The following is a 461,373-nucleotide window of genomic DNA, read 5'->3' as shown; positions in this document are numbered from 1 at the left end:
AGGCATTGGAAACCACAAAGTGGAGATCCGGCTCGAAATCTGTCTCGTTGACACCCATCACCAGGGTGACATCCGCGTCCGGCGAGGGCGCGCTGATCAGTACGCGACGCGCACCGGCTTCAAGATGCTTTGCCGCGGCGACACGCTTGGTAAAGCGCCCGCTGCACTCGATGACCAGGTCCACGCACTCTTCATCCCAGGGCAACTTTGCCGGATCCGCCTCCGCGAAGAGCGGCAGCGTAAGTTTGTCCAGATGCAGTTTGCCCTGCTCGATGGATACCTCGTGCTCCAGCCTGCCGTGTACCGAGTCGTACCTGAGCAGGTACAGCAGGTTTTCCGCTGGCATGGGCTCGTTGGCGGCCACCAAGGTAAAGCGCTGGTAATTCCCGCGCAGAAAGCGGCGCAACAGCAATCTGCCGATACGCCCGAGACCATTGATGGCAACGCGTTTCATCGTTTGTGGTTTCGCTGGCTTGTGGTTTCAATGGCTTATGTTTTCGCCGGATTGGTATCTCTCAAGGATAGAAACAGCGAGAGCGGTTGACCTGGCCGAGCCGGGCAAACTGGAGACCATATACGCCAGACTAAAATACAAGGGTTGTGTGGCAAGGGGCCGGCGAATCGACGGCAATCCATGGATACATAGCACCAGTCGGCAATTCGCGCCGAGGGCCTGATGAAGGTCTACGGCAGCGGCGAATTCATCATCTACGCGCTGCGCGGCGTGAGCCTATCGGTGCCGCGCGGTGAGCTGGTGGTGCTGCTCGGTCCGTCCGGCAGCGGCAAGTCCACGTTGTTGAATATTCTCGGTGGCCTGGACTCGCCTACAGGGGGCCGCGTGTTTTTCGACAGTCAGGGGCTCACCGCCTTCGACGACCTGCATCTGACCAATTTCCGGCGCGAATATGTCAGCTTTGTCTTCCATTTCTATAACCTGATCCCCTGTCTGACTGCGCGGGAGTCAGCACCAGTCCGGATTGCCGCAAAGAATGGTGGAAATTTACCGAGAAAAGTTCCACTTGATTTCCCATCCCTTGACCGACTTCCAGATCGAAAACGAGGCGACCAGAGCGGACGGTTCCGTCGCGGTCCTGGTTGCATTGCGCCGCAAATCTGCGCCTGCATCCGCACCCAAGGACTTCTGCAGTATCTTTTCTCTGGCCAGGGTTAACGGCGAATGGCGCATCATGACCTGGTTTATCTACGGACTCAGCGCTCGCGGCTGCTCCCATCAACACTAGCAGTTCATAAACAGGACGCATCTGGCGCGCTTCTTGTGCACAGATTCCGGTCCGCCATATTCAAGCGTTACTGCCGCACCTAATTAATCGCCCACTTAATCGGCCGTGCTCCTGCCCGCCGCCCCGGCACCAGGGGTCTCTCAATCAATTTACCGCCCGAATGGTTCAGCCTGGGCGCCTGATTGCCTGCGCGTCATTCACGTTAAGCAAAATATGAAAATTGTAAGAAAGCGGGGTGAATTTTTTCCTATATTGTTGTTACAGAATAAGGTACCGGCGGTTCTTGCTAACAAGGAGCCTAGTGACAATGTCCCACCACCAACGCAACACAGCGTTATCCGGCATGAAGGCAGAGCGCGATTTTCGCGAAATGGCGCGCACTATTGACAAGTCGGTATCAGCGGCAGCGCCAAAATCGCTTTTGCTGCTGGCAGTATTTATGTTGTGCGCTGCCGCAATCATTGACCGGGCGCTGCTAATCGACATCGGCCTAATGCGAAGATCCTTGACTCACCCGGATTTGCGGGTACAGGAAATCGCCGCGCTTACGGTGTCGTTCGCCCGTATCATGATGGCCGGCCTCGGAATCCTGTTGAGCCTCGTGTACTTCTATTGGGATCGCCTGCTCGACAGTGCAGCCATGAAATACCTGGAGGATCACGTGCCGGCCTATCCCTGGGAGCGATACCGGGAGCGCCTGTTGAACAGATCCCTGCTGGTCATGGCAATCGCGCTGGCAGCATCCGTCCTGTTTGTCGCGGAGGCGCCTCGATTGATCGAGGCCGGTACGCTTTCGTTTATCGTCAATGAAGACGGTCTGCTGGAATCAATAACGGCTCTGCTCTTTCTGGCCAGCAGTGCCGTGGCACTCGGGACCGCGCGCCTGGACGTAACTCCCCGTCACAAATACATCCTCTGGATAATGGCGCTGGCATTTTTTCTGTGCTTCGGCGAGGAAATCAGCTGGGGGCAGCGGATATTTGATATCTCCACCCCGGAAGCCCTGGCGACAATCAATGCCCAGCAGGAAATCAACCTGCACAACTCCTTCGGTTATCTGGCGGATCATCTCTTTATTATTGTCGTTTTTTGCTATGGATTCCTGGTCCCTGCCCTGGCATCGATTTCGCCAGTGTTCTACAACCTGATGGACAGGTTCGGCATCCCGATTGCATCGATGGGTCTGGCAATTGGGTTTCTCGGCGTATCGCTGTTTCACGACTTTATCTTCTGGCGCTGGTTCTCCCCCTGGGGGCTGCGGATCGCCGAACTCCGGGAACTGCTGTCCTCACTGGGCATATTGTTAATCCTGCTGGAGACAAGAAGAATCTGGCTATTGTCTCGAGCCACATCGAGGGAAGCCCGAGCCTCTGGCTCGGCACTGACAACGAAATAGCTTTCGCAAATTCTCGCGGGACAGCAACCGGCAAACTGCTCTGTCCCGCGCTCCGGTGATCCAATTGGACTCGGGGATGGATAAAGAGTGCCAAACCGGCTGGAATTTGGTTTCGACAATCGCGAATCTGTTATTTATCCGGAAACGGAATAAATTCATCCTCGTCACCGGGCACTCTGGGGAAGTGCCCGCCCTTCCACTCCTGTACGGCCTGGTCGATGCGCTCGGCGCGACTGGAAACAAAATTCCACACGATGCAGCGCTTGTTAAAGCGCTCGCCACCGATGATGGCGATGCGGCTTTCCACGGCGGCCTCCAGTACCACGCCCGGCGAATTGTCGAACACCGTGAGGGTATATTGGGGGATCTCCGTGTCTTTCGCCTTCAGGTGGCCGGCGGCCACGTAAACCGCTCGCTCCGGCGCGTCTGGCAGCGTGATAGTCTGGCCCGCCTGCAGCTGCGCCTCCGCGTACAGCGTCTCGGCGAATGTTTTCACCGGTGACGTCACCCCGTAGGCCGTACCCATAATCACCCGGATCGGCACCGCATCGACGGTCACCGCGGGGATATCCGCGGAGGGATAGTGGTGAAACTCGGGATCTATCTCCTCTAGTTGCTCCGGCAGCGCCAGCCACAGCTGCAAGCCGTGCAGTTGGTGGTCGGTATCGCGAATCTCGGGGCGCTCGCGCTCGGAGTGCACTATGCCGCGGCCGGCCACCATCAGGTTGATGTCACCGGGGCGGATCGGCTGCAGGCTGCCGAGCGAATCCCGGTGCAGGATTTCGCCCTCGAACAGATAGGTGACCGTGGCGATGCCGATATGCGGGTGGGGGCGCACGTCTATGCCCTGACCGGCGGGAAAATAGGCGGGCCCCATGTGGTCAAAGAAGATCCATGGACCGACCATCTGCTGCGCGCGACTGGGGAGACAGCGCCGGACGGAAAATCCGCCGAGTTCCTTGGCCTTCGGCTGCACTATCTCCACGATGGCCCCGCATCCCTCGACGACCCCGCACTCCTGTTCGACCACTTTGGTGAAATTGCTCACATTTACTCCCGTTATTTCGACACAGATCTGCCACATCCGCTTGCGGCTAACGGTGAATCGCTCTCGATGAATATAGACCCCGCACCATAACCGCCCGCGGCATCGCTTCCCACTTACATTCGGCGGCGCAAGAAGCTACAGTGACGCGGTGCCATGCAGTCAATTTTTGCGCCGGCTATTTCGATCAGGCCCGCCGCCCCGGCCCGCTGCGACCGGTCGGCTAAGCTTTCAGAAATGCAATCAGAGACGCAACCAAAGACGCCACCAGAGGCACACTTTAGCGCAACGGAGCCGCTGCAATAATCACAAAGACGTTCCCCTACCGTGGAATCAGAGATGCTGGACCAGATTCTCGATAATAAGCTCATCCTCACCCTTTGCGTGATCGCCGCAATCCTGCTGCTGCGCTGGTTGCTGTCCTTCGCCATTGGGCACAGCAACTGGCCCAAGGCAGACAAGCGGCGCCGGATCAACACGGTACACAACACCGGCAACCTGCTGCTGGTAATCGGCGTCATTGCGATCTGGGTCACCGAGCTGCGCGAGTTCGCGCTGTCCATCGCCGCCTTCTCCGTGGCCATCGTCCTCGCACTGCGGGAAATGGTGCAGTGTTTTGTCGGCGGGGTGTATCAGGCCAGTATGCGCTCCTTCTCAGTGGGCGACTGGATCAAGGTGGGCGACCAGTTCGGCGAGGTCTCGGACAGCGACTGGCTGAGCACCACGCTGCTGGAGATCGACCCCCACGGGCTGGGCAACGGTTACACCGGCACCACGCTGTATATCCCCAACAATGTGTTTTTCACCCAAACGGTGAAGAACCTGAATTTTATGCGGCGCTATATCGAGCACACCTTTTCCCTGGTGCGCGAGAGCAAGGGCGTCAATCCGTTCGAGGCCAAGAAATACATCGCCGCGCGCCTGCGCGAACACTGCGAGTCCTTTCGCGAGGTCGCCGAGCGCTACTGCAAGCTGATCGAGAACCGCATGGGCGTCGAACTGTCGGGGCCCGATGCCAAGGTGGTTATCACGACCAACGAATTGGGCCACGATGTGCTGACGGTGACCGTTTTCTGCCCGCGCGAGGAGGCCACCAATATCGAGCAGCTGGTAACCGAGGACTTTTACAATTTCTGGTGCAGGAAGTCGCGCGAACTCGAAAGCGAAGAAACGGGTAGAGATTGACCCGCCGGAAGAGGGCCAGCCCTGCAACAGCGCGACCATTGGGTAAATAGGCGCGCCTGGAGACGCTGACAATTGTCCAAACTGGAACGAATCGGACTGGGCGGTGGCTGTCACTGGTGTACCGAGGCGGTTTTTCAGGCGCTGCGCGGCGTGCGCCGTGTCGAGCCGGGCTACATTGCCTCCGCCAGCCCGCACAATGGATTTTCGGAAGCCGTGATCGTCCACTACCACCCGGACGAGATATCCCTCGAAGTTCTGATCGGGGCGCATCTGCATACGCACGCCAGTCGCTCGCGCCACGCACTGCGCGAGAAATACCGCAGTGCCATCTACACATTCAGCGAGAGTCAGGCCGCAGCCGCCACAAGCGCCCTGCAATCATTGCAGGCGGAGTTTGACGCGGACCTGGTCACGCAGGTACTGCCGTTTTCCGCCTTCAAGGACGCCGATGCGCGCTTCCACAATTACTACGCCAGCGATCCCCAGCGCCCCTACTGCCAGACCTATATCGAACCCAAGCTGCGCCGGCTCAGGGCGAGATACGGCGACGCAATCCGCAATTAGCAACGTCCAATAATGGTGACTTCACGTCTTCGCCTCACCGCAGTGGGATTCCAGGTGCGCGCGGATGGTCTCCGCCAGGCGCAGCGCGCCGGGCCCGGGGGCTTCGCGGTCGGCAAACACCAGATACATGGGGACACTGCGCTCACTGCCGCCGCGCAGGGGCAGTGGTTTCAGGATGCCCGCGTCCAGCTCGGCGCGAATCTTCTCCTCCGGCAGCCAGGCGAACCCGTAGCCGCGACAGGCGGCGCCGATCGAAGTGGCCATATTGGTCACCGTCCAGCGCTGTGCCACCTCCACCGTGGCGGTGCGGCTGTCGCGCTGAGAGCCGGAGTCGCGCACCACCAGATGGCGGTGCTGGCGCAGGTCGCGCAGACTCAATTCCCGCTGCAGCTTGTGCAGCGGGTGGTCGGGGTGCGCCACCGGAATGATTCGCGCCGGCCGTGGCAAGGCCTCGCCGGTGAAGCCGCTGGGAACATGAGGAGTGATGGCCAGATCCACGCGCCCCTGGCGCAGCGCCTCGGGACCGCCGCCGATGACGGTTTCATAGAGTTCGATACGCGTCTGCGGGCTCTCGCGGCCGAACTGGTCCAGGCAGTCCAGCAACAGCCAGGTCGGAAACAGCACCTCTACAGCGATGCCGATTTCCGCCTCCCAGCCCGCCGAGGCCTTGCGCGCCGCCAGCTCGAGCCCGGCGGCATCCTCCAGCAGCAGCCTGGCCCGGCGGTACAGCATTTCCCCCGCCGGCGTCAGCACCGCACGCCGCCCCTCGATCGCGAAGGCCTTGATGCCCAGCACCGATTCCAGCTTCTGTACCGCATAGCTGACCGATGACTGGCTTTTGTGCAGCCGCTCGGCGGCCTGGGCATAGCCGCCCTCCTCCACCACCGCCACCAGGCAGCGCCACTGCTCCAGGCTGATACGCGGCGTCTGGCCGGACTCTCGAGTCATGGTATCGCTCATATGATCGACTCATTCGATAGATATAAGCGTATTTTTATGATTTTTTATCGAATCATTCAATGCTTCAATGCGCCCATCTCGGAAACAGCCGCTGTTGGAGGTAACCCATGGCAAAGCTACTCAAGATCCAGACCAGTATTTTCCAGAACGACGGCCAGTCCTCGCTGCTGGCAGACCAGTTCGTCAAGAACTGGCAGGCGCGCAATCCGGACGGCCAGGTGACCAGCCGCGATCTGGCGGCCGAGCCGGTACCACACCTGGACCTGGCCCGCTTCCAGTCCTTTATCACCCCGGCGGAAGAGCGCACCGCGGAACAGAAGGCCGTGGTCAGCTACTCCGACGCCCTGATCGAGGAGATCGCCGCTGCCGACGTGCTGGTGCTGGGTATCCCGATGTACAACTTCAGCGTGCCCTCGACCCTGCGCGCCTACTTTGACCATATCGCCCGCGTCGGCGTGACCTTCCAGTACACCCCGGAAGGCCCCGAGGGACTGCTGAAAGGCAAGAAGGCGGTGGTGTTTATCACCCGCGGTGGCTACTACGGCGAGGACCACGCCCAGACCGCGTTCGTGCGCCAGTTCCTCGGCTTTATCGGTATCGCCGACGTGGAGTTCGTCCACGCCGAAGGTCTGGCGGTCGGCGACGAAGCCAGGGACAAGGCCCTGAGCGCCGCGCAGGAGCGCATCGCCCAGCTGGTTTAATCACTGTAACTGCGCTTGAGTCATGGGCGGCGGATTGCCGCCGCCCTTTTTTATTTACGCTTCCCCGCTCTGCACCTAGCCTGATTACAGCAACTTGCCTTCCACCGACGGAAAGTGCCACATGCAACAGCAAATAATGCCCACCCTGTTCGTCGGGCACGGCAGTCCGATGAATGCGCTCGAGGACAATCCGCACACCAGCAGCTGGCGCGGGCTCGGCGAACAGCTACCTCAGCCCCGCGCCATACTCGCGATCTCGGCGCACTGGTATACGCGCGGCACTTATGTCACCGCGAACATCCGCCCCCCGACCCTGCACGACTTCCACGGCTTTCCACCGGCGCTGTACCAGTGCGATTACCCGGCCCCAGGGGCGCCCGAGCTGACGAAGGAAATCCAGCACCTGCTGCAGCCGCTGGAAGTCGAACTGGGCGATGACTGGGGTCTGGATCACGGCACCTGGTCGGTGCTGATGCATATGTACCCCGCGGCACAGATTCCGACCCTGCAACTGAGCATCGACGCCACCAGATCGCCGGAATTCCACTACCGGCTTGGGCAGCAACTGCAACCGCTGCGGGAGCGTGGTGTGCTGATCATCGGCAGCGGCAACGTGGTGCACAACCTCGCGCGGATCGACTGGCGCGAAGATGCGGCTGTGCCGTCTTGGGCGGAAGGTTTCAATCAGACTGTGCGCGCCGCCCTCGAGCTTGGCGACCACCAGAGCCTGATCCACTACGAGCGCGCCGGACACGACGCCCAGCTTTCCGTGCCGACGCCGGAGCACTACCTCCCGCTGCTCTACATCGCCGGTGCCAGCACCGCCGACGACAAAGTTTCATTTCCCACCGACGGTATAGAACTCGGCAGCATCAGCATGTTGACGGCACTGTTTTCACCACAAGCGGCACGCTGACGCGCATCGAGCAGCACAGTACCCGGGCCAATTTCTCGCGGCGGATTCAGCTAGGCTGAATTCGAGATCCCCGAACACCCGGTACAGTGCGCCATGAGCGGTTTGATGCATTTTCTTGGCAAGTGGCTGGCACGCTATCTGGAAAAGCCGAGCCATGCACACAGCGCCGCCGCGGCAACGCCGATCAGCCAGCTGCAGCAATGCCTGCAACCCGCCGACGTGTTGTTAGTGGAAGGCAACACCCGTATCAGCACCGCGATAAAGTATCTGACCCAGTCCACCTGGTCTCACGCCGCTCTATACGTCGGTCCGCAACCAAACGTCAAAGACTGGCCACCGGAACACGCCCTGGTGGAGGCGAATACCCTGGATGGGGTACGCAGTGTCGGTCTGGAAAACTTCCTGGGCCTGCACTCGCGGATTTGCCGGCCATATGGCCTGAGCTCCGAGGAGCGCCAACAGGTCATCGACTATGTCGTTGCCCGCATCGGCTACCAATACGATCTGCGCAATCTCTTTGACCTTGCGCGTTTTCTGCTGCCAGAGCCGCCGGTGCCAAGCCGCTTCAGACGACGCATGATCGCCCTCGGCAGTGGCGACCCTTCGCGGGCGATCTGCTCAACACTGATTGCGCAGGCGTTCCAGTCAATTCGCTATCCGATACTGCCGCTGGTGGAGCATCTGCCGAGCATGGTGGCGGATTGTCCCGGCTGCACCGAAGAGATATACCACATACGCCACTACAGCCTTTTCACTCCGCGCGATTTCGATGTATCGCCCTACTTTTCCGTGGTGAAACCCAATGTTGCAATGGGATTCGATTTCCACAAGTTGCGGTGGGAGCAAAGTCAGGGAGCCGGCGCGCAGCAGCGGGAATGACTGAGGGGATATTTCGGCCGAAAAGTCATCCGCTCAAAAAAGCAACGCCGGCGATTGCCGGCGTTGTCTGAGGGTTTACAGCGCTTCCGCTGTTGCAGCTTCACCGCGGGAAGTCTCCAACTTCCCGGAAGGCGTCGGCACCTGCGACGGTCTCTTGCGGCCGAATAGCTTCTGCACCACGACGAAAAAGAGCGGGATAAAGAAGATCCCCAGCAGCGTGCCCACGACCATGCCGCCGAGCACGCCGGTGCCGATGGCGCGCTGGGCGCCCGAGCCGGCGCCGGTGGCGATGGCCAGGGGCAGTACACCGAGGCCGAAGGCCAGTGAGGTCATCAGGATCGGGCGCAGGCGGTCGCGCACGGCGCGCATGGTGGACTCGACCAATTCCATGCCGCTCTCCAGGTTCTGCTTGGCGAACTCGACGATCAGGATCGCGTTCTTGCTGGTCAGGCCCACGGTGGTAAGCATGGCCACCTGGAAGTAGATGTCGCGCTCCATGCCGCGGAAGGTATTCGCCAGCACCGCACCGAGAATCCCCAGTGGCGCCATCAGCAGCACCGCCGTCGGCACCGTCCAGCTCTCGTAGAGTGCCGCCAGGCACAGGAACACGATCAGCAGTGACAGCGTGTAGAGCAGCGGCGTCTGCGCCCCGGCGGCGCGCTCTTGGTAGGAGAGACCGCTCCACTCCATGCCGATGCCCGCCGGCAACTGCGCCACCAGATTCTCCACTGCCGCCATCGCCTCACCGGAACTGACACCGGGCGCGGCCTCGCCATTGACCTGCATCGAGGGCACACCGTTGTAGCGCTCCAGGCGCGGCGAACCGTACTCCCAGCCAAAGCTGGCGAAGGAGGACAGCGGCACCATCTCGCCCCTGCTGTTGCGCACCGACCACTGCTGGAAATCCTCCGGCACCATGCGGAAGGGCGCGTCCGCCTGCATATAGACGCGCTTCACCCGGCCGCGGTCGATGAAGTCGTCGATATAGGAACCGCCCCAGGCCGCGCTCAGTGTGGCGTTGATATCGGCGATCGACAGGCCCAGCGCCGCCGCCTTGGCGGTGTCGATATTGACGCGGAACTGCGGCGTGTCCTCCTGACCGTTGGGGCGCACGTTCGCCAGCAGCGGGTTCTGCCCGGCCATGCCGAGGAACTGGTTGCGCGCGGCCGTCAGCGCCTCGTGGCCGAGGTTGGCGTTGTCCTTCAGGTAGAAGTTGAAGCCACCGGAGGTGCCCAGCTCCGGCAGTGCCGGCGGCGAGAAGGCGTAGGCGATGGCGTCCTTGATCTGCATCAGCGCCCCCATGCCGCGCATGGCCACCGGCCCCGCGCCCTCGGCTTCGGCTTCGCGCTCGTCCCAGTCCTTCAGTTTGATAAACGCGATACCGTTGTTCTGGCCGCTGCCGGCGAAGCTGAAGCCCTGCACGGAAAACACCGACTCCACCGTGTCCGGCTCGTTGTTCAGGAAGTGGTCCTCGACCTTCTCGATCGACTCCATGGTGCGCGCCTGGGTCGCACCGACCGGGGCCTGGATCATCGAGAAGAGCACGCCCTGGTCTTCCTGCGGCAGGAAGGAGCTGGGCAGGCGCATAAAGAGCACCGCCATCGCCACCGACAGGCCGGCAAACAGCAGCATAAAGCGGCCACTGCGCGCGAGGATGCCGCGCACCCCGCCCTGGTATTTGCTGCTGCCGCGCTCGAAGTTGCGGTTGAGCCAGCCGAAGAAGCCTTTCTCGCCGTGATGCTCGCCTTTTTTCAGCGGCTTCAGCATGGTCGCGCAGAGCGCCGGCGTCAGCACGATCGCCACCACCACCGACAGCGCCATGGCGGCGACGATGGTCGCGGAAAACTGCCGGTAAATAACCCCGGTGGCGCCACTCATAAACGCCATCGGCACGAACACCGCCGACAGCACCACGCCGATCCCTATGAGAGCGCCGGTGATCTGCTTCATCGACTTCTTCGTCGCTTCCTTCGGCGACAGCCCCTCCTCACTCATGACCCGCTCGACGTTCTCCACCACGACGATAGCGTCATCCACCAGCAGGCCGATCGCGAGCACCATCGCGAACATCGTCAGCATATTGATGGAGAAGCCCAGCGCGGCGAGCACACCGAAGGTGCCGAGCAATACCACCGGCACGGCGATGGTCGGAATCAGGGTGGCGCGGAAGTTCTGCAGGAACAGATACATCACCAGGAAGACCAGGATCACCGCCTCGACCAGGGTCTGGATGACGCCCTTGATCGACACCTCGACGAACGGCGTGGTGTCAAAGGGCACCACCGCCTTCAGACCCTGCGGAAAAAACGGCTCCAGCTCCTTCAGTTTCGCCTTCACCGCCGCCGCGGTCTCCAGCGCGTTGGCGCCGGTGGCCAGGCTGATGGCGATACCGGTGGCCGGCTGGCGGTTGTAGCGGGAGATAAATTCGTAGTTCTCCGCGCCAAGCTCGACGCGCGCGATGTCGCCGAGGCGCAGCACCGAGCCGTCCGCGTTGGCGCGGATGACGATGTCGCGGAACTGCTCCGGCGTCTGCAGGCGCTCCTGGGAGGTGATGGCCGCGTTCAGCTGCTGGCCCGGCACGGCCGGCGCACCGCCGAGACTGCCCACCGCCACCTGCGCGTTCTGCGCGCGCACCGCCGCGGTCACGTCACTCGGCGTCAGCTGGTAGGTCTCCAGTTTGTTCGGGTCCAGCCAGATGCGCATCGCGTACTTGGAGCCGAATACCTGCAGGCTGCCGACACCGGGCACGCGGCTGATCGGGTCCACCAGGCTCGAGTTGATGTAGTCGGCGATGTCGTTGCGATTCATGCTGCCGTCTTCGGAAACGAAGCCGGCCACCATCAGGAAGCCGCTGCGCGACTTGCTGACATTCACGCCCTGGCGCTGCACTTCCTGCGGCAGCAGCGGCATCGCCAGTTGCAGCTTGTTCTGCACCTGCACCTGGGCGGTATCCGGATCGGTGCCGTTTTCGAACGTCAGGGTAATGGAGGCACCGCCGGTGGACTCACTGGTGGCGGACATGTACAGCAGGCCGTCGAGGCCCTTCATGTTCTGCTCGATGATCTGGGTCACCGAGTCCTCGACCACCTTGGCGGAGGCGCCGGGATAGTTCGCGGAGATGCTCACCGACGGCGGCGCGATATTGGGATAGCGCTCCACCGCCAGCTGGGTGATGGCGAGGCCACCCCCGAGCATGATGATGATGGCAATCACCCAGGCAAAGATCGGGCGATTGATAAAGAAACTTGCCATTGCCGGACTCCTTACGACTCGTCTGCAGTCGGCGCTTGAACTTCTGTGGCCTGTATTTCGCTGGCACTGATCTCACCGGCGGCGGGCGCCGCAGGGGCTTCGGCCTCGGCGGCCTGCACCGGCGCGCCCGGGCGGATCTTCTGCAGCCCGGCGACAATGACCCTGTCACCGGCCTGCAGGCCGCCCTCGACCAGCCATTTGCTGCCGATAGTGCGGCTCACCTCGACCGAGCGCTGCGCGACAAGCCCCTGGTCTGTCACCACCATCGCCGAGGTGTGACCCTTGGGATCGCGGGCTATGCCCTGCTGCGGCACCAGTATCGCGTGCTCGCGCACGCCGCGGCCGATCACTGCGCGCACATACATGCCGGGCAGCAGCATATTGTCCGGATTGGGCACCACTACCCGCAGCAACACGCTGCCGGTGGTCGGGTCCACGCTGGCCTCGGCAAACTCGAGCTTGCCGCGGTGTTCATAGGCGCTGCCGTCTTCCAGCAGGATGGTCACTGGCAGGTCCGACGCCTGTTCGACGGTGCCGGCATCCAGCGCCTTGCGCAGACTCAGCAGTTCCGCCGTGGATTGCGTCACCTCGACGTAGATCGGATCCAGTTGCTGCACGGTGGCCAGTGCGGCGGACTGATTGGCGGTGACCAGGGCGCCCTGGGTGACCGCGGACTTGCCGATACGCCCGCCGATCGGCGCGCTGATGCGGGCGTAATCGCGCTGGATCTCCGCGCGCTGCAGCGCCGCCTTGGCCGCCGCTACATCGGCCCGCGCCTGCTGCAGGCTGGCCTGGGCGCTGTCGTTGTCCTGCTTGCTGACCGCCCCGGTCTTGACCAGGCCTGCAGTGCGCGCCGCGTTCAGACGGCTCACGTTCAGCGCCGCCTCCGCGCGCTGCAGACTGGCACGCGCGCTGTCGACATCGGCGCGGTAGGTGGCGTCATCCAGTTGGTAGAGGGGCTGATTGGCGTCGACCAGGCCGCCTTCGCGAAACAGCTGCTGCTTGACGATACCGTTTACCTGGGGGCGCACCTCGGCAATTTTGAACGGCGCAGTGCGACCGGGCAGTTCCCGGGTCAGGGTGACCGGCTGCGCCTTGAGGGTGACCACAGTCACCTGGGCCGCCATGGCCGCCGGTGCCGCCTCTTCCTCGCCACAGGCTGTGAGCAATGCGGATGCCATCAGCAGACTGGCTAGCGCTTTCTTGTTCAGCATTTCGACCTCTTACCTCGAACTTTCCATGAAAGGGACCCGCCGTCCGGACGGTGTCGCAGAACTTGAATCAAATATGCCAACAGGCAGGTTAGTCAGATTCTGGGGCTGGCATTTTATGTTCAGTCATGAATGAATATCAACTATTCATTCATGCATGAATATGACTTAGACTGCGATCCCAGCTTGATGCGGCCGCCAGACGGCCGCCAAAAACCGGACCACCGGATATGGTCGCCATTAACCGCAGCCGATCGACCGATTTCAATCCTGCTGCGGCCAATTGCGCGCAATCCGGGCCCAACTGCAATTTGTGACTTTCCAACAGAAGTACCCAGACCTCATGGCCAAACGCAGAAAAGAGGAAGCCCAGGAGACCCGTGAGCGGATCCTGGATGCCGCCATTACCGTTTTCCACAAGCACGGGGTTGCCCGCCCTTCCCTGACCGAGGTTGCCGAACTGGCCGGTGTCACCCGCGGCGCCGTCTACGGCCATTTCCGCAACAAGGCAGACCTGCTTAACGCACTGGCAGAGCGCATCAAGCTGCCGGGTGAAAAGCTGTGTGAGTCCGCCGGCGAGGAACTGAAGAGGGATCCTCTGGGTGTGTTGCGCACCCGCTGGCTATGGCTGTTCGAGGAGGTAGCCTGCAACCAGCAGTGGCAGCTGATCCTCGAGATTATTTTTCATCGCTGCGAGCTGGTCACCGAGAGCGGCGAAATTCAACAGCGCATGATGCAGGGGCGCGCCGAGGGGATTCAGCGCATGCACCAACTGGTCAGCGCGGCGGTGGCAAAGGGCCAGCTGCCCGTTGAACTGGATGTGGACGTGGCGGTGCCGATGCTGCACGGCGCATTGATCGGCGTCATGGAAGAATGGCTGCTGCAGCCGCAAATTGGCGACCTGACGGAACTGGGCGCGCGCTACATCGATGCGATGATCGATATGCTGCGCTTTTCAGCGGCACTGCGGCGCGAGCGCAGCGCAGTAGCCGTGTACTGATCCCGGCCAAACTATTTATCCGGCAGTGAAATAGATGAATCTTCATCTATTTCACTGTCGCCCTTGAAATCCTGACGCAGATGCGTGGATCTGCTGGCATTTCGCGGGTTCGCGCCAGCCTGCGGCCGGCGGCGGCACATCCCTGTGCCGCATTAACCCGCCAACCCAATTGGTTGCCGGTTTAATAAGTGCTGAAGCCGAGCAGCAGGTAGAGCCCCAACAACAGCACTACGCCCGCCACCATACTGCCCGTCAGCCAGCTGCGCGCCATGACGCCGTCGGGTTTGTGGTAGCTGGTCACCCCCGCCATCAGACGGTCGACAGCGTGTAGCGCAGTGCGACGCACGCGCTCATCCAGGCGGAACGCAGCGGCGAAGAAGCTGCGCGCGGCAGCGGGCAGCAGGCGTCGGTAGAGCCACTCCACATCCAGATTGACCGACGGCAGTTCCGGCGGATAGAGCCGGCGCAGATTCAGCCACACAAACGCCAGCGCGGAGAAAAACAACAGCTGCAGCTGGGTCAGCACATGAGTCAAGTCATAGGGCGAATAAGACATCTCGAATGGCAGCAGCCGGTAGAGCGCCTGCGGATAGATACCCACGGCCAGGCACAGCGCCGCGGCGATACTCATGGCCACCAGCATATTGGTCGGCGGTTCCTTGGCGCGCAGGCCCGAGTCGTGCGCAAAGAAAGCGAAGTACGGAATCTTGATGCCCGCGTGGTGGAAGACGCCGGCTGAGGCAAACAGCAGGATCAGCCACACCCAGTCGTAGCCGTTCTGGATCGCCGCGCTCATCACCATCGACTTGCTGACGAAACCACTGAACAGCGGGAAGGCCGAAATCGAGGCGGCGCCGATAATGCACAGCACGGTGGTCTTCGGCATAGTCTTGTAGAGACCGCCCAGCTCGGAACCATTGATACGCCCGGTCATCTGCAGCACCGCGCCCATGGACATGAACAGCAATCCCTTGAAGATCACGTCGTTGAAGGCATGCGCCACCGCGCCGTTGATCGCCAGCGATGTGCCGATACCGATCCCCACCACCATGAAGCCGAGCTGGTTGATCAGGCTGTAGGCCAGAACGCGGCGCAGGTCGTTCTCGATCACTGCATAGAAGATCGGGAAGCAGGCCATTGTCGCGCCGATATAGACCAGCAGTTCGGTACCCGGATAGGCCCGCGCCAGCGCGTAGACGGCGACCTTGGTGGTAAATGCACTCAGGAAAACCGTGCCGGTGGGGGTCGATTCCGGATAGGCGTCGGTCAGCCAGTTGTGGAAAAAGGGAAAGGCGCACTTGATGCCGAAGGCGAGGAAGATCATCCAGCTCCCCACCGAATCAAGAATGCCCTGCCCCAGCCCGATGTAGCCGAATTCGAGCGAGCCCTGCGCCTGCGCGTAAAAAATAATACCGCCCAGCAGTAGCAGGCCGGACAGGATCTGCAGGAAAAAATAGCGCAGGCCCGCCAGATAGGCGCGGCCGGTGCGGCGCGCCCAGACCAACATTACAGACGTCAGCGCCAGCAGCTCCCAGAAGATAAACAGCGTCAGCAGGTCGCCGGCAAAGACCGCGCCCAGCGCGCTGCCGGCATACAGCAGGCTGGCAACCTGCTGCAGCGTGTCGCGCAGGTGCAGCGCATAGACAATGGCGATCAGCGCGGCAATATGGAACAGGTAGCCGAACAGCAGACTCAGCCGGTCGGCGCGGAACAACAGCAGCTCGAAATCCAGCACGGACCAGGCGCCGAAGCTGCCCGGGCCCAGCAGCCACAGGTTGGCGAGCCCCAGCAGCGGCACGGCGACCATCAGCAGCGCGCGCGGCCAGCCGCGCACAAAGAGTGCGATTGCCGCCGCGACAAAAAACGGAACAAACGGAGCCACTTCAAACATCGCCGCGCCCTCTCTGCGAGTCTGCCTCTGCAAGCTCAACGCGGTCGTAGTAGTCGCCGGGGCGCATCAGGAATTTGCGCATCCACTTGGCGACGACAACCAGCAGTACGCAGCCGACGAAGCCGTAAACGGGATAGAAGGCCGGAAGCCCCTCCCAGCGGTACTCGGTATGCCGGTGGACGACAAGATCCAGCGCGACCAGTAAGGCACAGATACCGTAGAAAACCCGCAACAAGCGGCGGACATTGTCCGGCTTATCGAAGAAATCGTGTTTATCACCACTCATACGCGCTTCAAATTCCGGCTTTGATCAGCAGATAGAAAACATCCGGGTACAGCAGCAGATAGACACAGCCCGCGGCGGTGACACCGAGCGCTATCAGCGACGGCAGCGGCGCCTCCCGGATCTCGACCGCTTCGCCCTGCCCCGCCGTCAGCGGCCTCTCGCCGCCGGTCTCGACTCCCACCTGACCACCACCGCTGCCGCCACCGCTGCCTTCAAAAAAGGCGCGCAGCGGAATCGGCAGCAGGTAGGCGATGCTGAGCAGCGAGCTCGCCATCAACAGGGCCATCAGCAGCCACTGCTGTGCCTCGAAGGTCCCCAGCATCAGGTACCACTTGCTCCAGGTGCCGCCGGTGGGCGGAATGCCGATGATGCACAGGCTGGCGATCAGGAAGGCGGTCATGGTGACCGGCATCTGCCGGCCGATACCGCGCAGCTCACCGATCTCGGTCTTGTGTGCGGCCACCAGTATCGCGCCCGCACAAAAGAACAGCGTGATCTTGCCGAACGCGTGCATGACGATATGCAGCGCGCTGCCGGTGGCGCCGGCGCTGGTCGCGAGCAGCGCGCCCAGGGTGATGTAACCGAGCTGGCTGACCGTCGAATAGGCGAGGCGCTTTTTCAGATTCTGTTGGCGCAGTGCCACAATTGACGCGAGCAGAATCGACGCGCCGGCCAGGTACAGCAGCCATTCGGTGGCCGGAATACTCTGAAGCGTCTCCAGCCCGAATATCATCAGGCAGACCTTCAGCAGTACAAAGACCCCCGCCTTGACCACCGCCACCGCGTGCAAGAGCGCGCTGACCGGTGTCGGTGCCACCATCGCCGCCGGCAGCCAGCGGTGGAACGGCATGATGGCCGCCTTGCCGACACCGAACACATAGAGCACCAGCAGGACCGACAGCAGTGCCGTGGAAGTGCCGGGCGCAAAGACGCCGCCGGCCTTGAACGACAGGGTGCCGGCAAGCAGCCAGGTCGCGACGATTGCCAGCAGGAAAAAGCCGATGGAGGTGCCGAGCAGCACACTCAGGTACACCCTGCCCCCCTTGCGTGCCTTGTCGGTGCCGGCGTGGGTCACCAGCGGATAGGTGCAGAGTGTCAGGATTTCGTAGAAGACAAACAGCGTAAACAGATTCTCCGCAAACGCGATGCCCATCACCGCGGCGATCGACAGCGCAAACAGGCTGAAAAAGCGCGTCTGGTTCCGCTCGCCGTGGCCGCGCATATAGCCGATCGCATAGAGGGTGGTCACGATCCACAGGAAACTGGCCACCAGCGCGAACAGCAGCCCCAGCGGCTCGACGCGAAACGCGAGCGCCATGCCGGGCAGGACATCGAGCCAGTGCGCGGCGATCACCTGCCCGTCGATGACCGGTCTGTACAGTGAGGCCATTGCGGCAAGCAGCGCCGTGCCCGCGATCAGCGACACGGCTTCGCGCAGGTTGGCGCGCCGGCCGGTCAACTGGATGCCGGCCAGCGCCAGCAGCGGAATCAGCAACCCGAGTTGCAGCAGGGTCGAATCGTTCACGGTGCGGCACCTCCGAGCAGGAACTGCGCAGCCGCGGCCGTCACTGCGACCGGCAGGCGGGTATCAATGCCGAAATACAGGTTGGCACCGATCAACAGCCAGGTGGGCAGCAGCAGGCCGAGCGGTGCCTCGCTGCGGATCATTGCCAGCGCCTGCGGCGGCGACTGCAGATAGCCGGCTTCCACCAGTCGCCAGACGTAGATCACCGCCAGCAGCGATCCCAGCACGATCAGTATGCCCAGCCACCAGAGACCGCTGTCGATCGCCGCCATGACCAGATACCACTTGCTGACAAAGCCCGCCGTCAGCGGCATGCCGATCAGGCTGATACCGCCGATCGCGATGGCCGCCATGGTCCAGGGCATGGTGCGGCCGAGCCCGCGGAAAGCGTCTATGCGGCAGCCGCCGATCTGATAGACCAGCCCCGCCAGGGCCAGAAACAGCCCGCCCTTCATCAGTGCGTGGTTGAACAGGTGCAGCAGTGTCGCCTGCAGCGCCGTCGCGGTGCCGATGCCGATTCCCACGACCATGTACCCGACCTGTGCGACGCTCGAATAGGCGAACATGCGCTTGATATCCAGCTGGTAGATGGCCACGGCAGAGGCGACGAAAACGCCCGCCAGTCCGAGGCCGATCAACAGGAATTCCAGCGGCAGGCTGGCGAGGGCGAAATCCACCCCGAAGACGGTGACGGTAAAGCGCAGCAGCAGGTAGAGCGCCACCTTGGTGGCGGTAGCGGCGAGAAACGCCGTGACGATAGACGGCGCATAGCTGTAGGCGTTCGGCAGCCACAGGTGCAGCGGAAACAGCGCCAGCTTCAGGCAGATGCCGACGAACACAAACGCGAAGGCGGCGAGCACCGTGGTGGAGTCGCCCACTGCCGGCAGGCGCGCGGCCAGGTCGGCCATGTTCAGGGTGCCGGTCATCATGTACAGGAAACCGATGCCGATCAGGATAAAGGTCGCACCGATAGTGCCCATGATCAGATACTGGAACGACGCCCAGAGCGCGCGGCGGTCCCGGCCCAGCGCGATCAGTGCGTAACTGGCCAGCGACGAGATTTCCAGGAACACGAACACGTTGAAGACATCGCCGGTGGCGACTATGCCGAGCAACCCGGCGAAACACAGCAGATAGAGGGTGTAGAAGAGCGTCTGCCGGCCCGCGGCCAGTTCCCGCGCGACACTGCTGTGTGCCGCGGCGATTACCGCAGAGCTGAGCGCGGACACGATCAACAGCACCCAGGCATTCAGCAGGTCGATGCGGTACTCGATACCCCAGGGCGCATCCCAGCCACCGAGCGCATAACTGACCGGGCCTGTGGTGTAGACCTGCTGCAATAGCAGTGCACTGACTGCGAGCGCCGCCAGGCTGACCCCCAGCGTAAACAGCCACACGAGACTGGCGCGGCGGATGATCAGGCAGGAGGGCGCCGCCACCAGCGGCAGAATGACCTGCAATATCGGAAGGTGGCTCAACACGGCTTTTCACCCCCCGCGGCCGCAGCATCTTCGCTGGCCTGTATATCCCGCTCCTCCACGCTGCCGTAGGCGTGCTTGATGCGAATCACCAGCGCCAGTGCCAGTGCCGTGGTGGCGATGCCGACGACGATGGCGGTGAGTATCAGCACGTGCGGCAGCGGATTGGAATAGAGATTTTCCCCCGCTGTCAGAATCGGCGCACTGCCGCCGTCGACCTTGCCGACGCTGATGTAGAAGATGAACACCGAGGTCTGAAAGATATTCAGGCCGATGACTTTCTTGATCAGGTTGCCCTGGGCGATGGCCATGTAGAGCCCGATCATCATCAGGGCGATCACCACCCAGTAGTTGTACAGCGATGCCAGCAACACCTTAACCGGCCCTCCCCTCGGCAAATTCCTCGTCCCGCACCGCCAGCTGCCCGAGGCGCCGCAACTGTGCGAAAAAGGCGTAGAAAACCAAAATCATTACCGCCGCCACAGTGATCCCGACACCCAGCTCGATGGCGATGATGCCGACATGCTGGCCACTGACCGCATCGCCCGCGAGCGCACCGTAGTCGAGAAAGTTACGGCCACTGGCCAGCCCCAGCAGGCCGACCGAGCCATAGACCAGTACGCCGACCGCGGCGAGCAACTGCACCAGGCCGTGGCCGGCCACCCTGTGCAGCGCGTCCAGCCCGAACACCAGCCCGTAAAGGATGAAGCCCACCGCGAAAATCACCCCGGCCTGGAAGCCGCCACCGGGACCGTATTCGCCGTGAAACTGCACATAGAGGGCGTACAGCATGATCGGTGCAATCAGTATCTTGGCCGTTACCCGCAATACCAGATCCCGCGACTGTCCGCCCGACTGCAATACCGATGACGGCACGGCAGATCTGCTCTCGCCGCCGCCGAGCAGCAGTGCCAGCACGCCGAGTCCCGCGGTAAAGATCACCACCACTTCGCCGAGGGTATCGAACGCCCGGTAGCTGGCCAGCACCGAGGTGACGATATTGGGGATGCCGATTTCCGCCATGGACTCAGTGATGTAGCGCGGCGCCACATGCCGGTGCGCCGGTGCATCGACGGCGCCAAACGCGGGCATATCCAGCGTGGCGGCGAGCAGCAGCGCCCCGACGATGGCTACCAAGGCCAGCGCCAGCGCGGCCCGGCGCCTGTCCGGCCGCTGACGGCGGCCGCACAGCGCCAGGGTCAGCAGTATCAGGAGCGGTGCGATACCGGCGCCGACGGCGGCCTCGGTAAATGCCACGTCCACCGCGCCCATGGTCATAAAAAAACTGGCGGACAGCAGCCCGTAGATACCGGCGAGCATCGCCGCGGCGAACAGATCTTTCGTGCAGGCGATGGCCGTGGCCGTGATCAGCAGCAGCGCGAGCAGTGCAATATTCAGTAACAGTTCCATCAGCTTTGCTTCTCCACCGCCGCTCAGACCTTGTCCGTATTGAGTGCGTCCGGTTCCGCGACGTCCGCTGGAGCATCCAGAATCTTGGCTTCCCGATCCCGTTCGCCGCGCGCTTCCGTCCCCGACAATTTCCACTCGCTGTGCTGGGCAGCCCTGGCCAGCGCGTGACTCGCGGCCGGACTGGTAAAGAAAATGAACAGCAGAATCAGGCCGAGCTTGAGCAGCGCCAGGCTCCAGCCCGCGAGGAGCATCAGCCCGCCGATAATGAGAAAGGTCGCCAGCGTGTCGGTCACGCCGGCAGCGTGCATGCGCGTGTAGAAATCGGGAAACCGCAGCAGGCCGATGGCACCGGACAGCATGAAGAAGCAGCCCAGGGCGAGGGCAAGGCCGCTGAGCAGCATCAGGATTGTCTCAGTCATTGGGCACCTCACCGCTGCTGCCCGCGCGGAATTCGAAATAGCGCAACACGCCGATCACGCTGACAAAATTGATCAGCGCGTACACCAGCGCGATATCGAGAAACTCCGGCTTGCCCAAAGTGAAGCAGATCACCGCGATCAACAGCACCGTCTTGGTGCCGAACACGTTCACGGCCAGAATGCGGTCGTAGATACTCGGGCCCAGCAGCGCCCGCACCAGCGCCAGTGCCATGACCACCAGCAGTGCAACGATCGTCGCGGTCAGCATGATTCTTCCAGCGCCCCTACCCGCCTTTCCATTTCACCCCGGCGCAGTTCCTCGATGCCCGCCGCGGTCAGCGCGTGCACCAGGATTTGGTCGCCGTCTAGTGCCACTGCCACGGTCCCCGGTGTCAGGGTGATCGAGTTCGCATAGAGCACTTTCCCCAGATCACTGCGCAGACTGGTCGTCAGCCGCGCGTGCGCGGGAGAGATAACGGCATCGCTGCTGAAGACGCTGCGCCACACGCAGGCGACCACCTCCAGGTTGCTCTGCACTATCTTGCGGAACAACCACCAGTAGTAGCCGGGCAAGGCCGCCGCGAGGTGCAGCGGCTGGGATTCGCGATCCACCAGTTGCATCCGTCGCGCCAGCAGGATCACCAGGGCGATCGACAGCAGGCCGAACGTCAGCAGCAGCGGCGTGTAGTGGCCGGAGTTGGCCAGCCAGATAAAGGCCAGCACCGCAAACAGGGAGAGGGTGTAACGCATAGTCGACTCGAGCAAACTCAGCCGTTAGTACCGACAGGACAGCGACATCAGCTCTGGACCGCCGCATCGCAGAGATAGTGGCGCTCGAACACCCGGCGCATCACGATGTCCGCCGCGGTGTCCGGTGCGAAACGCTGCTCCTCGGCGGCGACCCTGGCGATCAGCCTATCCACGGTTTCCCCCTCGGGCAGGCAGTAGCGGCTGTCGAGGCGCTGCTCCGCGGCATCGGAAAGGCGGCTGGCGCGCGTGCGCAAAGCCCGCGCGACAAACCCGGACGGACGATCCTCGGCGGCGACGATGTCGTTGCTCGCCGCCAGGTAGCCCTGAATGAAGGCCCTGCAGCTGGCCGCGGCTGTCGCTTCGCCGGCCATCTGATACGCTTTGCACGCGGACACCAGCCCGGCCGCACTCATCGGCTCCATCGCGGCCAGCGACTGGCTGAAGATCAGCGCGAGCGGCGCACCGATACCTATCCCTATTCGCGTTCTTCTCGCCATAAATGCCTGCGGTTTATCGGTCTTGTTGTGCCGATCACTTTGGCATTTTTGCTGTGCCGAATATTGTCAGGATTGTGAAAAAGTGTGTCGGAGTTTGTCGGCGCGGCTCACCGGCAGCCGCCATAGCACCTGCGGACTAGCCGAAGTTGGCGCACTGCGGGGGCTCTGCTAAAGTCGGGGCTTCGCGCGCCGCGCCAGCTCTGGCAGCCAGCGGCGGCACGCGATTCCATGATTTGCAACAGTTGATAACAATTCGAAGTGATTCCGATGGCGGCGCCCAAAGCCTGTGTAATGGTGGTCGATGACGACTGCGACATCCGCGACCTGATCGGCCGCCTGCTGACTGCAGAGGGCTATGCGGTCGAAACGGCGCGGGACGGCGAGGAGATGTTCGGCCTGATGGCCCAGCGGCCGGTGGACCTGATTCTGCTGGACGTGATGCTGCCGGGCCGGGATGGCTTTGAACTCTGCCGCCAGTTGCACGGCAGTGCGGAAATGCCGCCGGTGATCATGGTCACCGCCAAGGACGACGAGATCGATCGCGTCGTGGGGCTGGAGCTGGGCGCCGACGACTATATCGTCAAGCCCTTCAGCGGCCGCGAGCTGCTGGCGCGCATCAAGGCAGTGCTGCGCCGCGCGCGACAGCCGGCGGTCAGCCGCAAGCGTGGTGTATACCGCTTCGCCGGCTGGCGATTCTACCCGGCGCAGATGGAGCTGTACGATGTGGACGCCACCGCGATACCGCTCTCCACCAGTGAGACCGAATTGCTGCTCGCCTTCGTGCAGAACCCCCAGGTGCCGCTGTCCCGCGACCGCCTGCTGGATCTGACCAAAGGTCGCGACAGTTTCCCGTTCGACCGCAGTATCGACTCCCACGTCAGCCGCCTGCGGCGCAAGCTCGGCGACGATGCAAAGAAACCGGAGATCATCAAGACCGCCTGGGGCACCGGCTATATGTTCACCTATCCGGTCGAGGCGGAGTGAACGCAGGGTGAAGTTCCGGCGGCCACACACGATCCGATCGCGCACGATACTGGTGCTCTTCTGCGCCTTTCTGCTGTCGCACACCATCAGTCTGGCGATCTATGAGATCAATCGCGACAAGACCATTCTGCTCACCGAGGCCACGGATCTGGCGGATCGCGTCATCGGCGTGGTCGAACTGGCGCGCAGCTTTCCCGAGCGGGACCGCCAGCGCATACTCGCCGCCGCGGAAACCCAGTTCCTGACGATGTTTCCGGAAACCGGCAATCTCGACGACGAGCGCTGCCGCGACAACGACTTTTCGCGCCGCCTGGCGGACTCCCTCGGCGCCGCCTTTGCCGACGTGCCCGGTTTCAATGCGCAGGTGTGCCTGCGGCGCCTGAAACCCGCCCCGCTGCTCGCCAGAAACGAACCGCTGCACGGCTACGACGTGCTGGTGGCGGTCAATTTTCCCGATGACGAGCGCGCCGTCTTTCACGCGATACTGCCGGAAGGCGAATCCCTGATACACGATGCGGTGCTGCTGTACCTGCTGTTCTCAGGGCTGATCGCGCTGCTGCTGGCCGGCTACCTGATTCGCAAAACCGTGGCGCCGCTGGGCCAGCTGGCCAGGGCCGCCGACAGCATTGGTACCAATATCGACGCAGCGCCGCTGCCGGAGAATGGGCCCGCCGAGGTCGCCGCCGCAGCCCGCGCCTTCAATCTAATGCAGCAGCGCCTCGCGCGGCTGGTACACGGCCAGACGGAAATGCTCGCTGCCATCTCCCACGACCTGCGCTCCGCGGTCACCCGCCTGCAATTGCGCGCGGAACTGCTGCAGGACTGCCAGGAGCGCGAGGGCCTGCTGCGCGTGGTCGACGACATGAAAACCATGATCCAGTCGGTACTGGATTTTGCCCGCGGCCTGGATCCCAGCGAAACGCCGCGCAGGATCGATATCGGCGCGCTGGCCGAGAGCCTGTGCGACGACCTCAGGGAGGAAGGCTACCCGGTACAGTTTTGCGGCAGCGGCGATGACTGCGTGCTCGAGTGCCGGCCGGTGGCCCTGCGGCGCAGTCTGCAGAATCTTATCGACAATGCGATCAAGTACGGTGGTGGAGCGAAGGTGAGCGTCGCGGGCGGGGTCGACAGTATCCGCATCGCGGTGGACGACCGCGGCCCGGGTATCCCGCCGCAGGAACTGGCGGCAGTGCTGCGCCCCTTCTATCGCCTGGACAAATCCCGCAACAGCAAAACCGGCGGCGTCGGGCTCGGCCTGTCCATCGCCGGCAACACTGTGCAGGCCCACGGCGGCGAGCTGTCACTGGAAAACATGGCGCGCGGCGGCCTGCGCGTACAGATACAGCTGCCCCGCTGCTGACCGCGCACGCGACCGACCATGCCGGGGTATTCCACCGGAATGTCGCAACGGCTGGCACCCATATGCAAGGGGCATTCAATCAGCGTGAGACAGCGCTTCGTTCACTATTTCTGCCGCAAACTGGATACCTGAGCTGTGCTGATTATCAAAACGACTGCACTTTTTATTGTCACCGCGATAGTGGAAATTCTCGGCTGCTTCCTGCCCTACCTCTGGTTGCGCAAAAGCGGCTCCGTCTGGCTACTGCTGCCCGGCGCCTTGAGCCTGGTCGCATTTGTGTGGCTGCTGTCCCTGCACCCGGCCGCGAGCTGTCGCGTCTACGCCGCCTACGGCGGTGTCTATGTGGTAACCGCGCTGTTCTGGCTACGCTATGTCGAAGGCATAGAGCTGTCCACCCACGACTGGGTCGGCGCGAGCGTGGCGCTGTGCGGCATGGCCATAATGGTCTCCGGCTGGAGGCACTCGTAAAGCGAACGCGGTTCTGCTGGCCGACGAGCGAGCGGTTAACGGAGCTGCACCACGCTCGAGCGGGCGCGGCGCAGCCGGCAGGTGTTGGGCAGCCTTTTGTCTACTGCTGCTACGGCGAGCCTTATTGAATGCCCGCAGTCATCTCCGAGCCGCGCTCCCCAGCCTTCTCCCGGCCGTGCACAATCCGGTACAGCAGCGGCAGCACGAACAGGGTCAGCAGAGTCGAGGAGATAATCCCACCGATCGCCACCGTGGCCAGCGGCCGCTGCACCTCGGCGCCGGTGCCGGTATTGAGCACCATGGGCACGAAGCCGAGGCTCGCCACCAGCGCGGTCATCAGTACCGGGCGCAGACGGGTCATGGCGCCGTCGACGATGGACGCCAGCAGTTCACCGCCCTCCTGGCGCAGCTGGCGGATAAACGACAGCATCACCAGGCCGTTCAGCACCGCGACACCGGAAAGCGCGATAAAGCCCACCCCGGCTGAGATCGACAGCGGCATGCCCCGCAGCCACAGCGACAGCACGCCACCGGTCAGCGCCAGCGGCACCCCGGTAAAGATGATCAGCGCATCCCTCAGCGAGTTGAAGGCCATCAGAAGCAGGCCGAAAATAACGGCGAGCGTCAGCGGCACGACCAACGACAGCCGCTGGCTGGCCGACTCCAACTGTTCGAAGGTACCGCCGTAATCCAGCCAGTAGCCCGGCGGCAACTGCACCTGTGCGGCGATACGCGCCCTCGCCTCCTCGACGAACGAGCCCAGATCGCGCTCGCGCACGTTGGCGGTAACCACGACCCGGCGTTTACCGTTTTCGCGACTGATCTGGTTCGGCGCCGGCGCCAGTTCCAGGCTGGCGACTTCCGACAGGGGCACAAAAGTACCCAGCGGGCTCCCCGTGGGCAGCGGCACCGGCAGGTCGCCGAGACGCTGGTAGTCCCGGCGTATTGCTTCCGGCAGGCGCACCACCAGCTCGAAACGGCGGTCACCCTCGTAGATAAGCCCCGCGGATTGCCCGCCGATCGCGGTGGCGACCAGGTTCTGCAGTATCTGCACGTCCAGTCCGTAGCGGGCGAGCGCAATACGATTGGGCACCACCGACATTACCGGCAGGCCCTCGACCTGCTCCATGCGCGCGTCTGCGACGCCCTCGATAGCATTCAGTACGGCGAGAATCTCGCCGGCGGATGCCGCCAGCTGATCCAGGTCATCGCCGAATATCTTGATGCCGAGATCAGCGCGCACGCCTGAGATCAGTTCGTTGAAGCGCATCTGTATCGGCTGGGTGAACTCGTAATTGTTGCCCGGCACCTGCGCCGCCGCTGCCTGCAATTGTTCGATCAGCTGATCTTTTGTCAGGTTCGGATCCGGCCAGGCCGCGCGGGGTTTCAGCATCACGAAGTTGTCCGCCAAGTTGGGCGGCATGGGGTCTGTGGCGATATCCGGTGTGCCGATGCGCGCGTAGACCTTGTCGACCTGGGGAAACTCCCTCAGCCGCGCCTCCAGCAGCTCCTGCATTTGCACGGCCTGCTCCAGCCCGGTGCCCGGAATACGCAGCGCGTGCAGTGCGATATCCCCCTCGTCGAGCTGCGGAATAAACTCCGAACCGAGGGTAGTGGCGAGCCAGCCGCACAGCAGCACCAGCGCCAGAGCAGCGGACAGCACCAGCCAGCGGACCTGCATCGCGGCGAGCAGCGCCGGCCGGTACAGGGATTTGGCGGCGACGATCAGGCGGTTCTCCTTCTCGCTGATTTTGCCGGTCAGGAAAACCGCCACCGCCGCCGGCACCACCGTCAGGGACAAAGCCAGCGCTGCCAGCAATGCCATCACCACCGTCGCCGCCATGGGATGGAACATCTTGCCCTCGACACCGGTGAGGCTGAACAGCGGTATGTATACCACCGTGATGATCAGCACCCCGAACAGGCTCGGGCGGATCACCTCGTTGGTGGCGTGGAATACCAGTTCCAGCCGCTCCGGCAGTGCCAGCGGCCCACCATGGCGGCGCTGCGCCTCCGCCAGGCGGCGAATGGAGTTTTCGACGATGATCACCGCACCGTCGACGATCAGGCCGAAATCCAATGCGCCCAGGCTCATCAGATTCGCGGAAACGCCGGTTTTCACCATGCCGGCAATGGTCGCCAGCATCGCCAGAGGGATCACCGCGGCGGTGATCAAGGCCGCGCGCAGATTGCCCAGCAGCAGAAACAGCACCGCGATCACCAGCAGCGCGCCTTCGAGCAGGTTCTTCCGTACCGTGGCGATGGTTTTGTCCACCAGTGTGGTGCGATCGTAGACCGCTTCGAGCTTGATACCCTCAGGCACGGACGCCCGCACTTTCTCCAGCGCGAGCGCCACATCCCGCGCGACTGTGCGGGAGTTTTCCCCCACCAGCATCATCGCGATGCCGAGCACGGTTTCGCGGCCATCGCGGGTGGCCGCGCCGGTGCGCAGCTCCCGGCCGATGGCCACCGCGGCGATATCAGCAATCTTCACCGGCGCGCCGTCGCGATTGGTCACGACGACATTTTCTATGTCCGCGATATCTTGCAACTGCCCGGGGGAGCGCACCATCAGCTGGCGACCGTTGCGCTCCACATAGCCCGCGCCGCGGTTGTCGTTGTTGCGCCGCAGGGCTTCGGCGATTTCCTCCATGGAGACGCCGAAGTTGAGCATCTGTCGCGGGTCCGGCGTCACGTGGTACTGCTTGTCGTAGCCACCGAAAGTGTTCACCTCGGTGACGCCGGGCACCAACGCCAGCTGTGGCTTGATGATCCAGTCCTGGATTTCCCGCAGCGCCATTGCGTCGTAGGGCCGGCCGTCGGGCTGGGTTGCGCCGGGCAGCGCCTCCACCGTGTACATAAAGATTTCGCCGAGGCCCGTGGCGATGGGCCCCATCTCCGGCTCCAGTCCCGGCGGCAACAGGCTCTTGATAGCGCCGAGGCGGTTGTTGATCAGGTTGCGGGCGAAATAGAGGTCCGTGCCCTCCTCGAACACCACCGTCACCTGCGACAGGCCATAGCGGGAAAGGGAGCGTGTGTATTCCAGGCCGGGCAGGCCCGCCAGTGCCGTCTCCACCGGGAAAGTGATGCGCTGTTCCGTCTCCAGCGGCGAATAGCCGGGGGCCTCGGTATTGATCTGCACCTGTACATTGGTGATGTCCGGCACCGCGTCGATAGGAAGTAGCCGGTAGTTCCACAGGCCGAGCCCGATCAGAAGCAGGACCAGGGACAGCATCAGGTAGCGCCGCTCGATGGAGAGGCGCAGAATGGATTCAATCATCTTTTTGCCTCGTTCAGTGGTGGTGGCCGGCGCCGGACTTATCGCCAGATATTTCGAGATGGGCTTTGATCAGGTAGCTGTTTTCGGTGACATAGCGCTCCCCGGCTTTCAGACCGCCGTGCACTTCAGTCATGCGGCCGTCGCTGCGGCCAAGTTGCAGCGGGCGGGCTTCATAGCAGTCCCCTACTTTCACAAATACCACCGTGTCGTCGCGCAACGGCTGCAGCGCGCGGTTGTCGACCACAAGCGGCGCGCGCGACTCGCTGACCACCACTTCGCCCTGCACCATCAGATCGGCGGTCCAGAGTCCCTCGGGGTTGCCGATGGCTGCGCGCGCAAGCGCAAACGGCTGCCCTTCCGCTCCAGGGGACAGATTGGCGATGGTGGAGACCGCGCGCTGTTTGCCGGCGCTGACGACGACCGGCTGGCCGCGCGCTATCTGTGCGCGGCGGCCGGGAAACACCCGCAGCTCCGCCCAGAGTTGCTCGTAATTGGCGATGGTAAACAGCACCCGGCCACCGCTGAACTCGCCGCCGCTCGCCTGCTTGTCGATAATCTGGCCGTCTATCGGCGCCAGCAGGGGATAGATCTGCAGGCTGTCGTTGGACTCGACGGTGGCGAGCCGCTGGCCTTTCCTGACCCTGTCCCCGATCTCCACCATCACCTCGGTAATCGGGCCGGGAAAGCGGGCGCGCACATGGCTGATACTGCCGTGATCCACCGCAGTCTTCCCGTAGAGAGTGACGGTTTCGCGGATGCTGCCGGGGCCGGCGACTGCAGTTTCTATGCCCGCCTTGCGCGCGGTTTTTGCGGCGATCTCCACCCTTTCTTCGGCTGCGCCGTGCTCGCCTGGCTCATTGTGGTGATCCGCACCGCTGGCAAATGCCGGCGGGGGCACTGTCACTGCGCTCAGGCCTAGGAAGAGAACTGCCAGTAGCGCTCTTGAATACAAAATTCTGTTCATCGTAAGTCTCAATCTTTATTTACTGTGCGCGGGCGCTGTCGGCAGCAGCGGTGCGGCCGTCAGCTGCTCTATCTCAGCGCCGTAAAGCAGCGCCGCTCTGGCGGCTTCGATATGCGCGCGCTGCGCGTTGAGGAGTTCCTCGCGGGCCGTCACCCACTCCACGTAGGAGTAGCGCCCGCGTCGATAGGCGCGCTCCACCTGTTTCAGGGCTTCTCGCAGTGTGGGGATAATGGACCGGTGCAGCGCTTCCGCCGCCGCCAGGGCCTGCTCGCGACCGCTGACGGCGCGATACAGCTGGCTGTGCAGCCGCAGCAGCGCCGCCTCGCGGCGCAGTGCCACCTGATCGCGCTCCGCCGTGGCCGCTGCGACGGCGCCTATGTTGCGCCGGGCCGGAAACAGCGGCAGCGCGACGCCCGCCACCAGTGTGGTTTCATCAATCTCCCGGGACTGACGCACACCCACAGACCAGCCGATATCCAGGCTGGATTGGGTCTCGGCCAGGCGCAGCTCGGATTCGCGCAGCCGCTCTTCCGACGCAAAACGGGCGATGGCCGGGTTCTGCTGCGCCTGTGCGTAGAGTTCGCTGAAGCCGGCGGAGGGGGCGAAGCGGTAGAGTCCGCGGCTGTCCACGCCGAAATCCTCACCGGGCTCTCCCCACAGGGCCGCCAGGGCCCGTTTGTGATAGCTCAGCAAGCGCTGCTCGGACTGCTCGGTGAGCCTGGCCTCGGCCAGCGCCGCCTCCGCCCGCAGCCCTTCCGCCAGCGGCGCAGCCGCGGCATCCACCCGCCGCTTGACACCGCGGAGCGTATCCTGAGCCAGGCGCACGGATTCGCCCGCCAGCGCCACCCGCTCCGTGGCAGCCAGCACCTCGGTGTAGCGACGGATCACCGCGCCCAACAGGTCGAGCGCCTTGACCTGCTTATCCACCAACAGCAGGTCGCGGGCGGCGTAGACGGTATCGATCCGGGCCTGGCGCTGGCCTCCCAGCTCGATGACCGAGGAAATCGACACGGTCAACTCCGCGTCGCGGGCGCCGCCGGTGCCGGCAAAGTTCTCCAGCTCGGCGTCCAGCGCCAGCGGCGGCCGCAGGGCAGCCGTCAGTGCCCGGCCCTGCAGGGCGCCGTCGCGCATCCGGAACACCGCCAGCTCCGGGTTCTGCGCCAGGGTCCGCTCGATCGCGGCGGACAGTGTCAACAACGCCCCAGTCTGTGCCGAGGCTGACGACGCGGGGATAAGAAGTACCGCCACCAGTAGCCAACTGCTGGCGTGGCGATACGGCGCACCCAGTGAGCGCGCAGCGAAAAAAAGCATGGAAATCTCCCAAGTCACATCAGGTTTAGCGCGCGTCCCACTGGGCACGCGCGCGAAAACGCAATCAGACTCGGGCTATGGGTGGGCGAAAGAGGGCAGAAAAATACCCGGCGGGCACGGAAAAGTCCGCGCACTCCTGAAAAACAAGCGCACCGAACGGCGCTTGCGGCAATGACTGCACTGTGAGGCCGGCGACCCCGCAGCCGTGGCAGTGACAGCAGTGATGGCAGAAATCCAGCGCTGGCGCCGCCTGACCGGAATTACCGGGGGTCTCAATTTCAGCAACAACAAAAGATTGCGCATCTCGGTCGTCGTCCGCAATCTCAGCCGGGCCAACGGCGGCATCGAGATGGTGTGGTGGTAAGTGGGTGGCGATTTCCTGCAACTGCTCGTGGCTATCATAGAACGCCACCGCGGTCTGGAAGACCAGCAGCGCGATCAGCAGATAGCCCAGGCGCATTGCATTCATGATTTCACAGCATTGACAACATTGAGGAAAATAGTCCCAAAACTCTAGCAAACCAGAGATATGCGCTCAACCTCGCAATCCTCCCTCCGTCCCCGGCCCGCCCGCCGCCGGGTTCAATTGGTCTCTGCCGCCGAGGAAAGCTTTGGCTTGGCAGAGTGCGGTCGATGACCCGGCCCCCCGCTATCGAGCAATATGACCCGGCAGTTTCCCTGTAGCTGCCGGGCTGAGGTAAGGTTCGGGTTGAGACGGCCCTGAGCGGGCGACCAAAGACAAAAAGGCAGTCTATTCAATAATTTATTTGTGTTAATTAATGTAAAAAGTCGCGATTTTGCAGTCCGGCGTAACACTGTCTACGGATAGAATTGGCACGCAATGGCAATTTCTGCGCCACATCAAGCAACGCTGTACCCCATAAATCCTTCTGGAGACACCATCTGTCTCGGATTGGACGCATTTCATGCCTTTTGGAGCTTTCAGCCTTTATACTTGTCCTAAGCTATAGGTCGCCGCCATCCACCCGGCGCCGGCAGCCTATGAAGTAGGACGTATAAAGAGACTCCCTATGCTTACCAATCGGATCGCCGCCCTGTTTTCCGGCTTCTTGTTCCTCTCCCTGTTCTCCGCGACCACGTTCGCCGATACCAGCGCTCTGCAGCCCGAGCAAGACCAGGGCGGTACGGCGCGCGAGATCGTCGGCAAGCTGGAAATGCTGCATTACAACAAGCTGAAAGTTGGCGACGAGATGTCCGAGGGCCTCTGGGACGAATATATCGAGGCCCTGGATCCGACCAAGAGCTATTTCCTCGCCTCGGATATCAGTGAGTTCCGCGCGTCGCGCAGCAAGCTCGACGACGAACTGCGGGCGGGCCAGGTCAAGGCCGGTTTTGATATCTACAACCGCTACCGCCTGCGCGTGACCGATCGCCTGAACAACATCCTCTCGCAACTGGACAAGGGCTTGCCCGCGTTCGATTTCAACCGCGATGAATCCCTGGAAATAGATCGCGAAGAGAGCCAGTGGCCGGCGTCCATCAGTGCCGCCGACGAGCTGTGGCGCAAGCGTCTGAAGAGCAGCGTGCTGAACCTGCGGCTGACCGACAAGACCGATGAAGAGATCCGCGATCTGCTGGTACGCCGTTACAGGGGCCAGTTGAAGCGTGTCGAGCAGCAGTCGAGTGACGATGTGTTCGAACTCTATATGAACTCGCTGACTCGGCTGTACGACCCGCACAGCAACTACCTGTCGCCGCGCTCGCTGGAAAACTTCAACATGAGCATGTCACTGTCCCTCGAGGGCATCGGCGCTGTGTTGCAGGCCGACGAGGAATACACCAAGGTCGCGCGACTGGTGGCCGGCGGTCCCGCTGACCGCACCGGCAAGATCAAGCCCAATGACAAGATCGTCGCCGTGGGCCAGGACAAGGAAGGTGAAATGGTCGACGTGATCGGCTGGCGCCTGGACGATGTGGTCGACCTGATCCGCGGCCCCGCCGGCACCTTCGTGCGCCTGGAGACCATCCCCACCGGTGGCGACGGCAGCCACAAGACCATCCTGATCCAGCGCAGCAAGGTCAAGCTGGAGGACCAGGCGGCCAAGAAAGCCATCTTTGAGTTCTCCGACGGCGAGAAGAATTACAAGATCGGCGTGATCAACCTGCCGACCTTCTATATCGATTTCGAGGCCTATCGCCGCCGCGACCCCAATTACAAGAGCACCACCCGCGATGTGGCCAAGCTGCTCGAGGAGTTGAAGGCGGAAAACGTCGACGGCGTGATCCTGGACCTGCGCAACAATGGTGGCGGCTCTCTGCAGGAGGCCACCATGCTCACCGACCTGTTCATCGACCAGGGACCGGTGGTGCAGATCCGCCACGCCAACGAGCAGATTTCGCGGCACAACCGCTCGCGCTCCCGCGCCATGTACCGCGGCCCGCTGATGGTGCTGATCAACCGCCTGTCCGCGTCCGCATCGGAGATCTTTGCCGGTGCCATCCAGGACTACAACCGCGGTCTCGTGGTGGGCAACCAGTCCTTCGGCAAAGGCACCGTACAGACCATGGCGCCGCTGAAAGAGGGACAGCTGAAGATCACCCAGTCCAAGTTCTACCGCGTCTCCGGTGACAGCACCCAGCACGCCGGTGTGACTCCGGACATCCCGATGCCGCAGCTGATCGATGCGGAGAGTGTCGGTGAGAGCGCCTACGACACCGCCCTGCCCTGGGACCGCATCCACGCAGTGCCGCACGCGAAGTACTTCAACCTGAAGGACATGCTGCCGGACCTGATCAGCAAGCATAACCAGCGCACTTCTGCCGATCCGGATTTCATTTTCCTGCGCGAGCAGTTCCAGTTTGAAACCGAGCGCGCGGACCAGAAGTTCGTGTCCCTGAATGAATTTGCCCGGGAAGAGGAGCGCAAGGACCTGAACGAGCGCCTGCTGACCATGGAAAACCGCCGCCGCTCCGCCAAGGGGCTGGAACCCTACGCGACCTTCGAGGCCTATGAGGAGAGCGAAGCCGAGGATGTGGCAGCCATCGGCGGTCCGGTGGAGATCGAACTGGATAAGGATCCGATCCTGAACGAAGCGGGATTCATCATGGCGGACTTTATCGGCCTGTCCGACAAGATCGCCAAGACCCCACCGCAGGTGGCCGACTTTAACTCGCGTTAATTGCGTCTATTTGTTCGCTCAATATCAAGGGTGCGCTAAGCGCACCCTTTAACCATAAGAATTCAGGTTGGGCCCGCCCGACCTTTTTATTTTCCGGGGGAGAAATGAAAGTCGTTTCCTTTAACGTCAACAGCATCCGCACGCGCCTGCACCAGATGCAAGCTCTGGTCGAAACCCACAAGCCGGACATTATCGGCCTCCAGGAAACCAAGGTCACCGACGAAGACTTCCCGGTGGACGACATCCGCGACCTGGGTTACGAAGTCATCTACTTTGGTCAGAAGACCCATTACGGCGTCGCCCTCCTCTCCCGCCTGCCGTTTATCGATCGCGAATACGGCTTCCCGAAGGATGAGGACAATGCGCAACGCCGCATGGTGATGGGCAAGTTCGATATCGGCGGCAAAGAGCCACTGACGGTCATCAACGGCTATTTTCCTCAGGGAGAGAACCGCGGGCACCCGGTCAAATTTCCGGCCAAGCGCAAGTACTACGCGGACCTGGACGACTATCTGCAGACCACCTGCAAGCCGGAAACCCCCGTACTGGTGATCGGCGATATGAATATCTCCCCCACCGATCTGGACATCGGCATAGGCGACGACAATCGCAAGCGCTGGCTGCGCGACGGCAAGTGTAGCTTCCTGCCGGAAGAGCGCGAGTGGTTGCAGAAGATCCAGGACTGGGGCCTGGTTGACACCTTCCGTGCCCGGCACCCTGAAACCGACGACATTTTCAGCTGGTTCGATTACCGCAGCCGCGGCTTCGACCGCGAGCCGAAACGCGGCCTGCGCATCGATCTGATCCTGGCCACCAAGAAACTGGCAGAAGCCTGCGTGGACGCCGGAGTCGACTACGATATCCGCGCCATGGAGCGCCCGTCGGACCACGCGCCGGTGTGGGCCGAGTTCAAACTGTAAGCTGACTCTGCACGGGCCGGCCGGCTTCCCGCCGCCCGGCCCTTCTTCGGCCTTTTCATATATGGTTTTTCATATATACTTCTGGCCATATATATCCAGGCAACCCTCATGAAAAAGCGCGTACTGTTCCTCTGCGTCGGCAACTCAGCCCGCTCGCAGATGGCCGAAGCCCTGTTGCGACACCAGGCGGGCGAATACTTCGAGGCCTGCAGTGCCGGCACGGCGCCGGAAGCAGTGGATCCGAGGGCGATACTGGCCCTCGAAAAACAGGGCATTTCGACGGCGGGCCTGCACTCGAAACCGGTCGAGACATTCGCGGGGCAGAAATTCGACTTCATGATCACCCTCTGCGACAAGGCGCAGCGGGAGTGCCAACCGCTGCCCGGAGTCTGCGAGCTGATCGCCTGGGATTTTACCGATCCCAAGACCCGCACTTGCCCGAGGCCCTTCGAGACTACGCTGAAGGAACTCGGGGAGCGCATCAAGATGTTCGCCCTGGTACAGACCCGAGAGCTCAGTCGATGCCTATGAATCCCCTGTCTTTCTACAAATGCCTCGCCGACGAGACGCGGCTCCGCAGCCTGCTGCTGATCGCCCACGAGGGAGAACTCTGCGTTTGCGAATTGACTGCGGCGCTCGGCGAGAGTCAGCCAAAGATTTCCCGGCACCTGGCACAACTGCGCAACTGCGAGCTGTTGCAAGACCGGCGTCAGGGTCAGTGGGTGTTCTATAGCATCAACCCTTCCCTGCCCGATTGGGCCAGAAAGGTACTGAACGAAACCCTGGAAGCCAACCGGCAATTTGTGCAAGAAAATCTGGGCAAACTGTGCCGGATGGGAGATCGGCCCGAGCGTGCAAGGCTCTGTTGCTGAAAAAAAATTTGCCCAAATACATACGTTTTTTCATACGTCTTTATATACACGACCTCGGTTAATCAATGATATTGGAGATCAGCCATGGCGATAAAAGTGGGCATCAATGGCTTTGGCCGCATCGGTCGACTGGTACTGAGAGCCGCCTGGGACTGGCAAGATGTTGAGTTCGTGCAGATCAACGACCCGGCCGGCGATGCGGCGACGCTGGCGCACCTGTTGAATTTCGACTCCGTGCACGGCCGCTGGCGCCACGACGCGGCAGCGGAAGACGGAGCCCTGGTTATCGAGGGCCGGCGACTGAAGTGCACCGCCAACAGATCCATCGCCGACACAGACTGGTCGCAGTGTGATCTGGTGATCGAGGCCTCGGGCAAAATGAAATCCACTGCGCTGTTGCGGGCCTACCTCGAGCAGGGTGTAAAGCGCGTGGTGGTATCGGCACCGGTGAAGGAGCCGGATGTGCTCAATATCGTGATGGGCGTCAACCATCATCTCTACGACCGCCAGAAGCATCCGATCGTCACCGCCGCGTCCTGCACCACTAACTGCCTGGCGCCGGTAGTCAAGGTGATTCACGAGAACCTGGGTATCAAGCACGGCTCCATAACCACCATTCACGATCTGACCAACACCCAGACCATCCTCGACGCACCCCACAAGGACCTGCGTCGCGCCCGCGCCTGTGGCATGAGCCTGATTCCCACCACCACCGGCTCCGCCACCGCCATCACCGCCATCTTTCCGGAGTTGACCGGCAGGCTCAATGGGCATGCGGTGCGCGTTCCGCTGGCCAATGCGTCACTCACGGACTGCGTATTTGAAGTTGAGCGAGCGACGACGGCCGAAGAGGTGAACCAGTTGTTAAAGCGTGCGGCGGAAAATGAATTGAAAGATATTCTCGGCTACGAGGAGCGGCCGCTCGTTTCTGTCGATTACAAGACCGACCCGCGCTCCAGCATCGTCGACGCGTTGTCGACCATGGTAGTCAACAACACCCACGTCAAGATCTACGCCTGGTATGACAACGAGTGGGGCTATGCCAACCGCACCGCGGAGTTGGCGCGGATGGTGGGATTAATGGACCGGGCTTCCTGAGAATACCTATCGAATCTCTCCCGTAGGAGCGGCCCATGGCCGCGATCGAATTCGCAGCCAATCCTTTACATCGATCGCGGCCATGGGCCGCTCCTACATTGTCAGTAATAACTTCCTATGCATGTGATTTCATCCCTATCGCCCCAGGTACGCCAGTACCTGCTGATCACCGCGAACTACTGGGCCTTTACCCTGACCGACGGCGCGCTGCGCATGCTGGTGGTGCTCTATTTTCACGATCTGGGCTACACGCCGCTGCAGATCGCCATGCTGTTTCTCTTCTACGAGATCTTCGGGGTCATCACCAACCTGGTTGGCGGCTGGCTGGGCGCACGCCTGGGCCTGAACCGCACCATGAACATCGGCCTCGCACTGCAGGTGATCGCACTGGCCATGCTGCTGGTGCCCACTGCCCTGCTGACAGTACCCTGGGTCATGGCCGCCCAGGCGTTGTCGGGGATCGCCAAAGACCTGAACAAAATGAGTGCGAAAAGCGCGATCAAACTCCTGGTGCCCGCGAACGCCCAGGGAGCGCTGTACAAATGGGTGGCCCTGCTGACGGGTTCCAAGAACGCGCTGAAAGGGATTGGCTTTTTCCTGGGCGGCGCGCTGCTGGCCTTGCTCGGTTTCAGAGTCGCAGTGCTGGTGATGGCTCTCGGCCTGACAGCCGTCTGGCTGCTGAGCCTGATTTTCCTGAAGAAAGATCTGGGCAGAGCCAGGGCGAAAAGCAGGTTCCGCGATATCTTCTCCAAGAGCCGTGCGGTCAATGTGCTCGCCGCCGCGCGCCTGTTTCTGTTCGCCTCCCGCGATGTCTGGTTCGTGGTGGCGCTGCCGGTCTTTCTCGCCAGCCAATTTCAATGGGATCACTGGCAGGTCGGCGGCTTTCTCGCACTCTGGGTCATCGGCTACGGCGCGGTGCAGGCGATGGCCCCCGGAATTACCGGGGCTGCCGGCAAGCAAGCGGACCAATTCCCCAGCGGAGATTCCGCGGTCCGCTGGGCCACCGTGTTAGCGCTGATACCTGCACTGATCGCCATTGCACTGTATGCGGGATTCCACCCGGCAATCAGCCTTCTTGGCGGACTGCTGCTGTTCGGTATCCTGTTTGCGATCAATTCCGCGTTGCACAGCTATCTGATTGTCAGCTACGCGCGGGAAGATGGTGTCTCCATGGACGTGGGCTTCTACTATATGGCCAATGCGATGGGGCGCCTGCTCGGTACTGTGCTGTCGGGCTGGGTCTATCAGGCGGCCGGGCTGCAGGCCTGCCTGTGGATTTCCAGTGCGTTTCTGGCGCTGGCAGCGGCGCTGTCGCTGCTGCTGCCAGAGCACCACGTCAGCCCGGACGGCGGTTAATCAGCGAGCGCCCTGTCAATCACCGCTGCCAGGCGCACGCCCCCCTGTCGCAGGCGCTGTGCAACGATTCCCCGATTGCGCAGGTAGTATTCCTCTCCCAAATGCGCGCTCGGCGTGTAGGCGCTGTCATGCACTAGGCGATGGGACTCTGCGGCCCAGTCCGATGCAGCGCTGGATCTCCACGTCTTGTACTGCTCCCTGTCGATATTTCCGATCTGTTGATGCGCATACTGTTGCCAGTCCAGCACAAAACCGGCGGGCAGATAGATATCCCAGAGTGCGTGCAGATTGGTCGGCATACCGAAGAACTCAACGGCAATGTCATTGCCGCCCCTGTCCGCCGATAAGCCGGTGTGCAGCGGCTGGTGCAGGTCCCCGACAAAGTGCGCAACGAACAACAACGCCTCAGCGCGCTCGGCCTGCGGCGCATCCCGATCGCTCAGTACGGCTTCAAAATGCGCGATGGCTTTCAGGATGCAGCCCGCCGCTGGACAGTCCCTGGACTCGCGGTAGCCGTCCCATTGTATTGGCAGGCTGATATAGTGCAGTGGCGCCGCCCAGTCGTAGCTGCTGTTGCTGCGGATGCGGTCGGCCCAGGTGGTCGCCTCCGCGAGGCTGGGTTCCCCTGCTATCTGCAGCAGTGCCTGCACTTCCTCTCTCACTTCCGGATCCAGGTATTGCCAGGCGATTTCCCCCACGACCCGGTGCCCGTCCTCGCCCCAGGCAAATACTTCCAATGAAACGAATGCACAAAGAGAAAAAGCCATTAATCGAATCAGTTTAATTAAGTGAGCCATCAGGAGTTCTTCCACAATTAACATGCTTCGATCAATCTAATTACTATTTGTGACAAACGCTCGCGAATTATATTTCTGTTACAAAACTGATATAAAAACGCAACAAGCCCTTCACCTTCCCGTCAATTACTCCTGTTAAAAAGCGCTCTGGCCTGTGCCCGAAACCATGTGGCGCCAGTGCCAATTAAAAAAATATCTCTGCCAATCTTATTGGCCATTTCAAGACCAGGAGAAAAATATGAAACGCTGCTTGTTCCCGCGCGCGCTCTTATCCGCCGCGGTGATCTCGGCGATGGGCACGATGCCCGTGGCCGTTGCGCAGGAGACTTCCGCTTCCATTCGCGGCATAGTTACCGGCTTTGACGGCCAGCCAGTTACCAATGCAAAAGTGATCGCGGTGCACACACCGTCAAACAGCCGCAGTGAAATCCTGAGCGGCGAATCTGGCCGCTTCAACCTCAGCGGCCTGCGCGTGGGCGGCCCCTACCAGATTACCGTGGAATCCGAGCAGGGCGAGCGGGTCCTGAACGGTGTCTTCCTCACCCTGGGCGACCCGCTGTCGCTGCCGCTGAGCCTGGATACTTCCGCGCTGGAAGAGGTCAGTGTGGTCGCGCACATGGAGGACGGTGCCAACAAAGTTGTCGGACCCGCGTCGCGCTTTAACCTGAACGATCTGGAAAACACGCCCTCGGTCAACCGCGACCTGAAAGACCTGGTGCGACTCGATCCGCGCGTCTATATCGACGAATCCTACGCCGATGGCATCCAGTGTGCCGGTGCCAACCCGCGTTTCAACAGCCTCACCGTCGACGGCGTGCGCATGAACGATGACTTCGGTCTCAACAGCAACGGCTACCCCACCGAGCGCATGCCGTTCTCCTACGACGCCATCGACCAGGTCGCCCTGGAGCTGGCGCCCTTCGACGTCCAGTACGGCGGCTTCAGCGCCTGTAACATCAACGCGGTGACCAAGTCCGGCAGCAACGAATGGCACGGCTCGGTGGTGTTTGACTACACCGACGACGGCATGCAGGGCGATTCACTCGAGGGGGATGAGTTCTACGTCGAGTCATTCGACGAGCAGCGCTACGCCACTACGCTCTCCGGACCGATCATCCAGGACAAACTGTTCTTCTTTACCGCTTACGAAAAACTAGAAGGCGTAGACACCTTCGAGCGCGGCCCCGCCGGCTCCGGCGCGCCCACCGAAGTCCAGGGCGTGAGCCAGGCGCAGGTGGACGAGATACTGCGCATCGCGCGCGACGTCTACGGCTACGAGCCCGGCCGCCTGCCCACCAGCCTGCCGGTGGAGGACGAAAAGCTGCTGGTCAAACTGGACTGGAACATCGCCGACGGCCAGCGCGCCGCCTTCACCTACAACTACAACGACGGCTTCCATATCGCCGAGTCCGATGGCGACAGCAACGAGCTCGAGTTCTCCAATCACTACTACGAGCGCGGCGCCGAGCTGAACGCCTATGTGGCCCAACTCTTCTCCGACTGGAGTGACGTCTTCTCCACCGAATTCAAGATCGGCTACTCGGAGCTGGACAACCGGCAGCTGTCACTGGGCGGCACTGATTTCGGCGAAGTACAGATCCGCACTTCGAATGACCACGATGGCGACGGCAGCGCTTCCGATGCCATCGTCTACCTGGGCTCTGATGATTCCCGCCACGCCAATAAGCTTAAGTATGAGACGTTCACCCTCAAGCTGGCGGGCAACCTGCAGCTGAATGAACACAACCTCTATTTTGGCTACGAGCGTGACACGTTTGACGTATTCAACATGTTTGTGCAGGAGGCCGAGGGCGAATATATCTTCAACAGCATTGAAGATTTTGAAGCGGGCATCGCCGACCGCATCACTTACGAAAACGCCGCCGGCAGCAACAATGTTACGGATGCAGGAGCGGAGTTCGCTTACACGACCAACTCCCTCTACGCCCAGGACGAGTACCAGTTCAGTCAGATGGATCTGACCCTGGTGGCAGGCCTGCGCTATGACTGGTACACGAGCGACGACCATCCGGTGGAAAACCCCGCTGTGGAAGCGGCTTACGGTTTCGCCAATACGGAAAACATGGACGGCAAGGATCTGCTGCAGCCGCGCCTGAGCCTCAACTGGAACGTGAGCGACCAGCTGGAAATGCACGGCGGCATCGGTCTTTACTCCGGCGGCAATCCCAATGTGTGGATTTCCAACAACTACTCCAATAACGGTGTTATCCAGTTGGAACAAAGAGATGAAAGCGGTACACCTCTGTCGGATATGGCGTGGACCGGCAGCGGCCGCCCCATCTACGACATTCCCCAGCACCTCTACGATCAGGTGGCCAACGGCAGCACTTCCGGCAGCGTCAACCTGATGGACCCGGATTTTGAAATCCCCTCCAGCTGGAAGTACGCCCTGGGCGGCAGCTACCAGTTCGAAAACGGCTATCTGGCCAGTGCGGACCTGCTGTACAGCAGTTTCCAGGACGCGGCAATCATTCGCGATATCTCGCTGGAGCAGGTGGGCACCGCTGCTGCCGACGGCCGCCCGCTCTATGCCGCCAGCAACGGCCGCAAAGAAGACTATATGCTGACCAACGTGGACGGCGACTCCGGCTATTCCACCTCGCTGTCTCTGGGACTGTCCAAGTCGTTTGATTTCGGTCTGGATGTGGCGCTGGCCTACGCCTACACCGAGGCGGAAGACGTCAACCCGATGACCAGCTCCGTTGCCTTCTCCAACTACAGTGGTGTGGCTACCGCCAACGCGGAAGACCCCGGTACCGCGACATCCAATTATGTGATACCGCACCGTTTCACCCTGAAGCTGGATTACGGGCACGAGTTTGTCGACGGCTACGAGACCCGCGTGACCCTATTCGGCTCCCTGAATGAGGGCCGCCCCTACACCTACACCTTCTACAACCGCTATGGAGCTGGCTTCGGTGCCTACGCCGAACAGTACCGCCAGCTGTTGTATGTACCGAGCGGCGAAAGCGATCCGGGTGTGGTGTTTGGAGATGATTTCGATCGCGAAGCCTTCTTCGCCTGGGTCGACAAGGAGGGACTGGATCGCGGAGAGATCGTCGGGCGCAACGAGCTGACCAGCGACTGGTGGAGCCGCCTGGACCTGCGCATCAACCAGGAACTCCCCGGCTTCCGCGCCAACGACCGCGCCAACGCCTACTTCGTGGTGGAAAACCTCGGCAACCTGCTGAACGACGACTGGGGTGTGCTGTACGAGACCGGCTTCCCGCTGTCCCAGACGGCCGTCGAGGTCAGCCTGGACGAGCAAAACCGTTACGTGTTCGAGGAGTTTCTCGATCCGGCGGGGCAGACCCGGGTGGCCGAACCGTCCTTCTGGCGCGCTCGCCTGGGTATTCGCTACCAGTTTTGACTATATAGAGTGCCGGGCACAGCCCGGTACGCGGGCCCGCATTTAGAAATGGAATTGCAAGGGCGGACTCAATGTCCGCCCTTTTTTTGCCTGCAAAACGCTTTGTAGGAGCGGCCCATGGCCGCGATCGGAGTTTCGAGTCATGGCAGACATCAATCGCGGCCATGGGCGGATGGCCGCCCCGCCGCTCCTACACGGTGGTATCGGATATTGGGGCAAGGCTGCCAATCAGACGTTGCCCAGCCAGCGCTCCAGAGTCTCCCGCAGCGCATCCTTGCTCAGCGGCTTGGTGAGGAAGTCGTCCATGCCTGCCGCCAGGCAGCGGCCCTCGAACTGTTCTTCCGTGGTGCTGGTCAGCGCAATGATCGGCAGCCGGTCGTCCGGCGTATTGTCCGTCTCCCAGTGGCGCAGGCTCTCGATAATCTGGGCGCTGTGCTCGGTATTCTGCTGGCAGTCCACCAGCAACAGGTCGTAGTGCCGGTCGGGCAACTGCTCCAGCGCATCCACGACGGAAGCGGCCACGTCTACCCGGTAGCCGAGGGCCTGCAGCATTTCCTCGGTCACCCCCTGGTGCTGGCGCGACTCCTCGATCAGCAACAGCGAATACTGCCGCGGCAGATCGCCACCGCTGGTGACGATGCGCCGGCTGGCCTTTTTCACCCCACCAAACAGTCGTGCGATCAATGCGTCGTGCAGCTCCTTGCGTGTCACCGGCCGCCCCAGGTACTGGGAGCCGGGCAGCGCCTGCAGCACCTGGGTGAAATCGCTCTTGTGACCGTAGCCTCCCAGGCCGATCAGGGGACACTGGCTGGTATCCGCCGTCGACTCCCGGAAGAAGGTGCTTACCGCGTCCAGCAGGCTGTTGTCGCCCATGGCCGGCGCCAGCAGCACCAGTTGTTTTCTCTCCACCGCTAACTGCAACGCCTGCTGCATCTCTGCCCCGGCGTCCGCGACACACTTGAATGTGGCCACCTCCATCCCAAAGGAGCGCAACACCTGAGCCAGGCCGGCGACAAACAGTCCCTTCTGATGCAGCAGCAGCACCTCGAAATCCTGCAGGCGGCGGTCGGGCGTCAAATAGACCCGCTGATTGGGCTCCATGGTGAACTTCACCACGGCCTGGTAGCGGTTGCCGTCCGGCGTCGAGTGCAATTGCAGGTAACCGCCCATGGCTTCCGCCAGCCCCTTGGCAATGGACAGCCCGAGCCCGGTGGTGACCTGGGCGGTGTCCATACGCGAGAAGGCGCCGAACAGCTCGCTCTCGTCGGGCAGTATCTCGCCGCGGCCGTCGTCGATCAGGCTGATGGTCAGCTGCCCCTCGGCGCTGGTGACCGGGGTAAAACTCACCTGCCCCCAGAGCTCGCCCACCTGGGCGATGACAGTCGCGGAATCCACCAGGTTGCGGATCAGCTGTGCGGTCTTGCGGTTGTCACCAGTCACCATGACCGGCAGGTTGTCGTCGATCTGGAAGTTGAATTCCAGCCGCTGCCGGTGCGCCGCGCGCGCGGCGAACTTGAAGGATTTTTCGATCGTCTTGACCAGGTTGAAGGGGCCCTGGCGCAGGCGGATATCCTTGCGCGCCACGCGGGTGAAGAGTCCCACATTGTCCACCAGCTTCAACTGCTGGCTGCTCGCGGTCTTGGCCAGTCGCACCCACTCCCGCTGGCGCTCCGATAGCGGCTCCGCTTCGAGCAGTGCCAGTGCGCCCAGGGAATCGGACAGCTGGCTGCGAAACTCCTGGCCGATGTTGGCGACGAACTCATTGGTCAGCTCCACCGCGGCCTCGGAATGCTTGCGCGCCGCCGCGAGACTGCTGGCGCGCTGCTGCAGTTCCTGCATGGCGCCGAGGCGATCCCAGTAGTTCTCCGACTCGCGGCGCGCCTGGTGCGCGGTCAGCCACACGAAGGCAAATGTGAGCGCGCCATAGATGGTGCCGAGAAGCTCGCCGGAGATTATCGCCATGACCGCAGCGGGCAGCAGCGGCACGGCGATAAACCAGCTCAGGAAGCGGTGGTAAGGCGCGAATACCGTGGTCACGCTGGAGCAGAAGATGACCGTGTACAACCAGAGGAAATGGGTTTCCGGGGCAAAGCCCAGCAGCCACACATGGCAGAACAGAATGACTCCCCACCAGGCGGCGCCGATGGTCGAGGCCAGGAAATAGCGGCGGCGCCAGCGCTGCGGACCGGTGGAGTACAGATAGCCGAAGCGGAACACGTAATAGCCCCGCAGCAGGGTTAGCAATACCAGGCCGATGCCCAGAATCAGCAGCAGGCGTGGCGCTTCGACGCGCAGATCACCGATGACCGCGGCGATCAGGAAGGCACAGAGCGACAGCAGCATACCCCGGCGGCTGTACTTGGCGATGCGCGTGTCAGTGGCACGGCAGGCGCGGCGGTCTTTCTGGACCTTGAGTTCGGGGCGATCAAATATCGGCATGGAGATCTTCCCTGGACGACCGGGACTAGTGGTTCAAGCGGTAAATTCGGTAACTAAAGCTCACAACCACAGGCTCCAGGGCAAGGCGAAAAAGCGCGGGACTAGCAGGGCTAATTCAAGCTTTTTCAACGCAGCAATGGGGCCTGTGACGAAGAGATCGGTTACAGAATTTACCGCTTGGACCACTAGCCTATTCCCATTATTTCGACCAGCACTGTCTTTATTAGAAAGCCGAGCAACCCGAGGCCCAGCGCGATAAACAGAATCATGGTGCCAAATCTTCCCGCCTTGGACTCCTTGGCCAGGTTCCAGACGATAAACACCATAAACAGGATGAGCCCACCAACGCCCAACCAGAGGGAGTACTCTTCAAACTGCTCAAACGACATGCGGCTGCCCGCTTAAAAAATTAGCGCGCATTGTACAGTGACCGTTGGTGAGTGGCGAGTGGGCGGTGGTCAGTGATGAGGACCAGCACCCACCACCAATTACACCGTCAAGCCCCTTGATAGTAGTCGCCGTCTTCCGCCGCACGGGTACCGCAGCGCAGGCGCCGCACCTCGCGATCCCGGTAGCGGCTGTCGTGCCAGCAGCGCGGCAGGGCCTCACCGGACAGGAAACAAAGCTGGGTCTTGTCGAACACCTCCGGATCCTGCATTTCTTCGCCCCAGAGATAGCGGCCGACCACGGTCAGCTCATATGGATTGGAAAGCGTGACTATATCCGCCACCTCAACCAGGTGATTGGTGGACGTGTCTTTGAATAGCATCTTGGCACCCATTTCGTCTTACTAACCTCAGTATAGGGCTTTTAGCGCCACTCTCCTGAAAGCATTCCCATCTTGCTGGCGGTCACTTTTCCGGCAAATAACTCACTAAAACGAATCTCTGATCGACCCAGGATTCACATTCACCTAAAAATTCGAAGATAACCCAGGGAGTCGCTGCGATTTATTGCGCAGCCTGACAATGCCCGCTGCCATACCGCAGAGGCCTCCCCCTATCATCCCTCGAGGGTAAGTCGCGCCGAAACCATCCCCTCCTCCGGCAGCGCATCGAGGTTCAGGGTGCGAATTGTGAACTGCTGCTGCAGCAGGCTGTTCAGCCAGGGCTGCAGGTCCTGGTAGCGGGCCTCGTCAATCCACAGGCGAATGCGCCCCTCACCCTCAGGCTCGAAGCGCTTGATGGTGATCTGGTGCTGCTCGGCCGCCGCGGTGACCCGCTGCAGCAGGGTGCCAGCGGATTGCGCGCCGCCCGCCATGGGTTCCAGGCGCTCCAGCACCGGCCGCTGAGACTCTATCCACTGCACCAGCGCGCGCGACTCCTCGGCGCGGACGCGGGCGCCATCGAAAAAGCTCTTGGCGGGCACAAACAGGCCGTAGACCAGGAAAAGTCCGCCGAGAAACAGAATCAGGATACCCAGCGCACGCTGGTCGTTTTGGGGCAGCGCCTGCCACTTCTGTTGCCACTGTTCGATTTGTTCTTTCATCGCTCTTTTACTGCCAGTTCGTTCACCTGCGGGCACCGCAAGTGTTATCGCCTTTATAGCTTTCGGCCCGTCAGCGCAGGCGAATGCGCCCGGATACGCCCGTCTCGAGTTCGTTCGCCCCGAGCAGATCTGCGCGGAACTCCCCCTCCGACAGGCGGCCGACAAAGGTGTCCAGATCGGCCAGATTCGGCGCCTGCAACTGCAAGACCATTTCGCCGCGGTTGCCATCAAAGCGCAGCGACTGCAGTTTCAGCTCCCCGCCCTTGTGCTGGCCCCAGACCCGGCTCAACAGCTGCATCTGGCTGCCGAAATTGCCGTCGCCGCCTGCAGCGCCCTTCAGGTAGCCTTCGATCTGCCGGCGAATATCGGCGCTGGGTCTGCTTTGCGGGAAAAGCTCGCTGAACAGGGTGCGCGCCTGCTCCTCGGCACTGTTCGCCCGCCACTGGAAGTAACCGCCGGCCACCGCGAAGAGCAGCAGCTGGGCGACGAAACAGGCCGCCGCCAGCTTGGCGGGCTTGTGCCACCAGTCGCGCTCATCGCTGCCGTCGAGCAACTGGTAGTCACCCGTCATCAGGTTCGCCAGGCGCGCCGGCTTGTAGTGCGTCAACAGCGCCTCCTCGGCGGGCTGATCGATACACTGCAACCCGTCCTCAAACAGCGATTGCAGCTCTGCCACGATCATCGCATCCCGCTCGCCGGCGCCCAGCAGCTGCAGAGTCTGCCTTTCGACGCCGCCATCCTCGCCCTCCGCCAGCGGAGCCAGCAGGGGCTGCAGGTGCTGTCGGCGCAATGACAGGCCGTGGCCCGCCTTTTGCCAGAGATGCGCCCGATCGCCGTCGAGCCACAGGGAAATATCCCCCTCCAGCAGGTCGAGCAGCTGGTATTCCGGAATCGCCGCCGCCAGCGGCCAGTTCAGGCGCTGGACCTGGCTGCGCAACGCATCCATTTTCTCCACCGCAATGGCGTAGACGCTGCAGAGGTCGCCGTGGCGCGGCTGGCAGACGAAGTGCAAGTCTTCGACATCCTCCGCCAGGCGCTCCTCGACCATGTAGCCGATGGCGCTGGTCTGGCGACGGGCCGCTTTGGGAATTGTCTCGAGGCCGCTCCAGACCCAGTTGCCCGGCAGCAGCAGCAGCACGCGCGCGCCCTCCGGAATATTGAGCTGTATGGCGTCAACCGCAGCGTCCGCGGCCTCACAGGCATCGCCCGCCGTTTCGCAATCGGGATCGAAGGCCCGCACAAAGGCGTCGTCGAGCGCCACCCGACGCCAGCCGCCGTGACTCCAGCAGTGCAACTGCAGTGGCGCATGACGCGTGCCGCCCTCGCGCAGCCGCAGCAACATCAGCTGCCCGCGGGGCGCAGACTCGCCTTTGGCACCACTTGAACTGTTTATCGTAACCATATGATTTTATTGCGTTAATTGTTCGCTTCAGTAACTTCGTAATCCAGCAGCTCCTGCATCATGGTGCCGGAAAAAGTGCGGCGCTGCCGCTGCACTACCTGCGCCTGACCGCTGCTCTCGTCCAGTTGCAAAGTGGTTTCCCAATACTGTCGATAGTCGCCGTCGGGTCCCAGCTGGACCGCGATACGGGCGAGGTAGTACTGGCTGTGGAAGACCAGCCTGGCGGCGCTCGAAATCCCGTAATCCGCCAGCTGCGCGCGATCGCTGAACACGCCGTCCGACTCGCGAAAACGGACTATCTCGGCGGCGTTGGCCTGAGGATCCATCGCCTCCAGCAATTCCTGCGGCGCGAAGTTGATATTGACCGCCGTGCCCGATTCCGGCAGCGCGCACAGAAACGGCTGCAGTTTCTGCCAGTCCTCCGCCTCCATCCCCTGCACCGCGGACAGTTCGGAGATGTCGCTGATCGGAGTGTCCGGCGTGCGGTGGGCGATCTCGCGCCCGAGGTAGCCGTCGTCCTCGGTGCCGGGCGCCAGCGGTGTATCGCCGGCATCGATCCAGTCCTGAATCGACTTGGCCAGCTCCGCCTTGCCGCTCACATTGCGCACCAGGCGCTCGAAAACCTGCCGCTGCTCGGACTGCTCGCCCGCCGCGTCGGCGAGATTATTCACATTAAAGCAGGAATTTAAGTCTTTGATATTAATGCGAATTCTGCCGTTATCCGGGTTGAACGCCAGTGCCTTCTGCGCCCAGGCCTCCTGCGCGGAATCCGCGGACTGATTCTGTTCGCGGTCCGCCAGGAAGTCCCGCTCCAGCGCGACCCGCGCCCAGGCCTCGGCGCCGCCGACAAACTCCGCCAGCTGGGTATTCGCCAGCAGTGCCCCGGTGCGCGAGACGGCAATGCGATTGCGGGTGATGGCGTGGGTCACGGCGGCGATGGCGATGACCATCACCAGCAGCACCGTGATCAGGGCGACGCCGCGCTGGCGGCCGATGGCGCTATTCACTGGCGCGCCCTCCGCGCTCATCACTGTTTTCCTGGTCCTCGGGCGTGCCGGAGTCATCGCTGCCTTCTCCGTCCGCACCGCCTTCACCCGCACCCTCCTCGCCCGGTGTGTCGCCGTTGTCACCACCATCGCCCCGGTCGCCACCGGCAGATGCGGAAATGCGCGGCAGCGAGAAGACGCGGCGCAGCTCGCCGCCGGTGCGGGTGACAAGCACCAGTTCTACCGCCTGCGGCAAGCGCGTTTCGGCTGTCGCGGCCGCACTGCGCTCACTGACCGGCGGCCACTGGGACAGCCAGGCCTCGGTATCCGGGTCGTAGTAGCGCAGGTTCAGGCTGTCGACGCCGAGCAGCAGCGGCTCGGCCACCGGCTCCGAATCCGGCGCCCGGTCCAGTACCCGCCAGCGGCTGCGCAGCAGCAGCGCGCCACTTTCCTCTGCCGACGCACCTGCGCCCTCGCCCTCCGCAAAGCCGACGCTGTAACCGAGCCGCTGCAGTTCGCCGCGCGGTTCTCCGGTCAGGTTGGCGGCACCGAGCCGGGTGAATTCGAACTCGTTCGCGTCGCCGCGCAGCGCCGGTTCGTAGCCGTTGTAGGCATTCTTCACCGGGCGCGCGGTCAACTGGCGCAGGTCGTCGTCGATGCGATACATGGCCATGGAGAAACGGCGCAGCTCCTCGGCACGCAATTCCAGCGCCCGGTCTGTGCTGTTGAAGGTGTCCAGCAGTGCGTAGGAACCGACGCTGATAATGGCCACCAGCATCAGTACCACGAGGATTTCGATCAGGGTGAAGCCGGACTGGTGCCTGAGGGCGAGAACTCGCATGCGCGTCACTCCTCCTGTGCCGCCCAGGCGTCGAGGGTCAGGGTTGGGCTTTCGGCATCGGGGCGCGCCACCTCAATGGTGATATGGCGCATGCGCTCCTCGCTGGTCGTTTCCACGCGGGCAGTCACCTGCCACTCGCGCTCGCCGAAGGGCACCCGCTCGGATTTCTCCCCCAGCGGCGGCCAGGGACTGCGCACACGCACTTCCGCCAGCACCTGCTGCGCCACCCAGTTGGCGGCCAGCCGATCCTCCATCGCCGCCTGCTGGCGCACACTGCCCTGCATTGTCTTCAGCACACTGACGGCGACGACACCGAAAATCACCAGCGCCACCAGCACTTCGACCAGGGTGAAACCGCGCTGGGAGCGGCGACGATCAATAGTCATCTGCCTGCCACTCGAGCTGCAGACCGTGCAGACTGGTGTAGGAAATGGTCGCACCGCGGCCGATATCGCCGTCCTGCAGCAGGAACATGGCCAGCTCGACCGGCAGTATCTCGCCACTGGACAGGGCGACGAATTGCGGTATCGGCTGCGCGCTATCGTCCGCCTCGGCGGCGAATTCGGCCGGTGCCGACGACGGCAGCTCGGCCTCGCTGATCACCTCGATGCGCATATTGCCCGGCAGCTGATGGGCGACGAAGCGCGCCGCTACCGACTTGGCCGCGACGGCGTCGAGGGACTGCCATTTCAGGGTCGCCGGGTCGAAGCGCACCACGCGGTAGGCATCCTGCTCCAGCACTACGCCGTAGTGGGCCTTGTCAATCAGGGCGCGGTCCGCCACCAGCTGCAGCAGTGCGGCGAGCCGCTGCACTTCGCCACTCCAGGCACGGGCCCCGGAGTTGCCCAGGGAGAGCACCGCCATACCCGCGAGGGTGGCGATGATCACGATCACCACCAGTACCTCGATCAGCGTAAAGCCGTGGCTGCGACTGGGCCTGGCGCGCATGGAGAAATCCGGGCTGCTACTTAGAGATCGGCGACAATGATATCGGCGGCTTCGCCCTCACCGCCGGGCTTGCCGTCGGCGCCGAGACTGAACAGGTCGTAGGGGCCGCTGCTGCCGGGGCTGATGTACTGGTATTCGTTGCCCCAGGGATCCTTCGGTGCCTTCTTCAGGTACGGCTCGACCCAGTTCTTGGCTTCGGGAAAACCGGAGGGCTTGGCCACCAGCGCCTGCAGGCCCTGGTCCGAACTCGGGTAGACGAAGTTGTCCATGCGATACATGTCCAGCGCCGTCTCGATCGCGCGCAGGTCCACCACCGCCGCCTTCATGCGCGCCTCGCCGGTGCGCCCCAGCACGTTCGGCACGACGAGGGCGCCGAGTACGCCGAGAATCACGATCACCACCATGATCTCGATCAGCGTAAAGCCGCCGCTTTTGCGTAGATTTTTCATTGCTCTTCTCCCAATGGCCTGCGCACAGGCTCTTATACCACCAGTTGGTTCATGCTCATGATGGGCATCATAATCGCCATCACGATAAACAGTACAATGCCGGCCATCAGCAGCAGCATGGCCGGTTCGAACAGGCTGACGAAGGCGGTCACCGCGCCCTGCAGATCCTGCTCCTGGGACTCGGCCGCGCGGCCGAGCATCTCGTCCAGCGTGCCGGAGGACTCGCCGCTGGCAATCATGTAGATCATCATCGGTGGAATATATTCCACGTCTTCCAGGGCGCGGCGCAGGCTGCCGCCTTCCCGCACCGATTTCTGCGCAGCCTGCAGCCGCTCCTTCAGGAATTCGTTGCTCATGACGCCGCTGGCGATACCCATCGCCTGCACCAGCGGCACGCTGCTGCCGGTCAGGATGGCCAGGGTGCCGACGTAGCGCGCGCTCTGGCTACCGCGCACCAGCCAGCCGATCAGCGGCAGTTCCAGCAACCGGTGGTGGAAGCGGTGGCGAATCGCAGGGCGGCGCAGCAGGAAAATGGCGGCGGCGACCAGCGCCGCCAGCGCGGGCGGCACCAGCCAGCCCCAGGCAGAGATAAAGTCGGACAGTGCCACCAGAATACGGGTCGGCAGCGGCAGCACCTGGCCGGTGCCGGTGAACACCTCGATCACATCCGGCACCACGTAGACCATCAGGCCGGTGACCACGAGGATACAGATGAACACCAGCACCATCGGGTAGATCAGCGCCAGCTGCACCTTCTGGCGGAATTTCTGCTGGTTCTCGGTGTAGTCGCCGAGGCGCTCCAGCACCGCATCCAGGTGTCCGGAATGCTCGCCGGCCTCCACGGTGGCGCGATAGAGCTTGGGAAAGGCGCGGGGAAAGCTGCCCAGGGCCTGGGCGAAGCTGTGCCCCTCGAGCACCTTGCCGCGCACCGCCAGCACGATGCGGCGGATCTTGTGGTTGCGGCTCTGGTTGGCGATGGCGCCGAGGGTCTCCTCCAGCGGAATGCCGGCGCGCAACAGCGTCGCGATCTGCCGGGTCAGCAGGGCCAGGTGCTTGATGCTGAGGCCGGGACTGCCACTGAACAGGCGCGCACCGCCCTGGGCGGCCGTTTCCGTGGCCGGCGCCACTTCCAGCGGTACCATGCCCTTGGCGCGCAGCTGCTGGCGCGCGGCGCGGGCGCTGTCCGCCTCCAGGGTGCCGCGGCTCTTGCGGCCGGAGCTGGAGAGGGCGGTGTACTCAAATGCGGCCACGGTCAGGACTCCTGCGTAACTCGGACCACTTCTTCCAGTGAAGTAATGCCTGCCAGTACCTTGGCCACCCCGTCTTCGCGGATGCTCGGCGCCACTTTGCGCGCCTCCGCCACCAGTCTGCTCTCGGAAGCGCGGTCGTGAATCAGCTGGCGCATGGTCTCGTTGACCGGCACCAGCTCGTAGATACCCACGCGGCCGATATAGCCGCTGTGACTGCAGTGATCGCAGCCGTTCGGGCGGTAGATGACTGTCTCTGCAGCGCCTTCGACCCCCAGCATCCGACATTCGCCCTCATCTGCGGGGTGCGGCTGCTTGCAGTCCGGGCAGAGTACGCGCACCAGCCGCTGGGCCAGCACGCCGATCAGGCTCGACGACAGCAGGAAAGGCTCGATACCCATATCCACCAGGCGCGTCACAGCACCGAGGGCGGTATTGGTGTGCAGGGTGGAGAGCACCAGGTGCCCGGTGAGGCTCGCCTGGATGGCGATCTGCATCGTCTCCAGGTCGCGGATCTCGCCCACCATCACCACATCCGGGTCCTGGCGCAGGATCGCGCGCAGGCCGCGGGCGAACGTCATGTCCGCCTTGGTGTTGACCTGTGTCTGGCCTATGCCTTCCAGGTTGTACTCCACCGGGTCTTCGACGGTGAGGATGTTCTTTTCGCGGTTATTGATACTGCCGAGACCCGCATAGAGGGTCGTCGTCTTACCGGAACCGGTGGGGCCTGTGACCAGCAGTATGCCGTGCGGACGCGTCAGCAGATCGGTCATCACCCGCAGGTCGCCGTCCGCCATCCCCAGCTTGCTCAGGTCCATCTTGCCCGCCTGTTTGTCGAGCAGGCGCATCACCACCCGCTCGCCGGCGGAGGACGGCATGGTGGAGACCCGCACATCCACCTCGCGCCCTGCCATCAGTAGCGAGATGCGGCCGTCCTGGGGAATCCGCTTCTCGGCGATATCCAGCTTGGCCATGACCTTGATACGGGAAACCAGCAGCGGGGCCAGCGCGCGGCGCGGCTGCAGCACTTCGCGCAGCACGCCGTCGACGCGGAAACGCACCACCAGGCGCTTGTCGAATGTCTCGATATGGATATCCGAGGCGCCCTGCTTCAGCGACTCGGCGAATATGGCGTTGATCAGCTTGACGATGGGAGCATCGTCCTCCTGCTCCAGCAGGTCCTCGGTCTCCGGCAGCGAGTCGACGATGGCGGCAAGGTCCAGCTCCTCACCGAGACCCTCGACGTCAGACAGGTTGCCGCCCTCGCGGTTCTCGTACTGGCGCTGCAGCGCCCCCTGGAAGACCTCATCGTCCACCGCTTCGATATCCACCGCAGTGCCGCTGAGGCGCTGCACCTCGGCGAGCACCGTCGGGTTCAGCGGCGCCACGTACTGGCAGCGCGGCTGGCCGTCCAGGTCCACCAGCAGCACCCGGTGCCGCTTGGCGAACGCGTATGGCAGGCGCCGTATCATTGGAGTTGTCTCTACCGCGTTGGCCGTCATTTTGTAACTTCTGCCTCCAGCACCTCGACCGGCGGGCCGTCGCCCTCGTCATAGCTGCCGGTGGGCGGCAGCAGGTCCGGCAGTACGTCGCCGCGGTGCCAATCCCAGATTACGCTGGTTTTGTCGCGGAGGTACAGCTGCTTCTGCTGCAGGTCGAGATAGCGCGAGCGGGTCTCCTCGTAGCCGGCGACCTGGGTGCTGAGGATTTTCGGGCGCAGGAAGACCATCAGGTTGGTCTTGTCAACATCCTTGCTGGTATTGCGGAACAGACGGCCGATACCGGGAATGTCCCCGAGCAGTGGCACCTTGGAAACCGACTCGGTTACCTTGTCCTCGATCAGTCCGCCGAGCACGAGAATGGCGCCGTCGTCGATCAGCACCTTGGTGCGTATCTCGCGCTTGCTGGTAACGATATCGGCCGCACCGGTTACGCCCTCGGCAAACGGCAGGACGTTTTCCACCTTCTGCTCGATCTCCAGCGTCACCGAGTTGTTGTTGTTCACGCGCGGGGTGACTTTCAGCGTGGTGCCCACGTCTTCCCGCTGAATGGTGGTAAACGGATCGTTATTGCTGCCCGACAGCAGCTGTTCGCCGGTGATAAACGGCACGTTCTGGCCGACGAGGATTTCCGCCTCCTCGTTGTCGAGCGCCATGATGGTTGGCGTGGAGAGAATATTGGCGTTGTTCTCTCTCGCCACCGCGTTGATTGCCAAGCGGATATCAGTACCGCTCAGGTAGCCCAGATGCAGGGCGCCGGGACCGGTGAGGCTGGTCAGCGGCAGCGAGAACGGATTCAGGGTATCGATGATATTGCCGTCTTCATCGACGCCGGTGGTGGACGGCAGGTTGTTCCAGCCCGCCACTACGTCTTCGTTGGCACCGGCGATCCAGCTGATACCCAGTTCGTTGCCGGTGCCCTCGGTGACCTCGACGATGATCGCCTCGATCAGCACCTGGGCGCGACGCACGTCCAGCTTGGCGATAACCCCTTTCATGGTTTCCAGCAGCGACGGCGGCGCCGTCAGCACCAGCGAGTTGAGCGCTTCGTTGACCTGGATGCTCACCTCGACATCGGCGGCCTGCTGGTCCTTCTCAGTCTTCTGGATGCTGCCGCTCATGCCCTCCAGAATCGGCTTCAGATCGGCGGCATTGGCGTACTGCACATAGATGACCGCGGTGTTGCCCTCACCGGAGAGCGGCTGATCCAGCCGGCGAATCACGTTCTTGAGTTGCTGGCGGGTCACCGGGTCGCCGGTCAGCAGCACGCTGTTGGAGCGCTCGTCCACCGCGATGCGCAGCGGCTGCACCTCGCTGCCGGGGGTGCCGTTCTTGCCGCCGGCCTGCAGCAGCTCGCCCAGCACCTGCTTTATCTCCTTGGCGGAGGCAAACTGCAGCGGCACCATTTCAATCTCGATAGCGCCGGCGCGGTCCAGCTGCTTGACTAGGCGCACTATCTGGTCGATGTTGGCGGCGCGGTCGGCAATGATCAGGGTATTGGTGTCGGCATAGGCGGCCAGGTGGCCCGTCTGCGGAATCAGCGGCCGCAGCATCGCGATCAGCTGGGCGGCGGAGATGTTCTCCACGCGCACGGTGCGCACCACCAGGGATTCCGCCGGAGCCCGCGTTTTCTCGTCCGCCACCGGGATCGCCTGCTGCTTGGCCAGCGCGTCCGGCACCACCTTCCAGGTACCGCCCTGCTCCACCAGGCTGAAACCGTTGACCTGCAGTACCGACATAAATACGTCGAAAGCCTCTTCGTGGGTCATCGGATCGCCCGCGACCACGGTGACCTTACCCTTGACGTTCGGGTGGACGATGATGTTCTTGCCGGTGAAATCCGCGGCCCAATTGATCAGATCGCGGATATCCGCGTTATCGAGAGACAGTGTGACCCTTTCCGGGGCCTGAGCCAGTACTGAAGCCGATATAAATATCCCCACCCCGACAGCAAGCAGCCGCCGATAAAACATCCTCATCATTATTTGTCTGGCTCTTAAAATATTTTTTGTAAATGTTGAAAACTGGTCTTGGTAAAAATTTTCTGTCAGTTCCGGCGCTCGGCGCGACGCTCGCGGGCCAGGTTGCGCAGTTCTTCCAGCCGCTCCCTGATGGACTGCTGCTTGTCCGACCGGCTGGCATCGCTGGAGGCGCTGATCTCTGCGGCCTGGCGGGCGTAATCGGTGTACTTCTGCAGCGGCACGCTCGGGCGGCCGTCTTCATCCGGGTAGGTAAGTTTTTCCATCTTGCCGTTGCGGCGCAGGACTACGTGGTCCACCGCCACCGAGTAGAGTTCGGCCCCTCCGGGCAATGTATCTCCGACATACAGACGCTGTGCCGGCTTGCCCTTCTCTGCCACCAGTGCGCTGGCCTTGTCCTTGGCACTGCTGTCAAGCACGCCGGACAGCACCAGGTTGAGCTGGGTGATGGGAATATTGGTCAGATCGACTTCGGGCTGCTGAGTGGGTTTGACGGCCGCGCGGCCGAAGAAGGGCGTGCTGGGTAACGAGGTAACCCGCTGGGCCGGAACATGGCTGCTGCGCTTCGCCAGCAGCGACTCCTCCTCTCCAGCGGGGATCAGCAGCGCCCCATAGGCGAGCAGATTAAAAAACAACCAGCCAGCGACGACACCTATGGACACCATGGCGCTGCGCGCCAACGGTTTGCGCGGCTCGCGTGGGGCGAATCTGGCGCCGATGGAGCCAACGGCTCGCTTTACTGGGGACATGGACAAACCTGTATTTCAGTTCAACAATCGACTGAATTTCTCAATTATTGACGCCTATTCTCTTTCGTCATCCCGGGAAAGGCAATGTTCCCAAGCTGGCGTCGCACCGCACATGATTTGTCCTCAAACGCCGCAATCACCGGAAATACATCTTTCCCCCAAAAGAAAGGGCGACTCGATGCCGCCCTTTCCAAGGTTGATTAAGTATATTAATCAAAAATTACAACTTTGTTTCAAGCTCGGGAATCGCGTCAAAGAGATCCGCAACCAGGCCATAGTCGGCGACGGAAAAGATCGGCGCCTCCTCATCCTTGTTGATCGCCACGATCACCTTGGAGTCTTTCATACCGGCCAGATGCTGGATGGCGCCGGAGATGCCCACGGCGATATACAGGTCCGGCGCGACGATCTTGCCGGTCTGACCGACCTGCATATCGTTGGGCACGAAGCCGGCATCCACCGCCGCGCGGGAGGCACCCACTGCGGCACCCAGCTTGTCTGCCAACTTGTACAGCATCTCGAAATTGTCGCCGTTCTGCATGCCGCGACCACCGGAAATCACCACGCGCGCGGCCGTCAGTTCCGGACGGTCAGACTTGGCCAGTTCTTCACCAACGAAAGAGGAAACACCGGCGTCATCGGCGATGCCCACGGCTTCAACCGCCGCGCTGCCACCCTCGGCTGCAACCGGGTCAAAGCCGGTGGTGCGCACGGTGATCACCTTGGTGGCATCGCTGCTCTGCACTGTCGCAATCACGTTGCCGGCGTAGATCGGGCGCTTGAAGGTGTCGGCGCTCTCGACGGCAATGATGTCGGAGATCGGCTGCACGTCCAGCAGCGCCGCGGCGCGCGGCAGCATGTTTTTGCCGGTAGTGGTGGCGGGAGCGAGGATATGGCTGTAGTCCTTGCCCAGGTCGGCGACCAGCTTGGCGACGTTTTCGGCCAGCTGGTGCTCATAAGCGGCGTTGTCCGCCACCAGCACTTTGGCCACACCGTCGATCTTGGCGGCGGCTTCACCGGCGGCGCCGCAGCCGGCTCCGGCGACCAGTACGTGGATATCGCCACCGATGGCCTTGGCCGCGGCCACGGTATTGAGCGTGGCGCCCTTGATTTCGGCGTTGTCGTGTTCCGCAATAACCAGAATGCTCATCAGATTACCTTCGCCTCGTTCTTCAGTTTCTCTACCAGTTCCGCCACGTCGGCAACCTTGACGCCGGCCTGGCGCTCGGCCGGCGGCTCAACTTTCAGGGTCTTGGTGCGCGGCGTGATGTCCACACCCAGCTCGTCGGGGGTGGTGGTGTCGAGCGGTTTCTTCTTCGCCTTCATGATGTTCGGCAGCGAGGCGTAGCGCGGCTCGTTGAGGCGCAGGTCGGTAGTCACAATGGCCGGCAGCTTGAGCTCGACCGTCTGCAGACCGCCGTCGATTTCGCGGGTCACCTTGACGGCGTCGCCTTCCACAGTGACTTCGGAGGCGAAGGTACCCTGCCCCATTCCGGTCAGTGCGCCCAGCATCTGGCCTGTCTGGTTGTTGTCACCGTCGATGGACTGCTTGCCCAGAATGACCAGTTGCGGCTCTTCCTTGTCCACGATCGCCTTCAGGCACTTGGCGACGGCCAGCGGCTGCAGCTCGGCATCGGCTTCCACCAGGATACCGCGGTCGGCGCCCAGCGCCAGCGCGGTGCGGATCTGCTCCTGGCACTGCTTGGGACCCATGGAAACGGCGACTATCTCGCTGACAACGCCTTTCTCCTTCAAGCGTACCGCCTCTTCTACCGCAATCTCGCAGAAGGGGTTGATAGACATTTTTACGTTGGCGGTATCTACGTCAGAACCGTCCGCCTTGGGGCGAACCTTGACGTTGTAGTCCACAACGCGTTTCACAGCTACAAGAACTTTCATGGAAATCCCGTCTCAAATTAGCCTTTTAACAGCCGCGACTGACAGTTCACATCGCGAACGGATACGGTTTTCTGGTCAAACAAGTGTTTGAACGGCGTGTATGGTGGCCCTTCTATACGGCAAAATCAATAGCCAAATGGACGAGCCGACTGCCATTCAGCAAATCTATTTCCGGATATAAAATTCACCCATTCGGGGCTTCTAAGCCATTGAAAAACATCGTATTTGCCACGGCAAATGAATAGTCGTGCAATTGGTAGGGTTGATTAAAGCCCTATATAATCCGCGACCAATATAAATGTACAAGACCATTCAGGGTCATAGAATAATCGATTGCAACCAGCTGAGGAGTGCGCCGTGGAACGCGAATCAATGGAATACGATGTAGTGATCGTGGGTGCCGGTCCCGCCGGCCTGGCAGCGGCGTGCCGTATTCGCCAGCTCAATGAAGACATCTCCGTGTGTGTGGTGGAGAAAGGCTCGGAAGTGGGCGCCCATATTCTCTCCGGCGCGGTATTCGAGCCCACCGCTCTGAACGAACTCTTCCCCGACTGGAAAGACCGCGGCGCTCCCCTCAACACCGAGGTCAAAGGCGACGACATCTATGTGATGGGCAGCGCCGAAAAGGCGACCAAGGTCCCCAACTTGTTCGTGCCCAGCACCATGCACAACGAGGGCAACTACATCATCAGCCTCGGCAACCTGTGCCGCTGGCTGGCGGAGCAGGCAGAGAACCTGGGCGTGGAGATCTTCCCCGGTTTCGCCGCCGCCGAAGTGCTCTATAACGAGGACGGCGCGGTAAAAGGCATCGCCACCGGCGATATGGGCGTGGCCGCGGACGGCTCCCACAAGGACTCCTATATGCCCGGCATGGAGCTGCACGCCAAGTACACCCTGTTCGCCGAGGGCTGCCGCGGCCATCTGGGCAAGCAGCTGATCGAGCGCTTCAAGCTGGACGAAGGCGTGGACCCGCAGCACTACGGTATCGGCATCAAGGAGATCTGGAAGGTTTCCGACGAGAAGCATCAGCAGGGCCTGGTGGTGCACACCGCTGGCTGGCCGCTGGATGAGAGCGGCTCCCACGGCGGCGGTTTCCTCTACCACCTCGAAGACAACCAGGTGGTCGTCGGCCTGATCACCGACCTGGCCTACAGCAACCCGCATGTGAGTCCGTTCGACGAGTTCCAGCGCTACAAGCACCACCCGGTCATCAAGCAGTACCTGGAAGGCGGGCAGCGCGTGGCCTACGGCGCCCGCGCCATCACCAAGGGTGGCCTGCAGTCGCAGCCGAAGATGACCTTCCCGGGCGGACTGCTGATCGGCGACAATGCCGGCACCCTGAACTTCGCCAAGATCAAGGGCAACCACACCGCGATGAAATCGGGCATGATCGCCGCCGAGGCCGCGGTCGAGGCACTGGGCGCCGAACGCGCCAACGACGAGCTGACCGCCTACACCGCCAAGTACCGCGACAGCTGGGCCTGGAAGGAACTGCACAAGCAGCGCAACTTCGGCCCGGCCCAGCACAAGTGGGGCAACATCCTCGGCTCCGCCTATGCGTTTGTCGACATCAATATCTTCCAGGGCAGGCTGCCGTGGACCCTGCGCGACAGCAAGGCCGATCACGCCCAGCTCAAGCCGGCAGCGGACTGCAAGAAGATCGCCTACCCGAAGCCCGACGGCGTACTCAGCTTCGACAAGCTGTCCTCGGTGTTCATCTCCAACACCAACCACGAGGAAGACCAGCCCTGTCACCTGACGCTGAAGGATGACGAGATACCGCTGAACCACAACCTGCCCATCTACGACGAACCGGCCCAGCGCTACTGCCCGGCGGCCGTCTACGAGGTGGTCGAGGAGGCTGGCAAGCTGCGCTTCCAGATCAACGCGCAGAACTGCGTGCACTGCAAGACCTGCGACATCAAGGACCCGACGCAGAACATTGTCTGGGTGGCGCCCGAGGGCGGCGGCGGCCCCAACTACCCGAATATGTAATCCGTTTATTTTTTCGGGCGCCTGCGGGCGCCCTTTTTATTCTTCGCTCCCTCCGGTCCTGAGCACGCGACTTTGGCCGCCGGCTGATTATCAGGCTAAGCTTCCTCCGGTCAGCACAACGGAAGACCGGACATGAAACCCGCCCTGCTCTGTATCGACCTCCAGTATCTTTACGCCTCACGCGGCGAAGGGCTGTTTGCCAGCGGCAGTCGCAGCCATTTCGGTGAATCGGAGCAGACCTATTATTTCACCCGCCTCGAGCAGACTGTGCTACCCAACATTCAGAAATTGCAGGCGATATTCCGCGACAAAGGTATCGAGGTAATCCACATACGCACCCGCAGCAAAACGCACGACGGCCGCGACCGCACCTACTGGTACAAACGACGGGACATCAACTCAACACCGGGGTCGCGCGAAGCGGAATTCATTGATTCGGTGGCACCTCGGGACGACGAAGTCATCGTAAACAAAACCGGCTCGAGCCCATTTGGCAACAGTGTCATACAGGCGCACCTCAATCAGCTCGGCATCGCCCAATTATATTGCTGCGGCGTCTTTACCGATGATTCGGTGGAGTCCACCATCCGCGCGGCAGCCGATTTTGGCTACTGCCCGGTCTTGGTCGAAGACGCAACTGCTACGACCGGTGATAAACTGCAATCGCATTGCGTCGAGCAACTCAGGGATCGATTTTGCGAAGTCACGAAAACCGCAAAACTGGTTGAAGACCTGCAGCAACATCTGCGCTCAGTCAGCTAGCTAACCCTCAAAATAAAAAAGCCGAGTGCTGCAATCAGCACCCGGCTTCAGTAAATCCCTGTTTTCTAAAACTTAATGATCCTGCGTGAATCTAGTTAGAATTGATATTGGGCACTCAGCGCGAAGCTAGAACCCGGCTTTTCTTCAAACACGATTACACCGTCGCGTTCGATTTCCACGGCTTCGTCCAGCAGGTTCTGCATCTTGGCCTTGACGGTAATCTCCTCGGTCGGGTACCAGGAGTAAGTCAGGTCCAGAGAGTGAAATGGCTGCTCGAAGGCATCCGGGGCCAGGTTGCGGCCAGCCAGGTACAGGCGCTCACCGAAGACGTTGTAACCCAGCGTCGCAGAGTGGTTGCCATCGGGGCTGTCGAAGCCCAGCAACATGTTCACCACGTATTCGGAAGCACCGGTCATTTCGCGCACCGGGTTCGTCGGCGCATCCGCCTCATTGCCCGCTACCAGCTCAGACTCCTGCAATGTCACGTTGCCCTGTACGAAGAAGCTGTCCATCGTGCCGCCCATGAAACCGAGGTTCTTCATGCCCTCGATCTCGATACCGGTGATCTCTCCGGCCTCGGCGTTGATGATCTCGCGGGCAACGTTGGTGTCACTGGAGGCAGCCTCGAAGAACTCGATCGGATCGATGATGTCCTTGTAGAAAGCAGAGACGGTCAGGCTGTCTCCACTATCGAAGAACCACTCAGCGCGCAGATCGTAGTTGTTGATTTCCGACGGCCGCACATTCGGGTTACCCATTACCTGCTCATCGGTGATCGGGTCGATATAGAAGGCATCGGTAATCTCACGCAGGTCCGGACGCACAGCAGTCTTCGACGCGCCGAAACGCAGCTGGAAGGTCTCCGCCCACAGGGAGCCCATATAGGTCAACGACAGTGACGGGTAAATGTCGTCCTGCGCATAGGTGGCCTCCGCCAGCGCTTCCGGATCGGAAGTGATCTGAGGATCTTCCGGGGTGTATCCGTAGGGGTTCCACTCCAGGGCCACCTGGTTGTAGTCCTCCCAGCGAGCACCGGCCGACAGGCGCCAGGTTTCGTTATAAGTCCAGTCGAACTTACCGAAAACCGCATCGGACAGGGTTGCAGCAATGTAGCTCTGCTTGTTGCCACCGGCACGGTCGAATACGAAGTTGTTTTCAGTGCTGGTGATATTCTCATCGCTGAACACCTGATCCAGCGGGTTGCTCAGGATAGACCCGTCCGCAACGCTGAAAATATCCAGACGCAGCTGGGTTTGCTTATAGGTGCGGCCCTTTTCAGTGCGGGCAAAACCACCGCTCAACTCCAGCGTCGAGTTGGAAAACTCCAGTGGCAGAGTCGCGGCCCAACCGTAATTGCGCACTTCGTCTTCCAGCTCGGTGAAGCGGAAGTCGGCACTGCGGGAGCCGGTGCTGACAGAAGAACTGATCGTCTCGCCCGTGGCTGGATCTGTAACCGTCTCAGCATTGACACTGACTTCGTTCGGAATATCCGTGGTCGCCGTCGCATCGGAGTAGAACCAGTCGACGGTCAACTCTTCCGGCACCCAGCCGAGCAGACCGCCCGGTATCATGGCCTTGGTTTCCGAACCTACGGAGTGGCTACCCTTGATCTGGTTGACGACCATTTCACGCTCTTCGTATTTCAGCGTGTACTCACGGAAGCCCTGTCCATCAGAGATCTGGCGGTTTTCGTTGAAGTAATCACTGATCGAAGTTTCGTCATCGGTATTGCGCAGGAACAGGCTGGTGGTTTCCAGCTCATGCTCGTCGGCAAAGCGCAGCCCCAGATTCAGGTTGCCGCTGATATCCACCGCATAGGTGGATTCGTTGCGGGTGTCGGTACGCTCTTCCGGGGAGCCGTAATCGCGCTGGACGCGTTCGGTTTCCCGCCATTTGCTCTTGTAAGAGCCGCCAGCCAGGAAACCCAGCTCCCAGTTGTCGCCGAAATAGAAGCGATTGCCGACACTGGCCTTGATATCGCTGTCCGGATCGCTGGAGTCTTCTTCAACACTGACATCCCGGTTCAGATTCAGCGCCAGCTCGCGGTTCAGCGCCTGGGCCGCGGCCAAAGCTTCCTGCTCGGAGGCAAATTGATTGCCTTCGGCAATCAGAGTGCTGCGGATACCGGCTACACTCAGGTCGCCCTTGAAGCGCTGCAGTGCCGCCGTAATACCACTCGGCAGAGCACGGGTGCCATCGTCTGTGCCGAAAGCGTCGTCATCACCACCCCGATAGCTCAATACATCGCCATCATTTTCGGAGTTCATACCGGTACCGACTTCGATGGAATAAGTCAGGTTTTCCGGGATGCCCTTGGTGCGAATGTCTACGTTACCGCCACCGAAAGTAGCTGCCTGATCGGCGGAATAGCTCTTCTGGACTGCCAGAGATTCCACAACAGAAGTCGGGAACAAATCCAGCGGGATCACGTTGCGGGTCAGATCCGGCGACGGCACTGTGGCGCCATTCAGAGTCGTGCTGGAGTAGCGCTCACCGAGACCGCGCACATAGACAAACTTGTCATTCACCAGAGACAGACCGGAAACGCGGCGCAGGGCGGCGGCCACGGTAGAGTCGCCCACGCGGCCGATCATCTCGGAACCGAGAATGTCGGTTACCACTTCTTCTTCGAGACGCTCGCTGACCAGCATTTCTGCCGAGTCCCGCAGACGCCCCTGAACCATGACTTCTTCGATTTGCGGAGCGGCAACCTGCGGTGCGGCGCCGGTTGTGTTTTCAATCTGCTCGGCACTCTGCGCAAACGCACCGGTAGCGATCGAAGAGGCCGCGGTAATAGCCAGTACCAGCGGCGCTCTCTGAAATTTTTCGTTTTTAACCATTACCCAGGCCTCTTATCGTTCCTGTTGCTCACGGCAGTAAAATCAAACAGGGCGCCGACTCCATCAGCGAAGGCGGCGCCCCAAGTGATCAGGGAGTTAATCCCCAACCGTTATTGCGACTTATTATTCGAACCACAGCGGCTTGGCGCGGCTGCCTTCGTGCAGACCGTATGTCCAACCCTTGGTCCAGTCGGTACCGTTTACATCCAGGGCACCCAGGTAAGCGCGCTCAACCGGAGTCACGGTTGCGGCGGCACCTTCCACTACCAGGGCATCCGCGGTGTACATAGCCGGAATACCGGAGAGCAAGATGAGCTGTGCATCCGCATCCTGAGTCGGATTTACCTGGCCAGCGATGGTGGCAAACTGGTTGCCGCTAGCTACAGCCCAGGCTTGCACATCCATCAGATTAAAGTCGTCACTCTTATCGTCCGGAGTGCCATTGTCGTCCTTGTCAGTCTTAGTGCGATCTTCACAGGCGAAGATGTTGGACGTCAGGGCAACCTCGGTGCCGGTCTCAGCCTCATTGCGAGTCTGTGCACTCTCGACGCGCAGGCAGTAGTTACTGCCTTCAGCACCGTTTTCGTCAGCACTGAAAGAAGCGACGATCATGGAGTTGGTGATCATCGGGTAGATGCCCTCGCGCAGACGCCAGCCGGCACCCGGATCGTGAGTACCAGCCGCCTGAGCGGAGACAATGCAGGTCAGACCGTCGATAACCGGACGGCTGTTCAGGCCAGCAGCGATCAGCGCGGTGTAGTCAGTGCTCGCTGCGTAGGAACCGATACCGTCAGCTTCGATACAGTGGTTGCCATCGGTTTCACTCTGAACAACCAAGGCATTGGTAATGCTGCCGCGGTAGCCTTCGTCGATGTCGATGGAGTCGTCGCGCACATACAGGGCAACGTAGTTTTCTACGTTTACGGCGCCGCCGAAGAATTCGATACCGTCATCGTAAGTCGAGTAGGCTTCCAGGTTGCGCACCACAGTGCCGCTACCAACGGCGTCGAAAGCGATACCGTTCAGCTCGTCGCCACTGGCCACTTCAGCGCCAGTGTGCTTAACGCGAACGTAGGACAGTTCGCCGGAGCTGTCAGCGTTGTTGTCACCGCCGTAGTAGGAAGTGTTGTCGTCGGTGGAGCCTTCAGCCGCAACGTGACACTCACCAGACAGAGCCAGGTCGCCGCCGTCTACTGAACCGGTGTAAGTACACTTGTTGGTAACGCCAAAGCCATTGATCACCATGCCGCCCCACTGGGAGACATCTTCCGCGCCCACAGTGCCACGAACGTCGGTTTCGGAGGTGAAAGTGATCGGAGCAGATTCAGTGCCGCGCGCAAACAGCTGGGAACCGCGGTTCACTACCATGAAAGCGGAGTTGTCTTTGAAAGCGACGGTAGTACCGGCCTGGATTTCCAGCTTGACGCCGTCGCCGCCTTTGGCGATGCCAGCGGTTTGCAGTTCGGCGTTGCTGGCGAAGCTTTCACCCACGAACAGGCTACCGGAGAAAATGTGGGCGCCGCCGTTCGGCAGAGCCGGCAGATAGAGATCTTCGACCAGCGGTTTGGAGGCATCAACGAAGTCAGCGCCGTAGGAGCAGTGAGTACCGTCGTAGGATCCCTGAACACCAGTGCTCTCGATTACCGCGCAGGGATTGTTAGTGTCGCCGCCCGGGTTGGTTACGGAGTTGTCGGTAGAATTGTCAACCGTGGTCGGCTTGACCTCGATACCGCCACTGTCACAACCGGCCAGCAACGCGGAGATCGCGGCTGCCAGCAGCAGCTTGTTGTTTACTCGCTTCATAGTTCCCCCTAACGGAAGTTTTGCCAAATAGGTGTAATTGTGGGCAGCCAAAAACCTGTTCTTATGATTCAGCTGTGCGTCCTGAATTTTTTAAAAACCGATTTCCAGGATGCCCTGAAACCGTGCTTGTTTTGTTCGCCTTAGCGATTCGGACGCGAGGGAGTGTAGGAAGGGAATATTGCGAAATTGTTACTTTAGGAGGGTTTTCCGGGAAAATTTGAAATAGTTTTTCGCGCCAGAGCAAAAATTACATTTTTATTGCAAAAAGGTTTCGCTGGCGGTGTGAAATACAGACAGGTAGGCGAGAAAAAGTACAGAGGGGGAGAAGCACCCCGCGCTCCTATATGCGCAAGACATCCAAGGGTTTCAGTAAGTGCCGAGCAGGAAGTCTTCGCCGTCGCTGCGCAGCCATAATTTTCCTGCACTCTCCGACTGCCCAGCGCCCTCTTCTGCCCAGTCCACCAACTGGTAGAAGACCTCACGGGACACCCGCGCCTGCAGCCCGTCGCGGACCTCGATATAGGGAACAGGCTGGGGCGGTTCACCGAAGGGCTTGAGTTGCCATTCACTGTCCCGGTCGAGCGCAATTACATCGCCGGTATTGGTAGTGAACAGCAGGCGCTCCCGCCCGCTATCGGAACCTCGCGCCACCTGGGTGGCGATGAAGGGAACATCTTCCACGCGAATGCGCATCTTCTCGACCGGCGTGACCAGGAAATATTCGTCGCCCTCCCGCCTGAGGATGCTGGCGAACAGCTTCACCAGAGGCTGCCGGCGGATCTCGCTGCCCTCGTGGAACCAGCGGCCATCGCGGCGAATGACCATATCCATGTCGCCGCAAAGATCCGGGTGCCATTTGTGCACCGGGGGGTGGCCGCGAAACTCCTGCTGCAATTGCTGCAGCTGCTGAAACAGCGGCTCAGCCAAAGGATGAGCCCGTTGCCTCGCCACCGGGGCGGCTTTCTTCCGGCTGGCCGCGGCCGGAGATGTCGCCGATATGTACGCCGACGTCCATGATGAACTCCATCAGCCCTTCGCGATCCTCGATCACGTCGGCAAAGGACTTGGAGTGGTACAGCTCCACAGCGCCCTGCACCAGGGCCCAGTAAGTGGAGTAATAGTAGTAGGCGGGCACCTTTTTCAGCACGCCCTGCTCCATCCGCCGTTCGAACACCCGGTTCAGGGCCGAGGCGTTGGAGTTGCGGATGGCGTGCAGCTCCGCGATCATTTCCGGCGCCAGGTTCAGCGCAATGATTTTTTCCTCCAGCCGCTGGAACAGACGGTCCTTGGCCGGATCCGCCATGCGCGACTCGAAATAGGCCCGTGCCGGTGCCGTGATATCCCCCTGTTCGGCATTGGCCAGCGCCGTCTTCAGGCGCTCGGTCAGGGACTTCTCGTAATCCATCAGCAAGCGCATGTAGATCTCTGTTTTGGAGATGAAATGCTTGTAGATGGTGCCCTTGCCGATGTCCACGCGCTCGGCAATCTGCTCCACGGTGACCTTTTCCTCGCCGTGCTCCAGCAGCAGTTCCAGCGCGGCATCCAGAATACGCTGCTCACGCGCGCGAAAACGCTGAACCTTCTCTTTTGCCTTGTCCATACTCCCGACCTTACCTATCCGTAAATTTGGAGACTGAAATTGACTATCCATTCATGAATGATAGGCAATTCATGGCGCTTGGAAAAGCAGATAGCGGAATAAGCTTCTACTGGCGTCAATTTCCACGCCCCTGTGTGCTCCAGAGGGGGCCGGCGCCAAGCCGGGGCCGACTGGAAACAGACTGTCACCCACCGACAACCGCTCACGAACTGAGCAGGCGGGCGGGCGTCTGAGCCTGGTCGCGGCCGCTTCAATCGCTTCACCCTGGAATACGGGCCCACCCTGGTAACGCAATTGGTAACTTCGGTAATGGCCAAAGTGCCGACAATTGCTATTATCCCGCCCCCTGGACAAGCAATCCCTGCTTATCCATGCTACCGAAATTGAAAACTGAATTGACAGGCAGTTCGCCCATGTTGGAAAAGCTGAGCAAGCTATTGGATGTCGAAGAGCTGGACCGGAACCTGTTCCGCAGCCGCCACCACGTAGAAAATTACCGCAAGGTACTCTTCGGGGGGCAGGTACTGGGACAGGCACTGATGGCCGCCACCCGCACTGTAGAGGGCAGAATGCCCCATTCGCTGCACGCCTATTTCCTGCGGCCAGGCAGCAGCGAGCTGCCGGTAATCTACGATGTGGACCCGATCCGCGACGGTGGCAGCTTTACCACCCGCCGGGTAGTGGCCAAGCAGAAAGGCCGCGCTATCTTCAATATGTCCGCCTCTTTCCAGATCAGCGAGCCCGGCTTCGATCACCAGGTCGATATGCCCACCACTGGCATCCCCGCACCGGAAAGCCTCAAGAACACCCAGCAGCTGGCCCAGGAGGCCGGGCTTGTCAGCCCCCAGCACGACCAGCGCCGCTTTATGATCGACTTCCGCCCGGTGGATCCGCACAGTTACTTCGGCGCCGAGGTGCGCGAGGCGCGCTGCATGTTTTGGCTGCGCGCCGAGGGCGAGATGTCCGATGACCCGCTCGAGCACCGCTGCGCCCTGTGCTACGCCTCGGACATGGCCCTGCTGGGCACCGCCCTGCAACCGCACCCCATCTCCCTGTTCGACCCGCACCTGATGCCGGCCAGCCTGGATCACGCCATGTGGTTCCACCGCGACTTCCGGGCCGACGAGTGGCTGTTGTACGTCACCGACAGCCCTTCCGCCAGCGGCGCGCGCGGCTTCTGCCGCGGCCAGATCTTCACCCGCGAGGGCGTCCTGGTGGCGTCCACCGCCCAGGAGGGGCTAATCCGGCAAATTAAAAGTTAAATCAATGGTTTACAGCGGGGAATTGGCTGTTATAATGCGCCCCGCTTCGCTGATGAAGCACTTTAAATGTCGGTGAGTAGCGCAGCCTGGTAGCGCACTTCGTTCGGGACGAAGGGGTCGGAGGTTCGAATCCTCTCTCACCGACCATTTTCTTAAAATCCCGCCCCAAAGTATCCAAGCGCTCTAAACTCGACAAGGTTCGAGCCGTAGCTGGCGCAGCCAGCGGAGACCAGCGAGCCCGCAGGGCGAAGCTAATCCTCTCTCACCGACCATTTTTCTGCAGTTCCCCCCCCTCTTAAGCATCCGAGCTCTACGTGGCTCAAGCCGGCGTTCGTTCAGCCAGCCGCGAGCCCGGAAGAAGGAACCAGTCCTCCGCCAACCACCATTTATCCAAGTCCTCGTTTTTCACGGCCTACTTTCAGCGGCCAGCCCGGCCCGAGCAAACGGCTTCATCATTGGCCAATCAAAGAGTGCTGTTCTGGCCGCCGGACGCGCGCATTTGCGCCCCCCAATCCGGAAACTAGCGGCGCAGATTGATACCGCTCCACGTGGAACAAGAGCTTTGAACCGACAGATAACGCGGTCCTTCAGCACCCCGCTATTCTCAAAACCAGGGAGATGCCATTGAGGGCTCAGGGGGACTTTGTATCGCAAGCCCTGAGTCCCGCCCCTCGCAATTGACCGGTGGACCCCAGACCGAATTCCGCCTTAGTCCAGCTTCAACGACCGCGCGTCATCACACGGCGGCGGAATGCGCGGGACAGGACACTTGATGTGGAGCTAATGGCACGAGTACCCTCTTTCGCTGTCAAAATTCATCCATTCAGCAAAACCAGCAGGCCATGATGCTAAAAGAGTTATCCGCCCTGATCCTGCCAGCGCTCCTCTCGCTCAGCCTCGCTGTGGCCACGCCGGCAGCGCTCGCCGACACCTACGAGCTACTCTACACGGCGCAAATCGACCCGAAATCTGGTATGGCCGAGGTCGAGATCGAGCTGAACGGCGAAACCCTGCCGCGAGAGCTGTCTCTGAACCTGAGCTCAGGCCGCTACTCAGACGTGAAGAGTGAGCACCCTCTGGAGCTGACCGATGACAAGGCAGTCTGGCGCCCGGAAGGCACCAGCTCGAGCCTCAGCTACAAGTTCGAGATCAACAACCGGAAAGGCAGCGGCAGCTACGATTCCCGCATCACCAAGGACTGGGCCATATTGCGCAGCGACAAAATGATCCCGTCGATGACGGTGACCGGCAAGGGGCGCTCAAAAGCGGAACTGAAGCTGGGACTGCCCGAAGGCTGGTCGTCGGCGCTCCCCTACCCCGAAATTGCCGAGGACCATTACCGCCTCAAAGATCCGGGACGCCGCTTCGTGCGGCCCAAGGGCTGGATGATTGTCGGCCGCATCGGTACCCGCCAGGACATCGTCGCCGGGGTGGACACCAAGGTGTCTGGGCCCCTGGGCGAGGATATTCATCGCCAGGACACCCTGGCCTTCCTCAACTGGAACCTGCCGCAGATCAAGGAAGTGTTCCCCAAGTTCCCCCAGTACCTGTTAATCGTTACGGCCGGCGACCCCATGTGGCGCGGCGGCCTGTCCGGTACCCGCTCCCTGTTTATGCACGCGGACCGGCCGCTGATCAGCGGCAACCGCACCAGCAGCATGATCCACGAACTGGTACACGTGGCCACCGGCATTCGCGGCGACAAACAGAGCGACTGGATCGTAGAGGGACTGGCGGAGTTCTATGCCCTGGAGATACTGCGTCGCTCCGGCGGCATTAGCCAGCGCCGCTACGACGAGGCCATGGACAACCTGGCGGAATGGGGCCGACAGGCCCCGAGCCTCTTGGTCAGGCGCTCCTCCGGCCCCGTCACCGCCCGCGCGGTGGGCGTAATGCGCGAACTGGATCGGGAGATCCGCGAAGCCAGCGATGGCAAGGCGAGTATCGATGACGTCGCCCGCGGACTGGCAAAGAAGCGCGGCGAGGTAACGCTGCAACGCTTCAGAGACCTGGCCGAAAAGGCGGCCGGCAGACCGGTAAAAGCACTAGCAACGGAAAACCTCCGCGACGAGAGCGCATAAACAGCCGAATTGCAGGCAAAAAAAAAGCCCTGACGACGGGGGGGGGGGAGAGCGTCAGGGCCAAGACCATTAGGAGTGAAACTTGGAGGATTTCATCCTTACTACACAGCGGGCGCATACCTAGCGGAGCGCCCTACCGGCGTTACCGAGCACGTTTGGGGGAGGTCGTGCTAGCCAGTTACAGAGAAGTATCGATCAAGGGCGAAAGATTGCCAGCCGAGTCCCGCAAAAATTTAGAACAAATGGAAATAGTCTTCGCGGAGCTAGTACTAAAAGCTATTAAGCTCCCTGCCCCTCAAGCCAGGACAGACTATCCAGCCTCTCCATCAACCACCCCAATGGCCAGTATCACAGCGCTTGACTAATCCGGAGCAGTCCCTAGAATAGCGCCTTCTTACACGCCCAGCCGCGCGTAAGTATAAGAAAATGCTGGGATTTTTCGATCCAATCCGATAGAATTCGCGGCGTTTTCCGCTCCATGCGGAGCACAATAAGGCTAGGTGGCAGAGTGGTCATGCAGCGAACTGCAACTCCCTGACTCCTGGTAAGAGTGCCGGTGACATCGAACCGGCGGAGCGAAAGCTTTGAATTTGATGTTAAGGCTAGGTGGCAGAGTGGTCATGCAGCGGACTGCAACTCCGTGTACGCCGGTTCGATTCCGACCCTAGCCTCCATTTTCCCCATCGCCGACTTGCCCCTGTGTAGTCCGGCGATCAGCGAGGGCTCCCGATCCAGACGTCGGGCACCACCAAGACACCCTCGTACACCTCCCCCGCCCGGGTGGTGGAATCGGTAGACACAGGAGACTTAAAATCTCCCGAACGTTAGTTCGTGCCGGTTCAAGTCCGGCCCCGGGCACCAATATAATCTCCAGTCCTTCCCCTCACGTCGCACTCCTAGGCCGAACGACTGACAAATTCCGGGCAGCTTCCGACAAGCACTCTCCCGTATCGTCATTGGTTCAACACCGAGGACGAATCTGGCAGCTTCCTCGGCAGCCGGCCATTCAGTAAAAACCTGATCACCCAGTAACGCTGTACGATGTGGATGTGAAAGAGCACTGCCACTACTGATGTCAGCGCAAAGGCCAATATCAATCGCGCAGTCAATGGAAGGTCGAAGCCCTGCGCCGTGAGCAAAATTAGCGCAACAAACAAGTAATGGACGATGTACACGGTGTAGGCGGAATCGGACATTGTCCTTACGACGACATTCGGCTTTCCCAGCAATCGATTCGTCAGTGCAAATAGCGCAAAAGATATCGGTATGGCGGTCAAATAATCGACAAAAATTGACAGGAAATATTGCGCGGTGGAGGTTATCTCCTGGAACCATAGCCAATAGCGGTAAGCAATAAAAACAAGCGCAAGCATCACCCAAGTCTTTAAGTACCTGTGGGCAAAAGCATAGAGGCTCGGCCATTGGTACATGTAGATACCAATTATGAAATACGGCAGGTATATAAATGTCGAAGAAATCAGGAAGTCAATGACCCCATAATAAGGCAGCGCCGGCCCAAATTTGGACACAATTTTCTCGGCGCCTATAGATCCGGTAATTATCAATAACAGAAATACTGCGCAAATCGCGATGGGGCTGACCTTCTTAACCAGAAAGCCCGCTACACCCTTTTGCAACAGAACAATAGCGGGGGTTGCGAGCGTGAAAATAAGCAGCACATACAAGAACCATGCATGTCCCATCCATCCAGCCACAAATGCATTGCCCGATTCACCTCTCGCAAAATAGAGATCCATCCATGAATTGGTGATAGGGACCAGTATTGCCGTGCAAAATACAGCGGGAACAAACAGCAATGGGAGCCGCTTGATATAAAAATTGTTGATATCTTTCCGTGCGAAAATCATCGCAGAAAAATATCCGGAAATTATGAAGAAGCAGGCCATGCGAAAGGAATCCGACATGAAGCGGATTATTTCAAAGGTACCAGTATCATAATCTGCGTGACTTGCATGGACGAGAACGCCCAAAAACATCATGGATGCGCGAAGCAGGTCCAGGTGATGTAATCTAACGGCCAATTGCCCTGTCACATGCGTAGCTCCAGATATTGAAGGCAGCCGAACCTTCCAAGAATAAATCACGCCTTTGCGCCATTCATCCCACACTGAACCCGGATCACCAAATCGGAATTGACTCTATGGCGTGCAGCCGTTGAATCCCAGGCTCCGTGGCGCAACACCGACAAAGAATACCCGGGAATTCTTTCACTTTTATTGCGCGGAGGAATAGTGCTGCGCCTCAAGGATGAAAGCATGGCCAATGAACAGAGTGATTGCCGGGCCGACTTCTACTTCTTGGGCGTTCTCAACCTATAAGTTCTAGCACAACCATGCCTGTCAACAGTATGCGCAAACGTTTTTTTGCCGGCGTGGCAATCGGCCCCGATGGAGCGAATCGGCATACTTTGCCCCCGGCCTGGGATAGCTATCGCCATGACGTGAATGAAGTTGGTGAAGAGGAAGAAGTGAAGACCTGCACCTCGAACACCAACCGGGCTCCAGGTGCAGCAAATATTTTCAGCGAACAGATTAAGCGCTTGTGGCGCCTCGCGGGTGAAATGCCGTCGCTATGCAGTACGGCGCGACAATTGGGAATGCCTTTAAGTCCGCACCGCTATTGACGAGCCTCACGACTCGCCACGGTTTTCATCGCTCATCAGCGTCGGCCAGGCCGCCCGCAGATAAAGCACCATACTCCACAGCGTCAGCGCGGCGGCGACATACAACAGCACATAACCGATCTTTTCCATCACCGGATAGTCGCGCACATCGAACGCCAGCAACACGATTATCGCGGCGATCTGTGCCGTGGTTTTGACTTTGCCGATATAGGAAACCGCAACGCTACCGCGCTGGCCCAGCTCTGCCATCCACTCGCGCAAGCCGGATACGGCAATTTCGCGGCCGATAATGACGGCGGCGGCGATGGTGAACCAGGCATTCTTGTGCAGGCCGACTAGCAGGACCAGCGCTGTCGCCACCATCAGCTTATCGGCCACGGGATCGAGGAAGGCACCGAAAGGCGTACTCTGGTTGAGTTTGCGCGCCAGGTAGCCATCCAGCCAGTCGGTCGCGGCGGCGGCGGCAAAAATCACCGCAGAGGCGAGGTAGCTCCACTTGTACGGCAGGTAAAAGACCAGCACGAATACTGGTATCAGTGCGACACGGAGCAGTGTAAGTCGGTTGGCGAGTGTCATGCTTTTCCCTGTATTTGCGGTGGGCGTAACTTACCAAGCTGCGTCGCAAATTGAAACATCGAAAGCGCGGTGAACTATGTGCCTCTCCGCTACCTGTGCGAGCCTGCCCCGCAGGTTCCCATATAGGTTAGCCGCGCGACTGGCGAGCTATTCGCTGTGCAGCGCCGAGTATATCTCCTGAGCCAGCTTGCGACTCACACCCTCAACGCCCGCGATTTCTTCTACTGTAGCCCGGCGGATTTCCTGCAGGCCGCCAAAATGGCGCAATAGCGCGCGGCGACGGGCCGGACCGACGCCGGCGATGCCCTCCAGGGGTGATTCACGCCTTTTTTTGTCCCGCCGCTGGCGGTGGCCGGTAATGGCGAACCGGTGCGCCTCGTCGCGCACCTGCTGGATCAGGTGCAGCGCGGGGGAATCGGCCGAAAGTACCAGCTCTTTGTTACTGGCAACCACGTGCAGGGTTTCGAAGCCGGCTTTGCGGGTTGTGCCTTTGGCGACACCCACTATCTGCACGCCGACCACGCCCAGCTCGTTGAGAGCCTCGACCGCCTGGCGCACCTGCCCCTTGCCGCCATCGATCAGCAGGATATTGGGAAACTTGCCCTCGCCGCTCGACAGGCGCGTATAGCGCCTTTTCAGTGCCTGGGCCATGGCCGCGTAATCGTCACCGGGCTGGATATTCTCGATATTGAAGCGCCGGTAATCGGATTTCACCGGGCCGCCGGTATCAAACACCACGCAGGAGGCGACAGTGGCCTCGCCGCTGGAGTGGCTGATATCGAAACACTCGAGGCGCTCCGGGAGCTGGTCGAATTCGAGCGCGTCCTGCAGGGCCTCAAAACGGTCTTGCAATTTCTGCTGCGCCGCGGTGCGGCTGCTCAGATTCTGCTCCGCCGCCTGTTGCGCCATGGTCACCCAGGTAGCCCGGTTGCCGCGCAGCCGGTGCACTATCGACACCTCGCGGCCACTCTGTTCGCCCAGCGCCTGCTGCAGCAGATCCGTATCCTCGATGGGTTCCGAGAGCAGGATCTCCCGCGGCACCTCGCGCTGGCTGCCGAGGTAAAACTGCGGAATAAACGCCGACAGCAATTCCGCACTGGAGAGCCCCAGACGCTCGTCGGGAAAGTAACTGCGGCTGCCGAGGATGCGGCCCTGACGGATAAACAGAATGTGCACACAGCAGGAACCGCCCTGGCTGGCGACCCCAAGAACATCCACGTCACCGCTTGCGCGTTCGGCGACCTGGTCCGCCTGCAGGCGTCGGAGCGCGGAGATCTGGTCGCGCAGCCGCGCCGCCCGCTCGAATTCCAGCTCCCGCGATGCCTTGTCCATTTCATCGGCGAGTTCACGCACTATGCGATCGCTCTTGCCGGTCAGGAACATCTCGGCGTGGCGCACGTCCTGGCGGTAGTCTTCCTCGCTGATAAAGTCGACACAGGGCGCGGTGCAGCGCTGAATCTGGTATTGCAGGCAGGGGCGCGAGCGATTGCGGAAGACGCTGTCCTCGCACGAGCGAATACGGAAGGTCTTCTGCAGGAAATTGAGGCTGTCGCGCACCGAGGACGCATTGGGAAAGGGGCCGAAATACTGCCCTTTCTTGCGTTTGGCGCCACGGTGCAACGCTATGCGCGGGAAAGTATCTTTGTCGGACAGAAAAATATACGGATAACCCTTGTCGTCCTTGAGCATGACGTTGTAGGGCGGCCGCTGGGATTTGATCAGGCTCTGCTCCAGCACCAGTGCCTCGGTTTCACTGCGGGTGACAGTGACCTCGATGCTGTTGATGCGCTGCACCAGCGCCATGGTCTTGGCGGTGAGGCCGGTGGCGCGGAAGTAACTGGAGAGTCGGTTGCGCAGGCTCTTGGCCTTACCCACATACAGGATATGGCCGGCAGCGTCGAACATCTGGTAAACGCCGGGCTTGCGGGTGACGGTGGGAAGGAAGCGCTTGCTGTCGAACATCGGAAGGTACTGAAGGTACTGAAAGTATGCTGAACCCGGCGGCTCGTTTTTGTAATCGCGGCCGACGGCGGATGGCCGCCCCGCCGCTCCTACAGCGGATACCGCACTGCTACAAGGCGGCTTCCGGGTCCAGCATCTGATATTTCACCGCCAGCAGGGTCAGCTCCACGTCGCTGTGAATACCCAGCTTTTCAAAAATGCGGTAGCGGTAGCTGTTGACGGTCTTGGGACTCACCGACAGGGTGTCGGCGATCTCGGCCACCTTGGTGCCGTTGACGATCATGTCGGCAATCTGCAGCTCGCGTTTTGACAGGTCGTCAAACGGCGAGCTTTTTTCCGACTTGCCGCTGACACTGCGCAGGGCCATCTTGGTCGCCATGGAGCTGCTGATAAAGACATCGCCGGAGACAACGGTGCGAATAGCCCTGACCATCTCTTCCAGGTCGGCGCCCTTGGTGACATAGCCCATGGCGCCGGCCCGCATTAAACGGCCGGGAAACAGGTCGTCATCCAGTGCACTCACCGCAATCACTTTGGCCTCGGGACAACGGGACAGCAATTTGCGGGTCGCTTCGAGCCCGCCCATGCCGGGCATCTTGACGTCCATCAGGATAACGTCGACCTCGGACTGGCGCACAAAGGCGAGCGCCTCTTCGCCACTATCTGCCTGGCCGACAACCTGAATACCACTGACGTCACCCAACATGCGCGATATCCCCATGCGCACAAGATCGTGATCGTCCACCACTAAGACTTTGATCAATTTAGCCCCAACTACGGATTATGCAGTGGCTGCGTTGCGCAAACTCCCCAGCCGCACGCGCGCTTTTGACTGCGTTCTTGTTTTTGCTCGCGAGGTCGCTACCTCACATAGTTCCATCCACAGAGCCTTCTCGCAACATACCAGACAAATACCCTAGTGCAAAGCGAGACAAGCGTTTCAAATCCTGTTGATTAGATATTTAGCAATGATTTTTAACTAGCCATATAACGATCGTTTATAAATCGAAAAGTCAGGCTGATCCGTCCTCCCAGTTCACGCCTGCTCTTCGCCACGCCGTGCAACCAGTAGTGCTGTACCGCCGCGGAGGTCAGCAGCAGGGAAGCGTCGGGCAGGTCGAGCGCCAGGCGCCCTTCTCCGTCGCGTCGCTTGAAGCCAAGGCGCCGCGCCTGGCCGAGACTGACGGTAGCCACCACTGGCCATTCCCCAAGTTCTTTTTCGTTGTCCGCATGCCAGCCCATACTGTCTGCGCCGTCGCGGTAGTGATTAGCCAACACCGAATTGAACCGAAACCCGGCGGCCGCCAGTCGTGACCGGAGTATATCTAACGGTTCAATCCATGGCTGTGGGCGCTGTACCAGACCTGACCAGCGATAGATCACACTCGGGTCGCCGACAAAGGCGTGGCGACGCGGAATAGGATGTGATTTGCCAAACAGGCGAATCTCGGGGCGCTCCCAGCGCAGTTGGCGCAGGCAGGCGCCAAACGTGGTGGCGGACTCCGCCGGGGACAGCCAGTTGCGGATCAGCAGGGCCTGGCCGGGAGCAAGATCCGGCCATTCGGTGTCGGGAAAGCGTTTTGCAAGTTCGGTAGCGCGGGCGCTAAAGGTCTGCTCATTCAATGTTTACACCAGGCAGGGTGCGGCCCTGCGCACCATCGAGCTCGATTGGTGCGCACGGCGCACCTTAGGGGTAATAGCGGGGTTCCGGTTCAAGTTCCACACCGAACTTGGAGCGGATATCGGCCGCGATCTCCGCGGCCAGGCCGGTGACCTCGGCGCCGCTGCCGCGACCGGGGTTCACCAGCACCAGCGCCTGGCGTTCGTGGACGCCGACAGAGTTGCGCCGCGCACCGCGCCAGCCGGCGCGGTCTATCAGCCAGCCTGCGGCCAGCTTCCACTGGTCGCCGGAGGGGAATGCCACCAGATCCGGGTGGATTTTCCTGAGGCGCTCGTAGCAATCCCCATCCACCAGCGGGTTCTTGAAGAAGCTGCCCGCGTTGGGAATGTCGTCCGGCGACGGCAGCTTGCTATTGCGGATGTCGATTACAGCACTGGCCACATCCGCCGGGGTAAGATCTCCGACGCTGTGGCCGTGTTCGGCCAGATGCTGTTGCAGCGCCGGATAATCGAGCTGCGGACGCCAGTCCCGGGACAGCTGCAGGTGCACCCGGGTGATGATGTACTGGTCCCGTGCCGGACCCTTGAAAATGCTGTCGCGGTAGCCGAACTTGCATTCAGTAGCGGAAAACTCGTGCAGCTCACCGGTAGGGATATGCAGCGCCTGCAGGTTCACGAAGGTATCGCACAGCTCTACGCCGTAGGCGCCGATGTTCTGTATCGGCGCCGCGCCGATCTTGCCGGGAATCAAGGCCAGGTTTTCCAGGCCACCCATGCCCTGCCCCACCGTATGCATGACGAGCTGGTGCCAGTTTTCCCCGGCCGCAGCAGCCACGCTGGTGCCGCAATCATTGCTCTCCAGCGACAGGCCGCGCAACACCACGAGAATAACCAACCCGGGGAAATCGCCGGTCAGTACGATATTGCTGCCACCGCCAAGCGGAAATATCGGCAGCTTTTTTGATCGGGCGAACTCCAGCGCCTCGCGCAACTGCTCGAGACTCTCCACCCGGGCGAAATAGGCCGCGCGCGCGGCAATGGCCAGGGTATTCAGGGGTTGCAGGTCTACATCGGTTTCTATCATTCAGATACAGCTCTGGGCTGAATAACACAACATTCTGGTGGCACTCTGTGGGAGCCAGCCCCGCTGGCGAACCAGTCCGGGCCAGCCTCGCTATCGCCTGCAGAGCCTGCCCAGGACTCGATCCGGGGGCAGGCTCCCACATTGCATTCTGCGGGCAACAAGGTGAACACCCCGCGCCTGGTGCGCCTCGGCACTAACCCAGTAACGCCCGCATGCGCTGCAGGTCCTGCTCCGTATCGACACCGCCGGGGACGTCTTCGCAGGCATCGGCCACGTGAATATTCTCGTCATGGTAGAGAAAGCGCAACTGCTCCAGCGCCTCAAAGTGCTCCAGAGGCGCTACCGACCAGGAAACAAACCGATTCAGCAGCGCGACCCGGTAAGCGTAGATTCCGATATGCCGGCGCGGCTCCAGCCCGGCGGGCAACGCAACGGCATCCGTGGCAAACGCGTCCCGCGGCCAGGGCACCGGAGCGCGGGAGAAGTAGCGCGCGAGGCCGGACTCCGCAGCGACTACCTTGACGATATTCGGATTGCGGAAGTCCTCCAGACTTCTGATCGGCTCGGCGAGCGTCGCCACACCGGCGTCCCTGTTCGAGGCCAGGTTGGCGGCCACCTGATCGATGACTTTGGGGGGTATCAGCGGCTCGTCGCCCTGGACATTGACCAGGATGCGATCGCCGGACAATGCCAGGTTGCTCGCCACTTCCTGCAGCCGGTCTGTGCCCGAGGCGTGATCCGCCGAAGTCATACAGACCTCGCCGCCGAATGCGCGCACGGCTTCGGCTACACGCATATCGTCGGTGGCGACTATCACGCGCTCGGCACTGCTCTCTCGCGCGCGCAGGTAGACGTGCTGCACCATCGGCTTGCCGCCGATATCCGCCAGCGGCTTGCCCGGCAGGCGGCTCGAGCCAAAGCGGGCCGGGATGATCACATCGAAAGAAAGGCTATTGCTCATGTTGGGAAAACTGTTGCAGATGCTGATGAATCTTCTGGTAGAAAACGTCCGGCAGACGGGCGCGCACCTCCAGTGCCCACCAGTGGCTCTGCCAGAAATCACGGCACTTGACCGCGTCCTTCATGGTCATGATAACAGGGGTTTCGCCGTCAAATTGCAGCTCCTGCGGGGTGAACTGATGGTGGTCGGCAAACGGCTGCCCCATCACCCGGAAGCCCAACTTCTGCAGCTCGCGGAAAAACCGTTTCGGGTTGCCGATCGCGGCAACACCGTGACAGGGGCCGGGCTCCGGCCCCGAGCTCAATTTCAGCGTCGAGGTCTGATCCAGGTTGAACTGGTGCCAGCAGGCCGGCTCCAGGTTCATCTGAAACTCGAGCAGCTCGCCACACTGCGCCCTGACCTGCTCCTCCGGCTCGCCGTTCACCACCACCAGGTCCACGTTGCGCAGGCGGTCGGCGGATTCCCGCAGCGGCCCCCGCGGCAGCATATGTCCGTTGCCGAGGCCGCGGTGCCCGTCCACCACACAGATCTCCAGGCTGCGCCACAACTGATAGTGCTGCAGGCCGTCATCGGACAGGATCACGTCGCACTGGTGGTAGTCGACCAGTGCCTGCGCCGCCTCGGCGCGGTTTGGCGACACCATCACCGGCAATCCGGTAACCAGGTGCAGCATCAGCGGCTCGTCCCCGGACTCCAGCGGATGCGACTGTGCGGTGACCTGGTATGGGTACTGTTTGGCCCTGCCGCCGTAGCCGCGACTGACGATGCCCGGGTTCCTGCCCCGCTCGCGCAGCCAGCGCGCCAGCTCCGCCACCAGTGGCGTCTTGCCCGCGCCGCCGACGGTAATATTGCCCACGACAATGACCGGCACCGACAGCGCTGCCGGCGGGCTCTCGCGGTTCGCCCTGCGACGCCTCCTGCTCACACCCCGGTAGAGGGACTCCAGCGGTGCCAGCAGGGGCAACGTCTTGACCCGCCCCTCTTCCGGGTACCAGCGCCTGTTGAGCCAGTCTTCCAGTGACATTGCGTTGAAGCCTTATCCAGCGGTTTGCTGTTGTAGCAGGGTTGCGTAGCGTCCGCCTGCGGCGAGGAGCTCGGCATGATTGCCGCTCTCAATAATCCGGCCCTGCTCCATCACGAGGATCCGATCCGCGTTCTCGATGGTGCTGAGACGGTGCGCTATGACAAAGGTAGTGCGATTTTTCATCACTTCGGCCAGGGCAGCCTGGATGTGACGCTCCGATTCATTGTCCAGGGCGGAAGTTGCCTCGTCGAGAATCAGGATCGGCGCGTCTTTTAACAGAGCCCGGGCTATGGCCAGGCGCTGTCGCTGACCGCCGGACAGCATCTGCGCATTGTCGCCCAGCAGGGTATGCAGCCCCTGGGGAAGTTCGTCCACAAACTCGCTCGCGTGGGCCAGTTCGACGGCGCGCCGTACCTGTTCCGGCGTCGCATCCTGCAGCTCGCCGTAGGCGATATTGCGGTACACCGTGTCGTTAAACAGCACGATATTCTGCGACACCATGCTGATCTGGTGGCGCAGGTCTGCCAGCGGTACCTCGGCGATATCCACCGCATCGACAAGTATGCGCCCGCTGGTCGGCTCATAAAAACGCGCCAGCAGGCTGACCAGGGTGCTCTTGCCGGACCCGGAAGCGCCGATCAGTGCCACAGTCTGCCCCGGTTCGACCGCAAAAGAGATATCGGTAAGCACCGCCGGCGCCGATGGGTCGTAGGTAAAACCGAGATTTTCAAAGGTCACCGCACCCCGCACCGGCTGCGGCAGCCGCGCCGTGCCACCCTGCGGCTCTTTGGGCGCGTCGATGACTTCGAAGATGCTTTCCGCCGCGGCTATCCCCTTCTGGATGTCGGCAAAGACCTCCGACAGGCTGCGCACCGGCTTGGCGAGGGATGCGGCGGCACCGATATAGGCGGCGAACACACCGGCCGTCATCGACTCGACCATACCCGGTGCCAGTGCCAGCCAGACGATGGTGGCGGTGGAAAGGCCGACGAGAATCTGGATCACCGACACGCTGGCATTGTCGGCCACCACCAGCTTCATAAACTGCTGGCGATTGCTGTCGCTGGCGGCGGCAAAGCGCGCGTTTTCGTAGGCCTGGCCACCGTACATGCGCACAACGTGATAGCCGTTGATCGCCTCCTGGGTCACGTGCGTCACATCGCCCATGGTGTTCTGGATGCGGTGGCTCAGTTTGCGGAAGCGCTTGCCGACGCTGCGCACGATAAACGCGATAAAGGGCGCGAACAGGAAGAATGTCAGTGTCAGTTTCCAGTTCACCAGCAGCAGGTAAATGAGCAATCCGATCGTGGTAAAGGATTCGCGGATCAGCACCTTCACCGCCTTGGTGATGGAGTTGGTCACCTGCTCGACGTTATAGGACACCTTGGAAATCAGGTAGGCGCCGGTGTAGCGATCGAAATAGGCGCTGGGGAGCTGGCCGATTTTCTCGAACAAATCGGTGCGCAGCTTGTGGATGACCGCGCGCGCAACATAGGCGAGACCATAACTGCCGATAAAGTTGCCGCAGGCGCGCAACACGATGATCAACAGCATCGCGAGTGGAATCATCCAGCGCGCGGTTTCCTGCGGCATGATCCCGCCGGGAAAATGGGAAGCCACGATCTTGGCCAGGAAACCGCGACTCTCCTGGATCCCCGCCCCCACCGCATCGAGCAGCAGTTCGGTCACCGCAATGAGGCTGACGCCCATGGTGGAAAACAGCAGGAAACCGACCACCGCAATGGCAAAGATCGGCCAGTGTGGCAGCGCGTAGGTGAGCAGGCGGCGGTAGGTTTCCGCCCCGCGTCGCGGTTTGCTCGGGGGCGTATTGACTCTATCCATACAGACTATTGGCTGGGCTCGCGGGAGCGAACATGCTCGCACCCTGGGAGCCAGCTTCGCAGGCGACAAAGAACAGGGCCATCGGCCAGGTCCTTTTTCGCCGGCGGGGCCGGCTCCCACGAGCGGTGTCGCTTAGAGCGAGATGCGCGAGCAGTTAATTTTCTTCCGGCTGCCGCGTGGTGATGCTGAGGTTCACGAAACCCAGCTGACCGGCGGCATCCATGGCCCGCACCACGGCCTGGTGCTGGGCGGTGGCATCGGCGGTTATCACGAGGGGGCGATTGTACTCGCCCGCGGAAACTTCCGACAGCGCCGATTTCAGGGTAGCCAGTTTTTTGTTGATCAGGGCGCGGCCGTCCACCGAGTAGGAGCCATCCGCGTTGATCAGCACCTCGACGGCGCGCGGCTGCTCTTCGGCCTGGGGCCCCGCCGCTTCCGGCAGGTTCAGCTTCAGGTGGCTCTCTTTGGTGAAGGTCGTGGACACCATAAAGAAGATCAGCAGCAGGAAGACCACATCGATCAGCGGCGTCAGGTTGACCCCGTCCTGCTCTTTGGCCTGGCGACGAAATTGCATATCAGGCCCTACCCCTCGATTCGACGGTCGCTGTGCAGTGCGTCCACCAGCTTCACCGCCTCCTGCTCCATGGTGACGACGATGGTATCGACGCGGCGCTGGAAATAGCGGTGCGCCATCAGCGCGGGAATCGCGACGGTCAGGCCGGCGGCGGTAGTGATCAGCGCCTGGCTGATGCCACCCGCGAGCACGCCGGCGTTGCCGGTGCCCTCCAGCATAATGGCGGTAAAGACCTGGATCATGCCCAGCACGGTACCCAGTAGGCCGATCAGCGGCGCCACGGCGGCGATGGTGCCGAGGGCGCCGAGGAAGCGCTCCAGCTCGTGCACCACCTGGCTGGCGGTTTCTTCGATGCTGTCCTTCATGACGTCGCGGCCGTGGCGGGAGTTGGAAAGGCCGGAGGCAAAAATACGCCCCAGTGGGCTGGAATCGCGCAACTCCCTGAGTTTCTCCGCGTCGATCTGGTTGTTTTTCAACCAGGACCAGACTTCGCCCAGCAGGGTACGCGGCGCGATGCGGCGTGGATTCAGGGTCCAGAGGCGCTCGACGCAGATGGCGATGACGGCGACGGAACAGAGCAGAATCGGCAGCATCAGCCAGCCGCCGGATTTTATTATCTCTAACACTTTTCTAGATCCCAGACTGCGGAAGGGAGATTGGATGCAGACTCTACCACAGCTGGCCGCGGTGGCTAAGTCTCCACCCGGCGTCTGTTTCATCTGTGTGATCCGCATACCAAAACCGCGGCGCCGAGCGGGCCCTTTTGACTTGGGGGCTGCGGCCGTCCTGCTGCCAGGTAAATTCCAGCGCCCCGCTCTCGGCGGTGTTGAACAGCTCTGCACCGCTGGCTTCGTAGCGGCCCACCACGTCGGGATGCGGGTGGCCAAAGTGGTGGCGGTAACCCGCGCTGAAGACTACATGGCGCGGCTTGGCCCAGTCGAGCAGCGCCCGGGAAGACGAGGTGCGGGAGCCGTGATGTGGGGCGATTAACAGGTCTACCGGTGCAAAATCTGGCAATTTCTGACTCAGCTGCCGCTCCACTCCACTGGAGATATCCCCCGCCAACAGTATCCGCACCCCGCGCCATTGCACCAGGACCACACAACTGTGGTCGTTTTCCTCGCCACTGATGTCCTCCGTCTCGGGCCACACCCAACGCAACCGCAGGTCGCCCAGGGCTTCCTCCTCTCCCGCCAGACAATGGCCGGCATCCCGGCCACTCTGGTCGCGCAACCTCTGCGCCAGCCGGCCCGGCGCGACCAAGTGTCCCAAAGGCAGCGATTCCGCCAAACCGGCGAAGCCCCCGGCGTGGTCCCTGTCCCCGTGGCTGACGACGACCGCATCCAGTGCCGGCATTCCCTCTCCCAGCAGATAGGGCGCGATAATCTGGCTCCCGGCGCTCCAACCGCTCGCGGACAGGGGCCCGGTATCGTAGAGGAGCCGCTGCTGCGGCGTGCGCACGACCACAGCCAAGCCCTGCCCCACATCGAGCACCGCCACCCGCAGGCTCGCCTCGCCGCTGTCCGCCTGGGGCAGAAACGGCAGCAGCGGCGGCAACAGGAACAGCCAGCCCAGGCGGCGCCCCGGCAGCCCGGCCGGGAGCAGCAGCAGTCCGATGGCAACGGTCGCCACAAGAAGGCTCACCCATCCCAATGGCGGCCCGAGTGTCTGCCACGCCGGCAGGGCATCGCGGCCCGCCGCCAGGAAACCGATCAGCAAGTCCAGTTGCCAGGCGCTGAAACCGATAAACCAGCTGCCCGGGAGGGTGCCGACCATCAGCGTCCCCAGCAGCAGTGCCGGCAGCACCAGGATTCCCAGCCAGGGAATGGCGACCAGGTTCAACAGCAGGCCGGCCGGACTGAACCCGGAAAAGAATAATAGAGACGGGAGAAACAATGCGATGGCCACCAGCCACTGGGCGCGCAGAAGGCCGCGGCAATGGTCCAGTAGCGCGAGTGCTGCGCCTGGCCCGGACTCCCCTTTCCGGCTCAACGCGCGCGCACGCCCGGTGAATCCGAGCAGCAGGGCTCCCACGGCCACAAACGACAGCCAGAAGCCAGCGCCGAAGAAGGCCAGTGGCTGTAGCGTCAGCACCAGGGCAAGTGACAGGCTGAAGGCGAAACCGGCGCTGATACGCCGGCGCCACTGCCAGGCGAGCAGCATGATCCAGGTCATCACCAGCGCGCGCCGCGCCGACAGCGGCGCACCGGCGAGCAGCGTATAAACCAGTGCGGCGGCCAGGGCGAAGATCACCGCCAGGGCCCCGGGAGTTGCGCCGGTATAGAGCCCGATGACGCGCCCAAACACGCTGCCGAGGAACAGAAAGAAGCCCGCGACCAGTCCGACATGGAGTCCGGAGATGGCCAGCAGGTGCGCGGTGCCCGTCTCCCGCAGCAGGCGCCGCTCATCGGCACTGATACCGCCGCGATCGCCCAGCAGCAGTGCAGACAACACCGGGCCTCTTTCTGGCGCCAGGGCCAGCAGGCGATCGCGCAGCTCATGGCGCAGCGCGGCCAGACCCGTACCGCTGGCGAGCCACTGCGGCTCCCGGTCCTGCGGGCGCACATAGCCGGTGGCGTAGATGCCGCGCTGCAGCAACCAGCCCTCGTAGTCGAAGCCGTGGGGATTGACGCTGCCCCGAGGGCGCTTCAGGCGCACCGGCAGCATCCAGCGGCTGCCTGCGCGCAGCTGGCCCTGTAGCCGGTCATCGATCCGGTACCAGGTGAGATCCAGCCGTTGTCCGCGCAGCTCCAGACCTGGTGCCAGTGGCTGCGGGGCCCCCAACACGCGCGCCGTGAACCGCAAACTGGTGTTTGCGGCAGCCTCGTCGAAGCCGAATTCCGACCGGCGCATCTCGGGCAGGGACTCGATCTGGACCTCGAGCAGGAAGTCGGTGCCGTGGTGGCTGAGCGGCAGGCGGTTGTCCAGAGCCTCATGATTGTGCCACAGGGCCCAGCTGCCGCCAGCGAGCGCCGCAAGCAGGAGCAGCTGGATCGGGCGTCTTGTCCGCGCGGGCAGCAATCGAGTGGCGGCGAGCAGCGCGACGGCCACCAGCGCCGGCAGGATACCCGCAGGCAAACTGGGCAGGCTGCCAATGGCCATCACGCCCGCGGCGTAAGCCCACAGCATGGCACTGGGAGACAGGTGCGCTGTCCGCGACGCGGCCGTCGATTCCATCAACCTGGTCTCCACTTCCTGTGTTCAGGCTGGAGTTTTGCCAGATTTGCCGGCGCTCTGCAAAGCACTGGCACCCGTACCAGAAACGGTCGCCCAGCCCCCTGCACTGTCATACCTGTATAAACTGGCGCCGACTGGTAACAATTTATTAAGAAAAATGACACCTTTAACATGTTTGTAATATTCGCAGCGCAAAATCCGCACCAACTCGAGGTAAGCCGGGCTTTCGGACAGTAACCGGCCCCTCAGCCAAAACCATAAACTGTGCGAGATTTCCCATGAAAAAGACTGCTCTCTCCCTGGCCATCGCCTCTATGGTTCCGGTGCTGGCCAATGCCCAAGCTGAATCCGAACTGGTCGACCTCTACGGCAAGGCCAATGTGGCTTTCCAGTCCGCCGATGAAGGCGACGGCTCCGTTACCGATATCAAGAGCAACGCCTCCCGGCTCGGTGTGAAAGGCGAACTGCCCCTGGACGATGTTGCCGGCGTTGGCGGCCTCAAGGGTATCTACCAGATGGAATACCAGGTGGATATCGACGGCGAAGCCGAAGAGACCTTCGAGCAGCGCAATATTTTCGCTGGCCTGGAAGGCGGCTTCGGTCAGGTGATCGGCGGCAAGTTCGACACCCCGCTGAAAGTTGCCCAGAACAAGGTCGACCTGTTCAACGACCTGGAAGGTGATATCAAGAGCATCATCACCAAGAGCGACAACCGCGAGTCCAACAACCTGCAGTACACCACCCCGTCCTTCGGCGGCTTCAAGGTGTCCGCGGCGTATATCAGCCATAAGGACGACGAAATCCTCGATGCGGATGGCAACCTGCTCGACACCCGTGACAACGGCACTTCTGTGTCCCTAGCCTACGACAACAACGGCGTCTACCTCGCCTACGCCTACGACCAGGACGTGGAAGCCAACGACTGGGACGTACAGCGTGCGGTAGCCCAGTACAACATCGGCCCGGTTCAGGTGGGCGCGCTGTACGAACAGCAGGAAGTCGCCGACGGTGACACCGAAGACGGCTGGCTGACCTCCGTCGCCTACAAGATCAACCAGTGGACCGCGAAAGCGCAGTACGGCCAGTCCGATATCGTCAAGACCGACGGCGAGACCTACAGCCTGGGCCTGGACTACAAGCTGTCCAGCGCGGCCAAGGTATTCGGTTTCTACACCGATGAAACCGCAGCGGACGACTATGACCGCAGCTACTTCGGTATCGGTACCGAGCTCAAGTTCTGATAGAGCCTGGTTCTGTGTGAACGGAAAGCCCCGGTGTAACAGCCGGGGCTTTTTTCGTTGCGGAAAGTTCGATCGCGGCCAACGGCCGCTCCTACAATGTTGATCTCCTACAACGGTGATCTCCCGCAATGCTGACGTCGTCATGCCGGCGCAGGCCGGCATCCAGTCCGTGGCACCTGGGTTGGCGATGTCAGATGACAAACAGATCCATAAACTCCTGCACCGGAGTCTGCTCAAGCCTTTGTTGATCCTTGCACAGTGTAAAGATCTCCTCGCAGCGTCGAGAGGGGAATCGCGTTGCGAGATTGGCCCGGAATTTCTTTTCCAGTAACGGAATGCCCTCCTCCCTGCGCCGGCGGTGGCCAATCGGGTATTCGACTTCCACCTTTTCCGTTGCACTGCCATCCCTGAAGAACACCTGCACGGCATTGGCGATCGAGCGCTTGTCCGGATCCAGATACTCTTTCGAATAGCGCTTGTCCTCGACGACTTCCATCTTCTGCCGCAACACATCTATTTGCGGGTGCGCTTCGTGAAAACTGTCCTCATAGTTTTCCGCCACCAGGTCGCCAAACAGCAACGGCACCGCCGTCATGTACTGCAGGCAGTGATCGCGATCGGCGGCATTGGCCAGCGGCCCCTCCTTGGAGATGATGCGGATGGCTGATTCGTGCGTGGTGATCACTATCTTGTCGATGTCCTCGATACGATCTTTTACCTGCGGGTGCAGAATCACCGCGGCTTCACAGGCCGTCTGGCTGTGGAATTCCGCCGGAAAGGATATCTTGAACAGGACGTTCTCCATCACGTAACTGCCGTAGCCAGGTGAAGAGCCGCGCTGGAACCTGAACTGGCGGTCCCCCTCCGCTTTTACTTTCTGGTCGGCATTGGTCTTGCTGAATAGCACATCGTAAAAGCCCCACTGCTTCGCCGTCAGCACGCCGGGGATGCCCATCTCCCCGCGCATGGTGATATCGGCGAGTCGCACGCCGCGCGACGTGGCGTCGCCGGCGGCCCAGGATTTGCGCGAGCCCGCATTGGGGGCGTGGCGGTAGGTGCGCAGCGCACTGCCGTCCACCCAGGCCTGTGACAGCGCCGCCATCACCTGCTCGCGGTTGCCGCCCTTCAGCTTGGTAGCGACGGCCGTCGACGCGACGCGCACCAGCAGCACATGGTCGAGACCGACGCGGTTGAAACTGTTCTCCAGCGCTAGCACACCCTGGATCTCGTGGGCCCGGATCATCGCGTCCAGCACGTCGCGCATGGTGAAAGGGCTTTTGCCGCAGGACAGACGCCTTTGAGAAAGGTAATCCGCCACCGCGAGAATGGCACCCAGATTGTCCGAGGGATGGCCCCACTCGGCCGCCAGCCAGGTGTCGTTGTAATCCAGCCAGCGCACGATACAACCGATATCCCAGGCCGCCTTGACCGGGTCCAGGCGGAACTGGGTGCCCGGCACCCGCGCGCCGTTCGGCACCAGTGTCCCCTCGACAATGGGGCCCAGGTGTTTGGTGCATTCGGGAAAACGCAGCGCCAACAGGCCGCAGCCGAGCGTGTCCATCAGGCAGTTGCGCGCCGTATCCCAGGCCTCGTCTGAATCGATCTGGAAATCGAGGACATAGTCGGCGATATCCTGGATCACTTGGTCGTAATCCGGGCGGATATTCAGATCGACGTTGGCACTCATACCCTTGCCTTCCGTATTGGCCAACCACATTGCATCGCGGCTGGCGGCTGCAGTTTTTGAGTTATTGTGAGCATAGATAATTCCGGCGCGGGTACCGGACTCCCATATCCAGCTCCCCCAACCAGGCCTTGCCAGTAAGCCAAAAAGCGCCGAATTTACGGCGTACACCCGACGACCAAAGCTAAGATACGGTTCAGCAGGAGGGAAAATGAAAAATATCTGTGTCTACTGTGGATCCAATACCGGGCGCCGGTCCGAATACCTGCAGGCAGCCGAGGCCCTGGCTGAACAGCTGGTGGCGCGGGATATCGGGCTGGTATACGGCGGGGCCAGCATCGGAATTATGGGCGCGCTGGCCGATGCGGTGCTGGCGGGCGGCGGTCGCGTCACCGGAGTAATCCCGGAGGCGCTGGCGGTGCGGGAAGTGCCACATCGCGGGGTCACCGAGATGTGTGTAGTGAGCTCCATGCACGAGCGCAAGGCGCTGATGGAATCTCGTTCCGACGGATTTATCGCCCTGCCCGGTGGCCTCGGCACGCTGGAAGAACTGTTCGAGATCCTCACCTGGTCGCAGCTGGGGTTCCACCGCAAGCCCTGCGGCCTGCTGGATGTGGCCGGCTACTACCGGCACTTGGCTGCCTTCCTGGACCACTGCGTGGCCGAACAGCTGCTGCAACCAGAGTACCGGGCGATGCTGCTGGAAGCTGACGACCCGGCCCGGCTGCTGGCGCTGATGGAAAACTACCAGGCGCCGGCGATGGACCAGCGGCTGACTCGCGACGAACTCTAGTGCACCTCTAATTGTGCCCCAGCACGACCTGAGGCGCGCAGATGCAGCCACTTTGCGCTCCAGCTCGGGTTTGGACTGAAAGGAGCTTAACTGAAAGGAGCTCTCTAGTTGGAATTTCCACTCCGCCGCGAAGCCGCTTCGCGCCACAACGCGGTTGTCGGCATATCCATTTATCCGGTCACCGCATGATCTAGACTTGCACTGGCCATCATTCGGGCCGATCTCACAGGCGAAGGAATGCCCGATAAACAGGAACGCCCGATGAATAGCAACGTCCGATAAGATAAATAGGAACGCTCGATGAATATCAGCACAGCGAACCGGGCAAGATTGGCATTTGCGCTCGCGGTGCTTCTTGTCCTGGTAGCGGGGGCTATCTGGTATTACCGCACATCCGGCCGCTTTGCGACCTACCAGATTCTCACCGAAGATTCGGTATCCGGGCTGATTGCCGGTGCCCCCGTCGAGTTCCATGGCGTGGATGTAGGAAGGGTAACCGAGGTCGAACTTGTCGGCCCCCGATCCGTTCGTATTCTGCTGGACGTCGAGAAAGACGCGCCCGTCACCAGGGCGACAGTTGCCACCATTACTGCGCGTGGACTCGCCACCCGGGGGTTCACCGGCTATGTCTATATCCTGCTGGAAAACACCGGCACGGAAGAAGGGCCGCTCACCGCCGCTCCCGGCGCCCGCTATCCGCAGATACCCAGCACACCATCCCGCTCGGTGAACCTGGATACCGCGATCAGCCAGGTCAACCAGAACGTGCAACTGCTGACGGAATTGCTGCGCACGCTGCTGGACGACGAAACCATCACATCGTTCAAATATACAGTGGAGAATTTGCAGCAGGTCAGCCGCATGCTGGCTGAGAACCAGGAGAAGCTCGGCTCGATCATCGCGAATACCGAGCAGGCGAGCGGCCGACTCGGACCGCTGCTGGATTCGAGCCACGACACTGTCAAGGCACTGCAGCAGGTCAGCCACATGCTCGCCGGGAACCAGCGGAGACTCAGCGCGATCATCGCGAACACCGAGCAGGCCAGCGGCCGCTTCGCACCACTGCTGGATTCGAGCAGTCAAACTATCAACGCGCTGCAGCTGCAGGTCCTGCCCGAAGCCTATCGGACGATGGCCACCCTGAACCAACTGACCAATTCGATGAGCCGCCTGACAGACAAGATCAATCGCGATCCATCGATCCTCGTGCGTGGCAGCGCCCCTCCGCCTCTCGGACCGGGCGAAACCGAATGAGAGAAAGCGGCTGCGCGAGCGCTCTGTCTCTTACCAAGGTGGCCAAACCTCTTCTGGCCGCAGTCGCCGCGACACTGGTTTCCGGCTGCACGCTGTTTTCCCCAGTGAAAGACGACATGCGGGTGGCAGTGATCGACAAGCTGCCGCTCGAGCTCCCGCAACGGCAACCGCATCCGGCGACGCTGCTGGTGCTGCAACCGGCGATCAATCCGGTTTACGACACCGTCCGCATGGCCTACAGGATCCGGCCGTATCAGATTGACTATTTCAGTCGGCACCAATGGGGCGCATCACCGGCGCAGATGCTGCTGCCGTTGCTCGCGCAGACGCTGGAGAACACCGGCTACTTCGGGGCTGTACTCACACCGCCCTACTTCGGCCCGTACAGTTATGCGCTGCGGACCGAGATCCTCGAGCTCGCGCAGGATTTCACCACCGATCCGGCCACATTAAATTTTTCCCTGCGGGTGCAACTCGTCGAAGGCACATCGAACCGGATCGTCGCCAGCCGGGCCATAGCGCTGCGCGAACCCATGCTGCAGAGAGCGCCTTATGCCGGAGTTGTGGCCGCCAACGATGCCGCCGCGCAGGCCCTGCAGCAGGTAGCCGGATTCGTGCTGGAGAATGTGCAGTAAGCGAGTAGGCTTATTTGCCGGGCAGGATCTTTTTCAGGGTGTTATCCCGGCTGAGGAAATGGTGTCTTAACGCCGCGCCGGCGTGCAGCACAATAAAGCCGATCAATGCATAACCCAGCCACTTGTGCATTTCGATCAATTGCTGGAATCGATACTCATTGTGGGCGATGAGATCCGGCAGCCTGAACCCGAAGACGTACACCGGAATGCCCGCGGCGGAAGACATCAGCCAGCCGCTGATCGGCAGGGCGAACATGAAGCCGTAAAAAGAAAGATGGACAAACCGCGCGGCCACCTTCTGCCAGTCCGGAATTTCTTCGACCAGATCCGGCAGCACGTTGCCAACCCGCCACGCCAGTCTTACCGCGGCCAGACCCAACGCCAGGATACCGTACTCCTTGTGATAGACAATATGCAGGATTTTTTCCTTGTTGAATCCGACATCGGGCAGATCGCTCATGTACAGACCCTGCGCGATAAGTGCAATGAGCAATACCGCCATAAGCCAGTGCAGCGCAATGGCGACGGCGCCATAACGCTGATGCGTATTCATGAGCATTGGCATCGTTCGCACCGGTCGGTCAGAGACTGTTCACGCATAATAGTGCGCCGCGTTTCGCACTTCCTTCTGCAGCAACGCCACTTTGTCTTTTTAGCATACCGCTCAAATTTTGGGCGCAAATCAGTTGTCGGGCAGCTAAAGCAGCCACTAAAAAAGCGAGCCCCGCCTGAGGCTCGCTTTTTAGTTCAACCGAGGCCGGCTTATGGAATAGCCGCGGTTAATGTTGCCACTACAGTTTTACCTTAATATCGGCAATCACCGCATTGGCGGTGTTGCGCGCGGTTTCGATATCGTCGGCCCGCGCCAGGGCGACACCTAATCGGCGCTTGCCGACAACCTCCGGTTTGCCGAACAGGCGCAGCTGGGTATCGGGGCGGGAGAGTGCGGCGCTCAGGTTGCCGAACTGCATCTGGGTGGAACTGCCCTCCACCAACAGTACCGACGAGGCCGAGGCGCGGTGCAGTTCGATATTGGGAATGGGCAGGCCGAGAATGGCGCGGGCGTGCAGCGCGAACTCGGAAAGGTCCTGGGAGATCAGGGTAACCAGGCCGGTATCGTGCGGCCGCGGCGAGACTTCACTGAAGATCACTTCGTCGCCTTTGACAAACAGCTCCACGCCAAACAGGCCACGGCCGCCGAGATTATCGGTCACCGCTTTGGCAATTTCCCGGGCGCGGCTCAGCGCCGCTGCCGACATGGCCTGCGGCTGCCAGGACTCCTGATAATCGCCATCGGCCTGACGGTGACCAATGGGCGCACAGAAGCTGGTGACAATGTTGCCGCTGCCGTCGTTGTGGCGGATTGTCAGCAGGGTGATTTCGTAATCAAAGTCGACAAAGCCCTCGACAATCACTTTGCCTTTGCCGGCGCGACCGCCCTCCTGGGCGTAGGCCCAGGCCTTGTCAATCTGCGCGGCGTCGCGCACCAGACTCTGGCCCTTGCCCGAGGAACTCATAATCGGTTTGACCAGACAGGGAATGCCGATCTCGTCGATAGCTGCTTTGAATTCCGCCTCGCCGGCGGCAAAACGGTAGCGGGACGTGGGCAGTCCCAGGGTTTCGGCCGCCAGGCGGCGGATGCCTTCCCGGTTCATGGTCAGCTGGGTCGCCCTCGCCGTGGGGACAATATTTACCCCCTCCCCTTCCAGCTCGGCCAGGGTGTCGGTGGCGATGGCTTCGATCTCCGGCACCACCAGGTGGGGCTGTTCCTGTTCAATCACCCCGCGCAGGGCATCGCCATCGAGCATATTGATCACGTGGCTGCGGTCGGCCACCTGCATTGCCGGAGCATTGGCATAGCGGTCCACCGCAATGACTTCGCAGCCGAGGCGCTGCAGCTCGATCACGACTTCCTTGCCCAATTCGCCGGCGCCACAGAACAGGACGCGGGTGGCGGTGGAAGAAAACGGAGTGCCCAGGGTAGCCATAGAATTCTTGCCTTATTGTGAATTTTGCGCGAGGGACATCATCAGCGGCCTATTATCCATCCCAAGCCGGTGCCAGGCGCTCGGCCTGCTCTTCACGAACATCATCGATGACGGCCATCAGGTCCCCGACGTCGACGCTGGTCGTGTCATGCTCGAAATACCCGGTAAGGGTGCTGTCCGGGTGCAGTTCACCCGCCTCATAAAGCGCCCAGATTTCCTTGCCGTAATCGGTGGTCAATAGTTCCGGGGCAAAGCGGCCGAAATAGGCGCGCATATTGTTGACATCGCGCTCCAGCATCATGGCGGCGTTGTTGTTGCCGGCTGCATCCACGGCCTGGGGCAAATCGATGATTACCGGGCCGTGGCGGTCCAGCAGCACGTTGAACTCGGAAAGGTCGCCATGTACCAGGCCGGCACACAGCATGCGCACGACGTCGGCCATCACCCGGCCGTGGTAATCGCGGGCCTGTTCCGCGGTCAGTGTGACGTCATCCAGCCGCGGGGCGGCGTAGCCCTCGTCGTCGGCCACCAGCTCCATCAGCAGCACGCCGTCGACGAAGCCGTATGGCTGGGGGACCCGCACGCCGGCCGACGCCAGCCGATACAGGGCATCGACCTCGGCACTCAGCCAGGCCTGTTCCTGCTCTTTCTGGCCGTAGCGGGTCTTCTTCGACATCGCCCGGGCGCGGCGGCTGTTGCGCATCTTGCGGCCTTCCTGGTACTGCACCGCCTGCTTGAAGCTGCGCTGCCTGGCCTCCTTGAAGACCTTGGCACAGCGCAGGGCGTCGCCGCAGCGCACCACATACACCTGGGCTTCCTTGCCGCTCATCAGCTGGGCGATGACCTCGTCGACCATGCCGTCATCGACCAGCGGTTGTAATCTCTTGGGTACTTTCATGGTTCCTGGCAATCAGCCCTCGGCACTTGGTGACGCAGAATACCACGTTGCGCGCGGGGCGATAGGTGGGCAGCGATCGGCACAGCGCCCCGAACCGTGCCGGCTCGGCGCAGCCGCCGGTACTTGGCCGTCTTACCGGTGCGCCAGCGCGTAGTCGATCGCCGCACACACCGCGACTGCCTGCGCGGTATTGCATTGCTCGGGTGTCGCGCGCGGGCTGTCGGGATAGACCTCGGTGGTGGTCTTGTAGGGCGCATTGGTGATGCTGGCACACAGACCGAGCTGCTTCAGCGGGTACTCGATCACGCCCCGCGCGACCACCGGCGAGCCGATGATCTCGCCATTGTCATCCGCCGGGGCGATATGGGTCACCCGCTCCACCGCCGCGATCACCGCCTGCTGGAATCCGGGCTGCGGATTCTCACTGTCGTCGACCAGGTAGAAGCCATCGGGAATCCCGCCCGGCGCGAACGGCTTGCCGTCGCGGGCGGCCAGCGCGGGGCGGAACTCGGTTTCGTCGGTATCGGTGGTCTCGTGCAGGTCGATATGCATCAGTACCCGATCGCGGACGGGCGCCACCAGTCGCAAGAGCGCCGCCGACTCCTCGGCCGGACTGCCCTCGCGGAAGGAGCGGTTCGGGTCGATCGCGTGCGGGCTCCAGCGATGGATGCGCTCGTAGCCCCAGGGGCTGACGCAGGGCGCGACCAGCAGGTTGACGCGGCCTGTGTAATCCGCCGCATTCTGCTCCACGAACTGCAGCGCGCCGTGCACGCCACTGGTTTCATAGCCGTGCACGCCACCCGTCACCAGCACGACGGGCAGATCGTCACTCCAATCGCGGCTGCGGATCGCCAACAGCGGATAGCTTTCAGGGCCATATTCCAGGCGGCCGTACTCCTCCACGTCGAAGCGCGAGCGCAGGCGCTCGATTGCGCTCAATACCTCTGCCTCGTAGCTGCGATGACGGGTCTGTCGCGACAACCACTCGGCGCGCTCCGCGTCGCCCCAGGGCGTGCCGGGGGTACCGATTGGATAGAAGGCGGGGGCGGTGTTCATGGCGCTTGTTCTCCGGTGATGCGCGAGGGAGGTATTCTACACGTCGAACAGGCCCAGCTGGCCATCCACCAGACTGTCAAAATCCAGTTCTATGAAGGGCAATATCGCATCGGCCACCGGCTTGAGCTGCCTGTCGATATAGTGCTGGTAATCCATCGGTGACTGACGGTGATCCACTGGCTCCAGGCCATCGAGGGTGATCACGTAACGAATCCAGCCCTTGTTCTGGTAGCGGGGTGCCAGCCCCTGTTGCTGGCGGAGTTCATCGGCCAGTCGCGCCGCGTGTACTTGGGGTGGCACTTTTTTTACGTATTGCTCCAGCTTGCGCCTGAGTCGCTTGCGATACACCAGCTGCTCGTCCATCTCCCCTGCCCGGGTTTTCTCCACCGTCGCGCGGATATAGTCGGACGGATCTTCACCCTTAAACACCATCCCGTAGAGTTGAGTCTGGAACTGCTTGGCCAGGGCCGTCCAGTCGCTGCGCACGGTTTCAGGCCCTTGAATACCAGCTTCTCCTCGCCTCCTTTCACGACCAGGCCCGCATAGCGTTTCTTGGAGCCGGCCTCCGAGCCGCGAATGGTGGGCATCAAAAAGTGCTAGTAGTGGGTTTCGAATTCCAGCTCCAGTTCGCACTCCAACGCCAGCTCTTGTTTGAGCTTGTGCCGCCAGCGCGTGTTGATCTCGCTGGCCAGGTGATTGCCGATCGCATCCGCCTCTTCAAGGCTGGGTCGGCCGCTCAGCCAGACAAACGTGGAATCGGTATCGCCGTAAATGACCTGGTGACCCAGCTTCCCTTCACCTATTTCCTCGATCCAGCGGGCCGTCTGCTGCATGATCTCGTGACCGCGCAGGGTGATGGAACTGGCCAGGCGCGTATCGTAAAAACGGCAGCCCCCGGAACCCAGTACCCCGTAGAAGGAGTTCATGATGATCTTGATGGCCTGGGAGCGGGCGGCATCCCGCTCCTGCTTGGCGATGTCGCGCTCGGCCCACAGACTGGTAATGATGTCCGGCAGGAAGTGTTTGTCACGGGAGAAGCGCGCACCGCGAAAACCGGGGATGGCATCGTCGTCTTCCAGCCCCTCACCCAGGCCCATAGGATCGATCTTGAAGGTGCGGATAATGCTGGGATAAAGGCTCTTGAAGTCCAGTACCAGCACGTTGTCGTACAGGCCGGGCCGGGAGTCCATCACATAGCCGCCGGGGCTGGCCAGGCCGCCGTCCGCCGGCAGGTTGGGCGCCACATAGCCGCTGCGGTGTAGCCTGGGCAGGTAGAGGTTGGTAAAGGCCGCCACCGAACCGCCGCTGCGGTCGAGCTCCAGGCCGGTGAGCTGGGCCCGCAGGCGCAGGTAATCCAGCAAGCGGGTGTGCTGGAAGATGTCCCACACCAGGCGGCAGTCATCCAGGTTGTAGGCGGCCAGCTTGGGTTTGTTTTGGCGAAAGTCGTGCTCTATCACCGCCAGGCGGTTGTCCACGTCTTCGGTGTCTTTGCCCCGGCCCAGAAGGGTCTGGGCCACGAACTCCAGGCTGAAGCTTTCGAAGTTGTAGGTGGCGCTCTTCAGTCCGTCGATGCCGTCCAGTACCACCCGGCCCGGCAGCGTCACGAATCCCGGGCCGCCTTCCCGGCTATCCCGCCAGCGGGCCTCTGTGCCATCGCGCCCCAGCTTCAGGCGCAGGCCATGGCGCGCGGCCCTTTTCAGCAGCAGCCGAAAATCAAAGTCCACCACGGCCCAGCCGATGATGATGTCCGGGTCCAAGGATGTGATCCTAGCCTCAAGCGCCTGAAGTAGTGCCCGCTCGTCATCCACCCATTGGATGGTGGTGTCCGCACTCTGCGGCTGGCCCACCATCAGCACCTCCTCCACACCATGACCGTAGAGACCAATGGAATACAGCTCACCCTGGCCGGAGCACTCCACGTCCAGGGAAACCACCTTGAAATCCGGCTGCACCTCGGCGCCCTTGAGGCGAACCTTCCGATATTCCGTAAAGCCGTCCTTGGACTGGGCCAGGCCCTCAAAGTAGAGGCCGCCGCGGGCAAAGCGCTCCATCAGGTAGCGGTCGTGGAGACGAAAATCCGCTTCAAACACCTCGATGCCGCGATGTAGCAACAGGGCCTGGGCGCGGCGGTGGGCGTCGATGGTGGGAAAATACAGCATGGCCGCTTCCTCGCGGCCAAAGGTCTGGAAGCCCAGCTGCTGCCAATCGTAGGGTATGCCGGCCAGCGCCTCGGCCACCTGAGTGTGGTCCGCCACCTTCACCATAAAGACCGGGCGCTCACCTTCAATGACCAGCTTGACCGGGCCCTCGGGCGTGGCCAGCCAGTAGTGGATGCAGGTGCTGCCGCGCTGATCAAAGCTGTGGCGGCTGAGGAGGAATCCTTGAGGCAAGAGGCTGTTCTGGGTTGAAGCTGAGGTTGAAGATTTGCGCCATTCTACTGGATAAATCCACAGATATCAGCAATCGCCAGAGCTGGCCGAGAGGGCTCTAGCGAGGCTTGTATTTCTTCAGGTGAAAATATTTTTCAACTCCGCTAGCTCAACCTACAGAGCGCTCATTCCCTTGACCGCGCCGCTAATAATTTAGATCTCCTTGCGAAAACCCAGGCCGTGGCGCCTTGCCCAGGATCCTTCTAAGTATGTGGTTCATCGTCACCGGGTCATTATCAAAGCCTCCGTGACTTCGGCTATCTGTCATCGCTGATGGACTGTAATGAATCTTGACATCACTCATCGGGTATTTTTCATTGAAAGCCCTCATCCCGATTAGCGCCTCTCCCCGTACTTCTTCAAACGCATTGGAAACAAGGAACAGCAGTGACTTCTGATAGATTTTGGCAACGTTGTCGTCTTCCTCTAAGGCAGCTGACAAATTGTAGACACGTGCGTCTTGCACCTTGCCATCCTTAATCAAAGGGCGCAGGGTGTTGTGATATAAATCGTACGTCGCTGCAGGAGCAAGCAATGAACAGCTGGACACCGTTTTTACTATCTTGTCCTCAAACAATCGCTGCAAAAGATTTGCCTGTAGAATTGCGCCAGTGCTGTGTCCAGCGACATGCAGGCTTTTGCCTTTCAAGTCGGCCATTGTCGCCCCGATCTGTTGCAGTACCTTCGAGCCGTCGCTGCCCTTATTTTCGAAAGGTTTCGTCGCACCACGCTTCATCTCCCTCCAGATCGCACGCCCCGGAAAGCGTGCCATGTTCTCGATTCTGCGGTCAAACCAGTCCGAAATACCCCCTGCAATCTTGTCTGCCCTGGAAAATTTTCCAAAAAGTACATCTTTCATTTCTTCCATCAGACCAGTGTCATACATAAAGTGGAATGGATAAATACGATTTTCCAGAAAGACACCCTTCATCGCTGCAATACGCCGCGCTGATGCCTTGATATCGTTGAGCCCGCCATGGGCATACAACAGTACATGATCAAATTCATCCTTGATGCACCGCATATGCTCAATCACTGCACGTACATGCTCTTCATTGCTCCAGTATTTTCCGTGGTTATGGAACCGACCATCATCGAGATGAACGAAGTGTTTCCAGATTTCGTTCCGCCCCGGGGCGCTTTTTGTGGCAATATTGGCAGAAGACGAATTACCACTGCGCCGCAACTGATCAAAGATCTGTGGGGTAGGCAACGCAATTTGCACGACCCATGCATCATAGACTGTCGCCAACCAGTCCTCATATAACCAAAGCGCAATGCCATTGTTTCCCCACTCATGCCCCCAGGAATTTTGCACCCAAAATCCATCCTCGTTGTACCCAACAATTGCAAACGCATGCCCTCCTACCTCTTTCTTGCCTGGAGGAATTACGCACTCGCCGGCTTGGTTTTTTTTCATGGAAAACCAGCCTTTGTGGATATTGGCAGAGACGTAAACAATACCGCTCTCTATAATGGCATAATGCATTTCTGTGATATCTGGCCTGATACGCTAGTATGCGCCGATCGTTCTAGATTTTGCGTCTTCTAACTGGTCGTAATTCGGAGAATCGCCATTGTCTTTGTCGTATAGATCCGCATTACAAACACCGGTATTCAACCATCCCTTAATGGCACCGCGACAGCTCGAGCCTTCATAATCTTCACCGACCCATTCATCATAGCGACGCGCCATGTGGTATAGCATCCATGGGCTTACTCGCGCATCTTTGTTCTGCAGCTGGTAAAGGCGGTTAATCACAGCCGCCAACCCAAATCCTGTACAAGCACCATCCGGCCCCTGATCCAATATCACCAAATCATGAGGAGGGGCCTTTTCAGGCTGTAATGGAAATAGCCGGGGTTCGTAATAGCGATCGCGCAAATCTGGCGCGTCTGCGACAACATTAAATTGGTCTTGTTCGTTTTCACTCATAAGGAAATTCCACGGTCGGAAAAATGTATAATTAGTTCGCAAGTACCAATACGAAGAGACACCCCAAATTCATCGATAAAAAGCCAGATGCCCAACCCACCGGATAACGCTATTAAAATGACAGTGTTGGCCATACTGGAATAAGACTTGGGAAATATGTGCAAAGTACAATATGTATTCTCTGCGTAGAGCTTCAGCAACGTTCCCCCAGCATCCTTATAGTTCAACTATCCAATACAGAATTCATTGCTGACCAGTAAGAAATCAACAATATTCTCTCTTTGCTCGACACTTAAATACTTTCGTTTTAAGACTTTTATTACTCTCGATTAAATATTTGCGCATTCCGCAAGGAAGAAAGTGACGAAGTAGGTTTTTAATTCACATGTTTTTATACCTCCAACAAGAAGCAGCTGTGAAACCAATGCGATAGATTCGACGACAAAAGTTACGCTGAACTCGATATGTTTTGGGAAAAGGCTCTGCCAGGTAACGTTCATGGCGACAAGAATCCCCTTCCCGCACCTCACTGCCACGAATTGGCGACAGGGTCTGCACACGGCGGTGGGCGTCGATGGAGAGAAAATACAGCACGGCCGCTTCCTCGCGGCAAAAGATCTAGAAGCCCAGCTGCTGCCAATCGTATGGGGCGCCGACCAGCTCTGCCACCTGACTGCGGTCTGCCGTCGTCACCGCCCTTGAGACGACGACGCCTCGGCGGGTGGGTGCGACTCATTAGCTTCACTACTTACCCGATTGGTAACAAATAGCACGCGCTCTTTGATGTGAATCGTGATCGGCCCCTGCCCGTCAAGCGTATGCAGGAACGCATTCCGGACCAAATTATTCACCGCGATAGAAAAAGCCTGTGAATGGCCGCAGGCAATGGGTTTGGATAGATCATCGATTTCAACGTCGATTAAGTCGATTTCCACATCGACAATCTTGCCATTCAACAAGTGGCGATACTGATCTATTGCCTGAATCACCAACGGCATCACTGAAAGGTGATGGGCGCCGTTCAAGTGGATAAATACACGGACGTCCCGTGAAGAAAGCCGCTAAGCTGGACGCTGCCAGAGGCTGCCAGGCCTTTGCGCCGGCCTGTACCAGCGTGATGCCACCGCCTGAGCGAGTCCCTGACCCAGCAAGCACGCCTTGTCCACCTGGCCGGTCGAGATACGCGAGTCCCAGGCCCGAGCACCGTGCGCTTTCACCTTGATCCCGATTTCCCGATAGACGCCGCGGGCGGTCGCGATGGCCCAGGCACAGCGAGGCGTCAAGGCCGTCAATCCGCCATGTGCGGAGTCATAGTAGGGTTCCGCCACATCGATCAGTTGTCGGGCCAGACCTGCCAGGGCCTCACGATGCTGTGGCGCGGTTATCTCCTGGCGTGGAATGCCGGCTTCCTCCAGCCACTGTTCCGGCAGATAGCAGCGACCGATCTGTGCATCCTCGATGATGTCCCGGGCGATATTGGTCAGCTGAAAGGCCAGCCCCAGGTCGCAAGCACGATCCAGGGTCGCCTCATCCTTCGCGCCCATGATCCAGGCCATCATGATGCCCACCACGCCGGCCACGTGATAGCAGTAGGTCATGGTATCGTCGAGGGTGACATAGCGCCGCTGTGCCACGTCCATGGCGAAGCCGTCCATGTGGGCCAGGGGATAGCGCTCGGGAATCCTGTGGCCGAGCGCGACCTCCTGAAAGGCGGCGAAGGCCGGGCTCTGCATGGGCTCCCCCGCATAGGCGCGACGCGTCAAGTGTCGCAGCTCGTTCAGGCGCGTCTCGTTGCTTTCGCCCCCAGTTTCCTGAGTTTCCTGAGTTTCCTGAGTTTCCTGAGTTTCCTGAGTTTCCTGAGCACGAAAGCCCAGCTGCTGGCCGTCGATCACGTCGTCGCAGTGGCGGCACCAGGCGTAAAGCATCATGACGCTGCGCCGAGTGGCCGGATCGAACAGCCTGGCAGCGGTGGCGAAACTCTTGGAGCCCGCGGCGATCGTCTGCGCGGCGTGCTGTCCCAGCTTATCCGTCATCGAGTCGCTCCAGCATCAGGCCCGCGGTGGCCTTGGCGGAACCGATCACTCCGGGCACCCCGGCGCCGGGATGGGTGCCGGCCCCCACCAGATAGAAGTTGTCGATCCTGGCGTCCCGGTTGTGGGGCCGGAACCAGGCGCTCTGGGTGAGAGTCGGCTCCAGGGAGAAGGCGGAACCCAGGTGGGCGTTGAGCTCCTCGCGAAAATCCAGGGGTGTGAAGTGCCGACAGGTCACCAGGTGCTCCCGAAGCCCGGGAATATAGTGACGCTCGAGATAGTCGAAGATGCGGTCGCGGTATATCGGACCCTGGGTTTCCCAGTCAATGTTCGCCTTGCCCAGGTGCGGCACCGGCGCCAGGACATAGTGCGCGCTACAGCCTTCCGGTGCCAGGCTCGGATCGGTGACGCAGGGGGAGTGCAGATAGAGGGAGAAATCCTCCGCCAGGGTGTTCGCGTTGAAGATCTCTTCGATCAATTCCCTGTAGCGGGGGCCGAAGCACACCGTATGGTGCTCCAGGCCTTGCGGTGGCCTGTCCAGGCCGAAATAGATCACGAACAGCGACATGCTGAAGCGCTTGCGGCCCAGGGCCCTGCCTTGGCGGGCGCCGCGGGAATGCCCGCTCAACAGCCTGCTGTAGGTATGCATCACGTCCGCGTTGGAGGCCAGTGCATCCGTCGGAACATGTCGGCCATCCGTCAGGGTAACGCCGTTCACCCGATCCCCCGCGGTCTCGATGCGTGCCACTTCCGCGTTCAGTTCGAGGGTGCCGCCGAGGTCCTCGAACAACTGGACCAGGCCCTGCACCAGGGCGCCGGTGCCGCCCCGCGGAAACCATACGCCCCACTCCCGCTCCAGGGCGTGGATCAGTGTATAGATCGAGGAGGTGGCGAAAGGGTTGCCCCCAACCAGCAGCGAATGAAAGGAAAAGGCCTGGCGCAGGTGCGGGTCCTCAATGAATTTCGAAACCATGGAGTAGACGCTGCGCCAGGCCTGAAGCCGCGCCAGCTGCGGCCCGGCGGCGAGCATGTCGCGAAAAGTGAGAAAGGGCACGGCGCCGAGCTTGCGATAGCCCTCCTCGAACACCGCCTTCGAGTAGTTCAGGAAGTGTCGATAACCCTCCACGTCCCGGGGATTGCGCTCGGCGATCTGTCGATCCAGGGTGACCTGATCGTTGACGTAGTCGAAGGCCGGGGCATCTTCCCAGCAGAGACGGTAGAAAGGCGTGACCGGCAGCAGTTCGACATAATCCGCCAGCTGCTTGCCCGCCAGCCGAAACAGCTCTTCCACGGCCGAGGGATCGGTAATCACCGTGGGACCGGCATCGAAGGTGAACCCCTGATCCTCATACACATAAGCGCGGCCACCGGGCTTGTCGCGCTTTTCCAGCAGAGTGGTCTGGTAGCCGCCGGCCTGCAGGCGAATCGCCAGGGCCAGGCCGCCGAAGCCGGCGCCGATCACCAGGGCACGTTGGGGTCGGGGTCGAGGTGGTGTCATGAGCGTATTCCGAAGGAGGTGGATGCGATCTTTTGCGGTGAATTCAGCCGCACCGCCTTGATCGCTTCGCCAAGTGGCACCGGCGGCTTGCCTATCAAGATGCGCGCCTTGTCGGCCCAGGTCAGGCGTCCGGCGTAGAAGCGTTCGATCAGCGGTTCCGACAGGCCGTAGAAGCGCTGCATGACCTGCCAGCGCCGCTCCGGGCGGCCAGCCAGGAACAGCATGCGATTGAGCAGGCGAAAGTAGCCCTGGCGCCGCCATTCACGAGCGGCGAAGGCATGGATGGCCTGGAACAGCGACGCCGCATCGAGATTTCCAAGCTCGGCGATACACTCCGCCAGACCCATCGCCTGAGGCAGGGAGTAGCCGGTGGTGGGGTGGAACAGCCCTGCGCGCAGGCCGCTTCGCGGCTGACCCTGGGCGTTCCGCCAGAAGGCGTCGAAATCGCCCGCCAGGGTGATCGGCAGCACACCGCTCTCCTCCCGCAGGGTTTCGACAATCTGCCAATTGCGATCCCGCGCATAGGCGTTTATGTGCTCTCGCAGTCGGGCCGCGTCTGCCTCCGGGCGGTTCACATAGTGGGTATCCTCGATTAGCAGGGTGTCGTGGCTGAAGGGCAGCAGGTAGACGAACCGGTAGCCGTCCTGCTGCGGCACGCTGGCGTCCATGAGAATCGGTTCTTCCAGGCCGTGGGGCCTGTCCAGGCGCACTTCCCGCCCGAGAAATGCCTGATAGCCCAGGGTCAGATGCGTGCTGTCGGCGGGACCCCGGCCGTCGATCACCGCGTTCGCGTGCAGCACCCGGCCATCCTCGAGTTCCACGCGGTTTTGGGAAAGGCGGGCCACGCGCGTGTCGACCCACAGCCTGTCGCCCAGGGCCTCTACAAGAACGCGGGCGAAATCCCGGGAAAAGATGCTGGCATAGCCTCCGTTCAACAGGCGCTCGCGGTGCGGGAAAATCACCCGGTGCCGCGCCCAGCGACGGCCCACCAGGGGCGACAGCCAGGCATGTTGGGCTTCGGAGAGATCGCCATCGTGAAACGACCAGGTGTGATGACCACCGGGGCGACTTTCGCTTTCCAACATCAGCAGGCGCAACCCTGGCTGCGCCTGTGTCAGGCGCAGGGCGATCAGGCCGTTGGCCAGGCCGCCCCCCACCAGTATCAGGTCATGGTCCGGCGCGTTCACGAGTAATACCCCGTAGCCAGCAACCGGCACGGCAGCACCGGGGCGATGACGGCGATATACCTAGTCATGGGGCTCTTCCAGAGGGACGCCGCGATCATCCAGCAGCACCGCCGCACGCAAGGCATGCAGATCGGCGCTGCCGGTACAAAAACAGGCGATACGCAGCTGCTGGATGACCACCTCGAAGTGCTCGATCACCGCCTGACTGGATTCGGTGGCACTCTCGAGCACTGCCGCGGCCTGGCCCACCAGGTCCGCGCCCAGGCGTATTGCCTTGGCGGCATCCACCCCATCGCGAATGCCGCCGGAAGCAATCAGCGGCGTCTCCGGCAGGGTCTGGCGCACCGCCCGAATGGCCTGGGCGGTGGGGGTGCCCCAGCCGGCGAAGGCCATGGCGACCCGGCGCTGAGTCTCGCCTGACGCGCGTTCCGCCTCCACCGCTGCCCAGCTGGTGCCGCCGGCGCCGGCCACATCGATCATCGCCACCCCCTCTTCCACCAGCGCCCGAGCCACATCGGGAGAGATACCCGCACCTACTTCCTTGACCACCACCGGCACCTCGAGCGACGTGACCAGCGTGCCGATGGCGTGAAGCACGCCACGCCAGTCCCGGTCGCCGCCCTCTTGCACCGCCTCCTGCAGGGGGTTGAGATGGACGATCAATGCATCCGCCTCAATCATCTCCACCGCCCGGCGCGCCCAGTCGATCCCCTGGGGCTCCCGTAGCTGACCTGCGCCGATATTGCCAAGCAGGGGGATATTCGGGGCGATGCGTCGCAATTGCTTAGTCAGGCCATGATCGCTGCCAGACTGCAGGGCGACTCGCTGGGAACCGATGGCCAGGGCAATACCCAGGTGTTGGGCGGCCTCTGCCAGGTGATGATTGATCGTTTTGGCCCGCTCAGCACCGCCGGTCATGGAACTGATCAACAGCGGCGCGTTCACTGGTTTATGGAAAAGTCGTGTGCTCAGATCGATATCGTCCAGGTGCAACTCTGGCAAGGCGCAATGGGCGAAGCGATAGTCGGCGAATCCCGTAAGGGTCGAAGTGTTTGCCCGACGAGCATCCAGCACGATGTCGAGATGATCATTCTTGCGTTTCACCAAATCGTCATCGGTCATGTCGCGCTCTCGCTGGGAATACATTGGATTGCCTTTGTTTATGGTTAATATCGAAAGAGGCTACACCTCAAACCCCACCGAGACCTCAAACCAGCGAGACCTCAAACCACCGAGCGTTATCTCATTCTGGAGAATCCTCTCGCACAGATGCAGCCTGTTGCTGCTTCAGGCGTTTCTTGAGTTTCCTGACATCAGGCGCGTGAAGGAAGCCGAAGGACACAGCACCCTCTCGAGTACGTACGGTATGATGTATTCGGTGAGCCTGGACCAGACGCTTCAAGTAGCCGCTCTTCGGCTGCCAGCGAATCGGCCAGCGTCGGTGAACCATACCGTCGTGAAACAGAGAGTACACGACGCCGTAAAGCGTAATACCTGATGCGATTGCCATGAGTGGCTTCCAGTAAAGGTCACCCACAGCAAACATGCCGACCACCACCAGAGAAAACACAACAACATACAGGTCGTTTTTCTCGAACACGCCGTCAGTATTTTCATGATGGGATTCGTGATGGGACTTGTGCCAGCGCCAGCCCCAGCCGTGCATAATGTACTTATGGGCGTACCAGGCGAACACTTCCATGCCCAGGAAAGCCGTTATCACAAGCACGAGCGTCCAGAACCAGTCCATCATGTTTTACAACCCTGTTAGGCCGGCGTCTTGAATATGGGGACGGCAGCTAAAAGCAGGCACACCAGGGCCACGGCAGCCAAGATGCCGCCGGGCTGGGCTAGCTGAGCCCAGCTGTCGCCGCGAATCAACGCCCCGTAAAAACCTTCAATAGCCCAGGCATTCGGTGTGAACAAGCTCACCGCCTGCAACCAGTCAGGCATCATAAAACGTGGCACCATTGAGCCGCCGACGGCAGAAATTATGAGCACAAAAAACGCAGAAAAGGTTGTCGCCTGTTGAGTTGTTCGACACAGCGACAGGAGTAAAAGTGCCAGCCCAGCACTAGCGGCGGCGCAGGCAAATGCCATGACAATGACTTGCGCCAAAGCGCTCTCTATCTCTAGCCCAAACCCGAACCTTGCGACCAGGAATATGGCGCTAGCCTGTAAAAATCCCAGAGTTAACAAAAACAGAAACCGTCCCAACAGTAACCGAGCATGCGCAGCTTTGCTCAGCAGGAGGCGTTCGGAAATACCGTTTTGACGCTCTTCCAAACTGACCATGCCTGCATTCACGGCGGACAATAACAAGAACAGAATTGTGGTGGCACCAGCATAGTAAGCAATACCGCTAAGCCCGGATACAGACGCTGGCGCCTGGCCATAAACGGGCTGAAACTCGATAAGCGCATCTTCGGCGGCTGCGCTGTCCGGTTCTCGGGCCATTGCGCCTAAAGCGGCATCCAAGCGCGCCTGTTGTCCGGGCGTGAAGCCATCCACTAAAGCTTCTGTGCTTTGCGCAAGACGTTGCACAAGAAGCTGTGGTTGTTGGGAGGCCAGGCTTTGTCGCAGCCAGCCTTGTAAAGACAGGGCAGCAATTTCACGGGTAGGCTCGCTGACGATGGTAAACAGCGGACTGTTGTTATCGTCTGGCTGCCCGTGGATGATCACCGCTGTGTCGAAATTACCTTGTCGCACCTCTTCCAGTAGTTGAGCGCGGCTAGAATCGGGCAGAGCCGTAATCTCCACGTCTTCGGCTTGTGTCAGGTACTGCGCGAAGTCTTGCAATACCGGATCTTCAGTTTCCAACACGAGCCCTACCCGCAAGTGCAAGTCGCCTTCCGCTGCGCCGGAGAAGATGCTGGCAAATATGGCGAATACCAAGCTGGGCAAAGCAAATGCCAAGAGTAACGCACCGCGGTCACGCCACAAGCCCAAGGCCATCACCCGGAAAATTGCCCTCATGACACCGACTCCGACTCCGGCTCCACCACAGAATCGGTTCGGGCACCGGTGAAGTGCTGCATCACGTCTTTTAATCCGGGCCGGCGCACCGAGACCTCGGCAATTGCATCACGTGCTCCGACCAAGTCGCGGTAGAGGTGATCGATCAACCTATCCAGCGGTAAGTCACTTTGTAGACACCATTCACTGCTCTCATCACTACTCTCATCACTGCGAGGGCGAAAACCAATCTCCTGCAGCCGCTCACAGAGTGCCGGGGAAAGCATGGGAACCGTACGTACAACGAATAGCTGACTGTTACCAAAGGTTTCGTGTACTAAGGTCTGGGGCTCGGCCAGGGCTCTCAGCTGGCCTTGATGAAGAAGGGCTACGCGGTGGGATAGCGCTTCAGCTTCATCTAACTCATGAGTAACAACGACCACGGTCGCACCTTGCTCGGCGCGGCGGCGAATAAGGTCATGGATTGACATGCGCACACCCAGGTCGACCCCGGCTGTGGGTTCGTCCAGCACAAGTAGAGACGGGTGCGAGACCAGGGTGGCTGCCAGGTGTAAACGCCGTTGCATACCACCGGACATTTGGTCTACCCGCACATCGGCTTTGTCTGTTAACTCGATTTCTTCCAGCGCTTGTCTGACCCGTGCGGTGATCTGGTGGCGACTGACACCTGTGCAGCGCGCGAAAAACTCCAGGTTCTCCCGCCCCGTCAGGTGCCGGTATAAACCCAGGAACTGGGGGGTGAAGCCGATGGAATGCTGATAGGCCTTGCCCGGAAAAAGCGCTTTTCCGGCAATGAATATTTGCCCAGAGGTGGGGCGCAACTTGCCGGTAATGGCGCGCAACAATGTCGATTTTCCTGCACCATTAGGCCCGAGGATGCCGAGTATTTCACCTGGACGCACCTCTAAAGAAACGTCGTCTAAGGCGCTGCGGCTGCCGTAGACGACCCGTAGCTGGTCAATGGTGAGTGCTGCAGTCGCCGTCATTCGCCAGGTCTAACTCCCGAGCCTTTGCGCCGCGCCGTTGAAGGTAACGAACTGTTGTTCCACGAGCGCTGCGAGTAAGGATTCCTCGTATCCTGCTCTGCGCAATTGCTCTCTCGCCAGTGCTTGTGCGTCGCTCAATGCGCCACGAACTTCTTCCGGTGTGTACAGAGAAAGCAAAGTGGTTTTCCCCACATCCTGCTGCACGTCTTTACCGGTCTCTTGCACAAAGGTACTGTGGTCCAACATATCATCGTAAAGCTGAAACAGCAGACCAAAGGCACGGGCAAAGCGCGTCAATGCCTCTATCACTTCTGCGTCCAGCCCCCTAAGCCGTGCGCCGGTGACGACAGAAAACTCAAACAGACAACCTGTTTTCTGGTGATAAAGTTGCTCAATTTCGCTCTTGGCGCCCACGGGCTGGTTTTGTAAATCAGCGATCTGCCCGCCAATTAATCCCATAGAACCAACAACATGACTGAGATGAGCGCTCACGGCGACTTTGGTGGAAGCCTCCACGTTAGGGCAGTTGGCGATAACCCCGTACGCGAGGTTGAGAAAGTTTGTTGATGCAAGAATGGCTGTGCTTTCGGAAAAGCGTATGTGCGTGCAGGGGCGATCGCGGCGCATAGTCGCATCGTCCATGCAGGGAAGGTCGTCGAGAATCAGCGAAGCGGTATGCACCAGTTCCGATACGCAGGCCATACGGAGGGTATGGCTGTCAGTGGCCACGTTCGCAGCCAGAAGCGTAAGAAGCGGGCGCAAGCGCTTGCCTGGCCCCAGTAAAGCGTAATGCATGGCTTGATGCAGATGCGTGGGCGATGTTTCTTGGGCTGGCAGAAGCTCCAGCAAGGTTGCGTTTACCATGCTCTTTAGCTGGACAACTTCCATCATTGGAGTCATTGGCGCCGAGACGGTTATTGGTGCCTGTCTCTTAATACCTCGGGACGCGACAGTCGTGGACTCTGCGACGGACGCTTGCGGATTGCGTGTAAAGGTCACCCTATTCTCCCGGTTGACTGCCTATGCGGCCATAATTAAGTCAGAGCTGACTCCATTGAAGCACAATTTGAAAAGTTGTATTGACCTGGCCATTTTAGAAGACCAGGGCGCCGGCTATGACGGCGGCCAGAACCACCTCTCTTTCAAACACGCCGATCTAACGAGCTAATCTAAACGTGACAGCATAGCCTACGAAACGGCTTGCTAACGCCTGGCAGTGCTCGCGGGTCTGCCGTCGTCACCACGAAAGACGGGCGGCTACACGCGCTTCATCAGCGTGCAGCGAAAACGACCAGCGATTGCGCTCACACAGCCGTTGGACGATCCCCAGGCCCAGACCATACCCGTGCGACGACGCCTCGGTGGGTGTGTGCCCCTCATTTGCTTCACTACTCACCTTATTGGTGACGAAAAGCTCGTGTTCTTTGATGTGGATCGTGATTGTCCCCTGCCCTTCAAGCGTGTGCTCGAATGCATTGCGCACCAGATTATTGACCGCGATAGAAAAAGCCTGTGAATGGCCGCAGGCAATGGGTTTTGATAGATCATCGATTTCCACATCGACGCACTTGCCATTCAATAAGTGACGCTGCTGATCTATCGCTTGGCTTACCAGCGGCATCACTAAAAACTGCTCGCCATACAACCCATCATCGGTTTCGCGAGCGAGGCACAGGAACATTTCAATCGTGGCTTTCATTTCGAAGGTCGCTCGCCGCACTCGATCTACCACCTTCGCATCACTTTCTGAAAGATCGCTTTGTTCCAGCAGCTCAAGCGCGCCCATGATCACAGTGATCGGCGTCCGTAACTCGTGGCTGGCCGAACCGGTAAAGTATCGCTCCCTCTCTACAAATGCGCTGATACGCTCAAGCGTCTTCTCAATGGTCCTGGCGAGCACGCCAACCTCATCATCGCCAAACCGGCTGGACTCAATGCGTTTATGGTCTTCGGTCGATAGTTTTTCCGGGTCGATGTCCGCGACCACTTTAGCGAGTTGCGCGACAGGGGCAACCGCTCTACGCATCACAAGAACGCCCAGCCCGAAACCAAGAGCACCGAGCGCACCCACGACACCGGTGATCACGAGCAGCAACCACCAATCCTCTGACGACGCAGCCTCAATCCCGGCAACATCGAAAACCACAAATGCGTTTCGCTGTTCATTGTTGGTAGGTATTACCGCGACATGCAACTCTTCGGTATGGAATTCGTATAATCCCTCAGCGGGGTTTGTCTGCGCCCATTCCCTGAGTGATTCCGGCAAGCTGCCAACCTCATCGTATCCGCGAAGGTTCATCGTCAGAGAGGGATAGCTTTCGGCGGCACGCTGTAGCTGCTGCGCCAGCACACGGTCTTCGCTCAACCTGATCGCAGAGAAGAAAGCGAATCCCCAGACCACGCTGAGTACAGCAACACACATCGCAAATGCAATTGCGACACGCTTGCGTAAACTGTACCGGTACATTACTCAGCATCCTCTGCAATTCGGTACCCGATGCGATGCACCGTATGAATTAGCGGGCTATCAAACGGCCTATCGATAGCCTGCCGCAGCTTGTACATGTGCGAGCGAAGCGCATCACCATCGGGGCGCTCGTCAGCCCACAACAACGTTTCGAGATCATCGCGAGCCACAACAGACGGCGCCGCCTCCATCAATCGTTGAAGCAGTCTCATACCAGCAGGGGTGAGATCGATGCGCCGCCCCGCGCGATGCACTTGCAGCGTGGACCTATTCATCGTCAGATCACCTACTGTTAACAGGTTGGAGGTTTTTCCGTGCCTACGTTTGTACAGCGCCTGCAGTCGCGCATGTAGCTCTTGTAATGCGAATGGCTTGACCAAATAGTCATCGGCTCCAGCCTCGAACCCCTTAAGTTTATCGTCAAGCGTGTCTCTCGCCGTTAGCATAAGCACGGGCGTTTCTACTTCGGCATCAGTTCGCAGCTTTCGGCAGAAACTTAGGCCATCCATCCTCGGCAGCATCAGGTCTAGAACAATAACGTCAAACCGATTTGTCAATGCCAGGTGCATCGCGCTTATACCGTCATAGGCAAAATCCATAACGTAGCTATGCTTTTCAAGATACGCGGCAATGTTCTCGCAAATGTCGCGGTTGTCTTCGACAATCAACACTCTGATCGGCACGGCACCAAGCGCGTGTACCATCTGCTGCCCTCCCCTTACCAGGCACGATTTACCAGGCACGAATCACCAGGCGTAGTCCAGTCGCAGCCCAATAAGCGGCTCGGCTTCATTTTCGTCTACCACTTCAATGCCTCGGCGGTAGTCAAACTCGGTGTCGTCGCTCGACGACGCTGCTGTTACGTTGATCACATCGAGAAAGGCTGTTAAATCGATGGGGCCAAATGCGCGCCGATAGTCAACGCGAACGTTCAACATGCCGGAACCGCTTTTGCGACCGACATTGCGCTCAGTGATCTCTTTCGAGAAGCGTAGAGGTTGTCCGGCTCCCAACACGTCTGAGTGAACAATAAACAAGTCGTCTGGCGTGCCGGAAAGATATTTGTAGCGCCCGGCGACCTTCCAGCGGTCGCTGATTTCCCAGGTCAGTCCTAGGGTAGCGACATGCTCGCGGCTGAATTCGGCGGCTACGGCACCGCGACCGTCTTTGCGGTCGACTTCGGCATCGTTATAAGAGTAGGTTGCGGTGGCGTAAATGCCCTCGCGAATCATCCGGTTGGCCACGATATCGACGCCGTACGATGTGCCGTCACCAATGTTTGCAAAGGTTCCGCTAGCTCGATCGAGGTCCACCACCAGGTTGTCGAGGTTTTGGTAATAGGCTTCCGTCAACACTGACCAGTTGTTGTTCGGGACATATTCATACCCGATACTAGCGTGTGTGATGACTTCGTTCTCAAGGTCGTTCGACTCGTTAGCGGCGAGGTCTAAAAACCGTGGCGACTGATGAAAGAGCCCTGCAGTCGCAAAGTATCTGATCGTTGCACTCGGCCGCCAATTGACGCTGAACCTGGGCGACGCGAAGCTTTCGTCGGCAAAGCCGTCCTGTTCGAACCGCATGCCTGTGCGAACATCCCATTCGCCAAGCTCAAAAAGTTGTTCTACGTAACCTGCGTAGCTGGTTTCTTTCTGAACTAGCGAAGAGTTGATGCTCTCGGGCGTCAGCACAATAAAACGCTGATCGGGGTCTGGCCTGAAATCATCGTCGTCGTAGACAAACCGGATCCAATCGCCATCCAGGAAGGTGTTGTAGTCCAGTTCAATTTGCGTAACTCGAGTACCGGCACTGAACACGCCCCATGGATTCACCATCTCGAAGTCGCTGCGCCAGCCGATCTCTTTCTCGCCTTCACCGATGGTAATAATGTCTTCCCGCACCGGAAAGCTGGACGCAGGCGATCCCTCAGGTACCAGATCAGGAAAGGATTCCCCTTCTGAACTGACCTTGTCGCTTGTGCGGTAGTAAACCTTATTGGTCCAGACCGCTTCTTCACCGATCAATGATCGCAATGTCAGACCGTACAAATCACTATCCTGTTCAGAATCCTGAAGCGCAGCATCTTCGAAATTGGGCGACGCAAAAACGTGCGTTACGCCGCGGGTATAGTCCTCGTGCGTATCCATCAGCAGAACTTCGAAGGTGTGGTTCTGGTTGATTGGTATGACCGACTTTACAATGACGTCTCTTAAGACGGGCTCCCCAATATCGAGCTCTTCGATCGTTTCAAACAAAGCACCGAAATCCAGTCGCCGGGCAGAAACGAGCAACGTAGAACCTTCAGTGATACCGGTAGGGCCGTCGTAACCAATTTCATAGCCCGCAAGGTCGTAACGGAAACTCGCTGAAGGGCTTGGATTGCCATCGGCCACTTCCAGTTTGAGCAGCGATGCCGCCCGGCCCCATAAGCCGCGCTCCAACCACCCGGCGAAAACTCTGCGCCACTGATAACGTTCGGTGCGAAAATCGAGAAACGGCCGCCACCCCCGACATCTTCTTCTTCACCCAGTGTGGCATCAAAGTGCACCGCTTTATCAAAGGGAAAGTCATCAACGAATAACAAATTATCTCTTGGCCCTCGGCCGCGTACGCTAAAGCTCGCGAATTCACTGGCGGATGCAAGGCCAGGTAAGCCGTCCAGCGAGAGGAGCGGATCTGCGCCACCGCCAACAGCACTTCGCAACGCTTCTCTATCGAGGTAGGTGCTGTTAACTGATAATGCTTCAGCTTGCTGTCCGAGAACCGACACTTCCTCAAGTGCCTGCTGTCCAAGCTCGAACTCAATCTTGATATTTTTGCGCGTAACCACGCGTACGCTTGGCTGATACGATGAAGCGAACCCGCTTTTGGCTACACTCACCGAGTAGAGACCCGGGTCTAGCTGTTCAACGACGATGCGACCTTGTGCGTCGGTTTCTACAGATCGCGTGGAATTGGTTTCCCGTTCCTCGATCGTGATCTGCACGGTTGAGATTGGCCGGTCAGTATTCTGGTCCTTGACTATGAAAGTCAGCGCACCGGGCGCCTCTGCTGCGTGGGTAACAAGTGGAAATCCAATCAGGTTCGCCGATAGAGCCAACCACGATACCTGTCTCAATTGCCTGCTCATATTGCTATCCCTTCAACAATCTGCCGTTTTTATTTGGTGAAACGCTGGGAGGTTAGCAACGCAAATGTGACTAAAAAGTCGCTGGAATGTGAAAACTACATCAGAGCCCGGTTGCCTACAGCCGGTTCAACTCAAGGGAAATACCGGCACCATGCAATGTATCGCGGCGCGCAGGGCGTTTTGAAACGCCACTTGTGTCTCACTTTCTTCTCGAAATTCTTGTATATCTTGAGTTTTTTACATTAGAGGTCAGAGCAAAATTTCGCCACCTAAATCTACGGCTCCATTTGACGCCAAAATTTTACTCTGCCCCCAAATATCACGCCGGCCAGAGCCTCGGTCACCAAGGCGCGATCTGCCGCCTTCACCATAAAGACCGGGCGCTCGCCTTCAACAACCAGCTTGACCGGGCCCTCGGGCGTGGTCAGCCAGTAGTGGATACAGGTGCTGCCGCGCTGATCAAAGCTGTGGCGGCTGAGGATAAATCCTTGAGGCAAGAGTCTGTTCTGAGTTGAGGCTTGGGTAGTTGATCTGGACCTATTTATTATTCAAAGCTTGCCTGTCGCGCTTAATAATGACAAATACACTCTCTAAATCTACGCAACCCAAGCGCATAACTATATGAATCCACCGTTGCAATACCAGTCACTATTTGCCAATCCCTGAAACATTGCAGTTTGCCACGAGTTCCTATGCTGGCGATAGTTTGATTGCGCTTCAAACTCCAAATGCTGCCTTACTGAATCAACACCATTTTGTTCACGATGCATTGCCAACGTGTCCCTTAGGCATGCCAATTGACTACTCGACTCGACAGCATATCTAGCAGCCAATTTAAACTCATCAAAATGTGCATGTACACGAGCTTTTGATGAATCACTCCAGTCATCGGGTGGACTGACAAAAAAATTCAACGTTACAGGTTCTGTGTGAACCACCCTAGCAAATAACCATTGCTCCTCCACATAATTAGCATGATCAAAATATGGATGGAGGCTCTGCTCTTCCTGTGTAGATGGTGTGCGTGCAAGTTTCCCGGAGTTACAGTCTTTACAGCTGGGCACCAAATTTAAAGGCAAGACCGATAACTTAGGGTATTTTGATTTTGGAAGGTAATGATCCAACGTCGTTGCATGACCAAAACCACAAAATGGACAGCGACCTAAGGGCGCTCTAGCGACTATTGAATCATAAATGGTTCTTGCTGGCTTTGTTCTGGGAACCATATGAGCGCTATAAACGTCTTTAAGTTCCTTTTTTGTAACCTCACCAACCACAATCGTATCGTTATCACATTCGCTCGACGCAATTGTATGCAGTTCACTGATCGGTCCTTTTTGCAGATATTCATCCGCCGCATGACCGATATTTGCAACAACGGCATTCAATCTAGAGCGCAAATTGAGATCTGAAACACTATTGATACATACCTGATATACTTCCTGGGGGCTATAACCCGGCGCAGTCATCGCTCTCATTCATGCCCCCCTTGAGAATCGCGAACCGTGATCATAGAACGTAGGATGGTCCTACCTTCAAAACCAAGTCGGTGGTGGTATTCAAGCTCAATTTCTTCATAGCTTTTACCGGTTGCTACTGAAGTAGCTAAAAGCTTATGAAATCCCGACTTGGAAACTTCAAGCCCAAAAACTTCTCTGGTTAATACGCCAACATTTTCTGCAAATGTCTCAATTTCTGGCCTATCGACTATAGCATTCAGCCTTGTTCTGCGAATAATAGAAACACACGACTTCGGAACTTCCTGCAAAACAACTGGTGAATGAGTGGCAACAATAGCGACACCATTTCGGTTGACAAGAAGGTCTGATAGAGCTCTAGTAAAGGCCGACAGTAAAGGCGGGTGGAGATGGCTCTCAGGTTCATCTAATAAGATAAGTGTTTTCTCTTCGACAGTCTCAATCAACTTCGTAATTGTCAACAGGACAATCCCATGTCCAGAGCTCATACGGCTAAACAAAGATGAAACTACATTCGAAAAGTAATGATTACCCCCTGGCATGTCTTTCTCGTAAATATTTACAAGATTACACAAATCCATTTCAGCAAAATTATGGTCAGACTCAAGCGTTTTAACCGCAGAAATCCACCTATCTCTTTTAGCCACCAAAGAAAAGCAAGTATTCAAACTTCGGACCAAGTCCTCACACAAACCCTCATCATCCTTTTGCACCCAAACTTCTTTTCCCTCAAGCATCAGCCTCTTCTTAAGGCCGACATAAGAAAATTTCATGCCAGCATTGGCATCCAGCTGATCACGAGGTGGTTTAAAGGGATCAAAAGCGCTAAATGAAACTGAAACGACACCAGCAAAATAGTTTTCTTCCAAATCGAAAGCATCACCCCAGCCTGTATTAGTAGCAAAACGGCCAGTCTCTTCAACGGTCCCTCTGCCAGGGATCAGAGCATCCACCATCTTGTTGAGCAGTGTCGTTTTGCCGACTCCATTGCGCCCGATCAATATATGGATATTTGATGATGGCTTCGTATTTGGATCTACCGAAAATTCAACTTTGATGCCAGAGTACTGCTCTCCTTCAGCCCTCTCATAAAAGAAGTCATACTCAGTAAGCGGCGCTTCACCCCGCAAAATTCTCGCAAACTGTTGCTCAATAGATGACTTACTCACATTTCGCAAAAGCGATGTTCTAAATGCCCGCTCATCAAATGCCGCGTGCAATTTGACCTCATTGAATACAACGTCACCTAGCGCAGCTAATAAAAACTCCCTATTTTCACGCGATAATTTTTCTACTAGATTTTGATAGTAATCGGCATCTTGGCCCAGTGAGTAAAATTCTTCAGGTAGTGATTTCCTTACGTCATCAGGGATGCGCTCAATTGTTTTCCCATACTCCTGACCAAAAAATGTAATCTTGACATTACCAATTTCATGCTGCTTTCCGTACTCATCAAAGACTGTTAGGCTAAATAGAGTTTTATGCCCATAATCATCCCAATTGTCGTATTCAAGATAGGCAACGGAATCTCCTTGATTTGGACAGCGGTGACCAGGTGGAAGTACATGTAAAGTTAGAGCCACTATAACTCTCCGATAAAATGTATTTTCACGACTTCTACTTTTTTCTCACCAAATTAATCATTTACATGTAATAGCCGTATCTAATTTGAGGTGTTTCGGCCTCATTTAGATATTTCATGATTTCACCGACTTTTCTTGCGCACCCTAACGTCACAGGGTATTTTCCGTCGAATTGGGTGTTGTTCCAATTCATCTTAGTTAATCCCAATAGCTCTTCAGCAATAAAGCTTGGAGACTCTTCAGACTTCACAACTCTGAGTTCAAGTGGCTGTGGAACATACAGGCCAGTATACGTTTGGTAATACCATACAGCCCCGCGTGTATATAGAACCTGCCTTTCACCATCTAGTCTAGCCAAAGTCCCGCGATACGGAGGGTAATTCCCCTCTCGGTAAAGGCGTAGCTTTGAATCCATCACCGTTACAAAATCAACTACATCGATGTTCATATCTTGGGCTGCTAACTCAAGTCCCGATATTTCTTGATCAGTGAAGTTCGATGATTTATGAACGACTACCCGCGCAGGGTATGTACCTAATGCTACCCGATATTCCGTCAATGCGGCTTTAAGTAATTGATATGCCTGCCCCTCTGTCAGCTTAGGAATACGATCATTTTTATCGATTTCTACAGGCGTGCCTCTCAGGATTAGACCATTTCCTAGCTCGTCAAATATCTGTGCTAAGCTAGTGCTCAATGATTGCCGGTCTCGGCTTCGATAAAAAGCGATACCGACAGCGCACGAGGCGCCCTTGGATTCATCCCTCTTCAATTTCCAGGGTATTGTCGGGCCAGATTTGTAATACAACGCTGTACAAAAATTCCAGGCTTTGGTGGCATCATCCTGCTGATCGCCGTTTTTTCTTGGATCAAGTGAGACCTGACGAATTAGTTGCAAAGGCTTTGCTAGATGCATTGCTTTTGCTTTCAAAGCCCGCCTGAAGTTAAGTTCCTCATAAACATCTTCATCTTCAAGTTTTTCATCACCTGGACTATAGTCAGATGAAACAGCCTTAAAAAGATCTTCAGGAATAACGCAGACCACGACGTCTACATGACGGTTCTGAGCAAGGAACTTGATATTCTCATAATAAAGATCTATCGCGCGGATTATACGCTCTGCACGATTTTTTATTTTAACAATTTCTTTCACATCATTGTTTTTAATGGTCTTTGCCAAATCGATTGAAAATGTAAGTTCCGATTTGTAACCGCGATTAGAATTAAAACCGCAAAAAGGCAATCTCAGGTTTTCTTGCTTGGCATCCGAAGGCGCCGCGATGAAGCCTTTACAACGCCCCATCCAGTTGGCTAAATAATCAATACACTGGCTAGTTCCTACGCCACCAATATAGACCTCTTTTTTACGGGTATTCTGCTTTTGATCATAAACGCCATATTCAAAGATCCCTCTACGGGGGCAGATATGCTCGCCATTAGCAAAGATCAATTTAGGTTCATTAACATGCTCAATAATCATTATTGATGAAACTCCCCTGTGCATCCTGCTCGTCACCAGTGGTACCTAAAGGCTCCCAGAGGCTTTCATTCAAAACACGCCCGCCCTCTATCTTTAAAATGTCACCAAATGTCATGCTAAAGCCATTTTCGGATTGGTCCGAAAATAGATCGACCTGATCTACATCTTTAAGCCAAGATGCTAAAAACCGAAATTGATCGCAGACTGACTTGTTTCTTTCAAGGCGCTTTAAGCCGCTTAATGGCTTGTCTGAATAGGGTGATTTACGATACCGATCGCCCCAGCTAAAGAACCAATCGGGGGTGATCGAGATATACCAACCTCGGTCCAGGACTAAGAAGTTCACAGAGAAAGCAAAATGCTTAATCTGAAAAACTTCACCTGGCTTATTTGTCTTGTACTTTCGCTCAAAGACTGTTCGGCTCGATTTTTTCTTACCATACCAACTTTCGGTGCGTACATCTTGCTGATCATGCACCGGCAGAAAAATAAACAGTCTTTCATCGTGCTGCCACATCACTTTATGTTTAAAAAGCATCTGTTGAAGTGATAAACGCAAAAGCGACTTAAATACCCGTTCGTGATTTTTATCTATTGAGCAATAATCATCAGGTGCAAGATATTCAGCCGTACCATCCTCCACTAAATGTGAGAATGGGTTATTGGGTTCCTCGAGGTTGAAGAAAGTAATAATCCTTCCTGAGGCGACCTCAAACCCTGATGGAATTTTATAACCAAGGTCACGCGAAGCCTGAGCTACAGCTTTCCTCTCATTTAATCGCTTTCTGCCCGATTTTCCGTTTAAGAAATATTCTCTGACTTCAGCAATGTATAGCCTTGAAGGCAGGTAGAGTTCGACCAAATTACTTAATAGTGTTTCGGGCGGGTCGACGGGCGGATCAAAATCTTGATCTGCCAGGCCAACATCACAGCCGCGCTGATAAGAGCCCAGAATTTCAACTATACGTTTTAACACAGGAGGTTCAACATTAGCTGCTTTTGTCGCCAGATCTCTATAATCAAGGATATCATTACTGGCACAGAGAGAGAGAATTCCTCCACACTCTCTATCAATACTTTCCTGTGAATATTGACCTTGCTTCATAGTTAAACAGTAAAAAACGAACCTATCATACCGTTCATATAACTTATGCGCCTTTACTTTCCTGATAGTATCCTTAACTTTCTCTAGCGACTTATCAGATGTTACTTGTATAGCTACGCGCTTTTGATCATCAGCTAAGTCAATGCTAGGAAAATTTTTCCGCTCATCATTATTTAAATTCCGAAGATGAGGCAGATCAAACAGCTCTTTAAAGATCCCGCAAAACAGGTTTTCACAGATATGATTGATATCAAAATGCGACATGGCTGACGAAATTTCCACTTCTCTAGAAACCTCATTAAGCCCCTCCCTAAATTGATTTATCAATTCTGTGTGTTTCAATTCAATGTCCCTTTGTAATTGCTATACAGCCATTGAACCATCGGGATTGATCATTTTTTGTATAAATACAAAAAATGTCATCAATACCTTACTTCTCATATTCAAATGGCAGCCGCCCAATTATTTGTCTTCAGATTTCTTCTCTTAGATCCAGCTATCGATGTCATCTCGCTTAAAGCGCCAACTGCTACCAACCTTTATCCAGGCAACTTGCAAGCACCGGCAAGCTCATAAGCGGCAAGAAAATATCGACACTATCCTCATTGGTAACTGGCGCGTTGCGGTTTAAGCCCGCTTGAGCCGCCATAGCGATCAAATAAACAACACTAAACTGTTTCTTGTGAGTACTGCCACACATGAGACACTAAGCCCGCCCATTATTATTGTGACTTGCGTCACCATTATCATCATAATTAGCAGTCAAGGCCACCCACTGTATATCCATACAAAAATGGAGATGGTTCGGTAGTTCCGGTAAAGCCAAAAGGGAGATATTAGTGCTCCTACTTAGCCCTCGACCTCTGATTCCCAGCCGCTCGGCCGCTACAAATTATATTCTGACTAAGTATTGAACAGAGCCTGGCAGGCATAAAAAAAGCGAACGCCGCATGAGGCTCGCTTTCCCGGATATCCAGTATCAGCGTCTGGCCTGCTCACTTAGTGAGCAGGCCAGATACGATACGACTAGAAACAATCCCGGGGCAACCGCACCCACCCTTCCATCAGAATCCGCGCACTACGGCTCATAATGGCCTTGGTGGCAGTCCACTGCCCGTTCACCACTTCCGCTTCCGCGCCGACCCGGAGGGTGCCGGACGGATGGCCGAAGTTCACCACGCTGCGCTCCCCTCCCCCGGCGGCCAGATTGACCAGGGTGCCGGGAACGGCGGCGGCGGTGCCGATGGCAACCGCGGCGGTGCCCATCATGGCGTGGCGCAGTTTGCCCATGGACAGGGCGCGCACCAGCAGGTCGATGCCAGCGGCCGCGACTTGTTTGCCGCTGGAGGCCACATAGTCCTTGGGCGGCGCGACGAAGGCGACCTTGGGGGTATGCTGGCGGTTGGCTGCGTCTTCTACCTTGTCGATCAGGCCCATCTTTACCGCGCCGTGGGCGCGGATGGTCTCGAACATGGCCAGGGCCTTGTCGTCGCCGTTGATGGCTTCCTGCAGTTCGGTGCCGGTGTAGCCGATGTCCGCGGCATTGACGAAGATCGTCGGGATGCCGGCGTTGATCATGGTGGTTTTTAAAGTACCGACGCCGGGGACTTCGAGGTCGTCTACCAGGTTGCCGGTGGGGAACAAGGCGCTCCCTTCACCTTGCGCCCCCGCCCCATCTGCCGGGTCCATGAATTCGATCTGCACTTCGGCCGCCGGGAAGGTGACGCCGTCCAGTTCGAAATCACCGGTTTCCTGTACTTCACCGTTGGTGATGGGTACGTGGGCGATGATGGTTTTCTTGATGTTGGCCTGCCCGATGCGCACGGTGCAGTTGCCATCGGTGTGTTTGCCGTAGGGGGCTGGGCGGGTTCGGGGAGGGCCTGCAGGCGGAAGAAGGTGCCTTTGCTAATGCAATTGGCCCGTAGGCTATTGGCTACTACATCCTTAGTCACGGAGGAGATTGCCGAAAATTGCAGCTCTGAATCGGCTGATACAACAGCTCCGGCAGTTGCTTTAATGCGGCCTCGCGCGCGTTGGTCCAGGCATGCGCAAAGCTGAGGCGCAGACAATTCTTGAACTTTCCCGATACGGAAAACAACGGGCCGGGTGTGATCACGACACCCGCACTCAGCGCCTCGGGATAAATTGCCAGCGTATCCACCGTATCCGCCAACTCAACCCACACCGCCAATCCGCCTTGCGGCGCGCTCACCCGAACCTCACCGGGCCAGGCCTGTAGCAGCGCAAGTAAATGATCCCGGCGTTCGCGCAGCTCGATGCGCAAACGGCGTAAGTGCGCCGTGAGGCCGCCGTCCGCCATAAACTCGGCCACGCCTCGCTGGAGAAAGCGGCTACTTGCCAGCTGCGTCATCAGTTTGAGGTGGAGAATACGCGCATGCCAGCGCCCGCCGGAAATCCAACCGAGCCGCAAGTCGCGGGACAGGCACTTTGAGAAGGAACTGCAAAGAATCACCCGGTCCTCAGTATCCAGGGCCTTGAGTGGATCAGGTACCGCTCCGAACGCGGTGTCCGCATAAATATCGTCCTCGATTACAGCGAGGTCATACTGCTCAGCCAGTGCCAGCAGCCGGCGTTTGGACGAATCGCCCATCAGGGCGCCGCCCGGCGTGGCAAATGCTGGAGAAACGATGCATGCCCTTACCTGCCAGCGACGCAGCACCTCTTCCAGTGCATCGATATCCATACCAGTTTCACTGGACGCCGGGACCTCGACGACTCGCAGTTCAAGTTGCTCAATAAGCTGCATGACGCCATAGAATCCGGGCGACTCAACAGCCACCACGTCTCCCCGCTTGCAACAGGCCATCAGTGCAAGAAACAGCGCGTGCTGGCAACCGGACGTTATGCACAAATGCTCCGGCCCAACCTGCAAGCCACGTCGGGACAGGTGCAGTGCCAGCTGTTCCCGCAGGCCGCCGTCACCGGCCGGTTCGTCGTAGTACTGATAGTCTTCCCCCTTTTGCCTTCTGAGCGAACGCCCGATGGAGCGGTTCAAGGCGACAATACCGGGCGGCAGCTCGCCGCTATGGGATTCCGGCAGGATATCGAAGGCGGCACTTCGGCGCATGATATCCAGCAGCAAGTCGCTGACTGTGACGGGTCTCGGGGCCTCGATGCGCGTCCGGCTGAGCGGCGGCTGTGCCCTGGGAATTTGCTGGGATACGAAATGCCCCGCCTTGGGGCGCGCCTCCACCAGTCCCTGAGCTTCGAGTCTCTGCAGTGCGTGCTGTGCGGTAGCTTTTGAAACACCGTGTTCCCGGCACAGACTGCGTATCGACGGAAGCCGCTCACCCGGACGCCACCGCTGTTCTTTGAGGCATTGCAGAAGCCAGGCCTCCAGCTGGAGATAACGATACTCTTGGGCCAAGGGCTTAACTCTCAAACGAAATCTGTACCTATTATATTTCCTGCTTGTAGCCCTGACCCTATCAATTCTATTCGCGTAATGTGCCCGCAAACTGACCGTTAGCGGATTCGCCCCCGTGGAGAAAATTCCTGTTGTACCGGTTTTCCCACCTCCTCTCGCTCGAGGAGGCAAACTTAACTTCCGACTCTTCAAGGGCCGCTTCCAGAGTCTGCGGCGCCTGACCAGCTGGCCGCAGATAGACCTGCGCTACCTCGCTGGCGCCAGCGCGCTTTTGTTCGCGCGTTTCGTAGCGGCGGCGAGTGCGGAAGACAGTAGAGCCAGCGCGTCTGCCTCCGCGCGCATCACTCTCCGCCTGCCGGCAACAGTCGAAGTCACGCAAATGCCCGCGATGACTACAGATAACGCGGGTCAGCAAATTTGCCTCCAGCGGCTGCCCGCGAGCCGGGTTTCCCTCACATTCGAGGGCGAAAAATCCGAAGCCCGGAAGGAGATACACCTGACTCTGGACGGAACGCGCCAGTGTGTGGCGCTGCCATCTCAGACTGCTTCCTCGGACTCGAGGTCAATACTGCTGATTTCTGCGGAGTAATAGGTGACAGTCGCTCGCCCGGCCGTCAACGCCGGTCTCGAATACCCCCGCAGCAACCAGGGCTCCGGTCTCTGGTACCGAAATTCCGCGGTCACGGCTCCACCTTGCAAGCACTCAACCTGTACCTATTGTATTTATTTTTTTATACCTGACCCGATCGCCCGTCCAGGCTTAATCTGCCGCCCATCAGATATGGCGCGGAATGGCCATGAAAAAATCCCTGTTGTCCAGGACTACACACCTCCTTTCGCACATGACGGCAAGTTTCATGTCCGACTAACGAGGGGGGCGCTTGCAGAATCTGCGGCCCCTGACCAGCTGGCCGCTCATTGCCCTGTTCTTCGGCCTGGTGTGGGTGCACCTGGTTGCTGTTCTCGTTTGAGCAGCGCCGCATCATCCTCTTTGGCAGCGCGCTGTCCTGGCATGACCTGTCGCTGCTGGCCGGCCTGCTGATCGCCGGCGCCAGAAAGCAGGAGCAGCAAGGCCCGCAGGCCGTGCATGGGGCGTGACCTTGGACTTTTGCCAATAATTATAATCGGGGGATTTATGAGAAAGAGTCGAAAAGCAAAAGCGCACCCGCGCGCAACCGCGCAGGCTGTGGACGAGGGGGAGAATCCGACACAGCTGTCAGATTCGTTCGATGCTGAGGGGGGCGAACTGCCACCAGCGCCTGTGCCAGTGTATATGGTGGCAGAGCGCGCGATGATTCTGGAATTTCTAGAAGGTTTTGAGCGCGAGTTCAGGCTATTTACTGGCGACGACGAGCAGAACGCCGCGAGCATCCACACCAAGCTCGGCAAGTCGCCCGAGTGATGGAGAACCTGGCCCGGCCGGCGCGGGTGTATCTCCGGTCCGGCGCGGTCTCTCGCGTGCTGCTGGTGGCTGCGCCGCCGGCAGCCGTGGTTTCCCTCGCGCCCGGCGATCTGTCATTTTCACTAGTGGTCCATGCGGTTAATTCTGTAAATTAAGCGCACAGCCACAGGCTCCAGGGCAAGCCGAGAAAGCGCCGGAACAGCAGCGTAATTTCAAGCTTTCTCAACGCCGCCATGGTGTCTGTGGCGAAGCGATCGGTTAAAGAATTAACCTTACGGCACTCTAGAAGCTGTCCCCGGGCACACGCACCCACCCTTCCATCAGTACTCGCGCACTGCGGCTCATAATGGCCTTGGTAGCAGTCCACTGCCCATTGACCACTTCCGCTTCCGCGCCCACACGCAAGGTGCCGGACGGATGGCCGAAGTTCACCACATTGCGCTCCTCTCCCCCGGCGGCCAGATTGACCAGGGTACCGGGAATGGCAGCGGCAGTGCCGATCGCGACGGCGGCGGTGCCCATCATGGCGTGGTGCAGTTTGCCCATGGACAGGGCGCGCACCAGCAGGTCGATATCGTCTGCGGCGACTTCCTTGCCGCTGGATGCCACATAGCCCTTGGGCGGCGCAACGAACGCGACCTTGGGGGTATGCTGGCGGGCTGCGGCCTCTTCCACCTTTTCGATCAAGCCCATTTTCACCGCGCCGTGGGCACGGATGGTCTCGAACATGGCCAGGGCCTTGTCGTCGCCGTTGATGACTTCCTGCAGTTCGGTACCGGTGTAGCCGATGTCGGCGGCATTGACGAAGATCGTCGGGATGCCGGCGTTGATCATGGTGGCCTTCAGGGTGCCGACGCCCGGCACCTCTAAGTCGTCCACCAGGTTGCCGGTGGGGAACATCGCGCCCTCGCCGTCTGCCGGATCCATGAATTCGATCTGGACCTCTGCCGCCGGGAAGGTGACGCCGTCCAGTTCGAAACCGCCGGTTTCCTGCACTTCACCGTTGGTGATGGGTACGTGGGCGATGATGGTCTTGCCGATATTGGCTTGCCAGATGCGCACGGTGCAGATGCCGTTTTCCGGCACGCGCTCCGCAGCGACGAAACCGCTGTTGATGGCGAAGGCACCGACGGCGGCGGTGAGGTTGCCGCAGTTGCCGGACCAGTCCACGAAGGGCTTGTCGATGGAGACCTGGCCGAACAAGTAGTCCACGTCGTGGTTGGGCTGTTCGCTTTTGGACAGGATTACCGTCTTGCTGGTGCTGGAGGTGGCACCGCCCATACCGTCGGTCTGTTTGCCGTAGGGGTCGGGGCTGCCGATGACGCGCAGCAGCAGTTTGTCGCGAGCTTGGCCGGGGACCTGGGCGGATTCGGGCAGGTCCTGCAGGCGGAAGAAGACGCCTTTGCTGGTGCCGCCGCGCATGTAGGTGGCGGGGACTTTGATTTGGGGAGGATGGCTCATTGATTTCTCGGCAAAAGTCATTCAACCATTCTGTGGGAGCCTGCCCTGCAGGCGATTAAATCGGACTCCGATTCGTTCGCCTGCAGGGCAGGCTCCCACAGCGATTATTGGTGTTGGCTGCCGTAGGATGGGCGAAGCGTTACGCATTCGTCAGCAGGCTCTGCTGATGGGCGCGTCGCTACGCTCCTTTGCCCATCCTACGGTTTTTGTGGTGCGCGCGGCGCACCCTGTTCGCTCGTCATGCTGGATCAAGTCCGGCATGACGACTATTGAACTTAGGCAGTTGCTTCCGCTTCGAGGAAATCCTTGGCGAAGCGCTGCAGCACGCCGCCGGCTTCGTAGATGGAAACCTCTTCCGCGGTATCCAGGCGGCAGGTTACCGGCACGTCCAGGCTCTCGCCGTTCTGGCGATGGATCACCAGCGTCAGGGTCGCGCGCGGGGTGCGGTCGCCGATCACGTCGTAAGTCTCGGTGCCGTCGAGGCCCAGGGTCTTGCGCGTGGTGCCGGGCTGGAATTCCAGCGGCAGCACGCCCATGCCGATCAGGTTGGTGCGGTGAATGCGCTCGAAGCCTTCGGCGACGATCGCTTCCACACCGGCGAGGCGCACGCCCTTCGCCGCCCAGTCGCGGGACGAGCCCTGGCCGTAGTCGGCGCCGGCGACGATGATGAGCGGCTGCTTGCGGTCCATGTAGGTCTCGATGGCTTCCCACATGCGGGTGACCTTGCCTTCCGGCTCCACGCGGGCCAGGGAGCCCTGCTTCACCTCACCGTTCTCGTCGCGCACCATTTCGTTCAACAGTTTCGGGTTGGCGAAGGTGGCGCGCTGCGCGGTCAGGTGGTCGCCGCGGTGGGTGGCGTAGGAGTTGAAGTCCTCTTCCGGCAGGCCCATTTTCGCCAGGTATTCACCGGCGGCACTGCTGGCCAGGATCGCGTTGGACGGCGACAGGTGGTCGGTGGTGATGTTGTCACCCAGCACGGCCAGCGGACGCATGCCTTTCAGCGCGCGTTCTCCCGCTAAAGCGCCTTCCCAGTAGGGCGGCCGGCGGATATAGGTGCTCATCGGGCGCCAGTCGTACAGCGCACTGCCCTTCTCTTCCGCGCGCTTTTCCAGGTCGAACATCGGAATGTAGACGTCGCGGAACTGCTGCGGCTTCACGCTCTGCTTGACGATCGCATCGATCTCTTCGTCGCTCGGCCAGATATCCTTCAGCGTCACCGGGTTGCCGTCTTTGTCGTGGCCCAGTATGTCTTTCTCGATATCGAAGCGGATGGTACCGGCGATGGCGTAGGCCACTACCAGCGGCGGCGAGGCCAGGAAGGCCTGCTTCGCATACGGATGGATACGGCCGTCGAAGTTGCGGTTGCCGGACAGTACGGCGGTGGCGTAGAGGTCGCGGTCGATCACTTCCTTTTGAATAACCGGATCCAGCGCGCCGCTCATGCCGTTACAGGTGGTACAGGCAAACGCGACCACATCGAAGCCCAGTTGCTGCAGGTCCGGCAGCAGGTCGGCTTCTTCCAGGTACATTTTTACGGTCTTGGACCCCGGCGCCAGGGAGGTTTTCACCCAGGGCTTGCGGGTCAGGCCCAGCTTGTTCGCGTTGCGCGCGATCAGGCCGGCGGCAATCATGTTGCGCGGGTTGCTGGTGTTGGTACAGCTGGTGATCGCCGCGATGATCACCGCACCGTCGGGCATCAGGCCCTCTTCTTCCTTCCACTGCTCTTTCCAATCTCGGGCGATACCACGGTTGGCCAGTTCGGATACCGGCAGCAGCGCGTGCGGGTTGGACGGGCCGGCCAGGTTGCGGCCTACTGAGGAAAGATCGAACTTCAGTACGCGCTCGTACTCGGCGTCTTTCAAAGTGTCCGCCCAGAGGCCGGTTTCCTTCGCGAATTTTTCTACCAGCGCCACCTGCTCGTCGTCGCGGCCGGTCAGCTTCAGGTAGTCGATGGTCTGCTCGTCGATGGCGAACATACCGGCGGTGGCGCCGTACTCCGGTGTCATGTTGGCGATGGTGGCGCGGTCGCCCAGGCTCAGGCTGGAAGCGCCCTCGCCGAAGAATTCCAGGTAGGCGCCCACCACGCGCTCGCGGCGCAGGAATTCGGTCAGCGCCAGCACCATGTCGGTTCCGGTGATGCCGGGCTGCAGTTTGCCGGTCAGCTCGACGCCGACGATGTCGGGCAGGCGCATATAGGAGGCTCGGCCGAGCATGACGCTCTCGGCTTCGAGGCCGCCGACGCCGACGGAGATAACGCCCAGTGCGTCCACCATCGGGGTGTGGCTGTCGGTGCCGACACAGGTATCCGGGAAGGCGACTTTTGTTCCATCGGGGGCGTTTTTCACCTGTATTACCGGAGACATTTTCTCCAGGTTGATCTGGTGCATGATGCCGTTGCCCGGCGGAATCACGTCGACGTTCTCGAACGCGGTCTTGGTCCAGTTGATAAAGTGGAAGCGGTCCTCGTTGCGGCGCTCTTCCACTGCGCGGTTCTTTTCGAACGCGTCTTTCTCGAAGCCGGGATGCTCTACGGCCAGTGAGTGATCGACGATCAGCTGGGTCGGCACCACCGGATTGACCTTGGACGGGTCACCGCCCTGCTCCGCGATGGCATCGCGCAGGCCGGCGAGGTCCACCAGCGCAGTCTGGCCGAGGATATCGTGGCAGACGACGCGCGCGGGGAACCAGGGAAAGTCCAGTTCGCGCTTGCGCTCGATAATCTGCTTCAGCGCTGCAGTCAGATTTTCCGGCTCGCAGCGGCGCACCAGGTTTTCGGCCAGGATGCGCGAGGTGTACGGCAGCTTGGCGTAGGCGCCGGGCTGGATGGCTTCGACGGCGGCGCGGGTGTCGAAGTAATCGAGATCCGTGCCGGGGAGGTTTTTGCGGTATTCGGTGTTCATCATTTGGTAAATCTGTCTACTCGTATCTGCGGTCAATTTCCGGCACAAACCTGTAGGAGCGGCCGTTGGCCGCGATTGATATCCGCGGCTGCGATTGAGTCCGATCGCGGCCAACGACCGCTCCTACAAATGGCGGGCCTGCGGCCCGCATGCCGAGCTGGAGCCTTCAGCGTTCCAAGGTAAACAGCTCGGCGTTCCCAGGGGGGGGTTAACCGCGCTCGGCAATCGGCACAACCTTGCGCAGTTCCGGACCGACGTACTCGGCACTCGGGCGGATGATGCGGTTGTCGGCGCGCTGCTCGAATACGTGGGCGGCCCAGCCGGTTACGCGGGACATCACGAAGATCGGGGTAAACAGCTTGGTGGGAATGCCCATAAAGTGATAGGCGGAAGCGTGGAAGAAGTCCGCGTTGCAGAACAGCTTCTTCTCGCGCCACATGACTTCCTCGCAGCGCACGGAAACCGGGTAGAGCACGTCGTCGCCCACGTCCGCGGCCAGCTTTTCGGACCACTGCTTGATGATGGCGTTGCGCGGGTCGGACTCGGTGTAGACCGCGTGGCCGAAGCCCATGATCTTTTCCTTGCGCTCCAGCATGCCCAGCAGTGCTTGCTCGGCTTCGTCGGCAGAGGAGAAACGCTCGATCAGTTCCATCGCCGCTTCGTTCGCACCGCCGTGCAGCGGGCCACGCAGGGAGCCGATGGCACCGGTGATGCAGCTGAACAGGTCAGACAGGGTCGAGGCGCAGACGCGCGCAGTGAAGGTGGACGCGTTGAACTCGTGCTCGGCGTACAGGATCAGGGAAACGTTCATCACCTGCTCGTGCAGCGCGTTCGGCTTTTCGCCGCGCAGCATATGCAGGAAGTGGCCGCCGATGGAATCGTCATCGGTTTCGGTTTCGATGCGCACGCCGTCGTGGGTGAAGCGGTACCAGTAGCAGATGATCGACGGGAAGGCGGCCAGCAGGCGGTTGGCTTTTTCCTGCTGCTGCGCGAAGGACTCCTCGCCCTCCAGGTTGCCCAGCATGGAGCAGCCGGTGCGCATCACGTCCATCGGGTGGGCGTCGGCGGGAATGCGCTCGAGTACTTCGCGCAGGGCCTGCGGCAGGCCGCGCATGCCTTTCAGTACGCCTTTGTAGTCGGCCAGTTGTGCCCTGGTGGGCAGCTCGCCGTAGAAAATCAGGTAGGCGACTTCTTCAAATTCGCAGTTCTCCGCCAGGTCTTTGACGTCGTAGCCGCGGTAAGTGAGGCCTGAGCCGGATTTACCCACGGTGGACAGTGCGGTTTTGCCGGCGACCTGGCCGCGCAGGCCGGCGCCTCCTACTTTTTTCTCTGCCATCTTTATTTCCCCTTTCTCTTGAGTTTGTTCGGTTTGATGGATGTAGGAGCGGCCCATGGCCGCGATCGGACTCGCCAATCGGAAAGATCGATCGCGGCCACCGACGGATGGCCGCCCCGCCGCTCCTACAGGGCGGGCCTTTGGCCCGCTTGCCGAGCTGGAGCTCGGCGTTCCCAGGGTCAGTGCCAATTATTTCTTGAACAGACTGTCCAGCTTTTGCTCGAAGTCGTGGTAGTTGAGGTAGTCATACAGTTCCTCGCGGGTCTGCATGGTGTCGACCACCGCAGTCTGGTCGCCGTTTTGCAGAATACTGGTATAGACGTTTTCCGCGGCTTTGTTCATCGCACGGAAGGCGGACAGCGGGTACAGCACGATATCCGCGCCGGATTCGCCCAGCTCTCTGGCGTTGTACAGCCTGGTTTTACCGAATTCGGTGATGTTGGCGAGGATGGGCACATTCAGCGCGTCCTTGAAGGCGCGGTAGTGCTCCAGTTCGGTCACCGCCTCGGCGAAGATGCCGTCGGCGCCGGCCTCGATGCAGGCCTGGGCGCGGTCGATGGCCGCTTCCAGTCCCTCTTGGGCGAAGGAGTCGGTGCGCGCCATGATAAAGAAGTCGTCGTCGGTACGGGCGTCAACGGCCGCCTTGATGCGGTCGACCATCTCCTCTTTGGAGACGATTTCCTTGTTCGGGCGGTGGCCGCAGCGCTTCTGCGCCACCTGGTCTTCGATATGCACTGCTGCGGCGCCGGCGCGGATCATCTCCTTGATGGTGCGGGAGATATTGAAGGCACCGCCCCAGCCGGTGTCGATATCCACCAGCAGCGGCAGCTCGCTGGCCGCGGTGATGCGGCGCACGTCTTCCAGCACATTGTCGACGCTGGTCATGCCCAGGTCCGGCAAGCCGTAGGAGGCGTTGGCGACGCCGGCGCCGGACAGGTAGATGGCCTTGTGGCCGATGCGCTCGGCCATCATGGCGGTGTAGGCGTTGATGGTGCCGACCACCTGTAATGGTTGGTTTTCTTCAAGGGCGCGGCGGAAACGCGCGCCGGCGGAAGACTTCTGGCTCATGGGCAAACCTCAGGTTTCTTTTGTCAGGTTTCTGTTGTTAGTTTCTTTTCAATGTTGTGCCGCGAGGCGCGGATATGCCGGCGCATCAACAGCTCGGCCAGCTCGCCGTCCCCCGCTTCGATGGCCTCGATGATATGACCGTGCTCTCGGAAGGCGCGCTGTGCGCGCGGGCTGGCCATACCCAGCTGATAGCGGTACATGCGCACCCGGTAGTAGAGGCGATTGCAGAGTGTGTCGATCAGCAGGTCGTTCTTGGACGCCTGCACTATGCGGAAGTGGAAGTCGAAGTCGCCTTCCGGCTGGAAGTAGGCCTTGCCCGCCTGCAGCTCTTCCTGCTGCTCGTGGCGGGCCAGCATCTGGCGCAGTTCTACCAGATCTTCTTTCGTGTGGTACTGGGCGGCGAGGCGACAGGCCATGCCCTCGAGCGCCTCACGCACTTCGTAGAGATCCAGCAGGCCGCGCTCGGTCAGGTCGACCACCCGCGCGCCCACGTTGACGCGGCGCTCCAGCAGGCCCAGGGATTCGAGCCGCATCAGCGCCTCGCGCAGGCTGCCGCGGCTGGCATTGAAGCGCCGCGCCAGCTCCGGCTCGCTGATCTTGCTGCCGGCAGCGATCTGCCCCTCGACGATTTCGCCGCGCAGGGTGACGAACAACCGCTCGGCCAGGCTCTGGCTCGCCTCGATGCTCTTCAGCTGTCCGCCTTCCAATTAACAACCTCCGGTATGGACTTCGGATTGTCGACAATCCCGAGAAGAGCCGACCATAAACCAGCCAATTCCCGGCGTCAACCCGAAACGCAACGGGTAATTGTTGACAATCCAGCGGAAAAGCTGACTTTTTGTGGAGCGGTAGTCTTGTAATAACTAAGTGGGCATAATAGCGCCCGCACCGGTACGCCCGTGCCCAGGTACTCTATGCTTACGGCTGGACGGCGCCAGAGGATCATGCACCGGATTTGTCTTTCCGTCCCTTGGCGACAGAATCATTCGTTAATAATTGCCAGCACCCGGATATATAGAAATATGCCGAAGAGTATTATCAGGCGATGGCTGCCAACCCCCGAGCAGGTCCGCGCCAACAGCGGCCTGAAGTTTCTCGGCACTCTTTTGCACGACCCCAACCTCTTCCACCTGAACCGCCACTCGGTGTCCGTGGCCTTTGCGGTGGGTATCTTCACCAGTTTCCTGCCGCTGCCGGGGCAGATGATCATCGCCGCGCTGCTGGCCCTGTGGTTCCGCTGCAACCTGCCGCTATCGATGATTCTGGTGTGGATCAGCAACCCGGTGACCATGCCGGCCATCTTTTACAGCACTTACAAATTGGGCGCCTGGATACTGGGCACGCCGCCGCTGGATTTCCGCATAGAGCTGTCGTGGGAGTGGCTGACTGAAGAGGTGGGGAAAATCTGGCTGCCGCTGTTTTTCGGCTCGCTGCTGGCGGGCATCTTCTTTGCCACCCTGTCCTACTTTACGATGCAGGCGCTGTGGCGCTGGCATGTGTTGAAGCGCTGGAAGCTGCGGCTCGCCAAGCGCTCAATGGTCAATTTCCAATAAAATTGACCCCGTAGGGTGCGCCGTGCGCACCGCCACCAGGGGGAACAGTGGCGCACCCCGCCCTTGAAATCCAATGCACTGATGCGCGGATTGCCTACTGCTCGTTGCGCAGGGCGGCGGCCGGCTGCACGCGGCTGGCCTGTAGCGCCGGGTAGAGGGTCGCCAGCAGGCTGAGTAGCAAGCCCGCGCCCACGACCAGGGCCACATCCGGCCACTGCAGTTCGGACGGCAGATAGTCCACCGGGTAGACATCGGACTTCAGGAACTGGATACCGAACAGGGATTCGAGCCCGGCCACCAGGTCGGTGACCGTCAGCGAGCCCAGCACGCCCAGAATCCCCCCGACCACGGCGCCGACCAGGCCCACCAGCGCGCCCTGACTGACGAAGGTGAGCAGTATCTCGCGGGTGCTGGCGCCCATGGTGCGCAGTATGGCGATGTCGCTGTGCTTGTCGATCACCACCATCACCAGGGTCGACACCACGTTAAACGCGGCGATGGCGATGATCAGCAGCACCAGCAGCCCGACCAGGTTGCGCGACATCTGGATCGCCTGATAGAGGTTGCCGTGGGTGCTGCTCCAGTCGCTGCCGTAGAAATCCTGTGCCGGCAGTTCCTGCAGCAGGCGGCGCATGATCCAGTTGGCCTCGAGCATCTCACTCAGGCGCAACTGCACACCGGCGCCGCCGCTGCCACCCGCGAGGGCCTGCGCCTGGGACCAGGACAGCAGGGCCAGGGAGTGATCCAGCGCGGTGCCCGAGTGAAAGATATCCACCACCTTGAAGCCGGCCAGGCGCGCCGCGCGGCGGCCGCCATCGGCTGCCTCTCCATTCCCGCCGCTATTGGGCACGATCAGGGACAGGTGCTCGCCCTCGGCTACCCCCAGCTTCTCTGCAATACCGCGGCCGAGAATGACCCCGGGCTCGGCGCTGTCGCCGAGGGCGGCGAATGCCTGCGGATCGAGGAATTCGCCGACATTCGACACCTTGACGATGGTGTCGGGGTTTATGCCCTGCACCAGCAGCGGCGTCACTTCCCTGCCCTTGCGCGCCAGGGCATTGACCTGCCAGACCTCTGCGGCTGCGATGACCTCCGGATCCGTGGCGAGCTTGTCGCGCAGGGCCGGCCAGTCGATCTCGGGGCTGGCGTTGTAGATGGTCGCGTGGGGCATGATGCCGAGGATGCGCTCGCGCAGCTCGCGGTCGAAGCCGTTCATCACCGACATCACCACGATCATCAGCGCCACGCCGAGAATCAGCCCCACCATGGACAGGCCGGAGATGAACGACACCAGCCCGGCGGAATCTTCGCTGTGCCGCTGGGCACCCGCGTAGCGCAGGCCGATAAAAGCGGGCAGCGGCTTAAACACGGTCGCCCTCGTGCCAGTCGCGTTCCAGTCGGCCGTCGATCAGGTGCAGGCAGCGGTCCAGGGCCGCGGCCAGGTCCGGATCGTGCGTCACTATGACAAAGCTGATGCCCATCTCGCTGTTGAGCTTGTCCATCAGCCTGTGAATCTCTCTGGCGGTGGCCCGGTCCAGGTTGCCGGTGGGCTCGTCCATCAGCACGCAGGCGGGCCGGGTCACCAGCGCCCGTGCGATGGCCACCCGCTGGCGCTCGCCACCGGACAGCTGCGACGGCTTGTGCGTGAGGCGCGCTCCGAGGCCGACTGCCTCGAGCATGGCCTGGGCCTCCGCGCGGGCGCTGGCGACGGAATGCTTGCCGATCAGCAGCGGCATGGCGACGTTTTCCAGCGCGGAAAACTCGCCGAGCAGGTGGTGGAACTGGTACACAAAGCCCAGGCTGCTGTTGCGCAGCCAGCCGCGCTCGTTGGCATTCAGGCTGGCCAGGTTCTGCCCCGCCACCCAGACCTCACCGGCGCTGGGGGTATCCAGGCCGCCGAGCAGGTTCAGCAGCGTCGACTTGCCGGATCCGGAAGCGCCGACGATGGCCAGTTTCTCGCCGCGTTTGACTTCCAGCTCGACGCCGCGCAGCACCTCCAGCTCTTTGGTGCCCTGGCGATAGCTCTTGCGCAGCTGGCGGCAGGCGAGCACTGCCTCTTTGCTCTCTGCCGGCGTCGCCTGCTCGGTATTTATTTCCACTTGGCTGTTCATCAAATTATTTAGCCTGAATTTTTTCTGTAGATATGGCGCTTTGCATCAAACGTCCATTCGTTCGTCATACCGGCGCAGGCCGGTATCCAGTTTGGTGGCACCTGGATTAGCTGGCGCTCCTGCGCCAGGCCCTTCGGGCCATTCGCTTCGCGAATGCTCGCTACGGCATCCATGCCTACGCTGTCCGGCCTGCGCCGGAATGACGAGAGAGCGCTGTAGGAGCCTGCTCGCTATTACTCATACCGCAGCGCCTCCGCCGGCTCTATCTGCGCCGCGCGCCAGGCGGGAAACAGCGTCGCCAGCAGGCTCATCAGCACCGCTGCGGACAGCACCAGGGCTGCATCGCCCGCGCGGAATTCCGATGGCAGGAAGCTGACAAAGAATATGCGCGGATCGAAGATCTTCGCCCCCAGCAGGTTCTCCGCCCAGCTCACCATGTCGGTCAGATTCAGCGCGATCAGGATGCCCAGCACCGCGCCGATAAAGGCGCCGATAATGCCGATGGCACTGCCCTGCACGACGAATACCGCCATTATCTGCCGCGAGGTGAGCCCGAGCGTGCGCAGCACGGCGATATCCGAGCGCTTGTCGGCAACCATCAGCACCAGCGCCGAGACGATATTGAATGCGGCCACGGCGACGATGATCAGCAGCATCAGGGTGACGACCGTCTTTTCCATCTTCACCGCCTGGAACAGGCTGCCCTGGGACAGGCTCCAGTCCTCGCCGGTAAATCCTTCACCCAGACCTTCCGCGTAGGCAGACACCCGCCCCAGCGCATTGTCCATATCGTCGAAGCGCAACTGCAGCCCCTGCGCCCGGCCCGGCATACGCAGCAGCCGCGCGGCATCGTCCAGATGCATCAGCGCCATATTCTGGTCCACCTGGGCGCCGACGGAGAACACGCCGGCGACCGTGAAGCGCTTGGTGCGGGGGAAAATACCCGCGGGGGTGACCACCACTTCCGGCAGTGTCAGCACCACACTGTCACCCGGGATCACATTCAACTGGCGGGCGAGGATGCGCCCCAGCACAATCTGGTATTCGCGCGGCTGCAGCGCGTCCAGGCTGCCCATGATCATGTGTTCGCCAACGGTGGAGACATTGCGCAGCGCCCGCGGGTCCACGCCCTGGAACTCCACGCCGTGGCTGCCGCCTGCGGCACTCAACAGCGCAAAACCGCGCACAAAGGGACTCACCGCCTCGACATGGGGCTGCTGCTCCAGTTGCCGCGCCGCACTGCGCCAGTCTTCCAGGCCCTCGGCCTTTTCGACGAAACCGTGGGGCACGACACTCAGAATGCGGGTCTTCAGTTCCCGGTCAAAGCCGTTCATCACCGAGGTCACGACGATCAGCGCCAGTACGCCGAGCGCCATGCCCAGCAGGGAGAAGCCGTTGATAAAGGAGATGAACTGCTGACGGCGGCGGGCGGCCACATAGCGCAGGCCGATATACAGGGGGACGGGTTTTAACATAGCGCTGATTTAAGCGGAAAATCGCCAGTAAATACAAGTAATTAGCGAGGTTATGGCCGATCTTTTCGAAGTCCCGCCCAATTCGCTGAGACGCTCACCTTTCGTTATAGGTCCGGAGCTTCTCGCGCAGGCGCTCGAGCTCCGCCGCACTCCACCCCTCGGGCTCCGTCAACTTCAGCCAGGCATGCACATAGTCCGCCGGCGCGTAACTGTGGCCAAAGCCCATGGGGGCTACGCCCGCGTGCATGTCCGCCGCCAGCTGGAACATGGTCACGATCGGATACCACTGCAGATCTGGTGAGACATCGGGACCGCGCGGTTTGTTCATCCAGGCCGGCCTGCGGAAGGCCGCCTCCGGCTCGAAGAAGACGATCGGATCGCTGGCGTGCTGCAGGTAGGCGATGCGGAATGCCCCCCAGGGAACCTCGCCCTCCTCGTAGCCGCCGAAGTGGTTGCCAAAGCGCACCACGGCACCGCCGCGGAACTGCGGCAGCCAGGCGGGTGACCCCGGGTCCCGGTGCGCCGTCACCTCGCGCCAGGTATCGCTGCGAAACGGCGGCCCGGTCCAGAGGGCGCCGTGGAAAGGATCGTCGATGATGTCGTAGAAATCGAAGGATCGATCCGAGTTGAGCGCGCCCAGGCTCAGGCCAAACAGATACAGCCTGGGGCGCGATTCCCGCGGCAGCTGGCGCCAGTGGCCGTAGACTGACTGGAACAGCGCCTGCGCCGTCTCCCGGCCGTAGGCGTCCTCGGTCATCAGCGCGATGGGGCTGGGAAGATAGGAGTATTGCGCTGCGACACTGGCGATATCGCCCCCGTGCAGAAATTCCACCGAGTTGATCGCGCCGGGATCCACCCAGCCGGTGCCGGTGGGGGTGATAAGGACCAGGACGGAGCGGTCGAAGCCACCGACCCGCTTGAGTTCATCCAGGGCCAGCTGCGCCCGCTGCTGCGGAGTCTCCGCCGCATTCAGCCCGACATAGACACGCAGCGGCGCCGGCGCCCCCGGCGCAAATTCGCCGATATCCTGCGCTGTGGGTCCCAGCGCCAGATAGCGCCGCCCCTGGTGGCCCATGTCCTGCCAGCGCAACAGGGACTCGGCGCCACCCGGCTTTGCCGGATCTGCGGGCGGCGACATCTCCGGCGCAATGCGCGCGTCCAGTTGCTGGTAGATGGCATCCACCCGGTGCAGGGCTGCCGACAGGACCACATCACTGAAAACCGCCCAGAAGAGCCCCGCCGCCGCAACCAGGCCGATAAATAGCGACACGCGCCGCGGTATCACGCGCTCCAGTTTGCGCGACAGAAACAGGAAAGTGCGCCGAAACAATCTGGCGAGCAGAAGCAGTAACAGGAAAACCGCCAGCGCGACCAGGGCGATGGTGAGCGGCCTGATACCGGACTCCTCTTCCAGCCCCATCAGGGCGCGAACGGAATTCTGCCAGGCGCTGCCGCGCCACAGGAACCCCAGCGCCAGCAGAGTACAGACGCCGGTCGCTACCCACTCAAACAGGCGCTGCGCCCGCTCCCCCGGTTTCGGCAACTCGAGAAAGGACCACAACCAGACACCGAGTACCCCCACGCCGTAGCCGGCGGCAAAGGAGAGACCGGATATCACCCCCTGAAAAGCGCCGGCGCGGGGAATCAGCGAGGGGGTCAATGACAGCGCAAAGAAGATGGTGCCGATCAGCAGTCCGGTCGTGGAGAAGTGTCGTCCGATGCGCATCCGTGGCTGTCCGCGGGGGCCTGTTCGACCTTCAGCCTAGCACAGGCGCAAGGTCCGCCTGCGCCACCCGGCAGTCGCCACAGCTCCCGGCCCCATCGGCGGCAAGGTTCCTGACGGAAAACGTGAAGAAATCCAAGTGTTTAAGCGCAATATCTGCTTTAATTGGCCGGCAACACAGAACAATGAACCCGGAGAAGGACCCATGTTCAGCAGACTCCGCCACCGCATCCCCCAATTTACCGCCGCGGCCGCCCTGCTCCTCGCGCTCGGCGCCCAGGCAGAGACCATCGAAGTGCCCGTCGGCGCCCAGGGTGGCGACGCCCATGTCGAGCAGGTTCGCGGTTTGAAAAAAGATGAAGTCACCGCGCGCTTCGGCGAGCCCGTCGGCATTCAGGGCCCGGTTGGCGATCCGGCGATCACCCGCTGGGAGTACGCCGATTTCTTCGTGTACTTCGAGCGGGACACCGCGCTGCATACGGTGAAGAAGCACCCGGGCTAAAGGGCGGAACGCCCCCGGGCCACAACCGCTGGCGCCTTGCGGGCCAGTGGCGCATCCAACTAGCCGCGACAGAGTCGGTGCGATAGACGAACACGCGGTGAGACGCCCCGCCCCTCGCCACATTTCCCTCTGGCAATTTCCCCACAAGCGTACACGACTTCCCTAGCCCACCGGTCCCACAGCGGGCGAAACGCTAATTACCGCTGCAAAGGCGGCGAAAACCCGCAGCCACAAACGGAATCATGCGGTCGTAGGCAGACTTGAAATCGTGGGAGTGACACCGGTTGTCCGAAAGCTGGTCAATACGGCCCGTATCCGCGAAAGTCAGCGACAGGGCACCGGACAGGTAGTGATAGCACCAGAAAATATCCTCTGGAGCGGCGGCGGGAAAGCAGCGCTGCATCGCATCGGTAAACTGACGCACCAGCTTGTTGAAGTGCTTGCCCATCATCTTTTCGCCCCAGACCGGCGAATTGTTGACGTAGGCGATCAGCGCGCAGTAGTTGCGCCAACCGCGATCCTCAGTTTCCTGGGCGATTTCCAGCGGGCGCAGGAAGGCTTCGACAATTTTTTCGATGGTCGGGGAATTGGGAGCCGCCTCGGCCTCCGCCGCACGCAGGGCCTCCAGCCGCGCGTCGTTGAGGATCTGGCCGCGGCGCTCAAGCACCGCATTGAACAATTCCTGCTTGGGACCGAAGTAATAGCTGGTCAGGGCCACATCCACCCCTGCCAGGTTTGCAATCTGACGCAGCGTCACGCCGTCATAGCCATGCAGAGCAAACAGTTCCTCGGCCGCGTCCAGAATCAGTTCCCGCCGCTCCTGGCTGCGTGGCTCAGTCTCCTTACGCTTTCCCGCTTTGCGCGCAACACCCGTTGTCATAGGGTCAATCCCGTTTCACTCCAAAGTGCTGCAAGAATACCCGCGTCTTGACACCTCAACAAGTGTTGAATCTAATCAAGGGCACGGCCCAATCTCAACAACCATAACCGAGGGCAAACGATGATGAGCGCGGAAACATTCAAATACCTGTGCCTGGGCTTCTACGTCCTGGCGACCCTTTGGCTGTCCTGGGTGGGGATGCGCAAAACGCGGGATATCCGCGGCTTCGCCATCGGCAACAGGGATATGAACCCCTATCTGGTCGGCATCACCATGGCGGCCTCCATAGCCTCGACGGCCACCTTCGTGATTAATCCGGGCTTTGTCTATGTACACGGATTTTCAGCCTTTATTCATTTCGCAGTCGCCGGAGGAACAGGAATTATCGCCGCATTACTGGTCCTCACTCGCCGCTTCCGCAGTCTCGGCGACGCCGCCGGTGCGATCACCATCCCCGACTGGATCTACCGTCGCTACCACAGTCGCCCACTGAGCCTGTTCTTCGCACTGATCAATCTCTTGTCGCTGGCCTTCGTGGTGTTGATCCTGGTGGGCTGCAGCCTGCTGATGGCCCAGTTGTTTTCCATCGACCAGAACATCGCCCTGATTGCAATCGCCCTGTTTGTCTTCAGCTATGTGTTGATGGGAGGCACCTACGCACACGCCTACACCAACAGTTTGCAGGGCGTGATGATGCTGGCGGTATCTCTGGCAATATTTGTATCTGGCTGGCACTACTTCGACGGCGACATCGGCGGATCACTGCAGCGGATCGGGCGCAATTTTGCCAGTTGGAAAAATCCCGATAGCGAGCTCTATTTCGATTTCTTCTCCGTTTTCGGCAGCGGTTTCCTGATCACTTTCGCACTGATGCTGCAACCGCATATCCTGACCAAAATGCTCTACCTGAAAGGCGACGGCGATGTCAGCCGATTTATCGGCACCGCTGCCTTTGCCACCGTGTGCTTTATGCTGATGCTGGCAGTGGGTTTCTATGCCCGCCTCAGCGGTCTCGAAGTCGAGCGCCAGGATGCCGTTGTTGCCAGCTACATTGCCGCCGAGTATTCCGGCAGTGGCGCGGATGCCTACTTTCTCGCCTTTGTCGGCATCACTCTGCTGGCCGCCGGGATGTCCACCCTGGACGGCATACTGGTGGCGCTGTCGGCGATGGTGGTGCGCGATATTTACCAGCCACTCAGCGGCGACCGGGAGTCGGAGTCCCGGCGCGGGCTGCTACTGTCGCGCGCGGTACTGCTGGGTATAGGTGTCCTGGCCGTGATCATCGCGTACGACCCGCCACCACTGGTAGGCATCTTCGCCCAGAAAGGGGTCTACGGCCTCGGCGCCGCATCGCTGGTGCCGCTCTTGTTCGGTATCGTCTGGCGCGAGCCCGCACCCGCCTGGCTGGTTGGCAGCGCCGCCGTAATCGGGCTTTGCGGGCACCTGGCCTTCACTTATATCGGCGGCATCGCCAACCCGGCTGTCTCCGCCGCCTATGCAATTCTGGCTTCGCTCGCTTACTTCCTCGCCGGCGCCGGCATCCTGCAAATCGGCGAGCGATTTGCTCGGCGAGGAGGCAAGTCGACGCCAGATTCAACAGGTGATGAATTTTCTCCTTGACTTTCAACAGCCGTTGAGTTTTCCTTGCGAAGGATTCAACATCTGTTGAGTTTTGACAGCGGCGGCGTGCGGTTTCCACCGACCGATAAAAGACTGAATAACGATAAAAGCGATAATATGAGGGAATTCCAGTGAGCCAATCCAAGCATTATTTCCTGCAACCCCTGGCTGCCGCCGTGGGGATCACCTTTACTCTGGGCGCCATCGCCCAGCAGTCCGAAACCCGCGGCGCCCTCGAAGAGGTCGTGGTCACCGCACGTAAACAAGCGGAAGATCTCCAAAAGGTCCCCGTCTCCGTCTCCGCCCTGAGCGAGGCACAGATGCGCGAGCTGGGAATCACCCGCCTGGACCAGGTTGCCAAGCAATCCCCCAACGTCACCCTGGAAGCCAGTCGTGCCACCAACAGCACCCTCACCGCCTATATCCGCGGAGTCGGCCAGCAGGATCCGCTGTGGGGCTTCGAACCCGGCGTCGGGGTCTATATCGACGATATTTACTTCGCACGTCCGCAGGCCGCGTTGCTCGATGTTTACGATGTGGAGCGCATCGAGGTGTTGCGCGGACCGCAGGGCACGCTGTATGGCAAAAACACCATCGGCGGCGCGATCAAATATGTGACCAAGGGTCTGCGCGGCCAGTCGCCCCTGAACATCGATGCGGCGGTCGGCAACTACAACCAGCGCGACCTGAAAATCTCCTCGGCCTTCGAAGTGGTCGAGGGCAAACTGTGGCTCGGCGGCGCCGTGGCCAGTCTCAACCGCGACGGCTTCGGCGAGTACGTCGGCCCGGTCAATGACGGCGAGCAGAATTACAACAAGGACAGCCTCGCCTACCGCCTGTCTGCCGAAGCACAGCCCACGGACAATTTCAGCGCGCGCCTGGATATCGACAAGACCAGCGACGACTCCAACAATCGCGGCGGCCACCGCCTGACCAACGGGTTCGTGACCGGCGCCGCGCCACTTAAAAATGTTTACGACACCCGCTCCGGCATAGACCCGGATCAGGAGGTCATCAATGAAGGGGCCTCACTGACGCTCAGCTGGGACATGTCCGATGCGCTGGTACTGAAATCCATTACCGCCAAGCGCGAAGGCAGCACTTTCACCAGTATCGACTTTGACAACGAGCAGCTGAGCCTTGTGGAAGCGTCCGGCGCGGTCTACACCGACGAGCAATTCAGCCAGGAATTCCAGCTGACTTTCAGCGGGGAGAAATTCAGCGGCGTGGCAGGTCTCTACTACTTCGACGGCGATGCCACCGGTGCCTTCGACCTGGACGTCTACAAATCGCTGTACTCCGATGCGGACGGCAATCCACTGATCGGCACACGCACCATTGGTGCCGTAAATACGATCAGCACTGCCCTCTACGCTCAGGGCAGCTACCAGATCAACGACCAGTGGTCAGCGACACTTGGTGGCCGCTATACCAAGGATGAAAAGACCACCGAGTCCTACTTCTCGCAGTACAACGTGCTGGCGGGCGCTGGCAATTTCAATAATCAGCTGGTCGCCTCGGATTTCACCCGCAACCCGGAGTGGAGTGAATTTTCCCCACGCGCGGGACTCGAGTACGATATCAGCGATGACCTGATGTTGTTCGTCTCCTACGCGGAGGGATTCAAGAGCGGCGGCGTTGACCCCCGGGCCAACCTGGTAGGCAACCCCAACTCCGGCGATCCTTTCAACCCGGAAACCGTCAGCACCATAGAACTGGGCATGAAAAGCCAGTTGCTGGACGACCGTCTGCGCCTGAATATCACCCTGTTCGACAATGCCTACGACGATCAGCAGATCACCACCAGCATCCTGATTGATGCCGACGGCGACGGTGCAGCGGAAAGTTTCGCCGGCCAGGTGATCAATGCCGGTAAGGCGAGTGCTCGCGGCCTGGAAATTGAATCCATCGCGGCGCTGACCGACAACCTGCGCATCAACTTCACTTACGGATATATCGATGCGCAGATCGATGAATTCATCGAGATAGACCCGGCCACGCTGTCGCCGATCAATACCGCGGATCAACGTGTGGTCTCCAACACGCCGGAGAACACCATCAATCTCGGCGTTTCCTATGATATGGACCTGTTCGGGGGCAGCCTCATGCTGAACACCAATGCGTCCTATCGCGGCGAGACACACATCTTTGAAACCCCCTCTGCCATCGACCAGGACGGTTACACGGTAGTGGATGCCAATATGGTCTGGTTCAGCCCGGACCAGAACTGGAGCCTGGGTTTACACGGCAAGAACCTCACCGAAGAGGAATACCGCGTGGCCGGCTACAACTTCCCGACCCTGGCCAACAGTGTCATTGGCTACTACGGGGACCCAAGAACGATCACAGCCTCTCTCTCCTATCAGTTCTGATCGTTTTGTTGTGCTTGGGCGGGGTCTTCCCCGCCCCTATTTCCGATAGGAACATCAGATGCAAGACTATTTCGACCTTCGCTACAAAACTGGCGACGGACTGGAACTCTACGCCCGCGACTACCCTGGAAAGACGCAAGGTGCAAAGACGCAGGGTGGAGAGACGCAGGGTGGAGAGACGCAGGGTGGAGAGACGCAAGGCAGAGAGGCGCCGGTCATCCTCTGCCTGCACGGTCTGACCAGAAATTCCGCAGATTTCGACGAGCTGGCCGTACACCTTTCAAAGAATTTTCGCGTACTGGTGCCCGAGCAGCGCGGCCGCGGCCAGTCGCAGTGGGACCCGCAGCCCAGCAATTATCAACCCGGCACCTATGTGGCCGACACGCTCGGTATGCTGGAACAGCTAAAGATTCGCAACGTCATCATTGTCGGCACCTCCATGGGCGGCCTGATGGCGATGATGATGGCCGCCGCCCGCCGGGAACTGGTCGCAGGTGTGGTGCTGAACGATATCGGCCCCGAAGTGGATCCCCGCGGCCTGACGCGCATTAAGGGCTATGTGGGCAAGACGGCGCCGGTAAACAACTGGGAAGATGCCGCGGCGACAGTGAAAGAACTGAACGGTATCGCCTTCCCCGACTACGAAAAAACAGATTGGATGCGCATGGCGCACCAACTGTACCGGGAAAACACTGCCGGTATTCCCGAGCTGGCCTACGATCCGGCAATTTCCAAACCCATCAGTGCCGACACCGCCGCTGCGGTGCCACCCGACCTGTGGCCACTGTTTGAATCCCTGCGCGACATTCCCACCCTGGCGTTGCGCGGCGCGCACTCCGACATACTGTCGGCCGACTGCTTCGCGGAGATGCAGAGGCGTCTGCCAGACATGTCGGCGAACGAGATCCCGCACCGTGGCCACGCCCCGGCCCTGAATGAAGCGACATCGATTGCGGCAATCGACCAGTTTGTCGAAGGGATAGTGGGCCTGCAGCGATGAGGAATTCAGTTCTGATTTGCGGCGGTGCACACACTGCCTTCGCCGCTCATATCGACAAACGGCCCGACGCCGGTGAGCGCCTAGACCTGTACTCGCTGGAAGCAATGCTGCGCGACGTGACCAGCGCCGCGCTGGACGATGCGCAGATAGATGCGGCGCAAATCGGCGGTATCTGGCTCGGCAGTTGCTCCCCCGGAGCCTTCGCCAGCCAGGAACTGCTGGGGCCCCTGGCGCTGGAGGCAGAGCCGGCACTGCGCTTCGCCCAGGTGAACCAGTGCACCGCCGCCTGCGCCTCGTCGTCAGTGGCGCTGCACGCGGCCGCGGATGCACTGCAGGCCGGCCGCATCAGGGCGGCACTGGTAATCGGCGTTGAAAAAATGAATCTGCTGGGTACGGCCGCAGTCACCGAAATACTGGGGCGCTGCTCCTACTGGCCGGAGGAAGGCGGCCGCGGAATGGCCTTCCCCGGGCTCTTCGCCCGCCTCGGCGACAACTACCGCCGCCATCACGATATCAGTGAAACGCGCTACCGGCAGATGCTGGCCTCGGTGGCTGCCGCCAATTACCGGCGCGGAATCAAAAATCCCCTGGCCCATTTCGGCCCGGGCAGCCTCCCTGACCAGAAAGGGCTGACCAGCGCGGAGGCCATCCTCAACCTGCCAGAGGAATCCAATCCGCTGATCGCCGCGCCGCTGCACCTGCACGACTGTTCGCCGATCAGCGACGGCGCCGCGGCGCTGGTGCTGGTGCGCGCGGACAGCGGCCTGGCCGCCCCCGGTCAGACCGTGGAACTGGCGGGGCGCGCCATCACCACCGAACACCTGGCGCTGTCGCGGCGACAAAAGGACTATGCACTCGACGGCGCGCGCGTATCGGCGCAGAGGGCCTACCGGGAAGCCGGCATCTCCGCCGCGGAACTGGACCTGGCGGAGGTTCATGACTGCTTCACCAGCAATCAGCTGCTCTGCCTGGAGGCTCTCGGCCTCTGCGACAGCGGCTGCGCAGGCGACGAATACCTGGCCGGAGGCTTCGGCGAGGACGCGCGCTGCCAGGTCAACTTGTCCGGCGGACTCAAGTCCAAGGGACACCCTGTCGGGGCTACCGGCGTATCCATGCACTACTTTGCTTACCGGCAATTGCTGGGCCGCGCTGTCGGCACAGCCCACCCGGGCACACCGGAAACCGCCGCCGTACTCAATATCGGCGGCAGCGGCGTAGTGAACTGCACCAGTGTGTTGCGGGCTGTTTGACAATAAGTGGGTAACAATTATGACAGTCGATCAATTGCGAGATATCAGCCAGTGGACAACGTCCAAAGTGCTGGCGCGCCAGGCGGAACAAAATCCGGATAAAAAAGCCGTAACCTTTGTCGACGGACCCAGCCTCACCTATCGTGACGCCTGCCGGAGCGCGCGCCAGATAGCCGCGGGCTTACGACAGCAGGGCGTCAAAGCCGGTGACAAGGTTGCCAGCCTGCTGCCCAACGGGCCCGACTTTTGCGAAATCTGGTGGGGATGCCATTGGGCCGACGCGGTACTGGTGGCGCTCAACACAGAACTTGTCGGCAGCTTTCTCGTACACACCCTCAACTTGAGTGAATCCACAGTACTGGTGTGCAGCCCGGAACAGTTCGTCAAGCTGGCCCCCATCGCCGACCAGCTGCCGCAACTGCAGCAAGTTTTCGTGACCGGGCAATTGCCGGCCGGGTGCGAACAGTTTCCGCTGCCGGTACTACCCTTCGAATCCCTGCGCGGCTGTGCCGAGGCCGCGCCCGACCCGCAGGCCGGTTTTCAGGATCTGGCCTGCCTGATGTTTACCTCCGGCACCACAGGTCCTTCCAAGGCGGTGATGATGCCCCACGCCCACTGCTACCTATACGGCCTCGGCACCATCGACAACCTGGATTTCCACCCGGGGGACAGCTACTACGTGAACATGCCGCTGTTTCACTGCAACGGCCTTTTCATGCAGCTGTACGCCTGCCTGATCAATGGCGCCACCGCAGTAGTGCGGGAGAGGTTCAGCGCGTCCAACTGGCTGCAGGACATCCGCGATCACCGTATCACGCACACCAATCTACTGGGCGTGATGACCGAGTTTATCGACCGCCGATCGCCGTCGCTTGCCGAGCGCGATCACTGCCTGCGTGTTATCGCCGCAGCACCGGCCGCACCGGTATTTATACAGCGCTTCGAGCAGCGCTTCGGTGTCAGGATGGTGGAACTCTACGGCATGTCGGAGGTGAATATTCCATTGTTCACGCCGCTGGACGCGCCGCGACCTGGCAGCTGCGGCAAAGCCTACGGCCGCTACTTCGAGGTGCGCGTCGCCGACGCGCAATCAGATCTGGAAAATCCACCCGGCGTCGTCGGCGAGATCCAGGTGCGCCCCAGAATCTCGGGCGGATTTATGTCCGGCTATTACCGGATGCCGGAGAAGACGGTGGAAGCCTGGAACAACCTCTGGTTCCACACCGGCGACGCCGGGCGCATGGACGGGGACGGCTATTTCTATTTTGTCGACCGACTGAAGGACTGCATCCGCCGTCGCGGCGAGAACATCTCCTCCTACGAAGTGGAAACCGTTCTGCTGAGTTTCCCCGGTATCACAGAGTGCGCAGTAATCGCGGTGCCATCGAATATCGCCGGCGGCGAAGACGAGGTCATGGCAGTCCTTGTCGCCGACGGCGACTTGGATCCCGGAGCGATTAGCGCCCATTGCCAAAACAATATGCCGCGCTTTGCCGTGCCCAGATTCCTGCGCTTCGTGCAGCCGGATCAGATACCGCGCACCTCCACCAACAAGATCCGCAAGGTGGAATTGCGCAAGCAGGGTGTCACCGCCGACACCTGGGACAGGGAGGCGACCGCCTGCGTATAGGGATGCGTGCCTGCGCCAATTTTTAACGCCGTAACCGGCCAGTGGCGCTATATGCAAAAGGCAGTTATGTGCAATGTTTCAAGCTCTATGCACAACAATAAAAATTCCCACTGAGGATATAGCGATGAACTGGAGAAAACTGCCGGCACTACTGCTGGCCGGCTGCCTGATGGCAACTGCCAGTGGAGCCACGGCCTACACCGGCTCATGGTCCGACGAGCAGAGGATTGGCGGCAAACTGAAAACCTTTGTCTACACGCCCAGCACCGCACCGGCGCTGAATGGCAAGCGCGCGCTGATGGTCAGCCTGCACGGCTGCGTGCAGAAAAATGACCACATCAAGAACCATGGAAACTGGGAGGTCACCGCAGACCAGTACGGCATGGTGGTCGCCGTACCTCAGGCCTCTGGCGAGGGTACCTACGGCATTATGGGCTGCTGGAATTTCCACACCGGCACCAAAGCCAACCGCAACGGCAGCGACCAGAAATACCTGATAGATCTGGTCGACGCCTTGCTCGCAGACCCCGCGCTGAATATTGACCCGGCCCAGGTCTATTTAACCGGTCTCTCTTCCGGTGCCGGCATCATCAACCAGATGTGGTGTATCGCCCCGGACGTATTTGCCGGTGTCGGCGTCAATGCGGGACCTGCGCCGGGATCCAGCGGTAACCTGCCGGACCTGAACGACCCGTCCATATCGGTCAGTCAGGGCGAAAATAACTGCAAGCATTACGCCTCCCAGGTACCGGGTGGGCTTGGCAAGGATTACCTGCAGACACAGCTTTGGAGTGCGGTCCACGGCACCAAGGACGGTGCCGTAGCGCCGGCCCACGCGCACCGCAATGCTGATATCGCTGTGGCCGTTTACGACGACTACGACAGCATTTCCCAGTGTCGCACGGAAACCATTCCCGGCAGTGCCGGCAATTCCGATGCGACCATTTGGTGCGACAGCCTCGGCGAGCGCGTGTCCAAGATCATGGCCAACGGCATGGGGCACGCCTGGCCGTCCGGCGGCAACGACGGCTACTATATCGACGGCAACTATCTAGATTACCCCGCCTGGATCACCCGCTGGTTCTTCGACAACAACCGGCGCGTCAATGGCGGCAACTCGCCACCCAGCGGAGAAAGCGCCTCCCGCTCAAACTCCTCACGGAGATAACACTGTACTAGAGTGATGCCTAAATAGAGCCGGGCTACAAGGCCAACGTATCGCCGGCCGTTCCTATGACCTCTGCGGACCACCTCATGCCGACGGCTCGAGCGATTGCCTGGGGCGGTGGCATATCCTCTCTACGTTAAGCACCCGTGTGGATAGCACACAGGGTGACCTCGAGAAGAGACAGGGCTCATAAGAGTCAGCAGAAACAAAACGGCCGGCAGCGCCGGCGGTTTTATTTGATGATCGGCAGCATTTCAGTAGAGATAGGTTGCGGTACCCGTGGCTATCAGCTCATCCACGTCATTTTGCAGCTCCATTCTAGTCACCACCAGCTTGTTGCCAGTTCGCAGAATGGAGCCGTGACAGACAAAGTGCTGTCCCCTACCCGGCTTCAGATAGTCCACCCGCATGTCCACGGTGCCGAGCTTGGACAGCCGCTCAGTCTTCTCCTGCCAGCTGATATCGCCCATACGCTGATAGGCGGCCACCATTGCGGTGAGACCGCCGACGGTATCCAGGGCGGTAGCGATAACGCCGCCGTGCAGGATTTTCTTCCAGATATTGCCGATCAGCTCCGGGCGCAATTCGAAGGACGCGGACAGCGTGAGCCTGTCCAGGTCCAGCTCGCGCATCTCCAGGCCTATCTGGCGGTTGAAGGGGATCTGCTCGAAAAACCCTTTGACCAGCGCGCGAAACTCATTCGGGGACGGCTCTGTCACAGGCGCGCCACCCGGTTCAGTCCGTCCAGTGCCGCACTGCGATAGGCCTCGGCCATGGTCGGATAGTTAAAGGTCGTGTTGACGAAGAAATCGATACTGTTGTGCGGTGCCGGCTGTTTCATGATGGCCTGGCCGATATGCACGATTTCCGCAGCCTCGGCGCCGAAGCAGTGGATGCCGAGAATTTCACGCGTCTCGATGTGAAACAGGATTTTCAGCATCCCGACCCGCTCGCCGGAAATCTGCGCCCGCGCCGTGTGCTTGAACAGGGCGCGGCCGACTTCATAGGGCACCTTGGCGGCGGTCAGTTCCGATTCCGTCTTGCCGACGGAGGAGATCTCCGGCAGCGTGTAGATGCCGGTGGGCGCGTCCTCGATGACGCGGTGACCGCGACCGGCGATGGCGGCGGCGACCGCGCGCCCCTGGTCGTAGGAGGCGCTGGCAAGACTCGGCCAGCCGATCACATCCCCGACGGCGTAGATGTTCTCCACCTCGGTACAGTAGTGCTCGTCGACACTCAGCTGACCGCGGTGATTGGCCTCGAGGCCGATATGCTCCAGCCCCAGCTTACTCGTATTGCCGGTGCGGCCGTTACACCACAGCAGCGCGTCCGCGTGGATGCGCTTGCCGGACTGCATTTCCATGATCACGCCGTCTTTGCCCGGCACGACCTTGGCATACTCCTCGCGGTGGCGGACGGTCACGCCCATGTCGCGCAGGTGATAACTCAGCGCATCGGAGATTTCATCGTCGAGAAATTCCAGCAGACTGCCGCGGGTATTGATCAGGTCCACCTTGATGCCGAGCCCAGCAAAAATCGATGCGTATTCGCAGCCAATCACCCCGGCGCCATAGATCATGATGGAGTGCGGCGTGTGCTGCATGTCCAGGATGGTATCGCTGTCGTAGATCCGCGCGTGGCCGAAATCCACATCCGCCGGCCGGTAGGGGCGCGAGCCGGTCGCGATGACAAATTTCTCCGCGCTGACAATTTCGGTGGCGCCGTCGGGCAGCAGGATTTCGACACTATTGGCATCGCGGAAACGCGCCTCGCCGACGATCAGTTCGACGCGGTTGCGTGCATAGAAGGACGTGTGCATTTCCACCTGATAGGAGATGACCTTGTGAACCGTCTCCATCACCTCGGGGAAGGTCAGGCGGCGCGGTTCCCCTAAAGCGCGGAACACCGGCTGGGTGTTGTAGCGCATCAACTGTTTGACAGAGTGGCGCAGGGCCTTGGACGGAATCGTGCCTTTGTGCGTACAGTTGCCGCCCACCGAGTCGCGTTTCTCGATCACTGCCGCGCGCATGCCTTTCTTGGCCGCACTCATGGCCGCGGCCTCACCCGCCGGACCCGAGCCGATTACTACCAGGTCGAATTTCTGCTCTGCCATCTACAAGCTCTGTTTTATTTGTCTAATTCATTTGCCTGTGTAGGAGCGGCCAGTGGCCGCGATCGATGTCAGATGACTTCGGCAAGTCCGATCGCGGCCACCGGCCGCTCCTACAGGACCCTCTCCCCCAGCCCCTCTCCCGCAAGCGAGAGAGGGGAGAAAGAAGAAGGCGTCAGCGTTTGGTTGCGTCGTAGGCCAGCTCGGCCTGCTCGGCCAGGCGCTGCTGGCGCTCCTGTTCCTTCTTGCACTCGTCGTCGTTGCCGCCGCAGATTTCGCAGTCCTGCTTCATGCCGATATTGTTGAGGCCGCCGCAGGAACCCTTGAGGGGCTTGTTCTGCAGTATGGCGCCCAGGGCCATGCCGGTGACGATCAGCAACATGGCGACAAACGCAAAAATAAATACAGTCACTATTCAGACCTCTCTAGATAGGGTGCGAAGGCGCTGCTGTAGCGCTCTTCGAAACCCGCGTCGGTTTTCACCAACATAAACACGGCGAGCTGCTCCCGCTCCGCCAATTCTAAGCCCGCGTCGGCGCCAAGCACATTCAGCGCCGTGGCCAGCCCATCCGCCTCGGCGCAGCTGTCGGCGATCACGGTGACCGAGGCCAGCCGGTGCTGCAACGGGCGGCCGATGCGCGGGTCTATGGTGTGCGCATAGCGCACGCCGTTGCGTTCATAGTAATTGCGGTAGTCGCCACTGGTGGCGACCGATTTGCCGCTGACCGAAATCGGCTTCTGCACCACACGGCCGGCCGGATCCGGGCTCTCTATACCGATACGCCAGTGCCGCCCCTTGGGATTCACACCCAGGGTGCGCAGTTCACCGCCGATCTCGACCAGGTAATTGCGGATACCCTGCTGTTCCAGCAGCAGCGCCACGCGGTCTACGCCGTGCCCCTTGGCGATGGCGGACAGATCGATCTCCACCGGCCGGCTGCGCGTAATCCGATCCGGCGCGCGCTGGACCACAAGGGCATCGGAGCCAACTTGCTGTAGCAGGCTTGCAATGGTCGCGTCATCCGGAATCTGCTCGGGTTCTGGCTGCGGGCCAAACCCCCACAGATTCACCAGTGGGCCGACCGTGACGTCAAAGGCACCGTCGCTGCGCCGGAAAATGTCCAGCGACAGCGCCACCACCTCCGCCAGCGGCGCGCTGACCGGCACCGCCTGCCCCACCGGGCCGCGGTTGAAGCGCATCAGTTCGGAGTCCTCGATATAGGTCGACATCTCCCGGTTGACCTGGCGCAACTCGGCGTCGATCTGCTGCTGCAGCTCCGCGCGCTGCACGGCGGCCGGCACATCGACGACGGTGATGTGATAGCTGGTGCCCATGGTGGGCCCGCTCAGCTGCCACGTCTTCTGCGCCGGTGAACAGGCAGATAGCAGCAGTGCTGCGATTGCGCCCAGAAAAAGCAAAAACAGGGCCGGAATTACGGGCCCTGTTTTTGTTTTTATCGGCACTCGGATTGCTGTTGGCAATTTAAGCTCTCCGATTAATCACCCCAATTAACCACCAAAGTCGTCCAGCAGGATGTTCTCATCCTCAACGCCCAGGTTCTTGAGCATATTGATGACAGCGGCGTTCATCATGGGCGGTCCGCACATGTAGTACTCGCAGTCTTCCGGTGCCGGGTGATCCCTGAGGTAGTTCTCGTACACCACGTTGTGGATGAAGCCGGTGTAGCCGGTCCAGTTGTCCTCCGGCTGCGGGTCGGACAGGGCCACGTGCCAGGTGAAGTTTTCGTACTCCTCCTGCAGCTTGTCGTACTCGTCCTGGTAGAACATCTCGCGCAGAGAGCGGGCGCCGTACCAGAAGCTGATCTTGCGCTTGGACTTCAGACGCTTCAGCTGATCGAAGATGTGCGAGCGCATCGGCGCCATACCGGCACCACCACCGATAAACACCATCTCGTTGTCGGTATCCTTGGCGAAGAATTCACCGAAGGGACCGTACACCTTGATCTTGTCGCCCGGCTTGAGGCTGAACACGTAGGAAGACATCTGGCCTGGCGGCACACCTTCGGTGCGCGGCGGCGGCGTGGCGATACGGATATTGAATTTCACAATACCCTTTTCTTCCGGGTAGTTGGCCATGGAGTAGGCGCGCACCACCGGTTCGGTGACCTTGGACTCCAGTTTGAAGAAGCCGAAGTGCTCCCAGTCACCGCGGTATTCCGGCTCAATCTCGAAGTCGGAAAACTTCACGTGGTGGGGCGGCGCTTCCAGCTGTACGTAACCGCCAGCGCGGAAGTCGACGTTTTCGCCTTCCGGCAGCTTCAGGGTCAGCTCCTTGATGAAGGTGGCCACGTTCGGGTTGGATTCCACAGTGCACTCCCACTGCTTCACACCGAACACCTCTTCCGGCACCTCGATTTCCATATCCTGCTTCACTGCGACCTGACAGGAGAGGCGCTTGCCCTCCTTCGCGTCGCGCGGTGTGAAGTGCGCGGCCTCGGTGGGCAGCATGTCGCCGCCGCCGGACTTGACCACGCACACGCACTGGGCGCAGCTGCCGCCGCCGCCACAGGCGGAGGCGAGGAACAGGTTGTTGGCCGCCAGGGTCTGCAGCAGCTTGCCGCCGGCGGGCACGGTGAGAGTCTTCTCACCGTTGACCAGGATGTTGACGTTGCCGGTGTTTACCAGGCGCGAGCGGGCGACGAGGATCACCGCCACCAGCGCCAGCACTATGACGGTAAACATGGCTACGCCGAGGATGATTTCAATATTCATTCTATTGTGCTCCCCCGCTTAGATGTCGATGCCGCCGAATGACATGAAGCCCAGGGACATCAGACCAACGGTGATGAAGGTGATACCCAGACCCTTGAGGCCATCCGGCACGTCGCTGTACTTCAGGCGCTCGCGGATTCCCGCCAGGGCGGTGATCGCCAGCGCCCAGCCGAGGCCGGCGCCAAAACCGTAGGCGACACTCTCACCGAAGTTGTACTCGCGCTCCACCATGAACAGGGAGGCACCCATGATGGCGCAGTTCACGGTGATCAGCGGCAGGAACACACCCAGCGCGTTGTAGAGCGCGGGCACGTATTTATCCAGGAACATCTCCAGGATCTGTACCAGCGCGGCGATCACGCCGATGTAGGACAGCAGGCCGAGGAAGCTCAGGTCCACGTCCGGGTAGCCGGCCCAGGCCAGGGCGCCGTCCTTCAGCAGGTAGGTGTAGATCAGGTTGTTGACCGGCACTGTCAGTGTCAGCACCACGATCACCGCCACACCCAGGCCGATAGCGGCCTCGATCTTCTTCGACACGGCCAGGAAGGTACACATACCGAGGAAGAAGGCCAGCGCCATGTTCTCGACGAAAACGGCACGGATAATCAACGAAATAAAATGTTCCACGAATCAGGCCTCCTGCGCTTGTGCCGGTAGCGGTTGCGTGTTGGGCGCAATCTTGAACTCGTCCTCTTCCACCTGCGCCGGTTTCCAGGTGCGGATGGCCCAGATGAACAGACCGATCAGGAAGAAGGCGCTCGGCGGCAGCAACAGCAGGCCGTTGGGCACATACCAGCCGCCGTTGTTGACCGTCTGCAGGATTTCCGCACCGAACAGCTTGCCGGCACCAAACAGCTCACGAATAAAGGCCAGGCCGATCAGGATCACGCTGTAACCCAGACCGTTGCCGATACCGTCGAAGAAACTCGGCAGCGGTGGATTCTTCATGGCAAAGGCCTCGGCGCGGCCCATCACGATACAGTTGGTGATGATCAGGCCGACGAAGACCGACAGCTGCTTGGAGATGTCGTAGGCCACCGCCTTGATCACCTGGTCCACGAGGATTACCAGTGAAGCGATCACGGTCATCTGCACGATGATGCGGATGCTGTTCGGGATCTGCTTGCGGATCAGAGACACCGCCATATTGGAGAAGGCAGTGACGGTGGTCAGCGCAATACACATCACCAGCGTGACCTGCAGTGAGCTGGTCACCGCCAGCGCGGAACAGATGCCGAGAATCTGCAGTGCGATCGGGTTGTTGTTAAAAATGGGTTCGAGCAGTGAATCTTTGACTTTCATGCTTACGCCTCCCCTGCTTTCAGGTTGTTCAGGAAGGGACCGAAGCCCTCACTGCCGAGCCAGAAATGCAGCAGGTTTTCCACGCCGTTACTGGTCAGGGTTGCACCGGACAGGCCGTCGACCTGATGGATCGCCTGCGCGCTGTTGGGATCGACACTGCCTTTGATGATATTGATGGCGACGTCACCGTCGGCATCGAATACCTGGCGGCCGTGCCACAGGGCTTTCCAGTTGGGGTTGTCGACCTCACCACCCAGCCCCGGAGTTTCCTTGTGCTCGTAGAAGGCCAGGCCCGCTACGGTATTCAGGTCGCTCTCCAGCGCGAGGAAGCCGAACAGGGTTCCCCACAGGCCGTAGCCGCGCACCGGCAGAATCAGGCGGTCCAGCTCGCCATTCTTTTCCACCACGTAGACTTCGGAAATATTTTCCCGGCGGATGATCTTGGCGATGTCGTCGGCGGACGCCACGCGCGCGTGCGCGCCGTCGATGCGCGAAGCGGCGCGGCCGCTGCCACCGGCGGGGGCCTCGTCGGTGAACTTGCCAGTCGTCAGGTCGACGTACCGGGTCTCCACAGACTGGAAGGCCGCTTCCACTTCTTTGGCACTGGCACCCGGCTGCACCAGGCCGCCGGCAACCAGTACGTTGCGCTTTCTGTCCAACTCGACGTTGGCCTGCTGGGCAGGTCTCAGCACCACCGCCGCGGTGGATACCACCACGGAGCAGACGAGACACATGATCAGGGCGACCAGCAGCGTGCCCTTGACGGAATCTTTATTAGCCACGTGCCAACCTCCGTTTGATATGGGACTGCACCACAAAGTGGTCAAACAGCGGTGCGAACAGGTTGGCGAACAGAATCGCCAGCATCATGCCTTCCGGGAAGGCCGGGTTCACCACGCGAATCAATACACACATCACCCCGATCAGGATGCCGTACCACCAGCGGCCGGTGTCGGTCATGGCCGCGGAAACCGGATCCGTGGTCATGAAAATCAGGCCGAAGGCGAAGCCGCCCACCACCAGGTGCCAGTACCAGGGCACATTGAACATCGGGTTGGTGTCGGAGCCGATCATGTTGAACAGGAAGGCGGTGGCCATCATGCCCAGCAGGGTGCCGGCGACGATGCGCCAGCTGGCGATCTTCATGAACAGCAGGATGGCGCCGGCGATCAGGATCGCGAGTGTGGAGGTCTCGCCGATGGAGCCGTGCATATTGCCGAGGAAGGCGTCCATCCAGGTCAGCTGGCCGGTGGGCACGCCCACGGCGCCGTTCTGGATGCCCTCGCTGGCCATCACGGACAGCGCTGTGGCGCCGGTGTAGCCGTCGACTGCGGTCCACACGGCGTCGCCGGACATGGCCGCCGGGTAGGCGAAGAACAGGAAGGCACGGCCGGTCAGTGCCGGGTTGAGGAAGTTCTTGCCGGTACCGCCGAACACTTCCTTGCCGATCACCACGCCGAAGCTGATGCCCATGGCCACCATCCACAGCGGCAGATCCGGCGGACACGCCAACGCGAACAGGATAGAGGTCACGAAGAAGCCCTCATTCACCTCGTGGCCGCGTATCGCCGCGAACAGCACTTCCCAGATGCCACCGACCACGAAGGTGACCAGGTAGATCGGCAGGAAGTACATGGCGCCGTGTACAAAGTTGTCCCACAGGCTGGCGGGATCATAGCCGGACAGTGCGCCGATGATCGCGTGACGCCAGCCGGACAGCTCCGCATCGGCCATGCCGGCGATGATGGTGTTGGCCTGGAAGCCCACGTTCCACATGCCGTAGAACATCGGGATCAGGGCGGCGGCCCACACGGAGATCATGATGCGCTTCAGGTCGATACCGTCGCGCACGTGCGCCGTGGTCCTGGTGGTCTCCGACGGCTGGAACAGGCCGGTGTCTACCGCCTCGTACAACGCGTAGAACTTCTCGTATTTACCGCCCTTGTGAAAGTGCGGCTCAATCGAATCGAGGAATTTGCGCAACATCCTTAACCCTCCTTCTCAATACGGGTCAGGTTGTCCCGCAAAATGGGGCCGTATTCGTACTTGCCCGGGCACACGAAGGTGCACAGCGCCAGATCTTCTTCATCCAGCTCGAGTACACCCAGTTTCTGGGCGGTGGCCGTATCGCCGACGATCAGTGCGCGCAGCAGCTGGGTCGGCAGCATGTCCATCGGCATAACCGCCTCGTAGGTGCCGATCGGCATCAGCGCGCGCTCGGAACCGTTGGTGCTGGTGGTGAAGTTGAACAGGCGGTGTTTGAACAGGCGCGACAGATAAATCGGGAAAATCGAGAAGCGCTTGTTGCCCGCGCGCAGGTAGTGCAGTAACGGGCGCTCGCGACCCTCTTCCAGTACCGATACCTGAATGTGGTAGCGGCCCAGGTAGGCCAGCGGACCAGACGCGGTACGACCGCCGAATACCGAACCGGAAATCACGCGATTGTCATCGCCCTGCAGCTCGCCGGCAGTCAGCTCGTCCAGGCTGGCGCCCAGGCGGGTGCGCAGCAGGCGCGGCTTGCCCACGCGCGGGCCGGCCAGGGAAACGACACGGTCGGTGAACAGCACACCGGTGGCAAACAGTTTGCCCACCGCGATCACGTCCTGGTAATTGATGGTGAATACACTGCGGCCGGGTTTGACCGGGCGCAGGAAATGGATATGGGTACCGGACAGGCCCGCGGGATGCGGACCGGCAAAGGCCTCGCGGCGGATGTTACTGGCGGTCGGCACCGGGATATCGGCGTCCGGCGCGGTGCAGACGTAGGCAACGTCTGCCAGCTTGGACAGAATCTCCACGCCCTGGGCGAAGGCATCGCGGTGCTCGGCGATGACCAGCTCGGGATTGGCCGCCAGCGGGTTGGTGTCCATGGCATTGATAAAGATCGCCGCCGGCTCGGCATCGATAGCCGGAACCTTGCTGTACGGGCGGGTGCGCAGCGCGGTCCAGAGACCGGACTCGACCAGATTCTGCACCACCTGCTCGCGGGTCAGGCTGGCCAGCTGGTCGGCGCCGTAGCTGGCGAACTGCTCCGCCTCGTCGCCGTCGATCTCGATGACCACGGACTGCAGTACGCGGCGCGCGCCGCGATTGATAGCGACCACGCGACCCGCCGCCGGCGCGGTGTAACGCACACCTTCGGTCTTCTTATCGCTAAACAGCAGCTGTCCGAGTTTGACGCTGTCCCCCTCAGCCACCGCCATGGTCGGCTTCATCCCGTGGTAATCGGGGCCGAGCACAGCGACGGTCTTGAGCGCAGGGCCATCGTGGATGACCTGCTCGGGCGCGCCGGATATGGGTAAATCCAATCCCCGACGGATCTTTCTCATACGCCTATGCCTAATTTCAAGTTTGAAAGTTTCTAGTTTAAAAAGTATGCAAAGCGGCCTCGCAACCAGAAACCGCCAAGGCCCGGGTCGCAAAGCCGCATTGAGGAATTCCCACACTGCGAGGACTTAAGCCGCTTAACCCCAGGATCGGGTGAGGAGAGAACTTCTCGGCGCACGGCGGCCCCGCCAAAATCGCGCGCATTATAAAGACGGGCTTGGGGGTTTACCAGTGCGGAAGCGGCCGAATTGGGCCCAAGAGGGGAAAATTTTGCTGAAAAAACAGGGATTTGGGGGCAATGCGGAATGATGAATGCGGAATGCGGAATGCGCGACCAGGCGCCAGCGTAGCGGCGAAGCCCTGCCCGCGATCTGGTCCCAGGTGGCACCGAAAACCAGATCGCGGCCACCGGCGGATGGCCGCCCCGCCGCTCCTACAGCACGAAGCTAGATCGCGGATTTACCATTCCGCATTCCGCACTCCGCATTCAAGATCAGTCCCTCTTCGGGAAGAGCTCGTAGCGAACGCCGGCCATATCTTCCAGGCAGCGGACTACCTGACAGCTGTAGCCGAACTCGTTGTCGTACCAGCAGTAGAGCACCGCGTTCTTGCCGTCGACGATGGTCGCGATGGAGTCGAACACGCAGGCGCGGCGGGAGCCGACAAAGTCGCTGGAGACCACTTCCGGAGAGTTGGTGTAGTCGATCTGCTGGCGCAGCGGCGAGTGCAGCGCCACATCGCGCATATAGGCGTTCAGTTCGTCCTTGGTGGTCTCCTGGCCCAGATTCAGGTTCAGGATCGCCATGGACACATTCGGAGTCGGTACGCGGATGGCGTTGCCGGTCAGCTTGCCCTTCAGCTCGGGCAGCGCCTTGGCCACCGCCTTGGCCGCACCGGTTTCGGTCAGCACCATGTTCAGTGCCGCCGCGCGACCGCGACGCTCGCCTTTGTGGTAGTTGTCGATCAGGTTCTGGTCGTTGGTGTAGGCGTGTACCGTCTCGACGTGGCCGTGCTCCACACCGTACTTGTCCATCATCGCCTTCAGCACCGGCACTATGGCGTTGGTGGTGCAGGAAGCCGCGGACAGGATCTTGTCCTCCGGCTTGATATCGTCATTGTTGATGCCGTAGACGATGTTCTTGATATCGCCCTTGCCCGGCGCGGTCAGCAGCACCTTGGCGGCGCCCTTGCTCTCCAGGTGCTGGCTCAGGCCATCCTCATCGCGCCACACACCGGTACTGTCGACGATCAGGGCGTCGTGGATGCCGTGTGCGGTGTAGTCCACTTCCTGCGGGGAGTTGGCGTAGATGACCTTGATCTCGTTGCCGTTGCAGATCAGGGTGTTGGTGTCCTCATCGACGCGGATGGTGCCCTTGAAGGCGCCGTGCACCGAGTCGCGGCGCAGCAGCGAGGCGCGCTTGACCAGGTCGTTGGGGGCACTGCCCTTGCGCAGCACGATGGCGCGCAGGCGCAGCACATCACCGCTGCCGGCCTTGTCGATCAGCAGGCGCGCCACCAGGCGGCCGATACGACCGAAACCATAGATGACCACATCCTTTGGCTCTGGCAGCGGCTTGCCAGCACCCTCGGCATCCGCCAGTTCTTCGCGCACAAACTCGTCGACGGACAAGCCGCGGTCGTCGCGCATGTACTTGTTGGTCAGAGTACCCAGATCGATATGCACCGGACCCAGGTCCAGCTTGCAGATGGCTTCCAGCACCGGGAAGGTTTCGAACTCGGAGAGTTCGTTCTCCTCGACCTGCCGTACGAAGCGGTGCGCCTTCATGATGCTCAGAACTGAGCGGTTAACCAGGTTGCGGCCGTACATATAGACGCCGACGTTGCGCTCGCGGTTGAGCTTGCCAATCATCGGGATCATGGATTCGGCCAGTGCTTCGCGCTGTTTCCAGTCCTTGAAAAAGTCCGCGGGCTTCGGTCGCTTCTGAGTCACTGTCAGACACCTCTGCAATGTGTTTGATAGGCGGGATTCGCGGCCCGGCAAAGGGGCCGGGAACCGCGTGGCTGCGCATTATCAGCATTCACCTATGGGTGCGCAACTGAGCAAAAAAAAGCCCAAAAAATGTAGTAAAACTACCAATTCATTCCACACATCGGCCACCCTGCGCAATCGAGGCAAACAGGCTTTGCCCGGCGGCAGGTGGCCGCCCGCGGCGCGGAGAACCTGCACCGGGAGGAGTTCGCCGCTACAATAGCCTCCCCCTGGCCCAGCCCCGAATGAAACTGCGGAATACAAGGTAAAGATGACCGATTCAAACCTCCTGCCCACACCCCCGTTTCGCGCGCCCGGTGACCGGCAATTCTGGGGGCAACTGCACGGCGCGGCCGCCGCGCTGGCGATCCTGAACGCCGCCCGCCGCAGCAGTGCGCCCACCCTGTTGGTGACCCGCGACAGCCTCGAGGCGCACCGCCTGGAGGTGCAGCTGAAATTTTTTAACAAGCGCCGGGGAGACAGTGAGCGAGATGGGGCGCCGGGCGAGGAGCTGGAAATCTTCCAGTTTCCGGACTGGGAAATCCTGCCCTACGACACCTTCTCACCACACCAGGACATCATCTCCGACCGTCTGGCCACCCTGTACCGGCTGCCGCAGATGGGCCGCGGCATCGTCATAGTACCGGTCAGCACCCTGATGCACCGGCTGCCGCCCCGTGACTACGTGGGTGGCAACGCGCTGATTCTGCACGAGGGGCAGCAGTTTCGTATCGACACACAGCGCCGCCTGCTGGAGCAGGCCGGTTATCACTGCGTGGACACCGTCTACGAGCATGGCGAATTCGCGGTGCGCGGCTCCCTCATGGATATATACCCGATGGGCAGTCGCCTGCCCTACCGGATCGATCTGTTTGACGACGAAATTGAGTCCCTGCGCACCTTCGACCCGGAGAGCCAGCGCACCGTCGACAGGGTCGACAGCGTCCACCTGTTACCGGCGCGGGAATTCCCGCTGCACAAACCCGCGCTGGCGGAATTCCTGCAGAACTGGCATGAACAGTTCGACTGCGATCCGAGCCTGGTGCCCATCTACCAGGACATCAGCGCGGGCATCGCGCCCGCCGGGATCGAGTATTACCTGCCGCTGTTTTTTGGCGACAACTGTGCCAGCCTGTTCGACTACCTGCCGGATGGCAGCCAGGCATTGCTTGACGGCGATATCCAGAAACCACTGGAAAACTTCTGGCGCGAGGTCAGCAACCGCTATGAAAGCCGCTGCGGTGACCTGACCCGGCCGATATTGAAGCCCCGGCAGATACTGCTGGACATCGCCGAGTTCAATGCGGCCCTGAAGGCCATTCCGCGCGCGATTTTTTCCGCGGAAACGCTGCCGGATGCCCAGGGCAATCACAACTTCGCCACCAAGATACCGCCCCGCTTGCCGGTCGACGGAAAATCCGACCAGCCGCTCGCGGCGCTGGAAAGCTACCTGATGGCGTTTTCCGGCCGGGTGCTCTTCTGCGCCGAGAGCGGCGGTCGCCGCGAGGCCCTACTGGAACTGCTGGGCGGTATCCGCCTGAAGCCCACCCCCTTTTCCAGCTGGCAGGAGTTCCTCGCCAGCGACGAGACCTTCGGCATTACCGTCGCGCCACTGGACCAGGGCATGCTCCTCGCGGAGCCGGACATCAACCTGATCGCCGAACCGCAGCTGTTCGGCGAGCGCGTGCTGCAGCAGCGGCGGCGCAAGAAGGCCAAGGACGACGCCGACAACGCGGTGAAGAACCTGGCCGAGCTGCGTATCGGTGCGCCGGTGGTGCACATCGACCACGGCGTCGGCCGCTATCGCGGCCTACAGAGCCTGGAGATCGATGGCCAGCCGGCCGAATTCCTGATGCTCGAGTACGCCGACGAGGCGAAGCTGTATGTGCCGGTCGCCAGCCTGCACCTGATCAGCCGCTACTCCGGAGTCGATGAGGCCCTGGCGCCGCAGCACAGGCTGGGCAGCGAGCAGTGGCAGAAGGCCAAACGCAAGGCTGCGGAAAAGGTCCGCGATGCCGCGGCCGAGCTGCTGGATATCTACGCCCGGCGCGAGGCCCGCGTCGGGCACGCCTTCGCCGACCCCGGCCTCGCCTACCGCGAGTTTGCCGCCGGCTTCCCGTTCGAGGAGACGCCGGACCAGCAGCTGGCCATCGAAGCCGTGGTCGCCGATATGCTGTCGAAAAAACCGATGGATCGCCTGGTCTGTGGCGATGTAGGTTTCGGAAAAACCGAAGTTGCCATGCGCGCGGCCTTCGTCGCCGCCCACGCCGGCAAGCAGGTGGCCATGCTGGTCCCCACCACCCTGCTGGCCCAGCAGCACTTCCAGTCCTTCCAGGACCGCTTCGCCGACTGGCCGGTAAATGTCGAGGTGATCTCGCGCTTCCGCAGCGGCAAGGAAGTGGACAGCGTCAAAGAGAAAGTGGCCAGCGGCAAAGTGGACATACTGGTCGGCACCCACAAGCTGCTGCAGAGCGACCTGGACTTCAAGAACCTGGGCCTGCTGATCATCGACGAGGAACACCGTTTCGGCGTGCGCCAGAAGGAGCGCCTGAAGAGCCTGCGCGCCGAGGTGGACATTCTCACGCTGACCGCGACACCGATTCCGCGCACGCTGAATATGGCCATGGCCGGTATCCGCGACCTGTCGGTGATCGCAACGCCGCCGGCGCGGCGCCTGTCGGTAAAGACCTTTGTGCGCGAGCGTGATGAGGCGCTGATCAAGGAAGCGGTGCTGCGCGAGATACTGCGCGGCGGCCAGGTGTACTTCCTCCACAACGAGGTCAAGAGCATTGAGCGCGTCGCGCGGGAACTGCAGGAACTGGTTCCGGAGGCCCGCATCGGCATCGGCCACGGCCAGATGCGCGAGCGCGAGCTGGAACAGGTGATGAGCGACTTCTACCACAAGCGCTTCAACCTGCTCATCTGCACCACCATTATCGAGACCGGCATCGACGTACCGACGGCCAACACCATACTGATCGAGCGCGCGGACAAGTTCGGCCTGGCGCAGCTGCACCAGTTGCGCGGCCGTGTGGGGCGCTCCCACCACCAGGCCTACGCCTATCTGCTGACACCGAACAAGCGCGCCATGACCGCCGATGCGGTCAAGCGACTCGAGGCCATCAGCGAGGCACAGGACCTGGGCGCCGGCTTTACACTCGCGACCCACGACCTGGAGATCCGCGGTGCCGGCGAACTGCTGGGCGAGGACCAGAGTGGCCAGATCGAGAGTGTCGGCTTCAACCTCTATATGGAGATGCTCGACCGGGCGGTGAAGGCCATCCGCGAGGGGCGCACACCGAATATCGACGAACCGCTGGAGTCGCCGGCCGTCGACGTCAACCTGCGCGTGCCGGCGCTGATCCCCGAGGATTACCTGCCGGATGTCCACGGGCGCCTGATGATGTACAAGCGCATTGCCAACGCCGCGGACACCCAGGCGCTGAAGGAGCTGCAGGTGGAGATGATCGACCGCTTCGGCCTGCTGCCGGAGCCGGTCAAACACCTGTTCCGCACCACCGAGATCAAACTCAAGGCGGACTCTATGGGCATCCGCAAGCTGGAGGCCTCCGCCGCGCGGGGACGTATCGAATTTGCGGAAAATACCCGGGTGGATCCGCTGACATTGGTTAAGATGGTGCAGACCGAGCCCGGCCGCTACCAGTTGGCGGGCGCCAATCAGCTCAACTTCAGCCTGGACGAAGACGGCCCCGACCTGCGGCTTCAGCAGGTCGCCGGAGTGTTGGAGCGGCTGGCGCAATGATACTATTTCGGGGCTCGCACCCTACAGGCACATACGAAAAAACGACCAAAGCGGTAACACCATGACAAGAGTTCTAAAGATCTGCTCCGCCCTGCTTATGGCGCTGGCGGCGACGGCTGCCCAGGCGGTGAACTACGCGGGCACGACCTTTGAAATCGAAATGATCGCTTTCGAGCGCCCTCAGGGCATGGAGCGGTCCCGGGAGTCCTGGCCCGCGGCGCCGCGCCTGCAATACCCGAGCCGCTGGGTGGACTTCACCACGGCCGATGGCGAGGCGCTGGTCCTGTCCCCGGCGCCCACCAGACTGGACAACAAGGTCGCAGCGCTGAGGCGTGGCGGCGAGCGCGTGCTGTTCCACAAGGCCTGGCGCCAGGTGCTGCAGCAGAAGCGCAATGCCCCCGCGATCCTGGTCAGCGGCGGCGACAGCTTCAGCGGACACAACCGGCTGGAGGGCAGCGTGACACTGAGTGTGTCTCGTTACCTGCACCTCAGCACAAACCTGTGGCTGAGCGATTTCGGCAACGCTCAGGCCGGCAGCGGCATATTGCTGCCGCAGCGCCCCCAGGTGACCCTCGACGAACCCCTGGAGCTTATGGGCACCGGCGGCCCTGTCACATCCGCGGCGATCGGCCCCGCCGCCACCGAAGATCCGCAAGTCGTCTATGCGTCGCGCGTGGCCCAGTTGCAGCAGGAGCGCCGTATGCGCAGCGGTGAGCTGCACTACCTCGACCACCCCGCGTTCGGAATCCTGATCGAAGTCCGCACCGTCGAACAGCAGGAAGAAGACACCGCGGGCAAATAAGCCCGCGCAACTGCTCCCTCGATCTACCGGCCCTGGAACAACCGACCCGATAACAGCCGACCCAATAACAACCAGTTAATTTCACTTTTCTCTGATGATTACCAACGACGCCATAATTCTCGGCATGCTTGCCGCCATCCTCGGTTTTGTCTTTTACACCGCCGGCAGCGAGCACCGCTTCTGGAAACGCTTTTATCGTTTTGTACCGGCCCTGCTGCTGTGTTACTTCCTGCCATCCCTGCTCACGACTTTCGGCATTATCGACGCAGAGGCATCCAACCTTTATTACGTCGCCTCGCGCTACCTGTTGCCGGCAAGCCTGGTGTTGCTGACCCTGAGCATCGACCTGAAGGGCATCGTCAGCCTCGGCCCCAAGGCGCTGGTCATGTTCCTGACCGGCACCCTCGGCATCGTCATCGGCGGGCCCGTGGCGCTGCTGATCATGTCGGCCTTTGATCCGGGCCTGCTGGGTGTCACCGGCCCCGAGGCCGTCTGGCGCGGCATGACCACGGTTGCCGGCAGCTGGATCGGCGGCGGCGCCAATCAGACGGCGATGAAGGAGATTTTCGGGGTCGGCGACCAGATCTTCTCGGCGATGGTCGCCGTGGACGTGATAGTGGCGAACATCTGGATGGCAGTCCTGCTGATCATGGCCGGCAATGCGAAGCAACTGGACGCGCGGCGCGGCGCGGATACCAGCTCGATCACCACTTTGCGTGAAAAGGTGGAGACGCTGCAGAAGAAGCACGCGCGCATTCCCAGCCTGCAGGATCTGATGCTGATTGCCGCCGTCGGCTTCGGCATCACCGCCATAGCACACGGCTTTGCCGACCTGCTGGCGCCCTGGTTCCAGGCCAACGCCCCACAGCTGGCGCGCTTCAGCTTTACCAGCCAGTTTTTCTGGCTGATCGTTATCGCCACCACCCTGGGTATCGCCATGGCCTTTTCACCGGCGAAAAAGCTCGAGGGTGCCGGCGCTTCCAAAGTGGGCTCGGTGTTTATCTATTTCCTGGTTGCCACCATCGGCACCCATATGGACATCACCGCGCTCAGGGACAGCCCCGAGCTGTTCGTGTTGGGCGCCATCTGGATGGCCGTACACGCAAGCCTGATGCTGCTGGTGGCCAAGCTGATCAAGGCACCGACCTTCTTTATGGCGGTTGGCAGTCAGGCCAATGTCGGCGGCGCGGCCTCGGCGCCGGTGGTGGCTGCGGCTTTCCATCCGTCGCTGGCGCCCGTGGGCGTGCTGCTGGCCGTGCTGGGCTATGCCCTGGGCACCTATGCCGCCTGGTTCTGCGGCCAGCTGTTGCGTGTCATCGGCGGCTGATGCACCGACCTGGCGGGCCCAAGGCAGCCCTGCGGCGCCGCCCGCAGGGTCGGGCAAAAAACGCACAAAACAAAAAGCGGGCCACAGGCCCGCTTTTTATGAAACGCTGATCGGGACGCGGACTTCAAACCGCCAATCCGGATCCACCGTGCAGATACGTTATTTCAACGAGTAATTCGGCGGGAATCACTCACAGGGAACAACATCTTCCGCCAGCAATCCTTTGTCACCCTGCTGCATTTCAAACTCTACCGCCTGACCTTCGTTCAAGGTCTTATAGCCTTCACCACGAATACTGCGGTAATGAACGAAAATGTCTTCAGTTCCTTCTCCACAGGTGATGAAGCCATAACCGCGGGCGTTATTAAACCACTTCACAGTACCTGTAACGCGATCACTCATTGAGACAACCTCATTATTGTTATTGCGTTCACCTCTTTTACCCCATTCGGCAAGAGGGCTAAACGCCACCCCAATTCCAGTAGACGACTTCCTGCCGCTTACTGTCTTGCACTGTCCACCAAGTCAATCTCGATGTACGCCAACTGATTCTTAGATAAAAAGGCGCCAGTGTCTAGGTTTCCATGTGAAATAAATATTGTAGTTTTGTAACCATGCGCAATAAATCGCCAAAAAGAGCGGACCTAACCCCCGATAACTGTCCAATTGTGCTTTTTTGCACTCCTGTCTATCAACTGTCTAACGAGGCTTCGCGCGTTAATGACGGGATTTCGGCGATATGCAACGTGGAAGTCGGGAAAGCGCAGGAAGCGCCGTGCCCCTCTATTATTTTCAATATCGTTAACAGGATATCCTGCTTGATTTCGTGATATCGCACCCATTCGGTGGTTTTGGTAAAAGTGTATATAAAGAAATCCAGCGACGACGGCGCAAAGCTATTGAAATTGACGATTAGCGTCTGGTTCGTATCTATTTCAGGGTGCCGCTGCAACATCGCCTTTACATCGGCAACTATAGCCGTCATTAGCGGTGCATCTTCATAGCGTATACCGATGGTCTCGTATATACGCCGGTTCAACATACGGGACGGGTTTTCCACCGCTATCTGGGTAAATATGCCATTGGGAATGTAAAGTGGCCGCTTATCAAATGTGCGGATGCGGGTAAGGCGCCAGCCGATATCCTCCACTGTACCCTCGATTTCCTTGTCCGGGGAGCGCACCCATTCGCCCACGGCAAAGGGCCTGTCCAGATATATCATCAGGCCGCCAAAGAAGTTTGCGAGCAGGTCCTTGGCCGCGAAGCCCACTGCGAGGCCGCCGATGCCACCAAAAGCCAAAATGCCGCTGATGCTGTAGCCCAGAAACTGCATGACTACCATGGCAGCGGTGATCAGGATAGAGGCCCGCACCAGCTTGCCGACTGCACGCACCGTGGTCGCATCCATGGGCTTGCCCATGTAACGGGGGTCGCGCAGGTTGCGCTCGACATTGTGGGAGAAGCGCCAGGCAAACCAGGTCAGCGCCAGGATCAAGCCGATTTCCCGGACCGGCTCGGCCAGGGAAAATATCTCCGCCCCGGTTGCACTGCCCGCGCGGCCCGCCGCCATCGTCAGGCCCAACAGCCAGATCAGGACCGGACCGGGCGGCGTCAGCGCTCCGACCAAGGCGTCGTCCCAGGGGCTGACGGTACGTTCGGCCCGCTGCGCCAGACGCTGCACGAATCGGCCAAAGAGCCAGGCTGCCAGCGCCGTCGCCAGTACGATCAAAAAAATCGCCACTATCCAGAAGCGATTGTCCCCCAGCCACGACAGCAACATTCCCTTTACCGATTCCACGAACCACTACCCCTCGTTTTTTATACGATCCATTTGAATTGCCGCTGGCAGCATCCGGCCGTCCCGGCTTCGAATATGCCACCGGCTTGCCGACGGCCCGATTGCCTGATGGCCTGATGGCCTGATGGCCTTGTTGTCTAGAGCGCCGAGGCGAGCCAGCTCCGCGTGCTCTGCCAGCGCTCACTGGCCTCCAGCTCAGCCCAGGATTTTATTCCGGGCCGGCCGCGCATACGTTGCAGCCTGTCACTCGACTGCTGTCGCGGCGTAAAGTCTTTCAATGCCTCGAGTGTCTCGAGAGCTCCTGCGCGATTGTTGCAGACCACACCCATATCGCAACCGGCGTCCATGGCTGCCCTGATCCGGTCGCCATAGCCGCCGGCCGCACCGGCGCCTTCCATGGAGAGGTCATCGCTGAAAATCACTCCGTCGAACCCCAGCCGGCCGCGCAAGATCTCCTGCAGCCAGTAGCGGGAAAAACCCACGGGCTGGCTGTCGACCTGCACGAAACGGATGTGCGCCGGCATCACCGCATCCAGCTCGCCCGCGGCGATACATTCGATGAATGGCAGCGCGTCGGAAGCCATCACCGCCTCCAGCTCGCGCTCATCCTCGGGCAGCTCTTCGTGGCTGTCCTCGAGTACGTGGCCGTGCCCGGGAAAGTGCTTGCCGGTAGTCGCCATTCCCGCTTCATGCATGCCCCGCATAAACGGGCGCACCCGCGCGGACACACCCGCTGGATCGGCGCAGAAACTGCGATCGCCGACAATGCGGCAGTGCTGATCGTCCGCATCCAGCACCGGGGCAAAACTGAAGTCGATACCGACCGCCAGCAGCTCCGCCGCCAGTAACCAGCCGACATCCTGCAGCCGCTCCTTATCCGCCTTCGCACACAGTGCCTGCATCGACGGCAGCCGGGTGAACTCGTCGCGGAAGCGCTGCACCCTGCCGCCCTCCTGATCGACCGCCAGCAGGATGTCGGGGCGCTCTTCGCGAATCGCCGCGACCAGTTCCTGAAGCTGCGCGCGATCGCGAAAGTTACGCGCAAAGAATATCAGTGCCCCCACCAGCGGATGCCGCAGCAGTTCGCGGTCCTCCCCGGTAAGTTCCTGTCCCTCGATATCGATCATTACCGGGCCGAGCAGTGCAGACATGGGAGTTACTCCTTAATACGGAATGATGAATGCGGAATGCGGAATGCGCGGGCTGATTCCTTGTCATCGGGACGGCCATCGGCCGCGGCCATGCAGTCCAGGCGCCTATCGGCCTGTTCGCGGCCAACGGCCGCTCCTATGGCACTCCGTCGCTCGCGAGTCCGCATTCCGCATTCCTCATTCCGCATTGACTTTAAGCATTGCCGCCGCCGCGGGCACCAGTCGCTCCAGGGTTTCGGGCAAGGTGCTCTGGGCGCCAAAATCCTCTCTCAGGATAGCCTCGATCGCATCATAGCTCGACATCGTAAAGATGGTCGCGCCGAGCATAAAGTAGAGACGCCAGTAGAAGGTCACCGGATCCAGTCCCGGCAATGCCTGGGCGAGCAGACCGGCAAAGCGGCGATAGCTGTTTCCGTACCGGGATACTATAAAGCGCCGCAGGTGGCCCTGGTACTGCGTGTAGGCAAGCCCCAGCAACCGCATGAAGCGCTGCGGGTCCCTGCCCTGTTCGGCGAGACTGCCCATCCCTACCCGGTACAGACTCTCGAGCAGATCCTCCACCGTTAAAGCGCCGCCAGCGGCGGCACGCCGATCCAGCTCGCGGGCCAACGCATCGGTAAAAGGCGTCAAAAAGCGCTCGAATACCGCCTGAATCAGTTCTTTTTTCGATCCGAAGTGGTAATTTACAGCGGCCAGGTTGACGCCGGCGGTACTGGTAATGGTGCGCAGGGAAGTTTCGGTAAAACCGCGTTCCGCAAACAGCACTTCCGCCGCATCCAGAATTCGACTGACAGTATCCGTCTGGCTCATAGAGTTCAAACCACCATTTAAAACAGTTGTTTAGCACTGGCCAGATTAGCACATTTCGCGCCAACCGCTGATGCCGTTGCCGCGGGGCGGCCCTCCCGGGGCTTAGCGCAAAGACAAGTCGCAGTCGGAGAGCGCCGCAGCAAGCGCTCTGGGAGAAATCCGGGCCATACACTAGATTGAGAGGAAAACAACAGGGGGCAAACTGCCATGGCACATTTGCAACCGGAGATCGGCAACTGGTTTGAAGACCTGGACAGCGGCCAGCTGTTCGAGGTGGTGGCCATTGACGAGCTGCAGCAGACGGTGGAGGTTCAGTACCTCGACGGCACTCTGGACGAGTTCGAGCTCGATCACTGGCAGAGCTTGCCGGTGATCGGCGCCGCACCGCCCGAGGACGCCAATATCGCCTACGGCCTGAGTGTGACTGAACAGGACTCCAGTGCAAGCGGGGTGGATTTCTATCTCAACCCGCTGGATACGGTGGAAGGCGAGAGTTTTATCGGCACCGATGAATCTCCCTTTTAAATGCGCAGGGAAATAGCGCAGAGACGCCCTACTCCCTCTCCTTGATGTACTCGATGATCACCTCCGCGGCCTCATCCACGGTATCGACGATGCGGAAAAGGTCGAGATCGGAGGCATCGATGCAGCCCCGTTCGAGCACCGTGTCCACCAACCAGTCGTGCAAGCCGGACCAATAGCGCTTACCCACCAGTACAATCGGAAAACGTCGCACCTTATGTGTCTGCACCAGTGTCAGCGCCTCGAACAACTCATCGAGCGTACCGTAACCCCCCGGCAGCCCGACGAAACCCACCGCATGTTTTACGAACATAAACTTGCGCACAAAAAAGTAGCGAAAGTGCAGGCTGATATCCTGGTAGGGGTTGGCCTTCTGTTCGAATGGCAGCTCGATATTGAGCCCTATGGAGGCGCCCGGCTGCGGGTAGGCGCCGCGATTGCAGGCTTCCATCAATCCCGGACCGCCCCCGGTAATCACCGAAATACCTTCCGCGGCCAGTAACTCGCCCAACCTGACGCCCTGCCGGTATTCCGGGCTGTCTTCCGGGAAACGCGCGCTGCCAAAAACGGTGACGGCGCCACTGAGCGCGATCAGGCGCTCGATGCCATCCACCAGTTCGGACTGAATGCGCAGTACGCGCCAGGCCTCGGGCATTTTCGCGTCTAGCATTATTATTCCCTCGTTGTCGCGTAATTCTACGAGCTCTTCTTCGCTTTATTCCTTCCCCTTCAATGTAGCAGTGATTTGCGACATCACTGCGAGCATTGCGCGACCTCGAAATCTGTATATAATCCCAGCAACTGTATATAAATACAGAAACAGACCAGGTAACCCCTATGACCAATCTCACTGCACGCCAGGCCCAGGTACTGGAACTGATCAAAGTCTATCTGGACGAAACCGGCTACCCGCCCACCCGGGCGGAGATTGCTCAGGAACTGGGTTTCCGCTCGCCCAACGCGGCAGAGGAGCACCTGAAGGCACTGGCGCGCAAGGGGGCCATTGAAATGGTCGCCGGGGCATCGCGGGGCATCCGCATCCCGGACCACCAGACCGGCCTGCCGATTGTCGGCCGGGTGGCCGCGGGCAATCCGATCCTGGCGGAGGAAAATATCGAGGACTACTGCAATCTGCCCGCGGACTTCTTCCACCCGCCGGCGGATTACCTGCTGCGGGTACACGGCATGAGCATGCGCGATGCCGGCATTCTCGACGGCGACCTGCTGGCGGTACAGAAAACCGATCAGGTGCGCAATGGCCAGATCGTCGTGGCGCGCATCGAGGATGAGGTGACGGTCAAGCGATTCCGGCGCAAAGGCAACCAGGCCACGGTACAGCTACTGCCGGAAAACGACGATTTCGACGTGATTCAAGTGGATATGCGGGATAAGAGTTTCGCGATCGAAGGACTGGCGGTGGGCGTGATTCGCCAGAGCCCCTGACCGCAGGCGCGGCTTTTTCGCACTGGATTTGCAGGAGCGGCGACCGCCAGGGATGGCGGTCGCCGCTCCTACATTGTTCTATTTGGCTGCGTATTGATCGATTAGTGCACCGTGTGATTGATCGGCAACAGCTCGTCGTCTTCGTCCAGATAACCCGGCTCCAGATCGTCTATATTCTGCACAGCTTCGATGCCGGCCTCCAGCATGGCGCGCGCAATCGCAACCTTGTGATCGCGCAGGAACTGCAGACTCTCCGCTGAAAAGTGGATGCGCACCAGCGGGTCCTCCTTGTGGCCGGCGCGGCGCAGTGCCACATCACCATTGGCCAGCTCGATAATTTCAAAGGTCTCGGAGGACATTCGCTTCTCCCTTCGCAGCACATCAGTTTGCGCGCAGTGTACCACAGGCATCCCGGGAGTTTCAGCGCTGCACTTGGCCGGCGGCGCTCGGGAAATGCGAAGGCGGCCCGCTACCACTCTTCCGACTGAGCGCGCTGACGTCGCACCAGCTCATTGAGGGCAGAGTGCCAGTCGCGCAATAAATCATCAGTGAGCTGCACCGGACCGGGTGCGGAAAGATTCTGTGCCGGGATCAGGTTGGCGGATTCGCGTTTGCGATCAGTTTCGCCGGAAAAACTCCACAGCTGCACCCATGAGCTCTGCAATCCCGCGAGCCAGCTATCGGGGTCCGCGGCCAGCCCCTCCAGCTCCGCCGCCTCACTGCTGGTTTTGCCGAATGCGCGAGCGCGCTCGCCCAGCGCCTGGGCGGATTCCGGCTCCGCGTTCAGCTGCAGCTGGAAGGCCAACTCCGCGAGGAAGGCGCGATAGGCCCGCCACAACTGGAACACGGCCGCCTCCTGTAACGCGGCGCGCTGCAGGGGTGCGCCGCCACCCGCCTGCAGTAACAGCTCGCTCTTGCGCAGTGCCGAGGCGACAGAGCCGGTATAGGGATTAGCCCGCATTTGTCGCAATCCTCCTACTGCGGCGGCCCAACAGCACGCCCTGATTGGTTTTCACTCGGTCGGAGCCGAGGCGTCGGACCGGCTCGACATACGGCAAGTATGCCTGCGCGCTCCTCCATTAGCGACAGCCAGTCATGCCGTACTCTGGAACCGCCTCGCTACGGACGATTGTGACAAGTGCGGGCTTCATTTGCGTTTCGCCGCCGCCTTCTTGCGCACCGGCTTGCGCTTGGCTGTGCTGGTCTTGCTGCCGGCATCGATCTGCCACTTGCCGTCGCGGTAGAAAGCCCGCCAACCGGTGGCCTTGCCCTCTTCCTCGGACTGCACATACTGTTCCTGGGTCTTGCGGCTGAAGCGGACCACGGTATCGCGCCCCTGGTCATCTTCCGTCGGCGCAGAGAACAGGAAGCTGTACTTCGGATCAATTTCGCTCTGGTGCGGCAGCAATTCCTTCACCAGCGGTGCGCGGGTCTCGCGGTTCTTGGGGAACTGGCTGGCTGCCAGAAACAGCCCGGAAGCGCCGTCGCGAAGAATATAGTGGTCGTCCACCTTCTCGCAGGGCAGCTCCGGCATGGGTACAGGATCCATTTTCGGCGGCGCCGGCTGCCCATTCTTCAGCAGCTTGCGGGTATTCTTACAGGCTTCGTTGGTGCACCCGAAATATTTGCCGAAACGGCCGGATTTCAGCTGCATATCGCTGCCGCACTTGTCGCACTCGATCAAAGGTCCGTCGTAACCCTTGATCTTGAAAGTGCCCTGCTCTACCTCGTAGCCGCTGCAATCCGGGTTGTTGCCACAGATATGCAACTTGCGGTGCTCGTCCAGCAGATAACTGTCCATGGCCGTGCCGCACTTGGCACAGCGGCGCTTCTCCCGCAACTGGCGGGATTCCGCTTCCTCGTCCTTGTCCGCGTCCACGGCCTCATCGCCGGACACCAGGTTCATGGTGTTGGTACAGCGCTCTTTCGGCGGCAGCGCATAGCCTGAACAGCCGAGGAACACCCCGGTTGACCCTGTGCGGATCTGCATGTGGCGACCGCACTGACTGCACGCAATATCTGTGTCGGTCGGTGTGTTGCGACGCATCCCACCGTCGGCGGCCTGGGCCTTTTCCAGTCGCCCGGAGAAATCTTCGTAAAATTCGTCGAGCAGTTCTTTCCAGCCCTTTTCGCCGTCCGCCACCGCATCCAGGGATTCTTCCAGGTTTGCGGTAAAGCCGTAGTCCATCAGGTTCTTGAAGCTTTCGCTGAGGCGATCGGTAACGATATCTCCCATTTTCTCCGCATAGAAACGGCGGTTTTCCAGGCGCACATAGCCGCGATCCTGGATGGTGGAGATAATCGAAGCATAGGTAGACGGGCGGCCGATACCGCGTTTTTCCAGCTCTTTTACCAGTGCCGCCTCGCTGTAGCGCGCCGGCGGTTTGGTGAAGTGCTGCTTCGGTTCCAGCTTCTTCAGCGCCAGTTTTTCGCCGACTTTGACATCCGGCAGCACCAGGTCCTCGTCCTTCTTGCTGACCGGCGGCGCCACTTTGAGGAAGCCGTCGAAACGGATCACACGGCCACGGGCGCGCAGCTCAAAATCACCGGCATTGACCACGATGGAAGTGGAAGTGAACTGGGCCGGCGTCATTTGGCAGGCGACGAATTGCTGCCAGATCAGGTTGTACAGACGCTCCGCATCCCTTTCGACCCCGGACAACATATTCGGCTGTATGCGGACATCCGACGGGCGAATTGCCTCGTGCGCTTCCTGGGCCCCCTCTTTGCTGCTGTAGCTGTTGGGGGACTCCGGCAGGTATTTATCGCCGAACTGTTCACCGATAAATTCCCGCACCGAATCCACCGCTTCCTTACTGAGGTTGGTGGAATCGGTACGCATATAGGTGATATGCCCGGCCTCGTACAGGCGCTGGGCCAACATCATGGTTTTCTTGACGCTGAAGCCGAGGCGGTTGCTCGCGGCCTGCTGCAGGGTAGAGGTAATAAAGGGCGCTGTCGGCTTGGAGCTGGTGGGCTTGTCGTCCCGTGCACCGACCACAAACTCGCTGGCCTGCAGCGCCTTGGTGGCGGCACTGGCCTGCTCTTCATTCGTCGGGCGGAATATCTCGCCGGCCTGCTTCTTGACTTCCAGGCGCAGAGCATCGGCCTGGGCGGTTGCCGTATCCGCAAACAGTGTCCAGTACTCTTCGGGAATAAAAGCGCGAATCTCGCGTTCGCGCTCGACCACCAGGCGCACCGCCACCGACTGTACACGGCCGGCGGAGAGACCGCGGGCGACCTTTTCCCACAGCAGCGGTGACACCATGTAGCCGACGATCCGGTCGAGGAAGCGGCGCGCCTGCTGGGCATTGACGCGGTTGATGTTCAACCGGCCCGGATCCTTGAAGGCCCCCTGAATCGCGGACTTGGTGATCTCGTTGAACACCACGCGACGGTAGCGCTCGTCGTCTCCGCCGATCGCTTCACGCAGGTGCCACGCGATGGCCTCCCCCTCGCGGTCCAAGTCCGTCGCCAGATAGATATTGTCCGCCTCGGCGGCGAGCTTGCGCAGTTCGCTGACCACCTTTTCCTTGCCCGGCAGTATCTCGTAGTGGGCGGCCCAGTTGTGATCCGGGTCTATGCCCATGCGCTTGATCAACTGCTCGCGGTTCTTCTTGCGCTTGTAGACCTCTTTGTCCTCGGGGGACAGCTTGCGGGTCTCAGCAGCGCGGCGGGCGCGCTCCTTGGCATCAACCGGTTGTTTGCCGCCACCAGCGGTGGGCAAATCGCGAATATGACCGACACTGGACTTCACGACGAAGTCCTTGCCGAGATATTTGTTGATGGTTTTCGCTTTGGCCGGTGATTCGACGATGACCAGTGATTTACCCATAAGCCCTTGATTTCAAATAAAAAATTTACTGCTTTCGCACAACTGGCGGGCCCCTGGCTCGGGGCCGCAATGCGCGAATATATAAGCTCCGCCCCCGGTGCGGTCAAGCAAGTGACGCAAATTCCCGAAATCGGTCACAGGATTTGCCGGTCTACCGGCAGGGCGCAGATAGCCGCCGATCGCGCACAAAATCCCGGTATTTCGCGTCATTTCAGGGACATTCCCGCGATCCTATTCCCGCTCTGCTTCCCTGGGCTTCGGCTGCCGTATTGCTTCTTCTATAGTGGGGCGAAACTCGCCCAACGCGTTTTCCAGGGCCTGGAAGGCGCCATCCCCGCCGCCCTCCTGCCACTGAACCCCGAGACCTATGTGATGCGCCGAGATTGCACAGGCGTCTTTCGGCAATTGGTCCAGCATTTGTCGCAAAGGTTCCCACGCGGGCTGCGGCGCGGCGCGGCCGTTGCGCCAGTCCCAGCGGCCGGCGAAATGCATCTCGTGTTCGACCCGCTGCAGCTCCAGTATCCAGCCGAGTTGCAATCGGCGACTATCCGCCCAGCGGCTGTAATAGACCGCGGCCGTACCCTTTCCCAGTGCCGCGGGCAGCGCCTTCATTTGCACCACCATGCCCGACTTGGCGGCTCGTCCACGCAAATCCGCGAGGCGGCGGTCGCGCTGGCTGGGCTTCATCCACATCACCGGTCCCAGCACGAGGGCGACGGCAAAGAGAATGATGATCAGGGGAAGCCAACCGGACATAACGACTCCTTGTCAGTGGAATATGGCGTCTATTGTGCGATGCCCTGCGCCAATTATGTCAACCAGTTTTTTTTACAGTAGACTTTCGGGGACTAGTCCGCGCAAATAAAGCGCTCGCGCAAATCAGGGAAAGGAGCAGAGCGAACTATGGCCAGCTACAAACGCATTCTCGTCGGCCTGGATCTTTCCGAGGAATCCTCCCAGGTCCTGGACAAGGCCAGCGAGCTCGGCAGGGCATTCGCTGCAGACCTCAGCCTGGCGCATGTGATAGAGCCGTTGACGTTTGCCTACGGCGGTGACATTCCAATGGACCTCTCCGAGGTCCAGGAGCAGTTGCAGTCCCAGGCCAAGGAGCAGTTGCGCAAGGCGGCGGAACAATTGAATGTGCCGGCGGAGCGCCAGCACGTGGTCCTCGGCCAGCCGGCGACAGAAATCCACCGCCTCGCCGAAGAGCTGGAAGTGGACCTGATCGTGATCGGCAGCCACGGCCGTCACGGACTGGCCCTACTGCTCGGCTCCACCGCAAACGGTGTATTACACGGCGCCGGCTGTGACGTGCTGGCGGTCAGGGTGCATGTGGAGTAACAGAGGTCAGGGGTGAGAGCTCAGTGAAAGACTCAACCGACTAACCTTGTCCCGGCAACCGAACGCTGATCACTCACCACTCTCCAGTTCCGACCAGCGCTCGAACGCAGTCTCCAGCTGCGCCTGTTTGTCAGCGAGCCGCTGCAGCCTCTCTTCCACTATCTCCGGCTCCTGTCGATAAAATTCCGGCTGCGCCACTTCCTGTTCAAGCCCGCCAATTTCCTCCTCCAGCTGCTCAATAAGGGCCGGCAGACTGTCCAGCTCGCGCTGCAGTTTGTAGCTGAGCTTTTTCTTCTGTGCCGGCGGCTTGGCCTCAACTGCGACACTCTTCTCCGCGGCGCTCGCCGCCGGCTTTGCCCGCTCCGCCGGTGTGGAAAAGCGGCCCCCCTGGCGCACAAAATCGCCATAACCGCCGACATATTCCCGCACGCGCCCGCTGCCTTCAAAGGCGAGACAGGAATCCACCACATTGTCGAGGAAAGCACGGTCGTGGCTGACCAGCAACACAGTTCCCGGAAACTCCAGCAGCAGCTGCTCGAGCAATTCCAGGGTTTCCACATCCAGGTCGTTGGTCGGCTCGTCCAGTACCAGGATATTGGTCGGCTGGCTGAACAACTTGGCCAGCAGGGCGCGGTTGCGTTCGCCGCCACTCAGGGCCGCCACTTTGGTGCGCGCCTTGATACCGCTGAACAGGAAATCCGCCAGATAGGACATCACATGGCGGCTTTTGCCCCCGACAGTGATCGATTCGCGCCCCTCGGCGATATTGTCCAATACCGACAGTTCCGGATTGAGCTGGTCCCGCCGCTGGTCGAAATAGGCGACCTGCTGCTTGGTGCCCAAACGCAACTGCCCGGAGTCCGGCTGTAACTCCCCCAGCAGCAGCCGAATCAGGGTACTCTTGCCGACGCCGTTGGGCCCGATCAGGCCGACCTTATCGCCGCGCATCAGGGTAAACGAGAGATCGCGAATCAGCGGCTCCTCCCCCGGGTAAGCGAAGGAAACATCGGCCAGTTCCGCCACCAGCTTACCGGACATCTCGCCGGCATCCAGCGCCATGCGGGCGACCCCCTGGCGGTTCCTGCGCGCGTCGCGCTGGCGCCGCAGTGCCTGCAAGGCGCGCACCCGGCCCTCATTGCGGGTGCGGCGGGCCTTGATGCCCTGGCGAATCCAGGTCTCCTCCTGGGCGAGTTTCTTGTCGAACAGGGCCTCGTGGCGCGCCTCTTCTTCCAGCAGCGCCTCCTTTTCCTGCTGATACCTATCGAAACCGCAGCGGAATACGCGCAGGTGTCCGCGATCCAGGTCCCACACCGTCTGCGCCAACCGCTGCGCCAGGGCGCGGTCGTGGCTGACAAACAGCAGTGCGCCGCGGTAGCTGGCGAGGAAGTCTTCCAGCCACTCAACCGCGGCGATATCCAGGTGGTTGGTGGGTTCATCGAGGATCAGCAGGTCCGGCTCTGTCACCAGCGCCCGCGCCAGCGCGGCACGGCGCTGCCAGCCGCCGGACAGGTCCGCGACCGAGTCGTCGCCATTCAGACCGAGCCGGTCGAGCACGCTGTCGATGCGCGGCAGCAGATCCCAGCCGTGGGCCGTCTCGATGCGCGACTGCAGCTCGGCAGCGGGCTCGACGCGGTAGTCCGCCAGCCACAGCCCCACCTCACCGAGTCCGCCGGCGACAAATCGGTAGACACTGTCCGGGCAATCCGTCGGCAACTCCTGCTCCAGAGTCGCCAGAACCAGGCCACTAGCGCGCACAACCTCGCCGCCATCTGCATCGATCTGGCCGGCAATCAGGCGCAAAAGGCTGGATTTACCCTCACCATTGCGCCCCACGAGACAAATGCGATCGCCCCGCTCTATCTTCGCACTGACCTGATCCGCCAGCACCTGGGTCCCGTAACGTAGACTGACCCCATCCAACTGAAGCAACATAAATAAGCACTACAATTACTAGTACCGGTCCAGAATCTAACAGCCCCCGAGGACTGTGGGGGAAATCAAAACCGGCATGTGAAAAACGGATATTTTACGCATTTTTTACTGCACCGCTCTGTTAACTTCTCTGTTAACTTAAGGGGTGCGAACTTTCAATCGGGTGATTGTGATGTCGATTGACGCAAAGGGAATCGCGTTTCTGTTATCTCTGCTGATCTCTTCCCTATCAGTATTTCCACAGGCGCGGGCAGACGAGAGCGCTGCCGAAGCGGCGGTCGCACAACGAGCGAAGCTACAGGCCGCGCGGATGGCGATTGCACGCAATGATCAGCGCAGCCTGAACGATCTGAAGCAGGAACTGAAAGACTATCCGCTGCGACCCTATATCGACTACTGGGCCATCAGTAAAAAGCTGTCCCGCCTGCCCTTCGACGAGATCGACCAGTTCCTCGCCGATAACCAGGACACCGCTATCGGCGACTGGATGCGCGTGCGGGTATTGCGCGAGCTGGGCAGCCGCGAGCGCTTTCGCGAATACCTGAAGTACTACCAGCCCGAAAAGATCACCCGCGATTCCCTGCGCTGCTATTACGCCGACGCCCTGTCCCGCTACGGCGACAGAGAGGCTGCCTATCGCCTGGTCGAGGAGCTGTGGCTGGTGGGCAGCTCCCAGGCGGAGGAGTGCGACCCGGTTTTCGCCCGCTGGATGAAGCAAGGCGGTCTCAGTCAGGCGCTGGCCTGGCGGCGCCACCAACTGGCAGTCGAAAGCGGTAACCTGGATCTCGCCACCTATGTCGCCGGCAAGATGGACCAATCCCACGCGCAGATGGCCGAACTGTTGCGCTCGGTGCACCTGGAGCCGGAGCAGATCCTTAATTATTCGCGCTTTGTCAGCGATAAAGCCGAATACCGCACCATAGTCGTCCACGGACTCCACCGCCTGGCGCGCAAAAATGCCGCCAGCGCCGAGAAGGCCTGGCAGCGCTACCAGGCCAGTTACCTGTTCAGCGATCGCGAGCGGCAAGAGATGCTGCGCGACCTGGCGCTGCAGTTTGCCCGCCAGGACAATATCGCGGGCCTGCGGCAACTGGCGCAAGAGCGCGATATCGCCGATGAGCGCACTATCGAATGGCTGGCGCGCCAGTCCCTGCGCGAGCTGGACTGGGAACAGGTGGCATTCTGGATAGACCGGCTGCCGGAGGCGGAACAGCAGCGCGACCGCTGGCTCTACTGGAAGGCCCGCTCACTGGAGGAGCTCTACGGCAAGGGTCGTACCGACGCGGCAGTGCACCTGTACCGGGAGGCGGCCAAGGAGCGCAGCTACTACGGTTTCCTCGCCGCCGACACCCTCGGGCAGCACTACAGCTTCGTCGACCGCCCCGCCCCAGTCACGCCAAATCAGGTAGAACAAATGGCGATGCGCCCGGCCATGCAGCGGGCGCGGGAACTGCAGGCCATTGGCGAGCTCTACCACGCGCGCCGGGAATGGGATTTCGCCACCACGGGTATGAGTCACGAAGAGCTGCTGACCGCCGGCAAGGTGGCCAGCGCCTGGGGTTGGTACCACAAGTCGATACAGTCCGTACTGGCGGCGGATTACCTGGACGACCTGGAACTGCGCTTCCCGCTCGCGTTCGCCGACATCGTCGACGATGTCAGCAAGCGTATGGGCCAAAAGACCGCGCTGGACCCCTACCTGATCTACGCCGTGGCCCGCCAGGAGAGCCACTTCAACCACGACGCGAAATCCACCGCCGGCGCACTGGGACTGATGCAGTTGCTGCCGTCGACTGCGCGCGCCACCGCCCGGCGAGCCGGCGTGCCCTACAGGCGCAACTGGGACCTGCTCAGCCCCAGCACCAATATCGCGCTCGGCAGCTTTTACCTCAGCACTTTATTGAACCGCTTCGACAACAACCGCTTTCTCGCCGCTGCCGCCTACAACGCCGGACCCACGCGGGTGGCGAACTGGCTGAGAGAGACCAAAAACCAGCTGCCCTTTGACGTGTGGATAGAAACCATCCCCTACGTCGAAACCCGCAACTATGTACAGAACGTGCTGGCTTACACAGTGATTTACGCCTATCGCAGTGGCACAAAATTGCCTCTGCTAAGGGAGAATGAGGCGGCAAGCAAGCTTTAGCCTGTAGCCTGTGTGGTGTGGTATCGCTAGATGCGCTGGCGCAGCCAGTCGTTCAGCTGCGCGCGGTCAAACGGCCAGATGCAGACGTCGCGAGGATCACCGAGACCGACCACCGGAATCTGCGTCGCAAAATGCTCCAGCAGCTCTGGATCCTCGGCGATATCCACCTCCTGCAGCTGCAGCCGGAACTGCTCCAGCTGCGGCCAGATCTCAAGCTTGGCCTTTTCGCACAAGCTGCAACCGAGCGTGGTGTAGAGATAAAGCTTGCGCGCCATGGACGTCAGAGGAAACCCTGGTTGCGCGCCCAGAAGTACCCCAGGATCCCCGCGGCGAGCAGCAGTCCGCCTATCCGGGGCCAGACTCTGCTGCCCCCATCTTCGACCGCGGAACTCCCCTGAAACTGGCGCCGCCCCTGCATCGTCTCGGCAACAGAGGTCAGGTGAGGCTGGACTACGGCCCCTTTCACCTCTTGGCTGGCCCCTTTCACCTCCTGACCGGCCACTTTCACCTGCGGAATCGAAACCGCGGGCCGCAATGTCGTTTTGTCCAGATCCTCCGCCGGGCCCACGACACTGAAACTGAGCGTGTCAAATCGCAACTCGTCCCCGCGCCGCACGCGGGTTTCGACAATGCGCTTGTTATTCAGGTAAGTGCCGTTTGCAGAGCCCAGGTCGGTGACAAACAACAGCCCCTCGCGCACTTCCAGTCGCGCGTGACGACGGGACAAATGCGACAGGGAGAAGGTGATATCGCATTCGTCCGAGCGCCCCACCACAGTAATCTCTTTCACCGGAAAGACCTTGCCGGCGATCGCAGGGTGATTTGCCCTGAGCGCCCAGGTGGCACTGCTGGCGGGCTTCGCCGCTCTCAGCTTCGTCACTTTAGGGTCCACTATCTTCAGAATCCGCTCGCCGATTTGCAGCTGATCGTTAACCTTGACCTCGCAGCTGCCCTTCACCGGACTGCCGTTGAGCAAAATTTGCCCAGTTCCAGACAGGCTGTGGAGCGTCAGCACGTCATCCCCGACGGTAATCTCCGCATGCAACTTGGCCACAGATTCGTCGGCAATCGTCAAATCACAATTGGCCGCGCGCCCCACAGTCACTTTAGGAGCCACCAACCACACACTCAGGTTGGCATCCTTCAGGTCACAGAGTTTGAGCATGAGATCTATTCCTCTACCTGCCCCGCGGCAGCAATAGTTACTGCGCCCAGGGGGCAGTAACGATGTCAATTTCGCGGCAGCACCCTGCCTCAACATAAGCCCGTATCAGATGAGTTGAGTTTACCACGAGGATTTTCGTTAGCGTGTGATTCGGTTTGCAGCTTACAATGGCCGAAGTGTCTAGTGTCCTGTAAGGTACTAAATGCAATTATCAGAGCCCCCCAAATCGTTCACAGTTAGGCGCCGCTCGTAGGGAATGGCAGGCCCTTTCCAAGAGCGGCAACGCAGCTGTGGGCCCTCTTCACCTATAAAGAGGGGGGGCTCCCTTCGGGCGGGCCGCTAAGCAGCCATCTACGGCGTTGCATTTGCTTGACGTAGCCCGCTATGTCTGCGCAAATGCGCCTTGTATCTGGCCGCTTAGCGGCCCGCTGATAACCGCATTTAGTACCTTACAGGACACAAGGATCAGCATTGCGCCGACAAGTACAGCAACTGCGCCAGGCACCTGCCAGTGCGGGATTTTTGCAGTTCCCCAGGGATGACACCATCGGCCATCACAATAATCGATGGATCGCCGGATGAATCAGAATAAAGACAGGTAGTTGCACGCCAGTGAGTGAAGCCAAAGTACGCGAAGTATCGCGGCACAGCGGGACAGTCCAGCGGACCAGTGGCGCTACGCGCAGCGCCGGCGCAACCCACCCCGGCTATAGGCGAGAGCAAAACGAAGACGCCTACTGGGCGGACGAGCAGCGGGGAGTCTGGGTGGTGGCCGACGGTCTCGGCGGCCACCAGGCCGGCGAGATCGCCAGCAAGACAGTAGTGGAAGAAATACAACGCTCCGCCGCCACCGACCGCCATTACGAGCGCGCGCTGCAACGCGCGCACGCGCTTCTCCTCGGTGACGAACAGAACACTGCCAATATGGGTTCAACGGCAGTGGTCGTTGCCGAAGACGGCGCCTACTTTCACGTTTATTGGGTCGGCGACAGCCGCGCCTACCTGTGGACACCGGGCGAAGGCAGCGGCCAGCTTAAGCAGCTCACCAGTGACCACTCCTATGTGCAGATGCTGGTGGATTCCGGCGCCATCAATTCGCTGGAGGCGGCCAATCACCCCAATCGCCACGTCATCACCCGCTGTATCGGCGGAAGCACCAATCCCAAGCTGGAAATCGATCGGGTCTCCTCGCCCTGGGTGCCGGGCCAAAAGTTATTGCTTTGCAGCGACGGCCTCAGTGCCGAGGTCGAGCCCGAGGAAATTGCCCGCATACTGGCAGAAAACAGCAACAATCGGCGTGCCGCCGACCTGCTGATCGGTGCGGCACTGGACACGGGCGGCAAGGACAACATCACCGTCCAGGTCATCGATGCGCCCAATCCGGCGCCACCCATCGGCGGAAAGTGGACGTCGCGCACAAGCAAGGCGCTACGCGCTTCAACGCAACAGCTTAGGCTGAGCGGTAAACTGCTATTCGCAATCATTGCACTCGGCATGATCGCCGCCTTCGCCGCCTTCGCCGCCAGGCTGTTCGCTCAAATCTGATTCAAGGGAAAGCGCTCAATGGAAGTCGTCAGTACCAGTAATTCCTCGCTGGAAATCCCCGGTTACCGGATCCTCAAGAAAATCAACCAGGGCGGCATGTCCACCGTCTATCTGGCAATTCAGCGCAGTGTCGGCCGCCAGGTGGCGCTCAAAGTGATGTCGCCAGTGCTCAATGCCGACCCCATTTTCAGCGAGCGCTTCCAGCGCGAAGCCAACATCGTCGGACAGCTGTCACATCCGAATATCGTCGGCATTCACGATATTGGCCGCTACCGCAGCCTCAACTATATCGCCATGGACTATATGGCCGGCGGCTCGGTATCCGACCGGCTGGCAAAAGGGATCATGGAACCACTGGAGGCGCTGAACGTCGCGCGGCAAATCGCCTTGGCGCTGGACCACGCACACGGCAAGGGCTATGTGCACAGGGACCTGAAGCCGGAAAATATCCTGTTTCGCGAGGACGGCTCGGCGGTACTGACAGATTTCGGCGTAGCGCGTGCCGTGGCCCGCACCACCCGGATGACGAATACCGGCATGGTGGTGGGGACACCGCACTACATGAGCCCGGAGCAGGCCCGCGGCGCAGCGATCGACGGCCGCGCCGATCTGTACAGCCTGGGCGTGGTCTTTTACGAGATGATCACCAGTGCCGTGCCCTACCAGGCCGATGAGGCGGTGGCCATCGCCATCAAACACCTGACAGATCCAATTCCGCGGCTACCGGCGCGGCACTCCCTGTACCAGAGTCTGATCGACCGCTTCCTCGCCAAGGACCCGGACCAGCGTTTCCAGCGCGGCCTGGATATCGTGGACGCCATAGATCAGTTGGTTGCTGCCCTGGCCGGCAAGCCGCCCGTGCAGAGTACCCAGCTCAACAACACCTCGGTGCGCGTCTCCAGCCTGATGCGCGCTCTGCTGCTGACACTTTACGGGACCCTGAGCGATCAAGTCGCCAGCGCCTGGGCCCGCTGGCGCGACAAACCGCTGCATGAGAATCACCCGCGCGCAGAGCAGGAAACCATCATGCGCATCCACCAGGTGATTCAGCAGACACCCCAGCGCAAGCGCCGGCAGTGGCTGCTCGGCGGCCTGCTGACAGTATCCGCGACCTTTGCCTGGCTGCTCTTCAGCCTGATCGGCTTCAAGCTCCAGTGGCAATCGGAATACCCGCTGCTGAATAGCGCCAGCCGCTTCACAGCAGAGCTGCTGCTCCCCGAAGACATTGCGGCTCTCCCCGCCGGCGATCCGTCGATCTCACCGGCAACAGATTCCGGCGCAGAGGCAATGACCGCTGGCCAAACGACGCCAACGCCAATGCCGCTGGCCGCTGCGCCATTGCCGGGCGCCACAACAGAGGTCGCCGAGGCGGCCGATACAGCGCCGCCTGGCGCCACAGATGCGGTGGCGACAGCGCCGCCGGCAGCGGAAACCACTGCCGGCGGGCCCGCCGAAGCCGTCGGCGACGGCGATGAAGTGCCAACCGAACAAGCTGCCATCGAGCAGGCGCCGCCACAATTGTTCAAGCTCAGCGTGCGCGCGCAGCCGCGCGACGCGCGAGTGCGGATCATGAATATCACACCGCGCTACCAGCCCGGTATTGAACTGGCGCCGGGCAAGTACGACCTGGAAGTCAGCAAGCCCGGCTACGCGACGGTACGCCGTTGGATTGTCATCGACGACCGCAACCTCACCGTGCCGGTGGAACTGGAACGCCGCTACGTTGCCGGTAAAAAGATCCGCTCCCCGCTCGCATCCGGCGATCGGGGCCCACAGATGATCGTGGTCAAGGCGGGCAGTTTTAGAATGGGCAACAGCAAACGCGCTTTTGCCAGCCCGGCACATCGGGTTCGGATCGAAAAACCTTTTGCCATTTCAACGCACGAAATCACCTTCGACGAATACGACCGCTTTGCCGATGCAACCGGCGCGGCCCTGCCCGGCGATGCCGGCTGGGGACGCGGCAAGCGTCCGGTAATCAACGTGAGCTGGCACGATGCCGAGGACTATGCAGAGTGGCTGTCCCGGGAAACCGGCAGGCGCTACCGTCTCGCCAGTGAAGCGGAGTGGGAGTACGCCGCCCGCGGCGGCGAGCGCCTGCCCTTCTGGTGGGGTGAGGACGACGCGCGCGGCAAGGCGAACTGCCGGCGCGGCTGCGCCAGCGAGTTCAACAGCATATTCAGCGCCACCAGTGCACCGGTCGGCCACTATATGGCAAACAGCTTCGGACTCTTCGACACCGCCGGCAACGTGGCCGAATGGGTCCAGGACTGCTATCTGGGCGACTACAGCAAAAGCCGCAGCGACAGCCGCCCGGTAGAGATTGGCAATTGCGAACTGCGCACGGTGCGCGGCGGCTCCATGCGCGATCCGCTGAACAACGTCAGCTCGGACTATCGCGAAGGCCTGAGCGAGAACAGCATGTCCAGGGAAGTGGGCTTCCGCGTAGTGATGGAACTCGAGTGAATGCGGACAAATTTGCCTGGAGCAAATTTGGACGCCGAAGGCGCCCGCAGGGCGTGGGCCATGGATGGCCCGCGTCAATGCGGAATGCAGACACCATACTCCGCATTCCGTAGCCGTTACCGCGCCTCTATTTTCCACACATTGTGGATTTTCGGATTGCGCTGAAAATCCCGGTCCAGCAGCTGCAAATTCTCTACTGAGAATTCCGCACCGATCTCCTCATCCATCTTGAAACTGCGCAAATTGTTGGAGAACACCAGGGTTCCGCCAGCGGCCAGCAAGGTCATACACTGTCGAATCAGTTTGGCGTGATCCCGCTGGATATCCAGCACACCGCGCATTTTCGCGGAATTGGAAAAACTCGGCGGGTCGAGGAATATCAAATCATAGTGGCCGCGGCGATTTTGCTGTGCCGATTCCAGCCACTGCAGACAATCGGCCTCCACCAGCTGATGCCGGTAGGGATCCAGATTGTTGCGACGGAAATTGCGCCCGCTCCAGGCCTGGTAGGTCTTGGACATATCGACACTGGTGCTCTGCGCGCAGCCTCCCAGCGCGGCCTGCACCGTCGCGCTGGCGGTATAGCAGAAGAGGTTCAGGAATTTCACACCGGCCCCGCGCTCGCGCACCTGTTCGCGCAGATAGCGGCGCACCGGGCGGTGGTCCAGAAACAGGCCGGTATCCAGGTAGCTCCAGAGGTCCACCTCCAGCTCGGCTCCGTATTCACTGACCCAGAGCGCCGCGGCCCAGGTCGGTTTCTGCAGCTGGGCCTGCTTCTGGTACTGGCCGCCGCCCTTCTGGTCCTTTTTGTGGCTGTGGCGCCGGCGCTCCTTGATGCTCACCCTGCGCTGGGGAATTTCCAATACCGACTGCACCGCGCGCACCAGGTCGCGCAGTCGCGCGCGCGCCTTGCTTTCATCGATGGTCGCCGGTGCGCGGTACTCCTGCACGTGGGCGTACAGCTCCCCGTCGACGGTCTTGTACAGATCGATGGCGGCGGCGTATTCGGGCAAATCGGCGTCATATAAACGGTAGCAATCGATCGCGTTTTTCTGCGCCCACTTGCCGATGGTCCGCAGGTTCTTGCGCAGGCGATTGGCGACCCCAACAGCTTCAGGTGAGAGGGCCTCGGGCGAGCGCCTGGCTTCCCCCTCTTCCGCCATTCCTTCCGCAGACTGCGCGCGAATATGGAACAGCAGCAACTGGCTGGGAATGGTGCCGTTGTAGAGCTGGTACTGTTTGTGCGATCGCAGGCCCGTTTCGTAACCCAACTCCGGGTTGCCGGTGAAAATGCCGGCGTGCCAGCCGGGAAACTCCCTCTTCAATTGGCGCCCCAGCTCCGCATAAGTCTCGCGCAGCGCCTCCTGCTCGCCGATGCGCTCGCCGTACGGCGGGTTGGTGAGCACCAGGCCGGGCTTGATCTCGCGATGGCTCGGCGCCTTGAAGGCCGCCACCGGGCGGCAACTGACGCGCACCTGGCGCTCCAGGCCGGCACGCGCGATATTCGCCTCCGCGGCAAACAATACCTTGGCGTCGGCGTCATAGCCGCGGATTTCCGGCAGTTCCCGCTCCAGGCCGCGGCGGCGCCGCTCCAGCGCCTCCTCGCGCAGGTCGTTCCAGATGTCACTCTGATGGCCCAGCCAGCGCTCGAAACCGAAACTCTTGCGCAGCAGGCCGGGCGCTATATCCGCGGCCATCATCGCGCCCTCGATCAGAATGGTGCCGGAACCGCACATGGGGTCGAGCAGCGCGCCGCCCTCGGCGGCAATCTGCGGCCAGCCGGCCCGCAGCAGCAGCGCCGCCGCGAGGTTCTCCTTCAGCGGCGCGATACCGATATGCGTGCGGTAACCACGCCTGTGCAGGCTGTCGCCACTGAGGTCTATGGCGATGTCCAGGCGATCGCGCTGCAAACGCAGGGCCACGGTCAGGTCCGGATTCTCCTTGTCGACCACTGGCCGCGCGCCGCTGTCGCGACGCAAGCGATCCACGATTGCGTCCTTTGCCTTTTGGGCGCCGAACTGGCTGTTGCGGATTTCCCGATTGGTACCGGAAAACTGCAGCCAGAGCCTGCCGGATGGACTGATATGCTGCTCCCAGGGCTGCGCCGCCACCGCGCGGTAGAGGTCCTCGGCGTTGCCTACACGCGCCTGCTCCAGACGCAACAGGATGCGGTTGGCCAGGCGACTCCACAGGCAGCACCGGTAGGCCAGCGCCAGGGAGCCGGAAAAGTGCACTGCCGCGGGTTGTTCGCGCAGATCATCTGCGCCGAGTTGGCGCAGCTCTTCTGACAGCAGGCTTTCCAGGCCCTTGGGACAGGTGGCAGTGAACGACAGTTCGCGGGTCAGTTGGTCGATCAAAATCTTTTACTCATATGTTAGGGCTGTAGCGCTACAGACTTCCCCTATTACCGCTGGGGCACAGAATTTTCTACTCTGCCGCAAGATAGGCAATTATGCCCTTATACCTATTCATATTCCTTCTATTAGCTGCCACGTTAATACAAATTAATTTGTTCACATAGTAATCACTCTTTGATCTACTGACGCCTGCGCTCATTTCTGCTGGCTTTGAGAAACCCGACCGATCGTCCGCCACGAAATGCGGTGACTCAGCGACTGAAACACTGCGTCGCGGTGAGCGCTTTCTTTGAATCGCCCGGCCACACGATATTCTTGCAGATATAGACGGCAACAAGAGGCAGGCGAGGCTATCTGACGGAAACATTCACTAAGCTTAGAAATGCAGGTGTAAAAAAACGTTAATCATGCGAAACCAGCGGCAAAACCGATCCAAGGGAGAGCCGCCTATGCACACATACCAAGAGGTACTGCATACGATGAAACGCCAAAAACGTAACCAGTCCGAAAGAGCCTTTTACAAAGGCTACCTGGCCGCCACTCAGAACAAAGCCATGGAAAGTTGCCCCTTTGAAAACGGCACATTGCATCAGGCTTGGGTCAATGGGTGGAGAGAAGGCAGGGAGGACTACTGGAACGGATTTGGAGGTTCTACAACGGCGCAAAAACTCGAGACCTATCGAGCTGTGACCACCGACATTCACCACCCCGACGGCTGGAGCACCGCATAACCCCATTCGGGTTCGCAGCCGCAAACTACCGCAACTCCTGAGAATCGCGCCGCGGCCTGGCTGAGCCGGCCGCGGTGTCGCAGTGACTCAGCACTTCGCCCGCCGGCGCCCTAGTGGTCCATGCGGTAAATTCGGTAACTAAAGCACACAGCCACAGGCTTCAGGGTGGCGCTGAAAAAGCGCAGGACTAGCAGCGTTAATTCAAGCTTTTTCAGCGTCGCCCTGGAGTCTGTGGCGAAGTGATCGGTTACGGAATTGACCGCATGGACCACTAGTGTACTGTTTCGCGCTTAATGGCACTTTCAGCGGGCCGCTAAGCGGCCAACTGCAAGGCGCACTTGCGCCGGCGTAGCCCGCTACGTCAAGCGAGTGCAACGCAGCAGATGGCTGCTTAACGGCCCGCCCGAAGGGAGCCCCCCAAATCGTCCACAGCGGCGTTGCCGTTCTTGTAAAGGGCGCGCCATTCCCTGCGAACGGCGCCTAACTGTGAACAATTTGGGGGGCTCTGAAAGCGCCATTAAGCGCGAAACAGTACACTAGCTCCTTCGCAACAGGGCGATGGCCTCGGCGGCCTCTTTGATCACCGCAGGGCCGCGATAAATAAATCCGGTATAGATCTGCACGGCAGTGGCGCCCGCGCGAATCTTTTCGGCCGCGCTCTCGCCATCAAAAATTCCGCCCACTCCAATAATGGGGATCTCCCCGCGCAATTCCTTTGCCAGCTGTGCGATCACTTGGGTGGACTTTTGTCGCAGCGGCTTGCCGCTCAAACCGCCCTCCTCACTGCCGTGGGGCAAGTGCGCCACGGCGGACTTGTCAATGGTGGTATTGGTGGCGATAACGCCGTCGATTTCAAACTCGCGCAGCGCCTCGGCAATTTGCCCAATCGCGTCGTCGTCGATGTCCGGGGCAATTTTCACGGCCAGGGGTACATAGCGGTCGCACGCCTGCGCCAGCTGCCGCTGCTTTTCCTTGATGGCGTCCAGCAGCCGATTCAGGCTTTCACCGAACTGCAGATCCCGCAGCCCTTTGGTATTCGGCGAGGAGACATTCGCGGTGATGTAGTCCGCATAGGGGTACACCTTTTCCATACACAGACAGTAATCGTCAGCCGCGCGCTCGACCGGGGTATCGAAGTTTTTACCCACATTGATGCCGAGTACACCACCGTAGCGGCGCCGCCTGACGCGCTGCACCAGGTAATCCACACCGAGGTTGTTGAATCCCATACGATTGATAATCGCATCGGCCTCCTCCAGGCGGAACAGGCGCGGCTGCGGATTGCCCGGCTGCGGGCGCGGCGTCACGGTGCCGACTTCGACAAAGCCAAACCCCAGTGCACCCAGGCCATTGAATGCCTGGGCATTCTTGTCGAGCCCTGCAGCCAGCCCGATGGGATTAGGCAACGTCAGCCCCATCAACTCCACCGGGTCGTCCACTACCGGCTTGTTGAACAGCGACAACAATCCCAGCCGCTCCGCCGCACCAATGGCGTCCAGCGTCAGATGGTGCGCCCGCTCAGGGTCTAGCGCGAACAGGGCCTTGCGCAGATGTGAATACATTTTTCCCCTTATTTCGGTCGTTTTCCCTTGTAGGAGCGGCGGGGCGGCCATCCGCCGTTGGCCGCGATCGATTATGCGGAATCAACCACCATCGATCGCGGCCATGGGCCGCTCCTACGGTCATTGCCGATTTACTCGGCCAGCGACTCCTGATCCGCGGTCGCGTTGGCCAGGTACATCAGCTCGCGCAACGCGACGGTAAACATGGCGAAGTCACTGACCGGCGCCGCTTTCAGTTCGGCGATCATACTGTTCCAGCGCTGAATCGCGGGCGCCATGATAGCGCTCCAGCTGGACATTGCACCATCCACATCCAGCTCCGCCTCTCCGGCAAGACGCAGGATGCTCACCGCCAGGCTGGAGAGCTGGCTGTCCAGGTCGTCCATGCTGGTCTCGCGGGCCTGGGCCTGCCAGAAACTCTCCGCGGGCAGGTCGATGATCAGGTTGCCGAACCAGTGCAGGTTCAGCACGTCGGCGAGACGGAAGTAGACACTGGCCACCTCTTCCACCGGGCGCTCGCTGGCGCGGGCGGATTCCGATATCCCGAGGGCCGAATAGAGATAGGTGGGGGACGCGGCCAACAGCGCCACTTCTTCCGGGACCTTTGCCTCCAGCAATTGCCTGAAACGGGAATCCCAGTCGCGGCGCGGCGCGCCGCTCAGTACTTCCGGCAGCGCCTTGATCACGCGCTGCACAGACTCCTGGAACAGCTCGCGGTTCAGTGCCGGTTCCAGGTCGCGGCGATTGCGGATGAACCAGCGCGTTGCGCGGCGCACGCGCCCCATCATGGAGCTCAGCAGCTCTAACTGCAACGCAGCGGGCACCTGGTAATCCAGCGACGCTATCTGTTGCAGGAACTCAGGCATCAGATACACATCGCGGGCGCTGACATACGCCGCGGCCACGGCGTCAATATCCGCCCCGGTGGCGCTGCTGATGCGGTGATAAAAGGTGATACCCATACTGTTGACCATTTCATTGGCCACCTGGGTGGAGACAATCTGGCGGCGCAGTGGATGGTCGTAGACCAGCTCGCGGTAACGCGCTACCAGCTCCGCCGGGAAGGCCGACTCAACCGCTTCCTGCACACGCGGATTGTCGATGATGCCTGCGCCGAGCAATTCCTCCTTCAGCTTCACTTTGACATAGGAAATGAGCACCGACAGCTCCGGGCGCGTCAGGTACTGCCCCTTGTTCTCGCGCTCGGTCAGCTGGTCATTGTCCGGAATGAACTCCAACGCACGCTTGAGCCGGCCCTCGCTCTCCAGCGCATTGATGGTGCGACGGAACTCATCCAGGCGCTCGGGCACCTGATATTCCGCCACGCTCAGCGCGCGGGTCTGGTCGTAGTTATTGTGCAGCACCAGCTCCGCCACCGAGTCGGTCATCTCCTCCAGCAACTGGTTGCGCTGCTTCTCGGTAAGATCCCCGTTGGCCACCACCTTGTTCAGGAGGATCTTGATATTCACCTCGTGGTCGGAGCAGTCCACGCCGCCGGCATTGTCGATAAAGTCCGTGTTACAGCGACCGCCACTGAGGGAATACTCGATACGGCCGCGCTGGGTCATGCCCAGGTTGCCGCCCTCGCCGAACACCTTTGCGCGCAGCTCGCTGCCGTCGACGCGCAGGTGGTCATTGGACTTGTCACCGACTTCCGCGTGGGATTCGCTGCTGGCCTTCACATAGGTGCCGATGCCGCCATTCCAGATCAGGTCCACCGGCGCGCGCAGCAGCGCGCTGATCAGCTCGTTCGGGTTCAGCTGGTCCGCCTCGATTGCAAAGGCAGCCTTCATTTCCGGCGTAATGGTGATCGACTTGGCGCGGCGCTCGAAGATGCCGCCGCCTTTCGAAATCAGCTTCTGTTCGTAGTCCATCCAGCTGGAGCGCGGCATCTCGAACAGGCGCTTGCGTTCCTGGAAGCTGGTGGCCGCATCGGGATTGGGATCGATAAAGATATGCAGGTGGTTGAAGGCGCCCTTCAGGCAGATATGCTCGGACAGCAGCATACCGTTGCCGAACACATCACCGGCCATGTCGCCGATGCCGATCACCGAAAAGTCCTCCTTCTGCACGTCCACGCCCATCTCGCGAAAGTGGCGCTGCACCGACACCCAGGCGCCGCGGGCGGTGATGCCCATCTTCTTGTGGTCGTAGCCCTGGCTGCCACCGGACGCGAAGGCGTCGCCGAGCCAGAAATCGTACTCCGCGGCGATGCCGTTGGCGATATCGGAGAAGGTGGCCGTGCCCTTGTCCGCGGCCACAACCAGATAGGGGTCGTCCTCGTCGCGGCGCACCACCTGTTCCGGCGGCACCACTTCGCCGTCCTTGAGGTTGTCGGTAATGTCCAGCAGGCCGCGAATAAAGGTCTGATAGCAGGCAATACCGGCCTCCATCATCGCCTCGCGACTGCCGTCCGCCGGCGGTTGGCGCACCACGAAGCCGCCCTTGGCGCCACTGGGTACGATCACCGCGTTCTTCACCGCCTGCGCCTTCACCAGGCCCAGCACTTCGGTGCGGTAGTCCTCCAGCCGATCGGACCAGCGCAGACCGCCGCGCGCGACCTTGCCACCGCGCAGGTGTACACCCTCGACCCGCGATGAATAGACGAAGATCTCGAATTCCGGGCGCGGCTCGGGGATGCCGGGGATATTGCGCGGGCTGAACTTGATGGAGATGTAGTCCTTGGGCTGGCCGTCGGCATCCGGCTGGAAGGCATTGGTGCGCAGCGTGGCCAGGATCAGTTCCAGGTAGCGACGGATCACCTGGTCCTCGTTCAGGTTGTCGACGCCGTCGAGCCCCTCGTGGATCTTCTTGATCAGTCGCTCGACGCGGGTCTGATCCTGTTTACCGCTACTGACGCGCGGATCGAACATGGCGCGGAACAGCGCGACCAGATTGCGGGTGATCTCCGTGTGGGTAGCCAGGGTCGCGGCGATATACTCCTGGCTCGCACTGAATTTGGTCTGCTTCAGGTAGCGGGCGTAGGCGCGCAACATGGCGACTTCGCGCCAGTTCAGGCGCGCCGCCAGCACCAGGCGGTTGAAGGCATCGCTCTCGGCGACATTGCTCCAGATCGCGGCGAAGGCATCCTGGAACAGGCCGCGGGACGCCTGCGCGTCCACGCGAGTCGGCAGGCCGAACTCGAGGTGGAATTCGTGCATCCACACATCGGTCTTGCCGGCCGGGCGAATCGTATAGGGGAATTCGCCGATCACGCGCAAGCCGAGGTTTTCCAGTACCGGAATCACGTCGGAAAGCGTCAGGCCGCTGCCCCAGTTGAATACCTTGAAGCGCAGACTGCCAGCGGCGGCGCCTACCGGCTGGTAGAAGCTCATCGCCACCCGGTTATTTTCGCTCAGGTCCTCAATGGCGGCGACGTCCTGTACTGCGATGCGCGGCTCGAAATCCTCGCGATAGCCGGCGGGAAAGGCGCGGCCGTAGACACTGTAGAGGCGGCTGCCCTCCTCCTCGCCGTGGCTTTCGATCAGGGATTTTTGGAATACATCTTCCCAGGAGCGGGTTATGTCCACGATTTGCGCCTCCAGTCGCGCCACGTCGATATCCACCGGCTCGCTCGGCGAAACGCGGAACACGAAATGCACGCGCGCGAGGATGGACTCAGAGAAAAAGGTAGTGAAGTCGGATTCTATGGCCTTGATGGCCTTGGTGATATGCGCGCAGATCAGTTCGCGCACACTGCTGTTGAATTGCTCCCGCGGCACATAGACGGTGGCGGTGACGAACTTGCCGAACGGGTCGCGGCGCATGAACAGGCGGATATGGGCGCGCTCGTTCATGGAGAGCACACCCATCACTGTATCGAACAGCTCCCGGGTACTGCTCTGGAACAGCTCATCGCGGGGAAAGGTATCCAGGATGCGGCGCAGCGCCTTGCCGTCGTGACTGTGCGGCGCCAGACCGCTGGACTCCATGATCGAGGCCATCTTGCGGCGGACAATCGGAATCTTGACCGGGCTCTCGGTGTACACCGGCGAGGTGTAAAGGCCCATAAAGGCCGATTCGCCGATCACTTCGCCAGCGGCGTTGTAGCGCTTGATGGTGACATAGTCCGAATAGGCGGCCCGGTGTACCCGCGACTTTACCGATGACTTGGCAAAGGTGAGGAAGTTCGGCCCCTGGTAAAAGCGCTGCTTGCCCTCGTTGAAGGCCGCTTCCGGGGTCGGCTCGGCCGGCTCCTCGAGTTTCTTGAAAATACCCAGGCGGCGATTCTCCACCTCGGAGAGAATCTTCTTGTCGCCCTGCTGGGAAAACTCGTACTCGCGGTAGCCGAGGAAAGTGAAATTGCCGTCACGCATCCACTGCAGGAAGGCGCAGGCCTCCTGCAGATTGGCGTCATCCTCGGCGTTGCCAGTCTCGCCACTGCCTCCACCCGCAAGGCCTATGTGCAGCTGGTCCTCCATGGCGCTGCAGGTATCGAGCATGGGCACATAGTCGTCCACCACCAGCTCCACATCACCGAGCACATCCTTGAGCGCCGCCGCGAGATCGGCCGCGTAGCCCGGCGAGGTATCCAGATTGATCTCGACATAGATCAGCGCCTCACTGGTGGTGCTGCCGGCCTGAGGCTCGTCCGGTGCCTCCCGGCGGGGCGGCAGCAGCTTCTGCAACTTGCCGCTCTTGCTCCGCTGCAGCTGCATGACCGTGCTCTTGATCGAGTGAATCACCGTGTCGCGGCGGTTGATCTCAATGCGCACCGAATCCACCAGGAACGGCATGTCCCGTTGCAGTACCCCCACCACCGTGTGGGAACACTCCCAGCCGTCGTCCTCCAGGCGCGGGTTGAATACCCGCACCTTGGGTTTGTCCGCCGGGCGCTGCTGGATAAAATTCCACCAGGTATAGATACAGCCGTAGACGTCGACCAGGCGGCGACCGGCCAGGTCTTCCAGCGGGTACTGATGCAGAAACTGCCGCGCGAAAGCCACCACCGGCTCGGCCTGTTCCGCCAGTTTTTCCCGAATCAGCGCGCTGATCTGCGCCACCAATTCCTCGCGGCTATCGGTAATCACCGTCGCCATATTCACGGAGAACCTCCCAAATCCTTTCTTGTAACAACCGGCTCCGGTGTCCCCAGATCCGAAAATACTGTCGTCTTATCCCCGTTCCCGTGCAGGGAGCGAAGTGAAAAATTAAAATTTCGCCGGGATCGAGTCCGGCACCAGCCTCGGCCAAACTTTGTACACATCCGGGGGTCTACGGTTGGGCGGTTGCCTCTCCACCGCGTGCCGCTAAAATCAACAGGCCGCACCCGTGGGGCGGCGACTATATATAAAAGATGATAGATATCCCCCCGGCCGGACGGGGGCGTGATAATTCGCAGAAGAAGTGACATTAATATGGCTGACGCTAACGCTATGGAAGCAAACCGGAATATCAGGGAGCACATCGTCGCGCTGGGCGATTGGCTGGGACAGCAGATCATCGGCCAGGAGACCCTGGTCAACCGCATACTGATCGCCCTGCTGGCGGACGGCCACCTGTTGGTGGAGGGAGCGCCGGGGCTGGCCAAAACCAAGGCGATCAAAACGCTGGGCGAGGCTATTGAGGGTGATTTCCATCGCGTCCAATTTACGCCGGACCTGTTGCCGGCCGATATTACCGGCACCGATATCTACCGACCGGAAACCGGAGAGTTCCATTTTCAACCCGGGCCTGTGTTCCACAACCTGGTACTGGCGGATGAGATCAACCGCGCGCCGGCCAAAGTGCAGTCCGCACTGCTGGAGGCCATGGCGGAGCGCCAGATCAGCGTCGGCCGAAAAACCTATCCGCTGCCGCAATTATTCCTGGTGATGGCGACACAGAATCCCATAGAACAGGAAGGGACTTATCCGCTGCCAGAGGCACAATTGGATAGGTTCCTCATGCAGGTGAATCTTGCCTATCCGGGTGCAGACGCGGAAGCGAAAATTTTGCGCTTGGCCAGATCCGAGGCAAGCCTTGGCGAAAATCGCCCTTCCGAAGTGATCAGCCAGGAAACCATTTTCCGCGCCCGCAGCCAGGTTCTGGAGATGCAGATGGTGGAGGCGGTAGAGACCTATATTGTCCAACTTGTCATTGCTACCCGGGAGCCGGCGAAGTATGACAGCGAGCTGGCATCCTGGCTAGATTTTGGTGCAAGCCCGCGAGCCACCATTGCACTGGATCGGTGCGCCCGCGCCCGCGCCTGGCTCGCCGGCCGCAACTTTGTCACCCCGGACGATGTGATGGACGTGGCCCCGGACATACTGCGCCACCGCCTGCTGCTCAGCTTCGAGGCCGAAGCCGCCGGCGTCACCGCCGACCAGGTGATTGCGCGGCTGCTGCAACAGGTGCCGGCGATCTGAATTCCTCCCCTCTCCCGCTTGCGGGAGAGGGGCCGGGGGAGAGGGTAAAAGAACCTTGCTCAAAGCATTGAACCATACAGAGCTGGAACTCCGCGGCGCCTATCCCGAGGTGGAGCCGCTGGTGCGGCTGCGCTATATCGCCCGCCAGTTGCAGCTGTTCAAACCGCGCCTGGCCCGCAGCGACCAGGCCGGCGGCCTGCTCACCCGCTACCGCGGCCGCGGCATGAATTTCGAAGAGGTGCGCGACTACCAGGCCGGCGACGACGTGCGCACCATCGACTGGCGCGTAACCGCACGCACCGGCACCACCCATACCAAGCTGTACCAGGAGGAGCGGGAGAGACCGGTGGTCGTCCTGCTCGACCTGCGCTCGCCGATGTTTTTCGGCAGCCACCTGGCCTTCAAGTCCGTCGCCGCCAGCGGCATTGCCGCGGCGCTGGGCTGGGCGGGCCTGCAACACAGCGACCGCATCGGCGCCCTGTTGTTTGGCGACCGCGACATAGACACGGTGCGCCCGCGCCGCAGCCACCACGCGGTGCTGTCGATGATTCACGGCATGGTCGCGCGCGCCGGCGAACTGCAAAGCCCCATCGCCGAGCCGGGCAGCCAGTCACTCAAGACCCTGCTCGAAGAGGCGCGCCGCATCGCGCGCCCCGGCAGTGCCCTGTTCCTGATCAGCGACTGTCACGACCTGGACGAAAGCTGCGCCCAGCCACTGTACCTGCTGACGCGCCACGCGGACCTGCAGGTGATCCGCATCACCGATCCGCTGGAGCGGCAGCTGCCGGCGCAATCCCTGACCATTTCCGACGGCCGCCAGCGCACGTTTCTGAACGCCGGCAGCCGCCCCCTGCGCGAATACTTTGCCGACAAGCAGGCCCAGGCGCGCGCCGACGTCGAACAGCTCTGCCGGAAGCACCGGTTGCCACTGCTGGATTTCGACAATACCCAACCGCTGGTGCCGGCGCTGCTGTCCTTCTACAGCGCGCGCCAGCCGGCCAACGGGAGGCACGCCCAGTGAGGATCGACACACCCGCTGGTTGCGCCGCCCGCAGCACTCCGCCCCGCCGCTGCGCACGGCGCTCCCCATGTAGGAGCGGCCCATGGCCGCGATCGCAAGCAGCCACAACCGCCCTCTCTATTTGGTGCGCACGGCGCACCCTACGGAGCGCCACTTCTTGTAGGAGCGGCCCACGGCCGCGATCGATCGCCGCCGCACCCCGGGGGCCAGCAACGTGAGAGGACTCCCACTGCAGCAGGCACAACCCGCACCGCCGCTTTCCCCCGAAGCGCAGGAACTGCTGGCCCAACTGCACGACATTCACGAACCGGCACCGGTCGGCTGGTGGCCGCCGGCCCCGGGCTGGTGGTTGCTGGCGCTACTGTTACTGGCCTGCCTCGCCGGCATCTATTTATGGCTGCGGGCCAGGCGCCGGCAGCGGCTGCACAACCGCTATCGCGCCGAGGGAGTCCGCTTGCTGCAGTCTGTCGACACCGGGAACCGGATGGCGCCCCAGCAGATCAACGAACTCCTGAAACGGGTCGCGGTAACCACTTATGGCCGCGGCGCCTGCGGCAACCTGACCGGCCGCGCCTGGCTCGATTTCCTGCAGGGCAGCGCCCCCTGCGAGTGCCCGGACGCGGCGCAAAGAGTTCTGCTGGATCACCTCTACCGCGCCGACACCCTCGACAAAGCCGGCAACGAGGCGTTTCGCGACTATGCAATACTTTGGGTGCAGCAGCACCGCGAGCGTCAACCCGAACTTCTGTCGCAGGCAACCGCGGAGGCCGCCGGTGTTTGAGTTCGCCTGGCCCTGGGCCTTCGCACTTTTGCCACTGCCGTTGCTGGCCCGCTATTTCCTGCCGCGCTCGCGCCCCCTGAGCAGCGCGCTGAAGGTGCCCTTTTATGCCGAGCTGTCCCAGCGTGGCAGCGGCGACCAGGGCAATCTGCTCAACCTGTTGCTGCTGACATTGATCTGGCTGCTGCTGGTCGGCGCCGCCGCGCGCCCGCAGTGGTACGGCGAGCCGATTACCCAGACCAGCAGCGCGCGGGACCTGCTCGTCGCGGTGGATATCTCCGGCAGTATGGAGACGCCGGATATGCTGCTCGGCGGCCGCCCGGCCATGCGCATCGACGCGGTGAAACAGGTGGTCGGGGATTTCGTCGAGCGCCGCGAGGGAGACCGACTCGGCCTGGTGCTGTTCGGCACCCGCGCCTATCTGCAGGCACCGCTGACCTACGACCGCGAAACCGTAGGCACCCTGTTGCGCGAAGCGCAGATCGGCTTCGCCGGCCAGGGCACCGCCATCGGCGACGCGATCGGCCTTTCGGTAAAACGCCTGACCCAGCGCCCGGCCGAGCAGCGCGTGTTGATCCTGCTCACCGACGGCGCCAACACCGCCGGAGAAGTATCCCCGCTCAAGGCCGCCGAGCTGGCGCAGCAGGCCGGCGTCACCGTCTACACCATCGGCGTCGGCGCCGAGGAAATGGTGCAGCCGGGGCTGCTCGGCAGCCGCTTCGGCAGCCGGCGCATCAACCCGTCCCGCGACCTGGACAGCGAGACGCTGCAGGCCATCGCCGACAAGACCGGCGGGCAGTTTTTCCGCGCCCACAACCCGCAGGAGCTGGCGCGGATTTACGCCGAGCTGGACCAGTTGGAGCCGGTGGAACAGGAAGCCGAGAGCTACCGGCCACTGAAGTCACTGTATATCTGGCCGCTGGGCGCCGCCCTGCTGCTGGCCCTGCTCTGGGCCGCAGTGCCACTGCTGGCCAACGCCGGCAGCGCCGAGCCCGGGAGCGCCCGCCGCCAGCTCGGCAAAGCGGGCCACAGGCCCGCCCCTGGGAACGCCGAGGTCCAGCTCGGCAAAGCGGGCCGCAGGCCCGCCCACAGGAGCCAAACACCGTGAACCTGTTCGCCGACCTCCACCAATTCCACTTCCTGCGCCCGCACTTCCTGTGGCTGCTGATCCCCGCCGCCCTGCTCTGCTGGGGCCTGGCCCGCACGATTCTCAACAGCGGCCAGCTGCAGAAAATCGTCGACGCCGAACTGCTGCCCTACCTGCTGCTGCGCGGCGGCGCCAGGCGCCCGTGGCTCTTTTCACTGATCTTCGCCCTGCTCGCCGGCACCATCGTCGCCCTGGCCGGCCCGACCTGGCGCAAACTGCCGACACCGGTGTTCAGCAGCCAGGACGCACTGGTGATTCTGCTGGATCTATCACCGTCGATGATGGCCACCGACCTGTCGCCCAACCGGCTCACCCGCGCGCGGCTGAAGATCCTCGATATATTGCGCCAGCGCCAGGACGGCCTCACCGCGCTGGTCGCCTACGGCGGTGAAGCCCATGTGGTGACGCCACTGACCGAAGACACCGCCACCATCGCCAATCTGGTACCGGCGCTGTCGCCGTCGATCATACCGGTGCCGGGCAGCAATATCGAAATGGCGGTGGAAACCGCTATACGCCTGCTGAAAGACGGGGCCGCCGGGCGCGGCCAACTATTGGCGGTGACCGACGGCATCGACGAAATGGCACTCGATGCCGTCGCCAAGCTGGTGGCCGACGCCCAGGTAGAGCTGAATATTCTCGCCGTCGGCAGCGGCGAAGGCAGCCCCATTCCCCGCGGCGATGGCGGCGGCTTTATCACCGACGACAACGGCGCCATCATCATCGCCAATTTCGACGCGCGGGAACTGGCGCGCCTGGCGCGCGGCAGCGGCGGCCGCTTCGCCCGGATCAGCGTCGACGACAGCGACATCGCCAAACTGCTGCCCGATGACGAGACGCCGGAGCAGGCGCAGCTCACCGAGCGGGAGTTCGATCAGTGGCGAGAGGAAGGCCCCTGGCTGGTTCTGCTGCTGCTGCCACTCGCCGCCCTGCTGTTCCGCCGCGGCGCTCTCGCCTGCCTGCCCCTACCCCTCTCCTTGGGGGCCCTGCTGCTCCTGCCGCCGCAGCAGAGCCAGGCTTTCGAGTGGCAAGATCTCTGGCAACGCGAGGATCAGCAGGCCGAGCAGCTGTTGCAGCAAGGCGAGGCCGCACAGGCCGCTGAGACCTTTAAGGACCCGCAGTGGCGCGGCACCGCCAATTACCGCGCCGGCAACTACCCCGCGGCGGAAAAGGATTTCTCTGTCGGTGGCGATGCCGAAGCGCTCTACAATCTCGGCAACAGCCTGACCCAACAGGGCCTCTACAACGAAGCCATCGCCACTTACGACGAAGCCCTGGAAAGGCAGCCGCAATTCCCCGATGCCGAACACAACCGCGAGATCGCAAAAAAACTGCGGGACCTGCAGAAACAACAGCAGCAACAGCAGTCGCAGCAGGACCAGCAACAGTCCGGTCAGCAACAACAGCAGTCCGGCGACAGCCAGCAGCAGAGCCAGGACCAGCAGCAGCAACAGAGCCAGCAGGATGCCGGCTCACAGCAGCAGTCCGACGCCGGGGACCAGCAGCCCTCGGAGCAGCAGGCCCAGAATGGCGATCAGCAGGAAAAGGAACAGGATCAGCAGCAACCGGACCGACCTCAACAAGGCGAGGATCAGCGGCAACAGGGCGAGCAACAGCAGGCCGGCGCCGAGGACAGCCCGCTGGACCCGGAAACCCAGCAGGCCCTCGACCAGTGGCTGCGCCAGATACCCGACGACCCCGCCGGCCTGATGCGGGAGAAATTCAAGTACGAAAGCCTGCAGCGCCGCCGCGCCTACCGCAGCGGCGAATGGCAGCCCCCGGAAAATGGAGCCACGCAGAGATGGTAAGGAAGGAATGCGGAATGATGCATGATGCATGCGGAATGGACCGCGCGCTCTACGCTGTCCCGCCTGCGGGAGAGGAGTCGGGGGAGCGGACCCCTGGGAACGCCGAGCTCCAGCTCGGCAAGCCGGGCCGCAGGCCCGCCGTAGGAGCGGCGGGGCGGCAATCCGCCCATGGCCGCGATAGATCCATCTACACCCACTGGACCATCGCGCTCCTGCAGGCACTTATACTCCTACTATTCACCAACGTCGCCCACGCCAGCGACCTGACCGCCACCGTAGACCGCAATAAAATCGGCATAGACGAAACCCTGAACCTGCGCCTGCGCTACTCCGGCGACGAATCCGGCGGCCAGCCGGACTTCGAGCTGCTGGAACAGGACTTCGACATCCTCTCCCGCCAGCAGTCCAACCAGTACCGGGTCATCAACGGCCGCGCCGAGAGCTTTGTCGAATGGACCCTGTCCCTGGCCCCCAAGCGCGAGGGCAACCTGTTCGTACCCTCCCTGCACTACAAGGGGCAGGTATCCGACGCAATTCCGATAATCGTGAGCGAAGCCGGTACCGGGCCAGACTCCGGTGACCGCCAGGCCTTCCTGGAAGTGGAGCTGGACAAGGAAAAGATCTACGTGCAGGAACAACTGCTGGTTAAGGTCCGCCTTTACACCACCATCGGCCTGCACGATATCGCCACAGAGCCATTGCAGATTCCCGGCGCGCATGTGGAGAAAGTCGATGAACAGCGTTACGAGCGGCGCATCGATGGCGTAGGCCACGCCGTGTATGAACTCACCTATGCAGTCTTTCCGGAAAGTTCCGGCGAGCTGACTATTCCGCAACTAAACTACGTCGCCGTCGCCGGCCGTCGCGACCCCTTTTCGCTGTTCAACCGCAACAGCCAGCGCCTACGCCTGCGTTCCGAGGCCAAGACCATTGAGGTGCGGCCCAAGCCCGATAAGTACAGCGGCAGTCACTGGCTCCCCGCGGACAGTCTCGGCATAGTGCAAAGCTGGAGCCAGGATCCGCAAGAGTTTAGGGTCGGGGAACCCATTACTCGTATCATCACGCTGCGCGCCGAAGGGCTGCGCGCCGCCCAACTGCCCCCGTTACCCAAACTCAACGTCGAAGGCCTGAAAACCTACCCCGACCAACCCCAACAGGATGACCAGGTAGACCAAAGCGGTATCACGGGCAGCCGTATAGAAACCACCGCCATTGTCGCCACTAAGCCCGGTGAGTACCAGCTGCCGCCGATCACCGTCACCTGGTGGGATACCAAAACTGATCGCCAGCGTGCCACTCAGCTGCCGGCTTTCCGCTTTACCGTCAGCGGTGCAGCTGCGACCACAACGGGGCAGCAGCCCGGCGAACCCATCCCAGAGCTCAAGCCGGGCGCCTCTCTGGTTATGGAGCAAAGCCCCTTCTGGCGAAACCTGGCCATAGCCGCCCTCGCCTCACACTTGCTGTGGCTGCTGTATTTCTTTTATCTACGCAATCGCAGCAGTATCCGAAGTACAAAAATTGAGCAGCGACAGCCTAACGCCGAACAGCAGGCCCGTGTGCTCGAAAGTATTGTAGAAAGCGGCGATGCATCTCAGATACAACAGGCCGTCTTAAGCTGGCTGCACGTCCGATGGCCTCAGGTGACGGGACACACGGTTAGCGAGGCCAATCGTCAACTGGACTTCGAAGAGTTGGATAAACTACAGGTGTTATTAGATACGGCACTCTACCTGGTGCCACCGAGACCACTGAATCGGCAGCAAGTTCAAATACTAGTCCACAGGCTGCTAAAGAAAGAGATAGAACCGTCCTCGTTACAGCAGACAAATTCATTACCTAATCTGTTTTCCTGATCCCTACCAAGTGTAGTGGTCTACTAATCCCGGACACCAATTTAGGTGGTAAGGTTGCCACCTGAGACAGAGGTGTTCAATGAGTAGACAACGTCGATCCTTCTCTCCAGAGTACAAGCTGGATGCTGCCCGGCTGGTCGTGGACCAAGGGTATTCAATATCGGATGCAGCCCGCTCTCTGGGTGTCGGCACAACTGCCATCCGCCGCTGGGTGAAGCAGCTTGAAGCTGAGCGCGACGGCGAGACGCCCGCAAGCAAGGCTCTCACCCCCGAGCAGCAGAGAATCCAGGAGCTTGAAGCCCGAATCAACCGGCTGGAACGGGAGAAAGAGATACTAAAAAAGGCTACCGCTCTCTTGATGTCCGACGAGATGAATCGTACGCGCTGATAGACCGATTAAGTGAGCAGGAGCCCGTGGAACTGGTCTGTGAGGCGTTTGAAATACCTCGATCATGCTACTACGAGTACAAGAACAGAAAGCGTGCCATTGATGCGCCCAGAGTGCAGCTCCGGGCCAAGGTCAATGAAGTCTTCAAGCGTAGCCGTAGTGCCGCCGGTAGCCGAACAATTGTAGGGTTGCTCAATGAGCAGGGAATTACTATTGGGCGTTTCAAAGTCCGCAGTCTGATGCGTGAAGCTGGACTGATCTGCAAGCAGCCCGGCCCTCATAAATACAAGAAGGCAACGGTTGAACGACCAGATATACCGAATGAGCTTGATCGCCAGTTCAACGTGGAAAGGCCCAATCAAGTGTGGTGTGGCGATATCACCTACATCTGGGCCGGTTCACGCTGGTGTTACTTGGCTACGGTTATCGACCTGTATGCCCGTCGCATCATTGGGTGGGCCATCTCAGAGCAGCCAGATGCCGCACTCACGGTGAAGGCGCTGGAGATGGCCTGGGAGCAACGAGGCAAACCAAGCGGTATCATGTTCCACTCGGATCAGGGCAGCCAGTATGGGAGCCGCCTATTCCGGCAGCGGCTGTGGCGCTACCGGATGACACAGAGTATGAGCCGTCGTGGGAACTGCTGGGACAATGCCCCGATGGAAAGACTATTCCGCAGCCTGAAAAGCGAATGGGTACCGCCTCTCGGCTACGACTCGATTGCTGAGGCAAGCCGTGACATCAGCCATTACCTGATGACCTACTACAACTGGGAGCGTCCCCATCAGCACAACGATGGTGTACCACCCGCAAAGGCGGAAGAAAATCTTATCTTACTGTCCGGAAACAGTTGACCACTACATCTAGCAATTGCCGACCTCATGCGATTCTCCACTAAAGAATCTCATTATCAACAGCCCGCCGATCTAAACCTAGACATTATATCCGACACTAGGTTGCGCATAATTCGTTGCCGACCGAACTTCTTGATAAATAGCGTTCTATCAACACATACAAGGGATAGGTTATGAATAGCATCTAAGGCAGATTGCACATCTCCGGGCGAAAAAACAGCGGCATTCTCTACCTCTCGCTTTACAAAATAAGCCGCATATCCAGAGACGCCTGCCACAATTGGTTTTCCTGTAGCTGCATATTCAAATAACTTCGAAGGTAATACTCTCCGTAGTGGGGCAAAGTCATTTAAATGCAAAAATAGTACATCAGACTGACAATATTCTTGATATAACTGTGCTCGGGAGACTGGCGGTAGAAGCACTACATTATTTACCTTCTGTCTCCTTAACTCAGCCTCAAGCGCAGCTCTGGCCGCACCGTTACCAATAACCACGAGCTCGAATTCAGGACCAAGCCTTGCCGCAAGCTTCGGGACAATGTTTTCCAGGCCTTGCGCGACACCTATATTACCTGCATACAGCACACGTTTTTTGGTGCGCGCCCGACTAAACTTAACAGAGGGATCAATAAGAGTAGATTCACCATAGAATCCGCCGTCGACACCATTAGAAAAGAAACTAAATTTCAGGCGAGGGTAGCGGGACTCAAAATACTCGCGAAACCCCTCACTAACCAAATTTATGCCATTGGCTCGCTTTAACGTCCACGATTCGCAACAGGAAAAAAAAAGCTGACCGAGTCGACGCAACCCAAAAGGAAGAACAAATGCCAAGTTGTCAGTAAAAATGTCCCGAATATCTAGATAACAAAATTTGGCATTCCGCTTCCCCAGATGAGCACCCAGCATGGCGGTTGCTAGCCGCGACGATGTTGCAATAAGAATGTCAAACTCTCGCGAACCTAGCAGCTCTTTACAAGAACGCGTGAATTTTACGAATCCAAGAACCTGAGAAAGCATACCACCCTCGTGCTGACGCACTTCAACACGTCGAACAAGAACGCGGCCTTTAAATAAAACTTCGACACTAGGAAGTGTCCGCCGCACATCCGAATATCGATTCGGTTGCGTAGTGATAATTTCTAGTGAACATGTATCAGGAAGCTCTTCCAACAGGGCATCCACCAGCGCTTTAACCCTAAAAGAGCCAGCACTAAGATCGGGCGGGTAGTAGTAGCTTATTAGTAGAATTTTCGAAGGCATCTTCACCCAACGATATCTCCCGAACATGACGAGAAGCTGCCATAACAACCCTCCAACCGGCTTTCTTGGCTCTCCCAGTTCAATTCCCTGGCGGCCTGGCGCGCTCTAGATGCATAATATTCGCGTTTAGCTTTGTCGTTTACCAAAAGAGCAAGTGCGCTTGCCAGCTCTTCGGCGCTCCCGGACTTAACGACGCGCCCTAAATCATTCTCCCTTACAATACGCGCAATTTCGGGTAGATTACTGGCCACGACTGGTAGGCCGGCAACAATATATTCGAACAGTTTGTTGGAATCTGTCGTATAGTGATTCAAGCAAGTATTTTCGATCGGCTGTACACCAATGTCGGCGGAAGCCGTATACTCAGGCAAATCTACAAGGGGAACTGTCGGAATGAAGAATACACGATCATAAATTGATTCAGTTTTGACAATTTCCTTCAGTCTTTCTCCTATGCTTCCACCTCCGATACATACAAGATACGCCGTGGGGACATCTTTAAAAGCACGAACTAATGTCTCGAGGCCCCGCCCCGGCTGTAACCCACCCTGATATAAAACTATCGGAAATGGCTCTTTAAGGCCAAGCGTTCGACGGATTTTCTCATTCTTAATTATCTTGGTAAAGCGCGGCCTATTTTCCAAAACTATGGGGCGAGGGACAGAATAAGCACGAGCAAAGAATTTTGCACGCATTGACGTAGTAGTTATACAGGCGTCGGCACGCGGCATCAGCCACTTTTCAATACAGCCGACAAACCTGCCTATATCTCTATAGCCTTCACGGCTCACACTGATTTCATGAGCGTCATAAATCAACTTTCCACGAATCAGCCTGCCAGCCAACCAAGCCAAAGGGAGTGTATCTACATCGTGCGAGTGCACATACTCTGGTTGCCGCTTAACCAACGACACCAACATCTTTGCTTGAACCAATATACGGGAAGCGCCCTCGCTAGAGAGCTTAACCAGCATTGCTAAAGACCTAAAGATACCCAACCTAAGAGGAGAAACATTATCAATTCGTGTAGCCGCGCTAACTTTTGGCAGCACCCGGCCAAACCTAAGGACTGTCAAGCGCGACTCCACGCACTCAACTTTTGGCATATCAACGCTGTCACGCAACGCATACACAGTTACATCAAAACCAGCCCGGGCTAATGTTTGCGCTTCTTTTAAGACTCTCGCATCATTCTGGAAGGAATTCCAGACTATCATGACAATAGATCTATTACGGACCGCCATATTAGATCACTGCCTCTCGAGGCTCGAAAGTATTAATACATGACAAGATGCGGGGAATTAACTGAATAGCAGAATCAAATCGCTCCCGTTTGTAGCGTCGCTCAAACTCAAAAGCCAATGCCGCTAGTTCAAACCTTTCGTAAGGTATTTGCTCCAACCCGCGGCGTTTCGCCGCCGCATTGACGGCTCCCTCTAAAAGCCCTCGGAGTCCGCGCTTCACAGGCCACCCCGCCCCCAATGGTTCCAAACCCCAGCGCCCCCAATTTACAAGAAAAACTTCTCCATCGTCATCACTCATTAAGTTGTCGGGCTTTAGATCCGGATTAATGATACTTAACGGCAGTGAGCTAAGCTCCGACTGTAATTCATCAAGGGCCTTATTGAGCCCCTCAACCAAGTGTGAATTACTACTATTTACCACCAGACGTAACCGAGCAATCATCTCCATGTTAATTCGCTGCCATAGCAGAGGGTGAGAACGACAATAGCGTCGCACCAATCGCTGAGGAGGGTCTACTGCAACTAACGTTGTTAGCACACTAATTGCTGCAATTTTTGCTTGTTTTAGCTTTACTTTTTGCTTCCTTCCGAGACGATAAAAATGGCAGTGGAAACCATCAACCTTTGCAACCCCCAATAATGACAATCCCGGAAACTGTCCATATGTCTCTTCGAGAAGTGTTGCCTCATGATGAGCCATAAGCGAGCGATTACGCTCGAAGATCTTAATCAAATACCCGCCCTCACGATCCAAACCCCGTGAAGACAAAACAATAATATTATTGATACTGGTCTGCTGCCACTCCCAACACTGCGGAATTTCCTTGTCACAGTATTGCTGCATGATGGGCAATAGCTTGCCTCGCAACCGGTCCGCCGCTAAAAGTGACCACGAGGAGCTACAAGCGCTAACAGGATCCGGCAACAATAATTTTCCGTGAAAAAAAAGGGCGTCGAGCTTGCTTTGCTGTTTTATTAAACCGCGTATATCGCTAATCGCTCCTTGCACTCGCATCGCTATTTGGCGCGCCAGCAACAAGGAAATAATCGCAACTAGCGGACTGGGGGGAGACCAAAATATAAAATCAACGACAATCCAACTAAAGACAAGAAGAAAGCCCACTTTAGATAGAGCACCAGCTATCGAAATAAAATGCCGATCAATCCTTTCCCGAAACTCATGAATATGGCCACTTGCAAAATGGAGAAACGAAAGGACAGTTGCCATATACGCAACTTGAACTATGGCAATCTGCCAATATATGAGAGCAACCAAACCTACTGCCAATAGTGCAAAGACACCATTAGCGAGGGCATTCGCATAACGCTGAAACGCAATTACTGCCAGATCATTTTGATTAGCAAAGAGAGCCACCTTATGGCTACTAGCCAACAATTTCCCAGCCCCCAAGCCCGCGCATGCTCTAATGACCTTCTCGGAAAAAAGGTGAAGCAAGAATACCCCAACCGCAGCTGCGCACAACCAACCGATTAAAACATCCCTACTAAAGGCCGAGAAGGTATCAGGAAAATATGCTGGAACATTATCGGACCCAAGCAAAATGACGACTTTCAACGGAAGCAGCATAGCTACTACAAGAGCAAATTGTGATACGAGAGAAGCAAGCACTATCAGTAAAGTAATGCCTGGTGTAACCCGCATGAATTTTCCGCTCAAACTGAGGCACCAGCGGAGAGATATGATTAGATTCCGGATCATGATTTCGTACCTTCGACCAACTCGAGTAGCTCGCTGGCACGAACCTCCCAAGTATTTCTACTCAGAAACAGGTCTATTCGCTGCCTATCTGGGGTCAGAGCACACACCTCATTTAATGCAGTACAAAAGCCTTCCACATCCTCTACAGTTCTTGTATACGGATAGCTTTCAATTTGCGGCATACGAAATGATACAACTGGCAGTCCAAATGAAAGATATTCGTAAATTTTTATCGGATCCACCCCGTCAGACAACTTACCCATGCGAAATGGGATGATCGCAGCACTCCAGCCTGCAGCGACTTTATGCAATTGCGTCCAAGGCATGGCACCGAGAAGCTCGACATTTGATGGAACATCCAGATTGGCTGGCTCAGAGTGCCCAATTATTTCGAATCTAAATTGCGGACAACGTCGAGCAATGGTTAAAAATGCCGACCAATCAAACCAAGCATCGGAAAGATGACCAAAATAGCCAACAACACGCGGCGCAATCCGGGGGCGCCGATGATACCCAGCGGGAAGGAAGCTCGACTCCACTGCATTAGGGCTTAACTTCACTCGGCTCCCTGGGGCTAATTTACGCATCTTGTCACAGAGAGGGCCGGAAACACAGATAGTAGCTTGGCTCTCAACTACGGCACGACGTTCCGCAGCCTTTCGGTACCAACGGGCCATTCCTACCTTCGAGAACTCCTCCCAATCATCCCTACAGTCATAAACCACAGTCCATCCTGCTCGCTTAAACTCTGCGATCCAAGGAACAACTTTCGGATATGGATATGAAACGACAAAAACCTTACGCGTGGACGCAAGTTCAACCTCTGCAATTCGATCTAAAAGCTGTAAAGTAATATCAACTGGAACCTGCATCAGTAAGTCGCTTTCATCTAGCGGCACGTCCTCGTGAAAGTCATTACGATGATAGCTGAAAAGTACTGGTATTCCTTGTCTAAGCAATGCCTGAGCCTGCCGAATAGGACGATTACCACGTGTGCCCTGTATGCAGGTTGTTCCAGAGAACAAAAAGACAAAGTGCGAAGAATTTCCTCCATTGACTCTTTCGAGAAATCCCAAAAGTCTGTCTTTTACCGCCTCATACACTGAATCTCCTGGCTCGGGGGCACGGCGCCGCCACCTCTGTACTCGCCACAGGCGATATAGCCGAAAAGGAACCAAGGGAAGATCGCGGGGATTACGTGCAGTATCCACCAGCATTCTACCTAGTTGGTAACGGGCACTTGATTGCAAGCGATCACGTTCACGCTCGAGTGCCGCTATCTCTTGTTTCAGAGACTCAACCTCATTATTCTGCCCCATTACAGAACACCCTCAACGGCTGCACGGAACGCCCGAATAAATTTCGTTTTGCCATACTGCTTTTGCAAATATAAGCTCATCTGTTCAATCTTTTCGGCATCAGCACCCATTTCGACCCTCTTAAAGGCGTTTGCTACCTCTTCGAGATTCCAAACATCTACGCGCTGTACCTGAGATGAATCAGGAAATACCTCCCGGAATACCGGCAAGTCGTTCGCTATCAAGGGGCACCCACACAAAAGGGCTTCCGCAGCGGCCATGCCAAAGGATTCGTCTCGACTGGAGACCAACATGGCACCACCAGATAGGGCACAATTGCGATATAGGTCTCCCAGTTCCGCATTACCTATACGGTCAATCCAACGCACCTCGTTCGCAACATCCATACGCAAGATTAACTCAAACAATTCCTTGGCTCGCGCCTTCGGTGCAGTGAAACCTCCGACGATTGTCAAACGAATCGTCCCAAGTATGCTTTTTGCTAACGCCGCATAAATGATAGCCAACTGCCAATTCTTATGATTGTCTAGTTTCCCCACCCAGATAAACTCACGTACGGCCGGCTCGGACATATGCTCTTGGCTTCGCCGAAAGAAGTCATCCGTGTTCAATAGATTTGGAACAACCGAGGGGGCACAACTAGCCACCTTTCCGGACACAAGCCCAGCAGAATATTTTGTAGGCACGCAAATACCCGAAAGCATATTCACGCTCAGGTGACTCAAGTAAGCAAGACCATTATGAGTGGTAGTATGTACGTCAAGAAAGACCGGAATACGCCCCCAAAAACCACCTCGAGCCTCCCTTAGTAGCTCCGGGGAATCCACCACAAGTACAACGTCCGGTTTGACTCGAAGAACTAATTTTCGTAATGATATGTCACAGCCATAATACACTCGCCCCCCATTACAAGGCATATCTCTTAGACCGTTGTCTTGACTAAAAAACAAATGGCATTCGATACCAACCTCAGCCATTGCAGCTTGTCGGAGCAATAACTGGGAAGACACACCACCAACGATCCCGTATCGATAGGCGTAAATCACCTTCATGCGATCTCTCCTGCGTGAACGCCATCGCAATTACTGCGCGCGTACACTACGAGGGCATCTTCATTTGCGCCTTCATCTTCAGGCCACCATAAAACGCGCCAGCCGGCCAACCGAACGCGCTCCAAGCGCTGCAAAATGGGGACGACCGCATGACGCAAAATCAACGTGCCTGCAGACCCACCGGCATCTAGGCGGGCAGACATTAATGCAGCACTATCAGTTATCCAAATTTCACCTTCAGCTATATATCCGGGAGGCACATCAAAGCCGAAGACTAGGGTTTCTGCCGACAATGCAGCAAGTGTTACGCCGTCATGCGAAAAATCGATGTGCCTCGCCATATTTCTTTCTTTCTTGCGCAGCCGCAATAATCTGCGGAAAAAACGCACAGAGTAAATCATTCCGTTCCTTATTGGAGACCGCAAAATATCGTCAAAGGCTACACCTATTTGCCAAGCAGGAGAGCCCTTAATCTGCGTAATCTCCATGCGCAGCCTATCCCTTTCTTCCCGCAAACATTCTAACTGAAGCACGGAAACATCAAATAGGCTACCTTCAAAATTTCCTACGCCCTCGTCATCATTTATCTTCACTTAGATCTCACTACCTAATTCCAATTACTCTAAGAACGAGCTCGTAATTTATCGCCGCGTCACAAAGGTAGAAATAGCATCAAATATTCAACTTTCTTTAATCGAAACACGAACTTCTTACCCTATATAACCGTACTGCTCAAGGTAGCCCTGCATTCGACTGACCATATACTCAACTTCACGATCCGACCTTCCCTCTCGCCATCGTCTTTGATCAGCCTTCCCACCTCGAATTAATTGTGAGGCCGCGCTCGCAAACCTCTCATCGTGATCTATCTCAAGAAAATCTTCGATAGAAGCCTCAACCTTACTGAAATTGCCACCAAGATCTTCCAGTCGGACATCCAACCAGTTATCAGCGCCTACTCTATCTCTCATTTTCGCTGTAATTGACATCAGAGAACACCAGTAATTCACCGCTTTCTGGAGATTAATATCACCACCAAAATGCTTTGTTTCCGCGAAACGCGCACTCTTGGCTATTGGCCAAAATTTTCTCTCCAAAATGCTGGAGACAACTTCCCTACCATCTCTAACCACATTTATGAACTTAGCTCTCGGATAAAGTCTTTGTATCTTATCCGCGTACAAGAGGTTTCGCGGCGTCTTCTCACACCAATGTTGTTTATCGTGTTGACCTGCCGCTCTTTCAAATATTCCATCTGAGAAACGTTTACAAGCGTCAGCTCTCTGAACACAGGTATTAGATGCTTTGACCGCACTCATTAAACCATCTAGCAAGTCGTTCAAATCACTACTGGAAATCACTTCAAAGAGACCGGCCTGATATCCCAACCGGGTTTGACTTCGACCTTCCGCTGCGGCTCGCCCCCGTAAAAACAGACTTTTGAGTCGGAAAAATTCAGACATCAGTGATCCCCGCCCCACTGACGTCAATGGGACACCTCCACCTACAGTCCTTTTATAGAGATAGCCCCTTACTCTCTTGGAAAATTTCCATGTGAGTTCAATCGGATCGTCGCAATCAACAATATCTACGAGAGCGGGAAGGCCAGAAAAAATCTGTGTTTCCCATTTATAAGACCAAACCTCTGAATGAAGACCGATGACTCGATTTAATATCGAAGTCCCCGATCGACCGGTCCCCAAAATAAAAATTTGCATTTTCTCACTACAGACAAGTCAAAAAAATATAAGCTAAATGATATAAAAGCCCGCTTATGAAAACGCTAAACACGAAAAAAACCAATAGTATTGATAGTTACAATTACCAGGTTAAATCCGTAATTAACCCAAAAACAATTGAAAAGACTGCACTCTTAAAGCGCCCCCTGAATTTCGTCCCATAAGTATTCAGCTGCGACTTTGCTACCCAATTCATTTAAATGCAGATCATCGTAAAAGAGTTCGGATTTGCCAGATAACCTTTCATCAAAGTCTACAAAGTGGAGATTACTTGATTTTGCAAATTCTCGCATTTTCAAATTAGCTCGATTCCGCCAACTCAATACAGTGTTGTAATATCTTTCGTTTGGGTACCTTACACTCAGCCATTCATCGCCACCATAAATGTCTCCACGATGAGGAAACGTGGCTAAAAACAATTCCAAATTCAATTGACAGCAAGCACTGACCAAAAGAGGCAACAACAGCTCTTCAGAATACTCAACAGAATCAACTGTATAACCACAGGCCTCGTCTTGAGGCACAACGGGTGAATATCTTTTATTGTGAAAAGCCCAATATCCTCCAGCCTTTGTTAAACAAAGCGCATCATTTGAAGGCAACACAAATAATACTTTAGCCTTCATATTGCCAGCACCACCTTTGAACCCAATCTTATTTAAGAGAGTGTTCAGCAAGTGTAATGTCGTTGCCCCAGAGTACCCGCCATTATAGGCCACTAATGGCAATTTATTCCTTAAACAAATCTCTTCAAAATATGCTGGAAACCTTAGCTCTTCATCTACAAAGACAGACTCTACAAAAGAATCACCCAGAAAAAAAAATTGAGCACTGAACTCTCTTGACTCCAAATCCCTCCCGGAAGTAATAAATCCATTTCTATCCGTTCTTACTCTAAACTCCTTCTGCGAAATTGAGCCATCCACAGACTTCACATATTCAGCTGTAGGGGCTTTGGACTTATCGATGCTTGGCCCCCACTCTTTTAGTCTTATGTGTCTACGCATTATCTATCGCTCTCTATATACTCAATACGCCGAGTTCAGATCCATCGAATATCCGAAAACCTCGAAGTCACGCGAAAACTTATCGACAACACTAGAAACAAGCCGCTCGCTATAGTAGTCCACTAACCGAGAATTTGACTTCGTAATCGAAGGGGCTTTGTTTTCTTCACCTAGACTTTCAGACTCGAAATTACCGGCAATTTTGGGCCACACATTTGCCATGTCCTGAGCAAAGGATTCAACTCGGCCAATATAGTCAAAATTTATATGACTATAACAAACCTCATCAACCTGTAATCTCCAATGGTTGTTCATTTCGTAAGGCGATTGATCGCAGATCCCCAAAACAAACGATTCGAACGAGATGTCATCGCCCACCTCTTTCCCTAGCAGTTTTATCAACTGTCGATAGGGGGCAGATTTCTTAGGAACGATGCGATCTAAATAGCAACTAAGAAGTCTGCTAAATGGGTTTCGAACGAAAGTGAATTTAAACACGTCATCAGACTTAATAAATTCAGCCAAAAAATCTGCATCTAACTGAAAGGGAGAAAGTAAGGGGGAACAACGGCGATCGTGCAACGACAAAGTCTTAAACTTTGTATTGTGATATTCTAATTCGTATAGATGGTGTTTTATCGTGCTATTTGCTGCCTTACCCACGGCCAAATAAACATACTTATTTTTTAGAGAAATATAAGTGTGATTATTGAAATCTGAAATAGGTTTCGTTTTTTTAATGCTTTCAATAAATGACTTGTTAATGAACGACATGAATTACACCTAAAATTTAACATTGAAACTAGAAAAATAAATACCTACACGGTACCAGACAGCAATGAAATAATATTTGGCACGACCTTAATTGACGAATACCGCTCGACGACATATCCCCTATTATTCTTTAAAGACGAAGAGTCAAAACAGCGGCTCAACTTCGTTATTTTTTCTGCGGCATCCGAAACGGTGGCCACCAAGCTACTTTCAGGCCAAATATTATCAGCACCATCCCAGTTCCAAACAATAGGAAAACAGCCAGATAGCATTCCCTCGCCTACTGCCAAATGGAAAGACTCTGCATCGGATGGCGACAAAATAAATCCGACAAGAGAAAGCCATGTATTTACATCATCACCAGCCGGATCGAATATAACCTTATAGCGTAACGTTGGGCTGCTATTTATACGCTTATATATCTTTTTATAATAACTAACCTCTTCTTCGCGATTCAATAACCAATCATAATCCAGCGGATGTTTTCCCTTAACACGTAGGCAATAGCGATCATCCTTTTTCAACAATTCTTCGAGCAAATCTATCGCCCTATCGAGACGCTTAGCCGCTGGGACAATGCCTATCATTCCGATTGTGAAAGGCGAATCGCCGGATTTCCTAATTGGCGTAAACTTTTCGTCATTTAATAAATTTGGTATCACTATGCTTTTATCGGCCGGGAATCCAAATTTCCTCTGCGCATCTCTACGCATATGTTCACTAACAAAAATAATTTGGTCTATATTTGACCAGTTGGCTTCCTCCAAATAAGTAAGCTTTCTTTCTTGCGCGTGAAAGCGTGCAAATAGTTTCTGGTCGGGCCTCTTATTGTGCGAATACCACTTCAAATTACCCAGGCACCACTCACAAAATATTATATCCGCTCCATTTAAGAGCTCACGGCTTTTCTCTTCGTCGTGGCAGTTGTGACCTAACCACTTATCCTCGAGGAACGTAAATCCAAAACTCGCCAGTTCATCTTTTAGAGAAGCAAAAAACTTCAAGTCATGCCCGGCAATTAAAATCCTAGTTTCCTCGTTACGTTTCTCATCAGGTGAAAAACCAGCGGATGCTGTACTCGTTTGATTTAGCCACGTTTTAATAGTAGCTACGCACGACGAGAATGTGTGACGCTCAGCAAGTTCTCTCAATCTTCTTGCAGCATCCTCCACCACATGATCATCTACCAATGCACGTCGTAATTGAGACTTGAATTCTTCTGTGCTGTTAGCATACAAGGGATAATCATTCCCTAGAAGTTCGACATGGAGTTGGTTCCTGTTTAGGATCGCTGCACAACCCGCACCGCCGTACTCGAGTATTTTTGTGGAATATTCCAAGGTATCATTCATTGACTCCGCTCGCCACGAGAGTCCGACACGAGAGTCCAACAGTTCTGCCTGCACTCTTTCGCGAGAAAGCGCTCCGACCCATCGAAGTCCCGCAGTATGCTCTAATGCATCCCGCATCCGTTGCATATAATTCTCAGGAACACTTTCGTTATGAATCTTATCACCGATCATTAACAGTTCGCTGTCGCTAACCTGCCGGTGCACCTCCGGCCATAGCTCCGCCATCTCAAGGGTTTTCCATTCACACTTATACTTCCCTGCATACACGGCCTTTCTTTTCCGATTTGCGATTGCCGTACAAGTAGTCATTAGATCCGGAATTACCGGGGAGTACAGGGCTAACTTGTCAGCGGGAAAATTCGGTACTAATTTTTGCCAAAGCGCCATAAAACCACGGCTTTGACACAAAATTTTCGCAGCCCCCCCGGCTAGTTGCGTCATAAGCTGGCGCTGTGCGAGTGAATATTCGTCAACGGCTTGTGGTATGTCTGTGAGATACAGCCAGCACTTACCGAGCGCGCTGGGGCACTCCAGAAGCGCCTGAGCTATCTCAAGCCCTCTTACAATAATGACGTCATAGGACTTGATTCGCTCTAAAAACACAGCCAAATCAGCCAGCTGCTGCGAATTCAATTGTCGATAATCTTTATTATCCCAATACTGTTTATCCGTTCCGTCAATGACATTGACCCGAACATCATCTAATAACGGCCTAAATAGCTCATCTCGTCGAGGTGTGCTCTTTGCAATGAAGTCCACATGCGCCACGTCCGTAGCCGCAACCGCCAGGCAGATGGTCTGTGCCCAAATGGACGAACCATCGATATAGTTTAAATCTGGATTCGCACAGATAAGGACTCGTTTTTTTATCATAATTGTCACAATATCACCTTGTTAGGACCAAGCAACGCATGGCAATCTGTACTGTGCGTAGAGAAATACATCGGCAAAAAAAACAGGAAAAACCTAATTGGAAATAGATAATCTTTCATTGTTTTATTTAAAGTTTCTATAAACAATCGGAGCTGAATCCTCCATGCACGGTAAAAGCTCGAAAGACTCCCGATAAGTACAAACGTCAAACTCCTCGGACTGCTCCAAGTAATCAAGAAATACTTTGAATTCTTCAAAAAGTTCTTTGTCTTGCCCATATATCTCGACAAAACTTCCCCTAATATTTTTTTCACTTCTGGCGACCACTTCATTCTCGACGTTCGCTAAAGATTTCTTCCCAGGGGCAATTCTGGCTTTCTTCAAAAACGAAAAACTATGCATCATGAAATTCAGATACGGGGACGAGCCCGACTTACACGCCCTTATAAGTTCATTCGCGCGTAACCAGTTAATATCCAGTTTAGAATTAGTAATTCCGCCCCGCTCTCTAACTAGTGCAACGGGCGTTATTGGAAATTCAATGACTCCACTAGTCCAATACGGATGAGTCACATAGCTCCCTCTAAGGGAGTCCGGTACAAAGCCATATAAATACGATGAATCAATGACATAGTCCAACTCTTTCAATGCTTTAAGTGTATCTTTATTAAAAAGATAGCCCCCGGCACGAAATGATTTTGGCTTCTCTCCTATGATACTTTCAATATACTCAGTACCGTACTTAATTACTTTCAACTGCTCTTCATAGCTAAGTTCATTAAGCTGTTTTCGATAAAAAGTTAACTTCGCCGACGGATGCGAATGCAGCCCGATCTCATGCCCCGCTCTAGAAAGATCCCCAATCAACTCTCTAATCAATAAATCTTTTTCGCCCTCTAGGTGCTCGAAAACATTTACAAAGAAAATGCCTCTCATCCCTCGCTTTTCCAACTCCGAAGCAATTTCCCTAGTCGTCAGATAGCCTTCTGCCGCGCCATCGAGCAAGACCCCACTGTCGAAATATGTATCTTCAGTATCAACACTAATAAAGACCTTTTTTGTCCCGCTATTTGACACTGCTCGATTAGCATATCTCTCGTTTAAAAAGGAACCGATATCCCCTAGCGATCGAAAATCTTTGTTAACCCACGGCAGTACGTTGCCCTTATCAACGTCACTTTTGCTTGGACAGAACACAATTTTCTGTGGGAAAACAGGAGAGTCTATCGTTAACGTCAAATCCTCATTACCAAAAACGAAAGTGCTATTTGTAAAATATATGTTTATAGATAAATTTAGAGCTCTAGGCCGTAGAATAACCACGCAGCTTTCAATCACCCCGCTCTCGCCCGAACTGACCGACTCGTAGCCTCCGTTCCGCCCATCTATTTGGACTTTCATTTTGTATTCTGATTGATTCAAGCCACTCAATTGGATACGCACAGCACGGTATCCAGCGGAAAGAAGTCGCCGAACTGAAATATCACTTATATGTAGACAGTACTTTCCTTGAGCATAATCAATACACTCACCCTTAATTCTTACTCGCTTCTCTGTTATTTCACTAAACCCAGACTCAAGCTCACAGGACATAAACATCATATATATCCCATCTCTTGCGCGTCGTACGATGGACAATATTTTTGAAAGAATAACGCATTCCCTCTTGCTACTTTGGAATAAAGCATATTTCTCTGAGTACTCGTGAAATATGAATTATCCTTATGAGTCTTGTTAGAAAAGTTTTCGACTAAGACTCTTTCCAGTAAAAGCCTGTCGTTTTTTTCCAAAAACGGATAAACATTTAAAGCAATACTGTCCGCAACCTTCGAAAAACTTGGGTTCGAATGTAAGTCTTTATCAAGTAAGCTTAACTCGCTCAAATCAATACCAACTGATCGAAAGAAAACTTCTAAATAATTACGTATCCCATTTTTTTTGACAATCTCAAAAGGAATTACCGACAGCGAGTCATCGGCAAATATGTCGGAAAATGGTTTCGCAACAGCCTCCCAACCTAAGTCATTCGGTAGTTTATCAGCAAAGAAATCGTTAAACCCGGAAAGAAAACGCGCCTTTCGCACTTCCTGCGAATACATTGATTCTATAAAGTCAAACTGATTTCTAACTGTCAATACAAATTTGAACGTATCTAAAGCCCTTCTCGCTAGGTAACTAAACCACAAAGCTGCTGACTCAGAGTTATACATGCTACTCAACCCTGAGAAGGGGTGACCTAGAAATGGCTCCCATGAAAAAATGGGGTTTTCAATCCCACGAACGAGATTATAAAACTCATCGAACGACCTTTCTAAAATAGCAGTTTCACCTGAAGTTAGAGTATCGAACTCTCGTAATGGCAACTTCCTTGCCTCGTTAAAGGTCGCAGCAAAATCTTTGAACTCCTGGCTTCTTTGATCTACAAATTTATATCCAAGCTTTTGGAGCGCAACTCTATTTCGGCGCAACACAGTCTGAATCGTAGTTGTTCCAGTTTTCCATGAACCAAGATGAATATATATCATAGTGATAACTATCTTAATAAGTTACTTATCATTGAAATTGCAGGCTTATCTTGCGATACGAGCTTTCCAATTTTCCAAGAGGTCTGCAAACTAATATGTCCACTATCGACGTAAACGGGAACACCATCTGCCCCTAGAGCGCTGCATATCCCATCCGGACAAACATATTTATTCACATCAAGATATTCCACCCCTTCGAATTTTTGAGCAATTTCCCTAAGATGAGAGTTGACCGATACTATGCTTGGATCAATCTCTCTTATATCGTTACAGTCCAGGTAGCTATTGTTTATCTGTTTGAAAATACATGTAGAGTCTACATAATTTACAGTCCCAATTTTCCCCAGCAGTAGAACCCTTTTATTTCGCTCAACTAAGGCAGCCACGGTTGACTCTAATGCATCAAGAAAACCGCCCCCCCCCTCCGCGTAGGAACTCCATGACCCGCCCAGAAATAGCACATCATATCGCTCTATAATGGGATAAATATTATTTAATGATTTCGCGCATTTGTCATATTTTGCACCCGGCACAAACTCTCTCGGATCTGAGAAAATCGGTGGGCAGGAGCTGTGCTCAAAGTTAGAGAAACTAAAACCAATCGAATTCGCAACTTCCCCTAAGACACCAATATATTGGCTTGCGTTAGAATCACCCCAGAGTAATATCTTGACGTCTCCCTGATTTTGATCAGGCCCCAATACGCACCGATCTTCCTTTAAATATTTTTTTGGTAAGTACGCTCTTTGACAAACATACTCGTACTTAAACCCTCTAACGGAGCCCTGGGAAAGAAGTTCATACTGCTGCTTGTATTCAGTCCACGATCTAAAAGATAAACCATCGGTCTGCATCACAAACAATAATGCAGTCATACTAACACCGGCAGGCACGATAACCAGTCGCGACGCCAACCAGCGAAGATTCTTAGAAGTTCTGCGAAACCGTTGTTCTACAATCTGGTAACTAAGCACAGAGAGAGAAAAGACTGTTGCAATATAAAGAACGGCTATTACCACATCATTTAGATTTAAATAGTAATAATTAAATAGTGTCAAAATAGGCCAGTGCCAAAGATACATTGAATAAGAAATCTTGCCGATGAACCTCAAGGGCTTAGTTCTAAGCAATATTGCCGATTTAAGTGCGCCAGGAAGGATTACCAATATGATAAATGCAGTCGCCACTATTGGGGTGAGCACTACATAACCAGGAAAACGCATTTCTTCATTTACAAAGAGGGTGCTCGCCAATAAAGCTATGACTGCCAATACACAGATTAGCTCTCGGATCCACTTTCTCCATGATTCTGGGCTCAGCTTCGAGAAACCAAAGAAAGCAATAGCTCCCAACAAGAGTTCAAATGCACGGGCATGCGGCAAAAAGTAGGAGTAACTTGGATCAGAATCTAAGTATGCAAGTCCAAAAGTAAATGAAATGATAAATAGAGCCAAAGCGGCAATTAGAAATGACAACCCAAGTCGAGCACATAGCAATAGCACTATCGGCCAGAAAATATAGAATTGCTCTTCAACCGCAAGGGACCAGAAATGTAAGGAAGGATGCTCTGCAGCAACATTAGAGAAATAGTCTATCTCATTAATATAATAAAAAATATTAGTAATGCTAAGGACGACGGACGATAAGGCCTTGATGTTAGCGAGCGCAAAATCTGGAGTGGCGAGAAAGAGAATAAAACACAATAAAAACATCAATACTGGTATAACTGCTGGTACTATTCGCTTTATTCGTCTACGATAAAACTCCGCTATCGAGAAGCGGCCGTCGCGAATGTCCCGGTCAATTTGCCCAGTGATCAGAAAACCCGAGATCACAAAAAATACATCAACTCCGACAAATCCACCCGGAGCTAGACCTGGCCAAGCATGGAAGAGAACTACACTCATAACCGCTATGGCTCGCAGTCCATCTATCTCTTCCCAGTACTTTCTTTCTTGACTCACTACTAAAGACCTTATATCAAGATATAATCATTGAACTTCAGAAAAGCATTCGATAATTATTAGCATTCATTATCTTAGAAATATCACTTTACACTCTGGCCTCTTTGGCAAGCGCTTGAAGAATGTTACCCAGTGGACATGTCTACTTCTTTTTTGTTAATTAATTATGTGCATGTCATCGGCATGGATTGAGGGGTAAACTCATTACTATCCAATGTAAATAAAGACGGATAAGAAACCTGATCCCCAGCATTACTGGCACACCATTTTTCACTAAAGACTCTTGGCGTCCATACCGCACAATGTAGCTCTGCAGGCACGTCAAATAAAAATTCATTATTAGCCGTTGCCTTCGCCCAGCCATTCGCTTCAGGCTCGTAGCGCATTGCGTTAACCAGATCCATTGAATAATATTTACCATAGCGAGCAATGGCAGAAAGCCAACCGACAGCATGGAATTGCAGCGCCCTTTCTTTGAAGGAACTACTTCGCAAGTAACCCGAACTGACAATTTCTATCTTATCTAAGATGGCGTCTTGTTTAGCCTTGACCGAACCATCGAATTCAACCATCAGTGTAAAGTTTCTGTATTTCTGTACTTGTACAAAATTTATAAATGCATCCAATTCAGACTCTTTGTTCACTCTACCCACAAATAATATATTTGGGCTAACATCCAGCCTGGCCCCCGCCCCTACGAGCTGAAAAACCTCATTAAGACGATGGGCATAGGTATGATTGGTAAATACTTCACGGATTCCCAACAAGCTCCGCCTCCGCCACTCAGCGTCATCATTAAGCAATGTATAAATCGCCTCCTCAGCTTCAGCTTCATTATTTACCAACCATATCACTTCATTGTCGAAGAGCTCTTCAATTCCACGAGCGTAGGTACTGACCACAGGAGTGCCACAGGCCATAAGCTCGAATACGCGACGAGAAAACATTGTGGGAGAATCTGTTACTGAATTGACGTTTAGAAATAGTCGGTACCGATTATATTCTTTGCACAGAGACTCGTATGACAAACTACCTTTTATATTTTCCTGCAATTCTGCAGGGAAAGGAAAGTTACCTGTCTCATAATTGCGATCATAAATGTCCACGCCATGACGCTTGGCCGCACGCAGCAACCACGCCATCGCCTCGCCCCTCTCTGCATGACGATTCCCATACCAACTACCAGCGAAACAAGCTCGAGGTATTCGCCCATGAAGTGCTGCAGGTTTATGCAGTACAGGCTGCGCAGCGAACGGTAGAGCATAAACAGCCGTGTTACCCGTCTTTTCCTCGTATGAACCGCACATATTTTTATCCGTCGTAAAAATATAATCGGCTACTTTCGCACTACACATAAATTTCTCATGGTGTACCGGATCCTCCTTATTCCAAAACACCATAGGAATGCCTTTTTGGCGCGCGTAATCAGCCATTTGGCTGATTTCTTGGCCCGGCTTATTCGCGTAGTCCCCAACTCGGTATTGCCAGCTACCATGGTTTCCCTTCCAGGCACTTTCGATGAAGAACATACTCGGTTTGTACTTTTCTGCTAACGCAAGCCAGTTGTCTGGGCGCGGCTGCACTAAGTTCAAATCATTTTTGAAGCAACCTTCGGTAAATTCATCCATCACGCCGAGAACTACGGGCTTGTCACTTTCCTTGTTGGACGGCCATCCTGAAGTAAAAATCGCGGTCGCCCTGGGGTCCAGCGAAAATCTCTCCCCCTCGCCTTCAGTCGTTGCCGGCGCAGAGGATACGGACAAATAATTCAAACATATGCGATCACTTTTTAGTGCACCAAATCGGCAAAATCCGATCTCTATTCCATATACGTTTGTAGGGGTTGTGAAAGCGTGAATTTGCTGCTTAGCGCCAGCAGTAGAGGTAAGATACTTAAATTGAGCGTGAAACTGACGCGACCAAGCCAGTTTTCCACACTCAACATCTATTTGTTGACCGCTGATTCCGTAGAATTTTAGCAACATCAATGCAGACCTGGCTTTATTGCCTTGACTACCGCCATCTGATTGACCGCTAATAGCAGAGGAAATCAATATATTCTCAGCAGGATTCACTGATACTCGATACCAAATCGGTGACGAACTGAGCTCTTCAAATTTTGAGCTATAAGAACCTAACGCGATTTGTCGTACATTACTTTCCGAGACGGCATGACTTTGCGTAGTACCAGAAACTGGGGGCAAATTCTTTTTGTTTCGGCTCTGTGAAGTAGACGCTTTCCTTTTTGTACGAAATGCTCTGTAAACTCTAAATATAGCCAGCGGAAGGCGCATCAAACCTGCCAGCGAACCCGCTTGCTTAATATGATACCCAAGTTGATAGGTAGTACTGCGTTGCAAAGCCTTAATTTTTTTTTCAGCAGAAATCTTTTGATTACGCATTAAAGTGTATGACTGACGGCTATTAGACAGTTCGTCAGTGAGCGTATCGGCTCTTCCTTCAGATTCCTTCAGGCGGTTTTTCAGCCGCACGCATTCCTGGCGACTATTAGATAGCTCGCTATTAAGAACAAGAGTACTTTCCTCAGATTTCTCTAAATTGGCTTCCAGATGCTCACATGCCAATTGACTATCAGACAGCTCACAACTAAGGGCAAGTACTTTCTCCTCAAAAGCAAGGGCCCTTTCCTCAGCCCCCTTTAGGTCAACTTCCAATTGCGCAAAAGCTTTTGATTTTGATTCCAAGTCATTTATGCGAGCCTCAGCCTTTGATAAATTGATACGAGCTTCACGAGCCTTCTCATTCAGCTCGTTAACTCTCCCTCGCAGTTCACTTTTGCTCTTTTGAAGACTAACGACCAGCTCCCTCAAGGGCCGCTCCAACTGGTAAAATCCCTCCTCCAAACGCTGAAGGTCAGCAAAACAAACATTGGGAAGTTCAGTGGAAGGCTGCTTTCGAGGCCTTTTCGCTACAATACCGATCCACCTTCCGAGGATCTCATATTCCAACTCACAAAATTCGGCGTGCAAAGTTTTCATCAAAGCCGAGAGGTAGTAAGTTGTCTTGTGATCAATAAAATCGTTTATTCCGAATGGCGTAGTCACCACTAGTGTGCCATCCGACTCTTCCAAGAGGCTCGCGGCTTTCTTCACAAACAATTCTGGGCGAACAAGGTGCTCCAGCACCTCACTCAAAATAACAGTCTGGTATACTGCCCCCGATGCCTCAAAATCAAAAAAATCGGAGTGTACAAAGTCAAGTCTGCTTTTCACCAGCTCAGGTTCATTTGCGGAAAACTGCCAAGCTTGCTTAACTGCCTTCTCATCTAAATCGACCCCAGTAACTCTACACCCTTCTCGAGCTAAGAGTATTGGAACGATACCCTGCGAGCACCCTACATCTAGAGCACATTCACCCTTAACATGAGAACATATCCAGTGAATTCTTCGCTGAGTTTCCCGCATGAAACCTTCGCCCATTTTTCCATAATAGGCCTCAAACACGCGATCATGGATTTCTATTTCATCAATCACAGAAGTCTCAGAAGAAGGACGAAGACTTGTCTCACTCTCGCTCATATCAGATCTCCAAATCATTCAACCCGGTGGCATCCACTACATGAGCTTGTGATGAAATCAACTTCGCATGCTCCTTGAATTGAGAGTGGGGGACTAGAACGGCGATCACATCAGAGACTTCAATTGCCCTTTCAATATCATGCTCAAGCTTAGACACAAAGCCATTTGGAATCTCCTCCACGTTAGGCTCTACGAGAGTAACTTGTTTCGGATACTGGGCTTCGAGTTCGCGGGCGATTTGCAGGGCCGGGCTCTCTCGCAGATCATCAATATCGGGCTTGAAGGCCAATCCCAAGCAGGCAATTTTAACTTTGCTAGCGTGTATATTCGGATTCTTAGAGAGAAATAGTTGAACTTCTTTTTCTACCTTTTGGATCACCCAGTTAGGCTTATAATCATTAACCTCTCTCGCAGTTTTTATGAGATTTGCATGAGCGGGTGACTGACTGACGATAAACCAAGGATCAACGGCAATACAGTGGCCGCCAACCCCTGCCCCTGGGCGTAGTATATTCACCCGAGGATGCTTATTTGCCAGGCGTATTAAGTCCCATACATTTATGCTCAGCTCATCGCAGATGATTGAAAGCTCGTTGGCAAACGCAATATTTACGTCTCTAAAGCTATTCTCCGTCAATTTTGCCATTTCCGCAGTACGTACATCGGTGAGATAACAACGCCCCTCTACTAGAACCTGATATAACGCCTTGGCCTTTTCTGCACAGGAAGCGGTCATCCCACCAATAATGCGGTCGTTTTCGACTAACTCTTTCATGACGTGGCCTGGAAGCACACGCTCAGGACAATGCGCTATAAAAACATCAAACTCGCCTCGAGCCCGATTTTCGACCGGTATATTCAAGTCAGGTCGAAATTCTGCTAGCCCTTTTGCCATATGTTCAGTCGCACCAACCGGCGAGGTCGATTCGAGAATTATGAGGTCGCCCTTTTTAATAACCGGCGCAATTGCACTGGCAGCGGCCTCGATATAACTGAGATCCGGTTCCTTATTTTCTTTAAATGGCGTCGGTACTGCGATGATAAATGCATCCGCCGACTCTGGCGTCAACGAAGCCTTCAAAAAACCTTCGGTAACGGTAGAGTGCACGACGATATCGAGTTCAGGCTCAACAATGTGAATCTCACCTCGATTTATTGTGTTAACAGCTTTTTCATTTATATCTACTCCACATACCTTTAGCTTGCGTGATGCAAATGCCGCAGCTGTTGGCAGTCCGATATATCCCAGCCCCATTACAGTCAATGACTGAAAATTCATTTTTTTATTCATTTTACCCTCTACTACTATTCCGCAACTTCTACTACAGTATTTTTTGCCTGCTGCGCAATATGCGCAACAATTCGCTCGCACGCTTTACCATCCCCATAAGGGTTGTGAGCCTCTGACATGGAGATATAGTACATTTCGTCTGTTAGTAATTTTACAACTTCATTGAGAATAACATTGCTATTCGTACCAACCAGTTTTACAGTGCCTGCCTCTACAGCTTCTGGACGCTCCGTTGTGTCTCTCATCACTAAAACCGGCTTTCCGAGAGAGGGCGCTTCCTCCTGAACACCTCCAGAGTCGGTCAATATCAAGTAAGAACGACTCATCATATATACGAAGGGCAGATACTCGAGCGGCTCAATTAGAAGCACATTCTCCACGTCGCTCAGAATTCTGTTTACTGGCTCTCGCACATTTGGATTTAGGTGTACCGGATACACCACTAACACCTCAGGATGGGAAATAGCAACCTTCCTTATCGCGGTACAAATGTTGTCAAACCCCTCGCCAAAGTTTTCGCGACGATGCCCGGTTACTAGCACAATTTTTCGATCTTCTTTCAAAAAGGGAAGCTGGGCCAGGATCTCATGCTCAAGACTGGAATTCTGTCGAATAATCGAGAGAACGTCATGCAGGGCATCGATTACGGTATTGCCCGTAACATGTACCGTGGAGCTATAAACACCCTCACTGATTAAATTATGTTGCGCTCTCGAAGTCGGCGCAAAATGGTATGCGGCAATAGAACCGGTAATTTTTCGGTTCATTTCTTCCGGCCATGGCGAGTAAATGTCACCCGTGCGTAGCCCCGCCTCTACGTGTCCAACCGGAATTTTTTCGTAGTAACTCGCCAATGATACAGCCAACGTGGTCGTCGTATCACCGTGAACAAGCACGATATCAGGGCGCCACTCTTTCAGTACAGGCCTCATTCCCAATAATATTCGGCTAGTAATATCTGTAAGATCCTGACCAGGCTGCATAATGTCGAGATCCCAATCAGGTGTGATATCAAAAAGTTCCAAAACCTGGTCTAGCATTGAGCGGTGCTGTGCGGTTACACATACTTTGCACTCAGCCTCTTTATTTTTGGCAAACGCCTTAACAAGCGGTGCCATTTTTATCGCTTCTGGACGCGTGCCAAAGACAATAAGAACCTTTTTCATAACGCTACCTTAACTGCTTACCTGCCAATTCAGTTTCGAACGGCATGTTTCATAAAAGTTGTGATCCAGCGGATGGATTAAAGTTAATCTGTGTGGTTTCTTGTGAATACGAATCACATCGCCCGGCTCGGTGATTACTTGGTCATGCCCATCACAAGTCACGTGCGGGTTGGCAATATTATGCTCCCCCACAATAATCTTGAACTCGCTGCTGCCCTCCACGACGATGGGTCGGCTACTCAAGGTGTGTGGGTTCAACGGCACCAGCACTATGGCATCCAGCTTGGGGTGCATAATGGGCCCGCCTCCGGACAGTGCGTATGCCGTTGAGCCGGTGGGAGTAGATACGATCAGTCCGTCCGAGCGTTGCGTGTATACGAATTGACCATCGATATAGAGATCAAATTCGATCATGCGGATAAATTCGCCCGGATGAATGACCACATCATTGAGCGCCGAGCCCTTGCCGACGGGCTTGCCATCGCGGGTCACCGACATATCGAGCAGAAAGCGACTTTCGGCCATGTATTTGCCGGCCAGCACCTCGCCTACTTTTTGTTCAATTTCGTCCGGGGTGATATCGGTGAGGAAGCCGAGGCGGCCGCGGTTGATCCCCAGGAGAGGCACGCTGAATTTAGCCAGAGCGCGGGCGGCACCGAGGAGACTACCGTCGCCACCTACGACGATAACCAGATCGCAGAGCTCGCCAAGCTTATCTTTTGATGACACGCGAGCCTGATGTCCGGCAACGGCGCTGGCGGTTTCCTTTTCCAGCACCACGGCGAAGCCCTCCCGCTCCAGAAACGCCATCAAGCGTTTCAGCGAAAGGACGGCACTATCGCTTTCTGTACGGCCGATCAGGCCGATATTCTGAAACTCCGACACCGCTCCCCCAAGGTGCCCGAATCTGGGCCCGGCGATTGATGCTTCTCCTGTCGGCCACTTGATTGTTTTTTGTGCGCCGAAGGAAAAAGCGTCCCCAAATTTTTGACAGGCGATTATGCCTTAGGTTGCTTGGGGAGTCGAACGGGGATGGGGAGTCAGCGACACCTCGCAGCAAATCAATCGTTTATTTTTTGTACATAACTGCAGGTGGAAAGCCGCGCCGCCCCTGGAGGCCTCCGGAATGCAGTGTCAGGATCTTGCTGCCAGGAGGAATGCGGCCGGCAGTGGCCTCCTGATGTAAGCCGTACATTAGTTTTGCCGTGTACAACGGATCGAGGGGGATGCCGGACTGGTGTTCGAAGGCTCGCTGGAATTTCTGCAAATATTCGGGGTATTTGGCATAGCCGCCGCAGTGGTACTTATTGTTCAAATAAAGATCAGCTGAGTGTTTAACTTGATTGCGGGTAGTAGCACTGGTTGCCCTCTCCCCAACCCCTCTCCCGCATACGGGAGAGGGGCTATTCAGTGCCTCTAGCCAGCGCTGTGCGTCATACCGGATTGAGTTGCCTGCCTTTAGTACCTCCACGCCGCAGACTGGAAGGTTTGTGATCGACGAGACCAGCCCAGCCAAGGTCAGGCCGGTCCCGCAGGCCAGCCATAATTGGTCGAATCTGATTGGAGCCGTTGCTTCAATTACTTTTCCCAATAGCTGGGTCCCCCGCGCTCCCGCCAGATTCGCACCGCCTTCTGGTATATAGAGGGCGCTTTCTTGTTCGAGCCCCAGGAGTTTCAGGAATTCCGACTGATTGCGCAGGCGGTACTGTTCGCGGGTGACGAACCTGAGCTGCATACCGAAGCGCTCCGCATCCAGGAGTGTGGCGCTGAGTACGGGCGGGCATTCACCGCGGATTATGCCGATGGTACGGAAGCCGAAGCGGGCGCCGGCGGCTGCGGTGGCGTGAATGTGGTTGGACCAGGCGCCGCCACAGGTGATCAGGGTGTCGGCACCCTGCTCTTTCGCTTCTATCAGGTTAAACAGGAGCTTGTAGGCTTTGTTGCCGGAGATGATGGGGTCCAGAAGATCATCCCGGCGGATCCAGACTTCGATGTTGGGGAATAGATCGCTGTCGATGCGCTGGTAAGGGACTTCGCGAGCGGCTTCTATAAAGGCATCCAGATCCAGGCTGGTTAGATAGCGGGGCTTCATGCTGATTTTGCCTGCTGGGGAAATTGGGATTCGCCTGCGCGCAGGCTCCTGCAAGATCTTTTGGCCTAGGCCGGCCTCGGCAGCCGCCCCTCTATCTGGAAGGTTTCCAGGGAGAAAGTTCGGGTTTCCGTTCGATCACCGGATTTCACCAGAAATACGACCTCGCCCAAACTGGTTTCCGCGGTCACATCCGCCTCCTGGGTTGGCGGCCTTTTGAGCAGGGCGCCGGGATCGAACAGGGCCACATTGATCCCGTCTGAATTGCTCGGGGGCAGTTGCGCCAAACCCGCCTGGAGAGCGCGGGCGGAGATTGTCTCGATGCCAGCGATGCCGGCATCTCGCAACTGACGGCCCAGATCTTGGCCGAACTGATAATGCGCTGGGTGGGCAAGCCGTTGCCAGTCACTCTCCCAGTCCGATATCTGCAGGCGGATGCCGGGGTCGGCGCAGTACTTGGCGGAAAATATATTGTGGTAGCTGGTCACAGGCTTCGCCGGTGCCGGATCCATGTCGTGGAAGAACAGCAGCCGGTAGTAGGCGGCTTCGGCGAGTACTGTCGGGATGGTCTTGCTGCCGTAAAAAATACCGGCTTCCGCGATGCCGCCAAAGCGGGAGCCCCACGGCAGCGGCGGGTAGCGAAATGGGGTGGCGAGCAGGTAGTGCATTTGTTCGCTGCCGGGCAGTCGCGGCGGTTTGTTCTCTTCCAGCAGATCTTCCAGCACCTGCTGTTTTTGCAGGTTGTCGACCAGGCTGCGGGTCGCCACCTCTTCCTGGGACTCGACGATGCGATACAGGTGCCCGAGCAGACGGACCTTGCCCGCCTCGATTCGACGGGCGATATCAGCACTCAAACCTTGCCCCGCATGGCGTCCAGATAGGTCACGACACGCACCAGGCCGTCAATGCGGCTGGCCAGTTCCCTAGGCGCGCCGTTGAGAGCGCGATTGGGTGTGGCGAACCAGTAGCGCGCCCCTTCCGCGCCGCCCATCAGCACGAAGGCGGCGCGGTAGGCGCGCACCAGCAGCAGTGCCAGCTGGCCGGGGGCACTGTCGGGATCCAGGCCGCTTCTGCGCCGGAGGGTGCGGTCATCCAGATGGATGATGTCGCCGAGTTCTTTCTTTTTCAGGCCCAGGTGGTCGGCGGTGTTTAGTACGGCTTCCAGGAGCACAGCGTCGGCGCTGGGTTGGGGCTGGTGGTTGGGGATTGAGGTCATAATTGAGCCTCTGGCTTGCAGTCAAAATGGACATTTGTCCGAAATATAGATTAATAGCGGCCACTTAGCAACTACATATGGGAGAGGGGTTTGGCTAGTGCTGGCGGCGCGCTCAGCCGACTCATTCAAGGGACGTACCGATAATTACCGAGGAACGGGAAAGGACCTGAAAATGAAAAAGCCCGCATACGCGGGCTTTACTTTTTACCTGACCGGACGGGACTGACCCGGGTGGTGACTCGCCACATCCCTGTGGCTCGGCCTTTGGCCAGCTAAAGCTGCCCAAATCCGCTCCCGGCGGATTTGTCCTGGCCCTCGCCCTTCGGGCGCCTTCGGCGTCCAAAATTGCTCCCGGCAATTTTGTCGAACGGGGGCTCGGACGGGACTGATGAGCGCGATGACTCGCCACATCCCTGTGGCTCGGCCTTCGGCCAGCTAAAGCTGCCCAAATCCGCTCCCAGCGGATTTCTCCTTGGCGCTCCCCCTTCGGGCGCCTACGCTTCGCTGCGGCGTCCAAATTCGCTCCCGGCGAATTTGTCGAACAGGGGTTCTCGTCCACCGGTCCGCCATATACAAAAAAGGCCCGCACTTTCGTGCGAGCCTTTTTTGTATATGGCGGACCGGACGGGACTCGAACCCGCGACCTCCGGCGTGACAGGCCGGCATTCTAACCAACTGAACTACCGGTCCGCGGTAGCTTCACCTTCCCGGGGAAGGTGGTGGGTGGTACAGGGGTCGAACCTGTGACCTACGCCTTGTAAGGGCGCCGCTCTACCAACTGAGCTAACCACCCGCTTTTCTGCTCTGATTGCGTGGGGCCTTGCCCCCTCGAGCGACGCGCATCATACCGGATTGCGCCGACCTGTCAACAAAAAACGCGCCAGAAAATTCCGGTTTACCGGTTTCCGCTTTTGCCGCCCGGCAGGGACACCGATACCGGTTGCGCTTCCAGCTCTTTCCTTTTTTCATCCGCCAGCCGGTCGACCGGCTGGCGGTAGTCCGGTTCGATCATATGGCCGGCGATTCTCACCGGGCTTTCGCCGGGGATAAGGTCTTCAGCCGGTCGCGCCAGGTCCGGCTGATCGTAGTTGCAGACTCCTGCCGGGAAGATCCGCTGCATGTCATCGATATGTGCCGCTATCTCCTTTGTGTAATTGCCATAGATGCCCTTTGCCAGCGCCTGCTCGACCGGTTGCAGCGCACATTTGAAGATATCTCCGGTGACGGGCGCACCGGCCACTTGGCGCGGCGTGCTGTATATCGGGTATTCCTGCATGCACGCGCCGGTCGGTTTCAGGTTCCAGCCGCCATCCCAGACCTTCGCCCCCACGGCTATCACATTGCCCTCGCTGTCGAAGCACTGGTCCCCCGCATCTACCGGCCGATTGGCGGCAACACCGGCACGAGGATTTTCGATGATGTTCTGCATCCACCGATCCATGGTGTCGAGGGCTTCGTCGAGCGGTGTGTAGTTTTTGTGGCTGACCCATATCAACTGGTTGTCGGCATGGCCGCGGGCGCGGCGGATACGCTCGCGGGCAGAAAAGGAAGCGGAGCTGTGGTGCATATCCAGCTCGCGATCGAGGTAGTGGCGCACGTCGATGATGGGTATCTCCACATCACCCAGGAAAACATGGCCGGAGCGGTAGATGCCCTCGATTGCCGCGCGGCTGGCACGGCTGCGTTCTGCTGGCCTGTCCAGGCTTCCCAGGCGCATATTCTGCTCGCTCCATATGGAGAGCTGAATCGGGAAGAGACCACCGTTCAGGAACCACAGTTTTTCGTCGCCCTGGTCCTCCGGCGGCTTCCAGCCACCGACCGTGGCGTTGAGTCTCAGAAAGGTATCGACGGATATTTCGCCACTGACCAGCGCCTGTAATCCATACTGCACACCCTCATTGTCCCAGGCGCTGTTCGCATAGCCGCTGTCGTCGGCACCGTAGAACTGACGCAGGTCCTCCCAGTGCGTCCAGTGCGTCTTGCGCGCCACTTCGTCACCGAAGTTCCTGATAAAGTGCACGAAATTGGGGTTGTTCACCAGCGGCACCAGACCGCGCCACCCCTGGGTGCACTCCGTGGCCCCCTCGGTGCCGTCGCGATAGCGACCGTCGAACAGCGACGCCGCCAGCTTCAGCGAATGGAAACGGCTGTTGATCTCGGTGTTGGCCGACAGCCCCTGGATAACAGTGCGCTCAGCGGCATCGCGCCAGCGGGGATTGTCCGCCTCGACCACATCGAAGAAGTATTCCAACGGCTCGCAGTCAAACACATAGATGGTCTGGCTCACCATGTCGGGATAGGAGTAGAGGGGAAGCGCGGCGTCCAGCAGCCCGGGGGCATTCTGCGCAAACAGGTACTGTTGAATGCCACCCCCCGAACCACCGATGCCGACTGTATAGAGCGGCTCGCCGTACAGGGCCGTGAACTGCCGCTTGAGGCGGCGCGCGGTATCCTCCGCGAGCCAGATATTGTAGTGATTGCTGGTCTGGTTGGCGGTCGAGTAGACAATCGCGTAGCCGCGCGCCAACTGGTCCGCGCGACGGGACACTATATCCCCCTTGCTGATATCGCCCTGGCGCCGGCCTATACCGACGCCGCCGCGAAACTGGTATATCAGGCGGCGGTTCCAGTTGCTGGCGCTGGGCTTGTCAGCAGACTCGCCCTCTCCTCTCAGGGCCGCGATCGCGTAGAAAAAGCGGTTGATGGTGCCAGTTTCGAGGCGCACGACAAAATCTGTGAGCTCGCCATTCACCGTCACCTGGTCGATATCACCGTTGGCCTTCTCGAGGGGATGGAAACCGCCGCCTCTGGTGCTGCGATAGTAGTAAGTGACCTGGGTGGGATGGCTGCAGTCGCGGCTGTAACCGATGATTTCACTGGTTTTTTGCCCGTTCTTGTCCAGGGCAAATACCGGCACGCCCTCCCGCTCCTGGTTGTCCACCAGCGGCTGGTGGTCGGTGACTTCATTGTCTCCGCAAAAAAATGGGTAGGTGGAGGGACCGGCAAACAGGGTTTCCACCGGGCCGGTTGCGCCAATTGCGATGGGAAAGGGGAAGTACTCCGGTGGGCGCTCCATCACTCTGGGATGGGGGCCGTCGTAGGCGGGCGTCGGCTCGTGGTCCAGGGCGCCCTCGGGGACCCCGACCACTGGCGCTTCCGGCGCATCGGGAAGTCTTGGCAGCGATTGATATCCGTACCAGGCGCCAACCCCCGCGGACGCCACAATCGCTAGTAATACCCCAGAGAGAATCCGTGCTCTCCACGTCGACATACTCGCCTCCCAAGCCGCCTACTTCGTTATTTAGCACAGCCTGAGTATATGTACGGACCGACGGGACAGCCGACAGATGGCGCCGGAAGCAACACCTATAGGCAACGAACTGTGGCGGGCCGTTCACGACGGCAGAATGGAAAGGCGGTGTAGCCGTGGGAGCCTGCCCTGCAGGCGATGGCCCGAACCTGGAGAGTCGCCTGCAGAACCTGCCCCGGAGTCGATCCGGAGGCAGGCTCCCAATGAATGAGGCAGCGACGTAGGGTGCGCCGTGCGCACCGGGAAGTTTGGAGGCTTCGCCCAGGCCCTTGGAGGCTTCGCCCAGACCCAGCTGGTGCGCACGGCGCACCCTACTGAGCCCGAGGGCGCATTCAGGCAATAATGCCGCGCGCCTGAAGATTGGCAATGATCGTGTCGACCTCTTCTTCCAGGGTCATCTGATCGGTGCGCAGGTGCAGTTCGGGGGCAGTCGGCGCCTCATAGGGGTCGTCGATACCGGTAAAACCGCGGATTTCGCCGGCGCGGGCCTTCTTGTACAGGCCTTTGGGATCGCGGGATTCCGCCTCCTCCAGCGGGCAGTCGACAAACACTTCCAGGTACGGAAGGTCGCCTTCGAGATGCATGCGGCGCACCATCTCGCGGTCTTCGCGGTAGGGGCTGATAAAGCTGCTCAGCACCACCACGCCGGTATCGGCGAAGAGCTTGGAGATCTCGCCCACACGGCGAATATTCTCCTGGCGATCCTCGGCGGAAAAGCCGAGGTTGGAATTGATTCCCAGGCGGATATTGTCACCGTCCAGGCGGTAGCTCAGCACACCGCGGGCCGCCAGCGCCTTTTCCACGGCGACGGCAACGGTGCTCTTACCGGAGCCAGACAGGCCGGTAAACCAAAGGGTCACGCCTTTGTGGCCGAGGATACTAGCCCGATGCTCGCGGGTTACATCCCCCTCATGCCAATGCACATTCGTCGCCTTGCGCTCAACTGTAACGGTCACCGAATACTCCCGAGTCTCATTGTTCGTTTCTCTGCTTCTACCGGCAGCTCTTATAACCAAAAGCTATAGGAGAAACCGGGCGCCTATTATCGGCCAATGCCGCCGGCACCGTAAAGCACCCGCTTAGAGCATCTGAGCCCATAAACAGAAAAGCCCGGCATAAGCCGGGCTTTCTGGGATCCGTCGAGCGGACCGGAAAAATGGGGTGGCCGACGGGGATCGAACCCGCGACCTCAGGAGCCACAATCCTGTGCTCTACCGACTGAGCTACGGCCACCATAAAAGTGCTATGCAATCAGCGTTCTGTGGCAACGCTGAACCCCGCCCAGGCACAAAGCCCGGCAGGGCCAGAGCGACCGATTGCAAAGCACCGCTTTGCGGTCGTTCTGGCGCCGATCAGCTATGCTGATCGGCCGGAATAGTCCTGCGTCTAAATGCCGGCAGCGGAATTGATCGGAGCTGCCAAACACCGCACCTACCCGAAAGTTTGGCACGCCCGGCAGGACTCGAACCTGCGACCATCCGCTTAGAAGGCGGATGCTCTATCCAGCTGAGCTACGGGCGCAAGGAAACCCGGCAAATGTCTGGTCGGGGCAGAGGGATTCGAACCCCCGACATCCTGCTCCCAAAGCAGGCGCGCTACCAGACTGCGCTATGCCCCGCAAAACTCATTCCATCACCAGGGCCGCGTCTCGCGAACAGCTGCATTACGCAGTTCCGAAGGCCGCCTCCCTTGCGAAGAGCGCGCATAATACTGACAGCCCCCAAGGGAGTCAACGGCGCTAAGCTATTCTTTTTGCAGTAGTTTAGCCTCCCCTTTTGCGGGCTGTGACCACCTAGGGAAATTATTCGCGGCCTGTGAGAAAATAGCGCGCTTCGCAATCCGGGCCGGATGTCATATACGGACTGACCGTAGGAGCGGCCGTTGGCCGCGATCGATCTCGCGGGGCTACCTGCAAGTCTGATCGCGGCCAACGGCCGCTCCTACAGAAGAACGCCTCCGGCCATAGCCCAAGATTCATTTTGTTTGAGATACCACCTATGTCTGCACTGGTTCTGGACGGCAAAGCCCTGGCACAGAAAACGGAAGAGGAACTCTCGGCCCGCGTGGCCGCGCTGAAAGAAAAGAGCGGCGGCCAGACGCCGATCCTGGCGACCATCCTCGTGGGCGACGACCCCGCCTCCGCCACCTACGTAAAAATGAAGGGCAACGCCTGCCGTCGCGTCGGCATGGATTCACTGCAAGTAGAGATGCCCGCGTCAACCACCACCGAGCAGCTGCTGGCCAAGATCGAAGAGCTGAACGCCAACCCCAATGTGCACGGCATACTGCTGCAGCACCCGGTGCCGGCGCAGATCGACGAGCGCGCCTGCTTCGACGCCATCGCCTTGGAGAAGGACGTGGACGGGGTGACCTGCCTCGGCTTCGGCCGCATGGCCATGGGTGAAGAGGCCTACGGCTGTGCGACCCCCAAAGGCATCATGCGCCTGCTGGAAGCCTACAAGATCGAGATCGCCGGCAAGCACGCCGTCGTCGTTGGCCGCAGCCCGATCCTCGGCAAGCCGATGGCCGCGATGCTGCTGAACGCCAACGCCACCGTGACCATCTGCCACTCCCGCACCAAGGAACTGGCCGATCACATCCGTCGCGCGGACATCATCGTCGGTGCCGTGGGCAAGCCGGAATTCATCAAGGCCGAGTGGATCAAGGACGGTGCCGTAGTCGTAGATGCCGGCTACCATCCCGGCGGTGTCGGTGATATTGAACTGGGTCCGCTGGTTGACCGCGTCGCTGCCTACACGCCAGTGCCCGGAGGGGTCGGTCCCATGACCATCAATACGCTGATCTACCAATCCGTGGATTCGGGCGAGCGCAAGATTGGGGGTTAGTATCCCCTCTCCCCAACCCTCTCCCCCACGGGGAGAGGGAGTAAACTTCGAAAAGCTTCAGTCATCACCCGCACTCGAGCTCCCTCGCCAAAAGTTGCGGAGGAGAGGGAAATTCCATGCGCCTAGATAAAGCCGTTAGCCAGGTCACCGACCTCTCCCGCTCAGACGTCAAGCGCGCCGCCAAGGCGGAGCGCATTACCGTCAATGGCGCAGTGGTTACCGACCCGGGCGCCAAGGTGGCGGAAACAGACACCCTGTGCCTGGACGGCGAACCGCTGCTGGAGCCGGGACCGCGCTACTTTATGTTGCACAAGCCCCTCGGCTACGTCAGTGCCACCAAGGACAGCGAGCACCCGACGGTGCTCGACCTGATTGACGAGCCCAACAAGTACAAGCTGCATATCGCCGGGCGCCTGGACATCGACACCACTGGCCTGGTGCTGCTGACCGACGACGGCCAGTGGTCCCACAAGGTGACTTCGCCCCGCCACCACTGCGACAAGACCTACTACGCCCATCTCGCCGAGAAAATCGGCGAAGATGCAGTGAACAAATTCGCCAAAGGCATCTGGCTCGACAACGAAAAGAAAAGAACCAAGCCGGCGCACCTGGAAATTCTCTTCGCCAACGAGGTGCGCATCACCATCAGCGAGGGTCGCTATCACCAGGTGAAACGTATGTTTGCCGCGCTCGGCAACCGGGTTCTGGAGCTGCACCGGGAACGGATCGGCGAAATCCTGCTGGATGAAGATCTCGAGGAAGGGGAATACCGCCCCCTGACCCCGGAAGAAATTACCTCGGTACGATAAGAAGCATGTCCGCCCTACTCTGCCACGAACTGCAATTCGCCCCGCGGGAAACCCTATGGATCGCCGACGAAAACAGCAAGGCGCTGCTGGAGGAAGGATTTACCTTCGGCGGCGACCTGCTCAGCAACCGCTGGGATATTGCCAAACTGGCGGAAGACAAATGCGGGCGCAGTTTTTTCAGCGATTTCCATTTCGAGGAACTGGAGCGCAAATACCGCCGCATCGTCTACGCCGTTTCCAAGGAAAAGGCGGTCGTGCACCATATCATCAACCTCGCCCCGGAATTTCTCGGCGAGGGCGGCGAGCTGGTGCTCGTCGGCGGCAAGCAGAGCGGTATCAAGACCTACGCCGCCAAGGCGGCGCAGCGGTTCGGCGGCGCCAAGCAGCTGCAGAAGCACGGAACCGAATATGCGAGTATCAATACGCACACAGGGCGCGGCGGCGAGACCGTCGACGACCAGAATTACGTGCAGCTGCGCCCGCTGCCGGAATTGAACGGACTCTACAGCAAACCCGGACTGTTCGGCTGGAATAAGATCGATCGCGGCAGCGCCCTGCTCGCGCAGCAAATTTCACCCTACGCGCCGGGAGACGGCGCCCACGTGGTCGATCTCGGCTGCGGTTACGGCTATCTGTGTACACAGCTGGCCGCGCGGGGAAGCTTTTCCTTTACCGCGACCGACAACAATGCGGCGGCACTGCTCGCCTGCGGTAAAAATTTTGGCGAGCTGGCACTGGATGGCGTCGTGGTACCTTCCAATGCCGGCGCGGAGCTCGGGGCTCGCATTGCCGACCTGCTGATTTGCAATCCGCCTTTTCACCAGGGGTTTCAGGTGGAGGGAGACCTCACCGACCGCTTTCTGCAGCAAAGTGCACGTCTGCTGAAGCCCTCCGGTATTGCGCTGTTCGTGGTCAATGAATTTATCCCGCTGGCGAAGAAGGGGCGCAGCTATTTTTCGGAGGTGCAGTTGATCGCCCACGAACAAGGCTTCTGCGTCTACAAACTCACACCGTAGGGTGCGCCGCGCGCACCAAAAGGAACGGGCTCAAGTATCCTCTGGTGCGCACCGCGTACCCTACGAGGGACTCTGCAGGAGACTGCTTACAGGCGAACAGATCAGAACTGCTTCGCTGTTCACTTGCAAGCAAGCGCCTTACTGTGTAATCAAGTCAATAATCCCGCAGATTAAAGATATTCATCGACAGCGTGTGCTCCTCCAGCTCCTCCAGCTGTCGCAGCCGCTCGAAGGCGTCGCGCGCGGAAGGCGTTTCCGCTCCCTGCGCCAAATCCCGGTACTGGTCCGCGAGATAGATTTCGATATCCATCGCCAGCTTGGCGATCTCGTCCAGGTCATCGATATCGATATTGCGCAGCCGCTGCAGGAATTCTTTCTCGCGCCCCTCGGGCGCGAACTGGACCCAGGTATGCAGGGCGCCGGGTGTCAGATCGGCGCGAAAGTTTTCCAATGAATGCTTCATCGAATCTTCGCGCCGTTTCAGTTGATCCAACAGCAGCTCTATGCGTTTGTTGGTGGCCAACTGTTCATATTCGCCGTACTGCCGCGCCAACTTGGCGTGAAAATCTCGCCCTTCCTGGATCACATCCTCCACAGTTTTGTAGCGCATCGACCGGTCCTGAGGAAAACAAATGCTTTTTTTCAGTATAGACACGCAGTGTCAACGGGCGCCAACCGGTAGTGGCGCACCTTATAGCCCGGATTTGGGCAGCCCGGATTTTGGGAGTCTGGGATTGGGGGATCAGGGCAGTCGCCGCAGGCGGCAGTCCAAGCGGCGGAAGGGGTTGCGGGGATTGATCTTGTCCGGCGCCCGCGCCGCCAGATCGGCCAGCGACAGCGACTGTCTGCTGACCGCCAGCACAGAGTTATCATAGCCCGGCAGGTCCCCGGTCCAGCAATCGCGCAGTTGTGCGCGTACCCTCTGGTCGCGCCAGCCACTGCTGAGCAGTTCACGCCGGCTGGCGAAATTGCTCACCAGCAAGCCGTCACTGTGCAGAAGCCGCAGCAGCTTCTCGCACCAAGGCCGGTCTGCCGCGACTGTGCGCTCCGGCTCGCCGGTCCCGTGGCCAAAAAGGTCGTCGACAATCAGATCGAAGGAAACGGATTCGCCTGAATCCAATTGGGAAGAAACAAAGCTATCGGCATCGGCACACACCAGCTCGGCGTCGCGCACGCCGAAGTATTTGCGCGCAATTCGCAAATGGGTCGCGTCCAGATCCACGCCGACAATCCTGTCTGGCTGGAAAAACTGCTGCAGCAGGCGAATCAGCGCCCCGCCACCCACACCCAGCAAGAGCACCGATCTGATCCGGTGTTCCGGCAGGAAAAAGGCGGGCAACAGCAGCAGCTCCCACAGCGAGCCCTTTAACGGATCGCGGGAGTTCCACTGCGAGTGAAAGACACCATTGCTGTACAGGCGCACACTGGCGCCGTGGCTGCGCACCTGGTAGAGGCTGCCGCCCATCCGCTTCTGCCACAGCAGCGCCATCGCCCTCTGGGCCTTTAATAGCTATGGGGAATGACGGGGGGAATTTCGGAGCAGTTCAACAGCACCCGGGCGAATTCCTGCAGACCGGCGAGGTCCTCGGCGGTAAAGCGGGCGACGGTGGGACTGTCGATATCCAGTACGCCGAGACAGCGCCCGCCAGCGTCGTATAGGGGGATCACCACCTCGGAAGCGGAGACCGCATCGCAGGCGATATGACCGGGAAACTGGTGTACATCCTCAACCAGCTGGGATTCCCCGCTAGCCACGGCCGTGCCACAGACACCGGCTCCCACCGGGATGCGGGTACAGGCCGGCTTGCCCTGGAAGGGCCCGAGGCGCAGCTCGTCGCCTTGCAGAAAGTAGAACCCCGCCCAGTTGATGTCCGCGAGCTCCATAAACAGCAGCGCGCTGGCATTGGCCGTGTTGGCCAACCAATCGCGCTCTCCGCTCAACAGTCCCGCGAGTTGCTCGCTCAGAGAAGAGTAAAACTTGTTTAATGACATGGGTAGATCGGCTCCGTACCGGCTAATGCTCTCGGATTATGCCGGTTCCAAACGACAAAACCCCTAACGTCCGCGGCGCTGTGCGCCATACTGCGGACATTCTGGGGGTTTTCAGCCCGGATTCAAGTCGCGGCATGCAATAGTTATTGCCATGTGGGAGCCAAACCTTACTGGTAGGGATCCGCGACCGGCTGTTCAGCGCCGGTACCGTCCGCTTGATACTGCTCCGCGTCGACCGTCGGCCGGTTCCACTCGCCATCATCCGCCTGCTCGTCATCACCGCGACCGTGTATGGCCGGCGGCGCGGCCGTTACATCCGACGCTATTAGCTGGCGGGACTTTCCGGTTTCCACCATGCGCGCTTGCGTCTTGCCAGTCACGGCTGCAGGTTCGTCGCTGCGGATCCGGCTGGCCATTGTCTTCAGGTTGGGTTGGCGTCGCCCTGCCAACTTGACCGCCTCCAACTCGCCGTTGAGGCGATTGACTTCCGCCTGCAGATCGCCCATCTGCGCCTGCAGCTCGGTAATCTGGGTGAGCACCCCTTTGACTTTACGACTCTCCTTTTCGTACAACACAGCGGCACCGCCAAAGGCCAAAACGAAGATGACCAGAATGGAAAACTGACGCATAGCGATCTCCGGAAAATTCCCTTTATTGAGCAAAGAATGATTTTTACAGCAAACTAGCCCCATCTTCCGAGAACCTGCGCATAAAATGCAATACAGAAAACTGACTGCGAAGCCCTGGTCAATTCACAGCTGGGTGTATTGCAATCTGGCTCGTAGCTGTTCGGCGGTCAGCGCCTCCTGGTCCACGCTGCGCCCCGATTCCGTCAACGCGGGAATCAGAGTGTCGTCCGCATAGGCACATCCCGTCGTCTGTATTGCCTTTTGTCTCTCCTTGCCGGCCTGCTGCGGCAGGTGACCGCCGCCGCGGCGCAGCCTTTCGAGTAGCGGTTGATACCCCGGCCGCCAGCACGAGAGCTCTTCGAAGCTGCGCCGCAAGGCGGCAGCAATATGCATGCCCTCGTGATCCAAATCCCCCCAGAAGTACACCGGCAGCTCCCGGGACGCCTGCCCTTGCCACCACTGCAGAAAGTCCCGCCGCGCCTCCTTCCGCATGTCGTTCAGGGTGCTGAAACGGGCGATCCCGGGCGCGCGGACCCGCGCAGCGCCGCCACGGTAGCCCTCGATATACACCAACGCCGTGAATTTGGGGGCCAGGTCCGCGATCCACAGGAAGCTGTCCTGATTCTCGATCAGCAGTACCTGCTCCGTGCGCTCCGGCAGATACAGGTGCATCAGGAGCGGCCTCTCGCGGACCCTGTCACTTTTCGACGGGAAGAGCGCAGATACCAGGGACTGGCGCCAGCCACCATCCAGATATTTAGAGTCACCGAGAAAGCAGCGCGCCGACAACTGGCGCCAGGTCAGATTGCCGGAGCGCTCCAGTTCCTCACCAATGGAGGCCCAGCAGCCCAACAACTGTTCGAAATTATCGAAGCCGGGATCCAGCGTCAGGCCGCCCCGCGGAAAAGCATCGACGTTTTCGAAAAGCACCGTGAACCGGTTCAGTGCCGCTTGCCACTGCGGGTCCACCCGCTGGGGCCGCGGTCTGTCTAGCCACTCGCGGATCATCGTCTCACGGGTATCGTCAAACTCGAGCCGAGCCCCTTCCCAGGGGGCACGGCCCGCAGAGCGGCGACCCGGCAGCTTGATGGTGAAACAGCGATATTCGTTCGCCAGCCACTTTAGTTCGTCCCAGAGCAGGCTGTCCTCGTAGTCGGGATCATTAAATGGCTCCAGCGCGGCGCGCAATGCACGAGGGGGATTTTGCGGGTTCAGGGTGATGGAAATCTGCTTTTCATCGCCGGTGAGAATCTGCCTGTTGCGCTTCTCCAGCACAAACTTCAGCAGCCCCATAATCACCGGGTTTGCCGCAGCCCACTCGGGTAGTTGCCGCGCCATACGCTTCCCCCATTCTTGTTTGCACCCCTTGTAGGAGCGGCCCATGGCCGCGATCGGTCTCTGCCAATAGCCACATCAATCGCGGCCACGGGCCGCTCCTACAAAGCATTTTCGCCATAGCGGCGCAGGCCGGAGTCCAGCGCCACCCCACTGGATACCGGCCTGCGCCGGCATGACGACCAATTTAACGTGTCATTCGGAACAACACATATTGGAAGCCCACCTATTAACTCTCGACCAGTTCCATAAAGTCCAGCGTCGCCTGCTGGCGAATGGTGCGGCGGTGGTTGGCCCAGAGTTCGGCGATCTTCTCGCGGTTGCACACCTTGCGGTCCACATAGACGCGGGTATTGAGCTGGCCGACCGGCTGCGCACTCGGGCACTTGCTGAACACAAACTGGTTCGAGATCAGGTCCATAAACGGGCCCGACTTGCTGCTCGGCATGATGAACAGCAACTGCAGGCCGAGGGTTTCCGTCAGGTAGCGGATCACCTCTTTCGAGCGGGACTCATCCATCTTCGAGAAGGCTTCGTCCACCAGCACCATCTGCAGATGGCTGCTGCCCTCATTGAAGCGGAAGGCCGAGGTCACCGCGGCCGAGCGGATGATGTACGCCGGGGTCTCCAGCTGACCGCCGGAACCGGTGCCGTACTGGCTGAGCGCGATCGGCTCCTTGCCTTCCGGCTCCTTGAAGATCTCGTAGTTGCGGTAATTGCGGTAGTCGCTGATGCGATCCAGTTCGCGCCGCGCGACCTGCTCGTCATCACTGAGCAGCATGTTCAGCAGCCTGTCCCGCACCTGCTGCTGCGCGGGGTTGAGCTGCGCATCGAACAGGCTCTCCTCCTCGCCCAGATTCGGCAGTTCGATCACGGCCTTGAAGAAATTCCAGTATTCGCGGAACTCCGGTACCCAGCTGTAGGCAAAGCGGAAGCGCTCGCGATCGGCGCCGAAGCGGTGGTGCTCCAGCTCCTTGTTCAGGTCGTCGAGCACGCGCTTGCCGTCGTTGATGGACTGGTAGATCGCGTGGCAGAGATGAGTGACGAAGGTGGTGTTAAAGGACTTCTTCAGGCCCAGCAGCTGCTCGTGGCGGTCCACCAGCAGATTGTTTTTCAGGCGGTTGCGCAGCGCCTCCACCTGGTCGCGCAGGCCGCACACCAGCTTGAACAGGGCCTCGTCGTGGCCCGCGCCAAGATCCGGCTCGAACGCCAGGGTATCGCCGGCGGCACAGCTGGCGTTGTACTCCATGACGGACCTGTCCAGCTGGCGACAGTATTTTTCCAGCCGCCCCTGCCACTCCTCGATGTCGGCGCCGAAATCGAAACTGTCGCCGGCACGCTCCGCCTGCGCGTCCGCCTGCTCGAGAATTTTCTCCGCATCGTAGTCCGGCGCAATCTGCGCGATGCGCCGCACCGCGGCCTCGCAATCGCTGAGCGCCTCGTCCAGGGTATCCAGTTCTGCGGACAGCGCCTTCAGCTGCTTGCCGGTATTCTCCAGATCGCGCTCCAGCTTGCCCGCCTCGTGCAGCAGGCCGGACTGGATTTTCTGCTGCGCCTGCAGTTGCGTCCGCAGATCCGCCACCTGCTGCTCCAGCTGCTCGCAATCCGCGAGGTCGAGGTTTTCCAGCGCCTGCTCGGCACTGCGCCATTCGCGCTGGGCGGCCAGGGCGGCATCCACCACCGGCAGCAGTCGGAGTGGCGTCAGATCGCGTACCGCAGCCGCGACACGGCGATAGAGCTGATACTGCGCATTGATCTGGGTGGCTTCGGCCAGCAACTGTTCCAGCGCCTGCTGCTGGGCCGCCAGCGCGCGCGCGCGGGCGCCCTGGCCGAACACCAGTTCGGCATCGTCGATATCGCAGCGCCACATGCTGTAGTTGCCGCTGGCCATACCGTCGGCGGTGAGGCCGCGGCGGGTGCCGCGCAGTTCCTGTTCGTCGCGCACCTGCACCACCGAGCCGTAAGAGGCGCGCATGTAGTACTCAGCCGTCTTGTGATTGAACTCCATCAGCTCGACGATGGATTCCCTCGGCAGTGAGGCCCGCTCCGCATCGCGACGGGCCTTGTCCCCCTGGATCACCCGCGCCCGGTTGCTGCGACCCGGCAGGTTGCGCACTATGCGAATGGCGGCCGCCTCGTATTCCGGCTCGACGATGATCGAGAAGCGCGCCCCGCCGAGATAGCCCTCTACCGCCATCTGCCAGCGCTCGTCCAGCACCTCGACATAATCGCACAGCACCCGCGGCTCGGCCTGGGGGCACTGTTCGCGAATCGCCGCCAGCGCCTGCTCCACAGACTGCGGATAGCGCACCCGGTTGGCCTGCAGGTGCTGAATGCGGCTCTCCTGCGTGTGCAACTGCTTCTGCAATTGCTGTACTTTCAGCTCCCAGCGCGACACCTGTTGTTCGATCTGCTCGCGCAGACTCTTGCTTTCGCCCGGTGCGGCTTCACCGGGCTCCGCGCCTGTCAGCGACGTGTGGAGCCGGTTGTGCAGCACTTCGCTGCTCCCCGCCCGCTCGCGCAGCGGTTCCAGTGCGGCCAGGTCGATCCAGTCCTTGCCCAGCAGCTTGTGCAGATCCGGCAGGTCCTCCTCGCGGGCGACCTGTTTGATCGTCTGCACCAGCGCCCTGTCGCGCAGCGCGGGAACTTCCAGCTCTGCGGCGGTGCCGTTCAGCAGCCCCAATAGTTCTTCGGCGGCGCTGCGATTGCGCTGCCAGTATCGCTCCTGGGTGGCCAGCGGGCCGCCCTGCTCGGACAGCTGCCGGTGGGCGTTGCCAATACGCTGCTCCAGCTGGTCCTTGCTGCGCAGCGCGTCGATGCCGAGGCGCTGCGCCTGCAGCTCCACCAGCTGCTGGTTGAGCTGCTCTGTCCGCTCGACTGCAACGCGCGTCTCGCGCTCGTTGCTCTGCAGCTCTGCGCGCAGCTGCTGCTGGCTGTTCTTGCCGGCGAGATACGTCTTCTGTACACGCAGCTGGCGGTGGCGCGCCTGCAGATATTGCTGCTCCCGCAGCTGCATCCACTGCTCGCGGTAGAGGTCGGCGGACTGGGCAATCTGCTCGAGCGCTGAGACCCGCTCGACGATCTGGCGCGCCTCGAGCTCCATCGCGTGGATGGTCTTCATCAACTCCGAAACCGAGCGGATCGCATCGCCCAGATCGCGCTTCTCCAGCACCTCCTGGGCAACAAAATCGTTGATGCTCTTTACCGGCTTGTAGGCCATGAAATTGGCAAAGGTGCGCGCCGCATGCATCGCCTCGCGGTCCGGCACCGCATCGCGGCGACCGCGCAGGGCGCCGTAGAGGCGGCGCAGGTAGGCCTTTTTCTTGTCGTACTGCTCGACCTTCTCGAATTGTTTGCCGAGCACCGCGTAGAACTTGTCCAGTGGCAGCAGGTGCTTGCCGTCCTTGTACTCGCGGATAAAGTCGCCGATGGCGAGCTGCTCGCCGGGGAAGATAAAGAAGCGCAGATCGTCCTGGCGTGCCTGCGCCGGTTTGCTGCTGCTATCCAGGTGTGCGCGTATGGCCATGACCGAGGTGAAGGGGTCGCTGTCCTCGCCGGCAGTGGGATAGAAGACGCCGGCGATATAGCAGTCGGTGGGCTGCAGGCGCGCGTAGCTGCCGTCATCACAACCCAGCACGTAGGACGCGAGCGTGCGCACCTGCTTGCCGCCGCGGCCGCGCTGGGTGGTTTCGTCCTGGCCCGGGTTGAAAGTGAACAGCGTGTCGTGCGCCGCGGTCATCAGCGTCTGTATGGCATCCGCGGCCGTGGTCTTGCCGGAACCATTGCCACCCGAAAACAGGTTGATGGGGCCGAACTCGTATTCCAGGTGGGGGATGTTGCCCCAGTTGATCAGGATCAGTTTTTTCAGAAACATTTTATTCTTGCTTCGTTATGGTGCCGGGCGGACCTACTGGCGGGAAGGGGTTGCGGGACGCGCCGTGAATACGTCCCTGTAGGCTTGTCGGCCGGATCCCTCCGGCCGACAGTCCCGCAACCCCTTCCCACCAGCAGCCCCTGCGCATCACCGTTATGCGCTACGCCTCGGCTTTTACAAAGAGGCTGTGATCTTCACTTTCCGGAGTTATACGCTGCCCGGGGTCTTCCTCTTGTTCTTCCTGCGGCTGCCCGTCGAGCAGTTGCTGCAGTGCTTCCTCGCCGACAAATTGGGCGATGGTCGGGCGCACCCGCAGCCAGATCTCCGCGACCGACTCCGTGTCCTCACCGGTGAACTGCACCAGCCGCAGCTGGCGCAACTTCTTCAGCAGGTTCTTGCGCTCCGCCAGTTTGTCCGGCAGTGACATTTTCAGCAGGTTGCGCAGGCCCAGCTCCAGCGCCTCGAGGGATAGGGCCGCGTATCCGCTTTCGTCCACCTGCCCCTCCCGCAGCGCCTTGTCATACTCGATGCGCAAGACGAGAATCGCAGCCACCTCCTGCTGGGTCAGGCGCGCGCGGAAACCGCCGTGGTGCGGTTCTTCCTGGTCGGGCATTCCGGGCACCTCCGCACCAGGCGGGTAGACGCGGATAAACTGAAAGCGGCTGTCGTGCTGCAGACGCAGACCCAGCGGTGCCAGCCACTCGCGAATCAATTGCTCGCAGCGCTGGAAGCGATCGTAAAGCACCGTTTCCACCTGGCTCTCATCGCGGCAGATGACCCCGTAGTCCAACAGGCGCACCAGCAGCTCGGAAAATTCCCCGCGCGTCAGGCGGCATTCGGCCAGCGCTTCTTCCAAGGCCTGTTCAATCACGTTCTTGCTTCTCTACAAATAATGGTTTCTGTCCATCCCGTAGGGTGCGCCGTGCGCACCAACCCGAGATAGGTAGAGCCTGGCACCGCCCGGTGCGCACCGCGCACCCTACGGACGACTCCAGGATCTGTTCAGTCACTTTCTTTCAGTTCCAGGATGTATTCGTCGAACTGGGCAAAATAGTCGTTGCTGGCCATTGCCCCGGTGAATTCCACCTGCACGGCGGCAGCGCCGCTCTGGTTGACTGCCGCCGCCTCCAGCATATGGCTCATCGCCAGCAGGTCGCGGGCGTCAGCCAAGGGCAAGTCGCGGCTGTTGATGCGCCGGCCGCTGCCGAGCGCCTTCTGCAGGTAGTCGCGCAGGTGCCCGCTGTTGAAGTTGAAGGCCTGGTCCAGCAACTGCTGCAGCACGATTTCCCGACGGTTTTCCTCCCCCAGCGGCGCCTCTTCCTCGACCCGGGTGTTGACCGGCTGGCGGCGGCTGCGCTGCCACAGCTGGGTCTGTTTCGGGTCGAACAGGCGCAGCTGAAATCCGCCCAGCTCGTCACCGAGACGCTGGAGCAATGCAGATTTTTCCGCGCTGTCGCCGAGCCGCTGGCACAGGTCGGCAAACTCGCCCTCGGATTGGTTGTGCAGGTAGCTGAGCTGGCGGATGATGATATCGGCGCGCTTGGTGAAGCCCTGCAGCGCGCGGCGCAGCGCAGGCAGCTTGACCTCGCAGGCGCGGCGCATGCGGTCCTCGATGGTATCCAGCATCAGCCACAGCAGCGAGCGCCCCTCTTCCACCAGCTCCGGCAGCAACTGGCGCAGTCGCTTTTCCCACTCGGCCTTGAGTTCTTTCTCCTTGCGACGGATTCGCGCAATTACCCGACCGATGGAATCCCGGTGCTTCTCCACGCTGTCGGCGGACAGGCGGATGGCCAGGTCCGGCTGAAAGCGGCTTTCCATAAAGGAGAAGAATTCATCGGTGGCCTGCTGTACCAGCAGCTGCGCCTCCACCTCACGCACCATTTCGCGCTTGCGCTCTTCCAGCTCGGCGATCATGTCGGTGAAGTCGGCCACGATGCGCTCGGAATACTCCCAGGCATCGATCAGATCGTGCACTTCTCCGCGACTGGCGAATGCTTCCAGCGCGTTCAGGGTATTGCGGGTATTGCGGTGGCGGGTGCGCACGCGGGTGCTGTTCACCTCCACCAATGGCTGGGTGAACAGGCGGCCGCGGCGGCTGAAGGGATAGGTGGCAGAAAGCGTGGCGCTGTCCACTTGCTTTTCCAGCCAGCCGAACTCCACCAGGCTGTTCAGCACCCATACCGCCTGCTCGCGCAGATTTCTGAAACGGCCTTCGGGCTCGGCACTGCTGTCGTCGCTGTCCAGCTGCGGCGCGCGGGTCAGTGCCTCGGCAAAAATTTCCAGAATCTGCTCGCGCGCCAGGGATTCGCCGTAATCCGCCTTGGCGGTGTACAGGCGCTCGTACAGCAGGCGCAGGCATTCCACCACCTGTTCGCGGTATTTACCGGTGAGCGGGCGGAAGAAATGCTGATAGGAATCGGCGAAGAACAACGGCGTCGGTTCCGCTTATTCTTCTTCCGGCTTCTGCTTGAACACGCAGTACTTGGTGTAGTCGCTGGCGTCGTTCAGGGTCCACTCGCCCTTGGGGGTTTCGTCCATTTTCTTGCACCACTTCTCCGAGCCGCGTTTGGGCTCGCAGGCGGTGAGGGTCAGCAGGGCGAAAATTGCAGTGATGAGGACAAATAATTTCTTCATGATTTTATTTTCTTGTTAACTCGTGGGACCTGTCCCCTCTCCCCTCTGGGGAGAGGGTTAGGGAGAGGGGGCATCGGCGGGGGGGGGGGGGGGGGGGGGGGGGGGGGGGGGGGGGGGGGGGGGGGGGGGGGGGGGGGGGGGGGGGGGGGGGAGGGGGTTCGGGAGAGGGGGCATCGGCGGCTCCCCTCTCCCCAGCCCTCTCCCCAAGGGGAGAGGGAGTGAAGCGATTACTCTCTGCGCCACTTCGTACCTTCGCGGCTGTCTTCCAGCACCACGCCCTTGGCCTTCAGCTCCTCGCGGATCTCGTCGGCGCGGGCGAAGTTTCTGTCTTTCTTGCTCTGCGTCCGCTCGGCGATCAGCTGTTCTATTTCCTCGGCGGAGATGGACTCGCCGCCGCGGGCCTGCTGGAACCAGGTCTCGGGATCCTGCTGCAGTATGCCGAGCATCTCGCCGGCCTGCAGCAACATGCCTTTCAGGTGCGCCTTGTCGGCGGCCTCTGCCTTGTTCAGATCCTTCGCGATCTGGTGCAGCTCGCTGATCGCGATCGGCGTATTCAGGTCGTCCTCGAGCGCCGCCATAAAGGCGGAACCACTGAGATCTACCCCCGCCGCCGCGACGGACTCCGCTTCCCGCAGCGCACCATATAGCGAGTCGAGACTGCGTTGGGCCTGATCCAGCAGGTCGGCGCTGAAGTTCAGCTCGGAGCGGTAGTGGGCGGACAGCAGCGCAAAGCGCAGCACCTCGCCCGGATACTGCTTGAGCAGGTCGTTGACCATGCGGAAGTTGCCCAGGGATTTGGACATCTTCTCGCCTTCGATATTGACGTAACCGTTGTGCATCCAGTAGCGCACGAAGTCGACGCCATTGGCGCAGCAGCTCTGCGCCCGCTCGTTTTCGTGGTGCGGGAAGGTCAGGTCACGGCCGCCGCCGTGGATGTCGATGGTATCGCCCAGGTGCTTCTTGATCATGGCCGAGCACTCCAGGTGCCAGCCGGGGCGGCCGCGACCCCAGGGGCTGTCCCAGCCGGGCTCGTCTTCCTTCGAGGGTTTCCACAGCACGAAGTCGCCCGCATATTTCTTGTAGGGCGCCACTTCCACGCGCGCGCCGGCGAGCATGTCGTCGAGGGAGCGCTTGGACAGCTTGCCGTAATCGGGCATCGAGTCCACCGCGAACAGCACGTGACCCTCGGCCGCGTAGGCGTGCCCCTTCTCCAGCAGCCGCTCGATCATGTCGATCATCTCCGGCAGGTGCTGGGTCGCGTACGGAATGACATCCGGCTCGAGATTGTTGAGCGCGGCCATATCCTCGAAATAGGCCTCGGCGAAGCGCGCCGACAGAACGCCGATCTCTTCGCCGTTCTCGCGCGCGGCCTTCATGATCTTGTCGTCGATGTCGGTGATATTGCGCGCGTAGATCACATCGCTGAAGTTCCGCTTCAGCAGACGGTAGAGGGTATCGAAAACCACTACTGGGCGCGCGTTGCCGATATGCACGCGGTTGTAGACGGTGGGGCCGCATACGTACATGCGCACGCGGTTTTCTACCAGTGGTTTAAAGGGTTCTTTTTGTCCGGAAAAAGTGTTGTAGAGCTGTAGAGCCATAACTTCAGTTTTTCGCGGCCAAGGGCCGCTCCTACATTCGTTCTATTTGGTGCGCACGGCGCACCCTACGGTTTTCGATGCGCACGGCACACCGCACCGTAGGGTGCGCCGTGCGCACCGTTCGGGTCGATTACTTGTCCTGCTCCTTGGCCCAGGAGTCGCGCAGGCCGATGGTGCGGTTGAACACCGGCTTCTCGGCGCTGCCGTACTTGCTGTCGCGGCAGAAATAGCCGTTGCGCTCGAACTGGTAGCTGTGCTCCGGCTCCGCCTGCGCCAGGCCGATTTCAGCTTTGCAGCCCTCGAGAATCTGCAGATTCTCCGGATTCACAAAGTCGAGGAAATTCTTGCCGCCGGCATCCGGCGCCGGGTCGCTGAACAGCCGGTCGTAGAGGCGCACCTCGCAGTCCACATGCTTGTCGGCCGACACCCAGTGAATCACGCCCTTCGGCTTGACGCCGTCTGCCGGGTCTTTACCGAGCGTGTCCAGGTCCACGGAACAGATGATCTCGACAATTTCGCCGGCATCGTTCTTCACCACCTCGTCCGCCTGAATCACGTAGGCGTTGCGCAGTCGCACTTTCTTGCCCAGCACCAGGCGCTTGTACTTCTTGTTGGCCTCCTCGCGGAAGTCCTCCTGCTCGATATAGAGGGTGCGGGTGAACGGCAGTTCCCGCACCGGCAGATCGTCGCGCACCGGGTGGCCGGGCGCGCTCAGCATTTCCTCCCGGCCCTCGGGGTAGTTACTCAGGGTGACCTTGAGCGGCTCCATCACGCACATGGCGCGCGGGGCCTTCTTGTCCAGTTCGTCGCGGATGCAGTATTCCAGCATGCCGACGTCGACGACGGAGTCGGAGCGGGTCACGCCGATCATCTCGCAGAAGTTGCGGATGGCCGCCGGCGGCACGCCGCGGCGGCGCTGGCCGGACAGGGTCGGCATGCGCGGGTCGTCCCAGCCGTCCACGTGGCCCTCGTCCACCAGCTGCTTCAGCTTGCGCTTGGAAACCACGGTGTAGTTCAGGTTCAGGCGCGCGAACTCGTACTGGCGCGGGCGCGACGGCACCGGCAGGTTGTCGATAAACCAATCGTACAGCGGCCTGTGGTCCTCGAACTCCAGGGTGCAGATGGAGTGGCTGATGCCCTCGATGGCATCGGACTGGCCGTGGGCGAAGTCGTAGCTCGGGTAGATGCACCACTTGTCGCCGGTCTGGTGGTGGGCCATCTTCTTGATGCGGTAGATGATCGGGTCGCGCAGGTTGATGTTCGGCGCGGCCATGTCGATCTTGGCGCGCAGGCTGCACTCGCCCTCCTCCATCTCGCCGTTTCTCATCTGCTCGAACAGCGCCAGGTTCTCCTCCACCGAGCGGTCCCGGTAGGGGCTGTTGCGGCCCGGCTCGGTCAGGGTGCCGCGATAGTGGCGCGCCTCTTCCGGCGACAGGTGGCAGACGTAGGCCTTGCCCTCCCGGATCAGGTGCAGCGCCCAGTCGTGCAGCTGGTCGAAGTAATCCGAGGTGTATCTGGCCTCACCGTTCCAGTCGAAGCCCAGCCAGGAGACGTCGCGCTTGATCGCGTCGACATATTCTTCCTCTTCCTTGGCCGGGTTGGTGTCGTCGAAACGCAGGTTGCAGGTGCCGCCGAACTCCTGCGCCAGGCCGAAGTTGAGGCAGATGGACTTGGCGTGGCCGATATGCAGGTAACCGTTCGGCTCCGGCGGAAAGCGGGTGGCCAGCTGGGACACCTTGCCCTCAGCCAGGTCTTCGCGAATGATGTTCTGCAAAAAGTGAGCGGGCTTGCTCTCGGATGTCATAGGATTCTCTGTTACAGCTGCGGCTGGGAATGAAAGGGGCACCCTTCCATTCCTACGGAATTTGTTAAGCGGCGGATTATAGCGCAGTTGCGATGCAGAATATCGGTTTTGCAGCGGAGACTTACCGCGCCAAAAGCTCAATTTTTGAGCAGCGTCGACATGGCGACCGCACTGCCGTTTTATAGCCAGTGACTACAAGGTATTATGCCGGCCCTAATTCACCCCGCTAGGACATTTTATGATCACCCTGCACACAACTCACGGCGATATCGTCATCGAACTGGACTTCGACAAGGCCCCCAAGACTGCGGCCAACTTCCTGCAGTACTGCCGCGACGGCTTCTACACCGGCACCATCTTTCACCGGGTGATCGACAACTTCATGATCCAGGGCGGCGGCATGACGCCGGACATGGAGCAGAAGCAGACCCGCGAGCCGATCGAGAACGAAGCGGACAACGGCCTGAAGAACGACACCGGCACCCTGGCGATGGCCCGCACCATGGACCCGCACTCCGCCAGCTCCCAGTTCTTCATCAACGTGAAGGACAACGACTTCCTGAACTTCCGCAGCAAGGACTCGCAGGGCTGGGGCTACTGTGTGTTCGGCAAGGTCGTCGAGGGCATGGACACGGTCAACAAGATCAAGAGCGTGAAGACCGGCAGCAAGAGCTTCCACCAGGACGTGCCGCAGGAGACCATCGAGATCACCGGCGTGACTGTCTCCGACGCCTATTCTGACAAGTAATACGGAAGCCAAGGCCGGAACATTGTCCACCTATATCATCTCCGATCTGCACCTCGACGAGAGCCGCCCGGACATCACCCGGGCCTTCTTCGACTTCCTGCGCGGTCCCGCCGCCGGCGCCGAAGCCCTGTATATCCTCGGCGACTTCTTCGAGGTCTGGATTGGCGATGACGACGATGCGCCGCTGGCCGCCGAGGTGGCGCGGGAACTGAGTCGCTACAGCGGCAGCGGTGCGGAACTGTATCTGATGCACGGCAACCGCGACTTCCTGCTCGGCCAGGACTTCGCCCACCGCACCGGCGCCGTGCTGCTGCAGGATCCGAGCACCGTTACCCTCGCCGGCCACAGGGTGCTGCTGATGCACGGCGACACGCTCTGCACCCGGGACCGGGAATACCTGGCCTTCCGCCAGCAGGCCCGCGATCCCCACTGGCAGCGGGCACTGCTGGCCAAATCGCTTGAAGAGCGCCGCGCCATCGCCGCGCAGATCCGCGCCGTGTCCAAGTCCATGGCCAGCCGCAAGGCGGAGGACATCATGGACGTGACGCCGGAGGAAGTGGAAAGGGTCATGCGCGAGCACGGTGTGCGCCTGCTGGTCCACGGCCACACCCACAGACCCGCCCGCCACCAGCTGACCGTCGACGGCGAACCGGCGGAACGCATAGTGCTCGGCGACTGGGGCGAGCGGGGCTGGTGCGTCAAGGCGGATAAAGATTCGCTTGAACTCATTCACTGGCCCATTGCATCCTAGGAGTCGTCAGACAGGGCGCGCAACGCGCACCGAACATGTGACAGCGACAAGGGAATGAGGCGCTGCAAATGGTCAAGAACCTCAAGAAACGCGTACTGATACTCGGCGGTTACGGCAATTTCGGCGCGCGCATCGCGCAGATGCTCAGCAGTGAACCGGACCTGCAGCTGATCATTGCCGGGCACGACAAGTTCAGGGCCGAGCTCTGCGCATCCAGGCTCCCGGGGCTCGCCGAGGGCCTGCGCCTGGAGCGCGACGCGATCAACCTGGCGGGCCAGCTGAAGGCGCTGCACCTGGACCTGCTTATTCACTGCGCGGGCCCCTTCCAGCAACAGCAGGACTATGGCGTCGCCCGCGCCTGCATCGCGTCCGGCACGCCCTATATCGATATTGCCGACGCGCGCCGCTACGTGTGCGACTTCCACCGCCTCTCCCCCGCCGCGCAAGCCGCCGGCATCACCATGGTCGCCGGCGCCAGCAGCCTGCCGGCCCTCAGCTCTGCCGTATTGAAGGAGATGCAGCGGGAACTGCCCACCCTGCACGCGGTGGATATCGCCATAGCGCCGGCACACCGTATCGTCCGCGGCCTGGCGACGGTGCGCTCCGGCTTCGAGTCCCTCGGTGAGGGCTTCCCGCTATTGCAGAACGGCACCTGGCGCGAGTCCTTTGCCGGCAACCACCTCCGCCGCGTCAGCTTCGCGCACCCGGTCGGTGAGCGCTGGCTGTGCGATTTCGACGTGCCGGACCTGGAACTGTGTCCGCGCGAACTGCCGCAACTGCACAGCGCGCGCTTCGCCACCGGCCTGCAGCCGCGCACACTGCAGACCGGGCTGGCGCTCTGCGCCCACCTGGCGCGGCTGAGCCTGCCCGCCACCAATCCGCGACTCGCCCGCCTCGGCCACAAACTCGCCGCCCACTGGCCCGGCGGCAGCAGCCACGGCGGCATGCTGGTCCGCGCCGACGGCGAAAATCAGCGCGGCGAAGCGGCCTCTCTGCAATGGCAGATTCTCGGCCTCAACGGCGACGGCCCCTGGATTCCGGCGGCGCCGGCGGCGGCCCTGGCCAGGAAATATCTGCGGGGCGACTGGCGCGCCGTGGGCGCGCGCGCCTGCTGGCAGCTGCTGACGGTCGACGAAATACTCGCCGAACTGGCCCCCTACTCGGTGGTCACGGCGATGGAGCGCCTGGGGCCGCAGCCATCCGACGCGCAGACATTGGCCCTCAGCCCATGAGCCTGTATCTGGCCCTCAAGGCGCTGCACGTTCTCAGCGCCATGGTGGTTCTGGGCACGGGAATCGGTATCGCCTGGTATACGTTGCGGGGATGGCTGTCCGGCAATCTGCAGGTACTGCGCTGGATCAGCGCTGAGACAGTGGCGGCCGACTGGATCTTCACATGCAGCGCCATCGTCGCACTGCTGGCCAGCGCCGCCGGGATGCTCGCGCTCAACCCCGCCTGGTTACAGCAACTCTGGCTGCAATTGGCTATAGTGCTGACCCTGGTAGTCTTTCTGCTTTGGCTGCCGGTCATTTTCCTGCAGTACCGCCTGCGCCAGCAGGCGCACGAATCCAGCGCACAGGAAATTCTGCGCACTATGCGGATCTGGTGTGCGCTCGGCGCGGCGGCCCTGCCGCTGATGATCGCGATCGTATTTCTGATGGTGGCGAAACCGGTCATCTAGCCGCCTTTCTATCCGCCTTTCTATCGGCCTTTCTATCTGCCTATTTACCCCCCCCTTGCCCCTCGCCACCGCGGGCAACAGCGCGCCGCGGCAAGCATCCGTCAGAGGATCTTGCACACCTCATCGAAATCGAACCGGGGGCCGCGCGGGTGCAGCATTTTCGGATCGCCGTAGCCGAGGTTACAGAGAAAATTCGCCTTGATATGGCTGTCGGGGCAGTGCTCCTGCTGGAACGCCGGGGCGCTGCCCTTCTCGCTGAAAAATTCGTGGTCGACCATCGCGTTGTCGAAGCCGGACATGGGGCCGCAATCCAGACCCAGCGCACGCGCGGCGAGAATAAAGTAGCCACCCTGCAGAGAGCCGTTGCGGATGGCGGTGGCGGCGGCCAGCTCGGAGTTGTCGACGTACCAATCCCGCGCCGGCGCATGCGGAAACAATTTGGGCAGATACTCGAAGAACTTCATATCGTGGGCAATGATCGCCGTAACCGGCGCGGCCATGGTCTTGTCCACATTGCCCTCGTTCAGTGCCGGGCGCAGCCTTTCCTTGCCCTCCTTCGTCCTGATAAAGACGATGCGCGCCGGGCAGCAATTGGCACTGGTCGGCCCGAACTTCATCAGGTCGTAAAGCTGCGTCAAGGTCTCGTCGCTCACCGGCTTGTCCAGCCAGTGACTGTGGGTCCTGGCCTGGCGGAACAGCTGGTCCAGTGCCTCAGGGGAAAGTACTGCGCCCATATCGATCTCCTCGCGTGGATACCGTGAATCGCCTCGCGCCGCCCGCAAAGCCGGTGGCTGATGTCAGGCATGTCGTCTAAGCTAACAATTTGCAACTGTCGCCGCAGTGCACGACGGTGCGAGAAAAATAAGCTTAGCGTCAGCGGGAGTAGTCAGTGGAGCAGGAACACAAGATTGACGTCAAACAGGCGTTGCGGGTGTTTGACAAGGCCACCAGGGAAGGGGTCAAGGAGGGCGACGGCTGGCACTACCGCGGGCTGACCGTGAGTACGGATTTCGACGGATACACGGTGTTTATCAATTCACCGAAGGTGAAGTTGACCATTTTCTTCCACAACAAATATACCGTCGACTATCAGAATGCCCACGATTTGCAGGAGTTTGTCGACCTGCTGGCGAAACTCGATCAGGATTGATTGAGCTCTTGTGGGAGCCTGCCCTGCAGGCGATAAAGAGGGCTCAGCGCACATCGCCTGCAGGGCAGGCTCCCACAGCAAATAACCGGCTAGGCGGGCACGCCACTGTGGAAACGGAATTCGCCGTCATCTCCCTCGACCAGTTCCCGCTCCACTTCAAGCAGCTGCTGCACCCGCGGCTGTATATCTTCCCCGGCCGCCTTCTGCGCCAGCGTCAGGTAGTCGCGGAAATGGCGGGCCTCCGACTTCAGCAGGGACAGATAGAATCTCTGCAACTCCTCGTCCAGATGGGGCGCGATACGCGCGAAGCGCTCGCAGGAGCGCGCCTCGATGATGGCACCACAGATCAGCGTATCTACCAACCTGCCCGGTTCGGCGCCGCGCACCTGTTCGCGCAGCCCCGCCGCGTAACGCGACGCACTGATATGCGGGTAGCGAACGCCGCGCTTGTGCATAATCGCCAGCACCTGCTCGAAGTGCCGCAGTTCCTCCCGCGCCAGGCGCGACATCTTGTTCAGCAGATCGAAATTGTCCAGGTAGCGGAACATCAGGTTCAGCGCCGTGCCGGCGGCCTTCTTCTCACAGTTGGCGTGATCCACCAGCATCAGTTCCGGCTCGGCCAGCGCCGCCTGCACCCAGGCGTCGGGCGTCGGACACAGCAGGAATTCGTGGATGGCGGAAAGGTCGGGGACTTGGGCGTTCATACTTCTTAAGGTTCTGCTGGCACGGCGATTAGCGGAAAGCGCCGGATTATAGCGCCCCGGCGCGGGAATAGCAGGCGTCAGTGCCCCAGCTGTCCCGGCGGCGCCATCTGCACCAGTCCGCAGCGCGTCGCCACTTCGTCGCGATAGTTGAGCCAGCGGTGCAGCACCTGCCCCATCCACAGCAGCACTTTCGGCCGCGCCGGCTCGTCGACGAAATCCAGCATCAGGTGCCAGGCCGCCTTGCGGTGGCCACCTTCCACCTGGTGGTGCACCCGGCTCAGCGCCAGGTTCTTGACCGGCAGGCCGTAGTGTTTGACCAGCGGGTGCTCCGTGGGCGCGAATTGCGGCCGCCGCGGATGGCCCGGTTCCAGCTCGCCGCGTTCGTACTCGGTACCCTCGAGGAAAATGGTGGTCACCGCCGCGGCCACCTCCCAGCCGTGCCCGCTGGTCGCGTCGTCCAGCAGCGTGCGAAACGCCGCCGCCGCCGGCACCAGCTCCACCTGTTTGAAGCGGTCCAGGTTCATGCCGAGCCCGCGCGGGTACTCGAGAAAGAGCTCCGGGTGCGGCACACCGCCGCTCAGACCGCCGGTCTCCTCCTCGTAGATATTCTCCGCCAGCTCCCGGCGCACCGCGGCAATCGGGCACTGGATATACGCCCGCGCCAGCAGTATCGGGAAATCCCGCACATAGGTGCCGTATTCCTGCTCCAGGTGAATATGCAGCCGCTCCCTGGGCACCTGCCCGACGGTAAACGCCGGCCAGGCCCAGTGCACCTTGCGCTCCATCACCCGCAGCAGTCCCTCTTTGAATTCGCAGCGGTTCATGCTGGGCAATGGTAGGCAGGCCGCCGCCTGCACAGTAGGGCCCCACCACTGATTAACCGTTTTCGGCGGGAGAGGGACACAAATGGTGGGGGCAATGCCGGATCAATTGATAACGGCTTATTAAGTGCATTAATATTTGCGAATACTTCGAACATGGAAACGCATCGATGACCGATCAGCGGAAACTGGCAGCGGCTGTCCCGCCACTACTGGAGCGGCTGCACGCGGGCGCCGCCACGCTGCGGCAGTCACTGGAACAGCTGCAGGAATCCCCCAAGGCCTGGCAGCCCTATCTGCTGCAACCGGCCTTCGCCCGCGATGCCGCAGAGCGCCTGAACAGCGCCTTCGACGCGCCCTATGCGCTCGCCGGCGCACTGTTTGCGCAGCTGGATTACGGCGAAGCGGCCAGCACCGGCGGGGATGCCCGCGCTACCCTGCAGATCCCCGGCCTGCTGGCGGTGCCGGCCGGCACCATCGCGCTGGCCCGGCAGCTGAATACCGACAAGGAAGTCTTCGCCCGGGCGGTGGCCGAATTCAAGGCCGCGCTGGCCGACCGCCCCGCCCCCGAACGGGACCACAGCGTGCGCGAACTGCTCGCCGACGCCGGCCACCCCCGCGCCCATCTGCGCCAGTGCTACCGCCAGGTACTGCTGTGCCCGGAACGGCCGGATGCGCTCGCGCTGTCCTGGATCAAGGCGCGCAAGTCGATTCGGCGAGTCACGGTGCAGTGGTGTGAAAAGAAGCTGGTGCAGCTCGATCCGCAGGGCGCCGATCCGGGTATCCAGTACCAGCGGCAGCTGCTGGCCGGGCTGCACAAAAGCCAGCACGACGACCTGCGCCAGGTGCAGGTACAGAGCCGCCCGAACCTGCAGGTGGCGGAAATCTTCCGCACGGATGAAGGGGAAACCTACCGCCAGGTGGGCTACGCGGCCATGCCGGTGCTGGTGCTGGCGGACGATAAAGGGCAGCTGCCGGATTTCACCAGAGTCGATCACCAGCCGAGCCAGAGCCGGCGGCGCCAGCGGCGCGATCTCGCCCTGTCGACGGAAGCCTTCTTACCGGCGCTGCGCGTATATCTGCGCCACAGCCGCTAGACAGCCGTTAAACAACTGGAAGTGCCCGGCGCAGGCGGTGATCGCGAGCACCGGCGCTCTCAGTCAATGGGCGTCAGGTCGGGCGCCACCCAGCCACTGCGGGCGGCCTCGGAATCCAGGCAGGCGTCACTGTAGTGCCGCCGCAGCAGGCCGCTGGCGTTCCGGAGCAGTTCCGGGTTGGCGGCCAGGAAAGCGTCGAAGTTCTGGTTTTCCGAACCGCACAGGCGCAGGCCGACGATGCGCATCAGCGCCTCGGTAATTGTGTGGTGATATTTTCCGGGTGCGCCGAGTGACGTGGCATAGGCGCGGGTGTCGGCGCACATGTGCGCACAGGCATCCGCCAGCGGGTAGCGGCGCAGGTACAGCCAGGCCACGCGCAGGTGGCCGCGGTGATCGAAGTATTCCGGGCTCAGGGTCCGGTCGCGGAATTGCGCGATCAATGTCTCATCGTCGAGCTGCATGAACTCTCTCATCGTTTCTAAATTCGGATTGGTGGACTCGGCCGGTCTGAACCGAGAATTCGCGGGTGGGCCGAGCCAGCAGGCGTAAAGGCGCAACGGGTAATAGTTTAAATCGGCGAAACCTGCGGACTAAATTGGCAGGATACGCCTGAAGTGATGAAGATCTTTCGAATCCATTGGAAATAGCCGCTGCGGCGCCCGGCCGCGCCCGCTTTGCCGATGCCGGCAGGCTATCGGGCCCTGCCCATGCCCGGCGCCACAAACCGCTGAAAGTAGGCCACCGACAGCGCGTAGAAATCCTCGTCAATGCGCTTGCGCAGTTCCACCAGGGAAACGCCGCGCGCCCCGGGTGTCGGCTGCAAGCCGTAGTCGCGCGGATCTGCGATCTGGCTGGCGCCGGCGCGCAGCAGTTCGAATACCCAGCAGTAGGGATTCTGTGTTTCGTCGAAGCGGATCTGCTGGTGGCGCAGCTGCGCCAGCAACAGCTGCTGATCCACAATCTCGAGCTGGCTGCGCACCGCATTCACCAGATAGCCCTCGCGGCGCTCGGCGATGATGCGCCGCTGCTCCTCGGAATAGGCATTCCAGTCGATCACCTCGTGGGCGAAGCGCTTGCAGCCGCGGCAGACGTCGTCGCCGATACCGGTGGAGCAGACGCCGATGCAGGGGGTGCGCACCTTTTTGTACATCTTGTACATCGAATAACCAAGTCAGTCTGCGCTGGCTGAAACCAGTCTGAAATGCGGTGGGAGTAATTTGGGGGCTAGACTATTTTGTTTGGATTGTGAAGGAAAGGTCAGAGACGATTAAACGACCAAAATTCACCAAACGAATAGCGGCAATTTGCGTAAGTTATTGATTTTTCAATAAACTTAACAGTAATCAGCCTTTACTGTAGAATTCGCCACCCGCCTCCAGCGGCCACGAATAAAAAATCCCGGCACCAGCACTCGACCGGGACAACCGCCCGCTGTTGGTGCCACCCCATATACCACGAGGGACATTTCCGTGCTTGAAGCCTATCGCAAACACGTCGCCGAACGCGCCGAACAAGGTATTCCGCCGAAGCCGCTAGATGCCGAGCAAGTGGCCGGTCTGGTAGAACTGCTGAAGAATCCCCCCGCCGGCGAAGAACAGGAACTGGTAGAACTGCTCACCCACCGCGTACCGCCGGGTGTGGACGAGGCCGCTTATGTAAAAGCCGGCTTCCTGTCTGCCATCGTCAAGGGCGAAGCGAAGTCCCCGCTGATCGATCGCCAACACGCGATCAAGCTGCTCGGCCAGATGCTGGGCGGCTACAACATCTCCACCCTGGTGGAACTGCTGGACGACAAAGACCTGGGCGCGCTGGCTGCCGAGCAGCTGAAAGGCACCCTGCTGATGTTCGACGCCTTCCACGACGTGGAAGAGAAGGCCAAGGCCGGTAACGAGAACGCCAGGTCGGTAATGCAGTCCTGGGCCGACGCCGAGTGGTTCACCAAGCGCAACAAGGTGCCGGAAAGTATCAAGGTTGCCGTGTTCAAGGTAACTGGTGAAACCAACACCGACGACCTGTCCCCCGCCCCGGATGCCTGGTCCCGCCCGGACATCCCCTTGCACGCGCTGGCCATGTACAAGATGAAGCGCGACGGCCTGGAGCCGGAAGAGCCGGGCGTAAAAGGCCCGCTGAAGCAGATCGAGGAAGTGAAGGCCAAGGGACTCCAGGTAGCCTTCGTTGGCGACGTGGTCGGCACCGGTTCATCCCGCAAGTCCGCCACCAATTCCGTGCTCTGGTACTTCGGTGAAGATCTGCCGGGTGTACCGAACAAGAAAGGCGGCGGCATCTGCATCGGCGGCAAAGTGGCGCCGATCTTCTACAACACCATGGAAGACGCCGGCGCACTGGTATTCGAAGCGCCGGTCGACGACCTGAACATGGGCGACGTGATCGAGATCCGCCCCTACGACGGCAAGATCCTGTCCGAGGCCGGCAAGGTACTGTCCGAATTCGCACTGAAATCCGACGTGCTGCTGGACGAAGTGCAGGCCGGTGGCCGTATCAACCTGATCATCGGCCGCGGCCTGACCGGCAAGGCCCGAGAATCCCTGGGCCTGGCGCCGTCCGACCTGTTCCGCAAGCCGGAGCAGCCGAAAGACACCGGCAAGGGCTATACCCTGGCACAGAAGATGGTCGGCAAGGCCTGCGGCGTCGAGGGCGTGCGCCCCGGCACCTACTGCGAGCCGAAGATGACCACCGTCGGTTCCCAGGACACCACCGGCCCGATGACCCGCGACGAACTGAAAGACCTGGCCTGCCTGGGCTTCTCCGCGGACCTCACCATGCAGTCCTTCTGTCACACCGCCGCCTATCCGAAGCCGGTGGACATAGACACCCAGCACACCCTGCCGGATTTCATCATGAACCGCGGCGGCGTATCCCTGCGCCCGGGTGACGGCATCATCCACAGCTGGCTGAACCGCATGCTGCTGCCCGACACAGTCGGCACCGGCGGCGACTCCCACACCCGTTTCCCGATGGGCATCTCCTTCCCGGCCGGTTCCGGTCTGGTGGCCTTCGCTGCCGCCACCGGCGTAATGCCGCTGGATATGCCGGAATCTGTACTGGTGCGCTTCAAGGGCGAAATGCAACCGGGCATCACCCTGCGCGACCTGGTCCACGCCATTCCCTACTATGCGATCCAGCAGGGCCTGCTGACCGTCGAGAAGAAAGGCAAGAAGAACATCTTCTCCGGCCGCATCCTCGAGATCGAGGGCCTGGACAACCTGACCGTCGAGCAGGCGTTCGAGCTGTCCGACGCCTCCGCCGAGCGCTCCGCCGCCGGCTGTACCATCAAGCTGCCGGAAGAAGCCATCGCCGAGTACCTGCGCTCCAACATCACCCTGTTGCGCTGGATGATCGCCGAAGGCTACGGCTCCAAGCGCACCCTGGAACGCCGCGCGCGCGCCATGGAGGCCTGGCTGGAAAGCCCGGAACTGATGGAAGCCGACAAGGACGCCGAGTACACCGCGGTGATCGAGATCGATCTCGCCGAAGTGAAGGAACCCATCGTCTGCTGCCCGAACGACCCGGACGACGCCAAGCTGCTGTCCGAAGTGGCTGGCGACAAGGTGGACGAGGTATTCCTCGGCTCCTGCATGACCAACATCGGCCACTTCCGCGCCGCCGGCAAACTGCTCGCCCAGCACAAGGGCGGCATCTCCACCCGCATGTGGATCGCTCCGCCCACCAAGATGGACGAGCACCAGCTGATGGAAGAAGGCTACTACAACATCTACGGCGCAGCCGGTGCCCGCACCGAAATGCCCGGATGCTCCCTGTGCATGGGTAACCAGGCGCGCGTGGCCCCGAACAGCACCGTGCTGTCCACCTCCACCCGCAACTTCCCCAACCGTCTGGGCGACGGTGCCAACGTGTACCTGACCAGCGCGGAACTCGCCTCCGTGGGCGCCATTCTCGGCAAACTGCCCACCCCGGCCGAGTACCAGGAGTACGCGAAAGACCTAGACTCCATGTCTGCGGAAATCTACCGCTACCTGAACTTCGACCAGATTGAGGAATTCCAGAAATCTGCGGAAGAAGGCAAGCGCATTGCCGCGACTGAGATTCAGGATGTTGCTGTTTAAGTAACAACCTATCTCGAACAGAAAAGCCCCGCCCTAACCGGCGGGGCTTTTTTATATCCGAGCGCAGCACCCGAAAAGGGAAAAAAGGAAATCCATCAAACAAAACGCATCTGATGCCAGCCCTATTGAAATCCCTCTGAACCTACGCACAACACTGTTTATTCATCCAGGTATACGAAAAATAGTTATGGGACTCCCGCGCAAAGCCTTGGTATCCCTCGATGCCACGCCCTACTACCATTGCGTCTCCCGCTGCGTACGCCGCGCCTTTCTGTGCGGGCGGGACGAGCGTACCGGGCAGTGCTTTGAGCATCGTCGCCAGTGGATCGAAGACAAGCTGCTGGCGCTGGCTCAGGTGTTCGCGCTGGATGTCTGTGCCTACGCAGTGATGAGCAATCACTACCATATGGTGCTGCACATCAACCAGGCGCGGGCAGCCGGCTGGACACTGCGCGAGGTGGTGGAGCGCTGGCAGCAGTTGTGCAAAGGCTCGGCGCTCTCGCAGCGTTTTGCCCGCGGCGAGCCCCTGGAATCCGCGGAGTTGGCGCGACTGGAAGAAGTAGCGGAGCTGTGGCGGGCGCGGCTGGTGGATCTCAGCTGGTTTATGCGCATGCTCAACGAGTCCATCGCCCGCGAGGCGAACCGGGAAGATCAGTGCTCCGGCCGTTTCTGGGAGGGGCGCTTCAAATCCCAGGCGCTGCTGGACGAGCGGGCGCTGGCCGCCTGCATGGCCTATGTGGATCTGAACCCGATCCGCGCGAAAATGGCACAAACACCGGAAGCGTCGGACCACACTTCTATCCAGCGGCGCATCTCGATGGCTAAAGATGGCCAACAGCCGGAGCAGTTGTTCCCGTTCGTCGGCAATCCGAGGAAACCCATGCCGGTGGGACTGCCCTTCCGGCTGCAGGACTACCTGGAGCTGGTGGACTGGAGCGGACGCATTCTGCGCGAGGGCAAGCGCGGTGCCATTGATGAACAGCTGCCGCCGATTCTCGACCGATTGCAGATCGATCCCAAGCACTGGCTCTACCTGAACAAAAACTTCGAGAGCCGCTTCAGCTCCCTGGTCGGCGCCGCCCACTCAGTGCGCGCTGCCTGCGAGCGGCTCGGCAAGCGCTGGGCGCACGGTATCCGCGACTGCGAGCGCTATCTCTCCCCGCCCGCTGCCTCCTAATCTTTTCTGTTATCTCCTAAAAAACACCATCGCAGGCTTGCTGCGAGAAATTGCCGAGCCTCAACAATGCTGCGTGGCGTCGCTATACACGGCTCGCCCGGCTAATTTATCCCACCACTGAACTTTGGTGGGTGTCCTGTTTATTGTGTTCGTGGGTGTCCTGTTTATTCTTGTGGGTGTCCTGTTTATTCCCTGTCCTGTTTATTCCCTTCTTCTTGTGGGTGTCCTGTTTATTCTGTGGGTGTCCTGTTTATTCTTTCTTGTGGGTGTCCTGTTTATTCTCCTGTTGATTGAGAATCGAACGGCGGATCAGATCATTTCAAGCGGCCGCGGCCCCGTCGGCGGCGGGAACAGGCGATCCAACTCGGCAAGCTGCGGCACCGTCAGCGGATGGTCGAGCGCGCCGAAGTTCTCCTTCAATCGCTCGCGACAGCTTGTCTTCGGAATGACGATGACATCGTCCTTGGCAAGCAGCCAGGCTAGTCCGGCCTGCGCCGGCGTCATACCGTGCCGCCGCGCGAAATCGGCCAGCATCGGGTTGTGGAGGAGTCTGGCCTGCTCGATGGGCGAATAGGCCATGACCGGAACGCGATGTGCGCGGAGCCACGGCAGCAAGTCCCATTCGATGCCGCGGCGCGCGAGGTTGTAGAGCAGCTGGTCGGTTGCCACGGCTGCGCCTCCGGGAACCGACCATAGCTCCTGCATGTCCGCGAGATCCAGGTTGCTGACGCCGTAATGGCGAATCTTGCCGGCCCGTTGCAGCGCCATGAAGGCTTGTATCGTCTCGGCCAGCGGCACTGCGCCACGCCAATGCAGGAGATAAAGGTCAAGCCGGTCGGTATTCAGGCGACGCAGGCTACGCTCGCAGGCGGCGACGGCGGCCTGGCGGGACGCATTATGCGGATAGACCTTACTCACCAAAAAGACCTCATCGCGTCTGCCGTTGAGCGCCTCGGCAATGAGTAGCTCGGACTGGCCCTCGCCATACATCTCGGCTGTATCGACGAGGGTGAGGCCGAGGTCGAGACCGAGCCGCAGGGTGGCGATCTCTTCTGCTCGGGTTGCCGGATCCTCCCCCAGGTGCCAAGTGCCCTGGCCGAAAGCCGGCACGCGCTCACCGGATGGCAGTAGAACTGTCTTCATGCGCTGGTCCCCAAAAGGTTTCTGCGGACTGTTACCCAGGAAGCTTGGCCGCCAGGACATCGACCATCTCGATGGTGGGCGGCTGCGCGAAAATCTCGGAAGCCTTCGCGTTCAAGGCGGCAGCGACACGGCCCGTGAGGTGGGCTTGCCTGCCCGCCTCGTCCGGGAAGGCGTCGAAAATACCGAACGTTGACGGCCCCACGCGGATCGCAAACCACGCGGTCGTTGCCGGCTCCTCTTGGACCAAGGACAGACCTTCGCGGAGGAAGCTCTCGACTTCCGCTGCCTTTCCCGCTTTGGCTTCGAGTCGAACAAGCAATGCTAACGTAACCATGACCTAGAGTTGGACGAAAAACCGGACTCACCCAGCGCCGACTTGGTCTTCACCTCCGTCAACTGGCCGTCGATCCACTTCTGCATGCAGATGCCGGCCACGCGGTCGCCCGTCTTGACGCGCGACACGCCTTCGCCCACGGCGACAACCTCGCCGACGCCATCTGAGAGCGGCGTAAACGGCCAGCGCAGGTTGGGATGATAGATCCCCTTCACGACCGACAGGTCGCGGTAGTTGAGCGACCACGCCCGCATCTTCAGCAGCACCTGCCCCGCGCCCGGCTGCGCTGCGGCTCAGGCCGCTCGGTGAGGGTCAAGGAATCGATGCCGAAGTGACTTTGCAATTCGTAAGCTTTCATGACGCGATCTCCGTCTTCTCCGGTTTAGCTCGTCCCACACTGCTACCGCTTGCTCACGCCGCGTGCGCTCGGGGCAGCCTGTTGGCTGGCATCAAGTTGCGGCAAGACCTCTTGGCCGATTTCGTCGAGGACCTCTGCTGCGTCGCGCGCTCCGTACTTGAGGTTGAGGATCACGTGGTGGACACCGGCCGAACGCAGCTCGTCGAGAAGGCGGAACAAGACGCGCCGGCCGCCGCGAATGCCGAGGTGGATTGGCTGTGGCGGTTGATTTGGGTCATCGCTCAAATCGACATAGAACGACTGGGCGAAAGGTTTGAACACGCCCGGTGCGACGGCCTCGACGGCGCCACGCCAGCGCGCAGCGAGTTCTGCTTGCTGTGCCACGGGCCGCGGGTAGGTGATCCAGCCGTCGGCGTGCGCGGCAATCCATTCCAAGCCTTGTCGGCTGCTCCCCGTCACCAAGATCGGCAGTCGGCCGCTTGGCTTGGGCACGAGGTCGGCCGTCCCGAACAGCGTGCCATAGCTGGATTGCACCGTGGGAAACTCGTCGGCAAGCACTGCGCGGATGACGCGGAGATTCTCACGGAAGAGGATGTCGCGCTCGTCCGGGTCGATGCCGAACGCCGGGAACTCAACGGGCCGGTCGCCAGATGCAACGCCGAGCACGAATCGGCCACGAGAGAGTTGGTCGATGGAAGCGGCTGCCTTGGCAGTATGCAACGGGTGGCGCAAGGGCAGAACGATCGAACCGGTGGCGAGTGCAATCGTGCGCGTCTGCGCCGCAATCCAGCCGAGATAGACCCAAGGGTCATAGACCTGCCCGATGTCGCCGAAGTTGGGATCACGCAGCGGCACGTCCCGAAACCAGAGTGCGGCAAAGCCCAACTCCTCGGCTCGGCGCGCCAGGTACTCTTGATTGCGCATCGTCGGCTGGTCGCCTTTGAAGGCTTCAATCGGGAAGAAGACGCCGAGCGTAAGCCGGCCTGGCGCGAACATTTTCCGGAAGCCGTTGGCCTCACTCACACGGGCTGTCTTGTTTGCCGTGAACATAACCTACCTCCAACCAAGAACCCCAAGCTTCGCGACCACGTCGGGCCGTGAGCCGAACTGAACACACTTCAAGCTAGACGTGTTCGAATACTAATCTCGGCCATAAGGGGTCCGGACGTTTTCCGCCGATGCCAATCTTCGCGCCGGCGGCAGCCGATTGTTCCCCGGCTGCCGTCTCAGCCCCCTGTCTCCCCGGCCGCCTCGGCGAGGACCGCCAGCAGCGAATCGAAGTCAGGAGGTCCGTCGTAGCGAACTCCGTCAATAAAAAAGGTGGGCGTGCCGTTCACGCCGCTCCGAACGCCGCTGAGGAAGTCCTCACGCACGCGCTTCTCGTAGGAACGTCCGCCCAAGGCGTGACGGAACGACGTGGGATCGAGACCGAGCGCAATTGCGTACCTGATGAGGTGCGCGCCATCGAGCGCATGCTGGTGGGTGTACAGGGTGGCGTGCATCTCCCAGAACATGTCCTGTGCGCCTGCGGCCTCCGCCGCCTCGGCAGCACCCTGGGCGTGCGGGTGCATCTGCGTCAACGGGAAGTGGCGAAAGACGAACCGCAAGCGATCTCCGAGCACCTGCTGGAGTTCCTCGACCACCGGGTAGGCTGCGCCGCAGAAGGGGCATTCGTAGTCGCCGTATTCCACCAGGCTCACCAGCGCCGTCGCTGGCCCGCGAATGTGGTCACGTTCGCTTACCGGCAAGATGAGCCTGGATGTCGCGTGGATTGACATGAGTTCGGTCCTCCTGTTGTTGGCAGAGCTTCCAGGGCGGTGAGAATGCCATCCGCCCCTGGGTTGACGCCGATCGGAGACACGTAGCTCGGGCGAACAATTCCCTCCGAATCGATCACGAAGAGCGCGCGTTCGCAGTTGCCATCGTGCGGGCGATGGACGCCGCAGGTGCGCGCAACGGCTCCTTTCGGCTCGAAGTCGGGGAGCGGCGGGAAGTGCAACTTACGGTCTTTGGCAAACGCCAGGTGGCACCAGACGCCATCGACCGAGATGCCGAGGAGCGCCGCGTGGAAGCGGCGAAACTCCGGCAGCACCTCGTTGTACAGCGTCATCTGATCGCCGCAGACCGGGCTCCAGTCGGCCGGGTAAAAGGCGAGAATGACCGGGCTGCCCCGGAACTCGCTCAGGATGACGATCAGGTCGGGGGTACTCGGCAGTCGGAATTCGGGAGCGGCTGTGCCGGGCGCGAGCGCCGCGGTCGGGTTCGGGATGCTGGGGCGAATCGGGTAGGTACTCATGGCCGACTCCTTTTCGCGGTCCTTCGGCTCGCCGCGACACGGGGAACGAATCGTGCAACGCAGTCGCTCATCGGCTGCTGCCGGCCAAGCTCTGGGCGAAGAGGTCGATCATGGCCCGGTTGAACGCCGGGATGTCGTCGGGGTTGCGGCTCGTCACGAGGTTGCCATCGACGACGACCTCCTGATCCACCCACTCCGCGCCGGCGTTACGGAGGTCCGTCTTGAGGGACGGCCACGAGGCGATCCGCCGTCCCTGCGCCGCCCCTGCCTCGATGACGGTCCAGGGGCCGTGGCAGATCGACGCCACCGGCTTGCCAGCGTCGAAGAAAGCCTTGACGAACGCGACCGCTTTCGGCTGCATCCGCAGCGCGTCGGGATTGAAGACTCCGCCCGGCAGCAGCAGGGCGTCGAAGTCGTCCGGCTTGGCGCCGTCGAGGGGCACATCGACCGGCAGTTCGTCACCCCAGTCGGTGAAGTCCCAGCCGCGGACACGCTCGCCCTTAGGCGACACGATGCGTGTCTCCGCGCCGGCCTGGTCGAGGGCCTTGCGAGGATCGACCAGCTCGACCTGCTCGAAGCCGTCATCGACCAGGATGGCGACCCTCAGTCCTTCGAGATTCTCGTGAGCCATGGTTCTGTCTCCTTTCGATTAGCGACGCTTTCCTCGACTGTCTTTTCCCCGCCCTCTAGCCGCGGACGGAGCCATGCGGATCGAGGACGAACTTCTTCGGCGAGCCTTCGTCGAACATTCGGTACGCCTCGGGTGCCTTTTCGAGCGGGACGACTTCGATGTTCATGACCTCGCTCAGATAGGGCATCCGGTCCCACAGGATCGCCAGCATCAGGTCACGGCTGTACTTCACGACCGGGCACTGCCCTCCGGTCAGCGATGGCGACTTGATCCACGCCTTGCCGAAGTCGAGGTTGTAGGTGCCTTGCTTGACGGCCTCAGTCTTGGCCTCGGGGTCCCCGGCCGTGTAGATGCCGGGGATGCCCATGCCGCCGCCCGCCCGCACCACCTCGAACAGGCCGTTCAGCACCGCTGTCGGATCTTCCTCTCCGGACGCCGAGCCGTGGCCATGCGCCTCGAACCCCACGCAGTCCACCCCGCAGTCCACCTCGCGCTCGCCGAAGATGGCCTCGATCTGGTCGGGGAGCGGCGTGTTCTTCGAGAGATCGACGACCTCGTACCCCGCCTTCTTCACGAGATCGAGCCGCTGCTTGTTAGTGTCGCCGACGATGATGCAGGACGCCCCGAGCAGCCGGGCACTTGCCGCGGCGCACCGACCCACCGGACCGGCCCCGGCGATGTAGACCGACGACCCCGTTCGGACGCCCGCAATCACACAGCCGTGGAAGCCTGTCGGCAGGATGTCCGAGAGGAGAGTGAGGTCTTTGATCTTCGCCATCGCCTGCTCCTTGTCGGGGAACTTCAGCAGGGCGAAATCGGCGTAGGGAACCATCATGTAGTCGGCCTGCCCGCCCTGCCAGCCGCCGAGGTTGAAGCCGTAGGCTCCGCAGGCGATATCCGGGTTGACGTTCATGCAAACTTCGGTGTGCCGCTCCCGGCAGTTGCGGCAGCGCCCGCAGCTGACGTTGAACGGGACCGAGACCAGGTCGCCTTTCTTGAGGAACTCCACGTCCCGGCCCACTTCGAGGACTTCGCCGGTGTTCTCGTGGCCGAGGATCATCCCCTTGGGCGCCGGGAAGCGGCCCCGGTAGATGTGCTGGTCGCTGCCGCAGATGTTCGCGGTCACGATCTTGAGGATGACGCCGTGGTGACACGGCTTGCCACGCGGGTCGACGAGCTTGGGGAAGTCGAGATTCTGAATCTCCAGCTTCCTCGGCCCCATGTAGGCCACTGCACGGTTGGTTGCCATTGCTTGCTGCTCCTTCTTCAAGGGTTGGGACAGAAGTTCAATGAGACGCTGCCGACGATTCCAGCTCGGTGCGGAGAGCCTGATTGAAACGGTTCGTAAAGTTCGCCGCCGCGGTGCTGAGCGTGAGCTGTACCAGCGCCTCGGGTGACAGGTGGCTCCTGAGTTCCTCAACGAGCGCGGCGTTCACCTATACCTTGGTCGTCATCTCATCTGCATAGCGGATCACGAGCCGCTCCAGGTCGGTGAAGAGCGGGCTTGTCTCGTACTCCGCCTGCGCCTGGAACTGCTCCCTGGGCACACCTACTTTCTGACCGAGGGCCGAGTTGTGCGCCTCGCAGTAAACGCAGTGGTTAAGCTGCGAGGCTTTCACGTAGGCGAGCTCACGGAGCTCGATGTCGAGGGCTCCTTTTTTAACGCGTGGGATACCATTGCAAAAATGTTGGCAGGGACCGCGCGTGATGGACCATCAGAAGTATAGGAAGCATAAATCCCCGTTGCGCTGAAAAATCACCCTGACCACCCCGAACCAACCCCGCCATTTCGCGGCCAGACGTAGCCAATCTCAGCGGATACAGTGGCTTAATCGGGGAAACCGGCCGGATTTCGGCCCTGTGATTCACGAACGGATTTTCCTTACCCAAATAAGCTCGTTTGTGGCGGGCCACGACGCTCAGGCAACCGAAACGCATCTTGGTATTCACCCTTTTCCTTCAGGTGATTCAGTATCTTCTGGATCACCATCGGGTCTTCGAGGCACGTCGTTCGGCACAGGTTTGATCCTGCGCGTCATCGGTGGCCTTGGTGATATTTCCCTTGCCCCGCTTTGCCGGTGTCGCCAACGCTCGGTGTTTGCTGTTCGGCGCAATCACGCCATGAAAGCGTGTCAGATTCACGCGCGGCTTCGGCACCAGGGCGGCCCGTCTGGCGATGAGGTCGAGCAGCTCAAAGATCACATGCGTGGTGCCATCCTTGTACGACGTCTTGAGCTGGTAACGAACGTTGCCGCCTGAAGTGAGCGACAGCCGCTTCTCTGACACCGCCGGTCGGCTGATATACCGGCACAGGCATTCCAGTTTTTTGCGCTCATCTGCACGCGCTGCCACACCGGCATGCAAGGAAAACCCCGGCCGCCATCCCTACCCTGTCATCGAACGGCTGATCACAAGCCGGCGGGGTTTGCAAGGCGAACACTTTGCGTCCCGCCTGCGGTCCCGCGGCGATCCGGTAGGTGATGGAAGACCCCAGCAGTGGGTTCATCGGATCGTCGTCCACCGCATCCGAGGCCAGATAGCTGTTCTCGGTATCCCGCTCCAGCAGGCCTTGCCGTTCCAGAAAGCGGCCGACCCGGTGAGCGATGGTGTACGCGAGCTGAGTGAGTTCGGCGCTGGTCGGTGCTTTGACCCAGCGAAACCGGACTGAACCGTCGGGACGCTCAACGTACACCCCATCGGGAAACAGCATATGGAAATGGAACTCGCCGTCGGGCTGCCCCGGCGCCGGGCGCGCCCAGGAGCCGCAGAAGTACGGCGGCGCGGAAGAAAGCGTGCTTGCGTGCCTCCGTCCTGAGCAGGCTGCGGCGCCGCGGCCGCATTCCCGGACCAGGGCTAACCGATGCACGCGCAACGTCAACCGCCTTGCCGCCGCTGCGCCTCCAGGCACTCCGCCAGGTAAGGCGCCGTGCGGCTGCCCTTGGCCCGCGCCATCTCCTCGGGCGTGCCCACGGCGACGATGCGGCCGCCCTGCTCTCCGGCGCCCGGGCCCATGTCGATCACCCAGTCGCCCTGCGCCACCACGCGCATCTCGTGCTCGACCACCACCACGGTATTGCCCTCGTCCACCAGCCGCTGCAGCTGCGCCAGCAGGCGATCGGCGTCGGCCGCGTGCAGGCCTGTGGTGGGCTCGTCCAGCACGTAGAGCGTGTCGCCGCGATGGATGCGCTGCAGCTCGGTCGCCAGCTTGATGCGCTGCGCCTCGCCGCCCGACAGCTCGGTCGCGGGCTGGCCCAGACGCAGGTAGCCCAGGCCGATGTCCAGCAGCACCTGCAGCGGCCGCAGCACCGCGGGCTCGTCGGCGAAGAAGCCGGCCGCCTCTTCCACCGTCATGCCCAGCACCTCGGCGATGTTCTTCTCGCGCCAGCGCACCTCCAGCGTCTGCGCGTTGTAGCGGGCGCCGTGGCACTGCGGACAGGGAGCGTAGACGCTGGGCATGAACAGCAGCTCGACCGAGACGAAGCCCTCGCCCTCGCAGGTCTCGCAGCGGCCCTTGGCTACGTTGAAGGAGAAGCGGCCCGGGTCGTAGCGCCGCTTGCGCGCCGCCGGCGTGGCCGCGAACAGCTTGCGCACCGCGTCGAACAGGCCGGTGTAGGTCGCCAGGTTGGAGCGCGGCGTGCGACCGATCGGCTTCTGGTCCACCTGCACCAGGCGGCGGATGGCGCCGGTGTCGCCGGTCAGGCGGCCGGACCAGGTGCCGTCGCGCGCATCGGGCTCCAGCGCCTCGTCGACCTCCTCCTCGGCATCGGGCAGCGCGCTGCCCAGATGCTGCGCCACCAGTTCCAGCAGCGCGCGCGTGACCAGCGTGGACTTGCCGGAGCCGGAGACACCCGTCACCGCCGTCATGCAGCCCAGGGGGAAGGCCGCGTCCAGGCCTTTCAGGTTGTTGCGGGTGACGCCTTCCAGCCGCAGCCAGCCGCGGGCGGGCCGCAAGGGCCGCTGCGGCAGCGGCACTTCGCCGAACAGGTGGCGCCGTGTCTGCGATTCCTTCACCTGCGCCAGCCCCGCCGGCGGGCCGCTGTACAGGACGCAGCCGCCGCGCTCGCCGGCAGCCGGGCCCACGTCCACCAGCCAGTCGGCGCGGCGCATCAGCGAGAGATCGTGCTCGACGACGTAGACCGTGTTGCCGCTTTCCTTTAGGCGCTGCAGGGCGGCCAGCAGCGCCTCGCCGTCGGCCGGGTGCAGGCCGGCGGACGGCTCGTCCAGCACGTAGATCACCCCGAACAGCTGCGATCCGAGCTGGGTGGCCAGCCGCAGCCGCTGCAGTTCGCCGGGCGAGAGCGTGGGCGTGCTGCGGTCCAGGGACAGGTAACCCAGGCCCAGATCCACCAGCGTGTGCATGCGGGCCAGGAGATCGTGCGCCAGCCGCTGGGCCGCCAGGCGCTTCTCCTCCGAGACGGCGGAGGTCAGGCGCACGTCGGGCGCAGCGGCGTGCGAGGCGCCGCCACGCGCCACCCGCGCGTCGCGAGCCTTGCGCGAGGCCGTGCGGGACAGCGTGTCGCCGGCCGGCGTGAGGTCCTCCAGCCGCCCCTCGGCCGCGGGCCGAAGGATCTGCGCCACCTGCGCCAGGGGAAGCTGCGACAGCGCGCCTATGTCGTAGCCGGCGAAGGTCACGGACAGCGCCTCGGGCTTCAGGCGCTTGCCGTCGCACACCGGACAGGGCGTGCTCACCATGTACCGCGCCACCCGCTTCTTCATCATGGCGCTCTGCGTCGTGGCGAAGGTGTGCAGCACGTAGTTGCGGGCACTGGTGAAGGTGCCCATGTAGGCCGGCTCCGTCCTGCTGCGCAGTGCCGCCTTCGTCTCCCTGGGCGTGAAGCCGGGATAGACCGGCACGGTCGGCGTCTCGTCGGTGAACAGGATCCAGTCGCGCAGCTTCCTGGGCAGCTCGCGCCAGGGCTTGTCGACGTCGTGGCCCAGGCTCACCAGGATGTCGCGCAGGTTCTGGCCGTGCCAGGCCGGCGGCCAGGCGGCGATGGCGCGGTTGCGAATGGTGAGCGTGTCGTCGGGCACCATGGACGCTTCGGTCGCGTCGTACACGCGTCCCTGGCCATGGCAGCGCGGGCAGGCACCCTGCGGCGTGTTGGGCGAGAAGTCCTCCGCGTACAGCATGGGCTGGCCGGGAGGGTAGTGGCCGACGCGGGAGTACAGCATGCGCAGCAGGCTGGAGATCGTGGTGACGCTGCCGACGGAGGAGCGGGTGCTGGGCGTGCCGCGCTGCTGCTGCAGGGCCACCGCCGGCGGCAGGCCCTCGATCGCGTCGACGTCCGGCACGCCCGCCTGGTCGATCAGGCGGCGCGCATAAGGCGACACCGATTCCAGGTAGCGGCGCTGCGCCTCGGCGTAGATGGTGCCGAAGGCGAGCGAGGACTTGCCGGAGCCGGAAACGCCGCTGAAGACAACCAGCGCGTCGCGCGGCACCGTCACGTCCACGTCCTTCAGGTTGTGCTCGCGGGCGCCGCGCACCCGCACGAAGCCGCGTTGGCGCGCCGCCGCGGGCGCGTCGCCGGCGGGCGGTGTGGTGCGTTCCTTTCCCATGCTCTCGCCACGGTAGAAGCGGCACGGCAAAGTATAGGAAGGATAAATCCCCGTGGCGCTGGAAAACCACCCTGACCACCCCGAACCAACCCAGCCATTTAGCGGCCAGGCGTAACCAATCTCAGCAGATACAGTGGCTTAATCGGCGAAATCGGCCGGATTTCGGCCCTGTGATTCATGAACGGATTTTCCTGAACGATCAATGGGGTGAACGATCAATGGGGTCAGACTGAACGATCAATGGGGTCAGACTGAACGATCAATGGGGTCAGACTCGATCGATTTCCCGACCCGCTCCTTCACGCCGGGTTTGTAGTGACAAAGTGAATTTGAGCGCTTGAAAGCATCGCAGAATTGGCCTACGAATGAATGTCAGGCATGTTATCGACAGATGGATATTATTGGATTGTCGCCAAATACTCTTTGGCTTGGATAAGGAGCGCCGGTAATGAAGGCCATATGGAACGGTGAGGTAATTGCCGAATCGAATAATACCGTCGTCGTCGAAGGCAACCATTACTTTCCCGCGGACTCGGTTAACTGGAATTATCTGGTGGAAAGCGATACGACCTATGTCTGCCCATGGAAAGGCACTGCAAATTATTTCTCGATGAAAGTCCACGACGAAAAAAATAGCGACTCTGCCTGGTGCTATGCCGACCCGAGTCCCGCGGCCGCCGAAATCAAAGGGCACATCGCCTTCTGGCGCGGTGTTCAAGTCGTGGATTCGTAACAATACCCTCACGCCCAGCAAAGAGCTGCGGCCACATCCCTCTCCCATATATCCGTCAATACGCGAGCTTTTCATGTGTTCTAGCATTGAAAATATCGCATCCAAACCGAGCCATTCACAAAGACGCAGATTTGGGAGTGTTCAAATTGGGAAGGAATCAAACAATGAGAGTCATACTTAAAGACCGCATTTTTCGCATAAATAAAATGTTGGCCCTTCGGAGAAGGCACCTTTGAGCGCAAATAAATGGACAGCGCCACTCGCCCGAATCACCCGGACGTCGAGAATGCCCTTCGGGAACTCACAGCGATCCGGGCGGACTTGGTGTCCGGCCCGGCCGTGCTGCACCGGCGGCTGCAAGGGGTTCATGCCAATTACCGGGACAGCGCCCGCAACCTCCTGCACTACCTGGCCCTCCGGCGCCACGATCTCCGCCCCTTGCAACTTCGTATGATCTGGATAAAAAGCCATATACGCTTGATTTCTTGCTTGAGAAAAATGGAAGATTCTATGTTTCTGAAATGAAATGTGAGATTCAATACAATAATTATCGTTATTGGAGGCTGGAAAACCCAAAGTAGTTAGAGCATCACAAGAAGAATGCATTTAGATTATTTTTGCAAATTTCTAATGATCCAAAATCGGTTCCAGTAAAAGCTGGAGATGCCATTGTCCCATCTGGAGCAATTCTGGTTTGGGGGCAGCATATGAGCGCGGTATTAAATCGGTATCGGAGGAGTTCGGATTTTCGGATATCCTGACAGTTGAGAATTGCATTCGTGATTTAGTTAATTGGTCAAATACAGAGCATATAGATCTACTAGAGGTATGTGAGTCGTGGTGTGGAGCTCCGCTTGGATCCCTGAAGGGGCGCCCTGCCTAACAATTACAGGCAGGTTCCAAATGGGCTTTCTGAATTTACTCTATCAGACCGACCAATTCAGCCGCGCCCGCGATTGATGGATGGTCATCATCATAATAGAGTGGCACCCCATCCTTAACGGCAAAACATTTTTCTTCATCGCAAAAGGCATCTTGGGATCTCAGCAGATGCACATTGCTTGGATAATTAGCATTATCAAAATGATCAATCATGTAGCGGTTTCTTCGCTCATACCAAGACAGATCAGTTCCGACTATATTATCCATCTCCATGCCAAACAAATATGAAACACCAATCAACTGATTTATGTTTCTGTTCAACTCAGGAATGGGATAGAAAACATAGACATTATCTTTATTCTTTGCCAGGTCATTGATTAGCTCATCAATATTCTTCGTCATCCGCGCCACTTCTTCGGTGACTTCCTGATCCCTTATTTCAGGGTAATCGAATCCATCCCCACCAAACAGATCCCAGGTAAATCTATGACTGAGGACTACATTTCGTATTTTTTTGTCATTGAGGACGTAGTTCACCGATTCGTTGTACCAAGATGCACATTCATCAAATGTCTCCGCTTCTTTGTATGACGGTTTACACGCGGAATAACTAAAGTGTTTCAAACCGACATTACTAGCCTTCAGTTTTTCCGCCAATGCGTAAGCTATTTCAACAGAGTGGCTATCTCCGATAGTTGCCCAGGTTATATTCTCTCCGAAGTATTCACATGAATACTCAGGGGATTGATACTCCTCCAAATGGCAGTCATCGCGATAAGGGCTTGGCGTTGACAACTCTATCAGCGACTGATATTCGACCGGAGCCAGGCTGATAAATCCGCTCTCAAGATAGACAAAACCACTCAACAGACCTATAGCCAAAACCATATAGGCGGGCTTACATTTCAAGCAGTCGAACGGGCTGCCAAAATCATTCCTAAGCTTCGCCTTCTCGATATATTTCCAGCTTAGAAAGCCCAGCAGAACCGATAGAAACATACCGATATAAATGAAAACATCACTTAGTAAAAAGTAGTAAATAGTGACAGCTAGCGGCCAATGCCACAGATAGATAGAGTAAGACCAGGTGCCCAATCGCTGGAATGCCGCATTACTTGTGACAAGGCTATCGTTACGCTGCGCCTGGATCACCAGGAACGTGCCTAGAACCGGGAACGCTGCTAAATAGCCAGGCCAGGGGTTCGCTTCTGAGATGAGGAAATAAGAACTGATAATTAAGACCAGACCCACCCCTTCAACCAGCTTTTTTCTATTCTCTCGAATTTCGAGCGGGTAAAGATATGCGACACCACCAATCATCATCTCCCACGCCCTGGCAGGCAACAGATAATAGGAATAACTTGGCGACTTGTAGTAAGTGGCCATCACACAAAAGACAAAGCCTAAAATAGCTCCGAGAAGAACGCTGGCTTTCATCGCCTTGATAGACATGAACTTTCGCATAGCGACAAGCACTAATGGATAGATCATGTAGAATTGCCATTCGACTGATAATGACCAGGTATGCAACAACCATTTTTCGTGTGCAACCGCGTCAAAATAGCCCGACTCCCCCCGATAAATAATATTGGAGAAAAATCCAATGCTACTGGCAACGTAGTAACCTAACGCCTCATAATCGAGCGGCGTAAGATAGAAAAAACCAAAAGATAACAGAACAAGGCAGAGCACCGATAGCGCGGGGACTATTCTGTTTGCTCGAGCAACGTAAAACCTGAAAACAGAAAACTTCTCTTGTTCTATACCTTTGAATATTATTCCGGTCATTAAAAAACCAGAAATGACAAAAAAAACATCTACACCGGCAAATCCACCAGGCATCCAGGACGAATTGAAATGAAACAGAACAACGGCGATTACCGCAATGGCTCTCAGCCCGTTGATATCCGCTCTAAACTGCATAACATGCCGTCAAACAAATTTGAATCTTATGCGATTCATTGAAACGACCAATGAAGCGCCACCAATCAAATCACAGAAATCAAGAACCGCTGTTAGATAGACTTCAAACTGTAATCCAAGATCTGGAATCGTCAATCTGTTAGGCGCGCAATCTCGAATTGACGACGACAGCATTACTCCACCAGGCGAGGCTTTGCGGCCCCTCCCCCCAATCCGTCACTACACAAGACGGGAAAAACCGGCATGATTTCCCCAACGGCAGAAGCACATGCCATAAAGAAATACCGTTACAGGGAAGAGCGGATTGTAGTGACACAGCGCATTTGCGCCCCGACCCGGCGATACTCTAGGACGCGTAGGACGCGCCGGCAGAGAATGCGCTGTAACCCGCCCGAAGGCGCGCGCTGGTAGATGAGTAGCAACAGTGCTTTGGCGCCAGTCCACTGCAGGCGCACCCCCCCGCCCACTGACGGATGAACGCGCGTCGGCACCGAGAACATGTCGCGCCCCCGCACCCTGCTCCCCCCCCTACCCCTATCCCGGATATGATTGACAATTGCGCTGTCTGCGGTTGTGCACTAACACGGAGAAACCCGGCCCTGCGCGAGTCATTGGTATGGATGCGGAGTCTGGTCTCGAATTTTTGGACGGGGACAGGTGACAACTATCCTGACACGGGGAGGCGTTGTCGCGCTTGAGGGCAACGCTTTCTATTCCATAACCCTGCACGAGCTTCGGAGAGCGTGCCATTGACGCCAAATGATGTGGACAGCGGCGCTCGCCAGAACCGTCCGGACGTCGAGGACGTTCTCCGGGAACTCATGGCAATCCGGGCGGACCTGGTTTCCGACGCAGGCTCGCAGCGCCAGCGTCTGGCAGGAATTCACGCCAACTACCGGGACAGCGCCCGCAACCTCCTGCACTATCTCGCCCTGCGCCGTCGCGACCTGCGCCCACTGCAACTACGCTTGGCGACCCTGGGCCTGTCCTCGCTCGGGCGGGCGGAATCCCACGTGCTGGCCACGGTGGACGCGGTGCTGGAGGTACTGCACCGCCTGGCGGGCCGCGACTGGCAGCCGCCGGCGGCGGACCAACTGTGTGTCGATTTCGCCTCCGGGCAGCGGCTGCTGGCCGAACACACCGACGCCCTGCTCGGTCCGGCAACACCGGGGCGCGGCGTGCGGATCATGGTCACCATGCCGACGGAGGCGGGCAGCGACTACCTCCTGGTTCACGATCTGCTCGAGCAGGGCATGGACTGCATGCGTATCAACTGCGCGCACGACGACGCCGCCACCTGGCTGCGAATGATCGAGCACCTCAGGCGAGCCGAGCGGGCGCTGGGCCGCTCCTGCCGGGTGGTGATGGACCTGGGCGGACCGAAGCTGCGCACCGGACCGCTCGAGCCGGGTCCGGCCGTGGTCCGGGTTCGGCCCCGCCGCGATAGTTTCGGGCGCGTCAGCGCCCCCGCTCGAGTCTGGCTGACCGCCGAGGGCGCCGCGCAGGCGCCGCCCTCACCAGCGGATGCCTGCCTGCCCGTGCCGTCACAATGGCTGGGTCGGCTGCGCGCGGGCGACCGCGTGGAACTCATCGATGCCCGCGGTTCCAGGCGGAGTTTTGCCATCGCCGACGTCACCGATCGCGGCTGTTGGGCGGAAGCCGCCAAGACGACCTACATAGTGCCGGGCACCACCCTGCGCCGCGCCCGCGACGGGGACGAAACCCAGGCTCGCGTCGGCGACATTCCGCCGGGCGATAATGCCATCCTGCTCCGGCAGGGAGACCCGCTGATCCTGACCCGCGACACCGAGCCCGGCCGCCCCGCAGCCGCCGACAGTGCCGGCGAGATCCTCACCCCGGCCACGATCGGCTGCACGATTCCCGCGGTGTTCGACGATGTCCGCTCGGGGGACAGCATCTGGTTCGACGACGGCAAGATCGGCGGCGTGGTGGAGCGGCTCGAGACCAGCCGGGTTTTCGTCCGCATCAGGCACGCCGGCCCGCGGGGCGCGAAGCTCCGCGCCGACAAGGGCATCAACCTGCCCGACAGTCCCCTGCGGCTGGCTGCCCTGACCGGCAAAGACCTCGAGGACCTGGCGTTCGTCGCCCGGCATGCCGACGTTGTCCAGCTGTCCTTCGCCAACAGCGCCGCGGACGTGGAATCGCTCCAGCAACACCTGGCGCGCCTGGGCGGCCGGCACCCGGCGATCGTGCTGAAGATCGAGACCCGGCGCGGCTTCGAGTGCCTGCCGGACATGCTGCTGGCGGCGATGCGGACGCCCTGCTGCGGGGTGATGATCGCGCGCGGTGACCTGGCAGTGGAATGCGGCTTCGAGCGCCTGGCGGAAGTCCAGGAGGAGATTCTCTGGATCTGCGAGGCCGCCCACGTTCCGGTGATCTGGGCCACGCAGGTGCTGGAAAGCCTGGCCAGACGGGGAATGCCATCGCGGGCCGAGATCACGGATGCGGCGATGGGGCACAGGGCCGAGTGCGTGATGCTCAACAAGGGCCCGCACATGCTCAGTGCGTTGCGGCTGCTGGACGACATACTGCGGCGCATGCAGGCGCACCAGGCCAAGAAGCAGGCCATGCTGCGGGAACTGCGGCTGGCCCACAGGCTGCCGGCCGGTCGCGCCACTGATTAGCTTGCAGAAAGCTCGGGAGAACCGGCAATTTCACGGGCCGCGCAAGAAAAACGATGTCGAAATCGATCCGGCCTCAGGCACGAAAAAAATTGTTACAGTGAGCGCGGCAGCAAATGCGACAGGCAACTGCGGACAATCCAAACACCGGATAGTGACAAAAAATTGCCTCAGCGACTCAGCGGACCCGATGGGACTTACGCAAAAGCACTGCTCGCTAATACGGGACTTTAAAGAGTCATTCATGCAGGAGCCATACATGCCCCGCCACAACCCGGCCCAACAGTCCTCGGATACCTGGGTCACTTTTATCGCGCACTTTCTGTTTATCCTCGCGGCGTGGACGATGTTCATCAAGTATCTGTTCCCGATCGCCTTCGCACTGGCAAGCGGGGAACCCTGGACGCGCTATATCTACTGGGATTTCTGGCCGGTAATCCATGTGTGGCTGGGCTGGGCGCTGCTGGCGCGCCCCGGATATACGTACTTCCTCGCTATCGCGGTGGCGGCAGTCGAGATCATCATTATCGTCACGCTGTTTGCCCGCTTTCTGTCTGAGCCGGATTGGTCGATCTGGCGCACCAACTGGTTTGTCAACAAAGTGTTCGTGCTGGCCTGTTTTATACTGCTGCTGATCACCGCACTGTTGCGGCCCGCAGCCCTGAAAGCCGGCACCCCATGACACAGCGCTTCACTCGCAGACAAACCCTGAAGTTGATCGGCGCCGGCATCGCCTCCGCCTGGCTGCTGCCGGCACGGGCAACCGCCGCACCCGGCGCTGCCCTCGAGAAGGCCATTCCCGGCACCGACGAGACACTCCCGGTGATCGGGCTCGGCACCTGGCGCACATTCAATGTCGGCAGCGACCCGCAATTACTCAATGCGCGCGCGGAGGTGGTGCGGGCATTCTTCGCGCAGGGCGGCGGCCTGATCGACTCGTCGCCCATGTACGGCTCCGCGCCCGATGTCATCGGTTACGCCCTGAAGCGGCTCGGTAATCCCGCCACACTGTTTTCCGCCGAGAAGGTCTGGGGCCCGGCGGGCGGCTCTGCGCGCGAACAGGTCGCCGAGCTGGCACAGCGCTGGGGGGTAAAGCACTTCGATCTGGTGCAGGTACACAATCTGGACAACTGGCGGGAAAATCTCGCCGCTTTGCGGGAAATGAAGGCGGCCGGTCAGATTCGCTATGTCGGCATTACCACGTCGCACGGGCGCCGCCATGCTGAATTCGAACAGATCATGGCTTCAGAGGATATCGATTTTGCGCAGATGACCTATAACATCACCCACCGCGAGGCGGAAAAACGGCTACTGCCGCTGGCGCAGGAGAAGGGTGTCGCGGTGATTGCCAACCGGCCCTACGACGGCGGCAACCTGATCAAGGGACTGAAGGGGCGCGAGCAGGTGCCGGAGTGGGCGGTGCAGGAATGCGATTGCCGAACCTGGGCCGATTTTCTGCTGAAATTTATCGTCAGCCATCCGGCGGTGAACTGCGCCATCCCCGCCACGACCCGGGTCGACCACCTGAACGAAAATATGCGCGCCGGTCGCGACCCCATGCCTTCCGCGAGCACCCGGCGGCGGATGGTCGAATTTATCGAGTCGCTATGAGCGAATGGTCCTCCTACCGGCTCCAGGACTTCATCCCGTTTACGAGTGACATTTATTTTCGCCTGCTCGAGCGCATGGGCGAGGCTTACTGGCCGCTGCACCTGCTCATCCTGGCACTGGGGGCCAGCGCCTTCTTCCTGTCGCTGAGGGGCCGCGCACGTATCGCCTGTTTTCTGTTGGCTCCAGTCTGGGGCTTCGTCGGCGTTGCCTATTTTTTCGCGCGCTATGGTGAACTCAACTGGGCCGGAAATTATATGGGCTGGGCCTTCCTCGCCCAGGCGGCCACGCTCACACTCTTCTCAATCACCCATTTCGGTACTGAGGTGTCACCGCAGCGGAGAGGTCTGCCGTTTTTCGCCGGCGTATTGATAGCGGCCACCGGCCTGCTCGGCTACCCGGTGATCGCCCCGCTGATGGGCTATTCGTGGTTTCAGGCTGAGACTTTCGGCATTCACCCCGCCCCCACTGCCGTCACTACGCTCGGCCTGGTCGTCATCTCCCTGCGCGGCGCGGCGATGTGGATCGCCGCCGCTATACCGCTGCTCTGGATCACCGTTTCAGGCCTGACGCTTGTGGTGCTGGATGCACCCTGGGCGAGCGCTCCGTTTGCCATACTGGCGCTGGGCCTCGCGGGGCTGGTATGGGCTGAAATGGAAAGGCGCTCTGACAGGGCAAAGGCTCGACAGGCGCCTGACAAGCGCGGCCTGCCAAACTCTTGAAAAATTGATGGATGCACTGATGAGCGGTGAACTTACCCCGAAGCAGCGGGCGATGGTCGATACATGGGAACAACATCTGACCGCCGAATTCGAGCTGAAGAATATCGATGCGACCATGGCGACCATGGCGGCGCGCCCCTTCGTCAATCATGTCCCGGTGATGACCGGCGGTTTCGGCCACGAGGCAGTCCGCGCTTTCTACAGTACCTACTTCCTGCCGGGCCATCCGCCCGACACCGAGACGGTTCCCGTCGCGCGCACGATCGGCGAGGAGCGGATTGTAGACGAACTGATTCACAAGTTTACCCACACGATAGAGATGCCGTGGATACTCCCGGGCATTCCCCCCAGCGGCAAGCATGTCGAGATCGCCGTCGTCGTGGTTGTGCAGTTTGAAGACGAAAAGATTTCCGGTGAGCGCATCTACTGGGACCAGGCCAGCGTGCTGGCGCAGATCGGCTTGCTCGATAAAGAGCAACTGCCCATAACCGGCAGCGAGGCATCCCGCAAGGTTGTCGATCCCGCGAGCCAGCCATCCAACGGCCTGATCGAGCGGGCGCCGGGGCAACAATGACCGGCGTCAGGAGCGTCCCCGATCTCGTCGCAGACCAACACAGGAGTGCCCGCAGGGGCACTCTTTCTTTTTCAGCCTTCCCGCTCTGGCAATGCGCGCAATTCCCTCCCCAGAAGGCAATACTGCACTATTGTTTCCTGTGCCCCGTGCACCACAGCTAAGGACGGACTGAACGACACAAACGACGGAGGATACAGCGCCGTGACCAAGGACGATAAAAACCGCACAACCAACGATGCCGGCATTCCGGTAGCCAGCGACGAGTATTCGCTGACGGTGGGGGCCGACGGCCCTATCCTGCTGCAGGATCACTACCTGATCGAGCAGATGGCCAATTTCAACCGCGAGCATATCCCCGAGCGCCAGCCCCACGCCAAGGGCTCAGGTGCGTTTGGCTACTTCGAGGTCACCAAGGATATGACCGCCTATACCAAGGCTGCGGTGTTCCAGCCGGGCACCAGGACCGACACGCTGATCCGCTTTTCCACCGTCGCCGGCGAGAAAGGCAGCCCGGACACCTGGCGCGATCCGCGCGGCTTTGCCCTCAAGTTCTACACCACGGAAGGCAACTACGACATGGTGGGGAACAATACTCCGGTGTTCTTTGTCCGCGACCCGATGAAGTTCCAGCACTTTATTCGCTCGCAGAAGCGGCGGGCGGACTCCGGCCTGCGCGATAACGACATGCAGTGGGATTTCTGGACCCTGTCGCCGGAGACGGCGCACCAGGTCACCTGGTTGATGGGCGATCGCGGCATACCGAAGACATACCGGCATATGAACGGCTATTCCAGCCACACCTATATGTGGGTCAACGCCAAGGGCGAGCGCTTCTGGATCAAGTACCACTTCAAGACCGACCAGGGCGTCGAGTCCCTGACGCAGCAAGAGGCCGACCGGCTCGCCGGCGAGGACGCGGACGCGCACCGCCGCGACCTGTTCAATGCCATCGCCAAAGGCGACTACCCCAGCTGGACCCTGAACGTGCAGATAATGCCGTTCGAGGAGGCGAAGGACTACCGCTTCAATCCCTTCGACCTGACCAAGGTGTGGCCACACGGCGACTATCCCCTGCACGAAGTCGGCCGGCTGACGCTGAATCGCAACCCGACCGATTTCCACACGGAAATCGAACAGGCCGCCTTCGAACCCAACAATATCGTGCCCGGCATCGGCTTCAGCCCCGACAAGATGCTGCAGGCCCGCGTCTTCTCCTACGCGGACGCGCACCGCGCCCGCATCGGCGTGAATTACAAGCAGATCCCGGTGAATGCGCCCAAGTGTCCGTTTCACAGCTACAGCAAGGACGGCGCCATGCGCGTGCAGAATGCGTCGGACCCGGTCTATGCGCCCAACTCTAAGGGCGGGCCGGCCGCCAATCACACCTACATGGAGAAGTGGGAGGCCAGCGGCGAGTTTATGCACGCGGCCTACACGCCGCACAAGGAGGACGACGACTTCGTACAGCCGGGCGTACTGGTGCGCGAAGTGATGGACGACGACGCGCGGGCGCGGCTGGTGTCCAATGTGGTGGGTCACCTCAAGGCGGGCGTATCGGACGAGATCCTGAAACGCGCCTTCGACTACTGGCGCAAGATCGACAAGGATATCGGCGACCGCATCGAGAAGGGCGTCAAGGGCGGCTGAAACGCCGTATGCGCCCGCGGCCCCTGCGGATCGCACCAAGAATTGTGGACGCAGGACGGCCGCCCGCTTCCGTTTTTATCTTTACTCTTGATTGTTCCCGGACGAGTTCGTGCCGGCCTTCAGTCAGCGGCGGCGGCAAATCCCTGGGCCGCAAACTATTTTTCGGCAGTGTTTATTACCGGATCAGTCGTCACCAGTCCGCGCGCGCTGCTCCGCCAGGTCGAGCGGTTGATCGCTGCGTTTGGCCGTCCTGAGGCCGGCGTTGTACTGAGACAGGATGCGCGATTGATAGACCTTGTATTTCAAGGTCGCAATCTTCTGCTCCTCGTGCCCCTCGCATGCCAGCGGCGCTGCCTCCAGCGGATCATTCGCGAGGTCGTATACGCGGCACTCACCCGTCTGGTAGATGAGTTGCAGCTTGGTGCCGTCGCGGTCGATGGAACTCACGGTATTCTCGTTGCCGTAGAGGAAGATGTACTTGCGATATCCCTCTGCGAAAGCCGACTCCCCCTGTATCAGGTCGCGGTCGAAGTCCACGTCCATGCCGTCCAGCAGGGTCGGCAGTACATCTGAATGCACCGTGGGTCTTTCGATACGCGCGGGCGCGAACAGGCGCGGCTGGTGAATAAGGGCGAAGGTCGCGAAGTTCTCCTCGTAGCTCGCCCGCGCATGTCCCCAATTGCCCTTGTGCTGGCCAAAGGCCTCGCCGTGATCGCCGGCGATCACGAGGATGGTGCGGTCCGCCCGGCCACTGGCCTGCAGTGCGGCGTAGAAGCGCTCCAGCTGCACATCCAGCAGGCGCAGGTTGTTGTAGTAGCGGTCGATCTCGCGGTCGGTGCTGTCGATCACACGGTATTCCGGCCCGTAGTCGGTGTAATCCATATGCGCAGCACCGCTGTAGTAAATGCCGAAGAATGGCCCCGTCGCGGTGGTAACCCGCTCGATAAAGGCATCCATTGTGTCGCGCTCGTCCCGCAGCCAGTCGCTGCCCGGGCGCTTCAGGTGCCGCTGCGGAATTGAGTAGTAGTCCTGGATCTCTATCCCGGCGTGCAGAAACAGGGCGCGCGGGAAGTAGTGGGCAGTGCGGCTGGGCGTCACCAGGAAGGAACTGCGCCTGTCGATGAAATCCCCCAGGGTGGGCACCTGAATATCACTGCGCGTGGCAAACAGGTAGGGAACCGGCACCGGGCCGAGGCCGGTAACCAGCGAAAAGATCGAGCGGGGGCTGCTGTTGCTCGGGGAGTAGTGGTTGCCGAAGAACACCCCTTCGCGGGACAACTTGTGCAGGAAGGGCATCGGCTTCGGGTTCGGTTGGCCCGCGCCCCTGAGGTTCGTGTCAAAGATGTAGCGGCGCCCTACGCTCTCCAGAATGAGCAACACCACGTCGAAGTCATCCGCTGCTGTAATCCCGCCGCCCGCTGTCGCGCCGCCCGGCTGCAGCGCAGACTCCGCGCGGCGCAGCGACGGCGGCACCGCATTGCCCACGAAGGCGGGATCGACCCAGCGCACTGATTCCATCTGCGCTGCCGAAGGCGCGCGCTCCTGGTCGGCAAACCGGTTGTGCGAGAACAGGGCGCCTTTGATGACGTCTTTGCTGACGTGGATCACCGGATTCACCCTGAGGAAGTCCTCCTCGCCGAAGGAGGCATCAAACCCGGGCAACACCGCCAGCGCAGCCACGAGACAGAGCGTCATGCCATTGCGGATCCTGCGCCAGCTTCCGCGGTTCAGAAACAGAGCGAACAGGTAGAGCACCGCCGGCAATACCATGAGCACCGTATAGGTTGGCGTCAGTTCGGCCTTGAATTCCGCAAAGCCGAAGCCGCTTAGCCATGCCTCCTGCAGTGCGTCGAATCCCAGGGGCACGTGCATGACCAGGGCGACCCGATAGAAGGCGCCGTGGAACACACCCACGAACAGCAGCATGGCCAGAACAGGCAGGTGCCGCCACCAGCCCGATTTCCAGCCGCGTCTGCGCATCAGCCATACCAGCGCGGCGCCGGCCACGGCGAGCACCAGTGTCGAGGGCAGCACAAAACGCAGGTCCCGGTATGAATTCAGCATCAGGTCCAGCCAGCGGTGCTGGTGGGCATCAAAGCCGAATGGCGCGGCCTCCACCGTAAACATATGCGCGTAGAACCATCCCCGGGCGATCAACGCGTAGGCCAGTACGGCCCAGGCCCAACAGATCCAGACAGCGCGGCTGTCGATCGTATGCGCAAAGGCGGCGCCCATCTTCGCGGGCAGGATCTTGAACGGCTGAACAAGGGATTCACTGGCGTAGCGAGTTAGGCCATCGCCCGGCGACTTCACAGTTTGACTGTTTGACATGGACACTGCTTGATTTATCGGAGCAACAACCAAGCTGCCCCAAAAAAATTCGAGGCCCGTATGGCCAAGGGGGCAGCTGCCAGTGCGAGTATAAGTTCTGGAAAAGCCTTTACTGATGTGATGCGCGTCTTTATGACGCGCTGATGACAGGAACGTGAATTATTTGCAAATCATTATCAATGCGCTTGAGGGCGGTCATGGCCAATAATGCAATCGGTGTAACGCAGGTGCGCGCATCCGACCGGAATATTTGGACGCCCGCCTTCGCTGCCTGCCGCGCGGAGGGACAAATCTGCCGCCGCGCGGATTTCGGCCTGGCAGCGCAGCCATCCCGGGTGCCGCGCACACCGTTTATTCCGCGGTGCAAATCGATTGAGCTGCCGCCAGCTGTGCGGATGGCTCCGGACCCTTTGTCTGCAAGAAACTGGAAGTGAACTGTGGAAAACATCTATGCACAATTCCCGCAAGATCTGACCCGTGAGCATTTTTCAGATCTGGTCCAGAGCGAGCACGTGCGCATAGAGCGGATCATCTCCCGGGGGCAGAGTTCACCGGAGAGCGGCTGGTATGACCAGGAAGACCACGAATGGGTCATAGTACTGGAGGGTTCGGCTGGCATTCGCTTTGAGGACGGCCGCGAGATAGTGCTGCGCAAAGGCGACCATGTGAAGATTCCCGCCCATGTCAGGCACAGAGTAAGCCACACTGACCCCGACAATATTACCCTGTGGCTCGCCGTTTTCTACCGGTAGGCAATTCTGGAAAAATGGATACTTATCCGAAGGAGAATCAATGTATAGCGTGAACAGAGCGGGCGAGAATCGCCTGGATATTGCCATCAGCGGCAAGCTCGGCCCGGAGGAAATGAAGCGGGCACTGGACGAGCTGGTCGAAAAATCCCATGGTATCGAGCAGGGCACCATGCTGTGTGATGTTATCGACTACCGCCTGCCCTCGATTGCGGCCATCGGCATTGAATTCTCGCGCCTGCCCAGCATGCTGGGCTTTATCGGCAAGTTCCGCCGGGCCGCGGTGCTCACGGATGAGAACTGGATAGGAAAAATCAGCGAGTTCGAGGGCGCACTGATTCCCGGTCTGGAGATTAAGGCATTCGCTCACGACCGGCGGGCCGATGCGGAGGCCTGGCTGGGCAGCGGCTCTGCCTGACCTCCAGTGTACGCCGACAGGGCCCGCAGCTCCCGACAGGCAGTCGCCCGCGATCGCTACACGGCGATGCTATAATCCGCCGCCTTTCCGAAGTAGAGACCGGCAAATGATGATGCGAATCGTGGCTTTCGCCAGACTGTTGTTGAATACGGCGTTGTTGAATGCGGCATTGTGGAGCGCGGCGGCGGCCGCCGAATCCGACTTCTATGCGAACCAGGAACTGCAGCGCCAGATGCCCGGGGCCTTCGCGCTGCAGCCGCAGGCCCGCGGCTTCCTAAAGCCCGCCTTTGCAATGACGATAAGGCAGGCGGATGCGCTGGTGGCCGCGATAGAAAAGGACCAGGCGCTCAGAGACGCCATCGCGCGCTGGCCGGAACTGTCGATCGACGAGCAGATTCCCCACCTGAAGCGCATCTTTGCGCTGGAAACGGCGGTGATGGAGATAGCGCCGCCGAAACTGGTTATCGACAACCACAGCTACCCCGGTCGCACCGTCTATTTTGACTTCGACCCGCAGAAGCCGTCGACCGGTACCGTCTACCTGAATCCGGACAAGCTGGCCGCGCGCAACAAATACGACGCCCTGGCCTTCCTGATTCACGAGACGCGCCACTCCTACCAGTTCCAGCTGGCTTACGCCGACGAGGCCGGGGACAAGCCCGAGCAAGTCTCCCCGATCGCCGAAGGCTACCGCAGTGCATTCGAGGCCCAGAAAACCCTCAAAGGATTTTCCTTCAGCGACTTTCTCACTTTGCTGAATGAATACGAGGCCTTTCAGTTTGCCAACTACGTGGTCGGCAAGCTGACCGACTGGCAGCTGGAGATGACCGATATGGGTACCTTTGCCAGCCAGTTCGACCGCGAGGGCAGGCTCAAGATCGACTTGATCCGGCTGTCGGAAACACCCTCTGACGCCAGCGTGCTGGAGCGCTACAACCGGCTGGCCAAGGCGCAATACGAGCAGCGAGCGCGCAGGCAATAGCAGCCGCCGCGCCCGCTCGAGGTCACTGAGCGATCAAGCGGGCGCCGACACGGCCAGTCGCCACTCACTGCGGATGCGGACGCGCTACGCAGACCTGATCACCGTAGTAGTTGTCGGCATAATTGCACTCGGTCGCGCGCGGCCGCTGACCGCTGCGGCCTGCCGTAGATCTGTTAACGATGGCGATAATGGCTTTCATGGGCGCCTCCTGTTCCTCTGGTGTGCAGCCAGAGTATTGCGGCGGGACCGGCAGCGAAAATGAATTTTTCCACTCGTCCCCATAGCGCTCCGCTATGGAGAAAGTCAGGCCGATTGCATTAAGTCATAAGCGGATTGTGCATACCCTTCAATCACAACTACCCGATGCGGAGTAACAGCGCCGTGGAAATGACCCTGCGAGCGGAAAGGACTGCGGATATCGACGCAATCGATGCCCTGATCACGGCTGCTTTCCTGGAGGCCGCCCGCAGCAGCGGCACGGAGCAGCATATTGTCAAGGCGCTCAGGGTTTCCGGGCAGCTGGCGGTCTCCCTGGTGGCCGAGGTGCAGGGCCAGCTGGCCGGACACGTGGCTGCATCGCCGGTACGGATTTCCGATGGCACGCCCGGCTGGTTCGGCATAGGCCCCGTCTCGGTGCTGCCGCAATACCAGCGACGGGGTATCGGTACCCGGCTGATGCAGGAATGTCTGCAATACCTGCGGGCGACGGGCGCCGCAGGCTGTGTGCTGCTCGGTTCGCCCGCCTATTACCACCGCTTTGGCTTCCGCCCGGCGCCCGGCCTGACACTGGCCGATGTGCCGCCGGAATATTTTCTGGCCCTGCCCTTTCAGGCTAGGATTCCCCGGGGCGATGTAACCTACGACGCCGCTTTCTCGGTCACGGCCTGACTAACGAGAAGGCCCGCGCTGACTGAACAACAGAATCTGGCTTTAGCCACAGCACGCAGCAAACGGGAAAGCAGATGGCTAGAAAAGCACTTGTCCTCGGCGCCACCGGTCTGATCGGCGGCCATCTGGTGAATCAGCTCGCGGATGCCGCGCACATCGGCCAGGTGGTGACGCTGACGCGGCGGGCAGCGCCGCACCCCGCGGCCAAAGTGCGCAACGAGATCGTGGATTTCGAGCGGCTCTCGGACTGCGCATCGCTGTTTGAGGGGGACCTGCTGTTTTCCTGTCTCGGCACCACACGCAGTCGGGCCGCTTCCCTGGCGAAACAGCGCAGGGTGGATGTGGACTACCAGTTGCAGGCGGCCAGGCTGGCCGCAGAGGCCGGCGTCGCGCACTATCTGCTGGTCTCTTCCAGCGGCGCCGATCCGAACAGCAGAAGTGCCTACCTCAGGATGAAGGGTGAACTCGAGCGGGAAGTTCTGCGCCTGCCTTTTCCCCGGATCAGCATTTTCCGACCGTCGCTGCTGCTGGGCGACAGAGCAGAGTTCCGCCCCGCGGAGTGGCTCGGCAGCCGGCTGTTGCCGCTGCTGTGCACCCTGCCCGGCCTGCGCCGCTACCGACCCATCCGCGGCGAGCAGGTCGCGGCCAGGATGGTTCAGGTCAGCAACGAGCCGGGGCCAGCCGTGGAGACATTCACGCTGGACGAAATATTCCACTATTAACCTGGCAATAAACATTGCCGGGTTAATAACGCGCCAGTCGCTCCAATCGACAGCTCCCGTGGCGCAATGGCAAGCCGTGGAAAACTGATCCATTTTGTTCCCAAACCGTACCACGCTATCGGAAGCGCGTTATGCCCCACCGCGCACGGTATCGTTGCGGCCTGTGGCTGTGTATCCTCAACTATGTCATGCGCAAACAGATGGAAGCCGCGCACGCTATGCAGTGCATTTTTGCGAAGTTTTACCCACGACTGGCACTGGCCACAGGACTCTGCGGCCTGCTGTCCACCCTCTGTGCCGCGGCATCCGATGACAAAAGCAACGCCATCACCGTCGAGGGGATCACTGTCGCGGAACGGCCCATCGTGGAACCGGTGCCGGTCACCGGCACCCTGACACCGCCGCGGCAGGCAATGCTGTCGACCGAAGTCGAGGGCCTCGTCAGCGAGGTCCACGTGGACGTGGGCAGCCGGGTGAAGCGAGGTCAGCCGCTGCTGGAGCTGGATCCGGAACTGAACGTCATCGCCCGCGACGCGGCGCTTGCGGCAGTGGAGCGCAGTCGCGAGGCGCTGGCGGAGAGCCGCCGGCGGTTGAGTGAGGCGCAGCGTCTTGTAGGCGACAAGCATATCGCCGAGACCGAAGTAAAATCGCGGGCCTCCGAGGTGCGTATTCGCGATGCGGAGTTGCGCGCGGCGGAGATTGAAGCGCAGCGCCAGGAAGCGCTGTTGCGGCGCCACAAAATCGCCGCCCCGTTTGACGGCGCCATCAGCCGGCGCTTTGCCGAGCTGGGCGAATGGGTAGAGCCGGGCGTCGACCTGTTCGAACTGGTGGCCGCCGAGCGGTTGCGCGCGGACTTCCAGGTGCCGCAGCGGCTCTATGCGCGCATCGACCCAAAGACCCCGCTCGACGTCCGCTTCGATACCGGCACCGAACACACCTACAAAGTGCGCGTGCAGCACAAGGTGCCGCTCAGCAGCAGCGACGCGCGCACTTTCCTGCTGCGCACGGAAATCGCCACCGAGAGCACACCGCAGCTGATTCCCGGCATGTCGGTCTCCGCCACACTGCTGCTCGACACCGACCGCCGCGGTGTCGCGATTCCCCGCGACGCGGTACTGCGCTACCCGGACGGGCGCATCACCGTCTGGATCGCCGACAACTTCAGTGGCTGGGGCAAGGCCGCCCAGGTGCGCGAACAGCAGGTGAGCACCGGCCTCAGTTTTGCCGGGCTGATTGAAATTCGCGCGGGGCTCAAGGCGGGCCAGGTGGTCGTCACCCGCGGCAATGAGGGCCTGCAGAAGGGCCAGACGGTGATCCTGAAACAGTCGCAGTAACCAGTGACAAGCCAATGGCGTTAAGTTATGGCTTGGCGCCTTGTGGGAGCCTGCCCTGCAGGCGAATGCTGCGGGCGCGATCGGCGGCATCGGTATCGCCGGCCGGGCAGGCTCCCACAGCACATTCATCAAGAAGCGATCATGTTTGAGCAGATAGTCCGCAACGGAATTCTGGTGACGGTCAGCGTACTGATCATCGCCGTGCTGGGCGTGGTGGCGGCGCTGCGCATTCCGGTGCAGATGATTCCGGACCTGGAAGTGCGCACCATATCGATCCAGACGCGCTGGTCCGGCGCCACACCGCAGGATATCGAAAAGGAGATACTGATCGAGCAGGAGGAATACCTGCGCAATATTCCCTACCTGCAGGAACTGCAGTCCACCGCCGATCTCGGCACGGCGGAAATAGAGCTGGAATTTCCGTTCGGCGTCGACATTACCGAGGCGCTGATCCGCGTCAACAACGCGCTGACCCAGGTGCCCTCCTATCCGGAGAATGTCGACGAGCCGCGCGTCTACGCCACCTCCTTCTCCGCCAACGCCTTCATGTATTTCCGCATCTCGCCGCTGCCCGGCAATCCGCGCAACCTGGATATGGACATGATGCGCGATTATGTCGAGGACAATGTGCGCCCGCGCATGTCGGGTGTGCCCGGCGTGGCGCAGGTGGATGTGGGCGGGGGTGCGGAGCGGCAGATCCAGATCCGCCTGATGCCGGCGCGCCTGGCCGAGCGCAACCTGACGCTGAACGATGTGCGCGCGGCCATCGCCGCACGCAATCGCGACATTTCGGGCGGCGAAGTGGAGAGCGGCAAGCGCCGCTACCTGCTGCGCACCCTGGGCCGCTTCCGCGATCTCGACGAGCTGCGCGACCTGATTCTGCAGCGCAGCGGCGACAGTATCACGCGCCTCGGCGATGTGGCGGAGGTGGCGCTGGACCATTTCAAGATCCGCACCAATTCCTATGTCAACGGCCTGCCGGTGATCAGCCTGTCGGTGCGGCGCGAGAGCGGTTCCAACGTGATCGCGATCAAGCGGGCCATGCTGAAGGAGATGACACAGATCAACCGCGAGCTGCTCGAACCCCAGGGCATGGTCATGGAACTGACCGCGGACGACGTCGGCTATGTGCAGGACTCGGTGCTGAACGTGTGGAAAAACCTGATGCTAGGCGCGCTCTTCGCCACCGCGGTGATGTACCTGTTCCTGCGCTCCATCCGCGCGACGGCGCTGGGCGTCGCGGGCATCCCCATCTGTACCATCGCCGCGTTTATCGGCCTGCTGATCGCCGGGCGCACCATCAATGTGATTTCCCTGGCCGGGGTGGCCTTTGCCATCGGCATGACGCTGGACAACAGTATCGTGGTGCTGGAGAGCATCGAGCTGGAGCGGCGCCGCGGCCTGAATAAACTGCAGGCGGCAATCGCCGGGGTGCAGCGAGTCTGGCCGGCGGTGCTCGCATCGACGCTGACCACGGTGATGGTATTTCTGCCGGTGGTGTTTATCGCCGAGGAGGCCGGCCAGCTCTATTCCGATGTCGCCATCGCCATTTCCGCCTCGATACTGGTGTCGATGCTGGTGGCCATTACCGTGATCCCCACCGCCAGTGCGCGGCTGGAGTTCGACGGCGCGCGGGCGGAGGCCATCTCCCACAGCGCACTGCGCAACGGCGTGCTCAACCGCATCGGCTGGCTGATCGCCACCCCGGTGCGGCGGATCTATACCATCGGCATCACCGCGGCGCTCAGCCTGGCGATTATCGTGTTGCTCACGCCGCCGGCCGAATACCTGCCGGAGGGCGAGGAAGCCAAGACCTTCGCCACCATGAACGCGCCGCCGGGCTACAACCTGGGCACCATGGAAGAGATTGCCGGCGAACTGCAGGACTACTTTCTGCCGTTTGTCGACGACGAACCGGCGGCCTTCGATCGCGGCGAGACAGCGGTGCCGGCGATGAAGTACCTCAATATGCGCGTGTCGCCGCAGAGTCTGCGCATTATTTCCGAGAGCAGGGATCCCGCCCATATCGACGAGCTGATGGCGGCGATCGTGCGCAAGTACGAGAGCTATCCGGGCATGCGCGCCTTTGCGGCGCGCGGCTCCATCATCAGCAGCAACGACGGCGGCACGCGCAGCGTGAACCTGGATATTTCCGGCCCGGATCTCGCCAACCTGTACCAGGTGGCGCGCGCCGCCTATACGCGCACGCGGGAAATCTTCGACAACCCCAGTATCCAGACCCAGCCCGCCAGCCTGTCCCTGGCACAGCCGCTGTTGCAGGTCACGCCCAACTGGGACAGGGCCGCGGAAGTGGGCATGAGTGCGGAGGACATTGGTTTTACCGTGGCCGCGCTGACCGACGGCGCCTTCGTCAATGAGTTCTTCCTCGACGACGACAAGATCGATATGTATCTCTACAACCGCCAGGGCCCCGCGGCGACGGTGGAGACACTGCAGAATATTTTCGTGTACACGCCGGCGGGGCGGGTGCTGCCGCTGTCGGAACTGGCGGACACCGTCGAGACCGTCGACACCAGTACTGTGCGGCGCGTGGACGGCCGCCGCACGGTGACGCTGAATATCATTCCGCCGCGCTCGGTGGCGCTGGAGACCGGCGTCGAGCGGGTCAGGACCGATCTGGTGCAGTACCTGAAGGACCGCGGTCTGGTGCCCGCCGGCGTCAGCCTGAATATTTCCGGCGCCGCCGACCAGCTGGATGCCACGCGTGAATCACTGGCCGGCAACTATGTCGTCGCCCTGCTGATCGTCTACCTGCTGATGGTGGCCATCTTTGCCCACTGGGGCTACCCGCTGCTGATCATGACCACCATTCCGCTGGGCATTGCCGGCGGCATTGCCGGCCTGGCGCTGCTCAACCTGGTCGGCGCCGTGCTGCGCGGTATGGGCATGGAGGGCTTCCACCAGCCGTTCGATATGATCTCCATGCTCGGCTTTTTGATCCTGATGGGCACGGTGGTCAACAACCCGATCCTGATCGTGCACCGCGCCGTCGCCAACGTGCACGAAGATGGCATGGAACCGCTGGCGGCGGTGGAAGAGGCGGTGAGTTCGCGCCTGCGCCCCATCGCCATCTCGTCGATTACCACTATCTGCGGCCTGGCACCGCTGGTGTTCCTGCCCGGCGCCGGCACCGAGCTCTACCGCGGCGTCGGCGTGATCGTCATGAGCGGGATTATCGGCGCGACCATCGTGACCCTGACGATGCTGCCCGCGCTGACGGTGGTGGTGCTCAACTGGCACCAGCGGCTGGCGAACCGCGCCCGGCCGGCACACAATGATTAGAGCCCCTCTCCGCCGCCTGGAACCGTCATGAAACGCCGTGCCGCCGCACCGATTCCCGCCGCTACTGTTGCCGCGACTGTTGCCGCTATTTGCGCCGCTCGCGCCGCGGCCCGAGCCCATCTCGGCAAAGCCTGCTGTGCGCCCGGCAACACGGATCTGCGCGCGCGCGGTCGGTAGCCGCCGTGAGGCCGCTATGGCAGACGAGTTTACCGGCCTGCACCAGCTGCTCGCGCATATCGACAAGACGGCCCGCGACAGCGAGCGCGTATCCCTGGAAATGGTAGTGACTGCGGTCGGGCTGCGCTCCTTCGCGCCCCTGCTGTTGTTGGTGGGCCTGATCCTGTTCTCGCCGCTGAGCGGCATTCCCGGCGTGCCGACCACCATGGCGCTGCTGGTGCTGCTGGTGACCGTGCAGCTGCTGTTGGGGCGCAGACACTTCTGGCTGCCGCAGTGGCTGCTGCGCCGCTCCATTTCCAAGGACAAGCTGCAAAAGGCGCTGCGCTGGCTCGAGAAGCCGGCGCGCTTTATCGACCGCTGGCTGCGCCCGCGCCTGCAATTCCTGGTCAAGCGCAGCGGTACCTATCTGATCGCCAGCATCTGCACGGTGATCGCACTGGCGCTGCCATTCATGGAGATAGTGCCCTTCTCCGCCACCATCGCCGGCCTGGCACTGGCCGCCTTCGGCCTGGCTCTGGTGGCGCACGACGGACTGCTGGCACTGGTAGCCTTTGTGGTCACGGCAGTCGTTCTGGCGCTGATAGTCGGCGCACTGACTTGAAGTAACGCCCAGGTTCCAGGCGTCCCACCAGTCGCGCCACAGCGGATCAATAGTAGGCCTGAAGTTATTGGGGGCGCAGATTCTGCCCAACGCCTTTGGAGTCGGCAGATTCACTGCCAAAATCCTCTGGCTCTGTAGCGAGCGCTACGCACCTGTGCCATATATCCTTTTCGTTTCCTGCCAGATCCCGAGAGGACCAATGATGAGCGATAGCAACTGCACCCCATGCGAAAACCACCCCCACGAACACGGCAGCCAATGCGGCCATACGGCGATCAAGCACGGCAACCATGTCGACTATTTGCACGACGGACACTTACACCACCCCCACCAAGGTCACTACGACCAACATGTACTGGACGTAAATTCGACCAACCCCAACCAATGCAAGCCATTGAACCCCGGTTGTGGGCCCGGACATAAACACGGACCCGGCTGTGGACACGAGCGAGTACCACACGGCGATCATTTCGATTATCTGGTAGACGGCAGACTCCATCATATGCATGGAGACCACTGCGACGATCACGGACCGGTACAAGTGGTATAGGGACATTAACCGGTATCGATTACCGTGCAGCGCGAAGGGAAGTCCTGGCTTGCGGCAGAACGGTATTCCCGGAAGCTTCATCTGTGGCTGCGGCGAGCCTCCGCGCGCCAGCGGATTGCATTCAATTGGAAAGGAACCAGCCGAAGAGAAATCAGACTTTTGTCATTGTCGAAACTCCCAGCAATCGCGGGTAGCGGGCCAGCGCCGTGATCGCCAGCAGGTCGTATAGGGCGTGCCAGGTAATGACGCATAACAGGCTATCTGTCACGCGATAAGTGATCCCCAATATCAATCCGACCAACACGGTGGCCGCAAAATAGGTGAAGGATGCATAGTGCAGTAATCCGAACGCGATAGATGCGCCGACAATACCCAGCGTCGGCGTGCTGTGAAGCGACAGCCAGGGTTGCAGAAACCCGCGAAACAGCAGCTCTTCACACACCCCGGCGGCGAATGCGGTCAACACAATTTGCGGCGCCGAAAAACGGGTAAAGAAGGGGTGCAGATCCCGGCAGTGCTTGCGCAGTGTCTTACCGACACCGCTGCCCGAGCGGGTCAGCCACAGGGCGGCGGCGAAACTCAGCAGCGCGCCGAGCGCGCCTATCAAAAGCGCGAAAAATCCGGAAGCACCCAGAACGGATACCCGGACATCGAGAAAAAAAATTCCTGCCAGTGCCATCGCCAGGGTTGCCAGCTGTAGCAACATCACCAAGCCGAAGGTGCCAGGCGTTTCCACACCGGGTTGGCTCATCGATGGCTCTCTTTTATCGCGCCGCTTGGCGCAGGGCGCACCCTGCAAGCGGATGTCAATTGGCGACGCGGTTTATTCAATCGAATTCCCTGTTACGTCCTTCAGCCGCGCCCTGCCGCCGCCGGATATCATCACCTCGGCCACACCGCCATTTCTCAGGTCGCTCTCCAGACCGAGCGCCTTCTCCTTGGGCGCGAAGAAAGCCTCGATGCCGTACTTGACCCTGTAGCTGCTCTTCGAGTCCCGCAGCCAGGTGCCGGTGACCCTGCCGCGCAGGAATATGCCCTTCTCCGGCTTCTCCAGGCTGGCGCCGGAGAGTTCGTACAGGCCGCGCTTGTTCTGTTTCAGCGAAACATAGACCACTTCGCCCTCGCGCAGCTTTCTGTCCCCGGCAAAGAGCGCCGCACTCAGCTGGGAAAAATCGTACTCCAGCCGCGCGTAGTTGCCGCGGAACAGCGAGCGCGGATCCACCGGAACGGTTTTCAGGCGCACCTCGGTGCCCGTCCACAGCGGCACCTGCGCCCCCACGTAGATGCCGGTCAATATCAGGAACTGCAGCACTATGGCTCCGATCAGGCCGGCGGTGATGTTCAACTTCATGCCCGGCCCTCCCCGGCGCGGCGCCGTTTCCAGTATCTCGCCGCACCCAACAACAGCGCGGCGAACAACGTAAAGATCAGCGCGCCGCCCACATAGTCGCCGATCAGGTCGAAATAGCGCAGGAGCGCGGTCACCAGTATCGCGGCCACACCGAGGAAGAAGTAGTGGGATAGTCCGCTGTGAATCCCGCGCACGATCAGCCAGACGCCACTGCCGATCAGGGCGAAATTGGCGGCCACCTGGAAGTAGACGGCGTGCTCCCTGTTGCCGGAAATCGTGACCGCCAGCAGCAATAGCGCGAACACTGCGACAAGCAGCCCGCAGGAGAACTGCCGCCCCACCTGCCTCGCCAGCAGCAGCGCCGCGGCGGACAGCAGCGCCAGCAGCAGCCACATCGACGGCAGGTGGTTCCAGTCCGCCTCCAGCAGCCGCCGCCAGGGCGCGGCAAAACTCAGCACCAGCATGGTTACCAGCGCGAAGCGCAGGCACCAGACGGCAATGACCGCGGCGTAGTCTTTTGCGATTGGCGAGAAGCGCGCAGCCAGCCAGTGGCTGAAGGCGAACAGCAGGATAAACAGGGACACCGCCACCGCGAGATTTTCCGCCTGCAGGTCGAACAGAAAGAACTGGTCCGCCTCGCGCCACAGGGCCGCCAGCGAGTACTCGACCCATAAGCCGATGCTGGCGAGCACCACCAACAGCAGCACGACACTTTCGCGCCCGCGCCAGAGCACATAGACGGAAGCGAGAATAAACAGCGGGAACAGTAGCGGGTAAAAGCCATAAGAAATCTGCAGAAAGAACCAGATCAATGCCAGCAGGTTCGCCTGCAGCGCCAGCCAGGGATTTTTCGTCAGGAGTGCGAATGGCAGGCAGCCCAGCGCCCACCAGAAGACGCCATCGGGCATATGCTCGCCCAGATGATAGATCTGCGCGATCAGGATGATCGAGGCACCGAAGAAGAGATTGCCGAGCAGGAAGAGCCCCACGCCGGCATGGTAGTCGCCGGCGCGGTATTGCCGCAGGGCCAGAGCCTGGGTGGTCAGGGTGATGGCGATCAGGCTCCACATGCGCAGTGCCCGCGGGATTTCCTCCCAGTTGGCGCCGATCAGGGTAATGATCGCGAGGCCGATAAACAGGTAGCCCAGCCCCACCAGTACGTTGTAGCCGAAGGAGCGGTTCTTCACCTGGTGGTAGTCGACGCCGTAGCGGCGGCAGATCAGTTCCGCCTGTGGCTCGCTGATCAGTCCCTCCTCTGCCCACTCCTCCGCCTCGCGGGCCAGGTCGTTCTTGAGTAACCGAATCAATCGCATCGCGTTGCCCCGCGCTGACTTACCTGCTATCCGAGCTGACTAAACTGCGACGCTCTGGTCACAGGTACCGAGTATCGCGAAAGGCAGTTCCCACTGCAATCGGGAACACCCTGAAGATTTATCTATAGCAATCAAGCCACTAATCGAGAATAGCTATCAAGGTCATTTATATAGATTATTTTTATTAATAGACAAACACCAATAGCATCACCCTCGTTCCAAGCCAATTGCTAACCCAAACACAGTGAACGAGGAGCTATCTATGTCTCGCTACATCGAATCCGAACTGAAACCCTTCAAAGCCAAGGCCTACCAGTCTGGCGATTTCTTCGACATCAGCGACGCCGACGTAAAAGGCAAGTGGGCGGTGTTCTTCTTCTACCCGGCCGACTTCACCTTCGTCTGCCCCACTGAGCTGGGCGACCTGGCCGACAACTACGAAGAGTTCCAGAAGCTGGGGGTAGAGATCTACTCCGTGTCCACCGACACCCACTTCAGCCACAAGGCGTGGCACGACACTTCCGAGACCATCGGCAAGATCCAGTTCCCGATGATTGGCGACCCGACCGGCACCATCACCCGCAACTTCGGCGTGATGATCGAGGAGGAAGGCATCGCCGACCGCGGCACCTTCGTGATCGACCCGGAGGGCCGCATCCAGATCGTCGAGATCACCGCCGGCGGTATCGGCCGCGATGCCCAGGAGCTGCTGCGCAAGATCAAGGCCGCCCAGTATGTCGCCGCCCACCCGGGTGAAGTCTGCCCGGCCAAGTGGAAGGAAGGCGACGAGACCCTGGCGCCGTCCCTGGACCTGATCGGCAAGATCTAAGCCGGGAACGCCGAGCTTGCTTAAGGCGCTGAAGGCTCCAGCTCGGCACACGGGCCGCAAGGCCCGCCTTCCTAAATGCGCTATGCCCAAGAATTTGTTCAGTGGCGGTGCCCCTACCGGGCGCAGCCTTGTGAGACACGCCGTGAACCCATCCCTGGGGGCTCTGCAAAAACATCCTGTTTTTGAAGGTCTCACAAGGCTGCGCCCGGTAGCGACACCTTCGCAGCAAGTTCAGCCACTTGAATAACTTTTGAACGATTAACCGAATACCAGGACACACCGATGTTGGACGCCAATCTGAAACAGCAACTGGACACCTATCTGCGCAATATCAAAGATCCGATAGAGATTCGTGTGTCCGCTGCTGTTGAACACGGCCGTAACAGCCCCAAATCCGCCGAACTGGAAAGCCTCGCCGACGAGATCGCGAGCCTCTCCGACAAGATCGAAACGTACAGCGGCAGCGGTGCGCGCACACCCAGCATGGCCATCGCGCGCCGGGGTGAATCGCCGCGCGTGAGTTTCGCCGGCATTCCGCTCGGCCACGAGTTCACCTCCCTGGTCCTGGCCCTGCTGCAGACCGGCGGCCACCCGTCCAAGGCGGACCCGGCGCTGCTGGAGCAGGTCCGCAACCTCGAAGGCGAGTATCACTTCGAGACCTATATTTCGCTGTCGTGCCAGAACTGCCCGGACGTGGTGCAGGCGCTGAACCTGATGGCGACCCTGAACCCGAATATCACCCACGAGATGATCGATGGCGGCCTGTTCCAGGACGAAGTTGAGCGGCGCAATGTGATGGCGGTGCCCGCCGTCTACCTGAACGGCGAGCATTTCGGCCAGGGCCGCATGAGTCTCCTGGAGATCGTCGGCAAGCTGGATACCGGCGCCGCCGCGCGCAAGGCTGCCGAGCTGAGCGAAAAGGATCCCTACGATCTGCTGGTCGTCGGCGGCGGCCCCGCCGGTGCGGCCGCGGCCATCTACGCCGCGCGCAAGGGCATCCGCACCGGCCTGGTGGCCGAACGCTTCGGCGGCCAGGTGATGGATACCGTCGGCATCGAGAATTTTATCTCCGTGCCCTACACCGAGGGCCCGAAGCTGGCGGCGAGCCTGGAACAGCACGTCAAGGAATACGGTGTCGATATCATCGCCGACCAGCGCGCCGCGAGCCTCAGCCGCGCAGACCTGGTGGAGCTGCAGCTGCAGAGCGGCGCCACCCTGTCCAGCCGCTCCGTGGTGCTGGCCACCGGCGCGCGCTGGCGCGAACTGGGCGTGCCCGGTGAGGCGCAGTACAGAACCCGCGGCGTGGCCTACTGCCCGCACTGCGACGGCCCCTTCTTCAAGGGCAAACACGTGGCGGTGATCGGCGGCGGCAACTCCGGTATCGAAGCGGCCATCGACCTGGCGGGTATCGTCGCGCATGTCACGGTACTGGAGTTCGCCGATACACTGCGCGCGGACGAGGTACTGGTGCGCAAGGCGCGCTCGATGGACAACATCGATATCATCCTGAATGCCCAGACCACAGAGGTTCTCGGCGACGGCAGCAAGGTCACCGGCCTCGCCTACACCGATCGCGCCAGCGGCGAGCGCGGGCAGCTGCAACTGGCCGGCGTCTTCGTGCAGATCGGCCTGGTCCCCAACACCGAGTTCCTCAAGGACAGCGGACTGGAGATGAACCGCATGGGTGAAATCATCATCAACGAGCGCGGCGCGACATCCATGCCCGGCGTCTATGCCGCCGGCGATGCGACCACCGTACCCTACAAGCAGATAGTGATATCCATGGGTGCCGGCGCCACCGCAGCCCTGGGAGCCTTCGACTACCTGATCCGCTCTTCCGTAGACGAGGAAAGCAGCAAGACCCAACCCTCACAGGCGCTCGCCCAAAGCGCCTGACCCTCCCCTTGGCCGGACTCGTTCCGGCCTTTTTCCTGCCTGCCGCCACGACGGACATCGTCGCTGGCGGGCCATTCACCCGACTGCACCGCCCCCTTCCCTGCGACAGGATTGGACTACCCTATACATCTGCCGCCCCGAACCCCGGCGCGGACCAATCACTGGAGAGCCCCATGAGCGATACAAAATCCTATAGCGGCAGTTGCTTCTGTGGCGCCGTGCAGTTCACGGTAACCGGAGAACCCGCGGCAATGGGCTACTGCCACTGCGAGTCCTGCCGCCACTGGTCGGCGGGACCGGTAAACGCCTTTTCCCTGTGGAAACCGGAAGCGGTAAAGGTAACCAAGGGGGAGGACAAAATCGGCACCTATCACAAGACGCCAAACAGCTATCGCAAATGGTGTCGGAACTGTGGCGGTCATATTTTCAGTGAGCATCCGGGCATGGGTCTTACCGATGTCTATGCAGCGGTCATTCCCGATCTCCCCTTCGAGCCTGTTGTGCATGTCAACTATCAGGAAGCGCGGCTGCGTATCAAGGACGGCCTGCCGAAACTGAAGGACTTCCCCAAGGAAATGGGCGGTTCAGGAATCACGCTGGAAGAATAGTGAGGGGATCCGCCAGTCTTGGGGGGTACAGGCGCAGTTAACGCCGCGAGCGCTTAACCCGGCCCATGTATGGGGGAATATGGAAATGGCACTGACGGTAATCATTGTTCTGTATATCAGCATTGGCCTGATGTCGGCGGTGGGAACCATCTTTATCGTACGGAGGCTCTTTTCCGACAGGACAGAGCAGATTTTCTTCGGTCTCTTCCTGGTCCTGATTGCCGCCTTCTACCTGGCATTCGTAGTCTATTTCGGCAACCGGGAAGTCTGGCCACTGGAAGCTACGGCAGTTGTGCTGTTCACCATACTCGGCATACTGGGCTGCCGGATCACGGCTCTGCTGGTGATCGGCTACTTTCTGCACGGCGTCTGGGACCTGCTGCACGAGCTGCCCAACTACGCGAATGTTCAACTAAGTGGCGATCGCTTGACGGAGATTCCAATGGCATATGGAATCTTTTGTGCTACCTACGACTGGTGCATGGCCATATACTTCTGCATCCGGCGCAACGCGTGGCACACTGCCTGGGCCGAACGGGCGGGCTGAATGTCGGCCCGCCGGGCCCGACAGACGCAGTGGCGCTTGACTGGAATTTCGAGAAATCCCGACCACAGCCCGGAGCCCCCACTTTAAGGGCTGGCGTCAACCAACCATTACTTTGCGCTACATGTCTGAAAAAGAATTTCTGGAAATATTTCTCGCCAATCCATGGCTCTTTATCCCCGCATTTGTCGTATTTGTGGCAGGCGTCACGTTGTGCTGGTTCGGTGGCATTGCCGCGGCGCTGACCGCCCTCGGCAACAAGCGCTGGGCCTGGGGTATCCCCTCTATAGTGCTCGGCCCCATCACCGGCCTGCCCTACGCACTGATATACAAGGAAGCGGAGTATCCAAAGTCGCTGATGCTCAAGGGTCTAGGTCTCATGCTGATCGCAGTGATCGCCGTTGGCGTCGCCTTGCTGGTTAGGTAGGTCGCGCAGGCGAGAGCGAAAATTACTGATCGACAACTCTCCACGCCAAACCTGCAGCGCGTCGCCGCCAGCCCTGGAGTCAAGCCGGAAAGGCTGGCCTCGCGGCACTCGAGTCGGAAAACTCAGCCCTGATCTGTGAAAAAGCCTGATACTGGGAGAGAAATATTTTTCCGGACAGGTGCTGCAGAAAGCCGCACTTTTCCAGACTGTCCATCACCGGCCCTTTGACTTCCGACAGGTGCAGCTTCATCCCCTGCTCGACGAGGCGCGCGTTTACCGCTTCCAGCACCTCCAGCGCGCTCCAGTCGATCTCGTTGATCGCACTGCACATCAGGATCACGTGCCGGACCTGTTCGTTGGCCGCCAGATCCGCATAGATGCGGTCCTCGAGAAAGCTGGCGTTGGAGAACAGCAAACTCTCGTCCACGCGGATGGACAGTATCTCCGGCACCGTCAGCACCGGGTGACGCCTGATATTGCGGAAGTGCTCGGTCCCTTCGACCAGTCCGACTTCGGCGATGTGCGGTCGCGAGGTGCGGTAGAGCAGCAGTGCAACCGAGGCGGCAACGCCGCAGGCCACGCCGGCCTCCACCCCGAACAGCAGGGTAACGCCGATGGTAATGACCACGGCGAGAAAATCGCTTCGGGAAAACTGCCAGGTCTTCTTCAGGATGGAGAAATCCACCAGCGAAAGCACCGCAACGATGATCGTCGCCGCCAGGGTCGCCTTCGGCAGGTAGTACAGAAACGGCGTCAGGAAAATCGAGGCCAAGGCGATGCCGGCCGCGGCAAACACGCTGGCCATCTGTGTCTCGGCACCCGCGTCAAAATTGACCACCGAGCGGGAGAAGCCGCCGGTAACCGGAAAAGCGCCGGAAAGTCCGGAGGCGAAGTTGGCGGCACCGAGGGCAATAAGTTCCTGGTTCATATCGATCTTCTGCCGGCGCTTGGCGGCCAGCGTCTTGCCGACGGATACCGACTCCACGTAGCCGATGATGGAAATCATGATCGCCGGCAGGATCAGCGGTTCGACCAGACTCCAGGACAATACCGGCATATGCAGTGACGGCAGTCCCGCGGGGATAGTACCGACGAGTGCCACCTGTTTGCCGTCGAAATCGAACGCAATCGCCGCGACAATCGTGGCGATCACCCCCACCACCGGTGCCGCTTTCACCAGCAGACCCGCCGTGTGCGCGGAGAACGACAGCCGCTCGAACAGACGCACCGCACCGGACCGCGCCCAGTACAAAAAGGCGATCACCGCAGCACCGGTCAGCAGGGCATAAAGGTTGATCGAGCCCAGGTTCGCCAGCAGGGACTGGAAAAGGTGCGGCAGGGTATCGCCGTTCGCGCCTATGCCGAGGATATGTTTCAGCTGGCTCAGCGCGATCAGCAGACCGGACGCAGTAATGAAGCCCGAAATTACCGGGTGCGAGAGAAAATTGGCAAGAAAACCCAACCGGAGGGCGCCGAGCAGCGCCAGGAAAGCCCCGGACAGTGTGGCCAGCGTCGCCGCCGCCAACAGATAATCGGCACTCCCCTGCCGCGCCACCTCGCCGAGCGCCGCCGCGCTCATCAGGGACGCGACGGCGACCGGACCCACCGACAGGGTGCGGCTGGTACCGAATGCCGCGTAGGCGACCAACGGCACTATGCTCGCGTAGAGCCCCACCTGCGCCGGCAGACCCGCGAGCAGCGCATAGGCCAGCGACTGGGGAATCAACATCACGGTAACGATCAGCGCAGCCAGCAGATCGCGGCTGAGCGTCTGCCGATCGTAACTCGTGAGTGCGGTAGAAATGGGAAGAAAGGTCGCAACTGGGGGCATGGGCGATTTCCGCTACTTCACTGGTACAGCATTAAAAGACCGATGCACTATTCGGAATCCATCGCCACCAGAACGCCGCTGATATCGAATCCGGCGGCGCGGGCATGGCCGAGCAGCGATTTCTTGTCCGCGCCCTCCAGCACGCGCGCTCCAGCCCATAAATTGCACGAGCGGTTGCCGGTGCGGCAGAAGGCGTGGACCTTGTCGCCGCGCGCCAGCACTTCGGCAAACTGCTCGCAGTGCGCGCGGGTCATCTGGCCGCGCGCAAACGGAATAGCGACAAACTCCATGCCACACGCCTCTGCCGCGCTTTTCATATCTGCGTAGGACGGCTGGTCTTCCGTCTCCCCTTCGGGCCGGTTGCAGACCACCACCTTGACACCGGACTCCGCCAACTGCGCCATAGCATCACAGCTGAACTGTTCCGATACACTCACCTGAGCGTCGAGTTTCTTGAAATCCATTGACCTCTACCTGCTAGCAAATTCGGGGTATTCAATCATCTTTACAGTGCGTTGATCGGCACCTTCAGGTACACGGTTCCGTTGTCTTCCGCCGGCGGCATCTGGCCCGCGCGAATATTGACCTGAATGGAGGGAATGATCAGGCGCGGCATCGGCAGGGTGGCGTCGCGCTTGTGGCGCATGGCGACGAATTCTGCCTCGCTGACACCTTCGTGCAAGTGGATGTTGTTGCGCTTCTGATCCCCTACCGTCGTTTCACACTGATGTTCGCGCTCGCCGGACGGCGGGTAGTCGTGGCACATGAACATGCGCGTGTCTTCCGGCAGCGCCAACAGCTTCTGCACCGAACGGTAGAGCGTGGCCGCGTCGCCGCCAGGGAAGTCACAGCGGGCACTGCCCACATCCGGCATAAACAGGGTGTCACCCACAAATAGTGCGTCGCCGATCTGCCAGGCCATATCTGCGGGCGTGTGACCGGGTACATAGATCACGCGCGCCTGCAGATCACCGATCTGGAAGGTTTCGCCGTCGCCGAACAGGTGATCGAACTGGCTGCCATCCACCAGAAACTGCTTTTCCAGGTTGAACACCTCGCGAAAGATCTTCTGCACCTGGCAGATCTGGTCGCCGATGGCGATCTTGCCGCCGAGCTGCTCACGGATAAACGGCGCCGCGGACAGGTGATCCGCGTGGGCGTGGGTTTCCAGGATCCACTCGACCTTCAGGTTTTTGTCGCGCACGAAGGCCACTATCTCCTCGGCACCGGCCGTGCTGGTGCGGCCCGAGGCGGCGTCGTAATCGAGCACCGCGTCCACCACCGCGGCCGAACCGCCTTCGCGGTCATAGACCACGTAGCTCCAGGTCTCTGTGTCTCGATCCAGGAAGGGGCGCACCAGCGTGAGCGGCTTGTTTGCAGACATGATTTGACCTCCGGTATTTGGCACAGGCGACAATATACTTGTCGATAATATATAAATCAATATAATGTGATTTTGTAAAGTATCCAACCGGGGAAAGCCCCATGGAGAGCCCCATGCCAGATACCGCCGACATCAGTCTCGACAGGATGCGCGCATCCGCCGGCGAAGCCGCGCTGATGCTGCGCTCGCTGGGCAACCAGGACCGCCTGCTGCTGCTGTGCCAGCTGAGCCAGGAGGAACTGAATGTCGGCGAACTGGAAGAGCGCCTGGATATTCGCCAGCCCAGCCTGTCCCAACAGCTGGGTGTACTGCGCCGGGAGGGACTGGTGGCGACGCGCCGGGAGGGCAAACACGTCTACTATCGGGTTGCCGACCAGCGGGTACTGGCGCTGCTGCAAACGCTTTATCAACTCTACTGTGCGGAGTAACCCCCAACCATGACTATTGACTGGAATGCATTTACGCCCTGGTCCGCGCTTGCGGGCGGGGCAATGATCGGGCTGGCGAGCGCCATGCTGTTGCTGCTGAACGGCCGCATTGCCGGCATTTCCGGGATTCTCGGCGGACTGATAGGTCGCACCCCCGGCGAGACCGGCTGGCGGCTGGCCTTCACCCTCGGCCTGCTGATCGGCCCGGCCCTGTGGCTGCTGTTTGCCGCCCTGCCCCCGATCCGGATCGAGGCGGGCTACCGGCTGCTGGTCGGCGCCGGCCTGCTGGTCGGCATCGGCACCCGCTACGGCTCCGGCTGTACCAGCGGCCACGGGGTCTGCGGCCTGTCGCGCCTGTCCCCGCGCTCGCTGGTCGCAACCCTGATGTTTATGAGTGCCGGCTTCGCCACCGTTTATGTGGTGCGCCACCTGTTGGGAGCTTGAGACGATGAAAAAAACACATATCTCTGCGTTGATGGCCGGGCTGGTCTTTGGCCTGGGCCTGCTGCTGTCGGGTATGGCCAACCCGGAAAAGGTTTTGGGCTTCCTCGACCTGGCCGGCGCCTGGGATCCCTCCCTGGCGCTGGTCATGGCCGGTGCCATCGGCGTCGCTCTGCCGGTGTTCTACCTGGCGAAGGGCCGCGACCGCTCAGTACTGGGAGAGCAGCTTAACCTGCCCGCCAGGCGCGATATTGACCGTCCCCTGGTGATCGGCGGCCTGCTGTTCGGGATCGGCTGGGGTCTGGCGGGCTTCTGCCCGGGGCCCGCGATAGTGGCGACCGGTGCCGGCCAGGCCAAGGCGATTGTCTTCACCCTGGCGATGCTGGCAGGCATGGGGATTTTCCAGCTGCTCAACCGCCCCAAAGCCGCCTAGTCAAACCTCCCGCCCCCCCTCTCTCCTTGCGGAGAGAGGGAATCCCGAAATCCCGTCTATCTTGTCTGTGAGTTTTTCGAACGCCGCAGCAACGGAATAAAAGACAGGGATGCGGGCCAGCAAACTGATTCCCAAGTGGTTGAAGCATTACCGGCGCCAGTGGCTGGCGGGCGATGCCATCGCGGCACTGGTCGCCACCATGATGCTGGTACCCCAGGCGCTGGCCTATGCCGCCCTCGCCGGATTGCCGCCCCATATCGGCCTCTACGCCGGCCTGCTGCCGCTGCTCGGCTATGCGATGTTCGGCTCCAGCTCGGTGTTGTCCGTTGGTCCGGTGGCCGTACTGGCGCTGATGACCGCCTCGGCGCTGACGCCGCTGGCGACGCCGGGCAGCCCGGAGTACATCGCCGGCGCCATTCTGCTCGCGGCACTGAGCGGAATATTCCTGCTGGCGATGGGCCTGGCAGGCCTCGGCACCCTGTCCAACCTGCTCAGCCACCCGGTGATCAGCGGCTTCGTTTCCGGCGCCGCCGCGCTGATTATTGTCGGCCAGATCGGCCCGCTGTTCGGTATCCACGGCGATGGCGATACCGCCCTGCAGCAGCTGCTCAACACCCTGAAAGAAATCCCCAATGCGGACCCGGCCACGGTGGGGCTCGGGCTCGCGGCTACCCTGACCCTGATCGCCGCGCGCCTCGGATTGGCGCCACTGCTGCACAGGCTGGGAGTGTCGGCGTCGCGGGCACACCTGCTGGCGCGCCTGGCGCCGATGCTCGTGGTGCTGATCGCCATCGGGCTGACGACCGTCTTCCACTGGGAAAAGGAGATGGCGGTGGTCGGCGCCATCCCACCCGGACTGCCGCAACTCAGCGTCCCGGAATTCGACTGGAACATGACATACCGGCTGCTGCTGCCGGCGCTGATCATCGCCCTGCTGGGTTTCGTCGAGAGTCTCTCCATTGCCCATGCCATCGCCCTGCGCCGCGGCGAGCGCCTGAATGCCGATGCGGAACTGCGCGGGCTGGGTGCCGCGAATCTGCTCAGCGCCCTGTCCGGTGGCTTTGCGGTGACCGGCAGCTTTGCCCGCACGGCAATCAATGACGAGGGCGGTGCAGCATCACCGATGAGCGGCGTGATAGCGGCGGTGCTGATGGCACTGGTCCTGCTGTTTGTCACCGGCCTGTTTACCGAGCTGCCGCTGTGCGTACTGGCCGCCACCATTATCGTCGCCGCTGCCAGCCTGTTCGACGTGCGCGGTTTCGTGCAGAACTGGCGCTACGATCGCACCGACGGCGTGGCCAGGACCGGTACTTTTCTCGGCGTACTGCTGTTCGGTGTCGAGGCGGGCATAGGTCTCGGTATCGGGCTCTCGTTCGCCACCCTGATCTGGCGCACCAGCCGCCCCCATATCGCCGTCGTCGGGCGGGTGCCCGGTACCGAGCACTTCCGCAATGTGCTGCGCCACACGGTCAAGACACAGCCGGACATTCTCTTCCTGCGTATCGACGAGAGCCTGTTCTTCAGCAATATCAGCGCGGTGGAGGACCGCCTGCTCAGCGAAATCAAACGCCACCCGCAAGTCCGCGAACTGGTGCTGATCCTGTCCTCCGTCAGCCGCATCGACGGCACCGCACTGGAGCGCTTGCAACAGGTGAACCGCGATCTGCGCGAGCGGGGGATCCGCCTGCACCTGTCGGAGGTGAAGGGGCCGGTGCTCGACCGGCTGGGGCGCTCGAAATTGCTGGAGGAACTTACGGGGCGGGTGTTTCTCTCATCCTACATCGCCGAGCTGGCGCTGCGGCGGGACCGTTTGAGCGACGCGGCCGCGGCCGCCGGCAGTAATTGAAGCGGCGCTCCGCGCACTTGTGCGCCGCCGCCTTATACTGGCAAAATATCCAGTATTTGGGCAGCCAGATCCGATGCAGCGACTCACGGAAGAACAACAGGCCATTGCCGATCACTCCGGCGGCCACGCCAAGATCATCGCCGTGGCCGGCTCGGGCAAGACCACGGCGCTGCTGCACTATGTCAAAAACCGCCTCGGCGCCGGCACGGCCGCAGAGCGGATACTGGTGCTGATGTACAACCGCAGCGCGCGGGAGGATTTCGACCGCCGCCTGCACCAGCTGATCGACGGTCCGGCACCGGCCGTGCACACCTTCCACAGCCTCGGCTATCGCCTTTATCAGCGCATGATCGCCAACCGGCACATGGCGCCGGCAAACCTGACGCCCCTGCCCCAGTCCACCGTGCAGCTGCAGATCTGGAAGGCGATAGAACAGTGTGCCCCGCCCTATGAGCTGGAGGAAATCCGCACGCGCAAGCAAGCGGAGATCGAAGCGGCGGAGTATTTTATCGACTACACCAAGACGATTCTCACCGGCGACTTGAGCGCGTTCCAGGCACTCAGGCTCGGCGATGAGTATATGTATTTCCTGAAGGTGTTCCGGGCTTTCGAGGACTGGCGCCGCAGCCAGAACGCAGTGACCTACGCCGACCTGATCTACGACCCGGCGATACTGCTCAGCCTGGAGCCGGGCATGGCCGAGCAGTATGGCGGCGGTTACGAAGATATCCTGGTGGACGAATACCAGGACATCAACGAAGTGCAGCATTTTTTGCTGCGTGTGCTCTACGGCCGCCCCGGCAACAATAACTGCAATGTCATCGCCATCGGCGACCCGGACCAGACCATTTACGAGTGGCGCGGCTCCAAGCCGGATTATCTGCTCAAGTTTTTTGACGGCGATTTTCCGCCGTCCAATATCTATCACCTGAGCCGCACCTTTCGCTACGGCCACCAGCTCTCCCTGGCCGCCAACCACTTTATCGCGAACAACCGCGAGCGTGCGGATATCTTCTGCGTCTCCGCCAACGGCGAGCGGCAGACGGAGATCGAGCTGGTGCAGACGGACCGGGAGGCCCACTGGCTGGTGGAGCACCTCCGCCGCTGCAAACATCAGGGGCTGCCGTTGGACCAGACAGCGATTCTGGTGCGCCTCTGGTCCGTGGCGGCACCGATCGAACTGGCACTGCTGGCCGGCAACATTCCCTACCGCTCCGGCAACCGCAACACGGTGCTGTCGCGGCGCGAGCTGCGGCCGCTGTTCTGGAGCCTGAATATTGCCGCCGGCCGTTTTGCCCAGCTGCCGGCGAAGCGCCGGCAGCTGGGGCTGTATGAGTGGCTGACCGCCCCCCATATCCGCATTCCGCGCAAAGTGCTGGAGCCGATATGCGCGCAGCTGGCCCTGCGCGAACGCGACTGGGGCAAACACCTGCCGGCACTGCTGCCGGAATCCCTGAGCAAGGCGCAACTACAACGGCTCCGCCAGCGCGCCGAACTGCTGACCGAAATGGAAAGCTGGCGCGGCCTGGCCGGCGAACTTTTGCGCCGCCAGATCGGCGAACTGGATTACCTGACCGGCATCGGCGAAGACAGCTTCACCCGCCAGCAGGGCGAGGAGCGCCAGCAGACGATACTGGCCTTCTGCCAGTACCTGGACACTCTCAGGCAGCCGCCCGACGCGGCGCTGGCCCATTTGCAGGAACTGCAGCGCCAGCACCGCGAAGGCGAGCAGACCGAGACGGACGCGGTGCAGATCACCACCATGCACCAGGCCAAGGGACTGGAATGGGATCGGGTCATTATCCCGTCGCTGACACAGCACAACATGCCCTACCAGCCGCAGCGGGATTTCACTGCGCCGGCGTCGATGGAAAGCGAGCGGCGCCTGATGTATGTGGCCATGACCCGCGCCCGCCAGAATCTCTATTTGCTCGCACCGCTACCGCCGGCAAAAGAACAGGGCGCGGGAGCGGAGCAGCAGCCATCGCTGTTTATCGACGAAATGCAGTTGCCGCTGAGCAGACTGATTGCCGATTCGCTGCGGGAGCGCCCGGCGGAAATCAACAGCACCGTGCCGGTCTCCCGCCAGGTGCTGCACTACCTGGAAGCCTGCGGCTACAACCCGGAAATCACCGGTCCGCGCGCCGCCGTGCGCAAACCGGCACTCGGCGAGGGCATACGCCACCGCAAGCTCGGCTACGGCCGGGTGATCAAGTGGGAGGATGAGCGACTGGAAATACTATTCAGCGACCGGCAGACCCGGCGCTTCGACTGGGAAAAACTGGCACAGCACCTGATGTAACGCCGAACCGCAGAATCCGGCGATCACGTGAAAAATTCGCTATCTGCTGATGGGTTGCAACATCCACTCGCCGACCACTAATCCATGGCGCTGTCGACACTGTGCGCAAACTGTCGGCTGACGTTAAAAAACAGTGCGTACTCATCGCCGGATTCCGGATCGCGCACGCGCATCTTGTCGTAGATGCCCCGCTGGTCGTAGACGATCGATTGCTCCAGCACCTGCAGGCCCTTGAGGCGGACAAAGCCGTGCAGCTCGGAGGTGCTGATGGTGCGGTAGGCGCTGTCCTGGCTTCTGCCATCGCCGCTGCTTTCGATGGATTCCATCAGCCCCTCGACCATGTAGCGATGCCGGTCCTCCCGGTCGAGGTCGGCACTGCGGCCACTGCAGACGACGCCGATCATATGCGCCTCGAGGCTCATGTAGTTGGTCGCCAGTACCTGGTCTACATGCTTCAGGCAGGCACCGAATTCGGCATTCTCTACCGAGAGATAGGCCTCGGGCAGACCGGCCAGCTTCTCCCCGCCGTGGGGATTGTATTCCGACGACTCGACGTAAGCGCGACGCAATGCATCGAAATCGAGGGTGAAAGACAGCCGTTGCGCCTCGGCCAGCAGACGGCGGTACTCGCTCTGTTCCGCCTGACTAACCTGCGGGCCGCTCGCTTGCCCGTCGGCCCGCTTGGCAACTGGCGCACTGCAGGCCGCCACGATGGCGGACAGGCCCAGTAGTACCAGAGTACAAAGGTATTTAAGACTGCGTGTTGCCATTGGCTGATTCCGTCACCGGTTTAACTCTAATACCGAACAGGCCTTTACGCTCGACCGTCTCGGCTTCCGCCTGCGGTTGTAGGAAGGCGCGCAATTTGTCCCGCTCCCACATGGCGTCCTGGTAACCAAGTTCGACCAGCTCGCCAATAAAAGGTTTCTCGAACAGCAGGTAGCTGGCCGCCGAGGCCCCGCCGCCCGAAGTGGTGGCGCCGGTGGAGCGAAACAGCCAGCGCACTGCCGGCGGCAGGTAGCGCACCTTGCGCCCGGCCAGGCGATCGAGACTCTGGGACGGCTCAATCACCGCCGACTCTACCGGCCGCAGCGGCGCCAGATCGTCGAGTTTGGTGTCGTCCACCGAATCCAGCAACTGGTTAACCCGGTCCAGGTGCTCCAGATCCCCTTCGAGGCTGTCGATAAAAGCCGCATTGAACATGTGGCCCGCTATCTGTGCCATCGACGGCGAGTGCCGGGGCGGCTTGGTGCGCTTCTTGCCCCAGTGCACCGGCGAGCGGTTATCGGAAACACCGACGACGAATACCCGGTTGGCGCCCAGGTGCAGCGCCGGACTGATCGGCGCCATCTGGCGCACCGCACCGTCACCAAAATAGTCATTGCCAATCTTGACGGTGGAAAACAGAGTCGGGATAGCCGCCGAAGCCATCAGGTGGTCGGCCGTCAACTGAGTGCGCAAACCGTAGCGGCGGAAGCGCCGCCACTCGGACAGCGTCTCGGCACCCTGAAAGAAACTGACCGACTCCCCCTCGCTGTAGGACAGGGCGTTCACGCAGACCGCACGCAGGTGGCCAGCGTCGATATTCTTCTGGATATTGGCGAAGTGGATGACCTCTTCGATCAGCTCCCGCAGCGGCGCATTGTCCAGCAGCGACAGCGGCCGCTGACGCCCTACGCCCTGATTGAACAGTGAGCGGGTAATGGCGAAGATGTTGCCCAGCAGGCTGCGCCAGCTGCTGCGGTAAATCTGGTCCACGGTCAGCTGCAGCCACAGATCGCACAGACGGTCCACGGCCTCCCTGAACGTGCCCGGATGCGAGGCGAGCAACAGCGCATTCACGGCCCCGGCCGAGGTGCCGCAGATGATCTGGAAAGGGTATGGATTGCTGTCCGGAGTCAGTTCCGCCAGCGCCTTGAGCACCCCCACCTGGTAGGCCGCACGAGCGCCGCCGCCGGACAGCACCAGGGCGCTGGCCTGATGAGTCAGCTTTGGTATTTCGTTATTTGTGGACAATTCTTTCTACCAATAGCGAGAAAACGCAGACAACGGTACTACCAATCAGCCTCTCGATCAGCCCGAATCCGGGCAATTTCGCTGCCGGGGCTATTAGCATAGCAGGCGCACCCGACATAAAAATGACCTGGCCGGGAATCTACTCACAATTTTGCACGAGAGCGGATGGCGAGGGCGCGGCCGCGATTCACAATGACATATCCACGACGTAGCGGCCGATACCGTGGCCTCGATGCAGACGCGCCAGGAATTCCGGCGCCTGCTCCAGGGAGATATCCTCGGCGATGCGGCCCAGCTGTTCGCCGATATACCAGTCGCCGGCGAGCTTCTGCCAGACCGCCGCCTTTTTTTCTAACGGCAGTTCCACACTGTCCACACCCAGCAGGCTGATACCGCGCAGGATAAACGGAAACACATTGGCCTGGAACTGCGCCCCGGAGGCCATGCCGCAGGCCGCGACGCCGCCGCCGTAGGACAGGGACTTGATCACATTGAACAGAGTTTCGCCGCCGACTGTGTCCACCGCCCAGGCCCACAGGGGCCTAGCCATCGCCTTGCTGGCGAAGGGAGCCAGGGTCTCCCGGTCGATGACCTTCCAGGCGCCGAGCCCGGTTAGGAAATCCGCCGACTCCAGCTTGCCGGTCACCGCCGCGACGCGGAAACCCAGCTTGGCCAGCAGCGCCACCGCGATGGAGCCGACCCCGCCCGTGGCGCCGGTCACCAGCACCTCGCCGTCCGCAGGCTTGGCGCCGGCTTCCAGCAGCTTTTCCACGCAGAGCCCGGCGGTGAGACCGGCGGTACCGAGAATCATGGATTCCCGCGCCGTCAGCCCCTCCGGCAGCGGCAGAGCCCAGCCAGATGGTATGGCAATGCGCTCGGCAAGGCCGCCGGGTGTGTTCATACCCAGGTCATAGCCGGTGACCAGCAGTTGGTCGCCCTGCGCAAAGGTACCGCTCCTGTCCTCGAGTACCCTGCCCACGGCGTCGATGCCGGGCGTGTGCGGATACTCCCGGGTAATCGCCCGGTTGCCGAAAGCGGACAGGGCATCCTTGTAGTTCAGTGAGGAGTGGGATACGGCGAGCAGCAGCGGATTGTCCGGCAGGTCCCGCAGGCGGCGCTCTGCCACCCGCTGGTCGTATTTGCCCGCGGCCACCTCTTCCACCCAAATAGCGCGAAAGGTTTCGTCCCTGGCGTTTGTCATTACTGCCTTCCTTGCAATTGTCCCGGTCCGCGACAGATCGCCGCTGCCGTGCGTGACACCATAGCGGTGCGCCTACTGCGCCTGGTGGCGCCAGGCAGCCAGGCGGGAGAAAAGGCGCATCAGTGCCGATTCGACACCCGCCTGGGCGGCGAGGCCGAACTTCTTAGCGATCGTCTTTCTCTCCTTGTACTCCACCTGGTACAGATCCGCACTCTGAGCGCTGCTGGTCAGATACTCGTCGGAGGTCTTGAGTTCATCCACCAAACCCACATCCAGTGCGCGCTGGCCGAACCAGACCTCTCCGGTAGCCACCTTGGCCACGTCCAGCTTTGGCCGGTACTCGGCGACGAAATGCTGGAACAGCGTGTGGATTTCGTCCAGATCACTCTGGAATTTCTCCCGTCCCTCGGCGGTGTTCTCGCCGAACATGGTGACGGTGCGCTTGTACTCACCGGCGGTAAACGACTCGAAATCGATATCGTGGCGCTTGAGCAGGCGGTTGAAATTGGGCAGCTGCGCCAGCACGCCGATCGACCCGAGCATTGCGAAGGGCGCGGCGAGAATGCGGTCGGCGACACAGGCCATCATATAACCGCCGCTGGCCGCCACCTTGTCGACCGCGATGGTCAGTTGAATACCGGCACTGCGCACCCGCGCCAGCTGGCTCGCCGCCAGGCCGTAGTTGGCCACCATACCGCCGGGGCTTTCGAGGCATACCAGCACTTCGTCGCCGGGTTCGGCCACCTGCAGCACCGCGGTAACCTCTTCCCGCAGTTGGTGCAGCGCACTGGCCTTGATATCGCCATCGAACTGCATGACGAAAATGCGTTTGCGCTCGCCTTCCGGCTTATGGGTAATCAACGCAGGGGACTGCCGGTCGCCCGCCTCCGCATCGGCCTCGCCCTGCTCCGGCAGCGGGGTTTCCGTGCTCTCGAGCCCCGCGTGCCGAACCTTTTCCTGCGGTTTCTTTTTCTGTTCCGCCTTGTGCTTCTTTGCCAGGGCCTTTTCCTGCGCCTTCTTGTCCTTGGCCAGATGCTTCTTGCGCTGGGCGAATTCGTGCTTGTCCATGACCGCCTCGAGCAGCGATTCTTTAAACTGCTCGTAGCGATCATTGAGGTGAGTGACGCTGATATGCCCCTGCACCCGCTCTTTCAGGTGCTCGCGGTTGGCCACGACAAAACCGATGATGACCAACAGGGCGACAACGATAGTCACCACCTTGGCCAGAAACAGACCGTACTCAATAAGAAATTCCACTAATGCTCCAGTTTGCTGCCTTGCGTAAACAGTTTTTCCGGTGGCTCACTGCCACTCGTTTAGCGCCGAAGTGGCCTGCTGATTGAGCGGCCGCGCCAGCAGGCCGCTGTGCGAGATACGCACTTCGTAGACCGCGCCATCCTCCATGGGCAGGAAAGTCGCACTGCCGTACACCGCGTCCACAAAGGGCAGCTTGCTGTCGAAGCCGCGCAGAGACTGCCACACATCCACGCCGTAATTGCTGCCCGTCAACTGATGTACCGAGCGCTCTTTGCTGCGTTCGTCCTGCAGGGTCAGATAGCGTCCACTGAGGCGATCCAGGCGGTAGGCGGGCTGAATACCCCAGCGGGCCAACCAGCCCTGCCACTTCAGCATGCGCGCATCCAGCTGCCACTGGTCGCCGTGCAATTCGAAATTCTGCGCAAGCCCGTCCGCGTCGGAGAATTTCGCCTCGTAGTGCTGCTCCCCGACCTTTCTGAAGGAGACGGTACCCACGCTGTGCTCCTCGGCCAGATTGCGGTAACTGTACACATCCGCCGCCACCAATATGATCAAAAGTGCCGCGGCGAGAAACAGCAGGCCAATAGTCCCGCGGATAAAACCGAATACCCAACTGCCGCCCACCAATACCTTGGCGCCCCAGAACACCAGCAGCAGCGCCAGCAATGCGATCAGGAAAGTGATGGCGATATACATTTTGCGATCGGACTCCGTAGTGTTATTTCAATCGAGCAGCGCTGCGCCTCAGCAGCGGTTCCTGTCCGCCCGCGCCGCCATTTCCGCGAAGGTGCGGATCAGCTGTCCGGACAGCGTCTGCGGCGGCGGAATCTCCGGCAGCGCGCGATAGTGAAACCAGCCGGCCTCGGCGATTTCCTCGCGGTCTGGCCTCAGCGCACCGCCCGCCACTTCCGCCAGATAGCCGAGCATCAGCTGGCCGGGAAACGGCCAGGACTGGCTGCCGAAATAGCGGGGCCACCCCACTTCCAGCCCGACCTCCTCGCGTACTTCGCGCGCCAGGGCCTGTTCGGCATTCTCCCCGGGCTCGATAAATCCGGCCAGCGCGGTGTACATACTGTGGCGGTGGTGGGTGTGGCGGGCCAGCAGGCACTCTTCGCCGCGGGTGACCAACATGATGACACAGGGAGAAATGCGTGGGTATACCGCGAACTGGCAGGCGGGGCACACGCGCGCGCGGTCGCGGGGGTGAAATTCAGTCGGGCTGCCGCAGCGGCCGCAGAAGCGGTGTTCGCTGTCCCAGTTGACCACCTGCAACGCGCGCCCGGCCAGCGCGAAGCGCTGTTCATCAACACTGGTCAGCAGGCTGCGCAGACTCCGCCATTCGCAGCCGCGAACCGGAACCTGGCGCGACAGGAGGTGCACACCGCAGGGCTGGCCGGACAGCTGTCCGAGATAGTGGCTGCCGCAAATCAGGTCGGCGACCAGCACATCACTGTCGTGTAGGAAATGGTCGCCACAGCAGAGCAGCTGCCCCTCCGCAATCAGGATGTGGCGGGCGAAGGCCGGCAGGGGTCGCGCACTGGCGGCGGGCACGAAGAAATTGCTCAAGGCAGCCTCACTATTTCAGCGCTAAGGGCTGTTTCAACTTCAACGCTCAGGGCTGTTTTAACGCTCAAGGCTGTTTCAACGCTCAGGGCTGTAGATCAGGCCGCCTCGACCGGGTAGCCGAGCGCTTCGAGGCTCTCGACGGCCAGGTTCAGCGACTGTATATCGGCCTTGCGATGCAGCTTCACCTCCCCGAGGTAGTATTCGAGACTGATAATCGCATCGGCAAAGGTATCCAGAGACTGCTCTACCACGGGTGCCGAGTCGCGCTGTTCCACTACCGCCTCCACGAATTCCACCAGCCGCTCGACCACCGCGGCGGCGCGGCGCAGATTGAGGACTATCAGGCCACCGCGCACCGAATTGAGCGTCGTGGCGACGTTGCGTATATGTCCGTGATCGAACCCCGACTCGGCGTAGGAGGCCAGGGCGCGCTTGATCAGCGCCAGGCCGGCCTCCGCCTCCTTGAGTACCGCCACCTCGGCTTCCGCAAGCTGGCTGTGCTCCGGTGCGATGTCTGCGTGGCCGTACTCGTCCACATCGATACAAGAGCTCTGGCGCAGCGCGCGGATGGTGCTGTCCACCATCAGCACCTGGCCGGTCAATTTTTGCAGCGCCGCGTTGACGACCGAGTCGCCGGCACCGGCAGCGCTGCGATATTCCTGCGCTGCGCTGCGCAGGCCCTCGCCGACCCGCTTGAAATTCAGCAGCTGCAGCGTACTGGCCACCCGCTGCAGCGTGCTCAATAGGCCGTCCTCTTCATCCAGGCTGGAAGTGCCGATCAGCTCCACGTCATCGAGCATCCGGCGCACGCCCGACAGCTCCTCGTCCAGCGCGCTGGCCACCGCACTGATCGCCGTCGCACCGGGCCCGCCGAGACTGGCCCGCTCGCGCTCCAGCTCCGCCTCGGTGTAGCCCAGGGGCCGCGCGGCAAATGCTTCCAGCACTTTTGCGCCCTGCCCGCTTGGCGCCGACAGTGCAAGCCAGTAGAGGCACTCCTTCAGCAGCACCGGGGGCGCGGGCTGGTCCAGCGCCGCATCACCCTCTTTCTGCAGCGCGCGCAGTCGCCGGTCAAACATGCTGAACACCATGACGCGGGAGCGGCTGATATGCATCTCCCTCGAGGCCATACCTGCCAGAGCGGCACCCGCCACGGCCCACAGACGACCGTTCGGGCGCCCGGCAGATATGCTGGCGACGCGCTGCATCGCGCGCGCCATCATGGTAAATGCCGGCCGGCAGGGCTTGCCCTTCAACAGCGCCAGCAGACCCACCTGGTACATATGGCGAAAGCGCCGCACGAAATTGCGCAGGTCTTCGGACATGACCGCCGAGGAAACAGCCCCCGGCACAGTCGCATCCAGGCGGCAACGGAAGAAATGGCTCTCGGGTACTGGGGCCTGCGAACGCGCCGCGCGCAGGCTATTGATGTAGGGAATCAGCAATTCGGGGCGCGCCGTACCGCGGTTCTGAACGAAGTCCAGATAGCGGGTCAGCACGTAGCAACCGGTACCCAGCCCTTCCATCAGGTCAGCAGCGGCTTCCTGGCGCCCCGCCTGCAGATCGGCCAGCGCGCTCAGCATCTCCTGAGCCAATAACTCACCCGCGTGCAGCTGCACCATCTGCAATACACCGCTCACCTGGCGCAATGCGGCCAGGCACTGCTCCAGCGACTGCCTGTTGCTGTTGTCTGCGGCAAACTGGTCGAGGTGAGCCGCGGCACCATCTATGGCGACCACCAGCTCATCTTTGACCACATTGACAGAAGTTATATTGATATCGCGCAATTCAGTCACTGACTACACCGCTGCACTGCTTATTAGCTGTTTAAAAGTTGGCCAAATTTCGACGACTTGGCCCAGTAAGGGCAATTTATACCAAACCCGTCAAGAGTCCACCTTTCCAGCGGCAAATTCCATCGAAGAATCCACAATTCTGTCGGGGGAAGACGAATATTGGTCAAACCACTTGAATTTTCCTGCAAACTGGGTAGCGTTTGGCAGGGCCACGCCAGCCGCATGGGTTCCATAACAATGGGACAATGTCCGCGCTGCGCCGGGTGCAGCAAGTGACTGTTGCCCGCCCCCCCCTCCAGGGTGGTGCCGCGGGAACCGGAGGGCGATCCGATGCCCCGAACCCGCAAGAACCTGACGGTTAACCAAGGAAGTACAAATGAATACTTACAACAACACGCTCACTGCTTCCGGCAGCGGCTTTGGCCGCGCCTTTACCGAAAACTTTCTTGGGGAGGCTCCCGACTGGTACAAGCTTGCCATCGCCGCATTCCTGATCATCAACCCCGTGCTGCTTTATGTCACTGGCCCATTCATTACCGGCTGGGTATTGATCGCCGAGTTTATTTTCACGCTCGCCATGGCACTCAAGTGTTACCCGCTGCAGCCCGGTGGTCTGTTGGCCATCGAGGCAGTACTGCTCGGCATGACGACTACCGACGCCGTCTACCACGAGGTGGTGGAAAATTTTGAAGTGATCCTGCTGCTGATGTTTATGGTGGCCGGCATCTACTTTATGAAGAGCCTGCTGCTATTCGTCTTCACCAAGATACTTATCCATGTAAACTCGAAAACGCTTTTGTCACTGCTGTTCTGCGCAGTGTCGGCCGTATTGTCAGCGTTTCTCGATGCACTGACCGTAACCGCGGTATTGATTGCCGTTGCCGTGGGTTTTTACTCGGTTTACCACCGGGTGGCCTCGAACCAGCCCCACCACCACGAACACGATCACTCCAACGATGAGCATGTCGTGGAGTATCACCGCGAGGACCTCGACCAGTTCCGCGCCTATCTGCGCAGCCTGATCATGCACGGCGCCGTCGGTACGGCGCTGGGCGGTGTCTGCACCCTGGTCGGTGAGCCGCAAAACCTGCTGATTGCCGAAAAAGCGGGCTGGGAGTTTGCACAGTTCTTCCTGTACATGGCCCCGGTCACTATTCCCACACTCGTCGCCGGCCTGATCACCTGCATGCTGCTGGAGAAAGCCGGAATCTTCGGTTACGGCGCCAAGCTGCCCAGCGCCGTGCGCGAAGTCCTGATGAACTATGCCCGGGAAGAGGAAAAGAAGCGCACTTCGAGCGATGTGGCGGCGCTGTGGGTGCAGGGAATTGTGGCCGTGCTGCTGGTGCTGGCGCTGGCATTTCACGTGGCCGAGGTGGGTATTATCGGCCTGATGATCATTGTGCTGCTGACGGCGTTCAACGGTGTCGTGCAGGAGGCCCGCATCGGTCACGCCTTCGAGGAGGCACTGCCCTTTACCGCACTATTGGTAGTGTTTTTTGCCATAGTCGCGGTGATTCACCAGCAGCACCTGTTCGAACCGGTCACCCATTTCGTGCTCGGTCTCGAGCCAGAACAGCAGCCGGGCATGCTGTTTCTGGCAAACGGCATATTGTCGATGATCAGCGACAATGTGTTCGTCGCCACTGTCTATATCAATGAGGTGAAAGCGGCCCTGACCGCCGGCGATATCACCCGCGAGCACTTCGACAAACTCGCTATCGCGATCAACACCGGCACCAACCTGCCGAGCGTGGCGACGCCCAATGGCCAGGCGGCCTTCCTGTTCCTGCTCACCTCGGCGCTTGCACCACTCATCCGCCTGTCATACGGGCGCATGGTGCTGATGGCCCTGCCCTACACACTGGTGCTGAGCGCGGTGGCGCTGTTCTGCGTGATTTATATGATCTGATTAATGGCGGGATGACGAGGAATGCGGAGCTCAACCCGCTCCGCATTCCGCACTCACCAAAAGTGCTTGCCCGCAGACTTTTCCAGCAGCGCCAGCATTGACTGGTGCGCCTCAATTTCTGCTGCACTGGCCTGCAGCACCGCGAGCGGGGCGCGGTCCGCTGGCAGCCTGCGGATGGCGCCAGGGGCTGTAACGCGCTGCTCGCCGCCCCCCTCGGCACCGCCCGCCTGCTGATCTCCGCCCTGCGCCAGTGCCAGATCAGTCTGGCCACCGGTCATCATCAGGTAGACGTCGGCGAGAATCTCCGCATCGAGCAGGGCGCCGTGCAGGTCGCGCTGGGAGTTGTCGACAAAGTAACGCTTGCAGAGGGCATCCAGGTTGTTTTTCTGACCGGGATGCTTTTCGCGGGCCAGCGCCAGGGTGTCCAGCACGCTGCAGTGTGCGGCTACGCGCTGCCAGCGCGGGCTGCCGAGCAGTTTCAGCTCCCAGTCGATAAACCCGACATCAAAGGGCGCATTGTGGATGACCAGCTCTGCACCTTCACAGAAAGCCATAAACTCATCGGCGATTTGCGCGAAGACCGGCTTGTCGACCAGGAACTCGTTGGTGATGCCGTGGACTTCAATCGCGCCGTCGTCCACCTCCCGCTCGGGATTGATGTACTGGTGGTAATGGCGGCCGGTGAGCTTCCGATTGACCAGCTCGACGCAGCCGATTTCAATGATACGGTGTCCGCTTTTCGGATCCAGACCCGTGGTTTCAGTATCCAGAACAACCTGACGCATGCCGCCCCCCCCTCAATCGTTCAATTCGTCTATTCCGCGGTTGGCCAGTTGATCGGCCCGCTCATTGCCGGGATGACCGGCATGCCCCTTAACCCAGTGCCAGTGCACGTCGTGGGCGGCGATACCCTCATCCAGCATACGCCACAGGTCATCGTTCTTTACCGGCTTCTTATTCGCGGTTTTCCAGCCGTTTTTCTTCCAGTTGTGGATCCAGGCGGTGATGCCCTGGCGCAAATACTGGGAGTCGGTGTGCAGATCGACGCGGCAGGGTTGCCTGAGCGCCCCGAGAGCCTTGATTGCCGCCAGGAGTTCCATGCGGTTGTTGGTGGTGTGGGATTCACCGCCGAACAGTTCTTTCTCCGCGTCCCCGTAAACGAGCAACGCGCCCCAGCCTCCCGGCCCCGGATTACCGCGGCAGGCGCCATCGGTGTAAATGGTAACTTGTTTCAATTCGAATGCTTGTCTTTCGAAAACGCCACTGTGCGGTGAAACCGCCAGGCTGTCAGCGCTTGTGATGATGCCCGCGCGCGGCAACCCGCGGGCTTGACGGCACGGCAGTCAGAGCAGGTTTCTGATCCCCGCGCCAGTTGATCTTGATGGCGCGCATCCGCACCACTTCTTTGCGCGCGACTATGATGTAAAAGCCCCCCCAAGGCAAGCGCCAGCGGGCGCCCAGCCGTTCCATCCAGCTGGTCTTTGCCAGCAACTCCCGCTGCTGTAACGGCAGGCGAAAGAAGCCCCGTTCGATCGTGTTGGCCTGCAGGTCCAGCAGGTTCATCCAGTCCGCCACCCGCGCCGCGCGCAATTGATTGCCGCGCTGGTAGGCGCTGCCCGAAAACAGCAGTCGAGACAGCCCCAACAACGAGAATGGATTGAATCCGATCAGCAGCAAGTGACCGCCCGGTATCAATACCCGCGCGGCTTCCCGCAATACCTGGTGCGGGTGGCCGCTGAAATCCAGCAAATGGTGCAGCAGCACCACATCGATGGACTCCGACGGCAGCGGCAGTTGCTCAAATTCTACCAGCGCCGCGCCGCTCTGCTCGCCACAGGCACTAAGCCGAAAGCGGTGGTTGATGCGGCTACAGGCGGCAAAGTCCACGGCGCTGGTCACTCCCGCCTGCATCAGGTGGTAACCGAACAGCCGCTCGACCAGCGGCTGTGTCAACGCCAACTGCTGCGACAATATTTCCTCGCCCAGGCCACTGGAGAACCAGTGGGACAGTGCCGGGCAGGACTTAGCCAGCGAGGGGAGCTCAGCGCGCCGCCCCAGGATGGACCTCTTAGTCATGGTTTCTCCGACCGGTTGCGAGTCCGTGCACCCCAATGTTAATGATAACGCCCCCAAGAGGACCAAGGTTTTACCCGCCAGTCTATCGAGGAAAAATTGCCCTCAATTGGCCGGCAATTCAACGACTCTATGTTCCCAAAAAACGAATCGCCACCATAATGTCACTAGAATTCATCGCGGGCTACCCTCCATGGTATCGTTTGGATTCCCAGATTGACGAGCCACAAAAATGCTCACTATTTCGCCGATTCCGGCCTTCAACGACAACTATATCTGGCACCTCGAGTCGGGCGGTGAACACTGGGTAGTGGACCCGGGTGACGCCAGGCCGGTGATCGATGCACTCGCTGAAGAACCCCTGAGCGGCATACTGGTAACGCACCACCACCTGGATCATACCGGCGGGATCGCAGGCCTCAAAGCGCGCTACGATTGCCCGGTATACGGCCCCGGTTCGATTGAGGGCGTCACGGAGCCGCTTGCCAATGGCGACCGCTGCGAAATTCTCGGTTGCCCGCTACGGGTGATGGATGTACCGGGCCACACGCTGGATCACCTGGCGCTGCTGCTCGAAGAAGAAGGCGCGAACGGCAGTCCGCAGCTTCACCTGTTCTGCGGCGACACCCTGTTCGCCGCCGGCTGTGGCCGCCTGTTCGAAGGCACTCCGGCGCAGATGTTCAGCTCCCTGTCAAAGCTGAGCGCCCTGCCCCCGGAAACCCGCGTCTATTGCGCCCATGAATACACGCTCGCGAACCTGCGTTTTGCCGAAGCCGCGGAACCCGGCAACGCCGCCGTCCAGAACCGTATCGCCGAGAGCAAAGCACTGCGGGACGAAAACCGCCCCACTCTGCCGTCGACGATTGGCGAGGAACTGGCCACAAATCCATTCCTGCGCTGCCATATTCCCGCCGTGGCCCGGCGCGCGGCCAACCACGACGCCAACGGTGGCGCGCTCGAGGACATCGATGAGGTCGAGGTCTTCGCCAGGCTGAGGCGCTGGAAGGACAATTTTTGAACAGTTTGCCGGGATCAAGCTACAGGAGCGGCGATCCGGTCGACAATCTGGGCAAAAACTAGCCATTTTTCGTTGACCAGAACTTATCTCGCTCTTTAGAATCAGACAATTACGAATTAAAGCTCAGGTGCAGTAGAAGATAAGCGCATAAGCGCGTCCTGAGCCCTGAAATAAAAAGACGACTCGCGGATACCAAGCATGGTTCACAAGAAAATTGCCGTCGCAGTGCTGGCAGCGACGGTGGGGGCCTGCGCGCAGATGCCGGATAACAGCATTGCGCCAGACAAGCAAAATCTGCAGGGGGAAGAGACCGTCGCGGCGGCCGGCCCCAGTGCCGACGTCCTGAAGCCGGCGGAAAAGGCTCTGCCCCCAGCGGACATCTGGGATCGCCTGCGCCGGGGCTTCCGCCTCGATCGCCGCGTCGATCACCCCAAAGTAAAAGATTACATCGCCTACTTCTCGCGCAACGAAGGCTATATGGCTCGGGTTACCGAGCGCTCGCGCCGCTATATATTCCACGTGGCCGAGCAGCTGGAACAGTCCAACATGCCGTTGGAACTGGCGCTGCTGCCTATCGTGGAAAGCGCCTATGACCCCTTTGCCTATTCCCACGCCCGCGCCTCCGGCATGTGGCAGTTTATCCCCGCCACCGGCCGCTCATTCGGCCTCCACCAGAACTGGTGGTACGACGGGCGCCGGGATGTGGACGAATCCACTCGCGCTGCGGTCCAGTACTTCACTTACCTCTCGGAGCGTTTCGATGGTGACTGGGAGCTGGCGCTGGCAGCCTATAACGCCGGCGAGGGTACGGTGCGTCGGGCAATCGAGCGCAACCAGCGCCGCGGGCTCGGTACCAGTTTCTGGGACCTGAAACTACCGCGCGAAACCCAGCGCTATGTGCCACAACTACTGGCGCTGGCCGAAGTGGTATCCCGCCCGGACTACTACCGGATACCGCTGCACGACGTTGCCAACGAGCCCTATTACACCTCTGTCGACGTGGGTACCCAGATTGACCTGGCGCAGGCCGCCAATCTCGCCGACATCGAAATGGAAGAGCTCCAACTCCTGAACCCCGCATTCAACCGCTGGGCAACGGATCCCAACGGCGACCACCGACTGCTGATACCGGTGGAAAAGCGTGAGACCTTCGAAGCTGCGCTGGCGGAGCTGCCCAAGGACCAGCGTGTCACCTGGCAGCGTTACACCATTGCCCGCGGCGACACCCTTTCCACGATTGCCCGCCGTTACGAAACGTCGGTAGCGGCAATTCGCGAAGCCAACAAGTTGCGCGGGAACAACATTCGTGCAGGCAAGACCCTGCTGATCCCGAGCGCATCCGGTCCTGCCGGACAGTACGCCTACGCCCTGGACCAGCGCGTGAAACGCCACCAGTCTTCCGGCAGTGGACACAAGGCCAGCTATACCGTTCAGCCCGGCGATACCCTCTGGGGTATAGCGCGCTCGCTGAACGTAAGCGTGCGCCAGCTGGCGAGCTGGAACAGCATGGCAGCCGGCGACACCCTGCGCCCCGGCCGCACCCTGGTTGCTTACGCTGACAGCGGCAGCAACAGCGATCGCACTACCCGCAAGTTGTCTTACCGAGTGCGCAATGGGGACTCCCTGTACCGTATCGCCAGCAGATTCAGTATCGACGTTGACGACATACTGCGCTGGAACAGGATCAGCAAGTCGAGCTACCTGCAACCGGGCCAGCGCCTGACGCTATTCGTCGACAGTGCGGCCAGCGGCTGAGCTTCATCATCGTATTTTCAGCGCAATAAAAAAGCCCGGCCTGTGCCGGGTTTTTTATTGCAGTCTGCAGGCAAAGTCAGGCTGTGAAAAATTGAAGGCGAAGTGCCAGGACGAGTGTGTCGAACCGTCGGCATCACGACATCGCCGCCGGAGCGCAAGGGATGTATTCGCAGCGTTTCGAAATATTCGCCCTGCTGCTTTGCCACCACTGCCCCCGCAAGACGCGGGGTTTATCAGCGAGCAGTCAATAAAAAACCCGGCCTGAGCCGGGTTCTTTACTAGCTGGATAGCGCCGGTATCAGTTCGACTTGCCCAGCTCGATATCCGCCTTATTCGCCAGGTACTTCTGCAGCGCCGCGAGTTCCGCACCGCCACCTACCGAAGCCAGCTGCTGCATCAGTGCCGAGCGCTGCTCCCGGCTCTGCCGCGCCAGCTGGCCCGGGCGGACGTCGCGCAACTTCAACACCACCTGGTCCCCGTCACTGGTCGCAAAACTGCTCACGATGTCGCCACGGGCACCCGGCGCATCCAGGGCAAATGCCCGCGCAATAATTTCGCCGCGCTCACCGAATCCACCGCGGCGCGTCTTGTCACTGGTCTCGAGGGTCAGCTTATGCTCCTCGGCCAGCTTGGCGAAATCAGCGCCGGATTCCAATTGCGCCTTCAACTCCTGCGCGCGGCCAGCCAGCTGCGCACTCGCCTTGTCGCGCTTGAGGCGCTGCACGATTTGTTCGCGAACTTCCTCGAGGGGGTAGACACCGGCCGGCTTGTGCTCGGTTACCCGCAACACCACAGAGTGCTCGTTGTTCAGGTTCAACACGTCGGAGGTGTTGCCGTCCTCCTTCGCCTCCGGCGCAAAGGCGGCAGCGACCACCTTGTCGTTGGCCGCGATACCGGGCCCGCCTTGGCGACTGAACAGTTCGCTGGTCTGCAACGGCACGCCCAGTTCCTGGGCGGGGCCGGCCAGAGTGTCGGCGTTGTAGGCGAGATCGGCCAGGCGGCCCAGCGCGCCGACAAACTCGCGCTCGGCTTCGGCATTGCGCAACTGGGCTTCGATCGCAGACTTGCGCTCTGCAAAGGTGGGAGGCTCGGCATCCTCCACCTCCAGCAGTTTGATAAAGTGAGTACCGCTGTCGGTGGTGACCGGAGCGGAAACCTGGCCGACTTCGAGTGACGCCAGGGCCTGTTCGAATGCCTCCGGGAATACGTCTCCTGCGGTAAAGCCCAGGTCGCCACCCTCTTCGCGGGAACCCAGGTCGTCGGAGTAAGTCTTGGCCAGCGCCGCGAAATCCTCGCCCGCATCGAGCTTGGCCTGGACTTCGGCCACTTTTTCCTGACTGGCCTCTTCCAACAGGATGTGAGCGGCGCGGCGACGGATATCGGCGCGGAAACTGGCGACTTCCTGCTCGTACTGGGCGCGCACATCCTGCTCGGAAATGTCGATATTCGCTGCGAACAGGCCCGGCTTCAGCTCTATATATTCGATGGCCACCTGTTCGGGACGCTGGAACTGCGCCTGGTTCTCCTGATAGTACTGCTCGATTTCACTGTCGCTGACATTCATCTCTTCGAGCAGCCCCTGAACCGGCAGAACCGCGTAATCGAAGTCGCGCTCTTCCATGGAAACGGCCACCACCTGTTCGGCATCCGCCCGTGTTGTAAAGGCGCTGTCAGTCACACTGTCGGCGTACTGCTGCAGCACCAGATCGCGTTCCATGATCTGGCGGAAATTGGCCGGGCTGTAGCCCATCCTGCGCAGTGCATCGCGATACATCTGCGGGTCGAACTTGCCGTTGACCTGGAAGCCGGGAATCTGCACGGTTTCCCTGTCCACTGCCGCGTCGCTCATCACCATGCCGCTGTCCTGTGCAGCCTGGCGCATCACGGAGCTGTTGATCAGTTGCTGCAACACCGGCTCACGGAGTTGCTCATCACTCAGGAGGTCGGCCGGGACATCTTCGCCGTATTGGCTCATGATCAAATTGCGGCGATTCTGGATCGCGCGCTGCAAATCCAGGTTGCTGATCTTCTCGCCATTAATATCGGCCACCGCATCGGCCGAACCGCCGCTGGCACCAGTGAAAAAATCTATTCCCCCGATGACCATAATGAAACCAAAAAAAGCCGCAACGATGACCGCTGCTGTACCTTTCAGGTTGTCTCGCATGGACTGAAGCATGCTCAGCTCCGAAAGTTAACTCAATTAATTATTACCAGATAAACAAAAATCGCCTGGAGCGATTCTGGTCAGCTCCAGCTGCCCCGAAGGGGTGAGGGCCACGGATGGCCCGAAACACAAAATCGCCGGGAGCGATTTTGGTCAGCTCCAGCTGCCCCGAAGGGGCGAGGGCCACGGATGGCCCGAAACACAAAATCGCCAGGAGCGATTTTGGTCAGCTCCAGCTGCCCCCAAGGGGTGAGGGCCACGGATGGCCCGAAACACAAAATCGCCGGGAGCGATTTTGGTCAGCTCCAGCTGCCCCCAAGGGGTGAGGGCCACGGATGGCCCGAAACACAAAATCGCATGGAGCGATTTTGGTCAGCTCCGGCTGCCCCGAGGGGGTGAGGGCCACGGATGGCCCGAAACACAAAATCGCATGGAGCGATTTTGGTCAGCTCCGGCTGCCCCGAGGGGGTGAGGGCCACGGATGGCCCGAAACAAAAAAGGCGCATCCGTCTGATACGCCTCTTTGAAGCTTCGACCTTTTTAACGAGGCTTCTTAAATTACCGCAACGCTTAGTTTACGGCATCCTTCAGGGCTTTGCCGGCCTTGAAGTTCGGAATTTTCGCCGCTGCGATTTCGATCGGATCGCCGGTGCGCGGGTTGCGGCCGGTGCGGGCTGCGCGCTCTTTAACGGCAAAAGTACCGAAACCAACCAGAGCAACCTGATCCCCCTGTTTCAGAGCATTGGTGATGCTCTCTACCATTGCGTCCAGAGCACGGCCGGCAGCTGCCTTCGGAATATCTGCAGATGCGGCAATCGCTTCAATCAGTTCGGACTTATTCACGCTTAATCCCTCTGTTCTTTTTTAGGTCTGTTTCGGGCACCCGCTTCCGGGGCACCACTGCGTTCGAGTCTTCAATCGCCGGCGAATTGGGCGCCGGTCAATAAGCCCCGTGTTATACCAACTGCCCGGTGGCGGGTCAAGGAACCATGCGGGTTTCGGGGCAGTTGGACAATTCTCCAGCAGCTTTCCACTGCCGGAAGATTATTTTTTAGCCTGCGGACAACGGGACGCACCGAAAGATGCCCCCTCGTGTACTCAGTGTGTCTGCATGGAGCGCTGTGAACGCTCCTCGGCCTGCTTCTGCAAGGCGGAATACTCCTCGTCGGACAGAGATTCCGGCTTGTGCTCGAGCGCCACCTCAAGCACCTGATCAATCCATTTGACGGGTTTGATCACCAGATCCTGAAGAATATTATCCGGGATTTCTTTCAGGTCCCGCTCATTGTCCGCCGGGATCAGTACGGTCTTGATGCCGCCGCGGTGCGCCGCCAGCAGCTTCTCCTTAAGACCACCGATACGCAAAACCTCTCCCCGCAGGGTAATTTCACCGGTCATTGCCACCTCGGAGCGCACCGGGATATTGGTGAGCACAGAAGCCAGCGCCGTGCACATGGCGATACCCGCAGACGGGCCGTCCTTGGGAGTCGCCCCTTCGGGTACGTGGATATGAATATCCCGCGTCTCGTGGAAGTCCGGCGCAATACCCAGTGCCTGGGAGCGCGCTCGGACCACAGTGAGCGCCGCCTGAATGGATTCCTGCATCACATCCCCGAGGGAACCGGTCTTGATCATCCGGCCCTTACCGGGAACCGCAGAAGCCTCAATGCTAAGAAGCTCGCCGCCCACCTCCGTCCACGCCAGGCCGGTTACCAGACCGACCTTGTTCTCTTCTTCTGCGCGGCCGTAGTCGAACTTGCGCACACCGAGCAGGTCTTCCAGCTGCTCCGGCTCCACAACCGCCTTGGCACTGGACGATTTCCGCACGTGCTCCGTCACGACCTTGCGGCAGATCTTCGCTATCTCCCGGTCCAATCCGCGCACGCCCGCCTCGCGGGTGTAATAGCGCACGATATCCCGCAACGTCGCATCGGAAAGTGCCAGCTCATCGTCCTTGAGGCCGTTGGCTGCACGCTGTTTCGGCACCAGGTAGCGCTGGGCGATATTCACCTTCTCATCTTCGGTATAACCGGGCAGGCGAATCACTTCCATGCGGTCCAGCAGAGGCCCCGGGATGTTCATGGAGTTGGAGGTACATACGAACATCACGTCAGACAAATCGTAATCCACCTCGAGATAGTGGTCGTTAAACGATTTATTCTGTTCGGGATCCAGCACCTCCAGCAGGGCCGAAGCCGGATCACCGCGGTGATCCATACCCATCTTGTCAACTTCGTCGAGCAGGAACAGGGGGTTTTTTACCCCCACTTTGGAAATCTTTTGAATCAGTTTGCCCGGCAACGAGCCAATATAGGTGCGGCGGTGGCCGCGGATCTCGGCCTCGTCGCGCACACCGCCGAGTGCCATGCGCACATACTGGCGATTGGTCGCACGGGCGATTGACTGTCCCAGGGAAGTCTTTCCGACACCGGGCGGGCCGACCAGGCAGAGTATTGGACCTTTGACTTTCTTGACCCGCTTCTGCACGGCCAGGTATTCGAGGATCCGCTCCTTGACCTCCTCCAGCCCGTAGTGTTCTTTCTCGAGGATTTCTTCCGCTTTCTTAAGATCGTGACGCACGCGACTGGCCTTTTTCCAAGGTACGCTCAGCATCCAGTCGATATAACTGCGCAGCACCGATGCCTCGGCCGACATCGGCGACATCATTTTCAGTTTGGCCAGTTCCGCACGGGTTTTCTTTTCTGCCTCTGCCGACATGCCGGAGTCGGCTATTTTTTTCTCGAGCTCCTCGATTTCACTGGGTTCCTCCGTGATCTCCCCGAGCTCCTTCTGAATGGCCTTCATCTGTTCATTCAGGTAGTACTCGCGCTGACTTTTCTCCATCTGCTTTTTGACGCGGCCGCGGATACGCTTTTCGACCTGGATCAGGTCAATTTCCGAATCCATCAAGCCGAGCAGATGCTCGAGGCGCTCTTTCACGCTGGCCGTTTCCAGCAATTCCTGCTTCTGCGGCAACTCCAGCGACATATGCGCCGCTATAGTGTCCGCCAGGCGCCCCGGCTCGTCGATACCGGACAGCGAGGTGATCACCTCATTGGGCACCTTTTTGCTCACCGAAACATACTGCTCGAACTGGCTCATGGCGGAGCGCACCAGCGCATCCACTTCCGCCTCGGGCAGCTCCTCGGTTGCCATCGGCTCCACTGTGGCACGGTAGTGGCCGTCCCCCTCGGTGACCTCGAGGATGTTGACCCGCTGGCTGCCTTCCACCAGAACCTTGACGGTGCCGTCAGGCAGCTTGAGCAATTGCAATACGCTGGCTACTGTGCCCACCCGGTATATATCGTCGGCGCCGGGATCATCTTCAGACGCCTTTCTCTGCGCCACCAGCAGCACCTGTTTATCACTGCGCATCGCCTCTTCCAGGGCGTCGATGGACTTTTCCCGGCCGACAAACAGCGGGATCACCATATGCGGGTAGACAACGACATCGCGCAGCGGCAACAGCGGGTATTCAAGTGTGGTATCGGATGACTGATCCATAGAACTCCTCTCGGCCCGATCACTGGGTATTTGGCGCGGCATCACTGCTGCGATTGGCGATTACAGCTCACTCTGGGCCGCCGCCTGTGTTGCTAGTAAATGGGGGGCGGTGACCGGAATACAAGTCTAATCTAACGGCGAATTTGTGCCGAGCTCCGTAACGGAATAGCGAATAACCTGAGTTTAAGCCCGGCAGCCATGCAACGCTTGCCGATACACCCAGTCCAGCTAAAACATCGGGCCATAAAAAAAGCCCCAAACTGGGGCTTTTTCGCCGAGATACCGCGCCTTACTCCTCTGGAGCCGCCTTTTGCGGCTGGGACTCGTTCTCGTACACCAGCAGCGGCGCCGACTCCCCCTTTATGACCGCCTCGTCAATAACGACCTTGGCGACGTTGTCGGTCGAGGGAATGTCGTACATGGTTTCCAGCAGCACAGACTCCATAATGGAGCGCAGACCGCGGGCGCCCGTCTTGCGCTCCATGGCCTTGGCGGCCACTGCATCCAGGGCGTCCGGACGGAAATCCAGCTCGACATCTTCCATTTCGAACAGCTTTGCGTACTGCTTGGTCAGCGCGTTGCGCGGCTCTGTCAGAATCTTGATCAGCGCCGCGCGGTCCAGCTCCTCCAGGGTCGCAGTGACCGGCAAACGCCCCACAAACTCCGGAATCAGCCCGTAGCGCACCAGATCTTCGGGCTCCAGATCGCGCAGCACTTCACCAAAATTGCTTTTGCCATCCTTGGATTTGACCTCGGCACTAAAGCCGATGCCACCTTTCTCGGAGCGATCCCGAATCACTTTGTCGAGGCCGGCAAAAGCGCCGCCACAGATAAACAGTATGTTGGACGTGTCCACCTGCAGGAACTCCTGCTGCGGATGCTTGCGCCCCCCCTGAGGCGGTACCGAGGCGACGGTACCCTCAATCAGCTTGAGCAGCGCCTGCTGCACACCCTCACCGGATACATCCCGGGTGATGGAGGGGTTGTCGGATTTGCGCGAAATCTTGTCGATTTCATCGATGTAGACGATGCCCTGCTGGGCCTTTTCGACATCGTAGTCGCACTTCTGCAACAACTTCTGAATAATATTTTCCACGTCCTCACCGACGTATCCGGCTTCAGTGAGCGTAGTGGCGTCGGCGATGGTGAACGGCACATTGAGCAGGCGCGCCAGCGTTTCCGCCAGCAGGGTCTTACCACTTCCGGTGGGGCCCACCAGCAGAATATTGGACTTGCTCAGCTCGACGTCTTCCTTGCCCTTGACACCGGTCTTGCTGCGCAGACGCTTGTAATGGTTATACACCGCTACCGCCAGCACGCGCTTGGCACGCTCCTGACCGATCACGTACTGATCGAGAATTTCGGTGATTTCGCGCGGGGTCGGCAGGCGGCCCTCGGGACCTTCCGAAGTCTCCTGCACCTCTTCGCGGATAATGTCAGTGCACAGCTCGACGCATTCGTCGCAGATGAAGACAGACGGCCCGGCAATCAGCTTGCGAACTTCCTGCTGGCTCTTGCCACAGAAAGAACAGTACAGCAGTTTGCCATTGTCTTCTCCGCTGCTCTGGTCGGTCATCAAAATACTCCGTGGTCTTCGGCCAGCCGGGGCCCGTAGATATCGGCTTCTATTGCAAGATGCTGTCTTTTGGCGGGTTTTTCAAGCCCTTTCTGATGCAGGCGGCCCCCAGCGCATCTAGAGCGGCCTGAAGCGCCACCGAAGGCTCAAAATGCACGCCAAACAGCACTATTTTTCCATTGCCTGGCGACGCGAGAGCACGTCGTCCACAAGACCGTATTCCCTGGCCTCGTCGGCGCTCAGGAAATGATCACGCTCAGTATCCCGCTCGATGTCGCTGACGGGACGCCCCGAGTGGTGGGCCATCAGCTCGTTCAGGCGCTGGCGGATCTTCAGGATTTCCTGCGCGTGGATATGGATATCACTCGCCTGCCCCTGGGCACCACCGCTCGGCTGGTGGATCATGACGCGGGAATTCGGGGTCGCGTAGCGCTTGCCGGTCGCCCCGGCGGTCAGCAGGAAGGCCCCCATGCTGCACGCCTGACCGATGCACATGGTGCTGACATCCGGCTTGATGAACTGCATGGTGTCGTAGATCGACATGCCCGCGGTCACCGAGCCTCCGGGCGAATTGATATACAGGTGAATATCCTTGTCCGGATTTTCCGCCTCAAGGAAAAGCAGCTGCGCTACGACCAGGTTAGCCATATGGTCTTCGACTGGTCCGACAAGGAAGATCACCCGCTCCTTCAAGAGTCGGGAATAGATGTCAAAAGAACGCTCTCCCCTGGCAGTCTGCTCCACCACCATAGGTATAAGACCAGTTGCTGAGGGGGCGATCGAAGAGTATGGATAATCAAAACGTGCCATAGCTACCGTTGCTTCCTTTTGTGGCGTATTAGGCGGGACAGCCGCAGAACGCGAAGCGCTCAGGCTGAAAAATTCGGTCTTTCAGAGCTTAACCGGTCAGGCGGGAGAAAGCCAGCCGGCAAAAAGGGAGGAAAGGGAACGGCGGCCGCTCGATTGCAGCCGCCTTTCGACAAAGACGATCAGCCGTTATCAGCCCTGCTTCTGCGGCTTGATGACGTCATCGTAATTGCTCTCGACTTCTTCCACCTTGGCAGCTTCGAGAACGAAATCGACAACCTGATCTTCCAGCACTACAGACTCGACGCCGGACAGCAGCTCGCGGTTGCTGAAATAGTACTCAACCACTTCTTCGGGCTGTTGATAGGTAGACGCCAGCTCTTCCACCTTGGCCTTGACGCGATCGCCATCCACGGAGATCTTGTTCTGCTTCACGATCTCACCGACCACCAAGCCCAGCACGACACGGCGCTTGGCCTGATCTTCGAACATGGCGTCCGGCAGCATGCGCTCGGCATCTTCCATTTTGATCTGACCGCCGAACTGCTGCACCATTTGGCCGCGCAGAGCGCGAACCTCGCCAGCCACCAGGGCCGACGGCAGCTCCACCTGGTGCTTCTCGAACAGCTGATCCATGACCTGGGTCTTGACCTTATTCAGCGCCGCGTTTTTAAGCTCGCGCTGCATATTGCTGCGCACTTCCTCGCGGAACTTCTCTTCACCGCCCTCGTCAACGCCGTAGGTCTGGAAGAATTCCTCATTCAGCTCCGGCAGCTCCGGCTTCTCGGAAGCGGTAACCTTGATACTGAAAGTCACTGCGGCACCGCGCAGTTCTTCCGCCTGGTAGTCTTCCGGGAAGGTGACGTCGACGTCTTTCTCTTCGCCCGGCTTCATGCCCAGAATGCCGTCCTCGAAACCCGGGATCATCTGGCCGGAACCGAGCACCAGCTTGTGGCCCTCAGCCTTGCCACCTTCGAACTCCTCACCGTCCTTGCGGCCGACGAAGTCGATGGTTACGCGGTCACCCTTCTGCGCCTTGCGCTTGGTTTCCTTCCAGTCGGACTGCTGCTTGCGCAGCACGTCGATCATATTGTCGACGTCCGCATCGGTGACGTCGGCTACCGGGCGCTCAACCTTGATTTCCGCCAGGTCTGTCAGTTCAACTTCAGGGTATACCTCGAAAGTGGCAACGTACTCCAGATTCTCACCAGGCGCGGTCTGCTTGGCCTCGATGCTGGGCTGACCGGCAGGCTTCACCTGCTCCTTTTGCACCGCCTCGTAGAAAGAGCGGCTCATCACCTCGCCCAGCACTTCCTGACGCACACCGGCGCCGTAACGCTGGCGCACAACCTTCAGCGGCACTTTACCCTTGCGGAAGCCGTTTACACGTACGTTTTTGGCGGCCTGCTGGAGGCGCTTGTCAACTTCCTTATCGACGATTTCCGCCGGCAAATTAACCGTTAAACGACGCTCCAGGCCGGAAGTTGTTTCGATGGAAACCTGCATGTTAATCCTCGTGAGACTATCTCTTTATATCGCGCCGCAGCGCCAACTTGTTCCGGGGCGCCGGGGCTCTGCCGGCCGACCGCCTCCCATGGCATGCGCGTCGGAATTGCCGGGCAATTTCCGACCGACGCCAAACACAAACAGCCCGCACCTGCCACGCCCGGGCAAGCAATGCGGACTGCACGATTCCTTAATTGGTGGGGACGGGGAGACTTGAACTCCCACACCTTGCGGCACCAGAACCTAAATCTGGCGTGTCTACCAATTCCACCACGTCCCCGAAAATCGACCTCGGCGCTAACTCATTGATATTTCTGCAATTTAGCGCACAAACATCGGGTCCCGGCGACGAGGGGAGCAGATTGTGCCACAGCCGCCAGAGGGCTTCAACAAAATGCCGACCGCGGCGCACCGCGCCTACAGGAAGGGCGCCAACAGGCGCCCTTCCTGGTCACTGGCTGGAGGGACACTACACGCGTTCGACGATGGTGGTAATACCCTGCCCCAGGCCGATACACATGGTCGAGACGCCCAGGTCGCCGCCCTCGTTCTGCATCACCGACAGCAGGGTGCCGGTGATGCGAACGCCGGAGCAACCGAAGGGGTGACCCAGCGCTATGGCGCCACCATAGAGGTTCACTTTCTCGTCCATCTTGTCCAGCAGACTCAGGTCCTTCAGCACCGGCAGGGCCTGGGCAGCGAAGGCCTCGTTCAGCTCCACCTTGTCGATGTCATCGATGGTGAGACCGGCATTTTTCAGTGCCTTCTGGGTCGAGGGTACCGGGCCATAGCCCATGATGGACGGGTCGACGCCGGCCAGCGCCATCTCGCGCACTTTGGCGATCGGCGTCATGCCCAGGGCCTTGGCTCGCTCGGCGGACATGACCAGCATCACGGACGCGCCGTCGGTAATCTGGGATGAAGTACCGGCGGTCACCTGGCCGTGCTTGGGATCGAAAGCCGGTTTCAGCTGCGCCAGCCCCTCGACGGTGGTGTCGGGGCGGATGGTCTGGTCAGTTTCCACCAGGAACGGCACACCGTCGTCATCGTGACCCTCGATGGCGATGATCTCCCTGTTGAACTTGCCCTCCTTGGTGGCCGCTGCCGCGCGCTGATGCGAGCGCGCTCCAAACTCGTCCATCTGCTGGCGCTGGATGCCGTGCATCATGGCCAGATATTCCGCGGTCATTCCCATGGAACCCGCGGCCTTGGCCATGTAACGGCCCAGCATCGGGTTGGGGCTGACATGCTCCATCATGTTCAGGTGGCCCATATGCTCCACACCGCCAACGACATAGACATCGCCGACGCCCGCGCGGATATTGGCGGCGGCGGTGTGCAGCGAGGACATGGAAGAGCCGCACAGGCGGTTCACGGTCTGCGCCGGAATGGTATGCGGCAGCCCGGCGCGCAGGAGGATAAAGCGAGCCACGTTAAAGCCCTGCTCGTCGCGCTGCATCACGCAGCCCCAGATGAGGTCGTCGATCTCAGCCGGATCCAGCTTGTCGTTGCGCTGCAGGAATCTTTTCAGCAGCTCCGCCGACATATCGTCGGCGCGCACATTGCGGTAAACACCGTTCTTGGAGCGGCCCATGGCCGTGCGCGCGTAGTCGACGATTACGGCATCTCTAGGATTTAAACTCATCACCATTCTCCTCACTTATCGCCGTAGTAGGTTTCGCCATTGGCGGCCATTTCACGCATGCGCTCGGTGGGCTTGTACAGTTCACCCAGGTCGGCGTACTTATCGGCAATTTCCACAAAGGTCTTCATGCCCATATTGTCCAGCCAGGCGAAAATACCGCCGCGGAAGGGCGGGAAGCCGATGCCGTAGATCAGCGCCATATCGGCCTCGGCCGGCGAGTCGACAATGCCCTCTTCCAGGCAGCGCGCCAGCTCGGTGGCCATGGGCACCATCATGCGCTCGATGATTTCGTCCTTGTCGAACTCGCGGCGCTCCGCCACATGCGGCTTGAGCAGTTCGTAGGACTCCTCGGTAGCCACTTTCTTCGGCTTGCCCTTCTTGTCCTCCTCGTAGTTGTAGAAGCCCTTGCCATTCTTCTGGCCGTAGCGCTCTGCTTCGTACATTATGTCTGACGCGGCCTTGAAGGTTTTACCCATACGGTCCGGGAAACCTTCGGCCATCACTTTCTCCGCGTGCACGCCGGTATCGATACCGACCACGTCCATCAGGTAGGCCGGGCCCATGGGCCAACCCCAGCGCTCCATGACCTTGTCAATCTCCTGGAAGTCCGCACCGTCCCGCACCAGCATGGAGAAGCCGGCGAAATACGGGAACAGCACCCGGTTTACCAGGAACCCGGGGCAATCGCGCACCACGATGGCCTTTTTACCCATCTTGTTTGCGTAGGCAACGACACGGGCTATGGCGTTTTCAGAAGTCTTCTCTCCGCGGATCACTTCAACCAACGGCATCTTGTGTACCGGATTGAAAAAGTGCATGCCGAGGAAGTTTTCCGGGCGCGCCAGCGGTTCTGCCAGGTGGTCGATGGAAATGGTGGAAGTGTTGGAAGCGATAACGGTGTCTTCGCTGACTTTCGACTCCACCTCTTTCAGCACAGCGTGCTTCACCTTCGGGTTTTCAACCACGGCTTCAACGACCACATCGACATTGTCGAAGCCGTCATAGCTCAGGGTGGGCTCGATGCGGATCAGGGTTTCACCCATCTTCTCCACGGTCATGCGACCGCGCTCGACCAGCCTGGACAGCAATTTGCTCGCTTCTTTGAGGCCCAGATCGATGCCCTTCTGATCGATATCCTTCATCTTGATCGGCGTGCCCTTATAGGCGGACTGGTAGGCGATACCGCCGCCCATAATGCCTGCACCCAGTACCGCGGCGCGCTCGATTTTCTTGTCGGCCTTCTTTTCCCAGCCCTTGGCGACTTTGCCGATCGCCTGGTCATTCAGGAACAGCCCCACCAGGGATTTGGCGGTGTCGGTCTGCGCACAGAAAATAAACTGCTGCTGCTCGATCTTCAGTGCTTCATCGCGGCCCAGTTTGTAGCCCTGCTCGATGGAAGTCACTGCCGCAACCGGGGATGGGTAGTTCTTACCGGCCTGGGCACCGACAAACGCCTTGGTGGTAAAGAAGGCCATCAGGGCTTCGGTGTCGTTCAGCGGAATCGGCGACTTTTTGATTTCGCGGCGCGACTTGTAATCCAGCTCGCCGTCAATAGCGCGGCCGAGCAATTTCAATGCAGCTTCTTTCAGCTTATCGGAGGTCACCACCGCGTCGACCGCGTGCGCCATCAGCGCTGCATCCGGACGCTGCTCCTTGCCGGCGGCAATCCACTCGGCGGCCACATCCACGCCCACGACACGCGGCAGGCGCACAGTACCTCCCCACCCCGGAATCAGGCCCAGCTTCACCTCCGGCAGCCCCACCTTGGCCTGATCGCCCATTACCCGGAAGTCGCAGCCAAGGCAGACCTCGAAACCACCGCCCAGCGCATAGCCGTTGATGGCAACCACAGTCGGCACCGGCAGGTCTTCCAGGCGGTTGATGTTTTCGTTGTTCTTGTTCATCAGGTCCGCGATGCCCTCGGCACCCGCGGAGAAGGCGCCACCGAACTCGGTAATATCGGCACCGACAATAAATACACCTTTGCCGCTGGTCAGCAGCACACCTTTAACGCCGTCCGCCGCCTCGATGGCGTCCAGCGCGTGAGAAAATTCTGAAACTGTCAGGCGGTTGAACTTATTGACCGATTCGCCCTGCAGGTCGAAATTGAGCTCGGCGATGCCGTTGTCCAGCATCTGCACCGATAGCGCTTTGCCACTAAATAACATTGATTGACCTCTTTTATTCGGGGCCGGAATTCCTGGCCCGGGGTCGGGAAAATTTTGCGACCGTGAGCTCAGTGCGCCCGCAAGAAAGGGTGACACAAAGGCCCATTTCAGTCAGCCAAGCCTAGTATAGCCAGATTCAAACGATTGTTTGAATACTATTTTCTTACAAACGGAATGGCACCAAAGGTGCCAAAGCTCAGAATTTCACCAGCCGATGACTGACCGGCAGATGAGACGGGGGAATTCTATATGTAACCGGGGCGGCAGTTCAGCCGAATGGCGCCAGTTGCGTTACATCTGGGGAAATGGCGCAGGGGGTGGCGTAATGGCGCTGACCACGATGCAATCAGCGTCATCGGGATTGCGAAAACGATGCGGCCGGCGACTGCTGAAATAATATCCATCCCCAGGTCCCAGCACCGCCACTTCGGAACCTACGGTCACCTCCAGCCGCCCCGCCACGACAATGCCGCCCTCCTCGCCCACACCGCTAATAAGCTCGGGCCCGGTACCCTGGCCGGCCGGGTAAACCGTGTAGCAAAGAGCCATGTCGCGCTCGCCATTGACACCCCCCAACAGCCGAACCTCAATCGCTCCAGCGCCGACGTTGGGCATCTCACCCGCGCGAAAGAATATCTGCGAATCACCGGCAAACTGCAGGGAGAAAAACTCGGCCAGCGGCATCGGAATCCCGCCCAGCACCTTTTGCAGGGACCCGATTGACGGGCTTACACGCCCCTGTTCGATCAGGGATATGGTGGCGTTGGTGACCCCGGCACGCTTGGCGAGCTGGCGCTGGGACAGGCCGTACATCTTGCGCAGCGCCTTCAGCCGCGCGCCGACATCGTCACTGCTCGTGCCATCCTGTGGCGAATCAACCGATTCCGTGTTTGTCATAGTGCCGCCTGTTGTTTGCGGGGCTTCAGTTTAGCGCCAACAGGGACAGCGAAAAAAGTGCCGCGCGGGCCGGTGGGGCGTCGGAAGCCCGGGCCAATGGCAAAAGCAGGGAGACAGGCGGCCATTTGCGATATGGCGACTGTCCTTGTTGCTGCATTTCTGCCGCTTGCCCGGAAAAGAAGTCGAAGGCGTCGTCGGCGCCTGCCGGGCCATGTGACCGGCAGGCTGACATTGAGCCCAAGAGGGCTGGTTTCACACCATATCTTCGAACGGGTTGCTGGCGGGCAATTCGACAGATGGCAGACCCGGCAAGGTCACTCGCTCCATGGACATCTCGATCTCGTTCTCCTCCACCAGGCCCTCGCCGAAGCGGTAGATCGCATTCAGATCGCCGCGGCTGGCGCGGGCATCGTAAGCCAGGGCCTGCTCGCTGACCGGCTCATTGCGCTTGCGATAGTTCGCCACAACCTTCTCGCCGTGACGCTTCGCCAGCATGCGCTGCACCAGGTGTGGCGCCAGAACGGTGGCAGTGGCATTGTTGCCGCCAAAACCCTTGGAGTTCAGGAAGGCCACATCGAGAGATTTCGCATCCCGCTCGGTGTGCTGCAGCGAGATGTCCAGGTTCTGGTGGTGGACGTCTTCGGCCACCCGATCGATGGTGGTGATACCCGGCAGGATACCCCGCTCAAATATACCCAGGCTGGTGATCAGCTGATCGCCACTGGCTGCCGCCACTGTGTGGCCGAGATATGCCTTCACCGCGCACACCGGCCACTTCTCGATACCGAAAGCTCCGGCGAGGCGGTCGAAAATCGCCGACTCGGTCACGCGATTCTGCGGCGTACTGGATCCGTGCGCCTGCACGAAGCTGCGCTGTCGCAGACTCTCGTCACCAACGATGGCGCGCGCCTCTGCCATGGCGCGGGCCACAGTCAGATAGTTGCCCGGCCCCGGCGCCGAGATGGACTTCTTGGTGCCATCTGCGTTGACGAACACATTGGCCACCGCACCGTGGATTGTCGCCCCCAACTCCAGCGCCAGGGCGTCGTCCATCAGGACCGCCCACTGGCTGCCCTCTCCGAGGGTAAATCCGCAGTTTTCACCGAATGGCCGGCTGGCCCGGCGGTAGTCGATCTCGCCGGGGAAGATTTTGCGCAGACCGTCGACGTTCGCCAGGGCCCCCATGGTCGTATAACCGTCAACCACCTCGGGCACCAGCGGCGCCTCAGCGGCGCCAACCACCGCGACGCGGGCGCGGCCGGAACGGATATCCTCGACCGCCGCGCGCAGGTTGTACAGGTAAGTGGCGCAGGCCCCGGCCACAGCGCCGGTGGTGCCGACGCTGCCGAGTACATAGGCGTTGACGAAGTCCGCCGGCATGCTGGTCAGACCCAGCGCCAGCTGCTTGGAACTGACCCGGTTGCCGCGCAGGCGCGACTGCAGCAGACCGCCGTTGCCGTAGGGGTCCAGCTGGCTCATCGCCGAGCTGGCGTACACCGAGATGTTGTCCGGACCTGCAGCGGCGACGATCGCGCCCCAGTCGATGCCCAGGGACTGCACTGCGTCGGACGCGCCCAGAATCGCCAGCTGCAGGCCGCGCGGATGAAAGCGCGAATTGTACAGCTCGCCCGGTTCAAATCCCGTCGGCAGCTGGCCGGCGGAGGCGACCGGGATCTCGCGGTAACTGTCCAGCATCACCGACAAGCCGCTGGCGCGCACACGCACACGACCGTCACCCAGTGACTCGACCTGCCAGTCCGCCGGCAGCGGTTCCGGCAGCTGCCGCACGGACATCTCGAAGGTCAAACCATCGGGGCTGCTTAATTCAGCCGGCTGGTGGAAATGGCATTTGCGGTAATCGTAGAAGCGCTGCTCCAACTCCCGCACCAGAGTCCCGTTAAGCACCTGCTGCTCCAGCGCCGCATCCAGGACTCCCGCCGCGTCCGCACCGGTGCGCAACCCCATCAGCGCCGCGAGGTCAGAGAGTGTATCGGTGCGCTCGGCCCGGCTGAGATTGTCCAATACCAGACGGCGGTAGCCGCGGTGAAAGGAACTGCGGCCGGCGGGATTGAAGCCGCCGAATGCGGTGATTACGGGAAGGCGCTGCATCCTGACCTCCAGCAAAACGCTGAGAAATTGCTAAATCCAAGTTACGGTCAGTGTAGGGGGTGGCGATTCGGCCGGGTTATGGGCATACTGGCCAGCAAAATTGAGTTTTTGGCCAAAGGCGCCAGTGCGCACTGAAATCTAATGCGAACAGTCACCTTCTTATTGATAGACCAGATGCTGGCGACCGGTACCGTGCTGCCGCTCGAAATGCTGCGCGGCGCCGAAAGCCGCGCCCGTGTCGAGGGCGACGCCTCGCCCCTGCGCCTGATCACCGCCAGCCTGGACGGACGCGCCGTCAGCACCCGCTCCGGCTTTTCGTTTACGCCCGATGTGGCGCTGGCGGACGCGCCGGATAGCGATCTCATTTACATTCCGGCACTTTGGCGCAATCCGCGACCGGCGCTCAAGCGCAGCGGCCAGTTACTGCAATGGCTGCGCCGACAGGCCGAGGCGGGCGCAGCCATCAGTGCAGTAGGCACCGGAGTCTGCTTTCTCGCCGAGGCCGGGCTGCTGGACGGCAAGCCCGCCACCACCCACTGGCACTACTTCGAGCGATTTGCGACCGACTATCCGGCCGTCAAGCTCAAGCGCCAGTATTTTATTACCCAGGCCGACAAGTTGTTTTGTGCCGCCAGCGTCAATGCGCTGGCGGACGTCACGGTTTATCTGATCCGCCAGCTGTACGGCCCCGCCGTGGCCAGTCATGTGGAGCGCAACTTCTCCCACGAAATACGGCGGCCATTTGAGGAAATTGCCTACTCGGAGGGCGCGGTGCACCTGCATCCGGACGAAGAGATAGTCCAGGCGCAAACCTGGCTGAAGGAGCACTGCAGCGAGGAGGTTCGCTTGAGCGACGTGGCCAGCCTCTTCGACATGAGTGTTCGCTCCTTTAACCGCCGCTTCAAACTCGCCACCGGTCAGACACCACTGCAATATTTACAGAATGTGCGTGTGGATATGGCCCGCGAACTGCTGCAGTCGAGCAATCTTTCCGTCAATGAAATTGCAGAGAAAGTCGGCTACCAGGACATGGGCCATTTTACTGCTCTGTTTAAGAAATTCCTGTCGACGACGCCGAGTGAGTACCGCACCACGGTGCGGGCAAAGCTATTCCGCGTGAACACCTGATTTGCGCAGGAATATCACGTCGCTCTCGGCAAACTGCAGCTCGGCGTGCAGATGGTCGGCCAGCCAGCGGAAAGTCTGCACACTGAAAAAACAGATGTGGGTGGGATCTCGAATATAGTGCCAGTTCGCGAAGCGCTCCCGAGAAATGACCGGCTTGGTCATCAACGCCAGTAGTCCACCCGGGCGCAGCCGCTGCCACAGGCGCGTCAGTTCATCGCCGGGAGCGGATAGATGCTCGATCACTTCGGTAGCCACGACAAAATCGTAGTCCCGCTTCATGGCACCCTTATTGGGCACATAGTAACTGTCGTACAGCTCCACCCGGTGTCCGCCTTCGGCCAGCATCTGGGCCAGCAGCGGCGCCGGACCACAGCCGAAGTCCAGCCCCTCACTGGCCGGCGGCAATTCAGCCAGCAACGGTATCGCGCAGCGGCTCAGGAAACGGCGATAACCCAAATCCTGCAGCGAGTTTTCGTGCAGATCGTAATAGGCGCGCTCCTCGGCTTGCGTCAGGTGAAATTCAGACGGCACGAATACCAGTGCACATTCTCCACACCGGTAATATTGGCGAGATTTATCGCGGTGATATGGCTGTGCCGCCGGCTGGCGGCACAGTGGGCAGTGGCTGGACAAATCAGGCGGCTACGAAATCAGATTTTTTGTCTTCATCCGCATGTTGCAACAGATTGCCCTGGGAAATTTCTATTTTGCGCGGTTTCATCGCCTCTGGAATTTCGCGCACCAACTCGATGTGCAGCAGCCCATTGACGAGTTTCGCATCGGTCACCTTCACATGGTCGGCCAGCTGGAAGCGCCGTTCGAAATTGCGCGCGGCAATACCGCGGTGCAGGAAATTGCGCTGCCCTTGCTCTTCCGGCTTGGTACCGCTCACCGTCAGGCGATTTTGCTCTACCTGAATATCCAGTTCTGACTGTTCAAATCCGGCCACGGCCATGGTGATGCGATAACTGTCCTCACCGGTCAGTTCGATATCGTAGGGCGGATAGGCGGGCTGCTTCTGCTCGCTGGTGGTCATGGCGTCCAAAAGGCTGGCCATGCGATCGAAGCCGATGGCAGAGCGATACAGGGGGGTAAAGTCTAGATTGCGCATTGTCATATCCTCAATTCAGAGCAATATTTAACTGTTTAGATTTCCAAAGGGCTCGTCCGTAGACCGAGCTCTTGCGCGGGGGCACCTCCTTCAGGAACCTGCCGCCCGCAAAGTAGAAATAGGGGCCGACGAGGGGAAATCAAGGGGGCGAGTAAAAATCTTTATGCAGACTAGAAAGCAGGAAATTCAGCAAGATGTGTCACGACTGTTTATCGGTATCCGCCCCGATACGCGCACCCAGCAGTTCCTCGACGGACTGGTTAGTCACTGCAAGAGGCAGCTGGGAGCGGATAAGCGCGACCGGACGCGCTGGACCAGCCACGCAAACCGGCACCTGACCCTCGCCTTCCTCGGTGAAACGGCCGACAAACTAATTCCAGTCATCGAGGAAAGACTGGCGCAGGTTGCAGGCGCAGTGCCTCCCTGTAGCGGGCGCATAGTCTCGTTGAATCCGTTTCCCCAGCGGCGCTCGTCGCTCCTTGCCGCGGAACTATTGACCAATCCGGTGCTGGACAAGCTGCACCAGCAGTGCCGGCAATTGATGATGGATCTGGGAATGAAGCCGGAGCGGGCGAATTATCGCCCCCACATCACACTGGCCCGCAACCGGCGCGGTTTCGCGCGCCTCGAGCCGCTGATGCTGGACCACACCCTGCTGCTGGACAACATCATCCTGTATCAGAGCCATGTGGCCCCCGGTGGCAGCCAGTATCTGCCCCTGTTCGAAGCCCAGATGGAGGCTGAGCACTAATGAAAAGGCCCGCTGTAAGCGGGCCTTCGTTCGGGTTGTTAATCTCAGTCGAGCTGTGACAGTACATATTCCGGGTACATCACCAGGCGGGGTCGAGACAGCCGTCGCGCATCGAAGATAAACACATAGCGCACGCCGTCGTCATCGGCCGGGATGGTGCGGCGAAACTTCCAGGTGTTGATCTTGTAGGTCTGGCGGCCCGCCTCAACCGGCGCCACCAGGCGGTACTGGTTGTGGCCCAAAAACTCGAACGACAGCGGCTCACCACCAGATGCCCTCATTTCCAGGTTGCGGAAGGTGTGCTTGCCCTCGTCATTCTTATCCGCCAACAGCTTGTCCATACGAGCGCGCTCACGCCGCACATAGTCGAGCAGTTCCGGATCCACCTCCTGGGTGACTTCCGCCGCAACCTCAGGGGCAGGCACTTCAGGCACTACCGCTACAGCGGCAACCGTCGGCGCCTGCAGTTGCGGCTTGCTGGCCGGGGCGGCGTTCTTTTCGACGGCTGCAGAGCGCTGTGCGGCCTCCGCCTTGGCCAGCATGGCACTGACCATCTGCTCTACCTTCCCCTGCTGAGCGGAGATACGCCCCTTGGTCTGCGCGACCGCTTTTTGCTCAGTTTCGAGCTGTGTTTTCAGCTCATCGTAATTGGTCTGGATGAACTCAACCCGACGATTGCGGCTATCGACGCCACGCTCGGCCATGGCGAAGCCGTGCTTCGCTTTGTTGAGCTGGCGCTCGGTATCCGAGCCCCCATTCAGCTGGTGGTCGCGCTCCGCCTGCTGCAGCTCGCGCCGGCTCTCTTCATAGTGCATGCGCGCCTTGTCGAGGGACTCCTTCGCACGCTCAAGCTTGTACTCGTAGGATACCAGTTCGTTCTCGATATCCTCGACCTCTACCATTCTGTTCTCGAGGGACTGCTCCATTCGAGCCAGTCGGTTTTTCTCCGCGGTCAGAGACGCCTGCGTCTGCGCCTTAGCCCCTGCCCCCCCCAAAACTACCAGGCCCGCCATCAAGAGCGAGCAGTACCGCGCTACCGCCATAGTAAAGAACCCATTTCTCGGTTTTTTGACATCCATAGAAAAATCGCGCAAAAGGTCGTTTTTTAAACAGCCCCTTGGGAAACCACCGCGCGAAACGACAATTCTACGCACCCCCCCGCCGTCGGGCAATGTTCCCGCAAAAGGCGTCCGTTCACAGTCGGCAACCAGTCACAAATCGTTCGCCTGATTTCACCCCTATAAAGTGTCGCTAATTTTTTGTGACATTTTTACCTTCACAGCGCTTGATTTTTTTTGGCGCGCAAGCATTATGGGTAGTAGGGAGAAGATCGCTGGACTCAGCGGAAATCCGACCCGGACGTAAAACACCTTTAGCTGTTCAATCAGCAAACATTAGTTGCGTTCCCGGCGCTCAGATTGCCCACTTGCAGCCACGATACTCCCCCTAGGGCGCCCTACCTTCTTTCAGCAAACCGCAAACGCGGCCTGCATGGTTTCTTTTAACCGGAGGTATGTGCCCATGAAATCTGCGCCTAACGATAACATCGTGTTCCGCGATATCGATAAATCAGCCGCCCTGGCTACCACGGTATCGAAGAAGTTACATAAACTGGAACGTTATTGTGGCGACATCATACGAAGTCGCGTCGTCCTCGAAGCACCCCATCAGCACAAATCCAAAGGCAAACAATTCAAAGCTTCTGTGGAACTCGCGATCAGCGGTAATCCCGTGACCATCAGTAGTGAAAATGAATCGATTCATCGAGCAGTCAGCGATGCCTTCGCGTCCGCCGAACGCTGCCTCAAAGAGCGCGGCGAACGCCGTAAGGCGCGCCGCCACCAGGCAGTCTGCATGGAAGAATAAGCGGAAATAACCGGATAAGGCGGTGCAGGCGCACCGCCTTTTTTATAGGCGCGGAACTCAGGCGACCGGTGTGCGCATCGTCACAAACTCCTCGGCCGCAGTCGGATGAATGCCGATAGTCTGGTCAAAGGTCTTCTTGGTAGCGCCAGCCTTCAGTGCCACTGCCATCCCCTGAATGATCTCACCCGCATCAGCCCCCACCATATGCACACCAACTACCTTGTCGTTGCGGGAATCCACGACCAGCTTCATCAGCGTGCGCTCGTCGCGGCCGCTGACTGTGTGCCGCATCGGGCGAAATTCCGACTTATAGATCACCACCGGAATGCCGGAGTCCCGCGCCTCCTCTTCTGACAGGCCGACAGTGCCGATATTCGGCTGGCAGAAAACCGCAGTGGGAATATTGTTGTAGTCGATCTCGGTCAGCTGGCCGGTTTGCAGGTGTTTTACCAGGGCCATGGCTTCCGCCAGCGCCACCGGTGTCAATTGGGGCTCGCCGGTGACATCGCCGAGCGCATAAATCGAGTGCACATTCGTACGGAAGTTGTCATCCACAGAAACCGTGCCGTCCCTGTGCAGTACTACGCCAAGTCTCTCCAGACCCAATCCCTCGATGTTGGCAACGCGCCCGGTGGCATATAACACCGTATCAACCACCAGGGTTGCACCGTCTTCCGCACGCACCAGCAGACTGCCGTCAATCTGTTTTTCTATGGCGGCAACTCGGTGATTAAAGTGCAGCTGTACACCCTTCTTGCCCATTTCATCGCGCACGAAGGTGCGAATATCCCGATCGAAGCCGCGCAGGAACAAGTCGCGCCGATAGGAAAGGTGGGTCTCGGCCCCGAGGCCGGCAAAAATTCCGGCAAACTCTACCGCAATATAGCCACCACCGACGACCAGAATCCGCCGCGGAAACTCCTCCATGGAAAACACTTCGTTCGAAGTAACAACATGTTCGCGGCCGGGAATTTCCGGCACGCGGGGCCAGCTGCCCGTCGCCACCAAAATTCGCGCAGTGCTGTATTTCTGCCCACCGATGGCTACACAGTGCGGATCTTCGACACTCGCCCGACCATCGATCACTGTGACACCGGCATTCGCCAGCAGGTTGCGATAAATACCATTCAGCCGCGCGACTTCACTGGCATTATTCTCGCGCAATGTCTGCCAGTGAAATTCCGCTCCGCGGTTTTGCCAACCGTAGGCGACAGCGTCCTCAAATGCCTCACTGTACCCGCTGGCATAGACAAACAGCTTTTTCGGTACGCAACCAACGTTGACGCAGGTACCGCCCATATATCGATCTTCCGCCACCGCCACGCGCATTCCCGCCGCCGCCGCCATGCGCGCTGCACGAACACCGCCCGAGCCGGCGCCGATAACGAACAGATCAAATTCAAATTCGGACAAAACAAACTCCTGCTGATCTCTAACCACCGCCGTCGAACTCCGACTACGGCTATCAAATTTCAATCAAATTGCCGACCTTTCGATCACCTCGAGGGGGCCGGCCATGTACAAAAATGCAATTGGTACAAAGCTGACAAATTTTACTTAATATCCGTTGACATTGACCTGCGCTTTCGATATTCATGTGATGGTTGTCACAAAAATCAGCCTGTTGTCGAAATCAACAAAACAACAAGAAGCTCCAGGCGAATAAAATAGCCTTGAGCAAAAACAACAAATTATAGGCAAGAAAAATGGACTCCCTTCCCTCTACTATTCGGCGAGCGCTATGGCTAGCTTGCCTGCTGCTTGCCAGTAGCATGAGCAATGCCAAGACCCACCCATCGTATTTGACCCAGGAATACTGCGATAGCGTGGTGGAGCAGTTTGTCGACTCAGGTATGCGCAGCCTGGGCAAATACATCAATGAGCACTTTAATCCCGAGTACAAAGGTGGCATTCGCAATACCATCAATTTTCTCGAACAGCGCTCCACCTGGCTCAACGAATGTAACGAATACCTGCTCGATACCGGGCACAGTCATATCTTCTACAGCGACAAGGATACCCGGGAAATCTTTGCGGCCATCGACGCGCTGGCCAGGGAACTGCAACACGTCCGCGAGGGTGTTGAATACCCGGATGATGCCGGCAACAACAATCCGGCTCCCTTTATCAAACGCCGCTATGAGACACTGGCGCAACTGGTAGATCAGCATCACACACGCATGCTGATGAAAAAGCAGTTTCAGTAACCCTTTTCACTAACCACTTAGTGCAGCTAGTGCAGCGGGGCCCGGCCCCGCTGCCGGCCCCGCCCTCTGACCGCCACCAGTTCGCAGCAGCTGTGCTTATTTCTCCAAATAGTCTTTCAGCGCCTTAAACTGTTCTGCAAGCACCGTGTTAACCGGTTCGGCAATCTTATCCAGATTATTCGCGCTGGAACCCCACACCCGATACTCCCACGTCAACAGTGATTTATCGCCCTGTGGCACAATTCGCCACCGCATCAGCCCGCTGACGGGCATACTCTGCAGTGGTCCGAGGCCGCCCGAGAGGCGCACTTCCCGGCCGGGTAATGCGTAGATGACTCGCAGATGCTCCACGGAAGCCTCTTTCCACTGCTCGCAGAAACAACCCCCGGCGCGCAACTCCATGGACAGATTTTCCGCCGCACCGGAATAGCTGTGCGCCGGGTTCCACCACTGGGGCAGGTCGGCGAGACCGCGGTAGATACTCGCTCCATCCCGGGCCAGCTCCTGCTCCAGCCTGATGGAGAACTCACTCGGAGACTTACTCATCACTTCTGCAGAGCCGGTGCTGGCCCAGGTGACACCAAGCATTACCGCAACTGCAGCGGTATATCTTTTGCGCATCATTTCCATCCTGCGTCGATCGCTATTCTCTGTTCTGCCGAGCCCCTGATCCCCGGCCCTGGCGGCTGGCGCTTTCCGCGCCATCGATTCTTGCACTGAGATCACCGCCCAGCATGCGCTCTTTCAGACTGACGGCGATTCGCCGCGTCAGCGCACCCAGGCGCGGGCGCCGCTTTTCCGCAAAAGGTATAGGTCTGCAGCTCTGCATCGAAGCCAGGCCGATGCGCGCCATAAACAGGCTCGCCCCCATGCCCTGCCCCAAGCGCGCGGAAAGAGTGCTGAGCATACTGTCTCCCACCAGTTCCGGCCACAATTCGCTCACTGCGTACTCGCTGGCACCGCTGTATGCGACCAGCGCCAATACCTTCTTGAACAGCCGCCAGCGCACCACCACCGATGGGCGCACACCGTAGATCTGCGCCACGTCGTCGATCATGCGCAGGGACTGGCGCAGGGCCACCAGTATGTCGATGGTGGCAAATGGGCTCACGCCAACCAAGGCGCCGGTGGTCGTGGCGTGACGAACTATGCGCCGCATCGCCTCCTGATCCAGCGCCTCGAGAAAGGAGACTTCCAGGTGTTGCAGCAGCTCGCTGCTGTCATAGTAATCCGGCGCCTCGTCGAGTACCCGGTTGAGCAGCACCCCCTGGGGTTTGCCGGCAAAGTGCTCTTGTAGTTGCCGGCGAAACGGCTGGGCTTCCTCGTGGCTGCGGCAATCGCGCAACTCTCGCGCCAGCTCCTGTGTCCTCTGCAGTTTGCGCAGCGGGCGCCCCGCGCGGAAGTACTCCCACACGGCGCTGACAATGGTGACACAAAAGGCGACGATTACGACGCCAGCGAGCGCGCCCAGGCTCCAGTGTTTGTCCGCCGCCCAGGTGTAAAGTTGTCGCAGCTCCCAGGCCACTGCTGCGCCAGCCAGCCCCAGTGCCGCCAGCAGTGCCGGCTTCCACAGTCGCAGGCGGAACAGCGGCAAGCGCAGTTCGGAGAAGGAAATCTTGTCGGGCAGCGACTCCCCTGTCGTGATTGAGCGCGGCAACTCACTGGTTTCTTCGCGCAGCGTCTCTACACGGGTGGAATCCCGGTGCGACGGCGACACCTCCGGCTCATCGAGAGGCTCGATGCGCGTCTGTCGCCGCGTTGGCTTGCTCTCGCCGTCCATCACACTTTGTCTCCCAACAACAGGTTCAGCAGCGCGTCGACGCGGATATGCGGAATGCACTGGCCGGCGGCCATACCTGCCGGGGGGCGCAGCTGGGGCGGCGCGCCGCCCGCGTAATGACGCCACCCCTCCCCCTCCCGCGGCAGCTGGGCAAAGATTTCCGCGTTTTCGAAGCCCAGATAGCGACCGTCCAGATCGTGCCCCATCAGCATGCGACGGCCGTTGCGCTGACTCTCGTTGGAGCAGCGCACCGCCGCTATGGCCTCACAGAATAATGGCAAACCCCGATGGCGCGCGCCGGCGAAGGCCTGCTGCAACTGTTGCCCGAGCAGTTGGCGCAGCGCATCGTGGTCGGCCGCGAGCACCTGGTCGACCTTGGTCGCGGCGAATAACAGGCGATCCACCCGCGGGCGCCAGAGCTTACGCAGCAATCCCGATTGGCCGTAGCGGAAAGTATCGGCGATATGCCCAAATGCCAGGCGCATATCGTCGAGGGCCTGCTCACCGGCGAACAGGGTGCCGATCATATCGACCAGCACCAGCTGCCGGTCGAGATGGCGGAAATGGCTCTCGACGAAGGGGGTCACCTGTTCGCGCACATACGCGCGGTAACGATCCGACAGGTATTGGTAATTACTGTGCTCGGGCATAGCCGCCAACTGCTCCGCGGTGTATCCGCGCAGGTCCAGCAGCGGCACCAGGCCGTAATTTACATCGTCCAGCAGCGCACGCCCCGGCTGCAGATAGCTGAGCTTGCGCCGCTCCCGGCAGTCGAGCAGAAACTGGCGGTATTCGCCCCAGAGCGCCTCCAGATGCGCCGAGTCGGCCTCAGCCTGAGGCTCCAGCGCCGCCAGTCGTGACATCAGCTGCGGCGCCAGACCGGCGCGGGCGTCGGCGCCGATAATGTGTGCCTGATGGCGGCACCAGTCGCGGTAGTCCATCTGCAATAGCGGCAAATCCATCAGCCACTCGCCGGGATAATCGCGCAGCTCCAGAACCAGCGTCTTGGTGTCGGATCCACGCAGGCGCCGGCGCCGGCGCAGATGGATATGCAGCTCCATGGCCGACACTTCCCGGGTGCTCTCGGGCCAGCGCGGCGGCTGCGCCATCAGGGCCTCGAGACAGCGGTCGTAATCGAAGGGCGGGAGTCCGGCGTCCAGCGCCGGTTTCAATTCGGCGCCCAGCAGGTCGCCGTTCAGGGCCGGCGCGAAGCCCGGCAATTGCGCCTTGTGCGGATGGCTGAGCTGGTAGATGAGGCTGGTGAGGAGCGTCGACTTGCCTGCGCCGCTGAGGCCGGTCACGCCGATGCAGACGCGGCGATCGAGCAATCGCTCGGCCGCCCAGTGAGATTTTTCCCGCGCCTCCCGGCGCCACTGGCGCAGCCTGTCGCGCACGCGCCGACTGCGCCCCGAATCGGACTTGGACTCGCTGTCACTCATTGGCAATTCCGTTTTAGCGTTGGCGTCGAGCAAGGGAACCTCTGAACAACTCCATGGCCTCTCTGCGGGACCTGAAGTGTGCAGATGTGCGCTTCAGGCCCCGTCCAGAAGGGCTTTCAGAGCGATTCGCACTCCGCGTTGCGGCTTTATGAAAGGTCTAGACATTCCTTCGAGGCCGCGCCTTGATTGTGAACCACTCTGAAAGCCAGAGAGGTCATGGAGTTGTTCAGCGGTTCCCAAGGATAACAGCTCACTTGCCGGGAAACCGAAACGATCCAACTCGCCGGGAATCTATTGGGGCGCGCATGCGCCCGCAGGGAGATGGCCAGGCATGGCCAGAAGCAAAAAAGCGCGCCGGCCCGCAGGTCGGCGCGCTCTGCGAATGGTTGTACCCGGGTCAGTCCACCAGGGCTATATCCCCGGAACCCATTACCGAGAAGGAATCCCGGGCGGGGCGACGAATCACTATATCGCCGGAACCCATTACCGAGCCGCTGGCGCTGTCCGCCCGCAGATTGCGGCCGACAAAATCGCCAGAGCCCATCACATGGATATTGACTTCGGCAACGCGGCCGCCGATCACCATATCACCGGAACCCTTGATATCGGCACCGAGGCTCTCGCCGGCAAAGTTGTCCAGGCGCAGGTCACCGGAACCTGTAATCGACGCCTGCCCCTTGACCGCTAGCGCGGTGCCGACTACCAGGTCACCGGAACCGGTCACCGTGGTAACCAGCGACTCCGCCGCCACCTTGCCGACGCGGATTGTCCCTGAGCCGGTAACGCGAAGCTCCAGATTCTCACTCTCCAGGGTATCGGCCATCGCCTCGCCGGAGCCCGTCACCTTGATCGCCTCCAACTTGGGCAGGGTCACACGATACTCGACTTCGGGATCCGAACTGACCGTAATCACCCCAAACCAGCTCCGCTTGTCGTCTTCCACCGACAGTTCCAGGGTTTCGCCCTGTAACTCGGCCTTGGCGTAGGGCATGGCCTCCACCGGTCCGGTCGCCACCACCTCGAAACTGTCGCCCTGGATCACCTGCACATGGGAGCTGCCCTTCAGCGCGATACGGGTAAATCCGGACACATTAAACTGCTTGCTGGTGATTTCTTCTGCCTGGATCGCCGCACTGAAACCGACAGCAGTCAGCAGCAGTGCCGCCAGGGGGGCGAATAGGGTGTTCTTTACGGTCATGGGTATCCTCATTCTTAAATTACCGTTCTGCTCTTGTAGACCGCCCCACCCGGCTATTTGGATGCACTGTGCGGAAACATTTTATCTGGGACTGGTAACTGGGCGTTCGGCGGGCACCCCACTGGCGCCATCAACCGCCGCTAGCCGCAGTCCGCCTCGCTGAACCCCATCCGCACCAGTGCGGTGCGGATTTTCACTGCCTCGGCAGCCAGCTGCTCCGCTTCCGCTGGCTGTTGCAGCGAGAAATCGAAGTCGGCCAGCGCATCCACCGGAATCAGGTGCATATGGGTGTGGGGGACTTCCAGTCCCGCCACCATCACGCCCACCCGCTTGGGTGAGTACACGGACTTGAGTCCCTTGGCGATCTTTTGCGCGACCTGCATCAGGTGCGCAGCCAGATCCGCCGGAACGTCATCCCAATGGTCTACCTCCCGCACCGGGATGACCAGGCAGTGCCCGGGTTTGATCGGGGAAATTGTCATGATGGCCACGGCCCTGTCATCGCGCCAGACAAAATGTCCGGGCAGGTCGCCTTTGATAATCTGGGTGAAGATACTCGCCATAACTAACCTCTAACTGTCCTGTTCCTGTCGATAAATCCATTCGACCGGGGAGTCTAACAGTTTCCGGGAAATCCGCAGCCCCCGTGCGCCCTCGCCGCCTCCCGTACTGATGTGCCGCCGACCGGTACATCGCAAAAATGGCATCTAAAGACAACCCGTCGAACAAGATGACAATTTTCTTAAACTCCGTTGGCAGCGTAAACGATATACCTTAGGCTCGACCCCCAATAAAAGAGGTACCGCCATTGAGCCAGGGCACGCAGTAACCTTTTGCCACCAAAATATCTCTTACGGCTCTGCGGGAAAATTGTTTCAGTGTTAACTTCTCGCCGGGGGGAAGAGCTATGAACAGCCTGTTTGAGCAGGTCGGTGGCGCTCAGTTTGTCAACCGTACCGTCAGTGAATTCTACCAGGCCATCGGCCGCCATTTGTCCGCTTTCGAGGCCTGTGACCACCAGAAGCAGCAGAGTCGCCAGGCCCTGTTTCTCAACCACGCCCTATCCCTGCAGCCCGAACCCGTTCGCAGCAGTCGCGCCAGCTTCCTCGCCCGGGGCCTGAACCCGAACCTGTTTGAGGCCCTGCTGGAGTACCTCGAAGCGCGCCTGCTGGAGCTGGGCTTCTCCTGGCAGTTGAGCAGGCAACTGGTCGAAGCCGCCGGGAATCTCTACGGCAGCTGCGAACAGGATCTCTCCATCGCCTGCTGAGCGCCGGGGCAGCCCGAAGCCCCGCCGGTTGCGAGCCGGCGGGGCGCTCAATACAATGACCCCCTCACGGCCCTTTCCCCGTTTGCTGCCGCATCCGGAAAGGCTCGCGCTGGTATTGCTGCGCTCGAACGCAGAAGTCATGCCCGCGCGAGCCCTGAGCGCTACTTCACTCATCCCCCGAATCCCAGAGAGTTTTCATGAAGATTGCCAACCACTCCGTAGTGGAAATCCATTACACCCTGAAAGATGCCGACGGTACGGTCATCGATTCCTCCGCCGGCGGTGAACCGCTCAAATTCCTGCAGGGTGTGGGCAATATCATCCCAGGCCTCGAGAAAGAGATGCTCGAAAAAGCCCCGGGTGACAAATTCACCGCCGTGATCCAGCCGGAGGAGGCCTACGGCCTGCAGAATCCGGAACTGATCCAGACCCTGCCGAGCAGCGCCTTTGGCGGGGTGGACAAGCTGGAAGTGGGCATGGCGTTCCACGCCCAGAGCAACGAAGGACACCCGATCCAGGTGGAGATCATCGACATTGACGGGGATGACGTCACTATCAATGGCAACCACCCGCTGGCGGGCGTGGAACTGCACTTCGAGGTCGAAGTGATCTCCGTGCGCGAAGCGACGCCGGAGGAGATAGACCACGGCCACGTGCACTGACCCCTCACGGGCGGCGGCCTTTCCGGCTGCCGCCCTTTGCCGATCCCCTCGCCCGCGACTAACATTCCCCGGCCTGCAACCCGCCAATACAAGTGGAAATGCCGTCGCCCCTGCCCGACAAGATCATCCTCTTCGACAGCCTGTGCAACCTGTGCAACGGCTGGAGCCGATTCGTGCTGAAACGGGACACCCACAGCCGATTTACCATCTGCCGTGTACAATCCCCCGCTGGCCAGAAGCTTCTGGAAAGACTGGGGCTGCCGCTGGATACCTACGAAACGGTAATCCTGCTGGAGCACCGCAATGGCGATTACCGCGATTTCCACAAGAGTGACGCCGCACTGCGCATCGCCGCGCAGCTATCGGGACCCTGGCGCCACCTGGCCGTGCTGCGCTATATTCCGCGCCCGCTGCGGGATCTGATCTATGACGCGGTAGCGCGCAACCGCTACCGGCTGTTCGGCCGCCGCGACACCTGCCGGCTGCCGAGCGAAGTCGAGCAACACCGTTTTTTGGAAGAAATTCCGGAAGAAGCTACCGATGACTCCATCTGAACAATACCTGCAACGCTTTGGCGGCATCGCCCGCCTGTACGGCAACAACGCCCTGGAAGTTCTGCATCGGGCCCACTTTGTCGTGATCGGCGTTGGCGGCGTGGGCAGCTGGACCGCGGAGGCGCTGGCCAGAAGCGGCGTCGGCAGAATCACGCTGATCGACCTCGACGACGTCTGTATTACCAACAGCAACCGCCAGAGCCACGCGCTGGCCGACACCATCGGCCAGATCAAGGTCGACGTCATGGCGGAGCGGCTGCGGCAGATTAATCCGGAAATTCAGGTGCACACCGAAGAGGATTTTATCGCTGCGCACAATCTGGACCAGCTGCTCGACCCGGACAAACAGCCCGTCGACATAGTGATCGACGCCATTGACGCGGCGCGGGTCAAGGCGGCACTGATCGCTTACTGCAAGGCGCGCAAGCTGCGCCTCGTCACCGTCGGCTCTGCCGGAGGCAAGATGGATCCAAGCCAGGTCGGCAGGGCCGATCTCGGCCGCACCATCAACGACCCGATGCTGGCCAAGGTGCGCCAGCACCTGTACCGCTTCCACAACTTTCAGAAGTCTCGCAAACGGCAGTTTGGCGTGGATGCGATCTTCTCAACGGAACCGATGGTCTACCCGCAACCGGATGGCCGGGTGTGCCAGCAGAAGAGCGCCATGCAGGACGGCGTAAAGCTGGACTGCAGCGGTGGTTTCGGTGCCGCCTCTATGGTCACCGGCACTTTCGGTTTCGTCGCGGCCTCCTGTGGCATTGAGCGATTGCTGCAACGAGGCCGCTAACTCGCCTGCGCCAGGGCCTGTCGCAGCAGCGCATAGAACCCGTTGCTGCGCGACCGGCTCAGGTGCTTTTCCAGTCCCAGGTCGGCAAACATCTGCGACAGATCCAGCGCGCGGATCTCCTCCGCACTGCGCCCGTCGATCTGCGACAACAGCAGCGCCCCCAGGCCCTTGACCACTCGGCTGTCGCTGTCGAGTGCAAAATAGTGGCGACCGCCCTGCTCCCGGTGCACCAGCCAGGCTTCCGATTCGCAGCCCCGCACCAGGTTCTCCGGCCGGCGGATTTCCGGTTTTGCCCGAATCGATTTACCCCAGCGCATCAGTTCGCGGTAGCGATCCTGCCAGTCGCGCTGCGACGCGAGCTGCTCTACCTGCAGCACTGACAGATCGTCCAAGCCCCAATCGGCACCGGGCTGCGGCGGTGCGGATTGCGGACTTTCGGCCAACTGCAAATAGTCCCGCAGCGCCTGCACAAATACTTCCACATCCCTCTGGGTGTTATAGGCCGCAACCGAGGCGCGCACGGTTGCGGTTTCGCCGGCGGCGCGGATCAGCGGTTGCGCGCAGTGATGGCCGACCCGCACCGCGATATCGCGACCATCCAGCCAGTGCATCAGATCGGCAGCACTGCCGTTCCCTGGTGTAAAGGCGACGATCCCCAGGTTGTGCTGCGGCTGGCTGATAACACGCAAGCCCGGCAGTGTCGCCAGTTCCCGGTGCAGCCAGAGCATAAGTCGTTGTTCGTGTGCAGCCATGGCATCGCGGTCCGAGTTGGCGAGAAATTCCAGCGCTGCGCCGAGGCCGGCAATGGCGGCCAGCGGCGACGTACCCGCCTCGAACTTGTGGGGCAGATCGGCGTAGTGGCTGCTATACAGGTCCACCTCGGCGATCATCTCGCCGCCGCCCTGCCAGGGTGGCATCGCCCGCAACAACGACTCGCGCCCGTACAAAAGCCCGATACCAGTTGGGCCGTAAAACTTATGCGCGGAGCAGACGAGAAAGTCGCAACCAATCTTCTGCACATCGACGACCTCGTGCGCCGCCAGCTGCGCCGCGTCGACAATCCATCGCAACGCCCGCCCCGGCGTCCGCCAGTCGCGCAACTGCCGGGCAATGCCCGCGAGATCCGGCCGCAGGCCGAGTGCATTGGATCCGCCGGTCAGGGATACGACCCGCGTGCGCTCGCTCAGCACCTCGCCGAGGCGATCGAATTGGGGGATCCCGGCCGTGTGGGGCACATAGCGCAGGATCAATCGATGGCGCTGCGCCATCATCTGCCAGGGGACTATATTGGCATGATGCTCCGCGGTGGAGATGACAATCTCATCACCCGGCTGCATTTCACTGCACAGGCTGTAGGCGAGCAGGTTGAGCGCCTCGGTGGCGCCGCGACAGAAAACAATCTCGCGCGCGCTGGCGGCGTGCAGAAAGCCGGCGGCCCGGCCGCGCACCCGCTCAACCATCTCCGTGGCCCGGCGCGCGAGCCGGTGACTGGAACGGTGTGTGTTGGCGTTGCTGTGCCGGTAAAAATCGCAGATCGCATCGATTACCGCCTGCGGCTTCTGGGTCGTCGCCGCGTTGTCCAAATAGACCAGCTGCCTGTTCTCCGCCTGAGCGAAGAGCGGAAACTGCTGTTTGAATTCGTCGGCGTCGAAACTCATAGGGAAAACAAAATCTCAGTATTGTGACTGGTCTGCGCGGCGATCGTTTCGACGGGTACTCCGCGCAATTCTGCCAGCGCTGCGGCGATGAGCGGCAACCTGGCGGGACTGTTGCGCTGCCCCTGATGGCCCTGTACCGGCATATCCGGCGCATCCGATTCCAGCAACACGGCTTCCAGCGGAACGGCAGCGAAGGCGCGGCGGGTCTTGGCCGCCCGCTCGTAGGTGATAGTGCCACCCGCACCCAGATAAAAACCCAGCTTCCAGTAAGCCCGCGCTATCTCCTCGCTACCGCTGAATGCGTGAATCACGCCGCCGCGGCCGGGGCGGTATTCCTTCAGCAGGCGCAGCATCTCACTGTGGCAGCGGCAGGCGTGCACTATCAGCGGAAGCCCCAGTTCCTCTGCCAGCGCCAGTTGCGCGCGGAACAGTGGCTCCTGCTCCTCCAGTGGCGTGACGATGGCCCCGTCCAGGCCGCATTCGCCAATGGCAACGCAGGGGTTGGTTGCCACCTGCGCCGCGATTTGCCGCTGCAACTGCGCCGGCTCCAGCTCGGATTCTGCCACCCACCAGGGGTGCAGCCCCACCGCCGCATGCCAGGCGGGCTCCTTCTCAACCAGGGCAAACAGTGCGGGCCAGCGGTCCACGCTCACACCGGGAATGACCAATCGCTCGACACCGGCCTCGCGGCACTGCTGCCAGACCTGCGCCCGGTCCGCATCGAAAGCGTCGAAATCGAAATGACAGTGACTGTCGATCAATTGCACTTGTGATTCCTTGTGTTTGCCGGCATCTTAGCACGACGGTTTTACCCTAACTCGAGGCAGCAGTGTTAGAGTCCCTATTTCCCATCGTACTGTTTACCTTTTCCACCAGTATCACCCCCGGCCCCAACAACCTGATGATAATGGCCTCGGGGCTCAATTACGGCGTGAATCGCTCAATTCCGCACCTGCTGGGTATCTGTCTCGGCTTTCCGGCGATGATCGTGGCCATCGGACTGGGACTGGGCACCCTGTTCAGCCAGTTCCCGCTGCTGCACGAAATCATCCGCTGGGTCGGAATCGCCTACCTGCTCTACCTGGCCTGGGTGATCGCCAATACGCGGCAGGTGGACAGCGCCGGCAGCAACAGGCCCTTCACCTTTCTGCAGGCAGTGGCCTTCCAGTGGGTAAACCCCAAAGGCTGGATCATGGCGGTCGGGGCACTGGCGGCGTTTACCAGCCCGAGTGGAGAGATGTGGATCGAGATCGCGCGCATCGCGTTGACCTTTATCGTGATCGGCGGGCCGTGCATCATTATCTGGCTGCTATTCGGCGTCCGCCTGAAAAAAAGGCTGACGGAGCCGCGACACTTGCGCCGCTTCAATATCACCATGGGCTTACTGCTGGCGGCGAGCGTGGTACCGATAGTGTTGGGTGCGCAATAGAGCCACGCCGGACAAGGGCCGCACCTGTCCGGCGCTGCCCTTGTCCCACTCTATTCCGGCTGAAAACGGGCGTGCTGGTAGTCGATATAGGCTTCGACTCGTTCGACGACTGCCTTGGCCTCCATTTCGGCAACATCGAGCGGCTGCCTTTCGGTGGGATCCCCCAGCAGATCAAACTTTTTCACCACCCCGGTATTGTGCTCATAGATATACTTGATCGGGTGCTCGACAATCGCCGAGGCCAAGCCGCCGAAAAAAGTCGACATAAAGAACGCCCTACCCCCGTTCTCCCGCAAAAGGCTCTTCCCCTGCACTTTGAAGTTAGCGTCGGTGACATCAAAAAGATCCGCGATAGTCGGTGCAATATCTGTCTGGTGGCTTATTTTCCAACCATCCACCTGCAACTGTTGGTTCGCCGCCCAGAATACCAGCGGTACCGCAACCTCCTCCTCGTACATCGACGAGTTGTGAATGAACAGACCATGCTCACCAAACGACTCGCCGTGATCCCCCACAAAAACGAACAGCGTATCGTTCAATATACCGGCCTTGTCATACTCCTCGACCATACCACCCAACAGTGTGTCGAGCCGGGCGATGCACTGCTCGTACTTGCCCAGATCGTCCAGAGACGGCTCTTCATCTCCACAGCTATACGGGTAGTGCGCAGCGAGGGGGAAGTAAAGGGCGAAGAAGCCCTTTTCCTTTTCCGACAATTCCTTCAACACGGGAACACTCGCCGAGAACAGCAGCTCATCACCGCCACCAAAACTGCTAGCCGGAGCAAACCCACCAGCGACGGATCGGGCCAAATCCTCGACTGCATAAATATCAGACACACCGACCGAACGAAGAAACCCCTCCAGGTTTTCGAACTGTAAAAACAGTGAACTGAACGCTACAGCCTCCATATTCTTCTTGGCGCTCAATTCTCGGATGACGCTATCCTGATAGATCGGCATCGCCTCGCGTATCTCGATATCCGGGTAGGCGTGCAGCCCGGTCAGAATCGAGTAATAGCCCTTGGATGAATGCGGTACGGAAACGTATGACTTGAACGTCATGCCTTCGCGGGAGAATCGCTGAAAATTGGGCGTCCTCCCCGGGTCGGCACCCTCTCCAAAGACACTGTTCCACCTCACAGACTCCAAAAACACTACCACTACATTGCTAAGACCGTGCGCCCGACTGTCAGTGTCAGCCGAATAACCGAGTTCGGAGAAGGGAATGGCAGCCTGCTCAAAAGGAAGTCCATTAGTTGCCCCCTGATCCCGGGACCAAAGATGCTTTATCAGGAAGACCGGCCTGGCAACGATGACATTCTCGTTCAACTGGTATTTGGCCCGCTCCGCGACCAGTGACAGCGCCACAAGAGATACCGCAACAACCGCCAGGGCTCCGTGGATACTCCGGGTTCCCCTTGTCGAATAGCCGCTATCCGTACTTCCACTTTCCGAACGGTAGAGATATAGCCCGAGCAGAAAAACCAACGCGTAGAACATGAAGAACAGAAAGGCGATGTACCTAAACGTGTAACCAAATCCGGCTCCATAATTGAAGAAGATATCGATGCCCGAAACGAGATCGCGCGCATTGGCGATGGCATAGCTCACTATGGACAGATCGAGAGGCTTCAACCACAGCTCCCTAACCCTCAGGTCGACGAGGAGCAGCACTGCCAGCAACGACGACAGAAAAAAGCAGACGACTAACGCCGCCCTTGGGCGCCAAATGCGAAGACCCAAGCCGAGCCAGAGCATCATCACCACCAGCAGCAGATCCTGCAGCACATAAGCCGCGATGGATTTAACGCTGGAATCAACCCACCGGTCAGAAAAGAATTCGATCAGGATAATCTTTGGCAACAACAAAACAGATGCCAAAAGCGCGAAGTAAACGAGTTTTATGCTGTATCTCACATCAGCCATCCTGGCCATTCGTTTGTCAAAAAACGGCGGAACCTTTCCGACAGGTGAGCCTTGAAAAGTAACAGGGCTGCCGCCGGTTCATCCTAGCAGAGAGATATGACGGTACCGTGAATATCCGACAAAATTGTCAGCAATTATTTTGCAGGCAAAACCACCCAACCGGCCGTTGCGCGGAAGTCAGCAACGCCATATGTCGGCTCACACGGCAGTTCGCCATCAGACTTGCGGACCAGGGTTTAACGAAGAAAGGATGCCGGGCGCCCCACTGCAGACCGACTTAAAAAATGGCGTCCAAATGATGAACAGGCGGGATTTGCGCAACAGAAAGGAATCTATTGCACTGAGGGAGTAAGACTGCTGCTTTCTCGACAGGCAGGCCCCCGAGTCCGGCATGGGGTTTCTCGGCCTCATGCCCGACTGAGCCGAGGGCGTTTTCAGGACTGCGCCCTGGCGACCTCCAGTTCCACGCGAAAATTCTTCACCATTTGCCGCATAAACAGGCTGGGGAACAGCTTGTACAGGTAGGCGCCGAGCAACGTCTTGTCGCGGGGGAAGAGGCGCTCCTTGCCCCGTTCGAGTGCGGTGACAATTCTGTCCGCCATCCAGCCGGCACTGCGCACCTGCCCGATGGTACTCTGCTGATGCTGGGCGCGGCCACCGTCGCCGGAAAGCGCATTCTTGTCGATATTGGTCGCCACGAAACTCGGGTAGACCATCAGCACCCGCACGCCCTCCGCGCGCACCTCCTCGCGAAAGGTCTCGAAATACTGGTGCAGCGCGCTCTTGGCCGCGCAGTAGCCCGCGCGGCCGAGTACCGGCATCCAGCCGGCCATGGAACTGATATTGACGACACAGCCCGCCGCCGTGCGCAACTCCGCCAGCAGCCCCTGGGCGAGTTCCACCGGCGCGTGGTAGTCCACCGCCATCACCCGCCGGATCACCGCGTTACTGGTCTGCGTCGACAGACTGCGGTGGGTAATCCCCGCATTGTTGACCAGCAGGTCCACCCGCGCATAGCGTTCACGCAGCTGCGCGACGAGATTGGCAACCGCCAGCCCGCAGGACAGGTCGGCAACGAAAACCTCGGCGTCCAGGCCGCGCTCACGCAGCTGCTGGGCGCGCTCGCGCAGCACGTCTTCGCAGATGTCCACCAATGCAAACTCGGCCACATAGCGGGCGGCCAGCGCCTCCACAGTGGCCCAACCCAGGCCGCCGGCCGCGCCGGTGACAACAAAGACTTGCTTCTCTCCCGCGCCAACCGCCCGCCGACTCATGCGACACCTTCCACGGCATCCGCCACCGGCTCGATACCGAGGGCTTCACGGGCAAAGAAGGCGAAGGCCTCGGCCGAGGTTTTCTGCGGCACGAAGCCGAGCTCCTCTTTCAGGCGGCGATTCAGCAACACCGGGCGGTACTGCAGAAACATCACCTGGCCCGGCTGCTTGTCGGTCAGGTGCAGGAAGTAGCCGATACCGAGCAGCAGTTTCGCCAGCCAAACCGGCGGCTTGCGCAGCGGCTTGCCGAGCAGCTGGGCTATCTCCGCGGGCGTCAGGGCGCCGTCACCGGCCAGATTGTAGATACCGCCGGCGCTGCGCTGCACACCGAACTGAATGGCGCGGATCACGTCCTGATCCCAGACAAACACAAAGGGGGAATTGTGGCCGCCGGGATCGAGAATTGCCCGACCGGAGAACAGCTCGCCAATCTTGCTGTTGGTCGTCGCACCGACGATCGAGCAGGGCCGGAAAACCAGCTGCTGCAGGCGCGGATACTTTTCCCGGTAGGCCGCCAGCATCTCTTCCACCAGCCGCTTGTTGTCGGAGTAACCAAATTCGGGATTGCCGCGCAGCGGGTGCTGCTCTTCCAGCCAGTCGGGGTTGTCGGCGTGGTAGCCGTAGGCGGCGCCGCTGCTGGTCACGGTGATATGTTTGACGCCGGCATACATGCAGGCCTTGAGGACATTCTCGGTGCCCTCCACGTCGATGCGGTACTCGGCCTCCCGGTCCCGGCCCGCCGCCATCACCGACGCCAGGTGTACCACATGGGTGATGGACTCGGCGCGCAGGAGCTCTCCCAGGGCGGGATCGCAGATATCCAGGGTGAAAATCGGGAAAGTGGCCGCCCGCGGGCGGATATCCACCCCCACTACCTGCATTTCCCTTGCCAGCATCTCCCCCAGCTGGTGCCCCACGTAACCGGCCGCACCGGTAATCAGAACCCGTTGTTCGCTCATACTTCTTATCTTGTTGTTCAGGATTGCGGGCTCTGGCGCAGTTCGCGCTGAAGGCCCCTTTTTCGATGGTGGAAATTCCACATGCCCGCCAGGCTCAGACCGGACACCAGGTGCCAGACGCCCCAGAAACCGGCCACCACCAGCATCTCGCCAGCCGACGGGTAAAAGGTAAACAGGATCGCCAATGCCAGGCCGGAATTCTGAATGCCTACCTCCATGGTCACCGCCCGGCGGTCCGCGACGGGCAGGCGCATCAGGCGACTGCTGAAATGCCCGATCAGAAATGCCAGTGCATTGTGCGCTATCACCAGCAGCAGCACGGCACCGGCAATCTGCACCGCCGTCTGCCAGTGCTTACTGAAGGAGACGACGACAAACAGCAGGAAAACCAGCAGAGAGGCGCTGCGGAAGAAGCCCTCGCTGCGCCGCACGAAGCGCGGGAAACGCGCCCCTATCGCCATGCCGGCCAGCATGGGCAGTGCCAGCACCAGCACCACCAGCAGGATCATGCTTTCGGCGGGCAGCGCTATGGCCTGCAGCAGGTCGCGGGTATTGGGATTCAGGCCGCCGTAGAGCGCGAAGTTGAGCGGTGTCATCACCACAGCGGCGAGACTGGACACCGCGGTCATGCTGACCGAGGTGGCCACGTTGCCGCGGCCGATCCAGGTCATCACATTGGAGAAGGTACCGCCGGGGCAGCAGGACACCAGGATCATGCCCAGTGCCAGGCCCGGTGCTATCTCCAGCCACCAGGTCACCAGGCAGGTGATCGCCGGCAGCAACAGGAACTGCGCCACCAGGCCGGTGACCGGCGCCAGCGGCCGGCGCAGCACGGCACCGAAGTCCGCCGGGCGCAGGCCCAGCGACACACCGAACATCATCAGTGCCAGCACCGTGTTCAGCAGCAGCAGTGCGGTCGGTGACATCTGGAAGTTGTTCACCACCGATTCGGACACCGACAGGGTGTTATTCACTGGGCCGCTCCCACACTGCTGATTAATTGAGCAGTATCCCGCGGCGCCAGATCACGCCGCAAGTCCGCAGTGTGACCGCGCAGTGCCTTCAGGTAGGTATCCTTGTGCACGTAGTAGGCCATGCGCTCCAATTCCAGATACTTCATGCCGCCGTCGGCGCGCAGGGACGCGCGCTCGTCCTTGATGGCCCTGAAGCGCCGCGCCGACTCGGCACCGTTGGCCAGTTGGCGGATATACAGGGCGACCAGCTCGGCCTGCTCGTTGCGCCCCTCCCAGCCGAGGCCCGCGGCCTCCACCATGCCCATCAGGAACAGGTTGTCGGACTGCGGATGGAAGACATTCAGATACAGGCGCGGCGCATAGCCGCTCCAGTTCAGCTCTTCTGCGGCGATAAACGGATAGTGCAGCTTGTAGCCGGTGGCGAGCAGGATCATGTCGTACTCCCCGCTGCGACCGTCCTTGAAGGTGACCCGATTGCCGTCGATGGCGGCTATGTCGCCCTGCGGCTGAATGTCGCCGTGGCCGATATGGTGCAGGACCAGCGAGTTGATCACCGGGTGGGACTCGAACATCTTGTAATCGGGCTCCGGCAGACCGTACTGACTCGGACGGCCGAGCATAAATCGGCTCAGCGCGGCGCTGATGCGCTGCTGGACAAAGCGCGGCAGCTTGATCCTGCCGCCCACCGCATCGGTGGGCTTGCCGCCGATAAACTTGGGCAGGAAGTAGTAACCGCGGCGCAGGCTGATGTCCACGCTTTTGGCCCTGTGCACCGCGTCCACGGCGATGTCGGCGCCACTGTTGCCGCAGCCGACCAGCAATACCCGCTTGCCTTCGAAGATGGCCGGATCGCGATAATCGCAGGAGTGCAGCAGCTCGCCGGCGAATTCGCCCGGCAGTTGCGGCACATTCGGGTGGTGCAGGGTGCCGTTGGCGATCAGCAGGCCGCCGAAAGTGCGGGTCTGCTCCTCGCCCTCCCCACTCCCGTTGACTACGCGGGTGGTGATACGCCAGTCGTCGCCGTCGCGCTCGCAGCGCACCACTTCGGTATTGAACTCGTAGCGCTCGTACAGACCGAACTCCCGCGCATAGGCGCGGAAGTAATCGCGCAGCTCGCGGTGGTGCGGAAACTGGGCCACCCGCTCGTCCATCGGGAACTCGGCGAACTCTGTCATCTTCTTCGACGATATCAGGTGCGCCGACTCGTACATGGTGCTGGTAGCGCTGTCGATATCCCAGAGGCCGCCCACGTCGCCGTGGATCTCAAAGCCGACACAGGGGATCCCGTGTTTAACCAGATTGCGCACCGTGCAGAGCCCCATGGGGCCAGCACCAATCACCGCGTAGGGCTTCATTGTTCTTCTCCCTCTGGCGTTCCCGCCGTAAATCATTGCGTTGACGCAATATACCGTGACAAGCCCGCGACAGATCGTCATAATCGGGCGATTGGTGGTTAATTTCGGACAGCGATTGTGAAACCGGCAGATTGTAGAAGTGTCACCCTCAGCTATACACGAGCAATTACGGCGGCTCTGAACAGCCTCGAGCTGCCGGTTCCGGCAGACGCCGGGACCATCTTGTCCGGGATAGACGAAAATCAGCGCGTGCCGATGAGCGTGCAGGAGCAGCTGTGGCTGGCGCTGGCGGACGCCTATCCGGACCCACTGCTCGGCGTCAGGCTGGGGCGGGCCATGCACAGCAGCCAGATGGGGCTGGTGGGCTATCTGCTGATGACCCAGAAAACCCTCGGCGCCGCCATAGAGCAGCTGCTGATCTACCACCCCCTGGTCGGAGAAGGCGGCCGGTTTGAACTGCGTCGCGGCGCGCACCACGTCGACCTCTGCTACCAGCCCAACTATCTCCGCTGTGCGCAGTTGCGCGTAGAGACAGTCCTGTCCGCCTGCCTGACACAAACGCGCAGCATGACCGGCCACCCCTTCCGCGCCCAGGGCGTGCTGCTGGCCTATCCAGCGCCCTCACTGGCGATACAGCAGCAGTACCAGCAGCTGCTGCAGACACCGGTGCAGTTCAACGCTCCGGTGTCCGCTATCCGCTTCCGCCCCCAGGACCTGGATTTGCCGCTGGTGGCCGCCGACCAGCAGGTGATGGCGCGACTGAAGCCCGAAGCGGACGCCCTGCTGCGCGCGCTGACCAACAAGAGCCTGCAACTGCAAGTCTCCCACCTCCTGCAACAGGAACCACAACTGACCCGCGAGCAGGTGGCCAGCCAGCTGTGTATCAGCCCGCGCCACCTGGGGCGCAAGCTGCAGGAGGAAAGCGCCAGCTTCCGCGTCATTCAGGATGAAGTGCGCGGCCACTATGCGCGACAGTGGCTGCGCCAGGGGGACAGAAACAACGCTGAGATAGCCGCAGCGCTCGGCTACTGCGACGAAAGCGCCTTCGGCAAGGCGTTTAGGCGCTGGACCGGGCTTTCCCCCAAGGCCTATCGCAAGCAGCCGGCATAGATATTAGCGCGGCAACCAAATAGGTTGCCGGGCTAATGCGGCACAGGGATGCGCCGCCGCCGGCCCCGGGCCGGCGCGAGCCGTTGAAATACAGGAAATTCCGCGCAATTGCGCAGTATTTCAAGGGCGACAACCCAACAGATCAAGGATGATCTATTGGGTTGCCGGGTTAATAGCAGGCGGCGCCCTTGTCTAAAGTTATGCAGAGGTTCCGCAGTATGCGGGGCTTCAAGATTGCCTTGGGACAGCGGCATGGACCCCATCAGACTCGGCATCTCCTCCGGCGGTCGCGCCGACTGCTGCCAGCTGCTGCCGGCAATGGTCAGCCGGCACGGTCTCATCTGCGGCGCCACCGGTACCGGCAAGACCGTGACCATGCGCCTGCTGCTGGAGCAGCTGCACCGGCGCGGTATCCCGATCTTTGCCACCGATTTCAAGGGTGACCTGAGCGGTCTCGGGGCGGCTGGCGGCGACAACGCGAAAGTGCAGGAGCGGCTGTCGCGCTTCGGCCTCGGGCAAAATTACTTCCACGCGTTTCCCCTCGAACTCTGGGGCCCCTCCGCCCTGCCCCTGCGCACCACGATTTCCGAACTGGGGCCGGAACTGCTGGCACTGATGCTGGCCCTGAACGACAACCAGTCCGGCCTGATGCAGCTGCTGTTCCGGATTGCCGACGAACAGGGGCTGTTGCTGCTGGACTGGAAAGACCTGCAGGCGCTGATCCGCTTCGCCGAGACAGAGCGCCGCAGCCTGGAGCAGCACTACGGCAATATTTCGCCGGCCAGCCTCGGCGCCATCAAGCGGAAATTCCTCGCGGTGGAGCGCGACGGCGCCGATGCCCTGTTCGGCGAACCCGCCCTGGACCTGCAGGACCTGCTCGGCGGGGCCAGGATCCATCTGCTCGATGCCAGCAAACTGCATCCCCGCGTCTACGGCATTCTGCTGCTCTGGCTGCTGGCGGAACTCTATGAAAACCTGCCGGAAAGCGGCGATACAGTAAAAATCTCCCTCTTCTTTGACGAGGCCCACCTGCTGTTTGACGAGCTGCCGAAACGTCTGTGCGACCAAGTGGAGCAGATCGTCAAACTCATCCGCTCCCGCGGCGTTGGTATTTTCTTTGTCACACAGAATCCACTGGATATTCCCGAGGCGATCCTGGCGCAGCTGGGCAATCGCATCCAGCACGCCCTGCGCGCCTACACACCGAAAGAACAGCGCGCTGTCAAAGCCGCGGCGAGCAGCTTTCGCGCAAACCCCGCCTTCGATACCGCCGCGGTGATCGGCGAGCTGGCCGTGGGAGAGGCGCTGGTGTCCTGCCTGGACCAAGACGGCGTACCGCAACCGGTGCAGCGCCTACTGATACAACCGCCGGCCAGCCGCCTGTCACCGCTGGACGCACAGGAAATTGCCCAGCTGCTGCGCGACAGCCCACTGAGCGGCAAATACGGTGCGCAGCTCGACCGCGAATCCGCCTACGAGCAGCTGCAGCGACGACAAACGGAACAGGCGCAATCTGCGGGGGGAGAAACGATAGGGAAGGAAGGTGCGGAGCGGGCGGCCCGGGGCGGGCGTCACAAGGACCGCGGCGAACTTGGCCGGGCGCTCAACAGCATGGCCAACAGTTTCGGCCGCCAGCTGGGCCGGGAGCTGGTGCGCGGACTACTCGGTGCACTCACAGGTCGGCGCTAGCAACTCGCGAGCAGTGGCGGCGGAGTATTCGACTACCACGCGCCGCCTGGTCAGCCCGAAAGCCGCGCCGCGGCTTCCGGGATCGGTGCGGCAAGGCTTAGCGGCTGGCCGTAGTCTCCGCAGTCGCCGCGCGCAGTGCAGCCAGGTCTTCCAGCCAGACAATGTCCTGCACGGCCACCTGGCGCCCACTCACATTCGACAGGGCCACCCCCAGCTGCTGCAGGTCATCACCCTCGGCGGCCAGACTGTCGATCGGCAGCTGCAGCCACACCTGGCCCTGCTGGTCGATCACTTCTTTGGCCGCATCCGTGTCCACACTGGTCAGGTGGCGATCGATGGCGGAAGATCCGCCCGCCGGCAGGTAGATGGTGCCGTTGGTGAAATCGACGGCAAAGGCCACGATGCCGGGCAGTATGCCGAACAGCAGTGCCGCGCCATCGAGAATCACGACGACCGGGTCAACACGGCCACCGGTCTGGCCCTTGCGCTCCGGATACAGGAAGTAGCCGCAGGCTGTCAGGTTCATCATCATTACCAGCAGGCAGCTGGCGGCGACACCGCGTTTAACGCTTCTATTCATGATCTGTCTCTTTCAAAAGCATGGAGCCGTGGGGGTCGGCCCACTCGGGGCCGGTAAGCTTACCGAATCCGCGCCCGCGCCGGAAGTGGCGCCCGGTACCACGACTGTGGTGCAAGTCGCAAAGCCGCGATCCGGGGCTCGAGCCCCCGCCACAGCTCTGATTTAATGTAGCCGACGCCATTGCCACTATTTACCTACGGGGAGAGACCATGCCCAGCAACGCCCTGCGCCTGCCCAGCCTCTTTACACTGCTGCTTTCCGCGCTGCTCGTCAGCGGCTGCGCCGCGCCCGGCCAGACCCGCCACGACCAGCGCCAGCACATCGACAACACCGAAAGCGAGGTACTCAGTCAGCTATATCAGCTGCAGCCGGACTTGCGCGGCGATCTGGCCAGGGCACCGGGCTACGCGGTATTCAGCAACGTCAATGTCAACCTGCTGCTCGCCAGCGCCTCTACGGGCTATGGCGTCGCGATCGACAACCGCTCCCGCGAACGCACCTATATGAAAATGGGTGAACTGGGTGTCGGCCTCGGGTTCGGGGTCAAGGATTTCCGCGCCCTCTTCCTGTTCGACTCACCGGAAGTGATGCAGCGCTTCGTCGAGCGCGGCTGGTCCTTCGGCGGCCACGCAGATGCGGCCGCCAAGGCCCAGGACAAGGGCGCCGCCATTGGCGCTGAAGTTGTGGCAGATGGCATGCGTGTCTACCAACTGACCGAGAGCGGCATCGCCCTGCAGGCCACCCTGAAGGGTACCAAGTTCTGGAAAGACCCGGATCTCAACATGGACTGAGCAAACCGGTTAAAAGTTAACCAATGAGGCGCCAATCTTTCCGGGTTGCGCCCATTTTGCGGAATCAATTGCCTAAACTTTGATCAGCACCAGCTGCGAGTCGTTAAGGGAGATGTACGCAATTTCTGACAGTGTGGAGTGACGCACTTGTGATCAGGCCGGGCAGTGAGCAGTCGCCAGGGTCCGACACCGGAAATTTTAGGGAGCAGTAGTCGCAGCAGGTGCTGCCATGGAATGGCTAAAGCACGGTATCGGTCTCGGTACCGTGCTTTTTTATTGCCTGCCTCTTTTCTCCGCTGAATCTTTTGCCGCAGAGAAAGTCGCGCCCTGGAACATCGGCCAGACTGAAAAAATTATTGTTCCCCTGTATCCTGCGCGCATCAATCTGACTGGAGCCCTTCCATGTACATCACCAGCGCTTTCGACAGCGGCAATATCGAAATAATCAACGCCGACAGCAGCCCGGTCGAGCTGGCAATCCGCCAGGACAACAATTCGGACTTTTACCAGTGGTTCCACTTCCGCCTCGAAGGTGAAGTGGGCGAGAGCTACCCGCTGCGTATCGTCAATGCCGGCAAGGCAGCCTACCCCGAGGGCTGGGAGAATTATCGCGTCTGCGCCTCCTACGATCGCCAGAACTGGTTCCGCATCGGCGCCGACTACGATGGCCAGACCCTCGACTTCACGGTGGAGCTGGATCAGCCCAGCATTTACCTGGCCTATTTCGCGCCCTTTTCCTGGGAGCGCCACCTGGATCTGCTGGCCTGGGCGCAGAGCAACGACCGGGTACAGCTGCAGACGCTGGGCAAGACCCTCGACGGCCGCGACATGACCCTGCTGACCGTGGGCGATGCGCAAGCTGCTAAGCACCGGGTCTGGATGATCGCGCGCCAGCACCCGGGAGAAACCATGGCGGAGTGGTTTGTCGAGGGCTTTCTGGAGGCGCTGCTGGATGACGCCAATCCTGCGGCGCAGACCCTGCTCGCGGATACCGTCTTCTACATAGTGCCGAACATGAATCCGGACGGCAGCGTGCGCGGCCACCTGCGCACCAACGCCGCCGGCGCCAATCTGAACCGCGAGTGGCTGAACCCGAGCATGGACCGCAGCCCGGAAGTCTATCTGGTGCGGGAGAAAATGCTGGCAGTCGGCGGCGATATATTCCTCGATATCCACGGCGACGAGGCCCTGCCCTACAACTTTGTCGCCGCCTGCGAAGGCATTCCCGGTTACGATGAGCGCCACGCCAAGCTGGAGGAAACCTTCAAGCGGGCCTTCGAGGCCGTCAGCCCGGACTTCCAGACGGAGCGCGGCTACGACGTGGACAAACCCGGCGAAGCGAACATGACCATCGGCACCAGCTGGTGTGGCCACCAGTTCCGCACCCTGGCCCTGACGCTGGAGATGCCGTTCAAGGACAACGACAATCTGCCGGACCCGATCGAGGGCTGGTCGCCCGCCCGCAGCCAGCAGCTGGCACGGGATATCCTCTTCCCAATTCGCGAGACGCTGAAGATTCTGTAAAGGGGCGGACTCTCCCGTCGCAATCTGCAAATTCCGCTGTAGGAGCGGCCGGTGGCCGCGATCGGAACCCATGTGCACTCACAGAACTCCAATCGCGGCAACCGCCATGGATGGCGGGAATGCCGATTGTGCAAGGAGCACACAATCGGCCATGGGCCGCTCCTACACAGGGTCCCTCCAGAATATATTCCCTGCGCAATCCGGAATATTCAGCACAGAATATCTCGGCTCCCGGCGCGCTTTTTGTTACCTTATTTGGCTCACAATAAGACTCACAGGACCATTACAGGAATAAAAACTATGCGAATTCCCACCCCCTGGCGCCGCCTGGGTCTGGCGGTCGCGATCAGTGGCGCACTGACCGCCTGCGGCAAAGAGGCCGCCGCGCCCGAACCGAAAACCAGCGCAGAGGCCCCGGCGCAAACCGAGCAGAAGCAGCACAGCGCCGCGGCAGCCAAGCCCAGCCTCAGTGAAGCGGAACAGGCACAGGCCGACGCGATGGCGGCGGACCTGCACAAGCACATCGAAGTCCTCGCCTCGGACGAGTTCGAGGGCCGCGCGCCCGCCACCAAGGGCGAGGAGCTGACCGTCAATTACCTGGCCGACCAGTTCAAGGCCCTGGGCCTGGAGCCCGGCACAGTGGACGCCGACGGCGAGCCGAGCTGGTTCCAGCAGGTGCCGGTGGTGGAAATGCAGATCGAATCCACCCCGCTGCAAATCAGGGGAGCCGATAATGGAAACGGTTTCGACAAGAAGCTGCAGCCACTCACCGACATGGTGGCCTTCACCCAGCGCCAGACCGATTCCTCCGCACTCGAGGACAGCGAGCTGGTGTTCGTCGGCTACGGCATAGTCGCGCCGGAAAATGACTGGAACGACTATGCGGGCCTGGATATGGCCGGCAAGACCGCCGTGATCCTCGTCAACGACCCCGGCTACGCCACCCAGGACAAGGCGCTGTTCAACGGCAACGCCATGACCTACTACGGCCGCTGGAGTTACAAGTTTGAAGAGGCCGCCCGCCAGGGCGCTGCCGGCGCCATCATCATTCACGAAACCGGGGCCGCCGGCTATCCGTGGGAAGTGGTCAGCGGCAGCTGGTCCGGCGCCCAGATCAGCCTGGCCGCGGAAGACAAGAACGCCGACCGCGTCGCGGTAGAAGCCTGGATGACCGGCGATGCCGCAAAAGAGGTATTCGAGGCTGCGGGCCTGGATCTGGCCAAGGAGATGGAAGCGGCCAAGACCCGCGGCGTCAAGCCGAAGCCCCTGGGCCTGAACGCCAGCATCGAACTGAAGAACGAAGTGCGCACTTCCAACTCCCGCAACGTGGTGGCCAAGCTGCCCGGCAAAGCCCACCCGGACGAGGCGATCATCTACACCGCCCACTGGGATCACCTGGGCGTCAATGAAAATGCCGAGGGCGGCGACAAGATCTTCAACGGCGCCGTCGACAATGCCACCGGCACCGCCGGCCTGCTGGCGATGGCCCGCCAGGCCGCCGCCATGAAAGAGCGCCCGGACCGCTCCCTGGTGTTCGTCGCGGTAACCGCAGAGGAGTCCGGCCTGCTCGGCTCCAAGTACTACGCCGAAAACCCCGTCGTGCCGCTGGAGAAGACCGTCGCCGGTATCAACTTCGATGCCATGGGCGTACTCGGTCCGATGCGCGATGTCATCGTGGTGGGCTACGGCAACAGCGAGCTGGAGAAGCTACTGGAAAAGGCCGCCGAGACGCAGGGGCGCTACCTGGCGCCGGAAGATCACCCGGAGCGCGGCTATTTCTACCGCTCGGATCACTTCAGCCTGGCGAAGAAAGGCGTGCCGATGCTCTACTTCGATTCCGGCAGCGACAGCTTCGAACACGGTCGCGAGTGGGCGCAGAAGAAAGGCGAGGAATATACCGCACACGCCTACCACAAGCCGGATGACGAGTACGATCCGCAGTGGAACCTGAAGGGTGCGGCCATGGACCTGCAGCTGGGCCTGGCGCTGGGCCTGGACCTGGCCAACAGCCGCGACTGGCCGAACTGGTATGAAGGCAATGAGTTCCGCGCAATTCGCGATGCGAGCGCCGACACCCGGAAATAATTGATTTCCACCCGTAGGAGCGGCCGGTGGCCGCCCCGCCGCTCCTACATAGCCATCCCGCACAACATGGCCATCCCGCACAACATGGCCATCCCGCACCGACCGCCCCGAGGTCAACCAACTGCCCCGCCTATTTCGCGATTGACCGCCCGCCAGCGGTACACTTGTCCGCCAACCAGCCGCAGGGCATGATGGACGCCTAACAATTAAAAAGGGGCGCCCGATCGATGGCGATCAGCGAAGAGCGGCACCAGCTCATTCACGACGAGCTGCCCAAGGAACATGAAGACCCGTTAATTCGGGTTCTGCATCAGGTGATTCGCAACGCCGTGCGCGTGCTCGCGGTGCTGATGGCGCTGGTCATTGTCTGGGGCGTGCTCGACGTTATTCTGGTCCTGTACCAGCGCCTGACCAGCGAACCGGTTTTCCTGCTGACCTATAACGATCTTTTCGATGTGTTTGGCGCCTTTATGCTGGTGCTGATCGCCATCGAGATATTTATCAATATCCGGCTCTATCTCGGCTCCAACGTGATTCCGATACAGCTGGTGGTGGCCACCGCCCTGATGGCGATAGCGCGGAAGGTGATCGTGATGGACATCGACGATATAAGTCCGGACTATATTTTGGCGATAGGCGCAGTGGTGCTGGCACTGGGCGTGACCTACTGGCTGGTGGCGAAGAAGGACAAATGAGCTGCTGGCGCCGGGGCATCATCCCCCCGGTCGGCTATGCCATGCCGTCAGTCATCGTCAGGGAACTGCTCACTGCTGCTTTTCGAAACTATCCAGTAAGTGAAGCCGAGGGCCAGGATAACTGCCCCGTAGCCCAGCACATAGAGCGGCGGGGTCTTGTCGGTATCCAGTACGATTATTTTACGCGCCATGGCCATCAGTGCCGTCGCCACCACCAACTGCATGGGAATGATGTTGGTACCCAGATAGAGCCGGATATTGATAAATATCTCGACCGCAATCAGCACCACCAGAAAAGAACCGAAAATATCCAGGATATCGCGGGAATCCAGAATCCAGACCGGGGGAAAACTGAGCCGCTGGTACAGAACGACCATTACATAGACCGAGCCCCAGACAATCACCAGGGACATCAGTATCGCCATGAAGCGCACCGCAGTGCGGATCACGCGGTGCAGATAGCGAAGCAGCCGGTCCTCGTGCTCGGTCGGCAGCTCTTCATGTACGATTGTGCGGCGCCCGCGCGTTTTCAAAACAACCACCCCATGCGCTCTCGTTATTCAGTTATAGCGCAAGCCGCATGGGACAGTGGCGGGCATTAAACGACGGATATTAAATGGCGACCCTTCTGGCGCTTACAGTTTCAACAGAACTTCGAAACCGCCCCAGAACATGCGCTTGGCATCGAAGGGCAAATCCGCCGGCTTCATATCGGCGAGACGCGGGTCCTTCATTGCCTTTTCGTTGACGGCATCGCGATGCGCGCGGGACTCGTAAACGATCCAAGAAAAGATGACCGTCTCATCGTCCTGGAGCTTGACGCTCTGGGGGAAGGAGGTCACCTCGCCGGACTTCACATCGTCGGCCACGCATTCCACATACTCGAGCGCGCCATACTCCTTCCACACTTCACCGGCGGTCTGCGCCAGCTTCCGGTAAGCTTCCAGGTTCTTCTTGGGTACCGGCACTATAAAGCCGTCTACATAACGGGCCATCGTCAAACTCCTCGGTCGGGTTGGCGGTGATTGGGTAAATCAGGATTGCATCGCCTTGAACTCGGCGGCGGCTTCCTGCACATCCTCGGGGAAGTCTTCGAACTCCTGCACCTGACGCAGCTCGATGATTTCGTTTGCGGAAGCGGGGCAACGCTTGGCCCACTCGATTGCCTCCTCCTTGGAGGCCACCCGAATCATCCAGAATCCGCCCAGGACCTCATTGGTCTCGACAAAGGGGCCGTCGGTAACCGTCGCCACGCTCCCCTCGAAAGACACCCGCGCCCCCATGGAAAGCGGGTGCAGGCCCTCCAGGCTCACCAGTACCCCCGCCTCGTGCAACTCGGCGTTGTAACGCATCATGGCCTCGACCGCCGCGACCTCGGGCATGGTGCCCGGCTCCGCTTTCTCGTACCCCCTGGGAATCATCAACATCATAAAACGCATATCGGCTCTCCTCATGGCGACAGAAAACTCTTATCGAAAAAATAGCGAACCTGCTCGGTCGTATCACACAATAGTCGAGCAAGCGGAAGCGGTTTCGACAATCGCAAAAACTTCTCAGAAAATTTTTCTGGCGGCAAATTCATCGCCAGCTATCAGTGCAGTTTGCTGCGGCAGAGGGGAAGAGGAAACGGGAGACGGGCACAGAAACCGGCTCGGAAAACGACAGGCGGACAAAAAAAGGCCCCGCTGTCTCCAGCGGGGCCTTTTTCATTCAATGGCGGTGGAATATCAGGCGCTGACAGCGGCCTCGATCTTCTTCATCTCTTCGTCGCGCAGCTCGCGACGCAGGATCTTGCCGACATTCGTTTTCGGCAGATCATCGCGGAATTCCACCTGCTTAGGTACCTTGTAAGCGGTCATGTTCTCGCGGCAGTAGGCGACGACCTCTTCGACTGTCAGCGAAGGATCGGCCTTCACTACGAACAGCTTAACCTGCTCGCCGCTCTTCTCATCGGGGATGCCGATGGCCGCCGCTTCCGCCACCTTGTCGTGGGCGCTGATCACGTCTTCAATCTCGTTGGGATAGACGTTGAAACCGGACACGATGATCATGTCTTTCTTGCGATCCACGATCTTGATATAGCCGTCATCCTGAATGACCGCCATGTCGCCGGTGCGCAGCCAGCCCTCGCTGTCCACGGTCTCGGCGGTGGCTTCCGGGCGCTGCCAGTAGCCTTTCATCACCTGCGGACCGCGCACGCACAGCTCGCCCGGAGAATTGTTGGGCAGATCGTTACCGTTTTCATCGATCACCTTCACCTCGGTAGCCGGCACCGGCACACCGACGGTGCCCAGCTGCACGGCATCGGCCGGGTTGAAGGACACCACCGGTGAGGTCTCTGTCATGCCGTAACCTTCGGTGACCACACAGCCGGTCATCTCCTCCCAGCGCTTGGCGGTATCGCGGGTCAGCGCCATGCCGCCGGAAGCGGTGGTGTGCAGCTTGCTGAAGTCCAGTTCGGCGAATTCCGGGTTGCGCATCAGGCCGTTGAACAGTGTATTCAGGCCGGCAAAACCGGTAAAGCGCACCCCTTTCAGGGTTTTCACGAAGGCCGGAATATCGCGCGGGTTCGGAATCAGCAGCGAGTGGCTGCCGGTGGCGAACAGGCACATGCAGTGAATGGTGAAGGCGTAGATGTGGTACAGCGGCAGCGGTGCCACGTAGAGCTCCTCTCCCTCCTTCATGGAATCGCCCAGCGCCTCGCGCACCTGCTCCATGTTGGCGACCAGGTTGCGGTTGGTCAACATGGCGCCCTTGGCTACACCGGTGGTGCCGCCGGTGTACTGCAGCACGGCGACATCCTCCGGCGCGCGCTGTACGTCCTGGTGCGGCTGCTTGCCCCCCAGGGACATGGCGTCGCGGAAGTTGACCTGGTTGGCGAAGGAGAACTCCGGCACCATCTTCTTGATGTACTTGGCGACGCTGTTGATCAGCATGCGCTTCACCGGGCTGTGCAGATCGGCGATCTCGGACACGATCACCTTCTCCACCCCGGTCTCGGGCACGACCGCCGACGCGGTATCGGCAATATTCGCCAGTACCACCAGCGCCTTGGCACCGGAATCGTTCAGCTGGTGCTTGAGTTCACGATGGGTATACAGCGGGTTGGTGTTGACGACCACCAGGCCCGCGCGCAGGGCGCCGAACACCACCACTGGGTACTGCAAGACGTTGGGCAGCTGCACGGCAATACGGTCGCCGGGCTGCAGGCCGGTGTGATTCTGCAGGTAGGACGCAAAGCGGGCGCTGAGCCTGTCGATGTCTGCGATGGATAGCGTCTGCCCCAGGCAGGTAAAGGCCGGCCTGTCACCGAACTTGGCGCAGGCGTTTGTGAATACGTCGAGTATGCTGCGGTCGATGTCCAACTGTCTTCTCCCAGTCCTAATTGTTGTTGTCGGTTGCCCACTTCTTCCGTTCTTATAGACGAAATCTCCCATGAGCAGGAGATAGCGGGCATTTATTTATTGTTTGTAGTCTTGTGGTCGGGCCGGAAAGGATGGACATCCGCTCGCCATCCTGTGCTTCCGCCTCGTCAGCATTCTGCGGGAAAAAGGTCAGCCAGCGCGGCTGCCAGATCCCGATCGCCGGTGTAGAGAATCTCCCCCAATAGAAAGGCGTGGCGCGCGCTTAAACGGCCTTCCAATATAGCACTCAGGGTGCTGTTTGCCATTTCCAGAACCAGCGCCGGATTCTCGGCGTGGCCAAACTGTGACACAACGCCAGAGTCGTCGGCCTCCTGCGACAAAAGCAGGTAAAAATCACTGGCATCCGGTAGCCGGAACTGTACCCGAGCGTGTGGGTGCAAACAAGCTAAGCGCCGAAGGCGACCGAGTATTTGATCCGGCAACTGCATGGGAGTATCTCTGTAAGAACCGCTGGCGGCGCCATAAAAAAACCGCCGGCAATACCGGCGGTTTTCCTGTCTGCCCCGAAATCAGAACGCGAAGTGCTCCGCATCCAGATCCATCAGGTTGCCCGCGCCGCTCTGCATGGCGGCCGCGTGGCTGGCGGTGCGCGGCAGTATGCGATCGAAGTAGAAACGCGCCGTCGCCAGTTTGGCGCGGTAGAAATCCGCTTCACCGGCGCCTTCGGCCAGCTTGTCGTTGGCGACCTTGGCCGCGCGGGCCCACAGATAGGCCTGTACCGCATAGCCGGAGAACATCAGGTAATCGACGGAGGCCGCACCCACTTCGTCCGGGTTCTCCATCGCCTTGGCACCGACATGCAGGGTCAGATCGCCCCACTGCTTGTTCAGCTCCTGCAGCTTGGTAACGTACGGGGCCAGCGCCTCGTTGTCGATCTCCGCCTGGCAGAACTTGTGCACGACCTTGGTGAACTTGCGCAGCAGCTCACCCTGGCTCATCAGCACCTTGCGGCCCAGCAGGTCCAGCGCCTGAACGCCGGTGGTGCCTTCGTAGATGGTGGAGATACGCGCATCGCGCACGTTCTGCTCCATGCCCCACTCGGCGATATAGCCGTGGCCGCCGAAGCACTGCATGCCCAGGTTGGCGGACTCGAGACCGGTTTCGGTCAGGAAGGCCTTGGCGATCGGGGTCAGGAAGGCCAGCAGATCGTCGGCATCCTTCTTGTCCTCGTCAGAGCCCTTCTGCAGGCGGTCCACCTGCTGTGAACAGAGCAGGATCAGCATGCGGCCGCCCTCGGCGAAAGCCTTCTGCGTCAGCAGCATGCGGCGCACATCCGGGTGCACGATGATCGGGTCGGCCGGGCCATCCGGGTTCTTCGGGCCGGACAGGGAGCGCATCTGCAGGCGGTCCTTGGCATAGGCCAGGGACTTCTGGAAGCCGGCTTCCGCGTGGGCCAGGCCCTGCAGCGCAGTGCCCAGGCGCGCGGTGTTCATAAAGGTGAACATGCAGTTCAGGCCCTTATTGGGCGGGCCGATCAGGAAGCCCTTGGCGCCATCAAAATTGAGCACTGCGGTGGCATTGCCGTGGATACCCATCTTGTGCTCCAGGGAGCCACAGACGACGCCGTTGCGCTCGCCGACGGAACCGTCGGCCTCCGGCAGGAACTTGGGCACGATAAACAGGGAGATGCCCTTGGTACCGGCGGGGGCGTCAGGCAGGCGCGCCAGCACGATGTGCACAATGTTCTCGGCCATGTCGTGTTCACCGGCGGAGATAAAGATCTTGGTACCGGTGATGGCGTAGGAGCCGTCGTCGTTCGGCTCGGCCTTGGTGCGCAGCATGCCCAGATCGGTGCCGCAGTGCGGCTCGGTCAGACACATGGTACCGGTCCAGCTGCCTTCAACCAGCTTGGTCAGGTAGGTTTCTTTCTGCTCGTCGGTACCGTGCGCCTCCAGCGTGTTCATGGCGCCGTGAGACAGGCCCGGGTACATACCCCAGGACCAGTTGGTGGTACCCACCATCTCGCTCATCAGGGTACCCAGTGACGGCGGCAGGCCCTGGCCACCGTGCACCGGGTCGTGCGCCAGTGACGGCCAGCCGGCCTCGACGAACTGCTGGTAGGCTTCCTTGAAGCCCTCCGGCGTGAAGACTTCGCCGTCTTTCCAGGTACAGCCCTGCTGGTCACCGACCTGATTCAGCGGCGCCAGCACGTTCTCACAGAACTTGGCGCCCTCTTCCAGGATGGCGTCGACCAGATCCGGTGTGGCTTCCTCGTAGCCCAGGGACTCGTAATGCTTGTCCCAGTCCAGCAATTCGCGCATGGCAAAGCGCATGTCGCGCAATGGAATCTTGATATCGGCCATCCTGCTACCCTCAATTCGCTGTTGTGTACTGACGGGCCGGGAAAAACTGACCGGTCAGATTTGTGACTAGTTTCTACGATTGGTTCATCATAGTAGCAAGCCGGCGACGCCCTCTATGGCGAAATCCGTCCAAAGCGGTGACAAATAGCGGCAGAGATTTGCGGAGAAAAATGGCGTTTTCGGTCAGTGCGCCGCAGCCGCGGCCAGCCGCCCGCTTTTGCGGTATTCGCCCGGGGTGATGCCGGTCCACTTCTTGAAGGCGCGGAAAAAGGCGCTGGACTCGTCGAAGCCCAGCATCTCGGCGATCTGTCCGTTGGACAGGTCCGGACAGCTGAGATAGTGGAAGGCGGCCTCCATGCGGCACTCGTCTTTCAGCTTTTGGTAGGAGGTCCCCTCCTGCTGCAGGCGCCGGCGCAGCGTGGTCACCGACATATTCAGGCGCTCCGCCACCACTTCCGCGGCGGGCATCGACTCGCTGACGTCCCGGTTCAGGATCGTCTTCACCTTGGTCTTGATGCTGTTGGCACTGCCGTCACTGATAACCAGGTGATAGGGCGCGGTGCGAATGAAATCCTCGACCGTCTGGGGATTCTGCACCACCGGATAGTCCAGGTAGCGGCTGTCGTACTCGAGCGCATTGACGGGCTGGTCGAACAGCAGCTCCCCCGCCTCGCTCTGCGCCAGCGCGCGGAACTCTTCCGGACAGGGAAAGGAGAAATGCAGCCGCGCCAGCGGAATTTCGCGACCCACCAGCCAGCAGTAGAAGCGGTGCCAGACTGCCAGCGTCGTGCGGATCACGCTGGGGTCGGTTTCGGCGATCAGCTGCTCGAACTCGCCTGCCGCCAGCGAACTGATACCGCGAATGGCAACCCGCTCGCGTCCGCCGGGCGCCGCCTCGAACACCGGCTTGACCTTGAAGCCGCGGCAGATCTCCATGAATTCGGCACTGAGCGTGATCGCCTGGCGCACCGTCGCGCAGTTGACCACCGTCAGGCACAGCAGCCGGAAGGAGCCCGAGCGCACACGCCCGCCGCTCAACATGCCGAACCACTCGTCCTGCACCTGCCACATGACCCGCTGGTACAGGCGGCCGTATTTCAGCGCCGAGAATGCCGCCGCGCCTGCCAGTTCCTGCTCGTCAATCCCCACTGAAGCCAGCAGTTCGGCGCGGTCACAGCCATGGCGAGAGGCTTCGTCCAGCAACCGCTCCAGGTAGGCGATGGGAATGCGGATATCCTGTTCCGGCACTGACATCTATTTTTTTCGCCTGCGCAACCAGCTCAACAGCGCTCCAAACCCAAAAGCTGCGGCGATAATTACCGCGAGAATAACGAGCAGCAGCACCAGATAAGAGGCAACATCCTCCACCGGCAGATCCCAACTCCAGATTGCCGCAGCAACGAAGGCTGCGCAGGCGAGCACACTGGTGATAAATGAACGGCGACTCTTCTTGGCCATGGGATCTGACAGCGTCGATTGAAAAAATGGACCGTTGGTTGCCGCCAGAGGACGGCATTACCATTGTAGTGTCGGTGCGATGCACCGGCGCGGCGTGGAATCGTGAGGGATAGACAGGGTCCTGTCAACGCCGCGGGAGGTATGCATGGGCAAAAGAATGCTGCAACGCGAGGACCGCATTACCGTCAGACACCTATTCAGGTGGATTGAATGCTTGTCTGCCCTGATGGTCGCGATACTGTTGGGCCTGGCTCTGTTTGCCTGATTCGTTACAAACTGCAGCGCGCTGACTTTCCAAGAGCGATGTAATTTGGCGCGCGTTAATCACTGACCAATCAGGCCGCCCCGTGCCAGCCGCGCCGGATCCAGCAGCGCTTTCAGTTCGTTCTCATCCAGATCCGTCATTTCGATTGCCACCTCCATCACCGGTCTGCCGCTCTGATAGGCGGCTTTGGCGATTTCCGCCGCTTTGGCGTAGCCGATGACCGGGTTGAGCGCCGTCACCAGAATCGGGTTGCGCGCCAGAGTCTGCTCGATGCGTTGGCGATTGACCGCGAAGCCGGCGACGGCCCGGTCCGCCAGTAACTGCGCGGCGCTGCCCAGCAGGCGCACGCTGTCCAGCAACACGTGTGCCACCAGAGGCAACATCACATTCAGCTGGAAATTCCCGCTCTGGCCCGCCACGGCGATGGTCGTATCGTTGCCGATCACGCGCGCCGCGACCATGGCTACGGACTCGGCAATCACCGGATTGACTTTGCCCGGCATAATACTGCTGCCCGGTTGCAACGCCTGCAGTTCAATCTCGCCGAGCCCCGCGAGCGGGCCGCTGTTCATCCAGCGCAGGTCGTTGGCGATTTTCATCAGCGCCACAGCCAGCACCCTGAACTGGCCGGACAACTCGACCGCGGTGTCCTGGCTGGCAATGGCCGCGAACAGGTTATCCGCCGGGCGGAACTGCTGGGTGCTGTTGGCACTCAGCTTTTGCGCAATCAGTTCGGCGAAATCCGGGTGCGCATTGAGCCCGGTGCCTATCGCCGTGCCCCCCTGCGCCAGCTGCGCGAGGCGCGGCAGAGTGCCGCGGATCCGCTCGCGACAGGCCTCCACCTGCGCCGCCCAGGCGCCGATCTCCTGGGCCAGCGTCATGGGCACTGCATCCATCAGATGCGTGCGCCCGGTCTTGACCACATCCTCCACAGTCGCGGCCTTGTCGCACAGGCTACCGTGCAGGTGCCGCAAAGCCGGCAACAGCCTGTCCCGCACCGCCAGCAGCGCCGACACGTGAATCGCACTGGGAATCACGTCGTTACTGCTCTGGCTCATATTGACGTGATCGTTGGGGCTCACTTCAAGGCCGCTGCCGCGCTCGGCACTGATTCTCTCGGCCATGCGGGCCAGCACCTCGTTCACGTTCATATTGGAACTGGTGCCCGAGCCGGTCTGGTAGATATCCAGGGGGAAATGGCTGGCGAGCTCCTCTTCGCCGAGGGCGTCGCAGGCGGCGATGATGACCGATGCCCGCTCTTCGTCGAGCAGCCCCAGCTCGAGATTGGCCTGGGCGGCGGACTTCTTGATGAGCACTATCGCGCGGATAAACTCCGCCGGCAGCCCGCTGCCGCTCACCGGAAAATTTTCCAGCGCGCGCTGGGTCTGGGCGCCGTACAGGGCATCCGCCGGTACCTGCACTTCGCCCAGACTGTCCTTTTCAATGCGATGTTTTGCCGTCATTTCTGCTCCACAGGGTGCGGCGCGCGCACCACAAGCCAAGTCAACCGTTCGCTGCAAAAACCGCTATTCAACTTCTACGGTAATTTTCTCCGACATCACCGGCTTCTTGTGCGGAATATGCAGGTAGTTTCCCAGAACCAGTTGCAGCGTGTGCTTGCCCGGCGGCAGCGTGACTTCAGTCTCGGTCTGGCCGCCGCCGAAATGCACGATATTGTCGGTCGCCGGCAGCGGCTTGGTCATATCCGGCATTTCATCCACATCGATCAGCAGGTGGTGGTGGCCGGTTTTATCGCGATCCACACCCGCCGGCGCCACGCCCATTCCGGACAGGCCGAATTTCACGATAAAAGTCTTGGGAACCTTTTCGCCGTCCTGCGGAGAAATAATGTAAACCTTGGCATCCTTCGGCGCCTCCGACATCAGACTTGCCTGAGTGTCTTCCCCGGCGTGCAACAGCGGCGACAGCATTAGGGCGCAGGCAAATATCAGGGATCTGTAACCGGTCATAGGAACTCCTTTCAGGTTTAGGCACCCCGGCGGGCACCCGTGCTCATTGGTTGCGACTCACAGCTTATCGCCGCAGTCAGGCAGCGCCAAGCCAGAAATTATAACTTTGTGGAATTAAGTTTACGCATAGCCCGAGATCAGGGAATGATTTACCCGGCATGACGCGAAAGCGGAGTATCAGAGATGCGCACCCGCGCGGCGGCAAACTGCCGCACGGCACGAATATTTAAAGCATAGCTAAAGGATTGGGGAAGCGAGTCAGACGCTGACGCGACCCTCTTGGGTCCACTCGCAGCGCACTTGCATGTCGCCGCTGCCGGGCTCGTGGTAGAGACCGGCGGCCTCCCAGTTAAAGGAGTGAATACCGGAGAGCTCTGTTTCCAGGTGTACGGTCGCCGAAACCCAGTACATGCTGCGCAGCAGTTCCTCAAACTTCTGGATCCAGAGATTCCACTCGTACTCCACGGCGCGATAGGAGGCGCCGAAGTGGATCACGTCGGTCTGGTACTGGGATTGCTTCACCTTGATGGTGGGAATGGAAAACATGTCGCGGCACAGGAAAGGCCATTCGTCGGCGCCCGGCAGAGCGAGTATCGCCGCGCGGTTGATCCTGCGGCGATCGGCGCCGCCGGCGAGGCTGTTACTGTCTTTGATACAGCCGTAGACAATGGATTCCTGATCGGCCTGAAGCACTTGCTGTTTTCCTTACCGCGGCGCCGGTGGATAAAAAACATCCGGCGCAAAATATATCTGGGTGCCTCACTTTAACGGCGAAGAAAGGAGAAAGCTATAACTCAGATCGCAAATGGAAAGGCGGATATTGTTTGATCAAAGTGTGACCGAGGTCGCGCGGAAACCGGGGAAATTCTCTACCGCCACACCGGCGCACCCCGCGCGAACCCTTTGCCCAATCAGATCTCGAAGCCGCGCTCGCGCAACATACTGAGCAGGCCGTCTTCATCCATCACCGGAATATCCAGCTCCCGCGCCTTGTTCAATTTTGACCCGGCGCCGGGTCCGGCCACCACGCTGTCGGTATTGGCGGAGACACTGCCGGCCACCTTGGCGCCCAGGCTCTGCAGGTAGTCCTTGGCCTCGCTGCGCGACAGGGTCTCGAGCTTGCCGGTGAGTACCCAGGTCTGCCCCGCAAGCGGCTGCTCCTCGCCGCCCTGCTGTTCCGCCTGCCAGTGCACACCGGCCTGGCGCAGCGCTTCGATTTCTTCCTGTGCGTGGGTCTGCTGGAAAAACTCGGCGACAAAGTGCGCCACTACCGGACCGACATCTTCCACTTCCTGCAGGGATTCCTCATCCGCCTGCATCAGCGGCTCCAGCTCGCCGAAGTGTCGCGCCAGGTTGCGCGCGGTGGCTTCACCCACCTCGCGGATGCCGAGCGCGTAGAGAAATTTCGGCAGCGTGGTGTCCTTGCTGCGCTCCAGCGCCTCGAGCAGGTTCTGTGCGGATTTCTGCCCCATGCGCTCCAGTTCGACCAGCTGCTCCAGCGTCAAATGATAGAGGCCGGATACCGAGTGCAGTAGCCCCTCGTCCACCAGCTGTTCCACCAGCTTGTCGCCGAGTCCATCGATATCCATGGCCTTGCGCGAGGCGAAGTGCTTGATCGCCTGTTTGCGCTGGGCGCTGCAGATCAGGCCCCCGCTGCAGCGGGCCACGGCCTCACCGGGCGTGGACTCCACGGGCGAGTCGCACACCGGACAGTGGGTCGGGAACTCGATCGCGCGCGCATTTTTCGGGCGCCTGCTCTCGACGACTGATACCACCTGCGGGATCACATCTCCCGCGCGGCGGATTACCACCGTATCGCCGATCATGACGCCCAGGCGCTCGATTTCATCGCGGTTGTGCAGTGTCGCGTTTGAGACGGTCACCCCGCCGACAAACACCGGCTGCAAGCGCGCCACCGGGGTCACCGCCCCGGTGCGCCCCACCTGGAATTCCACATCCAAAAGCTCGGTCATCTCCTCCTGGGCGGGGAATTTATAGGCCATGGCCCAGCGCGGGGCACGGGCGACGAACCCCAGGCGCCGCTGCAGCGCAATGTCGTTGACCTTGAACACTATGCCGTCGATATCGTAGGGAAGGTCCGCGCGCTTCTCGCCGAGCTTGGCGTGATAGTCGATGCAGGCGTGGATGTCCTCCGCCACCGCCATTTCGCTGTTGATGCGAAAACCCCACTGGTTCAGCCGCTTCAGTATTTCCGTGTGCTTGTCCGGCAGCGCGGCCCCTTGCACCAGACCGACGCCGTAGGCGCACAACTGCAGTGGCCGCTGGGCGGTAATGCGCGAATCCAGCTGGCGCAGACTGCCGGCGGCGGCGTTGCGCGGGTTCACAAACGTCTTCTCGCCGGCTTCCGCCGCTTTCCTGTTCAACTCGGCAAAGCCCGCTTTCGGCATATAGATTTCGCCGCGAACCTCCAGTACTGCAGGTATTTCGGGCGTCGCACCGTTTTCCAGCAGGCGCAGCGGCACCGAGCCGATGGTGCGCACGTTCTGGGTGATGTCCTCGCCGGTGGTGCCGTCGCCGCGCGTGGCCGCGCGCTCGAGCACACCGTCGCGGTACAGCAGGCTGATAGCAATGCCGTCCAGTTTGGGCTCACAGGCGTATTCCACCGCTTCCCTGCTGTTCAGACGGTCGCGCACGCGGCGGTCGAACTCCACCAGCTCGTCGTCGCCGAAGGCGTTGTCCAGCGACAGCATCGGCACTTCGTGACGGACTTCCGCGAAGGACGTCAGCGGCGCGGCGCCGACGCGCTGGGTCGGCGAATCCGGGCTGATCAGTTGCGGATATTCCCGCTCCAGGTCCTGCAGCTCGCGCAGGCGGCGGTCGTACTCGGCATCGGGCAGTTCCGGGTTGTCGAGCACGTAGTACTGGTAGTTGGCACGCTGCAGTATTGCGTGCAGCTCCTGGGCGCGTTCGCGTTTTTCGGTGGGGGGATGTTTAGGGGTAGTTTTATCGGTCATTTTGTTATTTGCAAAAACAGGGAATTCTTGCCGGTGGTGGGAATTTTACATGTAGGAGCGGCGGGGCGGCCATCCGCCGTTGGCCGCGATCGAACTCTGCCAACTGGTGAATCGATCGCGGCCAACGGCCGCTCCTACAAAAAGAACAGATTGTCCGAAATCAGGCCTGCGCTCTGGCCAGAGCCTTGCGGCGCTGGTATTCCATCACCCGCTGGCGGTAGTGTTCTGCGGTCTGGGCGGTGAATACACTGCGGTTTTCATCCTTCAGTTCACCGCCGAGCAGTTCCGCTATCTGGCGCGAGGTGGCGAGCAGCTGTTCGAATGCCTTGATCGCCTCACCCTCGATGGGCAGTGCCAGGAAAAGACTCACGCCGGGTGTGGAGAAGTCCTCCATCTGCGCCAGGTCGAAGACGCCGGGCACCACCATATTGGCGAGGCTGAACACCACCGGGCCGTCGGCACCGCCGCCCTGGTGGTAGTGGAAAATATTCATTTCGCCGAAGCGCATACCAGCGGCAACCATCACCCGCAACAGGTCGTTGCCCTCGAAGTGATCCCCGTCCGCCGCCATCACATTGATGATCAGCACTTCCTCGACCGGGGATTTCTCGCGCGGCTTGCTCGGTGCCTCTGTGCTCTGCCTGTTCACCGGGGATTTCTTCTCCTTGCGCTGAAGCTCTGCTTGCGGCGCTCGCCTGAATTCCTGTGTCGGCTCGGCTGACTCTACTGCCGACACCTCATTAACGGCTGAATCAGCACTGAGGGCTTCGAGGCTCTCGGACTCATTTAGTTCCGGCTCGCGGCGCGGGTCGTCGGCGGGAATGGACTCCATCAGTGTGGGAACCTGATCTTCCAGGTTCAGCGACACCTGCTCGGGATCTTTGCGCTGCGGGTTGCTGCCGGCCAGCGGTTTGCGCGAGGACATAAAGCTCTCCTGCACCTGCCGGTTCACCTGCAGTGCATCCTCGATGGCACGGCGCTGTACCACGCGCACCTGGCCCGGCAATTCCGCGGCTATCTGGCGGCGTCGCGCCTCCTCTTCCGGATCGAGGAATTCCTCTTCGACTTCCTTCTGCGACGGTACTCGACGCGGCGTAGAGAGGATGTCCACATCGTCGTCCCGATCGCGCTGCAACGCCCGCGAGAGATTGCGCGAGACTTTCATCGCCGCCCGCTGCTTTACGATCGCGCGGCGCACGCCATCAAGGACTGCCAGCAGCAGTACCAGTGCAAGGACTGTTATCAGCCAATTGCCCATTTAAGCGTCTCTCCTTTACGCCTCTTATGCGGATGCCAGCTCGGCCGCCTCTTCCACGTTCACCGACACCAGGCGCGATACGCCCGGCTCGTGCATGGTCACCCCCAGCAGCTGATCGGCCATCTCCATAGCGATCTTATTGTGGGTAATATAGATGAACTGCACGTGTTCCGACATTTCCTTCACCATGCGCGCGTAGCGGCCCACGTTGGCGTCGTCCAGCGGCGCGTCCACTTCGTCCAGCATACAGAAGGGCGCCGGGTTCAGGCGGAAGATCGAGAACACCAGTGCGATCGCCGTGAGCGCCTTTTCGCCACCGGACAGCAGGTGGATGGTGCTGTTGCGCTTGCCCGGCGGGCGCGCCATGATCGCGATGCCGGTATCCAGCAGATCCTCGCCGGTGAGTTCCAGGTAGGCGTGACCACCGCCGAACACTTTCGGGAACAGCTCCTGCAGGCCCGCATTGACCTGGTCGAAGGTCTCCTTGAAGCGGGTGCGGGTCTCGCGGTCGATTTTCTTGATGGCGTTTTCCAGGGTCTCCAGCGCGTCCATCAGGTCGCCGTACTGGCGATCCAGATAGTTTTTGCGCTCGGACTCCTGCTTGTACTCGTCAATGGCCGCCAGGTTGATCGGGCCCAGGCGCGAGATGCGCGCGGCCACCAGTTCCAGCTCTTCCTGCACCTGGGCGATGGTCAGGTCGCCGGGCAGCGCCTCGAGCAGCTGGTCCACATCGTGATCGGATTCGCGCAGCTGCTCCACCAGGCCGTTGCGCTGAACCTCTAAAGTCTGCGCGCCGAGGCGCTCCTGCTCCAGCTGGGCGCGCACGCCCTGCAGCGCGGACTCCACCTTGTGGCGCTCCTGTTCCTGCGCGCGCAGGCCGCTCTCCACTTCTTCCAGTTTCTTGCGCGCCTCGGTCAGCTCCGTCTCGACCTCGATACGCTCGCCCAGTTTTTCTTCCAGCTCCGCCTGGAAATCCTGTGACGGATCCTGGGTCTCGGCCATCTGCTCCTGCAGCAGCTCGCGGCGGCTGCGCAGCCGCTCCAGCTGTTCGCGCATCACCTGTAGCGTGCGCTCCAGGGACATCATCTGGGTGCGCACCGACTGCTCGCGCATGGCGAGTTCGTGGGCGCGGTCCTTGTCCTCGCGGGCGCGCTGGCGCGCCGCATCCAGTGCCTCGCGCAGCTCGTCGCGGCGGGCCAGCAGGGTCTCGCGGCGGTCGGTGTCGTCGCTCATGGCCTCGACCGCTTCCTGCAGCAGCAGGCGCGCCTCCGACAGGGATTCGCCCTCCAGCTCCATCTGTTCGCGCACCTCGGCAATCTCATGCTCGACGCGGGTGCGGCGCTCGTCCATCTGCTCCGCGCGGGCGCGGCGCGCGGACAGCTGGCTGCGCAGCTCCACCTCGCGGCGGCTCAGCTGCTCGGCCTCGCTGCGGAACTGCTCGATGCCGCGCTCCAGCTCGGAAACCTGGCCGCGCAGCGCCTCGCGCTGCTCGCTCAGGGTTTCGATCTGCTCTTCACAGCCGGCGATGGTCTGTGCCAGCTCTTCCAGTTCCTGCTTGCGCGCCAGCACGCCGGACTCGGCGTCGGATGCGCGGCTGACGCGCAGCCAGTTGGGGCCGAGCCAGAGGCCGTCGCGGGTGACGATGGATTCGTGTGCTTTCAATTGCGCCCTGGCAGAGAGGGCAGCAGTCAGGTCTTCGGCGGTGTAGATGCCAGACAGGATACCGGCCAGGGATGCCGGCCCCTCGACCACGGCCGCCAATGCCGGCAGGCTGCCGCCGGATCCGGCGGGTACGCCGCGGCCGTCGATAAAGACCGCCTGACCGCTCTCCAGGCTGGCGAGACTCTCGCTGATGCTCTCGAGCTGGTCGACGCAGACCGCCTGCAGCTGGGCGCCGAGTACCGTCTCGACGGCCTTTTCCCAGCCGGACTGGGCTCTGACCTGATCCGCCAGGCGCGGCCTGTCGGCCAGTGCCTGCTGCTGCAGCCAGTTCTCCACCGACTTGCCCTGCCCCAGCGCCGCCTGCTGCAGCGCCTCCAGGGAGGCCTGGCGGCCGCGGCTGGTCTGCAGCTGCAGGCGCAACTGGTCCAGTTCGGTGGCAATTTCGCTCTCGCGACTGCGCAGTTCGGTCAGGGACTCGCTCTTCTCGGTAACCGCCTCGCGGCGCTCGAGCGCCTGCAGTTCCAGTTCCGCCAGCTGCTCGTTGAGCTGCTCGGTTTCACCGTCGTCGCCGCTATCTTTGAGACCGGCCTGTTCCGCCTGCAGCTTGTTGATGCGCTCCTGTATGCGCTGTCGGGACGTCTCCAGGTGCTGGATGCGGGACTGCTGGACTTCCGCCTTCTGGCGCGAGCCGGAGGCGCCCTGGTTGAACTGGTCCCACTCGTTCTGCCAGTCGCGCATCTGGTCTTCGGCGGCGAGCAGCGTCTGCGCGGACTCCTCCTCGGCGGCCTGCACCATCTCCAGGTCAGGCGCAACCACTTCCAGCTCGGCTTCGAACTGGACGGCCTTCTCCTGATCTACCTCGAGATTGGTCTCCGCCTCGCGGAATTCTCGCTCGGTCTGCGCCAGGTCCGACTGCAGACGGGTGTTGCGTTCGCGGGCGTGGGCGATGCTCTGCTCCAGGCGCGCGATATCCGCGCCCACGGCGTAGAAGCGGCCCTGCACCTCGTTGAAGCTGTCGGACAGCTCGTGGTAGCCCACGCGCTTCTGTTCGATACCGGTGTCGCAGCTGACCTGGCGGGTCACCAGTTCCTCGACGGTGAGTTCCAGCTCGCCGATCTGGCGCTGCTTGGCCTGGGCCTGCTCATTCAGGTCGCGGTACTTGAGCGCCTGCAGCTGTGCCTTGTGGCTGCGCTCTTCCTCCTTGAAGCGGCTGTACTTTTCCGCGGCCGCGGACTGGCGCTCCAGTCGCGCCAGCTGGCGGTCCAGCTCGTCGCGGATATCGGTCAGGCGCTCCAGGTTCTCCTTGGTGCGGCGCATGCGGTTTTCGGTATCGCGGCGGCGCTCCTTGTACTTGGAGATACCGGCGGCCTCCTCGATATACACGCGCAGATCTTCCGGCTTGGCCTCGATCAGTTTGGAGATCATGCCCTGCTCGATGATCGCGTAGCTGCGCGGACCCAGGCCGGTACCCAGGAACAGGTCGGTCACGTCGCGGCGGCGGCACTTGTCGCCGTTCAGGTAGTAGTTGTTCTGGCCGTCGCGGGTCACCTTGCGCTTTACCGAGATCTCGGCGAAAGCGGCGTAGGCGCCGGCGAGCTTGCCCTCCGAGTTGTCGAACACCAGCTCGATGGAGGCCTGGCCCACCGGCTTGCGGCCGCTGGAGCCGTTGAAGATCACATCGGTCATGGAGTCGCCGCGCAGGTTCTTCGCGGACGACTCACCCATCACCCAGCGCACCGCGTCGATGGTGTTGGACTTGCCACAGCCGTTGGGGCCCACCACGGCGCTGAGGTTGGAGGGAAAGTGGACAGTGGTCGGGTCAACGAAGGACTTGAAACCCGCAAGCTTGATGCACTTCAGACGCATGAATTCTGTAACTCGGTATTTGTTCTATGCCGGCAGGCAGCGAGGCTCACCAAACCGCCAATTGTACATGGCCGCGGCGGGGGTTTCAGCGCTAATTTTTGCAGATTGGGGACAGAAACTGTGCGCGGCGGCCACCGGTTTGCGGCCGCCGCGCGGCGGGTCTCAGGAGCCAGTCACATTGTGCACGAATGACGCGATTGTCTCCGCGCAGAACTCCGGTTCCTGATGCTGCGGGCCGTGACCGGCACACGGCAGCGTGACGATATGCAGGGACTTCCACTGCCGGTTCAGCGCATACCAGTTCTCCACCGGGAAGACCACGTCGTGGTCACCACAGAGTGCGAGCAGGGGCACCGGGCCTTTCGCCAGGGCCTGGCCGTACTGGCCGTCCGGATCGGCAAACACCGCCTCCGGATCCTGGGATTCCTGCAGTATGCGCACCAGCGTATCCAGCGGAATCGGCGGCGAGCGGTCGCCGGCCACACGCCCGGCAATGCGCGCATGGCAGGCATCGGCGGCGGCGCGGCTGCGCGCCGAATCCGGTTCAAAGAACAGGATGTACTCGTCTTCCAGGGTATTTTCCGGTTTGAGCGCCGTGGGCAGGAAGATATCCTCGGCCGGGTACGGCTGCGGACCCGGCGGCACGGTACCGATCAGAACTGCGTGACTGGCGCGTTCCGGGTAGCGCGCGGCGAAGATCTGCGCCGCCACCCCGCCCAGCGACCAGCCGCCGATCACCACCCGCTCGAAACCCAGCACATCCACCAGGTCGAGCGCGTCCCTTGCCATGGACTCGCGGTTGTAACTGGGTTCGCCGCCGGACTGACCCAGGCCGCTGTAATCGAAGGTGATCACGTTGAAGTGGCGCGCGAGCGCATCGAGGAACGCCGGGTCCCAGACATCCATGACGCCGCGGAAGCGCAGGCAGAGAACCAATGGCACGCCCTGCCCGAGGGAGCGATAGGCGAGCCTGCGCCCGCCTGTCTCGGCATACGCCGTGGGCACATCGATCGCCGAGCGGGGTTTCTCCTGCATAACCGCCTCCGCCTATCGGCTGCCGCCTCCGGTGATCGGCAGCGCCGTCAGTAGCTCTTCAGCGGCGACTTCCCGGCGAAGTCGCACTGCTGCGAAGTATGGGGAGGCGCCGGCGGCGCCCACACGAGGCGCTTACAGCTCGGTATCTATGGTGATGTTGAGCGGCTTTTCCCAGTCGGATTGTGGCAGAGACTCGATTGTGCCCTGCCAGTCACCCGGCGCCGGGCGCGCATCGCCGTGCAGCGCCAGGCGCGCAATCAGCTGCACCGAGTCCACGTTGGCAATGGAGCGCCCGGGCATCATCGCGCGGGACTCGTCCAGCAGCACTTCCGCCGGCAGCTGGCCGGCCGTGAGCCGCACAATGGCCAGCGGCATGGGGCTGTCGGCGCCGCGGGCGTAGATAAACACCGGCGTATCCGGCTTCGGAGAAACCCCCTCGGCGAGGGTCACCCGCACGCGGATCGCGGGCCCCTCGGCAGACACTGCGTTGCTGCCGGCCGCCTCGATAATCTCGCCACTGTCGGCCAGCGCCCGCTCCGCTCGCGCCACGCCGGCGGCCAGCGCCTGGGCCGCGGCGGAGTTCGGGGACAGCTGGTCCAGCGCTCGCTGCCAGTAATCGCGCGCCGCGCGGTATTCCTTGCGGTCGAAGGCGCCGATACCGGCCAGGCCGAGGGCGGTGCCGTTGTCCGGCTGGACTTCGAGTACCTCACCCGCCAACCGGCGTACCTCGTCATTGATTCTGGAACCATTGGCGAAGAACACCGCCTGCGCCAGCTCCGCCTTGACGTCCGCCGCCTGGGGCTCGCGCTCCACCACATAGCGGTAGGCCGCCACCGCGCCCTGGGTGTCACCGCTGACCAGCAGGCGCTGGGCCAGCACGTAGCGGCTGGTCAGGTCGTCGGGATGGGATTCCACCCGCGCCTGCAGCGCGCGGGTAATGCGCGCCTCGTCCGCGGCGCTGGTCTTACCCTGCTGGCTGGCGGCGATCTGCCGGTACAGGGCCATGTCATCGGCGTGACCGGACCAGAAGTAGAGCCCCACCGCGACCAGCGGCAGCAACACCGCCAGGGCGATCAGCAGGCCGCGACCACCGCCAAAGGAGACCCGGGAACCGCCCTCACCTTCTGCCGCCAGCAGGTTGCGTGCCATTTCCGCCTCGAGCTGCGCGAACTGCTGGCGGTCCAGCGCGCCACTTGCCAGCGCCGCCTTCAGCTCCGCCTGCCGCTCCCGGTACAGGGCCGCCAGCGCGGCGCGCTTGTCGACACCGGGCCGCACGCCGGCGCCGCGCAGTGCCGGCCACAGAATCACGAAAGCCAGCGGCAGTATCAGCAGCGCCAGGCCCAGCCCCAGCTCCAACCACAGTTCAGTCATCGTTTTTCTTCCCGCTGCCGGTCAGTCCGTCCACATCGTCGCCGAGCAGCTGCTGCAGCCGGCGGCGCTCGTCCTCGGTCAGTTCCGCACTGGCGTCGTCCTGGCGCGCACCGGTGCCGCTGCGCGAGCGCAGCACGATCACGATCAGCGCCAGCAGCCCGATAGCCCCGAAAACCCCCGGCGCCAGCCACAGCGCCAAAGTATTGCGCTGCAGCGGCGGGCGGTAGAGCACGAAATCGCCGTAGCGGGCCACCATGTAATCGGTAATCTCCCGGTCGGAGAAGCCCTCTTCCAGCAGACGGCGGATCTCCCGGCGCAGATCGCCCGCCACCGGCGAATCCGATCCCGCCAGGTTCTGGTTCTGACATTTGGGGCAGCGCAGCTCCTCGATCAGTACGTGGTAGCGCGCCTCCAGCTCCGACGATGACAACCGCTCCGCCTCCACCGCCGCCCTCACGGCCACGGACAGACACAGGGCACAAAGCGCCGCAGCTATCGGACCCAGCCAGCTCATCTGTCTCACAGTCACACTCACGATTACTCGTCCGCCGGAAATTTGCGCGATTATACCAGCGCCTCCCATGTCAGACACGCCCGCGTTCCCTGGAACGGGCGCCTTAACTTATTGAAAGACAAAAAAATTTTCTCGAAGGCGTTGACGGGGCAAAATTTTTCATTAAGATACGCAGCTCCTGACGCGGGGTGGTTAGCTCAGTTGGTAGAGCGGCGCCCTTACAAGGCGTAGGTCACAGGTTCGACCCCTGTACCACCCACCACTTCCCTTTCATCTGCCTGGCAGATTTTTCAAAGGGAGATCAGGAATGCGGACCGGTAGTTCAGTTGGTTAGAATGCCGGCCTGTCACGCCGGAGGTCGCGGGTTCGAGTCCCGTCCGGTCCGCCACATACGAAAAAGGCCCACACGAAAGTGTGGGCCTTTTTCGTATGTGCTGGATCGGCGTGCAAGAACCCCCGTTCGACAAAATTGCCGGGAGCAATTTTGGACGCCGAAGGCGCCCGCAGGGTGAGCGCCACGGATGGCGCTCATCAGTCCCGTCCGGGACTTAAAAAGCAAAAGCCCGCTTAAAGCGGGCTTTTTCAATTACAGGGAACTTAGTTACTACCCCTGCCCGCCTCCAAAAACCTGCCCAATCAACACACTACCGCGAGCCACAGGATCCTTCCGGATCAACGCCTCTTCCGCACCGATTCGGCTGAACAGCGTCGCCATACTGCTGTCGATCACATAGCGCTCCAAATCCATGCCGGGCTTGTTGGCAATCGGCAACTTATCGTAGACGGCAAGCATACTCTTGTACTGATCATAAAAGCCGGTCTTGCGCAGATTCGCCTCGACAATCGGCTGGTAGCGCTGCCGCAATGCGTTTTCCGTCTGCCCGCGGAAATAATCCGTCGCGGCGGTATCACTGCCCCGGACAATACCCAGGGCATCATTGACCGTCATACCGGTAATTGCCTGCTTGAACACCGGCGCCGCTTCCGCCACCGCCTGTTCCGCACCGCGATTCATGGCGATTTCCAGCTGATCCACATAGCTGCCGAAACCAAACTGGCGCAGACTGCTGGCCACCGGCTGAGCCGCCGCAGGTAGCTTCAGATTAAACGCACCCGTCTGAGACAGCCCCGTACTGGCGCGGTCGGTGCTGGTTTGCAAGACGTCCTTGATGCCCCTGGCGATCCTCGAATCGGTATCGTAGCCCGCATTCTTCGCGATCTGGTTACCCACATCGACCCAGGGGGAAACCGCTTCCATATTCTGGCAACCCGCCAGCGCCAATACCCCTGCAAGTGCCAAGCAATACTTCATGAGGATCTCCTCTATTCCAGATGCGGGAATATTACCGCAGTCCGGAAGGCGTGGCAGTGACAGATTTCCGGCCTCGGCGCTGCCAAGTGCTGATCGACTGAAATCTGCGCAAATCTTGCTTGCCGAATACCGAGAAAATTTGCCACCAAGATTCCGCCCGGGACGGTTTAATTTTTTACACGCTGGCACACATTCGGGACACTAGCCGCCCCATCAGAACATATTCTTCCAGGCAATAAATTTAACTTGTTCAGGTAAAAGGAGCGGAGGGCGGCTTCAGGAAAGAATTCAAGTGAATCTATTCAACCCGCTCGAGAATTTCAAAGCCCTCCGCGACCAGTTGCGCACCCAGTTCCGGCCAGCGGTTTTCGGGAAGCTGGAGCAGAAGGGTGACCCGGTCGCCGTACTCCGGCTCGCCGCAGATTCCCTGGTGCTGGGTGGCGAGAAAGCGCAGGCGGGACTCCTGCGCAAAGCTGCAGGCGACCTGCACCTGAACGAGAGGAACAAACGGCTTCAGTTCGACGGCCCGCAGGGCCGCGCCCACGGCGCCGCGGTAGGCGCGCATCAGGCCGCCGACACCCAGCTTGGTGCCGCCGAAGTAGCGGGTGACTATAGCGCCGACGTTGCCGATCTCCTGCTTCAGCAGCAGCTCCAGCATCGGCCGGCCGGCGCTGCCGCCGGGCTCGCCGTCGTCGTCGGCCTGCATGACTTCGGGATTGGCGGGATTGCCGATCACCAGCGCGGTGCAGTGGTGTGTGGCATCCGGGTAGCGGGCGCGCACCGCGTCAAGCTGCTGCTGAAAAGCCGCCTTGTCCTGCACCGGCCCCAGCCAGCAGATAAAGCGGCTCTTCTTTTCCTCGGTTTCACTGACAACGGGAGAGCAGGGAATCTGATAGGTCACCGGCAAACTCGTCCCAGTGTTGGGTTTGCAGTTTCTGGTAGAGGGGCTGCAGCTTGGTCTGCCAGATGCGGTCGTCCACCACCCCGACATGCTTGCAGCGGATGGTGCCCTCGGCATCGACGAGGAAGGTCTCGGGCGCGCCGAACACGCCCAGATCCAGGGCCAGGCGCCCTTCCCTGTCGGCAATGCTGAAGCGGTAGGGATTGTGGAATTTTTCCAGCCATTTTTGCGCGGCCACGTCGTCGTCCTTGAGGTTGACGCCGATAATGGGCACGCCCTGCTCGGCCAGCTTGTTCAGGTAGGGGTGCTCCACGCGGCAGGAAATACACCAGGTGGCCCAGACATTCAGCAGCAGCGGCTCCTTCGGCAGGTCGGCCTTGCGCAGCACCCTTTCGCCGTCGGCGACCTCGGGCAGGGTGAATTCCGGCACCGGCTTGTTCAGCAGCGCCGAGGGCATCTCCTGCGGATTCAGCGACAGGCCGCGCCAGAACAGCAGCGCCAGCGCGGCAAAAATAATCAGCGGCAGAAACAGTTTCAATCTTGCCATTTTTACTCTCAAGGTCCGTTAACTCAATTTTCGCAGTTCGCGGCACCGGCCCTGATGCTAGTGAGCTACGGAATTGCACCTTGTGGGAGCCAGCCCTGCTGGCGAATAACGACGATTTCATTCAGCACCGTCCATTCGCCTGCAGGGCAGGCTCCCACCACAGGCACAGTGCACAACCAAGCGGTATCACGCCCTGACCTGAATTCCGAAACTTGAGCTGTTATGCCGCGGCCACCGCGGGGGCCACTTCCAGTGCCCGCGCCGCCCTGACCTTGCGATAGCGCTTGTCGGCCACGGCGATGCCGCCGCCTATCGCCATCAGTAGCGCGCCGAGCCAGATCCAGACCACAAACGCCTTATACTGCAGGCGCACGGCCCAGTCGCCATTGGGGTTGGCGCTGTCCATCGGCTCGCCGAGGGCTACATACAGATCGCGGAACAGACCGCTATCGATGGCCGCCTCAGTCATGGTGTTGCCACCGGAGAAATAGTTGCGCTTCTGCGGATGCAGTTCGGTCACGGCACGGCCGTTTTTGCTCACGTACAGAACGCCCTCGAAGGCGCGGTAGTTGGGGCCCCGGACGATACGCACACCATCGAAACGGAAATCGTAGCCGGCCACGCTGTGGCTGTCGCCGGCGCCCATGCGCAGGTCCTTTTCCACGCTGTAGACCGTGGTCAGCGCCACCCCCAGTACCGCGACCGCCAGACCGATATGGGCCAGGTGCATGCCGAAATAGCTGGCGCGCTGGCGCCTGAGACCGGCGATAAAGGAGTCCGCGTTGCGAGTCCTGGCGAGGATATCGGCCACACTGGACGCAGTCACCCAGGCGCCGATGAAAATACCCAGTGCCGCGCCCCAGTGAAATTCACCGATCACGAACGGCAGTGCCAGGGCCGCGACCAGCGCGATGGCGAGCGGCAGGCGCCAGGCGCCGAACAGCTTGTCCCAGCGGCTGTCTTTCCAGTTGGCGTGAATGCCGAGGCCGAGCAGGAAACTCAGCAGCGCCATCAGCGGCACGAAGAACAGGTTGAAGAAGGGTGCACCCACGCTGATCTTGCCCCAGTTCAGCGCGTCGGCCAGCAGCGGGTACAGGGTGCCGGTAAGCACCATGGCCATGACCAGCATCAGCAGCACATTGTTACCGAGCAGGAAGGTCTCGAGGGCGCGGAAGGAGAACACACTGCCGGCACTCACCGCCGGCGCGCGCAACGCAAACAGCAGCAGCGACAGGCCGACAACGATGGCCAGGAAGGCGAGAATAAAACCGCCGCGCAGCGGATCCGTGGCGAAGGCATGCACCGAGGTGAGCACGCCGGAGCGCACCAGGAAGGTCCCCAGCAGGCTGAGGCTGAAGGCAAAGATCGCCAGCAGGATGGTCCAGCTCTTGAACAGGCCGCGCTTCTCGGTGACGGCCAGGGAGTGCATCAGTGCCGTGCCCACCAGCCAGGGCATAAAGGAGGCGTTTTCCACCGGATCCCAGAACCACCAGCCGCCCCAGCCCAGCTCGTAGTAAGCCCACCAGCTGCCCAGCGCGATGCCGAGGGTCAGGAAGGACCAGGCCACCGCCGTCCAGGGGCGCGCCCAGCGGGCCCAGGCGGAATCCAGCTGGCCGCCGAGCAGTGCGGCGATCGCAAACGCAAAGGCGACCGAGAAACCCACATAGCCCATATACAGCAGCGGCGGGTGGATGATCATGCCCGGATCCTGCAGCAGCGGATTCAGGTCGGTGCCCTCGAGCGGCGGGAATGGCAGGGTGCGGTCGAACGGGTTGGACGTGAGCAGGATAAACAGGAAGAAACCGACCAGCACCAGGCCCAACACCGACAGCACGCGGGCGACCAGTTCCGCCGGCAGCTGCCGACTGAAAACGGCTACCGCCGCCGCCCAACCGGCCTGGATCAGCAGCCACAGCAGAATCGAGCCCTCGTGGCCGCCCCAGACGGCGGTAATCTTGTAGTGCAGCGGCAGAATGCTGTTGGAGTTCTGCGCGACGTAATTGACCGTGAAATCACTCTGCACGAAGGCCATGGTCAGGCAGACGAAGGCGATGGCGGTAAAGGCCAGCACGCCCAGCGCCAGCGGACGCCCCGCTTCCATCCACAGGGGCCGCGCCGCGTAGCTGCCGGCCGCGGGCACCAGCGCCAGTGCCAGGGACAGCAGCAGGCCGGCGATCAGGGCGAAATGGCCCAGCTCAGGGATCATATTTTCGCTCCGCCCGCGCAACTCGCTTCGGCGGCCATGCTCTCGGCCACTTCCGGCGGCGTGTAGTTTTCATCGTGCTTGGCCAGCACCTGGTCCGCGCGCAATGTGCCGTCCCTCAGCAGGCGCCCGGTGATCACCGCCGCTTCGCCCTCGGCGAAGAGGTCCGGCAGTATCTTGTCGAAGACAACCTGCAAGTCCTCTTTGCCATCGGTGATCGCAAAGCGCACGTCCAGGCTGTCCGCGGCGCGCTGCACGCTGCCCGGCACCACACAGCCGCCGGCGCGGATGCGCTTTTCGAACGGCACTTCACCAGCGGCGAAGGCGCTGGGCGCGTAGAAGTAATCCATGTTGTTGCGCATCGCATAGGTGACAAAGCCCACCGCGGCGCTGGAGAGGGCTACCAGGACAAGAACCAGAATCAGGCGCTGTTTGCGTGCAGGATGCATTGTTTTCTTTGTACTCCGGAAATTTCGATCAGTGTATCCCCTCTCCCCTTCGGGGAGAGGGTTAGGGAGAGGGGCGGCAGCAAAGCTGCCGAAAATATGACCCTCTCCCCGGCCCTCTCCCCGGAGGGGAGAGGGAGAAAGCTGTAATTACGCCGGTTCAGCCATCTTGTTTTGCTTCACCTGCCGGCGGCGCTGCTGAATGCGCTGCTGGCGCTGCAGCTCGCGCTGCAGCTGGCGGCGGCGCAGCGGCGGATATACGGCCAGCGCGGCCAGAACCGCGAAGGTCACCGCATAGGAAATCCACACATAGGGACCGTGGCCTTGCATCGCCAGGAACTCGGCAATGTTTTCAAACTGAAACTGCACTTACTTGCCCTCCCCACCTTGAGCTTCTTCCCCCGGCAACTCCTGCTGTACCCACTGGGTGCGCCACTCCCGCTGCAGCACCAGGGTGCGGGTGTGGGAAATCAGGGTCCAGGCGTACAGGCAGTAAAAGCCGACGATCATCGTCAGCAGCGGATAGAACATGCTCGGATCGATGCTGCTGGACTGGGTCAGCTTGATGGTGGCGGGCTGGTGCAGGGTGAACCACCAGTCCACCGACTTGTAGATGATCGGGATGTTCACCGTGCCCACCAGCGCCAGCAGCGCGCAGGCCTTGTCCGCCACCTGCTCACGGCTGAAGGCGCGGGCCAGCGCGATCACGCCGATATACAGGAACAGCAGGATCAGCATCGAGGTGATGCGCGCATCCCAGACCCAGTAGGTACCCCAGGTGGGCTTGCCCCAGACGGCGCCGGTGAATAGCGCAACAAAAGTCAGCGCGGCGCCGATGGGTGCCGCCGCGCGCATCACGGCAAAGGAGAGTTTCATCTTCCAGATCAGGCCGATAGCGCCGCTGATGGCCATGATGTAGTAGCCGGCCAGGGCGAGAAAGGCCGCCGGCACGTGGATATAGATGATGCGGTAGCTGTTGCCCTGCTTGGCATCCTGCGGCGCGAAGCCCAGGCCCCAGACACTGCCAATGGTCAGCAGCACCACGCTCGCCAGCGCCAGCCACGGCAGCCAGGCGCCGGTCTTCTGATAGAACCAGCGCGGCGATCCCAAGCGGTGAAACCATTGCCAGGTCAAGGAAACCTCCAATCAATTATCCAGGCAGATGCGGATAGCACCCGCCGCGGCGAGCGGTGCCAGGGCTGCCGCGGCAGCCAGCATGGCTGCGAGAATTGCCAGTTGCGGACCGAATGCGTAGCCGTCGATGGCCGCCTGCACCGCGCCGGTGCCGAAGATTAACACGGGCACATAGAGCGGCATAACGATCAGCGCCAGCAGCAGGCCCGGGCGCCGCAGCGCGACCGTCAGCGCGGCGCCCACGGCGCCGATCAGGCTGAGGCTGGCGGTGCCCAGCAGCAGCGACAGCAGCAAACACAGATAGCCGGCCGCCGGCAGGTTCAGCATCAGGCCGAGCAGCGGCGACAGCAGCGCCAGCGGCAATCCGGTGACCAGCCAGTGCACCGTCGACTTGGCCAGCACGGCAAAATACAGCGGCTGCGGCGACAGGGTCAGCTGCTCCAGGCTGCCGTCCTCGAAGTCGCCGCGAAACAGGCTCTCCTGCGACAGCAGCGTCGCCAGCAGCGCCATCACCCAGATCATGCCCGGCGCCAGCCTGGCCAGCAGTGCAGGCTCGGGGCCGACGCCGAGCGGCAGCAGCGCCAGTGCGGTGACGAAGAACAGCAGCGGGTTGGCGATATCGGCGCGCTTGCGCAGGGCCAGCAACAACTCCACCCTGAGCAGTGCACTGAAACCCGGGGCTCTGCGGCCGCCGTGTGCCCCGACGGGGGACTCAACCGAAGACATGCTCACCCCCGGCGCTCTCCGCCCATTCGTCCACGGCGAAACCGGCCAGCGCAATACGCTGCAGACCGGCCAGCGCCACAGCCTGGTGGGAAGTGAAAAGTAGCGCTCCGCCACGGCGGAGGTGGACGCCCATCTGTCCCTGCAGCGCCGCCACACCGGCCGCATCCAGCGCGGCCAGGGGTTCATCCAGGATCCACAGGCGCGGCGCATCGGGCAGGAAGAGTCGCGCCAGCGCCACGCGCCGGTTCTGGCCGGCGGACAGGTTCTGGCACAGGCTGTCTTCAAAGCCGAAGAGATCCACTTGTTCGAGCGCCTGCATCGCCGCCGCCCGGCCGGCGCCGTACCAGGTCAGATTCTCCAGCGGCGTCAGACCGCCGCGCACGCCGGCACGGTGACCAATATAAAGAAGGGATTCACGGAACTGCGGCAGGGATTCGGGCAAGGGGCGGCCATCCCAGAGGATCTCGCCAGCAAAGTCCCCGGCGCTGCCGATCAGGGTGCGCAACAGCGTGGTCTTGCCGGCGCCGTTGGCGCCCTCTATCTGCAGCGCACCGCCCGCAGCCAGGGTAAAACTGAGCCCGGCAAACAGCCGCCGCCCGTCCCGCTGGCAGGACAGGTCGCGCACTTGCAACAGATATTGGGGCTCCGGAGTCGCGGGCATGGATGCGGACAACACTGCTTTGATGAAAATCTGAGCGGCATTATACCGGCACCGGCGCCAATTGCATGAAATTCGACGAACGGCGCGGTGGCTCCGTCACAGGCGCCTATGGGGAATGCGGGCCAAAAGGGGTTTCGCACCGATCCGGGGCACTGCACAAGTCCGCCTCGGACAACGCCATTGTTGGCCGCGGACCGCTCCTCTGATATTTTGGAGGCGTCGTGAGAAGGCGCTTTTTGGTGCCAGGCGCCCCAGCGGGATCGGGGCGTTTCTCTGTAGTCGACACCGGCACCACAACTTCTGTGTGAATGCGTGGTTTCACAAGACCAGCTTGTAAGGATGCATAACAATGACAAGCCTCGCTGCGGATGCCAGCCACTGGCTCGATACCAGTGCCCTGACCAGTGATGACGCCCTGATCAAGAGCCAGCCCTTCCCTTTCTTTATCGCCAGGAAGATTTTGGCCGAGGAGCCGATGCCCTCGCTGCTGGAAGACTTTCCGCAGCTCAAGGGCGCCGGCTATCTGCCCCATGAAAAAACGCAGTGCGGCGAATCCGTCAACGCCCTGATCGACCAACTGGTGGAACCCGCCTTTGCCGATGCCATAGGCGCAAACCTGGGTATCGACCAGCTGTCCCAGTACCCGACCTATGTCTCCATCAGCCGCTCCCTGAAAAAACGCCACGGCAATATCCACACCGACGGAAAATCGAAGGTCGCCACCGCGCTGCTCTACCTGAACCCGGAGTGGACGCTCGACGGCAACGGCTGCCTGCGCTTCCTCAACCGGATCGACGACTACGAGGATATGGTGGTGCCGGAAATCAAGCCCGCCTACGGCACGCTGGTGGCCTTCAAGCGCGCGGAGAATTCCTTTCACGGACACCTGCCGTTCGAGGGACAGCGCCTGGTGATCCAGATCGCCTGGCTGGTGAGCGCGGCGGACAAGGAGCGCAAGGCCAGGGCCGGCAAGCTGTCGCACACGCTGAAGCGAATACAGGGCTGGCTGGGACGCAAGCTCGGCCGCACCGAGGATCCGGCCGCGCAGATGTAATCCCTAGTGAGCGGCCGGCGTGCGGGTTCTTCTCCCGGCCGCGGCCGTCTCCCCCCAGTTCAGGACCGCACGTACGCGGCTGCTGCCCGGCTGCAGCTGCACCTTGCGGCATATTGCCCGCAACAGCGGCAGCCCCCTGCCCGAGTACGCATTGCCGCCGCGCGCCCGTTCCGGCAGGCCGTGGCCGCTGTCTTCCACCACCACTTCCAGCAGCCCGCGGCCGCCGCGATCGCGACAGCGCAACGCTATTCGGATCCAGCCCTCCCGCAACTCGCGCTGGCCGCGATGCAGCTGACGGTAGTATTCGGCAAAGCCGCTGTCCGTTCCCTTCAGACTGCTGTCGAGCCTCAGCAGACCGTGCTCGAGCGCATTGCGAAACAGCTCGCCCAGAACAATCGTCAGCGGATCCCGAAAGCTGGCCGCGCCGGGCACCTGGGCCAGCACACTGTGCAGCAGTGGCAAGGGGTCAGCATCGCGCAGCTCTTCGGGGCCGAGGGTGAAGTTGATCGACCAGTCGCCGAGGCGCGGCACCTTTTCCGCGGGCTCGTCGTCCAGCGTCCAGGCACTGCCACGCCAGGGCGCGGCGTTGTCCAGCGCCACCTCCACCAGCGAGAGATCGTCGTGCTGGTCGGCACAGAAGTGGCTTACCGAGGACAGAATGTGGTCGAAGCGCTGCCCTTCCGGCACCGGGGCCGCCAGTATGTCCAGCAGGCGCTGCTCGCCAAACAGTTCTCCGCGGAGATTGCGGGCCTCGTGAACCCCGTCGCTCCACAAATACAGATGATCCCCGTCTTCGACTGAAATATGCTCGATGGACTCCTCAATAGAAACCGTATCGAGCACGCCCAACGGCAGGTGGCGCGATTCCAGCAAGCGGAGCTCACCACTGCTATGGCGGAGGCAGGCACTGGGCATACCGCCGTTGAACAGCCGGATATGGCGCTTGTGCGGGTCGAACTCGAACATGACCGCACAGCAGAACATATCCGGCGGCAGCACATGGTGCAGCTTCGTGTTCAGTTCCCGCAGTATATGGCTCAGGGAAAAGCCCTTGGGCACCATCGAATAGAAAATGGACGTGAGCGGAACGGCCCCCACCGCGGCGGCGAGGCCGTGTCCGGTGAAATCACCGAGCAGCATCAGCAGCTTACCACCGGGACCATAGGCCGCCGCCAGCACATCCCCCGCCAGTACCGCGCGCGGTGACAGGTGATAGCGAATGGCATCCGTCTGGCCGAGACAGCTCTCGTGACCGAGGTTGTTGAAGATCTGCCGCGCGCCGGCCTGCTCCTGCAGCAGGTCTGCGTGATGGCGGCGGATCCGGTTGCGCTGCTGCAGCAGCGAGCGGCTGAAATCACACAGGCGCTGCAGCGCGGCCAGCTTCAGCCGCACCAGACTGGGGTTGTAGGGCTTCAGCAGGATTTCGTCGCAGCCCGTTTGCAGGCTGCTGGCGGTGATGGACTCCCCCCCAGACATCACGAAGAGGATCGGCACCGGCGCCAGGCCGCCCTGTGCACGCAGCTGATGCAGGTCTTCGGCAGTCGCCGCCAGCGCCGCCAGGGGGCCGAAAATCACAACATCGGGGCGCAGTGCCGAGTACTCCGCGATCGCAGCCGTCGCGTCCTTGAACAGGCTGGTCCGAATTGGGCGGAGGCCCTGCCCCCCTTCGGCACAACTACCGAGCAGCTGGCAGAGTTCCGACGACTCTTCGGCGTCGGCCTCGATCACCAATATCCGAAATTGACCGGCCACTCTCAGCGAATCGTGAAAATCTGGTCGAAGTTGGAGATGGTCAGAATGGTGCCGACGTGTTCGTTGGCGTTCAGCAATTCAACCGTGACCTGACCCGGTTCCGGCTCCTCGCTCAGGCAGTGATCGCGCAACAGCAGCAACATGCCCAGCGCGGCGCTATCCAGATGCCGGGTTTCCGACAGATCGATGCAATAGTGTTTCGGAGACGGGGAGATATTCTGGTAGGCGCGCTGAAAATCGCGGTGCAAATTAAAATCGAAATTACCCGTGACGCGTATCGTCAGGGCGTCCCCGTTTTCCGAGAGGTGGGAGGAAACCCGGGCTGAAGTGTGTTCCGAAACAGTCATTGCGAACTTCCCTTTCCATTATCTTCAACAGTCAAGCGGACCGTCCTGATCCGGTTAACTGCCGTCCAGAAAAAATCGCATAAACCGCTGCCGGACTTGCTCCGATCGGCCCCGCACCGATCTTCCGCCAACGGCCCAGACTGACCCTAAATGCAGTCAAAACGCGATATTTAATGGGACAAACAATTTCGCGGTTCTTTAACCTGCAATCCGGCACCCCCCCGATCCTGCACAGCAGGCTTTCCTCGACCGTTAGCGGTCTCTACCGGGAAGAAGCACACCCATGCCAATTTACCCCCACAGGCAGCAGAAACCCCATCAATTATGACGAACCATAATTGGATAACCTCAACAGGTAAAGAGTGCGAGCAAGGGCCCGCACCTCGACTGCGAGCCTGAACGCAAAAAGGCACCGATCAAGGTGCCTTTCTGTTTTCTAGAAATCGAAGTCGTAATCCATCAACTCGCGCCTGAGGCGCATCTCCTCCAGCTTGTCCTCGACCATCCGTCGCGCATCGCGGGGCGGCTTGGACGTAGCCTGCTTGAGAACCTCGTTTGCTATTTGGGGGATGTCATCGTTATCAAAATCAATGTAATTTTCGCTAACGTTGCCGCTCATACGAAACTCCACAATCTCGATCTGCGAGAGCAGAAACACCCTTGTTGTTTTTGTTGTGCCGTCGCAGATTAGCCAGTGCTGCCGACCCCGGTCAAGCAAAATTTTGCCACCGGAAAGAAGTTTTTTCGCGCCGTTGCGGGCTGGCCGTTTGGCGGGCAAAAACTTCCCCCGCAACACCGGGTCGGTGGCGCCAAATTACCGGCAAAGCGTGACCAAACTGCGACAGTTTTTCGACAGCCAGGTGAATTTGCAGCGGCGGGAAGGGAAGTAACCCGGCGAGCCCGGCGTTACCGACAGTGACAATCCGCGGGGCTGACAGCGGCATGGGCCCGGCACCGGGCGGAGCGGCCCCCCGGTCCCGGACCGAGTCCCCCAGGGGATCCAGATGGCGAGCGACATGACACCCCGGCCCTCAGCCGTTAGAATAGCCGCCCTCCGTGACGGGGCGACCGAACGATTCGCCGCCCCGACGCCATACGCCCCCGTCGGTTAACAGGATAAACCACGGACCTCCTAAGTCCGGACTGCCCGTTCGAGTCGGGCCGGGGGCGCCACTTCCGAATCCAGGTCCCAAAGCCAAATAGGATTGGATTGATCGCGGGAGTCGCTATCGCCCGGGTCGTCAATCCCGGCCGGGATCAAGCCCGGGAACGGCCCCCGGAATCAGGCACCGGCAGCCAGGGCAGCGTGCATCAGCAGGACTGCAAACAGTCCGACGAGTAGCACGCCGCCCCAGAAGACCCGCACCGACCGGTCGATCTCCCGCCTGCTCTTAGCGCTTTTTCTCCTGTTGCCTTTTCTCATGGCTTCCCACCCTTCGCATTTCGTTGCCCGGATACGGGAAATCTAGCCCTACTCCGCGTCTTTGAAAATAGCCACCTGAGAGGGCTGGCTGCTTGAGCGACTGGCCCGGTACATGCCCTTGGTATTGAACGTCAGGGCCATGTTCCCGCTCGCATCCAGCACGATCACGCCACCGGTGCCGCCGACCGGCAACAACACGTTATTGATCACCTCGCCGGCCGCTTCGGTCACCGTTTTGCCCTGGTACTGCACCCGCGCGCAGATATCGGCCGCCACGTTGAAGCGGATAAAGTATTCACCGTGGCCGGTGGCGGAAACGGCACAGGAACGGTTGTCGGCGAAGGTGCCGGCACCGATCACCGGCGAATCGCCGATACGCCCGTAGCGCTTGGCGGTCATGCCGCCGGTGGAGGTGCCCGCGGCGATATTGCCGTCCCTGTCCAGCGCCACCGCACCGACGGTGCCCATCTTGAAGGGCGACGGCAGCTGCTCCACCGCCGCCTGGTAGTCCTTGTCCTGCTTCTGTTCTCTCTCTAGTTTTTCCTTGGCCTTCTGCAACTGCTCGAAGCGCTCTTTGCTGTCGAACTGCTTGTTGTCCACCAGCTTAACGCCGCGGGACTGGGCAAAAACCTCCGCCCCCTCTCCCGCCAGCATGACGAAGGGCGAATCTTCCATCACCATGCGCGCCAGGTTGATCGGGTTCTCGATACGCGTTACTCCGGCCACGGCGCCGGCCGCGCGCGTCTTGCCGTCCATAATGGAGGCATCCAGTTCGTGACGGCCGTCGTAGGTGTAGACGGCGCCCTTGCCGGCGTTGAACAGCGGGGAGTCCTCGAGCACATTGATGGCCGCGACGACCGCGTCCAGACTGCTGCCGCCCTTCTCCAGCACCGCGTAGCCCGAATCCAGCGCCTCGCGCAGCTTGTCGCGATAGGCCTGTTCCCGCTCCGGCGTCATTTTGCTCTTTTCGATAGTGCCGGCACCGCCGTGGATGGCGATCGCAATCGGACGCTCGGCGGCCTGCAGCGGTAAGCAGAAAAGGAGAGTGGCAACCAGCGTCGATAAGGTGATTTTTTTCATAGTTAGAACCCTTCATATTGCAACTGGGTCCCTTAATACCATGTTACGGGCACCCAAAAAAGTGGGCGCTTAGGCAGCATCCATTGACGGCTCCGGTCCGATGGGGCCGATGCCCGGCATGGGCGCAACCCCAGTCTGCGGACGAGGGGCGCGGCTTGACTGGATCCTAACAGCAGAACGAGCAGAAACGAGAAAGCCCGGTGTTAACCGGGCTCGCTTTTGACACTTGGTAACGGCGCTACATCTTCTCCTTCATTTTTCGCATTTCATCCTTGGTGTCCTTACCGACCTTGTGCCACTCCTCTTTAAACTTCTTCCAGAACGACTCCTTGGGCGCATTCGTACAGGCGGTAATGATCATCGGGGTGACTTTTTCGGTGCCGTCGATATCCAGCATCTCGGCTTCCGGCTTGCCGCGTTTTGAGTATGCAGTCGCCCAGTAGACCACCTTCGGCTTGTACTGGTCGTCGATTGCCAAAAAGTCTGCGCAGGTCCAGTCCTTCGCAGGCTTGTGCTTGTGCTTGTCTGCATAAACTGCCGTAGAAGCGACGCCGGCAATGAGCAGGGGAATTATGAAATGTTTACCTTTCACGGTGATTTCTCCAAGGTTTTTGGGGCACTGGCCCCGGGGGTGGGGTAATCGCGACAGTTAGAAAGCCGGGATCCGGCAGGCCAGCCAATAGCAGTAACCGAACGAAGCGGTATCAGGCAGAGCGATCTTTGGACATCTCGCCCAGGCACAGGTTATCGCGCACCCGCGCATTCTGCTCACTGGCCCTCGATATCAGCAACTTCGATTGGTCACCCGTTCATAATGGACACTTAATTCCCTAGAAAGAATAGACACCTTTTTCCTCTTCAAGGGTTTTGAAGACAATAAATCTCATCGATAAGTTATCGGGAAAAGAGCCTCACCCACGAAATCTTACGAGGGTTCCTTTTTATAGCGAGAGGAAATATCGCCGAGCGTTACGGTCACCAAACGATGGCAGCCAGCCCACGGAGACACTCGCGCCGGAATGGGCTCTATACAGCGGAGCTACAGGCATGCTGTACAGCAGCGTGCACGAATGGCCATCACTCTAACTTTTTCCTACGCTTACTGAATGATAAAGCCCGAGCTGAGCACGCGTTCTCTCGAGGCCGGGATTGTCGCAGTGGCAGTGAACCCCACTCACCACTCTGTCTATTACCTGGTCCCGCCGGGACTCACTGATCGCACATGCCTGCCAGCCAGCATTGCGCGCCAAACCCCTGGCCGTGGCTGCGATTGTGAACGCATTGCGCGTCGCGGCTAGCCGATGGCAATTCTGGCCCTGATCAGAAGCCCCGACGAAATTCGCCAGGTGGTATCGTGACCCGCAGGCTGGAACTTCTCTCTTTTAGAAGCGCGCTTTTAGAAACGAGCCGTCAATCCCAGCCCGGAAAAGGTGGCATTCTCGTATTGCCCGACAAACTCCCGCGAGCGCCGCGCATGGTACAGCGTCCATTGATAGCGGCCAGTGGCGAACGCGAGGCCGAAGCGCCACTCCCCTACCCTCGGCGCCTTCTCCACCGAGTGACTCTCCTTATCGCTGTTGCCATCCAGAAAAATATCCCTGGAGACAAAGCGCAGCTGCCAATCCGCAAACAGATGCCAGCCAGAATCTCCAGACGGCGCGCTGTAGTGCGGGGCCGCGGTCGCCGGCGCAACGCCGCTGATGCCGACACTGGAATTCAGCGCGCGTCCGAGGCGCAGCTCCACGCCAGAGACCAGCTGAGCCGTGATATTGCCCAGGCTGCCGCCCAGGGTGCCAGACATCTCCCAGTCGATCGCGGATTGTCCCAGCGGGCGGATATAGGCCCACTTCCTCGCGTAGCCGGCCAGCAGTGCGGGCTCGTCGCGCAGCTGGTTGTCCCAGCCGTTGACCGCATAGGTGCCGATTATTTCGTGTGTCCAGCGCTGCAGCCGCTCCGCGCCCGATGAGGGGCCGACAATGCCGGCGCTGATATCGAAACGCTCGACAACTTTCAGGTGATTCTCCGGCTCCAGCTGCGCGGCGATAAACGCCGCGCCCAGGTAGAGCCAGCCGGCATAGGGGCGGCCATCTTCCAGCAGCCGGGACTCGCCAAACCCATACCATCCTTTCCTGTCACACCATTCATTCTGGCGCCCAGCTTTTCCACCTCAATAAATTTTTATATATCCGCATCCAAATCCCGCCCCCAAGCGGTCAATGAAATCGTGGGCAACAGGCATCCACCGCTGATCCGGCTCTCTCCGGCTTCAGACCCATAGGCAACCTGCGGGTTTTCGTGATTCTATGGCGCCCACCCCGCACCAACGGCCGTCGTTGGCGAACTTCGCAAACCAGGCAAGATGAGACAAATGAAGAAAAAACACCTGAAAGCTGCTGCGCCGGTCATGGTACTCGCGCTGGGCTTTGGCATCGTACAATTGATGGCCGCGGCCAAACCGGCGCCAGAGAAAAAGGAAGAAGAGCAACGCCTGGTATCGCTGCTCTACGCCGAGGTCCGGGAAGAAGCCGTGCACCTCACGGTGGCAACCCAGGGTGAGGTCCGCCCCCACACCGAGATCGACCTGACGCCTCAGGTGGCCGGTCGCATCGTCGCCATCGCCGACAACTTCGCGGAGGGTGCCGGCTTCGAGCCCGGCCAGACGCTGATCCAACTGGATGACGCCGACTATCGGCTCGCCCTGGCCCGCGCCAAAGCCGGTGTGGCACAGGCCGAAGTCCTGCTGTTGCAGGCGCAGGCCGCGGCCACCATCAAGCGCCAGCAGTGGACCGCCATCAATCCCAACAGAGAGCCGACCCCGCTGCAGGTCAACCAACCCCAGGTGGCCGAGGCCGAAGCCAAACTGCGATCCGCCAAGGCCGAGCTCGCCGATGCGAAACTCAACCTGGCGCGCACCCAGATCAAACTGCCCTTTCGCGGCCGCGTGATCAGCCGCGACGTGGGCGTGGGCCAGTTTGTCACCGCCAACACCCCGCTGGGCCGCGTGTTTGCCACCGACCGCGTGGAAGTGCGACTGCCACTCACCGACTCCCAATTGCTGGAACTCGACCTACCCATGGGCTTCGTCGCCACCGACGAAAACCCCGGCCCGCAGGTAACGCTGGCGGCCCAGGTCGGCCGGGAACAGCGCCAGTGGCAGGGGCGCATAGTGCGCACCCAGGCGGCGGTGGACCAGCAAACCCGGTTGATTTACGCGGTGGCGGAGGTGAACGATCCCTATGGCACCGGCGCCAGCGATGGCGTGCCGCTGGCGGTCGGACTGTTTGTCACCGCCGAGGCGACAGGCGTGCAGCCACACTTGGCGCTGGTGCTGCCGCGGGAAGCTCTGCGCAGCGCCGACAAGGTGTACGTAATCGATCAGGACAACCGCCTGAATATCCGCACCGTGGAAGTCCTGTCCACCTCCGAAGACCAGGTCGTCGTCGCCTCCGGTGTCGCGGACGGCGAGCGGGTGGTTACCTCCACCATCGCCAACGTGGTAGACGGCATGGAAGTCCAGCCCATCACCCACCTGGCCCAGAAATAGCGGAGCGCGCCCATGAACAAATTGATTGAATGGTGGGCACGCAACAGCGTCGCCGCCAACCTCGCCATGGTGGGCATTTTCGTCGCCGGCATCATCGGTTTTGGCAGCATGGAGCGGGAGATGGACCCCCAGGTGCGCTTCCCGGGGCTGGAGATCCGGGTCTCCTGGCCGGGCGCCGCGCCACAGGAAGTCGAAGAGCAGATCGTCGCCCGCATCGAGGAGGCGGTCAGCGACCTGGACAACATCGAATGGGTCCGCTCGACATCGTCCGAGGGCCAGGGAGAGGTCTATATCCTGGCGGAGACCACGGTGGATTTCGCCCGCTTTATGAACGACGTCAAGATCCGTGTAGACGGCATCTCCTCGTTGCCGCGCGACATTGAACCGCCGCAGGTGCACCAGTGGGTGAACCGCGAAGAGTTTATCCGCGTGGCGGTGCACGGCGACCTGAGCGAGCGGGAACTGAAACGGCTGGCGGAACAGTTGCGGCGCGAAGTCGCCACCCTGCCGGCTATCTCGGTGGTGGAACTGTTCGGCACGCGCATGGAGGAAGTCTCCATCGAGGTCAGCGAGCTGGCGCTGCGCCGCTACGGCTTGACCTTCCAGGAACTGGCCGACGCCATTCGCAATAGCTCCCTCAACCAGTCCGCCGGCACAGTGCGCACCGAGGTGGGCAGCTACCAGCTGAAGGTGCGCAACCAGGCGGATACCGAGCGGGAGTTTGCCGATATCATCGTGCGCCAGACCGCCGACGGCGGCACCATTCGCGTCGGCGACGTGGCCACGGTGGTGGACGGCTTCGAAGACAACGAGATCCTCGCCACCCTGAATGGCGAAGCGGCGGTGCTGCTGCAGGTGATGAGCACCGAGACCATGGACATCGTCACCGCCTCCGAATCGATCCGCAAGTGGATCGACGAGCGCAGCGAATCTCTGCCCGCCGGCGCCAAGCTCACCCTCTGGACCGATAACGCCGAGGATTTCAAGGGCCGGCTCGACACCATCGGCACCTCCGCCTTGCAGGGGCTGATTCTGGTCCTGCTGGTGCTGGTGTTCAGCCTGCGCCCAAAAGTGGCCTTCTGGGTGGCGATGGGTATTGCCACCGCCTACGCCGGCGCCTTTGTGCTGCTGCCGAGTGTCGGCGTATCGCTGAACATGCTGTCGACCTTTGCCTTCCTGCTGGTGCTGGGGATAGTCGTGGACGACGCCATCGTGGTGGGCGAGAGCATCCACACCGAATCCCACAAGCCCGAACACCAGCACGCGGGCGGCGGCCTGAACGCCGCAGTGCTGGGCACGCAGCTGGTGGCCAAGCCGGTCATCTTCGCCGTGGTGACAACCATCTTCGCCTTCCTGCCGTGGATTTTTATCAGCGGTTCCACCAGCGAGTTCACCCGCCACATCACCTGGGTGGTGATACTCGCGCTGCTGTTCTCGCTGATCGAGTCGCTGTTTATCCTGCCGGCGCACCTCAGCAGTCAGAAGCCGCGCACAAAGCTCGGCCGCTTCGGGCGCCTGCAAAAACGCATTGCCGACCGCATCATCGATTTTGCCCAGAATCACTACCGCCGCATCGGTCAGTGGGCGGTAGAGCGCCGCTACCTGACACTGAGCATTTTTATCGCGGTGCTGATGATCGGCTTCGGTATGTTCGGCAGCGGCTGGGTCAAGAAGAGCTTTATGCCGGACATAGAGTCCGACCAGATCATCGTCAATGTCGTCATGCCCGAGGGCGCGCCCTACAGCCGCGCGCTGGAGGTGCTGGCACAGCTGCAGGATGCGGAGAAGCGCCTCGAAGAGGAAGTGAACCAGCGCACCGACGGCCAGGGCGTGCTGATCGAAAACTGGTATACGCGCTCCCGGCGCGACAGTGTGATTGCCATAGTGCAGCTGGCGCCACCGGAAGTGCGGGATATGTCGGCCAAGGATGCGGCCCTGCGCCTGCGCGAGCTGCTGGGCGATGTGCCGGATGCGAAAGAGGTCTCGGTGCAGTACGCGCTCAACGACAATGGCCCCGGCTTCGAGCTCTCCATCCGCCATCCGGACCTGGACATACTGCGCGCCGCCACCGCCGAACTGGAGACCCAGCTGCGCACTTATGAAAGCCTGTACGATGTGCGCAACGATCTCGAGGGTGCCTCCGAGGAGATCCGCATCGACCTCAAGCCCGGCGCGACCAAACTGGGTCTGACGCTGGCCGAGGTCAACCGCCAGGTGCGGCAGGCCTATTTCGGCGAGGAAGTGCAGCGGCTGCCGCGAGCCGGCCAGGACGTCAAGGTGATGGTGCGCTACCCGCTCGAGTCCCGCCGCTCCATCGAGAGCCTGAAGGACTTCCGCGTGCGCACCGCCGACGGCCGCGAAGTGCCGCTGCTGGCGGTGGCCGAGCTGGAGTATTCACCGGGTATCAAGCGCATCCAGCGCTGGAACGGCAACCGCGCGGCGCGCGTGATGGCGGACCTGAAGGACGATGTGCGCGGCGACATCATGAAGGACCTGGACGAGAACTTCTTCCCCGACTGGGAAAAACGCTACCCCGGCATCATCCGCGGCGCCGTGGGCCAGGCCGAGGGCGAGAAGCGCTTCATCCAGGAAGTGCTCGGCCTCTACACCATGGACTTCTTCGCCATGTACAGCCTGCTGGCGGTGGCCTTCCGCAGCTACTTCCAGCCGATACTGATCCTTGTAGCCATTCCCTTCGCCTTCGTCGGCGCCATCTTCGGCCACGGCGTAATGGGGATGACCATGGCCATCTTCAGCTATTTCGGCATAGCCGCGGCCGCGGGCGTGGTGGTCAACGACAACCTGGTGCTGATGGACCAGTGCAACCGGCTGCGCGACCAGGGCATGGAGCCCAAGAAGGCGATTGTGGAAGCCGGGGTATCGCGCTTCCGCCCCATCCTGCTGACCACGGTCACCACCATTGTCGGCCTGCTGCCGATGATGCTGGAGCGCAGTATTCAGGCGGCCTTCCTGCAGCCCATCGTGGTGGCACTGGCCTTTGGCGTGTTTGTGGCTTTCTTTGTCACGCTGTTGCTGGTGCCGGCGCTTTATGGGATTGGGGTGGATATCAGTGCGCAGGCGGCGCGGCTGCTTGGCCTGGTGAAGTCCTATCTTAATGGGGCGACTCGGAGCACCACTGCCGCTGCGGAGTAATCGAGCACTATGGGTTGGGAGCGCAGGAGAGTTAACCCCTATCCACAAAGACGCTAACCGGAATGGCCCGACTTATAGTCGGGCCTTTCGTTTAATGACAAAGGCTGAGGCATTCAGATTTCATCTAGTGGCGGAGTGAAGCGCTTTCGCACTGCCACCCATTGCCAGCCGGCCCATCTCTATCAGCTAGCAACGGCTTCAAATCTAGCGGATTGATTCAGGCGGCCGCGCAGACCGGGAAAATGCTCCAGCCACTCGCCCGGCACCAGCTGCCGCTGTTTCAGGTCGAATGGCAGCACCCACAGGTGCAGTCGTTCGGAAAAACTGAAGCGAGGCAAAGCGGATTTGAACTGTGCGTGTGCGGGAAATATCAGTGCCATATGCCCCTCACCGCGCATATATTTCTGGCCATAGGCGTAGAGCTGATACATATCCCCCTGACTCAGCTTGTACTTGGCGTCGCCACTGGCCAATTCGCTATTTAGCAGTTTCCACTTAGTATCCATTACCGCGAATCGCACTCGCTCCGGCCCGGCTGTCCGTGATTCCAGCAGCAGGTCGGGCTTCAGCTGAAACCAGCTGCATTCACTGACTGCACCATCGGGCCGGTGTTTCAGCAGGTACCTGTCGCGGACCTGTGCACGCAGGCGGGCGCTCGGCGCCAGCTCCCGGCTCAGGCTGTCGGCCACATAGCTTTCAAACAGCCGCTCCATCGGGAACAGCAACGCGATACCGCGGTGATTGCCCTGCTGGAAGCTGGGGTTGAGCTTTTCCAGAATCAGCTGGCACCAGGGCTTAACAGCGTCGTATGCCTGCATCAGCTTGCCGGCCTGCCACTTGGGCAGTTCTGTCAGTGGCTCGCGGCAGGGCTCTATCTCGACCAGCTGGTGGGCCAGCTCGTTGGCAAGCCGCCAGTTGTCGGGGTTGCCGGTCATTCTGAGCACATAGTCGAGTGCGGTTTTCAGCAGCCGGTTTTCAATACGCTGGGGACTGTAGATATCGTGGCGGATATGGAACCAGGTGGCGCGATCCGGGGTCTGGCGGCATTGCCGCGCCAGGTCCAGCTGACCTCGGATAAAGCGGCTCTCCTCCTCCACCCGCTGGTAGTCGAAGCGCAGGCCGCGGCGCACCAGCTGGCTCAGGTGGTCGAGAAACTGGGCAAAGATCCACTCGTGCAGCGGCGTGTGCATTCGGCGCAGACTGGCCGGCCCGGCCTCGCGCGGCTTGATGTGCAGACTGGTCGCGAGCATCTTCTGCAATAGCTGCCGGCTCTCGCACATTTCCTCCGGCGAGGGCAAGTGCCGATGGATCTTCGGCAGTATCTCGATGCTCTCGCCGCTGGGGCTCTGCAGGAAGCCGACGTAGCTTCGAAGTTTTACGCTGTGGCGCCCGCTTTCGTACAACAACTTACCTTGCTGGCTCTGCTGCAGCTCCAGCAACCAGTTCAGGGTTGCAGCCGAAACAATGCCCAGGTCGATGCTCGGCGGCCCGTCCGCTTTACAGCTCAACGTCGCGTATTCGCGGACCTGAATCATGCTTCGGTGGTTTCCGCTTCTAGCGCGGTAGACGTCGCTGTGGCATTGCGACTGCCAGGCATAATGCCGGTGTACGCGCCGGCGCGGCCGAATGCCGTGAAGTTTACGTAATAGCGGCGGTCGCTGATCTGCTCTGCCACATCCGCGCTAAACAGGCTGTCGCGATTTAGTGTACCGCCAGCACGGATAAAGCGATCGACCTCAGGCTTGTCGTTGTCATTCAATACCCAGCTGATGCGCTGCCAGTCGTCGAAGAAGTATTCCTGCAACAGCGGCAAGACCTGCTTCTCAAAAATCCACTGCAACTTTTTCTCGCGATCTGCCATGTCGGAGATTTTTTTCAACGGTAAAAGGTAGCTGTGGCCTATCAGGTGGTCGCGATCCAGCAGCACCTCGATGCGCTGATTGATCACTGCCAGCATTGCCCCGATATTGACACCATAAATGTGCACGTCCGAGAGCGATTCCGGCTCAGGAGGCATTTCGATAAAGCTGAAACGGCGACGCAGGGCCAGATCAAGTTGCGCCAGCGACTTGTCGGCGGTGTTCATGGTGCCGATGACGTAGACATGATCCGGAACCGAAAAAGGATCTTTCGAGTAAGGTAGTATCACCTCGCGAGCGTCATCGGCTCCCCTCCGCTTCTCTGGCTCCAGCAGAGTGATCAACTCTCCAAAAATGCGAGAGATATTACCGCGATTGATTTCATCAATGATCAATACATGGGGGAGCGGCTCTATTTCGCTGCCATCTACGGTGCCGCACAACTTCTTGAATATCCCGTCCTTAATGGGATAACGAAGTGCACCATGCCCGTCGTTTTCAGCGCGAATTCCTTCGATAAAATCTTCGTAGGAAAAGCTCTGGTGAAACGTGGTGAAGACAACCCGCTTTTCAGCAACCAGCTCATCGTAGCGCTGCTTGAGCGCGGCACGGGATGGAGCGCCGTCGCCGGCAGCGGATTGCGCGGCGCACCAAATGGGGTCCGCTATCTGCACTGCAAGGCTAGTGGTTTTATAAGTCTTTCCCGTGCCGGGAGGGCCGTACAGTATCTGATTCAGTGGAAATGGGTCGGCTTCCGCCGTTCCAGCTGGTTTAATCAAGGGCTCGTCACTCGCCGCATTGGTGTCCTCAAACCCCTGCGGATTGCTTTCCCGGTCCAAGCGCCAGATGACAATATTGGTATCTATATCATCAAAGTTTTCCGGTCTGAGGCGGTTGACGGCGCTCTTCAACGCGATGTTGGTTTGCAGCCAGTTCGCCATCTTTTCCGAAAAATCGGTGCCACAGCGCTCATTGATTTGATTGATAAGTTTCTTGAACGCTTTGGAGGCCACCGCGGTTGTGCACTTGTCTGGATGTATCGCGGCAAAGACGCGGTTGACGACTGCACGGAGCACGCCCCCCTTGATTTGCTTGCGGGCACTGAATTCCTGGAATTTGGCAATAGCGGTTCGATAGGTATCTTCGGAGCAGCCGGCTAGTATTTGCTTTGTGAGTTCCCGCAGTTCCTCCTTGATTTGCGCGAACGTGTCCTCGGCTATCGCACCCGTCTTAATATCGGCCACTCCATTACTTCTCGTGTACCACAAATCCCTGAGCAGCTCGTCGGATATTTCACCACTGTTTCTCGCCCCAGCGATTCTCTGCACGAGTGCGGAATATCGCTCTTTCCAACGAATTCTGTTATGCAGGAATTCATTTTCCGTGGAGCCAAATATGATTGCCAGAGAACTGATATCTGCCTGAGTACCTGGAGGCATGGGTCAATTCTCCCTGCTGCTTGAATGTGGCTGCATCGGTGTGCGGGTTCTTCTGATCATCAGCTGCTTCCTCAGAGCTTTCTCTTCTTGTTACAGGCAGTCCATTTGTTTAGCAGAGGACTTCTCTATTGGCCAACAGAGCCTGACGGCCATTCGAACCTTTTCGGGCCCACCCCGCCGATACCCTGCCCAGCCAGGCGTTAAAGAGCCGGTCTCTTCACGATAATTCCGCCACCGATATCGCCGACCGTCTGCTAATCTCAACGGCTGAGTTTGCATAGCGGTACATATAACTGAAACAAGGAAAGACTGGCGCACAGCCCACCATAATGAGGACCGCATATGAGCGACGCACGCAAGCGCGACCTGATTTGGCACCTAAGTCATAAGACACTGCGAAACATCGCCGCCAGCTGTGAATTGTCAGTTCGCGCCAACGCCAGCCAGGATTCACTGCAAGCCGCGATTCTGGTCGAGAGCGACGTCGGGCTGCGGGAAATGCTGCCATTCCTGGCGCGGCCCGAACTAAAGCTGGCGTGCGAACAGGCCGGCTTGAGTAGCGACGGCAAGAAGGCCGAACTCCGCACCCGGCTCGAGAGCCAGCTCGAAATCGACGCAATGCCGCTGCTCAGCGGTGCCGCCCTGTCCCGCGACGAGCTGCTGCGCGCCCTGAGCCGCAAGACGCTGAGAAAGGTGGCGGATGCCCTGGAGATTGAAGTCCGGGCCAACGCCAGCGAGTCCAGCCTGCTCGAGGCCCTGGAGCACGGCGAGGGCGCAGACCTGCCTGCCCTGCTGCCGCATATGAGCCGGCCCGAGCTCAAGACCGCCTGCGGCCTCGCCGGCATCAGCGAGCGGGGCAACAAGCCCGAGCTGCTCACCCGCTTGCAGGTATTTATTGGCGCGCAGAATCGAGCGCCAGTAGAATCGGGCCATACCCCTGCGCCGGCCACCGAGCGGCGCTCAAATAATAAACAAGCGCACCCGAACAAAAAACAACCAGGTTCGCCGGCCGCCGATTGCGTGCCGGAGGTGCCGACCGGGTTAGAAAGTAGTCAACTCCACCAGAATTACAGTGAAAGCAGTTCCATGAATTCAGCACTCACCCTCCAGCAACTGGAATCCTTCCTGTGGGAAGCCGCCGATATCCTGCGCGGCAATATGGATGCCAGCGAGTTCAAGGATTACATCTTCGGCATGATGTTCCTGAAGCGCCTGTCCGATGCCTTTGAGGAAGCCCAGGAGGGCGTGATCCAGTATTACCTGGACAAGGGCAAGACCGAGGACCAGGCGCGCGCGCTGGCGAATGACGAGGACGAGTACGACAAGACCTTCTTTATCCCCGCCATCGCCCGCTGGGAGCACCTGAAGGACCTGAAGCACGATATCGGTGCCGAGCTGAACAAGGCCACCGAAGCCATCGAAGAGTACAACCCCTCATTGGAAGGCGTGCTGGTCAGTATCGACTTCAATATCAAGAACAAGCTGTCAGACAAGAAGCTGCGCGACCTGCTCAGCCACTTCAGCCAGCACCGCCTGCGCAACAGCGACTTCGAGCGCCCGGACCTGCTGGGCACCGCCTACGAATACCTGATCAAGATGTTCGCCGACAGCGCCGGCAAGAAGGGCGGCGAGTTCTATACCCCGTCCGAGGTGGTGCAGCTGCTGGTGGCGCTGCTGGAGCCCCACGCCGGCATGCGCATCTACGACCCCACCGCCGGTTCCGGCGGCATGCTGGTGCAGACCCGCAACTACCTCGCCAGCCACGGCGAGAACCCGTCCAACCTGTCGCTGTTCGGTCAGGAGATGAACCTGAACACCTGGGCGATCTGCAAGATGAACATGTTCCTGCACGGGGTCTACAGTGCGGACATCCGCAAGGGCGACACCCTGCGCGAACCCCAGCACACCCAGGGCGGCGAACTGATGACCTTCGACCGGGTGATCGCCAATCCGCCCTTCAGCCTGAAGAAGTGGGGCAAGGACGAAGCGGACAACGACGCCTACGGGCGCTTCCCCTACGGCACCCCGCCGAAGGACGCCGGTGATCTGGCGTTCGTGCAGCACATGATCGCCAGCCTGAACGCCGAGGGCATGATGGGCGTGGTGATGCCCCACGGCGTGCTGTTCCGCGGCTCCAGTGAAAAGGCGATCCGCCAGGGCATCCTGGAAGACGACCTGCTGGAAGCCGTGGTCGGCCTGCCCGCCGCGCTCTTCTACGGCACCGGCATCCCCGCCTGCCTGTTGATCATCAACAAGAACAAGCCCGCCGAGCGCAAGGGCAAGGTGCTGTTTATCAACGGCGAGCTGGAATTCGAGGAAGGCAAGAACCAGAACAGGCTGCGCCCGCAGGACATCGACAAAGTAGTCAATACGTTTGACGACTTCGCCGAGATCAAGCGGTATTCCAAGGTGGTCACCCTGGCTGAGATCGCCGAAAACGACTGGAACCTGAATATCCGCCGCTATGCGGATACCTCCCCGCCGCCGGAAATTTTCGATGTGCGCGCGATACTGCACGGTGGCGTACCGGTGCGGGAGGTGGAAAGCGACTATATCCGGGAGGAAATTCTGGAAGATTTCGACGTATCCGCCGTGTTCGTGACGCGGGACGGCTCCTACTACGATTTCAGGTCGGAAATCGACAGCAAGGAAGCCATCCGTGAAGCCGTCGGTGATGCCGATGCCAAGGTGATCAGCCAGCTGGAACGCTGGTGGGACAAGTACCGGGTATCACTGAACGAACTGGATGCGCAGGTGGCGGAAGCGGAAGGCGTGATGAAGGGCTACCTGAAGGAGCTGGGCTATGAGTAGCGCGGCGGAATTCCATTGGGATGAGATGATTCCACTGGATGACCTTGTGGTGTCCGGGAATGTCAAACTTGGACGGGGAAATGTTATTTCCAAGATTGACATCCGGAACAATCCCGGACCATTCCCCATCTATTCATCATCCTCGAAAAACGAAGGGAAGATGGGTGAGTATGGGGAGTACATGTTTGATGAAGAAATGATTTCATGGTCAGTGGATGGTGGTGGTTACTTCTTCTACAGACCCAAACATAAGTTTTCCGTGACTAATGTATCGGGCTACATGCGTCTGAGTGCTGACTGGGACTACCGGTTCACCGCATACTCACTTCAGTTTCAACATGAATATTTTTCTTTTGATTACCAAACAAAGGCACATCCAAGTGTTATCCGCGAGTTCTATTTATTCCCCAAAGTGCCCATTTTCGAACAACAAAAGATCGCCAAAATTTTAACATCCGTTGATAAAGTCATTGAAAAAACACGCGCACAGATCGACAAGCTGAAAGACCTGAAAACCGGCATGATGCAGGAGCTGTTGACCAATGGGATAGGTCACACCAACTTTAAACCGATACCCAAATGGACGACGGGTAAAATTCCGGATCTTCAAACCATGCCAGCTTCATGGGAGCTGGTTAACTTAACCTCAGTTGCGAAGCTGGAAAGCGGCCATACACCAAGTCGAGACAATTCAGCTTACTGGGACGGGGCAATTCCATGGCTCTCGCTTCATGACACGAAGAACTTGGCCAACCCAATCCTGTCAAAAACTGTATATTCAGTTACACAAGAGGGCATTGACAATTCGTCAGCGAGAGTTCTCCCAACAGGCACAGTAGCGTTTTCCAGGACGGCTTCAGTTGGAAACTGTGTGATTTTAGGCAAAGAAATGGCAACAAGCCAAGATTTTGCCAATTATATCTGTGGCGACCGGATCAATAACCGATTTCTTCTTCAGCTCTTTAGATGGATGCAACATGTGTGGAGCGCGCTATCTGAAGGAAGTACACACAAAACAATTTATATGCCTGTATTCAAAAAGCTACAGATTCTGCTGCCGCCTATTGATGAACAAATCACTATTGCGGAAATGGCAGATCGGATCGACCAAAACATAAAGGCCAAGGGCGATAAGCTTCAGTCATTGATTGATATAAAGAAGGCTTTAATGCAAGACCTGCTCACCGGCAAGGTCAGAGTCAAAGTCGAAGAAAAGGAGCCAGTGGTTGCCTGATTGACCGGCACCCGTCCCGCTATGCACTTTCAGGATGAAGTCGAGAAAGTCGAACTGCCCGCGCTTGAACAGCTAAAGCGGCTGGGCTGGACCTATGCGCCCGGAGCCAGCCTTGCCCCGGCACTGCCCACCGCTTGCGCGTCGGAAGGCGAACGTGCCTATTACCGGGACGTGGTGCTGGTAAAGCGGCTGGAAGCCGCCCTGCGCCGCCTGAACCCGTGGATCAGCGAGGAAAACCTGCGCAAGGTGATGCGGGAGATCACCCACCCCAATTGCGCGGGCCTGATGGAATACAACCACGCCATCTACCAGCTGCTGGTCAACTACCTGTCCGTGGAACAGGACCTGGGCAAGGGGCGCAGGGGGCAGACGGTCAGGATCATCGACTTCGACGAACCCGCCAACAACGAATTCCTGTGCACCAACCAGTTCAAGGTGGAGGGGCTCAACCAGAACATCATCCCGGATATCGTCTGCTTCGTGAACGGCTTGCCGCTGGCGGTGATCGAGTGCAAATCTCCGTACATCGCCGACGCGGTGGGCGAAGGTATCAACCAGTTGCGCCGCTACGCCAACCTGCGCTACCCCGAAGCCGACGAGGGCGCGCAGAAGCTGTTCTGGTACAACCAGCTGATGGTGTCCACCTGCCGGGACCAGGCCAAGGTGGGCACCATCAGTTCCAGCGCCCAGCACTACGGCGACTGGAAGGATGCCTATCCGCTCAAGGATGCCGATATCTGCGACAGCCCCTTCAGTGCGGGCGGCAAGTATGAGGTGCGCGAAATGGCTTCGCCGGTCTGCTATGCCGGTGAGTTCGCCGCGGTTGAGTTCAGGGAAACAGCGCCGGTCACGCCGCAACAGCGGCTGCTCGCGGGCATGTTCAGCCAGCGCAACTTCCTCGACCTGATCCGGAACTTCATCATCTTCGAGGCGGTGGACGGCCGGCTGATCAAGAAGGTTGCCCGCTACCAGCAGTACCGCGCGGTGAACAAGGTCATCGACCGCCTGAAACGCGGCAGCACGCGCAAGGACAAGTCCGGGGTGGTCTGGCATACGCAGGGGTCGGGCAAGTCCCTGACGATGGTGATGCTGGCGGTGAAAATGCGCCGCGACCCCGAGCTGCAGCAGTACAAGCTGGTGTTCGTCACCGACCGCACCCAGCTGGACAGCCAGCTGTCGTCCACTTTCCGCGATGCCCAGCATGAAACCGTCTACAACGCCGCTTCCGTGGCGCAGCTGAAGGAACTGCTGCGCAAGGACTCGTCCGACATAGTCACCGCCATGGTGCAGAAGTTTCAGGATGCGGAAGCCGAAGGCGATTTCGCCGACCTGAACCCCAGCGACAAGATCATCGTGCTGGCGGATGAAGCCCACCGCACCCAGTTCGGCAACCTGGCGGCCACCATCAACGCCGCCCTGCCCAATGCCCCCAAGATCGGCTTCACCGGCACGCCGCTGCTGAAGACCCAGAAGATGGACCAGGCCTTCGGCGGCTACATCGACCAGTACAAGATCAACCAGGCCGTGGAAGACGGTGCGACCGTGCGCATCATCTACGAGGGTCGGCAGGTGCAGACCGATGTGGTCGGAGATTCGCTGGATGCGCTGTTCGAGGAATACTTCAGCGAATACAGCGAAGAGGAAAAGCGGGAGATCAAGAAGAAGTACGGCGTGGAGCGCGCCGTGCGCGAAGCCCCTGCGCGCATCCGCTGGGTGTGCATCGACCTGCTGAAGCACTACCGGGAGCACATCCAACCGAACGGCTTCAAGGGCATGATCGTGGTCGGCAGCCGTTACGCCGCCACCGTATTCAAGAAGACCCTGGATGAACTGGGTGCACCGCCGTCCGAGGTGATCATTTCCGGCAAGCACAACGATGAACCTATATATGCGCCCTATACCAATGCAGCGCAGCACAAACAGGTCATCCAGAGCTTCACCAAGCCGCTCGGTACCGACAGGGACAAGCAAGACCCCACCGCATTCCTGATCGTCAAGGACATGCTGCTGACCGGCTTCGATGCCCCCATCGCACAGGTGATGTATATCGACCGCAGCCTGAAGGACCACACGCTGATGCAGGCCATTGCGCGGGTCAACCGCACCTGCTCGTCACCCAACGGCAAGGGGGCCAAGCAGGCGGGCTTTGTGGTGGACTACTATGGGCTGTCCGACCACCTGACCGAAGCCCTGGAGATGTTCAGCAGTGAGGACGTGGAAGGCAGCTACCATTCGCTGAAGAACGAGATCCCCAAGCTGAAAGCCGCCCACACCCGCGTTGCCAGTATCTTCAGCGGTGTGAAGGGCGATGACATTGACGATTACGTCCTGTTCCTGAAGGGCGAAGATATTCGGCAGCAGTTCGAACTGGCATTCAAACGCTTCGCCAAGCAGATGGACGTGATCCTGCCGGACGTCGCCGCCAGGCCATTTGTGCCCGACCTGAAGTTCTGGGGCAAGGTGCAGAACGCCGCGCGCAACCGCTACCGCGATCCGGGGCTGAATATCAGCGACGCCGGGGAAAAGGTGCGCAAGCTGGTCGAGGACCACATTGTCAGCACCGGCGTGGACCCGAAGATACCGCCAGTCGACCTGATGGACGCCAACTTCAAGGAATCCGTGGAGCAGATCAAGTCCCCGGAGTCCCGCGCGTCCGAAATCGAAAGCGCGATCAAGCACCATATCACCGTGAACCTGGATGAGGACCCGGAGTACTACAAGTCACTGAGCCTGCGCCTGCGGGATATCATCGAGCGGACCGCCGGCAAGTGGGAAGAACAGGTGCAGCTGTTGCTGGCATTTGTGCACAGCATCGAACCCGACCACAGGCAAACGGCGGAGGGCCTGGGACTGTCGCAGACCGAACTGTCCTTCTACAACATACTGCTGAAGGAAGTGACGGACGCCCGCGGCGATGATCTGTTGGGCGAGGACGTCCACGAGGAAATCAGATCCACCACCCGGGCACTGGTCGCCATGTTCGACGAAGCCACCCGGATCGTGGACTTCTTCCACAAGCCGGATGAAGTAAAGCGCATGAAGAAGGCGATCAAGCGCGCCATCCTCGAAACCTCCTTCGATGACACCCACGTGATCGGCGCAGTACAGGACCGTTTTTTGGATCTGGCACAGGTGAAATTCAAGGAAGCCGTGAACACGCATGCGTGAAGGTATGGCTACGGGCCCCGAATACATCGACGGCAATGGCTTTATTGCCGAGGTCATTCGCACCGGCCGGAGAAAATCCGCCGATATCCGGGTGGAGGAAGGCGCCGTGTCTGTGGTGGTACCACTGGAACTGCCCACCGACCGGATTGCGCAGCTGTTAGCCAGCAAGCGTCGCTGGATCAGGGAAAAGATCCACCTGCACGGCGAATCCCGGCCGGCCAATACCCGGCAGTACGTCTCCGGAGAGGCTTTCCCCTACCTGGGGCGCAACTACCGGTTGAAGGTCCAGCGCGGCCCTTTCGAGCCGGTAAAGCTGCTGCAGGGCAGCCTCGTGGCCACCCTGCCCTACGGCACCGAACAACCGCATATGGTGCGCAATGCCCTGGTGCGCTGGTACAAGCGCCAGGCGCAGTCGAAGCTCCAGCAGAAGGCTGCGCGCTATGCGGAGCTGATCGGGGTAAAGCCCGCGTCCGTCGGCGTGAAGACGTTCAAGAGCCGCTGGGGCAGCTGCAGCCCCAGCGGACACATCGATCTCAACTGGTGCGTCGTCATGGCCCCCAACCGGGTGGTGGACTATGTGGTGGTACACGAACTGTGCCACCTGATCCACCACGATCACTCGGCGAACTTCTGGCGGGAGGTGGAGCGCCATATGCACGACTTTGCCGAGCGGAAAGCGTGGCTGAAGCAGAACGCCAGCCGACTGTCTTTCTAGGAAAGTTGACTCACCACTCACTTTGCCGACAGCCTTTGTGGCATGGGGCATTTGCCGGCAGGATCGATTGAGCAGGCCAAGGCGTTTTTGCCCCTGCGGGCTCGGCGCATGGCGCCTCGGTCTTAACTCGTTGCGCAAATCGGTCGTAGAGCGAGGGCTCCTTCTGACCCTCGCCATCGCGAAACGAAAAGGCACGACATAAGCACTATGTCAGATCGGAGTGGAGATGCGAGAGAGATTGGCTCGCGCTTCGCGCTCGGGGCGGGTCCCTGCTCGGCCCTGCGGGCCGCTTGCCGAACCCTCGACACGAAATATCAACTACAAATTCTTTTAAAATCAATCTCTTACAGATTTCAAGTTTAGTAAGAACGCCCCGTTAACGCACCACCAAATCTTAGCAATTTCTACCCTGTTCTGCGCGTGTATCGCTTGTCTTCACTGGATATCCATACAAACCGCCCGAATACTGGACATAAATACAACAAACCATTAACTTTGGTAACCTCAAGCGGTAATCAATTCTACAAAGGGACTAAGAGCCCTCATCTGTATATAAATTCACTAGAGGGGATGGGAAGGATCAGCGCTGGCTGTTTGTGAATCGGGTGGTCTGATTCCTTTTGCAGTAACTGGAGCTATGCCTGCATTGCAGGCATAGCTATTAATGCAACCTTACCAGGGCATACAGAATGACCATTAAGGAACGTATCCGCGATATAAATACCCTCCACGAAAAATACAGTATCTCCACAACTGAGGCCCTTACCGCAGAAAACTTTGACAGCCCTATAGCTGAATATAAACTTCCCTCCGGTGAAGCAAAATGCCAGTTCTTAAGGCAAGCCACTTTTTGTGGAAGAGAACATCAAAAAGGCTTTGTTGTTCGCAAAAAGGATGGTCAATACGTCCTCATTGGGCACTGCTGCGCATACAAGCGGCTAGGTCTTGAGCACTCGGGAATCAAGGATCAATTCAGCCAGCTTTCTAAACAGATCCGTCAATATGAAAAAGAGGAGCGGATACGGGAGCTATTGGCCAATAAGCAAGAACATCAGACAACCGTGCGAACATGCCTAATCTCTATCAGAGAGCAGTTAGAAATCATTGATACTCTTGGCACCCTACTACCCTGCCAAGTAGTTTCCTCTCTGGTTGAAAGAGCAAGAGCAAACAACGCATCTGTCGTATGGGAATGTTCGATTTTCAAGAAAGCCGAAGACAAGAAAGATAACGAAACCATCCGCGTTTCTCATACTGCCGGGAAAATCCGAGGGCTCGAATGCTGGGCAGAGCTACCAAAAATAGAGGAACACAAGAAATCCTTGCAGATACTTAGGAAGTCGTTATTTTCTGCATCGTTAAGTAATCGCCCAACAGAAGCTGAATTGGCTGAATTGGAGGAATTACTTCAAGGAATGACAAGTTTAGTAAGAATTCAACAAGATGTAGATCGCTTTAAGTCCGCGGTTGGTAGGTTTATAAGAAAAGATAACCTCTTACTCTTGCCTCACTCGATAAGTAATCACAATCATAGAACTGCTACCCTTCGAGCTATTTCAGATTATTGTGATCTGCCGTTGAACAAGCCTGAAAAATATTATATTGCTGACTTTGACCGATCAATGCGCGAAAAATATGGAGCTTCTGGAATCCGGCTACGCGACTAAACTAGGTCAAACGATCCATGAAAGCCAGACATGGAAGTTTAACGTCTAGGGGCCGAGAATAATTTTGGTGCGTCAATCTTTTTCAATAGTCCGGACTGAAATGTACTATTTCCGACGTCAACCGAGAAGCGACCGCCTTGAGCTCTGCTAGTCACTGCCTCTCCCTTGGCCCTTCCCTATATCGATGAAATCCAAAAAACGGGAATTAGTCCCCGATTGAATTTACGGGTAAAGATCCGTTCGCGCCATATCCTCGAGGCTTCGCCCCGCAGCCAGAGGCGGCGCCTAATTCGACTGTCATGCCGACTTGTCGAACCCTGGGAGGGTTCTCACCGACCCTCGCCGTCGCTAAACGAAAAAGCACGGCATGGGCACTGAACTGGGTCGGATTGAAGATACGGGAGGGATTAGCTTCGCTGCGCTCGCTGGTCTACGGCTGACTCAATACACGCTAGTGCGTGTTCTGACCCTGCGGGCTCGGCGCTATCGCGCCTCGGTCCCAACTCGCGTTCGCGAGCTGGTCGAACCCTGGCGAGGGTTCTCACCGACCCTGCCGTCACTAAACGAAAAAGCCCGGCATGAGCACCGATCTAGATCGGAGTGAAGATACGGGAGGGATGGACTCAAAACACGCTAGGGCGTGTTTTGCCCCTGCGGGCTCGGCGCAGGCGCCTCGGTCCCAACTCGCGTTCGCGAGTTGGTCGAACCCTGGCGAGGGTTCTCACCCGCCCGCATCGTCACTAAACGAAAAAGCCCGGCATTTGCCGGGCTTTTTCGTTTAGTGGCGGTGAGGGAGGGATTCGAACCCTCGATGCCTTTCGACATACACACTTTCCAGGCGTGCTCCTTCGACCACTCGGACACCTCACCGAATCTGATTGTTGCGTTCTTACTGGCTTTTTTCCGAGCTGCCAGTCCGCACGCCTGCGCGCTCGTTACGCCCTGCGGGCGTGGTCTCCGCTTCGCTCCGGCTCGACCTCTCGGCCACCTCGGCAAAGCAAATTGTCAGCTAAATCAGGAACATAGCCCCATTCAGCGAGCGCGCACTCTACACAAACACGCCCCCATGTGCAAGCGCTAAGATGCGTCCCAACTGGAAAAATAGTCACTTACCGCGAGTTCGGGGGCCTGGCGGGGCGGTTTCTGGGGGGTGCCGCAGTAGATGAAGCCGTCGATGCGCTCGTTGTCCGCCAGGCCCAGCTCCCGGGCGACCAGCGGGTCATAGGCCAGGGCGCCGGTGCGCCAGTAGGCGCCGACGCCCTCGGCGTAGGCCGCGGTCAGCATGGCCTGGACGGCACCGGCGGTGGACATATGCTGCTCCTGCTGCGGCACCTTGGGGTGGTCCTGCAGGCGGGTGATGGCGACGATGATCAGGGGCGCCCGTAGGGGCATGGCCAGGGTGCGCTCCCGCTGGGCGTCACTCAGGGGGCCGCCTTCAGTCTGTTCGGCGGCGCGCAGGAAGATCTCGCCGAGGCGGTTGCGCGCCTCCCCTTCCACCACCAGGAAGCGCCAGGGGCGGAGACAGCCGTGATCGGCCGCGCGCAGGGCTGCGCGAAAAATGTTCTGCCGCTGCCGCTCGCTCGGTGCCGGATCGGTCAGCAGCCCGGTGGAAACCCGGTTGTGCAGGGCGGTAAGGGCGTCCATCGACGTCTCCTGTCTATTTATCGGTCGGTGGATTCTACCGCAAGCGGCTCTCTGGGCCCACGGATGCCAAATAGTTTGCACCGCTTCACAGATATTTCGCATTCTTCGTTGTGGAGGAGTAAACTTCCGTCCCATCTGCCGCAGCAATACGACAATGAATAACAGCGAGCCAGAACCCGCGGTACTGCCGCCTCGCATTTTGCTTAATTTCTGCTCAAACGGACAAAGATAACCAAGAAATGCAGGACCAGCTTGTAGAGGAGAACACTGGGCGGAATATTGATTCCCGCTATCCGCTCTATTTCCGCACGCTGATTTGCTTTGCCGCGGCTGGCACCCTGGTGAACTCGATCAACTGGTCGTCGCCCTGGCATCTGGACAAGCTGGTTGTGCTCGGTATGGCCTTCCTCCTGCTGGCCTATACCGCGATTGCCTACTATATAAGCCGCAAGGCCAGCGCCGAGAACGCCGGCAACGTGCGCCGCGGTCTGTCGTTTGCCGATGCCGTTCTGATTGGGGTCTCCATTGCCCTGGCCAATTTCAGCCTGCTGCCGTCGCTGCTGTTCGTAACCATGGTGCAGTTCAACGCGCTGACCGAGGGCGGCGGTCGCCGCTGGTTTGAACACAATACCGGCCTGCTGCTGGGTGTGGGCGCGGGCTACCTGATTCACGAGCCGGCACTGGTGGTGAATGCAGACCTGAATATCAGTGCCGCCAGTTTGATCGGCGTATTCACCTACTTTTGCGCCTACGCCTACTACACGCACAAACAGATCGCCCACCTCAAAGACGCCAACCGCGCACTGACCGGCGTTCAGCACACCAGCAAAATGCGCACTTACAAGCTGTCCAAATATCTGCCCCAGCGGCTTTGGCGCGCCGTCACTACCGGTCGTGAAGGTGAGCTGGTGACCGAGCGCAAACTGCTCACCGTATTCTTTTCCGACATCAAGGATTTCAGCCAGCTGACGGAAGAACTGGAAGCCGAGACCCTGACCCAGCTGCTCAACAGCTATCTCTCCGAGATGGCGCGCATCGCGGGCCAGTACGGTGGCACCATCGACAAGTTCATCGGTGACGCGGTCATGGTGGTGTTCGGCGATGACGACAGCAAGGGGCCCAAGTCCGATGCATTGCGCTGTGTGGCCATGGCCCTGGCGATGCGCAAGCGCGCGCGCGAGATGAAGCAGGAGTGGTACAACAAGGGAATCTCCCGGCCGCTGCAGGTGCGCATGGGCATCAATACCGGCTACTGCACCGTCGGTATTTTCGGCACCGCCAACTACCAGTCTTACACGGTGATGGGGACCCACGTAAACCTGGCCGCGCGCCTCGAGGGCGCCGCGCAGCCGGGGGAAATTCTGATCAGCCACGAGACCTGGGCCCTGATCAAGCACACGGTCATGTGCCGCGACAAAGGCCACATCACCGTCAAGGGCTTCAGCACCCCGGTCAAGGTCTACCAGGTCACCGACCTGCGCAAGAATCTCGGCGGCCAGCAGAGCTACCTCGAGGACCACGCCCCCGGTTTCTCCATGCACCTGGATCTGGACAAGATCCGCAACTACGACAAGGACAAGGTGCTGCAGGCGCTGGAGAAGGCGGCTGCGACCCTTAAGAGCAAGGTCATCATATAGACCTGGCGATTTCGACAGCTTCCGGTCGGGGAGCCCCGCGCCCGAAAATCTCGCGGCTGATAACCTCCACATACTCGCGTATTGCTTCTTCCCGCGGAAAGCGGAGCGCTTCGCCGGTGTGTCTGATCAGATAGATATCCGACTCGGCCCGCCAGAAAACCTGCCCGCTTTTGCCATCGTAAAGTCTGGCTTCGAACAGGGCACCCGCGAGGTACGCGTTTTACGCTGCATTTTTTCAGGTCGACCGCGCGCTACCAGTACCGTATCGAACCTCATCTCTCCGACCAGTGCGATCGGGTCGCGTTTCTAAAGCCGCATGAGGTCTAAGAATTGGCCAAAAAACTTAGTTCAATCGTCGGGTCTCCGGTTTCAGGGCCATAAACTCGAGCGCACGTTTTTCCAGCCATGGATAGAAGGGATTCCAGCGCAGGCGCAGCTGTGCCGAGGCGCTGATGGCGAGGGCGCCGCGCTCGCCGCGCAGCGCCACGTTGCCCAGTTGAATGCCCGGGCCGGGTCCGGTCGGATAGCCGCCGTAAATCGTATCGTCCGCCGGGAATGGCAGCGCGACGTGGGACAGTGAATAGATACCGGCTGGCCACGACAGGCCGAGCGGAGTTCTGCTGGCGGTGCGCTGATCCACTGGCCAGTGCGCAACCACGACACTGGATGAATTGCTGTCGGCGTTTGTCACCAGCGTCAGCGCATAGTTTCTGTGCTTCGCCTCCCGGAAGGCCGCGATCATACGGTCGGGATTCCACGTCAGAAACTGTTCGATCTTGGCCTGGCGGTTGATATCGAACAGCACCAGCTCGTGGCCTCCCGGTGGCAGGAGATTGAACAGGTCCCTGACCACCGCCGGCGCCTCGACGGTGGCGTCGACCACCGAGGAAAAGGACAGGATCGGCGGCATTTCCCCTAGGCGCTCCTTTGCAGCCAGCGCCCTGGTTCGGCGCTGAATCTCCCGCGTGAGGCTGCGGGACAATGCCGCCGCATTGATCGCAAAGGAACCGTATTTAAACGGTTCATATTCGAGGGTATGGATGCTGTTCCACCTGAGCTTGTCGATACCAAGCAACCGGCCCAGGCGCTCCTGCCAGACGGCCAGCGCCGCGACCGGCGAAATGCCGATTTCCGGGGAAATGAGTACCAGGCTCTGCACCCGCGGCAGCTCCGGATCGTCGATGGCCGCCAGCGCGTATTGGACCGCCAGCGCGGCGCCGTTCGAGTAGCCGACGATATGAATCGGCCTGCCCTGCCCCGCGTCCGCCAGGTGCTGCATCGCCAGCTGCACCGCCGCGGCCATATCCTGCCAGCGCACGCTGACCAGTCCGGACGGTGCCGTGCCGTGACCGGGCACGCGCAGGCCCAGCACCGTGGCACCCGACGCGTGCAACCGCTGCCCCATGTGCCGCAGGCTGTAGGGCGCATCGGTCAGGCCGTGTAACAACAGCACTGCGGAACGCGGGTCTTTCGCCTCCAGCAGAAAGCTTCGGTTCCAGTTCGGGGTCCAGCGCGCGGGATCCGCCCGGCTGCCGCGCAGGTAGCGGTTGATGCTGTCCGGCCCCGCGGCGCCGGTCTTGTTGTAGATGAGTTCATCGAGCTGCGCGAACAGCCGCTCTTCCAGCGCCAGGTATTCAGTGAAGGTCGAGATGGGCGCGTCCTGGGTGTATTCCTCGTCCAGAACCGCCGTATGCCAGATTTGCAGGTCCGGCAGGCGTTCGATATAGAGCGCGAACACCACCAGCAGGGTCAGGAGGGCGCCGAGAGCGCTGTAGAAAACAAAGCGGAAAATCCGTCCGACCCATATCGCGGCGGGGACCATTGGCAGCATCCGGCTCAGCCTTTGCGAAGGGCTGACAGTGGGACTGGGTTAATCGGGTCTCGGACTAAGTGCCCACCGGCCTGGCACCGGACACAATAATGATGCCGATAAAGATGAGTTTGACACCGAAAAGAATACCCAGCGCCCAGTCTCCGGAGAATGGAAACTGTGTCCACAAAATTACGCCAAGCAGGATGGACACCAGCCCACCCAGTATCAGCCAGGTTTTTCCGGTTTCCGGTTTGGCATACCATCCGGCCAGCATCTCTGCGGCACCGTCGACGATGAAATAGATCGACAGCAGCAGGATCAGGGTTCTGGTGAGCAGTAGCGGATGACTCAGCAGTATGACAGCCGCCACTATGGTCAGCACGCCGAGCGCTATGCCCAGTATTCCCCTGCCAAGGCTGCCGGCGCGAAACGCCCAGATCAGGCGAAGAAAGCCGCCGACCAGCATCAGTACGCCGACGGCCATGGCGACGGAGAGTCCGGCAACCGCCGGGACCATCAGCGCCAAGGCGCCGAGGATGATCGCCAGGACGCCGAGCGAGGTCATCGCTTTGCCGCCGAAGCCCGCATCTCTCATAAACACCTCCCGCTTAACCAGATTACAGATCCAACTCAATCATTAAAGACCATCGCGGCGCTCGCGTGGCGGGCGGTAAAAATTCGGCCTCCCGGACGGAGTCGACGGAGAATGGATAGAAAATGAAAGTGTCGAAACGCCGGGTGCGGCGGGCTCATTGGAAATGATCGGCGCATCGATGCTCATGTCGCCTTCTGCAGGACTCGGGCGATGGCCGCGGCAACGCACGCAATCGCCCGGCCTCATGGGCGGAAGACTTTCAGCGGACTGGCGATGGCCCGCGAATGCGGGCTCTGCTGTAGAGATACGGTGTGCGGAAAAAGAGCGCGACTACTGGCGCGCAAAGCGCGGCGGCAAACGCTTGTTGCGCAGGGTGCTGCGCAGGGGGTTGATATCCAGGCCGCCGCGGCGGGTGTAGCGGGCGCAGACGGTCAGCTCATCGAAATCCGCCAGCCGCTGCAGGTCGCAGAAGATCCGCTCCACGCAGTGTTCGTGGAAGTCCTGGTGTTCGCGAAAGGAAATAATGTAGGCGAGCAGCGCCTCGCGCTTCAGCGCCGGGCCGCGGTACTCGATTGACACGGTGGCCCAGTCCGGCTGGCCGGTGACCGGACAATTGCTGCGCAGCAGGTGGCTGTACAGGGTCTCGCTTACCCGCTCATTGCGGGCATCCAGTGCCAGCAGCGCCGCATCCGGCTGGTACTGGCGCGCGTCGATATCCAGCTGGTCCAGGCAATAGCCCTGGGGCCTGGCCACAGCCAGCGCGGCATCTTCCACGTCATACAAGGTCGCGATTACCGGGGCGCCGGCGGCCGCGCGCAGATCTTTTTCGAGCGTCTCGCGCACCGCATCCCAGGATGCAAACTCCGTCTGGTTAAAGGAATTCAGGTACAGCTTGAACGATTTGGACTCCACCATATTCGGGCTCGCGGCCGGAAAGGTGAAGCGCGCCACCGCCACCTGCGGCTTGCCCTTCGGGTTCAGCCAGGAGAGCTCGAAGCCCCACCACTCGTCCTCGCCGAAGAACGGCAGCGCGTCGCCGCTCAACCCTAAATGGGCGCGGGAAATCGAGCGCTGGATCGGGTGCAGCAGCTGCGGGTTATAGGCGGATTCGTACCGGGTTTCCTTGCCGAGGGGGAGGTTCTGCCAGTCGTCGCGGTTCATTGATTCTCCAAAGCGATGCCCTGTGGGAGCCTGCCCTGCAGGCGATCAATGCCAGGAATTTCGCCCGCAGGGCAGGCTCCCACAAAATTACCCGATTATTTCAAGCGTAGGGTGCGCCGCGCGCACCTTGCAGGCGAACAGTTTAGTGTCGCAGGCGCTTGCCGTGCGTCATCAGGTGCAATCCCCAGGCAAACAACAGCGCAATAAACAGCAATACGCCGGCGAAGGCCCAGAACACACTGATGTCGGACACACCGAGCACGCCGTAGCGGAACGCGTTGACCATGTAGAGAATCGGGTTCAGCTTCGACAGTCCCTGCCAGAAGGGTGACAGCAGTTCGATGGAGTAAAAGACCCCGCCGAGGTAGGTCAGTGGCGTCAGCACGAAAGTCGGGATTATCGAGATGTCGTCAAAGCTGTTGGCGAAAATTGCGTTGATGAATCCCGCCAGGGAAAACAGCACCGCGGTCAAGAAGACGATCGCGATGGTGATGCCGACATGCTGCATTTTCAACGAGGTAAAGAAGAGCGCTATCAGGGTGACGATCAGGCCCACGATCAGACCCCGCGCGACGCCGCCGAGCACATAGCCCGCCATGATCACCCAGTTGGGCGTCGGCGATACCAGCAGTTCCTCCACATTGCGCTGGAACTTGGCGCTGTAGAAGGAGGAGACCACGTTGGCGTAGGAGTTGGTGATTACCGCCATCATGATCAGGCCGGGAACCACGAACTCCATATAGGAATAGCCGCCCATTTCGCCGATACGGCTGCCAATCAGGGAGCCGAAGATCACGAAGTACAGCGACATGGTGATCACCGGGGGCACCAGTGTCTGTGGCCAGATACGCGTGAAGCGGCGTACCTCTCGGCGCAAAATAGTCGCGAAGGAGGTCCAATAACTGTTCGGGCTCACTGCTTGTCCTCCTCCTTTTTCGCTTCCGCCAGCAGGGAGACGAACAGCTCCTCCAGGCGGTTGGCACGGTTGCGCATACTGGTGATGGTCACGCCCTGTGCGCCCAGAGCGGCAAACAGCTCGGTCAGCGACTGGCCCTTTTCCACCGTGACTTCGATACAGTGTTCGTCGAGCAGCCTGCCTTCAAATCCCTTCAGATCCGGGCATTCGCTCAGGGCGGCGCCGGCGTCGAGAATAAAGGTCTCCCGGTTCAGGGTTTTCAGCAGCGACTTGATCGAGGTGTTCTCGACGATCTCACCCTGGTCGATGATGGCGATATTGCGGCACAGGCTCTCCGCCTCTTCCAGGTAGTGGGTGGTGAGAATAATGGTCGTGCCCCTGGCGTTGATCTCCTGCAGGAAAGTCCACATCGAGCGGCGCAGTTCGATATCCACGCCGGCGGTGGGCTCGTCGAGAATCAGCAGCTTCGGTTCGTGGATCAGGGCGCGCGCGATCATCAGGCGGCGCTTCATACCGCCGGACAGCATGCGCGCCTGGGTGCTGCGCTTGTCCCAAAGGCCCAGTTGCTTCAGGTATTTCTCGGTGCGCTCCTCCGCCAGTTTGCGCGGCATGCCGTAGAAGCCGCCCTGGGTGACGACTATGTCGTAGACCTTCTCGAACTGGCTGAAATTGAATTCCTGCGGTACCACGCCCAGCTGCTGTTTGGCCGCGGGGAAATCCTTGTCGATATCGATACCGAAAATAGAGACCTGGCCGGCGGTCTTGCGCACCAGTGAGCAGATGATGCCGATGGTAGTGGACTTGCCGGCGCCGTTCGGGCCCAGCAGCGCAAAGAAGTCTCCCGGCTGCACCTCGAAGCTGATGCCTTTCAGTGCCTGAAAACCGTTGTCGTAGGTTTTCTCAAGATTTTGGATGGAGAGCGCGGCGGTCATCATTGCCTCCTGAAACTGAGGGCGCTATTCAACGCGCTTGGGCGGGATATTTCAACCTGGCGGACTCATTCGGAAATTTTTCCCCGGCACCGATCGCGGCCATGGGCCGATGGCCGCCCCGCCGATCCTACACATGGGCTGTAGGGGCGAACCTTGTGTTCGCCCGGGCGGGCCTTCGGCCCTACGCATCTATTCGTCATTTCGTCATTCCGGCGCAGGCCGGAATCCAGGTGCCACAGGACTGGATACCGGTACCGGATCGAGTCCGGTATGACGTCCCAGCGCCGGTATGACGACCAATGACAGAGCGGGTGCAGGACTGACTTGGCATTCCGGAAAATAAAAAAGCCGCTCGATTGAGCGGCTTTCTTATTTGGAGCGGGAAACGAGGCTCGAACTCGCGACCTCAACCTTGGCAAGGTTGCGCTCTACCAACTGAGCTATTCCCGCCTGACTGTTTTCAAAGGCCGCGCCAGCGCGGTCTTTCGAAAATGGCATCCCCAAGGGGAGTCGAACCCCTGTTACCGCCGTGAAAGGGCGGTGTCCTAGGCCTCTAGACGATGGGGACAGAAAACTTGCTTCCGATCCAGGGATCGAATGCTGCCACACTGTCGGTGGCATTTCTACTAGCAACTTAAAGAAAGCTACTGGTAAATCTTGCGGTGCAGGAGCACCGCCCGCCGGCCTTGGCCGGCGCGAGCGGAGTAAAACCAGCAGAATCGCATACTGCAAAGCCCGTCCTAGGCTTTGGCCTGCGGCTCAGCCTTCGGCCGACCAAAATCGCTCCAGGCGATTTTGTGCGCCAGCTTTTGCTCCGCAACTTGTTGTGAAAAGACATGGAAGTCTTTTTACAACAAGTAGGTAACTGGAGCGGGAAACCGGGTTCGAACCGGCGACCTCAACCTTGGCAAGGTTGCGCTCTACCAACTGAGCTATTCCCGCAATGGCGTCCCCTAGGGGAGTCGAACCCCTGTTACCGCCGTGAAAGGGCGGTGTCCTAGGCCTCTAGACGAAGGGGACCCGGACTTACTTCTGTTCGCTCCGAAACCTTGAAGACTGTCGCCTTAAAGATCCGCTCTGCGTCAGAAGTGGGGCGCATTCTATGTAGCACCCGGGGGGCTGTCAACACCCGGGCGAAAACTTTTTTTGTATTTTTTTCTTTTGTAGTCAGGCACTTACCGAATCCCACCGCCGGCCAGTAGCAGTCCGCTGGCACGCCCTACTCCACCTCTCCCGCGCGCGCCTGAAGCTCGCTGAGGAAACTGCGAATGCGCTTGGCATTGGCACCCAGGTCACTGATGCCGACCCGGGAGCTGGAGCGAATATCCACCCGCGACCCGCCGTTCTCGGCCTGCACCCGCACCACCACATCGTCACTGAAACCGAGCAGCGGTGTCCTGTCCACGGCTTCCAGGTGACCGCGCTTCGGCTCCAGCGCCACGACGCGCCAACCCAGGTCCTCGGCCACCGCCGCGGCCACCTCGGTGGCGCGCGCCACCGGCATCTCCAGCTGCAGCGGCTGTATGTCCGCGTAGATATCCGCTTCCCGCTGCAGTTTCGCCACCTCTTCTCCCGCGTATTTCGGGCTGTTGTCGCCCTCCCGGCGCAGCGAGAGCACTGCCTGGTACTCGGGCGGGCTTTGTAGATCCGTGCTGATATCGTGGATTTTGGGCACATCGAAGTTGCTTTTGCCCACCGTTATCAGCGGCAGCGCTACCGGCAGCAGCCCCAGTACCACCGCCCAGAGGGCATTGTGACGACTCTGCGGGTGCCTCTTCACCAGCCCCCAGATAAACACCAGTATGCTGATCAGCGCCACCGCGAGGGCCGCCAGGCCGGCATACTTGAATACCTGGAACACCGGGCGGAAGTGCACCAGCTCCAGCCGCAGTGCCAGGCCGGCGAGGAATATGGCGGCCAGCAGCAGCCACTGCGCGCGCAGCAGCCAGCGGCTCCAGTGCCTGAATCTCTGCGGATCTCTCACTGCCCTGCTCCCTTTTTGGCGGGATCGTGTTTGACCGACAGCGAGTTTACACAGTATCGAAGTCCTGTCTCCGTCGGTCCGTCGGGGAAAACGTGCCCCAGGTGACTGTTGCATTTAGCACAGACTATCTCGGTGCGCTGCATGCCCAGGCTGTTGTCCACCCGCTCCTCCACCACGCCCGCGCTCGCCTCGGCGTCAAAACTGGGCCAGCCGCAGTGGGCCTCGAACTTGGCATCTGAGTGGAACAGCGCCTCGCCACAGCAGCGGCAGCGGTAGACGCCGTCCTCAAACGTGTTCCAGTATTCGCCGGTAAAGGGGCGCTCGGTGCCCGCCTCGCGGCAAACGTGAAATTCTTCCGGAGTCAGCTTGTCGCGCCAGTAGTTATCGTCTTTTTCTTTTGACATACTCTGTTCCTACTCCACTTAGTTCCTGTAGGAGCGGCCCATGGCCGCGATAGGACGCCCCGGTTTCCCTACAGCCCGTTCGCGGCCATGGGCCGCCCCCGGCCGGACCGCTCCTACAAAGTCGTAACGCCCCGAAGGATTACCCAGCCACCATGAAGGACATTCTCAAGTCGGAAAAACTGCACGGCGTCTGCTACGAAATCCGTGGCCCCGTGATGGAACAGGCCTACCGCATGGAAGAGGAAGGCCACCGTATTCTCAAGCTGAATATCGGCAATCCGGCCCCCTTCGGCTTCGACGCCCCGGACGAGATTATCCAGGACGTGATCCACAACCTGTCCCAGGCCCAGGGCTATGTGGAATCCAAGGGCCTGTTCGCCGCGCGCAAGGCCATTATGCAGGAGAGCCAGACACTCGGCATCGCGGGCGTCGATATAGACGATATCTATCTCGGCAACGGCGTTTCCGAACTGATCACCATGGCCACCCAGGCGCTGCTGAACAACGGCGACGAACTGCTGCTGCCGATGCCCAACTATCCGCTGTGGATGGCAGCCACCAACCTGACCGGCGCCCACCCGGTGCTCTACCGCTGCGACGAGGGCGCCGGCTGGCTGCCGGATATCGAAGACATCAAGTCCAAGATCACCCCGCGCACCCGCGGCATCGTCGTCATCAACCCGAACAACCCTACCGGCGCCGTCTATCCGCGCGCACTGCTGGAAGAAATTGTAGAAGTTGCCCGCACGCATGGCCTGGTGATCTTTGCCGACGAGATCTACAGCAAGATCCTCTACGATGACGCCGAATTCACGCCGATGGCCAAACTGGCCGAGGATGTGCTCTGCCTGAGCTTCAACGGCCTGTCCAAATCCTACCGCCTCGCGGGCTTCCGCTCCGGCTGGATGATCGTCAGCGGTGCCAAGCAGCGCGCCCGGGGCTTTATCGAGGGCATGGATATCCTGTCGTCGATGCGCCTGTGCGGCAATGTGCCGGCGATGTTCGCGGTACAGACGGCGCTGGGCGGCTACCAGAGCATCAATGACCTGGTACTGCCCGGCGGCCGCCTGCGCCAGCAGCGGGACCTGGCCTACAAGATGTTGAATGACATTCCCGGGGTCAGCTGTGTCAAACCACAGGGCGCCATCTACCTGTTCCCGAAACTGTGCCTGGATCGCCACAAGATCGAGAACGACGAGCGCTTGGTGCTGGACTTCCTGCGCCAGGAAAAGGTCCTGCTGGTACAGGGCAGCGCCTTCCACTGGGACGAGCCGGATCACCTGCGCATCGTCTTCCTGCCCCGCGCCGACGAGCTGTCCCACGCGATCGAGCGCCTCGGACAATTCTTGGAGCGCTATACGCAGTAGGGTGCGCCGTGCGCACCGGCCAGAGCTGATACAGACTCCAGCAGCCTTGGTGTTACATAGAAAGGTGCGCATGGCGCACCCTACCTAGACAGAACCAATAGTTCCCATGCTCGACGATCTGCACATCCACGATTTCTACCGCGACGCCGGCAGGACCCTGCTGGCGCTGTTCCACAATTTCCCGGCGCCGGCCACGGTCTATGTGGAGGATATCGCCGGGCCCGATACACCGGATGAATTCGGACTGCACTCGCCGCGCCACCTCGCCTGCCTCGGCGCCATGACCTGGCTGAAGCACAGCGGCTATATCCACTTCTCCCAGCTGGTGCGGCAGGAGGCGATGGAGGAGGCGGTGCTGAGCCACCGCGGATTTCTGTTGCTGGTGAATAAAAACGACGATGGCGAGAGCAATGCGCATTTGCTGGACAGTGCCGTGCGCAACGGCTCCTCGCCGCAGCTGCAGGCGCTGATGGAGGGATTGATGCGGGAGTTTTCCACGCTGTAGGGTGCGCCGTGCGCACCGCCACTTCCCATTGGTGCGCACGGCGCACCCTACGCAGCCCGGAAGCCAATGTAGGAGCGGCGGGGCGGCCATCCGCCCATGGCCGCGAACGATCTTTCCGCTGACTTCAAACATCGATCGCGGCCAACGGCCGCTCCTACAGGTTTGGGAAATCCCTAGCGGCGGAATCTGACGTGTATTAGGAACGTCTAGCCGAGCTTGATCCGGCACAGGTATCCGGCCTGCGCCATCTGGGTTCCGGCCTCGCCGGAACGACGAAAGCATGCCGTAGGAGCGGCCCATGGCCGCGAACGATCTTTCCGCCGACTTCGGACATCGATCGCGGCCATGGGCCGCTCCTACAGAATCTGGAAATCGCTAGCGGCGGAATTTGACGTGCAGCATCTTCAGCGCCGCATCCGGGTCCCGGTCGGGAAAGTCCGGATTCTGCGGCAAACGCGCCACCACCTCGAAGCGGCTGTCAGCGCCCTGGATCAATGCGCGAAACTGCGCTTCGCTGTAGCGCGGTGAGTTGATCACCACCAGCAGGTCCGCCTCCTCCGCCAGGCAGGCCGGCAACTGCTGCAGCAGCTTCTCGTAATTGTGGCTGACATCGAAGCGGCCCTTCTGGTGCGTGGGCGGATCCACGATCGCCAGCTGAAAGGGGCCGCGGCGATCGAAGCGTTTGAACTCCCGCAGCGCATCCATCTGCAGAAACTTGATGCCCTTCAATGGCAGCTTGTTGAACTCGTGATTCTCGCGACCGCGGTTCAACACGCCGCGGTTGACGTCGATATTCAGGATTTCCAGTTCGCCGGCGGCGCGGGCGACGACGGAGAAGGCGCAGGTAAACGCGAACAGATTCAGCAGCTTCAGATTCCCGGTGCCGGCATGCGCCGCCACCTGCTGTTCCAGCCAGCGGCGGCCCGGTTCGATATCGAGGAAGAAGCCGACATTCTGCCGCTCAAACGTCAGCGGGAATTTCAGTGCGCCGCGGCGCGCCAGCGGCGCCGCTACCGGCTGGCCGCAATGCCACTCCACCGGCGCGCCCTGCAAGTAGCGCCGCTGCGCGGCAATACCCTGGTAGCCACAGGGTTCGGCGAGTCGCCACAGCTGCTCGCACAGCGCCTCCTCGCCCTCGTACTCTTCGAAAAAAGTGACCAGCAACGCCGGAGAAAAGCTGTCCACGCAAACCTGCTCGAGGCCGGGGAAGCAGCGTCCGCGGCCGTGGAAGAAGCGCCGGCTGTCCGGGCTGGCTTCGCGCAATTTGCTCTCGACCTGCTCCAGCAGGGCCTGCCAGTTCGTCGCCATCACTGCTTATACGTCTCCATTGCTGAGCGGATACAGAATCGTGTCGCGGTAGCCGGTAATCACGCGCATGAATCCGCTCCACTGTTCGTCCAGCGCCGCATCGCCGCTATCCACCAGCAGCGGCCGGCCGCCGAGTTCGGTGATTTTGGTTTTGGTGGCGACGACGATCAGGTTTGCGCGCCCCACTGCGCGCAATACATTGGGCGACAGCTGCTGGTTGCCGCGGCCGATCAGGTGGCCCTGGCCGCCGATGGCGGTGAGAATGATTTTTGCCGGGCCCCGGTGATCGGCGATGGCCCGCTCGATTTCCGGCGCGCTCACGTCCGCCGCGACCAGCGCGCCGTCGCGCAGCAGATCCACGCCGAGCAGGGTGCCCTCGAGTCCCAGCTCGTCCAGTACCGCCAGCGTCGTGGAACCTGGGCCGACGATGTACAGGGTGTCCGGATCCAGCTCCTCGACCACATCGGCGGCGATATCCGCCACCGCCAGCTCCTCCACTTCGCGGCCGGCGTTTTTGACCGCCTGCAGGAAGTGGCCCTCCTCCGGTACCAGCAGTTCGCCGTAGTGGCGGGTGCTGACGCGCCCCTCGCGGAAGGACTTTTCATCGATATCGCGCACTTCGCGCTCGTGCAGGTCCACCAGCTGGCCGGCCATCAGTCGCCGCAGCACTTCGCCGGCGGCCCGGGGAGAAATCGCGAAGCAGGCCGAGTGCATCTTCACCCCGGCGGGTATGCCCAGCACCGGGAAATCGTCGCCGAGGGCGTTGACCATATTGCGCGCGGTGCCGTCGCCGCCGACAAAGACAATCAGGTCCGCGCCGGCGGCGCGGATCGCCGCCGCGGCGCGCTCGGTATCCGCCGGCGTCGACGGCTCGGATTCGGCCCGGCCGACAACGCTGGTGCAGAACTGCAATTCCCTCGCCGTGTCCTCGCCCATATTGCCGGCGAAGCAGAGGATCTCCAGCTGCCCGCGAAAGGGTTCCAGGGCCGCCAGCGCCGTGGCCGCGCGCCTGTGCGACTGCGGCTCTATGCCGGCCGCCAGCGCCTTTTCCACCGTCTCGGCACCGTCGCTGCCCTTGAGGCCGGCGGGACCGCCGACCCCGGCCCAGGGATTGATAATCAGCCCGAGTTTCTTCAGTTGCACGTCGCTCTCACTCCAGGCCCAGTACTGCCAGTTGCTGCCGCTGTGTGTCCGCCAGAGCGGCGGCGTCGGCTCGATAGTGGGAGAACTCCAGGCGCTCCGGGTACTCGCGGCGCAGCTGGTCGAAGGCCTGCGCCATGGGGGTATCGCTCTGTGCGGCTGCGCGCAGGCGGCGGTCGTCGTCGCGCGGATCGTAGATCTGCAGCAGCAGCTCGGCCATTGCGGAAAAGTTAGCGCTGGGAGCGCCGAGCTCCAGCTCGGCATCGCGCCGGCTCCGCGGGCGCGCCCTCTCCCCCAACCCCTCTCCCATCGATGGGCGAGGGGAGCTGAAGATTCCCGCTCCTTCCAGCGCCTCGCGAATCATCCGCGTACCCGCCAGTTTGCCGTCCAGGCTGTAGCCGGCGATATGCGGCGTGCCTATATCTACCAGTTCCAGAAGTTCGGTATCGATATCCGGTTCATTCTCCCAGACATCCAGCACCGTCGTGAAACGCCGGCCCTCGCGCAGCGCTTGCAGCAGCGCGCGGTTGTCCACCACGGCACCGCGGCCGGCGCTGATCAGGACCGCGCCGTCCTTTATCTGCGCCAGCTGCTCCGCTCCGATCATATGGAAACTGGGGTGGGGGCCGCCCTTAACCAGCGGCGCGTGCAGGCAGATCACGTCCTGGCGCAGCACGCTGTCCAGATCCGCGGCATCCGGGTTGTCCGGCAGCCAGGGGTCGTAGACGGCGCAGGGGATATTCAGCGCGTGCAGACGCCGCTGCAGCAGGCCGCCGACATTGCCACAGCCGACGATGCCAAAGCTGCGCCCGCCCCAGTCCACCCCCAGGGTGGCCAGCGCACAGAAGACGTATTCGACCACCGAGTTGGCGTTGCAGCCGGGCGCGGCGCTCCAGGCAATACCCTGCGCTTCCAGCCAGTCGGTATCCATGTGGTCCGTGCCGATGGTACAGCTGCCGACGAAGCGCACCGGCGTGCCCTCGAGCAGCGCTTCGTTCACCCGGGTTACCGAGCGCACCAGCAGTATGTCTGCGCCTGCCAGCTGGTCGCGGCTCAGCGTGCGCCCGGGTGCGCGGATCAAATTGCCCAGGTCACCGAAGTACTCCTCCAGCGCGGGAATATTCTCGTCGGCGACGATCGTCAGCTTTGCCTGTGTCACACCATTTCCCTGTTGTCGGCGGCGAGTGTCCGTCCGATTTTAGCCTTGAGACCGCCGATGCCGAATTCGTCCGCCAGCGCCTGGGCCACCGCGACGCCCACCAACTGTGGCCGCAGGTCGGCCAGCGCTATGTTCAGTTCAATATTCTCTTCCAGGCTCGCCAGGCGCTTGGCCAGCCCAATCTGCTCCGCGTGCTCCCCGAGGCGCGCGGCGATACCGGCCGCACCGCGCAGCGGCAATTCGGCCACCCGCTTCAGCTGCTGCAACAGCGACTCGACATCGTCGAATTCCGCCAGCAGCCGCGCCGCGGTCTTGGACCCGATACCCGGCACGCCCGGAATATCGTCGCTGCTGTCGCCGACCAGGGCCAGGTAATCGGCAATCTGGCCGGGGCGCACGCCGAACTTGGCCTGGATCGCGGCAGCGTCTGAGTGTTTATCGGCGGCGAAGTCCCACAGGGACACGGCTCCCCGGTCCAGCAGCTGGCCCAGGTCCTTGTCGCGGCTGACGATAATCGGCTGCTGATCCAGACACAGGCGGTTCAGGGTCGCAAGGATATCGTCCGCCTCGTAGCGCTCGCTGGCGAAGCTGGCGATACCCAGCGCCTCGGCCATCTCCCGGCAGGCGGCCAGCTGGTAGGCGAGCGCCTCGTCCGGCAGCGCCCGGCTGCACTTGTAGTCCGGGTAGAGCTCGTTGCGGAAGCAGCTGCCGAGGGACTCATCGAAGGCGCAGGCGATATGGCGGGGCCGGCGCGCGAGCATCTCCAGCAGGAAGTTGGTGAATCCATAGACCGCCTCGGTGGCGTAGCCGGAGCGGCTGGTCCAGTTGGGCGGCAGGGCGAAGTAGTAGCGGAAGATATAGACGGAGGCGTCTATCAGGTATGTCGCTTCGCTTGTCACGCCAGCTTCTCTTGTCACGCCAGCTCCGCCAGGTTGTACAGGCTCGGATTCAGTGGGTCCGGGCGCCCGAACTCGAGGGCCAGGGCGCGGGCGAAGCGTCGCGCGCGATCATTCATGCCCAGTTCGCAGTAATCCCGTACCTGCCGCCAGATGGCGCGCTTGAAGCCGGCGCTGGGCCCCAGGCCGCTCTCGAGGTTGTCTGCACTGGCCCGGAAGCGCAGGCCGCAGGCGCGAGCAAAGATCCACTCCAGCGCCTGGGGCTTGACCTCCACCCGCTCGAATTCCGCCTGCTGGGCGTCCGAGCGACCGTCCGGCGCGTACCAGTAGCCGTAGTCCGGCAGCCGGCGCCGCGCCGCACCCGCCACGCACCAGTGGGCGGCCTCGTGCAGGGCGCTGGCCGGGTAGTCCCGGGTAAATTCCACCCGGTGGTAGCGCAACTCCTTCCCCGCAGGCCGGTAAAACGGCTCGTCGTGGCCCCCGCACAGGCGGGTATTGAGGCCGCGCGGGGTGGCGAAGCAACGGTCGAACACCGCCGCGATGCGGTCGGCCAGCGGCTCAACGGCAGTGGTCTGGGCCAGTTCGAGACAGGGGGCGGACAAGGGGTTCTCCGGGAGCGACAAAGGCGGGGACTATATCAACGCCACCGCCAGGATCAAAGTCGAAGAAAAGCAGGCAAGGGAGCTAAAGCGCCAGTTGTATTTCGGCAATTCAGCATATACCTTTAGTTACAGGGACACCGGAAAGGGGGCCCCTGCCCTTTGACCGGATTCCCCAGGGGGGAATAAGCAGTCAAACGCCCTCCTGCCCCAGTCTTCATTCAGAGATAGGGCTCTCGCGGCACGCAACATCTTCTGGATGGAGACGGTATACAACCGGCCCTGCAAGGAGGTGCTCCATGACCGACCACAGTTTCAGTAACGTGGTTGACCTCTTCACCGGCGAGCCGATCGAAACTTCTGCGAGCAGGCGCTTCATCCGCCTGTCGCCGGAGCTAGACGGCTTGGAAATGCTCTACTCCAACAGCTCCAGCGGCTCTGATCTCTACAGCCTGAAAATTCTGTGCTGGGGCCTGAAAGCGAATGGCGAGGTCGTTGGCCTCGTTCCCTGGTTAAACTCCATCGTGGCCTGTCCCGACATCAGAGACCCCTTAGACGGACGCTTTGAGGGTTACTATGATCCGGGCATCGAAGAAATCTTCCACGAGCCCCCCATTCACAAAATCGTCGAGCTGGAGACTGCGGCGGAATATTTCGAGTACGAGAGCAGCAAGGCCGAGGAGGTGTTACAGGAGATCCCCGATACCATCGGCACCCACGCGGTGTTTATGGACGAGCCGCGGGAGAACCTGACCCTCACCGAAGTCGTGAGCTGGCGGCTGTATGCCAGCGGGGAGATTCACGGCATGCTGATCGATCACGACATAGTGGAAACCACCCCGGTACTGCCCGGTGACCTGTGTCTCTACCCGGCGCAGGAGGCCAAGGGCTTCCGCTATTTCTTTCAGCACCATATCGCCAACAAGATCAAATCCGAAGACCCGGAGGCACTGGCGGCCATCGCGGCGCTGGTGACTTCTCCGTAGGGCGCTGTTGGCACCGCATGAACAGAAACCCTAGGGGCGAACTCTGTGTTCGCCCTTTTTTGTTGGGGCCCGACTCGGAACCTGGAAACCAGATCGTGACGGCCCTGCTGCCGGGGGCTGTTTGCGGGACACGCCGTGAATCCATCCCTGGAGGCTTGTCGGCGAGATCCCTCTCGCCGACAGTCCCGCAAACAGCCCCCGGCATCAGGTCCTTCGCATTAAGAATGTCCCCCACCCGACCTTGGGGGGGCGATCGCCCCTACAAAAATGCCAGTGGGTGCTAGTGGGTTAGGACTCGGCCTTTCTGATCCAGTAGATAAACTCTTCGTTCTCTTCGGCGTGGTGCACCAGCTCGTAGCCGAGAAACTGGCAGAACTTGGGCACATCCCGCTGGGTGGAGGGATCGGTGGCAATCATTTGCAGTATTTCGCCGGCCGCCACCTTGCGCACCGCGGCGTGCAGCATCATGACGGGCTCGGGGCACAGCAGGCCGCGGGCATCGAGAGTGTGATCTGACTTCATGGCGCCATTTTCCAGCAATTGCCCGCTGACGTCATCTGCAACTTTACCTGACTGGCCGGCCAAATTGCCCACCTTTTCCGGGAGCAGCCGCGCTAGAATCGACTGTGACCATCAGCTGATCAAGAGTAGAAGATGATTTACGTTTTGATTGAGCGGGAAATTGCCCCGGATATGCAGACCACCTATGAGGAAGCGGCGCGCAAGATACTGACGCACGCCTACCGCACCGTGGGGTTTGTCGAGGGGCAGACCTTTATCGAGAAGGGCAATCCGCTGCGGCGCTTTACCCTGTCCAAGTGGCAGTCGGAACTGCACTGGCAGCACTGGTATACCAGCGAGGACCGCCGCGCGCAGATGGCGCTGCTGGCGCCGGTGCTCGTTGACGAGGAGCGGATTACGATTCTGGAGATGGCTGGATAAACGCCGCTATAGCATCCGACGCCGATTGCCAGTGTTGCTCCCGGGTAAAGCCGCTGGCTCTCCTTGGCTTGAAGTCGTGGTCGCCGTCCTCGAGCCACGCCACGCGAATGGATGACGGCAGGTCGTAGCCAGCCACTTCCTCCGCATTGCCCAGCGGGTCGCGGCTGCCCTGCACGATCAGCGCCGGGCAGCTGAGCGCCAGCAGGTGTTCGGTACGCAGCTTGTCCGGCTTGCCGCGCGGGTGGAACGGATAGCCCAGACACACCAATCCCGCCACAGTCCCCTTGTCCACATACTCCTGCGCCAGCAGGCTCGCCACCCTGCCCCCCATCGACTTGCCGCCGATATAGAGTGGCAAATTGCCCGCCCTTTGCGCGGCGAGCTCGATCTGCTCGCGGAAGGATTCCTGCAACTGCGGCATCGGATTCGGCGGTCGCTTGCCTCCGCCGCGGCGCCGCTCGGCCATATAGGGAAACTCGAAGCGCACAACTTCGATGGCGCGCGCGCAGAGCCCGGTGGCGATGGCCTGCATAAAATCGCTGTCCATCGGCGCGCCGGCGCCGTGGGCAAAGAGGAAGCGGGCCCGGGGCTTGGCGGGGCTGTTAATCATGGCTCAGGGCTGTTAATCATTGGCTCAGGGCTGTCGATCAGCAGGTCAGACATCTTTCGGGATATCCCGCGCCAGGACCAGGTTGACCGACTCCTCGCCGGGCTCGAACCAGATCACCACCTCGCCGGACTGCAGCTGGCGGCGCAGGCTGGCCACCTTGTCGGCCAGGCCCACCTCGCGCTCACCATAGTCGGTGCCGTCGCGGGTGGCGTACTCCTCCAGCAGGTTCTGCAGGGTGTCGGGGTCCAGTTGTCGGAATGGGATGATCATAAAATTACTGACGATCAAAGTAGGAGCGGCCCATGGCCGCGATCGGTGCCTATTCTAGCAACCTCGATCGCGGCCATGGGCGGAAGGCCGCCCCGCCGCTCCTACAAAAAGAAAGGTTAAGACTTGGGCTTGCGGAAACGCAGCGTCATGCGGTCGCTCTCGCCGATGGCCAGGTATTTCTCCTTGTCCTGGTCGCCGAGACTCAGTACCGGCGGCAGTGTCCAGACACCCTTCGGGTGCTTGGCCGTGTCCTTCGGGTTGGCATTCACTTCGCTGGTTCCCTCCAGCTCGAAGCCCGCTTTTTTCGCCAGCGCGATCACATGATCCTGGGTGACATAACCGCTGCTGATCATGTCCTCGCGGCTGGTGCCCGGCTTGGCCCGGTGCTCGACTACGCCCAGTACACCGCCGGGCTTGAGCGCGGTGAAAAACTGGTCGAACGCGTTCTGGTCGTTGTCCCCGCGCATCCAGTTGTGCACATTGCGGAAGGTGACCACCGCATCGGCGCTGCCGGCGGGTGCGATTTCACTGCCGTTCGCCGGATCGAACTCGGTGAGTTTGACCTTGCCGTAGTTGCCCTTGTCGGCGGCCAGTTTCTGCTTGAATCCGTCCAGAGAGCGCTGGAAGTAACTGGACTCACTGTTGGCCGGGAAATGTGCGGCGTAGAGGGTGCCCTTATCTTTCAGGTAGGGCGCGAGGATTTCGGTGTACCAGCCGCCGCCGGGGGAGATTTCCACCACGGTCATATCCGGCGCAATGCCGAGGAACTCCAGAGTCTCCGCCGGGTTTCGGTACTGGTCGCGCGCGGCGTAGGATTCGGTGCGGTGCTCTCCCTCGATGACCGCCTTGAGATCGGCGGCTTCAACAGTCCCGGCAACCGCTGCCGTGCATGCCAGTGCCATCAGCATTTGCTTTAGTTTCATATTCACTCTCCCAGTTTTTCTCGTTTTTCCAACTTCGATCGCACGCTGTCGATCTTATCCTGTAATGACTGCTCGCGGTCTGTGCGAGTTCCCAGTTTCAGACTGGTGCTGATGCGCGGCGCACCTATGGCGTGAACCCGCTCGTGGCAGCGCTTGACCGCCGCCATGACCTCATCCCACTCTCCCTCGATATTGGTGCCATAGGCGTGCACCTGGTGCGCCAGGCCCGCCTCCTGCAGTACCTTCTGGCACTCCGCGATATAGTCCGCCAGAGAAACCCCAGCACCGACAGGGATTACGCACAAATCTGCATGTACCTTCATCGACGGACCCTCCGCAAGTTATCTGGCAAACGCGCAGGAGATAACGGCTTTACGACCAGCTGATAGAGTTATCAGATACAATGCAGTGTAACCGTCCCTTCTGCAGCAAAGGAATACCCATGCAACAGCATCTCGTTATTTCCCTGATCAGTGACGATAAGCCCGGCGTGGTGGAGAAGCTCTCCGCCGTGGTAGCGGAAAACGGCGGCAACTGGGAAGACAGCCGCATGGCGCATTTTGCCGGCAAATTCGCCGGTATCCTGCGCGTCAGCGTGCCCAGCGACTCCTGCCAGGGACTCAAGGACGCGCTCGCCGCACTGGCGGGAAAAGGATACAAGCTGGTGGTGGAAGAAGCGCTGGCGGTGGCGACGGGCAAGCAGCAGACAGTGACCCTGAAGCTGGTAGGCAATGACCGTCCCGGTATCGTGCGCGAGATTTCCCGCGCCCTGGCGGCGCGCCAGATCAACATGGAACAGCTGGAGACCGGCTACAGCAGCACCCCCTGGAGCGGCGAGCCGCTGTTCACCGCCGAGTGCACTATCAGCGTGGCGGAGGACATGGACCTGGACGGCCTGCGCGACGAGCTGGATGAAATCGCCGACGAGCTGGGCGTGGAAATCGACTGCGAAACGGCGACCCCCGCGGTATAATCCGCGCCCACGCTCAGTGGGAGCCAGCCCAGCTGGCGATTAAATATTCGGATACCTTTGGGCGCCTGCGGGCGCCCAACTAATTCGCTGTGGGGCAGGCTCCCACCGGCGCTTGTACTTCCCAGCCAATGTTCAAGATTGTCCTCTACCAGCCCGAAATCGCCCCCAACACCGGCAACATCATCCGCCTGTGCGCCAACACCGGCGCCGAGCTGCACCTGATCGAGCCGCTGGGCTTCGCGATGGACGACAAGCGCCTGCGTCGCGCGGGGCTGGACTACAGCGAGTACAGTCGCGTGCTGCGGCACCGGAACTGGCAGGCGTTCGTGGAGAGCGAGCGACCGGCCCGCGTGCTGGCGCTGTCCACCAAGGGGCACCGCGGCCACGCGGACATCGAATACCGGCCCGGCGACGCCATCGTCTTCGGGCCCGAGACCCGCGGCCTGCCGGCGGAGTTTCTCGCCCAGGTGGGGCCCGAGCACACGCTGCGCATCCCGATGCGCCCGGAAAGCCGCAGCATCAATCTTTCCAACGCCGCCGCCGTGGTCATATACGAAGCCTGGCGCCAGCTGGGTTTTGCCGGCGCCCTGACCCAATAGTTATTTGTTATGGATTTATCCCCGGCCCCGATAGGGCTCTTTTACGGCTCCAGCACCTGCTACACCGAGATGACCGCGGAAAAAATCCGCGACCGTATCGGCGCGGAGTGGATAGACGTGCACAACGTGGCCGAAGACGATATCGCACTGGCGGAACAGTACGATTTCCTGATTTTCGGCATCCCCACCTGGGATTACGGCGAACTGCAGGAGGACTGGGAAAATATCTGGGACGAACTGGCGCAGCTCGATCTGCACGGAAAAACCGTGGCCCTCTACGGGCTCGGCGACCAGGAAGGCTATCCGCAGTGGTTCCAGGACGCGCTCGGTTACCTGCACTCTCAGTTGCTGGCCTGCGGCGCGCGCGCAGTCGGCTACTGGCCGGCGGAAGGCTATCAGTTTGAGGAATCCAAGGGGCTGACCGAAGACGGTTCGCATTTCGTCGGCCTGGCACTGGACGACGAGAATGAATTCGAGCTGAGCGACGAGCGCCTCGACAAGTGGTGTGCGCAAATCATGCGTGAATTCGGCCTGGCGCAGTGAGCGACAAGACGCACCACGCGGATATCGAGTGGCGCGACGACGGCCAGCCGCTGTCGCGCGCCTTCGACGACATCTACTTTTCCACCGCCTCCGGTCTGGAAGAGAGCCGCTATGTCTTCCTGCAGCAGAACGACCTGCCGCGGCGCTGGGCGGCGCTGGGTGACGGCGCTACCTTCACCGTCGGCGAAACCGGTTTCGGCACCGGTCTCAATTTCCTCGCCGCCTGGGATCTTTGGATACGGACAGCACCGGCAAGCGCCCAGCTGAATTTCCTCTCGGTGGAAAAGTACCCGCTGCACCCCCGGGACCTGCGGCGGGCGCTGGCACTCTGGCCGCAACTGCAATCGCTCGCCGAACCGCTGATGGACCAGTACCCGCCGCTGTTGGCGACGGGCGCACACCGGCTGCACTTCGGCCGGGTCTCGTTAACGCTGGTGATCGGCGAGGCCAGTGAGGCCTTCCGCTCGCTGCGCCTGGAAGACGACAGTCGCGATCGCCAAGTCGACGCCTGGTTCCTGGACGGCTTCGCGCCCGCGAAAAACCCGGCCATGTGGACGCCTGAGCTGTTTGAAAATATCGCCGCCCTGAGCAGGCCGGGTGCGACATTTGCCACCTTTACCTGCGCCGGGCTGGTCAGGCGCGGCCTGAAAGAGGCCGGCTTCGCGCTGACGAAGGTGCCGGGGTTCGGGCGCAAGCGGGAGATGTTGCGGGGTGAGCTAGAACGGATCGAGCCCGCAAAAATCTCTTCGACGCCCTGGCATCTGCCGGGTGGACAGTCCGATCGCGGCCACCGGCGGATGGCCGCCCCGCCGCTCCTACAGCTGCAGGATCAAGCCGTTGTAGGAGCGGTCCGGCCGGGAGCGGCCCATGGCCGCGATCGATCTCCCCGTCAAACCACAAAGGTATCCGTCATAGGCGCCGGCATCTCCGGCGCCACCACCGCCCGCGCCCTGGCCGAGCGCGGCCTCGAGGTCCAGGTCTTCGACCAGGGGCCCCAACCCGGCGCCGGTGCCTCCGGCAATGACCAGGGCATTCTCTACGCGAAGCTGTCGCCGAAACCCGGCCCCAACGGCGACTTCAACCTGCACGCACTGATGTACGCACTGCGCTACTACCGCGAATACTGCGCGGATAACGCGCATTTTTGCGGCCTACTGCAGCTGGCGCAGAACGAAAAGGAACAGCTGCTGCAGCAGCAGATCGCCGACTGGCTGGCCTTTCACAAAGCTGAATCCTTGGCCCGCGCGGTAGACGCGGCAGAGGCCAGCGCCATTGCCGGCGTGCCACTGGATTTTGCCGGGCTCTATTTTCCCGCCGCCGGCTGGCTCGAACCGCAGAAGGTGTGCGCCACGCTGCTGCAGCACGGCAATATCCAGCTGCACTGCGGTATTAAAATCGAGCAATTAATTGCTGGGGAAAACGGCTGGCGGCTGCGCGCTCCGGATAAGGAGTACTCCGCAGATGCGGTGATCATCTGCAGCGCGAACGGCATCCGCCAGTTCGGGCAGACCGCCGCCCTGCCCCTGCGCCCTATCCGCGGGCAGGTTTCCAGCGCCGCGGCGAGCACACAGTCGCAACAGCTCAAGACGACGCTCTGCGGCGAGGGCTATATCGCTCCCGCGCACAACGGGCAGCACAGCTTCGGCGCCACCTTCAAGTTAAAGGAAACGCAAACCGAGTTGCGCGAGGAGGAGCACCGGGAGAATCTCGACACCCTCGCCGAACTGCTGCCGCAATTCGCCGCGGATTTCGCCTCCCAGCCTCTGCGTGGCCGCGCGGCGCTGCGTGCGGCCACGCCGGACTACCTGCCGATGGCCGGGCCGGTGCCCGACTGGGATTCCATCGATTCGACCTACGCCGACCTGAGAAAGAACCGCAAATTCCTGATACCACAGAGAGCCAACTACCAGCCCGGGCTCTATGTGCTGGGCGGCCTCGGTTCGCGGGGCTTTACCTATGCGCCGCTGGCGGCAGAAGTGCTCGCCGCCTGGCTGTGCGGGGAAGTGATGCCGGTTTCCGCCGAGTTGGCAAAGGCGCTGCACCCGGCGCGCTTCGCGATTCGCGATCTGGGCAAGAACCGCAGGAGTTGAAATGGATCTCTCCTGTAGGAGCGGCCGTTGGCCGCGATCGATCTCACTGCGTAGAAAAGACTGATCGCGGCCAACGGCCGCTCCTACAGAGTACTGTCGTCATTCCGGCGCAGGCCGGAATCCAGGTGCCACCGAACTGGATAGCGGTACCGGATCAAGTCCGGCACGGGCCCTGCGCAGGTATGACGACTGAACTGCAACTTGGCCCGAAACAGCGTATCTACAGGGTGTTTTCTAAGACTGCGGCGGAGGCGCCAGCAGCGCGCCGCTGCCGGAACCGCAGGCGACGATGGATTTCATCGCCGCCTCCACGGTCACATTGGGCAGAATCTCCACGCAGTCGGCCGGCACGTGAAACACGAATCCCGATGTCGGCACCGGTGCAGTGGGCACATAGACGGTGAAATCGCCGTTGGCGTGCTGGGAAGTGACGATCGCGGTGACCGACAGCGGATTGTCCGCGCCGTGGATACGCACCCGCGCCACCGGCCCCGCCAGCACCCCTTCGCCGGCGCCGCCGCCGATAAACTGCAGCACCAGATCCTTGATGGTGTTGTAACCCGGCGCCAGGCGGCCCAGCCAGTGATCCACGTGCCGGTGCATCCAGCGCCCGACACTGGTTTTGACCAGCAGGCCGATCAGGAAACAGGCGCCCAGTATCAGCGCTATTACCATCAGCCTGGCGAGGGTATCCTTGAACTCGGTGTGCGCCTCCAGCCAGACGACCGCCGGCGCGACCAGTTCGCTGATCTGGCCGAACAGCCACTGGAACAACAAGATAAAGATGGCGATGGGTAGCACCACCGCCAGCCCGCCCAGCAAGGTCAAGGTAATAAACGTTTTAACTCTGGTCATAATCTCTCGATGCAAAATCTGTTACTGCAAAAATGGAGTCTGCTGCTGCTCGCGCTGCTGCCGCTCGCTGCCGCCGCAGAAACCAGGCTGCCGGACACCCCCTTCACCACGCTGGAAGAGCGCCGCCGGCCCGGGGATCACTTTACCCAGGGACTCTATTTCGACGGCCAGCGCTGGTGGGAGAGCAGCGGCCACTACGGGCGATCCTGGCTGGCGGAGTATACCGATCCGGGCGCCAATCCCGTAAGGCGCAAATGGCTGGCCGGGAACCGTTTCGCAGAGGGATTGACCGTACTCGATGACAAATTGTTCCTGCTCACCTGGAAGGCCGGTGAACTGCAGGTCTACCGCGCCAGCGACCTGTCGCCGCTGGGCTTGCGCCACTACGCCGGCGAGGGCTGGGGGCTGACCAGCGATGGCGAATTTTTGATCATGAGCGACGGCAGCGGTGAACTGACCTTTCGCGATGCGCACACTTTCGCCGTCAAGCGCCGGCTCAAAGTCCGCGGCGGCGGTGAAAAGTGGTCGAACCTGAATGAACTGGAATACGCCGAGGGGCTGATCTGGGCCAATATCTGGCAGGACACGCGGATCATCGCCATAGATCCGGCGAGCGGTGAAGTGCGGGGGGTTATCGACCTGCGGGAACTGGCGCCGGACGCCCGCGATATGAATGCGGTCGCCAACGGCATCGCCTGGGACAGGGCCCGCAACGGGCTCTGGGTAACGGGCAAGTACTGGCCGAAGCTGTACCTGATCCGGCCACAGGGGCTGGGTTTCGAGCACTGATTTGTAGGAGCGGCGGGGCGGCCATCCGCCCCTACAGTATTTTTTCGTCATTCCGGCGCAGGTCGGAATGACGAGCCGATAGGGATTTGCTCAGCCGCGATAGTAATCAATCACCGTCAGCATGCCGCCACCGCGCACCAGATCCAGCGCGGCGCCCTTGATCTGCAGGCGAAAGCCGTGCCCGCGGCTCTGCAGGCTGACGCCATCCGGACCGCCGGAGCCATCGAACAGCATCGAGTGCCCGCCGTCATCGCCGCGCCACTGCACGCCCTCCACCTTGCGCATGCCGGGAAGTTCCAGCGTCAGGGTGTGCAGTTCTCGCGGCAGCGGCCGCAATTCCACCCGCGCTATGCCGGTGGCGGTCGCCACCGAGAAGGCGAGCTGGTTCTCCGGCGCAGGTTGCCAGCCCAGATGGGTGTCTGCCAGGGCGGACTGCACCAGTGTCTGTGGGGCTGTGGTCGCGCATCCGGCGAGACCCGCAATACCGAGCACAAACAGCAAAGACATCATTATCGAAGTATGCATAGCCTTATCCTTAGCCTATCGCTGTAATCGGGCGATTATAAACCTGTGAACCCCATCACAAAACCGGTAGCGCGAAATTGTCCATTTTTTAGCCATGGATCGACGACCGACCCAGAAGATGACACCGCCACATAGCCCCCCGGCCCGCGGTATACTCCGCCCCTATGAACTCCCCACAAGACATACTAGAGCACGTCTTCGGCTATACGCAGTTCCGCGGCCCGCAGGCAGAAGTTATCGACACCCTGATGGCCGGCCGGGACGCCCTGGTACTGATGCCCACCGGCGGCGGCAAGTCCCTCTGCTACCAGATACCGGCGCTGGCCCGCCCCGGCTGCGGCGTGGTCGTATCACCGCTGATCGCGCTGATGCAGGACCAGGTAGAGGCGCTGCAGGCCGCCGGCGTGCGCGCCGCCTTCCTGAACTCCTCGCTGCCCTTCGACGAGGCGCAGCATATCGAAACGGCCCTGCTGCACGGGGAGCTGGACCTGATCTACCTGGCCCCGGAGCGACTGCTGCAGCCCCGCACCCTGGCGCTGTTGCAGCGGGTGCAGCTGTCCCTGTTCGCGATCGACGAGGCCCACTGCGTATCCCAGTGGGGCCACGACTTCCGCGCCGACTACCTGCAGCTGAACTGCCTGCACGAGCAGTTCCCCAGCGTGCCGCGCATAGCGCTGACCGCCACCGCCGACCAGCGCACCCGCGCCGAGATAGCCCGGCGCCTGGATCTCGAAGACGCCCGCCACTTCGTCAGCAGTTTCGACCGCCCCAATATCCAGTACCGCATCGCGCAGAAGGACAACGCGCGCCGCCAGCTGCTGCAGTTCCTGCGCAGCGAGCAGCAGGGCAACGCCGGCATCGTCTACTGCCTGTCGCGCAGCAAGGTGGAGAGCACCGCCGAGTGGCTGTGCCAGCAGGGTTTCACTGCCCTGCCCTACCACGCCGGCCTGCCGGCCCAGACCCGCGCCGAGCACCAGCGCCGCTTCCTGCGCGATGAGGGCATCATCGTCGTCGCCACCATCGCCTTCGGCATGGGCATCGACAAGCCGGATGTGCGCTTCGTCGCCCATCTGGACCTGCCGAAAAGCGTCGAGGCCTATTACCAGGAGACGGGCCGCGCCGGGCGCGACGGCGAGCCGTCCACCGCGCTGCTGCTCTACGGCTTCGAGGATGTGGTCAAGCTGGGGCAGATGGTGGAGTCCTCCGAGGGCAGCGAGGAGCACAAGCGCCAGGAGCGCGCGCGCCTCAATGCCATGCTGGGGCTCTGCGAGATCACCAGCTGCCGCCGCCAGGCGCTGCTGCGCTACTTCGCCGAGGAGCTGCCGCAGCCCTGCGGCAACTGCGACAGCTGCCTGACACCGCCGGAGACCTGGAACGGCACCCAGGCCGCGGCCAAGCTGCTGTCCTGCGTCTACCGCACCGGCCAGCGCTTCGGCGCCGCCCATGTGATCGATGTGCTGCGCGGCTCGGAAAACGAGAAGGTGCGCAAGTTCGGTCACGATCAACTCAGTACCCACGGCATCGGGTCCGATCTAACCGCCAACGAATGGCGCGCGGTCGTGCGCCAGCTGGTGGTGCGCGGCTATCTCGAAGTGGAAGGCGAATTCCAGAGCCTGCACCTCACTCAGGCCTGCCGCCCGCTGCTGCGCGGCGAGGAAACCATTCAGTTGCGCAAGCTGCCACCGCAGGCCGCGCGCGCGGAGAGCCGCCGCACCGCAGCGGCCGCGGATTTAACCCCCGCCGACGAACCGCTGTGGGACGCCCTGCGCGCCTACCGCAAGCAGCTGGCGGACGAGCACGGCGTGCCGCCCTACGTGGTCTTCCACGATGCGACGCTGCGCGGCATGGTGAGTGCGCGCCCACAAACGAGGGACGAACTGCTGGCCGTGTCCGGCGTCGGCGACAGCAAGCTGGAGCGTTTT

At 60.3% G+C, this 461,373-nt stretch carries 395 protein-coding genes, 17 tRNA genes and 2 pseudogenes (2 of these 414 running past the window's edge); 135 read left to right on the top strand and 279 right to left on the bottom strand.

The window, feature by feature from the left end; translation table 11 throughout:
• A protein-coding gene (gene gap / locus RRF64_RS02305; RefSeq protein WP_323844204.1) for a type I glyceraldehyde-3-phosphate dehydrogenase crosses the window boundary here: on the bottom strand, window positions 1-454 show its beginning. It extends 545 nt beyond the left edge of the window; only the first 454 of its 999 coding nucleotides appear in the window; it begins with the start codon at window positions 452-454; its stop codon lies off the left edge, out of view.
• A 222-nt stretch (window positions 455-676) separates the two neighbouring features.
• Here gap and RRF64_RS02300 point away from each other — a divergent pair, with 222 nt between their 5' ends.
• Window positions 677-1,171: an ATP-binding cassette domain-containing protein gene (locus RRF64_RS02300; protein ID WP_323844203.1), complete on the top strand. Its 495-nt coding sequence runs from the start codon at window positions 677-679 to the stop codon at window positions 1,169-1,171.
• A 413-nt stretch (window positions 1,172-1,584) separates the two neighbouring features.
• A complete protein-coding gene (locus RRF64_RS02295; protein WP_323844202.1) occupies window positions 1,585-2,637 on the top strand; it encodes a hypothetical protein in 1,053 nt (350 codons plus the stop codon).
• A 130-nt stretch (window positions 2,638-2,767) separates the two neighbouring features.
• On the opposite strand, the gene RRF64_RS02290 is transcribed toward RRF64_RS02295, so the two are convergent.
• Window positions 2,768-3,685: a pirin family protein gene (locus RRF64_RS02290; RefSeq protein WP_323844201.1), complete on the bottom strand. Its 918-nt coding sequence runs from the start codon at window positions 3,683-3,685 to the stop codon at window positions 2,768-2,770.
• 336 nt (window positions 3,686-4,021) lie between these two features.
• Here RRF64_RS02290 and RRF64_RS02285 point away from each other — a divergent pair, with 336 nt between their 5' ends.
• A complete protein-coding gene (locus RRF64_RS02285; RefSeq protein WP_323844200.1) occupies window positions 4,022-4,867 on the top strand; it encodes a mechanosensitive ion channel family protein in 846 nt (281 codons plus the stop codon).
• Window positions 4,868-4,939: 72 nt separating this feature from the next.
• Window positions 4,940-5,431, top strand: coding sequence for a peptide-methionine (S)-S-oxide reductase (locus RRF64_RS02280; RefSeq protein WP_323844199.1), 492 nt, complete (start codon window positions 4,940-4,942; stop codon window positions 5,429-5,431).
• A gap of 21 nt (window positions 5,432-5,452) precedes the next feature.
• Here RRF64_RS02280 and RRF64_RS02275 read toward each other — a convergent pair whose 3' ends face one another.
• A complete protein-coding gene (locus RRF64_RS02275) occupies window positions 5,453-6,391 on the bottom strand; it encodes a LysR family transcriptional regulator (protein WP_323844198.1) in 939 nt (312 codons plus the stop codon).
• 107 nt (window positions 6,392-6,498) lie between these two features.
• Between RRF64_RS02275 and RRF64_RS02270 the strand changes: the two genes are divergently transcribed.
• From RRF64_RS02270 to RRF64_RS02260, 3 genes are all read left to right on the top strand, one after another.
• Complete coding sequence (locus RRF64_RS02270; protein WP_323844197.1) at window positions 6,499-7,092, top strand: FMN-dependent NADH-azoreductase; 594 nt, start codon at window positions 6,499-6,501, stop codon at window positions 7,090-7,092.
• Window positions 7,093-7,213: 121 nt separating this feature from the next.
• On the top strand, window positions 7,214-8,008 hold the full coding sequence (gene ygiD, locus RRF64_RS02265) for a 4,5-DOPA-extradiol-dioxygenase (RefSeq protein WP_323844196.1): 795 nt from the start codon (window positions 7,214-7,216) through the stop codon (window positions 8,006-8,008).
• Window positions 8,009-8,101: 93 nt separating this feature from the next.
• Window positions 8,102-8,887 carry a YiiX/YebB-like N1pC/P60 family cysteine hydrolase gene (locus RRF64_RS02260; protein ID WP_323844195.1) on the top strand — a complete coding sequence of 262 codons (786 nt, stop codon included), beginning with the start codon at window positions 8,102-8,104 and terminating at the stop codon, window positions 8,885-8,887.
• Between the two features lie 75 nt (window positions 8,888-8,962).
• Here the strand turns inward: RRF64_RS02260 and RRF64_RS02255 are convergent, their stop codons facing one another.
• Window positions 8,963-12,139 carry an efflux RND transporter permease subunit gene (locus RRF64_RS02255; RefSeq protein ID WP_323844194.1) on the bottom strand — a complete coding sequence of 1,059 codons (3,177 nt, stop codon included), beginning with the start codon at window positions 12,137-12,139 and terminating at the stop codon, window positions 8,963-8,965.
• Window positions 12,140-12,150: 11 nt separating this feature from the next.
• A complete protein-coding gene (locus RRF64_RS02250; RefSeq protein ID WP_323844193.1) occupies window positions 12,151-13,353 on the bottom strand; it encodes an efflux RND transporter periplasmic adaptor subunit in 1,203 nt (400 codons plus the stop codon).
• 340 nt (window positions 13,354-13,693) lie between these two features.
• Here RRF64_RS02250 and RRF64_RS02245 point away from each other — a divergent pair, with 340 nt between their 5' ends.
• Window positions 13,694-14,350 carry a TetR family transcriptional regulator gene (locus RRF64_RS02245; protein ID WP_323844192.1) on the top strand — a complete coding sequence of 219 codons (657 nt, stop codon included), beginning with the start codon at window positions 13,694-13,696 and terminating at the stop codon, window positions 14,348-14,350.
• 181 nt (window positions 14,351-14,531) lie between these two features.
• Here RRF64_RS02245 and RRF64_RS02240 read toward each other — a convergent pair whose 3' ends face one another.
• Genes RRF64_RS02240 through RRF64_RS02195 form a run of 10 tightly spaced genes read right to left on the bottom strand, consistent with a single transcriptional unit; the run spans window position 14,532 to window position 22,606 of the window.
• Window positions 14,532-16,241 (bottom strand): Na(+)/H(+) antiporter subunit D, encoded by a 1,710-nt coding sequence (locus tag RRF64_RS02240; RefSeq protein WP_323844191.1) that lies wholly within the window; start codon window positions 16,239-16,241, stop codon window positions 14,532-14,534.
• Entirely contained in the window at window positions 16,234-16,527 is a 294-nt protein-coding gene (locus RRF64_RS02235) for a hypothetical protein (protein ID WP_323844190.1), read from the bottom strand. The genes RRF64_RS02240 and RRF64_RS02235 overlap by 8 nt, the downstream gene beginning before the upstream one ends.
• Before the next feature lie 7 nt (window positions 16,528-16,534).
• Window positions 16,535-18,052, bottom strand: coding sequence for a proton-conducting transporter transmembrane domain-containing protein (locus RRF64_RS02230; RefSeq protein WP_323844189.1), 1,518 nt, complete (start codon window positions 18,050-18,052; stop codon window positions 16,535-16,537).
• Window positions 18,049-19,533, bottom strand: coding sequence for a monovalent cation/H+ antiporter subunit D family protein (locus RRF64_RS02225; RefSeq protein ID WP_323844188.1), 1,485 nt, complete (start codon window positions 19,531-19,533; stop codon window positions 18,049-18,051). The genes RRF64_RS02230 and RRF64_RS02225 overlap by 4 nt, the downstream gene beginning before the upstream one ends.
• On the bottom strand, window positions 19,527-19,904 hold the full coding sequence (locus RRF64_RS02220) for a cation:proton antiporter subunit C (RefSeq protein WP_323844187.1): 378 nt from the start codon (window positions 19,902-19,904) through the stop codon (window positions 19,527-19,529). The genes RRF64_RS02225 and RRF64_RS02220 overlap by 7 nt, the downstream gene beginning before the upstream one ends.
• Before the next feature lies 1 nt (window position 19,905).
• A complete protein-coding gene (locus tag RRF64_RS02215; RefSeq protein WP_323844186.1) occupies window positions 19,906-20,940 on the bottom strand; it encodes a DUF4040 domain-containing protein in 1,035 nt (344 codons plus the stop codon).
• 23 nt (window positions 20,941-20,963) lie between these two features.
• Window positions 20,964-21,359, bottom strand: coding sequence for a monovalent cation/H(+) antiporter subunit G (gene mnhG, locus RRF64_RS02210; protein WP_323844185.1), 396 nt, complete (start codon window positions 21,357-21,359; stop codon window positions 20,964-20,966).
• Entirely contained in the window at window positions 21,352-21,627 is a 276-nt protein-coding gene (locus RRF64_RS02205; RefSeq protein WP_323844184.1) for an MrpF/PhaF family protein, read from the bottom strand. The genes mnhG and RRF64_RS02205 overlap by 8 nt, the downstream gene beginning before the upstream one ends.
• Window positions 21,621-22,109 carry a Na+/H+ antiporter subunit E gene (locus RRF64_RS02200; RefSeq protein WP_323844183.1) on the bottom strand — a complete coding sequence of 163 codons (489 nt, stop codon included), beginning with the start codon at window positions 22,107-22,109 and terminating at the stop codon, window positions 21,621-21,623. The genes RRF64_RS02205 and RRF64_RS02200 overlap by 7 nt, the downstream gene beginning before the upstream one ends.
• A gap of 47 nt (window positions 22,110-22,156) precedes the next feature.
• On the bottom strand, window positions 22,157-22,606 hold the full coding sequence (locus tag RRF64_RS02195; protein ID WP_323844182.1) for a hypothetical protein: 450 nt from the start codon (window positions 22,604-22,606) through the stop codon (window positions 22,157-22,159).
• Between the two features lie 267 nt (window positions 22,607-22,873).
• Between RRF64_RS02195 and RRF64_RS02190 the strand changes: the two genes are divergently transcribed.
• From RRF64_RS02190 to RRF64_RS02180, 3 genes are all read left to right on the top strand, one after another.
• Window positions 22,874-23,590, top strand: a complete 717-nt coding sequence (locus tag RRF64_RS02190; protein ID WP_323844181.1) for a response regulator transcription factor — start codon at window positions 22,874-22,876, stop codon at window positions 23,588-23,590.
• A 7-nt stretch (window positions 23,591-23,597) separates the two neighbouring features.
• Window positions 23,598-24,950 carry a sensor histidine kinase gene (locus RRF64_RS02185; RefSeq protein ID WP_323844180.1) on the top strand — a complete coding sequence of 451 codons (1,353 nt, stop codon included), beginning with the start codon at window positions 23,598-23,600 and terminating at the stop codon, window positions 24,948-24,950.
• Window positions 24,951-25,085: 135 nt separating this feature from the next.
• Complete coding sequence (locus RRF64_RS02180) at window positions 25,086-25,418, top strand: YnfA family protein (RefSeq protein ID WP_323844179.1); 333 nt, start codon at window positions 25,086-25,088, stop codon at window positions 25,416-25,418.
• Window positions 25,419-25,539: 121 nt separating this feature from the next.
• Here RRF64_RS02180 and RRF64_RS02175 read toward each other — a convergent pair whose 3' ends face one another.
• From RRF64_RS02175 to RRF64_RS02160, 4 genes are all read right to left on the bottom strand, one after another.
• A complete protein-coding gene (locus RRF64_RS02175; RefSeq protein ID WP_323844178.1) occupies window positions 25,540-28,698 on the bottom strand; it encodes an efflux RND transporter permease subunit in 3,159 nt (1,052 codons plus the stop codon).
• Window positions 28,699-28,711: 13 nt separating this feature from the next.
• The gene (locus tag RRF64_RS02170; RefSeq protein WP_323844177.1) at window positions 28,712-29,602 is read right to left on the bottom strand and encodes an efflux RND transporter periplasmic adaptor subunit; all 891 of its coding nucleotides are present in this window, start codon (window positions 29,600-29,602) and stop codon (window positions 28,712-28,714) included.
• A gap of 75 nt (window positions 29,603-29,677) precedes the next feature.
• On the bottom strand, window positions 29,678-30,973 hold the full coding sequence (locus tag RRF64_RS02165) for a TolC family protein (protein ID WP_323844176.1): 1,296 nt from the start codon (window positions 30,971-30,973) through the stop codon (window positions 29,678-29,680).
• 64 nt (window positions 30,974-31,037) lie between these two features.
• Complete coding sequence (locus tag RRF64_RS02160) at window positions 31,038-31,442, bottom strand: hypothetical protein (RefSeq protein WP_323844175.1); 405 nt, start codon at window positions 31,440-31,442, stop codon at window positions 31,038-31,040.
• 562 nt (window positions 31,443-32,004) lie between these two features.
• Between RRF64_RS02160 and RRF64_RS02155 the strand changes: the two genes are divergently transcribed.
• The 6 genes from RRF64_RS02155 (at window position 32,005) to arsJ (ending at window position 38,359) form a co-directional block, all read left to right on the top strand.
• Window positions 32,005-34,113 (top strand): carboxy terminal-processing peptidase, encoded by a 2,109-nt coding sequence (locus tag RRF64_RS02155; protein ID WP_323844174.1) that lies wholly within the window; start codon window positions 32,005-32,007, stop codon window positions 34,111-34,113.
• 104 nt (window positions 34,114-34,217) lie between these two features.
• Window positions 34,218-35,033 (top strand): exodeoxyribonuclease III, encoded by an 816-nt coding sequence (gene xthA, locus RRF64_RS02150; protein WP_323844173.1) that lies wholly within the window; start codon window positions 34,218-34,220, stop codon window positions 35,031-35,033.
• A gap of 108 nt (window positions 35,034-35,141) precedes the next feature.
• Window positions 35,142-35,564, top strand: a complete 423-nt coding sequence (locus RRF64_RS02145; protein WP_323844172.1) for an arsenate reductase ArsC — start codon at window positions 35,142-35,144, stop codon at window positions 35,562-35,564.
• On the top strand, window positions 35,561-35,905 hold the full coding sequence (locus RRF64_RS02140) for a metalloregulator ArsR/SmtB family transcription factor (protein ID WP_323845583.1): 345 nt from the start codon (window positions 35,561-35,563) through the stop codon (window positions 35,903-35,905). The genes RRF64_RS02145 and RRF64_RS02140 overlap by 4 nt, the downstream gene beginning before the upstream one ends.
• Before the next feature lie 84 nt (window positions 35,906-35,989).
• On the top strand, window positions 35,990-37,003 hold the full coding sequence (locus tag RRF64_RS02135; protein WP_323844171.1) for an ArsJ-associated glyceraldehyde-3-phosphate dehydrogenase: 1,014 nt from the start codon (window positions 35,990-35,992) through the stop codon (window positions 37,001-37,003).
• Between the two features lie 117 nt (window positions 37,004-37,120).
• A complete protein-coding gene (gene arsJ, locus RRF64_RS02130; RefSeq protein WP_323844170.1) occupies window positions 37,121-38,359 on the top strand; it encodes an organoarsenical effux MFS transporter ArsJ in 1,239 nt (412 codons plus the stop codon).
• On the opposite strand, the gene RRF64_RS02125 is transcribed toward arsJ, so the two are convergent.
• Complete coding sequence (locus RRF64_RS02125) at window positions 38,356-39,096, bottom strand: S1/P1 nuclease (RefSeq protein ID WP_323844169.1); 741 nt, start codon at window positions 39,094-39,096, stop codon at window positions 38,356-38,358. The genes arsJ and RRF64_RS02125 overlap by 4 nt on opposite strands.
• A gap of 298 nt (window positions 39,097-39,394) precedes the next feature.
• On the opposite strand from RRF64_RS02125, the gene RRF64_RS02120 reads away from it, so the two are divergent.
• On the top strand, window positions 39,395-42,547 hold the full coding sequence (locus RRF64_RS02120; protein WP_323844168.1) for a TonB-dependent receptor: 3,153 nt from the start codon (window positions 39,395-39,397) through the stop codon (window positions 42,545-42,547).
• 228 nt (window positions 42,548-42,775) lie between these two features.
• Here the strand turns inward: RRF64_RS02120 and RRF64_RS02115 are convergent, their stop codons facing one another.
• The 16 genes from RRF64_RS02115 to RRF64_RS02040 all read right to left on the bottom strand — a co-directional run bounded on the left by RRF64_RS02115 (window position 42,776) and on the right by RRF64_RS02040 (window position 58,473).
• Entirely contained in the window at window positions 42,776-44,986 is a 2,211-nt protein-coding gene (locus RRF64_RS02115; protein ID WP_323844167.1) for a response regulator, read from the bottom strand.
• Between the two features lie 185 nt (window positions 44,987-45,171).
• On the bottom strand, window positions 45,172-45,375 hold the full coding sequence (locus RRF64_RS02110; protein ID WP_323844166.1) for a DUF2788 domain-containing protein: 204 nt from the start codon (window positions 45,373-45,375) through the stop codon (window positions 45,172-45,174).
• A 107-nt stretch (window positions 45,376-45,482) separates the two neighbouring features.
• Complete coding sequence (locus RRF64_RS02105; protein ID WP_323844165.1) at window positions 45,483-45,755, bottom strand: acetyltransferase; 273 nt, start codon at window positions 45,753-45,755, stop codon at window positions 45,483-45,485.
• Between the two features lie 233 nt (window positions 45,756-45,988).
• Window positions 45,989-46,474 carry a type II secretion system protein GspM gene (gspM, locus tag RRF64_RS02100; RefSeq protein WP_323844164.1) on the bottom strand — a complete coding sequence of 162 codons (486 nt, stop codon included), beginning with the start codon at window positions 46,472-46,474 and terminating at the stop codon, window positions 45,989-45,991.
• A 70-nt stretch (window positions 46,475-46,544) separates the two neighbouring features.
• Window positions 46,545-47,876, bottom strand: a complete 1,332-nt coding sequence (gene gspL, locus RRF64_RS02095; RefSeq protein ID WP_323844163.1) for a type II secretion system protein GspL — start codon at window positions 47,874-47,876, stop codon at window positions 46,545-46,547.
• Between the two features lie 14 nt (window positions 47,877-47,890).
• A complete protein-coding gene (gene gspK / locus RRF64_RS02090; RefSeq protein WP_323844162.1) occupies window positions 47,891-48,883 on the bottom strand; it encodes a type II secretion system minor pseudopilin GspK in 993 nt (330 codons plus the stop codon).
• The gene (gene gspJ, locus RRF64_RS02085; RefSeq protein WP_323844161.1) at window positions 48,876-49,703 is read right to left on the bottom strand and encodes a type II secretion system minor pseudopilin GspJ; all 828 of its coding nucleotides are present in this window, start codon (window positions 49,701-49,703) and stop codon (window positions 48,876-48,878) included. Before gspJ ends, gspK begins: the two co-directional genes overlap by 8 nt.
• Window positions 49,704-49,708: 5 nt before the next feature.
• Window positions 49,709-50,089, bottom strand: coding sequence for a type II secretion system minor pseudopilin GspI (gspI, locus tag RRF64_RS02080; protein ID WP_323844160.1), 381 nt, complete (start codon window positions 50,087-50,089; stop codon window positions 49,709-49,711).
• Window positions 50,079-50,651: a prepilin-type N-terminal cleavage/methylation domain-containing protein gene (locus tag RRF64_RS02075; RefSeq protein ID WP_323844159.1), complete on the bottom strand. Its 573-nt coding sequence runs from the start codon at window positions 50,649-50,651 to the stop codon at window positions 50,079-50,081. Before RRF64_RS02075 ends, gspI begins: the two co-directional genes overlap by 11 nt.
• A gap of 20 nt (window positions 50,652-50,671) precedes the next feature.
• Window positions 50,672-51,100 (bottom strand): type II secretion system major pseudopilin GspG, encoded by a 429-nt coding sequence (gene gspG / locus RRF64_RS02070; protein ID WP_323844158.1) that lies wholly within the window; start codon window positions 51,098-51,100, stop codon window positions 50,672-50,674.
• Between the two features lie 32 nt (window positions 51,101-51,132).
• Window positions 51,133-52,350, bottom strand: a complete 1,218-nt coding sequence (gspF, locus tag RRF64_RS02065) for a type II secretion system inner membrane protein GspF (RefSeq protein WP_323844157.1) — start codon at window positions 52,348-52,350, stop codon at window positions 51,133-51,135.
• Between the two features lie 2 nt (window positions 52,351-52,352).
• Complete coding sequence (gene gspE, locus RRF64_RS02060) at window positions 52,353-53,819, bottom strand: type II secretion system ATPase GspE (RefSeq protein WP_323844156.1); 1,467 nt, start codon at window positions 53,817-53,819, stop codon at window positions 52,353-52,355.
• A gap of 26 nt (window positions 53,820-53,845) precedes the next feature.
• Window positions 53,846-55,828: a type II secretion system secretin GspD gene (gspD, locus tag RRF64_RS02055; protein WP_323844155.1), complete on the bottom strand. Its 1,983-nt coding sequence runs from the start codon at window positions 55,826-55,828 to the stop codon at window positions 53,846-53,848.
• A 65-nt stretch (window positions 55,829-55,893) separates the two neighbouring features.
• Window positions 55,894-56,574 carry a type II secretion system protein N gene (locus tag RRF64_RS02050; protein ID WP_323844154.1) on the bottom strand — a complete coding sequence of 227 codons (681 nt, stop codon included), beginning with the start codon at window positions 56,572-56,574 and terminating at the stop codon, window positions 55,894-55,896.
• Window positions 56,575-56,794: 220 nt separating this feature from the next.
• Window positions 56,795-57,724 (bottom strand): electron transfer flavoprotein subunit alpha/FixB family protein, encoded by a 930-nt coding sequence (locus RRF64_RS02045; RefSeq protein WP_323844153.1) that lies wholly within the window; start codon window positions 57,722-57,724, stop codon window positions 56,795-56,797.
• Window positions 57,724-58,473 carry an electron transfer flavoprotein subunit beta/FixA family protein gene (locus tag RRF64_RS02040; protein ID WP_323844152.1) on the bottom strand — a complete coding sequence of 250 codons (750 nt, stop codon included), beginning with the start codon at window positions 58,471-58,473 and terminating at the stop codon, window positions 57,724-57,726. Before RRF64_RS02040 ends, RRF64_RS02045 begins: the two co-directional genes overlap by 1 nt.
• Before the next feature lie 357 nt (window positions 58,474-58,830).
• On the opposite strand from RRF64_RS02040, the gene RRF64_RS02035 reads away from it, so the two are divergent.
• Window positions 58,831-60,468, top strand: a complete 1,638-nt coding sequence (locus RRF64_RS02035) for an electron transfer flavoprotein-ubiquinone oxidoreductase (protein ID WP_422732603.1) — start codon at window positions 58,831-58,833, stop codon at window positions 60,466-60,468.
• Between the two features lie 132 nt (window positions 60,469-60,600).
• Window positions 60,601-61,230: a cysteine hydrolase family protein gene (locus RRF64_RS02030; RefSeq protein ID WP_323844151.1), complete on the top strand. Its 630-nt coding sequence runs from the start codon at window positions 60,601-60,603 to the stop codon at window positions 61,228-61,230.
• A gap of 95 nt (window positions 61,231-61,325) precedes the next feature.
• On the opposite strand, the gene RRF64_RS02025 is transcribed toward RRF64_RS02030, so the two are convergent.
• The 4 genes from RRF64_RS02025 to RRF64_RS02010 all read right to left on the bottom strand — a co-directional run bounded on the left by RRF64_RS02025 (window position 61,326) and on the right by RRF64_RS02010 (window position 67,473).
• Window positions 61,326-64,070, bottom strand: a complete 2,745-nt coding sequence (locus tag RRF64_RS02025) for a TonB-dependent receptor domain-containing protein (protein ID WP_323844150.1) — start codon at window positions 64,068-64,070, stop codon at window positions 61,326-61,328.
• A 123-nt stretch (window positions 64,071-64,193) separates the two neighbouring features.
• Window positions 64,194-65,873 (bottom strand): serine/threonine protein kinase, encoded by a 1,680-nt coding sequence (locus RRF64_RS02020; RefSeq protein WP_323844149.1) that lies wholly within the window; start codon window positions 65,871-65,873, stop codon window positions 64,194-64,196.
• A gap of 366 nt (window positions 65,874-66,239) precedes the next feature.
• Window positions 66,240-66,800 carry a DUF1285 domain-containing protein gene (locus RRF64_RS02015; protein ID WP_323844148.1) on the bottom strand — a complete coding sequence of 187 codons (561 nt, stop codon included), beginning with the start codon at window positions 66,798-66,800 and terminating at the stop codon, window positions 66,240-66,242.
• Window positions 66,793-67,473 carry a TetR/AcrR family transcriptional regulator gene (locus RRF64_RS02010; protein WP_323844147.1) on the bottom strand — a complete coding sequence of 227 codons (681 nt, stop codon included), beginning with the start codon at window positions 67,471-67,473 and terminating at the stop codon, window positions 66,793-66,795. The genes RRF64_RS02015 and RRF64_RS02010 overlap by 8 nt, the downstream gene beginning before the upstream one ends.
• Before the next feature lie 413 nt (window positions 67,474-67,886).
• Here RRF64_RS02010 and tesB point away from each other — a divergent pair, with 413 nt between their 5' ends.
• The 5 genes from tesB (at window position 67,887) to RRF64_RS01985 (ending at window position 71,677) form a co-directional block, all read left to right on the top strand.
• On the top strand, window positions 67,887-68,735 hold the full coding sequence (gene tesB, locus RRF64_RS02005; protein WP_323844146.1) for an acyl-CoA thioesterase II: 849 nt from the start codon (window positions 67,887-67,889) through the stop codon (window positions 68,733-68,735).
• A 70-nt stretch (window positions 68,736-68,805) separates the two neighbouring features.
• Window positions 68,806-68,882 (top strand) — tRNA-Pro (locus tag RRF64_RS02000).
• A gap of 698 nt (window positions 68,883-69,580) precedes the next feature.
• The gene (locus tag RRF64_RS01995; protein WP_323844145.1) at window positions 69,581-70,816 is read left to right on the top strand and encodes a hypothetical protein; all 1,236 of its coding nucleotides are present in this window, start codon (window positions 69,581-69,583) and stop codon (window positions 70,814-70,816) included.
• Window positions 70,817-71,416: 600 nt separating this feature from the next.
• Window positions 71,417-71,490 (top strand) — tRNA-Cys (locus RRF64_RS01990).
• Between the two features lie 100 nt (window positions 71,491-71,590).
• Window positions 71,591-71,677 (top strand) — tRNA-Leu (locus RRF64_RS01985).
• A 92-nt stretch (window positions 71,678-71,769) separates the two neighbouring features.
• On the opposite strand, the gene RRF64_RS01980 is transcribed toward RRF64_RS01985, so the two are convergent.
• On the bottom strand, window positions 71,770-72,870 hold the full coding sequence (locus RRF64_RS01980) for an acyltransferase family protein (protein ID WP_323844144.1): 1,101 nt from the start codon (window positions 72,868-72,870) through the stop codon (window positions 71,770-71,772).
• Window positions 72,871-73,184: 314 nt separating this feature from the next.
• On the opposite strand from RRF64_RS01980, the gene RRF64_RS01975 reads away from it, so the two are divergent.
• Complete coding sequence (locus RRF64_RS01975; protein WP_323844143.1) at window positions 73,185-73,460, top strand: hypothetical protein; 276 nt, start codon at window positions 73,185-73,187, stop codon at window positions 73,458-73,460.
• A gap of 6 nt (window positions 73,461-73,466) precedes the next feature.
• On the opposite strand, the gene pgsA is transcribed toward RRF64_RS01975, so the two are convergent.
• From pgsA to RRF64_RS01920, 11 genes are all read right to left on the bottom strand, one after another.
• Window positions 73,467-74,036, bottom strand: a complete 570-nt coding sequence (pgsA, locus tag RRF64_RS01970; protein WP_323844142.1) for a CDP-diacylglycerol--glycerol-3-phosphate 3-phosphatidyltransferase — start codon at window positions 74,034-74,036, stop codon at window positions 73,467-73,469.
• Window positions 74,037-74,183: 147 nt separating this feature from the next.
• Entirely contained in the window at window positions 74,184-75,998 is a 1,815-nt protein-coding gene (gene uvrC, locus RRF64_RS01965) for an excinuclease ABC subunit UvrC (RefSeq protein WP_323844141.1), read from the bottom strand.
• Window positions 75,999-76,107: 109 nt separating this feature from the next.
• Window positions 76,108-76,761: a UvrY/SirA/GacA family response regulator transcription factor gene (gene uvrY / locus RRF64_RS01960; RefSeq protein WP_323844140.1), complete on the bottom strand. Its 654-nt coding sequence runs from the start codon at window positions 76,759-76,761 to the stop codon at window positions 76,108-76,110.
• A gap of 212 nt (window positions 76,762-76,973) precedes the next feature.
• The gene (locus RRF64_RS01955; RefSeq protein WP_323844139.1) at window positions 76,974-77,621 is read right to left on the bottom strand and encodes an alpha-ketoglutarate-dependent dioxygenase AlkB family protein; all 648 of its coding nucleotides are present in this window, start codon (window positions 77,619-77,621) and stop codon (window positions 76,974-76,976) included.
• A gap of 64 nt (window positions 77,622-77,685) precedes the next feature.
• Window positions 77,686-78,702 carry a UDP-N-acetylmuramate dehydrogenase gene (gene murB / locus RRF64_RS01950; RefSeq protein ID WP_323844138.1) on the bottom strand — a complete coding sequence of 339 codons (1,017 nt, stop codon included), beginning with the start codon at window positions 78,700-78,702 and terminating at the stop codon, window positions 77,686-77,688.
• Between the two features lie 193 nt (window positions 78,703-78,895).
• Entirely contained in the window at window positions 78,896-79,663 is a 768-nt protein-coding gene (gene kdsB / locus RRF64_RS01945) for a 3-deoxy-manno-octulosonate cytidylyltransferase (protein WP_323844137.1), read from the bottom strand.
• Window positions 79,653-80,687 (bottom strand): tetraacyldisaccharide 4'-kinase, encoded by a 1,035-nt coding sequence (gene lpxK / locus RRF64_RS01940; RefSeq protein ID WP_323844136.1) that lies wholly within the window; start codon window positions 80,685-80,687, stop codon window positions 79,653-79,655. Before lpxK ends, kdsB begins: the two co-directional genes overlap by 11 nt.
• A gap of 12 nt (window positions 80,688-80,699) precedes the next feature.
• Complete coding sequence (msbA, locus tag RRF64_RS01935; RefSeq protein ID WP_323844135.1) at window positions 80,700-82,529, bottom strand: lipid A export permease/ATP-binding protein MsbA; 1,830 nt, start codon at window positions 82,527-82,529, stop codon at window positions 80,700-80,702.
• A gap of 154 nt (window positions 82,530-82,683) precedes the next feature.
• Complete coding sequence (locus RRF64_RS01930) at window positions 82,684-83,103, bottom strand: ExbD/TolR family protein (protein ID WP_323844134.1); 420 nt, start codon at window positions 83,101-83,103, stop codon at window positions 82,684-82,686.
• An 8-nt stretch (window positions 83,104-83,111) separates the two neighbouring features.
• The gene (locus RRF64_RS01925) at window positions 83,112-83,729 is read right to left on the bottom strand and encodes a MotA/TolQ/ExbB proton channel family protein (RefSeq protein ID WP_323844133.1); all 618 of its coding nucleotides are present in this window, start codon (window positions 83,727-83,729) and stop codon (window positions 83,112-83,114) included.
• 43 nt (window positions 83,730-83,772) lie between these two features.
• Window positions 83,773-86,280, bottom strand: coding sequence for a DNA internalization-related competence protein ComEC/Rec2 (locus RRF64_RS01920; RefSeq protein WP_323844132.1), 2,508 nt, complete (start codon window positions 86,278-86,280; stop codon window positions 83,773-83,775).
• 278 nt (window positions 86,281-86,558) lie between these two features.
• Here RRF64_RS01920 and RRF64_RS01915 point away from each other — a divergent pair, with 278 nt between their 5' ends.
• Complete coding sequence (locus tag RRF64_RS01915; RefSeq protein WP_323844131.1) at window positions 86,559-87,521, top strand: porin; 963 nt, start codon at window positions 86,559-86,561, stop codon at window positions 87,519-87,521.
• A gap of 190 nt (window positions 87,522-87,711) precedes the next feature.
• On the opposite strand, the gene RRF64_RS01910 is transcribed toward RRF64_RS01915, so the two are convergent.
• Complete coding sequence (locus RRF64_RS01910; protein WP_323844130.1) at window positions 87,712-89,208, bottom strand: bifunctional 2-methylcitrate dehydratase/aconitate hydratase; 1,497 nt, start codon at window positions 89,206-89,208, stop codon at window positions 87,712-87,714.
• Between the two features lie 208 nt (window positions 89,209-89,416).
• Here RRF64_RS01910 and RRF64_RS01905 point away from each other — a divergent pair, with 208 nt between their 5' ends.
• The 3 genes from RRF64_RS01905 (at window position 89,417) to RRF64_RS01895 (ending at window position 91,887) form a co-directional block, all read left to right on the top strand.
• Complete coding sequence (locus tag RRF64_RS01905; protein WP_323844129.1) at window positions 89,417-89,998, top strand: LOG family protein; 582 nt, start codon at window positions 89,417-89,419, stop codon at window positions 89,996-89,998.
• A gap of 300 nt (window positions 89,999-90,298) precedes the next feature.
• Window positions 90,299-91,252 carry an MlaD family protein gene (locus RRF64_RS01900; RefSeq protein WP_323844128.1) on the top strand — a complete coding sequence of 318 codons (954 nt, stop codon included), beginning with the start codon at window positions 90,299-90,301 and terminating at the stop codon, window positions 91,250-91,252.
• The gene (locus tag RRF64_RS01895) at window positions 91,249-91,887 is read left to right on the top strand and encodes an ABC-type transport auxiliary lipoprotein family protein (RefSeq protein WP_323844127.1); all 639 of its coding nucleotides are present in this window, start codon (window positions 91,249-91,251) and stop codon (window positions 91,885-91,887) included. The genes RRF64_RS01900 and RRF64_RS01895 overlap by 4 nt, the downstream gene beginning before the upstream one ends.
• Window positions 91,888-91,897: 10 nt before the next feature.
• Here RRF64_RS01895 and RRF64_RS01890 read toward each other — a convergent pair whose 3' ends face one another.
• The 8 genes from RRF64_RS01890 to RRF64_RS01855 all read right to left on the bottom strand — a co-directional run bounded on the left by RRF64_RS01890 (window position 91,898) and on the right by RRF64_RS01855 (window position 100,194).
• Window positions 91,898-92,446, bottom strand: coding sequence for a cytochrome b (locus tag RRF64_RS01890; protein WP_323844126.1), 549 nt, complete (start codon window positions 92,444-92,446; stop codon window positions 91,898-91,900).
• Between the two features lie 232 nt (window positions 92,447-92,678).
• The gene (purT, locus tag RRF64_RS01885) at window positions 92,679-93,875 is read right to left on the bottom strand and encodes a formate-dependent phosphoribosylglycinamide formyltransferase (RefSeq protein ID WP_323844125.1); all 1,197 of its coding nucleotides are present in this window, start codon (window positions 93,873-93,875) and stop codon (window positions 92,679-92,681) included.
• Between the two features lie 52 nt (window positions 93,876-93,927).
• Entirely contained in the window at window positions 93,928-94,773 is an 846-nt protein-coding gene (locus RRF64_RS01880; protein ID WP_323844124.1) for a PA4780 family RIO1-like protein kinase, read from the bottom strand.
• 132 nt (window positions 94,774-94,905) lie between these two features.
• A complete protein-coding gene (locus RRF64_RS01875; protein ID WP_323844123.1) occupies window positions 94,906-95,829 on the bottom strand; it encodes a M14 family metallopeptidase in 924 nt (307 codons plus the stop codon).
• Window positions 95,830-95,865: 36 nt separating this feature from the next.
• Entirely contained in the window at window positions 95,866-96,315 is a 450-nt protein-coding gene (locus tag RRF64_RS01870) for a hypothetical protein (RefSeq protein ID WP_323844122.1), read from the bottom strand.
• 110 nt (window positions 96,316-96,425) lie between these two features.
• A complete protein-coding gene (locus tag RRF64_RS01865; protein WP_323844121.1) occupies window positions 96,426-98,219 on the bottom strand; it encodes a DNA polymerase II in 1,794 nt (597 codons plus the stop codon).
• A 184-nt stretch (window positions 98,220-98,403) separates the two neighbouring features.
• Window positions 98,404-99,747 carry a hypothetical protein gene (locus RRF64_RS01860; protein WP_323844120.1) on the bottom strand — a complete coding sequence of 448 codons (1,344 nt, stop codon included), beginning with the start codon at window positions 99,745-99,747 and terminating at the stop codon, window positions 98,404-98,406.
• Between the two features lie 24 nt (window positions 99,748-99,771).
• Window positions 99,772-100,194: a hypothetical protein gene (locus RRF64_RS01855; protein WP_323844119.1), complete on the bottom strand. Its 423-nt coding sequence runs from the start codon at window positions 100,192-100,194 to the stop codon at window positions 99,772-99,774.
• A gap of 498 nt (window positions 100,195-100,692) precedes the next feature.
• Between RRF64_RS01855 and RRF64_RS01850 the strand changes: the two genes are divergently transcribed.
• Window positions 100,693-100,896: a hypothetical protein gene (locus tag RRF64_RS01850; protein ID WP_323844118.1), complete on the top strand. Its 204-nt coding sequence runs from the start codon at window positions 100,693-100,695 to the stop codon at window positions 100,894-100,896.
• On the opposite strand, the gene RRF64_RS01845 is transcribed toward RRF64_RS01850, so the two are convergent.
• The 20 genes and pseudogenes from RRF64_RS01845 to RRF64_RS01750 all read right to left on the bottom strand — a co-directional run bounded on the left by RRF64_RS01845 (window position 100,884) and on the right by RRF64_RS01750 (window position 123,499).
• The gene (locus tag RRF64_RS01845; protein WP_323844117.1) at window positions 100,884-101,219 is read right to left on the bottom strand and encodes an ATP-binding protein; all 336 of its coding nucleotides are present in this window, start codon (window positions 101,217-101,219) and stop codon (window positions 100,884-100,886) included. The two genes, RRF64_RS01850 and RRF64_RS01845, sit on opposite strands and share 13 nt — an antisense overlap.
• A gap of 36 nt (window positions 101,220-101,255) precedes the next feature.
• Window positions 101,256-102,227, bottom strand: a complete 972-nt coding sequence (crtB, locus tag RRF64_RS01840) for a 15-cis-phytoene synthase CrtB (RefSeq protein ID WP_323844116.1) — start codon at window positions 102,225-102,227, stop codon at window positions 101,256-101,258.
• Window positions 102,217-103,722, bottom strand: coding sequence for a phytoene desaturase (locus tag RRF64_RS01835; RefSeq protein WP_323844115.1), 1,506 nt, complete (start codon window positions 103,720-103,722; stop codon window positions 102,217-102,219). Before RRF64_RS01835 ends, crtB begins: the two co-directional genes overlap by 11 nt.
• Window positions 103,719-104,909 (bottom strand): lycopene beta-cyclase CrtY, encoded by a 1,191-nt coding sequence (crtY, locus tag RRF64_RS01830; RefSeq protein WP_323844114.1) that lies wholly within the window; start codon window positions 104,907-104,909, stop codon window positions 103,719-103,721. The genes RRF64_RS01835 and crtY overlap by 4 nt, the downstream gene beginning before the upstream one ends.
• 60 nt (window positions 104,910-104,969) lie before the next feature.
• Window positions 104,970-106,055, bottom strand: coding sequence for a type 2 isopentenyl-diphosphate Delta-isomerase (gene fni / locus RRF64_RS01825; protein WP_323844113.1), 1,086 nt, complete (start codon window positions 106,053-106,055; stop codon window positions 104,970-104,972).
• Between the two features lie 97 nt (window positions 106,056-106,152).
• Window positions 106,153-106,662 carry a sterol desaturase family protein gene (locus RRF64_RS01820; RefSeq protein ID WP_323844112.1) on the bottom strand — a complete coding sequence of 170 codons (510 nt, stop codon included), beginning with the start codon at window positions 106,660-106,662 and terminating at the stop codon, window positions 106,153-106,155.
• A gap of 14 nt (window positions 106,663-106,676) precedes the next feature.
• A complete protein-coding gene (locus tag RRF64_RS01815) occupies window positions 106,677-107,885 on the bottom strand; it encodes an ABC transporter permease (protein ID WP_323844111.1) in 1,209 nt (402 codons plus the stop codon).
• Entirely contained in the window at window positions 107,882-108,871 is a 990-nt protein-coding gene (locus tag RRF64_RS01810) for an ABC transporter ATP-binding protein (RefSeq protein WP_323844110.1), read from the bottom strand. The genes RRF64_RS01815 and RRF64_RS01810 overlap by 4 nt, the downstream gene beginning before the upstream one ends.
• A gap of 9 nt (window positions 108,872-108,880) precedes the next feature.
• Complete coding sequence (locus tag RRF64_RS01805; RefSeq protein WP_323844109.1) at window positions 108,881-109,762, bottom strand: polyprenyl synthetase family protein; 882 nt, start codon at window positions 109,760-109,762, stop codon at window positions 108,881-108,883.
• 346 nt (window positions 109,763-110,108) lie between these two features.
• Entirely contained in the window at window positions 110,109-111,338 is a 1,230-nt protein-coding gene (locus RRF64_RS01800; protein WP_323844108.1) for a sensor histidine kinase, read from the bottom strand.
• Complete coding sequence (locus RRF64_RS01795) at window positions 111,338-112,042, bottom strand: response regulator transcription factor (RefSeq protein ID WP_479691289.1); 705 nt, start codon at window positions 112,040-112,042, stop codon at window positions 111,338-111,340. The genes RRF64_RS01800 and RRF64_RS01795 overlap by 1 nt, the downstream gene beginning before the upstream one ends.
• A gap of 42 nt (window positions 112,043-112,084) precedes the next feature.
• Window positions 112,085-113,590 (bottom strand): TonB-dependent receptor plug domain-containing protein, encoded by a 1,506-nt coding sequence (locus tag RRF64_RS01790; RefSeq protein WP_323844107.1) that lies wholly within the window; start codon window positions 113,588-113,590, stop codon window positions 112,085-112,087.
• Entirely contained in the window at window positions 113,545-114,465 is a 921-nt protein-coding gene (locus RRF64_RS01785; protein WP_323844106.1) for a carboxypeptidase-like regulatory domain-containing protein, read from the bottom strand. The genes RRF64_RS01790 and RRF64_RS01785 overlap by 46 nt, the downstream gene beginning before the upstream one ends.
• Before the next feature lie 275 nt (window positions 114,466-114,740).
• Window positions 114,741-114,962: a hypothetical protein gene (locus tag RRF64_RS01780; protein ID WP_323844105.1), complete on the bottom strand. Its 222-nt coding sequence runs from the start codon at window positions 114,960-114,962 to the stop codon at window positions 114,741-114,743.
• Between the two features lie 120 nt (window positions 114,963-115,082).
• Window positions 115,083-115,943, bottom strand: a complete 861-nt coding sequence (locus tag RRF64_RS01775) for an HNH endonuclease (RefSeq protein ID WP_323844104.1) — start codon at window positions 115,941-115,943, stop codon at window positions 115,083-115,085.
• The gene (locus tag RRF64_RS01770) at window positions 115,940-117,526 is read right to left on the bottom strand and encodes an AAA family ATPase (protein ID WP_323844103.1); all 1,587 of its coding nucleotides are present in this window, start codon (window positions 117,524-117,526) and stop codon (window positions 115,940-115,942) included. Before RRF64_RS01770 ends, RRF64_RS01775 begins: the two co-directional genes overlap by 4 nt.
• A 61-nt stretch (window positions 117,527-117,587) precedes the next feature.
• The gene (locus RRF64_RS01765) at window positions 117,588-119,006 is read right to left on the bottom strand and encodes an argonaute/piwi family protein (RefSeq protein ID WP_323844102.1); all 1,419 of its coding nucleotides are present in this window, start codon (window positions 119,004-119,006) and stop codon (window positions 117,588-117,590) included.
• Complete coding sequence (locus RRF64_RS01760; RefSeq protein ID WP_323844101.1) at window positions 118,996-120,453, bottom strand: SMEK domain-containing protein; 1,458 nt, start codon at window positions 120,451-120,453, stop codon at window positions 118,996-118,998. The genes RRF64_RS01765 and RRF64_RS01760 overlap by 11 nt, the downstream gene beginning before the upstream one ends.
• A 684-nt stretch (window positions 120,454-121,137) precedes the next feature.
• A pseudogene (gene prpF / locus RRF64_RS01755) lies at window positions 121,138-121,941 on the bottom strand (2-methylaconitate cis-trans isomerase PrpF); the annotation flags it as partial.
• A 118-nt stretch (window positions 121,942-122,059) separates the two neighbouring features.
• A complete protein-coding gene (locus RRF64_RS01750) occupies window positions 122,060-123,499 on the bottom strand; it encodes an aminotransferase-like domain-containing protein (RefSeq protein ID WP_323844100.1) in 1,440 nt (479 codons plus the stop codon).
• Between the two features lie 954 nt (window positions 123,500-124,453).
• Here RRF64_RS01750 and RRF64_RS01745 point away from each other — a divergent pair.
• The gene (locus RRF64_RS01745; protein ID WP_323844099.1) at window positions 124,454-124,597 is read left to right on the top strand and encodes a hypothetical protein; all 144 of its coding nucleotides are present in this window, start codon (window positions 124,454-124,456) and stop codon (window positions 124,595-124,597) included.
• 37 nt (window positions 124,598-124,634) lie between these two features.
• Window positions 124,635-124,901, top strand: coding sequence for a hypothetical protein (locus tag RRF64_RS01740; protein ID WP_323844098.1), 267 nt, complete (start codon window positions 124,635-124,637; stop codon window positions 124,899-124,901).
• A gap of 282 nt (window positions 124,902-125,183) precedes the next feature.
• Here the strand turns inward: RRF64_RS01740 and prpF (RRF64_RS01735) are convergent, their stop codons facing one another.
• The 5 genes from prpF (RRF64_RS01735) to RRF64_RS01715 form a co-directional block, all read right to left on the bottom strand.
• Window positions 125,184-126,362 carry a 2-methylaconitate cis-trans isomerase PrpF gene (gene prpF / locus RRF64_RS01735; protein ID WP_323844097.1) on the bottom strand — a complete coding sequence of 393 codons (1,179 nt, stop codon included), beginning with the start codon at window positions 126,360-126,362 and terminating at the stop codon, window positions 125,184-125,186.
• Window positions 126,363-126,637: 275 nt separating this feature from the next.
• Complete coding sequence (acnD, locus tag RRF64_RS01730; RefSeq protein WP_323844096.1) at window positions 126,638-129,265, bottom strand: Fe/S-dependent 2-methylisocitrate dehydratase AcnD; 2,628 nt, start codon at window positions 129,263-129,265, stop codon at window positions 126,638-126,640.
• 205 nt (window positions 129,266-129,470) lie between these two features.
• The gene (prpC, locus tag RRF64_RS01725; protein WP_323844095.1) at window positions 129,471-130,598 is read right to left on the bottom strand and encodes a bifunctional 2-methylcitrate synthase/citrate synthase; all 1,128 of its coding nucleotides are present in this window, start codon (window positions 130,596-130,598) and stop codon (window positions 129,471-129,473) included.
• 189 nt (window positions 130,599-130,787) lie between these two features.
• A complete protein-coding gene (gene prpB / locus RRF64_RS01720) occupies window positions 130,788-131,666 on the bottom strand; it encodes a methylisocitrate lyase (RefSeq protein WP_323844094.1) in 879 nt (292 codons plus the stop codon).
• Between the two features lie 23 nt (window positions 131,667-131,689).
• A complete protein-coding gene (locus tag RRF64_RS01715) occupies window positions 131,690-132,373 on the bottom strand; it encodes a GntR family transcriptional regulator (RefSeq protein ID WP_323844093.1) in 684 nt (227 codons plus the stop codon).
• A 315-nt stretch (window positions 132,374-132,688) separates the two neighbouring features.
• On the opposite strand from RRF64_RS01715, the gene RRF64_RS01710 reads away from it, so the two are divergent.
• The gene (locus tag RRF64_RS01710; RefSeq protein ID WP_323844092.1) at window positions 132,689-133,219 is read left to right on the top strand and encodes a DUF2062 domain-containing protein; all 531 of its coding nucleotides are present in this window, start codon (window positions 132,689-132,691) and stop codon (window positions 133,217-133,219) included.
• A 94-nt stretch (window positions 133,220-133,313) separates the two neighbouring features.
• Here the strand turns inward: RRF64_RS01710 and RRF64_RS01705 are convergent, their stop codons facing one another.
• The 4 genes from RRF64_RS01705 to RRF64_RS01690 form a co-directional block, all read right to left on the bottom strand.
• Window positions 133,314-134,588, bottom strand: a complete 1,275-nt coding sequence (locus RRF64_RS01705) for a lipoprotein-releasing ABC transporter permease subunit (protein WP_323844091.1) — start codon at window positions 134,586-134,588, stop codon at window positions 133,314-133,316.
• Window positions 134,581-135,330 carry a lipoprotein-releasing ABC transporter ATP-binding protein LolD gene (lolD, locus tag RRF64_RS01700; RefSeq protein ID WP_323845580.1) on the bottom strand — a complete coding sequence of 250 codons (750 nt, stop codon included), beginning with the start codon at window positions 135,328-135,330 and terminating at the stop codon, window positions 134,581-134,583. Before lolD ends, RRF64_RS01705 begins: the two co-directional genes overlap by 8 nt.
• A 233-nt stretch (window positions 135,331-135,563) precedes the next feature.
• A complete protein-coding gene (locus RRF64_RS01695) occupies window positions 135,564-136,805 on the bottom strand; it encodes a lipoprotein-releasing ABC transporter permease subunit (RefSeq protein ID WP_323844090.1) in 1,242 nt (413 codons plus the stop codon).
• A gap of 94 nt (window positions 136,806-136,899) precedes the next feature.
• The gene (locus RRF64_RS01690; protein ID WP_323844089.1) at window positions 136,900-138,531 is read right to left on the bottom strand and encodes an alpha/beta hydrolase; all 1,632 of its coding nucleotides are present in this window, start codon (window positions 138,529-138,531) and stop codon (window positions 136,900-136,902) included.
• 202 nt (window positions 138,532-138,733) lie between these two features.
• On the opposite strand from RRF64_RS01690, the gene RRF64_RS01685 reads away from it, so the two are divergent.
• Entirely contained in the window at window positions 138,734-139,030 is a 297-nt protein-coding gene (locus RRF64_RS01685) for a hypothetical protein (RefSeq protein WP_323844088.1), read from the top strand.
• Between the two features lie 193 nt (window positions 139,031-139,223).
• Here the strand turns inward: RRF64_RS01685 and RRF64_RS01680 are convergent, their stop codons facing one another.
• The gene (locus RRF64_RS01680) at window positions 139,224-139,910 is read right to left on the bottom strand and encodes a TetR/AcrR family transcriptional regulator (RefSeq protein WP_323844087.1); all 687 of its coding nucleotides are present in this window, start codon (window positions 139,908-139,910) and stop codon (window positions 139,224-139,226) included.
• A 123-nt stretch (window positions 139,911-140,033) separates the two neighbouring features.
• Between RRF64_RS01680 and RRF64_RS01675 the strand changes: the two genes are divergently transcribed.
• The 6 genes from RRF64_RS01675 (at window position 140,034) to RRF64_RS01650 (ending at window position 148,950) form a co-directional block, all read left to right on the top strand.
• Window positions 140,034-141,530, top strand: a complete 1,497-nt coding sequence (locus RRF64_RS01675; RefSeq protein ID WP_323844086.1) for a sodium:solute symporter family protein — start codon at window positions 140,034-140,036, stop codon at window positions 141,528-141,530.
• A gap of 131 nt (window positions 141,531-141,661) precedes the next feature.
• Window positions 141,662-143,902: a TonB-dependent receptor gene (locus tag RRF64_RS01670; protein WP_323844085.1), complete on the top strand. Its 2,241-nt coding sequence runs from the start codon at window positions 141,662-141,664 to the stop codon at window positions 143,900-143,902.
• A 58-nt stretch (window positions 143,903-143,960) separates the two neighbouring features.
• Complete coding sequence (locus RRF64_RS01665; RefSeq protein ID WP_323844084.1) at window positions 143,961-144,902, top strand: alpha/beta fold hydrolase; 942 nt, start codon at window positions 143,961-143,963, stop codon at window positions 144,900-144,902.
• A complete protein-coding gene (locus tag RRF64_RS01660; RefSeq protein ID WP_323844083.1) occupies window positions 144,899-146,152 on the top strand; it encodes a thiolase C-terminal domain-containing protein in 1,254 nt (417 codons plus the stop codon). Before RRF64_RS01665 ends, RRF64_RS01660 begins: the two co-directional genes overlap by 4 nt.
• A 19-nt stretch (window positions 146,153-146,171) precedes the next feature.
• Window positions 146,172-147,782 (top strand): AMP-binding protein, encoded by a 1,611-nt coding sequence (locus RRF64_RS01655; RefSeq protein WP_323844082.1) that lies wholly within the window; start codon window positions 146,172-146,174, stop codon window positions 147,780-147,782.
• Window positions 147,783-147,906: 124 nt separating this feature from the next.
• Window positions 147,907-148,950 carry an extracellular catalytic domain type 1 short-chain-length polyhydroxyalkanoate depolymerase gene (locus tag RRF64_RS01650; RefSeq protein WP_323844081.1) on the top strand — a complete coding sequence of 348 codons (1,044 nt, stop codon included), beginning with the start codon at window positions 147,907-147,909 and terminating at the stop codon, window positions 148,948-148,950.
• A gap of 254 nt (window positions 148,951-149,204) precedes the next feature.
• Here the strand turns inward: RRF64_RS01650 and RRF64_RS01645 are convergent, their stop codons facing one another.
• The 11 genes from RRF64_RS01645 to RRF64_RS01595 form a co-directional block, all read right to left on the bottom strand.
• Entirely contained in the window at window positions 149,205-149,669 is a 465-nt protein-coding gene (locus tag RRF64_RS01645) for a thioesterase family protein (protein ID WP_323844080.1), read from the bottom strand.
• Window positions 149,666-151,063, bottom strand: coding sequence for a Si-specific NAD(P)(+) transhydrogenase (gene sthA / locus RRF64_RS01640; protein WP_323844079.1), 1,398 nt, complete (start codon window positions 151,061-151,063; stop codon window positions 149,666-149,668). Before sthA ends, RRF64_RS01645 begins: the two co-directional genes overlap by 4 nt.
• A 172-nt stretch (window positions 151,064-151,235) precedes the next feature.
• Window positions 151,236-151,472, bottom strand: a complete 237-nt coding sequence (nqrM, locus tag RRF64_RS01635; protein WP_323844078.1) for a (Na+)-NQR maturation NqrM — start codon at window positions 151,470-151,472, stop codon at window positions 151,236-151,238.
• Window positions 151,472-152,395, bottom strand: a complete 924-nt coding sequence (locus tag RRF64_RS01630; RefSeq protein WP_323844077.1) for an FAD:protein FMN transferase — start codon at window positions 152,393-152,395, stop codon at window positions 151,472-151,474. The genes nqrM and RRF64_RS01630 overlap by 1 nt, the downstream gene beginning before the upstream one ends.
• Window positions 152,396-152,569: 174 nt before the next feature.
• A complete protein-coding gene (gene nqrF, locus RRF64_RS01625) occupies window positions 152,570-153,793 on the bottom strand; it encodes an NADH:ubiquinone reductase (Na(+)-transporting) subunit F (RefSeq protein WP_323844076.1) in 1,224 nt (407 codons plus the stop codon).
• An 18-nt stretch (window positions 153,794-153,811) separates the two neighbouring features.
• Window positions 153,812-154,420 (bottom strand): NADH:ubiquinone reductase (Na(+)-transporting) subunit E, encoded by a 609-nt coding sequence (gene nqrE, locus RRF64_RS01620; RefSeq protein WP_067153436.1) that lies wholly within the window; start codon window positions 154,418-154,420, stop codon window positions 153,812-153,814.
• Between the two features lie 3 nt (window positions 154,421-154,423).
• Window positions 154,424-155,095: an NADH:ubiquinone reductase (Na(+)-transporting) subunit D gene (locus RRF64_RS01615; protein ID WP_323844075.1), complete on the bottom strand. Its 672-nt coding sequence runs from the start codon at window positions 155,093-155,095 to the stop codon at window positions 154,424-154,426.
• 2 nt (window positions 155,096-155,097) lie between these two features.
• Complete coding sequence (locus RRF64_RS01610; RefSeq protein ID WP_323844074.1) at window positions 155,098-155,877, bottom strand: Na(+)-translocating NADH-quinone reductase subunit C; 780 nt, start codon at window positions 155,875-155,877, stop codon at window positions 155,098-155,100.
• Window positions 155,870-157,081 carry an NADH:ubiquinone reductase (Na(+)-transporting) subunit B gene (locus RRF64_RS01605; protein ID WP_323844073.1) on the bottom strand — a complete coding sequence of 404 codons (1,212 nt, stop codon included), beginning with the start codon at window positions 157,079-157,081 and terminating at the stop codon, window positions 155,870-155,872. The genes RRF64_RS01610 and RRF64_RS01605 overlap by 8 nt, the downstream gene beginning before the upstream one ends.
• A 2-nt stretch (window positions 157,082-157,083) precedes the next feature.
• Window positions 157,084-158,424 (bottom strand): Na(+)-translocating NADH-quinone reductase subunit A, encoded by a 1,341-nt coding sequence (locus RRF64_RS01600; RefSeq protein ID WP_323844072.1) that lies wholly within the window; start codon window positions 158,422-158,424, stop codon window positions 157,084-157,086.
• Between the two features lie 491 nt (window positions 158,425-158,915).
• Window positions 158,916-160,301: a glyceraldehyde-3-phosphate dehydrogenase gene (locus tag RRF64_RS01595; protein ID WP_422732615.1), complete on the bottom strand. Its 1,386-nt coding sequence runs from the start codon at window positions 160,299-160,301 to the stop codon at window positions 158,916-158,918.
• A gap of 382 nt (window positions 160,302-160,683) precedes the next feature.
• On the opposite strand from RRF64_RS01595, the gene mfd reads away from it, so the two are divergent.
• The 3 genes from mfd (at window position 160,684) to RRF64_RS01580 (ending at window position 166,304) form a co-directional block, all read left to right on the top strand.
• Window positions 160,684-164,175, top strand: a complete 3,492-nt coding sequence (mfd, locus tag RRF64_RS01590) for a transcription-repair coupling factor (RefSeq protein WP_323844071.1) — start codon at window positions 160,684-160,686, stop codon at window positions 164,173-164,175.
• Window positions 164,176-164,236: 61 nt separating this feature from the next.
• Entirely contained in the window at window positions 164,237-164,977 is a 741-nt protein-coding gene (locus RRF64_RS01585; protein WP_323844070.1) for a CsiV family protein, read from the top strand.
• Between the two features lie 94 nt (window positions 164,978-165,071).
• On the top strand, window positions 165,072-166,304 hold the full coding sequence (locus RRF64_RS01580) for a DUF819 family protein (RefSeq protein WP_323844069.1): 1,233 nt from the start codon (window positions 165,072-165,074) through the stop codon (window positions 166,302-166,304).
• Between the two features lie 186 nt (window positions 166,305-166,490).
• Here RRF64_RS01580 and RRF64_RS01575 read toward each other — a convergent pair whose 3' ends face one another.
• The 4 genes from RRF64_RS01575 to RRF64_RS01560 all read right to left on the bottom strand — a co-directional run bounded on the left by RRF64_RS01575 (window position 166,491) and on the right by RRF64_RS01560 (window position 170,063).
• On the bottom strand, window positions 166,491-166,706 hold the full coding sequence (locus tag RRF64_RS01575) for a cold-shock protein (protein ID WP_020413094.1): 216 nt from the start codon (window positions 166,704-166,706) through the stop codon (window positions 166,491-166,493).
• A 289-nt stretch (window positions 166,707-166,995) separates the two neighbouring features.
• Complete coding sequence (locus tag RRF64_RS01570) at window positions 166,996-168,102, bottom strand: mechanosensitive ion channel family protein (protein WP_422732602.1); 1,107 nt, start codon at window positions 168,100-168,102, stop codon at window positions 166,996-166,998.
• 137 nt (window positions 168,103-168,239) lie between these two features.
• Window positions 168,240-169,253 (bottom strand): beta-N-acetylhexosaminidase, encoded by a 1,014-nt coding sequence (gene nagZ, locus RRF64_RS01565; protein ID WP_323844068.1) that lies wholly within the window; start codon window positions 169,251-169,253, stop codon window positions 168,240-168,242.
• A 177-nt stretch (window positions 169,254-169,430) separates the two neighbouring features.
• Window positions 169,431-170,063 (bottom strand): TetR/AcrR family transcriptional regulator, encoded by a 633-nt coding sequence (locus RRF64_RS01560; protein ID WP_323844067.1) that lies wholly within the window; start codon window positions 170,061-170,063, stop codon window positions 169,431-169,433.
• Window positions 170,064-170,270: 207 nt separating this feature from the next.
• On the opposite strand from RRF64_RS01560, the gene RRF64_RS01555 reads away from it, so the two are divergent.
• Complete coding sequence (locus RRF64_RS01555) at window positions 170,271-170,588, top strand: DUF6763 family protein (RefSeq protein ID WP_323844066.1); 318 nt, start codon at window positions 170,271-170,273, stop codon at window positions 170,586-170,588.
• Between the two features lie 28 nt (window positions 170,589-170,616).
• Here RRF64_RS01555 and RRF64_RS01550 read toward each other — a convergent pair whose 3' ends face one another.
• A complete protein-coding gene (locus tag RRF64_RS01550; RefSeq protein ID WP_323844065.1) occupies window positions 170,617-171,255 on the bottom strand; it encodes an LOG family protein in 639 nt (212 codons plus the stop codon).
• Window positions 171,256-171,422: 167 nt separating this feature from the next.
• Between RRF64_RS01550 and lexA the strand changes: the two genes are divergently transcribed.
• The gene (gene lexA, locus RRF64_RS01545; RefSeq protein WP_323844064.1) at window positions 171,423-172,028 is read left to right on the top strand and encodes a transcriptional repressor LexA; all 606 of its coding nucleotides are present in this window, start codon (window positions 171,423-171,425) and stop codon (window positions 172,026-172,028) included.
• Between the two features lie 101 nt (window positions 172,029-172,129).
• Here the strand turns inward: lexA and RRF64_RS01540 are convergent, their stop codons facing one another.
• The 4 genes from RRF64_RS01540 to RRF64_RS01525 form a co-directional block, all read right to left on the bottom strand.
• The gene (locus RRF64_RS01540) at window positions 172,130-172,387 is read right to left on the bottom strand and encodes a hypothetical protein (protein ID WP_323844063.1); all 258 of its coding nucleotides are present in this window, start codon (window positions 172,385-172,387) and stop codon (window positions 172,130-172,132) included.
• Window positions 172,388-172,497: 110 nt separating this feature from the next.
• A complete protein-coding gene (locus tag RRF64_RS01535) occupies window positions 172,498-172,989 on the bottom strand; it encodes a DUF6586 family protein (RefSeq protein ID WP_323844062.1) in 492 nt (163 codons plus the stop codon).
• 186 nt (window positions 172,990-173,175) lie between these two features.
• Entirely contained in the window at window positions 173,176-175,863 is a 2,688-nt protein-coding gene (gene topA / locus RRF64_RS01530) for a type I DNA topoisomerase (protein ID WP_323844061.1), read from the bottom strand.
• Window positions 175,864-176,094: 231 nt separating this feature from the next.
• Window positions 176,095-176,619 carry a hypothetical protein gene (locus tag RRF64_RS01525; RefSeq protein WP_323844060.1) on the bottom strand — a complete coding sequence of 175 codons (525 nt, stop codon included), beginning with the start codon at window positions 176,617-176,619 and terminating at the stop codon, window positions 176,095-176,097.
• A 147-nt stretch (window positions 176,620-176,766) separates the two neighbouring features.
• On the opposite strand from RRF64_RS01525, the gene RRF64_RS01520 reads away from it, so the two are divergent.
• Complete coding sequence (locus tag RRF64_RS01520) at window positions 176,767-177,204, top strand: universal stress protein (RefSeq protein ID WP_323844059.1); 438 nt, start codon at window positions 176,767-176,769, stop codon at window positions 177,202-177,204.
• Window positions 177,205-177,273: 69 nt separating this feature from the next.
• Here the strand turns inward: RRF64_RS01520 and RRF64_RS01515 are convergent, their stop codons facing one another.
• Entirely contained in the window at window positions 177,274-179,136 is a 1,863-nt protein-coding gene (locus RRF64_RS01515; protein ID WP_323844058.1) for an ATP-binding cassette domain-containing protein, read from the bottom strand.
• A gap of 172 nt (window positions 179,137-179,308) precedes the next feature.
• On the opposite strand from RRF64_RS01515, the gene RRF64_RS01510 reads away from it, so the two are divergent.
• On the top strand, window positions 179,309-181,282 hold the full coding sequence (locus RRF64_RS01510) for a transglycosylase SLT domain-containing protein (RefSeq protein ID WP_323844057.1): 1,974 nt from the start codon (window positions 179,309-179,311) through the stop codon (window positions 181,280-181,282).
• Window positions 181,283-181,308: 26 nt separating this feature from the next.
• Here RRF64_RS01510 and RRF64_RS01505 read toward each other — a convergent pair whose 3' ends face one another.
• Entirely contained in the window at window positions 181,309-181,557 is a 249-nt protein-coding gene (locus tag RRF64_RS01505; protein WP_323844056.1) for a glutaredoxin family protein, read from the bottom strand.
• Between the two features lie 5 nt (window positions 181,558-181,562).
• Window positions 181,563-182,447 (bottom strand): FHA domain-containing protein, encoded by an 885-nt coding sequence (locus RRF64_RS01500; protein ID WP_323844055.1) that lies wholly within the window; start codon window positions 182,445-182,447, stop codon window positions 181,563-181,565.
• A 612-nt stretch (window positions 182,448-183,059) separates the two neighbouring features.
• On the opposite strand from RRF64_RS01500, the gene RRF64_RS01495 reads away from it, so the two are divergent.
• Both RRF64_RS01495 and RRF64_RS01490 read left to right on the top strand, forming a co-directional pair.
• On the top strand, window positions 183,060-183,992 hold the full coding sequence (locus tag RRF64_RS01495) for a PP2C family protein-serine/threonine phosphatase (protein ID WP_323844054.1): 933 nt from the start codon (window positions 183,060-183,062) through the stop codon (window positions 183,990-183,992).
• A gap of 18 nt (window positions 183,993-184,010) precedes the next feature.
• The gene (locus tag RRF64_RS01490; protein ID WP_323844053.1) at window positions 184,011-186,458 is read left to right on the top strand and encodes a bifunctional serine/threonine-protein kinase/formylglycine-generating enzyme family protein; all 2,448 of its coding nucleotides are present in this window, start codon (window positions 184,011-184,013) and stop codon (window positions 186,456-186,458) included.
• A gap of 116 nt (window positions 186,459-186,574) precedes the next feature.
• Here the strand turns inward: RRF64_RS01490 and rlmKL are convergent, their stop codons facing one another.
• Window positions 186,575-188,815 carry a bifunctional 23S rRNA (guanine(2069)-N(7))-methyltransferase RlmK/23S rRNA (guanine(2445)-N(2))-methyltransferase RlmL gene (gene rlmKL, locus RRF64_RS01485; RefSeq protein ID WP_323844052.1) on the bottom strand — a complete coding sequence of 747 codons (2,241 nt, stop codon included), beginning with the start codon at window positions 188,813-188,815 and terminating at the stop codon, window positions 186,575-186,577.
• A gap of 449 nt (window positions 188,816-189,264) precedes the next feature.
• On the opposite strand from rlmKL, the gene rmf reads away from it, so the two are divergent.
• Window positions 189,265-189,546 (top strand): ribosome modulation factor, encoded by a 282-nt coding sequence (gene rmf / locus RRF64_RS01480; protein ID WP_422732601.1) that lies wholly within the window; start codon window positions 189,265-189,267, stop codon window positions 189,544-189,546.
• Between the two features lie 536 nt (window positions 189,547-190,082).
• Here the strand turns inward: rmf and RRF64_RS01475 are convergent.
• Window positions 190,083-191,108, bottom strand: a complete 1,026-nt coding sequence (locus RRF64_RS01475; protein ID WP_323844051.1) for a quinone-dependent dihydroorotate dehydrogenase — start codon at window positions 191,106-191,108, stop codon at window positions 190,083-190,085.
• A 131-nt stretch (window positions 191,109-191,239) separates the two neighbouring features.
• On the bottom strand, window positions 191,240-196,147 hold the full coding sequence (locus tag RRF64_RS01470) for an NAD-glutamate dehydrogenase (protein ID WP_323845576.1): 4,908 nt from the start codon (window positions 196,145-196,147) through the stop codon (window positions 191,240-191,242).
• Window positions 196,148-196,465: 318 nt separating this feature from the next.
• Between RRF64_RS01470 and RRF64_RS01465 the strand changes: the two genes are divergently transcribed.
• From RRF64_RS01465 to RRF64_RS01435, 7 genes are all read left to right on the top strand, one after another.
• Window positions 196,466-197,455 carry an AAA family ATPase gene (locus RRF64_RS01465; RefSeq protein ID WP_422732600.1) on the top strand — a complete coding sequence of 330 codons (990 nt, stop codon included), beginning with the start codon at window positions 196,466-196,468 and terminating at the stop codon, window positions 197,453-197,455.
• Between the two features lie 55 nt (window positions 197,456-197,510).
• Window positions 197,511-198,476 carry a DUF58 domain-containing protein gene (locus tag RRF64_RS01460; protein WP_323844050.1) on the top strand — a complete coding sequence of 322 codons (966 nt, stop codon included), beginning with the start codon at window positions 197,511-197,513 and terminating at the stop codon, window positions 198,474-198,476.
• Window positions 198,477-198,690: 214 nt separating this feature from the next.
• Entirely contained in the window at window positions 198,691-199,257 is a 567-nt protein-coding gene (locus RRF64_RS01455; protein ID WP_323844049.1) for a DUF4381 domain-containing protein, read from the top strand.
• Window positions 199,250-200,362, top strand: coding sequence for a vWA domain-containing protein (locus RRF64_RS01450; RefSeq protein ID WP_323844048.1), 1,113 nt, complete (start codon window positions 199,250-199,252; stop codon window positions 200,360-200,362). The genes RRF64_RS01455 and RRF64_RS01450 overlap by 8 nt, the downstream gene beginning before the upstream one ends.
• The gene (locus tag RRF64_RS01445) at window positions 200,359-202,209 is read left to right on the top strand and encodes a VWA domain-containing protein (protein ID WP_323844047.1); all 1,851 of its coding nucleotides are present in this window, start codon (window positions 200,359-200,361) and stop codon (window positions 202,207-202,209) included. Before RRF64_RS01450 ends, RRF64_RS01445 begins: the two co-directional genes overlap by 4 nt.
• 14 nt (window positions 202,210-202,223) lie before the next feature.
• On the top strand, window positions 202,224-204,062 hold the full coding sequence (locus tag RRF64_RS01440; protein WP_323844046.1) for a BatD family protein: 1,839 nt from the start codon (window positions 202,224-202,226) through the stop codon (window positions 204,060-204,062).
• Window positions 204,063-204,141: 79 nt separating this feature from the next.
• Window positions 204,142-205,304, top strand: a protein-coding gene (locus tag RRF64_RS01435; protein ID WP_323844045.1) for an IS3 family transposase whose coding sequence is annotated in 2 segments (ribosomal slippage) — window positions 204,142-204,397 and window positions 204,397-205,304 — 1,164 coding nt in all. Because the reading frame shifts where the segments join, the coding sequence is not laid out codon by codon here.
• Between the two features lie 56 nt (window positions 205,305-205,360).
• Here the strand turns inward: RRF64_RS01435 and RRF64_RS01430 are convergent.
• The 27 genes from RRF64_RS01430 to RRF64_RS01300 all read right to left on the bottom strand — a co-directional run bounded on the left by RRF64_RS01430 (window position 205,361) and on the right by RRF64_RS01300 (window position 236,367).
• Window positions 205,361-206,569, bottom strand: a complete 1,209-nt coding sequence (locus RRF64_RS01430; RefSeq protein WP_323845574.1) for a glycosyltransferase family 4 protein — start codon at window positions 206,567-206,569, stop codon at window positions 205,361-205,363.
• Between the two features lie 2 nt (window positions 206,570-206,571).
• Window positions 206,572-207,786, bottom strand: coding sequence for a glycosyltransferase family 4 protein (locus RRF64_RS01425; RefSeq protein WP_323844044.1), 1,215 nt, complete (start codon window positions 207,784-207,786; stop codon window positions 206,572-206,574).
• A gap of 28 nt (window positions 207,787-207,814) precedes the next feature.
• Entirely contained in the window at window positions 207,815-209,491 is a 1,677-nt protein-coding gene (locus RRF64_RS01420) for a hypothetical protein (protein ID WP_323844043.1), read from the bottom strand.
• Between the two features lie 38 nt (window positions 209,492-209,529).
• On the bottom strand, window positions 209,530-210,636 hold the full coding sequence (locus tag RRF64_RS01415) for a glycosyltransferase (protein ID WP_323844042.1): 1,107 nt from the start codon (window positions 210,634-210,636) through the stop codon (window positions 209,530-209,532).
• A 215-nt stretch (window positions 210,637-210,851) separates the two neighbouring features.
• On the bottom strand, window positions 210,852-211,904 hold the full coding sequence (locus tag RRF64_RS01410) for a glycosyltransferase family 4 protein (protein ID WP_323844041.1): 1,053 nt from the start codon (window positions 211,902-211,904) through the stop codon (window positions 210,852-210,854).
• On the bottom strand, window positions 211,901-212,497 hold the full coding sequence (locus RRF64_RS01405; RefSeq protein WP_323844040.1) for a hypothetical protein: 597 nt from the start codon (window positions 212,495-212,497) through the stop codon (window positions 211,901-211,903). Before RRF64_RS01405 ends, RRF64_RS01410 begins: the two co-directional genes overlap by 4 nt.
• A gap of 117 nt (window positions 212,498-212,614) precedes the next feature.
• Window positions 212,615-213,367 carry a sulfotransferase family protein gene (locus RRF64_RS01400; protein ID WP_323844039.1) on the bottom strand — a complete coding sequence of 251 codons (753 nt, stop codon included), beginning with the start codon at window positions 213,365-213,367 and terminating at the stop codon, window positions 212,615-212,617.
• A gap of 410 nt (window positions 213,368-213,777) precedes the next feature.
• Window positions 213,778-214,650, bottom strand: coding sequence for a GDSL-type esterase/lipase family protein (locus tag RRF64_RS01395; RefSeq protein WP_323844038.1), 873 nt, complete (start codon window positions 214,648-214,650; stop codon window positions 213,778-213,780).
• Between the two features lie 21 nt (window positions 214,651-214,671).
• Entirely contained in the window at window positions 214,672-215,424 is a 753-nt protein-coding gene (locus RRF64_RS01390; protein ID WP_323844037.1) for a sulfotransferase family protein, read from the bottom strand.
• Window positions 215,425-215,468: 44 nt separating this feature from the next.
• Complete coding sequence (locus tag RRF64_RS01385; RefSeq protein ID WP_323844036.1) at window positions 215,469-217,658, bottom strand: glycosyltransferase family protein; 2,190 nt, start codon at window positions 217,656-217,658, stop codon at window positions 215,469-215,471.
• Between the two features lie 114 nt (window positions 217,659-217,772).
• Window positions 217,773-219,251, bottom strand: coding sequence for a polysaccharide deacetylase family protein (locus tag RRF64_RS01380; protein ID WP_323844035.1), 1,479 nt, complete (start codon window positions 219,249-219,251; stop codon window positions 217,773-217,775).
• Window positions 219,248-220,174 (bottom strand): hypothetical protein, encoded by a 927-nt coding sequence (locus tag RRF64_RS01375; protein ID WP_323844034.1) that lies wholly within the window; start codon window positions 220,172-220,174, stop codon window positions 219,248-219,250. Before RRF64_RS01375 ends, RRF64_RS01380 begins: the two co-directional genes overlap by 4 nt.
• Window positions 220,175-220,182: 8 nt before the next feature.
• Window positions 220,183-222,138 (bottom strand): acyltransferase family protein, encoded by a 1,956-nt coding sequence (locus RRF64_RS01370; RefSeq protein ID WP_323844033.1) that lies wholly within the window; start codon window positions 222,136-222,138, stop codon window positions 220,183-220,185.
• A gap of 164 nt (window positions 222,139-222,302) precedes the next feature.
• Window positions 222,303-225,677: a glycosyltransferase family protein gene (locus RRF64_RS01365; protein ID WP_323844032.1), complete on the bottom strand. Its 3,375-nt coding sequence runs from the start codon at window positions 225,675-225,677 to the stop codon at window positions 222,303-222,305.
• A gap of 1 nt (window position 225,678) precedes the next feature.
• Window positions 225,679-226,968, bottom strand: a complete 1,290-nt coding sequence (wecC, locus tag RRF64_RS01360) for a UDP-N-acetyl-D-mannosamine dehydrogenase (RefSeq protein WP_323844031.1) — start codon at window positions 226,966-226,968, stop codon at window positions 225,679-225,681.
• A gap of 14 nt (window positions 226,969-226,982) precedes the next feature.
• Entirely contained in the window at window positions 226,983-228,134 is a 1,152-nt protein-coding gene (gene wecB, locus RRF64_RS01355; protein ID WP_323844030.1) for a non-hydrolyzing UDP-N-acetylglucosamine 2-epimerase, read from the bottom strand.
• 9 nt (window positions 228,135-228,143) lie between these two features.
• Window positions 228,144-229,019, bottom strand: coding sequence for an NAD(+) kinase (locus RRF64_RS01350; RefSeq protein ID WP_323844029.1), 876 nt, complete (start codon window positions 229,017-229,019; stop codon window positions 228,144-228,146).
• A 184-nt stretch (window positions 229,020-229,203) separates the two neighbouring features.
• On the bottom strand, window positions 229,204-230,226 hold the full coding sequence (locus RRF64_RS01345; protein ID WP_323844028.1) for a pyridoxal-phosphate dependent enzyme: 1,023 nt from the start codon (window positions 230,224-230,226) through the stop codon (window positions 229,204-229,206).
• Window positions 230,227-230,291: 65 nt separating this feature from the next.
• Window positions 230,292-231,077 carry an RES family NAD+ phosphorylase gene (locus RRF64_RS01340; RefSeq protein WP_323844027.1) on the bottom strand — a complete coding sequence of 262 codons (786 nt, stop codon included), beginning with the start codon at window positions 231,075-231,077 and terminating at the stop codon, window positions 230,292-230,294.
• Complete coding sequence (locus RRF64_RS01335) at window positions 231,074-231,439, bottom strand: MbcA/ParS/Xre antitoxin family protein (RefSeq protein WP_323844026.1); 366 nt, start codon at window positions 231,437-231,439, stop codon at window positions 231,074-231,076. The genes RRF64_RS01340 and RRF64_RS01335 overlap by 4 nt, the downstream gene beginning before the upstream one ends.
• A 613-nt stretch (window positions 231,440-232,052) precedes the next feature.
• Window positions 232,053-232,129: transfer RNA gene (locus RRF64_RS01330), tRNA-Asp, on the bottom strand.
• A 27-nt stretch (window positions 232,130-232,156) separates the two neighbouring features.
• Window positions 232,157-232,232: transfer RNA gene (locus RRF64_RS01325), tRNA-Val, on the bottom strand.
• A gap of 102 nt (window positions 232,233-232,334) precedes the next feature.
• Window positions 232,335-234,587, bottom strand: coding sequence for a DUF6351 family protein (locus tag RRF64_RS01320; RefSeq protein ID WP_323844025.1), 2,253 nt, complete (start codon window positions 234,585-234,587; stop codon window positions 232,335-232,337).
• Window positions 234,588-235,081: 494 nt separating this feature from the next.
• The gene (gene cysC / locus RRF64_RS01315) at window positions 235,082-235,705 is read right to left on the bottom strand and encodes an adenylyl-sulfate kinase (RefSeq protein ID WP_323844024.1); all 624 of its coding nucleotides are present in this window, start codon (window positions 235,703-235,705) and stop codon (window positions 235,082-235,084) included.
• A gap of 201 nt (window positions 235,706-235,906) precedes the next feature.
• A tRNA-His gene (locus RRF64_RS01310) sits at window positions 235,907-235,982 on the bottom strand.
• 211 nt (window positions 235,983-236,193) lie between these two features.
• Window positions 236,194-236,270: transfer RNA gene (locus RRF64_RS01305), tRNA-Arg, on the bottom strand.
• A gap of 20 nt (window positions 236,271-236,290) precedes the next feature.
• A tRNA-Pro gene (locus tag RRF64_RS01300) sits at window positions 236,291-236,367 on the bottom strand.
• A gap of 379 nt (window positions 236,368-236,746) precedes the next feature.
• Here RRF64_RS01300 and folD point away from each other — a divergent pair.
• The 3 genes from folD to RRF64_RS01285 all read left to right on the top strand — a co-directional run bounded on the left by folD (window position 236,747) and on the right by RRF64_RS01285 (window position 239,420).
• Complete coding sequence (folD, locus tag RRF64_RS01295; protein WP_323844023.1) at window positions 236,747-237,595, top strand: bifunctional methylenetetrahydrofolate dehydrogenase/methenyltetrahydrofolate cyclohydrolase FolD; 849 nt, start codon at window positions 236,747-236,749, stop codon at window positions 237,593-237,595.
• Between the two features lie 116 nt (window positions 237,596-237,711).
• A complete protein-coding gene (rsuA, locus tag RRF64_RS01290; protein WP_323844022.1) occupies window positions 237,712-238,404 on the top strand; it encodes a 16S rRNA pseudouridine(516) synthase RsuA in 693 nt (230 codons plus the stop codon).
• A 5-nt stretch (window positions 238,405-238,409) separates the two neighbouring features.
• Complete coding sequence (locus RRF64_RS01285; protein WP_323844021.1) at window positions 238,410-239,420, top strand: class I SAM-dependent methyltransferase; 1,011 nt, start codon at window positions 238,410-238,412, stop codon at window positions 239,418-239,420.
• A gap of 154 nt (window positions 239,421-239,574) precedes the next feature.
• Here the strand turns inward: RRF64_RS01285 and RRF64_RS01280 are convergent, their stop codons facing one another.
• The 11 genes from RRF64_RS01280 to RRF64_RS01230 all read right to left on the bottom strand — a co-directional run bounded on the left by RRF64_RS01280 (window position 239,575) and on the right by RRF64_RS01230 (window position 253,289).
• Window positions 239,575-240,030, bottom strand: coding sequence for a Rho GTPase-activating protein (locus RRF64_RS01280; RefSeq protein ID WP_323844020.1), 456 nt, complete (start codon window positions 240,028-240,030; stop codon window positions 239,575-239,577).
• A gap of 132 nt (window positions 240,031-240,162) precedes the next feature.
• Window positions 240,163-240,909, bottom strand: coding sequence for a methyltransferase domain-containing protein (locus RRF64_RS01275; protein ID WP_323844019.1), 747 nt, complete (start codon window positions 240,907-240,909; stop codon window positions 240,163-240,165).
• A gap of 14 nt (window positions 240,910-240,923) precedes the next feature.
• Window positions 240,924-241,412: a GAF domain-containing protein gene (locus RRF64_RS01270; RefSeq protein WP_323844018.1), complete on the bottom strand. Its 489-nt coding sequence runs from the start codon at window positions 241,410-241,412 to the stop codon at window positions 240,924-240,926.
• Between the two features lie 167 nt (window positions 241,413-241,579).
• Entirely contained in the window at window positions 241,580-242,041 is a 462-nt protein-coding gene (locus tag RRF64_RS01265; protein WP_323844017.1) for a hypothetical protein, read from the bottom strand.
• A gap of 123 nt (window positions 242,042-242,164) precedes the next feature.
• Window positions 242,165-243,379 (bottom strand): Wadjet anti-phage system protein JetD domain-containing protein, encoded by a 1,215-nt coding sequence (locus RRF64_RS01260; RefSeq protein WP_323844016.1) that lies wholly within the window; start codon window positions 243,377-243,379, stop codon window positions 242,165-242,167.
• A 226-nt stretch (window positions 243,380-243,605) separates the two neighbouring features.
• Window positions 243,606-247,250, bottom strand: coding sequence for an ATP-binding protein (locus RRF64_RS01255; RefSeq protein WP_323844015.1), 3,645 nt, complete (start codon window positions 247,248-247,250; stop codon window positions 243,606-243,608).
• Between the two features lie 160 nt (window positions 247,251-247,410).
• The gene (locus tag RRF64_RS01250; RefSeq protein ID WP_323844014.1) at window positions 247,411-248,121 is read right to left on the bottom strand and encodes a DUF4194 domain-containing protein; all 711 of its coding nucleotides are present in this window, start codon (window positions 248,119-248,121) and stop codon (window positions 247,411-247,413) included.
• Window positions 248,122-248,252: 131 nt separating this feature from the next.
• Complete coding sequence (locus tag RRF64_RS01245; protein WP_323844013.1) at window positions 248,253-249,680, bottom strand: Wadjet anti-phage system protein JetA family protein; 1,428 nt, start codon at window positions 249,678-249,680, stop codon at window positions 248,253-248,255.
• Window positions 249,681-249,695: 15 nt separating this feature from the next.
• Window positions 249,696-249,884, bottom strand: a complete 189-nt coding sequence (locus RRF64_RS01240; protein ID WP_323844012.1) for a DUF3012 domain-containing protein — start codon at window positions 249,882-249,884, stop codon at window positions 249,696-249,698.
• A 227-nt stretch (window positions 249,885-250,111) separates the two neighbouring features.
• Entirely contained in the window at window positions 250,112-251,485 is a 1,374-nt protein-coding gene (gene cysS, locus RRF64_RS01235) for a cysteine--tRNA ligase (protein WP_323844011.1), read from the bottom strand.
• A 130-nt stretch (window positions 251,486-251,615) separates the two neighbouring features.
• Complete coding sequence (locus RRF64_RS01230) at window positions 251,616-253,289, bottom strand: glutamine--tRNA ligase/YqeY domain fusion protein (RefSeq protein WP_323844010.1); 1,674 nt, start codon at window positions 253,287-253,289, stop codon at window positions 251,616-251,618.
• 238 nt (window positions 253,290-253,527) lie between these two features.
• Between RRF64_RS01230 and RRF64_RS01225 the strand changes: the two genes are divergently transcribed.
• The 4 genes from RRF64_RS01225 (at window position 253,528) to RRF64_RS01210 (ending at window position 256,469) form a co-directional block, all read left to right on the top strand.
• Entirely contained in the window at window positions 253,528-254,037 is a 510-nt protein-coding gene (locus tag RRF64_RS01225; protein ID WP_323844009.1) for a peptidylprolyl isomerase, read from the top strand.
• 22 nt (window positions 254,038-254,059) lie between these two features.
• The gene (locus RRF64_RS01220; RefSeq protein ID WP_323844008.1) at window positions 254,060-254,788 is read left to right on the top strand and encodes a UDP-2,3-diacylglucosamine diphosphatase; all 729 of its coding nucleotides are present in this window, start codon (window positions 254,060-254,062) and stop codon (window positions 254,786-254,788) included.
• Between the two features lie 68 nt (window positions 254,789-254,856).
• The gene (locus RRF64_RS01215; RefSeq protein WP_323844007.1) at window positions 254,857-256,020 is read left to right on the top strand and encodes a saccharopine dehydrogenase NADP-binding domain-containing protein; all 1,164 of its coding nucleotides are present in this window, start codon (window positions 254,857-254,859) and stop codon (window positions 256,018-256,020) included.
• Window positions 256,017-256,469, top strand: a complete 453-nt coding sequence (locus RRF64_RS01210; protein WP_323844006.1) for a DUF2269 domain-containing protein — start codon at window positions 256,017-256,019, stop codon at window positions 256,467-256,469. Before RRF64_RS01215 ends, RRF64_RS01210 begins: the two co-directional genes overlap by 4 nt.
• Window positions 256,470-256,570: 101 nt before the next feature.
• Here the strand turns inward: RRF64_RS01210 and RRF64_RS01205 are convergent, their stop codons facing one another.
• Window positions 256,571-257,203, bottom strand: a complete 633-nt coding sequence (locus tag RRF64_RS01205) for a malonic semialdehyde reductase (RefSeq protein ID WP_323844005.1) — start codon at window positions 257,201-257,203, stop codon at window positions 256,571-256,573.
• A 155-nt stretch (window positions 257,204-257,358) separates the two neighbouring features.
• Here RRF64_RS01205 and RRF64_RS01200 point away from each other — a divergent pair, with 155 nt between their 5' ends.
• Window positions 257,359-257,619 carry a DUF3081 family protein gene (locus RRF64_RS01200; protein WP_323844004.1) on the top strand — a complete coding sequence of 87 codons (261 nt, stop codon included), beginning with the start codon at window positions 257,359-257,361 and terminating at the stop codon, window positions 257,617-257,619.
• Window positions 257,620-257,708: 89 nt separating this feature from the next.
• Here RRF64_RS01200 and RRF64_RS01195 read toward each other — a convergent pair whose 3' ends face one another.
• Both RRF64_RS01195 and RRF64_RS01190 read right to left on the bottom strand, forming a co-directional pair.
• Complete coding sequence (locus RRF64_RS01195; RefSeq protein WP_323844003.1) at window positions 257,709-258,323, bottom strand: MiaE family protein; 615 nt, start codon at window positions 258,321-258,323, stop codon at window positions 257,709-257,711.
• A 77-nt stretch (window positions 258,324-258,400) separates the two neighbouring features.
• The gene (locus RRF64_RS01190) at window positions 258,401-259,147 is read right to left on the bottom strand and encodes an iron-containing redox enzyme family protein (protein WP_323844002.1); all 747 of its coding nucleotides are present in this window, start codon (window positions 259,145-259,147) and stop codon (window positions 258,401-258,403) included.
• 167 nt (window positions 259,148-259,314) lie between these two features.
• On the opposite strand from RRF64_RS01190, the gene RRF64_RS01185 reads away from it, so the two are divergent.
• A complete protein-coding gene (locus tag RRF64_RS01185) occupies window positions 259,315-260,241 on the top strand; it encodes a hypothetical protein (RefSeq protein ID WP_323844001.1) in 927 nt (308 codons plus the stop codon).
• Window positions 260,242-260,300: 59 nt separating this feature from the next.
• Here RRF64_RS01185 and RRF64_RS01180 read toward each other — a convergent pair whose 3' ends face one another.
• Window positions 260,301-260,702: a hypothetical protein gene (locus RRF64_RS01180; RefSeq protein ID WP_323844000.1), complete on the bottom strand. Its 402-nt coding sequence runs from the start codon at window positions 260,700-260,702 to the stop codon at window positions 260,301-260,303.
• Window positions 260,703-260,932: 230 nt separating this feature from the next.
• Window positions 260,933-261,391 carry a DUF1289 domain-containing protein gene (locus RRF64_RS01175; protein WP_323845573.1) on the bottom strand — a complete coding sequence of 153 codons (459 nt, stop codon included), beginning with the start codon at window positions 261,389-261,391 and terminating at the stop codon, window positions 260,933-260,935.
• A 319-nt stretch (window positions 261,392-261,710) separates the two neighbouring features.
• Here RRF64_RS01175 and acnB point away from each other — a divergent pair, with 319 nt between their 5' ends.
• Together acnB and RRF64_RS01165 are read left to right on the top strand one after the other, a co-directional pair.
• A complete protein-coding gene (gene acnB / locus RRF64_RS01170; RefSeq protein ID WP_323843999.1) occupies window positions 261,711-264,326 on the top strand; it encodes a bifunctional aconitate hydratase 2/2-methylisocitrate dehydratase in 2,616 nt (871 codons plus the stop codon).
• A gap of 187 nt (window positions 264,327-264,513) precedes the next feature.
• A complete protein-coding gene (locus RRF64_RS01165; protein WP_323843998.1) occupies window positions 264,514-265,503 on the top strand; it encodes a transposase in 990 nt (329 codons plus the stop codon).
• A 309-nt stretch (window positions 265,504-265,812) separates the two neighbouring features.
• Here RRF64_RS01165 and RRF64_RS01160 read toward each other — a convergent pair whose 3' ends face one another.
• The 11 genes and pseudogenes from RRF64_RS01160 to RRF64_RS01110 all read right to left on the bottom strand — a co-directional run bounded on the left by RRF64_RS01160 (window position 265,813) and on the right by RRF64_RS01110 (window position 275,821).
• On the bottom strand, window positions 265,813-266,646 hold the full coding sequence (locus tag RRF64_RS01160) for an aldo/keto reductase (protein WP_323843997.1): 834 nt from the start codon (window positions 266,644-266,646) through the stop codon (window positions 265,813-265,815).
• 31 nt (window positions 266,647-266,677) lie between these two features.
• Window positions 266,678-266,965, bottom strand: a complete 288-nt coding sequence (locus tag RRF64_RS01155) for a putative quinol monooxygenase (RefSeq protein WP_479691288.1) — start codon at window positions 266,963-266,965, stop codon at window positions 266,678-266,680.
• A gap of 2 nt (window positions 266,966-266,967) precedes the next feature.
• Complete coding sequence (locus RRF64_RS01150) at window positions 266,968-267,246, bottom strand: alcohol dehydrogenase catalytic domain-containing protein (RefSeq protein WP_323843995.1); 279 nt, start codon at window positions 267,244-267,246, stop codon at window positions 266,968-266,970.
• A gap of 134 nt (window positions 267,247-267,380) precedes the next feature.
• Complete coding sequence (locus RRF64_RS01145) at window positions 267,381-268,361, bottom strand: LLM class oxidoreductase (RefSeq protein WP_323843994.1); 981 nt, start codon at window positions 268,359-268,361, stop codon at window positions 267,381-267,383.
• Between the two features lie 203 nt (window positions 268,362-268,564).
• On the bottom strand, window positions 268,565-269,116 hold the full coding sequence (locus tag RRF64_RS01140; RefSeq protein WP_323843993.1) for a DsbA family protein: 552 nt from the start codon (window positions 269,114-269,116) through the stop codon (window positions 268,565-268,567).
• Window positions 269,077-269,634: a redoxin domain-containing protein gene (locus RRF64_RS01135; RefSeq protein WP_323843992.1), complete on the bottom strand. Its 558-nt coding sequence runs from the start codon at window positions 269,632-269,634 to the stop codon at window positions 269,077-269,079. The genes RRF64_RS01140 and RRF64_RS01135 overlap by 40 nt, the downstream gene beginning before the upstream one ends.
• Before the next feature lie 67 nt (window positions 269,635-269,701).
• The gene (locus RRF64_RS01130) at window positions 269,702-270,265 is read right to left on the bottom strand and encodes a type 1 glutamine amidotransferase domain-containing protein (RefSeq protein ID WP_323843991.1); all 564 of its coding nucleotides are present in this window, start codon (window positions 270,263-270,265) and stop codon (window positions 269,702-269,704) included.
• Window positions 270,266-270,320: 55 nt separating this feature from the next.
• Window positions 270,321-271,514: an alcohol dehydrogenase catalytic domain-containing protein gene (locus RRF64_RS01125; RefSeq protein ID WP_323843990.1), complete on the bottom strand. Its 1,194-nt coding sequence runs from the start codon at window positions 271,512-271,514 to the stop codon at window positions 270,321-270,323.
• A gap of 187 nt (window positions 271,515-271,701) precedes the next feature.
• Window positions 271,702-271,938: a carboxymuconolactone decarboxylase family protein gene (locus tag RRF64_RS01120; protein WP_323845572.1), complete on the bottom strand. Its 237-nt coding sequence runs from the start codon at window positions 271,936-271,938 to the stop codon at window positions 271,702-271,704.
• A gap of 381 nt (window positions 271,939-272,319) precedes the next feature.
• A pseudogene (locus RRF64_RS01115) lies at window positions 272,320-272,984 on the bottom strand (transposase); the annotation flags it as partial.
• Between the two features lie 155 nt (window positions 272,985-273,139).
• Window positions 273,140-275,821, bottom strand: a complete 2,682-nt coding sequence (locus tag RRF64_RS01110) for an excinuclease ABC subunit UvrA (protein WP_323843989.1) — start codon at window positions 275,819-275,821, stop codon at window positions 273,140-273,142.
• Between the two features lie 448 nt (window positions 275,822-276,269).
• Between RRF64_RS01110 and RRF64_RS01105 the strand changes: the two genes are divergently transcribed.
• A complete protein-coding gene (locus RRF64_RS01105) occupies window positions 276,270-276,554 on the top strand; it encodes a DUF427 domain-containing protein (RefSeq protein ID WP_323843988.1) in 285 nt (94 codons plus the stop codon).
• 177 nt (window positions 276,555-276,731) lie between these two features.
• On the opposite strand, the gene RRF64_RS01100 is transcribed toward RRF64_RS01105, so the two are convergent.
• Both RRF64_RS01100 and RRF64_RS01095 read right to left on the bottom strand, forming a co-directional pair.
• Complete coding sequence (locus tag RRF64_RS01100) at window positions 276,732-277,160, bottom strand: hypothetical protein (RefSeq protein WP_323843987.1); 429 nt, start codon at window positions 277,158-277,160, stop codon at window positions 276,732-276,734.
• Between the two features lie 312 nt (window positions 277,161-277,472).
• Window positions 277,473-279,359, bottom strand: coding sequence for an acyltransferase family protein (locus RRF64_RS01095; protein WP_323843986.1), 1,887 nt, complete (start codon window positions 279,357-279,359; stop codon window positions 277,473-277,475).
• Window positions 279,360-280,108: 749 nt separating this feature from the next.
• On the opposite strand from RRF64_RS01095, the gene RRF64_RS01090 reads away from it, so the two are divergent.
• The 6 genes from RRF64_RS01090 to RRF64_RS01065 all read left to right on the top strand — a co-directional run bounded on the left by RRF64_RS01090 (window position 280,109) and on the right by RRF64_RS01065 (window position 286,552).
• Window positions 280,109-282,004 carry a pyruvate kinase gene (locus RRF64_RS01090; protein ID WP_323843985.1) on the top strand — a complete coding sequence of 632 codons (1,896 nt, stop codon included), beginning with the start codon at window positions 280,109-280,111 and terminating at the stop codon, window positions 282,002-282,004.
• A 241-nt stretch (window positions 282,005-282,245) separates the two neighbouring features.
• The gene (locus RRF64_RS01085) at window positions 282,246-282,683 is read left to right on the top strand and encodes a hypothetical protein (RefSeq protein ID WP_323843984.1); all 438 of its coding nucleotides are present in this window, start codon (window positions 282,246-282,248) and stop codon (window positions 282,681-282,683) included.
• Window positions 282,680-283,612 carry an aldo/keto reductase gene (locus RRF64_RS01080; protein ID WP_323843983.1) on the top strand — a complete coding sequence of 311 codons (933 nt, stop codon included), beginning with the start codon at window positions 282,680-282,682 and terminating at the stop codon, window positions 283,610-283,612. The genes RRF64_RS01085 and RRF64_RS01080 overlap by 4 nt, the downstream gene beginning before the upstream one ends.
• Window positions 283,609-284,331: a DUF6064 family protein gene (locus tag RRF64_RS01075; RefSeq protein WP_323843982.1), complete on the top strand. Its 723-nt coding sequence runs from the start codon at window positions 283,609-283,611 to the stop codon at window positions 284,329-284,331. The genes RRF64_RS01080 and RRF64_RS01075 overlap by 4 nt, the downstream gene beginning before the upstream one ends.
• 19 nt (window positions 284,332-284,350) lie before the next feature.
• Window positions 284,351-284,905 (top strand): ester cyclase, encoded by a 555-nt coding sequence (locus tag RRF64_RS01070; protein WP_323843981.1) that lies wholly within the window; start codon window positions 284,351-284,353, stop codon window positions 284,903-284,905.
• 201 nt (window positions 284,906-285,106) lie between these two features.
• On the top strand, window positions 285,107-286,552 hold the full coding sequence (locus tag RRF64_RS01065; RefSeq protein WP_323843980.1) for a catalase: 1,446 nt from the start codon (window positions 285,107-285,109) through the stop codon (window positions 286,550-286,552).
• 183 nt (window positions 286,553-286,735) lie between these two features.
• Here the strand turns inward: RRF64_RS01065 and RRF64_RS01060 are convergent, their stop codons facing one another.
• Complete coding sequence (locus RRF64_RS01060; protein WP_323843979.1) at window positions 286,736-288,883, bottom strand: LTA synthase family protein; 2,148 nt, start codon at window positions 288,881-288,883, stop codon at window positions 286,736-286,738.
• A gap of 437 nt (window positions 288,884-289,320) precedes the next feature.
• Here RRF64_RS01060 and RRF64_RS01055 point away from each other — a divergent pair, with 437 nt between their 5' ends.
• The 3 genes from RRF64_RS01055 to RRF64_RS01045 all read left to right on the top strand — a co-directional run bounded on the left by RRF64_RS01055 (window position 289,321) and on the right by RRF64_RS01045 (window position 291,032).
• On the top strand, window positions 289,321-289,635 hold the full coding sequence (locus RRF64_RS01055; RefSeq protein ID WP_323843978.1) for a cupin domain-containing protein: 315 nt from the start codon (window positions 289,321-289,323) through the stop codon (window positions 289,633-289,635).
• A gap of 40 nt (window positions 289,636-289,675) precedes the next feature.
• A complete protein-coding gene (locus RRF64_RS01050) occupies window positions 289,676-290,050 on the top strand; it encodes a SpoIIAA family protein (protein WP_323843977.1) in 375 nt (124 codons plus the stop codon).
• Between the two features lie 106 nt (window positions 290,051-290,156).
• The gene (locus tag RRF64_RS01045) at window positions 290,157-291,032 is read left to right on the top strand and encodes a hypothetical protein (RefSeq protein WP_323843976.1); all 876 of its coding nucleotides are present in this window, start codon (window positions 290,157-290,159) and stop codon (window positions 291,030-291,032) included.
• A 64-nt stretch (window positions 291,033-291,096) separates the two neighbouring features.
• Here the strand turns inward: RRF64_RS01045 and RRF64_RS01040 are convergent, their stop codons facing one another.
• Window positions 291,097-291,231, bottom strand: coding sequence for a hypothetical protein (locus RRF64_RS01040; protein ID WP_323843975.1), 135 nt, complete (start codon window positions 291,229-291,231; stop codon window positions 291,097-291,099).
• 164 nt (window positions 291,232-291,395) lie between these two features.
• Here RRF64_RS01040 and RRF64_RS01035 point away from each other — a divergent pair, with 164 nt between their 5' ends.
• From RRF64_RS01035 to RRF64_RS01015, 5 genes are all read left to right on the top strand, one after another.
• Window positions 291,396-291,920: a GNAT family N-acetyltransferase gene (locus RRF64_RS01035; protein WP_323843974.1), complete on the top strand. Its 525-nt coding sequence runs from the start codon at window positions 291,396-291,398 to the stop codon at window positions 291,918-291,920.
• 74 nt (window positions 291,921-291,994) lie between these two features.
• Entirely contained in the window at window positions 291,995-292,642 is a 648-nt protein-coding gene (locus RRF64_RS01030; RefSeq protein ID WP_323843973.1) for an NAD(P)H-binding protein, read from the top strand.
• Between the two features lie 131 nt (window positions 292,643-292,773).
• The gene (locus RRF64_RS01025; RefSeq protein ID WP_323843972.1) at window positions 292,774-293,976 is read left to right on the top strand and encodes an efflux RND transporter periplasmic adaptor subunit; all 1,203 of its coding nucleotides are present in this window, start codon (window positions 292,774-292,776) and stop codon (window positions 293,974-293,976) included.
• 141 nt (window positions 293,977-294,117) lie between these two features.
• On the top strand, window positions 294,118-297,279 hold the full coding sequence (locus RRF64_RS01020; RefSeq protein ID WP_323843971.1) for an efflux RND transporter permease subunit: 3,162 nt from the start codon (window positions 294,118-294,120) through the stop codon (window positions 297,277-297,279).
• Between the two features lie 193 nt (window positions 297,280-297,472).
• The gene (locus RRF64_RS01015; RefSeq protein ID WP_323843970.1) at window positions 297,473-298,057 is read left to right on the top strand and encodes an exopolysaccharide biosynthesis protein; all 585 of its coding nucleotides are present in this window, start codon (window positions 297,473-297,475) and stop codon (window positions 298,055-298,057) included.
• Between the two features lie 701 nt (window positions 298,058-298,758).
• Here RRF64_RS01015 and RRF64_RS01010 read toward each other — a convergent pair.
• The 3 genes from RRF64_RS01010 to RRF64_RS01000 all read right to left on the bottom strand — a co-directional run bounded on the left by RRF64_RS01010 (window position 298,759) and on the right by RRF64_RS01000 (window position 301,271).
• On the bottom strand, window positions 298,759-299,358 hold the full coding sequence (locus RRF64_RS01010; RefSeq protein WP_323843969.1) for a CPBP family intramembrane glutamic endopeptidase: 600 nt from the start codon (window positions 299,356-299,358) through the stop codon (window positions 298,759-298,761).
• Between the two features lie 72 nt (window positions 299,359-299,430).
• Complete coding sequence (locus RRF64_RS01005) at window positions 299,431-299,958, bottom strand: GDYXXLXY domain-containing protein (RefSeq protein WP_323843968.1); 528 nt, start codon at window positions 299,956-299,958, stop codon at window positions 299,431-299,433.
• A complete protein-coding gene (locus RRF64_RS01000; protein ID WP_323843967.1) occupies window positions 299,955-301,271 on the bottom strand; it encodes a DUF2157 domain-containing protein in 1,317 nt (438 codons plus the stop codon). The genes RRF64_RS01005 and RRF64_RS01000 overlap by 4 nt, the downstream gene beginning before the upstream one ends.
• 262 nt (window positions 301,272-301,533) lie before the next feature.
• Between RRF64_RS01000 and ahpC the strand changes: the two genes are divergently transcribed.
• The 5 genes from ahpC (at window position 301,534) to RRF64_RS00975 (ending at window position 305,575) form a co-directional block, all read left to right on the top strand.
• Window positions 301,534-302,100 (top strand): alkyl hydroperoxide reductase subunit C, encoded by a 567-nt coding sequence (gene ahpC, locus RRF64_RS00995; protein WP_323843966.1) that lies wholly within the window; start codon window positions 301,534-301,536, stop codon window positions 302,098-302,100.
• A 282-nt stretch (window positions 302,101-302,382) separates the two neighbouring features.
• Complete coding sequence (gene ahpF, locus RRF64_RS00990; protein ID WP_323843965.1) at window positions 302,383-303,996, top strand: alkyl hydroperoxide reductase subunit F; 1,614 nt, start codon at window positions 302,383-302,385, stop codon at window positions 303,994-303,996.
• A 173-nt stretch (window positions 303,997-304,169) separates the two neighbouring features.
• Window positions 304,170-304,604, top strand: a complete 435-nt coding sequence (locus RRF64_RS00985; RefSeq protein WP_323843964.1) for a GFA family protein — start codon at window positions 304,170-304,172, stop codon at window positions 304,602-304,604.
• A gap of 85 nt (window positions 304,605-304,689) precedes the next feature.
• On the top strand, window positions 304,690-305,151 hold the full coding sequence (locus RRF64_RS00980; protein WP_323843963.1) for a DUF6010 family protein: 462 nt from the start codon (window positions 304,690-304,692) through the stop codon (window positions 305,149-305,151).
• Between the two features lie 121 nt (window positions 305,152-305,272).
• Window positions 305,273-305,575, top strand: coding sequence for a hypothetical protein (locus tag RRF64_RS00975; RefSeq protein ID WP_323843962.1), 303 nt, complete (start codon window positions 305,273-305,275; stop codon window positions 305,573-305,575).
• 79 nt (window positions 305,576-305,654) lie between these two features.
• On the opposite strand, the gene RRF64_RS00970 is transcribed toward RRF64_RS00975, so the two are convergent.
• From RRF64_RS00970 to RRF64_RS00960, 3 genes are read right to left on the bottom strand one after another with little or no spacing between them, the layout of a single operon-like run.
• Window positions 305,655-307,406, bottom strand: a complete 1,752-nt coding sequence (locus tag RRF64_RS00970; RefSeq protein ID WP_323843961.1) for a SulP family inorganic anion transporter — start codon at window positions 307,404-307,406, stop codon at window positions 305,655-305,657.
• Window positions 307,407-307,453: 47 nt separating this feature from the next.
• Entirely contained in the window at window positions 307,454-307,870 is a 417-nt protein-coding gene (locus RRF64_RS00965; protein WP_323843960.1) for a protein tyrosine phosphatase family protein, read from the bottom strand.
• A gap of 41 nt (window positions 307,871-307,911) precedes the next feature.
• Window positions 307,912-308,790 carry an MBL fold metallo-hydrolase gene (locus RRF64_RS00960; protein ID WP_323843959.1) on the bottom strand — a complete coding sequence of 293 codons (879 nt, stop codon included), beginning with the start codon at window positions 308,788-308,790 and terminating at the stop codon, window positions 307,912-307,914.
• Window positions 308,791-308,903: 113 nt separating this feature from the next.
• On the opposite strand from RRF64_RS00960, the gene RRF64_RS00955 reads away from it, so the two are divergent.
• From RRF64_RS00955 to RRF64_RS00935, 5 genes are all read left to right on the top strand, one after another.
• Window positions 308,904-309,218 carry an ArsR/SmtB family transcription factor gene (locus RRF64_RS00955; protein WP_422732598.1) on the top strand — a complete coding sequence of 105 codons (315 nt, stop codon included), beginning with the start codon at window positions 308,904-308,906 and terminating at the stop codon, window positions 309,216-309,218.
• Between the two features lie 9 nt (window positions 309,219-309,227).
• On the top strand, window positions 309,228-309,662 hold the full coding sequence (locus RRF64_RS00950; RefSeq protein WP_323843957.1) for a YeeE/YedE family protein: 435 nt from the start codon (window positions 309,228-309,230) through the stop codon (window positions 309,660-309,662).
• Window positions 309,663-309,666: 4 nt separating this feature from the next.
• Window positions 309,667-310,092: a YeeE/YedE family protein gene (locus RRF64_RS00945; protein WP_323843956.1), complete on the top strand. Its 426-nt coding sequence runs from the start codon at window positions 309,667-309,669 to the stop codon at window positions 310,090-310,092.
• Between the two features lie 109 nt (window positions 310,093-310,201).
• Window positions 310,202-311,938, top strand: coding sequence for a SulP family inorganic anion transporter (locus RRF64_RS00940; protein WP_323843955.1), 1,737 nt, complete (start codon window positions 310,202-310,204; stop codon window positions 311,936-311,938).
• 73 nt (window positions 311,939-312,011) lie between these two features.
• On the top strand, window positions 312,012-314,240 hold the full coding sequence (locus RRF64_RS00935) for an ATP-dependent helicase (RefSeq protein ID WP_323843954.1): 2,229 nt from the start codon (window positions 312,012-312,014) through the stop codon (window positions 314,238-314,240).
• A gap of 77 nt (window positions 314,241-314,317) precedes the next feature.
• Here RRF64_RS00935 and RRF64_RS00930 read toward each other — a convergent pair whose 3' ends face one another.
• The 7 genes from RRF64_RS00930 to RRF64_RS00900 form a co-directional block, all read right to left on the bottom strand.
• The gene (locus RRF64_RS00930) at window positions 314,318-315,010 is read right to left on the bottom strand and encodes a DUF4919 domain-containing protein (protein ID WP_323843953.1); all 693 of its coding nucleotides are present in this window, start codon (window positions 315,008-315,010) and stop codon (window positions 314,318-314,320) included.
• Complete coding sequence (locus RRF64_RS00925; protein WP_323843952.1) at window positions 314,991-316,256, bottom strand: patatin-like phospholipase family protein; 1,266 nt, start codon at window positions 316,254-316,256, stop codon at window positions 314,991-314,993. The genes RRF64_RS00930 and RRF64_RS00925 overlap by 20 nt, the downstream gene beginning before the upstream one ends.
• Window positions 316,257-316,443: 187 nt before the next feature.
• On the bottom strand, window positions 316,444-317,457 hold the full coding sequence (locus RRF64_RS00920) for a YhdH/YhfP family quinone oxidoreductase (protein WP_323843951.1): 1,014 nt from the start codon (window positions 317,455-317,457) through the stop codon (window positions 316,444-316,446).
• Window positions 317,458-317,529: 72 nt separating this feature from the next.
• Window positions 317,530-318,714 carry a protease SohB gene (gene sohB / locus RRF64_RS00915; protein ID WP_323843950.1) on the bottom strand — a complete coding sequence of 395 codons (1,185 nt, stop codon included), beginning with the start codon at window positions 318,712-318,714 and terminating at the stop codon, window positions 317,530-317,532.
• A gap of 45 nt (window positions 318,715-318,759) precedes the next feature.
• Entirely contained in the window at window positions 318,760-319,410 is a 651-nt protein-coding gene (locus RRF64_RS00910; protein WP_323843949.1) for a cation/multidrug efflux pump, read from the bottom strand.
• Between the two features lie 48 nt (window positions 319,411-319,458).
• Complete coding sequence (nudC, locus tag RRF64_RS00905) at window positions 319,459-320,280, bottom strand: NAD(+) diphosphatase (protein ID WP_323843948.1); 822 nt, start codon at window positions 320,278-320,280, stop codon at window positions 319,459-319,461.
• 95 nt (window positions 320,281-320,375) lie between these two features.
• Window positions 320,376-322,073: a FimL-related protein gene (locus RRF64_RS00900; RefSeq protein ID WP_323843947.1), complete on the bottom strand. Its 1,698-nt coding sequence runs from the start codon at window positions 322,071-322,073 to the stop codon at window positions 320,376-320,378.
• Between the two features lie 376 nt (window positions 322,074-322,449).
• On the opposite strand from RRF64_RS00900, the gene nhaB reads away from it, so the two are divergent.
• Window positions 322,450-323,982 carry a sodium/proton antiporter NhaB gene (gene nhaB / locus RRF64_RS00895; protein ID WP_323843946.1) on the top strand — a complete coding sequence of 511 codons (1,533 nt, stop codon included), beginning with the start codon at window positions 322,450-322,452 and terminating at the stop codon, window positions 323,980-323,982.
• Between the two features lie 53 nt (window positions 323,983-324,035).
• Here the strand turns inward: nhaB and dnaQ are convergent, their stop codons facing one another.
• Genes dnaQ through RRF64_RS00880 form a run of 3 tightly spaced genes read right to left on the bottom strand, consistent with a single transcriptional unit; the run spans window position 324,036 to window position 326,058 of the window.
• Window positions 324,036-324,767, bottom strand: a complete 732-nt coding sequence (gene dnaQ / locus RRF64_RS00890) for a DNA polymerase III subunit epsilon (RefSeq protein WP_323843945.1) — start codon at window positions 324,765-324,767, stop codon at window positions 324,036-324,038.
• Window positions 324,768-324,779: 12 nt separating this feature from the next.
• The gene (rnhA, locus tag RRF64_RS00885; protein WP_323843944.1) at window positions 324,780-325,217 is read right to left on the bottom strand and encodes a ribonuclease HI; all 438 of its coding nucleotides are present in this window, start codon (window positions 325,215-325,217) and stop codon (window positions 324,780-324,782) included.
• A 52-nt stretch (window positions 325,218-325,269) separates the two neighbouring features.
• Window positions 325,270-326,058, bottom strand: a complete 789-nt coding sequence (locus tag RRF64_RS00880) for a class I SAM-dependent methyltransferase (protein WP_323843943.1) — start codon at window positions 326,056-326,058, stop codon at window positions 325,270-325,272.
• A gap of 229 nt (window positions 326,059-326,287) precedes the next feature.
• On the opposite strand from RRF64_RS00880, the gene gloB reads away from it, so the two are divergent.
• Together gloB and RRF64_RS00870 are read left to right on the top strand one after the other, a co-directional pair.
• A complete protein-coding gene (gene gloB, locus RRF64_RS00875) occupies window positions 326,288-327,073 on the top strand; it encodes a hydroxyacylglutathione hydrolase (protein ID WP_323843942.1) in 786 nt (261 codons plus the stop codon).
• A 198-nt stretch (window positions 327,074-327,271) separates the two neighbouring features.
• Complete coding sequence (locus RRF64_RS00870; RefSeq protein WP_323843941.1) at window positions 327,272-328,828, top strand: LysM peptidoglycan-binding domain-containing protein; 1,557 nt, start codon at window positions 327,272-327,274, stop codon at window positions 328,826-328,828.
• Between the two features lie 298 nt (window positions 328,829-329,126).
• On the opposite strand, the gene RRF64_RS00865 is transcribed toward RRF64_RS00870, so the two are convergent.
• The 11 genes from RRF64_RS00865 to RRF64_RS00815 form a co-directional block, all read right to left on the bottom strand.
• On the bottom strand, window positions 329,127-331,007 hold the full coding sequence (locus RRF64_RS00865; protein WP_323843940.1) for a SurA N-terminal domain-containing protein: 1,881 nt from the start codon (window positions 331,005-331,007) through the stop codon (window positions 329,127-329,129).
• Between the two features lie 558 nt (window positions 331,008-331,565).
• Complete coding sequence (locus RRF64_RS00860) at window positions 331,566-331,838, bottom strand: HU family DNA-binding protein (RefSeq protein WP_323843939.1); 273 nt, start codon at window positions 331,836-331,838, stop codon at window positions 331,566-331,568.
• 255 nt (window positions 331,839-332,093) lie between these two features.
• On the bottom strand, window positions 332,094-334,499 hold the full coding sequence (gene lon, locus RRF64_RS00855; protein ID WP_323843938.1) for an endopeptidase La: 2,406 nt from the start codon (window positions 334,497-334,499) through the stop codon (window positions 332,094-332,096).
• A gap of 289 nt (window positions 334,500-334,788) precedes the next feature.
• The gene (gene clpX, locus RRF64_RS00850) at window positions 334,789-336,075 is read right to left on the bottom strand and encodes an ATP-dependent Clp protease ATP-binding subunit ClpX (protein ID WP_323843937.1); all 1,287 of its coding nucleotides are present in this window, start codon (window positions 336,073-336,075) and stop codon (window positions 334,789-334,791) included.
• Between the two features lie 168 nt (window positions 336,076-336,243).
• Complete coding sequence (gene clpP / locus RRF64_RS00845) at window positions 336,244-336,885, bottom strand: ATP-dependent Clp endopeptidase proteolytic subunit ClpP (protein WP_323843936.1); 642 nt, start codon at window positions 336,883-336,885, stop codon at window positions 336,244-336,246.
• 189 nt (window positions 336,886-337,074) lie between these two features.
• Window positions 337,075-338,388 (bottom strand): trigger factor, encoded by a 1,314-nt coding sequence (gene tig, locus RRF64_RS00840; protein WP_323843935.1) that lies wholly within the window; start codon window positions 338,386-338,388, stop codon window positions 337,075-337,077.
• Window positions 338,389-338,583: 195 nt separating this feature from the next.
• Window positions 338,584-338,668 (bottom strand) — tRNA-Leu (locus tag RRF64_RS00835).
• A gap of 189 nt (window positions 338,669-338,857) precedes the next feature.
• Window positions 338,858-340,033: an acetyl-CoA C-acyltransferase FadA gene (gene fadA / locus RRF64_RS00830; RefSeq protein ID WP_323843934.1), complete on the bottom strand. Its 1,176-nt coding sequence runs from the start codon at window positions 340,031-340,033 to the stop codon at window positions 338,858-338,860.
• An 11-nt stretch (window positions 340,034-340,044) separates the two neighbouring features.
• Window positions 340,045-342,201: a fatty acid oxidation complex subunit alpha FadB gene (gene fadB / locus RRF64_RS00825; protein ID WP_323843933.1), complete on the bottom strand. Its 2,157-nt coding sequence runs from the start codon at window positions 342,199-342,201 to the stop codon at window positions 340,045-340,047.
• A 291-nt stretch (window positions 342,202-342,492) separates the two neighbouring features.
• Window positions 342,493-343,098 (bottom strand): cupin domain-containing protein, encoded by a 606-nt coding sequence (locus tag RRF64_RS00820; RefSeq protein ID WP_323843932.1) that lies wholly within the window; start codon window positions 343,096-343,098, stop codon window positions 342,493-342,495.
• A 252-nt stretch (window positions 343,099-343,350) separates the two neighbouring features.
• The gene (locus RRF64_RS00815) at window positions 343,351-345,207 is read right to left on the bottom strand and encodes a beta-ketoacyl synthase (RefSeq protein ID WP_323843931.1); all 1,857 of its coding nucleotides are present in this window, start codon (window positions 345,205-345,207) and stop codon (window positions 343,351-343,353) included.
• 141 nt (window positions 345,208-345,348) lie between these two features.
• Between RRF64_RS00815 and RRF64_RS00810 the strand changes: the two genes are divergently transcribed.
• Window positions 345,349-346,335, top strand: a complete 987-nt coding sequence (locus RRF64_RS00810) for a GlxA family transcriptional regulator (protein ID WP_323843930.1) — start codon at window positions 345,349-345,351, stop codon at window positions 346,333-346,335.
• Here RRF64_RS00810 and RRF64_RS00805 read toward each other — a convergent pair.
• Both RRF64_RS00805 and RRF64_RS00800 read right to left on the bottom strand, forming a co-directional pair.
• Window positions 346,315-346,866 (bottom strand): class I SAM-dependent methyltransferase, encoded by a 552-nt coding sequence (locus tag RRF64_RS00805; RefSeq protein ID WP_323843929.1) that lies wholly within the window; start codon window positions 346,864-346,866, stop codon window positions 346,315-346,317. The genes RRF64_RS00810 and RRF64_RS00805 overlap by 21 nt on opposite strands.
• A gap of 103 nt (window positions 346,867-346,969) precedes the next feature.
• Complete coding sequence (locus tag RRF64_RS00800) at window positions 346,970-347,446, bottom strand: Hsp20 family protein (protein WP_323843928.1); 477 nt, start codon at window positions 347,444-347,446, stop codon at window positions 346,970-346,972.
• 163 nt (window positions 347,447-347,609) lie between these two features.
• On the opposite strand from RRF64_RS00800, the gene thpR reads away from it, so the two are divergent.
• Window positions 347,610-348,197, top strand: coding sequence for an RNA 2',3'-cyclic phosphodiesterase (gene thpR / locus RRF64_RS00795; protein ID WP_323843927.1), 588 nt, complete (start codon window positions 347,610-347,612; stop codon window positions 348,195-348,197).
• Window positions 348,198-348,241: 44 nt separating this feature from the next.
• Here the strand turns inward: thpR and RRF64_RS00790 are convergent, their stop codons facing one another.
• Window positions 348,242-349,099: a hypothetical protein gene (locus RRF64_RS00790; protein WP_323843926.1), complete on the bottom strand. Its 858-nt coding sequence runs from the start codon at window positions 349,097-349,099 to the stop codon at window positions 348,242-348,244.
• A 619-nt stretch (window positions 349,100-349,718) separates the two neighbouring features.
• On the opposite strand from RRF64_RS00790, the gene RRF64_RS00785 reads away from it, so the two are divergent.
• A complete protein-coding gene (locus RRF64_RS00785) occupies window positions 349,719-350,063 on the top strand; it encodes an HPF/RaiA family ribosome-associated protein (protein ID WP_323843925.1) in 345 nt (114 codons plus the stop codon).
• 57 nt (window positions 350,064-350,120) lie between these two features.
• Here RRF64_RS00785 and gorA read toward each other — a convergent pair whose 3' ends face one another.
• Window positions 350,121-351,476, bottom strand: a complete 1,356-nt coding sequence (gene gorA, locus RRF64_RS00780; RefSeq protein WP_323843924.1) for a glutathione-disulfide reductase — start codon at window positions 351,474-351,476, stop codon at window positions 350,121-350,123.
• 359 nt (window positions 351,477-351,835) lie between these two features.
• On the opposite strand from gorA, the gene RRF64_RS00775 reads away from it, so the two are divergent.
• Complete coding sequence (locus RRF64_RS00775) at window positions 351,836-352,270, top strand: hypothetical protein (protein WP_323843923.1); 435 nt, start codon at window positions 351,836-351,838, stop codon at window positions 352,268-352,270.
• Window positions 352,271-352,366: 96 nt separating this feature from the next.
• Here the strand turns inward: RRF64_RS00775 and RRF64_RS00770 are convergent, their stop codons facing one another.
• The 5 genes from RRF64_RS00770 to RRF64_RS00750 form a co-directional block, all read right to left on the bottom strand.
• On the bottom strand, window positions 352,367-352,816 hold the full coding sequence (locus RRF64_RS00770) for a hypothetical protein (RefSeq protein ID WP_323843922.1): 450 nt from the start codon (window positions 352,814-352,816) through the stop codon (window positions 352,367-352,369).
• Between the two features lie 97 nt (window positions 352,817-352,913).
• Window positions 352,914-354,050 (bottom strand): TIGR01620 family protein, encoded by a 1,137-nt coding sequence (locus tag RRF64_RS00765; RefSeq protein WP_323845571.1) that lies wholly within the window; start codon window positions 354,048-354,050, stop codon window positions 352,914-352,916.
• A complete protein-coding gene (locus RRF64_RS00760; RefSeq protein ID WP_323843921.1) occupies window positions 354,050-355,489 on the bottom strand; it encodes a YcjX family protein in 1,440 nt (479 codons plus the stop codon). The genes RRF64_RS00765 and RRF64_RS00760 overlap by 1 nt, the downstream gene beginning before the upstream one ends.
• 397 nt (window positions 355,490-355,886) lie before the next feature.
• Window positions 355,887-356,687 carry a GIN domain-containing protein gene (locus RRF64_RS00755; protein ID WP_323843920.1) on the bottom strand — a complete coding sequence of 267 codons (801 nt, stop codon included), beginning with the start codon at window positions 356,685-356,687 and terminating at the stop codon, window positions 355,887-355,889.
• 140 nt (window positions 356,688-356,827) lie between these two features.
• Entirely contained in the window at window positions 356,828-357,250 is a 423-nt protein-coding gene (locus RRF64_RS00750; RefSeq protein WP_323843919.1) for an HIT family protein, read from the bottom strand.
• Window positions 357,251-357,594: 344 nt separating this feature from the next.
• On the opposite strand from RRF64_RS00750, the gene RRF64_RS00745 reads away from it, so the two are divergent.
• The 4 genes from RRF64_RS00745 to tcdA all read left to right on the top strand — a co-directional run bounded on the left by RRF64_RS00745 (window position 357,595) and on the right by tcdA (window position 359,957).
• Window positions 357,595-357,954, top strand: a complete 360-nt coding sequence (locus RRF64_RS00745; RefSeq protein ID WP_323843918.1) for a hypothetical protein — start codon at window positions 357,595-357,597, stop codon at window positions 357,952-357,954.
• Between the two features lie 197 nt (window positions 357,955-358,151).
• Entirely contained in the window at window positions 358,152-358,616 is a 465-nt protein-coding gene (locus tag RRF64_RS00740; RefSeq protein WP_323843917.1) for an FKBP-type peptidyl-prolyl cis-trans isomerase, read from the top strand.
• Between the two features lie 98 nt (window positions 358,617-358,714).
• Entirely contained in the window at window positions 358,715-359,170 is a 456-nt protein-coding gene (locus tag RRF64_RS00735) for a thiol-disulfide oxidoreductase DCC family protein (RefSeq protein ID WP_323843916.1), read from the top strand.
• Window positions 359,157-359,957 (top strand): tRNA cyclic N6-threonylcarbamoyladenosine(37) synthase TcdA, encoded by an 801-nt coding sequence (gene tcdA / locus RRF64_RS00730; protein WP_323843915.1) that lies wholly within the window; start codon window positions 359,157-359,159, stop codon window positions 359,955-359,957. Before RRF64_RS00735 ends, tcdA begins: the two co-directional genes overlap by 14 nt.
• Here tcdA and RRF64_RS00725 read toward each other — a convergent pair.
• Entirely contained in the window at window positions 359,954-361,615 is a 1,662-nt protein-coding gene (locus RRF64_RS00725) for an aminotransferase class V-fold PLP-dependent enzyme (protein ID WP_323843914.1), read from the bottom strand. The two genes, tcdA and RRF64_RS00725, sit on opposite strands and share 4 nt — an antisense overlap.
• Window positions 361,612-362,382: a TatD family hydrolase gene (locus RRF64_RS00720; RefSeq protein ID WP_323843913.1), complete on the bottom strand. Its 771-nt coding sequence runs from the start codon at window positions 362,380-362,382 to the stop codon at window positions 361,612-361,614. The genes RRF64_RS00725 and RRF64_RS00720 overlap by 4 nt, the downstream gene beginning before the upstream one ends.
• 62 nt (window positions 362,383-362,444) lie before the next feature.
• Between RRF64_RS00720 and RRF64_RS00715 the strand changes: the two genes are divergently transcribed.
• Entirely contained in the window at window positions 362,445-363,044 is a 600-nt protein-coding gene (locus RRF64_RS00715) for a LysE family translocator (protein WP_323843912.1), read from the top strand.
• A 50-nt stretch (window positions 363,045-363,094) separates the two neighbouring features.
• Here the strand turns inward: RRF64_RS00715 and RRF64_RS00710 are convergent, their stop codons facing one another.
• The 5 genes from RRF64_RS00710 to RRF64_RS00690 form a co-directional block, all read right to left on the bottom strand.
• Entirely contained in the window at window positions 363,095-364,963 is a 1,869-nt protein-coding gene (locus RRF64_RS00710) for a sulfatase-like hydrolase/transferase (RefSeq protein WP_323843911.1), read from the bottom strand.
• A 443-nt stretch (window positions 364,964-365,406) separates the two neighbouring features.
• A complete protein-coding gene (locus tag RRF64_RS00705) occupies window positions 365,407-366,246 on the bottom strand; it encodes an SDR family NAD(P)-dependent oxidoreductase (protein ID WP_323843910.1) in 840 nt (279 codons plus the stop codon).
• Window positions 366,243-367,205, bottom strand: a complete 963-nt coding sequence (locus RRF64_RS00700; protein WP_323843909.1) for an SDR family oxidoreductase — start codon at window positions 367,203-367,205, stop codon at window positions 366,243-366,245. The genes RRF64_RS00705 and RRF64_RS00700 overlap by 4 nt, the downstream gene beginning before the upstream one ends.
• Before the next feature lie 17 nt (window positions 367,206-367,222).
• Window positions 367,223-368,179: a bile acid:sodium symporter family protein gene (locus RRF64_RS00695; RefSeq protein WP_323843908.1), complete on the bottom strand. Its 957-nt coding sequence runs from the start codon at window positions 368,177-368,179 to the stop codon at window positions 367,223-367,225.
• Window positions 368,176-369,534 carry a flavin-containing monooxygenase gene (locus RRF64_RS00690; RefSeq protein WP_323843907.1) on the bottom strand — a complete coding sequence of 453 codons (1,359 nt, stop codon included), beginning with the start codon at window positions 369,532-369,534 and terminating at the stop codon, window positions 368,176-368,178. Before RRF64_RS00690 ends, RRF64_RS00695 begins: the two co-directional genes overlap by 4 nt.
• A 117-nt stretch (window positions 369,535-369,651) precedes the next feature.
• Here RRF64_RS00690 and RRF64_RS00685 point away from each other — a divergent pair, with 117 nt between their 5' ends.
• Together RRF64_RS00685 and RRF64_RS00680 are read left to right on the top strand one after the other, a co-directional pair.
• Window positions 369,652-370,644 carry an AraC family transcriptional regulator gene (locus tag RRF64_RS00685; RefSeq protein ID WP_323843906.1) on the top strand — a complete coding sequence of 331 codons (993 nt, stop codon included), beginning with the start codon at window positions 369,652-369,654 and terminating at the stop codon, window positions 370,642-370,644.
• A 252-nt stretch (window positions 370,645-370,896) separates the two neighbouring features.
• Window positions 370,897-372,333, top strand: coding sequence for a helicase HerA-like domain-containing protein (locus RRF64_RS00680; RefSeq protein WP_323843905.1), 1,437 nt, complete (start codon window positions 370,897-370,899; stop codon window positions 372,331-372,333).
• Window positions 372,334-372,430: 97 nt separating this feature from the next.
• On the opposite strand, the gene RRF64_RS00675 is transcribed toward RRF64_RS00680, so the two are convergent.
• Window positions 372,431-372,913, bottom strand: coding sequence for a hypothetical protein (locus tag RRF64_RS00675; protein ID WP_323843904.1), 483 nt, complete (start codon window positions 372,911-372,913; stop codon window positions 372,431-372,433).
• Between the two features lie 209 nt (window positions 372,914-373,122).
• Here RRF64_RS00675 and RRF64_RS00670 point away from each other — a divergent pair, with 209 nt between their 5' ends.
• The 5 genes from RRF64_RS00670 to RRF64_RS00650 all read left to right on the top strand — a co-directional run bounded on the left by RRF64_RS00670 (window position 373,123) and on the right by RRF64_RS00650 (window position 378,008).
• A complete protein-coding gene (locus RRF64_RS00670; RefSeq protein WP_323843903.1) occupies window positions 373,123-373,704 on the top strand; it encodes a lipid-binding SYLF domain-containing protein in 582 nt (193 codons plus the stop codon).
• A gap of 229 nt (window positions 373,705-373,933) precedes the next feature.
• The gene (locus RRF64_RS00665) at window positions 373,934-374,149 is read left to right on the top strand and encodes a hypothetical protein (protein ID WP_323843902.1); all 216 of its coding nucleotides are present in this window, start codon (window positions 373,934-373,936) and stop codon (window positions 374,147-374,149) included.
• Window positions 374,107-375,228: a M14 family metallopeptidase gene (locus RRF64_RS00660; RefSeq protein ID WP_323843901.1), complete on the top strand. Its 1,122-nt coding sequence runs from the start codon at window positions 374,107-374,109 to the stop codon at window positions 375,226-375,228. Before RRF64_RS00665 ends, RRF64_RS00660 begins: the two co-directional genes overlap by 43 nt.
• 300 nt (window positions 375,229-375,528) lie before the next feature.
• Complete coding sequence (locus tag RRF64_RS00655) at window positions 375,529-377,313, top strand: M28 family metallopeptidase (protein ID WP_323843900.1); 1,785 nt, start codon at window positions 375,529-375,531, stop codon at window positions 377,311-377,313.
• Window positions 377,314-377,540: 227 nt separating this feature from the next.
• Complete coding sequence (locus RRF64_RS00650; RefSeq protein ID WP_323843899.1) at window positions 377,541-378,008, top strand: phosphate-starvation-inducible PsiE family protein; 468 nt, start codon at window positions 377,541-377,543, stop codon at window positions 378,006-378,008.
• Between the two features lie 47 nt (window positions 378,009-378,055).
• Here the strand turns inward: RRF64_RS00650 and RRF64_RS00645 are convergent, their stop codons facing one another.
• The 17 genes from RRF64_RS00645 to RRF64_RS00565 form a co-directional block, all read right to left on the bottom strand.
• Complete coding sequence (locus RRF64_RS00645; RefSeq protein WP_323843898.1) at window positions 378,056-378,550, bottom strand: phosphate-starvation-inducible PsiE family protein; 495 nt, start codon at window positions 378,548-378,550, stop codon at window positions 378,056-378,058.
• Between the two features lie 93 nt (window positions 378,551-378,643).
• On the bottom strand, window positions 378,644-379,003 hold the full coding sequence (locus tag RRF64_RS00640; RefSeq protein WP_323843897.1) for a DUF1428 domain-containing protein: 360 nt from the start codon (window positions 379,001-379,003) through the stop codon (window positions 378,644-378,646).
• 39 nt (window positions 379,004-379,042) lie between these two features.
• Complete coding sequence (locus tag RRF64_RS00635; protein WP_323843896.1) at window positions 379,043-379,447, bottom strand: YciI family protein; 405 nt, start codon at window positions 379,445-379,447, stop codon at window positions 379,043-379,045.
• Window positions 379,448-379,735: 288 nt separating this feature from the next.
• Window positions 379,736-381,373: an AMP-binding protein gene (locus tag RRF64_RS00630; RefSeq protein WP_323843894.1), complete on the bottom strand. Its 1,638-nt coding sequence runs from the start codon at window positions 381,371-381,373 to the stop codon at window positions 379,736-379,738.
• A 167-nt stretch (window positions 381,374-381,540) separates the two neighbouring features.
• Window positions 381,541-381,861, bottom strand: coding sequence for an SCP2 sterol-binding domain-containing protein (locus RRF64_RS00625; protein ID WP_323843892.1), 321 nt, complete (start codon window positions 381,859-381,861; stop codon window positions 381,541-381,543).
• A gap of 81 nt (window positions 381,862-381,942) precedes the next feature.
• A complete protein-coding gene (locus tag RRF64_RS00620) occupies window positions 381,943-383,736 on the bottom strand; it encodes an acyl-CoA dehydrogenase C-terminal domain-containing protein (RefSeq protein ID WP_323843891.1) in 1,794 nt (597 codons plus the stop codon).
• 183 nt (window positions 383,737-383,919) lie between these two features.
• Window positions 383,920-384,990: an AraC family transcriptional regulator gene (locus RRF64_RS00615; RefSeq protein WP_323843890.1), complete on the bottom strand. Its 1,071-nt coding sequence runs from the start codon at window positions 384,988-384,990 to the stop codon at window positions 383,920-383,922.
• Window positions 384,991-385,194: a hypothetical protein gene (locus RRF64_RS00610; RefSeq protein WP_323843889.1), complete on the bottom strand. Its 204-nt coding sequence runs from the start codon at window positions 385,192-385,194 to the stop codon at window positions 384,991-384,993.
• Window positions 385,195-385,518: 324 nt separating this feature from the next.
• On the bottom strand, window positions 385,519-386,922 hold the full coding sequence (locus RRF64_RS00605) for a class II fumarate hydratase (protein ID WP_323843888.1): 1,404 nt from the start codon (window positions 386,920-386,922) through the stop codon (window positions 385,519-385,521).
• A gap of 63 nt (window positions 386,923-386,985) precedes the next feature.
• Entirely contained in the window at window positions 386,986-387,429 is a 444-nt protein-coding gene (locus RRF64_RS00600; RefSeq protein WP_323843887.1) for a DUF4399 domain-containing protein, read from the bottom strand.
• Between the two features lie 258 nt (window positions 387,430-387,687).
• Window positions 387,688-388,122 carry a hypothetical protein gene (locus RRF64_RS00595; RefSeq protein ID WP_323843886.1) on the bottom strand — a complete coding sequence of 145 codons (435 nt, stop codon included), beginning with the start codon at window positions 388,120-388,122 and terminating at the stop codon, window positions 387,688-387,690.
• 218 nt (window positions 388,123-388,340) lie between these two features.
• Complete coding sequence (gene ligA / locus RRF64_RS00590) at window positions 388,341-390,404, bottom strand: NAD-dependent DNA ligase LigA (protein ID WP_323843885.1); 2,064 nt, start codon at window positions 390,402-390,404, stop codon at window positions 388,341-388,343.
• A 160-nt stretch (window positions 390,405-390,564) separates the two neighbouring features.
• Complete coding sequence (zipA, locus tag RRF64_RS00585) at window positions 390,565-391,662, bottom strand: cell division protein ZipA (protein WP_323843884.1); 1,098 nt, start codon at window positions 391,660-391,662, stop codon at window positions 390,565-390,567.
• 24 nt (window positions 391,663-391,686) lie between these two features.
• Window positions 391,687-395,190 carry a chromosome segregation protein SMC gene (gene smc, locus RRF64_RS00580; RefSeq protein ID WP_323843883.1) on the bottom strand — a complete coding sequence of 1,168 codons (3,504 nt, stop codon included), beginning with the start codon at window positions 395,188-395,190 and terminating at the stop codon, window positions 391,687-391,689.
• A 162-nt stretch (window positions 395,191-395,352) separates the two neighbouring features.
• Window positions 395,353-396,225, bottom strand: a complete 873-nt coding sequence (locus RRF64_RS00575; protein WP_323843882.1) for an alpha/beta fold hydrolase — start codon at window positions 396,223-396,225, stop codon at window positions 395,353-395,355.
• Between the two features lie 132 nt (window positions 396,226-396,357).
• Entirely contained in the window at window positions 396,358-397,596 is a 1,239-nt protein-coding gene (gene ccmI, locus RRF64_RS00570; protein ID WP_323843881.1) for a c-type cytochrome biogenesis protein CcmI, read from the bottom strand.
• Entirely contained in the window at window positions 397,589-398,110 is a 522-nt protein-coding gene (locus RRF64_RS00565; protein ID WP_323843880.1) for a cytochrome c-type biogenesis protein, read from the bottom strand. The genes ccmI and RRF64_RS00565 overlap by 8 nt, the downstream gene beginning before the upstream one ends.
• A gap of 186 nt (window positions 398,111-398,296) precedes the next feature.
• Between RRF64_RS00565 and RRF64_RS00560 the strand changes: the two genes are divergently transcribed.
• Both RRF64_RS00560 and RRF64_RS00555 read left to right on the top strand, forming a co-directional pair.
• Window positions 398,297-398,372, top strand: a tRNA-Val gene (locus RRF64_RS00560).
• A 49-nt stretch (window positions 398,373-398,421) separates the two neighbouring features.
• Window positions 398,422-398,498: transfer RNA gene (locus RRF64_RS00555), tRNA-Asp, on the top strand.
• A 216-nt stretch (window positions 398,499-398,714) separates the two neighbouring features.
• Here the strand turns inward: RRF64_RS00555 and RRF64_RS00550 are convergent.
• The 9 genes from RRF64_RS00550 to ccmA all read right to left on the bottom strand — a co-directional run bounded on the left by RRF64_RS00550 (window position 398,715) and on the right by ccmA (window position 406,040).
• A complete protein-coding gene (locus tag RRF64_RS00550) occupies window positions 398,715-399,611 on the bottom strand; it encodes a DUF4197 domain-containing protein (protein WP_323843879.1) in 897 nt (298 codons plus the stop codon).
• 109 nt (window positions 399,612-399,720) lie between these two features.
• Window positions 399,721-400,323 (bottom strand): IMPACT family protein, encoded by a 603-nt coding sequence (locus RRF64_RS00545; RefSeq protein WP_323843878.1) that lies wholly within the window; start codon window positions 400,321-400,323, stop codon window positions 399,721-399,723.
• Window positions 400,286-400,870, bottom strand: a complete 585-nt coding sequence (locus tag RRF64_RS00540; protein WP_323843877.1) for a DsbE family thiol:disulfide interchange protein — start codon at window positions 400,868-400,870, stop codon at window positions 400,286-400,288. Before RRF64_RS00540 ends, RRF64_RS00545 begins: the two co-directional genes overlap by 38 nt.
• Before the next feature lie 220 nt (window positions 400,871-401,090).
• The gene (locus RRF64_RS00535) at window positions 401,091-403,076 is read right to left on the bottom strand and encodes a heme lyase CcmF/NrfE family subunit (RefSeq protein ID WP_323843876.1); all 1,986 of its coding nucleotides are present in this window, start codon (window positions 403,074-403,076) and stop codon (window positions 401,091-401,093) included.
• A complete protein-coding gene (gene ccmE, locus RRF64_RS00530; RefSeq protein ID WP_323843875.1) occupies window positions 403,073-403,522 on the bottom strand; it encodes a cytochrome c maturation protein CcmE in 450 nt (149 codons plus the stop codon). Before ccmE ends, RRF64_RS00535 begins: the two co-directional genes overlap by 4 nt.
• Window positions 403,523-403,669: 147 nt before the next feature.
• Window positions 403,670-403,888 carry a heme exporter protein CcmD gene (gene ccmD / locus RRF64_RS00525; protein ID WP_323843874.1) on the bottom strand — a complete coding sequence of 73 codons (219 nt, stop codon included), beginning with the start codon at window positions 403,886-403,888 and terminating at the stop codon, window positions 403,670-403,672.
• Window positions 403,889-404,653, bottom strand: coding sequence for a heme ABC transporter permease (locus RRF64_RS00520; protein ID WP_323843873.1), 765 nt, complete (start codon window positions 404,651-404,653; stop codon window positions 403,889-403,891).
• Window positions 404,654-404,665: 12 nt separating this feature from the next.
• A complete protein-coding gene (gene ccmB / locus RRF64_RS00515) occupies window positions 404,666-405,379 on the bottom strand; it encodes a heme exporter protein CcmB (RefSeq protein WP_323843872.1) in 714 nt (237 codons plus the stop codon).
• Window positions 405,366-406,040 carry a cytochrome c biogenesis heme-transporting ATPase CcmA gene (gene ccmA, locus RRF64_RS00510; RefSeq protein WP_323843871.1) on the bottom strand — a complete coding sequence of 225 codons (675 nt, stop codon included), beginning with the start codon at window positions 406,038-406,040 and terminating at the stop codon, window positions 405,366-405,368. Before ccmA ends, ccmB begins: the two co-directional genes overlap by 14 nt.
• Before the next feature lie 349 nt (window positions 406,041-406,389).
• On the opposite strand from ccmA, the gene RRF64_RS00505 reads away from it, so the two are divergent.
• Window positions 406,390-407,094 (top strand): 2OG-Fe(II) oxygenase, encoded by a 705-nt coding sequence (locus RRF64_RS00505; protein WP_323843870.1) that lies wholly within the window; start codon window positions 406,390-406,392, stop codon window positions 407,092-407,094.
• Between the two features lie 3 nt (window positions 407,095-407,097).
• On the opposite strand, the gene RRF64_RS00500 is transcribed toward RRF64_RS00505, so the two are convergent.
• The 3 genes from RRF64_RS00500 to RRF64_RS00490 all read right to left on the bottom strand — a co-directional run bounded on the left by RRF64_RS00500 (window position 407,098) and on the right by RRF64_RS00490 (window position 409,971).
• The gene (locus RRF64_RS00500) at window positions 407,098-408,846 is read right to left on the bottom strand and encodes an ATP-binding SpoIIE family protein phosphatase (protein ID WP_323843869.1); all 1,749 of its coding nucleotides are present in this window, start codon (window positions 408,844-408,846) and stop codon (window positions 407,098-407,100) included.
• Between the two features lie 2 nt (window positions 408,847-408,848).
• Entirely contained in the window at window positions 408,849-409,193 is a 345-nt protein-coding gene (locus RRF64_RS00495; RefSeq protein ID WP_323843868.1) for an STAS domain-containing protein, read from the bottom strand.
• 436 nt (window positions 409,194-409,629) lie between these two features.
• The gene (locus RRF64_RS00490; RefSeq protein WP_323843867.1) at window positions 409,630-409,971 is read right to left on the bottom strand and encodes a PA3496 family putative envelope integrity protein; all 342 of its coding nucleotides are present in this window, start codon (window positions 409,969-409,971) and stop codon (window positions 409,630-409,632) included.
• A gap of 319 nt (window positions 409,972-410,290) precedes the next feature.
• On the opposite strand from RRF64_RS00490, the gene RRF64_RS00485 reads away from it, so the two are divergent.
• Window positions 410,291-410,366 (top strand) — tRNA-Arg (locus RRF64_RS00485).
• 109 nt (window positions 410,367-410,475) lie between these two features.
• Here the strand turns inward: RRF64_RS00485 and RRF64_RS00480 are convergent.
• The 4 genes from RRF64_RS00480 to RRF64_RS00465 all read right to left on the bottom strand — a co-directional run bounded on the left by RRF64_RS00480 (window position 410,476) and on the right by RRF64_RS00465 (window position 413,791).
• Window positions 410,476-410,616: a hypothetical protein gene (locus RRF64_RS00480; RefSeq protein ID WP_323843866.1), complete on the bottom strand. Its 141-nt coding sequence runs from the start codon at window positions 410,614-410,616 to the stop codon at window positions 410,476-410,478.
• A gap of 48 nt (window positions 410,617-410,664) precedes the next feature.
• On the bottom strand, window positions 410,665-411,696 hold the full coding sequence (locus RRF64_RS00475) for an isoaspartyl peptidase/L-asparaginase family protein (RefSeq protein WP_323843865.1): 1,032 nt from the start codon (window positions 411,694-411,696) through the stop codon (window positions 410,665-410,667).
• Between the two features lie 238 nt (window positions 411,697-411,934).
• Window positions 411,935-412,288, bottom strand: a complete 354-nt coding sequence (gene hdeA, locus RRF64_RS00470) for an acid-activated periplasmic chaperone HdeA (protein ID WP_323843864.1) — start codon at window positions 412,286-412,288, stop codon at window positions 411,935-411,937.
• Window positions 412,289-413,092: 804 nt separating this feature from the next.
• Entirely contained in the window at window positions 413,093-413,791 is a 699-nt protein-coding gene (locus tag RRF64_RS00465; protein ID WP_323845570.1) for a lipid A deacylase LpxR family protein, read from the bottom strand.
• A gap of 273 nt (window positions 413,792-414,064) precedes the next feature.
• Between RRF64_RS00465 and RRF64_RS00460 the strand changes: the two genes are divergently transcribed.
• Together RRF64_RS00460 and RRF64_RS00455 are read left to right on the top strand one after the other, a co-directional pair.
• Window positions 414,065-415,240 carry an efflux RND transporter periplasmic adaptor subunit gene (locus RRF64_RS00460; protein ID WP_323843863.1) on the top strand — a complete coding sequence of 392 codons (1,176 nt, stop codon included), beginning with the start codon at window positions 414,065-414,067 and terminating at the stop codon, window positions 415,238-415,240.
• Window positions 415,241-415,252: 12 nt separating this feature from the next.
• The gene (locus RRF64_RS00455) at window positions 415,253-418,393 is read left to right on the top strand and encodes an efflux RND transporter permease subunit (RefSeq protein ID WP_323843862.1); all 3,141 of its coding nucleotides are present in this window, start codon (window positions 415,253-415,255) and stop codon (window positions 418,391-418,393) included.
• 182 nt (window positions 418,394-418,575) lie between these two features.
• On the opposite strand, the gene RRF64_RS00450 is transcribed toward RRF64_RS00455, so the two are convergent.
• Complete coding sequence (locus RRF64_RS00450; protein ID WP_323843861.1) at window positions 418,576-419,928, bottom strand: McrC family protein; 1,353 nt, start codon at window positions 419,926-419,928, stop codon at window positions 418,576-418,578.
• A complete protein-coding gene (locus tag RRF64_RS00445) occupies window positions 419,925-421,691 on the bottom strand; it encodes an McrB family protein (RefSeq protein WP_323843860.1) in 1,767 nt (588 codons plus the stop codon). The genes RRF64_RS00450 and RRF64_RS00445 overlap by 4 nt, the downstream gene beginning before the upstream one ends.
• 342 nt (window positions 421,692-422,033) lie before the next feature.
• Between RRF64_RS00445 and RRF64_RS00440 the strand changes: the two genes are divergently transcribed.
• From RRF64_RS00440 to RRF64_RS00420, 5 genes are all read left to right on the top strand, one after another.
• Entirely contained in the window at window positions 422,034-424,502 is a 2,469-nt protein-coding gene (locus RRF64_RS00440; RefSeq protein WP_323843859.1) for a type I restriction-modification system subunit M, read from the top strand.
• On the top strand, window positions 424,495-425,736 hold the full coding sequence (locus tag RRF64_RS00435; RefSeq protein WP_323843858.1) for a restriction endonuclease subunit S: 1,242 nt from the start codon (window positions 424,495-424,497) through the stop codon (window positions 425,734-425,736). Before RRF64_RS00440 ends, RRF64_RS00435 begins: the two co-directional genes overlap by 8 nt.
• 21 nt (window positions 425,737-425,757) lie before the next feature.
• Window positions 425,758-428,904, top strand: a complete 3,147-nt coding sequence (locus RRF64_RS00430) for a type I restriction endonuclease subunit R (protein ID WP_323843857.1) — start codon at window positions 425,758-425,760, stop codon at window positions 428,902-428,904.
• Window positions 428,897-429,619 carry a M48 family metallopeptidase gene (locus tag RRF64_RS00425; RefSeq protein WP_323843856.1) on the top strand — a complete coding sequence of 241 codons (723 nt, stop codon included), beginning with the start codon at window positions 428,897-428,899 and terminating at the stop codon, window positions 429,617-429,619. Before RRF64_RS00430 ends, RRF64_RS00425 begins: the two co-directional genes overlap by 8 nt.
• A gap of 689 nt (window positions 429,620-430,308) precedes the next feature.
• Window positions 430,309-431,286 carry a hypothetical protein gene (locus RRF64_RS00420; RefSeq protein WP_323843855.1) on the top strand — a complete coding sequence of 326 codons (978 nt, stop codon included), beginning with the start codon at window positions 430,309-430,311 and terminating at the stop codon, window positions 431,284-431,286.
• 782 nt (window positions 431,287-432,068) lie between these two features.
• On the opposite strand, the gene RRF64_RS00415 is transcribed toward RRF64_RS00420, so the two are convergent.
• Together RRF64_RS00415 and RRF64_RS00410 are read right to left on the bottom strand one after the other, a co-directional pair.
• Window positions 432,069-432,156 (bottom strand) — tRNA-Ser (locus RRF64_RS00415).
• Between the two features lie 207 nt (window positions 432,157-432,363).
• Complete coding sequence (locus RRF64_RS00410; protein WP_323843854.1) at window positions 432,364-432,930, bottom strand: nitroreductase family protein; 567 nt, start codon at window positions 432,928-432,930, stop codon at window positions 432,364-432,366.
• 239 nt (window positions 432,931-433,169) lie between these two features.
• Between RRF64_RS00410 and RRF64_RS00405 the strand changes: the two genes are divergently transcribed.
• Window positions 433,170-434,567 (top strand): adenylate/guanylate cyclase domain-containing protein, encoded by a 1,398-nt coding sequence (locus tag RRF64_RS00405; RefSeq protein WP_323843853.1) that lies wholly within the window; start codon window positions 433,170-433,172, stop codon window positions 434,565-434,567.
• Window positions 434,568-434,910: 343 nt separating this feature from the next.
• Here RRF64_RS00405 and RRF64_RS00400 read toward each other — a convergent pair whose 3' ends face one another.
• The 11 genes from RRF64_RS00400 to msrB all read right to left on the bottom strand — a co-directional run bounded on the left by RRF64_RS00400 (window position 434,911) and on the right by msrB (window position 442,372).
• Window positions 434,911-436,398: an alpha/beta hydrolase gene (locus RRF64_RS00400; protein ID WP_323843852.1), complete on the bottom strand. Its 1,488-nt coding sequence runs from the start codon at window positions 436,396-436,398 to the stop codon at window positions 434,911-434,913.
• A 55-nt stretch (window positions 436,399-436,453) separates the two neighbouring features.
• The gene (locus RRF64_RS00395) at window positions 436,454-436,975 is read right to left on the bottom strand and encodes an HdeD family acid-resistance protein (RefSeq protein ID WP_323843851.1); all 522 of its coding nucleotides are present in this window, start codon (window positions 436,973-436,975) and stop codon (window positions 436,454-436,456) included.
• A 330-nt stretch (window positions 436,976-437,305) separates the two neighbouring features.
• Window positions 437,306-438,136 (bottom strand): NADPH-dependent 7-cyano-7-deazaguanine reductase QueF, encoded by an 831-nt coding sequence (gene queF, locus RRF64_RS00390; RefSeq protein WP_323843850.1) that lies wholly within the window; start codon window positions 438,134-438,136, stop codon window positions 437,306-437,308.
• A gap of 142 nt (window positions 438,137-438,278) precedes the next feature.
• Window positions 438,279-439,052, bottom strand: coding sequence for an ABC transporter permease (locus RRF64_RS00385; protein WP_323843849.1), 774 nt, complete (start codon window positions 439,050-439,052; stop codon window positions 438,279-438,281).
• A complete protein-coding gene (locus tag RRF64_RS00380; RefSeq protein WP_323843848.1) occupies window positions 439,049-439,984 on the bottom strand; it encodes an ABC transporter ATP-binding protein in 936 nt (311 codons plus the stop codon). Before RRF64_RS00380 ends, RRF64_RS00385 begins: the two co-directional genes overlap by 4 nt.
• Before the next feature lie 374 nt (window positions 439,985-440,358).
• Window positions 440,359-440,434, bottom strand: a tRNA-Gly gene (locus RRF64_RS00375).
• 42 nt (window positions 440,435-440,476) lie between these two features.
• Window positions 440,477-440,552, bottom strand: a tRNA-Glu gene (locus RRF64_RS00370).
• 298 nt (window positions 440,553-440,850) lie between these two features.
• A tRNA-Gly gene (locus tag RRF64_RS00365) sits at window positions 440,851-440,926 on the bottom strand.
• 2 nt (window positions 440,927-440,928) lie between these two features.
• Window positions 440,929-441,004 (bottom strand) — tRNA-Glu (locus tag RRF64_RS00360).
• Window positions 441,005-441,203: 199 nt separating this feature from the next.
• Window positions 441,204-441,968, bottom strand: a complete 765-nt coding sequence (locus RRF64_RS00355; protein ID WP_323843847.1) for a DUF1499 domain-containing protein — start codon at window positions 441,966-441,968, stop codon at window positions 441,204-441,206.
• Complete coding sequence (msrB, locus tag RRF64_RS00350; RefSeq protein WP_323843846.1) at window positions 441,965-442,372, bottom strand: peptide-methionine (R)-S-oxide reductase MsrB; 408 nt, start codon at window positions 442,370-442,372, stop codon at window positions 441,965-441,967. The genes RRF64_RS00355 and msrB overlap by 4 nt, the downstream gene beginning before the upstream one ends.
• Window positions 442,373-442,524: 152 nt before the next feature.
• Between msrB and RRF64_RS00345 the strand changes: the two genes are divergently transcribed.
• Both RRF64_RS00345 and RRF64_RS00340 read left to right on the top strand, forming a co-directional pair.
• Window positions 442,525-443,739, top strand: a complete 1,215-nt coding sequence (locus RRF64_RS00345) for a pyridoxal phosphate-dependent aminotransferase (protein WP_323843845.1) — start codon at window positions 442,525-442,527, stop codon at window positions 443,737-443,739.
• Window positions 443,740-443,845: 106 nt separating this feature from the next.
• The gene (locus RRF64_RS00340; protein WP_323843844.1) at window positions 443,846-444,244 is read left to right on the top strand and encodes a hypothetical protein; all 399 of its coding nucleotides are present in this window, start codon (window positions 443,846-443,848) and stop codon (window positions 444,242-444,244) included.
• A 375-nt stretch (window positions 444,245-444,619) separates the two neighbouring features.
• On the opposite strand, the gene RRF64_RS00335 is transcribed toward RRF64_RS00340, so the two are convergent.
• Genes RRF64_RS00335 through RRF64_RS00315 form a run of 5 tightly spaced genes read right to left on the bottom strand, consistent with a single transcriptional unit; the run spans window position 444,620 to window position 449,349 of the window.
• Window positions 444,620-445,552: a class I SAM-dependent methyltransferase gene (locus tag RRF64_RS00335; RefSeq protein ID WP_323843843.1), complete on the bottom strand. Its 933-nt coding sequence runs from the start codon at window positions 445,550-445,552 to the stop codon at window positions 444,620-444,622.
• 6 nt (window positions 445,553-445,558) lie between these two features.
• On the bottom strand, window positions 445,559-446,695 hold the full coding sequence (locus tag RRF64_RS00330; RefSeq protein WP_323843842.1) for an ATP-NAD kinase family protein: 1,137 nt from the start codon (window positions 446,693-446,695) through the stop codon (window positions 445,559-445,561).
• Window positions 446,696-446,702: 7 nt separating this feature from the next.
• Window positions 446,703-447,851, bottom strand: coding sequence for a DUF3410 domain-containing protein (locus RRF64_RS00325; RefSeq protein WP_323843841.1), 1,149 nt, complete (start codon window positions 447,849-447,851; stop codon window positions 446,703-446,705).
• Complete coding sequence (locus RRF64_RS00320; RefSeq protein WP_323843840.1) at window positions 447,848-448,768, bottom strand: 5'-3' exonuclease; 921 nt, start codon at window positions 448,766-448,768, stop codon at window positions 447,848-447,850. The genes RRF64_RS00325 and RRF64_RS00320 overlap by 4 nt, the downstream gene beginning before the upstream one ends.
• The gene (locus RRF64_RS00315; RefSeq protein WP_323843839.1) at window positions 448,765-449,349 is read right to left on the bottom strand and encodes an elongation factor P hydroxylase; all 585 of its coding nucleotides are present in this window, start codon (window positions 449,347-449,349) and stop codon (window positions 448,765-448,767) included. The genes RRF64_RS00320 and RRF64_RS00315 overlap by 4 nt, the downstream gene beginning before the upstream one ends.
• 296 nt (window positions 449,350-449,645) lie before the next feature.
• Here RRF64_RS00315 and RRF64_RS00310 point away from each other — a divergent pair, with 296 nt between their 5' ends.
• Window positions 449,646-450,332 (top strand): hypothetical protein, encoded by a 687-nt coding sequence (locus RRF64_RS00310; RefSeq protein WP_323843837.1) that lies wholly within the window; start codon window positions 449,646-449,648, stop codon window positions 450,330-450,332.
• A 288-nt stretch (window positions 450,333-450,620) separates the two neighbouring features.
• Here RRF64_RS00310 and tusA read toward each other — a convergent pair whose 3' ends face one another.
• The gene (gene tusA, locus RRF64_RS00305; protein WP_323843836.1) at window positions 450,621-450,854 is read right to left on the bottom strand and encodes a sulfurtransferase TusA; all 234 of its coding nucleotides are present in this window, start codon (window positions 450,852-450,854) and stop codon (window positions 450,621-450,623) included.
• 132 nt (window positions 450,855-450,986) lie between these two features.
• On the opposite strand from tusA, the gene RRF64_RS00300 reads away from it, so the two are divergent.
• Complete coding sequence (locus tag RRF64_RS00300) at window positions 450,987-451,274, top strand: antibiotic biosynthesis monooxygenase family protein (protein ID WP_323843835.1); 288 nt, start codon at window positions 450,987-450,989, stop codon at window positions 451,272-451,274.
• On the opposite strand, the gene RRF64_RS00295 is transcribed toward RRF64_RS00300, so the two are convergent.
• The 4 genes from RRF64_RS00295 to RRF64_RS00280 all read right to left on the bottom strand — a co-directional run bounded on the left by RRF64_RS00295 (window position 451,249) and on the right by RRF64_RS00280 (window position 453,400).
• Window positions 451,249-451,884 (bottom strand): alpha/beta family hydrolase, encoded by a 636-nt coding sequence (locus RRF64_RS00295; RefSeq protein WP_323843834.1) that lies wholly within the window; start codon window positions 451,882-451,884, stop codon window positions 451,249-451,251. The two genes, RRF64_RS00300 and RRF64_RS00295, sit on opposite strands and share 26 nt — an antisense overlap.
• Before the next feature lie 45 nt (window positions 451,885-451,929).
• Entirely contained in the window at window positions 451,930-452,154 is a 225-nt protein-coding gene (locus RRF64_RS00290; protein ID WP_323843833.1) for a YheU family protein, read from the bottom strand.
• A gap of 116 nt (window positions 452,155-452,270) precedes the next feature.
• Window positions 452,271-453,077 carry a class I SAM-dependent methyltransferase gene (locus RRF64_RS00285; protein WP_323843832.1) on the bottom strand — a complete coding sequence of 269 codons (807 nt, stop codon included), beginning with the start codon at window positions 453,075-453,077 and terminating at the stop codon, window positions 452,271-452,273.
• A 2-nt stretch (window positions 453,078-453,079) separates the two neighbouring features.
• Entirely contained in the window at window positions 453,080-453,400 is a 321-nt protein-coding gene (locus RRF64_RS00280; RefSeq protein WP_323843831.1) for an MTH1187 family thiamine-binding protein, read from the bottom strand.
• A 119-nt stretch (window positions 453,401-453,519) separates the two neighbouring features.
• Between RRF64_RS00280 and RRF64_RS00275 the strand changes: the two genes are divergently transcribed.
• From RRF64_RS00275 to mnmC1, 4 genes are all read left to right on the top strand, one after another.
• Window positions 453,520-454,050: a glycine cleavage system transcriptional repressor gene (locus RRF64_RS00275; protein ID WP_323843830.1), complete on the top strand. Its 531-nt coding sequence runs from the start codon at window positions 453,520-453,522 to the stop codon at window positions 454,048-454,050.
• 128 nt (window positions 454,051-454,178) lie between these two features.
• Window positions 454,179-454,649, top strand: coding sequence for a tRNA (uridine(34)/cytosine(34)/5-carboxymethylaminomethyluridine(34)-2'-O)-methyltransferase TrmL (trmL, locus tag RRF64_RS00270; protein ID WP_323843829.1), 471 nt, complete (start codon window positions 454,179-454,181; stop codon window positions 454,647-454,649).
• A 9-nt stretch (window positions 454,650-454,658) separates the two neighbouring features.
• Complete coding sequence (gene fldB, locus RRF64_RS00265; RefSeq protein WP_323843828.1) at window positions 454,659-455,192, top strand: flavodoxin FldB; 534 nt, start codon at window positions 454,659-454,661, stop codon at window positions 455,190-455,192.
• Window positions 455,189-457,282, top strand: coding sequence for an FAD-dependent 5-carboxymethylaminomethyl-2-thiouridine(34) oxidoreductase MnmC1 (gene mnmC1 / locus RRF64_RS00260; protein ID WP_323843827.1), 2,094 nt, complete (start codon window positions 455,189-455,191; stop codon window positions 457,280-457,282). Before fldB ends, mnmC1 begins: the two co-directional genes overlap by 4 nt.
• A 234-nt stretch (window positions 457,283-457,516) precedes the next feature.
• Here the strand turns inward: mnmC1 and RRF64_RS00255 are convergent, their stop codons facing one another.
• Window positions 457,517-458,137 (bottom strand): DUF502 domain-containing protein, encoded by a 621-nt coding sequence (locus RRF64_RS00255; RefSeq protein ID WP_323843826.1) that lies wholly within the window; start codon window positions 458,135-458,137, stop codon window positions 457,517-457,519.
• Between the two features lie 9 nt (window positions 458,138-458,146).
• Here RRF64_RS00255 and RRF64_RS00250 point away from each other — a divergent pair, with 9 nt between their 5' ends.
• Window positions 458,147-458,926: a glutaminyl-peptide cyclotransferase gene (locus RRF64_RS00250; RefSeq protein WP_323843825.1), complete on the top strand. Its 780-nt coding sequence runs from the start codon at window positions 458,147-458,149 to the stop codon at window positions 458,924-458,926.
• Window positions 458,927-459,016: 90 nt separating this feature from the next.
• Here the strand turns inward: RRF64_RS00250 and RRF64_RS00245 are convergent, their stop codons facing one another.
• On the bottom strand, window positions 459,017-459,451 hold the full coding sequence (locus RRF64_RS00245; protein ID WP_323843824.1) for a hypothetical protein: 435 nt from the start codon (window positions 459,449-459,451) through the stop codon (window positions 459,017-459,019).
• Window positions 459,452-459,615: 164 nt separating this feature from the next.
• Between RRF64_RS00245 and recQ the strand changes: the two genes are divergently transcribed.
• Window positions 459,616-461,373 carry the 5' portion of a DNA helicase RecQ gene (gene recQ / locus RRF64_RS00240; RefSeq protein WP_323843823.1) on the top strand. The gene runs 42 nt beyond the window's last position, so the window shows 1,758 of its 1,800 coding nt (coding positions 1-1,758); it begins with the start codon at window positions 459,616-459,618; its stop codon lies beyond the right edge, outside the window.

It is taken from the genome of Microbulbifer magnicolonia, from assembly GCF_035117725.1.
Lineage (GTDB): Bacteria > Pseudomonadota > Gammaproteobacteria > Pseudomonadales > Cellvibrionaceae > Microbulbifer > Microbulbifer magnicolonia.
This window is presented reverse-complemented; position numbering and strand designations above follow the sequence as displayed.

Coding starts and splice junctions, on each gene's coding strand:
- RRF64_RS02300 (WP_323844203.1), top strand. CDS start 677: ATGAAGGTCTACGGCAGCGGCGAATTCATCATCTACGCGCTGCGCGGC.
- RRF64_RS02295 (WP_323844202.1), top strand. CDS start 1,585: ATGAAGGCAGAGCGCGATTTTCGCGAAATGGCGCGCACTATTGACAAG.
- RRF64_RS02285 (WP_323844200.1), top strand. CDS start 4,022: ATGCTGGACCAGATTCTCGATAATAAGCTCATCCTCACCCTTTGCGTG.
- RRF64_RS02275 (WP_323844198.1), bottom strand. CDS start 6,391: ATGAGCGATACCATGACTCGAGAGTCCGGCCAGACGCCGCGTATCAGC.
- RRF64_RS02270 (WP_323844197.1), top strand. CDS start 6,499: ATGGCAAAGCTACTCAAGATCCAGACCAGTATTTTCCAGAACGACGGC.
- ygiD (WP_323844196.1), top strand. CDS start 7,214: ATGCAACAGCAAATAATGCCCACCCTGTTCGTCGGGCACGGCAGTCCG.
- RRF64_RS02260 (WP_323844195.1), top strand. CDS start 8,102: ATGAGCGGTTTGATGCATTTTCTTGGCAAGTGGCTGGCACGCTATCTG.
- RRF64_RS02255 (WP_323844194.1), bottom strand. CDS start 12,139: ATGGCAAGTTTCTTTATCAATCGCCCGATCTTTGCCTGGGTGATTGCC.
- RRF64_RS02250 (WP_323844193.1), bottom strand. CDS start 13,353: ATGCTGAACAAGAAAGCGCTAGCCAGTCTGCTGATGGCATCCGCATTG.
- RRF64_RS02245 (WP_323844192.1), top strand. CDS start 13,694: ATGGCCAAACGCAGAAAAGAGGAAGCCCAGGAGACCCGTGAGCGGATC.
- RRF64_RS02240 (WP_323844191.1), bottom strand. CDS start 16,241: ATGTTTGAAGTGGCTCCGTTTGTTCCGTTTTTTGTCGCGGCGGCAATC.
- RRF64_RS02235 (WP_323844190.1), bottom strand. CDS start 16,527: ATGAGTGGTGATAAACACGATTTCTTCGATAAGCCGGACAATGTCCGC.
- RRF64_RS02215 (WP_323844186.1), bottom strand. CDS start 20,940: ATGGAACTGTTACTGAATATTGCACTGCTCGCGCTGCTGCTGATCACG.
- mnhG (WP_323844185.1), bottom strand. CDS start 21,359: ATGACTGAGACAATCCTGATGCTGCTCAGCGGCCTTGCCCTCGCCCTG.
- RRF64_RS02205 (WP_323844184.1), bottom strand. CDS start 21,627: ATGCTGACCGCGACGATCGTTGCACTGCTGGTGGTCATGGCACTGGCG.
- RRF64_RS02200 (WP_323844183.1), bottom strand. CDS start 22,109: ATGCGTTACACCCTCTCCCTGTTTGCGGTGCTGGCCTTTATCTGGCTG.
- RRF64_RS02195 (WP_323844182.1), bottom strand. CDS start 22,606: ATGGCGAGAAGAACGCGAATAGGGATAGGTATCGGTGCGCCGCTCGCG.
- RRF64_RS02190 (WP_323844181.1), top strand. CDS start 22,874: ATGGCGGCGCCCAAAGCCTGTGTAATGGTGGTCGATGACGACTGCGAC.
- RRF64_RS02175 (WP_323844178.1), bottom strand. CDS start 28,698: ATGATTGAATCCATTCTGCGCCTCTCCATCGAGCGGCGCTACCTGATG.
- RRF64_RS02165 (WP_323844176.1), bottom strand. CDS start 30,973: ATGCTTTTTTTCGCTGCGCGCTCACTGGGTGCGCCGTATCGCCACGCC.
- RRF64_RS02160 (WP_323844175.1), bottom strand. CDS start 31,442: ATGAATGCAATGCGCCTGGGCTATCTGCTGATCGCGCTGCTGGTCTTC.
- RRF64_RS02155 (WP_323844174.1), top strand. CDS start 32,005: ATGCTTACCAATCGGATCGCCGCCCTGTTTTCCGGCTTCTTGTTCCTC.
- xthA (WP_323844173.1), top strand. CDS start 34,218: ATGAAAGTCGTTTCCTTTAACGTCAACAGCATCCGCACGCGCCTGCAC.
- RRF64_RS02145 (WP_323844172.1), top strand. CDS start 35,142: ATGAAAAAGCGCGTACTGTTCCTCTGCGTCGGCAACTCAGCCCGCTCG.
- RRF64_RS02140 (WP_323845583.1), top strand. CDS start 35,561: ATGAATCCCCTGTCTTTCTACAAATGCCTCGCCGACGAGACGCGGCTC.
- RRF64_RS02135 (WP_323844171.1), top strand. CDS start 35,990: ATGGCGATAAAAGTGGGCATCAATGGCTTTGGCCGCATCGGTCGACTG.
- arsJ (WP_323844170.1), top strand. CDS start 37,121: ATGCATGTGATTTCATCCCTATCGCCCCAGGTACGCCAGTACCTGCTG.
- RRF64_RS02120 (WP_323844168.1), top strand. CDS start 39,395: ATGAAACGCTGCTTGTTCCCGCGCGCGCTCTTATCCGCCGCGGTGATC.
- RRF64_RS02115 (WP_323844167.1), bottom strand. CDS start 44,986: ATGCCGATATTTGATCGCCCCGAACTCAAGGTCCAGAAAGACCGCCGC.
- RRF64_RS02110 (WP_323844166.1), bottom strand. CDS start 45,375: ATGTCGTTTGAGCAGTTTGAAGAGTACTCCCTCTGGTTGGGCGTTGGT.
- RRF64_RS02105 (WP_323844165.1), bottom strand. CDS start 45,755: ATGCTATTCAAAGACACGTCCACCAATCACCTGGTTGAGGTGGCGGAT.
- gspM (WP_323844164.1), bottom strand. CDS start 46,474: ATGAAAGAACAAATCGAACAGTGGCAACAGAAGTGGCAGGCGCTGCCC.
- gspL (WP_323844163.1), bottom strand. CDS start 47,876: ATGGTTACGATAAACAGTTCAAGTGGTGCCAAAGGCGAGTCTGCGCCC.
- gspJ (WP_323844161.1), bottom strand. CDS start 49,703: ATGCGAGTTCTCGCCCTCAGGCACCAGTCCGGCTTCACCCTGATCGAA.
- gspI (WP_323844160.1), bottom strand. CDS start 50,089: ATGACTATTGATCGTCGCCGCTCCCAGCGCGGTTTCACCCTGGTCGAA.
- RRF64_RS02075 (WP_323844159.1), bottom strand. CDS start 50,651: ATGCGCGCCAGGCCCAGTCGCAGCCACGGCTTTACGCTGATCGAGGTA.
- gspG (WP_323844158.1), bottom strand. CDS start 51,100: ATGAAAAATCTACGCAAAAGCGGCGGCTTTACGCTGATCGAGATCATG.
- gspE (WP_323844156.1), bottom strand. CDS start 53,819: ATGATACGGCGCCTGCCATACGCGTTCGCCAAGCGGCACCGGGTGCTG.
- gspD (WP_323844155.1), bottom strand. CDS start 55,828: ATGATGAGGATGTTTTATCGGCGGCTGCTTGCTGTCGGGGTGGGGATA.
- RRF64_RS02050 (WP_323844154.1), bottom strand. CDS start 56,574: ATGTCCCCAGTAAAGCGAGCCGTTGGCTCCATCGGCGCCAGATTCGCC.
- RRF64_RS02045 (WP_323844153.1), bottom strand. CDS start 57,724: ATGAGCATTCTGGTTATTGCGGAACACGACAACGCCGAAATCAAGGGC.
- RRF64_RS02040 (WP_323844152.1), bottom strand. CDS start 58,473: ATGAAAGTTCTTGTAGCTGTGAAACGCGTTGTGGACTACAACGTCAAG.
- RRF64_RS02030 (WP_323844151.1), top strand. CDS start 60,601: ATGAAACCCGCCCTGCTCTGTATCGACCTCCAGTATCTTTACGCCTCA.
- RRF64_RS02025 (WP_323844150.1), bottom strand. CDS start 64,070: ATGGTTAAAAACGAAAAATTTCAGAGAGCGCCGCTGGTACTGGCTATT.
- RRF64_RS02020 (WP_323844149.1), bottom strand. CDS start 65,873: ATGAAGCGAGTAAACAACAAGCTGCTGCTGGCAGCCGCGATCTCCGCG.
- RRF64_RS02010 (WP_323844147.1), bottom strand. CDS start 67,473: ATGGACAAGGCAAAAGAGAAGGTTCAGCGTTTTCGCGCGCGTGAGCAG.
- tesB (WP_323844146.1), top strand. CDS start 67,887: ATGTTGGAAAAGCTGAGCAAGCTATTGGATGTCGAAGAGCTGGACCGG.
- RRF64_RS01995 (WP_323844145.1), top strand. CDS start 69,581: ATGCTAAAAGAGTTATCCGCCCTGATCCTGCCAGCGCTCCTCTCGCTC.
- RRF64_RS01975 (WP_323844143.1), top strand. CDS start 73,185: ATGCGCAAACGTTTTTTTGCCGGCGTGGCAATCGGCCCCGATGGAGCG.
- pgsA (WP_323844142.1), bottom strand. CDS start 74,036: ATGACACTCGCCAACCGACTTACACTGCTCCGTGTCGCACTGATACCA.
- uvrC (WP_323844141.1), bottom strand. CDS start 75,998: ATGTTCGACAGCAAGCGCTTCCTTCCCACCGTCACCCGCAAGCCCGGC.
- murB (WP_323844138.1), bottom strand. CDS start 78,702: ATGATAGAAACCGATGTAGACCTGCAACCCCTGAATACCCTGGCCATT.
- kdsB (WP_323844137.1), bottom strand. CDS start 79,663: ATGAGCAATAGCCTTTCTTTCGATGTGATCATCCCGGCCCGCTTTGGC.
- lpxK (WP_323844136.1), bottom strand. CDS start 80,687: ATGTCACTGGAAGACTGGCTCAACAGGCGCTGGTACCCGGAAGAGGGG.
- msbA (WP_323844135.1), bottom strand. CDS start 82,529: ATGGATAGAGTCAATACGCCCCCGAGCAAACCGCGACGCGGGGCGGAA.
- RRF64_RS01930 (WP_323844134.1), bottom strand. CDS start 83,103: ATGCAATTTCGTCGCCAGGCCAAAGAGCAGGACGGGGTCAACCTGACG.
- RRF64_RS01920 (WP_323844132.1), bottom strand. CDS start 86,280: ATGGAATCGACGGCCGCGTCGCGGACAGCGCACCTGTCTCCCAGTGCC.
- RRF64_RS01915 (WP_323844131.1), top strand. CDS start 86,559: ATGAAAAAGACTGCTCTCTCCCTGGCCATCGCCTCTATGGTTCCGGTG.
- RRF64_RS01910 (WP_323844130.1), bottom strand. CDS start 89,208: ATGAGTGCCAACGTCGATCTGAATATCCGCCCGGATTACGACCAAGTG.
- RRF64_RS01905 (WP_323844129.1), top strand. CDS start 89,417: ATGAAAAATATCTGTGTCTACTGTGGATCCAATACCGGGCGCCGGTCC.
- RRF64_RS01900 (WP_323844128.1), top strand. CDS start 90,299: ATGAATATCAGCACAGCGAACCGGGCAAGATTGGCATTTGCGCTCGCG.
- RRF64_RS01895 (WP_323844127.1), top strand. CDS start 91,249: ATGAGAGAAAGCGGCTGCGCGAGCGCTCTGTCTCTTACCAAGGTGGCC.
- RRF64_RS01890 (WP_323844126.1), bottom strand. CDS start 92,446: ATGCTCATGAATACGCATCAGCGTTATGGCGCCGTCGCCATTGCGCTG.
- purT (WP_323844125.1), bottom strand. CDS start 93,875: ATGGCTACCCTGGGCACTCCGTTTTCTTCCACCGCCACCCGCGTCCTG.
- RRF64_RS01880 (WP_323844124.1), bottom strand. CDS start 94,773: ATGAAAGTACCCAAGAGATTACAACCGCTGGTCGATGACGGCATGGTC.
- RRF64_RS01875 (WP_323844123.1), bottom strand. CDS start 95,829: ATGAACACCGCCCCCGCCTTCTATCCAATCGGTACCCCCGGCACGCCC.
- RRF64_RS01860 (WP_323844120.1), bottom strand. CDS start 99,747: ATGCATTATGCCATTATAGAGAGCGGTATTGTTTACGTCTCTGCCAAT.
- RRF64_RS01855 (WP_323844119.1), bottom strand. CDS start 100,194: ATGAGTGAAAACGAACAAGACCAATTTAATGTTGTCGCAGACGCGCCA.
- RRF64_RS01850 (WP_323844118.1), top strand. CDS start 100,693: ATGGCGACAAGAATCCCCTTCCCGCACCTCACTGCCACGAATTGGCGA.
- crtB (WP_323844116.1), bottom strand. CDS start 102,227: ATGACGGATAAGCTGGGACAGCACGCCGCGCAGACGATCGCCGCGGGC.
- RRF64_RS01835 (WP_323844115.1), bottom strand. CDS start 103,722: ATGACACCACCTCGACCCCGACCCCAACGTGCCCTGGTGATCGGCGCC.
- fni (WP_323844113.1), bottom strand. CDS start 106,055: ATGTATTCCCAGCGAGAGCGCGACATGACCGATGACGATTTGGTGAAA.
- RRF64_RS01820 (WP_323844112.1), bottom strand. CDS start 106,662: ATGATGGACTGGTTCTGGACGCTCGTGCTTGTGATAACGGCTTTCCTG.
- RRF64_RS01815 (WP_323844111.1), bottom strand. CDS start 107,885: ATGAGGGCAATTTTCCGGGTGATGGCCTTGGGCTTGTGGCGTGACCGC.
- RRF64_RS01810 (WP_323844110.1), bottom strand. CDS start 108,871: ATGACGGCGACTGCAGCACTCACCATTGACCAGCTACGGGTCGTCTAC.
- RRF64_RS01805 (WP_323844109.1), bottom strand. CDS start 109,762: ATGATGGAAGTTGTCCAGCTAAAGAGCATGGTAAACGCAACCTTGCTG.
- RRF64_RS01800 (WP_323844108.1), bottom strand. CDS start 111,338: ATGTACCGGTACAGTTTACGCAAGCGTGTCGCAATTGCATTTGCGATG.
- RRF64_RS01795 (WP_479691289.1), bottom strand. CDS start 112,042: ATGGTACACGCGCTTGGTGCCGTGCCGATCAGAGTGTTGATTGTCGAA.
- RRF64_RS01785 (WP_323844106.1), bottom strand. CDS start 114,465: ATGAGCAGGCAATTGAGACAGGTATCGTGGTTGGCTCTATCGGCGAAC.
- RRF64_RS01775 (WP_323844104.1), bottom strand. CDS start 115,943: ATGAGAGCGATGACTGCGCCGGGTTATAGCCCCCAGGAAGTATATCAG.
- RRF64_RS01765 (WP_323844102.1), bottom strand. CDS start 119,006: ATGATTATTGAGCATGTTAATGAACCTAAATTGATCTTTGCTAATGGC.
- RRF64_RS01740 (WP_323844098.1), top strand. CDS start 124,635: ATGAGAAAGAGTCGAAAAGCAAAAGCGCACCCGCGCGCAACCGCGCAG.
- prpF (WP_323844097.1), bottom strand. CDS start 126,362: ATGAGCCATCCTCCCCAAATCAAAGTCCCCGCCACCTACATGCGCGGC.
- acnD (WP_323844096.1), bottom strand. CDS start 129,265: ATGATGAACACCGAATACCGCAAAAACCTCCCCGGCACGGATCTCGAT.
- prpC (WP_323844095.1), bottom strand. CDS start 130,598: ATGGCAGAGAAAAAAGTAGGAGGCGCCGGCCTGCGCGGCCAGGTCGCC.
- prpB (WP_323844094.1), bottom strand. CDS start 131,666: ATGAGCCAGAAGTCTTCCGCCGGCGCGCGTTTCCGCCGCGCCCTTGAA.
- RRF64_RS01710 (WP_323844092.1), top strand. CDS start 132,689: ATGCCGAAGAGTATTATCAGGCGATGGCTGCCAACCCCCGAGCAGGTC.
- lolD (WP_323845580.1), bottom strand. CDS start 135,330: ATGAACAGCCAAGTGGAAATAAATACCGAGCAGGCGACGCCGGCAGAG.
- RRF64_RS01695 (WP_323844090.1), bottom strand. CDS start 136,805: ATGTTAAAACCCGTCCCCCTGTATATCGGCCTGCGCTATGTGGCCGCC.
- RRF64_RS01690 (WP_323844089.1), bottom strand. CDS start 138,531: ATGCGCATCGGACGACACTTCTCCACGACCGGACTGCTGATCGGCACC.
- RRF64_RS01685 (WP_323844088.1), top strand. CDS start 138,734: ATGTTCAGCAGACTCCGCCACCGCATCCCCCAATTTACCGCCGCGGCC.
- RRF64_RS01680 (WP_323844087.1), bottom strand. CDS start 139,910: ATGACAACGGGTGTTGCGCGCAAAGCGGGAAAGCGTAAGGAGACTGAG.
- RRF64_RS01675 (WP_323844086.1), top strand. CDS start 140,034: ATGAGCGCGGAAACATTCAAATACCTGTGCCTGGGCTTCTACGTCCTG.
- RRF64_RS01665 (WP_323844084.1), top strand. CDS start 143,961: ATGCAAGACTATTTCGACCTTCGCTACAAAACTGGCGACGGACTGGAA.
- RRF64_RS01660 (WP_323844083.1), top strand. CDS start 144,899: ATGAGGAATTCAGTTCTGATTTGCGGCGGTGCACACACTGCCTTCGCC.
- RRF64_RS01655 (WP_323844082.1), top strand. CDS start 146,172: ATGACAGTCGATCAATTGCGAGATATCAGCCAGTGGACAACGTCCAAA.
- RRF64_RS01650 (WP_323844081.1), top strand. CDS start 147,907: ATGAACTGGAGAAAACTGCCGGCACTACTGCTGGCCGGCTGCCTGATG.
- sthA (WP_323844079.1), bottom strand. CDS start 151,063: ATGGCAGAGCAGAAATTCGACCTGGTAGTAATCGGCTCGGGTCCGGCG.
- RRF64_RS01630 (WP_323844077.1), bottom strand. CDS start 152,395: ATGGGCACCAGCTATCACATCACCGTCGTCGATGTGCCGGCCGCCGTG.
- nqrF (WP_323844076.1), bottom strand. CDS start 153,793: ATGAATATTGAAATCATCCTCGGCGTAGCCATGTTTACCGTCATAGTG.
- RRF64_RS01615 (WP_323844075.1), bottom strand. CDS start 155,095: ATGAAAGTCAAAGATTCACTGCTCGAACCCATTTTTAACAACAACCCG.
- RRF64_RS01605 (WP_323844073.1), bottom strand. CDS start 157,081: ATGTTGCGCAAATTCCTCGATTCGATTGAGCCGCACTTTCACAAGGGC.
- RRF64_RS01600 (WP_323844072.1), bottom strand. CDS start 158,424: ATGAGAAAGATCCGTCGGGGATTGGATTTACCCATATCCGGCGCGCCC.
- RRF64_RS01595 (WP_422732615.1), bottom strand. CDS start 160,301: ATGATCCCGATGATTGGCAAGCTCAACCGCGAGCGCAACGTCGGCGTC.
- mfd (WP_323844071.1), top strand. CDS start 160,684: ATGACCGATTCAAACCTCCTGCCCACACCCCCGTTTCGCGCGCCCGGT.
- RRF64_RS01585 (WP_323844070.1), top strand. CDS start 164,237: ATGACAAGAGTTCTAAAGATCTGCTCCGCCCTGCTTATGGCGCTGGCG.
- RRF64_RS01580 (WP_323844069.1), top strand. CDS start 165,072: ATGATTACCAACGACGCCATAATTCTCGGCATGCTTGCCGCCATCCTC.
- RRF64_RS01575 (WP_020413094.1), bottom strand. CDS start 166,706: ATGAGTGATCGCGTTACAGGTACTGTGAAGTGGTTTAATAACGCCCGC.
- nagZ (WP_323844068.1), bottom strand. CDS start 169,253: ATGTCTGCACTGCTCGGCCCGGTAATGATCGATATCGAGGGACAGGAA.
- RRF64_RS01560 (WP_323844067.1), bottom strand. CDS start 170,063: ATGAGCCAGACGGATACTGTCAGTCGAATTCTGGATGCGGCGGAAGTG.
- RRF64_RS01555 (WP_323844066.1), top strand. CDS start 170,271: ATGGCACATTTGCAACCGGAGATCGGCAACTGGTTTGAAGACCTGGAC.
- RRF64_RS01550 (WP_323844065.1), bottom strand. CDS start 171,255: ATGCTAGACGCGAAAATGCCCGAGGCCTGGCGCGTACTGCGCATTCAG.
- lexA (WP_323844064.1), top strand. CDS start 171,423: ATGACCAATCTCACTGCACGCCAGGCCCAGGTACTGGAACTGATCAAA.
- RRF64_RS01540 (WP_323844063.1), bottom strand. CDS start 172,387: ATGTCCTCCGAGACCTTTGAAATTATCGAGCTGGCCAATGGTGATGTG.
- RRF64_RS01535 (WP_323844062.1), bottom strand. CDS start 172,989: ATGCGGGCTAATCCCTATACCGGCTCTGTCGCCTCGGCACTGCGCAAG.
- topA (WP_323844061.1), bottom strand. CDS start 175,863: ATGGGTAAATCACTGGTCATCGTCGAATCACCGGCCAAAGCGAAAACC.
- RRF64_RS01525 (WP_323844060.1), bottom strand. CDS start 176,619: ATGTCCGGTTGGCTTCCCCTGATCATCATTCTCTTTGCCGTCGCCCTC.
- RRF64_RS01520 (WP_323844059.1), top strand. CDS start 176,767: ATGGCCAGCTACAAACGCATTCTCGTCGGCCTGGATCTTTCCGAGGAA.
- RRF64_RS01515 (WP_323844058.1), bottom strand. CDS start 179,136: ATGTTGCTTCAGTTGGATGGGGTCAGTCTACGTTACGGGACCCAGGTG.
- RRF64_RS01510 (WP_323844057.1), top strand. CDS start 179,309: ATGTCGATTGACGCAAAGGGAATCGCGTTTCTGTTATCTCTGCTGATC.
- RRF64_RS01505 (WP_323844056.1), bottom strand. CDS start 181,557: ATGGCGCGCAAGCTTTATCTCTACACCACGCTCGGTTGCAGCTTGTGC.
- RRF64_RS01500 (WP_323844055.1), bottom strand. CDS start 182,447: ATGCTCAAACTCTGTGACCTGAAGGATGCCAACCTGAGTGTGTGGTTG.
- RRF64_RS01490 (WP_323844053.1), top strand. CDS start 184,011: ATGGAAGTCGTCAGTACCAGTAATTCCTCGCTGGAAATCCCCGGTTAC.
- rmf (WP_422732601.1), top strand. CDS start 189,265: ATGCACACATACCAAGAGGTACTGCATACGATGAAACGCCAAAAACGT.
- RRF64_RS01475 (WP_323844051.1), bottom strand. CDS start 191,108: ATGTATTCACATCTGCGCAAGGCCCTGTTCGCGCTAGACCCTGAGCGG.
- RRF64_RS01470 (WP_323845576.1), bottom strand. CDS start 196,147: ATGGCGACGGTGATTACCGATAGCCGCGAGGAATTGGTGGCGCAGATC.
- RRF64_RS01465 (WP_422732600.1), top strand. CDS start 196,466: ATGGCTGACGCTAACGCTATGGAAGCAAACCGGAATATCAGGGAGCAC.
- RRF64_RS01440 (WP_323844046.1), top strand. CDS start 202,224: ATGATGCATGATGCATGCGGAATGGACCGCGCGCTCTACGCTGTCCCG.
- RRF64_RS01430 (WP_323845574.1), bottom strand. CDS start 206,569: ATGCCTTCGAAAATTCTACTAATAAGCTACTACTACCCGCCCGATCTT.
- RRF64_RS01425 (WP_323844044.1), bottom strand. CDS start 207,786: ATGATAGTCTGGAATTCCTTCCAGAATGATGCGAGAGTCTTAAAAGAA.
- RRF64_RS01410 (WP_323844041.1), bottom strand. CDS start 211,904: ATGAAGGTGATTTACGCCTATCGATACGGGATCGTTGGTGGTGTGTCT.
- RRF64_RS01400 (WP_323844039.1), bottom strand. CDS start 213,367: ATGTCTGAATTTTTCCGACTCAAAAGTCTGTTTTTACGGGGGCGAGCC.
- RRF64_RS01395 (WP_323844038.1), bottom strand. CDS start 214,650: ATGCGTAGACACATAAGACTAAAAGAGTGGGGGCCAAGCATCGATAAG.
- RRF64_RS01390 (WP_323844037.1), bottom strand. CDS start 215,424: ATGTCGTTCATTAACAAGTCATTTATTGAAAGCATTAAAAAAACGAAA.
- RRF64_RS01380 (WP_323844035.1), bottom strand. CDS start 219,251: ATGATGTTTATGTCCTGTGAGCTTGAGTCTGGGTTTAGTGAAATAACA.
- RRF64_RS01375 (WP_323844034.1), bottom strand. CDS start 220,174: ATGATATATATTCATCTTGGTTCATGGAAAACTGGAACAACTACGATT.
- RRF64_RS01365 (WP_323844032.1), bottom strand. CDS start 225,677: ATGAGCGAGAGTGAGACAAGTCTTCGTCCTTCTTCTGAGACTTCTGTG.
- wecC (WP_323844031.1), bottom strand. CDS start 226,968: ATGAATAAAAAAATGAATTTTCAGTCATTGACTGTAATGGGGCTGGGA.
- wecB (WP_323844030.1), bottom strand. CDS start 228,134: ATGAAAAAGGTTCTTATTGTCTTTGGCACGCGTCCAGAAGCGATAAAA.
- RRF64_RS01345 (WP_323844028.1), bottom strand. CDS start 230,226: ATGAAGCCCCGCTATCTAACCAGCCTGGATCTGGATGCCTTTATAGAA.
- RRF64_RS01335 (WP_323844026.1), bottom strand. CDS start 231,439: ATGACCTCAATCCCCAACCACCAGCCCCAACCCAGCGCCGACGCTGTG.
- folD (WP_323844023.1), top strand. CDS start 236,747: ATGTCTGCACTGGTTCTGGACGGCAAAGCCCTGGCACAGAAAACGGAA.
- rsuA (WP_323844022.1), top strand. CDS start 237,712: ATGCGCCTAGATAAAGCCGTTAGCCAGGTCACCGACCTCTCCCGCTCA.
- RRF64_RS01285 (WP_323844021.1), top strand. CDS start 238,410: ATGTCCGCCCTACTCTGCCACGAACTGCAATTCGCCCCGCGGGAAACC.
- RRF64_RS01280 (WP_323844020.1), bottom strand. CDS start 240,030: ATGCGCTACAAAACTGTGGAGGATGTGATCCAGGAAGGGCGAGATTTT.
- RRF64_RS01275 (WP_323844019.1), bottom strand. CDS start 240,909: ATGGCGCTGCTGTGGCAGAAGCGGATGGGCGGCAGCCTCTACCAGGTG.
- RRF64_RS01270 (WP_323844018.1), bottom strand. CDS start 241,412: ATGTCATTAAACAAGTTTTACTCTTCTCTGAGCGAGCAACTCGCGGGA.
- RRF64_RS01265 (WP_323844017.1), bottom strand. CDS start 242,041: ATGCGTCAGTTTTCCATTCTGGTCATCTTCGTTTTGGCCTTTGGCGGT.
- RRF64_RS01260 (WP_323844016.1), bottom strand. CDS start 243,379: ATGGCGCGGCAACTACCCGAGTGGGCTGCGGCAAACCCGGTGATTATG.
- RRF64_RS01255 (WP_323844015.1), bottom strand. CDS start 247,250: ATGTTTCTGAAAAAACTGATCCTGATCAACTGGGGCAACATCCCCCAC.
- RRF64_RS01240 (WP_323844012.1), bottom strand. CDS start 249,884: ATGAAGAAATTATTTGTCCTCATCACTGCAATTTTCGCCCTGCTGACC.
- cysS (WP_323844011.1), bottom strand. CDS start 251,485: ATGGCTCTACAGCTCTACAACACTTTTTCCGGACAAAAAGAACCCTTT.
- RRF64_RS01230 (WP_323844010.1), bottom strand. CDS start 253,289: ATGACATCCGAGAGCAAGCCCGCTCACTTTTTGCAGAACATCATTCGC.
- RRF64_RS01225 (WP_323844009.1), top strand. CDS start 253,528: ATGATCACCCTGCACACAACTCACGGCGATATCGTCATCGAACTGGAC.
- RRF64_RS01215 (WP_323844007.1), top strand. CDS start 254,857: ATGGTCAAGAACCTCAAGAAACGCGTACTGATACTCGGCGGTTACGGC.
- RRF64_RS01210 (WP_323844006.1), top strand. CDS start 256,017: ATGAGCCTGTATCTGGCCCTCAAGGCGCTGCACGTTCTCAGCGCCATG.
- RRF64_RS01205 (WP_323844005.1), bottom strand. CDS start 257,203: ATGGGCGCAGTACTTTCCCCTGAGGCACTGGACCAGCTGTTCCGCCAG.
- RRF64_RS01195 (WP_323844003.1), bottom strand. CDS start 258,323: ATGAACGCCCAAGTCCCCGACCTTTCCGCCATCCACGAATTCCTGCTG.
- RRF64_RS01190 (WP_323844002.1), bottom strand. CDS start 259,147: ATGAACCGCTGCGAATTCAAAGAGGGACTGCTGCGGGTGATGGAGCGC.
- RRF64_RS01185 (WP_323844001.1), top strand. CDS start 259,315: ATGACCGATCAGCGGAAACTGGCAGCGGCTGTCCCGCCACTACTGGAG.
- RRF64_RS01180 (WP_323844000.1), bottom strand. CDS start 260,702: ATGCAGCTCGACGATGAGACATTGATCGCGCAATTCCGCGACCGGACC.
- RRF64_RS01175 (WP_323845573.1), bottom strand. CDS start 261,391: ATGTACAAAAAGGTGCGCACCCCCTGCATCGGCGTCTGCTCCACCGGT.
- RRF64_RS01165 (WP_323843998.1), top strand. CDS start 264,514: ATGGGACTCCCGCGCAAAGCCTTGGTATCCCTCGATGCCACGCCCTAC.
- RRF64_RS01160 (WP_323843997.1), bottom strand. CDS start 266,646: ATGAAGACAGTTCTACTGCCATCCGGTGAGCGCGTGCCGGCTTTCGGC.
- RRF64_RS01140 (WP_323843993.1), bottom strand. CDS start 269,116: ATGTCAATCCACGCGACATCCAGGCTCATCTTGCCGGTAAGCGAACGT.
- RRF64_RS01135 (WP_323843992.1), bottom strand. CDS start 269,634: ATGAGTACCTACCCGATTCGCCCCAGCATCCCGAACCCGACCGCGGCG.
- RRF64_RS01130 (WP_323843991.1), bottom strand. CDS start 270,265: ATGGCTCACGAGAATCTCGAAGGACTGAGGGTCGCCATCCTGGTCGAT.
- RRF64_RS01125 (WP_323843990.1), bottom strand. CDS start 271,514: ATGGCAACCAACCGTGCAGTGGCCTACATGGGGCCGAGGAAGCTGGAG.
- RRF64_RS01110 (WP_323843989.1), bottom strand. CDS start 275,821: ATGGGAAAGGAACGCACCACACCGCCCGCCGGCGACGCGCCCGCGGCG.
- RRF64_RS01105 (WP_323843988.1), top strand. CDS start 276,270: ATGAAGGCCATATGGAACGGTGAGGTAATTGCCGAATCGAATAATACC.
- RRF64_RS01100 (WP_323843987.1), bottom strand. CDS start 277,160: ATGCATTCTTCTTGTGATGCTCTAACTACTTTGGGTTTTCCAGCCTCC.
- RRF64_RS01095 (WP_323843986.1), bottom strand. CDS start 279,359: ATGCAGTTTAGAGCGGATATCAACGGGCTGAGAGCCATTGCGGTAATC.
- RRF64_RS01085 (WP_323843984.1), top strand. CDS start 282,246: ATGCAGGAGCCATACATGCCCCGCCACAACCCGGCCCAACAGTCCTCG.
- RRF64_RS01080 (WP_323843983.1), top strand. CDS start 282,680: ATGACACAGCGCTTCACTCGCAGACAAACCCTGAAGTTGATCGGCGCC.
- RRF64_RS01075 (WP_323843982.1), top strand. CDS start 283,609: ATGAGCGAATGGTCCTCCTACCGGCTCCAGGACTTCATCCCGTTTACG.
- RRF64_RS01070 (WP_323843981.1), top strand. CDS start 284,351: ATGAGCGGTGAACTTACCCCGAAGCAGCGGGCGATGGTCGATACATGG.
- RRF64_RS01060 (WP_323843979.1), bottom strand. CDS start 288,883: ATGTCAAACAGTCAAACTGTGAAGTCGCCGGGCGATGGCCTAACTCGC.
- RRF64_RS01050 (WP_323843977.1), top strand. CDS start 289,676: ATGTATAGCGTGAACAGAGCGGGCGAGAATCGCCTGGATATTGCCATC.
- RRF64_RS01045 (WP_323843976.1), top strand. CDS start 290,157: ATGATGATGCGAATCGTGGCTTTCGCCAGACTGTTGTTGAATACGGCG.
- RRF64_RS01040 (WP_323843975.1), bottom strand. CDS start 291,231: ATGAAAGCCATTATCGCCATCGTTAACAGATCTACGGCAGGCCGCAGC.
- RRF64_RS01035 (WP_323843974.1), top strand. CDS start 291,396: ATGCGGAGTAACAGCGCCGTGGAAATGACCCTGCGAGCGGAAAGGACT.
- RRF64_RS01030 (WP_323843973.1), top strand. CDS start 291,995: ATGGCTAGAAAAGCACTTGTCCTCGGCGCCACCGGTCTGATCGGCGGC.
- RRF64_RS01025 (WP_323843972.1), top strand. CDS start 292,774: ATGCCCCACCGCGCACGGTATCGTTGCGGCCTGTGGCTGTGTATCCTC.
- RRF64_RS01020 (WP_323843971.1), top strand. CDS start 294,118: ATGTTTGAGCAGATAGTCCGCAACGGAATTCTGGTGACGGTCAGCGTA.
- RRF64_RS01015 (WP_323843970.1), top strand. CDS start 297,473: ATGGCAGACGAGTTTACCGGCCTGCACCAGCTGCTCGCGCATATCGAC.
- RRF64_RS01010 (WP_323843969.1), bottom strand. CDS start 299,358: ATGAGCCAACCCGGTGTGGAAACGCCTGGCACCTTCGGCTTGGTGATG.
- RRF64_RS01005 (WP_323843968.1), bottom strand. CDS start 299,958: ATGAAGTTGAACATCACCGCCGGCCTGATCGGAGCCATAGTGCTGCAG.
- RRF64_RS01000 (WP_323843967.1), bottom strand. CDS start 301,271: ATGCGATTGATTCGGTTACTCAAGAACGACCTGGCCCGCGAGGCGGAG.
- ahpC (WP_323843966.1), top strand. CDS start 301,534: ATGTCTCGCTACATCGAATCCGAACTGAAACCCTTCAAAGCCAAGGCC.
- ahpF (WP_323843965.1), top strand. CDS start 302,383: ATGTTGGACGCCAATCTGAAACAGCAACTGGACACCTATCTGCGCAAT.
- RRF64_RS00985 (WP_323843964.1), top strand. CDS start 304,170: ATGAGCGATACAAAATCCTATAGCGGCAGTTGCTTCTGTGGCGCCGTG.
- RRF64_RS00980 (WP_323843963.1), top strand. CDS start 304,690: ATGGCACTGACGGTAATCATTGTTCTGTATATCAGCATTGGCCTGATG.
- RRF64_RS00975 (WP_323843962.1), top strand. CDS start 305,273: ATGTCTGAAAAAGAATTTCTGGAAATATTTCTCGCCAATCCATGGCTC.
- RRF64_RS00970 (WP_323843961.1), bottom strand. CDS start 307,406: ATGCCCCCAGTTGCGACCTTTCTTCCCATTTCTACCGCACTCACGAGT.
- RRF64_RS00965 (WP_323843960.1), bottom strand. CDS start 307,870: ATGGATTTCAAGAAACTCGACGCTCAGGTGAGTGTATCGGAACAGTTC.
- RRF64_RS00960 (WP_323843959.1), bottom strand. CDS start 308,790: ATGTCTGCAAACAAGCCGCTCACGCTGGTGCGCCCCTTCCTGGATCGA.
- RRF64_RS00955 (WP_422732598.1), top strand. CDS start 308,904: ATGCCAGATACCGCCGACATCAGTCTCGACAGGATGCGCGCATCCGCC.
- RRF64_RS00950 (WP_323843957.1), top strand. CDS start 309,228: ATGACTATTGACTGGAATGCATTTACGCCCTGGTCCGCGCTTGCGGGC.
- RRF64_RS00945 (WP_323843956.1), top strand. CDS start 309,667: ATGAAAAAAACACATATCTCTGCGTTGATGGCCGGGCTGGTCTTTGGC.
- RRF64_RS00940 (WP_323843955.1), top strand. CDS start 310,202: ATGCGGGCCAGCAAACTGATTCCCAAGTGGTTGAAGCATTACCGGCGC.
- RRF64_RS00935 (WP_323843954.1), top strand. CDS start 312,012: ATGCAGCGACTCACGGAAGAACAACAGGCCATTGCCGATCACTCCGGC.
- RRF64_RS00930 (WP_323843953.1), bottom strand. CDS start 315,010: ATGGCAACACGCAGTCTTAAATACCTTTGTACTCTGGTACTACTGGGC.
- RRF64_RS00920 (WP_323843951.1), bottom strand. CDS start 317,457: ATGACAAACGCCAGGGACGAAACCTTTCGCGCTATTTGGGTGGAAGAG.
- RRF64_RS00910 (WP_323843949.1), bottom strand. CDS start 319,410: ATGTATATCGCCATCACTTTCCTGATCGCATTGCTGGCGCTGCTGCTG.
- nhaB (WP_323843946.1), top strand. CDS start 322,450: ATGAATACTTACAACAACACGCTCACTGCTTCCGGCAGCGGCTTTGGC.
- dnaQ (WP_323843945.1), bottom strand. CDS start 324,767: ATGCGTCAGGTTGTTCTGGATACTGAAACCACGGGTCTGGATCCGAAA.
- RRF64_RS00880 (WP_323843943.1), bottom strand. CDS start 326,058: ATGACTAAGAGGTCCATCCTGGGGCGGCGCGCTGAGCTCCCCTCGCTG.
- gloB (WP_323843942.1), top strand. CDS start 326,288: ATGCTCACTATTTCGCCGATTCCGGCCTTCAACGACAACTATATCTGG.
- RRF64_RS00870 (WP_323843941.1), top strand. CDS start 327,272: ATGGTTCACAAGAAAATTGCCGTCGCAGTGCTGGCAGCGACGGTGGGG.
- RRF64_RS00865 (WP_323843940.1), bottom strand. CDS start 331,007: ATGCTTCAGTCCATGCGAGACAACCTGAAAGGTACAGCAGCGGTCATC.
- lon (WP_323843938.1), bottom strand. CDS start 334,499: ATGGATCAGTCATCCGATACCACACTTGAATACCCGCTGTTGCCGCTG.
- clpX (WP_323843937.1), bottom strand. CDS start 336,075: ATGACCGACCAGAGCAGCGGAGAAGACAATGGCAAACTGCTGTACTGT.
- clpP (WP_323843936.1), bottom strand. CDS start 336,885: ATGGCACGTTTTGATTATCCATACTCTTCGATCGCCCCCTCAGCAACT.
- tig (WP_323843935.1), bottom strand. CDS start 338,388: ATGCAGGTTTCCATCGAAACAACTTCCGGCCTGGAGCGTCGTTTAACG.
- fadA (WP_323843934.1), bottom strand. CDS start 340,033: ATGAGTTTAAATCCTAGAGATGCCGTAATCGTCGACTACGCGCGCACG.
- fadB (WP_323843933.1), bottom strand. CDS start 342,201: ATGTTATTTAGTGGCAAAGCGCTATCGGTGCAGATGCTGGACAACGGC.
- RRF64_RS00820 (WP_323843932.1), bottom strand. CDS start 343,098: ATGACAAACACGGAATCGGTTGATTCGCCACAGGATGGCACGAGCAGT.
- RRF64_RS00815 (WP_323843931.1), bottom strand. CDS start 345,207: ATGCAGCGCCTTCCCGTAATCACCGCATTCGGCGGCTTCAATCCCGCC.
- RRF64_RS00810 (WP_323843930.1), top strand. CDS start 345,349: ATGCGAACAGTCACCTTCTTATTGATAGACCAGATGCTGGCGACCGGT.
- RRF64_RS00800 (WP_323843928.1), bottom strand. CDS start 347,446: ATGCGCAATCTAGACTTTACCCCCCTGTATCGCTCTGCCATCGGCTTC.
- thpR (WP_323843927.1), top strand. CDS start 347,610: ATGCAGACTAGAAAGCAGGAAATTCAGCAAGATGTGTCACGACTGTTT.
- RRF64_RS00790 (WP_323843926.1), bottom strand. CDS start 349,099: ATGGTAGAGGTCGAGGATATCGAGAACGAACTGGTATCCTACGAGTAC.
- RRF64_RS00785 (WP_323843925.1), top strand. CDS start 349,719: ATGAAATCTGCGCCTAACGATAACATCGTGTTCCGCGATATCGATAAA.
- RRF64_RS00775 (WP_323843923.1), top strand. CDS start 351,836: ATGAGCAATGCCAAGACCCACCCATCGTATTTGACCCAGGAATACTGC.
- RRF64_RS00770 (WP_323843922.1), bottom strand. CDS start 352,816: ATGAGTAAGTCTCCGAGTGAGTTCTCCATCAGGCTGGAGCAGGAGCTG.
- RRF64_RS00765 (WP_323845571.1), bottom strand. CDS start 354,050: ATGGACGGCGAGAGCAAGCCAACGCGGCGACAGACGCGCATCGAGCCT.
- RRF64_RS00760 (WP_323843921.1), bottom strand. CDS start 355,489: ATGAGTGACAGCGAGTCCAAGTCCGATTCGGGGCGCAGTCGGCGCGTG.
- RRF64_RS00755 (WP_323843920.1), bottom strand. CDS start 356,687: ATGACCGTAAAGAACACCCTATTCGCCCCCCTGGCGGCACTGCTGCTG.
- RRF64_RS00750 (WP_323843919.1), bottom strand. CDS start 357,250: ATGGCGAGTATCTTCACCCAGATTATCAAAGGCGACCTGCCCGGACAT.
- RRF64_RS00745 (WP_323843918.1), top strand. CDS start 357,595: ATGAACAGCCTGTTTGAGCAGGTCGGTGGCGCTCAGTTTGTCAACCGT.
- RRF64_RS00740 (WP_323843917.1), top strand. CDS start 358,152: ATGAAGATTGCCAACCACTCCGTAGTGGAAATCCATTACACCCTGAAA.
- RRF64_RS00735 (WP_323843916.1), top strand. CDS start 358,715: ATGCCGTCGCCCCTGCCCGACAAGATCATCCTCTTCGACAGCCTGTGC.
- tcdA (WP_323843915.1), top strand. CDS start 359,157: ATGACTCCATCTGAACAATACCTGCAACGCTTTGGCGGCATCGCCCGC.
- RRF64_RS00725 (WP_323843914.1), bottom strand. CDS start 361,615: ATGAGTTTCGACGCCGACGAATTCAAACAGCAGTTTCCGCTCTTCGCT.
- RRF64_RS00705 (WP_323843910.1), bottom strand. CDS start 366,246: ATGAGTCGGCGGGCGGTTGGCGCGGGAGAGAAGCAAGTCTTTGTTGTC.
- RRF64_RS00700 (WP_323843909.1), bottom strand. CDS start 367,205: ATGAGCGAACAACGGGTTCTGATTACCGGTGCGGCCGGTTACGTGGGG.
- RRF64_RS00690 (WP_323843907.1), bottom strand. CDS start 369,534: ATGAAGCCCTACGCGGTGATTGGTGCTGGCCCCATGGGGCTCTGCACG.
- RRF64_RS00680 (WP_323843905.1), top strand. CDS start 370,897: ATGGACCCCATCAGACTCGGCATCTCCTCCGGCGGTCGCGCCGACTGC.
- RRF64_RS00675 (WP_323843904.1), bottom strand. CDS start 372,913: ATGAATAGAAGCGTTAAACGCGGTGTCGCCGCCAGCTGCCTGCTGGTA.
- RRF64_RS00670 (WP_323843903.1), top strand. CDS start 373,123: ATGCCCAGCAACGCCCTGCGCCTGCCCAGCCTCTTTACACTGCTGCTT.
- RRF64_RS00665 (WP_323843902.1), top strand. CDS start 373,934: ATGGAATGGCTAAAGCACGGTATCGGTCTCGGTACCGTGCTTTTTTAT.
- RRF64_RS00660 (WP_323843901.1), top strand. CDS start 374,107: ATGTACATCACCAGCGCTTTCGACAGCGGCAATATCGAAATAATCAAC.
- RRF64_RS00655 (WP_323843900.1), top strand. CDS start 375,529: ATGCGAATTCCCACCCCCTGGCGCCGCCTGGGTCTGGCGGTCGCGATC.
- RRF64_RS00650 (WP_323843899.1), top strand. CDS start 377,541: ATGGCGATCAGCGAAGAGCGGCACCAGCTCATTCACGACGAGCTGCCC.
- RRF64_RS00640 (WP_323843897.1), bottom strand. CDS start 379,003: ATGGCCCGTTATGTAGACGGCTTTATAGTGCCGGTACCCAAGAAGAAC.
- RRF64_RS00635 (WP_323843896.1), bottom strand. CDS start 379,447: ATGCGTTTTATGATGTTGATGATTCCCAGGGGGTACGAGAAAGCGGAG.
- RRF64_RS00625 (WP_323843892.1), bottom strand. CDS start 381,861: ATGCAGTTGCCGGATCAAATACTCGGTCGCCTTCGGCGCTTAGCTTGT.
- RRF64_RS00620 (WP_323843891.1), bottom strand. CDS start 383,736: ATGGCCGATATCAAGATTCCATTGCGCGACATGCGCTTTGCCATGCGC.
- RRF64_RS00615 (WP_323843890.1), bottom strand. CDS start 384,990: ATGTCAGTGCCGGAACAGGATATCCGCATTCCCATCGCCTACCTGGAG.
- RRF64_RS00610 (WP_323843889.1), bottom strand. CDS start 385,194: ATGGCCAAGAAGAGTCGCCGTTCATTTATCACCAGTGTGCTCGCCTGC.
- RRF64_RS00605 (WP_323843888.1), bottom strand. CDS start 386,922: ATGACGGCAAAACATCGCATTGAAAAGGACAGTCTGGGCGAAGTGCAG.
- RRF64_RS00600 (WP_323843887.1), bottom strand. CDS start 387,429: ATGACCGGTTACAGATCCCTGATATTTGCCTGCGCCCTAATGCTGTCG.
- ligA (WP_323843885.1), bottom strand. CDS start 390,404: ATGACCGATAAAACTACCCCTAAACATCCCCCCACCGAAAAACGCGAA.
- zipA (WP_323843884.1), bottom strand. CDS start 391,662: ATGGGCAATTGGCTGATAACAGTCCTTGCACTGGTACTGCTGCTGGCA.
- smc (WP_323843883.1), bottom strand. CDS start 395,190: ATGCGTCTGAAGTGCATCAAGCTTGCGGGTTTCAAGTCCTTCGTTGAC.
- RRF64_RS00575 (WP_323843882.1), bottom strand. CDS start 396,225: ATGCAGGAGAAACCCCGCTCGGCGATCGATGTGCCCACGGCGTATGCC.
- ccmI (WP_323843881.1), bottom strand. CDS start 397,596: ATGACTGAACTGTGGTTGGAGCTGGGGCTGGGCCTGGCGCTGCTGATA.
- RRF64_RS00565 (WP_323843880.1), bottom strand. CDS start 398,110: ATGAGCTGGCTGGGTCCGATAGCTGCGGCGCTTTGTGCCCTGTGTCTG.
- RRF64_RS00540 (WP_323843877.1), bottom strand. CDS start 400,870: ATGGCAAGATTGAAACTGTTTCTGCCGCTGATTATTTTTGCCGCGCTG.
- RRF64_RS00535 (WP_323843876.1), bottom strand. CDS start 403,076: ATGATCCCTGAGCTGGGCCATTTCGCCCTGATCGCCGGCCTGCTGCTG.
- ccmE (WP_323843875.1), bottom strand. CDS start 403,522: ATGCATCCTGCACGCAAACAGCGCCTGATTCTGGTTCTTGTCCTGGTA.
- ccmB (WP_323843872.1), bottom strand. CDS start 405,379: ATGTCTTCGGTTGAGTCCCCCGTCGGGGCACACGGCGGCCGCAGAGCC.
- ccmA (WP_323843871.1), bottom strand. CDS start 406,040: ATGCCCGCGACTCCGGAGCCCCAATATCTGTTGCAAGTGCGCGACCTG.
- RRF64_RS00505 (WP_323843870.1), top strand. CDS start 406,390: ATGACAAGCCTCGCTGCGGATGCCAGCCACTGGCTCGATACCAGTGCC.
- RRF64_RS00495 (WP_323843868.1), bottom strand. CDS start 409,193: ATGACTGTTTCGGAACACACTTCAGCCCGGGTTTCCTCCCACCTCTCG.
- RRF64_RS00480 (WP_323843866.1), bottom strand. CDS start 410,616: ATGAGAAAAGGCAACAGGAGAAAAAGCGCTAAGAGCAGGCGGGAGATC.
- RRF64_RS00475 (WP_323843865.1), bottom strand. CDS start 411,696: ATGAAAAAAATCACCTTATCGACGCTGGTTGCCACTCTCCTTTTCTGC.
- RRF64_RS00460 (WP_323843863.1), top strand. CDS start 414,065: ATGAAGAAAAAACACCTGAAAGCTGCTGCGCCGGTCATGGTACTCGCG.
- RRF64_RS00455 (WP_323843862.1), top strand. CDS start 415,253: ATGAACAAATTGATTGAATGGTGGGCACGCAACAGCGTCGCCGCCAAC.
- RRF64_RS00450 (WP_323843861.1), bottom strand. CDS start 419,928: ATGATTCAGGTCCGCGAATACGCGACGTTGAGCTGTAAAGCGGACGGG.
- RRF64_RS00445 (WP_323843860.1), bottom strand. CDS start 421,691: ATGCCTCCAGGTACTCAGGCAGATATCAGTTCTCTGGCAATCATATTT.
- RRF64_RS00440 (WP_323843859.1), top strand. CDS start 422,034: ATGAGCGACGCACGCAAGCGCGACCTGATTTGGCACCTAAGTCATAAG.
- RRF64_RS00435 (WP_323843858.1), top strand. CDS start 424,495: ATGAGTAGCGCGGCGGAATTCCATTGGGATGAGATGATTCCACTGGAT.
- RRF64_RS00430 (WP_323843857.1), top strand. CDS start 425,758: ATGCACTTTCAGGATGAAGTCGAGAAAGTCGAACTGCCCGCGCTTGAA.
- RRF64_RS00425 (WP_323843856.1), top strand. CDS start 428,897: ATGCGTGAAGGTATGGCTACGGGCCCCGAATACATCGACGGCAATGGC.
- RRF64_RS00420 (WP_323843855.1), top strand. CDS start 430,309: ATGACCATTAAGGAACGTATCCGCGATATAAATACCCTCCACGAAAAA.
- RRF64_RS00410 (WP_323843854.1), bottom strand. CDS start 432,930: ATGGACGCCCTTACCGCCCTGCACAACCGGGTTTCCACCGGGCTGCTG.
- RRF64_RS00405 (WP_323843853.1), top strand. CDS start 433,170: ATGCAGGACCAGCTTGTAGAGGAGAACACTGGGCGGAATATTGATTCC.
- RRF64_RS00400 (WP_323843852.1), bottom strand. CDS start 436,398: ATGCTGCCAATGGTCCCCGCCGCGATATGGGTCGGACGGATTTTCCGC.
- RRF64_RS00395 (WP_323843851.1), bottom strand. CDS start 436,975: ATGAGAGATGCGGGCTTCGGCGGCAAAGCGATGACCTCGCTCGGCGTC.
- queF (WP_323843850.1), bottom strand. CDS start 438,136: ATGAACCGCGACGACTGGCAGAACCTCCCCCTCGGCAAGGAAACCCGG.
- RRF64_RS00380 (WP_323843848.1), bottom strand. CDS start 439,984: ATGACCGCCGCGCTCTCCATCCAAAATCTTGAGAAAACCTACGACAAC.
- msrB (WP_323843846.1), bottom strand. CDS start 442,372: ATGTCAAAAGAAAAAGACGATAACTACTGGCGCGACAAGCTGACTCCG.
- RRF64_RS00345 (WP_323843845.1), top strand. CDS start 442,525: ATGAAGGACATTCTCAAGTCGGAAAAACTGCACGGCGTCTGCTACGAA.
- RRF64_RS00340 (WP_323843844.1), top strand. CDS start 443,846: ATGCTCGACGATCTGCACATCCACGATTTCTACCGCGACGCCGGCAGG.
- RRF64_RS00335 (WP_323843843.1), bottom strand. CDS start 445,552: ATGGCGACGAACTGGCAGGCCCTGCTGGAGCAGGTCGAGAGCAAATTG.
- RRF64_RS00310 (WP_323843837.1), top strand. CDS start 449,646: ATGACCGACCACAGTTTCAGTAACGTGGTTGACCTCTTCACCGGCGAG.
- tusA (WP_323843836.1), bottom strand. CDS start 450,854: ATGAAGTCAGATCACACTCTCGATGCCCGCGGCCTGCTGTGCCCCGAG.
- RRF64_RS00300 (WP_323843835.1), top strand. CDS start 450,987: ATGATTTACGTTTTGATTGAGCGGGAAATTGCCCCGGATATGCAGACC.
- RRF64_RS00295 (WP_323843834.1), bottom strand. CDS start 451,884: ATGATTAACAGCCCCGCCAAGCCCCGGGCCCGCTTCCTCTTTGCCCAC.
- RRF64_RS00290 (WP_323843833.1), bottom strand. CDS start 452,154: ATGATCATCCCATTCCGACAACTGGACCCCGACACCCTGCAGAACCTG.
- RRF64_RS00285 (WP_323843832.1), bottom strand. CDS start 453,077: ATGAAACTAAAGCAAATGCTGATGGCACTGGCATGCACGGCAGCGGTT.
- RRF64_RS00280 (WP_323843831.1), bottom strand. CDS start 453,400: ATGAAGGTACATGCAGATTTGTGCGTAATCCCTGTCGGTGCTGGGGTT.
- RRF64_RS00275 (WP_323843830.1), top strand. CDS start 453,520: ATGCAACAGCATCTCGTTATTTCCCTGATCAGTGACGATAAGCCCGGC.
- trmL (WP_323843829.1), top strand. CDS start 454,179: ATGTTCAAGATTGTCCTCTACCAGCCCGAAATCGCCCCCAACACCGGC.
- fldB (WP_323843828.1), top strand. CDS start 454,659: ATGGATTTATCCCCGGCCCCGATAGGGCTCTTTTACGGCTCCAGCACC.
- RRF64_RS00255 (WP_323843826.1), bottom strand. CDS start 458,137: ATGACCAGAGTTAAAACGTTTATTACCTTGACCTTGCTGGGCGGGCTG.
- RRF64_RS00250 (WP_323843825.1), top strand. CDS start 458,147: ATGCAAAATCTGTTACTGCAAAAATGGAGTCTGCTGCTGCTCGCGCTG.
- RRF64_RS00245 (WP_323843824.1), bottom strand. CDS start 459,451: ATGCATACTTCGATAATGATGTCTTTGCTGTTTGTGCTCGGTATTGCG.